The organism is Lysobacter sp. DMC104 (genome assembly GCF_056313665.1).
Genome location: NZ_JBQUZW010000001.1, coordinates 169,929 through 577,016 on the forward strand (window position 1 = coordinate 169,929; position 407,088 = coordinate 577,016).

384 protein-coding genes, 4 tRNA genes, 2 pseudogenes and 1 riboswitch (1 of these 391 cut by a window edge) are annotated in these 407,088 nt (G+C 69.8%); of the genes and pseudogenes, 202 read left to right on the top strand and 188 right to left on the bottom strand.

The window, feature by feature from the left end; all coding sequences use genetic code 11:
- The 3 genes in view from ACT53R_RS00815 to ACT53R_RS00825 are tightly spaced (at most 32 nt apart) and all read left to right on the top strand, a layout consistent with a single transcriptional unit that may run on beyond the window.
- Positions 1-272, top strand: the final stretch of a protein-coding gene (locus ACT53R_RS00815; protein WP_476169932.1) for a SulP family inorganic anion transporter. The gene continues 1,420 nt to the left of window position 1, outside the view; 272 of the gene's 1,692 nt are visible here — the last part of the coding sequence; its start codon lies beyond the left edge, outside the window; its stop codon occupies positions 270-272.
- Positions 269-1,087, top strand: coding sequence for a bifunctional hydroxymethylpyrimidine kinase/phosphomethylpyrimidine kinase (gene thiD / locus ACT53R_RS00820; protein ID WP_476169933.1), 819 nt, complete (start codon positions 269-271; stop codon positions 1,085-1,087). Before ACT53R_RS00815 ends, thiD begins: the two co-directional genes overlap by 4 nt.
- Before the next feature lie 32 nt (positions 1,088-1,119).
- Complete coding sequence (locus tag ACT53R_RS00825) at positions 1,120-1,968, top strand: alpha/beta hydrolase family protein (RefSeq protein ID WP_476170305.1); 849 nt, start codon at positions 1,120-1,122, stop codon at positions 1,966-1,968.
- Here the strand turns inward: ACT53R_RS00825 and galE are convergent.
- Positions 1,965-3,011, bottom strand: coding sequence for a UDP-glucose 4-epimerase GalE (galE, locus tag ACT53R_RS00830; protein WP_476169934.1), 1,047 nt, complete (start codon positions 3,009-3,011; stop codon positions 1,965-1,967). The genes ACT53R_RS00825 and galE overlap by 4 nt on opposite strands.
- A gap of 259 nt (positions 3,012-3,270) precedes the next feature.
- On the opposite strand from galE, the gene ACT53R_RS00835 reads away from it, so the two are divergent.
- The 3 genes from ACT53R_RS00835 to ACT53R_RS00845 all read left to right on the top strand — a co-directional run bounded on the left by ACT53R_RS00835 (position 3,271) and on the right by ACT53R_RS00845 (position 7,015).
- Positions 3,271-4,560 (top strand): nucleotide sugar dehydrogenase, encoded by a 1,290-nt coding sequence (locus ACT53R_RS00835; RefSeq protein WP_476169935.1) that lies wholly within the window; start codon positions 3,271-3,273, stop codon positions 4,558-4,560.
- A gap of 371 nt (positions 4,561-4,931) precedes the next feature.
- Positions 4,932-5,939: an NAD-dependent epimerase gene (locus ACT53R_RS00840; protein WP_476169936.1), complete on the top strand. Its 1,008-nt coding sequence runs from the start codon at positions 4,932-4,934 to the stop codon at positions 5,937-5,939.
- A gap of 32 nt (positions 5,940-5,971) precedes the next feature.
- Positions 5,972-7,015 (top strand): DUF4062 domain-containing protein, encoded by a 1,044-nt coding sequence (locus ACT53R_RS00845; protein WP_476169937.1) that lies wholly within the window; start codon positions 5,972-5,974, stop codon positions 7,013-7,015.
- A gap of 76 nt (positions 7,016-7,091) precedes the next feature.
- Here ACT53R_RS00845 and ACT53R_RS00850 read toward each other — a convergent pair whose 3' ends face one another.
- On the bottom strand, positions 7,092-7,352 hold the full coding sequence (locus ACT53R_RS00850; protein WP_476169938.1) for a hypothetical protein: 261 nt from the start codon (positions 7,350-7,352) through the stop codon (positions 7,092-7,094).
- A 113-nt stretch (positions 7,353-7,465) separates the two neighbouring features.
- Here ACT53R_RS00850 and ACT53R_RS00855 point away from each other — a divergent pair, with 113 nt between their 5' ends.
- On the top strand, positions 7,466-8,464 hold the full coding sequence (locus tag ACT53R_RS00855) for a glycerophosphodiester phosphodiesterase (protein ID WP_476169939.1): 999 nt from the start codon (positions 7,466-7,468) through the stop codon (positions 8,462-8,464).
- 103 nt (positions 8,465-8,567) lie between these two features.
- Positions 8,568-9,431: a formyltetrahydrofolate deformylase gene (gene purU, locus ACT53R_RS00860; RefSeq protein ID WP_476169940.1), complete on the top strand. Its 864-nt coding sequence runs from the start codon at positions 8,568-8,570 to the stop codon at positions 9,429-9,431.
- A 36-nt stretch (positions 9,432-9,467) separates the two neighbouring features.
- On the opposite strand, the gene ACT53R_RS00865 is transcribed toward purU, so the two are convergent.
- The 10 genes from ACT53R_RS00865 to ACT53R_RS00910 form a co-directional block, all read right to left on the bottom strand.
- Positions 9,468-9,998 carry a nuclear transport factor 2 family protein gene (locus tag ACT53R_RS00865; protein ID WP_476169941.1) on the bottom strand — a complete coding sequence of 177 codons (531 nt, stop codon included), beginning with the start codon at positions 9,996-9,998 and terminating at the stop codon, positions 9,468-9,470.
- A 31-nt stretch (positions 9,999-10,029) separates the two neighbouring features.
- Positions 10,030-10,440 (bottom strand): putative quinol monooxygenase, encoded by a 411-nt coding sequence (locus tag ACT53R_RS00870; RefSeq protein WP_476169942.1) that lies wholly within the window; start codon positions 10,438-10,440, stop codon positions 10,030-10,032.
- Positions 10,437-10,871: a GFA family protein gene (locus ACT53R_RS00875; RefSeq protein WP_476169943.1), complete on the bottom strand. Its 435-nt coding sequence runs from the start codon at positions 10,869-10,871 to the stop codon at positions 10,437-10,439. Before ACT53R_RS00875 ends, ACT53R_RS00870 begins: the two co-directional genes overlap by 4 nt.
- Before the next feature lie 318 nt (positions 10,872-11,189).
- The gene (gene recA, locus ACT53R_RS00880) at positions 11,190-12,227 is read right to left on the bottom strand and encodes a recombinase RecA (RefSeq protein ID WP_476169944.1); all 1,038 of its coding nucleotides are present in this window, start codon (positions 12,225-12,227) and stop codon (positions 11,190-11,192) included.
- A gap of 170 nt (positions 12,228-12,397) precedes the next feature.
- Positions 12,398-13,042, bottom strand: coding sequence for a transcriptional repressor LexA (gene lexA / locus ACT53R_RS00885; RefSeq protein ID WP_476169945.1), 645 nt, complete (start codon positions 13,040-13,042; stop codon positions 12,398-12,400).
- A gap of 33 nt (positions 13,043-13,075) precedes the next feature.
- On the bottom strand, positions 13,076-14,194 hold the full coding sequence (locus ACT53R_RS00890; RefSeq protein ID WP_476169946.1) for a hypothetical protein: 1,119 nt from the start codon (positions 14,192-14,194) through the stop codon (positions 13,076-13,078).
- 3 nt (positions 14,195-14,197) lie between these two features.
- Entirely contained in the window at positions 14,198-14,701 is a 504-nt protein-coding gene (locus ACT53R_RS00895) for a CinA family protein (protein WP_476169947.1), read from the bottom strand.
- Positions 14,702-14,859: 158 nt separating this feature from the next.
- A complete protein-coding gene (locus tag ACT53R_RS00900) occupies positions 14,860-17,370 on the bottom strand; it encodes a TonB-dependent receptor (RefSeq protein ID WP_476169948.1) in 2,511 nt (836 codons plus the stop codon).
- A gap of 219 nt (positions 17,371-17,589) precedes the next feature.
- Positions 17,590-18,147 carry an NADPH-dependent FMN reductase gene (locus ACT53R_RS00905; RefSeq protein ID WP_476169949.1) on the bottom strand — a complete coding sequence of 186 codons (558 nt, stop codon included), beginning with the start codon at positions 18,145-18,147 and terminating at the stop codon, positions 17,590-17,592.
- A gap of 50 nt (positions 18,148-18,197) precedes the next feature.
- Positions 18,198-19,091 (bottom strand): pirin family protein, encoded by an 894-nt coding sequence (locus tag ACT53R_RS00910; RefSeq protein WP_476169950.1) that lies wholly within the window; start codon positions 19,089-19,091, stop codon positions 18,198-18,200.
- 113 nt (positions 19,092-19,204) lie between these two features.
- Here ACT53R_RS00910 and ACT53R_RS00915 point away from each other — a divergent pair, with 113 nt between their 5' ends.
- From ACT53R_RS00915 to ACT53R_RS00930, 4 genes are all read left to right on the top strand, one after another.
- Positions 19,205-20,128 carry a LysR family transcriptional regulator gene (locus ACT53R_RS00915; protein ID WP_476169951.1) on the top strand — a complete coding sequence of 308 codons (924 nt, stop codon included), beginning with the start codon at positions 19,205-19,207 and terminating at the stop codon, positions 20,126-20,128.
- Positions 20,129-20,288: 160 nt separating this feature from the next.
- Positions 20,289-22,898 carry a DNA mismatch repair protein MutS gene (mutS, locus tag ACT53R_RS00920; RefSeq protein ID WP_476169952.1) on the top strand — a complete coding sequence of 870 codons (2,610 nt, stop codon included), beginning with the start codon at positions 20,289-20,291 and terminating at the stop codon, positions 22,896-22,898.
- 31 nt (positions 22,899-22,929) lie between these two features.
- The gene (locus ACT53R_RS00925) at positions 22,930-23,565 is read left to right on the top strand and encodes a zinc metalloprotease (protein ID WP_476169953.1); all 636 of its coding nucleotides are present in this window, start codon (positions 22,930-22,932) and stop codon (positions 23,563-23,565) included.
- A 69-nt stretch (positions 23,566-23,634) separates the two neighbouring features.
- A complete protein-coding gene (locus ACT53R_RS00930; RefSeq protein ID WP_476169954.1) occupies positions 23,635-27,030 on the top strand; it encodes an AAA family ATPase in 3,396 nt (1,131 codons plus the stop codon).
- Positions 27,031-27,060: 30 nt separating this feature from the next.
- On the opposite strand, the gene ACT53R_RS00935 is transcribed toward ACT53R_RS00930, so the two are convergent.
- On the bottom strand, positions 27,061-28,287 hold the full coding sequence (locus ACT53R_RS00935) for a trans-sulfuration enzyme family protein (RefSeq protein WP_476169955.1): 1,227 nt from the start codon (positions 28,285-28,287) through the stop codon (positions 27,061-27,063).
- Positions 28,288-28,380: 93 nt separating this feature from the next.
- Between ACT53R_RS00935 and ACT53R_RS00940 the strand changes: the two genes are divergently transcribed.
- The 3 genes from ACT53R_RS00940 (at position 28,381) to katG (ending at position 32,004) form a co-directional block, all read left to right on the top strand.
- The gene (locus tag ACT53R_RS00940) at positions 28,381-28,854 is read left to right on the top strand and encodes an Lrp/AsnC family transcriptional regulator (protein WP_476169956.1); all 474 of its coding nucleotides are present in this window, start codon (positions 28,381-28,383) and stop codon (positions 28,852-28,854) included.
- 111 nt (positions 28,855-28,965) lie between these two features.
- A complete protein-coding gene (locus ACT53R_RS00945) occupies positions 28,966-29,625 on the top strand; it encodes a DUF937 domain-containing protein (protein ID WP_476169957.1) in 660 nt (219 codons plus the stop codon).
- A 171-nt stretch (positions 29,626-29,796) separates the two neighbouring features.
- On the top strand, positions 29,797-32,004 hold the full coding sequence (katG, locus tag ACT53R_RS00950; RefSeq protein WP_476169958.1) for a catalase/peroxidase HPI: 2,208 nt from the start codon (positions 29,797-29,799) through the stop codon (positions 32,002-32,004).
- A gap of 79 nt (positions 32,005-32,083) precedes the next feature.
- Here the strand turns inward: katG and ACT53R_RS00955 are convergent, their stop codons facing one another.
- The 6 genes from ACT53R_RS00955 to ffh all read right to left on the bottom strand — a co-directional run bounded on the left by ACT53R_RS00955 (position 32,084) and on the right by ffh (position 36,230).
- Entirely contained in the window at positions 32,084-32,488 is a 405-nt protein-coding gene (locus tag ACT53R_RS00955; RefSeq protein ID WP_476169959.1) for an RNA-binding S4 domain-containing protein, read from the bottom strand.
- Between the two features lie 101 nt (positions 32,489-32,589).
- On the bottom strand, positions 32,590-32,985 hold the full coding sequence (rplS, locus tag ACT53R_RS00960; protein ID WP_476169960.1) for a 50S ribosomal protein L19: 396 nt from the start codon (positions 32,983-32,985) through the stop codon (positions 32,590-32,592).
- Between the two features lie 163 nt (positions 32,986-33,148).
- On the bottom strand, positions 33,149-33,916 hold the full coding sequence (gene trmD, locus ACT53R_RS00965) for a tRNA (guanosine(37)-N1)-methyltransferase TrmD (RefSeq protein WP_476169961.1): 768 nt from the start codon (positions 33,914-33,916) through the stop codon (positions 33,149-33,151).
- A 22-nt stretch (positions 33,917-33,938) separates the two neighbouring features.
- Positions 33,939-34,451, bottom strand: coding sequence for a ribosome maturation factor RimM (gene rimM, locus ACT53R_RS00970; protein ID WP_476169962.1), 513 nt, complete (start codon positions 34,449-34,451; stop codon positions 33,939-33,941).
- Positions 34,452-34,487: 36 nt separating this feature from the next.
- Positions 34,488-34,748: a 30S ribosomal protein S16 gene (gene rpsP / locus ACT53R_RS00975; RefSeq protein ID WP_476169963.1), complete on the bottom strand. Its 261-nt coding sequence runs from the start codon at positions 34,746-34,748 to the stop codon at positions 34,488-34,490.
- Positions 34,749-34,862: 114 nt separating this feature from the next.
- Entirely contained in the window at positions 34,863-36,230 is a 1,368-nt protein-coding gene (gene ffh / locus ACT53R_RS00980) for a signal recognition particle protein (protein WP_476169964.1), read from the bottom strand.
- 74 nt (positions 36,231-36,304) lie between these two features.
- On the opposite strand from ffh, the gene ACT53R_RS00985 reads away from it, so the two are divergent.
- The 5 genes from ACT53R_RS00985 (at position 36,305) to ACT53R_RS01005 (ending at position 41,255) form a co-directional block, all read left to right on the top strand.
- Positions 36,305-37,093, top strand: coding sequence for a cytochrome C assembly family protein (locus ACT53R_RS00985; protein WP_476169965.1), 789 nt, complete (start codon positions 36,305-36,307; stop codon positions 37,091-37,093).
- Positions 37,094-37,307: 214 nt separating this feature from the next.
- Entirely contained in the window at positions 37,308-37,775 is a 468-nt protein-coding gene (locus tag ACT53R_RS00990) for a hypothetical protein (protein ID WP_476169966.1), read from the top strand.
- A 166-nt stretch (positions 37,776-37,941) separates the two neighbouring features.
- Positions 37,942-38,391, top strand: coding sequence for a hypothetical protein (locus ACT53R_RS00995; protein WP_476169967.1), 450 nt, complete (start codon positions 37,942-37,944; stop codon positions 38,389-38,391).
- 313 nt (positions 38,392-38,704) lie between these two features.
- The gene (locus tag ACT53R_RS01000) at positions 38,705-39,892 is read left to right on the top strand and encodes an extracellular solute-binding protein (protein ID WP_476169968.1); all 1,188 of its coding nucleotides are present in this window, start codon (positions 38,705-38,707) and stop codon (positions 39,890-39,892) included.
- Between the two features lie 205 nt (positions 39,893-40,097).
- Positions 40,098-41,255, top strand: coding sequence for an extracellular solute-binding protein (locus ACT53R_RS01005; protein WP_476169969.1), 1,158 nt, complete (start codon positions 40,098-40,100; stop codon positions 41,253-41,255).
- A gap of 51 nt (positions 41,256-41,306) precedes the next feature.
- On the opposite strand, the gene rlmKL is transcribed toward ACT53R_RS01005, so the two are convergent.
- The 3 genes from rlmKL to ACT53R_RS01020 are packed head-to-tail and all read right to left on the bottom strand — an operon-like array spanning position 41,307 to position 44,522.
- Positions 41,307-43,457 (bottom strand): bifunctional 23S rRNA (guanine(2069)-N(7))-methyltransferase RlmK/23S rRNA (guanine(2445)-N(2))-methyltransferase RlmL, encoded by a 2,151-nt coding sequence (gene rlmKL / locus ACT53R_RS01010; protein ID WP_476169970.1) that lies wholly within the window; start codon positions 43,455-43,457, stop codon positions 41,307-41,309.
- 25 nt (positions 43,458-43,482) lie between these two features.
- On the bottom strand, positions 43,483-44,013 hold the full coding sequence (locus ACT53R_RS01015; protein ID WP_476169971.1) for an alpha/beta hydrolase: 531 nt from the start codon (positions 44,011-44,013) through the stop codon (positions 43,483-43,485).
- Positions 44,014-44,021: 8 nt separating this feature from the next.
- A complete protein-coding gene (locus ACT53R_RS01020; protein WP_476169972.1) occupies positions 44,022-44,522 on the bottom strand; it encodes an MOSC domain-containing protein in 501 nt (166 codons plus the stop codon).
- A gap of 23 nt (positions 44,523-44,545) precedes the next feature.
- On the opposite strand from ACT53R_RS01020, the gene ACT53R_RS01025 reads away from it, so the two are divergent.
- Entirely contained in the window at positions 44,546-45,124 is a 579-nt protein-coding gene (locus tag ACT53R_RS01025; RefSeq protein ID WP_476169973.1) for an N-acetylmuramoyl-L-alanine amidase, read from the top strand.
- 204 nt (positions 45,125-45,328) lie between these two features.
- On the opposite strand, the gene ACT53R_RS01030 is transcribed toward ACT53R_RS01025, so the two are convergent.
- On the bottom strand, positions 45,329-46,189 hold the full coding sequence (locus ACT53R_RS01030; protein ID WP_476169974.1) for a pirin family protein: 861 nt from the start codon (positions 46,187-46,189) through the stop codon (positions 45,329-45,331).
- 149 nt (positions 46,190-46,338) lie between these two features.
- On the opposite strand from ACT53R_RS01030, the gene ACT53R_RS01035 reads away from it, so the two are divergent.
- Both ACT53R_RS01035 and ACT53R_RS01040 read left to right on the top strand, forming a co-directional pair.
- The gene (locus ACT53R_RS01035; RefSeq protein ID WP_476169975.1) at positions 46,339-47,235 is read left to right on the top strand and encodes an acyl-CoA thioesterase; all 897 of its coding nucleotides are present in this window, start codon (positions 46,339-46,341) and stop codon (positions 47,233-47,235) included.
- A 4-nt stretch (positions 47,236-47,239) separates the two neighbouring features.
- Positions 47,240-48,100 (top strand): hypothetical protein, encoded by an 861-nt coding sequence (locus ACT53R_RS01040; protein WP_476169976.1) that lies wholly within the window; start codon positions 47,240-47,242, stop codon positions 48,098-48,100.
- A 62-nt stretch (positions 48,101-48,162) separates the two neighbouring features.
- Here ACT53R_RS01040 and ACT53R_RS01045 read toward each other — a convergent pair whose 3' ends face one another.
- Positions 48,163-48,855 carry an EF-hand domain-containing protein gene (locus ACT53R_RS01045; RefSeq protein ID WP_476169977.1) on the bottom strand — a complete coding sequence of 231 codons (693 nt, stop codon included), beginning with the start codon at positions 48,853-48,855 and terminating at the stop codon, positions 48,163-48,165.
- A gap of 170 nt (positions 48,856-49,025) precedes the next feature.
- On the opposite strand from ACT53R_RS01045, the gene ACT53R_RS01050 reads away from it, so the two are divergent.
- From ACT53R_RS01050 to ACT53R_RS01075, 6 genes are all read left to right on the top strand, one after another.
- Positions 49,026-50,207 (top strand): RNA polymerase sigma factor, encoded by a 1,182-nt coding sequence (locus ACT53R_RS01050; protein WP_476169978.1) that lies wholly within the window; start codon positions 49,026-49,028, stop codon positions 50,205-50,207.
- 5 nt (positions 50,208-50,212) lie between these two features.
- Complete coding sequence (locus tag ACT53R_RS01055) at positions 50,213-51,361, top strand: RNA polymerase sigma factor (protein WP_476170306.1); 1,149 nt, start codon at positions 50,213-50,215, stop codon at positions 51,359-51,361.
- An 81-nt stretch (positions 51,362-51,442) separates the two neighbouring features.
- On the top strand, positions 51,443-52,030 hold the full coding sequence (locus ACT53R_RS01060; RefSeq protein ID WP_476169979.1) for a hypothetical protein: 588 nt from the start codon (positions 51,443-51,445) through the stop codon (positions 52,028-52,030).
- Entirely contained in the window at positions 52,027-52,806 is a 780-nt protein-coding gene (locus ACT53R_RS01065; protein WP_476169980.1) for an arginyltransferase, read from the top strand. Before ACT53R_RS01060 ends, ACT53R_RS01065 begins: the two co-directional genes overlap by 4 nt.
- 47 nt (positions 52,807-52,853) lie before the next feature.
- A complete protein-coding gene (locus ACT53R_RS01070; RefSeq protein ID WP_476170307.1) occupies positions 52,854-54,098 on the top strand; it encodes an endonuclease/exonuclease/phosphatase family protein in 1,245 nt (414 codons plus the stop codon).
- A 211-nt stretch (positions 54,099-54,309) separates the two neighbouring features.
- Complete coding sequence (locus ACT53R_RS01075) at positions 54,310-57,126, top strand: EAL domain-containing protein (protein WP_476169981.1); 2,817 nt, start codon at positions 54,310-54,312, stop codon at positions 57,124-57,126.
- Positions 57,127-57,150: 24 nt separating this feature from the next.
- Here the strand turns inward: ACT53R_RS01075 and ACT53R_RS01080 are convergent, their stop codons facing one another.
- Entirely contained in the window at positions 57,151-57,534 is a 384-nt protein-coding gene (locus ACT53R_RS01080; protein WP_476169982.1) for a hypothetical protein, read from the bottom strand.
- A gap of 39 nt (positions 57,535-57,573) precedes the next feature.
- Positions 57,574-58,788 (bottom strand): formate-dependent phosphoribosylglycinamide formyltransferase, encoded by a 1,215-nt coding sequence (gene purT, locus ACT53R_RS01085; protein WP_476169983.1) that lies wholly within the window; start codon positions 58,786-58,788, stop codon positions 57,574-57,576.
- Positions 58,789-58,952: 164 nt separating this feature from the next.
- On the opposite strand from purT, the gene ACT53R_RS01090 reads away from it, so the two are divergent.
- The 8 genes from ACT53R_RS01090 (at position 58,953) to ACT53R_RS01125 (ending at position 65,546) form a co-directional block, all read left to right on the top strand.
- A complete protein-coding gene (locus ACT53R_RS01090) occupies positions 58,953-59,816 on the top strand; it encodes an SPFH domain-containing protein (protein WP_476169984.1) in 864 nt (287 codons plus the stop codon).
- A 42-nt stretch (positions 59,817-59,858) separates the two neighbouring features.
- Positions 59,859-60,050 carry a type II toxin-antitoxin system antitoxin gene (locus tag ACT53R_RS01095; RefSeq protein ID WP_476169985.1) on the top strand — a complete coding sequence of 64 codons (192 nt, stop codon included), beginning with the start codon at positions 59,859-59,861 and terminating at the stop codon, positions 60,048-60,050.
- A 55-nt stretch (positions 60,051-60,105) separates the two neighbouring features.
- Positions 60,106-61,512 (top strand): alpha/beta hydrolase, encoded by a 1,407-nt coding sequence (locus ACT53R_RS01100; protein ID WP_476169986.1) that lies wholly within the window; start codon positions 60,106-60,108, stop codon positions 61,510-61,512.
- An 18-nt stretch (positions 61,513-61,530) separates the two neighbouring features.
- A complete protein-coding gene (locus ACT53R_RS01105) occupies positions 61,531-62,058 on the top strand; it encodes a PH domain-containing protein (RefSeq protein ID WP_476169987.1) in 528 nt (175 codons plus the stop codon).
- A 9-nt stretch (positions 62,059-62,067) separates the two neighbouring features.
- Entirely contained in the window at positions 62,068-62,868 is an 801-nt protein-coding gene (locus ACT53R_RS01110) for a M15 family metallopeptidase (protein WP_476169988.1), read from the top strand.
- A gap of 1 nt (position 62,869) precedes the next feature.
- On the top strand, positions 62,870-63,469 hold the full coding sequence (locus ACT53R_RS01115) for a hypothetical protein (protein WP_476169989.1): 600 nt from the start codon (positions 62,870-62,872) through the stop codon (positions 63,467-63,469).
- The gene (locus ACT53R_RS01120; RefSeq protein ID WP_476169990.1) at positions 63,466-64,515 is read left to right on the top strand and encodes an acyltransferase family protein; all 1,050 of its coding nucleotides are present in this window, start codon (positions 63,466-63,468) and stop codon (positions 64,513-64,515) included. Before ACT53R_RS01115 ends, ACT53R_RS01120 begins: the two co-directional genes overlap by 4 nt.
- A gap of 164 nt (positions 64,516-64,679) precedes the next feature.
- Positions 64,680-65,546, top strand: a complete 867-nt coding sequence (locus tag ACT53R_RS01125; RefSeq protein WP_476169991.1) for a hypothetical protein — start codon at positions 64,680-64,682, stop codon at positions 65,544-65,546.
- 67 nt (positions 65,547-65,613) lie between these two features.
- On the opposite strand, the gene ACT53R_RS01130 is transcribed toward ACT53R_RS01125, so the two are convergent.
- The 5 genes from ACT53R_RS01130 to ACT53R_RS01150 form a co-directional block, all read right to left on the bottom strand.
- Positions 65,614-66,288 carry a DNA-3-methyladenine glycosylase family protein gene (locus ACT53R_RS01130; RefSeq protein WP_476169992.1) on the bottom strand — a complete coding sequence of 225 codons (675 nt, stop codon included), beginning with the start codon at positions 66,286-66,288 and terminating at the stop codon, positions 65,614-65,616.
- 10 nt (positions 66,289-66,298) lie between these two features.
- Complete coding sequence (locus ACT53R_RS01135) at positions 66,299-66,655, bottom strand: DUF423 domain-containing protein (protein WP_476169993.1); 357 nt, start codon at positions 66,653-66,655, stop codon at positions 66,299-66,301.
- 94 nt (positions 66,656-66,749) lie between these two features.
- Positions 66,750-67,835 (bottom strand): polyketide cyclase, encoded by a 1,086-nt coding sequence (locus ACT53R_RS01140; RefSeq protein WP_476169994.1) that lies wholly within the window; start codon positions 67,833-67,835, stop codon positions 66,750-66,752.
- Between the two features lie 267 nt (positions 67,836-68,102).
- On the bottom strand, positions 68,103-68,744 hold the full coding sequence (locus tag ACT53R_RS01145) for a response regulator (protein ID WP_476169995.1): 642 nt from the start codon (positions 68,742-68,744) through the stop codon (positions 68,103-68,105).
- Between the two features lie 88 nt (positions 68,745-68,832).
- Positions 68,833-70,059 carry a sensor histidine kinase gene (locus ACT53R_RS01150; RefSeq protein ID WP_476169996.1) on the bottom strand — a complete coding sequence of 409 codons (1,227 nt, stop codon included), beginning with the start codon at positions 70,057-70,059 and terminating at the stop codon, positions 68,833-68,835.
- A 176-nt stretch (positions 70,060-70,235) separates the two neighbouring features.
- Here ACT53R_RS01150 and ACT53R_RS01155 point away from each other — a divergent pair, with 176 nt between their 5' ends.
- The 20 genes from ACT53R_RS01155 (at position 70,236) to ACT53R_RS01250 (ending at position 92,607) form a co-directional block, all read left to right on the top strand.
- Entirely contained in the window at positions 70,236-70,838 is a 603-nt protein-coding gene (locus ACT53R_RS01155) for a GNAT family N-acetyltransferase (RefSeq protein WP_476169997.1), read from the top strand.
- Positions 70,835-71,593: a septum site-determining protein MinC gene (gene minC, locus ACT53R_RS01160; protein ID WP_476169998.1), complete on the top strand. Its 759-nt coding sequence runs from the start codon at positions 70,835-70,837 to the stop codon at positions 71,591-71,593. The genes ACT53R_RS01155 and minC overlap by 4 nt, the downstream gene beginning before the upstream one ends.
- A 33-nt stretch (positions 71,594-71,626) precedes the next feature.
- Entirely contained in the window at positions 71,627-72,436 is an 810-nt protein-coding gene (gene minD / locus ACT53R_RS01165) for a septum site-determining protein MinD (RefSeq protein WP_476169999.1), read from the top strand.
- Between the two features lie 3 nt (positions 72,437-72,439).
- Positions 72,440-72,703: a cell division topological specificity factor MinE gene (minE, locus tag ACT53R_RS01170; RefSeq protein WP_476170000.1), complete on the top strand. Its 264-nt coding sequence runs from the start codon at positions 72,440-72,442 to the stop codon at positions 72,701-72,703.
- 14 nt (positions 72,704-72,717) lie between these two features.
- Positions 72,718-73,239 carry a hypothetical protein gene (locus tag ACT53R_RS01175; RefSeq protein ID WP_476170001.1) on the top strand — a complete coding sequence of 174 codons (522 nt, stop codon included), beginning with the start codon at positions 72,718-72,720 and terminating at the stop codon, positions 73,237-73,239.
- 42 nt (positions 73,240-73,281) lie between these two features.
- A complete protein-coding gene (locus ACT53R_RS01180) occupies positions 73,282-73,944 on the top strand; it encodes a glutathione S-transferase family protein (protein WP_476170002.1) in 663 nt (220 codons plus the stop codon).
- Between the two features lie 95 nt (positions 73,945-74,039).
- On the top strand, positions 74,040-76,046 hold the full coding sequence (locus ACT53R_RS01185; RefSeq protein WP_476170003.1) for a M2 family metallopeptidase: 2,007 nt from the start codon (positions 74,040-74,042) through the stop codon (positions 76,044-76,046).
- A gap of 202 nt (positions 76,047-76,248) precedes the next feature.
- On the top strand, positions 76,249-79,581 hold the full coding sequence (locus ACT53R_RS01190) for an nSTAND1 domain-containing NTPase (protein WP_476170004.1): 3,333 nt from the start codon (positions 76,249-76,251) through the stop codon (positions 79,579-79,581).
- 38 nt (positions 79,582-79,619) lie between these two features.
- Entirely contained in the window at positions 79,620-80,009 is a 390-nt protein-coding gene (locus ACT53R_RS01195; RefSeq protein ID WP_476170005.1) for a hypothetical protein, read from the top strand.
- Between the two features lie 220 nt (positions 80,010-80,229).
- Positions 80,230-80,784: an inclusion body family protein gene (locus ACT53R_RS01200; RefSeq protein WP_476170006.1), complete on the top strand. Its 555-nt coding sequence runs from the start codon at positions 80,230-80,232 to the stop codon at positions 80,782-80,784.
- Positions 80,785-81,127: 343 nt separating this feature from the next.
- Positions 81,128-84,343 carry an nSTAND1 domain-containing NTPase gene (locus ACT53R_RS01205; protein WP_476170007.1) on the top strand — a complete coding sequence of 1,072 codons (3,216 nt, stop codon included), beginning with the start codon at positions 81,128-81,130 and terminating at the stop codon, positions 84,341-84,343.
- Between the two features lie 207 nt (positions 84,344-84,550).
- Positions 84,551-85,000, top strand: coding sequence for a hypothetical protein (locus ACT53R_RS01210; protein WP_476170008.1), 450 nt, complete (start codon positions 84,551-84,553; stop codon positions 84,998-85,000).
- A 229-nt stretch (positions 85,001-85,229) separates the two neighbouring features.
- Positions 85,230-85,691 carry a helix-turn-helix domain-containing protein gene (locus ACT53R_RS01215; protein WP_476170009.1) on the top strand — a complete coding sequence of 154 codons (462 nt, stop codon included), beginning with the start codon at positions 85,230-85,232 and terminating at the stop codon, positions 85,689-85,691.
- 20 nt (positions 85,692-85,711) lie between these two features.
- On the top strand, positions 85,712-86,095 hold the full coding sequence (locus ACT53R_RS01220) for a hypothetical protein (protein WP_476170010.1): 384 nt from the start codon (positions 85,712-85,714) through the stop codon (positions 86,093-86,095).
- Positions 86,096-86,127: 32 nt separating this feature from the next.
- Positions 86,128-87,228, top strand: a complete 1,101-nt coding sequence (locus ACT53R_RS01225) for an aromatic ring-hydroxylating oxygenase subunit alpha (protein ID WP_476170011.1) — start codon at positions 86,128-86,130, stop codon at positions 87,226-87,228.
- Positions 87,229-87,271: 43 nt separating this feature from the next.
- The gene (locus ACT53R_RS01230; RefSeq protein ID WP_476170012.1) at positions 87,272-88,828 is read left to right on the top strand and encodes a trypsin-like serine peptidase; all 1,557 of its coding nucleotides are present in this window, start codon (positions 87,272-87,274) and stop codon (positions 88,826-88,828) included.
- A gap of 44 nt (positions 88,829-88,872) precedes the next feature.
- Positions 88,873-90,171, top strand: coding sequence for an amino acid permease (locus ACT53R_RS01235; RefSeq protein ID WP_476170013.1), 1,299 nt, complete (start codon positions 88,873-88,875; stop codon positions 90,169-90,171).
- A gap of 161 nt (positions 90,172-90,332) precedes the next feature.
- Positions 90,333-90,950, top strand: coding sequence for a cytochrome b (locus ACT53R_RS01240; RefSeq protein ID WP_476170014.1), 618 nt, complete (start codon positions 90,333-90,335; stop codon positions 90,948-90,950).
- The gene (locus ACT53R_RS01245) at positions 90,947-92,206 is read left to right on the top strand and encodes a hypothetical protein (protein WP_476170015.1); all 1,260 of its coding nucleotides are present in this window, start codon (positions 90,947-90,949) and stop codon (positions 92,204-92,206) included. Before ACT53R_RS01240 ends, ACT53R_RS01245 begins: the two co-directional genes overlap by 4 nt.
- 2 nt (positions 92,207-92,208) lie before the next feature.
- Positions 92,209-92,607, top strand: a complete 399-nt coding sequence (locus ACT53R_RS01250; protein WP_476170016.1) for a c-type cytochrome — start codon at positions 92,209-92,211, stop codon at positions 92,605-92,607.
- A gap of 126 nt (positions 92,608-92,733) precedes the next feature.
- On the opposite strand, the gene ACT53R_RS01255 is transcribed toward ACT53R_RS01250, so the two are convergent.
- Positions 92,734-93,978 carry a multidrug effflux MFS transporter gene (locus ACT53R_RS01255; RefSeq protein ID WP_476170017.1) on the bottom strand — a complete coding sequence of 415 codons (1,245 nt, stop codon included), beginning with the start codon at positions 93,976-93,978 and terminating at the stop codon, positions 92,734-92,736.
- Between the two features lie 203 nt (positions 93,979-94,181).
- Positions 94,182-94,327, top strand: a riboswitch (glycine riboswitch).
- Between the two features lie 98 nt (positions 94,328-94,425).
- Here ACT53R_RS01255 and gcvP point away from each other — a divergent pair.
- Complete coding sequence (gcvP, locus tag ACT53R_RS01260; protein WP_476170018.1) at positions 94,426-97,299, top strand: aminomethyl-transferring glycine dehydrogenase; 2,874 nt, start codon at positions 94,426-94,428, stop codon at positions 97,297-97,299.
- A gap of 309 nt (positions 97,300-97,608) precedes the next feature.
- On the top strand, positions 97,609-100,524 hold the full coding sequence (locus ACT53R_RS01265; protein ID WP_476170019.1) for a TonB-dependent receptor plug domain-containing protein: 2,916 nt from the start codon (positions 97,609-97,611) through the stop codon (positions 100,522-100,524).
- A gap of 89 nt (positions 100,525-100,613) precedes the next feature.
- Here ACT53R_RS01265 and ACT53R_RS01270 read toward each other — a convergent pair whose 3' ends face one another.
- The 14 genes from ACT53R_RS01270 to ACT53R_RS01335 form a co-directional block, all read right to left on the bottom strand.
- Positions 100,614-101,366, bottom strand: coding sequence for a hypothetical protein (locus ACT53R_RS01270; protein ID WP_476170020.1), 753 nt, complete (start codon positions 101,364-101,366; stop codon positions 100,614-100,616).
- A 37-nt stretch (positions 101,367-101,403) separates the two neighbouring features.
- The gene (locus ACT53R_RS01275) at positions 101,404-102,012 is read right to left on the bottom strand and encodes a DUF938 domain-containing protein (protein WP_476170021.1); all 609 of its coding nucleotides are present in this window, start codon (positions 102,010-102,012) and stop codon (positions 101,404-101,406) included.
- A 40-nt stretch (positions 102,013-102,052) separates the two neighbouring features.
- The gene (locus tag ACT53R_RS01280) at positions 102,053-102,412 is read right to left on the bottom strand and encodes a PilZ domain-containing protein (RefSeq protein WP_476170022.1); all 360 of its coding nucleotides are present in this window, start codon (positions 102,410-102,412) and stop codon (positions 102,053-102,055) included.
- Positions 102,409-103,449 carry a DNA polymerase III subunit delta' gene (locus tag ACT53R_RS01285; protein WP_476170023.1) on the bottom strand — a complete coding sequence of 347 codons (1,041 nt, stop codon included), beginning with the start codon at positions 103,447-103,449 and terminating at the stop codon, positions 102,409-102,411. The genes ACT53R_RS01280 and ACT53R_RS01285 overlap by 4 nt, the downstream gene beginning before the upstream one ends.
- Positions 103,446-104,090 carry a dTMP kinase gene (gene tmk / locus ACT53R_RS01290; protein WP_476170308.1) on the bottom strand — a complete coding sequence of 215 codons (645 nt, stop codon included), beginning with the start codon at positions 104,088-104,090 and terminating at the stop codon, positions 103,446-103,448. The genes ACT53R_RS01285 and tmk overlap by 4 nt, the downstream gene beginning before the upstream one ends.
- 47 nt (positions 104,091-104,137) lie before the next feature.
- Positions 104,138-105,214, bottom strand: a complete 1,077-nt coding sequence (gene mltG / locus ACT53R_RS01295; protein WP_476170024.1) for an endolytic transglycosylase MltG — start codon at positions 105,212-105,214, stop codon at positions 104,138-104,140.
- Positions 105,211-106,059, bottom strand: coding sequence for an aminodeoxychorismate lyase (gene pabC / locus ACT53R_RS01300; protein WP_476170025.1), 849 nt, complete (start codon positions 106,057-106,059; stop codon positions 105,211-105,213). Before pabC ends, mltG begins: the two co-directional genes overlap by 4 nt.
- Positions 106,056-107,444, bottom strand: a complete 1,389-nt coding sequence (locus ACT53R_RS01305; protein WP_476170026.1) for an aminodeoxychorismate synthase component I — start codon at positions 107,442-107,444, stop codon at positions 106,056-106,058. Before ACT53R_RS01305 ends, pabC begins: the two co-directional genes overlap by 4 nt.
- Before the next feature lie 22 nt (positions 107,445-107,466).
- Positions 107,467-108,708: a beta-ketoacyl-ACP synthase II gene (gene fabF, locus ACT53R_RS01310; RefSeq protein ID WP_476170027.1), complete on the bottom strand. Its 1,242-nt coding sequence runs from the start codon at positions 108,706-108,708 to the stop codon at positions 107,467-107,469.
- A 145-nt stretch (positions 108,709-108,853) separates the two neighbouring features.
- A complete protein-coding gene (gene acpP, locus ACT53R_RS01315) occupies positions 108,854-109,093 on the bottom strand; it encodes an acyl carrier protein (RefSeq protein ID WP_476170028.1) in 240 nt (79 codons plus the stop codon).
- Between the two features lie 135 nt (positions 109,094-109,228).
- Positions 109,229-109,990, bottom strand: a complete 762-nt coding sequence (gene fabG, locus ACT53R_RS01320; protein ID WP_476170029.1) for a 3-oxoacyl-ACP reductase FabG — start codon at positions 109,988-109,990, stop codon at positions 109,229-109,231.
- A gap of 197 nt (positions 109,991-110,187) precedes the next feature.
- A complete protein-coding gene (locus tag ACT53R_RS01325) occupies positions 110,188-111,168 on the bottom strand; it encodes a beta-ketoacyl-ACP synthase III (RefSeq protein ID WP_476170030.1) in 981 nt (326 codons plus the stop codon).
- 228 nt (positions 111,169-111,396) lie between these two features.
- Positions 111,397-111,591: a 50S ribosomal protein L32 gene (rpmF, locus tag ACT53R_RS01330; protein ID WP_476170031.1), complete on the bottom strand. Its 195-nt coding sequence runs from the start codon at positions 111,589-111,591 to the stop codon at positions 111,397-111,399.
- A gap of 100 nt (positions 111,592-111,691) precedes the next feature.
- Positions 111,692-112,213, bottom strand: coding sequence for a YceD family protein (locus tag ACT53R_RS01335; protein WP_476170032.1), 522 nt, complete (start codon positions 112,211-112,213; stop codon positions 111,692-111,694).
- Positions 112,214-112,331: 118 nt separating this feature from the next.
- On the opposite strand from ACT53R_RS01335, the gene ACT53R_RS01340 reads away from it, so the two are divergent.
- Together ACT53R_RS01340 and ACT53R_RS01345 are read left to right on the top strand one after the other, a co-directional pair.
- The gene (locus tag ACT53R_RS01340; RefSeq protein WP_476170033.1) at positions 112,332-112,715 is read left to right on the top strand and encodes a hypothetical protein; all 384 of its coding nucleotides are present in this window, start codon (positions 112,332-112,334) and stop codon (positions 112,713-112,715) included.
- 4 nt (positions 112,716-112,719) lie between these two features.
- Entirely contained in the window at positions 112,720-113,295 is a 576-nt protein-coding gene (locus ACT53R_RS01345; protein ID WP_476170309.1) for a Maf family protein, read from the top strand.
- 237 nt (positions 113,296-113,532) lie between these two features.
- Here ACT53R_RS01345 and ACT53R_RS01350 read toward each other — a convergent pair whose 3' ends face one another.
- Positions 113,533-115,395, bottom strand: coding sequence for a glycosyltransferase family 39 protein (locus tag ACT53R_RS01350; RefSeq protein WP_476170310.1), 1,863 nt, complete (start codon positions 115,393-115,395; stop codon positions 113,533-113,535).
- Positions 115,396-115,571: 176 nt separating this feature from the next.
- Between ACT53R_RS01350 and ACT53R_RS01355 the strand changes: the two genes are divergently transcribed.
- From ACT53R_RS01355 to ACT53R_RS01370, 4 genes are read left to right on the top strand one after another with little or no spacing between them, the layout of a single operon-like run.
- Entirely contained in the window at positions 115,572-116,498 is a 927-nt protein-coding gene (locus ACT53R_RS01355; RefSeq protein WP_476170034.1) for an AAA family ATPase, read from the top strand.
- A 34-nt stretch (positions 116,499-116,532) separates the two neighbouring features.
- Complete coding sequence (locus ACT53R_RS01360) at positions 116,533-117,504, top strand: DUF58 domain-containing protein (protein WP_476170311.1); 972 nt, start codon at positions 116,533-116,535, stop codon at positions 117,502-117,504.
- Complete coding sequence (locus ACT53R_RS01365) at positions 117,497-119,485, top strand: transglutaminase TgpA family protein (protein ID WP_476170035.1); 1,989 nt, start codon at positions 117,497-117,499, stop codon at positions 119,483-119,485. The genes ACT53R_RS01360 and ACT53R_RS01365 overlap by 8 nt, the downstream gene beginning before the upstream one ends.
- Positions 119,486-119,504: 19 nt before the next feature.
- Positions 119,505-119,993 carry a Slp family lipoprotein gene (locus ACT53R_RS01370; RefSeq protein WP_476170036.1) on the top strand — a complete coding sequence of 163 codons (489 nt, stop codon included), beginning with the start codon at positions 119,505-119,507 and terminating at the stop codon, positions 119,991-119,993.
- 81 nt (positions 119,994-120,074) lie between these two features.
- On the opposite strand, the gene ACT53R_RS01375 is transcribed toward ACT53R_RS01370, so the two are convergent.
- Together ACT53R_RS01375 and ACT53R_RS01380 are read right to left on the bottom strand one after the other, a co-directional pair.
- The gene (locus ACT53R_RS01375) at positions 120,075-120,584 is read right to left on the bottom strand and encodes a hypothetical protein (protein WP_476170037.1); all 510 of its coding nucleotides are present in this window, start codon (positions 120,582-120,584) and stop codon (positions 120,075-120,077) included.
- Positions 120,585-120,683: 99 nt separating this feature from the next.
- Positions 120,684-121,367, bottom strand: coding sequence for a rhomboid family intramembrane serine protease (locus ACT53R_RS01380; protein ID WP_476170038.1), 684 nt, complete (start codon positions 121,365-121,367; stop codon positions 120,684-120,686).
- Between the two features lie 56 nt (positions 121,368-121,423).
- Between ACT53R_RS01380 and ACT53R_RS01385 the strand changes: the two genes are divergently transcribed.
- On the top strand, positions 121,424-122,083 hold the full coding sequence (locus ACT53R_RS01385) for a 2OG-Fe(II) oxygenase (protein ID WP_476170039.1): 660 nt from the start codon (positions 121,424-121,426) through the stop codon (positions 122,081-122,083).
- A 10-nt stretch (positions 122,084-122,093) separates the two neighbouring features.
- Here ACT53R_RS01385 and ACT53R_RS01390 read toward each other — a convergent pair whose 3' ends face one another.
- Positions 122,094-122,429 carry an MGMT family protein gene (locus tag ACT53R_RS01390; protein WP_476170040.1) on the bottom strand — a complete coding sequence of 112 codons (336 nt, stop codon included), beginning with the start codon at positions 122,427-122,429 and terminating at the stop codon, positions 122,094-122,096.
- 41 nt (positions 122,430-122,470) lie between these two features.
- On the opposite strand from ACT53R_RS01390, the gene ACT53R_RS01395 reads away from it, so the two are divergent.
- On the top strand, positions 122,471-122,881 hold the full coding sequence (locus ACT53R_RS01395) for a hypothetical protein (protein ID WP_476170041.1): 411 nt from the start codon (positions 122,471-122,473) through the stop codon (positions 122,879-122,881).
- Positions 122,882-122,987: 106 nt separating this feature from the next.
- Here ACT53R_RS01395 and ACT53R_RS01400 read toward each other — a convergent pair whose 3' ends face one another.
- Entirely contained in the window at positions 122,988-124,109 is a 1,122-nt protein-coding gene (locus ACT53R_RS01400; RefSeq protein WP_476170042.1) for an inorganic phosphate transporter, read from the bottom strand.
- Positions 124,110-124,122: 13 nt separating this feature from the next.
- The gene (locus ACT53R_RS01405; protein ID WP_476170043.1) at positions 124,123-124,749 is read right to left on the bottom strand and encodes a DUF47 domain-containing protein; all 627 of its coding nucleotides are present in this window, start codon (positions 124,747-124,749) and stop codon (positions 124,123-124,125) included.
- A 309-nt stretch (positions 124,750-125,058) separates the two neighbouring features.
- On the opposite strand from ACT53R_RS01405, the gene ACT53R_RS01410 reads away from it, so the two are divergent.
- Both ACT53R_RS01410 and ACT53R_RS01415 read left to right on the top strand, forming a co-directional pair.
- Positions 125,059-126,363, top strand: coding sequence for a hemolysin family protein (locus ACT53R_RS01410; protein ID WP_476170044.1), 1,305 nt, complete (start codon positions 125,059-125,061; stop codon positions 126,361-126,363).
- Positions 126,356-127,024 (top strand): exopolysaccharide biosynthesis protein, encoded by a 669-nt coding sequence (locus ACT53R_RS01415; protein ID WP_476170045.1) that lies wholly within the window; start codon positions 126,356-126,358, stop codon positions 127,022-127,024. Before ACT53R_RS01410 ends, ACT53R_RS01415 begins: the two co-directional genes overlap by 8 nt.
- A gap of 22 nt (positions 127,025-127,046) precedes the next feature.
- Here the strand turns inward: ACT53R_RS01415 and ACT53R_RS01420 are convergent, their stop codons facing one another.
- From ACT53R_RS01420 to ACT53R_RS01430, 3 genes are read right to left on the bottom strand one after another with little or no spacing between them, the layout of a single operon-like run.
- A complete protein-coding gene (locus ACT53R_RS01420) occupies positions 127,047-129,170 on the bottom strand; it encodes a putative bifunctional diguanylate cyclase/phosphodiesterase (protein ID WP_476170046.1) in 2,124 nt (707 codons plus the stop codon).
- Positions 129,167-130,099: a phosphate/phosphite/phosphonate ABC transporter substrate-binding protein gene (locus ACT53R_RS01425; protein ID WP_476170047.1), complete on the bottom strand. Its 933-nt coding sequence runs from the start codon at positions 130,097-130,099 to the stop codon at positions 129,167-129,169. The genes ACT53R_RS01420 and ACT53R_RS01425 overlap by 4 nt, the downstream gene beginning before the upstream one ends.
- A gap of 54 nt (positions 130,100-130,153) precedes the next feature.
- Positions 130,154-131,050 (bottom strand): RNA methyltransferase, encoded by an 897-nt coding sequence (locus ACT53R_RS01430; protein WP_476170048.1) that lies wholly within the window; start codon positions 131,048-131,050, stop codon positions 130,154-130,156.
- A gap of 107 nt (positions 131,051-131,157) precedes the next feature.
- Here ACT53R_RS01430 and ACT53R_RS01435 point away from each other — a divergent pair, with 107 nt between their 5' ends.
- Positions 131,158-131,985, top strand: coding sequence for an inositol monophosphatase family protein (locus tag ACT53R_RS01435; RefSeq protein WP_476170049.1), 828 nt, complete (start codon positions 131,158-131,160; stop codon positions 131,983-131,985).
- A gap of 184 nt (positions 131,986-132,169) precedes the next feature.
- On the opposite strand, the gene secF is transcribed toward ACT53R_RS01435, so the two are convergent.
- The 4 genes from secF to tgt form a co-directional block, all read right to left on the bottom strand.
- Positions 132,170-133,141, bottom strand: coding sequence for a protein translocase subunit SecF (secF, locus tag ACT53R_RS01440; protein ID WP_476170050.1), 972 nt, complete (start codon positions 133,139-133,141; stop codon positions 132,170-132,172).
- A 13-nt stretch (positions 133,142-133,154) separates the two neighbouring features.
- Positions 133,155-135,053 carry a protein translocase subunit SecD gene (secD, locus tag ACT53R_RS01445; RefSeq protein WP_476170051.1) on the bottom strand — a complete coding sequence of 633 codons (1,899 nt, stop codon included), beginning with the start codon at positions 135,051-135,053 and terminating at the stop codon, positions 133,155-133,157.
- Between the two features lie 69 nt (positions 135,054-135,122).
- A complete protein-coding gene (gene yajC / locus ACT53R_RS01450; RefSeq protein WP_476170052.1) occupies positions 135,123-135,464 on the bottom strand; it encodes a preprotein translocase subunit YajC in 342 nt (113 codons plus the stop codon).
- A 128-nt stretch (positions 135,465-135,592) separates the two neighbouring features.
- Positions 135,593-136,720, bottom strand: a complete 1,128-nt coding sequence (gene tgt, locus ACT53R_RS01455) for a tRNA guanosine(34) transglycosylase Tgt (protein ID WP_476170053.1) — start codon at positions 136,718-136,720, stop codon at positions 135,593-135,595.
- A gap of 43 nt (positions 136,721-136,763) precedes the next feature.
- Here tgt and ACT53R_RS01460 point away from each other — a divergent pair, with 43 nt between their 5' ends.
- A complete protein-coding gene (locus ACT53R_RS01460) occupies positions 136,764-137,792 on the top strand; it encodes a lysozyme inhibitor LprI family protein (RefSeq protein ID WP_476170054.1) in 1,029 nt (342 codons plus the stop codon).
- 24 nt (positions 137,793-137,816) lie between these two features.
- Here ACT53R_RS01460 and ACT53R_RS01465 read toward each other — a convergent pair whose 3' ends face one another.
- From ACT53R_RS01465 to ACT53R_RS01480, 4 genes are read right to left on the bottom strand one after another with little or no spacing between them, the layout of a single operon-like run.
- Positions 137,817-138,425 (bottom strand): flavin reductase family protein, encoded by a 609-nt coding sequence (locus tag ACT53R_RS01465; protein ID WP_476170055.1) that lies wholly within the window; start codon positions 138,423-138,425, stop codon positions 137,817-137,819.
- Entirely contained in the window at positions 138,415-139,488 is a 1,074-nt protein-coding gene (queA, locus tag ACT53R_RS01470) for a tRNA preQ1(34) S-adenosylmethionine ribosyltransferase-isomerase QueA (RefSeq protein ID WP_476170056.1), read from the bottom strand. Before queA ends, ACT53R_RS01465 begins: the two co-directional genes overlap by 11 nt.
- A 41-nt stretch (positions 139,489-139,529) precedes the next feature.
- Entirely contained in the window at positions 139,530-140,561 is a 1,032-nt protein-coding gene (locus ACT53R_RS01475; RefSeq protein WP_476170057.1) for an isopenicillin N synthase family dioxygenase, read from the bottom strand.
- Positions 140,562-140,568: 7 nt separating this feature from the next.
- A complete protein-coding gene (locus tag ACT53R_RS01480) occupies positions 140,569-141,000 on the bottom strand; it encodes an Lrp/AsnC family transcriptional regulator (RefSeq protein WP_476170058.1) in 432 nt (143 codons plus the stop codon).
- Positions 141,001-141,121: 121 nt separating this feature from the next.
- On the opposite strand from ACT53R_RS01480, the gene ACT53R_RS01485 reads away from it, so the two are divergent.
- Positions 141,122-142,618: an aminotransferase class III-fold pyridoxal phosphate-dependent enzyme gene (locus tag ACT53R_RS01485; RefSeq protein ID WP_476170059.1), complete on the top strand. Its 1,497-nt coding sequence runs from the start codon at positions 141,122-141,124 to the stop codon at positions 142,616-142,618.
- A 99-nt stretch (positions 142,619-142,717) separates the two neighbouring features.
- On the opposite strand, the gene ACT53R_RS01490 is transcribed toward ACT53R_RS01485, so the two are convergent.
- Both ACT53R_RS01490 and ACT53R_RS01495 read right to left on the bottom strand, forming a co-directional pair.
- Entirely contained in the window at positions 142,718-144,031 is a 1,314-nt protein-coding gene (locus tag ACT53R_RS01490) for a di-heme oxidoredictase family protein (RefSeq protein ID WP_476170060.1), read from the bottom strand.
- A 3-nt stretch (positions 144,032-144,034) separates the two neighbouring features.
- On the bottom strand, positions 144,035-144,523 hold the full coding sequence (locus ACT53R_RS01495) for a hypothetical protein (protein ID WP_476170061.1): 489 nt from the start codon (positions 144,521-144,523) through the stop codon (positions 144,035-144,037).
- 202 nt (positions 144,524-144,725) lie between these two features.
- Here ACT53R_RS01495 and ACT53R_RS01500 point away from each other — a divergent pair, with 202 nt between their 5' ends.
- The 4 genes from ACT53R_RS01500 to upp are packed head-to-tail and all read left to right on the top strand — an operon-like array spanning position 144,726 to position 148,383.
- Positions 144,726-146,249, top strand: a complete 1,524-nt coding sequence (locus ACT53R_RS01500; protein ID WP_476170062.1) for an ATP-binding protein — start codon at positions 144,726-144,728, stop codon at positions 146,247-146,249.
- 10 nt (positions 146,250-146,259) lie between these two features.
- Entirely contained in the window at positions 146,260-147,018 is a 759-nt protein-coding gene (locus ACT53R_RS01505) for a response regulator (RefSeq protein WP_476170063.1), read from the top strand.
- Positions 147,015-147,716, top strand: coding sequence for an alpha/beta fold hydrolase (locus ACT53R_RS01510; protein WP_476170064.1), 702 nt, complete (start codon positions 147,015-147,017; stop codon positions 147,714-147,716). Before ACT53R_RS01505 ends, ACT53R_RS01510 begins: the two co-directional genes overlap by 4 nt.
- 37 nt (positions 147,717-147,753) lie before the next feature.
- Positions 147,754-148,383: a uracil phosphoribosyltransferase gene (gene upp / locus ACT53R_RS01515; protein ID WP_476170065.1), complete on the top strand. Its 630-nt coding sequence runs from the start codon at positions 147,754-147,756 to the stop codon at positions 148,381-148,383.
- A gap of 181 nt (positions 148,384-148,564) precedes the next feature.
- On the opposite strand, the gene ACT53R_RS01520 is transcribed toward upp, so the two are convergent.
- The 8 genes from ACT53R_RS01520 to rsmD all read right to left on the bottom strand — a co-directional run bounded on the left by ACT53R_RS01520 (position 148,565) and on the right by rsmD (position 154,396).
- Positions 148,565-148,957 carry an MAPEG family protein gene (locus tag ACT53R_RS01520; RefSeq protein ID WP_476170066.1) on the bottom strand — a complete coding sequence of 131 codons (393 nt, stop codon included), beginning with the start codon at positions 148,955-148,957 and terminating at the stop codon, positions 148,565-148,567.
- Between the two features lie 21 nt (positions 148,958-148,978).
- Positions 148,979-149,869, bottom strand: coding sequence for an MBL fold metallo-hydrolase (locus tag ACT53R_RS01525; RefSeq protein WP_476170067.1), 891 nt, complete (start codon positions 149,867-149,869; stop codon positions 148,979-148,981).
- Between the two features lie 26 nt (positions 149,870-149,895).
- A complete protein-coding gene (locus ACT53R_RS01530; RefSeq protein WP_476170068.1) occupies positions 149,896-150,441 on the bottom strand; it encodes a GNAT family N-acetyltransferase in 546 nt (181 codons plus the stop codon).
- A 30-nt stretch (positions 150,442-150,471) separates the two neighbouring features.
- Complete coding sequence (ggt, locus tag ACT53R_RS01535) at positions 150,472-152,232, bottom strand: gamma-glutamyltransferase (protein WP_476170069.1); 1,761 nt, start codon at positions 152,230-152,232, stop codon at positions 150,472-150,474.
- Positions 152,229-152,483, bottom strand: coding sequence for a YfhL family 4Fe-4S dicluster ferredoxin (locus ACT53R_RS01540; protein WP_476170312.1), 255 nt, complete (start codon positions 152,481-152,483; stop codon positions 152,229-152,231). The genes ggt and ACT53R_RS01540 overlap by 4 nt, the downstream gene beginning before the upstream one ends.
- A 91-nt stretch (positions 152,484-152,574) precedes the next feature.
- Positions 152,575-153,072, bottom strand: coding sequence for a hypothetical protein (locus ACT53R_RS01545; RefSeq protein ID WP_476170070.1), 498 nt, complete (start codon positions 153,070-153,072; stop codon positions 152,575-152,577).
- A gap of 142 nt (positions 153,073-153,214) precedes the next feature.
- Positions 153,215-153,730 (bottom strand): pantetheine-phosphate adenylyltransferase, encoded by a 516-nt coding sequence (gene coaD / locus ACT53R_RS01550; RefSeq protein WP_476170071.1) that lies wholly within the window; start codon positions 153,728-153,730, stop codon positions 153,215-153,217.
- Positions 153,731-153,802: 72 nt separating this feature from the next.
- Positions 153,803-154,396 carry a 16S rRNA (guanine(966)-N(2))-methyltransferase RsmD gene (gene rsmD / locus ACT53R_RS01555; protein WP_476170072.1) on the bottom strand — a complete coding sequence of 198 codons (594 nt, stop codon included), beginning with the start codon at positions 154,394-154,396 and terminating at the stop codon, positions 153,803-153,805.
- A gap of 304 nt (positions 154,397-154,700) precedes the next feature.
- On the opposite strand from rsmD, the pseudogene ftsY reads away from it, so the two are divergent.
- The 4 genes and pseudogenes from ftsY to ACT53R_RS01575 form a co-directional block, all read left to right on the top strand.
- A pseudogene (gene ftsY, locus ACT53R_RS01560) lies at positions 154,701-155,645 on the top strand (signal recognition particle-docking protein FtsY); the annotation flags it as partial.
- Positions 155,642-156,898 carry an AsmA family protein gene (locus tag ACT53R_RS01565; protein WP_476170073.1) on the top strand — a complete coding sequence of 419 codons (1,257 nt, stop codon included), beginning with the start codon at positions 155,642-155,644 and terminating at the stop codon, positions 156,896-156,898. The pseudogene ftsY and the gene ACT53R_RS01565, both read left to right, overlap by 4 nt.
- Entirely contained in the window at positions 156,895-157,950 is a 1,056-nt protein-coding gene (mutY, locus tag ACT53R_RS01570; RefSeq protein ID WP_476170074.1) for an A/G-specific adenine glycosylase, read from the top strand. Before ACT53R_RS01565 ends, mutY begins: the two co-directional genes overlap by 4 nt.
- A gap of 11 nt (positions 157,951-157,961) precedes the next feature.
- Positions 157,962-158,282, top strand: a complete 321-nt coding sequence (locus ACT53R_RS01575) for an oxidative damage protection protein (RefSeq protein ID WP_476170075.1) — start codon at positions 157,962-157,964, stop codon at positions 158,280-158,282.
- Here ACT53R_RS01575 and ACT53R_RS01580 read toward each other — a convergent pair.
- Positions 158,213-158,710, bottom strand: a complete 498-nt coding sequence (locus ACT53R_RS01580) for a DUF6491 family protein (RefSeq protein ID WP_476170076.1) — start codon at positions 158,708-158,710, stop codon at positions 158,213-158,215. The two genes, ACT53R_RS01575 and ACT53R_RS01580, sit on opposite strands and share 70 nt — an antisense overlap.
- 158 nt (positions 158,711-158,868) lie before the next feature.
- On the opposite strand from ACT53R_RS01580, the gene ACT53R_RS01585 reads away from it, so the two are divergent.
- A tRNA-Phe gene (locus ACT53R_RS01585) sits at positions 158,869-158,944 on the top strand.
- A 120-nt stretch (positions 158,945-159,064) separates the two neighbouring features.
- Here ACT53R_RS01585 and ACT53R_RS01590 read toward each other — a convergent pair.
- The 4 genes from ACT53R_RS01590 to ACT53R_RS01605 form a co-directional block, all read right to left on the bottom strand.
- Positions 159,065-160,546 (bottom strand): hypothetical protein, encoded by a 1,482-nt coding sequence (locus tag ACT53R_RS01590; protein ID WP_476170077.1) that lies wholly within the window; start codon positions 160,544-160,546, stop codon positions 159,065-159,067.
- Positions 160,547-160,773: 227 nt separating this feature from the next.
- Positions 160,774-161,538 (bottom strand): SGNH/GDSL hydrolase family protein, encoded by a 765-nt coding sequence (locus ACT53R_RS01595; RefSeq protein ID WP_476170078.1) that lies wholly within the window; start codon positions 161,536-161,538, stop codon positions 160,774-160,776.
- A 90-nt stretch (positions 161,539-161,628) separates the two neighbouring features.
- Positions 161,629-162,120, bottom strand: coding sequence for a DUF3060 domain-containing protein (locus ACT53R_RS01600; protein ID WP_476170079.1), 492 nt, complete (start codon positions 162,118-162,120; stop codon positions 161,629-161,631).
- Positions 162,121-162,171: 51 nt separating this feature from the next.
- On the bottom strand, positions 162,172-164,229 hold the full coding sequence (locus tag ACT53R_RS01605; protein ID WP_476170080.1) for a family 43 glycosylhydrolase: 2,058 nt from the start codon (positions 164,227-164,229) through the stop codon (positions 162,172-162,174).
- 264 nt (positions 164,230-164,493) lie between these two features.
- Between ACT53R_RS01605 and ACT53R_RS01610 the strand changes: the two genes are divergently transcribed.
- The 8 genes from ACT53R_RS01610 (at position 164,494) to dxs (ending at position 175,393) form a co-directional block, all read left to right on the top strand.
- Positions 164,494-165,180, top strand: coding sequence for an ECF-type sigma factor (locus ACT53R_RS01610; protein ID WP_476170081.1), 687 nt, complete (start codon positions 164,494-164,496; stop codon positions 165,178-165,180).
- Entirely contained in the window at positions 165,170-168,079 is a 2,910-nt protein-coding gene (locus ACT53R_RS01615; protein ID WP_476170082.1) for a protein kinase domain-containing protein, read from the top strand. Before ACT53R_RS01610 ends, ACT53R_RS01615 begins: the two co-directional genes overlap by 11 nt.
- Before the next feature lie 39 nt (positions 168,080-168,118).
- Complete coding sequence (locus ACT53R_RS01620; protein ID WP_476170083.1) at positions 168,119-168,703, top strand: lipocalin family protein; 585 nt, start codon at positions 168,119-168,121, stop codon at positions 168,701-168,703.
- Between the two features lie 128 nt (positions 168,704-168,831).
- Positions 168,832-169,317 (top strand): LEA/WHy family protein, encoded by a 486-nt coding sequence (locus ACT53R_RS01625; protein WP_476170084.1) that lies wholly within the window; start codon positions 168,832-168,834, stop codon positions 169,315-169,317.
- A gap of 96 nt (positions 169,318-169,413) precedes the next feature.
- A complete protein-coding gene (locus tag ACT53R_RS01630; protein ID WP_476170085.1) occupies positions 169,414-171,204 on the top strand; it encodes an acyl-CoA dehydrogenase C-terminal domain-containing protein in 1,791 nt (596 codons plus the stop codon).
- Positions 171,205-171,442: 238 nt separating this feature from the next.
- The gene (locus ACT53R_RS01635; RefSeq protein WP_476170086.1) at positions 171,443-172,024 is read left to right on the top strand and encodes an HNH endonuclease; all 582 of its coding nucleotides are present in this window, start codon (positions 171,443-171,445) and stop codon (positions 172,022-172,024) included.
- Positions 172,025-172,177: 153 nt separating this feature from the next.
- A complete protein-coding gene (locus tag ACT53R_RS01640; protein WP_476170087.1) occupies positions 172,178-173,377 on the top strand; it encodes a hypothetical protein in 1,200 nt (399 codons plus the stop codon).
- Positions 173,378-173,473: 96 nt separating this feature from the next.
- Complete coding sequence (gene dxs, locus ACT53R_RS01645; RefSeq protein ID WP_476170088.1) at positions 173,474-175,393, top strand: 1-deoxy-D-xylulose-5-phosphate synthase; 1,920 nt, start codon at positions 173,474-173,476, stop codon at positions 175,391-175,393.
- Between the two features lie 36 nt (positions 175,394-175,429).
- Here dxs and ACT53R_RS01650 read toward each other — a convergent pair whose 3' ends face one another.
- Positions 175,430-176,500 (bottom strand): TraB/GumN family protein, encoded by a 1,071-nt coding sequence (locus ACT53R_RS01650; RefSeq protein WP_476170089.1) that lies wholly within the window; start codon positions 176,498-176,500, stop codon positions 175,430-175,432.
- A gap of 259 nt (positions 176,501-176,759) precedes the next feature.
- Between ACT53R_RS01650 and ACT53R_RS01655 the strand changes: the two genes are divergently transcribed.
- The 3 genes from ACT53R_RS01655 to ACT53R_RS01665 are packed head-to-tail and all read left to right on the top strand — an operon-like array spanning position 176,760 to position 180,501.
- On the top strand, positions 176,760-179,129 hold the full coding sequence (locus ACT53R_RS01655; protein ID WP_476170090.1) for a serine/threonine-protein kinase: 2,370 nt from the start codon (positions 176,760-176,762) through the stop codon (positions 179,127-179,129).
- Positions 179,126-179,845, top strand: coding sequence for a sensor histidine kinase (locus ACT53R_RS01660; protein WP_476170091.1), 720 nt, complete (start codon positions 179,126-179,128; stop codon positions 179,843-179,845). The genes ACT53R_RS01655 and ACT53R_RS01660 overlap by 4 nt, the downstream gene beginning before the upstream one ends.
- Positions 179,842-180,501 (top strand): response regulator, encoded by a 660-nt coding sequence (locus ACT53R_RS01665; RefSeq protein WP_476170092.1) that lies wholly within the window; start codon positions 179,842-179,844, stop codon positions 180,499-180,501. Before ACT53R_RS01660 ends, ACT53R_RS01665 begins: the two co-directional genes overlap by 4 nt.
- A 75-nt stretch (positions 180,502-180,576) precedes the next feature.
- Here the strand turns inward: ACT53R_RS01665 and ACT53R_RS01670 are convergent, their stop codons facing one another.
- From ACT53R_RS01670 to ACT53R_RS01775, 22 genes are all read right to left on the bottom strand, one after another.
- A complete protein-coding gene (locus ACT53R_RS01670) occupies positions 180,577-181,062 on the bottom strand; it encodes a hypothetical protein (RefSeq protein WP_476170093.1) in 486 nt (161 codons plus the stop codon).
- Positions 181,063-181,215: 153 nt separating this feature from the next.
- Positions 181,216-181,683: a hypothetical protein gene (locus tag ACT53R_RS01675; protein ID WP_476170094.1), complete on the bottom strand. Its 468-nt coding sequence runs from the start codon at positions 181,681-181,683 to the stop codon at positions 181,216-181,218.
- Positions 181,684-181,725: 42 nt separating this feature from the next.
- Positions 181,726-181,935 carry a hypothetical protein gene (locus ACT53R_RS01680; RefSeq protein WP_476170095.1) on the bottom strand — a complete coding sequence of 70 codons (210 nt, stop codon included), beginning with the start codon at positions 181,933-181,935 and terminating at the stop codon, positions 181,726-181,728.
- A gap of 158 nt (positions 181,936-182,093) precedes the next feature.
- Positions 182,094-182,170 (bottom strand) — tRNA-Pro (locus ACT53R_RS01685).
- A gap of 69 nt (positions 182,171-182,239) precedes the next feature.
- Positions 182,240-182,596, bottom strand: a complete 357-nt coding sequence (locus ACT53R_RS01690; protein WP_476170096.1) for a MerR family transcriptional regulator — start codon at positions 182,594-182,596, stop codon at positions 182,240-182,242.
- Entirely contained in the window at positions 182,589-182,891 is a 303-nt protein-coding gene (locus ACT53R_RS01695; protein ID WP_476170097.1) for an integration host factor subunit alpha, read from the bottom strand. The genes ACT53R_RS01690 and ACT53R_RS01695 overlap by 8 nt, the downstream gene beginning before the upstream one ends.
- A gap of 68 nt (positions 182,892-182,959) precedes the next feature.
- Entirely contained in the window at positions 182,960-185,350 is a 2,391-nt protein-coding gene (pheT, locus tag ACT53R_RS01700; protein ID WP_476170098.1) for a phenylalanine--tRNA ligase subunit beta, read from the bottom strand.
- A gap of 151 nt (positions 185,351-185,501) precedes the next feature.
- Positions 185,502-186,512: a phenylalanine--tRNA ligase subunit alpha gene (pheS, locus tag ACT53R_RS01705; protein ID WP_476170099.1), complete on the bottom strand. Its 1,011-nt coding sequence runs from the start codon at positions 186,510-186,512 to the stop codon at positions 185,502-185,504.
- 130 nt (positions 186,513-186,642) lie between these two features.
- A complete protein-coding gene (rplT, locus tag ACT53R_RS01710) occupies positions 186,643-187,002 on the bottom strand; it encodes a 50S ribosomal protein L20 (protein ID WP_476170100.1) in 360 nt (119 codons plus the stop codon).
- A gap of 13 nt (positions 187,003-187,015) precedes the next feature.
- Positions 187,016-187,213, bottom strand: a complete 198-nt coding sequence (gene rpmI, locus ACT53R_RS01715) for a 50S ribosomal protein L35 (protein WP_027083463.1) — start codon at positions 187,211-187,213, stop codon at positions 187,016-187,018.
- Between the two features lie 257 nt (positions 187,214-187,470).
- Entirely contained in the window at positions 187,471-188,682 is a 1,212-nt protein-coding gene (locus ACT53R_RS01720; protein ID WP_476170101.1) for a Tle-like phospholipase domain-containing protein, read from the bottom strand.
- A 21-nt stretch (positions 188,683-188,703) separates the two neighbouring features.
- On the bottom strand, positions 188,704-189,963 hold the full coding sequence (locus ACT53R_RS01725; protein WP_476170102.1) for a Tle-like phospholipase domain-containing protein: 1,260 nt from the start codon (positions 189,961-189,963) through the stop codon (positions 188,704-188,706).
- 74 nt (positions 189,964-190,037) lie between these two features.
- Entirely contained in the window at positions 190,038-190,715 is a 678-nt protein-coding gene (locus ACT53R_RS01730) for an ankyrin repeat domain-containing protein (protein WP_476170103.1), read from the bottom strand.
- A gap of 277 nt (positions 190,716-190,992) precedes the next feature.
- The gene (infC, locus tag ACT53R_RS01735; RefSeq protein ID WP_476170313.1) at positions 190,993-191,517 is read right to left on the bottom strand and encodes a translation initiation factor IF-3; all 525 of its coding nucleotides are present in this window, start codon (positions 191,515-191,517) and stop codon (positions 190,993-190,995) included.
- Between the two features lie 57 nt (positions 191,518-191,574).
- Positions 191,575-193,479, bottom strand: coding sequence for a threonine--tRNA ligase (gene thrS / locus ACT53R_RS01740; protein ID WP_476170104.1), 1,905 nt, complete (start codon positions 193,477-193,479; stop codon positions 191,575-191,577).
- Between the two features lie 302 nt (positions 193,480-193,781).
- A complete protein-coding gene (locus tag ACT53R_RS01745; RefSeq protein WP_476170105.1) occupies positions 193,782-194,471 on the bottom strand; it encodes a 4'-phosphopantetheinyl transferase family protein in 690 nt (229 codons plus the stop codon).
- 49 nt (positions 194,472-194,520) lie between these two features.
- Positions 194,521-195,864 carry an FAD-dependent oxidoreductase gene (locus tag ACT53R_RS01750; protein ID WP_476170106.1) on the bottom strand — a complete coding sequence of 448 codons (1,344 nt, stop codon included), beginning with the start codon at positions 195,862-195,864 and terminating at the stop codon, positions 194,521-194,523.
- Positions 195,861-196,628 carry a DUF6875 domain-containing protein gene (locus tag ACT53R_RS01755; RefSeq protein ID WP_476170107.1) on the bottom strand — a complete coding sequence of 256 codons (768 nt, stop codon included), beginning with the start codon at positions 196,626-196,628 and terminating at the stop codon, positions 195,861-195,863. The genes ACT53R_RS01750 and ACT53R_RS01755 overlap by 4 nt, the downstream gene beginning before the upstream one ends.
- A 209-nt stretch (positions 196,629-196,837) precedes the next feature.
- Positions 196,838-198,175 (bottom strand): MFS transporter, encoded by a 1,338-nt coding sequence (locus tag ACT53R_RS01760; protein ID WP_476170108.1) that lies wholly within the window; start codon positions 198,173-198,175, stop codon positions 196,838-196,840.
- Positions 198,172-202,701 carry a non-ribosomal peptide synthetase family protein gene (locus ACT53R_RS01765; RefSeq protein WP_476170109.1) on the bottom strand — a complete coding sequence of 1,510 codons (4,530 nt, stop codon included), beginning with the start codon at positions 202,699-202,701 and terminating at the stop codon, positions 198,172-198,174. The genes ACT53R_RS01760 and ACT53R_RS01765 overlap by 4 nt, the downstream gene beginning before the upstream one ends.
- A gap of 28 nt (positions 202,702-202,729) precedes the next feature.
- Positions 202,730-206,077 (bottom strand): non-ribosomal peptide synthetase, encoded by a 3,348-nt coding sequence (locus ACT53R_RS01770; protein ID WP_476170110.1) that lies wholly within the window; start codon positions 206,075-206,077, stop codon positions 202,730-202,732.
- Positions 206,078-209,419: a non-ribosomal peptide synthetase gene (locus tag ACT53R_RS01775; RefSeq protein ID WP_476170111.1), complete on the bottom strand. Its 3,342-nt coding sequence runs from the start codon at positions 209,417-209,419 to the stop codon at positions 206,078-206,080.
- Positions 209,420-209,739: 320 nt separating this feature from the next.
- Here ACT53R_RS01775 and ACT53R_RS01780 point away from each other — a divergent pair, with 320 nt between their 5' ends.
- From ACT53R_RS01780 to ACT53R_RS01815, 8 genes are read left to right on the top strand one after another with little or no spacing between them, the layout of a single operon-like run.
- On the top strand, positions 209,740-210,825 hold the full coding sequence (locus ACT53R_RS01780; RefSeq protein WP_476170112.1) for a class II aldolase/adducin family protein: 1,086 nt from the start codon (positions 209,740-209,742) through the stop codon (positions 210,823-210,825).
- Between the two features lie 26 nt (positions 210,826-210,851).
- Positions 210,852-212,504, top strand: coding sequence for an NTP transferase domain-containing protein (locus tag ACT53R_RS01785; RefSeq protein WP_476170113.1), 1,653 nt, complete (start codon positions 210,852-210,854; stop codon positions 212,502-212,504).
- A 3-nt stretch (positions 212,505-212,507) separates the two neighbouring features.
- Positions 212,508-212,927: a GtrA family protein gene (locus ACT53R_RS01790; protein ID WP_476170114.1), complete on the top strand. Its 420-nt coding sequence runs from the start codon at positions 212,508-212,510 to the stop codon at positions 212,925-212,927.
- The gene (locus ACT53R_RS01795) at positions 212,924-213,673 is read left to right on the top strand and encodes a glycosyltransferase family 2 protein (protein WP_476170115.1); all 750 of its coding nucleotides are present in this window, start codon (positions 212,924-212,926) and stop codon (positions 213,671-213,673) included. Before ACT53R_RS01790 ends, ACT53R_RS01795 begins: the two co-directional genes overlap by 4 nt.
- Positions 213,670-214,257, top strand: coding sequence for a PI-PLC domain-containing protein (locus ACT53R_RS01800; protein ID WP_476170116.1), 588 nt, complete (start codon positions 213,670-213,672; stop codon positions 214,255-214,257). Before ACT53R_RS01795 ends, ACT53R_RS01800 begins: the two co-directional genes overlap by 4 nt.
- Positions 214,248-216,329 (top strand): hypothetical protein, encoded by a 2,082-nt coding sequence (locus tag ACT53R_RS01805; RefSeq protein WP_476170117.1) that lies wholly within the window; start codon positions 214,248-214,250, stop codon positions 216,327-216,329. The genes ACT53R_RS01800 and ACT53R_RS01805 overlap by 10 nt, the downstream gene beginning before the upstream one ends.
- Position 216,330: 1 nt before the next feature.
- Positions 216,331-217,080: an HAD family hydrolase gene (locus ACT53R_RS01810; protein WP_476170118.1), complete on the top strand. Its 750-nt coding sequence runs from the start codon at positions 216,331-216,333 to the stop codon at positions 217,078-217,080.
- A gap of 28 nt (positions 217,081-217,108) precedes the next feature.
- Positions 217,109-218,620, top strand: a complete 1,512-nt coding sequence (locus tag ACT53R_RS01815; protein WP_476170119.1) for a glycosyltransferase family 87 protein — start codon at positions 217,109-217,111, stop codon at positions 218,618-218,620.
- A 24-nt stretch (positions 218,621-218,644) separates the two neighbouring features.
- On the opposite strand, the gene ACT53R_RS01820 is transcribed toward ACT53R_RS01815, so the two are convergent.
- Together ACT53R_RS01820 and baeS are read right to left on the bottom strand one after the other, a co-directional pair.
- Positions 218,645-219,325, bottom strand: a complete 681-nt coding sequence (locus tag ACT53R_RS01820; protein WP_476170120.1) for a response regulator — start codon at positions 219,323-219,325, stop codon at positions 218,645-218,647.
- On the bottom strand, positions 219,322-220,701 hold the full coding sequence (gene baeS, locus ACT53R_RS01825; protein WP_476170121.1) for a sensor histidine kinase efflux regulator BaeS: 1,380 nt from the start codon (positions 220,699-220,701) through the stop codon (positions 219,322-219,324). Before baeS ends, ACT53R_RS01820 begins: the two co-directional genes overlap by 4 nt.
- 154 nt (positions 220,702-220,855) lie before the next feature.
- On the opposite strand from baeS, the gene ACT53R_RS01830 reads away from it, so the two are divergent.
- The 3 genes from ACT53R_RS01830 to ACT53R_RS01840 are packed head-to-tail and all read left to right on the top strand — an operon-like array spanning position 220,856 to position 226,641.
- Positions 220,856-222,064 carry an efflux RND transporter periplasmic adaptor subunit gene (locus ACT53R_RS01830; RefSeq protein WP_476170122.1) on the top strand — a complete coding sequence of 403 codons (1,209 nt, stop codon included), beginning with the start codon at positions 220,856-220,858 and terminating at the stop codon, positions 222,062-222,064.
- Positions 222,065-222,073: 9 nt separating this feature from the next.
- Positions 222,074-225,232, top strand: a complete 3,159-nt coding sequence (locus tag ACT53R_RS01835; RefSeq protein WP_476170123.1) for an efflux RND transporter permease subunit — start codon at positions 222,074-222,076, stop codon at positions 225,230-225,232.
- Positions 225,232-226,641 (top strand): efflux transporter outer membrane subunit, encoded by a 1,410-nt coding sequence (locus ACT53R_RS01840; RefSeq protein ID WP_476170314.1) that lies wholly within the window; start codon positions 225,232-225,234, stop codon positions 226,639-226,641. Before ACT53R_RS01835 ends, ACT53R_RS01840 begins: the two co-directional genes overlap by 1 nt.
- A gap of 122 nt (positions 226,642-226,763) precedes the next feature.
- On the opposite strand, the gene ACT53R_RS01845 is transcribed toward ACT53R_RS01840, so the two are convergent.
- From ACT53R_RS01845 to uvrB, 3 genes are all read right to left on the bottom strand, one after another.
- Positions 226,764-226,838, bottom strand: a tRNA-Val gene (locus ACT53R_RS01845).
- A gap of 86 nt (positions 226,839-226,924) precedes the next feature.
- Entirely contained in the window at positions 226,925-227,551 is a 627-nt protein-coding gene (locus ACT53R_RS01850; protein ID WP_476170124.1) for a hypothetical protein, read from the bottom strand.
- Positions 227,548-229,578, bottom strand: a complete 2,031-nt coding sequence (gene uvrB, locus ACT53R_RS01855; protein ID WP_476170125.1) for an excinuclease ABC subunit UvrB — start codon at positions 229,576-229,578, stop codon at positions 227,548-227,550. The genes ACT53R_RS01850 and uvrB overlap by 4 nt, the downstream gene beginning before the upstream one ends.
- Before the next feature lie 161 nt (positions 229,579-229,739).
- Between uvrB and ACT53R_RS01860 the strand changes: the two genes are divergently transcribed.
- Both ACT53R_RS01860 and ACT53R_RS01865 read left to right on the top strand, forming a co-directional pair.
- Entirely contained in the window at positions 229,740-230,300 is a 561-nt protein-coding gene (locus ACT53R_RS01860) for a GspH/FimT family pseudopilin (RefSeq protein WP_476170126.1), read from the top strand.
- Between the two features lie 60 nt (positions 230,301-230,360).
- Positions 230,361-230,437, top strand: a tRNA-Asn gene (locus tag ACT53R_RS01865).
- A 350-nt stretch (positions 230,438-230,787) separates the two neighbouring features.
- Here ACT53R_RS01865 and ACT53R_RS01870 read toward each other — a convergent pair.
- Genes ACT53R_RS01870 through ACT53R_RS01885 form a run of 4 tightly spaced genes read right to left on the bottom strand, consistent with a single transcriptional unit; the run spans position 230,788 to position 234,308 of the window.
- Positions 230,788-231,069 (bottom strand): hypothetical protein, encoded by a 282-nt coding sequence (locus ACT53R_RS01870; RefSeq protein ID WP_476170127.1) that lies wholly within the window; start codon positions 231,067-231,069, stop codon positions 230,788-230,790.
- The gene (locus ACT53R_RS01875) at positions 231,000-233,618 is read right to left on the bottom strand and encodes a tape measure protein (protein ID WP_476170128.1); all 2,619 of its coding nucleotides are present in this window, start codon (positions 233,616-233,618) and stop codon (positions 231,000-231,002) included. The genes ACT53R_RS01870 and ACT53R_RS01875 overlap by 70 nt, the downstream gene beginning before the upstream one ends.
- Complete coding sequence (locus tag ACT53R_RS01880) at positions 233,615-233,887, bottom strand: hypothetical protein (protein ID WP_476170129.1); 273 nt, start codon at positions 233,885-233,887, stop codon at positions 233,615-233,617. Before ACT53R_RS01880 ends, ACT53R_RS01875 begins: the two co-directional genes overlap by 4 nt.
- Entirely contained in the window at positions 233,880-234,308 is a 429-nt protein-coding gene (locus tag ACT53R_RS01885; protein WP_476170130.1) for a hypothetical protein, read from the bottom strand. The genes ACT53R_RS01880 and ACT53R_RS01885 overlap by 8 nt, the downstream gene beginning before the upstream one ends.
- A 592-nt stretch (positions 234,309-234,900) precedes the next feature.
- Here ACT53R_RS01885 and ACT53R_RS01890 point away from each other — a divergent pair.
- On the top strand, positions 234,901-235,737 hold the full coding sequence (locus ACT53R_RS01890) for a hypothetical protein (protein WP_476170131.1): 837 nt from the start codon (positions 234,901-234,903) through the stop codon (positions 235,735-235,737).
- Between the two features lie 427 nt (positions 235,738-236,164).
- Here ACT53R_RS01890 and ACT53R_RS01895 read toward each other — a convergent pair whose 3' ends face one another.
- The 11 genes from ACT53R_RS01895 to ACT53R_RS01945 all read right to left on the bottom strand — a co-directional run bounded on the left by ACT53R_RS01895 (position 236,165) and on the right by ACT53R_RS01945 (position 248,584).
- Positions 236,165-236,404 (bottom strand): hypothetical protein, encoded by a 240-nt coding sequence (locus ACT53R_RS01895; protein ID WP_476170132.1) that lies wholly within the window; start codon positions 236,402-236,404, stop codon positions 236,165-236,167.
- 22 nt (positions 236,405-236,426) lie between these two features.
- The gene (locus ACT53R_RS01900) at positions 236,427-237,170 is read right to left on the bottom strand and encodes a hypothetical protein (RefSeq protein ID WP_476170133.1); all 744 of its coding nucleotides are present in this window, start codon (positions 237,168-237,170) and stop codon (positions 236,427-236,429) included.
- Between the two features lie 592 nt (positions 237,171-237,762).
- On the bottom strand, positions 237,763-240,162 hold the full coding sequence (locus ACT53R_RS01905) for a bifunctional DNA primase/polymerase (RefSeq protein ID WP_476170134.1): 2,400 nt from the start codon (positions 240,160-240,162) through the stop codon (positions 237,763-237,765).
- 3 nt (positions 240,163-240,165) lie between these two features.
- Complete coding sequence (locus tag ACT53R_RS01910; protein WP_476170135.1) at positions 240,166-240,420, bottom strand: DNA-binding protein; 255 nt, start codon at positions 240,418-240,420, stop codon at positions 240,166-240,168.
- Positions 240,421-240,696: 276 nt separating this feature from the next.
- Positions 240,697-241,887 carry an integrase arm-type DNA-binding domain-containing protein gene (locus ACT53R_RS01915; protein ID WP_476170136.1) on the bottom strand — a complete coding sequence of 397 codons (1,191 nt, stop codon included), beginning with the start codon at positions 241,885-241,887 and terminating at the stop codon, positions 240,697-240,699.
- 361 nt (positions 241,888-242,248) lie between these two features.
- Positions 242,249-242,689 carry a type IV pilin protein gene (locus ACT53R_RS01920; protein WP_476170137.1) on the bottom strand — a complete coding sequence of 147 codons (441 nt, stop codon included), beginning with the start codon at positions 242,687-242,689 and terminating at the stop codon, positions 242,249-242,251.
- A gap of 5 nt (positions 242,690-242,694) precedes the next feature.
- A complete protein-coding gene (locus ACT53R_RS01925) occupies positions 242,695-245,901 on the bottom strand; it encodes a pilus assembly protein (RefSeq protein ID WP_476170138.1) in 3,207 nt (1,068 codons plus the stop codon).
- A 13-nt stretch (positions 245,902-245,914) separates the two neighbouring features.
- Positions 245,915-246,442, bottom strand: coding sequence for a pilus assembly PilX family protein (locus tag ACT53R_RS01930; protein WP_476170139.1), 528 nt, complete (start codon positions 246,440-246,442; stop codon positions 245,915-245,917).
- A complete protein-coding gene (locus ACT53R_RS01935) occupies positions 246,439-247,476 on the bottom strand; it encodes a PilW family protein (protein WP_476170140.1) in 1,038 nt (345 codons plus the stop codon). The genes ACT53R_RS01930 and ACT53R_RS01935 overlap by 4 nt, the downstream gene beginning before the upstream one ends.
- Positions 247,477-247,481: 5 nt before the next feature.
- Positions 247,482-247,952 carry a type IV pilus modification protein PilV gene (gene pilV / locus ACT53R_RS01940; protein WP_476170141.1) on the bottom strand — a complete coding sequence of 157 codons (471 nt, stop codon included), beginning with the start codon at positions 247,950-247,952 and terminating at the stop codon, positions 247,482-247,484.
- Positions 247,952-248,584, bottom strand: coding sequence for a GspH/FimT family pseudopilin (locus tag ACT53R_RS01945; protein ID WP_476170142.1), 633 nt, complete (start codon positions 248,582-248,584; stop codon positions 247,952-247,954). The genes pilV and ACT53R_RS01945 overlap by 1 nt, the downstream gene beginning before the upstream one ends.
- A gap of 134 nt (positions 248,585-248,718) precedes the next feature.
- On the opposite strand from ACT53R_RS01945, the gene ACT53R_RS01950 reads away from it, so the two are divergent.
- On the top strand, positions 248,719-249,780 hold the full coding sequence (locus tag ACT53R_RS01950; RefSeq protein WP_476170143.1) for a sensor histidine kinase: 1,062 nt from the start codon (positions 248,719-248,721) through the stop codon (positions 249,778-249,780).
- A gap of 27 nt (positions 249,781-249,807) precedes the next feature.
- Here ACT53R_RS01950 and ppnN read toward each other — a convergent pair whose 3' ends face one another.
- From ppnN to grxD, 5 genes are all read right to left on the bottom strand, one after another.
- Positions 249,808-251,196 (bottom strand): nucleotide 5'-monophosphate nucleosidase PpnN, encoded by a 1,389-nt coding sequence (gene ppnN, locus ACT53R_RS01955; protein ID WP_476170144.1) that lies wholly within the window; start codon positions 251,194-251,196, stop codon positions 249,808-249,810.
- A 164-nt stretch (positions 251,197-251,360) separates the two neighbouring features.
- Positions 251,361-254,813 (bottom strand): TonB-dependent receptor, encoded by a 3,453-nt coding sequence (locus ACT53R_RS01960; RefSeq protein WP_476170145.1) that lies wholly within the window; start codon positions 254,811-254,813, stop codon positions 251,361-251,363.
- A gap of 295 nt (positions 254,814-255,108) precedes the next feature.
- Positions 255,109-255,717 (bottom strand): MarC family protein, encoded by a 609-nt coding sequence (locus ACT53R_RS01965; RefSeq protein WP_476170146.1) that lies wholly within the window; start codon positions 255,715-255,717, stop codon positions 255,109-255,111.
- Positions 255,714-256,454, bottom strand: coding sequence for an SDR family NAD(P)-dependent oxidoreductase (locus tag ACT53R_RS01970; protein ID WP_476170147.1), 741 nt, complete (start codon positions 256,452-256,454; stop codon positions 255,714-255,716). Before ACT53R_RS01970 ends, ACT53R_RS01965 begins: the two co-directional genes overlap by 4 nt.
- Positions 256,454-256,774: a Grx4 family monothiol glutaredoxin gene (grxD, locus tag ACT53R_RS01975; protein ID WP_476170148.1), complete on the bottom strand. Its 321-nt coding sequence runs from the start codon at positions 256,772-256,774 to the stop codon at positions 256,454-256,456. Before grxD ends, ACT53R_RS01970 begins: the two co-directional genes overlap by 1 nt.
- A gap of 203 nt (positions 256,775-256,977) precedes the next feature.
- Here grxD and sodB point away from each other — a divergent pair, with 203 nt between their 5' ends.
- From sodB to ACT53R_RS01990, 3 genes are all read left to right on the top strand, one after another.
- Positions 256,978-257,556 carry a superoxide dismutase [Fe] gene (sodB, locus tag ACT53R_RS01980; RefSeq protein WP_476170149.1) on the top strand — a complete coding sequence of 193 codons (579 nt, stop codon included), beginning with the start codon at positions 256,978-256,980 and terminating at the stop codon, positions 257,554-257,556.
- 213 nt (positions 257,557-257,769) lie between these two features.
- Positions 257,770-258,219 (top strand): hypothetical protein, encoded by a 450-nt coding sequence (locus ACT53R_RS01985; protein WP_476170150.1) that lies wholly within the window; start codon positions 257,770-257,772, stop codon positions 258,217-258,219.
- A 118-nt stretch (positions 258,220-258,337) separates the two neighbouring features.
- Positions 258,338-258,871 (top strand): CcdC protein domain-containing protein, encoded by a 534-nt coding sequence (locus tag ACT53R_RS01990; protein ID WP_476170151.1) that lies wholly within the window; start codon positions 258,338-258,340, stop codon positions 258,869-258,871.
- A 15-nt stretch (positions 258,872-258,886) separates the two neighbouring features.
- On the opposite strand, the gene ACT53R_RS01995 is transcribed toward ACT53R_RS01990, so the two are convergent.
- Genes ACT53R_RS01995 through purE form a run of 3 tightly spaced genes read right to left on the bottom strand, consistent with a single transcriptional unit; the run spans position 258,887 to position 261,494 of the window.
- Entirely contained in the window at positions 258,887-259,768 is an 882-nt protein-coding gene (locus tag ACT53R_RS01995; RefSeq protein ID WP_476170152.1) for a hypothetical protein, read from the bottom strand.
- A 51-nt stretch (positions 259,769-259,819) separates the two neighbouring features.
- Positions 259,820-260,971, bottom strand: a complete 1,152-nt coding sequence (locus ACT53R_RS02000) for a 5-(carboxyamino)imidazole ribonucleotide synthase (RefSeq protein WP_476170153.1) — start codon at positions 260,969-260,971, stop codon at positions 259,820-259,822.
- 7 nt (positions 260,972-260,978) lie between these two features.
- Positions 260,979-261,494 carry a 5-(carboxyamino)imidazole ribonucleotide mutase gene (gene purE, locus ACT53R_RS02005; RefSeq protein ID WP_476170154.1) on the bottom strand — a complete coding sequence of 172 codons (516 nt, stop codon included), beginning with the start codon at positions 261,492-261,494 and terminating at the stop codon, positions 260,979-260,981.
- Between the two features lie 71 nt (positions 261,495-261,565).
- On the opposite strand from purE, the gene ACT53R_RS02010 reads away from it, so the two are divergent.
- Both ACT53R_RS02010 and nadC read left to right on the top strand, forming a co-directional pair.
- Positions 261,566-261,817, top strand: a complete 252-nt coding sequence (locus ACT53R_RS02010) for a Trm112 family protein (protein WP_476170155.1) — start codon at positions 261,566-261,568, stop codon at positions 261,815-261,817.
- Positions 261,814-262,683: a carboxylating nicotinate-nucleotide diphosphorylase gene (gene nadC, locus ACT53R_RS02015; protein WP_476170156.1), complete on the top strand. Its 870-nt coding sequence runs from the start codon at positions 261,814-261,816 to the stop codon at positions 262,681-262,683. Before ACT53R_RS02010 ends, nadC begins: the two co-directional genes overlap by 4 nt.
- 28 nt (positions 262,684-262,711) lie before the next feature.
- Here nadC and ACT53R_RS02020 read toward each other — a convergent pair whose 3' ends face one another.
- Complete coding sequence (locus ACT53R_RS02020; protein ID WP_476170157.1) at positions 262,712-263,008, bottom strand: hypothetical protein; 297 nt, start codon at positions 263,006-263,008, stop codon at positions 262,712-262,714.
- A gap of 2 nt (positions 263,009-263,010) precedes the next feature.
- A complete protein-coding gene (locus tag ACT53R_RS02025) occupies positions 263,011-263,766 on the bottom strand; it encodes an FHA domain-containing protein (RefSeq protein WP_476170158.1) in 756 nt (251 codons plus the stop codon).
- Positions 263,767-263,826: 60 nt separating this feature from the next.
- On the opposite strand from ACT53R_RS02025, the gene ACT53R_RS02030 reads away from it, so the two are divergent.
- On the top strand, positions 263,827-264,153 hold the full coding sequence (locus ACT53R_RS02030) for a DUF3301 domain-containing protein (RefSeq protein WP_476170159.1): 327 nt from the start codon (positions 263,827-263,829) through the stop codon (positions 264,151-264,153).
- Positions 264,154-264,236: 83 nt separating this feature from the next.
- Here ACT53R_RS02030 and ACT53R_RS02035 read toward each other — a convergent pair whose 3' ends face one another.
- From ACT53R_RS02035 to ACT53R_RS02060, 6 genes are all read right to left on the bottom strand, one after another.
- Positions 264,237-264,671, bottom strand: coding sequence for a ClpXP protease specificity-enhancing factor (locus tag ACT53R_RS02035; protein WP_476170160.1), 435 nt, complete (start codon positions 264,669-264,671; stop codon positions 264,237-264,239).
- 70 nt (positions 264,672-264,741) lie between these two features.
- Positions 264,742-265,374 carry a glutathione S-transferase N-terminal domain-containing protein gene (locus tag ACT53R_RS02040; protein WP_476170161.1) on the bottom strand — a complete coding sequence of 211 codons (633 nt, stop codon included), beginning with the start codon at positions 265,372-265,374 and terminating at the stop codon, positions 264,742-264,744.
- 80 nt (positions 265,375-265,454) lie between these two features.
- Positions 265,455-266,108, bottom strand: coding sequence for a cytochrome c1 (locus ACT53R_RS02045; protein WP_476170315.1), 654 nt, complete (start codon positions 266,106-266,108; stop codon positions 265,455-265,457).
- 160 nt (positions 266,109-266,268) lie between these two features.
- On the bottom strand, positions 266,269-267,540 hold the full coding sequence (locus ACT53R_RS02050; RefSeq protein WP_476170162.1) for a cytochrome b: 1,272 nt from the start codon (positions 267,538-267,540) through the stop codon (positions 266,269-266,271).
- Positions 267,541-267,543: 3 nt separating this feature from the next.
- Positions 267,544-268,185: a ubiquinol-cytochrome c reductase iron-sulfur subunit gene (gene petA, locus ACT53R_RS02055; RefSeq protein ID WP_476170163.1), complete on the bottom strand. Its 642-nt coding sequence runs from the start codon at positions 268,183-268,185 to the stop codon at positions 267,544-267,546.
- A gap of 163 nt (positions 268,186-268,348) precedes the next feature.
- Positions 268,349-269,260 carry a transglycosylase SLT domain-containing protein gene (locus tag ACT53R_RS02060; protein WP_476170164.1) on the bottom strand — a complete coding sequence of 304 codons (912 nt, stop codon included), beginning with the start codon at positions 269,258-269,260 and terminating at the stop codon, positions 268,349-268,351.
- A gap of 162 nt (positions 269,261-269,422) precedes the next feature.
- On the opposite strand from ACT53R_RS02060, the gene miaB reads away from it, so the two are divergent.
- A complete protein-coding gene (gene miaB, locus ACT53R_RS02065; protein WP_476170165.1) occupies positions 269,423-270,829 on the top strand; it encodes a tRNA (N6-isopentenyl adenosine(37)-C2)-methylthiotransferase MiaB in 1,407 nt (468 codons plus the stop codon).
- Between the two features lie 27 nt (positions 270,830-270,856).
- On the opposite strand, the gene ACT53R_RS02070 is transcribed toward miaB, so the two are convergent.
- The 3 genes from ACT53R_RS02070 to ACT53R_RS02080 form a co-directional block, all read right to left on the bottom strand.
- Entirely contained in the window at positions 270,857-271,966 is a 1,110-nt protein-coding gene (locus tag ACT53R_RS02070; protein WP_476170166.1) for a hypothetical protein, read from the bottom strand.
- 2 nt (positions 271,967-271,968) lie between these two features.
- Positions 271,969-273,033, bottom strand: coding sequence for a hypothetical protein (locus ACT53R_RS02075; RefSeq protein WP_476170167.1), 1,065 nt, complete (start codon positions 273,031-273,033; stop codon positions 271,969-271,971).
- 98 nt (positions 273,034-273,131) lie between these two features.
- Complete coding sequence (locus tag ACT53R_RS02080; protein WP_476170168.1) at positions 273,132-274,511, bottom strand: DUF2252 domain-containing protein; 1,380 nt, start codon at positions 274,509-274,511, stop codon at positions 273,132-273,134.
- A gap of 169 nt (positions 274,512-274,680) precedes the next feature.
- On the opposite strand from ACT53R_RS02080, the gene ACT53R_RS02085 reads away from it, so the two are divergent.
- Together ACT53R_RS02085 and ACT53R_RS02090 are read left to right on the top strand one after the other, a co-directional pair.
- Positions 274,681-275,793 (top strand): NAD(P)/FAD-dependent oxidoreductase, encoded by a 1,113-nt coding sequence (locus ACT53R_RS02085; RefSeq protein ID WP_476170169.1) that lies wholly within the window; start codon positions 274,681-274,683, stop codon positions 275,791-275,793.
- Positions 275,790-276,401, top strand: coding sequence for a hypothetical protein (locus ACT53R_RS02090; protein ID WP_476170170.1), 612 nt, complete (start codon positions 275,790-275,792; stop codon positions 276,399-276,401). The genes ACT53R_RS02085 and ACT53R_RS02090 overlap by 4 nt, the downstream gene beginning before the upstream one ends.
- Positions 276,402-276,414: 13 nt before the next feature.
- Here the strand turns inward: ACT53R_RS02090 and ACT53R_RS02095 are convergent, their stop codons facing one another.
- Together ACT53R_RS02095 and ACT53R_RS02100 are read right to left on the bottom strand one after the other, a co-directional pair.
- A complete protein-coding gene (locus ACT53R_RS02095; RefSeq protein WP_476170171.1) occupies positions 276,415-277,227 on the bottom strand; it encodes an amidohydrolase in 813 nt (270 codons plus the stop codon).
- A gap of 1 nt (position 277,228) precedes the next feature.
- Entirely contained in the window at positions 277,229-278,374 is a 1,146-nt protein-coding gene (locus ACT53R_RS02100; RefSeq protein WP_476170172.1) for a pyridoxal phosphate-dependent aminotransferase, read from the bottom strand.
- A 110-nt stretch (positions 278,375-278,484) separates the two neighbouring features.
- On the opposite strand from ACT53R_RS02100, the gene ACT53R_RS02105 reads away from it, so the two are divergent.
- The 13 genes from ACT53R_RS02105 (at position 278,485) to metX (ending at position 288,767) form a co-directional block, all read left to right on the top strand.
- A complete protein-coding gene (locus ACT53R_RS02105) occupies positions 278,485-278,973 on the top strand; it encodes a DUF3293 domain-containing protein (RefSeq protein WP_476170173.1) in 489 nt (162 codons plus the stop codon).
- 112 nt (positions 278,974-279,085) lie between these two features.
- Positions 279,086-279,601 carry a DUF3293 domain-containing protein gene (locus tag ACT53R_RS02110; RefSeq protein ID WP_476170174.1) on the top strand — a complete coding sequence of 172 codons (516 nt, stop codon included), beginning with the start codon at positions 279,086-279,088 and terminating at the stop codon, positions 279,599-279,601.
- Between the two features lie 52 nt (positions 279,602-279,653).
- Entirely contained in the window at positions 279,654-280,295 is a 642-nt protein-coding gene (gene ccmA, locus ACT53R_RS02115) for a heme ABC exporter ATP-binding protein CcmA (protein WP_476170175.1), read from the top strand.
- 23 nt (positions 280,296-280,318) lie between these two features.
- Complete coding sequence (ccmB, locus tag ACT53R_RS02120; protein WP_476170316.1) at positions 280,319-281,014, top strand: heme exporter protein CcmB; 696 nt, start codon at positions 280,319-280,321, stop codon at positions 281,012-281,014.
- Positions 281,015-281,180: 166 nt separating this feature from the next.
- Positions 281,181-281,975, top strand: coding sequence for a heme ABC transporter permease (locus ACT53R_RS02125; protein WP_476170176.1), 795 nt, complete (start codon positions 281,181-281,183; stop codon positions 281,973-281,975).
- Positions 281,972-282,142: a heme exporter protein CcmD gene (gene ccmD / locus ACT53R_RS02130; RefSeq protein ID WP_476170177.1), complete on the top strand. Its 171-nt coding sequence runs from the start codon at positions 281,972-281,974 to the stop codon at positions 282,140-282,142. Before ACT53R_RS02125 ends, ccmD begins: the two co-directional genes overlap by 4 nt.
- Positions 282,139-282,618: a cytochrome c maturation protein CcmE gene (ccmE, locus tag ACT53R_RS02135; protein WP_476170178.1), complete on the top strand. Its 480-nt coding sequence runs from the start codon at positions 282,139-282,141 to the stop codon at positions 282,616-282,618. Before ccmD ends, ccmE begins: the two co-directional genes overlap by 4 nt.
- A 12-nt stretch (positions 282,619-282,630) precedes the next feature.
- Positions 282,631-284,586 (top strand): heme lyase CcmF/NrfE family subunit, encoded by a 1,956-nt coding sequence (locus ACT53R_RS02140; RefSeq protein WP_476170317.1) that lies wholly within the window; start codon positions 282,631-282,633, stop codon positions 284,584-284,586.
- 13 nt (positions 284,587-284,599) lie between these two features.
- Complete coding sequence (locus ACT53R_RS02145) at positions 284,600-285,136, top strand: DsbE family thiol:disulfide interchange protein (protein WP_476170179.1); 537 nt, start codon at positions 284,600-284,602, stop codon at positions 285,134-285,136.
- Entirely contained in the window at positions 285,133-285,582 is a 450-nt protein-coding gene (locus tag ACT53R_RS02150; RefSeq protein WP_476170180.1) for a cytochrome c-type biogenesis protein, read from the top strand. Before ACT53R_RS02145 ends, ACT53R_RS02150 begins: the two co-directional genes overlap by 4 nt.
- Positions 285,582-286,601, top strand: a complete 1,020-nt coding sequence (locus ACT53R_RS02155) for a tetratricopeptide repeat protein (RefSeq protein ID WP_476170181.1) — start codon at positions 285,582-285,584, stop codon at positions 286,599-286,601. Before ACT53R_RS02150 ends, ACT53R_RS02155 begins: the two co-directional genes overlap by 1 nt.
- 16 nt (positions 286,602-286,617) lie before the next feature.
- A complete protein-coding gene (locus ACT53R_RS02160; RefSeq protein WP_476170182.1) occupies positions 286,618-287,574 on the top strand; it encodes an endonuclease/exonuclease/phosphatase family protein in 957 nt (318 codons plus the stop codon).
- Between the two features lie 80 nt (positions 287,575-287,654).
- Positions 287,655-288,767, top strand: coding sequence for a homoserine O-acetyltransferase MetX (gene metX, locus ACT53R_RS02165; RefSeq protein ID WP_476170183.1), 1,113 nt, complete (start codon positions 287,655-287,657; stop codon positions 288,765-288,767).
- A gap of 385 nt (positions 288,768-289,152) precedes the next feature.
- Here the strand turns inward: metX and ACT53R_RS02170 are convergent, their stop codons facing one another.
- Genes ACT53R_RS02170 through ACT53R_RS02185 form a run of 4 tightly spaced genes read right to left on the bottom strand, consistent with a single transcriptional unit; the run spans position 289,153 to position 292,871 of the window.
- Positions 289,153-290,235 (bottom strand): ABC transporter permease, encoded by a 1,083-nt coding sequence (locus ACT53R_RS02170; RefSeq protein WP_476170184.1) that lies wholly within the window; start codon positions 290,233-290,235, stop codon positions 289,153-289,155.
- The gene (locus tag ACT53R_RS02175; protein ID WP_476170318.1) at positions 290,232-291,152 is read right to left on the bottom strand and encodes an ABC transporter ATP-binding protein; all 921 of its coding nucleotides are present in this window, start codon (positions 291,150-291,152) and stop codon (positions 290,232-290,234) included. The genes ACT53R_RS02170 and ACT53R_RS02175 overlap by 4 nt, the downstream gene beginning before the upstream one ends.
- Before the next feature lie 58 nt (positions 291,153-291,210).
- A complete protein-coding gene (locus tag ACT53R_RS02180) occupies positions 291,211-292,191 on the bottom strand; it encodes an HlyD family secretion protein (protein WP_476170185.1) in 981 nt (326 codons plus the stop codon).
- Positions 292,188-292,871, bottom strand: a complete 684-nt coding sequence (locus tag ACT53R_RS02185) for a TetR/AcrR family transcriptional regulator (RefSeq protein WP_476170186.1) — start codon at positions 292,869-292,871, stop codon at positions 292,188-292,190. Before ACT53R_RS02185 ends, ACT53R_RS02180 begins: the two co-directional genes overlap by 4 nt.
- 101 nt (positions 292,872-292,972) lie before the next feature.
- Between ACT53R_RS02185 and ACT53R_RS02190 the strand changes: the two genes are divergently transcribed.
- From ACT53R_RS02190 to modB, 12 genes are all read left to right on the top strand, one after another.
- Positions 292,973-293,977, top strand: a complete 1,005-nt coding sequence (locus tag ACT53R_RS02190) for a PhoH family protein (RefSeq protein WP_476170187.1) — start codon at positions 292,973-292,975, stop codon at positions 293,975-293,977.
- A complete protein-coding gene (locus tag ACT53R_RS02195; RefSeq protein ID WP_476170188.1) occupies positions 293,974-294,927 on the top strand; it encodes a hypothetical protein in 954 nt (317 codons plus the stop codon). The genes ACT53R_RS02190 and ACT53R_RS02195 overlap by 4 nt, the downstream gene beginning before the upstream one ends.
- Positions 294,924-295,415, top strand: a complete 492-nt coding sequence (ybeY, locus tag ACT53R_RS02200; protein ID WP_476170189.1) for an rRNA maturation RNase YbeY — start codon at positions 294,924-294,926, stop codon at positions 295,413-295,415. Before ACT53R_RS02195 ends, ybeY begins: the two co-directional genes overlap by 4 nt.
- A gap of 86 nt (positions 295,416-295,501) precedes the next feature.
- On the top strand, positions 295,502-296,386 hold the full coding sequence (locus ACT53R_RS02205; RefSeq protein WP_476170190.1) for an HlyC/CorC family transporter: 885 nt from the start codon (positions 295,502-295,504) through the stop codon (positions 296,384-296,386).
- Between the two features lie 413 nt (positions 296,387-296,799).
- On the top strand, positions 296,800-298,032 hold the full coding sequence (locus tag ACT53R_RS02210; protein WP_476170191.1) for a hypothetical protein: 1,233 nt from the start codon (positions 296,800-296,802) through the stop codon (positions 298,030-298,032).
- Between the two features lie 102 nt (positions 298,033-298,134).
- Positions 298,135-299,367, top strand: a complete 1,233-nt coding sequence (locus ACT53R_RS02215; RefSeq protein WP_476170192.1) for a lipoprotein N-acyltransferase Lnb domain-containing protein — start codon at positions 298,135-298,137, stop codon at positions 299,365-299,367.
- A 41-nt stretch (positions 299,368-299,408) separates the two neighbouring features.
- Positions 299,409-300,425: a magnesium/cobalt transporter CorA gene (corA, locus tag ACT53R_RS02220; protein ID WP_476170319.1), complete on the top strand. Its 1,017-nt coding sequence runs from the start codon at positions 299,409-299,411 to the stop codon at positions 300,423-300,425.
- A 148-nt stretch (positions 300,426-300,573) separates the two neighbouring features.
- Positions 300,574-300,972: an endonuclease domain-containing protein gene (locus tag ACT53R_RS02225; protein ID WP_476170193.1), complete on the top strand. Its 399-nt coding sequence runs from the start codon at positions 300,574-300,576 to the stop codon at positions 300,970-300,972.
- A 251-nt stretch (positions 300,973-301,223) separates the two neighbouring features.
- Positions 301,224-303,281 carry a carbon starvation CstA family protein gene (locus tag ACT53R_RS02230; protein WP_476170194.1) on the top strand — a complete coding sequence of 686 codons (2,058 nt, stop codon included), beginning with the start codon at positions 301,224-301,226 and terminating at the stop codon, positions 303,279-303,281.
- Positions 303,256-303,468 (top strand): YbdD/YjiX family protein, encoded by a 213-nt coding sequence (locus ACT53R_RS02235; RefSeq protein ID WP_476170195.1) that lies wholly within the window; start codon positions 303,256-303,258, stop codon positions 303,466-303,468. Before ACT53R_RS02230 ends, ACT53R_RS02235 begins: the two co-directional genes overlap by 26 nt.
- Positions 303,469-303,539: 71 nt before the next feature.
- Positions 303,540-304,319 (top strand): molybdate ABC transporter substrate-binding protein, encoded by a 780-nt coding sequence (gene modA / locus ACT53R_RS02240; protein ID WP_476170196.1) that lies wholly within the window; start codon positions 303,540-303,542, stop codon positions 304,317-304,319.
- 1 nt (position 304,320) lies between these two features.
- A complete protein-coding gene (gene modB / locus ACT53R_RS02245; RefSeq protein WP_476170197.1) occupies positions 304,321-305,010 on the top strand; it encodes a molybdate ABC transporter permease subunit in 690 nt (229 codons plus the stop codon).
- 73 nt (positions 305,011-305,083) lie between these two features.
- Here the strand turns inward: modB and ACT53R_RS02250 are convergent, their stop codons facing one another.
- Complete coding sequence (locus ACT53R_RS02250) at positions 305,084-307,180, bottom strand: S9 family peptidase (RefSeq protein WP_476170198.1); 2,097 nt, start codon at positions 307,178-307,180, stop codon at positions 305,084-305,086.
- 154 nt (positions 307,181-307,334) lie between these two features.
- Here ACT53R_RS02250 and ACT53R_RS02255 point away from each other — a divergent pair, with 154 nt between their 5' ends.
- The 14 genes from ACT53R_RS02255 (at position 307,335) to ACT53R_RS02320 (ending at position 322,804) form a co-directional block, all read left to right on the top strand.
- Positions 307,335-309,326, top strand: coding sequence for a peptide MFS transporter (locus ACT53R_RS02255; RefSeq protein ID WP_476170199.1), 1,992 nt, complete (start codon positions 307,335-307,337; stop codon positions 309,324-309,326).
- Between the two features lie 78 nt (positions 309,327-309,404).
- On the top strand, positions 309,405-310,448 hold the full coding sequence (locus ACT53R_RS02260; RefSeq protein ID WP_476170200.1) for a cation diffusion facilitator family transporter: 1,044 nt from the start codon (positions 309,405-309,407) through the stop codon (positions 310,446-310,448).
- Between the two features lie 114 nt (positions 310,449-310,562).
- On the top strand, positions 310,563-311,120 hold the full coding sequence (gene frr / locus ACT53R_RS02265; RefSeq protein ID WP_476170201.1) for a ribosome recycling factor: 558 nt from the start codon (positions 310,563-310,565) through the stop codon (positions 311,118-311,120).
- Positions 311,121-311,131: 11 nt separating this feature from the next.
- Positions 311,132-311,911 (top strand): polyprenyl diphosphate synthase, encoded by a 780-nt coding sequence (uppS, locus tag ACT53R_RS02270; RefSeq protein ID WP_476170202.1) that lies wholly within the window; start codon positions 311,132-311,134, stop codon positions 311,909-311,911.
- Positions 311,908-312,774: a phosphatidate cytidylyltransferase gene (locus ACT53R_RS02275; RefSeq protein ID WP_476170203.1), complete on the top strand. Its 867-nt coding sequence runs from the start codon at positions 311,908-311,910 to the stop codon at positions 312,772-312,774. Before uppS ends, ACT53R_RS02275 begins: the two co-directional genes overlap by 4 nt.
- Positions 312,775-312,850: 76 nt before the next feature.
- On the top strand, positions 312,851-314,023 hold the full coding sequence (locus ACT53R_RS02280; protein WP_476170204.1) for a 1-deoxy-D-xylulose-5-phosphate reductoisomerase: 1,173 nt from the start codon (positions 312,851-312,853) through the stop codon (positions 314,021-314,023).
- A complete protein-coding gene (gene rseP / locus ACT53R_RS02285) occupies positions 314,020-315,402 on the top strand; it encodes an RIP metalloprotease RseP (RefSeq protein ID WP_476170205.1) in 1,383 nt (460 codons plus the stop codon). The genes ACT53R_RS02280 and rseP overlap by 4 nt, the downstream gene beginning before the upstream one ends.
- 135 nt (positions 315,403-315,537) lie before the next feature.
- Positions 315,538-317,994, top strand: a complete 2,457-nt coding sequence (gene bamA / locus ACT53R_RS02290) for an outer membrane protein assembly factor BamA (protein ID WP_476170206.1) — start codon at positions 315,538-315,540, stop codon at positions 317,992-317,994.
- 177 nt (positions 317,995-318,171) lie between these two features.
- Positions 318,172-319,197, top strand: a complete 1,026-nt coding sequence (gene lpxD, locus ACT53R_RS02295) for a UDP-3-O-(3-hydroxymyristoyl)glucosamine N-acyltransferase (protein ID WP_476170207.1) — start codon at positions 318,172-318,174, stop codon at positions 319,195-319,197.
- Positions 319,194-319,673, top strand: coding sequence for a 3-hydroxyacyl-ACP dehydratase FabZ (fabZ, locus tag ACT53R_RS02300; protein ID WP_476170208.1), 480 nt, complete (start codon positions 319,194-319,196; stop codon positions 319,671-319,673). The genes lpxD and fabZ overlap by 4 nt, the downstream gene beginning before the upstream one ends.
- 10 nt (positions 319,674-319,683) lie before the next feature.
- Positions 319,684-320,469, top strand: coding sequence for an acyl-ACP--UDP-N-acetylglucosamine O-acyltransferase (gene lpxA, locus ACT53R_RS02305; protein ID WP_476170209.1), 786 nt, complete (start codon positions 319,684-319,686; stop codon positions 320,467-320,469).
- A 7-nt stretch (positions 320,470-320,476) separates the two neighbouring features.
- Positions 320,477-321,643, top strand: a complete 1,167-nt coding sequence (gene lpxB, locus ACT53R_RS02310; protein WP_476170210.1) for a lipid-A-disaccharide synthase — start codon at positions 320,477-320,479, stop codon at positions 321,641-321,643.
- A complete protein-coding gene (gene rnhB, locus ACT53R_RS02315; RefSeq protein WP_476170211.1) occupies positions 321,640-322,299 on the top strand; it encodes a ribonuclease HII in 660 nt (219 codons plus the stop codon). Before lpxB ends, rnhB begins: the two co-directional genes overlap by 4 nt.
- A 145-nt stretch (positions 322,300-322,444) precedes the next feature.
- On the top strand, positions 322,445-322,804 hold the full coding sequence (locus tag ACT53R_RS02320) for a hypothetical protein (protein ID WP_476170212.1): 360 nt from the start codon (positions 322,445-322,447) through the stop codon (positions 322,802-322,804).
- A gap of 40 nt (positions 322,805-322,844) precedes the next feature.
- Here the strand turns inward: ACT53R_RS02320 and ACT53R_RS02325 are convergent, their stop codons facing one another.
- Entirely contained in the window at positions 322,845-323,285 is a 441-nt protein-coding gene (locus ACT53R_RS02325) for a hypothetical protein (protein WP_476170213.1), read from the bottom strand.
- 130 nt (positions 323,286-323,415) lie between these two features.
- On the opposite strand from ACT53R_RS02325, the gene dnaE reads away from it, so the two are divergent.
- The 6 genes from dnaE (at position 323,416) to ACT53R_RS02355 (ending at position 330,969) form a co-directional block, all read left to right on the top strand.
- The gene (gene dnaE, locus ACT53R_RS02330; RefSeq protein WP_476170214.1) at positions 323,416-326,985 is read left to right on the top strand and encodes a DNA polymerase III subunit alpha; all 3,570 of its coding nucleotides are present in this window, start codon (positions 323,416-323,418) and stop codon (positions 326,983-326,985) included.
- Between the two features lie 101 nt (positions 326,986-327,086).
- The gene (locus ACT53R_RS02335; protein WP_476170215.1) at positions 327,087-328,046 is read left to right on the top strand and encodes an acetyl-CoA carboxylase carboxyltransferase subunit alpha; all 960 of its coding nucleotides are present in this window, start codon (positions 327,087-327,089) and stop codon (positions 328,044-328,046) included.
- 359 nt (positions 328,047-328,405) lie between these two features.
- On the top strand, positions 328,406-329,230 hold the full coding sequence (ppk2, locus tag ACT53R_RS02340) for a polyphosphate kinase 2 (protein ID WP_476170216.1): 825 nt from the start codon (positions 328,406-328,408) through the stop codon (positions 329,228-329,230).
- Between the two features lie 240 nt (positions 329,231-329,470).
- The gene (locus ACT53R_RS02345) at positions 329,471-329,845 is read left to right on the top strand and encodes an HU family DNA-binding protein (RefSeq protein ID WP_476170320.1); all 375 of its coding nucleotides are present in this window, start codon (positions 329,471-329,473) and stop codon (positions 329,843-329,845) included.
- 163 nt (positions 329,846-330,008) lie between these two features.
- A complete protein-coding gene (locus ACT53R_RS02350; RefSeq protein ID WP_476170217.1) occupies positions 330,009-330,296 on the top strand; it encodes a helix-hairpin-helix domain-containing protein in 288 nt (95 codons plus the stop codon).
- A 97-nt stretch (positions 330,297-330,393) separates the two neighbouring features.
- Entirely contained in the window at positions 330,394-330,969 is a 576-nt protein-coding gene (locus tag ACT53R_RS02355; protein WP_476170218.1) for a DUF1439 domain-containing protein, read from the top strand.
- A 15-nt stretch (positions 330,970-330,984) separates the two neighbouring features.
- Here ACT53R_RS02355 and ACT53R_RS02360 read toward each other — a convergent pair whose 3' ends face one another.
- From ACT53R_RS02360 to ACT53R_RS02370, 3 genes are all read right to left on the bottom strand, one after another.
- Positions 330,985-333,219 (bottom strand): DUF5916 domain-containing protein, encoded by a 2,235-nt coding sequence (locus ACT53R_RS02360; RefSeq protein WP_476170219.1) that lies wholly within the window; start codon positions 333,217-333,219, stop codon positions 330,985-330,987.
- Positions 333,220-333,381: 162 nt separating this feature from the next.
- Positions 333,382-333,867, bottom strand: a complete 486-nt coding sequence (locus tag ACT53R_RS02365; RefSeq protein WP_476170220.1) for an SET domain-containing protein — start codon at positions 333,865-333,867, stop codon at positions 333,382-333,384.
- 78 nt (positions 333,868-333,945) lie between these two features.
- Positions 333,946-334,203 (bottom strand): hypothetical protein, encoded by a 258-nt coding sequence (locus ACT53R_RS02370; RefSeq protein WP_476170221.1) that lies wholly within the window; start codon positions 334,201-334,203, stop codon positions 333,946-333,948.
- Positions 334,204-334,399: 196 nt separating this feature from the next.
- Between ACT53R_RS02370 and ACT53R_RS02375 the strand changes: the two genes are divergently transcribed.
- Genes ACT53R_RS02375 through ACT53R_RS02415 form a run of 9 tightly spaced genes read left to right on the top strand, consistent with a single transcriptional unit; the run spans position 334,400 to position 341,221 of the window.
- Positions 334,400-334,861 (top strand): SUF system Fe-S cluster assembly regulator, encoded by a 462-nt coding sequence (locus tag ACT53R_RS02375; RefSeq protein ID WP_476170222.1) that lies wholly within the window; start codon positions 334,400-334,402, stop codon positions 334,859-334,861.
- An 8-nt stretch (positions 334,862-334,869) separates the two neighbouring features.
- The gene (gene sufB, locus ACT53R_RS02380; protein WP_476170223.1) at positions 334,870-336,339 is read left to right on the top strand and encodes a Fe-S cluster assembly protein SufB; all 1,470 of its coding nucleotides are present in this window, start codon (positions 334,870-334,872) and stop codon (positions 336,337-336,339) included.
- Positions 336,336-336,734, top strand: coding sequence for an ACT domain-containing protein (locus ACT53R_RS02385; protein ID WP_476170224.1), 399 nt, complete (start codon positions 336,336-336,338; stop codon positions 336,732-336,734). Before sufB ends, ACT53R_RS02385 begins: the two co-directional genes overlap by 4 nt.
- Complete coding sequence (locus ACT53R_RS02390) at positions 336,731-336,976, top strand: CBU_0592 family membrane protein (protein WP_476170225.1); 246 nt, start codon at positions 336,731-336,733, stop codon at positions 336,974-336,976. Before ACT53R_RS02385 ends, ACT53R_RS02390 begins: the two co-directional genes overlap by 4 nt.
- Before the next feature lie 58 nt (positions 336,977-337,034).
- Positions 337,035-337,802: a Fe-S cluster assembly ATPase SufC gene (gene sufC, locus ACT53R_RS02395; RefSeq protein ID WP_476170226.1), complete on the top strand. Its 768-nt coding sequence runs from the start codon at positions 337,035-337,037 to the stop codon at positions 337,800-337,802.
- Positions 337,799-339,109 (top strand): Fe-S cluster assembly protein SufD, encoded by a 1,311-nt coding sequence (gene sufD, locus ACT53R_RS02400; protein WP_476170227.1) that lies wholly within the window; start codon positions 337,799-337,801, stop codon positions 339,107-339,109. The genes sufC and sufD overlap by 4 nt, the downstream gene beginning before the upstream one ends.
- Entirely contained in the window at positions 339,106-340,329 is a 1,224-nt protein-coding gene (locus ACT53R_RS02405) for a cysteine desulfurase (RefSeq protein WP_476170228.1), read from the top strand. Before sufD ends, ACT53R_RS02405 begins: the two co-directional genes overlap by 4 nt.
- A gap of 11 nt (positions 340,330-340,340) precedes the next feature.
- A complete protein-coding gene (locus tag ACT53R_RS02410; protein WP_476170229.1) occupies positions 340,341-340,901 on the top strand; it encodes a GNAT family N-acetyltransferase in 561 nt (186 codons plus the stop codon).
- A complete protein-coding gene (locus tag ACT53R_RS02415) occupies positions 340,898-341,221 on the top strand; it encodes a Rieske (2Fe-2S) protein (RefSeq protein ID WP_476170230.1) in 324 nt (107 codons plus the stop codon). The genes ACT53R_RS02410 and ACT53R_RS02415 overlap by 4 nt, the downstream gene beginning before the upstream one ends.
- Before the next feature lie 157 nt (positions 341,222-341,378).
- Here the strand turns inward: ACT53R_RS02415 and ACT53R_RS02420 are convergent, their stop codons facing one another.
- Genes ACT53R_RS02420 through ACT53R_RS02430 form a run of 3 tightly spaced genes read right to left on the bottom strand, consistent with a single transcriptional unit; the run spans position 341,379 to position 344,357 of the window.
- Positions 341,379-342,407 (bottom strand): phosphotransferase family protein, encoded by a 1,029-nt coding sequence (locus tag ACT53R_RS02420; RefSeq protein ID WP_476170231.1) that lies wholly within the window; start codon positions 342,405-342,407, stop codon positions 341,379-341,381.
- Positions 342,408-342,411: 4 nt separating this feature from the next.
- Entirely contained in the window at positions 342,412-343,677 is a 1,266-nt protein-coding gene (locus ACT53R_RS02425) for an acyl-CoA dehydrogenase family protein (protein ID WP_476170232.1), read from the bottom strand.
- Positions 343,674-344,357 carry a histidine phosphatase family protein gene (locus ACT53R_RS02430; protein ID WP_476170233.1) on the bottom strand — a complete coding sequence of 228 codons (684 nt, stop codon included), beginning with the start codon at positions 344,355-344,357 and terminating at the stop codon, positions 343,674-343,676. Before ACT53R_RS02430 ends, ACT53R_RS02425 begins: the two co-directional genes overlap by 4 nt.
- A 220-nt stretch (positions 344,358-344,577) precedes the next feature.
- Between ACT53R_RS02430 and ACT53R_RS02435 the strand changes: the two genes are divergently transcribed.
- From ACT53R_RS02435 to ACT53R_RS02445, 3 genes are all read left to right on the top strand, one after another.
- Entirely contained in the window at positions 344,578-346,962 is a 2,385-nt protein-coding gene (locus ACT53R_RS02435; RefSeq protein WP_476170234.1) for a TonB-dependent receptor, read from the top strand.
- Positions 346,963-346,983: 21 nt separating this feature from the next.
- Positions 346,984-347,670 carry a Fe2+-dependent dioxygenase gene (locus ACT53R_RS02440; RefSeq protein WP_476170235.1) on the top strand — a complete coding sequence of 229 codons (687 nt, stop codon included), beginning with the start codon at positions 346,984-346,986 and terminating at the stop codon, positions 347,668-347,670.
- 64 nt (positions 347,671-347,734) lie between these two features.
- On the top strand, positions 347,735-348,397 hold the full coding sequence (locus ACT53R_RS02445; RefSeq protein ID WP_476170236.1) for a PepSY-associated TM helix domain-containing protein: 663 nt from the start codon (positions 347,735-347,737) through the stop codon (positions 348,395-348,397).
- 34 nt (positions 348,398-348,431) lie between these two features.
- Here the strand turns inward: ACT53R_RS02445 and ACT53R_RS02450 are convergent, their stop codons facing one another.
- The 3 genes from ACT53R_RS02450 to ACT53R_RS02460 form a co-directional block, all read right to left on the bottom strand.
- Positions 348,432-349,235, bottom strand: coding sequence for an oxygen-binding di-iron domain-containing protein (locus tag ACT53R_RS02450; RefSeq protein ID WP_476170237.1), 804 nt, complete (start codon positions 349,233-349,235; stop codon positions 348,432-348,434).
- 154 nt (positions 349,236-349,389) lie between these two features.
- A complete protein-coding gene (locus ACT53R_RS02455) occupies positions 349,390-349,989 on the bottom strand; it encodes a HutD/Ves family protein (protein WP_476170238.1) in 600 nt (199 codons plus the stop codon).
- Between the two features lie 124 nt (positions 349,990-350,113).
- Complete coding sequence (locus tag ACT53R_RS02460; RefSeq protein WP_476170239.1) at positions 350,114-350,449, bottom strand: ComEA family DNA-binding protein; 336 nt, start codon at positions 350,447-350,449, stop codon at positions 350,114-350,116.
- Positions 350,450-350,714: 265 nt separating this feature from the next.
- Here ACT53R_RS02460 and ACT53R_RS02465 point away from each other — a divergent pair, with 265 nt between their 5' ends.
- Both ACT53R_RS02465 and ACT53R_RS02470 read left to right on the top strand, forming a co-directional pair.
- Positions 350,715-352,223, top strand: coding sequence for a M20 family metallopeptidase (locus ACT53R_RS02465; protein ID WP_476170240.1), 1,509 nt, complete (start codon positions 350,715-350,717; stop codon positions 352,221-352,223).
- A 152-nt stretch (positions 352,224-352,375) separates the two neighbouring features.
- A complete protein-coding gene (locus ACT53R_RS02470; RefSeq protein ID WP_476170241.1) occupies positions 352,376-352,612 on the top strand; it encodes a GlsB/YeaQ/YmgE family stress response membrane protein in 237 nt (78 codons plus the stop codon).
- A gap of 81 nt (positions 352,613-352,693) precedes the next feature.
- On the opposite strand, the gene ACT53R_RS02475 is transcribed toward ACT53R_RS02470, so the two are convergent.
- The 4 genes from ACT53R_RS02475 to ACT53R_RS02490 form a co-directional block, all read right to left on the bottom strand.
- Positions 352,694-353,179, bottom strand: a complete 486-nt coding sequence (locus ACT53R_RS02475) for a hypothetical protein (RefSeq protein WP_476170242.1) — start codon at positions 353,177-353,179, stop codon at positions 352,694-352,696.
- Positions 353,180-353,187: 8 nt separating this feature from the next.
- Positions 353,188-355,101, bottom strand: a complete 1,914-nt coding sequence (gene cysN, locus ACT53R_RS02480) for a sulfate adenylyltransferase subunit CysN (RefSeq protein ID WP_476170243.1) — start codon at positions 355,099-355,101, stop codon at positions 353,188-353,190.
- Complete coding sequence (cysD, locus tag ACT53R_RS02485; protein ID WP_476170244.1) at positions 355,101-356,009, bottom strand: sulfate adenylyltransferase subunit CysD; 909 nt, start codon at positions 356,007-356,009, stop codon at positions 355,101-355,103. Before cysD ends, cysN begins: the two co-directional genes overlap by 1 nt.
- Before the next feature lie 95 nt (positions 356,010-356,104).
- Positions 356,105-356,851 carry a sulfite exporter TauE/SafE family protein gene (locus tag ACT53R_RS02490; RefSeq protein ID WP_476170245.1) on the bottom strand — a complete coding sequence of 249 codons (747 nt, stop codon included), beginning with the start codon at positions 356,849-356,851 and terminating at the stop codon, positions 356,105-356,107.
- Between the two features lie 156 nt (positions 356,852-357,007).
- Between ACT53R_RS02490 and ACT53R_RS02495 the strand changes: the two genes are divergently transcribed.
- Genes ACT53R_RS02495 through ACT53R_RS02505 form a run of 3 tightly spaced genes read left to right on the top strand, consistent with a single transcriptional unit; the run spans position 357,008 to position 361,295 of the window.
- A complete protein-coding gene (locus ACT53R_RS02495; protein ID WP_476170246.1) occupies positions 357,008-358,843 on the top strand; it encodes an assimilatory sulfite reductase (NADPH) flavoprotein subunit in 1,836 nt (611 codons plus the stop codon).
- Positions 358,843-360,555 carry an assimilatory sulfite reductase (NADPH) hemoprotein subunit gene (gene cysI / locus ACT53R_RS02500; protein ID WP_476170247.1) on the top strand — a complete coding sequence of 571 codons (1,713 nt, stop codon included), beginning with the start codon at positions 358,843-358,845 and terminating at the stop codon, positions 360,553-360,555. Before ACT53R_RS02495 ends, cysI begins: the two co-directional genes overlap by 1 nt.
- Complete coding sequence (locus tag ACT53R_RS02505) at positions 360,552-361,295, top strand: phosphoadenylyl-sulfate reductase (protein WP_476170248.1); 744 nt, start codon at positions 360,552-360,554, stop codon at positions 361,293-361,295. The genes cysI and ACT53R_RS02505 overlap by 4 nt, the downstream gene beginning before the upstream one ends.
- Positions 361,296-361,301: 6 nt before the next feature.
- On the opposite strand, the gene ACT53R_RS02510 is transcribed toward ACT53R_RS02505, so the two are convergent.
- The 5 genes from ACT53R_RS02510 to ubiH form a co-directional block, all read right to left on the bottom strand.
- Positions 361,302-361,793 (bottom strand): hypothetical protein, encoded by a 492-nt coding sequence (locus ACT53R_RS02510; protein ID WP_476170249.1) that lies wholly within the window; start codon positions 361,791-361,793, stop codon positions 361,302-361,304.
- A 41-nt stretch (positions 361,794-361,834) separates the two neighbouring features.
- Positions 361,835-362,653 carry a prolipoprotein diacylglyceryl transferase gene (gene lgt, locus ACT53R_RS02515; RefSeq protein ID WP_476170250.1) on the bottom strand — a complete coding sequence of 273 codons (819 nt, stop codon included), beginning with the start codon at positions 362,651-362,653 and terminating at the stop codon, positions 361,835-361,837.
- A 34-nt stretch (positions 362,654-362,687) separates the two neighbouring features.
- Positions 362,688-363,392, bottom strand: a complete 705-nt coding sequence (locus tag ACT53R_RS02520) for a hypothetical protein (protein WP_476170251.1) — start codon at positions 363,390-363,392, stop codon at positions 362,688-362,690.
- A 72-nt stretch (positions 363,393-363,464) separates the two neighbouring features.
- On the bottom strand, positions 363,465-364,682 hold the full coding sequence (locus ACT53R_RS02525; RefSeq protein ID WP_476170252.1) for an FAD-dependent oxidoreductase: 1,218 nt from the start codon (positions 364,680-364,682) through the stop codon (positions 363,465-363,467).
- A complete protein-coding gene (ubiH, locus tag ACT53R_RS02530; protein ID WP_476170253.1) occupies positions 364,679-365,944 on the bottom strand; it encodes a 2-octaprenyl-6-methoxyphenyl hydroxylase in 1,266 nt (421 codons plus the stop codon). Before ubiH ends, ACT53R_RS02525 begins: the two co-directional genes overlap by 4 nt.
- A 57-nt stretch (positions 365,945-366,001) precedes the next feature.
- On the opposite strand from ubiH, the gene ACT53R_RS02535 reads away from it, so the two are divergent.
- From ACT53R_RS02535 to ACT53R_RS02580, 10 genes and pseudogenes are all read left to right on the top strand, one after another.
- The gene (locus tag ACT53R_RS02535) at positions 366,002-366,601 is read left to right on the top strand and encodes a DUF6580 family putative transport protein (protein ID WP_476170254.1); all 600 of its coding nucleotides are present in this window, start codon (positions 366,002-366,004) and stop codon (positions 366,599-366,601) included.
- Positions 366,602-366,661: 60 nt separating this feature from the next.
- Positions 366,662-367,222, top strand: a complete 561-nt coding sequence (locus ACT53R_RS02540) for a cob(I)yrinic acid a,c-diamide adenosyltransferase (RefSeq protein WP_476170255.1) — start codon at positions 366,662-366,664, stop codon at positions 367,220-367,222.
- 5 nt (positions 367,223-367,227) lie between these two features.
- Positions 367,228-368,139 carry a histone deacetylase family protein gene (locus ACT53R_RS02545; protein WP_476170321.1) on the top strand — a complete coding sequence of 304 codons (912 nt, stop codon included), beginning with the start codon at positions 367,228-367,230 and terminating at the stop codon, positions 368,137-368,139.
- Positions 368,140-368,228: 89 nt separating this feature from the next.
- A complete protein-coding gene (lptD, locus tag ACT53R_RS02550; RefSeq protein ID WP_476170256.1) occupies positions 368,229-370,583 on the top strand; it encodes an LPS assembly protein LptD in 2,355 nt (784 codons plus the stop codon).
- Positions 370,580-371,884 carry a peptidylprolyl isomerase gene (locus ACT53R_RS02555; protein ID WP_476170257.1) on the top strand — a complete coding sequence of 435 codons (1,305 nt, stop codon included), beginning with the start codon at positions 370,580-370,582 and terminating at the stop codon, positions 371,882-371,884. The genes lptD and ACT53R_RS02555 overlap by 4 nt, the downstream gene beginning before the upstream one ends.
- Positions 371,885-371,887: 3 nt before the next feature.
- The gene (gene pdxA / locus ACT53R_RS02560) at positions 371,888-372,883 is read left to right on the top strand and encodes a 4-hydroxythreonine-4-phosphate dehydrogenase PdxA (protein WP_476170258.1); all 996 of its coding nucleotides are present in this window, start codon (positions 371,888-371,890) and stop codon (positions 372,881-372,883) included.
- Positions 372,880-373,716 carry a 16S rRNA (adenine(1518)-N(6)/adenine(1519)-N(6))-dimethyltransferase RsmA gene (gene rsmA / locus ACT53R_RS02565; RefSeq protein ID WP_476170259.1) on the top strand — a complete coding sequence of 279 codons (837 nt, stop codon included), beginning with the start codon at positions 372,880-372,882 and terminating at the stop codon, positions 373,714-373,716. Before pdxA ends, rsmA begins: the two co-directional genes overlap by 4 nt.
- 55 nt (positions 373,717-373,771) lie before the next feature.
- The gene (gene apaG / locus ACT53R_RS02570) at positions 373,772-374,155 is read left to right on the top strand and encodes a Co2+/Mg2+ efflux protein ApaG (protein ID WP_476170260.1); all 384 of its coding nucleotides are present in this window, start codon (positions 373,772-373,774) and stop codon (positions 374,153-374,155) included.
- Positions 374,155-374,982: pseudogene (locus ACT53R_RS02575) on the top strand (symmetrical bis(5'-nucleosyl)-tetraphosphatase); the annotation flags it as partial. The gene apaG and the pseudogene ACT53R_RS02575, both read left to right, overlap by 1 nt.
- Before the next feature lie 17 nt (positions 374,983-374,999).
- Positions 375,000-375,698 (top strand): DUF1287 domain-containing protein, encoded by a 699-nt coding sequence (locus tag ACT53R_RS02580; RefSeq protein ID WP_476170261.1) that lies wholly within the window; start codon positions 375,000-375,002, stop codon positions 375,696-375,698.
- Here the strand turns inward: ACT53R_RS02580 and ACT53R_RS02585 are convergent.
- The 12 genes from ACT53R_RS02585 to ompR all read right to left on the bottom strand — a co-directional run bounded on the left by ACT53R_RS02585 (position 375,628) and on the right by ompR (position 384,178).
- Positions 375,628-376,131 carry an energy transducer TonB family protein gene (locus ACT53R_RS02585; RefSeq protein WP_476170262.1) on the bottom strand — a complete coding sequence of 168 codons (504 nt, stop codon included), beginning with the start codon at positions 376,129-376,131 and terminating at the stop codon, positions 375,628-375,630. The two genes, ACT53R_RS02580 and ACT53R_RS02585, sit on opposite strands and share 71 nt — an antisense overlap.
- Positions 376,122-376,625 (bottom strand): dihydrofolate reductase, encoded by a 504-nt coding sequence (locus ACT53R_RS02590; RefSeq protein WP_476170263.1) that lies wholly within the window; start codon positions 376,623-376,625, stop codon positions 376,122-376,124. The genes ACT53R_RS02585 and ACT53R_RS02590 overlap by 10 nt, the downstream gene beginning before the upstream one ends.
- Positions 376,622-377,416, bottom strand: a complete 795-nt coding sequence (locus ACT53R_RS02595; RefSeq protein WP_476170264.1) for a thymidylate synthase — start codon at positions 377,414-377,416, stop codon at positions 376,622-376,624. Before ACT53R_RS02595 ends, ACT53R_RS02590 begins: the two co-directional genes overlap by 4 nt.
- Positions 377,413-378,333 (bottom strand): prolipoprotein diacylglyceryl transferase, encoded by a 921-nt coding sequence (gene lgt, locus ACT53R_RS02600; protein ID WP_476170265.1) that lies wholly within the window; start codon positions 378,331-378,333, stop codon positions 377,413-377,415. Before lgt (ACT53R_RS02600) ends, ACT53R_RS02595 begins: the two co-directional genes overlap by 4 nt.
- A 70-nt stretch (positions 378,334-378,403) precedes the next feature.
- Complete coding sequence (locus ACT53R_RS02605; RefSeq protein WP_476170266.1) at positions 378,404-378,892, bottom strand: TPM domain-containing protein; 489 nt, start codon at positions 378,890-378,892, stop codon at positions 378,404-378,406.
- An 8-nt stretch (positions 378,893-378,900) separates the two neighbouring features.
- Entirely contained in the window at positions 378,901-379,782 is an 882-nt protein-coding gene (locus ACT53R_RS02610) for a TPM domain-containing protein (RefSeq protein ID WP_476170267.1), read from the bottom strand.
- A 28-nt stretch (positions 379,783-379,810) separates the two neighbouring features.
- On the bottom strand, positions 379,811-380,413 hold the full coding sequence (locus tag ACT53R_RS02615; protein WP_476170268.1) for a LemA family protein: 603 nt from the start codon (positions 380,411-380,413) through the stop codon (positions 379,811-379,813).
- Positions 380,414-380,487: 74 nt separating this feature from the next.
- A complete protein-coding gene (locus ACT53R_RS02620) occupies positions 380,488-380,796 on the bottom strand; it encodes a hypothetical protein (protein ID WP_476170269.1) in 309 nt (102 codons plus the stop codon).
- A complete protein-coding gene (locus ACT53R_RS02625) occupies positions 380,793-381,527 on the bottom strand; it encodes a TerC family protein (RefSeq protein WP_476170270.1) in 735 nt (244 codons plus the stop codon). Before ACT53R_RS02625 ends, ACT53R_RS02620 begins: the two co-directional genes overlap by 4 nt.
- Positions 381,528-381,606: 79 nt before the next feature.
- Positions 381,607-381,987, bottom strand: coding sequence for a diacylglycerol kinase (locus tag ACT53R_RS02630; protein ID WP_476170271.1), 381 nt, complete (start codon positions 381,985-381,987; stop codon positions 381,607-381,609).
- A gap of 155 nt (positions 381,988-382,142) precedes the next feature.
- Complete coding sequence (locus ACT53R_RS02635) at positions 382,143-383,414, bottom strand: ATP-binding protein (protein WP_476170272.1); 1,272 nt, start codon at positions 383,412-383,414, stop codon at positions 382,143-382,145.
- A complete protein-coding gene (gene ompR / locus ACT53R_RS02640; RefSeq protein WP_476170273.1) occupies positions 383,411-384,178 on the bottom strand; it encodes an osmolarity response regulator transcription factor OmpR in 768 nt (255 codons plus the stop codon). The genes ACT53R_RS02635 and ompR overlap by 4 nt, the downstream gene beginning before the upstream one ends.
- 201 nt (positions 384,179-384,379) lie before the next feature.
- Here ompR and ACT53R_RS02645 point away from each other — a divergent pair, with 201 nt between their 5' ends.
- The 9 genes from ACT53R_RS02645 to ACT53R_RS02685 all read left to right on the top strand — a co-directional run bounded on the left by ACT53R_RS02645 (position 384,380) and on the right by ACT53R_RS02685 (position 395,475).
- Entirely contained in the window at positions 384,380-384,847 is a 468-nt protein-coding gene (locus tag ACT53R_RS02645) for a Spy/CpxP family protein refolding chaperone (RefSeq protein ID WP_476170274.1), read from the top strand.
- A 65-nt stretch (positions 384,848-384,912) separates the two neighbouring features.
- Complete coding sequence (locus tag ACT53R_RS02650; RefSeq protein ID WP_476170275.1) at positions 384,913-385,524, top strand: hypothetical protein; 612 nt, start codon at positions 384,913-384,915, stop codon at positions 385,522-385,524.
- Between the two features lie 202 nt (positions 385,525-385,726).
- Complete coding sequence (locus tag ACT53R_RS02655) at positions 385,727-386,155, top strand: DUF2946 family protein (RefSeq protein WP_476170276.1); 429 nt, start codon at positions 385,727-385,729, stop codon at positions 386,153-386,155.
- A gap of 141 nt (positions 386,156-386,296) precedes the next feature.
- Positions 386,297-386,431: a hypothetical protein gene (locus ACT53R_RS02660; RefSeq protein WP_476170277.1), complete on the top strand. Its 135-nt coding sequence runs from the start codon at positions 386,297-386,299 to the stop codon at positions 386,429-386,431.
- A complete protein-coding gene (locus tag ACT53R_RS02665; RefSeq protein WP_476170278.1) occupies positions 386,428-386,910 on the top strand; it encodes a copper chaperone PCu(A)C in 483 nt (160 codons plus the stop codon). The genes ACT53R_RS02660 and ACT53R_RS02665 overlap by 4 nt, the downstream gene beginning before the upstream one ends.
- 101 nt (positions 386,911-387,011) lie before the next feature.
- Positions 387,012-389,132, top strand: coding sequence for a TonB-dependent receptor (locus ACT53R_RS02670; RefSeq protein ID WP_476170279.1), 2,121 nt, complete (start codon positions 387,012-387,014; stop codon positions 389,130-389,132).
- Positions 389,122-390,528, top strand: a complete 1,407-nt coding sequence (locus tag ACT53R_RS02675) for a PepSY-associated TM helix domain-containing protein (protein ID WP_476170280.1) — start codon at positions 389,122-389,124, stop codon at positions 390,526-390,528. Before ACT53R_RS02670 ends, ACT53R_RS02675 begins: the two co-directional genes overlap by 11 nt.
- A gap of 424 nt (positions 390,529-390,952) precedes the next feature.
- On the top strand, positions 390,953-393,061 hold the full coding sequence (locus ACT53R_RS02680) for a PKD domain-containing protein (protein WP_476170281.1): 2,109 nt from the start codon (positions 390,953-390,955) through the stop codon (positions 393,059-393,061).
- 155 nt (positions 393,062-393,216) lie between these two features.
- Positions 393,217-395,475: a S8 family serine peptidase gene (locus ACT53R_RS02685; protein ID WP_476170282.1), complete on the top strand. Its 2,259-nt coding sequence runs from the start codon at positions 393,217-393,219 to the stop codon at positions 395,473-395,475.
- 101 nt (positions 395,476-395,576) lie between these two features.
- Here ACT53R_RS02685 and ACT53R_RS02690 read toward each other — a convergent pair whose 3' ends face one another.
- From ACT53R_RS02690 to ACT53R_RS02700, 3 genes are read right to left on the bottom strand one after another with little or no spacing between them, the layout of a single operon-like run.
- A complete protein-coding gene (locus ACT53R_RS02690; protein WP_476170283.1) occupies positions 395,577-396,830 on the bottom strand; it encodes an ABC transporter permease in 1,254 nt (417 codons plus the stop codon).
- Positions 396,827-397,591, bottom strand: a complete 765-nt coding sequence (locus tag ACT53R_RS02695; protein ID WP_476170284.1) for an ABC transporter ATP-binding protein — start codon at positions 397,589-397,591, stop codon at positions 396,827-396,829. Before ACT53R_RS02695 ends, ACT53R_RS02690 begins: the two co-directional genes overlap by 4 nt.
- Positions 397,588-399,120 carry an efflux RND transporter periplasmic adaptor subunit gene (locus tag ACT53R_RS02700; protein WP_476170285.1) on the bottom strand — a complete coding sequence of 511 codons (1,533 nt, stop codon included), beginning with the start codon at positions 399,118-399,120 and terminating at the stop codon, positions 397,588-397,590. Before ACT53R_RS02700 ends, ACT53R_RS02695 begins: the two co-directional genes overlap by 4 nt.
- 166 nt (positions 399,121-399,286) lie before the next feature.
- On the opposite strand from ACT53R_RS02700, the gene ACT53R_RS02705 reads away from it, so the two are divergent.
- Positions 399,287-399,634 (top strand): DMT family protein, encoded by a 348-nt coding sequence (locus tag ACT53R_RS02705; RefSeq protein WP_476170286.1) that lies wholly within the window; start codon positions 399,287-399,289, stop codon positions 399,632-399,634.
- Positions 399,635-399,990: 356 nt separating this feature from the next.
- Here the strand turns inward: ACT53R_RS02705 and ACT53R_RS02710 are convergent, their stop codons facing one another.
- From ACT53R_RS02710 to nudE, 6 genes are all read right to left on the bottom strand, one after another.
- Positions 399,991-400,293, bottom strand: a complete 303-nt coding sequence (locus tag ACT53R_RS02710; RefSeq protein ID WP_476170287.1) for an Mpo1-like protein — start codon at positions 400,291-400,293, stop codon at positions 399,991-399,993.
- A 14-nt stretch (positions 400,294-400,307) separates the two neighbouring features.
- Positions 400,308-400,658, bottom strand: a complete 351-nt coding sequence (locus ACT53R_RS02715) for a hypothetical protein (protein WP_476170288.1) — start codon at positions 400,656-400,658, stop codon at positions 400,308-400,310.
- Complete coding sequence (gene mazG / locus ACT53R_RS02720) at positions 400,655-401,494, bottom strand: nucleoside triphosphate pyrophosphohydrolase (protein WP_476170289.1); 840 nt, start codon at positions 401,492-401,494, stop codon at positions 400,655-400,657. The genes ACT53R_RS02715 and mazG overlap by 4 nt, the downstream gene beginning before the upstream one ends.
- A gap of 10 nt (positions 401,495-401,504) precedes the next feature.
- Positions 401,505-401,837, bottom strand: a complete 333-nt coding sequence (locus ACT53R_RS02725; protein ID WP_476170290.1) for a hypothetical protein — start codon at positions 401,835-401,837, stop codon at positions 401,505-401,507.
- A 102-nt stretch (positions 401,838-401,939) separates the two neighbouring features.
- On the bottom strand, positions 401,940-402,767 hold the full coding sequence (cysQ, locus tag ACT53R_RS02730; RefSeq protein WP_476170291.1) for a 3'(2'),5'-bisphosphate nucleotidase CysQ: 828 nt from the start codon (positions 402,765-402,767) through the stop codon (positions 401,940-401,942).
- Positions 402,748-403,308: an ADP compounds hydrolase NudE gene (gene nudE, locus ACT53R_RS02735; protein WP_476170292.1), complete on the bottom strand. Its 561-nt coding sequence runs from the start codon at positions 403,306-403,308 to the stop codon at positions 402,748-402,750. The genes cysQ and nudE overlap by 20 nt, the downstream gene beginning before the upstream one ends.
- A gap of 32 nt (positions 403,309-403,340) precedes the next feature.
- On the opposite strand from nudE, the gene bioA reads away from it, so the two are divergent.
- The 4 genes from bioA to ACT53R_RS02755 all read left to right on the top strand — a co-directional run bounded on the left by bioA (position 403,341) and on the right by ACT53R_RS02755 (position 406,763).
- A complete protein-coding gene (gene bioA, locus ACT53R_RS02740; protein ID WP_476170293.1) occupies positions 403,341-404,744 on the top strand; it encodes an adenosylmethionine--8-amino-7-oxononanoate transaminase in 1,404 nt (467 codons plus the stop codon).
- The gene (locus tag ACT53R_RS02745) at positions 404,735-405,469 is read left to right on the top strand and encodes a 16S rRNA (uracil(1498)-N(3))-methyltransferase (protein WP_476170294.1); all 735 of its coding nucleotides are present in this window, start codon (positions 404,735-404,737) and stop codon (positions 405,467-405,469) included. Before bioA ends, ACT53R_RS02745 begins: the two co-directional genes overlap by 10 nt.
- Positions 405,470-405,753: 284 nt before the next feature.
- Positions 405,754-405,960, top strand: a complete 207-nt coding sequence (locus ACT53R_RS02750) for a hypothetical protein (protein ID WP_476170295.1) — start codon at positions 405,754-405,756, stop codon at positions 405,958-405,960.
- A gap of 458 nt (positions 405,961-406,418) precedes the next feature.
- Positions 406,419-406,763 carry a DUF7674 family protein gene (locus ACT53R_RS02755; RefSeq protein WP_476170296.1) on the top strand — a complete coding sequence of 115 codons (345 nt, stop codon included), beginning with the start codon at positions 406,419-406,421 and terminating at the stop codon, positions 406,761-406,763.
- Positions 406,764-406,953: 190 nt separating this feature from the next.
- Here ACT53R_RS02755 and ACT53R_RS02760 read toward each other — a convergent pair.
- Positions 406,954-407,088 (bottom strand): integrase core domain-containing protein (locus ACT53R_RS02760; RefSeq protein WP_476170322.1); only part of this gene is annotated, 135 nt, incomplete at its 5' end.

Here is a 407,088-nt window from a genome sequence, read left to right on the forward strand (position 1 = left end):
TGCCGCCGAAGGTGTTCATCCTGCGCATGCGGCTGGTGCCGGTGATCGACGCCAGCGGCGTGCACGCGCTGGAGGCGCTGCTGGAGCGCTGCCAGCGGCGCGGCATCGTCCTGATCGTCTCCGGCCTGCAGGCGCAGCCCCGGCGGGTGCTCGCGCAGATGCACCTGCACCCGCGACACGGCATGCTGCACATCGTTCCCGGTTACGATGCGGCGCTGACCCTGGCGCAGGAACTGATCGCAGGCACCGCAATGGAGGATGACCCGTCGTGACCCGTCCCGTTTCCGCCCTCACCATCGCCGGCTCGGATTCCGGCGGCGGCGCCGGCATCCAGGCCGACCTCAAGACCTTCGCCGCCCACCGCATCCACGGGCTGAGCGCGATCGCCGCACTGACCGCGCAGCACACTCGCGGCGTGACGGCGGTGGAATCGCCGCCGCTGCCGTTCCTGCGCGCGCAGATCGCAGCCTGCTTCGACGATTTCGACATCGGCGCGGTGAAGACCGGCATGCTCGGCAACGCCGACACCGTGCAGGCGGTGGTCAAGGCCTTCGACCAGCACTGCCCGCAGTTCATCGTGGTCGACCCGGTGATGGTCGCGACCTCCGGCGCGCAGCTGCTGGCGAACAGCGCGATCGAGGTGGTGCGCAAGCGCCTGCTGCCGATGGCGACGGTGATCACCCCCAACCTGCACGAAGCCGAGCTGCTGCTGGGCCGGCCGATCCCCGACCTCGCCGCGATGCGCACCGCCTGCGACGACCTGCTCGACCTCGGCGCCGGCGCGGTGCTGCTCAAGGGCGGCCACCTGCAAGGCGGCGACACCGTGATCGACCTGTTCTCCGCGCGGCGTGACACCGGCGGGCGGATGCATCGCGAGATCGTCCACCCGCGGCTCGACGTGAACGCCCACGGCACCGGCTGCACGCTGGCGGCCGCGCTGGCCGCGCGGCTGGCGCTGGGCGCGTCGCTGGAAGACGCCTGTCGCGGCGCCTCGGATTACGTGCATCGCGCGCTGCTCGGCGGCATCCGCCCGGGCCGCGGCAACGTGCTGGTGCTGGACCACTTCGGCGCCGCCGAACCGGCGTGACCGCGTCACCGCGCGACGCGGAAGCGCCCGCGATCGACGACGGCCGGGACGACGACGGCCTGCCGGTCGTCGCTGCCGACGGCCATCGTTTCCGGCTTCTCGTCCGCCGGCCGGCGACGCCGGTCGCGGCGCTGCTGTGGCTGCCTGCGCTGGGCGTGGCCGCGAAACACTACCTGCCCTTCGCCGAAGCGCTGTCCGCGCGTGGCGTCGCGGTGTTCGTCCACGAATGGCGCGGCCACGGCAGCAGCGACGTCCGCGCCGGCCATGATCGCGACTGGGGCTACCGCACGCTGCTGGAAGACGACCTGCCGGGCGCGCTCGCGGCGATGCAGGCCGCGTGTCCGGACATCCCGCGGATCGTCGGCGGCCACAGCCTGGGCTCGCAGCTGGCGACGTGCCTGCTCGCACTGCGACCCGATGCCGCGCAGCGGCTGTGGCTGGTCGCCGGCGGCGCGCCGTACTGGCGCAGCTTCCCGGCGCCACGCGGCTGGCTGCTGCCGCTGGCCTACCGCTTCGCGCCTTGGCTGGCCGATCGCCGCGGCCATCTGCCGGGGCGGACGATCGGCTTCGGCGGACGCGAAGCACGCGGCGTGATCCGCGACTGGGCCCGCAGCGGACTCAGCGGCCGCTACGCCGGCGCCGGGATGACGACCGATCTTGAAGTCGCACTCGCCGGCGTGCAGGTCGACGTCGATGCGGTGCGGCTGGCCGACGACTGGCTGGTGCCAGCGGGCTCGCTGGACTGGCTGCTGGGCAAGCTGCGGCCGGCCGCGGTGCATCGCAGCGTGCTCGACGCCGCGCAGCTCGGCACGCGCGCCGACCACTTCGCCTGGATGCGCCAGCCCGAGGCCGTCGCGGACGCGCTCGTCCGCGGGCTTTAGGCCTCGTAGCCGTTCGGGTTCATCGACTGCCAGCGCCACGCGTCGCGGCACATCGCGTCGACGTCGAGCTCCGCACGCCAGCCCAGCAGGCGTTCGGCGAGTTGCGGGTCGGCGTAGACCTCGGCCACGTCGCCGACGCGGCGATCGACGATGTCGAAGGGAACCGGCCGACCGCTCGCGGCCTCGAACGCGCGCACCAGTTCCAGCACGCTGATCCCGCGGCCGACGCCGAGGTTGATCGCGGTGTGGCCATGCAGCGGATGGCCCGCGTGCGGCGCCGCACCGCCCTCGCCTGCCAGCGCTTCGATCGCGTGCACGTGCGCGCGGGCGAGATCGACCACGTGGATGTAGTCGCGCACGCCGGTGCCGTCGATCGTCGGCCAGTCGCCGCCGAAGACCTGCAGGCGCGGACGCAGGCCCACCGCGACCTGGCAGACGTAGGGCATCAGGTTGTTGGGGATGCCGTTCGGCGACTCGCCGATCAGGCCCGACGGATGCGCGCCCACCGGATTGAAGTAGCGCAGGCTGATCGCGCTCAGCTGCGGATCGGCGACGCAGGCGTCGGCGATGATCTCCTCCGCCATCAACTTGGTGCGGCCGTAGGGATTGGTCACCGACAGTCGCGCGGACTCATCCAACGGCAGCCTTTCCGGCTCGCCGTAGACCGTCGCCGACGAACTGAACACCAGCCGCGGCACGCCGTGCGCCTGCATCGCGCGCAGCAGCGAAATCGTGCCGCCGAGGTTGTTGTCGAAATATTCGAGCGGCTTCGCCACCGATTCGCCGACCGACTTGAGCGCGGCGAAGTGGATCACCGCATCGAAACGCCCGTTGGCGAACAGCCTGTCGAGCGCGTCGGCGTCGCGGACATCGACGCGATGCGCTTCGGGCGCGTGGCCGATCAGCCGGGCGAGGCGATCGAGCACCGCCGGTGCGCTGTTGACGTGGTTGTCGACGATCACTGCCTCGTGACCGCGCGCGGCCAGCGCGACGCAGGTGTGGCTGCCGATGTAACCGGCACCACCGCAGACCAGAACGCGCATGCAACCTCCGGATCGGATCGAAAGGACATCGAATGGACAGGGACGCGGGGCACCCACCGTCGTCGCACGCCACGTGACCGGAAAGTCGCGCTTTCCGCGTCAACAGTCGCCGAACCGAAGCCGCCGCGATGCGCACGGGCGGGCCGGCACGCCGGGCGCCATGCTGCGGGAAAGCCGGACACCCGGCAAGACCGCGACAAACGTCCGCCGCGCCGCGCACGGTAGAATCCCCACTGCCCAGACACGGAATCCACATCTCATGCAGGCCGCACTGCCCGATCGCAACGACATCCGCATCGCCGTCATCGGCCTCGGCTACGTGGGACTGCCGCTTGCGGCCTCCTTCGGCAGGCGCCATCCGGTGGTCGGTTTCGACATCGACGCGCAGCGCGTGGACGAACTGCGGCGCTTCCACGACCGCACGCTGGAAACCAGCGAGGACGAGCTGCGCGCCGCGTCGGAGCTGACCTTCAGCTGCGACGCGAAGGACCTCGAAGGCTGCAACGTCTTCATCGTCACCGTGCCCACGCCGATCGACGAATACAAGCGCCCCGACCTGCGCCCGCTGGAGTCCGCCAGCCGCACCGTCGGCCGCGCGATCCGCAAGGGCGGCATCGCGATCTACGAATCGACCGTGTATCCCGGCGCGACGGAAGAAGCCTGCGTGCCGATCGTCGAGCGCGAATCCGGCCTGAAATTCAACGTCGACTTCTACGCCGGCTACAGCCCCGAGCGCATCAACCCGGGCGACCACCAGCACCGGCTGGAAACCATCATGAAGGTCACCTCCGGCTCCACGCCCGAGGTCGCCGATTTCGTCGACGCGCTGTACGGCGGCATCATCACCGCCGGCACGCACAAGGCGAGCAGCATCCGCGTGGCGGAAGCGGCGAAGGTCATCGAGAACATCCAGCGCGACGTCAACATCGCGCTGATCAACGAACTGGCGCTGATCTTCCACCGCCTCGGCATCGACACGCATGAAGTGCTGGCCGCGTCGGGCACGAAGTGGAACTTCCTGCCGTTCAAGCCCGGTCTGGTCGGCGGCCACTGCATCGGCGTCGATCCCTACTACCTCACGCACAAGGCGCAGCAGATCGGCTACCACCCGGACGTGATTCTCGCCGGTCGCCGCATCAACGACGGCATGGGCCCGCACGTGGCGCAGTGCACGGTGAAGGAGATGACGAAACGCGGCCTGCCCACCGCCGGCGCGCGCATCCTCGTGCTGGGGCTGGCGTTCAAGGAAAACTGCCCGGATCTGCGCAACACCCGCGTGGTCGACATCCTCGCCGAACTCGACAGCTACCACGCGCAGGTCGACGTGCACGACCCGTGGGTCGACGCGCACCTCGCGCACGAGGAATACGGCCTCGCGATGACCGACGCGCCCGCCGAAGGCGCCTACGACGCGGTGATCCTGGCCGTCGCCCATCGCGAATTCGTCGCCCTCGGCGCCGAGGGCATCCGCCGCTTCGGCAAGCCCGGCGCCGTGCTGTTCGACGTCAAGGGCGTGCTGCCGCGGGATGCGGTGGATGGGCGACTGTAATCACGTGCCGCCCCGGTAGAGCGGCCTGACCAGCCATTCGGCTGTTGAACAACAGGCCGCGGCGATACGACCGATGCACAACATCGATCAAGCTGGGTCCCCGCTTGCGCGGGGATGACGATGTTTTGGGGATACGAGGCGCATCGTGCCGCCTGATCGTGCTTCGACCGAAGCACTCGATCAACCCGACCCACACCCCGTCATTCTCGCGAATGCGAGAACCCAACCGTCACCGCCGATCAGGCGTGGGTCCCCGCTTGCGCGGGGATGACGATGCTTTTTGACGATCGATCGTGAGATCCCGTCGCGTTCTCCCGACCGGCCGCAATCGCGCCTAGAATTGCGGCATTCGCCTCTCCCGGACGCCCCCCATGCGCATCCTCGTCACCGGCGCCGCCGGCTTCATCGGTTCCCGACTCACCGAGCGTCTGATCGCCCGCGGCGACGAGGTTCTCGGCTACGACAACCTCAACGATTACTACGACCCGACGCTCAAGGATGCACGCCTCGCCCGGCTCACGCCGCTGCCCGGCTTCTCGTTCGTGAAGGGCTCGCTGGAGGATCGCGAGACGCTGGAAGCCGCGTTCGACGCCTTCAAGCCGCAGCGCGTGGTCAACCTCGCCGCGCAGGCCGGCGTGCGCTACTCGCTGGAGAACCCGCGCGCCTACATCGACAGCAACATCGTCGGCTTCCTGCACATCCTCGAAGCCTGCCGCCATCGCGGCGTCGAGCATCTGGTCTACGCCTCGTCCAGTTCGGTCTACGGCGCCAACCGCAAGCTGCCGTTCGCGGTGGAGGACAGCGTCGACCATCCCGTCAGCCTGTACGCGGCCAGCAAGAAGTCGAACGAGCTGATGGCGCACACCTACAGCCACCTGTTCAACCTGCCGACGACCGGCCTGCGGTTCTTCACCGTCTATGGCCCGTGGGGCCGGCCGGACATGGCGCTGTTCCTGTTCACGAAAAAGATCCTCGCCGGCGAACCGATCGACGTCTTCAACCACGGCAGGCACACCCGCGACTTCACCTACATCGACGACATCGTCGAGGGCGTGATCCGCACGCTCGACCGCGTGCCCGGCCCCGATCCCGCGCATGACCCGCTCCACCCCACGCCCGCCACGTCTTCCGCGCCGTACCGCGTCTACAACATCGGCAACAACCATCCGGTGCAGCTGCTGCGCTACATCGAAGTGCTGGAAGAGTGCCTCGGCCGCAAGGCGACGATGAACCTGCTGCCGCTGCAGCCCGGCGACGTGCCCGACACCGCCGCCGACGTCTCCGCCCTTGCCCGCGACACCGGCTACCAGCCGACGACGCCGGTCGAGGTCGGCGTGAAGAATTTCGTGGAGTGGTATCGCGATTTTTACAAGGTTTGAAGCAGACTAATTCCTATCACACCGGAGGTGACATGCTTCCTCGTTATCAAATCTTTGTCAGCTCAACCTTCCGTGACTTAAGCGATGAACGCCAAGCTGTGCAAGAAGCAATCCTTGAACTCAATCACTTTCCAGCTGGAATGGAAACATTTCCAGCGGCTGACTCGACACCATGGGAACTGATCGAGTCTGTCATTGCAGATTCTGATTACTACATTCTTATCATCGGCGGGCGTTATGGTTCCGCCGGGCCTGAAGGAATCAGCTACACGGAGATGGAATACAATCTGGCCTTGAAGTTGCAAAAACCGATACTAGCTTTTCTTCATGCCGCTCCAGACATGATTCCTTCAGGCAAATCAGAACTCAACCCTGACGCCAGAAAAAAGCTCGATGAGTTCAGATCAAAAGTCTCATCTCGTCATTGTAAATTTTGGAAAAATAAGGATGAGCTGAAATCACAGGTTGTGATAGCCATCAACCATACAATAAGGACAAAACCCGCACCAGGCTGGATAAGAAATGCCGGCCCAAGCAAGCAGGATTTGCTACAGCAGCTAAATGACTTGCAATTGAAGTACGACACCCTTCAAACAGAAAACATAATTCTCCGGCGCAACGACGGCGAACCATATTCGCAGCCACCCATTGAAGCCATTGAAAAAGAATATAATTTCAAATTCAAAGGCGTCGGATACGACAAGACCTTTGAATACCCGATAAAACTCAAAGACATTTTCTTTGGAATTGCTAAAAATCTAATAATTCCTTGCAATGAAAGCAACATTGTTCGTCTTTTTAAAAATCTCGTCGAAGGTGCGATTTCTGGAACAGAAATTGCCAACGAAATACATACTCGCCAACAAAAATCTGCATGGACGTCTGGACTTGTCTCTATTGATGAAAATGAGCTTCAATCAGTTTTACTAATTTTCATGGCGGCAAACTTAATTGAACCCGAAGTACGGCAGCAAACCAGTGGAAGTGACGGAAAGATTTCATCCAGAGAAGTCAAGCACTGGAAATTGACGCCAGCGGGAAAATCACTTTTCCTCAAGACAGTTGTTCCGAGATAGCAACTCGATTGAAGCAACCGGGATTGGCCCCAAGCCGAATCAAAGGCACATGTGGTTTATTCCACTAGTTGCTGAATTACATCAAACGCCGCAATGCCGGCATGTACTTCTCCGACGAGCCGGTATTCACCGCCACCACGCGCTCGCCGCGCCTGAGCAGGCCGCGATCGAGCAGTTGCGGGATCGCGGCCAGGCAGGCCGCGCCTTCGAGCGAAATCCACCAGTGATTGACGCGCCAGACGCGCTGCAGTTCGGCTGCGGTTCCGCTGACCGCGATGGTGGCACAGCCCCTTGTCCGGTCGCCGAAAAGACACAGATCACGGGCATCATCAGTCACCCATGCCGGCCATCAGACCTTCGCGGATGAAATCCTTGTTACTCCCGGGCCTTTATCTGCTGCTGATCGTGGCAGGATGCGCGCATGCGCCACGCCCTCCCGAGTCACGCCCGATGACATCCTCGAAACCGCTGGTCATCGGCCACCGCGGTGCCAGCGCGCTGCGGCCGGAACATACGCTGGAGAGCTATCGCAAGGCGATCGAGGACGGCGCGGACATCGTCGAGCCGGACCTCGTCAGCACCCGCGACGGCGTGCTGGTGGCGCGGCACGAGAACGAGATCTCCGGCACCACCGACGTGGCCACGCATCCGGAATTCGGCGCGCGCAAGACGACGAAGACGATCGACGGCGAGCGCGTCACCGGCTGGTTCACCGAGGATTTCACGCTGGCCGAGCTGAAGACGCTGCGGGCACGCGAGCGCCTGCCCGAGCTGCGCGGCACCGCGCGCGACGGGCAATACGAGATTCCGACCTTCGACGAGATCGTGGACTTCGTCGCCACCGAGTCCGCACGTCGCGGCCGCGTCATCGGCCTGGCGCCGGAGATCAAGCATCCGACCCATTTCGCGCAGGTCGGCCTCGCGATGGAGGATCGCCTGCTCGACGCGCTGCAGGCGCATGCGTACACGCGCACCGCGCCGGTGATCATCCAGTCGTTCGAGACCGCGAACCTGCGCGCACTGCGCGCGAAGCTGCCGCGCGGCTCGAACGTGCGGCTGCTGCAGTTGTTCGGCAGCGCGCACGAGACGCCGTACGACACCGTCGCCGCGGGTCATCCGCGCCGCTACGGCGACCTCATGCGCGCCGACGGCCTGCGCGAGGTGGCGCAGTACGCCGACGCCATCGGCCCGGCGTACCGCGACCTCGATCCGCGTGACGGCCGCAGCCCGCTGGTCGACGCGGCCCACACCGCCGGCTTGCAGGTGATCGTCTACACCTTCCGGCCGGAGAACCACTTTCTCGGCAGCTTCGCCGGCGAAGGCGGCCCGGCCGCGCGCAGCGAGGCCGGTTCGGTGCGGCAGATCCGCGACGCGCTGGCGCTGGGCATCGACGCCTTCTTCACCGACGATCCGGCGCTGGGCCGGCGAGCGGTGGACGGCGACCGCTGACCCGCCAGACGGACGCGACGACATCGGCTGCAAACGACGCCAGCCGCGGCAGCCGGCCGCCAGCGTGTACAGTCACGGGCCTGCCCCCGTCCGTGAAGTCCGCATGTCCCCGCGCCAGTACGTCCTGACCTTTTCCTGCCCCGACAAGCCCGGCATCGTCAACGCCGTCTCGGGCCACCTGTTCGGGCATGGCGCCAACATCCTGGAATCGCAGCAGTACAGCGATCCCGACAGCGGCCGCTTCTTCATGCGCACGGTGTTCGCACTGGTCGAAACCGGCGCGTCGTTCGAGGCGCTGCGCGAGGCGTTCGCGGTGCCGGCCGGACGCTTCGGCATGCAGTGGACGATGCGCGACCGCGGCGAGCGCCGGCGCGTGCTGCTGATGGCCTCGAAGTTCGACCACTGCCTGGCCGACCTGCTCTATCGCTGGCGCAACGGCGAACTGCCGATGGACATCGTGGCGATCGTCTCCAACCATCCGCGCGAGACCTACCGCCACCTCGATTTCGAGGGCATTCCCTTCCACCACCTGCCGCTGCCGCCGGGCGGCAAGGCCGAGCAGGAAGCGCGGCTGTGGTCGCTGATCGAGGAGACGCGCGCCGAACTCGTGGTGCTGGCGCGCTACATGCAGGTGCTGTCGGACGAGCTGTCCGGAAAACTGGCCGGGCGCTGCATCAACATCCACCACTCGTTCCTGCCCAGCTTCAAGGGCGCGAAGCCGTACCACAGCGCGCATGCCCGCGGCGTGAAGCTGATCGGCGCGACCGCGCACTTCGTCACCGCGGACCTCGACGAGGGGCCGATCATCGAGCAGGACACGCAGCGCGTGAGCCACCACGACACGCCGGCCGACCTGATCCGCATCGGCCGCGACATCGAGCGCCGCGTGCTGGCGCAGGCGCTGCGCTGCTGGCTGGACGATCGCGTGCTGCTCAACGGGCAGCGGACTGTGGTGTTCTCGGTCTGAACGCCGACCCGAACCACGGCCGGCCGCGGTGCCGGCTCACTCGGCCAGTTGGTGGTCGTAGCTGATCACCCGCGCCAGCTTCCACTGGCCGTCGACCTGCTGCCAGACGTCGATGAACTTGCCCGCCTCGGTGAGGCGATCGGGCTGGCCGGGCTGGAGCGCGAAGAAGCGGTGTTCACCCATTTGCATGGCGCCGAAACCGTTGAGCATGTACACGCGCATGCTGCCTTCGACCAGTTCGCGACGCGCGCGGAAGTTCTCGCCGGTCTCCTGCGCCTTGCAGTTGTCGCGCATGCTCTGCATGAACGCGGCGCCGGAATCCGCGGTGCGCCCCCACTTGTCGTGGATGAACTCGAAATCGTCCGCGACCAGCGTCGCAAGCACGTCGAGCTTGCAGCCGAAGACCGCGTCGAACAGTTGGCGATCCTTCTCGGCGAGGATCGCCACGACCTCGGCCGACGGCGGCGCGGCGCCGGGCGTGAGGTGGATCTCCGCCTTCGGCGGCTCGGCGGCGCGGACGCCGGCGCATGCAAGGACGAGGAGCGAACCGAGGAACAGACGACGCATGGCGAACTCCCGCCGACAAGGTGCGGGCATCCTATCCGGACATTGACGCAACCGACAGTCCATGCCCGCCCACAGGCGCCGTGACGGTGCGACTGCCGAAGCCGGCGAGGATGGGCCGCGCCTTCGCGATCGCCGCCTGCACCTGAGGCAGCGACAGCGATGCCGTATGGCTGACCTCGGCATCCCAGACTTCGGTGACCCACAGCAGGTCGTCGTCCCCGGCATCGCGGGCGACGATGTAGCTCAGGCAGCCGGGCATGCCGGCGATGCCGTCGAGCAGGATCGCGATGAGGGCATCGCGCTGGCCGGGCGCGGCGCGCAGGCTTCCGATCAGACCGAACATGGGGCGTTCTCCTTCAAAAAGTGTGGCGCAGCCGGGCAGCACGGCCGCGATGGCCAGGGTGCCCGTGATGCCCAGAAACTGCCGTCGCCCGATCGTCATGCCGGCGGCAGCGATGGCGCGGTTTCGAACTTCGCCGTTGCGTCGAGCATGCGATCCCACGACGGAGCATGCGCGGTGAAGATATCCGCCTGCGGCCGGTACTGCGCGGGATCGTCCAGCGTGCCGGCGCGGATGCCGATCATGCTCGCCCGCAGCGTGGGCCGACCGAACAGCTGCGTCCCGCAGGTCGCGCAGAAACCGCGACGTATCGGCTGGCCGCTGCCGCCGACGCTCTCGTACCACGCTGGTTCGCCCACGATCTCCACCGCCTCGACGGAGAAGAACAGCGTCGGTGCATAGGCGCTGCCGGACACGCGACGGCAGTCGCGGCAATGGCAGTTGCCTTCGATCGCCGGCGTGCCGCCGGCGACGTAACGGACAGCGCCGCAGAGGCAACCGCCGGCATAGCGGGAAGACGTTTCGTCGGGCATGGCGCGAGGCTCCGTGTCGGTGTGTGCGAGGCGGGCGCCCATTTTCCGCGGGGCCACTGACAGGATTTGTCAGCAGGCGTCCGCCGCTGGCCACGAAAAAGCCGGGAAACACCCTCCCTGGGGTTTCCCGGCGCACGATGCCGCCGGCGAGCAACATCGCAATGCGACACGGGTTTGGGGCCCCGTGCCGCCGGCACATCGTCCATGACGCGCCGGATCAGGTGGTCGGCACACTCGTCGCTCGCTGCCGAGCGGGAATGTGCTTCAGGGGCGGGCCGTCCACTGACGAGGTTTCCGGGCCCGCCCCCTCCGCATCCTTCAATCTTCCTTGTCGTCGTCCTCGCCCTCGTTGCGCGGGGCGTCGGCGGCGACGAACTTCGAGCGCAGTTCGGCTTCCAGCCTCGCCGCGACCGCAGGGTTCTCCTTGAGGTACTGGCGGGCGTTTTCCTTGCCCTGGCCGATACGCTCGCCGCCGTAGCCGTACCAGGCGCCGGACTTGTCGACCAGCTTGGCGTCGACGCCCATGTCGATGAGCTCGCCCTCGCGGCTGATGCCTTCGCCATAGAGGATTTCGGTGACGACCTGCTTGAACGGCGGAGCGAGCTTGTTCTTGACGACCTTGATCTTGGTCTGGTTGCCGATGATCTCGTCGCCCTTCTTGATGCTGCCGATGCGGCGGATGTCGAGGCGCACCGAAGCGTAGAACTTCAGCGCGTTGCCGCCGGTGGTGGTTTCCGGGCTCTGGCCGGGCATCATCACGCCGATCTTCATGCGCAACTGGTTGATGAAGATCACCAGGCAGTTGCTGCGCTTGATGTTGCCGGTGAGCTTGCGCAGCGCCTGGCTCATCAGGCGGGCCTGCAGGCCGGGGAGCTGGTCGCCCATCTCGCCTTCGATTTCGGCCTTCGGCGTGAGCGCGGCGACCGAGTCGATCACCACCACGTCGACGGCGTTGGAACGCACGAGCATGTCGGCGATCTCCAGCGCCTGTTCGCCGGTGTCGGGCTGCGACAGCAGCAGGTCGTCGACGTTGACGCCGAGCTTCTGCGCGTAGGTCGGGTCGAGCGCGTGCTCGGCGTCGATGAAGGCGGCGGTGCCGCCGGCCTTCTGGCATTCGGCGATCGCCTGCAGGGTGAGCGTGGTCTTGCCGGAGGATTCCGGCCCGTAGATCTCGACGACGCGCCCCTTGGGCAGGCCGCCGATGCCGAGCGCGATGTCCAGCATCAGGGAGCCGGTGCCGATGGCCTCGACCACCTCGACCGGGCGGTCGCCCAGACGCATGACCGAACCCTTGCCGAACTGCTTGTCGATCTGGCTCAGGGCGGCGGACAGCGCGCGCTTCTTGTTCTCGTCCATCGTGGAATCCTCGTCAGTGGATGTTGTGTGAAAGGGTGTGGAACCGGAGTGGCGTCAGGTTAGGGAGCATCCGTCGCAAAACCTGCGACGCCCGGAAAAGGTAGGAAAACGAGGGTGCGGACGGGATCGGGAATGGCCGGGGCGCGGGGTCGGGAAAGTCCGCATCGCGCTCAGCGGTTCGGGCGCACCAGGCCGCAGTACAGGCCTTCGATCGCGAAATCCTGGTCCGGCAGCACCTCGATCGGCCGGTAGTCCGGGTTGCGCGGCAGCAGGCGGATGCGGTCCTTGCCCTTCTTCAGCAGCTTCACGGTGATCTCGTCGTCGATGCGGGCCACCACGATCTGACCGTCGCGCGCCTCGCGGGTGCGGTACACGCCGATCAGGTCGCCGTCGAAGATGCCTTCGTCGACCATCGAGTCGCCCTGCACTTTCAACAGGTAGTTCGGCGCAGGCGAGAACAGCGCGCGGTCGAGCAGGACGTAGTCGTCGGAGCGCAGGTCGGCGCCGATCGGCAGGCCGGCGGCGACGCGGCCCAGCACCGGCAGGCGCAGCGCATGGTCGGGCAGCGCGGGTTCGGGCGGCTGGTCGAGCGCCTCGTTGGCCGGCTCGTGGACCAGACGGATGCCGCGCGCCTGCCCCGGCACCCGGCGGATCACGCCGGCCTGCTCAAGCGCTTCGAGGTGGTACTGCGCCGCGCGCACGCCCTTGAAGCCCATGGCGTGGGCGATCTCGGTCTGCGAGGGCGGCACCCCGTCGGCGGCGATGCGCTCGGCGATCAGGGCGAGGATGGCGTGCTGGGTATCGGTCAGGTCCATGGTTAGTAGTATTACTACTAACAACCCGGCCCGTCAATGCGCTGGAGCGTTCGCCCCAACCGCCGGCGCGAGAAAGGCCGTCCGGTACAGCAGCCGCGCCAACACGAATTGCAGCCACAGACCCGACGGCATGAGCAGGAGCAGCGCGGGGGTCTCGAACCCGCGCAGGCTGTTCAGGACGTCGACCCATGCCGCGAGCCACGTTGTCGCTCCTGCCCCGCCTTCCTGCCGCCATGCCTCGAAGCTCGGCAGGATGTAGGCATCGAACACGCCGATGGACAGCAGGGGCGCCGCGATGACCAGCACCCAGGCGATGACCAGCGCGTCCAGCCCCACATGCGCACGCACCGTCGACCAGCGGAACAGCCGCCGCAGGGCGTCACGAAGCCCGGCCCCGCTGCGCCGGGAAAACAGGAACGCGAAGACGAACAGATCGCAAAGCAGTTCGATCACGTAACCGATGATGTCGATCGCACCCGCCGGTATCCAGTCCGCCGCGGGGATCACGAAGAACATGGGCGCTTCCGCCTGCGCCATCACGGCGGGGACGAGGACCCAGCCGACGACCGCCACCACCAGCGCAAGCAGGCCCGGCCAGAAGGGCCGCCACCAGCGTTCCAGCCGGTCGCGCGCCAGCGTGTCCGGATTGAACAAGAGGAAAAACGCCAGGATGAGGATCACCACGGGGGCGGTCAGCGCGATGGGGAGCCACCATGCCACGAAGAAGCGGCCCGCATCGGGGAATGCAGGCAACGACAGCGCCAGCGATTCCGCAGAGAATCCGGCGAGCAACAGGCCGGTGACCACCATCGCCGCGAACAGCAGCGTCGCGTTGAAACTCCGCGACGAGAACGTCCAGCGCATCGCCTGCATGGCCTGCGCCTGCGGATCCAGCCAACGGCGCACGCGCAGCAACAACCCCATTCCGACGAACGCGACACCGGCCAGCGCGCACAGCATCAGCGGGTACGACAGCGGCGAGAAGAATTCGATCATCCTGCGCGGCGGAAGCTCGCCCATCGATGCCACGAACGCCGGTGCCGAGTCGACGAGCAGTACCAGACCGGCCGGCCACGCAACGCACCACAAGGCGAAGATCGACGCGAACAGCGCATCGCGCACCGCCGGACGCCTCGGCAGGAAGCCCGCCATCGATCAGGACGCGCCCAGCAGCTCGTCCAACCCCTCCAGCGCCGCCGCCACCGTCTGCCGGCGCACGGCCTCGCGGTCGCCTTCGAAGTGGAAGACCTTGGCGCGGGCGTAGCCGCCGCGGCGCTTCCAGCCGATCCACACCGTGCCGACGGGCTTGTCGGGCGAGCCGCCACCAGGGCCGGCGATGCCGGTGACCGCGACCGCCACGCCCGCGCCGGAATGCACCAGCGCGCCGGAGACCATCTCGATGACCGTTTCGCGGCTGACCGCGCCCTGCTGCTCCAGTGTCTCGGGGCGCACGCCGAGCATCGCCTGCTTGGCTTCGTAGCTGTAGGCGACCATGCCGCAGTCGAACCAGTCGGACGAGCCGGCGATGTCGGTGACGGTCTTGGCGATCCAGCCGCCGGTGCAGCTCTCGGCGGTGACGAGGCTGAGCCGGGCGGCGCGGAAACGCAGGCCGAGCGCTTCGGCGCGGACGCTCAGTTCGGAGTCGGTGGGCAGGGGCATGCGGGGTCCGGCACCCGGCGGAGACCCGGGCGTGACCGGCATCATAGCGGCCGGCGACGGCCCGGGGGCACGTCGATCGCGGCGCCCCGGAACGCCGACGGCCCGCACAGGGCGGGCCGTCGGGCGCGTCGTCAGACTCGGGCGCGATGCCGCGGGCGTCAGTACTTCACGCGGAAGGTTACGCCGTAGGTGCGCGGAGTGCCGAGGAAGCCGTTCCACGACCCGGTCTGCAGCGGCGTGTCGATGATGACCTGGTAGTAGTCGACGTCGGTGACGTTCTGCGACCACAGCTCGACGCTCCAGCGGTCGTTCGCCGAGCCCAGCGTGAAGCGGGCGTTGGCGAGCGTGTAGGCGTCCTGCATCTTCTGCGGATCGAGGTCGGAACCGGTGTTGTACTTCGACATGTACTTGGCACCGACGTGCGCACCGGCCTTGAGCCCGCCGATGCGCCAGTCGTAGCCGACCGACGCCGTGGCCGACCATTCCGGCGCGAAGCTCGGGCGGCTGCCGGGCAGTAGCACCAGGTCGGTGTCGGGCAGCGGATCGTTGCCGTAACGGGTGTCGGCGTAGGTCAGGCCACCCTGCACCATCCAGCCGCCGGTCTTCCACAGCAATTCCGCGTCGACGCCCTGCGAGGTCACCTTCGGGATCGAGCGCACCACGAAACTGGTGCCGAGGAAGCTGTTGAGCTGGAAGTCCGAGTACGTCTGGTGGAACAGCGTGGCGTTGAGCAGCAGGTTGCCGCCCAGCCACGTGGTCTTCGTGCCCAGCTCGTAGCTGTCGACGAATTCACCCGGGAACGAGGTGTCGTCCACCGGGACGATGCCCGAGGTGCCGCTGGACAGACCGGTGTTGGACTGCACGCGATCGAGGTTGAAACCGCCGGCCTTGTAGCCGCGCGCGGCGGAGAAATAGGCCATCGCGTGTTCGTTGAAGCGGTAGGCGGCCTTGAACGTGCCGGACCATTCGCGCTCGCGGCGGCTCTGGTCGGTGGCGCGGCCGTCGTGGCGCACGTTGGTCCACGGCAGACAGGCGAAGCCGACCACCGACGGCGCCGCGGCGGACGCCTGCGAGACGGTCAGGCCGCGCGCGACCAGCGCCGCGACCACCTGCGCCGGGTTCGCCAGCATCGCGCCGCAGCCGAGGCCGCCGTTCGGGTTGCTGTAGCGCGAGGACAGGTCCTTGTTCTCGACGGTGTAGCGCAGGCCGAGGGTGAGGTCGAGCGCGTCGGTGGCGTGCCAGGTGTTGTTGGTGAACAACCCCATGCTCTTCGAATCCTGCACGTAGCGATCGGACGCGGCGTGGCCGGCGAACACCGTGCCGAACGGACGCCCCGAGGCCTGCGACAGGAAGAGTGCCGCGGTCGGGCTGGTACCGAGCAAGGGGTTGATGCGCGAGAGCAGCGCGATCGAGAGGTAAGGTTCGTAGGCCGAACCGATGCGGTAGGCCTCGTTGCGCTTGAGGTTCTCGTCGGCGTAGAACGCGCCGACCAGCCAGTCGACCTTGTCGGTGCTGCCGGTCAGGCGGAACTCCTGGCTGAAGGTGTCGAACGCGGTGTAGTTGTCGCCCTTCTGCGCGTTGCGGTACAGCAGGTCGGCCGAACTGAAATCGAAATCGATGCCGTTGGTCGATTCCCAGTTGCGCTGCGCGGTGATCGAGGTGAGCTTCGCGCCGCCGAACCACGGGGTCTGCCAGTCGACTTCGGCGCTGATGCCCTTGTCCTTGATGTACTGCTGGGTGCCGCGGTTGGCCCAGGTCTGGCGCGAGAACGGGTCGGCCACGGGGATGACGCCCGAGTCCGTCGCCAGCGCGTCGATGATCGCCGCGGTCGGACCGCGGATCGTGGTCACGCTGGTGCAGCAGTTCTCGTCGCGGTTGGTGAAATCGCCGGTCAGCAGGATGTCCAGCGTGTCGCTGGGCTGCAGCAGCAACTGGCCGCGGAAGGCGTGGAAATTCTGGTCCTGGTCTTCCTTGTCGGTGCGCGGGCCGGCGCCGGTGTGCACGTCCATGTAGCCGTCGCGCGAACGCAGGGCGCCGTACAGCCGGAACGCCGCCACGTCGTTGATGCCGTCGCTGTACGAGCCGGCGACGCCCAGCGCGCCGTAGTTGCCGGCGGTGACCTCGGCCTCGACGTGCTGCTGGAAGGTCGGGCGGCGGGTGACGACGTTGATCACGCCGGCGGAGGTGTTCTTGCCGAAGAGCGTGCCCTGCGGGCCCTTCAGCACTTCGATGCGTTCGAGTTCGCCCAGGTCGGTGAAACCGACGCCGCTGCGCGGGCGGTACACGCCGTCGATGACCACACCGACCGAGGATTCGAGGCCGGCGTTGTCGCCCACCGTGCCGATGCCGCGGATGCGGGCCACGGTCTGCGATTCGCTCTGGGTGCTGGTGACGGTCAGGCCGGGCACCACCGTCTGCAGTTCGCGGATGTCGTGGACGCCGTTCTGTTCGAGCGTGCGCCGGGACAGCGCGGTGACCATCACCGGCACGTCCTGCAGCGCTTCTTCGCGCTTCTGCGCGGTGACCGTGATCTTGTCGAGCGTGGCCGCCTGGTCGTCGTCGGCGGCGGGTTCGTCCGCCAGCGCCAGCGGCGCCTGCATCAGGCCGATCATGGCGATCAGCAGTGCATGACTGAGCCGCGTGCGTTGCGGTGCATGGCGAGTCATCATCGTTCCCCTCGTCGCGATTCGTGGATCGTGTCGTGTCTTGTCGTTGTCGTGGCGGTGCCCGCGCGTCGATGGGGACGGATGCCGTCCCGGAGGAGCCGTGGGGGAAACGGCGGCGGGGCGACCCTCGACGAACTGTGACACAGCGCCGCGACGGTAACACAGGCCGCCGTCGGACGTGAGTGGGGGACGGCACGGGGAAGAGGCCGCCCCCGGACGCGCTCAGCCCTCGCCTCGCCCGCCCCCTGCGAAGCGCGCGAACCCGTCGACGAACTGCCGCAGCTGGGCCAGCGTGGCCGCGTCCGCCAGTTCGCCGTCCGCGTCCATCAGCGTGTGCGCCTTCGACACCATCAGCCGGCCCTCGGCCCAGAACCGGGTCTTCAGCGTGCGCAGCACCGGCAGCCAGTGGGCCTGCGACAGGATCGTGCCGAAGCCGCCGGGCGAGGCCCCGATCAGCGCGACCGGCCGACCGGCGAAGACCGCATCGCCGGTGCGCGACAGCCAGTCCACGCCGTTCTTGAACACGCCGGGGATGCCGTTGTTGTACTCGGGCGTGACCAGCAGCAGGCCGTCGCTGGCGAGGATCTTCGCGCGCAGGGCCTGCACGGCCTCGGGGATGCCCGAGGCGGTTTCGAGGTCGCCGTCGTACAGCGGGATGCCGTGCAGCGTGGCGACCTCGACCTCGACGCCATCGGGGGCCTGGCGCTGCGCTGCTCGCGCCAGGGCGGTGTTGAACGAACCGGCGCGCAGGCTGCCGGAGAGTGCGAGGAGGCGGGTCATGGCGGAGCTCCTGGTCGAAAGAAGGACGGGGACGGACGCGGCGGCAAGGATCAGCCCATGCGCCCGAACTTGCCGGCGTTGAAATCGCGGATGGCCTCGGCGATCTCGGTCTGGGTGTTCATCACGAACGGGCCGTAGCCGACCACCGGCTCGTCGATCGGCGCACCGGCCAGCAGCAGCACCTTGGCGTCGGTGTTCGCCTCGATGACGACACCCTCGCCTCCGGTCGACAGCGTGACCATCTGCGCCTGCCGCAGCACCGCCTCACCGTTGACCTGGACGGTGCCGTCCAGCACCACCAGCAGCGTGGTCCAGCCCTCGGGCTGCGGCAACCGCGCGGTCGCGCCGGCGACCAGCCGCAGGTCCCAGACGTTCATCGGGGTGAAGGTGCGGGCCGGGCCCCGGGCGCCGTCGAAGTCGCCGGTGATGATCCGCACGCGGCCGGCGCCGTCGGGCAGCGGCACGTCCGGGATCGCCGTGCCCAGCACCGCCTGGTAGCCCGGCGCGGCCATCTTGTCCTTGGCCGGCAGGTTCACCCATAGCTGGACCATCTCGAACGGCCCGCCGCTGCGGCTGTAGGCCTCGGAGTGGAATTCCTCGTGGAGGATGCCGCTGCCGGCGGTCATCCACTGCACGTCGCCGGGGCCGATCACCCCGCCCTGCCCGGTCGAATCGCGATGCTCGACCTCGCCGGCGTAAACGATCGTGACCGTCTCGAAGCCGCGGTGCGGGTGCTGGCCGACGCCGCGACGGCCGCCGGGGTTGGGCGAGAACGTCGTGGGCGCGGCGTAGTCGAGCATCAGGAACGGGCTGCGCTGGGCCACGCCCGGGCCGCTGTAACCGAACATGCCGTGGACCGGGAAGCCGTCGCCCACCCAATGCCGGCCGGGGGCATGGCCGATCCCGAGGATCTTCTTGTCGCGGACGAGGGTGGTGGTGCTCATGGGTCGCTCCGGTGTCGGGGAGGCGGAAGTGCCTCCTAGGCGCTCATCGTCTTTTTCGAACGATGCAGGCGGTAGCCGCCGATTCGTGGAATGATCGTCCCATCGGATGAACGATGGCGATCGAAGCCCGCATGCAGGACCTCAACGACCTCTTCTACTTCGTGCAGGTGGTGGACCACGGCGGCTTCGCGCCGGCCGGGCGGGCGCTGGGCATGCCCAAGTCCAAGCTGAGCAGGCGGATCGCACTGCTGGAGGAGCGCCTCGGCGTGCGCCTGATCCAGCGCTCGACCCGCAAGTTCGTGGTCACCGATCTCGGCCGCACCTACTACGGCCACGCCCGCGCCGCGCTGGTCGAGGCCGCCGCCGCCGAGGAAGCGATCCAGCGCACCCGGGCCGAGCCGCGCGGGATCGTGCGCATGAGTTGCCCCACCACCCTGCTCGACATCCGGGTCGGGCCGATGCTGGCGGAGTTCCTGCGCCAGCATCCGCAGGTCGAGCTGCATCTGGACGCCACCAACCGCCGGGTCGACGTGCTCGGCGAAGGGCTGGACCTCGCGCTGCGGGTCCGCCCGCCGCCGCTGGCCGATTCCGACCTCGCCATGCGCACGCTCGCGACCCGCAAGCAATGCCTGGTCGCCAGCCCGGCGCTGATGGCGCGGCTGGGCCGCCCCGATGCCCCGGCCGCGCTGATGGGCTGGCCCAGCATGGATCTCGGCCTGCCGCAGAACCAGCACGTCTGGGACCTGCACGGCCCCGACAGCGCCCACGTCGCGATCCACCACCAGCCGCGGTTCGTCACCCGCGGCATGCTCGCCCTGCGCGACGCCGCGGTGGCCGGCGTGGGCGTGGTGCAGTTGCCGATGATGGTGACCCGCGAACTGGTCGCCGAAGGCCGTCTGGTGCACGTGCTGGACGGCTGGGCGCCGCGCGAGGAGATCGTGCACGCGGTGTTCCCCTCGCGCCGCGGCCAGCTGCCGTCGGTGCGGGCGCTGATCGACTTCCTCGCCGAACGCTTCGCGCAGATGCAGGACGAGTAAGGTCGTTCGACGGCGTGGCGCCGCCGAACGCGCCGGCGCGTGGCCGCCGCCCCGCCGGATTCCCTATCATGGGCGGCTCCGCGGGCACGCCGGGGATGCCCCGGTCCACGGCGCGTCCCGCCACCGCCGCGGACGCCTCCCCCGCCGCCGCGATCGCCCGATGAAGCCCCAGCCCCCGCAGGAACACACGCCCCTGATGAAGCAGTTCTTCGCCGCCAAGGCGGAGCATCCGGACGTGCTGCTGTTCTTCCGGATGGGCGACTTCTACGAACTGTTCTACGACGACGCGCGCAAGGCCGCGCGGCTGCTCGACATCACCCTGACCCAGCGCGGCGCCTCCGCCGGCCAGCCGATCCCGATGGCCGGCGTGCCGGTGCACGCGTACGAGGGCTACCTCGCGCGGCTGGTCGCGCTGGGCGAATCGGTGGCGATCTGCGAGCAGATCGGCGATCCGGCGCTGGCGAAAGGCCTGGTCGAACGCAAGGTCGTGCGCATCGTCACGCCGGGCACCGTCACCGACGAAGCCCTGCTGCAGGATCGTCGCGACACGCTGCTGATGGCGGTGGCGCGGGGCAAGAGCGGCTACGGGTTGGCCTGGGCCGACCTCGCCGGCGGCCGCTTCCTGGTCAACGAGATCGCCAACGACGACCAGCTCGACGCCGAACTCGCGCGGCTCGATCCCGCCGAACTGCTGGTGCCCGACGAGGACGGCTGGCCGGCAGCGATCGTCGACCGCGGCGGCCTGCGCCGTCGCGCGCCGTGGCTGTTCGATCCCGACAGCGGCCGCCGCCAGCTGCTGCGCTTCTTCGCGCCGGCCTCCGGTTCGGGGCAGGCGCTGCACGATCTCTCCGGCTTCGGCATCGAGGACAAGCCGCTCGCCATCGCCGCCGCCGGCGCGCTGCTGGGCTACGTCGAGGAGACGCAGAAACAGCGGCTGCCGCACCTCACCTCGATCCGGGTCGAGACCAGCGACGGCGCGATCGCGATGAACGCCGCGACCCGCCGCCACCTCGAACTCGACACCCGCGTCGACGGCGACACGCGGCACACACTGCTGGGCGTGCTCGACACCACGATCACGCCGATGGGCGGCCGCCTGCTGCGCCGCTGGCTGCATCGCCCGCTGCGCGACCGCCGCATCGTCGGCGAGCGCCACGACGCGGTCGAGCGGCTGATCGACTCGCGCGCCGACACCGACGTGCGCGAAGCCTTCCGCGGCCTCGGCGACGTCGAGCGCATCCTCTCGCGCGTGGCCCTGCGCAGCGCGCGCCCGCGCGATCTGTCGACCCTCCGCGACGCGCTGTCGCTGCTGCCACAGGTGCGCAGGGCGCTGGACGGCCTCGATTCGCCGCGCCTGCTCGCGCTGGTCGCCGAGCTGGGCGAACACGACGCACAGGCCGTGTGGCTGCAGCGCGCGATCGTGCCGCAACCGCCGCTGCTCGCGCGCGACGGCGGCGTGATCGCGGAAGGTTTCGACGCCGAACTCGACGAACTGCGCCAGCTCAGCACGCATGCCGACCAGTTCCTGATCGACCTCGAAGCCCGCGAGCGCGAAAGCAGCGGCATCCCGACGTTGAAGGTCGGCTACAACCGCGTCCACGGCTACTACATCGAGATCAGCAAGGGCCAGGCCGACAAGGCGCCGGTGCACTACACCCGACGGCAGACGCTGACCGGCGCCGAGCGCTACATCACCGAGGAACTCAAGGCGTTCGAGGACAAGGTGCTGTCGGCGCGCGAGCGCTCGCTGTCGCGCGAAAAGGTGCTGTACGAACAACTCATCGACGAACTGAACCTGCACCTCGAACCGCTGAAGCGCTGCGCCGTGGCGCTGAGCGAACTCGACGTGCTGGTCTGCTTCGCCGACCGTGCGCGCGAACTCGACTGGTCGCGGCCGCGGCTGGTCGAGGACACGGTGCTGCGCATCGAACGCGGCCGCCATCCCGTCGTCGAAGCGGTGCGCGACGATCCGTTCGAGCCCAACGACCTCGACCTGCACGCCGACCGCCGCATGCTGGTGATCACCGGTCCGAATATGGGCGGCAAATCGACGTACATGCGCCAGAACGCGCTGATCGTGCTGCTCGCGCACATCGGCAGTTTCGTGCCGGCGACGAACGCGACGCTGGGGCCGATCGACCGCATCCTCACCCGCATCGGCGCCGGCGACGACCTCGCCCGCGGGCAGTCGACCTTCATGGTCGAGATGAGCGAAACCAGCTACATCCTCCACCATGCCACGCCGCAGTCACTGGTGCTGATGGACGAAATCGGCCGCGGCACGTCGACCTATGACGGCCTCGCGCTCGCCGAGGCCTGCGCGAAGCACCTCGCGCACGCGAACCGCTGCTGGACGCTGTTCGCGACCCACTACTTCGAGCTGACCGCGCTGGCCGAAGCCGGCAGCGGCATCGCCAACGTGCACCTCGACGCCGTCGAACACCATGACAAGCACGGCGGCGACACGCTTGTCTTCATGCACGCGGTGAAGGACGGCCCCGCCGACCGCAGCTTCGGCCTGCAGGTGGCCGCGCTCGCCGGCCTGCCGAAGGCGGTGGTGCGCGAGGCCCGCGGCCGCCTGGCCGAACTCGAACAGCGCCGCGACACGCCTGCGCCGGTGCTCACGCCGCAGGCGCTGGACACGCCGCAACAGTTCGGCCTGTTCACCCCGTCGTCGGCCGCGCTGGATGCGCTCGCCGCGATCGATCCCGACGAACTCACGCCGAAGCAGGCGCTGGAAGCGCTGTACCGGCTGAAGGCGCTGGAATAGCGCTTATGCGCGCGCCACGGAGGACATCGCCATGACGCAGGGACTGTGGTCGCTCGGCCGCTGGCGCGGCGTTCCGGTGCTGCTGCACTGGTCGGTGTGGCTGGGACTGGCGTGGTTCGGCTACCGCTACCAGCGCGTGCTGCCGGCCGCGCTCACCTTCCTCGGCTTCCTCGGCCTGCTCGCGATCCACGAGCTCGGCCACGCCATCGCCGCGCAGTCGCGACGGGTGCGCGTGTACGAGATCCGCCTCTACCTGCTGCACGGGCTGTGCAGTCACGCGGTGCCCGCGCGCGAACGCGACGACGTCTTCATCGCCTGGGGCGGCGTGCTGGCGCAGGCAGCGGTGCTGCTGGTGACGCTACCATTGTCGGCCGCGATCGGCACGCTGTCGCCGATGCTCTCGATCCAGCTCGCACCGCTGTTCCGGGTGCTGATCTGGACGAACCTGTGGATCATCGCCTTCAACCTGCTGCCGATCGCGCCGCTGGACGGCCATCGCGCCTGGCGCGTGCTGCGCCCACTGCGAAGCGCGCTCGCGGCCCGCTGGCGCGGCACCGTGGACGGCACGGCGCGCTGGTTCCGGATCGCACGGCGTCGCCGCGCGATGAAGCGCGACGCGGAGAACAAGGTCGTCGACCTGATGGAACGCATCAAGAAGAAGCGGTAGCCCGGCGCAGCGGCCGCGACGGCCTGCGCCTACACTGTGCGCCGCTGCGTCCGACACGGAGTCCGCCACGTGACCCTCGCCCTCTTCATCGCCGGCCTGCTGTTCGGCATCGTGCTGACGCTCTGGCTGCGCCGCCCGCCGGGCGACGCGCCGTCGCCGCGCATCGCCGACGACACCGCGACCACAACGGGCGACACGACCGCGATCGCGCCGCCGGCGGAAGACACGAACGCGAACCCGGCGGCTCCCGGCACGCCGGCGACGGACGCCGCACCGGTCGAAGCCGCGCCGGTCGAGGACCCGATCGAACGCCTGCACCGCCTGCGCCGCGAGATCGAAGCCGAGGACGAACGCATCCAGCGGCCCGATGACCTCGCGGGCTTCGCCCAGTTCCGCGAAGGCGTGGCGCTCCTGTCCACGCCGGTGCTCGCGCCGCGCGAAGTGCTGGAACTGCTGGAAGGCGACGGCTACGTGCTCGCCAGCATGATCTACGCCGCCCTGCCCGCGCGCCCCGACATCGCCGCCGCCGATGCGTTCGCCGCGAGCGCCGGCGTCGGCCGCTACCCGGCGTGGTACATGCTCGACTACCTGCGCAGCCGCGACGACGCGTCCGCCCTGCCCGCGTTGCTGCGCCACGTGCGCAAGTGGTGGTGGGATGCACCGCCGCTGCGCAAACGCATGCGCGACACCCTCGAATGGGCCGAAACGCACGCGCCCGGCACCACGCCGATGGCGGTCGACACGCTGGAGGACCACGACCTCGGACAACTGGCCGACGGCCTGAAGGCGATGCAGTCGCAGGTGCTCGCGCCCTACCTCGCGCAGGTCGAGGCCGAAGCCGCGCGCCGCAACGAACATCGCGCGCTCGGTGGCGTCGGCCGGATCTGGTCGTCTGCGGCGGTCGACGACGCGTTCGGCATCGTCGACCATCCCGCGCTGGAGCGACAGGTCGAACGCCTGCACGACCTGCTGCACGCGACGCCGCCGGTGTCGGTGCTGGTCGCCGGCGACGGCGGCACCGGCAAGACCGTGCTGGTCGATCGGCTGTTCGCGCAATTGCGCGAAGACGGCTGGCTGCTGTTCGAGGCCTCCGCCGCCGAGGTGCTGGCCGGGCAGAAGTACATCGGCGAACTCGAAGAGCGCATGCGCGAGCTGCTGGTCGCGCTGGATCGCCCGAAGGCGCTGTGGCGCGTGCAGGATTTCCACGACCTGCTGCACAAGGGCGCGCACAGCCAGGATCCGCGCGGCATCCTCGACCTGCTGCTGCCGGCGATGGAGCGCGGCCGCCTGCGCATGGTCGGTGAACTGTCGCCGGCGCAGTTGTCGCAACTGCTGATCGCACGTCCGTCTTTGCGCCATCTCGCGAAGACGGTGACGTTGGGCGCGCCGTCGAACGGCGAGATGCGCGACCTGCTCGCACGCTGGCGCGCCGCGCGCGAGGACGCGCTGAGCGCGACGGTCGCGGATGCGCGCACGCTGGACGAAGCGCAGCGCATGGCCGCGCAGTTCTTCCCCGACCAGCACGAACCCGGCCGCAGCCTGCGCCTGCTGGAGGACGGCCTGCGCACCGCCGTCGCCGCGGAGCCGCGCGCGCTGCCGCTCACGCCGGATGCGCTGCTGCAGGGCATCGCGCGCCGCAGCGGCCTGCCGCTGGAGGTCATCGACGATCGCCAGAGCCTCGACCTCGACGCGCTGCGTGCGTTCTTCCGCAAGCGCGTGCTCGGCCAGGACGAAGCCGTCGACTGTCTGGTCGACCGCATCGCGATGCTGAAGGCCGGCCTGGTCGATCCCGGCCGGCCGATCGGCGTGTTCCTGTTCGCCGGCCCCACCGGCACCGGCAAGACCGAACTGGCGAAGGCGCTGGGCGAGCTGCTGTTCGGCAGCGCCGAGCGCCTGCTGCGCCTCGACATGAGCGAATACCAGTCCGAGGACAGCGCGTGGCGGCTGACCGAGGTCTCGCGTGACGGCAGCGCGCGTTCGCTGGTGTCGCGCATCCGCGAGCAGCCGTTCTCGGTGGTGCTGCTGGACGAATTCGAGAAGGCGCACCCGAAGGTGTGGGACCTGTTCCTGCAGGTGTTCGACGACGGCCGCCTCGGCGACCGCAGCGGCAACGTCGCCGACTTCCGCCACAGCATCGTGATCCTCACCAGCAACGTCGGCTCGACGCTGTCGCGCAGCGCCGGTCCGGGCTTCACCTCGGCCGCCGGCGGCTGGTCGCGCGGCGTGGTCGAGAAGGCGCTGTTCGAGACCTTCCGCCGCGAGTTCCTCAACCGGCTCGACCGGATCGTGCTGTTCCAGCCGCTCGATCGCACGCTGATGCGCGAGATCCTGCACAAGGAGCTGCAGCGCGCGATGACCCGCCGCGGCCTGCGCAACCGGGATTGGGCGGTGGAATGGGAACCGTCGGCGATCGAATTCCTGCTCGACCGCGGTTTCACGCCCGACCTCGGCGCGCGCCCGCTGCACCGCGCGATCGAACAGCATCTGCTCGCGCCGCTGGCGCGCCGCATCGTCGAGCATCGCACGCCGCAGGGCGACCAGTTCCTGTTCGTGCGCAGTGCCGGCGACCGCCTCGATGTCACCTTCGTCGATCCGAATGCCCCGGCGCAGGCACAGGTGCCGACCGCGGTCGTCGCGGACGACGTCGATGCCGATCCGCGTGCGCTGGTCCATGCGCCGGACGCGTCGCCGGAGGCGATCGCCACCCTGCACGCGGCGTTCGCACGGCTCGGATCGATGCTCGGCGGCGACGCCTGGGCCGCAGCACGCGACGACGACTACGCCGCGATGCAGGCGACGGATTTCTGGACGACGCCGGACCGCTTCGCGGTGCTCGACCGGATCGAACGCCGGCACCGCATCGAGGACGCGTTCGACACTGCACAGCGACTGGATGCGCGCCTGGCCCGCGACGGCGCCGACGCCGGTTTCATCGGTCGCCACGCGCAACTGCTGTGGCTGATGCAGCTCGCAGTCGATGCGCTCGCCGACCAGCAGCCGCAGGACGCGCTGCTGTGGCTGGTCGCGGGCGAGGCCGACCTCAAGCGCGAGCCCGCGCGTACCCGGCGCTGGTGGCAGCAACTGCTGGCGATGTACATGGCATGGGCGGAGCGCCGCAACATGCGCGTGGATGTCCTGGCGCAGGATCCGCAGCGCGGGCAGGCGCTGCTGGCGGTGAACGGCTTCGGCGCGCTGGCGCTGCTCGAAGCAGAACACGGCCTGCACGTCGCCGAGGAAGACGGTGAGGACGGCGTGCTGCGCGTGACGTGCGCGGTGCGCGTCGTCCCCGACCTGCCCGGCCGCCCGCGGCCGGCCCGCGCGCCCGCGGACGATGACCTGCGCATCTGCCGCCGCTACCGCGCGGCGCCTTCGCCGCTGGTGCGCGACGCCGTGCGCGGCTGGCGCACGGGCCGCCTCGACCGCGTGCTGGCCGGCGACTTCGACGTGATCGTCGCCGACGCCTGAGCGGCGGCGGGCGACACGACCCGCGTCGCGTCAGGCCGCGTCGCGCAGCGGGACGGTGGCGACGCTGGCGCGCTCCAGCGCCTGCGCGAGATCGGCCCAGAGGTCGTCCGCCGCTTCGATGCCGACGGACAGGCGCAGCAGCCCCGGGGTGATGCCGCAGCGCGTGCGGGTGGCGTCGTCGAGCACGCGGTGGGTGAGCCCGGCGGGATGCTGGATCAGCGTGTCGACCGAGCCGAGGCTGACTGCGGGCGTGAGCAGCGCGACGTGGCGCATCACCGCCGCGGCCGCGGGGTGGCCGCCGTGCAGTTCGAACGCGATCAGCGTGCCCGGGCCGCGCATCTGCGTGCCGACGAGATGCGCGTTGCGCACGGTGCCGAGGCCGGGGAAGAACACCTTGGCGACAGCCGGATGCGTCACCAGCCGGTTCGCGAGGTCGATCGCGTTCGCCTGTGCGCGCTCCACGCGCAGCGCCAGCGTGGGCAGACCGCGATGCAGCAGGAACGCGGCCAGCGGATGCAGCAGCCCGCCGGTGGCGGCGCGCACCTGGCGCAGCGGCTTCGCGTCGTCCTCCGCGCAGCAGATCACGCCGGCGACGACGTCGCCGTGGCCGCCGAGGAACTTCGTCGCGCTGTGCAGCACGTAGGTCGCGCCGAGTTCGGCCGGGCGCTGCAGCACCGGCGTCGCGAAGGTCGAATCCACCGCCACCGGCACGTCGCCCGCGGCCGCGACCACGGCGTGGATGTCGACGAGATCGAGCGTCGGGTTGGCCGGCGTCTCGATCAGCACCAGCGCGGTGTCGGCGCGACGGCGCGCAGCGATCTCGTGCGCTTCGACGAACTCGGCCTCGAGCCCGGCCAGACCGCTCGCGAGCAGGTGGTCGGACGTACCGTACAGCGGTCGCACCACCAGCACGTGGCCGCCACGGCCACGGGCCGCCAGCAGCAGCGCGGTCAGTGCGGCCATGCCCGAGGCGAAGGCGACGCAGGCGTCGGTGCCTTCCAGCGTGGCGATCGCGCGCTCGACCCGGGCCACGGTCGGGTTGTACAGGCGGGCGTAGATCGGATTGGCCGCACTCGCCCCACCGCCGACGAGGGCATCGAAGCTGGCGGTGCCGACGCCGAGATCGGGCACCGGATAGGTGCTGGAAAGGTCGATCGGCGGCGCGTGCACGCCGAGGTCGGCGAAATCCTCGCGCCCGGCATGCACGGCCAGGGTGTCGAGACGGGCCTCGGGGAGGCGCGGAACATCGGCGGACATGGCGGGCTCCGTTCTGGCGAATGGCGCCATTCTGGAATCCCGTGCGACCATGCAGACCCTGTCCGAACATTATTTCGTGAAGGGGCACCCGCCATGCTGCTGGACCGAATCGACTTCGAGCTTCTGCGCCTGCTGCGGAAGAACGCGCGGCTGCCGAACAAGGAACTCGCAGAACGGGTCGGCATCGCGCCGTCCACCGCGCTGGAGCGCATCCGCCGCCTGCGCGAGGCCAAGGCCATCCAGGGCTTCCATGCCGAGATCGCGCCGGAGGCGCTGGGCATCGGCCTGCAGGCACTGGTGGCGGTGAGGCTGCAGCAGCACTCGCGCGTGATGGTCGAAAGCTTCCACGCGCACCTGGGCGAACTGCCGGAGGTGCTGGCCTTCTATCACGTCGCCGGCGCCGACGATTTCCTCGTCCACGTGGGCGTGCGCGACAGCGCACACCTGCGCGAGTTCGCCCTCGCCGCCTTCACCGAGCGGCCGGAAGTGGTGCATATCGAGACCCACCTGATCTTCGACTTCCACCGCAACACCGGGCTGCCACCGACCGCGGTCCCGACCGAATGACGCGCCCAGCCGGCCGGCGAAAAAAGCCCGGAGCGGCGACATCGATTGCGGAGCGGGCGCTACAGTAGCCGTCTCTTCCGCGGCAGGGCCGCCCGCACCAGGAGTCACGCAATGACCGCACTCACCAACGACCTCCTTTCCCAGCTCCAGGGCGCGCCGCTGCAGCAGATCGCGCAGCAGCTCGGCGTCGACGACGGCAAGGCCGCGGGCGCGGTGGGTGCCGCCCTGCCGCTGCTGCTGGGCGCGCTGGGCAAGAACGCCAGCCAGCCGCAGGGCGCCGAGGCGCTGTTCGGTGCACTCCAGCGCGACCACGCCGGCACCCCGGATCTCGGCGGCCTGCTCGGCATGGTCCTCGGCGGCGCGCAGTCCCGGCAGACCGACGGCGCCGGCATGCTCGGCCACATCTTCGGCGGCCAGCAGGCGACCGCCGAGCAGCACCTCGGCACCGCCACCGGCCTCGGCAGCGACCGCGCCGGGCAACTGATGAAGATCCTCGCCCCGATCGTGCTGGCCTACCTCGCCAAGCGCATGTTCGCCGGCGGTGCGGACAACAGCGGCGGCGCGCCGGCCGCGAGCGCGGGACTGGGCGGTGGCGCCACGGCGCAGGTGCTGGGCGCGATCCTCGGGCAGGAGCACCAGGCGGTCCGCCAGCAGGGCGGCGTCGGTGGCGGCCTGCTGGGCGCCGTGCTCGATCAGGACGGCGACGGCCAACTGGGCCTCGGCGACCTGCTGAAGATCGGCGGCGGGCTGCTGGGCGGCGGCAACCGCTGATCCTCCGGCACGGAGGACATCGCCACGACGGCGGGCGCAGGCCCGCCGTCGTCGTGTCCGGCGCTCGGCCCCCGATAGATAGTCATTGACTATCGAAATCGTCGAAACAAACGATTTTCACGATCTCTCGCAAAGGCATACCGTGGGCGCACCTCTTCAGGAGCGACACCCATGACGACCGAACCGAAATGCCCGTTCTCGGGCGCCGCCCGTCCCGCGACCGGCGCGCATCGCGGCAACCGCGACTGGTGGCCGAACCAGTTGAACGTCGACCTGCTGCACCAGCATCCGGCGAAGGCCGACCCGATGGGCGCGAACTTCGATTACGCCGCCGAATTCGCCACGCTCGATCTCGATGCCGTCGTCGCCGACCTCACCGCGCTGATGACCGACTCGCAGGACTGGTGGCCGGCCGACTGGGGCCACTACGGCCCGCTGTTCATCCGCATGGCCTGGCACTCGGCCGGCACCTACCGCATCCACGACGGCCGCGGCGGTGCCGGCAACGGCACGCAGCGGTTCGCGCCGCTCAACAGCTGGCCGGACAACGGCAACCTCGACAAGGCGCGCCGCGTGCTGTGGCCGATCAAGCGCAAGTACGGCCGCAAGCTGAGCTGGGCCGACCTGATGATCCTCGCCGGCAACGTCGCGCTGGAATCGATGGGTTTCCGCACGCTGGGCTTCGCCGGCGGCCGCGCCGATGTCTGGGCGCCGGAGCAGGACATCGACTGGGGCGCCGAAACCACATGGCTGGCGACCAGCGACAAACCCGACAGCCGCTATTCCGGCGACCGCGAGCTGGCGAATCCGCTGGCGGCGGTGCAGATGGGCCTGATCTACGTGAATCCCGAAGGCCCGGACGGCCATCCCGACCCCGTCGCCTCCGGCCGTGACGTGCGCGAGACCTTCGCGCGCATGGCGATGGACGACGAGGAAACCGTCGCGCTGATCGCCGGCGGCCACACCTTCGGCAAGGCGCATGGCGCCGGCGATCCGTCGCTGGTCGGCGTGGAGCCCGAAGCCGCCGGCATCGAGGCACAAGGCCTCGGCTGGGCGAACCGCCACGGCAGCGGCGTCGGCGTGCACGCCACGACCAGCGGCATCGAAGGCGCGTGGAAGCCGAACCCGACCACCTGGGACAACGGCTACTTCGACGTGCTGTTCGGCAACGACTGGCAGCTGACGAAGAGCCCCGCCGGTGCACACCAGTGGACGCCGACATCGCCGAAGCCCGAGCACATGATCCCCGACGCGCACGATCCGTCGCTGCGGCATCCGCCGATGATGACCACCGCCGATCTCTCGCTGCGCTTCGATCCGGCGTACGAGAAAATCGCGCGCCGCTTCCATGCCGATCCGCAGGCGTTCGCCGACGCCTTCGCCCGTGCGTGGTTCAAGCTCACCCATCGCGACATGGGGCCGCGCGCCCGCTACGTCGGCAAGCTCGTGCCGGATGAAACGCTGATCTGGCAGGACCCGGTGCCCGCCGTCGACCATCCGCTGATCGACGCAGGCGACATCGCGTCGCTGAAAACGACGCTGCTGGCCAGCGGCCTGTCGGTGCAGGACCTGGTGTTCGTCGCGTGGGCCTCGGCGTCGACGTTCCGTGGCAGCGACAAACGCGGCGGCGCCAACGGCGCGCGCATCCGCCTCGCGCCGCAGAAGGATTGGGCCGCGAACGAACCGGCGCGGCTGGCGAAGGTGCTGGCGACGCTGGAACGCGTGAAGGCCGACTTCGACGCTGCACAGACCGGCGGCAAGCGCGTGTCGCTGGCGGACCTGATCGTGCTGGGCGGCGCAGCGGCGGTGGAAGCCGCGGCGCGGGCCGGCGGGCATGCGGTCACGGTGCCGTTCGCGCCCGGTCGCACCGATGCCACCGACGCGCAGACCGACGCGGCCTCGTTCGCGGTGCTGGAACCGCAGGCCGACGGCTTCCGCAACTTCGCGAAGCCGGGTCTCGAGGCGAGCGCGGCGGAACGGCTGATCGATCGCGCGCAGTTGCTCACGCTCACCGCGCCGGAAATGACCGTGCTGATCGGTGGCCTGCGCGCGCTGGACGCGAATGTCGGCGGCACGCGCCACGGCGTGCTCACCGATCGCCCCGGCGTGCTGAGCCACGACGTGTTCGTGAACCTGCTCGACATGCGCACGCGCTGGCAGCGCTCGGCGAACGACCCGAACGTGCTCGAAGGCATCGACCGCGCCACCGGCATGCGCAAGTGGACGGCGACCGTCGTCGACCTCGTGTTCGGCTCGAACGCACAGCTGCGCGCGATCGCCGAGGTCTACGCCGCCGACGATGCGCAGGCGACATTCGTGCGGGATTTCGTCGCGGCCTGGACGAAGGTGATGCAGCTGGATCGGTTCGACCTGCGCTGATCGACGGTGCACGACCGACATCGCCGTCGCGGGCGCAGGCCGTCCGCAACGGCGATCGTTTTTCCGGTGTCGCAGACGGTCAGAGCGCGTCGATGTCGCCCAGCGCCCGGATCAGGCGCCGCGCGCGCTTGTCGGGTTTCGTCTCCGGCGGCTGGTGGCCCGCTCGCGCCGCGCGCAAGGTCGCGAGTGTCGCCGCGCGCTGCGCCTTCGACGCGTCGGATTCGGCATACAGCGCCTGCGCGACCGATGCCGCACCGCGCTGGTCGCTCAGCCCCAGCACTTCGATCTCGAACACTTCGTCGCCGCGCACGATGCGCAGTGCGTCGCCCACGCGCACGCCGCGCGAAGCCTTCGCCCGCTGGCCGCCGACCTCGATCTTCCCGGTCTCGATCGCCTGCTTCGCGAGACTGCGCGTGCGGAAGAACCGCGCGGCCCAGAGCCAGAGATCGAGGCGGATGGTGGTCGTGGTGTCCTGTGAGGTCATGCGAAGGCGGATGCGGAACCCGGGATGATCGGAAGTCTATGCCACGGAAACGCGAACGGCCGCCTTGCGGCGGCCGTTGCGGGAATGCGTGGCGCAATGGATCAGGCGTCGGCCTGAGCCTTGCCCTTGGCGTACATCGACAGGTCTTCCTTGATGCGCGCCTTCTTGCCTTCGAGGTTGCGCAGGTAGTAGAGCTTGCCGGCGCGGACCGCACCGCGGCGCTTCACCTGCACCGAGTCGATCGCGGCGCTGTGGGTCTGGAACACGCGCTCGACGCCGTAGCCGTGCGAGATCTTGCGCACCGTGAAGGAAGAGTTGAGGCCGGCGTTCTTCTTGCCGATCACCACGCCTTCGTAGGCCTGGACGCGTTCGCGATTGCCTTCCTTGACCTTCACGTTGACGATGACGGTGTCGCCGGGACCGAAGTCCGGCAGCTGGCGCTGGATCTGTTCGGCTTCGAACTGCTGCAGCAGCGTATTGAGCGAGGGCTTGTTCATGGTTGCGGGAGCCTTGTTGTTGGTGCCTGGCCATCGTGGGCCGAAGCTGTAATTGCGCGAGTGCACGTGGACCCGCGTCATGGCAGAGCCTGCTTACCATCCTGTTCGACGGTAAGCCGCACATTGTAAAGGAAAAATTCCCAGCGACACCAGAGGCGCCCGGTCAGGGATCCGCCGGCGCCCCGTCGTGGTCCCGCTCGGCCAGGAAGGCGTCGAGCAGGGCCCGGTCGGCCTTCGACAGGGCCGCCCGGTCGATCAGGTCCGGCCGCCGCAGCCAGGTGCGGCCCAGCGACTGCTGGCGCCGCCATTTCGCGATCTCGGCGTGGTGGCCGGACAGGAGCACCGGCGGAACGCTGCCGAGGGTGTGTTCCACCGGCCGGGTGTAATGCGGGCAGTCCAGCAGGCCGTCAGGGCCCTCGAAACTGTCCTGGGCGGCGGATTCGGCGTCGTTCAGCGCCCCGGGCAACAGCCGGGCGGTGGCGTCGACGACCACCGCGGCGGCCAGTTCGCCGCCGGACAGCACGTAGTCGCCGATCGACAGCTCCTCGTCGACCTCGGCCTGCAACAGGCGTTCGTCGACGCCCTCGTAGCGTCCGCACAGCAGGATCAGGCGCTCCCGTTCCGCCAGTTCGCGGGCCTTCGGCTGGGTCAGCGGCGCGCCCTGCGGGCTGAGGTAGACCACCCGGGCCGGCCGCGGGTCGGCATCGCGGGCGGCCTGCAGTGCCGAACGCAGCGGGTCGATCAGCATCACCATACCCGGGCCGCCGCCGAACGGACGATCGTCGACCCGGCGATAGTTGCCTTCGGCATGGTCACGCGGATTCCAGCCGTGGATCGACAGCAGTCCGCGTTCCTGCGCGCGCCCGACCACGCCGTGGCCGGCGATCTGGACGACGAAGTCGGGGAACAGGCTGACGATGTCGATGCGCATGGCGGGCGGCCGGCGTCGCGGCTCAGAAATCCGCATCCCAGTCGACCACGATGCGGCCGGCGTCGAAATCCAGCTCGCGGACGAAATCCGGGCGGACCCACGGAATCATCCGCTCGCGGTCGCCGCGCGTGACCAGCACGTCGTTGGCACCGTTGGAAAAGACGTGGGTGACGGTACCGAAGTCCACGCCGTCGAGATTCGACACGCGCAGCCCTTCGAGATCGACCCAGTAGAATTCGCCGTCACGCGGCGGCGGCAGCGCGCTGCGCGGGACGAAGAGTTCGGCGCCGCGCAGGGCCTCGGCGACGTCGCGGTCGTCGACGCCCGGCAGCGTGCCGATCAGGCCCTTGCCACCCGGACGCGCGCGCGCGCCGGTGACCTCGCGCTCGCGGCCCAGCGCATCGCGGAGGATCCACGGCTGGTAGCGGAGCAGATTGCCTTCCGGCTCGGTCAGGGATTCGAGTTTCACTTCGCCACGCACGCCGAACGCGCCGTGGATCCTGCCTACGAGGATGCGGCGCGTCGGGTCGTTCATGCGGTGCAGTGGCCGCGCGTGGGGCGCGGCCCGGGATCAGGCGGCGGGAGCCGCGGCCTTGGCCGCCTGCTTGTACAGGTCGGCGACCTTGTCGGTCATCTGGGCGCCGGTGCCCACCCAGTACTTGGCACGCTCCAGATCGATCTCGACGCGCTTCTCGTTGCCGGCGGCGACCGGGTTGTAGAAGCCCAGACGCTCGATGTTGCGGCCGTCACGGGCGTTGCGGCTGTCGGTGACGATGATGTGGTAGAAGGGGCGCTTCTTCGCGCCGCCGCGGGTAAGGCGGATCTTGACCATGAGTTTCTCGGTGTTGCCCAGCTGCCGGGATGGCAGGGTAAGCCGGCAAGTATAGCGGGTCGATCCGCGCCGAGGAACCCCGGTCATCGTTCCAAGCCCCGCAGGGCCGCCCGATCAGCGGAACGGCATGCCGCCGCGGCCGCCCATCATGCCCTTCATGCCGCGCATGAGCCCCTTCATGCCGCCGCTGCTGAGCTTGCTCATCATCTTTTCCATCTGCTGGTACTGCTTCATCAGACGGTTGACGTCGGCCGGGGTGAGGCCGGCGCCGCGGGCGATGCGGGCGCGGCGCGAGCCGTTGAGCAGGTCGGGATGGCGGCGCTCCTTCTTCGTCATCGAGTTGATGATCGCGATCATCCGCGGCACTTCCTTGCCGGTGACCTGGTTCTTCACCGCGTCCGGGATCTGGCCCATGCCCGGCAGCTTGTCCATCAGGCCGTGCAGGCCGCCCATGTTCTGCATCTGTTCGAGCTGGTCCTTCATGTCGTTCAGGTCGAACTTCTTGCCCTTCACGACCTTCTCGGCCAGCTTCGCGGCCTTGTCCTTGTCGACCTGCTGCTCGACCTGCTCGACCAGCGACAGCACGTCGCCCATGTCGAGGATGCGGCTGGCGACGCGGTCCGGGTGGAACACGTCGAGGCCGTCGGTCTTCTCGCCGGTGCCGATGAACTTGATCGGCCGGCCGGTGATGTAGCGCACCGACAGTGCCGCACCGCCGCGGGCATCGCCGTCGGTCTTGGTCAGCACCACGCCGGTCAGCGGCAGCGCCTCGCTGAAAGCCTTCGCGGTGTTCGCCGCGTCCTGGCCGGTCATCGCGTCGACCACGAACAGGGTCTCGACCGGGCTGACCGCGGCGTGCAGCGCCTTGATCTCGGCCATCATCGCTTCGTCGATGGCGAGGCGGCCCGCGGTGTCGACGATCAGCACGTCGACGTAGGACTTGCGGGCGTCGTCGATCGCCGCCTTCACGATGGCTTCGGGCTTCTGCGACGGATCCGACGGGAAGAACAGCACGTCGACCTGCTGCGCGAGCGTCTTCAGCTGTTCGATGGCGGCCGGACGGTACACGTCGGCGGACACCACCATCACCTTCTTCTTGCGGCGTTCCTTCAGGTGCTTGGCGAGCTTGCCGACCGTGGTGGTCTTGCCCGCGCCCTGCAGGCCGGCCATCAGGATCACCGCCGGCGCCGGCACGTTGAGGTTCAGCTCGGTCGCGGTCGAGCCCATGACCGCGGTCAGCTCGTCGCGGACGACCTTGATCAGCGCCTGGCCCGGCGTCAGCGACTTCAGCACTTCCTGACCGACGGCGCGGACCTTGATCCGCTCGATCAGCGCCTGCACCACCGGCAGCGCGACGTCGGCTTCCAGCAGCGCGATGCGGACCTCGCGGGTGGCCTCGCGGATGTTCTCCTCGGTCAACCGGCCACGGCCGCGCAGGCGCTCGATGGTGCCGGACAGACGCTGGGTGAGGGATTCGAACATGGCGGGCACCGCTGCGGAAAAGACGGCGATTATAAGCCGTGCGCGCCGCCGTCGCCGTATGCGACACTGGCGCGATGACCCTCGTCCTGATCGCGATCGCCCTGTACCTGGCGTCCGCCGGCCTGCTCGCGCGCCGCCTGTCGCAGGCCGGCCCCGGCGTACCCGTGACGCTGTGGCTGCTGCCGGCGGCCGCGGTGGTCGCGCACCTGACCGCGCACGGGCTGGCGTGGCATGCGGCGGGCGGGGAGAACCTCCACTTCTTCTCGGCCCTGTCGCTGGTCGGCATGGGCATGTCGGCGGTGACGGTGCTGATGGGCCTGCGCGGACGCATGGCCGCCCTCGGCGTGATCGTGTTTCCCATCGCGGCCGCCTGCCTGCTGCTCTACGGCAGCTTCGGCCGCCACGACGTGCAGCCGCTGGACTGGCGCCTGCTGCTGCACGCCTGGTGCGCCCTGCTCGCCTACGCCACGCTGGCGGTGGCGACGGTGCTGGCGGTGCTGCTGTGGGTGCAGGAGCGCGCGCTGCGCCAGCGCCGGCTGCGTGGCTGGCTGCGGATGCTGCCGCCGCTGGTCGAACTCGAAACCCTGCTGTTCCGGACCATCACCGTCGGCTTCGCGCTGCTCACCGCGACGCTGCTGACCGGCGTGCTGTTCGTCGAGGACCTGCTGGCCCAGCACCTCGCACACAAGACCGTATTCAGCGTGCTGTCGTGGCTGGGATTCGGTGGCCTGCTGCTGGGCCGCTGGCGCCATGGCTGGCGCGGCACGACCGCGGTGCGCTGGACGCTGGTCGCGATGGCACTGCTGGTGCTGGCCTTCTTCGGCAGCGGCATCGTGCTCGAACTCGTCCTGCGCCGCCGCTGACATCGATTGCAGCCGTCGCGAGGCGCGTCGCGCCCGTCGCGATCCGCCTTCCGGCGGGAAAATTGCGATCAGGGGCTGGAATCGAAGCCCGTCGTGCCTTAGTTTCTGATGGCGGGGACGATCGAATCGTCCATGGAACGGGCGACTCGTCCTGCGAGCGTCCGCGTTGCCGCTCGCATGGAAGCCCTCAACGCTCGGCCACGGGGGATGCGTCGTGAAATCGCTGTTACGGATCTGGTTCCTTTCGCTCGTCGCCGTCTGGGCGGGGCACGCCGGCGCGCAGAACGCCGGCCAGGGCCCGCTGTCCGAATGCCCGACGCTGCCGGAAGCCCTTGCACAGAAAATCCGCTGGGAAGTGCTCAAGGTGCCGAACATGCTGCTGTGCCGGGGCATGCTCATCGACTCGGGAGAAGAAGGGTTCGCGCTGACGATCAGCGAGGAATCCCCGTTCAGGCCGCGCCGCGGGGACCGTGCCGAAGTCGGTTCTCTCAACGGCCAGGAGGTCCAGTGGTACCGCAGCGAGATCGCCGGCGACGACAAGGCCCAGTCCCGCGAAACGCTGATCCGCGTGGCGGCCAACCAGGTTGTCCACGTCTCCATGCGCGCCGGGTCTGCCGAGTTGCTGGCGGAACGCCAGCAGATGGTGCTCTCGCTGCCCTTCCCCGCCTACCGGGAAGATTGATCCCGCCGATCCGCACCCCCGGCGCGGCCGCACGGCCGCCTTCGGCATGGCCGGCGATCCCGCGTTTTCGAAAGCGGCCGCCAATGGCACGTTCGATGCTTCATTCCCTGCAGGACTCGCCTGCCGACACGGATGACGCACCCGATTCGCGCCGAGGGATACCGCCATGTCGTTCAAATCGCTGTTCGCCCTGCTCCTGCTCGCCACCGCCGGAAGCGTTTCCGCCCAGTCGGCGCCGCAGTGCCCGCGGCTCCCGGAACAGGCCGGGGACCTGCAATGGTCCGTGCTGCGCACCGACAGCGTCCTGCTCTGCCGCGCCCTGCGCAAGGACGACGGCGGCGAAGCTTTCGCGCTGACTCTGTCGAAGAAATCCCCGTTCAAGCCCAACAGCCGCCTGCGCGAAGAGGCCGGCCTGCTGCACGGCGAACAGATCTGGTGGTACCGGGCGGAGATCGCCGGTCGCCCCGAGGAACTGGCCCGGGAAACCCTGACCAAGCTCGGCCCCGACCGCATGGTCCATGTCTCGATCCTCACCGAGGACTCCGCCGCGCTGAAACGTTACCAGGGGATCGTCGGCGACCTGCGCTTCGAACAGGACGGCTTCGCCGCCCGCTGACACCGCCCGTCGCGAGCCTCCGCGTCGGGAAGCGACGCGGAGGGTCGGATTCCGACCCGGCACTCCTGCGGCGACCCGATGGCCGCCGTCGCCGCCATGCCCCTCCCGCGCAAGCGGGGCGAAAACCGATGCCGATTCCGGAACGGCGATCCGGACACCCTCGCCGGAACCCCATTAGGATGTGGGCCGCCGCCGCATGTCTCGCGGATCGGCCACCAGCAGGACACCACGCCACCGGACCTCCCCGACGGGAGGGTCCGGCGTCGGCGTCGCGCCGGATCTTGGAGTCGTCAACCCGAAGGAGTCGGAACGCATGCACCCAACCCGTACCATCTGCATCACCCTCTCGCTGGCCCTGGCCTTCCTGGCCGCCTGCGATCGCGACACCCCGGCCGCCGCCGCGCCCGCGCCCGCGGCCGCCGCACCCGCCACGGCTCCGCCCCCGGGACATGCCGGCACCATCAGTGTCTGCAACTGGTCCGACTACATCGGCAAGGACACCCTCGCCGCGTTCGAGGCGAAGACCGGCCTGCAGGTCGACTACTGCAACTACGCCAACAACGACGCCCTGCTGGAGCGGCTGAAGGCCTCGCCGCGCGCCTACGACGTCGTGTTCCCGACCGCCGTGCCCTATGCCCGCGATCTGGTGGCGGACGGCCGACTGGCCGAACTCGACAAGCGCCTGCTGCCCAACCTGTCGCACCTCGACCCCGCGATCATGGCCGAGCTGGCCGAGAGCGACCCGGGCAACGCGCACCTCATTCCCTACATGTGGGGCACGACCGGACTGGGCGTGAATGTCGATCGCATCCGCGCCGCGCTGGGCCCCTCCGCCCCCCTCGACAGCTGGGGGCTGCTGTTCGACCCCGCCAACGCATCGAAGCTCTCGAAGTGCGGCATCGGCGTGCTCGAAAGCAGCCTGGATGCCGTCCCGCCCGCGTTGTTCTGGAAGGGCATGGATCCCCGCGATTTCAGCGACGGCGCGAACGACACCGTGCGCGCCGTCTACGACGCGATCCGGCCGCACATCCGCAAGTTCGAGAACGGCAACGATCTGATCTCCGGCCTCGCCAACGGCAGCTATTGCCTCGTGCTGACCTATTCCGGCGACGTCCAGCAGGCGCGCGCCCGGGCCGCGGAGCAGGCAACGAAGGCCGGCGGCAAAGCGCCCGACATCCGCTACGTGATTCCCCGCGAAGGCGCGATCCGCTGGATCGACACGATCGCCATCCCGAAGGATGCGCAGCACCCAGAAGCCGCGCTGCGTTTCATGAACCACCTGATGGACCCGGCCGTCATCGCCGCGATCAGCGACGAAGTCGCGTACGCGAACGCCAACACCGATGCGACGCCGCTGGTCGACAAGGCCATCACCGGCGACCCCGGCATTTACCCGCCGGCGGCCGTCCGGGCGAAACTGGCCAATGCCGGTCGCCCCGACGAGGCGCAGGCCAAGGCCCGGAAACGGGTCTGGGACCTGATCGTCTACGGCAGCCTCTGACGCAGCCTGCAGCGGGCCGGGCGCGGGTCGCCCGGTCCGATGCCTCCGGGAGGCGTTCGCCCCCCCACCTCCAGATGCCCGCCGACCAAGGCGGGACCACCCTGACTCCGGCACCACGCCAGGGTGGCACGATGTTTGCTTTCGGCCACGTCGCGACGCACGTCACACTTGCGTCGTGACCAATCCTTCATGGAGTCCGAGCAGCATGCATCATTCCGTCATCCGTCTGGCCTTTGCCCTCTCGACCGCCTTCGTCCTCGCCGCCTGCGGCAAGGACGCCTCCCCGGATGGCGCGCAAGCCGCCTCCGGCAAGGACCAGACCCTGAGCGTCTACAACTGGTCCGACTACATCGGCAAGGACACGCTGAGCGATTTCGAGAAGAAGACCGGCATCCACGTCACCTACGCCGTCTACTCGACGAACGACGCCCTGCAGGAAAAGCTGGCGTCCACGCCGAACGCCTACGACGTGGTGTTCCCGACCGCCCGTCCCTACGCCGCGCGCATGGTCGACGCGGGCCAGCTGACGCCGCTGGACAGGAAGCTGCTGCCGAACCTCAAGCACATCGACCCCGCGATCCTGGCCGAACTGGCCACGATCGACCCCGGCAACGCGCACATCCTGCCGTACATGTGGGGCACCACCGGCCTCGGCATCAACGTGCCCAAGGCCCGCGCGGTGCTCGGTCCGAACGTGGCGCTGGACACCTGGGGCCTCCTGTTCGACCCCGCGACCGCCGCGAAGCTGTCCGCGTGCGGCATCGCGGTCGTCGACAACGAACTGGAAGCCTTCCCGCCGGCGCTGATCTGGAAGGGCGCCGACCCCAAGGACTACAGCGCGCAGGCGAACGACAGCGTGCGCGCGATCTACGGCGCGATCCGCCCGTACGTGCGCAAGTACGGCAACGATGACGAGATCATCGAAGGCCTCGGCAACGGCACGTTCTGCCTCGTGCTGACCTTCTCCGGCGACGTGCAGCAGGCGCAGGCCCGCGCCGAGGAACTGGCGAAGCAGAAGGGTGGCGACGCGCCCGAGATCCGCTACGTGATCCCGCGCGAAGGCGCGATCCGCTGGATCGACACCGTCGCGATCCCGAAGAACGCGCCGCATCCGGAAGCCGCGCAGCGCTTCCTCGACTACCTGATGGATCCGGCCGTGATCGCCGGCATCAGCAACGAGGTCGCCTACGCCAACGCCAACCGCGACGCGACGTCGCTGGTCGACAAGGCCATCACCCGCAACCCGGGCATCTACCCGCCGGCGGACGTGCGCGCCAAGCTCAGCAGCGCCGGCAAGCCCGACGACGCGCAGGCGAAGGCGCGCAAGCAGATGTGGGACCTGATCGTCTACGGCAGCCTCTGACGCGACACGACACCGGGCCGGACGCGCGTCGTCCGGCCCGCTCTTCTTCGCTCAGCGCGCGCGCATCCGCCAGGCGCGATGGATGCGCGGATTGCGCGCGAAGTCCGGCGGCAGCGTCGACGGCGTGATGTCCTCGATGTCGAGCACGTCGGCCAACGCGGCCTCGTCCAGCCGGAAGCGCCGAAAGTTGTTCGAGAAATACAGGGTGCCGCCGAACGACAGCCGTGCCGCCGCCGCGCGCAGCAGGCGCACGTGGTCGCGCTGCACGTCGAAATCGTCGGCGCGCGCCGAGTTCGAGAACGTCGGAGGGTCGCAGAAGATGAGGTCGTACTGGCCGCGGTCCGACTCCAGCCACGCCAACACGTCGGCCTGCACCAGACGATGCCGTGCGCCGGCCAGTCCGTTGAGGCGCAGGTTGTCCGAACACCATTGCAGGTAGGTCGCCGACAGATCGACCGACGTGGTCTGCGCCGCGCCGCCGACCGCCGCGTGCACGGTCGCCGCGCCGGTGTAGGCGAACAGATTGAGGAAGCGCGTGTCCTTCGCCTCGGCCGCAAGGCGCAGCCGCATCGGCCGGTGGTCGAGGAAGAGGCCGGTGTCGAGGTAATCGAAGAGGTTGACGATCAGCCGCGCGCCGCCTTCGCGCACCGCCAGCGTTTCGCCGCGCTTGAACGCGCCGCTGTCGGCGTACTTGCTGCCGCCCTTGCCCTTCGCGCGGGTCTTGATCGCCACGCGTTCGCGCGGCACGTCGCAGGCCTCGCGCGCACCGGCGAGCAGGTCGCGGAAGCGGCCGCGCGCGATGTCCTCGGGAATGTCCGCGGGTGCGGCGTATTCCTGCACGTGCAGCCAGCGTGCACCGTCGTCGTCGGTGTAGACGTCGATCGCCGCGGCATATTCGGGAATGTCGGCGTCGTAGGCGCGCCAGCAGCGCACGCCCTCGCGCTCGCGCCACGTCTTCGACGCCTTCAGCGTCTTGCGCAGGCGGTTGGCGACCATCGTCGCGCCTTCCGACAGCACGACCGGCGCGGCATCGACCGGGCGCTCGCGCGCAGGCGGCGCGATCGGGTCGCAGACGATCAGCGCGCATTCGATCGCGCCGTTGAACACCTGGTACTTCTTCGCCGCGCGCAGGCCGGTGGCGCGCCCGAGGTCCGCGTCGCCGCACAGCAGGCTCGCCTTCCAGGCGGGCGCCGCGCGCTTCAGCGCGTCGCCGAGCGCGCGATAGAGCATCGGATCCGCCGCGAGACGCGCGTCGTACGGCGGATTGCAGACGACCAGCCCGCGCGCCTCGGGCTGCGTCGGCAGCGTGGCGACATCACGCACGTCGAACGTGATCGCGTCCTCCACGCCCGCGCGCTGCGCGTTCTCGCGCGCGGCGCGGACCGCATGCGGATCGACATCGCTGCCGCGGATGCACGCGCGCAGCGCGGCACGACCGGCCTGTGCGCGCACCTCGGCCTCGTCGAGCAGCGCGCGCCACGTCACCGCGTCGAACTGGCGCCAGCGCGACGGCGTCTGCAACGCCTGCGCCTCGCGCATCAGTCCGGGGGCGACATCGGCAGCCATCAGCGCGCCTTCGATCAGCAGCGTGCCGCTGCCGCACATCGGGTCGAGCAGCGCGCCGCCGTCGGCATGCACGCGCGACCAGTCGCCGCGCATCAGCACCGCGGCCGCGAGGGTTTCCTTCAGCGGCGCCTCGCCCTGCGTCTGCCGCCAGCCGCGACGATGCAGCGGGCCGCCGCCGAGATCGACCGACAGCACGGCGCGCTGCTTGCGCACCACCAGGTTCAGGCGCAGGTCGGGCGCGTCGAGATCGACGTCCGGACGTTCGCCGCCCGCAGCGCGGACACTGTCGACCACGGCGTCCTTGATCCGCTGCGCAGCGTAGCGCGCATGCGTGATCGCGTCGCCGGAGACGTGCGCGTCGACCGCAAGGGTCATGCCCTGGCGCAGGTGCACGGCCCAGTCGACCGCGCGCGCGCCGGCGTAGAGCGCGTGCTCGTCGGCGCAGTCGTATTCGGCGATCGGCCACAGCACGCGGCTGGCGAGCCGCGACCACAGCACCGCGCGGAGTGCGTCGGCCTGCGTGCCTTCGGCGTTCGCACCGGCACGCGCCGCGGTCGCGCGCGTGCAGCCGAGCGCGAGCAATTCGTCGGCCAGCAGGTATTCCAGGCCTTTCGCGCAGCTGACGAAGAATTTCATGTCGAAGGACACCGGAAGGAAAAGATCAGGCCGACAGGCCGGCGAGCAGCGCCGCGAAGGCGTCGGCGACGTCCTGCACGTGCGCATCGAGGCGATGGCCGTCGTCGACCATCAGCAGGCGGGCGCGATGCGCCTCGGCCCAGTGCGCGACGTCCATCGCGGGGATCAGCGTGTCGTCCCAGCCGTGGACGATCGACAGCGGCACGGCGGCCGCATCGAGCCCCGGCATCGGCCCCATCCGCAGCGGCGGCGACATCAGGAACAGGCCGACGGTCGGCACGTCCAGCGACACCCGCGCCGAGATGTACGCGCCGAGGCTGGAACCGGCGAGCACCAGCGGCCCGCTGCTCGCCGCCATCCGCGCCAGCCCGCGCAGGCGCTCCAGCCGCGTCGGCACGTCGCCGAGTTCGCTGACCGCGCGCTTGGCGTCGAGATCGGTGTAATCGGGGCGTTCGTGGGTCCAGCCGAAACGCTCGGCGACCGCGGCCAGCGCCGTGACCTTGCCGGCGTCGGGGCCGCTCTCGAAGCCGTGGGAAAGGATGCAGTGTCCGCGCATGGTGTCCTTCAGTGTTCGATCCACGTCACCGCATCGCCGAGCCGGATCGAGCCGCCTTCGAGGATGCGGGCGCACAGGCCGCCGTGGCCGCGCATGGCGTTGTAGCCGCCGGGCCCGAGGACGGCTTCCATCTTCGAGCAGGGATCGCAGGGGGCGGTGCCTTCGCACAGCGCGTCGCCGATGCGGAACCGGCGCCCTTTCAGCGCGATCAGCGGCAAGCCTTCGACGACGACGTTCCGGCGGAGCATGACGGGCGGCACCGCGTCCCGTCCCGACAGCGCGGCGATCACAGGCAGGTGCTCGGCCTGGATCAGGGTGAGGCCGCGCTTGCCGCTGCCCGACGCATAGCGATCGCCGACCAGGCCCTTGCCGGCCACCGCCTCGGCGGCCTCGACTTCGCGCATCGGCACGCCGCGCGCCGCACGCAGGCCGATCCAGCGCACCGTGCCCGGGCGCGGAAATTGCGTCATCAGGCGGTGGAGTTCGGAATCGGGGGACGGCAGCGACATCCGGCAATGCTAGCATCCGGGCCATGCTGCCCGACCTCCCGCCCCTGCCGCCCATCCACGTCGATCCCCTGCCGTACGAGCTGAAACTCGACGCGCGCCCGCTGTCGCAGATCGATCTCGTGGTCATCCACTGCACCGAGACGCCGACGCTGGCCTCGGCGCGCGAGTTCGGCGAGAAGGTGCTGTACGAAGGCAGCGGCACCGGCAACAGCGGCCACTACTACATCGATCGCGACGGCGGCATCACGTTGTACGTGCGCCCCGACCGCGTGGCCCACCACGTGCGCGGCTACAACCCGCGCTCGATCGGGATCGAACTGGTCAACACCGGCCGATACCCGTATTGGCGCGATTCGAAGCACCAGGCGATGGACGAGCCCTATCCCGAGGCGCAGATCGTCGCACTGATCGGCCTGCTGGCGCAGTTGCAGGCGCAGTTCCCGTCGGTGAAGTTCATCGCCGGCCACGAGGATCTCGACCGCGAGATGGAACAGGCCGTCGACGACCCCGCCGTGCAGGTCCCGCGCAAGCGCGACCCCGGCCCGCTGTTCCCGTGGGCGCGGATCATGGAGGCGGTGGATTGGGAGCGGTTGCGGCCTTGAGCCAACTGATTCGCTGCGCGAGCGAAACAAGGGAAAAACCGGAAAAGCGTTCAAGGCGGGATCCCGGCGTTCGCCGGGATGACGGGAGCGAAGGCATCCTGCAGGTCGCTCGCCTGCGACTCGGGATGACAGAACATCGGTCGACTCGCCCCCGCTCCGATTCTCGTAACGCAACATCGGACCAACGCATCACGATGCGTCGGCTCAGCGCTCCGGCAACGGAATGAACTCGCTTTCGCCCGGCACCGGGCCGAAGCGGCCGTCGCGCCAGTCGTCCTTCGCCTGCTCGATGCGGTCCTTCGACGACGACACGAAGTTCCACCACAGGTGACGTGGGCCGTCCAGCGGCTCGCCGCCGAGCAGCATCGCCTTCAGCGGCGTCTTCGCGCGCAGACGGTGGCGCACGCCGTCGTCGAGCACGACCAGATGCATCGCGGGAATGTCCGCACCATCGAGCTGCGCCTCGCCGTCGAGCACGTACAGCGCGCGTTCGCGATGGCCGGCATCGAGCGCGACCTCACCGTCGGCGTCGAGATCGATCGCGACGTACAGCGTGTCGGCGAACACGCGCACCGGCGATTCCTCGCCGTAACCGCGGCCGGCAACCACGCGCAGCCGGCCGCCGGGCACGTCGAGCACCGGCAGCGTGGCGGCGGCGTGGTGGTGGAAGGCCGGCGCAGTCTCCTCGTTCGCCCGCGGCAGCGCGACCCAGGTCTGCAGCCCGTGCAGCGCGTGCCCTTCGGCGCGCGGCCCGGGCGGCGTGCGTTCGGAATGCACGATGCCGCGGCCCGCAGTCATCCAGTTCACGTCGCCGGGGCCGATGGTCTGTTCGCTGCCCAGCGAATCGCGATGGTCGATGCGGCCAGCCCACAGGAACGTCACGGTGGCCAGGCCGATGTGCGGATGCGGGCGGATGTCGATGCCACGCCCCGGCGCGAACACCGCCGGGCCCATGTGGTCGACGAACACGAACGGGCCCACGCTGCGGGCCTGGATCGACGGCACGGCGCGGCGCACCTCGAAGCCGCCGAGATCGTGGACGCGGGGGGCGACGAGCGTGGTCATGGCGGCGGGCCTCGGGACGGGCCGACAGGGTCGCATGCGCGCCCGGGACCGGCGAGCGCAGCCGCGCGACGCTGCGTCCCGTGCCGTCCGGCGGGGGCAGCGCCGGGCGGGGCTGCCTATAATCCGGCCACCTTCCCCTCGGCACGCCCATGACCTCGCCCGTCTCCGAACTGATCGAACTGCTGTCGCTGGAGCGGCTGGAAGACAACCTGTTCCGCGGCCAGAGCCGCGACATCGGCACCAAATACGTGTTCGGCGGTCAGGTGGTCGGCCAGGCGCTGTCCGCGGCGCAGGCCACGTTGGCAGCGGTCGATCCCGACAAGGGCCCGCGCGCCGCGCATTCGCTGCATGCCTACTTCCTGCGCGCCGGCGACATCACCGCGCCGATCGTCTACGAGGTCGACCGCACCCGCGACGGCGGCAGCTTCTCGGTGCGCCGGGTGACGGCGATCCAGCACGGCCAGCCGATCTTCGTGTTCGCCGCGTCGTTCCAGATCCAAGAACCGGGCCCGGAGCACCAGGTCTCGATGCCCGAGGTGCCGCGCCCGGAGGACGTCGCACCGACCGCGCCACCGTCGCCGGAAGTGCTGGCGACGCTGCCCAGCAAGATCCAACGCTGGCTCAACCGCATGGGGCCGTTCGAATTCCGCCCGATCTACCCGCGCGACGACCTCAACCCGCCGAAGCGCCCGCCCTACCAGCAAGTGTGGTTCCGCCTGAGCGAGACGGTCGGCGATTCGCCCGAGCTGCATCGCGCGCTGCTCGCCTACGCCTCGGACTTCCATCTGCTGGGCACCACGACGTTCCCGCACGGCATCAGCTATTACCAGCCGAACGTGCAGATGGCGTCGCTGGACCACGCGATGTGGTTCCACCGCCCGTTCCGCGCGGACGAATGGCTGCTGTACTCGATCGACAGCCCCAGCGCGCAGAACGCGCGCGGCCTCGCCCGCGGCATGATCTACGACCTCGACGGCCGGCTCGTGGCGAGCACCGCGCAGGAAGGCATGATCCGCGTGCTTCCCGTCGACGCACCCAAGGCCTGACCGCATGCGCCAGGTCTTCTCCAGCCCGCGTCTGGAAAACGTCGAACGCGTCGCCGAACTGCTGCGCGAACAGGGCATCGAGGTGCGCGTCACCAACGGGCGCTCGTACAAGGGCGCGCGCCGCGGCAACTTCAGCTATCGCGAATCCGCGAACGAAGGTCCGCAGCCCGCGGTGTGGGTGGTCAAGTCCGACGACCAGCCGCAGGCGCGCCAGATCCTGCGCGAGGCCGGCCTGCTCGATTCCGGCCGCTCGCCCACGCGCTATCTCGACGTGTCGACCGTGACCCGCGGCGACGACGCCCTCGACGCCGTCGCGCGGCGGCGCGCGTTCCGCATCCGCGCAGGCCTGATGCTGGGCATCGCGATCGCACTGGCGTTCGGGCTGATGGCCTGGCACCGGGCCGGCGCACCGACGGCCGCGCCCGCGGCACCGGCATCGCACGCCACCGCGACGAGCGACGCCGCGCCGGCGAAGCCCGAATACCTCGCGCCGACCGGCACCGAGGCCCGCTACGTGGTCGCGACCCCGAGCGCACTGGCCGCGATGCTGATCGACAAGGAGCTCCAGGCCGCCCGCGACGCGAAAGACGTCTGCCTGTCGGTGGACGGCGCCGATCCCTCGCAGTCGGTCCTTGCGCAGCTGAAGGCCGCCGACGGCCGGTCGCTGGCGCCGCAGTCGGCCTGCGCCGAAGCCGCGGGCGCGCTGGCGATCGCCGTGCGCGACTACCGCACCGACGGCTCCGGCGGCGGCGCGATCGAAATCGCCGTCACCCGTCCGGGCGGCAAACCGGCCGAAGCATCGCGCCGGCTCGAAGTCCGCCGCGACGGCGATCGCTGGGACATCCTCGGTCCCGCGAAGCCCTGACACGACGACGGCGAAGGTCTGGCGACCTTCGCCGTCGAGGCATTGCCCGGGCCGCGGACCGATCAGGACTTCGGCGGCATCGCCTGCGGGCCGCGCGGACCGCGTTCGCCGCGATGCGCCTGGTGGTAGGCCTTCATTTCCTCGCGGGTGACGAACCCGTCCTTGTTCGCGTCGATGTCGGCGAAGTGCGACAGCGCGCGCTCGTGGCCGGCCAGTTCGTCACGGCTGAACTTGCCGTCGCCGTTCTTGTCGAGCTGCGCCATGCGCTGGCCGCGGTCGCCGCCCGGGCCACCAGGACCGTGGCGGCCACCATGGCCCTTCGGGCGCTCATCGGCGGAAATCTTTCCGTCGCGGTTGGCGTCGAGCTTGTCGAAGTGCTCGGACAGGCGCGGCGCCTTCGCCGCTTCGGCGCGATCGATGGCGCCGTCGTGGTTGGCGTCGAGCTGCGCCAGTTTGTCACCGCCGCGACCGCCACGGCCTTCGCCACGGCCGCGATGCTGCGGGCGTTCCTCGGCGGTGAGCTTGCCGTCGTGGTTGGCGTCGAACTTGTCGAACTGTTCGGCGAAGCGCGGCGACTTCGCGGCTTCGGCGCGGTCGATCACGCCGTCGCCGTTGGCGTCGAGCTTGGGGGGATGGCCGGGCTGGCCGGCAGCGGGACGACCGGCCGGCGCGGTGCCGGGGGCAGTCTGGGCGAGCAGGATCGGGGCGGCGCCGGCGATGGCCAGGCCGAGGGCAAGCAGGGTCGTGCGCTTCATGGGCATCCTCGTGTTCGGGAACGGACCGGCGGCCCGCATGGCACTGGCAACGCGCCGGGCGACGGCCGGTTGACCGTCCCGGGGCCGGCGCGACGGGCGGTCGTTCGGCTGCGGGTCACATCCGCCGGCCGGCCGCGTCTTGGCATCATGCCCGCTCGAAACCGCCGCCCATGACCCTCTCCCTGTCCGCCGACGCCACGATCCGCGCCGCCCTGCCTGCCGCCCGGGCCGGCGATGCCGCCGCCTACGGGCGCATCGTCGCCGCCAGCCAGAACGCCGTGACCGCGGTGGCGCTGGCGATCACTCGCGACGTGCAGGCCAGCGAAGACGTGGCCCAGGACGCCTTCCTCAACGCCTGGCAGCACCTCGATCGCCTGCACAACCCGGACAGCTTCCTGCCCTGGGTGCGGCAGATCGCGCGCAACCTCGCCCGCGACCACCTGCGCCGGCAGGGCGAACGGCCGCTGGACGGCCCCAACGCCGAACTGGCGATGGCGATGGCCGCCGACCCCGGACCACAGCCGATGCACCACCTGCTGGACGAGGAACGCGAAGCCGCGGCCGCCGAACTCATCGCCGCCCTGCCCGAGGACAGCCGCGAGGCGCTGCTGCTGTTCTATCGCGAAGGCCAGAGCTCGCAGCAGGTGGCGCTGCTGCTGGGCATCACCGACGCTGCCGTGCGCAAGCGCCTGTCGCGCGCGCGGCAGCAGGTGCGCGACGACCTGCTGCGCCGCTTCGGCGAATTCGCCCGCGACTCCGCGCCCGGTGCGGCGTTCACGACGGTGGTGGTCGGCGGCCTGGGCGTCGCCGCCAAGCCGGCGAGCGCCGCAGCGGCAGTGACCGGCGGCGCGGCCGGCGCCGGCCTGTTCGCGAAAGCGGTGGCCCTGCTCGGCGGCGGCAGTGGGGTGGTCGCGGGCACGCTCGGCGGTTCGGTCGCCGCCGGTGCACTGGTAGCGCACCTCACCCGCACGCACCTGCTGGTCTACGCCGAAACCTGCGAGGAGCGCGCGGAGATCATGCGCCACTACTGGACTTACATGGCGGTCGCGCTGCCGCTGATGACGCTCGCGCTCGTGGCGACGCCGTTGGCACCGACGTTCGCGATCGGAATGGGCTTCACGGTCTTCTCCGTGTTCGCCTCGCTGCTCCCCCTGCTCGGCCTGCGGCGGACACTGCTGCCACTGATCGCCCGCGACCGCCTGCGCGACCCCGAGGGTGCGCGGCGCCGCTACCGCGCCTACGACTTCACCTACGGCCCGACGGCGACCGTCGCGACCAGCATTCTCTACCTCGGCGCGATGGCCGCGATGAACGCCTCCATCCACTGGCACTCCGGCGCCGCGGTGCCGTGAACGCCATCGTCATCGAGCCTGCCGCCATCGACCGCCTGATCGCCGCGGAGCTGCCCGCCGCGCGCAACGGCGACCGCGACGCCTACGGGCGCATCGTCGTCGCCTGCCAGAACACCGTGACCGCGGTGGCGCTGGCGATCACCCGCGACGTGCAGGCCAGCGAGGACATCGCGCAGGACGCGTTCCTCAGCGCGTGGCAACACCTGCGCCGGCTGCAGAACCCGTCGAGCTTCCTGCCGTGGCTGCGCCAGATCGCGCGCAACCTCGCCCGCGACCACTTGCGCGCGCGGGCGCACGGGCCGCTGGACGGCGCAGGCGCGGAACTCGTGATCGAACTCGCCGCCGATCCGTCGCCGACGCCGGGCGAACGCATCGAGGACGACGAGCGCGAGCGCGCCGCGATCGAACTGATTTCCGCGCTGCCGGAAGAGAGCCGCGAAACGCTGCTGCTGTTCTATCGCGAAGGCCAGAGTTCGCGGCAGGTCGCGGCGCTGCTGGGGCTGTCGGACGCGACCGTGCGCAAGCGCCTGTCGCGCGCGCGCCAGAGCCTGCGCGAGGACCTGCTCGCACGGTTCGGCGAATTCGCGCGCGACACCGCGCCGGGCGCGGCGTTCACCGGCGTGATCGCGACCGCGCTGTCGATGGCCAGCCCGCCGGCCGCGGCGAAGGGCCTGATCGGCGTGAGCGCGGCGATCGGCGCGAAGACCGCGGCCAAGGTCGCGCTGGGCGCGGCCGGCAGCGCCGGCTTCGCGCTCCTCAGCGGGTTCGCGGGCATCTGGTTCGGCCTGCGCCGACAGCTGAAGGGCGCGATCGACGACGCGGAGCGGCATGGCCTGATCCGCAGCGCCGGCCTGAATGCCATGGCGTCGGTCGGCTTCGTGCTGTACCTGATGCTGCTCGACCGCAACGACCACGGCTGGGCGTGGCCGGTGGCGGCGTGCCTGGGCTTCATGGGCGTCGTCTACTACCAGACGATCGTGGTACAGCCGCGGATCATGGCGCGGCGACATGCGCTGGAAGCGCAGCGAGATCCCGTCGCCGCCGCGCAGCGCCGGCGCCGCGAACGCACGCTGTCGTGGATCGGCGGCCTCGTCGGATTCATCGGCGGCTTCGGCGGCCTGCTGCTGGGCCTGCACGCCGCCGGGCGGCTTTGATCGACGATTCCAAGCGCCGATCACGACGCACGCAGCGTCCCGCATCGCAGCCGGTGCGCACGCAGCGGGTATGCTGACGGCATGTCCCGCGCCTTCGCCCGCAGCGTCTCGATCCTCGGCCATCCGCTGGCGACGCTGCCGGCCGCGCTGGCGCTGACGACGGCGCTGCAACGCCACGATCCGGCCGGTGCGCTGCGCATCGCCGCCGGTGCGCTGGTGGCCGGCGCGGCGGTGATGCTGGCCTCGTGGCGACGCGTGCGCAGCGGGCGCTGGGCGCATGTCGACGCCAGCGCGCCCGGCGAACGCCGCGATCTCAATCGCGGGCTGCTGGTCGGGCTGTCGATCGCGGCGCTGGTGGCGTGGGGCGTCGCGCACGATGCGGTCACCGCCCTCGCGCTGGCGCTCGCGTCGGCGCTGATCGCGCTGGCCCTGCTCACCGCACGCCTCTGGACGCTCTCGCTGCATGTCGCCTTCGCGGTGTTCGCGGCGATGCTGCTGTGGCCGTCGGGGACGACGCTGCTGGCCGCGGGCCTGGCGTTCGCCGCGCTGGTCGGCTGGTCGCGGCTGCGGCTCGCACGGCACCGGCCACGCGACCTCGTCGCGGGCACGCTGGCCGGCACCGCGGCGGGCCTCGCGCATGGGGCACTGGCGGGAGCGCTGCCGACGTGAGCACGCACGCCGACACCGAGTCCGAACGTCCCGATGCGTCGCGCGACGACGCGCCGCTGCGGCTGTTCCACACGCCGGACCACCCGTGCGGCTACTGGCCGGAGCGCGAGGCGCGCGACCTCGTGTTCGATCCGGGCGATCCGCGCCTCGGGTCGTTCTATCCGCTGGCGCTGGGCTGGGGCTTCCGCCGCTCCGGCAACCTCATCTACCGCCCGCATTGCCGCCATTGCCATGCCTGCGTCGCGGTGCGCATTCCGGTCGACGACTTCCGTCCCGATCGCAGCCAGCGCCGCTGCCTCGCGCGCAATGCCGACCTCGACACGCGCATCTGCCCCAACGAACGCACCGACGAGCACTTCGCGCTGTATCGCCGCTACCTGTCCGCGCGCCATCCCGGCGGCGGCATGGACGATCACGGCGTCGCCGAATTCGACCAGTTCCTGATCGGCACCTGGGGCCAGGGCCGCTTCCTCGAAATCCGCACGCGCGCCACGCCGCAAGGCCCCGGCCGGCTGCTGGCGGTGGCGGTGACCGACGTCGTGCCCGACGGCATGTCCGCGGTCTACACCTTCTACGATCCCGACGAGGCCGCGCGCGGTCTCGGCGCGTTCGCGATCCTGCAGCAGATCGCCTGGGCGCGCCGCGACGGCAAGCGTCATCTCTACCTCGGATACTGGATCGACGGCCATCGCAAGATGGACTACAAACGCCGCTACCGGCCGCTGGAAGCCTACGACGGGCACGGCTGGTCGCCCATGCCCGGAGATCCGCCATGACCTCGCGTTCCACGTTCCGTCCACTCGCGCTGCTCTGCACGGTGGCGATGGCGACCACGCTCGCCGGCTGCGTGCAGGTGAAGATCCACGGCGATCCGGGCCTCGGCGCGTTGCCGCACGACACCGCCGACGAAGCCGAGGCCGCGGCGCTCGCCGGTGCACCGCTGCGCGTGGCGACCTACAACACCTCGCTCAACGACGACGTCGTGGGCGGCCTGGTCCGCCGCCTCGAAGGCGATGACCTGGCCGCCCACGACGTCGCCGCGATGCTGCAGCGCGTGCATCCCGACCTCGTGCTGCTCAACGAATTCGACTACGACGCCGCGGGCCGCGCTGCCGACCTGTTCCAGCAGAAGTACCTCGCGCTGTCGCAGGGCCCCGGCCTGTCACCGCTGCGCTATCCCTACCGCTACCTCGCGCCGGTGAACACCGGCGTGCCCAGCGGGCTCGATCTCGACGGCAACGGCCGCGTCGCCACCGACGGCCGCGCCCGCGGCGACGACGCCTGGGGCTTCGGCCTGCATCCCGGCCAGTACGGCATGCTGGTACTGTCGAAATATCCGATCGACACCGCCGCGGTGCGCACGTTCCAGCTGCTGAAGTGGAGTGCGATGCCCGACGCAGCGCGGCCGGTCGATCCGCGTGCACGGAAATTCTTCCATCCCGATCCGGTGTGGAACGCACTGCGGCTATCGTCGAAGTCGCACTGGGACGTGCCGGTGGACACGCCGCTCGGTCGGCTGCATTTCCTGGTCGCGCACCCGACGCCGCCGGTGTTCGACGGCCCCGAGGACCGCAACGGCGCGCGCAACGCGGACGAACTCGCGCTGTGGCGCGCGTACCTGGACAACGCCCCCGCCGACCGCGCCTGGCTGTGCGACGACGCCGGCCGCTGCGGCGGCCTGCCCGCGGGCGAGCGCTTCGTCATCGCCGGCGACATGAACAACGATCCGGTCGATGGCGACGGCCGCCACGAGGCGATCCTCGCGCTGCTGCGCCATCCGCGCGTGCTGCAGGCACCGGCGCCGCGCAGCGCGGGCGCCGCGGAGAATGCGCGACTGATCGGACAGGGCAACGTCGGCCAGCGCGGCGACCCGGCCGAGGACACCGGCGACTTCGGCCCGAAGGTCGGCAATCTGCGCCTGGACTACGTGCTGCCGTCGACGGGGCTGCGCGTGCTTGCCAGCGGCGTGGACTGGCCGACCTCCGACGACCCGTACGCCGCCGCGGCGAAGGCCTCCGACCACCATCCGGTGTGGGTCGATCTGGCGGCCGACGCGCCTCCGCGATAGACGGCATCGATGCCTTCCGCGAGCGTGGCGCGGCGCGATTCACGCTTGCTGTCACACTCGCGGAATCGGGTATATGCTGCCTGCCATGATTCCTGACCATCCCGATGCGACGGTCGGGGCCGGAGGCGGAGTCGGGGGAGCTCTGACCGCGGACGAGGCGGCGCGCAACGCGCTGGCTTCGCTCACGAAAACGCTGCCCGCAAGCGCCCAGGTGGCCATCGCCTGGCGCCACGCCCGGCTCGGTTCCGGCAGCGCGCACAACGGTACGGGCGACAACGCCCTGCACCGGGCCGTGCTTGCCCGGCTGGACGACGCCGGCGCCACCGGACAGGAATCGCAATCCCTCATCCGTCGCCACGACGACGACGATCGCCGGCTGTCGCTGGGCATCGCCTTCCTCGAACCGCCGCCGGACGACTGGGCGATCGACGCCTGGTTCGCGATCGCGCGCGACCTGGTATCGGTGGCGCTGCGCCTGGCCGAGGCCGACGTCCGCATCGTGACCCTGGAGAAATCCAAGCGGCTGCAGAAGGCGCTGTACGAGATCTCCGACCTCGCCGGTTCGGGACTGGAGATGCGCGAGATGCTGGCGCGCATCCACCGGGTGGTCGGCGAGCTGATGCCGGCGGAGAACTTCTACATCGTCCAGTACGACGAGCGACACCGCACCATCCGCTACCTCTACTTCGCCGACAGCCGCGACGCGTTCGATCCGGATCCGGACACCGAGTTCTCGGCCGACCACACCATGCACAGCCTCACCGCGGCACTGCTGCGCCACGGCCGGCCGCTGCTGGGCGCACCGCGGGACATCATCGAGCGACTGGAGATCCCCGACGACGAGTACGCCGGCGGACCGATGAGCGAGGACTGGCTGGGCGTGCCGCTGCTGCGCGACGGCCAGGTCTGCGGCGCGATCGTGGTGCAGGACTACGAACACGCGCAGCGCTACGGCGGCGAGGAACGCGCGCTGCTCGAATACGTCGCGATGCACATCCAGACCGCGCTGGACCGCAAGACGGCGCAGGTCGAGCTGGAGCGCCGCGTGCGCCAGCGCACCCAGGCGCTGGAGCACGCCAACCTCGAACTGCAGGCCGAGGTGCATGAACGCCAGCGCGGCGAAAAGCTGCAGCAGGCGCTGTTCCGCATCACCGAGCTGTCGACCAGCGCCGAAAGCCTGGAGCGGTTCTACGCGGACCTGCACTCGATCGTCGGCGAGCTGCTGTACGCGCGCAATTTCTACATCGCCTTCCTGAGCGCAGACGGCCGGCGGATCGAATTCCCCTATGCCGCCGACGAAGTGGACAAGCGCCCGCACCGCGACCGCGAGCGCGCGAAAGGCCTGACCGAATACGTGATCGAGACCGGCTTGCCACTGCTGGCCGACCGGGCGCGGATCCAGGCGCTGGAGCTGGAAGGCCTGGTCAGCAGCTTCGGGCCGCTGGCCTGCTGCTGGCTCGGCGTGCCGCTCACCCGCGACGGCACGCCGCAGGGCGTGATCAGCGTGCAGAGCTACAACCCGGCGCATCATTTCGCCGAGCGCGACCAGGAACTCCTCACTTTCGTCGCGCACCACGTCGACGCCGCGCTCGCGCGCAAGCGTGCGCAGGACCGGCTGGTCGCCGCGCACGCCGAACTCGAGACACGGGTGGAAACGCGTACCCGCGAACTGGCCGAAGCCAACCGCGAACTGCGCGAACAGATCGCCGAGCGCCTGCGCGCGGAACAGCGCCTGCGCCACCAGGCGCGGCACGACGCACTGACCGGCCTGCCCAACCGCAGCCAGTTCCAGGAACGCCTCGACGACGCCATCGCCCGCGCCACCGGACCCGAGGACCGCTCGTTCGCGGTGATGTTCCTCGACATCGACCGCTTCAAGCTGATCAACGACAGCGTCGGCCACGTCGCCGGCGACGAACTGCTGGTCGAATCCAGCCGCCGCATTTCGCAGGCGATCGGCCGCGAAGACCTGGTCTCGCGTCTGGGCGGCGACGAATTCGCGGTGCTCGCCGACGACATCCGCAACGACGCGGAGGCCGAACGCTACGCCGCCGGCATCCTGCGCGTGCTGGGACAGCCGATGTGGATCGAGGGGCGCGAGATCTTCCCGTCGGCGAGCATCGGGATCACGCTGTGGCACCCGCGCTATCGCCGCAGCGAGGAACTGCTGCGCGACGCCGACGCCGCGATGTACCGCGCCAAGCGCCAGGGCCGCAACCGCAGCGAAGTGTTCGACGAGGAGATGCGCGCGGAGGCGATGCGCCTGCTCGACCTGGAAGCCGACCTGCGCCGCGCGATCATGCACGATGCGTTCGTGCCGCACTTCCAGCCGATCCTGCGCCTGAAGGACGGCCACGGCGTCGGCTACGAAGCCCTGGTGCGCTGGAACCACGAACGCCGCGGCCTGCTGATGCCGTCGGAATTCATCGGCGTGGGCGAGGACAGCACGCTGATCGAACAGGTCGACTGGCTGATGTACGCCCATGTCGTCGCCTCGATGAGCGAATACCCCGACCGCTACGTCTCGATCAACGTCTCGCCGCGGCATTTCCTCTCGGACAACTTCGGCGACAGGCTGCTGCGGATGCTCGACGAGGCCCACCAGGACCCCAGCCGGCTGCGCATCGAGATCACCGAGGTCGCGCTGATCGAGGACGCCGCGCGCGCGCTGCGCGTGCTGCGCGAACTGCGCGGCCACGGCATCGCCGCGCTGCTGGACGACTTCGGCACCGGCTTCTCGGCCCTGTCGTACCTGCACCGCTTCCCGATCCGCGGCCTGAAGATCGACCACACCTTCATCGCCGGGCTGGAAGGCGAAGCCGGCAACGAAAGCCTGGCGCTGGTACGCGCGATCCTGGCGATGGCGCGCACGCTGGGCATCGACACGATCGCCGAAGGCATCGAGACCGAAAGCCAGCGCAGGATCCTGCTGGAAGAAGGCTGCGATTACGGCCAAGGCTTCCTGCTGGGCGTACCCGAGCCGATCGTCCGCCGGCATGCCGGCGGGCGGCGACAGACCGGCGGCTGAGCGCCGGCGCAGATGCCCGCGGCGTCAGCCGTTCGCGGGCGGCACGGTGGCCGTGGACGGCAGCGCGTCCGGCGGCGCGCCGGCAGGCTCGGCGGTCGGCCCGATCACCGGCAGCGGATGTTCCACCGATTCGCGGCCGCGGATGCCGAACCCGAACGCCGCCTCGTTCTGGGTCGACACGATCATCCGCACCATGCCGCTGGGCACCATCAGGTCCAGCGCGACCGCGGCCCCCTCGGGCGTGCGCCCTTCGAGCGTCATCTCGATGAAGGCGCCGCCGGTGTCGACCGTGGCGCAGGCCACGTGCGGCCCCGCCGGCCCGTCCTGCAGGAAGGGCTTGATCGCCTCGCCCAGCGCGTCCAGCGCCTGCGGGAAAAAGAACACGGCGTAGCCGTTGGTGTCGTTCATGGCGCGATCGTCCGCCTCGGGATCGGGAAAACCGGCACGTTACCGCAAGGTGATCGTCAGCGCTTCCGCCGAGGCACGCGCCTGCGCGCGCGCCGCATCGATGTCCGCGCCCAGCGCAAGGGTCACGCCGACACGGCGATGGCCTTCGACCATCGGCTTGCCGAACAGCCGCAGCGCGGTGTCCGGCGCGCGCAGCGCTTCGGCGACGCCCTCGAACTCCGGCACGCCGTGGCCGTGCGCGAGCACCGCGCACGACGCCGACGGGCCGCGCTGGCGGATCGCCGGGATCGGCAGGCCGAGGATCGCGCGCGCGTGCAGCGCGAACTCGCTGAGGTCCTGCGAGACCAGCGTCACCAGGCCGGTGTCGTGCGGGCGTGGCGAGACTTCCGAGAACCACACGTCGTCGCCCTTCACGAACAGTTCGACACCGAACAGGCCCCAGCCGCCGAGGTCGTCGGTGATCGTCTTCGCGATGGCCTGCGCGCGTTCCAGCGCGGTCTTCGTCATCGGCTGCGGCTGCCAGCTCTCGCGGTAGTCGCCGTCGCGCTGCAGATGGCCGATCGGGTCGCAGAAGTCGGTGCCGCCGGCGTGGCGCACGGTCAGCAGCGTGATCTCGTAGTCGAAGTCGATGAAGCCCTCGACGATCACGCGCCCGGCGCCGGCGCGGCCGCCGGTCTGCGCGTACTCCCAGGCGCGGTCGATGTCCTCGGCGGTGCGCACGAGGCTCTGGCCCTTGCCCGAGGACGACATCACCGGCTTCACCACGCACGGCAGGCCGATCTCGGCGACGGCGGAACGGTAGTCGTCGAGCGTGTCTACGAAGCGGTACGGCGAGGTCGCCAGACCCAGCGGCTCCGCGGCGAGCCGGCGGATGCCTTCGCGGTCCATCGTCAGCCGCGCGGCGCGGGCGGTCGGCACGATCCGCGTGTGGGTGCCGCGGCCGGCGAATTCGTGTTCCAGCTGCACCAGCGTCTCGGTGTGGATGGCCTCGATCTCCGGGACGATCAGCGCCGGACGTTCCTCGGCGATCAGTGCGCGCAGGGCATCGCCGTCGAGCATGTTGAGCACATGGCTGCGATGCGCGACCTGCATCGCCGGGGCGTCGGCGTAGCGGTCGGCGGCGATCACCTCGCAGCCGAAGCGCTGCAGTTCGATCGCGACCTCCTTGCCCAGTTCGCCCGAGCCCAGCAGCAGCACCCGAAGGGCAGACGGAGACGAGGGGGTGCCGAACACCGGCGCGGAGGGAGAGGTCATGGGCAGGGCTCGAGGGGATGCGCGGAGGAGGCGCCCATTGTAAATCAGACACTTGCAGAATCCCGGCCGGCGCGCCTCACCGTTCGTCCGGAGCCGCTTGCGTCGATTGATATCTTTTTGATATCACATACGCATTCACCCGCCCGCCACCTTCGAGTGCCGCCATGAAAGAAAATCCCTCGCAATCGCTCCCGGGCATCCCGGTGCTGCTGTTCCTGCTGGTGCTGATGTTCCTCGGCGCCTGGCTGGTCGCCTCCGCCGCCGACGGCAATGGCGGCGCCCTCGCCCTCGTCGGCGTCCTCGCGCTGGTGGGCGGCTTCTTCCTGATGTTCGGCCTGTACAAGGTCGAGCCCAACCAGGCCGCGGTGCTCAACCTGTTCGGCAAGTACGTCGGCACCGTGAAGGACGGCGGCCTGCGCTGGAACAGTCCCTTCTACGGCAAGAAGAAGGTCTCGCTGCGCGTCCGCAACTTCGAGAGCAGCAAGCTCAAGGTCAACGAACTGGACGGCAGCCCGATCGAGATCGCCGCGGTCATCGTCTGGCAGGTGGTGGACAGCGCCGAGGCCGTCTACAACGTCGACGACTACGAAAGCTTCGTCCACATCCAGTCCGAATCCGCGGTGCGCGCGATGGCGACCAGCTATCCGTACGACCAGCACGAGGACGGCCAGCTCGCCCTGCGCAGCCACGCCACCGAAGTCGGCCACCATCTGCAGAAGGAACTGCAGGAACGCCTCGCCGACGCCGGCGTGCAGGTGCTCGACGCGCGCATCAGCCACCTCGCCTACGCGCCGGAGATCGCCCAGGCGATGCTGCAGCGCCAGCAGGCGAATGCGATCATCGCCGCACGCACGCGCATCGTCGCCGGTGCGGTGGGCATGGTCGAGATGGCGCTGGCCGAGTTGCAGAAGAACGGCGTGGTCCATCTGGACGAGGAGCGCAAGGCGCAGATGGTCAGCAACCTGCTGGTCGTGCTCTGCGGCGAACGCGCCACCCAGCCGATCGTCAACACCGGCTCGCTGTACTGACCCCGCTCCATCGATCACGCCCAGCCACCCCGGGACCGCGCCATGTCCGAGAAGAAGGCCTATCCGCTGCGCATCAACGCCGAGATCCTCTCGGCGGCGCAGCGCTGGGCCGACGACGAACTGCGCAGCCTCAACGCACAGATCGAGTACGTGCTGCGCGATGCCCTGCGCAAGGCGGGACGGCTGCCGCCCGCCCCGCTGCCGCCTCCCGACGACACGCCGGCCTCCGACTGAGCGACACCTCCCCTCCACGCTCGCGGCCACGCCGCGATCCGCCCGGAATCCCGACATGAGTGCTCGCCTTCGTTCGTCCGTGCCCCGCCGCCTCGCCGGCCGCGCCACGCTTTGCGCCGCGATCGCCCTGGGCGTCGGTGCGCCGTCCACCGGCTTCACGCAGGCCTCGCCGCCGCAGGCCGAGGTCGCACCGGCCGCCACGACCTTCGATCCCGTCGCCAGCGCGCAATCGGTGCTCGATGCGATGGATGCCGGCGATTTCGCCGGCGTGCACGCCCGCTTCGACGCCACCATGGCCGCCACGGTCAGCGCGGACCAGTTGAAGCAGTTGTGGACCGCCTTGCCCTCGCAGCTCGGTGCGTTCAAGGGCCGCGGCGAGCCGCGCAGCGTCGAGCGCGACGGCACCCGCATCGTGGTCGTCCCGCTGCGGTACGAACGCGCGACGCTGGACGCCAGCCTTGCGTTCGAGGCGGATGGCCGCGTCTCCGGCTTCCTGATCCGCCCGGCCGCGGAAAAGCCCGCTCCCGCCCCGCCGCCACCGGCCGATGCGAAGTACCGCGAGATCGACGTGTCGGTCGGCGAAGGCGCCGACGCGCTGCCGGCGACGCTGGCGCTGCCGCGGGAAAAGGGCCGGCTGCCGGTCGTCGTGCTGGTCCACGGCTCCGGCCCGCAGGATCGCGACGAGACCATCGGTCCGAACCGGCCGTTCCTCGACCTGGCCCGCGGCCTCGCCGAACGCGGCATCGCGGTGCTGCGCTACGAGAAGCGCACGAAGGCGCATCCCGAACAGTTCGCCGACGGCGGCACCATCGACCGCGAAACCACCGACGATGCCGTGCAGGCCGTGGCGATGCTGCGCGCCCGTGCCGACATCGATCCGAAGCGCATCTTCGTGCTCGGCCACAGCCAAGGCGGGCTGATGGCACCGCGCATCGGCACGCGCGATCCGAAGATCGCCGGCCTGATCCTGCTCGCGGCGCCATCGCGGCCGGTGCTGGACCTGCTGCTCGAACAGAACAAGCGCATGGCGGTGCTCGACGATGGCCGCACCAGCGACGCCGAGGCCGCCGCGATCGCGAAGATCGAGGCACAGGTCGCGGCAGTGCGTCGCGGCGACGACGTCACCGGCGCCGCTGCGCCGATGGGTGTGCCGGCGACGTACTGGCGCACGGTCGAGGCCGTCGATCCGGTGGCCGAAGCGCGCACGACGAAGCAGCCGCTGCTGTTCCTGCAGGGCGGCAACGATCTGCAGGTGGTCGATGCCGACTGGCAGGGCTGGCGCAGCGCTTTCCACGACGATCCGCGCGCGACGTTCAAGCTCTACGACGACCTGACCCACCTCGCGATCCCGGGCGAAGGCAGCGTGAAGGACTACGAGACGCCCGGCCACGTCGCGCCGGCGATGATCGACGACATCGCCGCGTGGATCCGCGCGACCGTGCCGGCTGCGCCGAAGAAGTAACCGCAGCAGGCGTCCGCCATGTCGATGCGTGAATTCAACGTCGTCGCGCCCGATCCGCGGGGTGTCGTCCTCGTCGCCGGCTTCGCGATGGCCGCCGCCTGCCTGCCGTTCGTGCTGCTGGCGCGCGAACAGCCGGCGCTGTGGATCGGCGCGATCGTGATGGCGGTGGTGCTCGGCCCGTTGTTCTGGTCGACCACCCGCAACGGCGTGGCGCTCGAGGGCAGCACGTTGCGCATCCGCGCCAGCCTCCATCGGCTTGCGGTCGAGGTCGCGACGCTCGACCTCGACGCCGCGCGCATCGTCGACCTCGCCGCCGAGCCCGCGCTGAAGCCGATGCTGAAGATCTTCGGCACGTCGATGCCCGGCTATCAGGCCGGCCACTTCCGCCTCCGCGACCGCGGCCGCGCCTTCCTGCTGGTCACCGAGCGCAAGAAGGTGCTGGTGCTGCCCGAGCGCTCGGGGCGCCGACTGCTGCTCAGCCTCGAACGTCCGCAGGCGCTGCTCGATGCCCTGCGCGCCGTGACGGAGCGGCCGGGCCGGCGCTAAGCTGCGCCGATGCGTCCCGCCCCCAGCGTCCTCCTCAACACCGCCGCCGTCGAGGCCTGGCCGGCCTGGCTGCTGGGCGCGCGCGCGAACCACGACGCCCGCCTCGTCGCGCGCGCGCACTGGGTGTTGCGGCGCAAGCGCGACGGCCGCTATCTGGCCGCGGCGCTGCCCGAAGGCTGGCACGGCCTGACGCCACGCTGGATGCGCGAGCCGCGAATCGAGGACGCGCTCGACGCCGTCGACGCACCGCTGCCGCACGCCGGCGCGCGCGATCCCGCTGCGCTGCCGCTGCACGCGCTGCGCGAACGCCTCGACACGCTGGGACTCGACGCCGACGACTACGCCGCGCGCAGCGGCCTGCCGCTGGTGCCGGAACCGGCATGGCTGGCGTTCGCCGGGTTCGATCGCTACCGCCGCCCGCTGTGGCTGCATCCCGAGGCCGCGCGCGCCTGGGATCGCCTGCGCGCCGCCGCGCATGCCGACGGCGTGGTGCTCGACGCGATCTCCGGCTACCGCAGCCACGATTACCAGCTCGGCATCTTCGCGCGGAAGCGCGCGCGGGGGCTGGGCGTCGACGAGATCCTCACCGTCAACGCCGCGCCCGGTTTCAGCGAACACCACGGCGGCCGCGCGCTGGACATCGGCACGCCGGGCGAGCCGCCGGCCGAGGAAAGTTTCGAACACACCGCCGCCTTCGACTGGCTGCGCACGCACGCCGGCACGCACGGCTTCACGATGAGCTATCCGCGCGACAATCCGCACGGCATCGTGTACGAGCCGTGGCACTGGCGCCACGACGGAATCGCCTGACATGACCCACCTGCGCCACGCCGCGACGATCGCGGCCCTCGCGTTGCTCCTGGTCGCCGGCCCGTGCGCCGCGAAGGAAGCGCTCAAATCGAAGGACGTCCCCGCGGACGAGACTGCCGGCATCGCCGGCGGCCTGCGCGCGATGATCCAGACCGCGACGGCGCAGGAAGCCGCCCGCTTCCGCGAAGAGTGGCGATCGACCACCACCGACCACGCGCCGCATCTCGAGACCATCGGCCGCGTGCGTCGCGGCCAGCCCGTCGCGGTGCTGATCTTCTACGGCGGCTGCGCGCCGAAGGGCGCCGATGCCGCCGACGTCCTCGCCCGCAAGGTGCCGTGCGCCGCGCGGCTGGACGTGCGCATCACCGATCCCGCCGGCAAGACGCACACCGCGATCAACGACGAACCCGTCTCGGCGAGCATGCCGGCCGCACCCGACGCGATGACGCAACTGTCGCCGCAGGAACTGCAGATCACCTTCGACCCCACCGACGCCGACGGCAGTTACCGCATCGAGGCCACGGTGGACGACCCCGACAACGACCGCGTGCTGCGCATCGCCACGACCGTCGACCTGCTGCCCGACGCACCCGCGCCATGAGGCCGACGCTGGCGGACGCCTGGGCCGGCGGCCGCAACCACTTCAACGCCATCCGCCTGGTCGCCGCGTGGATGGTGATCTGGAGCCACGCGTGGGCGATCACCGGCACGCCGGGCAACGATCCGTTCGCGCACCTCACCCTCACCCGCTCCGCCGGCGCGTTCGCGGTCGACGTGTTCTTCGTGATCAGCGGCTTCCTGGTCGCGGCGAGCTTCGAGCGCCACGGCTGGCGCGAATTCCTGGCGGCGCGCGCGCTGCGCATCTATCCCGCGCTGATCGTCTGCACGCTGCTGACCGTGTGCGTGCTGGGGCCGCTGCTGACGACCTCGTCGACCTACTGGCGCGATGCCACGACGTGGCGCTTCCTCGCCGGCAACGCGACGCTGTGGCGCGCCGAGTTCTGGCTGCCAGGCGTGTTCGGGACGCTGCCGCGCACCGCGGTCAACGGCTCGCTGTGGACGCTGCCGATCGAAGGCCGGCTGTACCTTGCGCTGCTGTTCGCCGGCCTGTTCGGCATGCTGAAGCCGTGGCGCTACGCGCTCGCGTGGATGGTCGCGCTCACGGGGGCCTGCCTGTTCGCGTGGCGGCATGCTCCACTGCCCGAGCACCTCGCCTACCTGATCTGGGTCACGGCCTTCTTCATCACCGGTACGCTGCTGTGGGTCTGGCGCACGCGTCTCGTGCTGACGTGGTGGGCGTGGCTGCCGCTGCTGGCGATCGCCGCCGCGACGCGCGGCACGCCGTGGTTCGTGCCGGCGTATTTCGCGACGGTCGCCTACGGCACGTTCTGCCTCGCGTTCCTGCCGCGATGGCTGCCTTCGACCGGTCGCCACGATCTGTCCTACGGCCTGTATCTCTACGGCTGGCCGATGCAGCAGCTCGCGCTGCTGATGGGCGCGACCACGCCGGTCGCGAACACGATCGCCGCGACTGCGCTGGCGCTGGTCTGCGCGGCGGCATCGTGGTGGCTGGTCGAACACCCTGCGCTCGACTGGAAGCGTCGACGTTTCGCGCGCGTGCAGGACGCAACGCCCAAGCATGCATGATGCAATGTGTTCGTGCGCCATGCACGAACGCATTGCACCCGTCTCATTCCGCGATGAATTGCGGCTGTACATACCTTGTTTCATGGCGTTTCCAGCATCGATCTGCGTCAACCGGACGCGCGCTTCGCGCGTTGGCGGTGGCTCCTCCGCCCGGGAACCTCCGCATGCACCACGATGCGATCTTCGTGCTTTCGACCGGACGTTGCGGCACGCAGTGGCTCAACGACGCCCTGCAGACCTGCTACGGCGACCTGATCGAAGCGACCCATGAACCCTTGCAGGCGGGCTACCTGCCCCGCCGCTTCTTCCGCGCATCGCGCACCGGCCTCGCCGCGCTCGGTGACCTGCCCGAGGTCGTTGCGCACGTCTCGCACATCCGCGCGCGACTCGAGCAAGGCCCCTACTTCGAAGCGGGCTGGCCGTGTTTCTCCGCGCTGCCATGGCTGCACGAGGCCCTCGATGGCCGGCTGCGCATCGTGCACCTCGCGCGGCATCCGGTGACGACGGCGTTCTCGATGGCGACCCACAAGGTCTACGACCGCGACGACTGGATCCGCGACGGCGCACTCACGCCGTTCGACGGCGGTTGCCTGCGCCCGGCACTGCAACTGCGCTGGCCCGAGTTGTCCGGCTACGAGAAATGCCTGTTCTGGTGGACCGAACTGCATCGCTACGCACTGGACCTGCAACGCACGCGCCCGGACATCGCCTGGCACACCACGTCGTACGAAGCGCTGTTCGCGCCGGAACCCGATGCGCTGCACGCGCTGGCCGCGTTCTGCGGGCTGCCGCACCGGCCGGAACTGGGCACGCTGCGCGAACGGCGTACCGACCAGTACCACTACCGCACCTGGCCGGACGACTGGCGCAAGGCGCTGCAGTACGCCGAGACGGTCGACGTCGCCGGAAAACTGGGCTACGACATCGCCGACACCGACGGGAACGCGCTGTCGGCGCGCTACTTCAGGCGCAAGAAGCTCAGGCACTACCTCGCCGAATGGAGCGCATTCGGCCGCCGCTCCGCGGGATGACGGCAGGCTCCGAGGCGCACGGGCCGACTCGGCATCGATCGATGCGACGCCGACGAAGCGCGCGGGCTCAGTCCTGCGAGCGTTTCGTCGGCGTCTTCGCCTGCGCGGCGAAATCGGCGATGCGCCAGAGACAGAAGCTGGCATAGGTGCGGTACGGGCCCCAGCGTTCGCCGCGTTCGGCCAGCGCCTTCGGCGTGGGCATGACCTCGGCCTTGTCCACGCGCTGCGCGCCCTTGCGCACGCCGAGGTCGTCGACCGGCAGCACGTCGGGGCGACCGAGCCGGAACATCAGCATCATCTCGACCGTCCAGCGGCCGATGCCGCGCACCGGCACCAGCGCGGCGACGATGGCGTCGTCGGCCATCGTCGACATGCGTCGCAGGTCGGGGATCTCGCCGCGCGCCTCGCGCTCGGCCAGATCGCGCAGCGCGAGCAGCTTGTTGCCCGACACGCCGCAGGCGCGCAGCGACGCGTCATCGCAGCGGGAGAGCGTGTCGCAGTGGAAGCGGTCGCTCGCGATCGCGGCTTCGACCCGGCCCACGATCGTCGCCGCGGCCTTGCCGCTGAGCTGCTGGTAGAGGATTGCCCGCGCCAGCGCATCGACCGGATCGAACGGCTTGCGCCAGCGCGGATCGGCCGGGATCGGGCCGATCTTCTTCATCCACGCGCCGAGCTTGCGATCGCGCCTGGCGAGATGTTCGCGGGCGGCGTCGACATCGAATCCGCGGGCATGGCGGGGCATGTCGCGACCCTCAGCGACGCAGCGCGCCGGCGGCGTAAAGCAGCCAGCCGGCGATGAGCAGCGAGCCCCCGATCGGTGCGAGCCGCGTCGGCAGCGCGAAGGCGTGGTGGGCAACCAGCGAACCGGAGAACAGCAGCGTACCCAGCGCCAGCATCGCCAGCGCGAAGCGGCCGATCCGGCGCGGCGTGACCGGCGCCAGCGCCGCCAGCGCGATGCCGTGCAGCAGCGCGAACTGCGCCGCGGTCGACAGCTGTGCCGCGGCGACGCCCTGCACGGCATGCGCCGCGTACGCCGACAGCGCGACACCGAAGGCGGCACAGAGCGCACCGAAGACGACGAACAGGCGTGGCGGCGGATCGAAGGCCATGCGGGAGACCCCTCAAACGCGAAGCGCCGCAGGATGCGGCGCTTCGTGGACCAGCGGACTGCTCCGGATCACAGTCATCCGGATCGGAGCTCGATCAGCGGATGGCCCAGAAGGCGGTGAACTTGCCGTCTTCGGTGAACGCGCCTTCGATGCCGCTGTCGTAGACCTCGTACGGACGATCGGTGACTTCGTAGCCGCGCGGCGCCGACCAGGCGCGGAGCGCGTTGTGCAGGCCTTCGATCTCGTGGATGTAGCCGACGAACTTCGCGGTCACGGCGCGGTGCGCCGGGACATGCTGGTACTTCACCGGGCTGCCGCCGCCGAAGTTCAGGCCGTCCAGCTGGGCCGCCGGAGCACCCGCGGCGTCGGCGCTGCGACGCACCGGCAGGGCGACGTCGAAGGTGTACGTGTCGCGGCCCTGTTCGCTGGTCACGATCCGCATCGGACCGGCGGCGACCAGACCATTGGCGGCCAGACCGCGGTTGATCCACTCCATGTTCGCGCGCATCGACTGCTCGACCGTCGCGTCATCGAACTTCTGGCTGCCGGCGTTGACGTACAGCAGGTTCTCGGCAGGCACGTCGACCACCGACAGGCCGGTAAGACGCTCGCCGTAGGAGGTGTAGTCGACGTTCGGGATCGAGGCCAGCATGTTGCCGAGCTTGGCCAGGCCGAACTTCATGTCGTCGCCGACCTGGCTGCCGACGTAGAGGCCGGCGAAGCGGCCGATCAGGTTCCAGCCGTAGTTGACCTTGTAGGTCTGGGTGATCTCGACGTTGCGGTTGTTCTGGCCCGTGGGCTTGAGCTTGAACTCGGTGCGCTTGTCGGTGCCGAAGCGGTCGTTCTCGACCTGGATCACGATGTGCTCGTTCGGCACGCTCTCGGTGATCTTCCAGGTGCCCTCGCCCACTTCGGACTTCTTCGAGTTGTAGTGGAACTCGGCGCCGACGCCCGAGGCCGGGCCGGAGACGCGCATTTCCATCTTGGGGTCACGCAGCGGGATCGCGTTCCAGTCCTTGAAACGGCTGAAGCTGTTCAGCGTATCGAAGACGATCGTCGACTTCCGGTTCGTTTCGACCTTCTCGACGATGAAACGATTGGAAGGCAGGACGACGCCGACGATCAGGAACAGCGCGGCGACGATCGCGAGGGAAATCAGGATCTCGAGCAGACGGGTCATTCAGGGGCTCTCCGGGACCAATACCCGCTGACGACGGGCAAGACCCGAATCGTAGCAGGGAAGTCCGGTGCCGGGCGAGGGTCGCCCCCGGCTCCGGCACCGATCCGCCGGATCCCGCATCGCGGGTGGCGGGCGACCGCCACATCCCGGGACGTGGCGCATCGCCCGGGTTCTCGCCCCGGCGGCCCGACGGGACCCACAACATGTTGCCGCGTGCGTGTGTCGAGGAACGCCCGGCGCGCTGCGCCGGGCCGGCCATCCTGTCGATCAGATCAGCTGCAGCTCGAAGGCCTTGAGCACGGCACGTGTGCGGTCGCGCACGCCCAGTTTGGACAGGATGTTCGACACGTGGTTCTTGATCGTGCCCTCGGCCACGCCCAGCGAGTTGGCGATCTCCTTGTTGGAGAAGCCGGACGCCATCAGGCGCAGGATCTCGGTCTCGCGGTCGGTCAGCGGGTCCGGGCGATCCAGGCTGACGAACTCGTTGCGCATGTGCTCCAGGCCGGACAGCAGACGCTGGGTCACCGCCGGCTGCACCAGCGAACCGCCGCCGGCGACGGTCTGGATCGCCCCGACCAGTTGCTCCAGCGACACGTCCTTGAGCAGGTAACCCTTGGCGCCGGCCTTCATGCCGGCGAGGACCAGCTGGTCGTCGTCGAAGGTGGTCAGGATGATGGTCGGGGGCAACTGGTCGGCGCGGGCCAGGGCCTGCAAGGCCTCCAAGCCGGACATCGCCGGCATGCGCATGTCCATCAGCACCACGTCGGGGCGGATCTGCGGGATCAGTTCGACCGCCTGGCGGCCGTCGGCCGCCTCGGCCACCACTTCGATGCCCTCGGCCAGCGCCAGCAGGGAGCGGATGCCCTGGCGTACCAGGGTCTGATCGTCGACCAGACAAACGCGGATCATGTCGGTTCCTGTGTCCCGGGAGTCCGGGCGGGGATGGGCGCGCCGGGCGTCCGGGCCGGTGCGGGGGAGAGACCGGGCACGGGCAGGCTCATGCCGCCCTCCCGGCCGGAAGCGGGGGCGGCGGCAGGATCCGGGCGCTGCCGGGTCCCTCGCTGCCGCGGGAGGCCGGCAGGTACAGGCTCAGCCCGAACCCGCCGCCGTTGCGGGTCTCGATGTCGAGCTGGCCGCCGTGGGCCGCCAGCCGCTCGCGCATGCCGCGCAGGCCATTGCCCGCATTGGGCGATTCCGCACCGCGCCCGTCGTCCCGGGCGTCCAGCCGCACGCCGTCGTCCTGCCAGCGATAGTCGAGGACCAGGCTGGTCGCCTGGGCATGGCGGACCACGTTGGTGATGATCTCCTGCGTGCAGCGCAGCAGGACATGGGCGAGCTCGGGGTCGTCCAGCAGGAACGGTTGCGGCAGGTGCATGTCGATGCGCAGGCCGGGCACGTTGTCGGCAAGCGGCAGCAGCGTGGCGGCCATGTCGATGTCGTCGCTGTCGCGGATGCGGCTGACCGCCTCGCGGACGTCGCTGAGCAGCAGCTTGGCGAGGGTGTGGGCCTGCGAAACGTGCTCCTGGGCCTTCCCGTCGACGAGATGGTTGGCCACTTCCAGGTTCAGGCTGAGCGCGGTCAGGTGGTGGCCCAGCAGGTCGTGCAGTTCCCGGGAAATGCGGGTGCGTTCGTTGACGCGGACACTTTCGGCCAACAGGGCACGGGTGGCGCGGAGTTCCGAATTCAGCCGGCGCTGCTCCTCGCGGGCCTGCGCCTGCTGGCGCGCGACCATGCTGGTGGCGTAGACGAAACCGGCGAACCCGGCGTACAGCAGGGCCTGCATCACCGCTTCCAGCGCGGTCAGGTCGCGGCGCATGAACACCGGGACCACCGCGAGCTGGCTGAGGATCAGCCAGGCCACGCCCAGCCGCAGCGACAGCAGCCACGGCAGCGCCGAGGCCGCGACCATCAGCAGCATGCTGCCCAGACCGCTCTGGCTGTAGTAGCCGAGGCTGATCGCCGCGGGGGTCAGGACCAGCAGCAGCAGGTAATCCAGCGGTCCGGGACGGCGGAGGCCGAGCCCCCGGGCCAGCCAGGCGTAGGCGGCACCGAAGACCGCATAGGCCACCCAGCCCTGCCAGGGCATGGCCAGCAGCGGGAGCGGCTCGTCCGACTCCGCCAGCATCGGCATCACCCACGTGTACAGCAGCGGCACGCCGACCGCGGCCCAGGTGAAGAGGCCGGAGTAGCTGAGCAGGCGGCTGTGGTCGAGGCGCGCGAACATGCCCGCAGTGTAGGCGCTCGGCTCGGCCCTGAACCCCACCGGAAGTCATGCCCCGCAGGGCCGTCGTCCCGGCCGGCGACCGGCGGTGTCGCCCCCCGGCCGGCGTGCGATAATTGCCGGCCTGATCGGCGCAGTCGCCCCCCAGTCCGCGCCAGCCATCGCCGGAGCCCCGAGGAATGTCGATTGTCATCCGCGACGTGCGCGAGCACGAGCTGGATTCCGTACTTGCCCTGAACAATGCCGCCGGCCCCACGATCCTGCCCATCGATCACGCCCGTCTGCGTCATTTTTACGACACCGCGGAATACTTCCGCGTCGCCGAGCGCGACGGCACCTTCGCCGGTTTCCTGATCGGCGTCGGCAGCCACGCAGCCCACGATTCCAGCAACTTCCGCTGGTTCGGCAGCCGCTATTCGGATTTCTTCTACATCGACCGCATCGTGGTCGCCAGCCGCCGCCGCGGCGGTGGCCTCGGCCGGATCTTCTATGCCGACGCCCAGAGCTATGCCGAGCTGCGCTACCCGCAGCTGGCGTGCGAGGTGTTCCTGGACACCGCGCGCGACGTCACCCTGCCCGACCCGGCGCTGCTGTTCCACGGCAGTTTCGGCTTCCGCGAGGTCGGCCAGCAGGTGATGCCCGAGACCGGCCTGCGCGCGGCGATGCTGATGAAGGACCTGTGCAGCTATCCGTGGGTGCACGAGACCTACGGCGATGCGCTGCCGGACGCGCCGTGGCTGATCGCGCCGCGCCATCCCCTCACCACGGGCGCCCCGGCATGAGCGCGTCCCCGGTGACGCCCAACTACGAGCTGGCCGGCGATCTCAAGATCGGCCAGGTCGGCATCGCGAACCTGCGCGTGCGCACGCTCGACGTCGCCCGCCTCGGTGCGGAGATGCGCGACCGCGTGGCCCGCGCGCCCAAGCTGTTCGAACGCGCCGCGGTGATCGTGGACTTCGGCGGCCTGCCGGGCACGCCCGACGCCGCCACCGCCCGCGCGCTGATCGAGGCCCTGCGCGACGCGGGCGCGATCCCGGTCGGCCTGGCTTACGGCAGTACCGACAACGAGAGGCTGGCGATCGAACTCGGCCTGCCGCTGCTGGCCAAGTTCCGCGCGCAGTACGAATCCGGCACTACCGAAGCCCCGGCCGCCGTCGCCGCGAAGCCGGCCGCCGCGCCGGCACCCGCCGCCTCCGCGGCCGGGTCGGAACCGGGCATGCTGCAGACGGCACCGATCCGCTCGGGACAGCAGATCTATGCCGAACAGCGCGATCTCACCGTGCTGGGCACCGTCGGTGCCGGTGCCGAGGTGATCGCCGACGGCAGCATCCACGTCTACGGCGCACTGCGCGGCCGCGCCCTCGCCGGCGCACGCGACAATGCGAAGGCACGCATCTTCTGCCGCGAGTTCCATGCCGAACTCGTCGCGATCGCAGGACACTACAAGGTCATGGAGGACATTCCGGCCGACGTGCGCGGCAAGCCCGCGCAGGTCTGGCTGGAGAACGGACAGATCCACATCGCCGCGCTCGCCTGAGCCGCGGCCCATCACGCATCAGGAGAATAGACCTTGGCAGAAATCATCGTCGTCACGTCGGGCAAGGGGGGCGTCGGCAAGACCACCAGCAGCGCGAGCCTCGCGTGCGGATTCGCACGTCGCGGCAAGAAGGTCGCGGTCATCGACTTCGACGTGGGCCTGCGCAACCTCGACCTGATCATGGGCTGCGAGCGCCGGGTCGTGTACGACTTCGTCAACGTCATCCACGGCGAAGCGTCGCTCAAGCAGGCGCTGATCAAGGACAAGCGCTTCGAGAACCTCTACGTGCTGGCCGCGTCGCAGACCCGCGACAAGGACGCGCTGACGAAAGAAGGCGTGGAGAAGGTGCTGAAGGAACTGTCGGACGACGGCTTCGACATCATCCTCTGCGACTCGCCCGCCGGCATCGAGAAGGGCGCGTTCCTGGCCATGTACTTCGCCGACCAGGCGGTGGTGGTGGTCAATCCGGAAGTGTCCTCGGTGCGCGACTCCGACCGCATCCTCGGCCTGCTCGCCTCGAAGACGAAGCGCGCCGAGGCCGGCGAACGCGTCAAGGAATTCCTGCTGCTGACCCGCTACAGCCCCGCCCGCGTCGAGACCGGCGAGATGCTGAGCATCAAGGACGTGGAGGAAGTGCTGGGCCTGAAGACGATCGGCGTGATCCCGGAGTCGGGCGACGTGCTGAACGCGTCCAACAAGGGCGAGCCGGTCATCCTCGACGGCGAATCCAGCGCCGGCCAGGCCTACGACGACGCCGTCGCCCGCCTGCTCGGCGAGGACCGGCCGATGCGCTTCACCCAGCACGAGAAGAAGGGGTTCTTCAGCAAGCTGTTCGGAGGCTGAGGCATGTCCATCTTCGACTTCCTCAAGCCCAAGAAGAACACCGCGTCGATCGCCAAGGAGCGCCTGCGCATCATCGTCGCGCAGGAGCGTACCCATCGCGGCGCGCCGGACTACCTGCCGCTGCTGCAGCGCGAGCTGCTGGAAGTGATCCGCAAGTACGTCAACATCGACGTCGATGCGGTGAAGGTGGAGATGGCAAAGGACGGCGACCACGACGTGCTGGACATTTCGGTCGCGCTGCCGGAAGACCGTCCGGCCGCGGACTGACGGGCGTCCCTGCCATGGCCGCCGTCCCGGTTTCCACGCCGCCCGAAGCACCGGCGGTACTGCGCCTGCGCGACATCGACGAAGCCGATGTCGTCGCCCTGCTCGCACGTTACGGCCTGCGCTTCGAGCGCATCGCCGACGGCATGCCGATCCCCGGCAGTTTCTGGGGCGACAGCGAGGCCGGCATCATCGCCAGCACGGTGTTCGCGCGCGGCGACACGCCGCTGCATTCGCTGCTGCACGAAGCCTGCCACCTGATCGTCATCCCGCCGTCGCTGCGCTGGCGCATCCACACCGACGCCAGCGATTCGGTGCACGAGGAAGACGCGACCTGCTACCTGCAACTGCTGCTGGCCGACACCCTGCCCGGCTTCGGCATCACGCGGGCGTTCGCGGACATGGACGCCTGGGGCTACACGTTCCGTTTCGGCTCCGCGCGCGCCTGGTTCGAGCGCGACGCCGAGGATGCCGCGCAGTTCCTGCGGGAGTTGCCGCATCTCGCCGGGCTGACCGGCGGTGCGCTCGTCGCGGCCTGAGTCCGCGCCCTCGAATCCGTCCTCGCTTGCGGGAGTCCCGTCGTGGCCAACGTGCTCTACATCGGCAACAAACAGTTGTCCTCGTGGTCGCTGCGGCCGTGGCTGGTGCTGCGCTGGGGCGGCATCCCGTTCGAGGAGCGGCTGATCCGGCTCGACCAGCCCGGCTACGGTCGCCAGGAAATCGCCGCCGTGAAAGCGGTGGCGCCCAACGGCACCGTGCCCGCCCTGCACGCGGACGGCGTCGTCATCTGGGACAGCCTCGCCATCGCCGAATGGGCGGCGGAACAGGTCGCGCCCGGCATGCTCTGGCCCGAAGACCCGGCGCTGCGCGCGCAGGCGCGTTCGGCCACCTGCGAGATGCATTCGGGCTTCGCCGCAGTGCGTCGCGATCTGTCGATGAACCTCGCGCTGCGCCTGCCCGCGCAACCGGACTGGGCCGACGACACCCGCCGCGGCCTGGCGCGCATCGACGCGCTCTGGCGCGAACTGCGTGAACGCCACGCCGCGCTCGGGCCGTATCTCTTCGGGCGCCGCAGCATCGCCGATGCGTTCTTCACGCCGGTCGCCACCCGCCTGCGCAGCTATTCCGTGCCTTGCGACGGCGTCGTCGCCGAATACCGCGACACGCTGCTGTCCGATCCCGACTTCCTCGCCTGGGAAGCCGACGGTCTGCGCGAGCGTCCCGCCGAACACGCGCCGCGCTGAACATCTCCGGCGCGGCCCGGCACGCACCGGCCTTGCGGCGGCCGGTCGCCGCGACTAGCCTGCCGCACAGACGCCGCCCGGCCCGGAGATCGCCCGTGACCCCTCGCACCACCCTGCTCACCCTCGCCATCGGTGCGAGCCTGCTCGCGCTGTCCGCCTGCGACCGCTCCGCGCCGAAGTCCGACGGCACCGCCGGCACCGCCGGCACCACCGCGCCGGCCGAGGCCGACCAGGACGCCGACGCGCTCATCAAGCGCGTCAACCGCGAATACAAGGCCGGCTACCCGGAAATCACCGCCGCGCAGTGGGTGTCCTCGACCTACATCAACGACGACACGCAGCTGGTCGCCGCGAAGGCCAACGAACGCTTCCTCGCCCAGCTCAACGGCTGGATCCGCGCCGCCAAGCCGTTCGAGGGCCAGAAGATGTCGCCGGAGAGCGCACGCTCGATCCTGCTGATGAAGCTGTCGACCGCGATGCCGCCGCCGAACGACCCGAAGAAGCTCGCGGAACTCACCCGCATCGCGTCGAAGATGGAAGGCGACTACGGCGCCGGCAAGTCCTGCACCGGCGAAGGCGACAAGAAGGTGTGCCGCGACCTCGGCGAACTCAGCGACGTGCTCGCGCACAGCCGCGACTACCAGGCCCAGCTCGACGCCTGGCAGGGCTGGCACACCATCTCGCAACCGATGCGCAAGGACTACGTGCGCTTCGTCGAACTGGTGAACGAAGGCGCGAAGGAAATGGGCTTCGCCGACGCCGGCGAGATGTGGCGCTCGGGCTACGACATGACGCCGGCCGAACTCGCCGCCGAGACCGATCGCCTGTGGGGCCAGGTCAAGCCGCTGTACGAGCAGTTGCACTGCTACACCCGCACCCGCCTGCAGGCGAAGTACGGCGCCGACAAGGGCGTGGTCGCCGGCGGCATGCTGCCCGCGCACCTCACCGGCAACATGTGGCAGCAGGACTGGGGCAACCTGTGGGACGTGCTGGAGCCGTACCAGGACGCCGGCAGCCTCGACATCACCTCGGCGCTGGAAAAGCGCTACAAGACCCACTACGCGGAAGAACTCGCGAAGGTCGGCCCGGGGGCCGGCACCGCCGCGCTGGCCGACGCCGAGCACCAGGCGCAGGTCGACACCGCGAAGGAAATGGCGCAGCGCGCCGAGGACTTCTACGTCTCGCTGGGCATGCCCAAGCTGCCGGAAACCTACTGGAGCTACAGCCAGTTCGTGAAGCCGCGCGACCGCGACGTGGTCTGCCACGCCAGCGCCTGGGACATGACCATGGCCGGCGACGTGCGCACCAAGATGTGCATCAAGCCGAACGAGGAAGAGTTCACCACGATCTACCACGAACTCGGCCACGTCTATTACTACCTCGCCTACAACAAGCAGCCGCCGCTGTTCCAGACCGGCGCGCACGACGGCTTCCATGAAGCCATCGGCGACACCATCGTGCTGAGCATGACGCCGGAGTACCTGCAGTCGATCGGCCTGGTCAACGGCCAGCAGCAGTCGCACGACGCGCTGATCAACGCACAGATGCGCATGGCACTGGCGAAGGTGTCGTTCATGCCGTTCGGGCTGATGATCGACCGCTGGCGCTGGGGCGTGTTCGATGGCTCGATCACGCCGGATCACTACAACCAGGCGTGGTGGGAACTGAAGGCGAAGTACCAGGGCGTGGCGCCGGTGACGCCGCGCGGCGAGGAATTCTTCGACGCCGGCGCGAAATACCACGTGCCGGGCAACACGCCGTACACGCGCTACTTCCTCTCGCACATCCTGCAGTTCCAGTTCTACAAGGCACTGTGCGACGCGTCCGGCCACAAGGGCCCGCTGTACCAGTGCAGCTTCTACGGCAACAAGGCCGCGGGGCAGAAGTACTGGGCGATGCTCGGCAAGGGCGCGAGCCAGCCGTGGCAGAAGACGCTGAAGGAGATGACCGGCAGCGAGAAGATGGACGCGTCCGCCGTGCTGGAATATTTCGCGCCGCTGCAGGAATGGCTGAAGCAGCAGAACGAAGGCCAGCGCTGCGGCTGGACGCCGCCGCCGGCGACGGCGATCGCCACCGCGCCGAAGACGCCCGCCAAGGGCTGATCGCGCCACGCGGATAGATGACGGTGATCGACGACGGAAAATAGAAGATCGCCGATGCATGCAACGACGACGCCCCGCGCACGACGCGGGGCGTCGTGCTTTCGGCGTCGCGAAGCGTGCGGTACAGTCTGCACGCCGTTGGATCGACCGGAGCCGACCGCGGCGGCGCGCTTCGCGCAGGCGACACGAAAGGACGCAGCACATGCCGCAACGCATCGACCGCATCCGCACGCTGGCGACGCAATCGCGTTTCCGCATCGGCGCGGTGCGGGTGCATCCGGAGCGGCTGCTCATCGAGCGCGACGATGAAGAGATCGCGCTCGAACCGCGGATCATGGAAGTGCTGGTCGCGCTGGCCGAACACGCCGGCGAAGTGGTCAGCGCCGAGCAACTGCTGATCGAGGTCTGGCGCGGCAGCTTCTACGGCGACAACCCCGTGCATCGCGCGATCGCGCAGCTGCGCCGCCATCTCGGCGACGATCCGCGCAAGCCCGCCTACATCGAGACCATCCGCAAGCGCGGTTATCGCCTCGTCGCGCCGGTCGCGTTTCCCGACGACTACGGACGCCGGCCCTTGCAGGCCAGCGGCTGGTCGGGGCGCAATCCGTACGTCGGCCTCACCGCCTACGACAATCGCCATGCCGACGTGTTCTTCGGTCGCACGCGACTCACTGCGGAGCTGTTGGCGGCATTGCGCCGGCAGCGCGAATCGCAGCGCCGCTTCCTGCTGCTGGTCGGCGCCAGCGGCTGCGGCAAGACCTCGCTGCTGCAGGCCGCGGTGTTGCCGCTGCTGACGCAGTCCGGCGGCTTCGACGGCCTGCAGGCGCTGTCGGTGGCGCAGTGCGATCTCGCGGCGGGCGCGGGCCAGACGCCCGCCGTGCGGCTCGCGTCGGCGCTCGCCGACTGGCAGCTCGACGGCCGCCCGGTGTTCGCGCCGCAGCCGATCGAAGCGCTGGCCGAACGACTGTCGACGCAACCCGGCCTCATCGGCGAGACGCTCGACGACGCCTGGCGCCGACGCACCGTCCGCAACGAAGCGCCGCACGCGCACCTGCTGCTGTTGATCGACCACGCCGAAGCGCTGGTCGCCTCCGACCAGATCGACGCGACGCAGCGGCGACAGGCGTGGGCGATCCTCGATGCGATCTGCGACCACACGCGCGGCGGCGTGCTGATGATCGTGCGCGGCGATTTCTATCCGGCACTGATCGAGGCGCTGCCCGGCATCGCCGATCGCAAGGGCGGCGACGGCCACATCGACGCGCAAGCGCCGACGATCGGCGAGATCGCGCAGATCGTGCGCCTGCCGGCGCACGTGGCCGGCCTGTCCTTCGAGGAAGATGCGGAGACCGGCGCGCGTCTGGACGACGTGCTGCGCGACGCCGCCGTCGGCCGCCCGGACACGCTGCCGCTGCTGCAGCACACGCTGCATGCGCTGCACGAACAGCGCGAGGCCGACGGCACGCTGACCTTTGCCGCGTATCGCGCCGTTGGCGGGCTCGAAGGCGCAATCGCCCACCAGGCCGAGGCCGTCTTCGCCAGCCTGCCCGCGGAAGTGCGCGATCGCCTGGACGAAATCCTCGCCCGGCTGATCCTGTTGCTGCCCGACAGCGACAACCTGGGCACGCGGCGCGTGCCCTGGTCGGCGCTGGAGCACGACGCCTCGCGCCAGCTCGTCGAGGCCTTCATCCGCGGCCGGCTGTTCGTCGGCAGCCACGACGCCGACAGCCCGACGTTCGGCGTCGTGCACGATGCCTTGCTGCGGCAATGGCCGCGCGCCCGCGACTGGGCGCTGGAGAACCGCCGCCTGTTGCAGGCGCACGCGCGCCTGCAACGCGCCGCCGCGCGCTGGGACGAAGCAGGACGACGCGACGACCACCTGCTGCATCCCGGCCAGCCGCTCGGCGAAGCCCTGGAAGTGCGCCGTCGCCTGCCGCAACGGCTGTCTGCGCGCGAAGACGCATTGCTGGAAGCGTCGCTGCGCCGCCGCCAGCGCGGCAAGCGCAAGCGACGCATCGCGATCGCCGCGCTCGCGACGCTGGCGATCACCGCGTCGCTGTTCGCGCTCTGGGCCGTGCGTGCGCAGCGCGAAGCCGAACGCCGGCGCGAGGATGCGCTGCGCCTCTCCGATTTCATGCTGGTGGATCTCGCGGACAAGCTGCGCCCGCTGGGCAATCTCGGCCTGATGCGCGACGTCAGCCAGCAGGCGCTGGACGTGCTCGATCACGACGACGGCGCCACGCGATCGGTCGCGGGCCTGGTCAATCGCGCGCGCGCGCTGCGCACGCTCGGCGAAGTGCTGATGGAAGAGGCCCGCCTGGAGCAGGCGGAACGCGCCTTCGACGGCGCCGCGCACGCGGCGGAGGCGGCCGTCGCACGCGCGCCGACGTCCAGCGATGCCGTGGCCGAGGCCGGCAACGCCGCGTACTGGCTGGGCTACCACTACTACCGCCGCGGCGCGTATCGCCAGGCCGAGGTCTACTGGCGCACCTACCTCAGCCACACCGGCACGCTGCTGCGCCTGGCGCCGAGCAAGCCGGAATGGCTGGTCGAACGCTCGTATGCGCTCAACAACCTCGGCACGCTGGCGAACACGCAGGGCCACGGCGACGAGGCGATCGCACGGTTCCGCGAATCCGCGGCGCTGAAGGCGCGGGCCTCGCGGATGCGGCCGGACGACCTCGACCTGCGCTATGACCTGATCGACACGCTCTCGTGGATCAGCAGTGCCGAGCAGACGCAGGGCCAGCTCGACCGCGCCGCCGCGGGCTACGCCACGCAGCTCGACATGCTGCGCGCGCTGATCCGGCAGCGACCGACCGCACTTGCCTGGGAGCGTCGACTGGCGACCTCGCTGCGCCGCAGTGCCGAACTCGCGCTCATGCGCGGACGCACCGACGACGCGAAGGCCATGCTGGAGGAAAGCATCGCCCGCCTGGCCGCGCTGCTGCCGAAGGCGCCCGAGAACCGCGTGTGGCGGCGCGACCTGGCCCACGCGCTGCTCGATCGCGCGGAACTGGCACGGATCGTCGGCGATGCCTCCGGCGCGATCGCCGACCTGCGTCGCGCAGCCGAACTGTCGTCGGAACTGCAGACGGAAGGCGGCGGCGACCAGACCGAATGGCGTCGCCTCGACGCGCTGATCCGCGTCCGGCTCGCCGCCCTGCGCGCCCAGCCCGTGCGCGAGCGCGAGGCGATGGCCGAGCTGGAGCGCCTGGTCCGGGAGGTGCCCGACGAGGTCCTGGGCCGCAGCGCGCTGGCGAAGGAACTCGTCGCCCACGGCAGGCGTCTGGCCGGTGCGGGCGACACGGCCGGCGCCGCCCGGGCATACGCCCGCGTCCGCGCCCTGCTGTCCGGCGTGGCGCCCGGTTCGCGCGACCCCACGCTGCTCGCGCCGTGGTTGCAGGCGCACCTGCTCGCCGGACTGCGCGCCGACGCCGCGCTCGCCCGCCTGCAGGCGAGCGGCTACCGCCATCCGGACGTCGACCTGCCGTCCGCCCCTTCCCCCCTGCCGGCCCCCGACCCCACGCCGTGAGCCGACTGTCTGCCCGTCCACCCCAACAGGAGCTTCCCGTGTCGCACGCAGGCCATCTCTGGAACATCACCATCACCATCGTCGGCGGCATCGCCACCTTCGATCCCCCGCCAGGCAAGCAGGGCTACCAGTTCGCGAAGAACGCCCGCCGCGGCGTCATCGCCTTCACCCTCGCCTCGGACGACTACGCCTTCATCGGCTGCACCTACGTGCCGGTGAAGGGCGACATGCCCGGCGTCGAAGCCCGCTGGGGCCACGCCGTCCGCAACACGAGGGAACTGGTCGTGACCTTCGGCTATCCCGAAGGCGTGATCCATGACGGCCACCTGCGCCTGGAGTACATGCACCGGACCAGCAAGCACACCGACGTGATCGACCCGCAGGTCGGCAACGACGGCCAGACCGGCGGTTTCCTGCCCAATCCCTGACCGGAACGACGGGCAGGCCCGGGCTCGCGGGGCCTGCCCGACCGATCGCGCACGGCGACGAATCCATTTCGAATCAATCACCTGCAAACCGACAGGTTTCCATCAGGCATGCCGACCGGCTGCTGCGGATGCTGGCACCGCGTTCCCGAGAAACGCCCGGCACGGGCCAAGAGGAACGTGGTCGCGTCGACCCACGACGCATTCCACAAGGAGCACTCCCATGTCCAAGAAGGCCGAACTCGCCGCTTCCGCCCAGCAGATCAACATCCTGATCGTGATCGACACCGAATACGTGAAGACCAACTACCCGCACCCGAGCCAGGATCCGAACAACCCGACCGGCATCAACCACAACAGCCAGTTCATGATCTGCACCGGCTCGCGCGGCTCCGTGACCGGCCAGGGCACTGCCGACCTGAGCTTCCAGGCCAACCCGGGCGACTACGTCTCCTTCGCCGGCACCTCCATCTACGACAACTCGGACGACGCCGTGATCATCTACGGCATCAAGTACTGGCAGGGCGACCACGTCTTCAACCAGTTCGTGCCCGACGTGGTGAAGCGCCAGAAGGCCGTGATGCCCGACCCGAACACCACCAACGGCCTGCCCGCGATCCAGGGCCCGGTGAGCTTCAGCTCGATCGATTCCAAGGTCTCGCAGGCCGGCACCGAGAACTTCTACGTGTACTTCGCGCTGTACACCCTCGCCAGCGACGGCGAGACGCAGAACCTCTTCGGCTACTACTACTGGGATCCGCAGATCCGCGTCAGCTGATCGACAGAATCTATCGTTGCCACCTGCAGCGATCGACCGCGCATGTCCCGGCATCCTCTCGATGCCGGGACATGTCGACAGTCATGCTTGACAACCGCACGGCCCCACGAGAAAACGATTGCGTTGCAGCACGCACGGATCGTTCGAGACATCAACGTCGACCGCGCGCCACACGGCGCCGGATCAGGGGGCGGGCATGGAGCACGATCAGCAACTTCGCGTCACACGCGCCGCGGAACGCCTCGCGTTCCGACCATGTCGACCATTCCGGAAACGCACACCGTCGGCCCGTTCCTGAGCCGATACGCACCCCGCGTCCAACGAATGCCCGACGAGGTATGGCATGGCCCAGCGCACCGAGCGCTCCCGTTTCCGCATCGGCGAACTGCTGGTGCATCCGGATCGCAATGTCGTCGTCCGCGAGGGCGAGGACATCCGGCTTGAGCCGATGTGGATGAAGCTGCTGGTCTGCCTCGCCGAGAACCGCGACAAGCCGCAGAGCACGCTGCAATTGATGCGCGAGGTCTGGCACCACACCGACCTTGAAGACAGCGCAGTCCACATCGGGATATCGAAACTGCGCAAGGCACTCCGCGATGACAGCCGTACCCCACGGTACATCGAGAACATCCGGGGCCAGGGCTACCGCCTGATCGCACCAGTGGCCCTGCCGGGCGATTACCTGAGCAGCCGCCCTGCCCCTTGCACGTGGGCAGGAAACCCTTACGTCGGTCTGGAAGCATTCGACGAAGCATATGCCGACGTCTTCCGCGGACGCGGCGATGCCATCGACAAGGTCGTCAAGGCCATGCGTTCGCAGCACGACAACGGCCGCAGGTTCGTCCTGCTGGTCGGCGCGAGCGGCAGCGGCAAGACCTCCCTGCTGCGCGCCGGCGTGATTCCGCGACTGGTGGGCAACGGTGGCGAGGATGGACTGCGCACCTTGTCGGCGGCCCGCTGCGACCTCGGAACCGTCCGTGGAGACGAAGTGCCCGGCGCACTGGCGGCGGCCCTTGCGACATGGACGCTGGAAGGCCGCCCCGTGCTGCCGCCGCAACCGATGGAATCGCTGACCCGGCTCCTGACCGGGAATCCGGCATCGCTCCACGCGCCGATCGACGAAGCCTTCCGGCGCATCGCCCTGTCTCCCGACGCCGCCCCGGGCGCCCACCTGCTGCTGGTCCTGGACCACGCCGAAGGCCTCGTCGCGAGCAGCGAACAGGACCCGGCATGCCACGACACGTTCGTCCGGATCCTGGACGCCCTCTGCGACCACCCCCGCATCCTCGCTGCGATGGTCGTCCGCAGCGATTTCTACCCGAAGCTGATGGAAGCCGTGCCCGCGCTGATGGAACGCAAGGGCAGCCTCGGCCATGTCGACGTGCCCCGTCCCACGGCAATCGAGATCAACGACATCATCACACTGCCCGCGATCAGCGCCGGTCTGGAGTTTGAACGCGACCCCGGCACTTCCGCGGCCCATTACCTCAACCACACGCTCTCCGAAGCCGCACGCGGCCAGGCCGACGTGCTGCCGCTGCTGCAGCACACGCTGCACGAACTCTACAAGCGTTGCGCCGACGACAGACTGCTGACCTACGCCGCCTACCGCGAAATCGGCGAACTGGAAGGGGCAATCGCGCAGCGAGCGGAGACGGTGTTCGCGTCATTGCCCGTGGACGCGAGGGACAGTCTCGACGTGGTGCTGGGACAGCTGGTCATCGTCGATCCGGAATCTGGTGCGGTGCGGGGCCGCCGCGCCGACTGGGACGACCTGCCGCCCACGGCGGCGACGCTCGTGAAGGCCTTCCTCGATGCGCGACTGTTCTCCAGCGCCTTCGACGACGGGCGCTCGAAGTACGGCGTTGCGCACGAGGCCCTGCTGCGGCAGTGGCCGCGCGCGCGCGAGTGGGTGAAGGAAAACAAGCGCATCCTGCAGGCCAGCCATCGCCTGCGCGACGCCAGGACACGCTGGACAAGGAGTGGAAGACGACGGGACTTGCTGCTCAATCCAGGACTTCCACTGGACGAGGCAACGTTGGTCGAGCGCGCATTGCCGGAAACGCTGGATCGCGATGCACGCGACTTCATCGAGGCATCGAAACGGCTCGTCGGCCGCCGTCGGAGAAGGGCGCAGGCTGCTGCCGCCGCGCTCGCTGTCCTCGCACTGATCTCCGCGATGCTGGCATCGACGTCCATCAGTGCCAGGCACGATGCGGATGCAAGACGCCGGTATGCGCAGGACGTGACGGGTTTCATGCTCGTGGATCTCGATGAGGCCGCGGGTGTGCTGGACGACCTCAGCCTGCCCGAGCGAATGAGCGCAAAGGTCATCGCCGACTGCACGAAACGGCAACGACCGCCCCCCGACGCACAGGATCTGGTCAACTGCTCGCGAGCCCATCGCATCCGCGGCCGCGTGCTGCATGCGCAGGGCCATCGACCGGCCGCTGAAGCGCAATTCAGGACGGCCGCGGCGATGGCCGAACAAGCATCGAGACTGGATCCTGGATCGCAGGACGCGATCAACGAACAGGGACAGTCCGACTTCTGGAAAGGGATGCTCGAATACGACGTCAACCGCTTCGATGCGACCTGGGCGCACTGGACTTGCTATCTGCGGCATGCCACCCGGTTGCTTGCACTCGCGCCCGACAATCCGAAGTGGATGTTCGAGGTGTCATTCGCGGCGACCAATCTGGGCATCATCGAGAAGCGTCGCGGACACACCGCCAACGCGATCCGTCTGTTCGAAGCCTCCGCGGAGGCGAAGCGGAGCGCGCTCACCCTGCTGCCCTACAACGAGTCCTACCACCAGCAGTACCTCGACACACTCTCGTGGATCAGCAGCACACTGGAGGACGAAGGCCGACTGGACGAGGCGTCCCGTGGATACGAAACGCAGATCAAGGCGTTGCGAATACTGATCGATCAGCACCCGACGGCGGACAGCTGGAAACTCAGGCTCGCGAACTACCTGCAACTCGATGCGAACCTGCAGACCGATCGCGGCGAACTGGAACGCGCAGAGGACAGTGCGACCGACAGCATCACGATGTTGGAACACCTCAACGACCGGCACGCGGAACGCTCGAAGTGGAAGGTCGAACTGGCCCGCGGCCATCTGATCCGTGCCGACGTTCTGCGCGCACGCGGGGATGTCATCGGGGCGTCGGTAGACGTCGGAAGCGCGGCGACGCTCCTCGCCCAGGCGCCGAAGGAAATGCGTGGTGATCTACCGTGGCGTCGCCAGGACATCCTGGTGCGTTTCCTGACGTCGCGGGGTACGGCAGGCGGTGGGCATCCGGAAACCGCCCGCACCGCCCTGCGGGAAATGACCCGGCTGCAGAAGGACCACCCAGGCGACGAAATCGGGATGGAACTCGTGCAAATGCTCACGATGCAAGCCGGCGACCTCGAATCCGCCAATCGCAGAAGCGAAGCGGCCTCGATCCATCGCGAAGCGCTGCGCGTGCTCGACCTGCTGACCCGCAAGCGCACCCATCGCTGGACGCAGGCGCATGCGGGGGCCATCGCGGCCCTGCAACGACTGGAGTGACGTGCCGCACGGCCGATGCACGGCCTGCGACATCGCGCAGACGATCGACCCACGACGTACCTTGTCAGCGTGATGACGTGCACGGTGCGAGCCCATGCCTTGCGTGCGGACCGACGCGAGCGCGGAACGATGCCGAAACGAGCCGGCCAGCCACGCAGGCCGCAGGGATGATGGAGCCTCACCCGAACGGAATGGAGAGTCTTCCTCGTGACTTCGCTCGTCCTTCTCAACGACCCCGATCGCCTCGCGCCGCTCCAGTCGTGCATGCTCCGCCTCTTCATCGACCAGGCCACGGGCGAGTACAGGTATCGCTTTTCCAAGCCCGCGATCCTGCTCAGCAAACCGGGGGAGCCGGTCGATTTCTTCCTGATCAACGAAATCCCGAACACGTCGCTCGGCATCCTCAAGCACATCTCGACCCCCTGCGAGGCGGCCGGCACCGCACCGCAGAAGGTCACGATCGAGAGCCTAGATTCGAAGCCGCCGCCCGCCGGCCCCAACCCCTACGCAGACAAGCCGACGCGGGCGAGCTACACCTTCACCCTGGAGGAGTACGAGATGCTCAACATCGGTCTGGTCGTGGAAGTCCGGCACGACGACGGCCGCGACCCGATCGCGCTGATCTGCGACCCGCAGGTGGGCAACGGCCCGCCGTGACGGGGTCGGCATGACCGCTTCCGCATGCCGGTCTATCCGACCGGCATGCAGTCCTGGGTGCCGCGCCTAACCGCGACGTGGAAAATCAGGACTTTGCGGTCCATAAGGTTTCCGCAAGGGACATCCGGAAGCGGTTCGGGGAGGGTCGGCGGGCCCCGCGGCGAGGTCGTCGTGGGGACGTCGGGGGTCCGGCAAGGACCTCCCCCTTCGTCCGCTTCCGGAGCCCGTCATGACCGATTCGCCCGTTTCGCCCCTCCCGGTCGTCCTCTGCGCGCTGCTCGACGACGCCCGCCCGCAGTCCTCTCCTTCTCCCGCCGACGCCGCCGCGCTGGCCGAGCCGGTGGGCAACCCGCCGCCGGCGCCGGCCGGGGCGCCGCCGTCCGCCCCGCCCGATCCGCCTGCCGGCGTGGTGATTCCCTGGCCCGGGCCGACTCCGCCCGCGGAGCCGCCCGCCGATCCGCGCGGCCGCATCCGGCTGAACGGTGCGCTGCTGCGGCGGCTGCGCATCGGCAAGCTGCTGAGCCAGCAGGACCTCGTCTACGCGTTCGAGGACGCCAACATCCGCATCTCGATCGCGACCCTCAAGCGCGTCGAATCCCCGCGCGGGACCATGGTCCGGTTCCGCATCGCCCGCGAGTTCGCGAAGTATTACGAAGTGCCGGTCGAGACGCTGCTGTTGCCGAATCCGTGAAACCCCATCGGGAGACGCGCATGGACAGGGATGAAGCGCTTCACATCGCGGCCCGCGACACCCTCGTGCACATCGCGGGGGTGTCAGGGCGGCCCGCCAAGGACTTGCGGCCCGGGCAGTCGTTGACCGTCGATCTGGGGTTGGCCGACCCGGACCTCGCGGTGCTGTCCGTCTACCAGCACCGGGTCGCCGGCCGGCTGCGGCCCGGCGGGCCGGCGGTACCGCTGTCGGTCGACGTGCTCTACGACTGCGTGGTCTGGGAGGTCCTGGCCCTGACCGTGCAGCGGGCGACGGGCCGGTCGCTCGATGCAACCCGGGCCTGCGCGCTGCTGGTCGAGGCCGCGGCCGGCCTGCGCGGGGTGCCGCCCCGGCCGTCGCCGGGCGATCCGCACGGGCGAAGCTGACAGCCCCGGCAGGGGTGCGCGATACTCGCGGCATGTCCGCACCCCGCCGCCTCGCCGATCTCGCCGCCCAGCCGCTGGAGCGGGCGCTCGCGCTGCCGGCGCGCTGCTACGTCGATCCGGCGATCCCGGCGCTCGACCGCCGGGCGATCTTCAACCGCGGCTGGCAGCTGATCGCGCACGTCAGCCGGCTGCGCGCACCGGGCGACCACGTGGTCGTCGATTTCGGCGGTCTGCCGGTGATCGCGGTGCGCGGCGACGACGGCGTGGTCCGCGCGATGCACAACGTCTGCCGCCATCGCGCCGGCCCGCTGGCGCAGTGCGACGGCCTCGGCGCGAAGGCGCTGCGCTGCCGCTACCACGGCTGGACCTACACCCTCGACGGGCGCCTGCGCAGCGCGACCGAGATGGCGGGCGTGCCCGACTTCGACCCCACCGACATCCGCCTGCCGCAGCTCGCGGTGCGCGAGTGGCAGGGCATGCTGTTCGCGACCGTCGACGAGGCCGCGGCACCGCCGTTCGAGGCCTTCGTCGCCGGCATCGACGCCCGCATCGGCCCGGATCGGCGGTTGGCCGACTTCGCCCACCACCAGCACGTGGCCTACGAGATCGCCTGCCACTGGAAGGTGTACGTCGACAATTACCTCGAGGGCTATCACGTCCCGCACGTGCATCCCGAGCTGAACCGGCTGCTGGACTACCGCAGCTACGTCACCGAGACCGCCGAGTGGTATTCGTTCCAGTGGAGCCCGCTGGAAAGCGGCGACGGCCTCTACGGCAACGGTGACGCGTTGTATTACTGGCTGTGGCCGAACACGATGCTGAACATCCTGCCCGGCCGCCTGCAGACCAACCGCGTGGTGCCGATCGCCCCGGACCGCTGCCGCGTGGAGTTCGATTTCTACTACGCACCGGACGACAGCGAGGCCGGGCAGGCCCGCCGCGCCGCCGACCGGGATTTCAGCGATGTCGTGCAGGACGAGGACATCGCGATCTGCGAGGACGTGCAGCGCGGCCTTGCCTCCGGTTCCTACGAGGCGGGACGCCTCAACCCGCTGCGCGAGAACGCGGTGCATCATTTCCATGAACGGGTGCGCCGTGCCTACCGCGAGGCGGAGACGGCCGATCGCGAGTGACGCCACCCCGCCCTTCCTTCCGAACCTTCCAGAAGCCAACGCCATGTCGACCTTCCGCCTCACCCTCGCCCTCCTGACCGCGATCGCCGCCACCGCGCCGACGATCGCCGCCGCGTCCGAAGCCCCGGGCGAACCGAGCCGGACCGCGCCCGCGGCCGCCATCCACTGGCGCGCCGCCGCCTTCCCGTCCGCGAACGTCGCGCGCATGGAATACGGCGCGGTGTCGGCCAGGCGACTGCTCGACCTCCAGCGCAAGAACGCGGCCCCTGGCCTGAAGGCGACCCAGATCGGCATCGGCCGCGACGCCGTGCAGGAAGGCGCGCAGTCGCACCTGCCGGCGCTGAAGTGGATGCCCGCCGCCGGCGGCTGGGTGGCGCGGGCCGAAGTGCGTTCGACGGACGCGATGGCCCTGCGCGTGGGCCTGGACGTGAGCGCGCTGTCCGACCGCGTGGAACTGCGCTTCGCGGGTTCGGCCCGTCCGAACGACGTGGTCGCGGTGATGACCGGTGCCGAAGTCAAGCGCCTGCCCGGCACCGACGGCCACTTCTGGACGCCCGGCACCGACGGCGAATCGCAGATCATCGAGATCTTCCGTCCGAAGGGCGTGCCGGCGTCCGCCGCGCGCATCGACGCGCCGGTGCTGTCGCACCTCGTGGCCGACAGCCGCAACAGCTTCAAGCTGGTCGAGAAGATCGGCGAATCCGGCAGTTGCAACGTCAACGTGATCTGCCGCGTCAACGAACTGGGCCAGGACTACGTCAACGCCAAGAACGCGGTCGCGCGCATGGTGTTCGTGGTCGGCAGCAGCAGCTACCTGTGCACCGGCACGCTGCTGGCCGACACCGTGCCGCAGACGCAGGTGCCGTATTTCCTCAGCGCGAACCACTGCTTCTCCAGCAACACCAACGCGGCGCCCGTGCCGTCGCAGATGCAGACGGTCGCGAACACGCTGAACACGTACTGGAACTACGAGACCACGGCCTGCAGCAACTTCACCTCGACCACGGTCAGCCAGCTGGCAGGCGGCGCGACGTACCTGTTCTCGGACAACAACACCGACGGCATGTTCATCCGCCTCAACAACGCGCCGCCGGCGACCGCGTACTTCGCAGGCTGGAACGCGGCGGCGATCACCGACGGCACCGCCGTCGTCGCGATCCACCATCCGGCCGGCGACGCGAAGAAGGTCTCGTCCGGCCAGGTGATGAGCAAGGACGCCGACAACATCGAGATCGCGTGGCTCAGCGGCACCACCGAAGGCGGCAGCAGCGGCTCGGCGCTGTTCACCACCGGCGCGAACGGCTACGTGGTGCGCGGCGGCCTGTACGGCGGCTTCGCGTCTTGCTCGAACACGGGCTCGACCTCGAACACGCAGAACCGCGACTACTACTCGCGCCTCGACGTGTACTTCCCCAACATCAAGAGCTGGCTGGAACCGCAGCCGGCGGTGCTCAACGGCAACGGGCCGCGCCATCACACCCGCCCCGGCACCGCCACCGTGCCGTCGGCACAGGCCGCGCAGGCGCAACCGACGACCACCGCCACGCCGCGCGGGGCACGACTGGTTCCGGTCGTGCGCGAAGGCGCCGGCCGCAAGTGACGGTCCGTCGCTGACGCCACGGACGTGACGGCCGATCCGCAAAGGTGAGCGCCGGGTCGCGTCCTCTCGGATTGTGGTCCGCGATCGCGCTGGTCGCGGGCAACATGATCGGCAGCGGGGTGTTCCTGCTGCCGGCGTCGCTGGCTCCCTACGGCGCGCTCGGCCTGTACGGCTGGGCGATCACGCTCTGCGGCGCGCTGTTGCTGGCCCTGACCTTCTCGCACCTCGCCGCGCGCGGCGCACAGGCGGGCGGGCCCTACGCCTACGCCCGCGAGGCCTTCGGCGACACCGTCGGCTTCGCGATCGCGTGGAGCTACTGGATCTCGATCTGGTGCGCGAACGCGGCCATCGCAGTCGCCTTCGCGGGCAGCCTGGGCGCGCTGTTCCCGGCGCTGGTGGCGACGCCTGCGCGCGGCGCGTCGCTCGCACTGGCGGCGCTGTGGCTGTGTGCGGCGATCAACCTCGCCGGCGTGCGCGAGGCCGGGCGTGCGCAGGTGCTGACCACGATCCTCAAGGTGCTGCCGCTGCTGCTGTTCGGCGGCATCGCGATCTGGTGGCTGGATCCGTCGAAATTCGCCGATCCCGGCCAGGCCATCGCCGCCGCCGCGAAGGCCGGCGCGCCGGCGTCGACCTTCGGCGCGGTGCACGCGACCGTCGCGCTCGCGCTGTGGGCGTTCCTCGGGCTGGAAGCGGCGACCATTCCCGCCGGCGCCATCCACGACGCCGAACGCACGATTCCCCGCGCGACGCTGATCGGCACGCTGCTGGCCGGCGTCGCCACCCTGCTCGCCTGCACCGCGGTGCTCGGCCTGCTCTCGCCCGACGCCGCCATGGCGTCCACCGCACCGATGGCCGATGCCGCACGCCTGCTGTGGGGCCCGGCGGCCGGCGTGGGCATCGCGGTGGTCGCGGCGATCTCCTGCCTCGGCGCGCTCAACGGCTGGGTGCTGCTGTCGGCGCAGTTGCCGATGGCCGCCGCCGAGGACGGCCTGTTCCCGCGCGCGTTCGCCATGCTGGATGCACGCGGCACGCCGCGCTTCGGCATCTGGGTGGGCACCGTGCTCGCGAGCCTGCTGGTGGTCGCGAAATACACCGGCCCGCTCGGCGAGGTCTACACGTTCTCGATCCTGCTCTCGACCGCCGCGACGCTGCTGCCGTACGTCTTCAGCAGCGCGGCGTGGCTGCGCCTGGGCCACAACGGTCGCGTGGCAGCCGCACTGGCCTTGCTCTACAGCGTCTACGCGCTGCTCGGCACCGGCAGCGAAGCGCTGGTCTGGGGCGCAGTGCTCGTGCTCGCGGGGCTGCCACTGCACGCATGGCGGCGCATGCGTTCGACGCGTTAACGCTGCGCGAACGCAAATTTCATCCACTTTGTACATCGCGTCGCGGCGGATCCGACGCGATGTCGCATTTCCGCATCGAGGATTTCGTTTTCATCGGTGCTTAAGACTGCCCTAATGCGATCTTCATCCAATCGTCGCCAAGCACACGCAAAGGCGACGCGATGTCCGCACACGCGCAGTCCACTCCATCGATCACGACGTCTCCGCAGTGGCCGCTGCGCGTGCGCGCGCTGCACTGGCTCATCTTCCTCGTGGTCGCGATCGCGGTGGGCGCGATCCTCGGCCGCGAATGGATCGAGGACAGCGACGGCAAGGCGCTGATGCGCCTCCACACCCAGGCCGGCGTGCTGGTGCTGCTGCTCGCCACGTTCCGCATCGTGTCGCGCCTCGGCGCGCGCGCGCCCGACACCCACGATCGCCGCTCGCCGCCAGGCCGCGCGGCCGCGTTGCTGCATCTGTTCCTCTATCTCGCACTGATCGCACTGCCGCTGCTCGGGTGGGCCTACTTCAACGCGCGCGGCAAGCCGGTCGTCTTCTTCGGTCTCGAACTGCCGCGGCTGCTCGGTCGTGATCGCGACCTGGCCGAAACCCTGGAATCGCTGCACACCACACTGGGCTGGGTGCTGCTGGCGATCATCGGCGTGCATGCCCTCGGCGCGCTCTGGCACCACTTCGGCACGAAGGACGACGTGCTGCGCTCGATGCTGCTGCGCGGCACGGCGCCGAAGTCCGATTCCGCGCCCTTTCCCACTCCCCCCGCCGAAGAGGTGAACGAATGATCCGAACGCAATCCACGGCGCGCTTCACGCGCAGGCTGTGCGCATGGCTGCTGCCGCTGGCGGCGCTGTACGCCACCGACGCGCTGGCCGTGCCCAGTTACTCGCGCCAGACCGGCCAGGAATGCGCGGCCTGCCACATCGGCGCCTTCGGCCCGGCGCTCACGCCCTACGGCATGCGCTTCAAACTCGGCGGTTACACCGATTCCGACGGCCAGGGTCGCAAGATCCCGGTGTCGGCGATGGCGGTCGGTTCGGTCACGCATACCGCGACCGAAGACGACAGCGGCAAGCTCACGCACGCCGACCTCGCCGAGGCATCGGTGTTCCTCGCCGGCAAGATCACCGACCACATCGGCAGCTTCACCCAGATCACCTACGACGGCCTGGAGCACAAGACCGCGCTCGACCTGCTCGACGTGCGCTACGCCACCACGAAGCAGGTGCGCGGCAAGGACACGATCTTCGGCGTGTCGATCAACAACGCGCCCACGCTCACCGATCCGCTGAACACGCTGCCAGCCTGGGGCTATCCCTACGTCTCGGCCCCGCGCGGCGCCGGTGCGGGCGGCGCCGAATTCACCGGCATCGGCGGCCTCGAAGGCACCGTGATCGGTGCCTCCGGCTACGCGCTGTGGAACGACCATCTCTACACCGAACTCGGCACCTACCGTTCGCTCTCGCCCAGCGCGCTGTCGCGCATCGGCGTCGGCCGCGACAGTTCGCCCGGCATCCTCCACGACTCCAACTACTGGCGCGTGGCGTGGCTCGGCGACGCGAAACACGCCGGCTGGTCGGTCGGCATGTTCGGCAACAACGGTTCGCTGGAAAGCCGCGAGGACGGCACGTCCGCCGCGCGCTTCCACGACTTCGGCGTGGACGGCAGCTACCAGTTCCTCGGCACCCGCGAGCACGTGGTGACCGTCAACGGCAGCTACCTGCGCGAACGCGACAGCGTGGCGCACGACCGCATCTCCGAAGGCAAGCTCAACGCCTCCTACCACTTCCGCAACACCTGGGGTGGCAGCGTCGGCCTGTTCAACGCCACCTCGCACACCGGCGCGAACGACAACAGCGGCTACATCCTGCAGGCCGACTGGACGCCGTGGGGCAAGGAAGATTCGTGGAAGGCGCCGTGGGCCAACGTCCGCCTCGGCCTGCAGTATGTCGGCTTCAACAAGGTGCATGACGAGGCCGGCGTGAGCGAGAAGGCCAGCGACAGCAATTCCCTCCACTTCTTCGTCTGGACGGCGTTCTGACCATGCACATCACCACTCCGCTCCTCCTGGCCGGCGCGCTCTGCGCGCTCGGCCTCGGCCTGGCGGCGCCCGCGCGCGCCGCCGCGGTCGGTCGCGCCGACGCCGGCAGCGACGTCTACGATTCCGAATGCGCCGACTGCCACAGCCTGCGTCCCGGCAAGAACAAGAAGGGTCCGACGCTCGCCGCGGTGAGCGGACGCACCGCCGGCACCGTGCCGGGCTACAAATACTCCGACGCGCTCGCGCACAGCGGCATCGTGTGGACGCCGGAGAAGCTCGCCGCCTACATCGCCGCGCCGAAGAAGGTCGTGCCCGGCGGCAAGATGAAGTACGACGACGGCGGCGACCTCACCGCCCAGGACATCGCCGACCTGCTCGCGTTCCTCAAGACCGCGCGCTGAGATCGGCAACGACCGCTCGCTCCGGTGACGCGGCTCGGTTCCGGGATCCACTCCGAATCCGGGCCGCCCACCGGGGCGTTTTCATGTCGAGGCGCGTTCGAGGTCCGATCGCATCGCCCGCGGGGATCACAGCGCCGGCGGCGACGACGCCACCGGCTCGCCATCCGGCGGCATCCGCGTCCGCGTGACCTCCCACCACCAGAAGCCGAAGCCGATCGCGGTGGCCGTCGCCGAGCCCAGCGCCAGATGCATCGGGTGCGCGCTGAGCATCGGCGAGAACAGGCCCGCGACCATCGCCTGCAGGATCAGGCTGGTGAACGCCTGCAGCGACGAGGCCGCACCGCGCTGGTGCGGATACATGTCGAGGATGGCAAGGGTGAGGATCGGGAACACCAGCGAGATGCCGAGCGCGTTGATCGCCATCGGCAGCACCGCCCACGGCAGCGACGGCTGCGGCACCCACAGGTTGTAGGCGATGTTGAGCACGCCGGCGACGCCGCAGACCGCGAACCCGTAGCCGGCGAGCCGGTTCCCGCCGATCCGCCCGGCGGCGCGACCGGACAGGAACGACCCGGTGACCATGCCGGCGATCGTCGGCACGAAGAACCAGCCGAACTGGTGCTCGCCCAGCCGCAGGTGTTGCAGCACGAACACCGGCGCCGACGCGATGTAGAGGAACAGACCCGCGAAGTTGAAGCCGCCGGCGGCGGCGAAGCGCTGGAACCGCCGGTTCAGCAGGATGTAGGCGTGGTTGCGCAGCAGCGCCTTCGGCTTCGGGCGCAGCCGCGCCTCGGGTGGATGGGTCTCGCGCAGCCCCCACCAGGTCCCGGCCAGCATCGCCAGCGCGAACAGCACCAGGAACCAGTAGATCGCCGGCCAGCGCGACCAGCCGAGGATCCAGCCGCCCAGCACCGGCGCCAGTGCGGGCGCGATGCCGAAGATCATCGACACCTGGCTCATCAGCTTCTGCGCGACCTGGCCATGGAACAGGTCGCGGATCACCGCCCGGCCCACGATCATGCCCGCACCGGCGCACATGCCCTGCAGGGCCCGGAACGCCAGCAACACCGGCAGGCTGGTGGACAGCGCGCAGCCAGCGGAGGCCACCGCGAACACCGCCAGCCCGCCGAGGATGACCCGCCGCCGGCCGATGGCGTCCGACAGCGGGCCGTGCACCAGACTCATCAGCGCGTAGGCGAACAGGTAGACGCTGATCGTCTGCTGCATCGCGACGGCATCGACGCCGAACTGGGCCCCGATCTGCGGGAACGCCGGGAACACGGTGTCGATCGAGAACGGCCCGATCATCGCCAGCCCGCCGAGGATGACGGCGAGGCGCCGGGGGGGCGACGGGGAAGTCGGGACGGGCATGGACAAGCCGGCGGCGTGGGGCCGGCCATGGTACGCGGCCCGCCCGCGGGCGTCCGCCGCGACCGCCGGGAGGGCCATCGGACGGACTGTCATGCCTGCGGCTATAATCGCCGCACACGGTGGGAGAAGCGGCCCGATCCTCGTCCGGTCCGCTGCCGAAGGCGCAATTCGCCCGGAATCGCTCAGGCCTGATACCGCCGTCCGAACTGCACTCTGGAGAGATCGGCCGCCCTGCGACACCGGGCCGTGCCGGCGCCGAAGGGGCAAGAGCACGTCACGGGAGCGCACCTCCCCCGCTTCCCGCGGATCGTGTCTCGAAACTCTCAGGCAGAAGGACAGAGGGGCGAGCAGGGCTTTCGAGCAGCATTGCTGCGAGCCTGCGAGCGCTTGTCGGCCATGGCCGACCGGCATGGATCGCCCTCCCTTCCGCCCGACCGACGACCCCTCATGTCCCCGACGCCGAACGCCCGCGCCACCCTGCGCGATCTCGAACACCATTCCGCCTTCATCGAACGCCACATCGGCCCGAACGACGCCGAGATCGCGCACATGCTGCGCATCGTCGGCCACGACTCGCTGGAGGCGATGACCGACGCGATCGTCCCGGCCAGCATCAAATCGGCCGCGCCGCTGGCGCTGCCCGACGCGGTCACCGAGGTCGAGGCGCTGGCGAAGATCCGCGCCCTCGCCGACCGCAACCAGGTGTTCCGCAGCTTCATCGGCCAGGGTTACCACGGCACCCATACGCCGAACGTCATCCTGCGCAACCTCCTCGAGAACCCCGCGTGGTACACGGCCTACACGCCGTACCAGGCCGAGATCTCGCAGGGCCGCATGGAAGCGCTGATCAACTTCCAGCAGATGTGCATGGATCTCACCGGCATGGAGATCGCGAACGCCTCGCTGCTGGACGAAGGCACTGCCGCCGCCGAGGCGATGACGCTCGCCAAGCGTTCGGCGAAGTCGAAGTCGAACGTGTTCTTCGTGTCGAACGGCGTGCATCCGCAGACCGTCGAAGTGCTGAAGACCCGTGCCGAACCGCTGGGCATCGAACTGGCGTTCGGCGACGACGCCGCGGCCGCGTCGACCGACAGCTTCGGCGTGCTGCTGCAGTATCCCGACACCTTCGGCAACATCCGCGATTACCGCACCGTCGCCGACGCCGTGCACGCACGCGGTGGCCTGGTCGCGGTGGCGACCGACCTGCTCGCGCTGACGCTGATCGCGGCGCCGGGCGAATGGGGCGCGGACATCGTGGTCGGCAACAGCCAGCGCTTCGGCGTGCCGTTCGGTTTCGGCGGCCCGCACGCGGCGTTCATGGCCTGCCGCGACGCCTACAAGCGCAGCATGCCGGGCCGCCTGATCGGCGTGTCGATCGACGCCGAAGGCAAGCCGGCTTATCGCCTCACGCTGCAGACCCGCGAACAGCACATCCGCCGCGAGAAAGCCACGTCGAACATCTGCACCGCGCAGGTGCTGCTGGCGGTGATGGCCTCGATGTACGCGGTCTACCACGGCGCCGAAGGGCTGACCCGCATCGCGCGCCGCACGCATCGCCTGGCCGCGATCCTCGCCGCCGCGCTGCGCAAGGCCGGTGCGACCGTCGGCGGCGATTTCTTCGACACCCTGCACATCACCGGCATCGATGCCGCGGCCGTGCACGCGAAGGCGAACGCGGCGCGCATCAACCTGCGCGCCCTCGATGCCGGCGGCGTCGGCATCAGCCTCGACGAGACCACGACCCGCGACGACGTCATCGCGCTGGCCGCGCTGTTCGGCGCCGACGCCGACATCGACGCGCTGGACGCCGCCACCGCCGACGCGCTGCCGTCGTCGCTGCTGCGCACCAGCGAGTTCCTGACACACCCGGTGTTCAACACCCACCACAGCGAGCACGAACTGCTGCGCTACATGCGCGCGCTGGCCGACAAGGACCTGGCGATGGATCGCACCATGATCCCGCTGGGCAGTTGCACCATGAAGCTCAACGCCACCGCGGAGATGATCCCGGTGACGTGGCCCGAGTTCGCGAACCTCCATCCGCTGGCACCGGCCGCGCAGGCGCAGGGCTATCGCGAGCTGATCGACGGTCTCGAGGCGATGCTGGTCGAATGCACCGGTTACGACGCCGTCAGCCTGCAGCCGAATTCCGGCGCGCAGGGCGAATACGCCGGTCTGCTCGCGATCCGCGCCTACCACCGCGCCCGCGGCGAAGGCCATCGTGACATCTGCCTGATCCCCGAATCCGCGCATGGCACCAATCCGGCGTCGGCGCAGATGTGCGGCATGACCGTCGTCGTGACCAAGTGCGACGCGAACGGCAACGTCGACGTCGAGGACATCCGCCGCAACGCGGAGAAGCATGCCGACCGCCTCGCCGCGCTGATGATGACCTACCCGTCCACGCACGGCGTGTTCGAGGAAGACGTGGTCGAGATCTGCGAGATCGTGCACCGCCACGGCGGCCAGGTGTACACCGACGGCGCGAACATGAACGCACTGGTCGGCGTCGCCAAGCCCGGCAAGTGGGGCTCGGATGTCTCGCACCTCAACCTGCACAAGACCTTCTGCATCCCGCACGGCGGCGGTGGCCCGGGCGTCGGCCCGTGCGCGGTGAAGTCGCATCTCGCGCCGTTCCTGCCGCGCGCGTTCGGCGGCGAAGGCAACGTCGGCATGGTGTCGGCGGCGACGTTCGGTTCGGCCTCGATCCTGCCGATCAGCTGGATGTACGTCACGCTGATGGGCGCGGCCGGCCTGCGCAAGGCCACGCAGGTGGCGCTGCTCAATGCGAACTACATCGCCAAGCGGCTCGCGCCGCACTACAAGACGCTGTACACCGGCCGCAACGGCCTGGTCGCGCACGAATGCATCCTCGACCTGCGCCCGCTGAAGGACGCCACCGGCATCTCCGCCGAGGACGTCGCCAAGCGCCTGATCGACTTCGGCTTCCACGCACCGACGCTGAGCTTCCCGGTCGCCGGCACGCTGATGGTGGAACCGACCGAGTCCGAATCGCAGCACGAACTCGACCGCTTCATCGACGCGATGATCCAGATCCGCGAGGAGATCCGCGCGGTCGAGGACGGCCGCCTGGATCGCGAGGACAACCCGCTGCGCAATGCGCCGCATACCGCGACGATGGCGTCCGCCAGCGAGTGGACGCATGCCTATCCGCGCGAACTGGCGGTGTTCCCGCTGGCCACGCTGAAGCAGCAGAAGTACTGGCCGCCGGTGGCGCGCGTGGACAACGTCCACGGCGACAAGAACGTCATGTGCGCCTGCATCCCGGTCGACGCCTACCGCGAGGACGCGGAGGCCTGAGCCCCGCCCGGCGCGGACCACCGCGCCGGAATCTCCCCGCCACGCGCCCGGCAGGCGGCCGGAACCGCCGCCTGCCTCGGGATCGCACGCCCCGATGCGCGCAAGCGCTTGATTCGCCATGCCGGCCCCGGGATCCCCGGGCGTCGCCGGACGCGAAGCACACGATCATGACCATCGTGTTTCCGCCAACCTGCTAGATTAGGCGATGGCGATCACGCACCGGCCCGGGGGAAGGGCCGGATGCCGCCGGCGACTCGCCGGTCGTGATCGCGACCCCCTCAACATCCAGATTCCCAGGGAGGGATCAGCATGTCCGCACGCGCACTGCCCCGCGTCGATCTCCTGTGTGCCGCGCTCCTCGCCGCCCTGGCGATGCCGGCCCTCGCCCAGGACGCCGCCCCCGCCACCGATCCCGTCGACGGCACCCGGACCATCGATCGCATCTCGGTCACCGGCTCGCGCATCAAGCGCGCCCAGGTCGAGGAAGCGCTCCCGGTCACCGTCTACAGCCGGGCCCAGATCGACGAACGCGGCATCACCTCGGCGGAACAGCTGCTGATGACGCTCAACATCGCCGGCAACGGTTCGGACAACCTCGCCAGCAACGCCGGCATCGTCCACGAGGACCAGCGCGGCAACAACGGCGTGTCCGGCGCCAACCTGCGCGGCCAGGGCGCCGACGCCACGCTGGTGCTGCTCAACGGCCGCCGCGTGGCGACCCATGGCCTGAAGGGCCGCGCGGTCGACCTCAACGCGATCCCGTTCGCGGCGATCGAACGCGTCGAAGTGCTGCGTGACGGTGCATCGGCGATCTACGGCACCGACGCGATCGGCGGCGTGATCAACTTCATCACCAAGCGCGACTACCAGGGCATCCAGACCTCGACGTTCCTCGACGTCACCGAGGCCGGCGGCGGCAACATCTACCGCAGCAGCCTGCTGTTCGGCGGCGGCGACCTGGACAACGACGGCTGGAACGCCTTCGGTTCGATCAGCTTCAAGCGCAACACCATCCTGCGCGGCCACGATCGCGATTTCTCCAACACCTTCCAGCCCGATCGCGGCCTGTCGCCGGACACCCGCGGCACGCCGTTCGCGACGGTCTTCAGCCTCGGCAGCAGCGGCACCGGCGCCAGCAGCCTGCTGCGCAACGGCGTACTGGATCCGGCCGGTGGCGCCACCCGCCTGAACGCGGTGAACATCTACAACCTGCCCGGCGCCGAAGGCTGCGAAGCCGCCGGTCCGAACATGGGCCCGTACGGCTACCGGCTGTGGAACGCGCCGGGCTCGAAGTACGCCTGCGCGTGGGACTACGCCGCCGCCGCGGTGATCCAGCAGCCGCAGGACAGCATCGATTTCATCGGCCGCGGCACCTACCGCCTCGGCGCCTCGCACGAGGCCTACGTCGAACTCACCGCGTCCAGGGTCGAGGTCGAGAAGACGTTCGAGCCGAACCAGATCTCGTCGAGCACCTCGACCGCGGCCACCGCGATGGGGCCGACCACCTGGTATCCGCTCAACGCGACCACGCAGGACACCTACAACCGCGTGTACAACGCGCTCGCCGGCTACTTCGGCGCCGGCCAGCTCAACTACGGTGCGCCGATCGCCTATCGCTGGCGCTGCCTGCCCTGCGGCCCGCGCCAGATCCAGACGACGACCAAGTCCTACCGTGTCCTCGCCGGCATCGAAGGCATCATCGGCGGCGACGGCGCATTCGGCGGCTGGAGCTACGACGCCGGCCTCAGCCGCGCCAGCAGCCAGTCCGAGTCCACGCTGGGCTCGGGCTTCCACTACACCGACGCGCTGAAGCAGGCGCTGGGCAGCGGCCTGATCAATCCCTTCCTGGCGCCCGGCGAAAGCCAGTCGGCGGCCGCGATGGCGGCGCTGCAGGCCGCGTCGGCCCGCGGCGTGAAGCTCTACGGCGGCGAATCGCTGGTGACCACGCTCGACGGCTCGATCTCCGGCGACCTCGGTTTCTTCCGCCTGCCCGGCGGCCCGATCGCGATGGCGACCGGCATCGACCTGCGCCGCGAGGAATTCCGCTTCGACGGCGACCAGCGCACCAACAAGCGCGCCGTGTTCAACGCGCCCTTCGACGACGCGAACGCGCTGGACAACGTGCATCGCGACATCGCCGCGGCGTACGTCGAATTCCAGTTGCCGATCACCGAGCGCTTCGACGTGAACCTCGCCGGCCGCTACGACCATTACAGCGGCTTCGGCGGCACCACCAATCCGAAGGTGTCGTTCAAGTACCGGCCGTTCGATTCGCTGCTGTTCCGCGGCGCGTACAGCACCGGCTTCAAGGTGCCCAGCTTCAACCAGCTGTTCAACGGCGTGAGCGAAGTGCAGTACACCGGCCAGGACCTGGCCGACCCGCGCACCTGCCCGGGTGGCGTGGCGAAGCCGACGGTGCCGGGCTGCGAAGTGATCCGCCCGGTCGAGATCTTCGGCGGCAAGGCCACCCTCGAACCCGAGGAATCCACTCAGAAGAGCATCGGCGTGGTGTATTCGCCGATGTCGCAACTCAACATCGCGCTGGACTGGTGGGAGATCGAACGCACCAACACGATCCGCTCCGCGCCGCGCGACGTGCTGATCCAGTACTACGACCTGTTCCAGGACAACTGGATCCGCGACGACGCGGGCGAAGTGGTGGCGATCGACCGCCGCTACATCAATTCCGGCGGCAGCCTGATGCGCGGCTTCGAGCTGGACGCCAACCTCAGCGGTGAACTCGCGGGCGGCCGCTGGAACGTCAACCTCAACGGCAGCTACATCCAGGATTTCCGCACCAAGGCGCTGGAAGCGCTGCCGTATTCGGCCAACCTCGTCGGCCGCTACGTGCGCTACTACAACCTGCCGATCCGCTGGAAGCACACGATCAACCTCAGCTACACGCGAGGCACGTGGTCGCACAGCCTCGTCCAGAGCCATCGCGACGGCTACTACGACGAACTGCCGGCGAGCGTAGCCAACGGCAGCTACATCCCGGCGGACTGGAGCCCGCAGGTGGACGGCTACACCACCTACGACTACAGCGTGAGCTGGACCGGCGTGCACAACCTCAAGCTGGGGTTCGGCATCAAGAACCTCCTCGACCAGGATCCGCCGTTCACCGACCACATGAACGACTTCGCCTCCGGCGCCGCGTGGGAACCGCGCATCGCCGATCCGCGCGGCCGCGCCTACACGCTGATGGTCGAGTACACGTTCCGCTGACGGACGCGGGCCTCGCGCCCGCGCGCCGCACACGTCGCGACACGACACGGGCCCCGCATGCGGGGCCCGTGCCTTTCATCCGACCGGCGTCATTCGGTCGGCACGCCCGGATCGAAATCGAAGCCGTTGCCGATGTCGGCCAGGCACGGCATCGGCATCGGCTTCGCCGCCAGTCGCAGCGTGCGCGTCTTCGTCGGCACGTCGGATTCCATGTTGCCCAGTTCGACCGTCGCGCGACGAGCCGGGTAGTTCGCGCTGATCGTGGTCATCTCGCCGCTGGCGCGATGCATCTCCGTGCGGTCGTAGCCGATCAACCGGAAACAGCCGTCCTGCCGGCGGAAAGTGAACGTCGTGCCGCTGGTGTACCACGTGCCGGCACTGGCCCAGGCATGCAGGGCCACCGTGAACGCACCGCGCTGCACGCTGACGGCACCGTCGCCGCCGAGGTAGTCGTCCATCACCGGATTGTCCGGCCGCGGCACCAGCGCGTGGTCTTCGGCTTCCAGCCGGTAACCGTCGGCATCGGCGAGCAACACGGCGAGCATGCGCGGATTGGTGTCGAACTCGTCCGGGCCCATGCCGTCGTTGTGGATGACGTTCGCGGCGTCATGCATTCGGAGCACGATGACGAGATCGTCGCGGGCGTCCTTGTCGAGATCGCCGGCGGCGCGCATCTCGATCGCCCAGCCCGCAGGCACGAAGGCGTCGGGCGTGGCGCCGCGCGCCGGCAGCGTCGGGTACGTCACCTCCGGCGGATCGCCCTCCTCCGCCGACACCGTGGCGCAGCAGGCGACGAGCAGCGATGCGGCGAGCGCGCGCATCGCGGGCAACGGCATGGACATCGGACGACACTCCCCGGCTTCGATCCGGGCGATTGTGTCACGTCCGCCAGAGCAGCATCTGGTTGTTCGCGGGCATCGCGACGACCTCCGCCGCGCGGAAACCCGCCGCCCGCGCGAGCGCGTCGACCGCCTCGCGATCGCGGATGCCCGAGCGCGGATCGCGCGCCTTCAGCCAGCCGTCGAACTCGCGGTTGCTGTCGCTGGTGAAGGTGCCGCCGACGTTGAACGGCCCGTAGACCGCGACGATCGCGTCGGCTTCGCAGACGTCGCGCAGCCCGGCGAAGAAACCTTCGACCTCCGGCCAGCCCATGATGTGCAACGTGTTCGCGCTGAACACCGCATCGAAGCGTGCGGGCGGCACCGGCTCGAAGCCCGGCGGTTCGGCCGATGCCTGCAGCGCGAACGCCGGCGGCGTGTTCGGCAACTGCGCCTCGGCCAGCCATTGCCCGATGCCCGGCAGATTCGCCTCGGCATCCGAGCACTGCCACGTCAGCCACGGCATCGCCTCCGCGAAATGCACCGCGTGCTGCCCGGTGCCACTGCCGATCTCCAGCGCATGCCGGCGCCCGGCGAACGCCGTGCGCAGCACGTCGAGGATCGGATCGCGATTGCGTTCGCAGCTGGGGGAGAAGGGTTTCGGCGGCATCAGGCGATCCGTCGATGCGGGCCGGACGACGCCGGCGCGCTCACATCGTGTGCGTCGGCTTGTCCGAGGTGAGGATGCCGGCGAGGATCGCTTCGATCTTGTTGCGGACCGCGTCGCCTTCGGCGGTCTCGGCGAACTGCACGCCGATGCCGGCGGTGCGGTTGCCCTGCGCGCCCGCCGGGGTGACCCAGGCGACCTTGCCGGCGACCGGCAGGCGTTCGGAGGATTCGGGCAGCGTGAGCAGCAGGAAGACTTCGTCGCCGATGAAGTAGCGCTTCACGGTCGGCACGAACACGCCGCCGCCCTTGATGAAGGGCATGTAGGCCTGGAACAGGGCGTTCTTGTCCTTCACCGCGAGGGACAGGATGCCCTGGCGGGCGCCGGCGACTTTCGCGTTCATCGTCTTGCTCCTGAAGCTGTGGGCGCCGCGCCGCGCCACTGGGCCAGCAGTTCGGCCAGGGCGAGGTCCGCGCGGACGGTGGTCCGCAGCAGATCGCGGGTGCGGTTGGCGGCGTCGAACCAGGATGCGAGCGTGCGGATTCCGGCGGGATCGGTCAAGCGGGCGGCATCGGCCAGCGCCAGATCGGCGGCGTGGCGCAGGCGCAGGTCGAGGTCGTCCCCGCCGGCCCAGCGCTGCGCGGCCTCCAGCGGCGAGCGCTCGCCGCGGCGCACGGCCAGCAGGTCGGCGGACACCTCCCGCCGCAGTGCGAGGCCGCCGTCGCGCAGCCAGGCATCGGCGAGGCCGGGATGCCCGCGGGCGGCGTCCAGCGCCTCGCCCGCGGCGGCGGCGGCATGGCCCTGCGCGCGCAGCCACGCCAGCGCCTCGGCGGCGGGCGGCAACCGGAACTCCAGCCGCTGGCAGCGGCTGCGGATGGTCGCCGGCAGCCGCGCCGGATTGGCACTGACCAGCCACAGGAAGCGGCCGTCCTGCGGCTCCTCCAGCGTCTTCAGCAGCGCGTTGCAGGCGGCGTGGTTGATGGCTTCGGCCGGGTCGAGGATCGCGATCTGCGCGCCGCCGTACTGCGGCGTGAGCGCGAGCTTCTCCGACAACCGGCGGATCTGTTCGATCACGATCTCGGTGCGCGGCTTCCCGGTCTTGTCGTTGACCTCATGGCCGACCAGCATCAGGTCGGGATGCGCGGGATGGCCGAAGGGATGCGACGGCACGCCGTCGGGGCGCACCTCCAGCGGATCGCGCTGGTAGCGCTGGGCGAACAGCAGGCAGCCGCGGCAGCGGCCACAGGCCTCGCCGTCGGCGGTGCGCGCCTCGCACAGCAGGCGCCGGGCCAGGCGTTCGGCCACCGCGCGCTTGCCGAGCTGCGGCGGGCCGCAGAGCAGCAGGCCGTGGCCGAGGCGACCGGCGTCCAGCGCGGCCACCGCCTGCGCGTAGACGCGCTGCTGCCAGGGCGCCAGCGGCGGCAGCTCGAAGCCGGTCACGCCGCCTGCCCCGCCGCGCTGCGCGCGATGAACAGGCGCAGGATCGCCACCGCGTCCTCGGCGACGGCGGTCGCCGGCTGCGAGGCGTCGACCACGCGCACGCGCTCGGGCTCGGCGCGGGCGCGCGCGAGGAACGCCCGCCGCACCTGCTCGAAGAAATCGTCGCGCTCGCGCTCGATGCGGTCCGGATAGAGATCACGGCCACGCGTGCGCTCGCGACCCTGCGCGACACCGAGGTCCAGCAGCAGCGTCAGCCCGGGCCGCAGGCCGACGACGCGGCGTTCGAGTTCGGCGATGAACGCCGGATCGAGCCCGCGGCCGCCGCCCTGGTAGGCGTAGCTGGAGTCGGTGAAGCGGTCGCTGATCACCCACGCGCCGCGCTGGAGCGCCGGCAGGATGGTTTCGCGCACGTGCTGGGCGCGTGCGGCGAACATCAGCAGCAGTTCGGTGTCGGGGCCGGGCTTCTCGTCGCCCGGGTGCAGCAGCAGCTCGCGGATCTGCTCGGCCAGCGGCGTGCCGCCGGGCTCACGCGTGCTGACGACTTCCGCGCCGGTCTGCTGCAGCGCCTCGCGCAGCGCGTTGAGCACCGTCGTCTTGCCCGCGCCCTCGCCACCTTCGAGGCTGACGAAGCGCGGATGCATCGGCAGCGCGTCGGGCACGGATGCAACAGACACGGGCGTCGCGTCGGTCACGGCGTCGCCGCCTGCCGCTCCGCGGCGCGCTGTTCGCGATAGTGGCGCAGGTAGTCCGCGACCGCCGACTGGTGCTCGGCGTAGGTCTTCGTGAACACGTGGCGGCCGCTGCCGTCGCCCACCGCGACGAAGAACAGCGCATCGCCGGGCGCCGGATGCGCAACCGCGAGCAGCGCGGCCTTGCCGGGCATGGCGATCGGCGTCGGCGGCAGGCCGTCGCGGGTGTAGGTGTTGTACGGCGTGTCGGTGAGCAGGTCGACCTTGCGGATGTTGCCGGTGTAACGGCTGCCGAGCCCGTAGATCACGGTCGGATCGGTCTCCAGCCGCATCGGCACCTTCAGCCGGCGCACGAACAGGCCGGCGATCTTCGGCCGCTCGTCGGCGATGCCGGTTTCCTTCTCGACGATCGACGCCAGCGTCAGCAGTTCGTAGGCGGACTGCAGCGGCAGGTCCTTGTCGCGACCGGCCCAGGCCTCGGCCAGCGCCTTGTCCATCGCGTCGGCAGCGCGACGCAGCACGTCGAGATCGCTGTCGCTGCGGGTGTAGACGTAGGTCTCGGGCAGGAAGCGGCCTTCGGGATGCTGGCCGCCGCGACCGATCGCCTTCATCAGCGCGCGATCGTCGAGTGCGGTGCTTTCCTGCTTCAGCGGCCGCGCCTTCACCAGCGCCGCGCGCACGTCGCGGATGTTCCAGCCCTCGACGATGGTCACGCGGTACTGCAGCACCTTGCCGTCGCGCATCGCGACCAGCAGTTCGCGCGGGGTCATGTCGGGCTTGAGCGCGTACTCGCCGATCTGGATGCGGCCGGCCGCACCCGTGTCCTTCGCCAGCGCGCGCCACTCCAGCGGACGCACCGGGATCCCGCGGGCCTCCAGCTTGCGCAGCACCTTCGGCAGCGAGTCGCCGGGATCGACCACCAGCGTGTCGCCGTCGTGCAGGCCGGGCATCGGCGCATCGGCGAAGCCCTGGTAGTGGCGGTACGCGAACAGGCCGGCGACACCGGCGCCCAGCACGGCGAACGCGACCAGGACCAGCAGCAGCCGGCCGAGACGGAACGGGGATCGCGGACTCACGGAGACTCCTCTTGCGGCGCCGGGGCGAAGGCGGGATGCGCGGCGGCCAGCCGGCGCCGCGCCTCGGCCACGACCGGATGCGGCGCCCAGACCCGCGCACCCAGCCGGGCCACGGGCAGGATACCGCGCAGGGCATTGCACAGCAGCAGCGCTCCGGCCCCCTCGACGTCGGCCACCGACAGCGGCGCGACCTCGGCGTCGAGCGCGTCGACCAGCCAGCCGCGGCAGACACCGGCGATGCCGCAGCGGTCGACCGGCGGCGTGGACCAGCGGCCGTCGCGCCAGACGAAGAGGTTCGCGGCGGTGGCGCAGATGACGTGGCCCTCGGTGTCGCGCATCAGTCCCTCGTCGACGTCCGCCGGATCGACGCCCGCCGCCGCCCACTCGGCGCGGGCCAGCACCTGTTCCAGACGGTTGCAGTGCTTCAGGCCGGCCAGCGCCGGCTGCAACGCCAGCCGCGTGTCGCACCAGTGCAGCACCAGACCGCCCGCGCGCGGCGGTGGCGGCAGCGGCACGGCGATCAGCGTCCACACCGGCGGCGCATCGGGCGACGGCGCATAGCCGCGACCGCCGCTGCCGCGCGTGAGGATCAGCTTGATCGTCGCGTCGGCATGGCGCGCGGCGAAATCGCCGACTTCGCGATCGAGCATCGCCACCGACGGCAGCGCGATGCCGAGCCGCGTCGCGCCTGCCAGCAGCCGCGCGCGATGCGCCGGCCACCACGGGATCGCGCCGCCGGTCGCACGCATGGTCTCGAACACGCCGTCGCCGTAGGCGAAGCCGCGGCCTTCGGCGAGCTGCGACGCCTGCGCCGCGGCATCACCGACGAACAGACGCGTCGTCACGCGCCGCCCTCCAGCGCCTTCAGCAACCCGCGCGCCTTGGCCCGGGTTTCGTCGAGTTCGCGCAGCGGATCGGAGTCGGCGACGATGCCGGCGCCGGTGCGGAAGCGCAGCGTGGCGCCGCCGTCGTCATCGGCCTGCATTTCCGCGCTGCGGATGAGGATGTTGAGATCGAGGTCGCCGTCGCGGTCGAGCCAGCCGAACGCGCCGGTGTAGGCGCCGCGGCCCTCGCCTTCCAGCTCGGCGATGATCTCCATGCAGCGCACCTTCGGGCAACCGGTGATGGTGCCACCGGGAAACACCGCGCGCAGCACCTCGCCCGGCGTCACGCCGTCGCGCAGCCTGCCGCGCACGTTGCTGACGATGTGGTGCACGTGCGAATAGCTTTCGACCGTCATCAGTTCGTCGACCTCGACACTGCCCGGCGCGCAGACGCGACCGAGGTCGTTGCGCTCGAGGTCGATCAGCATCACGTGTTCGGCGCGCTCCTTCGGATGACCGACCAGTTCGCGCACGCGCGCCGCGTCGTCGTCACCGGCAAAGCGCGGGCGCGTGCCGGCGATCGGCCGCGTCTCGACCACGTCACCGCGCACCGACACCAACCGCTCCGGCGAGGAACTCACCACTGCCCAAGCGCGGCCGTCGGTGATGCCGGCGAAGCTGCCGGCGAACGGCGCCGGGCTCGCTTCGCGCAGGCGTGCGTACAGTGCGTCGGGCGCGTACGTCGCGCAGCGTCCGCGCCACGCGCGAGAGAGGTTGACCTGGAACACGTCGCCTGCGGCGAGGTAATCGAGGATGCGGCGCACACCGTCGGTGAATCGCTCGGGGGCGTCTTCGTGCAGCGAGTCGGGTGCGCGCCATTCGGGCAGCGGCGCCGCGGCGAACGCATCGAGGTCGGCGACGATCGCGTCGAGCATCGCCTCCGCACCGGTTTCCGCCAGCGCGATGCACTCGCCGGTCACGCGATCGCGCAGGACCGCGGCGGGGCAGCGCAGCGCCAGCGCGACCGGCAGCACGCCTTCGGCCGGCGGCAACCGCAGCACGGGCTCGACCTGCGCGGCGAGCTCGTACGACAGCAGCAGCGCCCAGCCGCCATGGAACGGCCAGCGCGGCTCTTCGCGCGCGGTGCGCAGTGCACGCCAGTCGGCGTCGAGCAAGGCGAGGAAATCGTCGCCGCGATCGATGCCCACGGCATCGCGCACGCGGCCATCGCGATCGAGTCGCAGCGATTCACCGTTGGCGGCCATCAGCAGATCCCAGCGCGCCAGGGCATGCCCGGGCGCGAGGGAAGACGACGTGGATTGCAGCAACAGTGGATAGCGCTCGGGCGCGCCGCGATGCAGGCGCAACGGGTCGCAATCCGCGGGCAACGCGCGGGTGACGATCATGCGGGCGGCCGACTGCGGCGGATCAGAGACGCCCGAAGATCAGGCTCGCGTTGGTGCCGCCGAAACCGAAACCATTGGACATGACATAGTCGAGGTGACGTTCGCGCGCCACGTTCGGCACGTAGTCAAGGTCGCAGCCTTCGCCAGGCTCGTCGAGGTTGATCGTCGGCGGCACGATGCCGGTGTGCAGCGCCATCACCGAGAACGCCGCTTCCACACCGCCGGCGGCGCCGAGCAGGTGGCCGGTCATCGATTTGGTGGAGCTGACCATCAGCGACGTCATCGCGGCGTCGCCGAACGCGCGCTTGATCGCCTGCGTCTCGGCCAGGTCGCCCAGCGGCGTCGACGTGCCGTGCGCGTTGAGATAGCCGATCTGCGACGGCAGCAGGCCGGCGTCGCGCAGCGCCGCCTTCATGCAGCGCGCCGGGCCTTCGCCGTCCTCGCTGGGCGCGGTGATGTGGTAGGCGTCGGAACTGGCGCCGGAGCCGAGCAGTTCACAGTAGATGCGCGCACCGCGCGCCTTCGCGAATTCGTATTCCTCGAGGATGAGGATGCCGGCGCCGTCGCCGATGACGAAGCCGTCGCGATCGCGATCCCAGGGCCGCGAGGCGCGGGTCGGATCGTCGTTGCGGGTGGTCATCGCCTTCATCGCACCGAAGCCGCCGACCGAGGTATTGGTGATGCCGCGTTCGGCACCGCCGGCGATCATCGCATCGGCATCGCCGTACTGGATCAGGCGCATCGCGGTGCCGATCGAATGGTTCGCGCTGGCGCAGGCCGAGACCGCGGAGAAATTCGGGCCCTTGATGCCGGCGATCACGCTGATGTGGCCCGGCAGCATGTTGATGATGGTGCTGGGGATGTAGAACGGAGAAACCTTGCGCACGCCGCCTTCGTGCATGCGGATGGCCTGCTCCTCGATGCCGTGGATGCCGCCGATGCCCGAACCGATGATCGCACCGATGCGCTCGGCGTTCGATTCGTTGACCTCGAGGCCGGCATCGCGCAGCGCCATCTGCGTGGCGGCAACGCCGTAGAGGACGAACGAGTCCATCTTCTTGACGTCCTTGGCAGGCACCCAGGCCGTCGGATCGAATCCCTTCACTTCGGCCGCGATGCGCGTCGCGAAATTCGACGCATCGATCTGCGTGATCGGACCCACGCCACTGCGGCCATTGATGATGCCATCCCAACTGCTGGCCAGATCGTTGCCCAGGGGCGTGAGGATGCCCAGGCCGGTGACGACGACACGACGCTTCGACATTGCATGACTCCGGTACGACGGGCCGCGACGACAAGGGGACATCGTGTCGTGCGGCGTGGGAAGGTCTCCAAAACGCAGAGGGCCGCGATGCGGCCCCGGCGTGGACCCGGGCACGAAGCCCGGGCGGGCATCATGCCCGGTTCGATCAGGCCTTGACGTGGGCCTTCACGTAATCGATGGCCTGCTGCACCGAAGTGATCTTTTCGGCGTCTTCGTCCGGGATCTCGCACTCGAACTCTTCTTCGAGGGCCATCACCAGCTCGACGGTGTCAAGCGAGTCGGCGCCGAGATCATCGACGAACGACGCGTTGTTGGTGACTTCATCTTCCTTGACGCCGAGTTGCTCGACCACGATCTTCTTGACGCGTTCTTCGATGCTGCTCATGAGTGATGTACTCCGGTGAGGGATATTGCGGTGGATAGTGTAAGGGAAACCCGATGGCGCAGTAGCCGACAACAGGTCTTTCCGATTCAATGACTTAACGAAAAATACAGGAAAAACCCGTACCTCCGTTGCCCGTCACGGCATGTACATCCCGCCGTTGACGTGCAGCGTTTCGCCGGTGATGTAGCCGGCGCCGGGACCGGCGAGAAACGCGACCGCGTCGGCGATGTCCTGCGCGTCGCCGAGGCGGCCGAGCGCGATCTGGCCGACGAGGCCTTCCTTTGCGGATTCGGGCATCGCGCGGGTCATGTCGGTATCGATGAACCCGGGCGCGACGACGTTGACGGTGATCCCGCGCGAACCGACTTCCTTCGCCAGCGACTTGCTGAAGGCGATGATGCCGGCCTTGGCCGCGGCGTAGTTGGTCTGCCCCGGATTTCCGGTGACGCCGATCACCGAGGCGATGTTGATGATGCGGCCCTTGCGCGCCTTCATCATCCCGCGCATCACCGCCTTGCTGGTGCGGAACACGCTGCTGAGGTTGGTGTCGAGGATGGCCTGCCATTCCTCGTCCTTCATGCGCATCAGCAGGTTGTCGCGGGTGATGCCGGCATTGTTGACGAGGATGCCGATCGCGCCGAACTCCTTCGCGATGGCGTCGATCAGCGCTTCGACCTCGGCGCTGCTGGCGACATCGAGACGACGACCATGGCCACCCAGCGGCGCCAGGCGATCGGCGATGGCCTGCGCGCCCGAATCCGTGGTGGCGGTGCCGACCACCGTCGCGCCCTGCGCGGCGAGGGTGTCGGCAATGGCCGCGCCGATGCCGCGGCTGGCACCGGTGACGAGGGCGATCGTGCCCTGCAGCGGGCGTTGGGAATTGGCGTCTTGGCTCATGCGTTCCGTGGGGTCCGGGACCCGTGCCGACGAGCGGCACAGCCCCCTGCTGAAATCCGAGGGGCGATGATACGGGCGAAACCCGCGGTCTGTCTGTACGAGGGCGTATGTCGAAATGGTGTACCGGCATGAAAAAAGCCGTCGCGATCACAGAATCGCGACGGCTTCCGGAAAGGACAGTTGTCCCGGAATGCGGCCTAGTAACGCAGCAGCGCCGAACCCCAGGTGAAGCCGCCGCCGAAGGCTTCGAGCAGCAGCAACTGGCCGCGCTGCACGCGACCGGAGCGCACCGCCTCGTCCAGCGCCAGCGGCACCGAACCGGCAGAGGTGTTGCCATGGCGATCGACCGTGACGATCACCCGCTCCATCGGCATTTCGAGGCGCTTGGCGGTGGCATCGATGATGCGCAGGTTCGCCTGGTGCGGGATCAGCCAGTCGAGGTCGCCGCGACCGAGGCCGTTGGCCGCGAGGGTTTCGTCGACCACCGAATCCAGCGCCTTGACCGCATGCTTGAATACGTCGCTGCCGGCCATCATCACGCGCACGCCGGCGTTGTGCTCCTCCGGCTTGAAACCGACCGATACACCGACCGGATTCCACAGCAGTTCCTTCTTGCCGCCATCGGCATGCAGATGGGTGCTGAGGATGCCGGTCTCGGTGTCTGCACGCAGCACCACCGCTCCCGCGCCATCACCGAAGAGCACGCACGTGGTGCGGTCGTTCCAGTCGAGCATGCGGGTCAGCGTTTCGGCGCCGACGACCAGTGCGGTCTTCACGGTGCCGCTGCGCACGAACTTCTCGGCGATCGACAGCGCGTAGATGAAGCCCGAGCAGGCGGCGTTGACGTCGAACGCCGGACAGCCTTCGGCACCGAGGCGGTGCTGCAGGAGGCAGGCCGTGGACGGAAAGATGATGTCCGGCGTCGTGGTACCGAGGATGATCAGGTCAAGCTCGGACGGCGCGACACCGGCCGCTTCGAGCGCACGCATCGCGGCGTGGTACGCGAGGTCGCAGGTGGTTTCGCCTTCGGCGGCGACATGCCGCTGGCGAATGCCGGTGCGGGACGCGATCCATTCGTCGCTGGTGTCGACGATCTTCGAGAGATCCTCGTTGGTGAGGACCTTTTCGGGCAGATAACTGCCGGTGCCCGCGATGCGCGCGTAGATTCGGTCGGTCATGCCAGCAGATTCCCCCTGTGGATGGAACGCCGTGGCTCCTGCCGGCGGAGACCGCACGCGCCCGACAGGCACGGCGGCGCGGGCACCGTCGAATCGGTTGCCCCGCGTGGCGGTCGACGGCGAGAAAACCGTCGGACCCGAAAGCACGGATGCGGCCCGGAGGCCGCTTCCGCGGATGCGCCGGAAACGCCGGCGCGATGCCGAGGGCGCCCGGGGGCGCCGCGGGCATCACTCTTCGTCGACGACCTTGGTCTTCGGCGCGATCACCTGGCGGCCGCGGTAGAAGCCGCTTTCGGTGAGGTGGTGACGCAGGTGCACTTCGCCGGTGGTCGGGTCGGTGGCCAGCTGCTTCGCGGTGAGGGCGTCGTGCGAACGACGCTGGCCGCGGCGGGACGGGGTGACGCGGGATTTCTGAACAGCCATGGGAATCGCTCCAGCTCGAATCGTGAATCGCTTGTCGTGGCCGGGACGAACGCTTTCGCCCCGGGCGAGGGCGGCACGGCCATCGCGGCCGTCGTCGTCCTCAGGTCTTCTTCAGTGCCGCCAGCGCCGCGAACGGGCTGGCGCGCTGTCCTTCGTCTTCCGGCACCGGCCAGTCGTGTTCGACCGGTTCGACGCCCGGCATCACCGGGACCAGCGGCACGGCGAGGATGAGTTCGTCCTCGACCAGTTCCGCCGGCCGCAGCAGGCCGTCGTCCGCCACCATCAAGGCCTCGTAGCCCGGAGGCAGCGCGGCTTCGACGTCCTCGCCGTCGCCTTCGGCCTCGCGCAGCAGCGCGTAGCGTTGGGTCAACGACACCGGATGCAGGAAACGCTTGAGGCTGCGCTGGCAGACCAGCGGCAGTTCGGCATCGACCTGCAGTTCCGCGAACGGCACCTTGAGCACGTCCTGGCCGAACTCGAGGGAGAAGCGCGCTTCCCCTTCGGCATCGGCCAGCAGATCGCTCAGGCGGTGCATCGCGGACAACGGCACACGACCCGCGAAAGCGCGTCGTGCCGCCGCCATGCGCCAAGCATCCAGAACTTCGGGCACTTCAGCGGACATAAGCGCGGAATGGTAGGGACCGACCCCGCCGGTGTCAAACCCAAGCCCTTGCTTCGCCGGCGATTTGCCGACCGCCGGCGCCCGCGGCAGACTGTCCGCCCGCGTTCGGGCCCGTCGTGTGACCGCTTTCTCCCTTCCCGTCGCGACCCTGCTGTTGCTGGCCGTTCCGGCCGTCATCCTGATCATCGCCTGGCGCCTGTCCCGTCGCCACGGATCCCGCGAACGCGCCTACACCCGGCTGCTGGACGCCGCGGACGCCCTCGAGGCTCGGCTGCGGGTCGCCCGCACCGAGATCGAGACCCTGACCGGCGGCGAGGACGACACGGTCCTCACCGCCCTGCAGGAAATGCTGCGCCAGCGGCTGTGGCTGCGGGAACACGGCGCGACCGCGCCGGTGAAACAGCTGGACGCGATGCGGGTGTCGATCGACCAAGCCCGCGACCGCATCGACCAGCAGCTGACGCTGGTGCAGCGCGCCCGCGGCTCCGCCCCCGATGCCTGATCCCATGCCCGGGCTGATCCTCGCCTCGACCTCGGTCTACCGCCGCGCCCTGCTGGAGCGGCTCGGCCTGCCGTTCGATACGGCCCGGCCCGAAGTCGACGAGACGCCGCTCGCCGGCGAGCGGCCCGATGCCCTCGCCGTCCGCCTGGCCCGCGCCAAGGCCGAGGCGGTGGTCACGCAGGCCGGCAATGCCTGGACGATCGGCTCCGACCAGGTCGCCGAACTCGACGGCCGCCCGCTCGGCAAACCGGGCACCATCGAACGCGCCATCGCCCAGTTGCAGGCGATGTCGGGCCGCGAGGTCCGCTTCCTCACCGCGCTGTGCCTGGCCGGGCCCGACGGCCGTCGGCTGGAGGCGCTCGACGTCACCACGGTGCGCTTCCGCGCATTGGGCGACGACGAGATCGCCCGCTACGTCGAACGCGAGCGCCCGCTGGACTGCGCCGGCAGCTTCAAGTGCGAGGGCCTCGGCATCGCGCTGTTCGAGGCGATCGACAATCGCGACCCGACCGCGCTGGTCGGCCTGCCGCTGATCGCCACCGCCCGGCTGCTGCGCGAGGCGGGGTTCGCGGTGCCCTGACGCCGGGACGCACGTCGCTGCAAACGTAGAGCGGCGCGCCGTCGCCCCGGCTCCGGAAACAAACCGACACCCATCCCCGCGAATCGCCGACACGCCATGCGTGGGAGCGACGGAAGTCGCGACGGGCTGCGGAAAGACTTTCTTTCGTCCGTCGCGACTTCCGTCGCTCCCACGGGAGACGCAGGCTCTCGATCCAGACGCGGATGCTTCGGAAAGGCCGCGGTGCGGCGTGTCACGCTACTCGAGCACGACGGGGTGCTCGACCCAGTCCTCGACGCTGCCGTCGCGGCCATGCAGGCGCAGCGTGATGCGATGGCGGCCGGGCGGTACGCCGGCGAGATCCAGGTCGGCGCGGAAACCGACGTTCGGCTGCTGAGGATCGGTGGAGCCGCCGTCGCGCCATTTCGCCCAGAAGCCGACCACCTCCGGCCGCGACAGGCCGTAGCCGGCGCGAGCAAACCAGCGGCCGTCGACGAACACCTCCACCGAACCCAGCCCCGCCCCGTCCTTGAACGCCCAGCCGGTCATCGCGAACTTCCGCGGCACGGTCGCACCTGCTTCCGGCGCATCGATCCACGCCATCGCCGGCGCCACGCACGGCCCGGGCGAGCGCGGCCCCGACAGCGCGAACAGCAGGTAACGCTTGCGGCCGCCGTCGACATCCAGCACGGTCGGCGGCGGCAGCGGGCCCACGCGCTCGCAGAGCGAATGCCAGTGCGCGAGCTGCTGGCGGAACTCGACATGGGTGGCACCGACGACCAGCAACTGCGGCGCGGTCTCGCGCAGCGCGCGACCATCGCGATGCAGGCCCCACAGCACGAGCTGCGGCGCGCGGCCGTGGTGCACGTTGAGCGGATGGTCGAGCACCGGGATGCGCGGATCATCGAGCAGGAAGCCCAGTTCGGCGCCGATCTTGAAATCGTCGGCCAGCAGGGTCGTGCCGGCGGGCATGGCCGCACGTTTCGCGGCGACCGCGTCCGCAAGCTCATTCCAACCGGCGAAATTCGCGGGATAGACCTGCCTGTCGGCGAGCCGCGCGCGCAGCGCGGGCGTCGCGGCGACCAGGTAATAGCCGAGGCTGACGACGAGACCGAACGCGGCCACCGCCCAGGTCGCGCGTCGCGCGAACGCGGGCCAGTGCGCGAGCGTCGCCGGCGCCAGCGGCAGCAGCGCGAGATACGCCGGCAATGGCCAATGGAAACTCACACGCTCGCTGTCGGCGAAGAAGCCCAGCGCGAAGAAGCCGGCGAACACCAGCAGGCCCGACCGCGCGAGATACCGCACGCCCGGCGCGGATGCGGTGCCGCGGTTCGCGAGGCCCGCACGCAGCAGCGCCCACAGCAGCAGCGGCGTGACGAACAGCGCCTGCACGGCGACGAACGCGATGCCGTCGGGATGGAACGCCCACGGATGCCGGTCGACCAACTGGAAGCGCAAACCGGCGTCCGCGTTGTCGAGGTTCCACTGCAGCAGCGGCCACCACGCCAGCGCACCGATCGCCAGCGCCAGCCACACGCGGAAATCGCGCAGCGCGCGGCGGCCTTCTGGCGCCAGCAGCAGCGCGACGAACCCGACGCCGATCACCGCGACGAAGCGGTAGTGCGTGAGCCCGCCGATCACGAGCCCCGTCGCCAGCAGCATCACCGACGACCACCGCACCTCGCGCAGCAGCCGCGCGCCGGCGTCGAGGCACAGCACCGTCGCCAGCGCCAGCGGCACGTCGGGCAACGCGAGCAGGCCCAGCGTGCCCAGCAGCGGCAACAGCAGCGCCAGCGTGCCGGCCTGCCAGGCAAAAGCGACATCGCCGCCGACCTCGCGCCGCGCGATCGCGACGATCCGCCACGGCAGCCACGCCGCGATCAGCAGGAACGGCCAGCGCACGCCGAGCAGCCCGTGCCCGGCCACGGCTTCGCCCAGCCGCACCAGCGCGGCGGTGAAGCCCGGCAGGTCGGAATACGCCCAGGCCGGATGCCGGCTTTCCTGCCAGTAGAACGCTTCGTCCACGAACAGCGGCAAGTGCAGGGCGAGCGCGACCTTCAGCAGCGTGGCCGCGGCCCAGGTGGCGATGAAACTCCGCTTTGCGAACACCGTCTGCTGCATCGACCCTTCGTCCATTACACTGCCGTTCGCGCGGTCGGACCCGCCTCGGACCCACTGCACGACGCCTGTCGTTCGAACCTTCCGCTGCACACGCTGTCCGAACCCTGCTGTCCGAACCCGTCGCCCGCGCCATCGCCGCGGGGGCGATGCCATGACGCCACGCCGCGAGCCCGCACATGCTAAACGACCCCGTCCGCAACGCCCTCGAACGCGCCCAGGCGCAGGTCAACGCCTTGGTGCTGGGCAAGCCGGACGAGGTGCGGCTGGCGTTCGTCGGCCTGCTGTCCGACGGCCACGTGCTGATCGAGGACCTGCCCGGCCTCGGCAAGACCACGCTGGCGCATGCGCTGGCCGCGACGCTGGGGCTGGCCTTCCAGCGCGTGCAGTTCACCTCCGACCTGCTGCCGTCGGACATCGTCGGCGTGTCGGTGTTCGATGCGCAGACCCGCGGCTTCCGCTTCCATCCCGGCCCGGTGTTCGCGCAGGTGCTGCTGGCGGACGAGATCAACCGTGCGCCGCCACGCACGCAGAGCGCGCTGCTGGAGGCGATGGCCGAGCACCAGGTCACCGTCGACGGCACCACCCATCCGCTGCCGGACCCGTTCTTCGTGATCGCCACGCAGAACCCGGTCGACCTGTCCGGCACCTATCCCCTGCCCGACTCGCAGCTCGACCGCTTCCTGCTGCGGCTGCACCTGGGCTATCCGCCCGAGGACGCCGAGCGCGCGCTGCTCGCCGGCGACGACCGCCGCGACCTGATCGCGCGCAGCGCGCCGGTGCTGAGCGCCGACGACGTGCGCGCGCTGCGCCGCGAGGTGGCGGGCATCCATGCCAGCGAGGCATTGATCGATTACGTGCAGCGGCTGCTCGCGCGCAGCCGCCATCACCCGGGTGTGCGCGTGGGCCTGTCGCCGCGCGCGGGCCTCGCGCTGCTGCGCGCCGCGCGGGCGCATGCGCTGCTGCTGGGACGCGCGCACGTGCTGCCCGAGGACGTGCAGACGCTGTTCGTCGCGGTCGCCGCGCATCGCCTCACCGCGGACGCCGATGGCGGCGATGGCAAGACGCTGGCGCAGGCGATCCTGCGCGCGGTGCCGGTGGACTGAGCGCGACGCCGCGATGCGCGACGCCGGCACGATGCTGCGCACCTGGATGGAAGGCCGCGCCGCGCGCTGGATCCGGCCGCGCGGCCCGGAGCCGCTGCCGGTGGCGTTCGACCGTCACCGCATCTACGTGCTGCCCAGCGGCTTCGGCCTGTTCTTCGCCGCGCTGATCGCGGCGATGCTGCTGGGCGCGCTGAACTACAACAACAACCCGGCGCTGCTGCTCGCGCTGCTGCTGGGCAGCGCGGCGCAGACCGGACTGTTCGCCGCACACCTGCAACTGTCGGGATTGCGCGTGGTGGCCGCGGGTGCCGAGCCGGTGAGCGCCGGCCAGCCGCTGGAGCTGCGCATCCACTTCCGCGCCGATCCCGGGCGCGAACGCCGCGGCCTGCGGATCGAGACGATGTCCGGCGCGAACGGCGCGCAGGGCACGTGGTTCTCCCTGCGCGACGGCGCCGGCGAGGCCGTGCTGAGCGTGCCGACGAAGCGCCGCGGCTGGTTCGACCCGGGCCGGCTGCGACTGTCGACCACGCGCCCGCTGGGGCTGGTGTTCGCCTGGAGCTACGTCTGGCCGGATCGCCCGATCCTCGTTTACCCGACGCCCGAAGCCCACGGCCCGCCGCTGCCCGACGGCGGCGGCGACCGCGCAATCGCGCGGCTGCATCCGGCCGGCGACGACGTGCACCACCTGCGCGCCTACCGCCGCGGCGATTCGCGCCGGGCCATCGCGTGGAAGCCGTCCGCACGCCGCGACGAACTGCTGGTGCGCGAGTACGAACAGCCGCTGGGCGCGGACCTCGACCTCGACTGGAACGCGCTGGCGTCGCTGCCGTGGGAGGCGCGGATCCAGCGGCTCGCGCGCTGGGTGGACGAGGCCGAACGCGACGGTCGCCGTTATCGCCTGCGCCTGCCCGGCCAGCCGCCGCTGGGGCCGGCGCAGGGCGTCGCCCATCGCCACGCCTGCCTGAAGGCGCTGGCGCTGCTGCCGGACGGGCCGGGCCATGGCTGAATCCGCCTCGTCACCAGCGACGCCACTCGACGTCAAACCGCTCGACGCCGTCGCGCGTCTGTGGGTGCTTGCCGCGGCCGCGACCTGCCTGCTGCCGCTGCTGCTGCAACAGCCCGGCGCGCTCGGCGCGGGCATCGGCGTGGTGGCGATCGCGATCCCGCTGCTGGCGCGCGAGGGCCGCGCGCCCGCGTGGCTGAAGCTGGTGCTGATCGTCGCCCTCATTGGCACGGTCACGGTGCTGTACGGCTTCCGCTTCGGCCGCGACACCGGCTGCGCGCTGCTGGCGGCGATGCTCGCGCTCAAGCCGGCCGAACTGCGCGGCCAGCGCGACGCCCGCAGCCTGCTCGGCTTCGCCCTGTTCGCGCCGTTTGCGACCTTCCTGCTGGACCAGGGGCCGACGTCGCTGGCGCTGGGGCTGGTCGCCGCGCTCACGGTGCTGGCGTCGCTGCTGAAGCTGTCGGAAGTGGAAGTCGGCGAAACCGCGCCGCCGGGCCGGCCGTGGACGCGGTTCGTCGCGGTGGCGCGCATGGTCGGCATCGGCCTGCCGCTGGCGATGGGCGTGTTCTGGCTGTTCCCGCGGCTGTCCTCGCCGATGTGGGGCGTGCCCGATCGCGCGGTCAGCCGGCCCGGTCTGTCCGACCACATGTCGCCCGGCGACTGGGCCGATCTCATGGCCGACGAAAGCCCCGCCCTGCGCGCCACCTTCACCGGCCCGGCGCCGCCGCGGAACCAGCTGTACTGGCGCGGCCCCGTGCTGTGGAATTTCGACGGTCGCACATGGTCGACCTCGACCCGCGCCAGCGCCAGCGCCGTCGGCGCCGTGCCCGCCCCGCCCGCCGACGCGCCGCGCTTCGATTACGAACTCGAGGTCGAACCGACCGAACGCCACGACCTGGTCGCGCTGGACGTGCCGCTGTCGGTGCCCGACGGTGCGGTGCAGCGCCGCGACGGCGGCCTGCGCAGCCTGCAGCCGCTCAACGACGTCACTCGCTGGCGGATGCGCGCGGTGGCCCGCTTCGGCGTCGGCGATGGTCTGCCGCCACCGCTGCGCGCGCTCGCGCTGCGCCTGCCGCCCGACTACAACCCGCGCGCCGTGGCGCTCGCGCAGCGCTGGCGCCGCGACGCCGGTGCCCCCGGCGTCGCCAGCGACACCGCCATCGCCGATCGCGCGCTGGCGTGGATCCACGCCGAATTCGCCTACACGCTCGACGTGCCGCCGATGGGGCGCGACACCGTCGACGAGTTCCTGTTCGATCGCAAGGCCGGCTACTGCGAGCACTTCAGCGGCGCGTTCGTGGTGCTGATGCGCGCCGCGGGCATCCCCGCACGCGTCGTCACCGGCTATGCCGGTGGCTACCGCAACCCGGTCGGCGACTACTGGCTGGTGCGGCGTTCGGACGCGCACGCCTGGGCCGAGATCTGGCTGGAAGACCGCGGCTGGACGCGCGTCGACCCGACCGCCGCGGTGGCGCCGGAACGGATCTTCGACACCCTCGACGACCGTCGCCCGGGCATGCTCGGCGACTTCGCCGGGCTGGCGCCGGTGTTCGACGTCGGCGACTGGATGCGCCGCGGCTGGAACGACTTCGTGCTGGGCTACGACGCCTCGCGCCAGCGCCGGCTGCTGCAACCGCTGGGCGTGCCGGACCTGGATTCGGCGAAGCTGATCCAGTTGTTCGTGCTGGCGGTCGCACTGGCGCTGGGCGGGATGTTCTGGCTGACCACGCGGCAGGAGCGCGAACGCGACCCGGTCCTGCGCGCCTGGCGAATCATGGAAGCGCGCTATCGCCGTCTCGGCCTCGCGCGCGAGCGCCACGAGCCGGCCGGCGCCTGGGCCGCCCGCGTGGTCGCCGCGCGCCCGCAGGCCGGCGCCCTGCGCGAACTCAGCGCACGTTTCGCGGATTGGCGGTACGCTCGCGACCATGGTGGTGCCGGCGATCCACGCGGCCTGATCCGCGACCTGCGGCGACACCGCCCCTGATCCCCTTCCGGAGCCTTCCATGCACGCACGCATCCTCGCCGTCGCCGCGCTGGCCGCCGCCCTCGCCGGCTGCGCCACCACCGCCCAGCCCCTGCGCGGCACCTTCGCCACCGTCACCCCGCACGAAGCCGTGCAGCAGGACAGCACCGGCCAGACGGTGCGCTGGGGCGGCCGCATCGTCCGTACCGAACCGCTGGCCGACCGCACCTGCTTCGAAGTGCTGTCGACCGAGCTGGACAGCTCGGGCCGCCCGTACTGGGCCGCCGACGACACCCGCGGCCGCTTCATCGCCTGCCGCGCCGGCTTCTACGACCCGGCGCTGTTCACCGACAAGCGCGAAGTGACCTTCACCGGCCGCATCGACGGCTACGAGAACCGCAAGATCGGCGAGTACGACTACCGCTTCCCGCGCGTCGCCGCGGACGTGGTCTATCTCTGGCCGGTGCGCGAGAAGATCAACGTCGTCGAACGTCCCAGCCCGTGGTGGCCGTGGTGGGGTCGCTGGTAAGCCGCAAAGCCGGCAAGCCGCGACGATCCGCGACACGAAAAAGGCGGCCATCGGCCGCCTTTTTCGTGACTGCCGCCGGCCCTACTTCGGCCCGGTCGGCGTGTGCTTGTCGCGATAGCGGAAGGTCAGCCACAGACCCACCGCAATCGAATAGGACAGGTTCGGGATGAAGGCCTTGTCCAGCGTCGTGACCTTCGAGGCCAGCGCCACGTAGTTGGTGTACGCCGCCTGCGACAAGGTGAAGGCGGCGATCAGCAGCACCATGCGGATCGGCACCGGCATGCCCAGCTTCAGCGCGATGATCGTGCCCTCGGAGATGAGGATGCCGACCAGGAACGGGAACGCCGCGCCGATCAGCATGATGCCGAACGGGTTGTTCTGCGAATGCGTGATCAGCATCAGGTCGGCGAAGGTGACGCCGAGTGCGCGGGTGATCAGGAAGGCCAGGAAGCCGGTCGCGAACGACATGATGCGCACGTACTGCTCGGCGCCTACGGAGTCGAGGATGACCTTGATCGAGATCCAGATCTGGCTGGTGATCACCAACAGGATCAGCACCTGTTCGATGATGGTGAAGGGGTCCCACTTCATGATCGGCTCGTCACCCGCAACTGTCCTCGGTCCGCATCCCGCCCGCGGCAACATACCACAGCACCCCGTCCGCCAAGGCGATCAGGGCCGTGCCGCCGCTCACTTGACCACACGCAGGTGGGACGGCCGTTTCCGCTTCGGCGGTGCCGGCGGCGCGGCCCCGGGCGGAGGGCGGCGGCGCCACAGCAGGATCATCAACCACCCGGCCAGCATGCCGCCGAGATGGGCGAAATGGGCGACGCCCGACTCCTGCCCGGTCAGGCCGAACAGCAGCGCCATCACGCCGAACACGATCGCCAGCGTCCGCGCGCTCATCGGGATCGGCGGGAACAGCAGCATCACACGGTGCGTCGGGAACAGCAGGCCGTACCCGAGGATCAAGCCGTACACGCCGCCCGAGGCGCCGATGGTGGAGTAGGCGTCGTTTCCCTGCGCGACCGACCACGAAGCCAGCGCCAACTGGCACAGGCTCGCGCCCAGCACGCTGACCGTGTAGTAGACGAGGAAACGGCGCCAGCCCCAGTGGTACTCCAGCGGCACGCCGAACATCACCAGGCCCATCATGTTGAAGACCAGGTGCAGCGGATCGGCATGGAGGAACGCCGACGTGACCAGTTGCCACGGCAGGAAGGTCGCGCCGGGCCAAAGCACCGTCAGCTGCGACTTCAATGGCCACAACTCCAGCGGAACGATCCATGCCTCCGGCATGATCAACTGCAGCACGAACGCGACGACATTCGCGATCAGCAGCGCCCGGACGACCGGGGGAATCCTGGACAACATCCGTGGCCCTCGGGGGAAAGGGAATGCGTCGGCGACGCGGCCCGTATCATACCGGGATGACCACGACGACCGCTCCCTGCGTCGACCTCGCCGCCGACCCGCAGGCCGGCACCTTCGACGGCGCCGCGCTCGCGGATGCGCTGTCCGCGCACGGTGCCTGCCGCATCGTCGGATGGCCCGCGCCAGGGCTGCGCACCGCGCTGCGCGAGGACCTGCGCCGCCTGCAGGCGGACGGCGCGCTCGCACCGGCGTCCGTGGGGCGCGGTGCGGGACGCGACCTGCGCCGCGACATCCGTGCCGACGCCACGCTGTGGCTGGACGACCCCCGCTGCGGCGATCCGGCGCGCGACTTCCTCGCGCGGATGGACGCGCTGCGCCTGGAGCTCAACCGCCGCCTGTTCCTCGGCCTCGACGAATGCGAGGCCCATTACGCCGCCTACCCGCCCGGCGGCGGCTACGCGCGGCATCGCGACCGCTTCCGCGACAGCGACGCGCGCGTGGTGACGCTGGTGAGCTACCTCAACGATGATTGGGGCGACGCCGACGGCGGCGCGCTGCGCCTGCATGCGGACGACGGCAGCCACGTCGACATCGCGCCCGTCGGCGTCAGCCTGTGCTTCCTCAGCGAACGCGAACACGAAGTGCTGCCGGCGCATCGCGAGCGCTTCAGCATCGCGGCGTGGTTCCGCCGCAACGTCGGCCACGGCCTGCGCTGAGTACGTCGCGCTACGGCCCCCAGACGGCTTCGTCGACGGTCTTCGCGCCACGCTTCCCGCTGCGCACGCGGCCATGCGCGTCGATCGCCACGCCCTCGCGGCGCAGGCGGTCGAGCTGTTCGCGCTGCTGTTCAGATCCCGGCGGGAACGCGCTGCGGCCGTCGGCGCGCAGCACGCGATGCCAGGGCAGCCGCGGATCGTCGTTCTGCGACAGCAGCCGCGCGACCAGTCGTGCGCGCCCGGGCAGGCCGGCGCGTTGCGCGACCACGCCGTAGGCGGCGGTTTCGCCGCGCGGGATCGCGCGGATCGCGGCGAGGATGCGGTCGGCGGCAGACAGTCCGGTCATGGGCAGGTAGCATATCGCCACGCTTTCCCCCAGGCCGTCCCATGCAGAATTTCGAACAGGTCCGCAGTCACCTCACCGCCGGCGACTTCCGGATCACGATGCAGGAGCCCTATCTGCTCTGCGTCGAACTGTCCCTCGACCACGGTCGCCGCCACCAGGCGATCTTCCTGTCCGAACTGGAAAGCGAGGACGGCCGCACCTACCTCCGGGTGAGCACCGTCATCGCCCCGACCACCGGCATCGACTGCCGCCGCGCCCTCGCCTTCAACTGGGAAAGCCGTGTCGGCTACCTCGCGATCGGCGAACTCGACCGCGTGCCCTACCTGCAGCTGTGCGAGAACCGCCCTTACGACGCGCTCTCCGGCGCCGAAGTCGACCGGCTGATCCTGGAGATCGGCGGCATGGGCGACCAGCTGGAGCGCGCGCTGTCTGCAGGCGGCGACCTGCTCTGACCGACGGCATCGCGGCGTCCGCCCGCGACCAGGGACACCTCCGGAAAACGACGAAGGCCCGCTCGCGCGGGCCTTCGTCTTGTTGCGGGCGGAAGGCATCCGCCGGTCACTCCCAGCCCATCACCCGCACCAGCGAGAACAGACCGTAGGACACGCCTGCCGCGGCCGGGATCGTCAGGATCCACGCCCACACGATGCGCTCGATCACGCCGAACTTCAGCGCACGCGGGTTCTTGGCGAAGCCCACGCCCATGATCGAGGTCGAGATGCTGTGGGTGGTCGAGACCGGCATGCCGAACGCCGAGGCGGTCACGAGGATCGTCGCCGAGGCGGTTTCCGCGGCGAAGCCGTCGATGGGCTGCAGCTTCACCATCTTGTGGCCCATGGTCTTGATGATCTTCCAGCCGCCGGCGGCGGTACCGGCCGCCATCACCAGCGCACAGGTCGCGATCACCCAGGTGTCGATGTCCTCCTTGCCGCCGTCCGGATGCAGGAAGGCGAGCCACGTCGGCAGGTCGTCCAGACTGCCCGCGGCCTGCGCCGCGAAGAGGGCCAGCGCGATGATGCCCATGGTCTTCTGCGCGTCCTGCCGACCGTGCGCGTAGCCCATGTAGGCCGCCGACAGGAACTGCGCCTTGCCGAAGAACGCATTGACCCAGCGCGGGCGCACGACACGGGCCAGCGGTCCGCCGGCCTTCGTCATGCCGGCGATGATCGCGTAGAGCAGGAAGATGATCAGCGCGCCGAGGGTGAAGCCGACGATCGGCGAGCTGATCATCGGCACCACGACCTTCCACAGCAGGCCCTTGTTGTGGGTCCAGCCTTCGTCGCTGGCCTTGGACCAGATCAGCGCGGCCCAGTCGTTGTGGGCCGCGGCGAGCGCGGCGCCGCTGAGGCCGCCGATCAGCGCATGCGACGACGACGACGGCAGACCGCGCCACCAGGTGATCAGGTTCCAGACGATGGCGCCGGCCAGCGCGCAGATCAGCACCTGCGAGGTGACGTTGACCACGTCGGTGTTGACCAGGCCGGAGGAGATGGTCTTGGCGACCGCGACGCCGGAAAAGGCACCGACGAGGTTCATCGCCGCGGCCAGGATCACCGCCTTGCCCGGACTCAGCACCTTGGTCGCGACCACGGTGGCGATGGAGTTGGCGGTGTCGTGGAAGCCGTTGATGAACTCGAAGACGAGCGCGGCCAGGACGACCAGCAGCACGAGGGTGAGCATGTCGACGCTCCCGTCAGCTGTTCTTCAGCACGATCTGGTAGGCGACGACGCCGGCTTCGCGGCAGCGGTCGATCGCCTTCTCGAGGATCTCGAAGAACTCCTTCAGCAGGAACATCTGCAGGCTGTCGAGCTTGCCCGAGTAGATGTCGCGGTACAGCTCCAGCATCAGCCGGTCGGCCTCGTTCTCGATCGCGCGCAGCTTCTCGTTGAGCGCGGTCATGCGGTCGATGTTGAGGTGACGCAGCTCGCGGACCATCTCGACGACCACGCTCGCGGCCTGCTCCAGCATCGCCGCGCGCGGCGCGAAATCGATGCCTTCCAGGTGCTGGATCGCCAGCGAGTAGCGGTCGGCGAACTTCTCGATCTGCTTGGGGATCTTGTACAGCGCCGAGCCCAGGGCCTCAATGTCCTCGCGCTCGATCGGCGTGATGAAGCTGTCGACCAGCGCCTTGCCGATCTTGTCGGAGGCGGCGCGCTCGCGGGTGCGGGCCAGCTTGAAGGCGTCCAGCGCAGGCTGGCGGTCGGTGGCCTTCATCATCGCGTGCAAGGCCTGGGCGCTCTCGTGGGCGGCCGCGGCGGCTTCGTCGAGCAGGCCGTAGAACTGCTGGCCGGAGCCGAAGATGGTTTGCAGGGAGAACATGGGCGCTCGCCTCGATGACGGTGATGTGAATAGCGTAAGTCCGAATTGTGACTTCGATGTGACATCCGCCGCCGGACCGTCACCCCGCCGACACGGGACTGTCATCCCGCCCGTCCCGCCCGGGCGCCCGCCGGAGCGCCCCCGGCCTGCCGCGGGGGCGCCGGACCCGCCTGCTATCATCGGCCGCTCCCCCGACACCCCCGCCTTCCCCGATGCCTCCCCTCGCCGCCCCGGCCTGCCGCCCCACGCGCCATGCCCCCGGGGCCCAGTCGCCCGACGGCCACCGCATCCCGGCCGGAGGCACCCGCCATGACTAAGTTCCTGATCGTGGTGGCATTGGTGCTGTTCAACGCCTTCTTCGCCCTGTCGGAGATGGCGGTCCTCACCTCCCGCAAGAGCCGCCTCAAGCAGATGGCGACCCACAGCGCCGGTGCCCGCAAGGCGCTGGAACTGGCGAACGAGCCCGAGAAATTCCTGTCCGCCGTCCAGCTGTGGATCACCGCACTGGGCATGGTCATCGGCCTGCTGGGCGGCGAATCGATCGGCGAGAGCATCGCCGTGCCGCTGTCGCGCGTGCCGGAGCTGGCGCCCTACGCCCACCTCATCGGCCTGGTCTTCGGCTTCCTGGTCACGCTGTTCGTGGTCGGCCTGCTCGGCGAACTGGTGCCCAAGCGCATCGGCACCCTGCGCCCGGAGAAGATCGCGGTGGTCGTGGCCTACCCGATGCAGTTCTTCGCGTCGCTGGCCAAGCCCTTCGTGCTGGCGCTGTCGACCTGCACCCGCTGGATCATGCGCCTGCTGCGGCTGGGCGACGCCGACGACAACGCGATCACCGAGGAAGAGATCCAGCTGCTGGTGAGCGAAAGCCACGAGCAGGGCCTGATCGACGACGACGAACGCAACATGATGCAGCGGGTCATGCGCCTGGGCGACCGCACGGTCGAAAGCATGATGACCCCGCGCACCCGCATCGTCTGGCTGGACGCGAACGCCTCGTTCGAGGAGAACTTCGCCGAGATGCGCGAGACACCGTATTCGCGCTATCCGGTGTACCGCGGCAGCGACGCCGACGTGCTCGGCGTGCTGGAAGTGAAGTCGCTGATGGACGCGTTCGAGTCACGCACGCGCGACCTGTTCGGCACGCTGCGCCCGGCGCTGTTCGTGTCCGAGTCGACCCACGCCCTGAAGCTGCTGGAGATCTTCCGCGAGGAGCAGCAGTCGCTGGCGCTGGTGGTCGACGAATACGGCGAGGTCACCGGCATGGTGACCGTGAACGACCTGATGGGCGCGGTGATCGGCCGCCTGCAGTCGGGCGAAACGCCGGACGCCGAAGCGCTGGTGCTGACCCGCGACGACGGTTCGCTGCTGGTCGACGGCTCGCTGCCGGTGGACGAACTGCGCGAGCTGATCGGCCACGCGCTGCCGCACACGGAAGAACACGACTACCACACCGCCGCCGGCATGGTGATCGCGCACTTCGGCCGCATCCCGAACACCGCCGAGGCCTTCGAATGGGCCGGCTGGCGGATCGAGGTGGTGGACCTGGACGGCCCGCGCATCGACAAGCTGCTGCTGTCGCGGGTGGACCGCAGGGACGCGGACGAGGATGGCTGACGCACCCGCGCCGGAACCGGCGGGCGCAGGGGGCGACACCGCGATGCAGGACGACGGCCCGCAGGGCATGCGGGCGGTCATCGATGCGCTGTGCGCCGGCGACCCGGACGAACGCCTCGAATTGCACGCTCTGGTCCGCGGCCTGGGACGCAGCACCTTCGGCGTGCTCCTGTTGCTCGCCACGCTGCCTGCGCTGATCCCGATCCCGGGCCTCGCCGGCGGCCTCAGCGGCCCGCTGGTGGTCCTGGTCGGGCTGCACCTGTTGCTGTTGCAGCGCAAGCCGTGGCTGCCGGGCTTCATCGCCCGCCGCGGGCCGCAACGCAGCACGCTGATCCGCTTCGACCGCCGCACCGACCGGCTGCTGCGCTCGCTGGAAAAACTCATCCGGCCGCGGTTGTTCGCGCTGGTCGACCACCCGGTGGCGACGGTGCTGTCGGGCATGCAACTGGTGCTGCTGGGGATCCTGCTGGCACTGCCGATCCCGTTCACCAACTACCTGTTCGCCGGGCTGCTGCTGCTCTACGCGCTGTCCCTGCTGGAACGCGACGGCGTGCTGATGCTCATCGTCTGGGCGGCGGGCACGGTCGCGATCTGGGTGTTCGGCGCGGTGTCGGGGAACCTCGTCGCGATGCTGTGGGCGTGGATCGCCAGCCTGCACTGAGGGCGGCTTCGACCCGGCTGCGTCAGGCCACCAGCGTCGCGAAATCGCGCATGTTCATCGGGTGGCCCAGCCAGTAGCCCTGGGCGAAGTCGCAGCCGCGGCTGCGCAGCAGGTCGCACTGCCCTTCCTTCTCCACGCCCTCGGCGACCACGATCATCCCCAGCGAATGCGCCATCGCGATGATCGCGGTGGTCAGCGCCAGGTCGTCCGGATCGCGCAGCACGTCGGCGATGAAGCTGCGATCGATCTTCACGCCGTCGACCGGCACGCGGCGCAAGTGGCTCAGCCCGGAGAAGCCGGTGCCGAAATCGTCCAGCCACACCTTCACGCCGACCTCGCGGAGCGCGGTGAGGATCTGGCGCGCCTGATCCTCGTCGCCGAGCACCGCGGTCTCGGTCAGTTCGATGTGCAGCAGGTGCGGCGGCAGGCCGGTGTCTTCCAGCGCGCTCATGACCTGCTCGCGGAAATCGCCGCTGCGCAACTGGCGCGCGGAGACATTCACCGACACGAACAGGTCGTTGCCGTCGTCGCGACGCCAGCGGGCGGCATCACGGCAGGCGGCACGGAACACCGCGGGCCCGATGGTCTCGATCAGGCCGCTCTGCTCGGCGACGTCGATGAACACCGACGGCGACACCTGGCCGTGCACCGGGTGCTGCCAGCGCAGCAGCGCCTCGGCACCGAGCAGGGTCTTGTCGGCGACGCGGTAGATCGGCTGGTAGGCCAGCGTCAGTTCGCCGCGTTCCCACGCGCCGCGCAGGTCCTGCTCGATCCGCACCCGGCGGGTGACGGCCTGGTCCATCGCGCGGCTGTAGAAGCGGTAGCCGTTCTTGCCGGCGACCTTCGCCTGGTACATCGCGATGTCGCCGTTCTTCATCAGCATCGTCGCGCCGGAGGCATCGTCCGGGAACAGGGTCACGCCGATCGACGTGCCGAGGAACACCTGGCGGTCCTGCACCACGATCGGCCGGCTCAGCTCCGTCACCAGCGTCTCGGCCAGGTGCGCGGCGCTGGCGCGCACGTCGTCGTGCGGGCCGTTGCCCTGCAGCAGGATCACGAACTCGTCGCCGCCGAAGCGCGCCAGCTCGCCGTTGGCGCCGCCGATGCGTTCGACCGCCTCGCGGATGCGGTTCGCGAACTGGATCAGCACTTCGTCGCCGACGTCGTGGCCCAGCGTGTCGTTCACCCGCTTGAAGTCGTCGATGTCCGCGAACAGCAGCGCGAGCTGGCGGCCGACGCCACGCAACTGCATCAGGCGATGGTCGAGCGTCTCGCGGAACGCCAGCCGGTTCGCCAGTCCGGTCAGCGAGTCGGTGTACGCCATGCGCCGCATGTCGCGGTCGTGGCGATCGATGCTCTCGGCCATGCGCGAGAACGCGCGCACCAGCGTGCCGACCTCGTCGCGCCGGTTGCTGGCCGGCAGCGAGGTCGAGAAGTTGCCGGATTCGATCTCGCGCGCGGCGTGCGACAGCTGCCGGATCGGTCGGATCAGCGCGCGCTGCAGCACGATCGTCACGAACACCGCCAGCGACACCAGCAGCAACAGCAGCAGGCCGATCCACGCAAGGTGGCGCTGGCCGAGCGCGCGCAGGCGCTCGGTGATCTGCGCGTCGACATGCGCCTGCTCGGTGCGCAGCTTGCCCAGCGAATAACCCACGCGCAGGCCGCCGAGGCGCTGGTCGCCGATGCGGATCGGCGCCGAGACGTCCATCACCTCGCGGGTGCCGATCACGCGCAGGCCGTCGGCGGCGACGATCCGCGCCGCCAGCGGGTCGGCCATGCGCTGGCCGAACGTCGGGATGTCGCCGGAACCGTCGTGGAGGATGTCGCCCTTCGCGTCGTACACCAGCACGTAGGCCACGTCGGGCTGGCGCAGGATGCTGCGCGTGGTCGCGCCGATGGCGTCGAGGTCGAAGTAGTAGACCGGATTGACCAGCAGATCCGCGGTCTGCGCGACCTGCGATTCGCCGCGTTCGCGCAACCGGTCGTAGACCAGCACGCGGGTGGCGTCGCTGCTCAGCCGCAGCACTTCGTCGCGGGTCGCGGCCTGCCGCTGCCAGATCAGCGCGATGACCGCGAGCATCACCGCCAGCGCCAGGCCGGTGACCACCATGAACTTGGCCTGCAGGCCGTCGAAGGCCTTCATTCGACGACCGCCCGGACTTCGGACACGCCCTGGCGCAAACGGCCGAGCACCGCGTGGTCGTCATCGCCCAGCGGCAGGAACCGGGTCGTGTGGAAGAAATACTGCATCGCCTGCGCCGCAGCGGGATCCCGCGCGGCCTGGATCAGCACTTCGCGCAGCCGCGCCTGTACCTTCGGGTCGAGGTCGCCGCGGACCATTTCCAGCGCGCGCGGCACCGGCTCGGAGGTGTGGATGACCATCAGGTCGGGGCGGAACGACGGCGGCACCCGCGCGGGATTCTGCCAGTCCAGTTCGCTCATCGTGCCGGCGTCGACCAGGCGCTTGTGCACCCAGGCACTGATGTTCAGCTCGGACCGGGCGAAGACGTAGCCGACGCTGTCCCCGGAGGGCTTGTCCATCGGCGACAGCAGCAGGCTCAACGCCATCTTCCGGCGGAGCAGTTCGATCGCGGGGATGAAATAGGCACTGGTCGAGGCGTTGTTCTGGAACGCCACACTGCGGCCGCGCAGGTCCTCCAGTTTGTTCAGGCCGCTGTCGCGGCGGACGAAGAACACCGTGCGGTAGCGGCTGACGCCGTCGCGTTCGGTCACCAGCAGGGGCTGCGCTCCGCCGCGCTGTTCCAGCAGCATGGCGGTGCCGGCGGTCTCGGTGACCCAGTCCACCTGCCCGCGACGGAGGTAGCTGGCCATCTGCTGCGCGTCCCGGGCCATCAGCACCCGGCCCTCGCGGATGCCCACGTCGGCCATCCGCGGGACCACGTAGTCCAGCAGCGGCTTGAGCTGTTCGTAGTGGAGCTTGGGGTCGTCGCTGATGCGACCGAGGACCAGAATGTGACGCTGGCCGTCAGCGGCTGCCGCGCATGGCACGGCACCTGCCAGCCCCAGCAGGAGGCCCAGCAGCAGCGCGAAGCGGACGAGGACGGCGGGCATGGTCAGGCGTTCCGGGTCGCCGGGCGGTCGGCACGGGGCGACCGTCGTCGCATGTCAGTCGCCCCGCCGTGGCGGCGGAATGCGGCCTTCGGCGATGTCGGCCATCCGCTTCGCGTCGGCCAGCAGGCCGCGCAGCAGGCGGACATCGCGCGCATCCAGCGCCGCCCGCAGGAACAGGCGACGGAACTTGCGCATCGCAGCCGCAGGCGTGCGGCCCTTGTGGAAATCGATCGCATCCAGTGTGTCCGCCAATTGCGAGAAGAAGCCTTCCAGCTCGGCATGGGTCGCGGGCGGCTCCCGGCCCGGCGGGGGCGGGGGGGCGTCCGCGGACGCCGACGGCTGCGCCGGGGCCGTCCAGCGGCCCGGCATCGCCTGCTCGAGCCAAGCATTACGCAATTCGTATGCCAAGACCTGCACCGCGGCCGCCAGGTTCAGCGAACCGTAGTCCGGATCGGACGGGATGTGCACGGCCGAGTGGCACAGTTGCAGCTCCTCGTTCTCCAGCCCGGTCCGCTCCCGGCCGAAGACCAGCGCGACCTCGCCGCCGGCCGCGGCCACGCCCAGCGCGCGGGCGGCGGCCTGCCGGGGATGCAGTTCCTCCAGCGCGATCCGCCGGCTGCGGGCGGTGCAGCCGAGTACCAGCCGGCAGTCGGCAACGGCCTCGGCCAGCGTGTCGGTGACGAGCGCAGACTCCAGCACGCCGACGGCGCCGGCCGCCAGGGCCACGGCCTCGGGATGCGGGAAACGCTCCGGCGCCACCAGCACCAGCCGGGCGAGGCCCATGGTGCGGATCGCGCGTGCGGCCGAGCCGATGTTGCCCGGGTGCTGGGTGCCGACGAGCACGATGCGCAGGCGATCGGCGGGAAATCCGGGCGGGAAATCGGACGGGAGCCCCGGCGGGGCATCGACGGACGATGCGGCCGGAGGCGGAACGGCGGAGGCGGACGACATGCCGCCAATGTTAAACTTTCCACGCGGTCACGCACCGCCACGCTCTTTGTCCCCGCCCCCCGCCTGTCCATTTCCGCGTCCGCGAGGACGCGTCCGGAGTCGTCCGCATGCATCAGCCCGCAGTCAATGTCATGGTCAAGGCGGCGCGCGCCGGCGGCAACGTCCTCCTCCGCAACCTGTCCCGCCTCGATGCCATCGACGTGATCGAGAAGGACCGGATGGACTTCGCCAGCGAAGTCGACCGCATGGCGGAAGTCGAGATCGTGAAGGAACTGCGCCGCGCGCACCCGGACTATGCGGTCCTCGGCGAGGAAGGCGGGCACCAGAAGGGCAATCGCGGCCCCAGCCGCTACACCTGGGTCATCGATCCGCTCGACGGCACCAGCAACTACCTGCACGGGTTCCCGCACTGGTGCGTCTCGATCGCGCTGTGCGAGGGCGCGGAACCGCTGCACGGGGTGATCTTCGACCCCCTGCGCAACGAACTGTTCACTGCCAGCCGCGGCAGCGGCGCCCAGCTCAACGGCCGCCGCATCCGCGTCAGCGAACGCAAGGAACTGAGCGGCGCGATGCTCGCCACCGGCTTCGCCCCGCGCGAGCGCAAGCGCGTCGACGCGCAGCTGGACTGCATCAAGTCGCTGCTGGTCCACGCCGAGGACATCCGCCGCGCGGGCTCGGCGGCGCTGGACCTCGCCTACGTGGCCGCGGGCCGCTACGACGGCTATTTCGAGGCCGGCCTGAAGGTGTGGGACATGGCGGCGGGCGTCCTGCTCGTGCGTGAGGCCGGCGGTCGCGTCTGCGACTTCCGCGGCGCCGCGCTGGGCCCGATGCACGTGGACCTCGGCACGCGCCAGGTGGCCGCCGCGAACGTGCGCCTGATCGAGCCGCTGCAGCAGACGATCGTCAACACCGGCTACGCGAAGACGTTCGACTGAGGCAACGCCCCGCCTTGGGTAGAGCGGCCTTCAGGCCGCTGTTGTTCTCTCGACGCAACATGGCGCAGGAATCAACAACTGCCCCTCTCGAAAAGGCAGCGGCCTGAAGGCCGCTCTACCGGACACGAAAAAGGCCGCGCAATGCGCGGCCTTTTTCGTGGGCAACTGCGTGCCGCCCGGCCGGTCAGGGGCGACGTGCCAGCGCGGCCTCGTCGCGGGCCTTCGGCATCAGGTCCTGCTTGGTGACCTTCAGCAAGCCCATCGTCAGCAGCGGGCAGGCGACGAAGATCGACGACAGCGTGCCGATGACGATGCCGAGCATCTGCGATTCGGCCATGCCGCGCAGCGAACCGCCGCCGTAGAGGTACAGCGCCAGCACCGTCAGGAACGCGACGAACGAAGTGATGACCGTACGCGACAGGGTCTGGTTGACCGAGCGGTTCAGCACTTCGTTGGGCTCGGCGCGCATGCCGCGGAAATTCTCGCGGACACGGTCGAACACCACGATGGTGTCGTTGATCGAGTAGCCCATCACCGACAGGATGCCGGCGAGGACGGTCAGGTCGAACTCGTGGCCGGTGATCGCGAACCAGCCGGTCACCACCACCACGTCGTGGAGCGTGGTGAGGATCGCCGCGACCGCGAACTTCCACTCGAAGCGCAGCGTGATGTAGACCAGGAAGCCGAGGACCACGAACAGCAGGGCGTAGAGGCCGTTCTCGGCCAGTTCGCGGCCGACCTGGGGGCTGATCTCGGCGCTGTTGAGCTTCTTGGCGACGTTGCCGGGCAGCGAAGCCGCGGCGCGGACCTTCTCGGCCACGCTCTCGGTCGCGGCATCGGCGTTGCCGGCGGCGGCCTTGGGGGTTTCGTCGCGCAGGCGGATCAGCAGTTCCTTGCCGGTGCCGAAGGTCTGCACCTGGGCGCCGCGGATGCCGGCCTTTTCCAGCTGGTCACGCACGCCGTCGACATCGACCGGCTTCTCGTAGGCCAGCTCGACGCCGACGCCGCCGGTGAAGTCCAGCGCGAAGTTGAAGCCCTTGGCGAACATCGCGCCGATGGCGACGAACATGATCAGGGCGGCCACGGCCAGCGACATCATGCGCAGACGCATGAAGTCGATGTTGCTGTCGTAGGGGAACACGTTGAAGGGTTTCATGGAGTCGGTTCCCTCAGATCGCGATGGACTGCAGCTTGCGGCGGCGGCCGTAGATCAGCGTGGCGATGCCGCGCGACACCGACACCGCGGTGTAGGCCGAGGTCGCGATGCCGAGCATGGTGGTGACACCGAAGCCCTTCAGCGGGCCGGTGCCGAAGGCGAACATCGCCAGGCCGGCCAGGAAGGCGGTGATGTTGGCGTCGAGGATGGTGCCCGACGCGCGGTCGTAGCCCTCGGAGATCGCCTTCAATGGTGGCAATCCGAGTCGCAACTCCTCGCGGATGCGTTCGTTGATCAGCACGTTGGCGTCCACCGACATGCCGACGGTGAGCGCGATGCCGGCGAGGCCGGGCAGGCTCATCGTCGCGCCGAACACCGACATCAGCGCGAACACCATCAGCAGGTTGAGCAGCAGCGCGAGGCTGGTGATCAGGCCGAACATCCGGTAGTAGACGAGGAAGAACGCCAGCGCGAACAGGAACGACGACACCACCGCGGTGAGGCCGCGCTCGATGTTCTGCTTGCCCAGGCTCGGGCCGACGGTGCGTTCCTCGACGAAGTCCATCGGCGCGGCAAGCGCGCCGGCCTTCAGCAGCTTCGACAGGTCCTCGGCTTCCTTCTGCTGCAGGCCGGTGGTCTCGAACTGCTTGCCGAACACGCCCTGGATGGTCGCCTGCGAGATCACGTCCTCGCGCACGTCGAAGTACTTCTCGGGCTTGCCGTCGACCATGCGCACCTTGGGCACGCGCTCGATGTACACCACCGCCATGGGCTTGCCCACGTTCTCGGTGGTGAACTGCAGCATGCGCTGGCCACCGGCGGTGTTCAGCGTGACCGACACCGCGGGCAGGCCGTTGCGGTCGGCCGAGGTGCGGGCGTCGACCATGTCGTCGCCGGACACGATGATGCGCTTGCTCAGCAGCACCGGGATCGGCTTGCCGTCGGCGCCGATGCGGCGGGTGTCGTACAGCCGCGCGCCCGGCGGCACGTTGCCGGTGTCGCGGGCGTCGTACGGGTTGCCGTCGTAGACCGCACGGTATTCGAGGGTGGCAGTGGCGCCGAGGATGCGCTTGGCCTCGGCGGTGTCCTGCACGCCCGGCAGCTGCACCACGACGCGATCGGCGCCCTGGCGCTGGATCACCGGCTCGGCCACGCCCAGCGAGTTGATGCGGTTGCGCAACGTGCCGAGGTTCTGCTCGATCGCGTTGAGCGTCATCTGCCGGACCATGTCGTCGGAGACGCCGACCTTGATCACGTCGCCCGAGGTCTCGTAGGTGAAGGCGTTGCCGGCGATCAGCGCGCCGGCGTCGACCACCGCGGCGGACAGCGTCTTCTGCACCACGCCCTGCGCGGCCGCGACGTCGGCGCCCTTGTTCAGGGTGATCGTGATGGTCTGCGGCGCGGTGCGATCGACGCCGGAATAGTCCACGCCCTTGTCGCGCAGCGCGCCGCGGATGTCGGTCAGGTAGACCTCGAAGCGCTTGTCGATGGCCGACTTCTTGTCGACTTCCATCAGGAAGTGGACGCCGCCCTGGAGGTCGAGGCCCAGCGGCATCGGCCGCGCACCGATCGCCGACAGCCAGTGCGGCGTGTTCGAGGCCAGGTTCATGGCCACGACGTAGTTGTTGCCCAGTTCGGCGCGGAGCGCGTCGGACGCCTTGCTCTGCGTGTCCGGGTTCGCGGTGCGCACCAGCAGGTTGTCGCCCTGCTTCTCGATCGTCTTCGGCTTGATCCCGGCTTTCGCCAGCACGCCGGCGATGCGCTGCTTCAGCGCGTCGTCGATCTGCGCGCCGTGGTTGGCGGTGACCTGCACGGAAGGATCCTGCGGGTAGATGTTGGGCAGCGCGTACAGCGCGCTGATCAGCACCACGAGCAGGATGGCGACGTATTTCCAGCGGGAATATTCGAGCATGACGGCCACCGCGTCCGGTCGTCCGACCGGCCGCATTCTGGTTGGGATCGGGAGATCAGACGGAACTCATTACTGCGACTTGAGCGTGCCTTTCGGCAGCACGTGGCCGATCGCGCCCTTCTGCACGCGGACGCGCACGTTGTCGGCCACTTCCACGCTCACGAAATTGTCGCCGATGTCGCGGACCACCCCGGCGATGCCGCCAGTGGTGATGACCTCGTCGCCCTTCGCCAGCTTGTCGAGCATGGCCTTGTGCTCCTTGGTGCGCTTGGACTGCTGGCGGGTCATGAAGAACAGCATCGCGCCGATCACCAGGATCGGCAGGAGCATGGTGCCGAGGCCGGGCGCGGCGCCCGGAGCGGCGGCGGCCTGAGCGTAGGCCGGGGAAATCAGGAGGTCGAACGGATTCATTTCGGGTCCGTGGCGCAAAACAGCTGGGGATTATGCCATGCGGGCCGGGCCGCCGGCTTTCAACCGTTTCCCGCCCCCGCCCGGGACCGTCCCGGGGCCCTTCCGTGACCGCCCCGCCGGCCGAAAGTTCAGGTGGCGGCGGCCCCGCCGCCGGCCCGGGCGGCATGGAACGCGGCCCGGAAGTCGGCGAACCGGCCGGCCTCGATCGCCGCACGGATGTCGGCCATCAGCTTCTGGTAGTACCAGAGGTTGTGCAGGGTGCCCAGCATCGGCGCCAGCATCTCGTTGCAGCGGTCGAGGTGGCGCAGGTACGACCGGGTGAAGCCGCCGACGCAGGCCGGGCAGCCGCAGCCTTCCTCGATCGGCCGCAGGTCTCGCTCGTACTTCGCGTTGCGGATGCGGACCGTGCCGAAACTGGTGAAGTAGTGGCCGTTGCGCGCGTTGCGGGTGGGCATCACGCAGTCGAACATGTCGATGCCGCGGGCGACCGATTCCACAAGGTCCTCCGGCCGGCCCACGCCCATCAGGTAGCGCGGCCGGTCGGCCGGCAGCTGCGGGCAGGTGTGTTCGAGCATATGGTTGCGCTCGGCCTCGGGCTCGCCCACGGCGAGGCCACCGACCGCATAGCCGTCGAAGCCGATCTGCTTCAGGCCATCGGCCGAGCGGGTGCGCAGGCCGTGGTGCACGCCGCCCTGGACGATGCCGAACAGCGCTGCGTCGTTGCCCTCGTGGGCCCGCTTCGAGCGCTCGGCCCAGCGCAGCGACAGCTCCATCGACTTGCGGGCCACGTCCTCCGTCGCCGGGTACGGGGTGCATTCGTCGAAGATCATCACGATGTCCGAATCCAGCACCTTCTGGATCCGCATGCTCTCCTCGGGGCCGAGGAAGACCTTGCTGCCGTCGGTCGGCGCGGCGAAGGTGACGCCGGCCTCGGTGATCTTGCGCTTGTGCGCCAGCGAGAAGACCTGGAAACCGCCGGAGTCGGTGAGGATCGGGCCGTTCCAGCGGGCGAAGCCGTGCAGGCCGCCGTGGTCGGCGATCACGTCAAGCCCGGGCCGCAGGTAGAGGTGGAAGGTGTTGCCGAGGATGATCTGGGCGCCGAGGCCGCGGATCTGGTCGGGCAGCACGCCCTTGACCGAGCCGTAGGTACCGACCGGCATGAAGGCCGGGGTTTCGACGGTGCCGCGCGGGAAGGTCAGGCGACCGCGACGGGCGACGCCGTCGGTGCCGAGGAGTTCGAAGGACAGTCTGGACATCCGACTATGATGACAGACCCCGTCGGCCCGCTCCGGATTGCCCATGCGCCCTGCCCTCGTCGCCACCCTGCTGCTCGCCGCCGCCCTGCCCGGCCTCGCCCGCGCCGACGAGCCCTGGCCCTACGAGGCCAAGTGCCGGACATGGGCCGACGTGGCCGTGCCGAAGCAGGACATCGGCAACGCGCCCACCGATTGCGACACCCAGGCGCTGTACTACGGCGAGGACGGCAAGGGCCTGAAGGCCGATCCCGTCGCCGCCCGGCAGTGCGCCTACCGCGAACGCGGCACCGGCAAAGCCATCGAGGAACAGGCGAACAACTTCGGCGGCAGCGGCGTGCTGATGATGGTGTATGCCAACGGCCACGGCGTGAAGCGGAACTTCCCGCTCGCCAAACGCTTCGCCTGCGAGTACGGCGGCGCCCCGGCCGAGGTGGAAGGCCGCCTGGGCCACATCGACGACATCGCCAGCGGCAAGACCCGCGACCCCATCGACCTCTGCGACGACATCACCAGCGGCATGATGATGGGCGTCTGCGCCCGCCGCGATGCCGACTCCGCGCAGTCCGCCCGCGAACGGCGCTGGACGGCGTTGCAGGCGTCGTGGACACCACCGCAGCGCGCGGCGCTCGCGGCCCTGCGCAAGGTGGCCAAGGACTACTTCGACAATGTCGCCCGCGAAGAGACCGACATGAGCGGCACCGCGCGCGGCGCGATGGCGACCGATGCCTACGAAACGCTGGACGTGGCGCTGCTGGCGGACGTCGAACGCTTCGAACGCCGCGAGCGTCCGGCCAAGGTCCCGGGCGACTTCGCCCGCGACGACAAGGCCCTCAATTCGGTCTATCGCAAGATCCTGGCGGCGCTGGAGGCGGCGAAGAAGAGCGACGACTTCGCCTACGGCACGGTCACGCCCGACGGCATCCGCACCACCCAGCGCAGTTGGCTGCGCTACCGCGATGCCTGGGTGGCATTCGCGGCGGTGCGCTACCCGGCGACGCCCAAGGAAGTGTGGCTGGCGTGGCTGAGCGAGGCGCGGACGAAGGCGTTGGTCGAGATCGTCGGCGAGGAGTGACGCACCGGCCGGCGCGCGCCCGGCTCAGCCCGGGCGCCGCAGGTGGATCAGGTCGCGCGTGGTCGCATAACCGGTGCCGCCGAGGCGGCCGACCAGGTCGAGTTTCAGCGGATCGACGTGGCGCGCGTCGGCCAGCACCGCGTCGTCGACGTGCGCCAGCAGGATCTCGGCGAACACGAGGTGATGGCTGGGCGTTTCGGCGGGATACGGCTGGATCGACGCCAGCCGGCATTCGAACGCCACCGGCGCGCCGACGACCCGCGGCGGCGCCACGCGCTCCGACGGCCGCGACGCCACGCCGCAGCGCTCGAATTCGCTGACGCCGTGCGGGAACGACGCCGAGGTCGCGTTCATCGTCGCCGCCTGCGCCGCGGACACCAGCTGGATCACCAGTTCGCCGCGCTCGCGCAGGTTGCGCAGCGTGTCCTTCTCGCTGCCGTCGGCACGCGGGCCGAGGCTCAGCAGCAGGGTCGGCGGCGCATCGCAGACCACCTGGAAGAAGCTGAAGGGCGCGAGGTTGTCGACGCCATCGGCGGAGCGCGTCGACACCCAGGCGATCGGCCGCGGCGTCACCGTCGCGGTCATCCAGCGATACGCCTCGGCAGCGTCGAGCGCGGTGAAATCAAGGCGCATGCGGGGCCTCCGCAGCGGTGTCGGGCTGTGGCCACAGCAGCATCGCGTCGCCGTAGCTGAAGAAACGGTAGCGCTGCTCGACCGCGTGCCGGTACGCCGCGAGGATGCGCTCGCGGCCGGCGAACGCCGACACCAGCATCAGCAGCGTGCTTTCCGGCAGATGGAAGTTGGTGACCATCGCGTCGACGCTGCGGATGCGGTAGCCGGGGAAGATGAAGATGCGCGTCTCGCCGGCGAACGGGTGCAACTCGCGGCTGCCGTCGTCGTGCGTGCGCATCGCGCTTTCCAGCGCGCGCACCACCGTGGTCCCGACCGCGACGACGCGGCCGCCGCGCTCGCGCGTGCGACGGATTTGCGCGACCAGTTCGGCGCCGACGTTCAGCCATTCGCCGTGCATGCGGTGGTCGCGCACGTCGTCGGCGCGCATCGGCTGGAACGTGCCGGCACCGACATGCAAGGTGACGTGGCCGAACTCGACGCCGCGCGCGCGCAGCGCGCCCAGCAGCGCCACATCGAAATGCAGGCCGGCGGTGGGCGCGGCGACCGCACCGACTTCCTTCGCGAACACGGTCTGGTAGCGCTCGCGGTCGTCGACGCCCGGTTCGCGCTTGATGTACGGCGGCAGCGGCAGCCGGCCGGCGTGCAGCAGCCACGATTCCAGGCCTTCGCCGAGATGGAAGCGCAGGTGGTAGAACTCGCCGTCGCGGCCCAGCACTTCGGCCTCGCCGCCGGCGTCGAGCGCGATGCGCCCGCCGGGCTTGGGCGATTTGCTGGCGCCGACCTGCGCCCGCGCCTCGTTGTCCGGCAGCAGGCGTTCGATCAGGATCTCGACCCGGCCACCGCTGGCCTTCTGGCCGAACAGCCGCGCCGGGATCACCCGGGTGTCGTTGAAGACCAGCAGGTCGCCGGGCTGCAGCAGATCGGGCAGGTCGCGCACGCCGCGGTCGTCGAAGGCCGCGGGCGCCGGCGGCACCACCAGCAGGCGGCTGGCAGAGCGCTCGGCCAGCGGCGCCTGCGCGATCAGCTCGGGCGGCAGGTCGAAATGGAAGTCGGACTTCTTCATGGGCGTCGGCGTCCAGGGGCGCGCATTGTAAGCCGCGCCGCTCAGACCACCCGCGCGTGCAGGTCGGGAAAGACCCGGCCGACCTTGCCCAGCAGGTAATCGCCGTAGGTGCCGTCGAACGGCGCGAGCACGCTGGCGCCGTCCCAGCGGTCGGCGCGGTCGGCGGCGACCTGCGCCAGATCGATGCGCGCGTGGCCGGGCAGCGGCGTCACCCGCGCGGAGAAGGCCGGGTCGAGGAACAGCGGGAAGGAATACCGCTCGCGGCCGCTGGCGTTGCGCACCCGGTGCGGCGTCGAGCGATACGTGCCGCCGGTGAGCCGGTCGAGCATGTCGCCGAGGTTGCACACCAGCGTGCCCGGCAGCGGCGGTGCGTCGATCCAGCCGCGCGGCGTGCGCACCTGCAGCCCCGGCACGTCGTCCTGCAGCAGCAGCGTCAGCAGGCCGTAATCGGTGTGCTCGCCGACGCCCCAGTCGTCGGCGTCGGCCGGCTGCGGCGGGTAGTGGAACAGCCGGAACAGCACCGTCGGATCGGCGGTGTAATGGCGCAGGAACCAGTCCGCCTCCAGCCCCAGGCTCAGCGCGATGCCGGCGAGCACCGCCTGCCCGGCGTCGACGGCGGCCGTCATGTATGCCGTCACCGCCTCGCGCAGCGCGGCCGGACGTTCGGGCCAGAGATTGGCGCCGTGCAGCGGCCAGCCGGCGGCGACGCGCGGGTCGTCCGGCGGCAACTCGGTGCCGAGGTACAGGCCTTCCTTGCGATCCGGCCAGCCGCTGGTCAGTTCGCCGCCGACCGGGAAGAACCCGCGCCACGCCCGGCCGCCGCGCGGCATGTCGATCCGTCGCTTCTCGTCCTCCGGCAGCGCGAAGAACGCCTGCGCCGTTTCGCGCAGGGCCGCCTGCAATCCGTCGTCGATGCCGTGCCCGGCGATGTAGAAGAAACCGTGCGCACGGCAGGCGTCGGCGATCTGCGCGGCCACCCGCGCCCGCGCCGCCGGGTCGGCGTCGCCCGGCGCGGCGCGCATCGGCGCGATGTCGACGACGGGCAGCGTCTCCGCGTTCGCGGCGTCGGCCATGGCGACCTCAGCGCTCGAACTTGGTCGACAGCACGATCGACGAGGTGGTGCGCTCCACGCCCTCGATCGCGCCGATGCGGTCGGTCAGCACGTCCCAGGCGCCGACGTCGGGCACCGCGCCGATCGCGATCAGGTCGTAGGCGCCGCTCACCGAATGCAGCGAGCGCAGTTCGGGCATCGCCCGCAGCGCCGCGACCACCACCGTCATCTGCTTGGGCTGCACCGCGATCATGATGTGCGCCCGCACTTGGCCGCGCTCGTATTCGTCGCTGACGCGGACGGTGTAGCCGCTGATCACGCCCTCGCGCTCCAGCCGCTCGATGCGGCTCTGCACCGTCGTCCGCGACAGCCCGAGGCGTCGGGCGATCTGGGCGGTGGAGGCCCGGGCGTTCTCGCGCAGCAGCGACAACAGCTGCTGGTCGGTCTCGGTGAGCTTCATGCGCGCGCCCCTTTTTCGTCGATTCGACGAAATATCGGCGAAAAACGTACAGATCACAACTGCCAATCGACCGGAATATCCCGATAATGGATGGTTCGACCCTTTCGGCCGGAGACCTGCCATGTCCCTTCTCGACACCCTCGCCCCGCTCCGCGCCCGTGCCGGTGCCCGTCGCACCCACGGTCTGGACGATGCGACCGTGCTGGCGTTCGCGGCCGGCCACCCCGACCTGGCCGAGGCCATCGCGGCCGCCGGCGCCGAATCCGCGCGCATCGCCGACGAATTCGCCGACCTGCTGGACCTGGACGAGAACGCGCAGATCCTCGCCGTGCAGGCCGGGTTCGTGAACTTCTACTCCAACGACACCGTGAACCCGTACGTCGCCCTCGCCGCGCGCGGCCCGTGGATCGTCACCCTCAAGGGCGCGGTGCTGCACGACTCCGGCGGCTACGGCATGCTCGGCTTCGGCCATGCGCCGAAGCCCGTCATCGAGGCCATGGCCCGCCCGCAGGCGATGGCCAACATCATGACCCCCAACCTCGCGCAGCTGCGCTTCGACCGCGCGATCCGCCGCGAGATCGGCCACACCCTCGGCCACTGCCCGTACGAGCGCTTCCTGTGCCTGAACTCGGGCTCGGAGTCGGTGTCACTGGCCTGCCGCATCATCGACGTCAACGCCAAGCTGATGACCGATCCGGGCGCGAAGCACGCCGGCCGCACCATCAAGCGCGTCGTCGTGAAGGGCAGCTTCCACGGCCGCACCGAGCGCCCGGCGCTCTATTCCGATTCCAGCCGCAAGTCCTACATGCAGCATCTCGCCAGCTTCCGCGGCGAGGACAGCGTGATCACGGTCGAGCCCTACGACGCCGACGCGCTGCGCAAGGTGTTCGCCGAGGCCGACGCCAACGGCTGGTTCATCGAGGCGATGTTCCTGGAACCGGTGATGGGCGAAGGCGATCCCGGCCGCTCGGTGCCGCGCGCGTTCTACGACGTGGCCCGCGAGCTGACCCAGGCGCACGGCGCGCTGCTGCTGATCGACTCCATCCAGGCCGGCCTGCGCGCCAACGGCGTGCTGTCGATCGTCGACTACCCCGGCTTCGAAGGCATCGAGACGCCGGATCTCGAAACCTATTCCAAGGCGCTCAACGCCGCGCAGTACCCGCTGTCGGTGCTGGCCGCGAACGCGCGCGCCGCCGAGCTGTACCGCAAGGGCACCTACGGCAACACCATGACCACCAACCCGCGCGCGCTGGACGTCGCCACCGCGGTGCTGGGCCTGTTCACGCCGGAACTGCGCGCCAACATCCGCGAGCGCGGCCGCGAGGCCGTCGCCAAGCTCGAAGCGCTGAAGGCCGAGCTGCCGGGCCTGATCACCAAGGTGCAGGGCACCGGCCTGCTGTTCTCGTGCGAACTGTCGCCGGCGTTCAAGGGCTACGGCACGGGCTCGACCGAGGAATGGCTGCGCGAGCACGGCATCGGCGTGATCCACGGCGGCGAGAACTCGCTGCGCTTCACCCCGCACTTCGCGATGCAGTCCGATGAACTGGACCTGCTGATCGGCATGGTCAAGCGCGCGCTGCTGGAAGGCCCGCGCGTGCAGCAGGCCGCCGCGGCCTGACGTACGCCGCGGCCGCGATGGCCGCCGACATCGCGAGCACACACCGACGACGCCCCGGTTCCGGGGCGTCGTCGTTTCCGCGAGACCGATGCACCTGACTCAGATCGACCCGAGGAACTCCAGCAATGGCTGCCGCTGCGTCGCGGTCAGCGCCTGGTAGGCGTTGCGCGCGGGCAACGCTTCGCCGTCGTGCAACTGGATCGCGCGATCGACCGAACCGGCGCGGCCGTCGTGCAGGTACGGCGCCCGGGCGCGCAGGCCCCACAGCGGCGCCGTGCGCATGTCGTGCGGGCCGGCGGTGCCCTGCACGATGCCGTCGCCGAGGCTGCCCATGTCGTGCAGCAGCAGGTCGGAGTAGAGGTACAGCGCCTTGAAGTTCAGCGCGGCGATGTCGCTGGGGCCGGTGGTCATCTGCGCCATGTGGCAGCCGCCGCAGCCGATCTGCTCGAACGTCTGCCGGCCCTGCAATGCGGTCGGCGTGAACTGCACCGACGGCGGCGCGGCAAGGTAGCGCATGAACTCGGCGACGACGTCGATGTCGGCCTTGCCGCTGACCGGATCGGGCCGGTCCTCGGGATCGGCGATGCGGTCGAACCGCGCCAGCAGCGCGGCGTTGCCGTTGGGTGCGTTCTCGGTCGGGAACAAGCGGTTGGTGATGCCCATCTCGTTGACGAAGGCATCCGCCGAAAACGCCAGCACCGTGGCCTGCTGCGCCTTCCAGCCGAAACGGCCGACGCGCACGCGGCCGGTCGCGACATCGTTCACCAGCGACGGCACACCGTTGAGGCCGAGCGCCTTCTGGCGTTCGGCATTGGCGAGGATCGTCTCGTCGGGGATCGCCTCGATCAACCCCAGCCCGAACAGCGGCGTCGACAGCCGCTGGGCGACGACGTTGGCCTGCGCGGGCACGACCTCCAGCGCCTGCGGGTCGATCGCGCGCACCTGCTGCAGCGAACCGCCGAGCGCTTCGAGCGGATCGAAGGTCGTCCCGGTGAGCTGGCCGAAACGGGTGACGCGCACCGGCGAACCGCCGCCCGGCGCCGGCTGGCCGTGGCAGGAAATGCACGAGTTGTTGTTGAAGATCGGGCCGAGCCCGCTCTGCGGCGATTCCGCGTTGAGGAAGCGGCCGAGGCCGACCGAGAAATCGTTGCGCTGCGCCGCGGTCAGACCCGGCAGCGGTTCGCCGAACGCGGTGGTCGGCACCGGCAGCGGCTGGCCGGCGCGTACCGCGGCATGGCGCACCGCGGGCAGCTTCATCACCACGACGCCGCGGCTTTCGCGCTGCGTGCGCAGCGGCGCCGACCACGTCGGCAGCGTCACCGCGACGGCGGCGGCGAGCAGGCCGGTGGCGACGAGGCAGGCGCGCCGCGAGGCGCCGGAGGCGAAGCGTCGACGCAGGGACGGGGCGCGCATGGCTCAGCCCTCCCCTTGCGGACCGGTCGGCGGCGGGCCCATCGGCGGACGACGCTCGCCCTGACCGCGCGGCCCGCCCTGCTCACCGGGACCTCCGAACGGCGGCGGCGGCCGGTGGGTCTGCTTCCACGTCTGGAACGCCTCGAACTGGCGGGCGTCGAGCACCTTGCGCAACTGCGCGTCGGTCGCGCTGGCGAGCGCGTCGTGTTCGGCGCGGGTGCGGGCATGCAGTTGCTCGACCTGCGCACGATGCGCTTCGAGGATCTTCGTCACCGCCTGCGCTTGGCGATCGTCCAGCGACAGCGTGCGGCGGAGCTCGTCGATCGGCGGGCCGGGCGGACGACCGCCGGCCTCGCCGCGCGGCGGCGGGCGATTGTCCATGTGATCGGCCATGCGATCGGGCGGACCGTCGCCACGCGACTGCGCGACGGCGGCGAGGCCCAGCAGCAGCGCCGGCGCCAGCAGCGCGAAGGCAAGAGAACGACGGGACATGCGACGCGACATGGGGGCACCTGGCCTGGCACGCCGGCGATTCCGGCCAGCACAGGCTAGGTGTGCATCCTGCAGCGGCCGTGGAGGCCTTGTGCAGGAATCGTGGAGAAATCGCGGAGATCGCCGACGACGACCGCACCGCACGTTACGCCGCGCCCGGCGACGGGCTAAGGTGCGGCCTCCGGTCGCTTCCGTGTCGTCCATGTCGCTGCGCCTCTGGCACCGCCTGTTCCTGGCCTTCGCGTCCGTGAGCGTCGTCGCGCTCGCGGTGTTCGCGACGCTGCAGGGACGCAGCGTGCAGGAAGGGTTCCTCGGTTACGTCAACCGGCTGGAACGCGAGCGCCTCCAGACCGCCAGCGCACACCTGGCGGACGCCTACGCCCGCCACGGCGACTGGCGCTTCCTGCGCGGCGACACGCCCCGGCTGCTGCGGCTGCTCAGTCTCGACACGCCGTTCGGCGAACCGCCCGCCGGTCCGCCCGCCAACCAGGCCGAACCGCCCGCCGATCCGTCAGCCCAACCGCCGGGCACGGGTGCTGATCCCGCGGGCTTCCCGCCGCCGCGCCCGCCGGGCGCGCCACCCGGGCCGCCGCGCGACCGCCGCCCCTTCCCGCCGCCGCCGCGCTACGCGCCGGGCATCGGCATCGACCTGCGGCCGCGGCTGCTGTTGCTGGACGCGCAGGGCGAGGTGGTCGCCGGCAATCCCGGCCTGCCGCGCGATGCCGCAAGCCTTCCGATCCTCGACGAGGGCGTCGTCGTCGGCCGCCTGCTGATCGCGCCGCTGCCGCGGCTGAGCGAGGACGTCGACCTCGAATTCGTGCGCCAGCAGCGCGCGCACATCGCGTGGCTGGCGCTGTCGGTGCTGCTGGCCGCGCTGCTGGTGGCCTGGGCGCTCTCGCGCTGGCTGCTGCGGCCGGTGCGCGCGCTGACCGCGGGCACCCGCGCGCTGGCGGCCGGCGACTACGCCGCGCGCATCGACGCCACCCGCACCGACGAACTCGGCGCGCTCGCCCGCGACTTCAACGCGCTGGCGAGCGCGCTGGAACGCCATCGCGACGCGCGCCGGCAGTGGAGCGCGGACATCGCCCACGAACTGCGCACGCCGATCAGCGTGCTCAGCGGCGAGATCCAGGCGCTGCAGGACGGCGTGCGCGCGGTCGACGCCGAGCGGCTGGCCTCGCTGCAGGCCGAATGCGGTCGCCTGCGCAGTCTGGTCGAAGACCTGTACCAGCTGTCGCTGTCGGAAGCCGGCGCGCTGAGCTACCGCTTCGAGCCGATGGACCTCGCCGAGGTCGTGCACGAAGCGGCCCGCGCCCACGAGGGCGGCCTGCGCGAGGACGGCCTGCTGCTGCAGGTGTCGGCGACCGCATCCTGCCCGCTGGCCCGTGGCGACCGCGCGCGGCTGCGGCAACTGCTCGACAACCTGCTGGCGAACGCGCGCCGCTACACCGACCGTCCGGGCACCGTGTCGATCGCGTTGGTGCGCGAGCGCGACGGCTGCCGGCTGACGATCGAGGACAGCGCGCCCGGTGTGCCCGACGCCGCGCTGCCGCACCTGTTCGAGCGGCTGTACCGGGTCGAGCCCTCGCGCAGCCGCAAGTTCGGCGGCGCGGGCCTGGGGCTGGCGATCTGCCGCAACATCGTCGAGGCGCACGGCGGCCGCATCGTCGCCACGCATGCGCCGCTGGGCGGTCTGCGCATCGACATCACGCTGCCGGAGCGGTGACACTCGCCGCATGAACGCCCCGGACGCCGCCCCGTCTTCGCCGCACGTGCTCATCGTCGAGGACGAGCCCAAGCTCGCGGAGCTGCTGCGCGACTACCTGCACGCCGACGGCTGCACCGCGGAGATCGTCGACGACGGCGAACGCGCGCTGGCGCGGGTGCGCGACGGCGTGCCCGGCGCCAGCCTGCCCGACGCGATCCTGCTCGACCTGATGCTGCCCGGCCGCGACGGGGTGTCGGTATGCCGCGCGATCCGCGCCCTGCCCGACCCGCGCGCCGCACGCATGCCGATCCTGATGGTCACCGCGCGGGTCGAGGAGATGGACCGCATCCTCGGGCTCGAACTCGGCGCCGACGACTACATCTGCAAGCCCTTCAGCCCGCGCGAGGTGGTGACGCGGGTGAAGGCGGTGCTGCGCCGCGTGCAGCCGCTGCCGCCGTCCCCCGTCGCGCCGGCGAGCGTCGCACCGCTGCTGCAGCTGGACGACGACCGCTTCGAGGCGCGCCTGCGCGGCACGCTGCTGCCGCTGACGCCGGTGGAATACCGGCTGCTGCGTGCCCTGCACGCACGTCCCGGCCGGGTGCTGTCGCGCGCGCAGCTGATCGATGCCGCCTACCTCGACCACCGCGTGGTCAGCGACCGCACCGTCGACAGCCACATCAAGAACCTGCGGCGCAAGCTCGCCGCCTGCGGCGACGGCGCCGACCCGATCGTCGCCGTGTACGGCATGGGCTACAAGCTCGACGCCGGCGGTGCGGGCGAGGCATGAGCCTGCCCGCGCTGCGCCTGCTGCCGGGGCTCGACGGCACCGCGCGCTTGCTCGCGCCGTTCGTGGCGGCCGCGCGCGGCGCCGGGTTCGCCGACGTGGCCGCGATCGGCTACCCCGCCGATCGCGTGCTGGGCTACGCCGCGCTCGAAGCGTTCGCGCGCGAGGCGCTGCCGCGCGAAGCGCCGTTCGTGCTGATGGGCGAATCCTTTTCCGGGCCGGTCGCGCTGGCGCTCGCCGCCGATCCGCCGCCCAACCTGCGCGGGCTGGTGTTGTCGACCACGTTCGCGAAGGCGCCGGTGCCCGTGCCGTCACCGCTGGCCGCGTTCGCGCGGATCGCGCCGGTGCGCACGCTGCCGACGGCGGCGCTGTCGTTCGCGCTGCTCGGTCGCTGGGCGACGCCCGCGCTGCGACGCGAATTGCGCGACGCGCTCGACGCCGTCGCGCCCGCGGTGCTGCGCGCCCGCGCCGAGGCAGCCATGCGCGTGGACATGCGCGACCGCCTCGCGCGCATCCGCGTGCCGGCGCTGTGCCTGCGCGCCACGCACGATCGCCTGCTGCGTCCGGGCGCGCACCGCGCGCTGTGCGCGGGCCTGGCCGACGCGCGCGAGATCGCGATCGACGGTCCGCACCTGCTGTTGCAGACGCGCACGCAGGCGGCGGTCGACGCCGTCGCCCGCTTCGCGGCCGGGCTCGGTTAGCCTAGAGGCCCCCGTTCCCACGCGCCGCAGGTCCGTCATGTCCGTCGTCGAAGTCACCCATCCGCTGGTCCGCCACAAGCTCGGGCTGCTGCGCGACGCGGCCACCGGGCCGGCGCTGTTCCGTCAGGTCGCGGCGGAAATCGCCACACTGCTGGCCTACGAGGCCACCGCCGACCTCGCGCTGGGCGACCGCGCCATCGACACCTGGGCCGGGCCGCTGACCGTCGGCCGCTGCGACCAGAGCGCGATCACGCTGGTGCCGATCCTGCGCGCGGGCCTGGGCTTCCTGCCCGGCGTGCAGGCGCTGCTGCCGAACGCGCCGGTGAGCGTGATCGGCCTGCGCCGCGACGAAGAGACCTTGCAGCCGCATGCGTACTACCAGCGCTTCGTCGAAGGCATCGCCGGCCGCACCGCGCTGCTGATCGACCCGATGCTGGCCACCGGCGGCAGCGCGCTGGCGGCGATCGACGCACTGAAGGCCGCGGGCGTGGCGCGGGTGAAGGCGATCTTCCTCGTCTCCGCGCCGGAAGGCCTGCGCGCGCTGGAAACGAAACACCCCGACGTCGCGATCTGGACCGCCGCGATCGACGAGCGCCTCAACGACCACGGCTACATCCTGCCCGGCCTCGGCGACGCGGGCGACCGGCTGTTCAACACGCCGGCGTAATGCACCGACCTGCGCGGCGCGGAGTGTGTTGCACGGAACCCGGTAGAGCGGCCTTCAGGCCGCTGCTTTTCATCAAGTTTCCAACAGCAGCGGCCTGGTGTTCAACAGCCGAATGGCTGGTCAGGCCGCTCTACCGAACCGCGGCGCCACAAGAGACGAGGTGGGTTCGCGGTCGCGCGGATCAGGCATCCACCGCGAACATCCACACGCCGACGCCCGCTTCGCCCAGCAGCACGCCCCACGTCAGCAACGTGCCGATGAAGCGCCCGGGCGACGTGCCCGAACGGCGCGACAGCCCGTACGCGTGCAGCAGGCGGCCGAGCAGCAGCGTGCCGCCGAAGCCCCAGAGCCACCGCGGGTCGAGACCCGTCAGTTCGAGCAGACCCAGCAGCAGCAGCGCAAGTGGCGCGTATTCGATGAGATTGCCGTGCGCGCGCATGCGCCGGGTCATCACCTTGTCGCCGCCGTCGCCCAGCGCGATCTTCGCGCTGAAGCGGAACAGCGCGACGCGGGTCGCGAGGATGACCACCAGCACGGCGTGCAGGGCGGCAAACAGCAACGTGATGCGCGGCATGGCGGATTCCTTGCGGCAGGATCAGGCGACCAGCGGCCGCGCCTTGAGCGCGGCGACCTCGTGCGCGGTGCCGTAGCGGCCCTTGTCGTCGCGCACGACCTGCGCCAGCGCGCAGTCCGGGTCGTGGGTGAAGAACAGATGCACGTTGCGCGCGAGCTTGTCGTCGAGGAAGGCGCGCTTCTCGTCGATCAGCTGCTCGGGATTGCGGTCGTAGCCCATCGTGATCGGCACGTGCACCCACGGGCGGCCGGGGATGAGGTCGGCGCAGAACACCACGCCGCCGTGGGCCGCGTCGTCGACGCGCTCGGGCCCGACGATCTCCGCCAGCATCAGCCCCGGCGTGTGGCCGTCGCTGAAGTGGAAGCGCACCGTGTCGCCCAGCGCCGCGCAGTGCGGGCCGTCGACGAGTTCCAGCCGCCCGCTCGCTTCGAGCAGCGCCGGCAACTCGGGAATGAAGCTGGCGCGGTCGCGCGGATGCGGATGCAGCGCGCGTTCCCGGCAGCCACGGCTGACGACGAAGGTCGCGTTGGGGAACAGCAGTTCCGGCGCGGCGCCTTCGCGCCACGGCGCAAGCAGGCCACCGGCGTGATCGAAATGCAGGTGCGACAGCACGACGACGTCGATGTCCGCGTGATCGAAGCCGGCCTCGGCCAGCGCGTCGAGCAGCACGTGGCGATCCTCGACCACGCCGTAGCGCTCGCGCAGCTTCGGCTCGAAGAACGCGCCGATGCCGGTCTCGAACAGCACCGTCTTGCCATTCAGCGGACTGGCGAGCAGCGCGCGGCAGGCCAGCGGGATGCGGTTGTGGTCGTCCGGCGCGATCCAGCGTTCCCACACCGCGCGCGGCGCGTTGCCGAACATCGCGCCGCCGTCGAGCTTCTGCGAATTGCCGAGCAGGGACCAGAGTTTCATGGCGATGCCTTCATGGCGTGATGTCCTCAGGACGTGCGGACGGGTCGTTCGATGGCGTAGAGCAGTTCGGTGCAGGCCTCACCCTTGCACGTGGTCTCGGCGGTGCCGACGTGCTGCAGACCGAGGCGGTCCAGCATCCGCAGGCACGGCGCGTTGCGCACATCGGTCGACGCGATCACGCGCTGCACCGAGGTGTGCGCGAACAGCAGCGCGATGAGCCCGGCGACGGCCTCCTGCGCCAGCCCCCGGTGCTGGAAATCCGGATGCAGCGACACGCCGAACTCGGCGATGCGCGCGTCCGGCGACAAGCCGATGCCGAGATCGCCGACCAGGCGATCATCCGCGTTGCCGGCGATGCCGATCTGCGTCCACTCGCCGGCTTCGAGCCCGGCGTTGCGCGCGTAGTCGCGCAGCAGCGCTTCGGTCTCGGTTTCCGACGTCGCCGACCAGCCTTGGTAGCGCGCGACCTCGGGATCGCCGCGGTAGTTGTGGAAGGCCCGGAAATCGGACACGCGCAGGCGGCGCAGGCGCACGCGTTCGCAGGCGTGGGGCAGATGCAGGAACAGGCTCATGCGAACAGACTCATGTGCGACGCCCCGGGATCACGGTGCTGAAGCCGCGGCCTCGACCTTCGCCTCGCCCACCGGATTGCGCGGGTCGCTGCCGCCGTGGAGGGTGTTGTCGCGCAGGTTCCACTCGACCGTCTGCAGGTTGCCCCAGGTGTCGCTGGAGCGCTGGCCGCCGGCGGCGTCCTTGGGCGTGGTGACGATGTGGCCCATCGCGCGCAGCGCGGCGATGACGTCGTCCGGCAGCGCGTCGCGCTCGGTGTCGATCACGTCGGGCAGCCACTGGTGATGGTAGCGCGGGAGAGCGGCGACCTGCTGGGCGTCGAGGCCGTCGGCATAGCCGAGCACGCCCAGCAGCACCATCGTGATGATGCGGCTGCCGCCCGGCGTGCCGAGCACGGCGACACGGTCCTTCGATTCCATGAAGGTCGGCGTCATCGAACTGAGCATGCGCTTGCCCGGCTTCGGCGCATTGGCGTCGTAGCCCATCACGCCGAACGCGTTCGGCACGCCGGGCACCAGCGCGAAGTCGTCCATCTCGTCGTTGAGCAGCACGCCGGTGCCGGGCGCGATCAGGCCCGAGCCGAACAGCAGGTTCACCGTCTGCGTGGCGGCGACACGGTTGCCCTCGGCGTCGAGGATCGAGAAGTGCGTGGTCTCGTCGTCTTCCAGCGGCGTCGGCTGCCCGGACAGCAATTCGCTCGGCGTGGACTTGTCGGGATGGATCGTCGCGCGCAGGCCGGCGGCGTAGTCCGGGTCCATCAGCGTGCGCATCGGGATCTTCACGAAATCCGGATCGCCGAGGTAGAACGTGCGGTCGCGGAACGCGCGACGCATGGCCTCGACCACGAGATGCACGCGCTGCGCCTGCGGCAGCTTCTGCAGGTCCCACGGTTCGAGGATCTGCAGCATTTCGGCGAGCGCCACGCCGCCGGACGACGGCGGCGGCGCGGTGACGATCTTCCAGCCGTCGTACTCGAAGCTCAGCGGCGCGCGTTCCTTGACGCGATAGCCGGCGAGTTCGGCGGCGGTCCACTTGCCGCCTTCGGCATTCACGCCCGCGACCAGCTTCTTCGCGATCGGGCCGCGGTAGAAGCCGTCAAACCCCTGCGCAGCCAGCGTTTCCAGCGTGCGCGCCAGGTCGGGCTGGCGGAACAGTTCGCCTTCCTGCGGCGCATGGCCGGCGGCGAGGAACACGGCGCGCGTGCCCTTGTAGCGCTCCATCACTTCGCGGCGCGCGGCGTAGCCCTTGGCGAAGCGGCCATACACCGGGAAACCGTCGCGGGCGATGCGGATCGCCGGCGCGAGGCTGGTCTTCAGCGGCAGACGGCCGTACTGCGTCGCGAGGTGCACCAGGCCCGCCGGCAGGCCGGGGATGCCCGCCGACCATGGCCCGTTGGTGGCGCGGTCGCGGTCGGGCTTGCCCTGCGCGTCGAGATACTGCGCGGTGGTCGCCGCGGCGGGCGCGGTCTCGCGGGCGTCGACGAAAATGTCGCGGCCGGTCTTGGCGTCGTGCAGCAGGAAGAAGCCGCCGCCGCCGAGGCCCGAGGAGATCGGCTCGACCACCGACAGCACCGAGGACACGGTGACCGCGGCATCGAAGGCGTTGCCGCCCTGGCGCAGCGTCTCCATGCCGGCGTCGGTGGCGAGCTGGTGCGCGCTGGCGATGGCGGCGCCGGGCGGATGCGCGGGCGGCGCGGCGCCATCGGCCTCGGCCGCGAAGGACGCCGGCGCGAACGCCAGCGCGACGCACAGCAGCGACGAGGACAGGACGGCGATGAAACGGAGGGAAGTCATGCGTCTTGCTCCTGGAGTCCGGCGAGCTTGGCCAGCAGCGCCTCGTGCGATTCGGGGTGGGCCGGGTCCGGATCGATGCATTCGACCGGGCACACGACCACGCACTGCGGCTCGTCGTGGTGGCCGACGCATTCGGTGCAGCGCGCCGGATCGATGACGTAGATGGTTTCGCCCTGCGTGATCGCGCGGTTCGGGCACACCGGCTCGCAGACGTCGCAGTTGACGCAGGCTTCGTTGATCTTCAGCGACATGGGGTCGGGAGACGTCGCCGCGGCGCGGGCCGCGGCGACGGTAAGCACGGGGTGGACGCCGGCACGGCGGGCACGGGCCCGCCGCGGGACATCACTTGGTCTCGACGAAGACGTAGGTGACGCCAGAAGCCGCAACCGCGGCCTTCACGCGCTCGCTGTCCTCGGCCTTGCCGACGAACAGCAGCTTCACGCCTTCGAGCTTGCCCGGCTTGGCGTCCTTGAACGCGGCGACCACGAGGTCCGCGGCCTTGGCCGAGGACAGCGACGCCGACGAATACGCCAGCAGGTTGCCCGGCAGGATGCCGCGGTCGACGTCGGCCTTGGCCTTGTCGAGCAGGCGGTCGTAGCTGCCCTGGAAGTCCTGGCTGCTCTCGGCCGGCAGCAGGTAGACGAACGGCGCACTGGTGACGCCTTCCATGTTGTGCTTGACCACATCGCTGACGTATTCGCGCCAGGCGGCAGGATCTTCGTTGTTCGGCGCGGACAGCGGCGCCTTCTCGGCTTCCTTGGGCGCCTCGGCCGCCTTGTCGCAGGCCGCGAGCGAGAAGGCGAAGAGCGCGATGAACAGCAGGCGGACGATGTGCTTCATGGGTGGAACTCCCCTCATGCGGAAGAGACGATGCGCGTCTCGTGGACGTTGGTGGAACGGGGACGGCGGCGCGGGAACGCAGGCGGCGCCGTCGCGGGACTCAGTCATGACGCTTCGGTCGCAAAGCTTCGGTTGCAGGGCTTCAGTCGCGGGCGCGCCGCCATTCGGCCAGCAGCGCGGCGTTGACCGCCGGCGGCACGAAGCCGGAGACGTCGCCGCCGAGACGGGACACTTCGCGCACCAGCGAGGAGGAAATGAAACCGTATTGTTCGGCCGGCGTCAGGAACAGCGTTTCCACTTCGGGAATCAGGTGCCGGTTCATGCTCGCCAGCTGGAACTCGTACTCGAAGTCCGAGACCGCGCGCAGGCCGCGCAGCAGCACCCGGGCGCCGACGTCGCGCACGAAATGCGCCAGCAGCGAATCGAAGCCGCGGACCTCGACGTTGGGATAGCGGGCCAGCGATTCGCGCGCCAGTTCCACGCGCAGCGCCAGCGGCAGCGCCGGGCGCTTGGCCGGGCTTTCGGCCACACCGACCACGAGGCGTTCGAACAGCGGCGCGGCGCGTTCGACGAGATCGAGGTGGCCGTTGGTGATCGGGTCGAAGGTGCCCGGATAGACCGCGATCCGGGCGGGGGACGGGCTGGAGGCCTGGCTCATGGACGTCGGAAGATCACCGCGGCGGGATGTCGGCGCAGTGTAACAGCCGCCCTCGCCCGACCGGAGCGCCGCTCAGGGCGTCGCCGGGCCACGCCGCAGCAGCGCGTAGCGGACGTCACGGGTGCGGCCCTCGCGATGCAGCCGCCAGCCCGCGCCGGGATCGGGCGAAGCGTCGGCAGGCGACTCGACGTACAGCCAGGCGTCGGCGGCGAGATGCGGTTCGAGCGCGGCCAGCACCGGCGTCCACAGGCCCGCGGCAAACGGCGGGTCGACGAACGCGAGGTCGAAGGGCCCGGGCGCGCGCCGCAGCCACGCCAGCGCGTCCTCGTGCGCGACATGGACGCGCTCGCCGCCGGGCAGCTTCGCCGCGATCGCGCGCAGGGCCGCGGCCAGCGCGGGATCGCGCTCGACCAGCACTGCCTCGCGCGCGCCGCGCGAGACGGCTTCGAGCCCCAGCGCGCCGGTGCCGGCGAACAGGTCTAGCACCCGCGCGCCCGGCAGCATCGGCTGCAGCCAGTTGAACAGCGTCTCGCGGACGCGGTCGGCGGTGGGTCGCAGGCCGTCGAGATCGGCCACCGGCAGCTTCGTGCCGCGCCAGTCGCCGCCGATGATGCGCACGGTCCCGGAACGTCCCGGCGGGGCGGGCACGGGGCGGCGACGGTTCATCGGGAGGCCGGGAGGGCGGGTGTTAACATGCGGCCATTGTCCGCGATTCGCGTCGCCCATTGCCGCCCCTTCGATGATCCCCTTCTTCCGCCGCAAGAAACCGGACGCGGCCGCGCCGCCGGCCACGCAGGCCGCCTCCCCGGCCGAGACGCCGCAGGACGCCGGCAGCACCGAAGCCGCAACCCTTCCCGTCGAACCCGCGCCGTCGGCCGAGCCCGACGCCGCGACCGCAACCTTCACCGAATCGCCGGTCGCCCCCCTGCCCATCGAACCCGCGCCCGCCACGGGCGAAGTGCCTGGCGTCGCCGCCGACGCAGCGCCCGCCGCCGCGGCCGGCAAGCCGGGCTGGCGCGAGCGCCTGCGCAACAGCGCCTTCGCGCGCAGCTTCGGCGGCCTGTTCTCGCGCAACCCGCGCCTGGACGACGACCTGCTCGACGAGATCGAGACCGCGCTGCTCACCGCCGACGTCGGCGTGACCGCGACCACCCAGTTGATCGACAGCCTGCGCAAGCGGATGAAGTCGCGCGAGTTCGCCGACGCCCGCGCCTTGCTCGCCGCGCTGCGCGCCGAACTGATCGCGATGCTGGCGCCCGTGGCGAAGCCGCTGGCGATCGCGCCGGACAAACCGTTCGTGATCCTCACCGTCGGCGTCAACGGCGTCGGCAAGACCACCACCATCGGCAAGCTCGCACACCGCTTCAAGGCCGAGGGCCGCTCGCTGATGCTGGCCGCCGGCGACACCTTCCGCGCCGCCGCGGTCGCGCAACTGCAGGCCTGGGGCGAACGCAACGGCGTCGCCGTGGTCGCGCAGGGCCAGAACGCCGACGCCGCGTCGGTCGCGTTCGACGCATTGCAGGCCGCAAAGGCGCGCGGCACCGACGTGCTGATCGCCGACACCGCCGGCCGCCTGCACACGCAGCAGGGGCTGATGGCCGAACTGGGCAAGATCAAGCGCGTGCTCGGCAAGCTCGACGGCACCGCGCCGCACGAAGTGCTGATGGTGATCGACGGCACCACCGGCCAGAACGCGCTGTCGCAGCTGCGCCAGTTCCACGCCGCGGCCGGCGTGACCGGGCTGGTCGTGACCAAGCTCGACGGCACGGCGAAGGGCGGCGTGGTGTTCGCGCTGGCCCGCGAGTTCGGCATCCCGATCCGCTTCGCCGGGATTGGTGAACGCCCCGAGGACCTGCGCGTGTTCGATCCCGAAGCCTTCGTCGACGCGCTGCTGCCGGAGGCGCTGGGCGCGTGACCGACCCGGGCGCCGGTGCGCCGCGCGGCAAACGCCGGCGCCGGCTGCTCGTCCTCCTCGTCGCCCTGGCGTTGCTGGCCGCCTCGTCCGGCTGGCTACTGCAACCGGAACGCTCGGTGCCGGTGCTGCTCGATCGCATCGGCGGCAGCCTCGATCTCGACATCACCGCCGGCAGCGCCGACGCGCGCCTGCGCGGCACCCCGCAACTGGTGGTGCGCGATCTCGTCGTGCGCATGCCCGGCAGCGACAAGGTGCTGCTGCGCGCCGACCGTGCGCTGCTGTCGCTGCCTTGGTCGACGCTGCGCAGCCGCGGCAACGACCTCGTCGTGCTGCGGGTCGAACTCGACGCGCCGGTGCTCGACGTGCCGGTCTTGCAGGCGTGGCTGGCGAAACGGCCGCCCGGCGCGGAAACGCGCATTCCGACGCTGACCGACGGCCTGCGCATCGTCGATGGCCGCATCGACAACGACGACTGGAAGATCGACGGCATCACGGTCGAGCTACAGTCGCTGCATCCCGATCGTCCCGCGAACGCGCACCTGCGCGGCCGCTGGCTCGATGCGCCGACCGCGATCCCGTTCGATCTCGTGGTGGCCATCACCAAACCTGCCAACGACGCCGGCGTCGCCGCGACCGGCACGGTCACGATCGAACGCGGCGACTGGCGCCTGCCGGCGACGGTGCAGCTGTCCGGCCCGCTGCATCTCGGCGACGACAGCATCGCGATGATGCCGGCGACACTGGGCATCGCCGCGCGCTACGAGTCCGGCGACACCCACCTGCCCTTCACGCTGGGCCTGGCCGGGCCGCTGCGATTCGACGATGCGACGTGGGTGCTGGCGCCGGCCGGCGTCACCCTGCGCGGCGACGGGCCGCTGCCGTCGTTCGACGCGCGCGGCGCACTGGCGCTGGGCCGGCGACTGGTAATCGATCTCGACGGCGCGCTGCCGCGCTGGCCAGAAGCCTGGCCTGCACTGCCGCCACCGGTGTCGACGTCGACCTCGCCACTGCCGTTCGCGCTGCGCTACACCGGCAAGCCCGATCTGTCCGACGTCGCCGCGCTGTCGCTGCGCCGCGATGCCACCGCATTCGACACGCGCTTCCGCCTCTACGACGTGCTCGACTGGACGCAGCGTCCCGGCGGCGCACCGCTGCCGCCGCTGGACGGGCGCCTGACTTCGCCGAAGCTGGTGATCTCCGGCGCGACGCTGGACGGCGTCGAGGTCGAACTTGACGACGAGGCCGTGCCGTGAGCCGCACCGTGTCCGCGTCTTATGCCGACGCCCTGCTCGCGTGGTTCGACGTCTCCGGTCGCCACGATCTGCCGTGGCAGCATCCGCGCACGCCGTATCGCGTGTGGCTCTCGGAAATCATGCTGCAGCAGACGCAGGTGCGGGTGGTGATCCCGTACTTCGAGCGCTTCGTCACTACCCTGCCCGATCTGCCCGCGCTGGCCGCCGCGCCGCAGGACGACGTGCTGGCGCTGTGGTCGGGCCTCGGCTACTACGCCCGCGCCCGCAACCTGCATGCGGCCGCGAAACGCTGCGTCGAACTGCACGGCGGCGACCTGCCGCGCGACCTCGACGCGCTGACCGCGCTGCCCGGCATCGGTCGCAGCACCGCGGGCGCGATCCTGTCGCAGGCCTGGGGCGACCGCGTGCCGATCCTCGACGGCAACGTCAAGCGCGTGCTCTGCCGCGTGCACGGCGTCGACGGCTGGCCCGGACTGCCCGCCGTCGAAAAAAAACTGTGGGCGATCGCGGAAACGCTGCTGCCCGACGCACGCATGGCCGACTACACCCAGGCGCAGATGGATTTCGGGGCGACGCTATGCACGCGCCACGATCCCACCTGCGTGCTGTGCCCACTGCAGGATCGCTGCGTCGCGCGGCGCGAGGGCCGCACCGCCGAACTGCCGACGCCCAAGCCCGGCAAGCCGCTGCCGGAGCGCGAGGCCGTCGTGCTGCTCCTGCGCGACCGCACTGGCCGCGTGCTGCTGCAGCGGCGCCCTTCGACGGGCGTCTGGGCGGCGCTCTGGTCGCTGCCGGAAGCGCCGGACCACGCCACGGCGCGCGACTGGTTCGAGACGCACGTCGCCGGCGACTACGACGATGGCGAAGTGCTGGCGGAGATCCAGCACGGCTTCACCCATTACCGGCTGCGGCTGCATCCCGCCGCCTGGCGCGGCGTCACGCTGCGCGCGGCCTCACCCGATCCCGACGCGCTGCGCTGGGTCGCGCCGGCCGAATTCGATGCGCTCGGCATTCCTGCGCCGATCCGCACCCTCATCACTTCCCTTTCCTGACGGACTCCACGATGGCCCGCATCGTCTTCTGCGAATACGAACAACGCGAAACCGAAGGTCTCGACTTCGCGCCGTGGCCCGGCGAACCGGGCCAGCGCGTGCTGGCCCGCATCGGCAAGGGCGCCTGGTCGAAATGGCTGGCGCACCAGACCATGCTGATCAACGAGAACCGCCTCTCGCCGATGAACCCGGCGCACCGCACGTTCCTGCTGGGCGAGATGGAGAAGTTCCTGTTCGGCGGCGGCGCCGAGAAGCCGGCGGGTTATTCGCCGCCGGCCCCGCCGGAAGCCGATGCCGCGGCAGGCGGCGACGGCGGCGCGGCCTCGACCTGACGCTTCGCGCGCATGTCGCGCTCGGCGGTACGGATGGCCTTCACGTCGAGCGGGCGGATTTCCTGGATCGCGCAGGAGATCGGCATCAGCCCGTGGTTGGCGACCATCACCCGGTCGAACTTCGCGCTGATGCGGCCCATCGGGTCGCGGAAGGCGATCCGGTCGGCATAGTCCAGTTCGGTGCACGGCGGGTAGAGCTGGATCAGCCAGGCCTTCGACGGTGCGGTCCACAGCGCGAACGCACCGTCGCCCAGCGGCGTCCAGCCATCGTTGCTGTTGGTGTAACGGATGCTGTCGACGGGGTCGCCGGCATGGCTGCGGTAGAGCGCCAGGCGCTCGGCGTCGCGCTGGGCCGCGCCGGTGGCGCAGGCGGACAGCAGGGCGATGGCCGGCAACAACGGAAGAACGAGACGGGTCAGGCGACGCATGGGAACCTCCGCGGGGGACATGGGCAGGGACGAACCGCCTGCCTCGGCCGGATGATGCGCCCGCCCCCGGCGAACCCGCACCCTCCCCGCCCCGACATTCAGCGCTCGGCCGGCTTGCCCTCGCGGCCGCGTCCCCGTATCATGCCGCGCTCACCCGTGGCCGGGTAGCTCAGTTGGTAGAGCAGGGGATTGAAAATCCCCGTGTCGGGGGTTCGATTCCCTCCCCGGCCACCACGCATCAAGACGACAACGCCAGCCCTCGGGCTGGCGTTGTCGTTTGGGCGAGCGGAATACACCCATCCTGCGGGCGCCGCCTGCGCACCCGGACGCCCGCTGCGCCCGGGCGCACGGGCCTCAGGGCGCAGGCACGCCAAACACGCCCGAATTCGCGATCAGGTCGTTGTTGTAGCCGATCCCCGTCGGATGGATCCCGTGGATGTAGATCTTCCTCCCGGCATAGGCCTGGCGCACCGACAGCGACAGCGGGATGGCGAAGCGGTAGGCCGTGCCGAACGAACTGCAGGCGTTGGCCACGGCGGGCTCGCTGCCGGCATTGGCGGTGTAACCGCCCACGATCGTCCCGATGCCCGCCGAGCCGCCCACGTACACGTGCACCGCGATCGGATATGGACTGGCGGCGGCGCAGGCCCAGCCATAGATCGTGTTGTTCGTGACCGAATCGATGACACCGCGGATCGCCTGCGGGTCGTAGCACGCGGCGGGGGTGGCGTTGGCGCGGCCTTCGGCGATCACGTCGCATACGCCGGAGGTCGTGAGCGGCGCCGGTGCATGCTTGCCGCCGGGGATGGTGGTGAAGGTGACGTTGGCGCTGGCCGAGGCGAACTTGGCGAACTGCGCGTTGCCGACGGTCGTGCGGGTGACGCCGCCCACGCTGTTGCGCAGGTTGGACACGGTCAGGTAGCTGTCCACGCCCTGCGGGCCGTTCCAGCAGTAGCCGTCCCAGGCGGTGGCGCAGTTGAGGCCGATGCCGTACCCGAAGATCTCGTCCTGGTCGCCGACGAAGGTGTTCACCTTCACGCCAAGCGACGACAGACTGTTCAACTGCGTCGTCGTCAGCGACGTGTACAGCGGCATCGGCGACGGCACGTACCACGTGCCCGAAAGCACAAGCCGGCTGTTGAGGTAATCCTTGCAGGTCGCGTAGCCGGTGTGCAGGTTCATCGCCCACTGCAAAGTGGTGTTGCCGTCGGCGGTGTGGCGGCAGGCATCGACCAGATCGCCCGTCGGCGGGCCGCCGAACACGAAGCGACGGACCTTGTACCACTTGCTCGATGCCGTGCCGAGCGCGGACAGGCGCTGTTCCAGCACCTTGGCGCCATAGATGCCGCTGGCGCTGCCGCCCTTCACCGTGACGTGCGAGGTGTTGGCGTAGTAGGCCCAGTTGATCACGGTGTCGACCGCGAAGCCCATGTTCTGGCCGGCGACGTTCACGCGATCCAGCGCCATGTTGCGGTTGGACAGGTTGTTGGCGGGCGCACCGGTCAGGTAGGGGTTGGCGCCGTTGATCGCGACCAGGCGGACACAGGCGTTGCTGAGCCGTCGGCCGAGATCGGGATCCAGCGAATCGCCGCCGGTGCCCTCCGCACCGCCGAAGGACACCACGATCGGCGCGGTCTCCCAGGCGCTGCTCGCGCATTTGAGGCTCTTCTGCAGCGTGGTGTTGTTGCGGTACTCGTAGACGTTGAAGGCGTAGCCGGTGGTGTTGGTGTTGGCACCGATCCACACGTAGCCCTCCGCGGCCACCGCGTTGCCGGCGATGCCCGCGAACGCACACGCAGACAGCGCCAACGCAGCGAACTGGTTCTTCGATTTCATTTCGTTCTCCCTTGCTGTTAGATGGATCGACCCGAACAGTGCCGTCCATGGGCACCGCCCCGTCGTTTCGATGCAATGGCGCACGTCGCCCGCGACCCGATCGCGGGAACACGGACGGGCGCGCCATCGTCACGGGACGCCTTCCTGGCATCGCCGGAGCAGACATGGCGCACCGGCTGGCGATGGACATCGCGCATTCCACGCGATGTCCACCGCACATCCGGCATTCAATTGCAGGCGAGGTAGTTCACGCCGCAGACTTCGAGGTACCACTTCCTGGCGATGCGCATCGCGCCGAGCTGGTTCGGATGGGCACCATCCTCGGTGACGGACGCCACTTCCGAGGCAGACCACGAAGCGCTGGTCTCCGCCAACAACACCTTGTTGTTCGGATAGCTGGCGTTGTGCGCAGTCACCGCGGCGCGGATGTCCGCGTTGACCCGACTGACGTTCGCGCTGGCGACAGAGCCGCTCATCGGCGACCACACGTTCGTGGTCGTCGCGACGGGCGGATAGGTCATGGCCACCACCTTCCTGCCGCCGTCCACGGCGACCGCCTTGTAGAGCCGCTTCAGGCAATCGGTCAGGTCGTAGTCGGAGACGCCATAGACGTTCACGTCGTTGATGCCGAGCAGGATCGATGCCGCATCCGACTGCGTCGCATTGATCCTCGTGCCGGCCTGCGCAAGGATCCCGCGCGCCTCGCCCTTCCAGATTCCGCTGGCATATGCCACCTGCGTCGTGCAGGTATCGCCGCCGCGCGCGGTGTTTTCGCTCATCAGCATCCGGTATTTCGTTGCGATGTTGAGGTACGTCGAATAGCTCAGCTCATGGCGTACCTGCCCGGTCAGGTCACACATGTCGTATGAATTGTCGTACGTGCACGACGTGCGACGCGTGTAGGAATCACCGGTCGCCACGATCACGGGCTTGCCCGCGAGCACGGCGGATGGAACGACGACGGCCAGCAACAGCAGGATGATCTTCTTCATGCCTTTCCTCGACGGAACCGGATGTGGTTGGGGAGTTGTGATGAGCTGGGCCTCCTGCCCGCTTGAACCGTCGCTCCGTATCAGCGCTTCCTATCCCCCGTCCCTGGCGACGCGATTTCGCGCACCCTCGTTCTTGATGATCCTGGGCGCGGAATCCGGGCGCCCTCGCCATCGGATCGTGTTGCCGGCACCTTCGACCTCCACTGCGTCGATGTGCTGCGCCATCACGACGTTGCCTGCACCTTCGACGATCAGGGTCCCGCAAGATCCGGTCAGGGAAACATGGTTTCCCGCACCTTCGAGCCGAACCTGCTCCTTCCCTTCGCAGTGGTGTTCGAGCTGCGCACTGCTGCGCACCCAGTCGACGCCCGGCCCTGCCGCGCTCGCCGCGCCCGGCGCCATGAGCAACAAGGCCATTGCTGTACGAAGCTGCATTTCAATCTCCCGTTCGATGATGGATCCGGCATTGATTCCGGCATGTCCTAGCGGCGCCACGACGTGTCGACCAGGCGCCAATCGCTGCGATCGCTGCAAACTTCGACCGACAGCGCGTGGTGTTCGATGCACTGCATGGATCGTCATTCACCTCTCCGGGCACGACCGTCCGTCGCCCCGGAGAGGTGTCGACGTCGATCAATACGGGATCAGCGCGAACTGCTGCGCGCCGCTTCCATTGCAGGGCCATTGCTGGACGCGCGCACCGTCGGCGGTGCTCGCAGCGGCAATGTCGAGGCACTGCCATGGCGCATGGTTCGGATTCAATCGCCACCACGTGCCATCCCAGGTGCCAGGCACCCAGGTCTGGTTGTTGCCTCGCACGTCGTCCCATTGCTGGATGCCCGCACCATCTGCCGTGGAGATCGCGGCCACTTCCATCGCCTTGCCACTGTTCTTGTTGGTGAAGGAAACCCCGCCGGTGCCGCCGCGCGGACGCGCCCACCACATCTGGTTGGCGTTGCTGCCGAACCAGGTCCACTGGATCACGTTGCCACCATTGACCATGCTCCAGCCGCCGACTTCCACGGCCTTGGTCGGCGCAATGCGCGGCATGATCCGGTACCAGCCGGAGAGGTTCGGATTCATCGCCAGCGACGAGAAATCGACGTGCACGTTGTCGGTGGCCACGCCGAGCGCGCCGCCGGGCATGTCGACAGTGCGGGTCTGCTTGAGCATGTCGTCGCAGTACAGCTTGAACGTGCTGCCGCGCTTCTCGATGCGCAGCGCATGCCAGGCGTTATGGTTCCAGCCCGCAGGCAGCGTCGTGTTCACCCAGCCCTTGTCGACGCCGTTGACCACCACCCACGAGATCAGCAGGTTGTGCGGCGCATCGATGCCGAGGAAGAACGCGCTGGTGACGTTGCCCGCGGCGTCCTTGGCGATGCTGGAAACGATGCCGTACTTCGGATACGGCGAGCGCGTGCCGTTCTGCCAGAGTTTCGCACTGCCTTCGTAGACGTAGTCGGCCGGCGACGGCCCGCCGGTCGAGGTCTGCAACTGCCAGCCGCTGACACCGAGGCTGTCGTTCCAGAGCAGTTCGCTGTTCCACAGTCCCCACGACGACGTGCCGATCTGGCTCCAGCCAGGACCGATCGCGGTGCGATTGAAGTCGTCGCGGAACAGCGGCTGTGCCGGTCGATCGAAACCGCTCTCGGGCGTGTCGGCATGCAATTCGCCGTCGGCGCCGATCCAGGCTTCGCTGAGACCGAGGTTGCGGTACAGGCCGGGACGACGGGTCTTGTCGCTTTCGTGATAGGCGTTGTACGCGGTGACCAGGTCGGGACCGGTCAGCAGGGTGCTGTGCGCGGCGCCGACCCAGTTGCCGGTGGTGTCCAGCGAGAGCACGTAGCTGGCCTGCCGCGTGAGCGTCGGCAGCGACGTGCCCTTGCAGACATGGACCTGGTAGTCGTCGCGGCCGACGTCGTTGCCGGAGTACGACAGGTAGTAGGTGCCGTTGCGCTTCCACACCATCGGCGCCTCGGTCCAGTTGCTCACGATGTTAACCACGCACGACGTGAGCTGGCGCTCCGGCTGTGCGCTGTCCAGCGTGATGCCGGTCGGCGCGATGTTGACGCCGCGGTAACGGATGCCGCCACCCGCGGCCCAGAAGAAATAGGCCTTGCCGTCGTCGTCGAGGAACAGGTGTCCGTCGATGCTGCCCGGCAGGTTGTCGTTGATCTTCGTGAACGGGCCGGTCGGACTGTCGCTGCGCAGGACGATGTGATCGCGGTAGTACGCCGGATACGCCGGGTACCACGGATCGGCCGGACGGCCACCGGCGAGCGTGTCGCCGCTGGTGATCATGTAGAACTGGCCGTTGTAGTACAGGACGTCGGGCGCCCAGCCGAGCCAGCCCTGCGCGTAGTCGGCCGCGACGCCACGGGAGGTCCAGTTCACCAGGTCGGTCGATTCCCACACCAGCACGCGCTCGCTGTAAGCGCCGCCGGTGTAGTTGTCGTTGCTGGAATACAGGTAGTACTTGCCACGGAACTTGATGATTTCGGGATCGCCGACGCCGCCGGCGTCCATGCCCGGGATCCAGACCGGATTGGTCAGATGGGTCGGCAGCGCCGCCTGCGCACCGCCGAGGCCGATCGATGCCGTCAATGCCAGCAGCGCCGCACCGGCGAGGCGCGTACGCCAGGGCTTCGTCCTGCGGGTGCCGGCCGTGCCGGCGGGGAATGGGGACTGCATCGGCGATTTCCTTGCGGTGAGGGATGGGACGCGGGCCGTCGACGCGGGATGCACGCCGGTCGCACCGCGGCGCACCGTTCGTCGCGTTCCCCGCCTCCATTGATCGCGGGAATCGCGATGGGGAAGGCTTGCCACTACCCTCTCCACGACAGCGCTGTCATGCTTGGTCGCCGACGGCGGTCGGGAGAGGACACGCCGGACGCCGATTGCGCCCTCCTGCTTCGATTTTTGTGGTCTCCGTCACACAATTCGTGAGGTCCACCGATGCCCCGAGTCCTGACCACGCCGGCGTCCACGCCCGCCCGCCTCCCGCTCCGCCCGGTCGGTGACGGGAACGCGCCGCCATCCCCTGCCCGCCCGTTCTCGACGGCGGATGCCGCCACGACGGTGACCGCGCTGCTGGCGCAGGCGCGCGAAGGCGATGCCGGCGCATGGAACCGCATCTACGCATCGCTCTACGACGACCTCTACCGGCTTGCGCGTTCGCAGCTGCGGCGGTCGTCCGGCCACACCTTCACGCCGACCGCACTGATCAACGAGACCTGGCTGCGGCTGGCACGCAAACGCGACGTACTGGCGGAAGACCGCCGGCAACTGGTCGCGCTGGTGGTCAGCGCGATGCGCAAGGCGATCCTCGACGAGATCCGCCGCCGTCGCGCCGAGAAGCGCGGCGGCAACGTGCCGACCACCACGCTGGACGAGCAGACGCTGATCGCGCCGCACCCGACCGAACCGATCGACATGCTGGCGCTCGACGCCTCGATCTCGGCGCTGCGCGAGCACGCGCCGCGTCTGGCGCAGGTGGTCGAATGGCGCTATTTCGGCGGCCTGTCGGAAGCGGAGATCGCGGCCGTGCTGGAGGTCCACGTCCGCACCGTGCGCCGCGACTGGCAGGCAGCGCGACTGTTCCTGGCCCAGCGCCTGCGCGGAAGCCGCGACGATGCGCGCTGACGATCTCGATGCACTGCACCTGCTGCGTCGCCATCTCGCGATCCCGGCACCGCTGCGGCCGCTGCATCGGGCCTGGCTGCGCTTGCGCGCGCCGTCACGCGCGAACGCCGTCGACGCGCTGCTGGCGCTGGACGACGGCCCCGAAGCGCTGCATCTCGATGCCCCGGCGCACGTCGCGCTGCGCGATGCGCAGCCGCTGCCCACCGTCATCGAAACACGCGACATGCCGACGTCCGATCGCCTCGGGCCATGGCGCATCGAAGGCCTGATCGGCGCGGGCGGCATGGGCAGCGTGTTCCTCGCGCATCGCGACGACGGCGCGTATCGGCAGCAGGTCGCGATCAAGCGCATGCATGCCGGCACTGCTGCCGCGACGCTGACCGGCCCGTTCCTGCGCGAGCGCGAGATCCTGGCGCGCCTGAATCATCCAGGCATCAGCCGCCTGATCGACGGCGGCATCGACGATCGCGGCCGCCCGTGGCTGGCGATGGAACTGATCGACGGCGAACAAATCGATCGCTGGTGCGACCGGCAGCGACTGACACTGCGCGGACGCGTGCAGTTGTTCCTGCAAGTCTGCGACGCGGTGCGCCACGCACATCGCTACGGGATCGTGCACGGCGACCTGAAACCGGCGAATCTGCTGGTCGACGCCGACGGCTTCGCCAAGCTGCTGGATTTCGGCGTGGCATCGCTGGTCGGGGACACCGCCACCGACACGCCCGCGGTCGGCCTGACCGAAGCCTATGCCTCGCCGGAACGCCTGGCGCATGCATCGGCGAGCAGCGCGGACGATGTCTTCTCGCTGGGCGCGGTGCTGTGCAGGCTGGTGCTGGACGCACCGCCTTCGGCGCAACCGGTGCCGATGCTGTGCGGGATGCTGGCACCCGACCAGCCCGTGTTCGATCCGCTGCCGGCACCGGACACGCTGTCGCAAACCGCGCTGCGCGCACGCCGGTTGCGCAGCGCCGATGCACTGCGCCGGCAACTGCGACCGGAACTCGAAGCAATCCTCATGCGCTGCCTCGCGCCGCAGCCGCAGCAGCGCTATGCCGACGTCGCCGAGCTCGCCGCCGACCTGCGCGCGTGGCTGCAGGAAGCACCCGTCGCGGCGATGGACGGTGGCCTGCTTTACCGGCTGGGCTGCCACCTGCGCCGCCACCGCATCGTCGCTGGCGCGGCGGCACTGGGGCTCGCCGCGCTCGGACTGACGGCAGGCGCACAGTGGCAGGATCGCCATCGCGAACGCGATGCACTCGCCGCGTTCGATCTCGCGCTGGAGGATTCGGTGGCGACCAGCGCCATGTCGGGCCTCGGCGATCCGGGCCTGACGCCGCGCATGCAGTTGCAGCGCACCGAGGCCAACCTGCGCACGTCGCGCGGATCGGACAACGGCACGGTGCGCGCCTACGCGCTGCTCACGCTGTCGCGCAGCTACACCGGCATCGGCGACTACGCGCACGCCATCGCGCTCGCCGAGGAAGCGCGCACGCGCAGCGGCCATGCGCCCATGGTGGAAGCGCGCGCCGAACTGATGCGCGCGACCGTGCTCAATCTCGAAGGCCGCCATGCCGACGCCGCATCGGTGGTGCGCATGGCGCTGGCGATGCCCGGCGCGCTGGCGAACACGCCCGAAGGCCTGCCGGCGCTGATCGCGTTGTCGGCCGAGGACGCGGAATCGCTGTGGCAGCGCGATCGTCAGGCCGAGGCGCTGGCGCGGATCGGCGCGCAGATCGACGCCGCGCGGACGCTGCGCGGCGAAGCGGCACGCCTGCTGCCGGAACTGCTGACCCGGCGCGCGCAGTGGCGCACCGCGCTCTATGCCACCGAGGACGCCCGACGCGATCTCGACGAAGCAATCGCGCTGGGCACCACGCGCTTCCCGCACACCGTCGACGCCGCGCGGCTGGCAATGGTGCGCACGCTGCTGCGCATGAACCGGCAGGCGGACGCCAAGGCGCTCGCCGATCGCGTGGTCGACGCGATCGAGGCGCGCTACGGCCCGCGCCATCCGGAAACCGCGCGCGCGCTGCTGGTGCGGATCGAAGCGGTGATGCAGTCGCTCAGTCTGGAAGACGACGACCTGCGCGCGGTGATCGCCGACGCGCGTCGCGCAGGCGACATTCTCTCGGGCAGCCTCGGCCGGCACGATCCCTACTTCACCGAGTCACTGAAATACGTGGCCTACGCCCGCGCCATGCTGGGCGAGGGCGACCGCGCGGCGATCCTCGCCGGCGCCCGCGAGAGCCTGCGGCTGCTGGAGGATGCACCCGGCGCCACGCTGGATCAGCGGATCTCGGCGCAGGTGACGCTGGCCGACATCCTCTCGGAATTCAGCCTCGACCCGCGCGACGAGGGCCGGATGCTGAAGGAAGCGCTGGGCCTGTACGCCAACGTCGCGCAGGAAACCGCCGCCCGCGGCATCCCGATCCCCCACGTGCTGTCGATCTACGCCCGTGCGCTGTACGACGCCGGCGATCGTGCCGGCGCGCGCCAGGCGTTGTTGCGCGCGAACGCCGAGATCCGGCGCTGCCTCGGCCCCGACCACACGTATCTGGTGTTCAACCACCTGCAGCTGGCGCGCATGGCCGTGGATGACGGCGACGAGGCCGCCGCCGTCGCGTCGCTGGACGACCTGCTGCGCATCACCGCGAAAGGCACGGGTCGCGCGTCGACCGTCGCCCTCGCCCGCTTCGGCGCGCTGTACATGCGTGCCGACATCGACGAGCGGCAGGGCCACGACGACGACGCGCGGGCCCGGCTGGCCGAGGCGATCACCCTCGGCACGGCGATCCACGGCGATCGCGACGACCCCAAGCTGCGCGACCTGCGGCGACACCTCGCGCGGCTGGAAGCCGCCCGCCGGCGCCTGCCGGCCACGGCGTCCGCCATGCGCTAACATCGGCCGGCCGCGACGCGCGGCGCCCCGGAGTGCGCCATGGCAGGTTTCCGTCGGTCCTTCGCGCGCCTGTCCGCCCTGCTGCTGTCGACGGGACTGTTGTCGGCTGCACTTCTCCTCGCGGCGTCGCCCGCCGGTGCCGCATCGCCGGACGACGTCGTCTCGGTCGAAACCCTCGACATCACCCGCTACGCCGGCGAGTGGCACGAGATCGCGCGGCTGCCGATGTTCTTCCAGCGCAAGTGCCTGCGCGCCGTGACCGCCCAGTACACCCTGCGCGACGACGGCCTGGTCGGCGTGGTCAACCGCTGCCGCACCGAGGACGGCGATCTGCTGGAGGCCGAGGGTGTCGCCCGGCGCGATCCCGCCCGTGCCGGCCAGTTGGAAGTGCGCTTCGCGCCCGACTGGCTGTCCTGGCTGCCGCTGACCTGGGCCGACTACTGGGTGATCGCGCTCGATCCCGACTACCAGTGGGCGATGGTCGGCGAGCCGGGGCGCGAGTACCTGTGGATCCTGTCGCGCACGCCGGACATGGACCGGGCGCGGTTCGAGGCGCTCAAGGCGAAGGCCGAGGCCATGGGCTACGACCTGGCGCCGCTGATCACGAGCGGGCCGCTGCGCTGACCGCCGGGAAGCTGCGGGGCACGGCCGCAACCGCGGCTGACCCGGCCGTCGCCGGCCAACCTACCGGGGCGTACGGTCCGGGCGCGGGCCGCGCTACCATGGCCGGATTCCCGGTCCCGGAGCAGGCGATGCAGCGTTGGAAGGTTCGAGCGACGGCGGCGATGCTCGCCGCGATGACCCTGGCGATGGCCGGCTGCGCCGGCGGCCCGGTGCGCCGGGTCTCGGAACCGGCGGCCAGCATCCAGCAGCTCGCGGTCGGCCCCGACGGGCGCTGGACGGTGGAACTGCGGCTCCAGAACTTCAGCAACGTCGCGATGCGCTTCGACAAGGTCGACCTGACCCTGCGCGCCGGCACCGAAGAAGCCGGCAAGCTGAGCGCAACGCCGGCGCTGACCGTCGGTCCGGAAACCGCCGACATCACGACCGTCACCCTCGACCCCGCCGCCGGCGCGCGGATCGTCGTCGCCGGCGCGCTGGCCGACCACCGCAACCTCGACTACGTGCTCGAAGGCACGCTCACCGCCGGCGCGCAGGACAAGAAGGCACACGAGTACAAGGTGCGCCGCGCCAGCGCGCTGAGCCCCGTCCCCGGCCTGCCCGGCACGCTGCGCTGACGTTTCCGGGGCGCCTGCGGCGATTTCGCCGCCGATGCACCCGCTCCGTTTCATCCTTCCCATCACCGATTCCTCCAACGAATTCATTCGCAGACGATGAACGCCTACAAAGCCCCGCTCGCCGATATCCGTTTCGCGCTGTTCGACGTGCTCGACAGTGAAGCCGCCTTCACCCGCCTCGGTTTCGCCGATGCCAATCGCGAACTGGTGGACGCCATCCTCGAGGAAGGCGCGCGCTTCACCGAAACGGTGATCGCGCCGCTGAACCACATCGGCGACGAACAGGGCTGCTCGCTGGACAAGGCCACCGGCAAGGTGACCACGCCGCCGGGCTTCCGCGAGGCCTACGCGCAGTTCGCCGAGAACGGCTGGTGCGGCCTGACCTCGCCGACCGAGTTCGGCGGCCAGGGCATGCCGCATGCGGTCGGCGTGCCGGTGAAGGAGATGATCGACGCCGCGAACCTGGCGTGGGGCAACTTCCCGCTGCTCTCGCACGGCGCCACCGAGGCGCTGATGCACCACGGCGAGGACTGGCAGAAGGAGGTCTTCCTCAAGCCGATCGTCGAAGGCCGCTGGACCGGCACGATGTGCCTGACCGAGCCGCACTGCGGCAGCGACCTGGGCCTGCTCAAGACCCGCGCCGTGCCCAACGGCGACGGCAGCTACGCGATCACCGGCACCAAGATCTTCATCACCGCCGGCGACCACGACTTCACCGACAACATCGTGCACCTGGTGCTGGCGCGCCTGCCGGATGCGCCGGCCGGCAGCAAGGGCATCTCGCTGTTCATCGTGACCAAGGTGAAGGTCGACCGCGAAGGCAAGCTCGGCGAACAGAACGCCGTCCGCTGCGGCGCGCTGGAACACAAGATGGGCATCCACGCCTCCGCGACCTGCGTGATGAACTTCGACGGTGCGGAAGGCTGGCTGATCGGCGAGCCGCACAAGGGCCTGATGGCGATGTTCACCATGATGAACACCGCGCGCCTCGCGGTCGGCCTGCAGGGCCTTGGCCTGTCCGACCGCGCGTACCAGAACGCGCTGCGCTACGCCCGCGAACGCCTGCAGATGCGCTCGCTCACCGGCGCGAAGAATCCCGACAAGCCGGCCGATCCCATCCTCGTGCATCCGGACGTGCGCCGCATGCTGCTGACCCAGAAGGCACTGATCGAAGGCGGCCGTCTGCTCGGCTACCACGGCGCGTCGCTGGTCGACGTGGTCGCGCACGATCCCGACGAGCAGACCCGCAAGCGCGCCGACGCGCTGCTGGGCTTCCTCACCCCGATCGTGAAGGCCTGCCTCACCGAATGGGCGATCGAGTGCACGTACCACGCGCAGCAGTGCTTCGGCGGCCACGGCTACATCCACGAGCACGGCATGGAGCAGCTGGCGCGCGACGCCCGCATCACCACGCTGTACGAAGGCACCACCGGCATCCAGGCGCTGGACCTGATGGGCCGCAAGGTGATGCAGCTGCAGGGCGCCGGGCTGCAGGTGTTCCTCGGCATGATCGAGGAGTTCTGCGCGGCGCAGTCGGGCAACGACGCGCTGGGCGAATTCGTCGGCCCGCTGCGCGAGGTGGCGCAGGAGTGGCAGGCGCTGACGATGCAGATCGGCAAGCGCGCCATGGCCGACGCCGACGAGATCGGCGCCGCGGCGTGGGACTACCTGTTCTACTCGGGCTACGCTGCCCTCGCCTACTGGTGGGCGCGCAGCGTGGCCGCGGCCGATGCCTCGTCGCAGCCGCAGGCGTTCAAGGACGCCAAGCGCGAGACGGCGCGGTTCTACTTCGCGCGCCTGCTGCCGCGCACCCGCACGCACGCGGCGGCCATCGCCAGCGGCACTGCGCCGCTGATGTCGCTCACGGACGCCGGTTTCGGCGACTGATCGGCGGTCGATCGGCGGTTGCGCCGCAGGGGCGCCGTGCGTCCCCACGGCGTCATGAAATGGGTATAAGCTCGGCTTCCATATGGAGGCCGACACACCCGCGTTGTGCCCGATCCCCGGGGATCCCCGCCCCGGCCCGCCCGACCGCGGCGTTCTCGCCGTCCCGGAGGGCGACGCCCTCCCCGTCCCTGCATTTCCCGCCTCTGCGGCGCATGCCTGCGGTCCCGAAGCCGCGCTCGTGCGGCTGGACAGCGTGCGCCTGCTCTCGCTGGACGCGCACGGCCGCGTGCTCGACTGGATCAGCTGGCAGGACGCCGCCTGCCTCTATGCCCGCGACGCGGTGGCGTGGACGCTCGGCGACCCGTGCCTGCGCATCCACGGCGGCCTCAGCCGGCTGACCGGCGAACGCAGCGTGATGGAACTGCATCCGATCGTCGCCTCGCGCGGCCACGCCCGGGCGCACGCGCTCGATCCCACCCCGGCGCTGACCAACACCGCGCTGTTCGCGCGCGACCAGCACCTGTGCCTGTACTGCGGCAAGCATTTCAGCCGGCAGCTGCTGACCCGCGACCACGTGATGCCGATCTCGCGCGGCGGCCGCGACGTGTGGGAGAACGTCGTCGCCGCCTGCTTCCAGTGCAATTCGCGCAAGGGTGGCCGCACCCCGCAGCAGGCCTCGATGCCGCTGCTGGCGATCCCGTACCGGCCGAGCTGGATCGAGCATCTGATCCTTTCGAACAGGAACATCCTGGCCGACCAGATGGCGTTCCTGAAGACGCATCTGCCGAAGAATCCACGCGGCGTGTCGATCGTCAGCTGAGGGAACCGCACGCCGTTCCGTGCCGTGCGTCGCATTCCCCGGGTACCCAGGCCCGAAAAGTGACGCGCAGCGTTGAAAACGGTCGCAGCGCGCGCGTTGACGGGGAAAAACGGCTTCGCGACACTCTGCGATCGCGCAGAACGGGCTGACATCATGGCGTTGACGCTGGGCCTGACCGGCATGGATCAGGCGACCGAATCCGAGGTGAGGGCCGCCTTCGGGCACGCCTCCCGTCGCGTGCGGGGTTGGTCGCTGCTCTCGGAGAACGACGCCGACTACGTCATCGTCGACATGGACAGCATGTACGGCCCGATGAGCTGGCTGCGGCTGCACGCCGCAGGCAAGCACGTCATCGGCCTGACCGCCGCCCCGCGCACCCAGGCCGACTACCGCCTGCCGCGCCCGTTCGACGCCGACGCCCTGACCGTGCTGCTGAGCGAGATCGGTGGCGTGATCGAGGAAGAACCCGCGCCGCCGGCCCCGCCGGTCGCGCCCCCGCAGCCGGCGCAGGTCTCACCCGTACCCGTGCCGGCCCCGCCGGTCGCACCGCCGCCCGCGCCGATGCCTGCACCGCCGCCGGTCGCGGCGCCGGTCCAGCCGCCCGCGCAACCGCCGGCCCCGGCACCCGTGCCGCCGCCGACCATGGCGCCGCCTCTGCAACCTGCACCGCCCCCTGTCGCCGCGCCCGCACCGGCGCCCGCCGCACCGCCGATGGCACCGCCGGCCGCGGCGCCTGCGCCCGCCGCGCCCGCCGCCGCCGAGGAAGAGCCCGCGTTCGTTTCCGGCCGCAACACCCTGTTCTCGCAGTGGCTGCGCCCCGGCGCGCTCACCGGCCGCGCCCGCTACCAGAGTGGCCGCGGGCCGGCGCTGTTCATCGACTTCGTCCGCCGCGAGTACTTCGGCCCGACCACGCTCAAGCCGCTCGCCGAGTACTTCGTGGCGACCGTCGGTCTGCGCGATTTCGAGCAGCTGGACGACCGCGGCTGGAACGAGGCCATCGCCAAGCTCGGTGCCGCGCAGCCGCTGCAGCGCCTGCAGTGGTACGGCGGCCTGCTCGCCGGCGAGGGCCGGCTGCTGGCCGGCTACGACCCGGAAGGCAAGTTCGTGCTGGCGAAATGGCCGCAGACCGAACGCGAATACCCTCGCCACTTCCGCATCGCCACCGCGATGATGAAGGGCCCGCAGACGCTGGCCGAGATCACCGCCGCCAGCGGCGTGCCCGAGGCGGACGTGATCGACTTCGTCAACGCCAACCTGGCGACCGGCTTCGCCAGCCAGGTCGGCGAAGGGGCACCGCCACCGGCCGACGGCCGCGCGGCTGGCGGCCTGTTCGACCGCCTGCGCGGGCGCTGAACGACGATCCCGGCGTTTTGCCTGCCGGACGCGTTTGTTGCCGCTGCATGGCAGCCGGGGGGACAATAGGCCGTTGACCTCCGGACCTGCCCCATCGTGATCGACTCCGCGCGCTATCCGCGCCTTTCGCGCATCGCCACGCCCGCCGACCTGCGCCGGTTCCCAGAAGACGAACTGCCGGCCATCAGCGACGAACTCCGCGCCTACCTCATCGAGTCCGTCGGCCGCAGCGGCGGCCACTTCGGCGCCGGCCTCGGCGTGATCGAGCTGACCGTCGCCCTGCACTACCTCTACGACACCCCGAACGACCGCCTGGTCTGGGACGTCGGCCACCAGACCTACCCGCACAAGATCCTCACCGGCCGCCGCGACACCATCCACACGGTGAAGCAGAAGGACGGCGTCGCACCGTTCCCCAAGCGCGAGGAAAGCGAGTACGACACCTTCGGCGTGGGGCATTCGTCCACGTCGATCTCCGCCGCGCTGGGCATGGCGATCGCCGCGCAGCGCGCGGGCGACGAGAGCCGCAAGTTCGTCGCCGTGATCGGCGATGGCGCGATGACCGCCGGCATGGCCTACGAAGCGCTGAACCACGCCGGCGGCATGGACGAAGAACCCAGCCTGCTGGTGATCCTCAACGACAACCAGATGTCGATCAGCGAGAACGTCGGCGGCCTGACCAAGATGCTCGGCCGCATGACCGGCAGCCGCACGCTCAACGCGCTGCGCGAAGGCGGCAAGAAGCTGCTCGGCGACAAGCGCACCAGCGCGCCGGCGCGCTTCGTGCGCCGCTGGGAAGAGCACTGGAAGGGCATGTTCGTGCCGTCCACGCTGTTCGAGGAAATGGGCTTCCACTACACCGGCCCGATCGACGGCCACAACGTCGCCGACCTCGTCGCCACGCTGAAGACGCTGCGCACGCTCAAGGGCCCGCAGCTGTTGCACATCATCACGACCAAGGGCAAGGGCTACGAACTGGCCGAAGGCGACCAGATCGGCTATCACGCCGTATCGCCGTTCGATCCCGAGAAGGGCGTGATCGCCAAGCCCGGCGCGAAGAAACCGACCTACACCGACGTGTTCGGCGACTGGCTGTGCGACATGGCCGCGGCGGATCCGAAGCTGCTCGGCATCACGCCGGCGATGCGCGAGGGCTCGGGCCTGGTGCGTTTCAGCAAGGAATATCCCGACCGCTACTTCGACGTCGCGATCGCCGAGCAGCATGCGGTGACGCTGGCCGCGGGCATGGCCTGCGAAGGCGCCAAGCCGGTCGTCGCGATCTATTCGACGTTCCTCCAGCGCGGCTACGACCAGCTGGTGCACGACGTCGCGATCCAGGACCTCGACGTGCTGTTCGCGATCGACCGCGGCGGCGTGGTCGGGCCCGACGGCGCGACCCATGCCGGCAACCTCGACCTCAGCTACCTGCGCTGCGTGCCGAACATGGTGGTGATGGCGCCGGCCGACGAGAACGAATGCCGGCAGATGCTGACCACCGGCCATCGTCATCCGGGCCCGGCCGCAGTGCGCTACCCGCGCGGCACCGGCCCCGGCGTCGCGATCCAGCCGACGCTGGACACGCTGCCGATCGGCAAGGCCGAGGTCCGCCGCAAGGGCGCGCGCATCGCGCTGCTGGCGTTCGGTGCGCTGGTGCCTGCGGCGGAACAGGTGGGCGCGGAATTCGGCCTCACCGTCGTCAACATGCGCTTCGTGCGGCCGCTCGATCGCGCGCTGCTGCTGGAACTGGTGAAGACCCACGACGGTTTCGTCACGCTGGAAGACAACGTCGTCGCCGGCGGCGCCGGCTCGGGCGTGGCCGAACTGCTGTCGGCCGAGGGCGTCGTGATGCCGATCCTGCACCTCGGCCTGCCGGACGCGTTCCAGCATCACGCCAGCCGCGAACAACTGCTGGCCGAAGCCGGGCTGGACGTCGACGGCATCCGCAGTGCGGTGCTCGCGCGCTGGCCCGCGCTGGCGTCGACCGCGGAAGCGCCCGCCGCACGCGCGGCGGGCTGATCCGGAGGTCGGTTCGCTGGCGCGCCGGGAGGCCCGTCAGGGCTCCTCGATCGCGTACCCCCTGGCGGCCAGCTTCGCCAGGTAGCCGTCGCTGCTGAAGAGCTGGCTGGTGGGCAGCGTCGCGAAGGTCGAGGCGTTGCGATCCAGCGCCTTCTCCGCCGCCGCCATCCACGCCGCCTGCACGCGCGCCTCGATGTCGGCGAAGCCGAGCCGGCGCGCGGCCGCGTTGCTCGTCATCGCCTCGCCGCACGCGCGCCACTGGCTGGGGCCCTGCTTCGTGCGCAGCGTTTCGGTGTCGCCCTGCGCCCAGGCGTTGGCGCGTTCGACCATGCCGCCCAGATCGACGTCGATGCGCTCCATCGTCTTCGCGAAGCAGGCGGTGTCGTCCAGCGATTCGCCCGCGAACGTCTTCAACGCGCCCTTCGGGTCGGCGATCTTCACCGTGACCTTCGGATCGGTGACGGGCACGCGGCTGCGCTTGGCGGCCTTGCGCACGATGTCGTTCACCACCGAGTCCTCGCTCAGGCCGATCCGGCCGATCGCCTTCTGGTAGAGGTACAGCGCGGCGAACAGCGGGCGCCATTCCTCGACGTCGCGATCGGAGCCGATGTAGCGCGCCTTCAGCACTTCCCAGCGCGCGTACTGCGCCGGCGGCACGAGATCGCGCAGCAGCTTGCCGTCGGGGCTCTTGCGCATGCGCAGCAGCGACGGCAGGAGGGTCAGGCCGCGGAAGAAACCGACATCGGCGTCGAGCGTGGCGGACGGGGCGGCCAGCACTTCCTGCGATGCGGCGATCTTGCGCTCGACGTTCGCCGAATCCCAGTCCATGTGCTTCGGCAGCGGGCTTTCGACGCCGAGGATCCACAGCACGTGATCGCCCTTGCGTACCTTCCACAGGCCGGGACCGGGCTGGCGGCCGGTGACGACGATCGCATCAAGGTCCTGCGTGCCCATCGGCACCGCGGTCTCGGTCGACGGCATGCCGTCCTGGGGGGTGTCGTCCTGCGGAGGGGCATCCTGGGCGCAGGTCGCACCGGAGATCAGGACGAGGGAGAAAGCCAACAACGGCGCGAAGACCCGCGCGGACCACGTGACGCGAAGCGACATGCTTGTCACCTTCGGGGGAGGGGAGCGCAGTCTCCGACAAAACGAGGCGGCCTTCGCCGGGCCTCGCCGCCCGCATTCAGGAAGCCGATGGCTTGTGCGTCCGCACGGGCACGGCATCGTGCCGGAAGGACACGCCCTCCGCAGGCCGGTCCCGCGTCGCGCGACAGGGCGGCGAAGGCGCGGATGACCACCGCGCGCCGATGCGGGGACACGCCCCCGTTTTCTCCTACAATCGACCGGTCTCCGGGGGCGGATGTCGATGGACAAAGGGGAAATCACCGAAGAAGGCGCCGTGTTCGGCCCGTTCCGTCGCGTTTCGCTGCTGGGCGAAGGCAGCCACGGCACGGTGTGGCTCGCCCGCCAGGCGACGCCCCGGCGCGATGTCGCCCTGAAGATCCTCAACGGCAGCCTCGCCAGTCCCGAACTGGCGGCGCGCTTCCGCCATGAAGTCGAGCTGCTGGCCATGCTCGAACACCCCGGCATCGCGCGTCTGTACGAATCGGGCGCGGTCGACGGCCCGTCCGGGCCGGTGCCGTGGCTGGCGATGGAGTACGTCGACGGCCGCCGCCTCGATGTCTGGGCCGCCGCCGCACCGCCGCTGCGGGAACGCGTCCGCCTGCTGGAATCGCTGTGCCGCGCGGTGCATTTCGCCCACACCCGCGGCGTGATCCATCGCGATCTCAAACCGTCGAACATCCTCGTCGATGCGCAGGGACAACCGCGCATCATCGATTTCGGCATCGCCACCGCACTGGAACGCGGCGACCTCACCCGCGTGACCACCGCCGGCGCGGTGCTCGGCACGCTGCCGTACATGAGCCCCGAACAGCTCGACGGCAGCGCGCCAGCCGATCCGCGCTGGGACGTCTACGCGCTGGGCGTGATCGCGTACGAACTGCTGGGCGGCGCGCTGCCCTACCCCGGCCTCGCCGAGACCACATCGGTGGTGGCGGCGATGAAGCTCGTCGCCGCGCGCGCGCCGGTGCCGCTGGATCGCATCGCGCAGGAGACGCGCGGCGAGCTCGACACCGTGGTGATGAAGGCCATCGCCCACGATCCCGGCGATCGCTACGGCTCGGCCGCGGAACTCGCCGACGAACTGCGGCGCTGGTCGGAAGGCCGTCCGGTGGAAGCCGCACCGCCCGGGCTGTGGCGCACCTCGCGGCTGTTCGTGCGCCGCCACCGCGCGCTGTCGATCTCGGCGGCGATGATGATCGCGACGCTGGTCGTCGCGACCGTGGTGTCCACGCGCATGGCGCTGGCCGAAGCCGAAGCGCGACGCATCGCCGAACTGCGCCTGGCCGAACGCGACGCGGTCAACGACTTCCTCACCGACATGCTGCATTCGGCCGACCCCGAACAGGGCGCCGGCAACGACCTGCGCATGCGCGAGTGGCTGGCGATCACGCGCCAGGGCTACCTCAGCCGCGCATCGCGGCTGCCGGAAGGCGCGCGCATGGCGCTGGCGTCGACGCTCGGCACATCGCTGCTGCACCTCGGCGAAGCCTCGCAGGCGGCGGAACTGCTGGACACCGCCGATGCGCTGTCCACGCGCCTGCGTGGCGAATCGGCCTTCGACACACAGGCGATCCGCATCAACGCCGCGGCCGCGATCGATCCGAAGACGCATCCGGGCGAAGGCGAGAAGCGGCTGCGCGCCATCCTGCAGTCGGCGGAAACGCGTGGCGACGACCGGCTCGCAGTGCGCGCCGGCATCGCGCTGACCACGATGCTGGAAACGCAGGGCCGCATCGACGAAGCCCACGCGCTGGCCACGAAGACCGATGCGCGCGCGGCGCGCGCTCTCGGCGCGGACGATCCCGATGCGCTGACCGCACGCCACAACCGCGCCGGCCTGCTGAAATACCGCGGCGAATTCGCGGCGGCCGAACCGCTGGCGCGCGAGGTCTACCAGCGCAGGCGGGCAACGCTCGGCGCGCACCATCCGCTCACGCTGTACGCGTACAACCAGTTGGGCGGCATCCTCGACCGTCTCGGCAAGACCGAGCAGGCCGAGGCCATCTACCGCGAGACCTACGCCGCGCGGCGCGAGACGCTGGGGCCGCGGCATCCCAGCACGCTGGTCACGCTCAACAACCTCACCGCGCTGCTGATCCAGCGCGGCGCGCTGGCGGAAGCCCGTCCACTGCTGGACACGCTGGTGCAGGCGACCATCGAACGATTCGGCGACGACGCGCCGAACACGCTGATGGCGATGAACCAGCGTGCCTACGTGCTCGAAGACCTCGGCAAGCTCGACGAGGCCGAAGCGCAGCTGCGCGCCATCGTCGCCGTGCAGGAAGCGCAGGGCGGCGACGTGCATCCCGAACGGCTCGCGCCGCGCAGCAACCTCGCGATGCTGCTGTCGAAGCGGGGCCGCCACGACGAAGCGATCGCGACGATGCGCGCGGTGCTCGACGATGCGACCGGTGCGCTGGGCGCGGACCATCCCTACGTCGGCATCTTCCGCAGCAACTACGGCGAGATCCTCACCCATGCCGGCCGCAAGGCCGACGCACTGCGCGAACTGCGCGCGGCACAGGCCATCCTCGAAACAAACCTCGGCGCCGACCACGCCCGCACGCGCAAGAACCGCGAACGGCTGCGCGCGGCCGGAGACACCGCATGACGCGCTGGTGGCGACGACGCCCTGCCCCGCCCGCGCCGACGGACGAAACGCGCGAGCGACTGGCCGCACTGCAACGCCAGGTCGACCTCGCGCAGGCGCTGGAAGCCGAGCGCCGCCGCATCTACGACGACCTGCACGACGACATCGGCAGCCGCCTGCTCACGTTGCTGCATCGCGTGCGCGAACCGGAACACCAGCAATTGGTGCGCGAAGTCCTGCAGGACCTGCGCGCCATCCTCGCCCGCGAACGCGGCGTCGAAGGCACCCTGCTTGAAGCGCTGGCGCAGCTGCGCGAGGAAGCCGAACAGCGGCTCGACACGCGCGACATCGCGCTGGACTGGCGCCAGGCCGACGACCTGCCCGATCCGCCGCTCGATCCTGCGCAGGCCATGCACCTGTTCCGCATCGGCCGCGAAGCGATCACGAATGCCTTGCGCCACGCCGCGGCGCATCGGCTGCGGGTGGTGATCGACCGCGTCGGCAACGACCTCGTGTTCGAAGTGACCGATGACGGGCAGTTCGATCCCGCGCGCATCGGCAGCGGACGCGGCACCCGCAGCATGCAGGCGCGCGCCGAGGAACTGCACGGCGACATCCGCTGGCAGGCGGGCACGCTGGGCGGCACGAAGGTACGCCTGCGCTTTCCGCTGCCCGATGTCGCTCCCGCATCGACGGGATATCCGCCGCCGTCCGCCCCGGGGAGCATGGACCGATGAACGCGATCCCGGCACACGCGCTGATCCTGGAAGACCTGCCCGATGTCGCCAGCTGGCTGATCCGCCTGCTGGAACAACGGTTTCCCGGCGTGCAGGTGGCCTGCGCCGGCACGCTCGCGCAGGCGCGGCGGCAACTGGAAACGGGCCCGTCGCCCGACGTGGCGCTGGTCGACCTCGGCCTGCCCGACGGCAGCGGTGTCGACCTGATCCGCCGGCTCGCGATGGAGCATCCGCGCTGCGTCATCGTGGTCACGACCCTGTTCGGCGACGACGCGCACGTGTTCCCCGCGCTGCGCGCCGGCGCGCACGGCTACCTGCTGAAGGACCAGCCCGAGGAACGCCTCGGCGCCGCACTCGACGGCATCCTCCGCGGCGAACCGCCGCTGTCGCCGGCCATCGCGCAACGCCTGCTGCGCGTGTTCAACGCACCGCCCGAACCGCTGCACGCCGGCGCAGAACAGCTCACCGCGCGCGAACGCGAAGTGCTGGTGCTGGTCAGCAAGGGCTGCCGGCTGCCGGAACTCGCGGAACGGCTGGAAATCAGCCGCCACACCGTGTCCGACCATCTGAAAAGCATCTACCGCAAACTCAACGTCAACAGCCGCGCCGAAGCCGCGGTGGAAGCGGCGCGACTCGGCCTCGTCGCGCGCATCTGACGCGTACCCGCACCACGCGCACGACGATGCGCGGAGCCCGACGCCCCGCGCATCGCCACATCGCGACCTTCGCGGTCAGCAGCCCGACCAGTCGTCCTGCTTGCCCTTGGCGAGCAGGCTGTCGATCATCGGCACCAGGAAGCGCTCGCTCAACGCCACCACGTTCTCCGGCGCTTCGCCGGCCTTGATCTTCGCGAACTGCTTGCGCGCGCCCTCGAGCTCGTTGCAGATCTTCCGGCGCCCGTGCGCCTTGCCGTTGAGCGCATCGATGCCGTTGCACAGCCGCCGGAACGCATCCGAGGCATAGTTCGGCACCTGCGTCTTGTACATGCCGTACTGGAACATCTCGCCGTAGAGGCCGTCGCAGGCCTGCCCCAGTGCTTCCTGCGTGTTCACGCCCGGCCGGTCGTCGCGGAACGCCTGCACGAAACGCTCCGCGCGCGCGCTCCACAGCGCAGCGCCGCCCTCGGTGAATCCGCCCGCCATCGCCGCACCCGACCACGCCAGGCACAGGCCCATCGCCCACGCCGCCCCATACCGCATGCCACCTCGCCGCTTCATGATGTCTCCTCGAAAAAGGCCGCCGGAAAGGTCGATGGCGGCTGCGCCATCAAAGCCGGGCACGACCATCCGGAGCCACCCCGCAGATGCGGGATCGGGCGATCAGGAAGAGCGTGAAGGGCTTCGCGACGCCAGCCTGCGCGCAACGCAGGCTCAGCCGGGTAACCCCGTCGACAGCGGCGTCGCGGCCTGCCACTCGTCGACGAGATGCGCGATCCCGTGCGCCTTGCAGGCGAGGCCGACGAACACGGCGATCACCGACGGCGACGACCGCATCAGCTCGGCGATGTCGCCCGTCGCACTCGTGAACGACACCAGCAGGTCATCGCCTTCGCGCCGCGCACTCGTCCAGAAGCAACCGACCGCGACATGCCCCGGCGTCTTCGGCCGCAGGTCGGGATGCGCATGCCGGAACGCGAGCAACCCCGGATCCGGCGCGAACTCGAACGTCAGGCATTCCTCCGTCCCCGGCGCCGCAAGCAACCGCTGGAACATCGCCGCCAGCGCTTCGTCCACCGACGCCACGCCCTCGTCCGGCACCACGCAGTCCGCCAGCGCCGCTTGCAGCGCGGGCAGTTGCGCCGCGGGGAGGCTGAGGTCGCAGGAGAGGTGGTTGGACATGGAGTGGACGAGGGATGTCCGGGGATCGACGACGGGAGCATGTTAGCGTCGGGGAGGACTTGCATCGGCGACCGCGCGCGTCTCAGGCGCGAGGTCGCGCAGCGAGGCGTCGTCCATCGCCTTGGTGGTCCTGACCTTCGCACCGTGGGCGCGCTCGGCATGCAGCGCCGCGAATTCGCGGATGCCGATCACCGCGACGAAGCGGCGCGCGGAGTCATCGCAGACCTGCCAGACCTCGGGCGAGCAGCACACCGACGCCATCCCCTGTCGCCACGGTCGACGTCGATCGTGCATCGCCGGCACGGCATTGCGAGTCGACGCGGACGCGCCCGCAGACGAACGGGCAACAAAAAACCCCGGATCGCTCCGGGGTTTCGGATGACATTGCCAAGCGTGGCTCGGCTTGAATTTGGTCGGGGTAGCCGGATTCGAACCGACGACCACCAGTCCCCCAGACTGGTGCGCTACCAGGCTGCGCTATACCCCGGGTAGGTCGCGCATTGTACCCGCCGGGGCCGGGCTCGACCAGCCTGCGGGACGAATGCGCCGCGGCGCTTCAGCGCTTGAGCAGTTGCAGCACTTCTTCCAGTTCCATCCGCACCTGGCGGATGACCTGGGAGGACATGGCCGATTCCTGCTTCGCGCCCTCACCGTCCAACCGGAGGCGGGCGCCGCCGATGGTGTAGCCCTGTTCGTACAGCAGGCTGCGGATCTGGCGGACCATCAGCACGTCGTGGCGCTGGTAGTAGCGGCGGTTGCCGCGGCGCTTCACCGGCTTGAGGCTGGGGAACTCAGTCTCCCAGTAGCGGAGCACGTGCGGCTTGACGTCGCACAGCTCGCTGACTTCGCCGATGGTGAAGTACCGCTTCGCCGGAATCGGCGGGAGTTCGCGGTTGCTGCCGGGATCAAGCATCGACGCCTCCGCTGTAGGCCTCGACGCGTTCCTTCAGCTTCTGGCCCGGGCGAAAGGTCACCACGGTGCGCGCGGAGATCGGGATCTCCTCGCCCGTCTTGGGGTTGCGGCCGGGGCGCTGGTTCTTGCGGCGCAGGTCGAAATTGCCGAACCCGGACAGCTTGACCTGACGCCCCTGTTCCAGGGCTTCGCGGAGGACGTCGAAGAAGGCGTCCACGAATTCCTTGGCTTCGCGCTTGTTCAGTCCGACTTCGTCGAACAGACGCTCCGCCATTTCCGCCTTGGTCAATGCCATTCGTTTCCCCCGGAACGAGCCCTGATCAGTTCACGCGACGGCCGTCTGGAGCCGGCCGGCGCATGACCTCATGCGCGGATTTCCGCCCCGTGTTCCCCCCGCAGTGCAGTCACCACGGCGGTCACCGCCGCGTCGACCTCGCTGTCAGTGAGAGTGCGTGATTCCTCTTGGAGAATCAAGCCCATAGCGAGGCTCTTGCATCCCGTTTCGACCCCCTTCCCGACGTACCGGTCGAACAGCCGGAGCGCGCGCAGGGACGGCCCCGCGGCGCGCTCGGCGGTGGCCCGCAGGGCGTCCCAGGACACCGTTTCCGGAACGACGAACGCGAGATCCCGGCGGACGGACGGATAGCGGCTGACCCCGGCGGCGCGCGGGATCGTGCGCTGCAGCAGCGGGACGAGGTCCAGCTCGGCCGCGACGACGCGGTGGTCGAGGTCCAGCGCCTTCAGCAGCCGCGGGTGCAGCTCGCCGATCCAGCCGATGACCGCGCCGTCGCGCAGGACGTCGGCCGAGCGGCCCGGGTGGCCCCACGGCGCGGTCGACGGCCGGTAGGCCAGCACGCCACCCGAAGCGGCGGCCAGGCTGTCCAGGTCGCCCTTGAGATCGTGGAAGTCGACCGGACGGGCGGCGACGCCCCACTGCTCGGCCGCAGCCGGACCGACTGCCACGAGCGCGACCCGGCGGGTCTCGCGCGGCGCCTCGCCGTCGGCGCCGAGGGCGAAGGTCTTGCCGATCTCGAACAGCCGGATCCGCGACTGCTGGCGGGCGGCGTTGCGGGCCAGCGCGGCGGTCAGCCCGGGCAGCAGGCGGGTGCGCATCACGCCGAGTTCGGCGCTGAGCGGGTTGGCCAGCGCGACGGCGCCGTCGGCGGCCTGCCAGGTCGCCAGCAGGTCGGCGTCGACGAAGGCATAGTTGATCGCTTCGAGATAGTCGCGGGCGACGAGCTGGCGGCGCACGGTCGCTTCGTCGAGCACGGTCTCGCTGCCGGCCGCGATGCGCGTGGCACCGCCGGGTAGCGAGGTCGGGATGGCGTCGTAGCCGTGGATGCGGGCGACTTCCTCGACGAGGTCTTCCTCGATCGCAAGGTCGAAGCGGCGGGTCGGCACGTCCACGGTCCAGCCGTCGGCCGTCGCGGCCACGCCCAGGCCCAGCGCGCGCAGGATGCGTTCGACCTCGGCGTCGGCCACGGTCGTGCCGAGCACTCGGGCGAGGCGCGCGCGACGCAGGCCGACGACCTGCGGCTTCGGCATATCGGCCTCGCGCACCGCGTCGATGACCGGACCGGGCACGCCGCCGGCGACGTCGAGGATGAGCTTCGTCGCGTATTCCACCGCGATCCGCGGCAGTTCGGGATCGACGCCGCGCTCGAAGCGGTGGCCGGCGTCGGTATGCATGCCGAGCTTGCGGCTGCGGCCGATGATCGCCGACGGAATCCAGTGCGCGGCTTCGAGGAAGACGCTGCGGGTGGCGTCGGTCACGCGCGTGTCGTGCCCGCCCATGATCCCGCCCAGCGCGACCGCGCGCGCGGCGCGGCCGCCGGTGCTGTCGGAGACGACGAGGAAGTCCTCGTCCAGCGCGACGGTGCGGCCGTCGAGCAGCTTCGTTTCCTCACCGGCGCGCGCGGGGCGCACCACGACCGGCGCCTGCAGCGTGTCCTTGTCGAACGCGTGCATCGGCTGGCCGAGCTCCAGCATCACGTACTGGGTCACGTCGACGAGGAAGCTGATCGGGCGCACACCGCTGCGGCGCAGGCGCTCGGCCATCCACAGCGGCGTCTTCGCGGTGGCGTCGACGCCGTCGATCACGCGGCCGGCGAAACGCGGCACCTTCGCGCCGGCGTCGAGCTCGACCGCCATCGTCGCATCGCTCGCAGCCGGCACCGACTTGGCGGCGAGCGGTTCGACCACGCTGCCGAGCGCAGCGGCGACGTCGAACGCGATGCCGCGCACGCCGAAGCAGTCGGCGCGGTTCGGCGTGAGCTTGAGTTCGATCGCGGCGTCGGGCAGACCAAGGTACTCGCCCAGCGGCGCACCGATCGGTGCGTCGTCGGGCAGTTCCAGCAAGCCGGAGGCATCGGCGTCGATGCCGAGTTCCTTCGCCGAGCAGAGCATGCCGTTGGACGCGACGCCGCGCAGCTTCGCGGCCTTGATGGTGAGCGTACCGACGGTGGTGCCGATGGTGGCGAGCGGCGCGACCAGGCCCGGGCGCGCGTTCGGCGCGCCGCAGACGATCTGCAACAACCCACCCTGCCCCGCATCGACCTGGCAGACCTGCAGGCGATCGGCCTCCGGATGCTTCGCGCATTCGACGATGCGCGCGACGACCACGCCGTCGAGCGCGGCGCAGAGCACCGTCAGCTCCTCGACTTCCAGGCCGATCGCGGTCAGCGTCGCCGCGAGCGTCTCGCGCGAGGCGTCGGTCTTGACGTGTTGCCGCAGCCAGTTTTCGGAGAATTTCATGCGTTGAAACCCTTGTTTCGCCGTAGGGTGGGCCTTGGCCCACCGTCATGATCTTTCGGATGCATCGACATTGATCGGAACCGTTTCGCCGTGCGTGCAACGCGAACGGAACCACCGCAATGGCGGGCCAAAGGCCCGCCCTACGCCTGCGTCACGCGAACTGGCGCAGGAAGCGCACGTCGTTCTCGAAGAAGTCGCGCAGGTCGTTCACGCCGTAACGCAGCATGGTGAAACGCTCGACGCCGAGGCCGAACGCGAAGCCGGTGTAGCGCTCCGGGTCGATGCCGACGTTGCGCAACACGTTCGGATGGACCATGCCGCAGCCGAGCACTTCCAGCCAGCGCGTCGAACCGTCCGGCTGCTGCCAGGCGATGTCGACTTCGGCCGAGGGCTCGGTGAAGGGGAAGTAGCTCGGGCGGAAGCGCATCTCGAAGTCGCGCTCGAAGAACGCGCGCACGAATTCGGCGAGCGTGCCCTTGAGGTCGGCGAAGCTGGCGCGCTCGTCGACCAGCAGGCCTTCGACCTGGTGGAACATCGGCGTGTGCGTCTGGTCGCTGTCGCTGCGGTAGACCTTGCCGGCGGCGATCATGCGCAGCGGCGGTTGGTTGCCGAGCATGTAGCGCACCTGGCAGCCGGAGGTGTGCGTGCGCAGCAGGCGCGCGACGCCGCGACCGTCGGGCGGGAAATAGAACGTGTCATGCATCGCCCGCGCCGGGTGGTGCGGCGGAAAATTCAGCGCCTCGAAGTTGTGCCAGTCGTCCTCGATCTCGGGACCGTCGGCCATTTCATAGCCGAGGCGGCCGAAGATCTCGGCGATGCGCTCCAGCGTGCGCGACACCGGATGCAGGCCGCCGCGATCGGCGTCGCGGCCCGGCAGGGTGACGTCGATGGTTTCGCCGGCGAGACGCGCGTCGAGCGCTGCGTCGTCGAGCGCGATCTTGCGCGCCGACAGCGCGTCGCCGAGGGCGTCTCGGGCGCGGTTGATGGCCTCGCCCGCCGCCTTGCGCTGGTCCGCGGGCAGCGCGCCCAGGGATTTGAGCTGCGCGGTGATGCTGCCCTGCTTGCCCAGCAGCGCGACGCGCAAGGCTTCCAGCGCGTCCGGGCTGTCGGCGGCGGCGATGTCCGCCAGGGCCTGTGTCGAAAGCTGTTCGATATCGCTCATGTCCGACTCGTTGCTGCTGCCTGCGCCCCAAAACGAACATGGGGAAGGACTTGCGCCCTTCCCCATGCATGGTTCGATGTCCGTCGCACCGAACCCGCAGCGGGAAGCGCGGGCTCGGTGGAGGAATCCGTTATGCCGCGAGCGCGCTCTTCGCCTTTTCAGCCAGCGCGGTAAAGCCCTTCGCGTCGTGCACGGCGATGTCGGCCAGCACCTTGCGGTCGAGGGTGATACCGGCCTTGAGCAGGCCGTTGATGAAGCGGCTGTAGGTGATGCCGTTGCTGCGGGCGGCCGCGTTGATGCGGGCGATCCACAACGTACGGAAATTGCGCTTCTTCTGCTTGCGGCCGATGTAGGCGTACTGCAGCGCCTTCGTGACCGCCTGCTTGGCGACGCGGAAGACCTTGCGGCGGGCGTTGTAGTAGCCCTTGGCCTGCTTCAGGATTTTCTTGTGGCGACGACGCGCCATCACACCACGTTTGACTCGTGCCATGGTTCAGCCCTCCTCAGAGATACGGCAGCATGCGATCGAGACGGCCGGCGTCCTCGGCACGAACGTGGTTCGTCTGCCGCAGGTTGCGCTTCCGCTTGGTCGCTTTCTTGGTGAGGATGTGGCTCTTGTTGGCGTGGCCGCACTTGTACTTGCCGGAAGCGGTCTTCCGGAAGCGCTTGGCCGCCGCCCGATTGGTCTTGATCTTGGGCATTGGAAAGTCCTGGGGTCGTATCGAGTACTGGCGTGGGCGGTGGCCGAGGCCACGCTTTCCGTCCTGCCCTGCCGGTGGAAAGCCCTTGATCGGGAAAGGAATTCCGGATCAGGAGCGGGTCCTGGGGTATTTCGGGGTCTTGCTTCGGATGGTGCGTGCAACATCCCGGCGAACCGGGCCGGCCATTATGCCCGCCCGGGGATTGCCATGCAAATCAAACGGTTCCGGCCTCCCGCGGGCGAGGCGCGCGGACGGCCTCAGCGGGCGCGCGGCGCGGCGTCCGCCTCGCGGGCGGGCGCGATGTCGACCGGAGCCCGGCCCGCATCGGCCGCCTGTGGCGGGGCCAGCGCCTGCGCGCTGCTTTCGGACAGCGGCGTGCGCACGGCCTGGAGGACATCGACGTTCACCTGCCGGTGCGCAGGCGAGGCCGGATCGCCCTCGACCGCGAACGCGCGCCGACCACCGTCGCCGAACGCGACGTGGTCGACCTGCGACAGTCCGGCCTTGCGCGCCTCGGCCGCCAGGGCCCCGGCCAGCCGCTCGTTGGCGCCGGACACCTCGGTCGCCGGCAGGTGTTCCAGCGCCTGCCGGTACAGCGCGTGGCCGGGATGCTGCGGCTCGGCGAGCGTGGCCGCGCGCTCGGTGGTCGTGCGGTCGTAGTCCTTGCCGTAGACCTTTTCCTGCGCGGCGATCACCGCATCGATCATGTGCATGTCGATGCCGTGCTTCACCGACTTCACCGGGTTGAGCTTCTGCCAGAAGCTCTGCGGGTCGGGATCGGGCAATTCGATCTTGTGGCCGACCGCGTCCGGCATCAGGTGGTTGAGGATCGGCGTGCGCTCCTGCAACCCGGTCAGGATCTCGTGGTCGACCGCGTAGCGCCGGATCAGGCCCTTTTCCGCCTCGGCCTTGACCGCGTCGGCGTCGAGGCCGATGCGCTCGAGCGTGCGGTCGTGCACGCCGGCGGCGTTGTAGGTGACGGCCGGGATGTCCGCGGCGATGGAGGCCGCGGCGGCCAGACCGCCCCCCAGCGAGTGGCCGGTGATGACCACGTTCTCGCCGTAGGCCACCTTCGCCTGGCGGGCCAGCGCGATGGCCTGGTTGTACTGGGCGGTCTCGAAGCCGAGGCCCTGCCCGAAGTTGGTGGTCCAGTCCTTGGCCTCGTCGGTGCCGCTGTAGGCGAGGACGCGGTGGCCCTGGTCATCGCCGTAGATCACGGCGTAGAAGCCACTGCTGGTGTTGCGCAGCATCGCCGGATCGATGCCGGAGGCGCGCAGTTCGTCGGCGCCGAGCGGTTTCCAGCGGCCGACGCCGTCGGGATGGCCGTTGCCGTCGTAGTCGTAGACATCGCGCATCAAGCGCGCGAGGGTCAGGTCGATCGGCTGCGGCGCCGTACCTTCGACGTCGTCGGCGAAACTGCCGCCCGACGAGGCCGGCAGGGAGGCGGGATTCGCGTCGCGGCTGGCCATGGCGGGACGGGGGCCGGTCGGTCAGCGCGCGCCGCGTGCGGGAGCGGCCTGGTCCTGGCCCTGCTCGGGTGCCGCCTGCTGCGGCGCACCGGGCACCTGCTGCGGCTGTGCGGCGACCAGCGCCTGCGACTGGCGGCTGCTTTCGGCCATCGGCACCTGCTGCGCGGCCTGCAGATCGACCTGCACGTAGCGCTGGGTCTCGGGCTGGCTGCCCTGCACGGCGAAGATGCGATTGCCGTTGCTGACGACCTGGTCGGGCGAGATGCCGCTGCGCTGGGCTTCCAGCGTCAGCGCGCCGGCGACGTTCTGCGCTTCGCGCAGGCCCAGGCCGCGGGCCTCGAACTGCGGCTGCACCTGGTCGTAGATGCGCTGGTACTGGGCGTGCTGCGGATGGTCCGGGCTGGACATCAGCCCGGTGGCGCCGGCGCCGTGGCCGAAAGCCTGCTCCTGCGAGCGGATCACCACGTCCATGCCGTGGTTGTGGATGCTGTGCGGCACCGTCTTGAAGGGATTGATCTTCGAGAAGCCGCTGAGCGGTTCGGGGTCCGGCAGTTCCACCTTGTTACCGATGGCGTCGGGCATCAGGTAGCGGGTCGCGAGGTTGCGTTCCTGCAGGCCGGTGAGGATCTCGTGATCGACGGCGTAGCGGCGGATACCGCCGGCTTCGGCCTGCGCGCGCGCGGCGTCGGGATCGATGCCCACGCGCTCCAGCGTCTTGTCCTTCACGCCGGCGGCGTTGAAGGTGACGGCCGGCGTATCGGCGGTGATCGCACCGACCGCGGCGAGACCGCCGCCCAGCGAATGGCCGGTGATGACCAGTTCCTCGCCGAACGCGACCTTGGCCTGGCGCGACAGCGCGATGGCCTGATTGTACTGCGCGGTCTCGAAGCCGAGGCCCTGGCCGAGGTTGGTCGCCCAGTCCTTGCCCTGGTCGGTGCCGCGGAAGGCCAGCGCGTAGCGGCCCTGCCCGTCGGTGTAGATGTCGGCGTCGAAACCGCTGGAGGCGTTGTGGCGCAGCGCCGGATCGATGCCGACCTGCCGGAACTGGTCGTCGGTCAGCGGGCGCCAGCCCTGCACTTCACCGCGCTGGCGGTTGTCCGAACCGTAGACGTCCTGCGCCATGCGCGCCAGGGTCAGGTCGATGTCGCGCGGCGCCGGGCCGCGGACCTCGTCGGCGAACGACGGCCGGACGTGGACCTCGTGGGTCAGCGGGTCGACCGACTGGCGGGGACCGCCCTGGGACTGGCTATCGAGACGCTGGGGGTCGAACTGTGCATTCATCCTTGCCTCCTCCGCGGACCGGATCCGGCCGTGGATGCGGCCGACAGGGGTGGTGATGGATCAGGAAAGCGCGATCAGCGCGCGTCTTCGAGGGCGATGCCGTGCGCCTTCAGCCACGCCTCGACCGCTTCGCGATGGCGACGGGTCTCGGCATTCAGCAGGGCGGCGCGGGTCATGAACAGGTAGCGCTGGAAAGTGACGCCCTGCGCGTTGCGCGCCATCGGGTCGGCACCGGCTTCGAGCAGCTCCAGCGCGCGCGCGGGCTCGTTGATCTGGCCGGCGACGTGCAGCGGCGTGTTGCCCATGCGGTCGGGCATGTCCGGGTCGGCACCGGCGGCCAGCAGCGCGTGGAACTGCTCGGCGCGCTCGCCCATCAGCGCCGAGCGCAGCGGGCTGGCGCCGGTGGTGCCGTTGGCGACGTTCGGATTGATGCCGCGGGCCAGCAGCTCGGCCAGGTAGGCCGGATCGTTGGCCATCGCCGCGGTGTGGACGACGGTGTCGCCGTCCATGCCCGGCTGCAGCGGGTCGGCGCCGGCGTCGAGCAGCGCCTTGAGGCTGTCGAGACGCTTGTTGAGCAACGCCCACTGCAGGAACGTCACCTGCTTGTCGCCCCGGTAGGCCAGGTCGGCTCCGGGCGCCAGGGCGCGGATGCGGGCCTCGTCGCCATCGGCGATGGCGTCGGCCAGCTCGGTGGCGCGGGGATCGGGGAAGATCGCGTGGATATCCACCACGGAGGCGGCAGCGGTCGGCATGGGGGACTTCTCCCTGGCACAGGCGGAACCGGCCGTGGTCACGGCCAGAACGCAGACGACGAGGACGGTGGACAGGCGGAACCGGGACATGGCGCTCCTGCGCACGACCGACGGGACATCGGGCGCGGGAAGCCTCCCCGCCCGACCGTTGGCACGATGCTACCGGTCCGGCCTGCCGCGGAGCAAGCCGGACATGCCGGCAAATGCCGCGAACGTGCCCCCAGAATGCGACAAGGGCGCCCGGAGGCGCCCTTGCGTCACGCCGCGGAAGCGGCGGTCATTTCTTCTTCGGCGCGATCATCATGACCATCTGCCGGCCTTCCAGGCGCGGGCGCGATTCGATCACGATGTCTTCGCCGAGGTCGGCCTCGATGCGCTGCGCCATCTCGCGACCGAGCTCCATGTGGCTCATCTCGCGGCCGCGGAAGCGGATGTTGACCTTGATCTTGTCGCCCTCTTCCAGGAACTCGCGCATCTTGCGCAGCTTGATCTGGTAGTCGCCTTCGTCGGTGACCGGGCGGAACTTGACTTCCTTGATCTCGACGATCTTCTGCTTCTTCTTGGCGGCGGACGCCTTCTTCTGCAGTTCGAACTTGAACTTGCCGAAGTCCATGATCCGGCAGACCGGCGGATCCGCGTTCGGCTGGATCTCGACGAGGTCGAGGCCCTCCTCTTCGGCCTTGGCGAGCGCTTCGTCGCGCGACAGGACGCCGATCATCTCGCCGTCGCTGCCGATGACGCGCACGCGCGGCACGCGGATCTCGTGATTCTTGCGGTTCTGCTTTTCCTGGGGGGTGCTGATGGGGCTATCTCCGAATGGGAAAGGACCGGCCGGCAGGCACGCCGACCGGAACCCGGGTCACGCCGAGGCGGGATCCTGCGCGAGTCGTGCGACGAACTCGGCGACGGTCATGCTGCCAAGATCTTCCCCCGAACGCGACCGGACCGCCACAAGGCCGTTTTCCTTCTCGCGATCCCCGACCACGAGCAGGTACGGCACCCGCTGCAGCGTGTGCTCGCGAATCTTAAATCCGATTTTTTCGTTCCGCAAATCGGCCGCCACACGGAAACCTTGATTCATAAGGGATTTCCGCACGCCATCGACGTAGTCCGCCTGGGCATCCGTGATGTTCATCACGACCGCCTGGATCGGGGCAAGCCAGGCCGGCAGCTGGCCGGCGTGGTGTTCGATCAGGATGCCGATGAAGCGCTCCATCGAGCCGACGATGGCGCGGTGCAGCATGACCGGGTGGCGGCGCTGGCTGTGCTCGTCGATGTAGGTCGCCCCGAGGCGGCCCGGCATCATGAAATCGACCTGCATCGTGCCCAGCTGCCAGGTGCGGCCGATGGCGTCCTGCAGGTGGTACTCGATCTTCGGGCCGTAGAAGGCGCCCTCGCCCGGCAGTTCCTGCCATTCCACCCCGGCAGCGCGCAGTGCGGCGCGCAGGGCATCCTCGGCCTTGTCCCAGGTGGCGTCGTCGCCGAGGCGCGAGTCCGGGCGCAGCGCGATCTTGATCTGGATGTCGGTGAAGCCGAAGTGGCCATAGACCTGCAGCGCCTGCTCGTGGAAGGCGCGGACCTCGGCCTCGATCTGGTCCTCGGTGCAGAAGATGTGGCCGTCGTCCTGAGTGAAGCCGCGCACGCGCAGGATGCCGTGCAACGCGCCCGACGGCTCGTTGCGATGGCAGGCGCCGAACTCGCCGTAGCGGATCGGCAGGTCGCGGTAGCTGTGCAGCCCCTGGTTGAACACCTGCACGTGGCCCGGGCAGTTCATCGGCTTCAGCGCGTAGGTGCGCTTCTCCGACTCGGTGAAGAACATGTTGTCCTGGTAGTTGTCCCAGTGGCCTGACTTCTGCCACAGCGACACGTCGAGGATCTGCGGGCAGCGCACTTCCTGGTAGCCGCTGTCGCGGTAGACCTTGCGCATGAACTGCTCGACAACCTGCCAGATCGCCCAGCCCTTCGGGTGCCAGAAGATCAGGCCGGGGCCCTCTTCCTGCAGGTGGAACAGGTCCTGCGCCTTGGCGATGCGGCGGTGGTCGCGCTTCTCGGCTTCCTCCAACTGCGTGAGGTAGGCTTTGAGGTCCTTGTCGTTGAGCCACGCCGTGCCGTAGATGCGGCTGAGCATCTGGTTGTTCGAATCGCCGCGCCAGTATGCGCCGGCGACCTTCATCAGCTTGAACGCGCGCAGCTTGTCGGTGCCGGGCACGTGCGGGCCGCGGCAGAGGTCGGTGAACTCGCCCTGCGTGTAGAGCGAAAGGTCCTCGTTCGCCGGGATGCTCTCGATGATCTCGGCCTTGTAGGTCTCGCCGAGGCCCTTGAAGTAAGCGACCGCGTCGTCGCGCGACTTCACGCTGCGGCTGACCGGATGCGCTTCCTTCACGATCTTCTGCATCTCCGCCTCGATCGCCGGCAGGTCTTCCGGCGTGAACGGGCGCTCGTAGGCGAAGTCGTAGTAGAAGCCGTTGTCGATCACCGGGCCGATGGTGACCTGCGCGCTGGGGAACAGGCGCTGCACGGCCTGGGCCAGCAGGTGCGCGGTGGAGTGGCGCAGGATCTCCAGCGCCTCGGGCGACTTGTCGGTGACGATGGCCAGTTCGGCATCGCGATCGATGCGGAAGCTGGTGTCGACCAGCTGGCCGTCGACCTTGCCGGCCAAGGCGGCCTTGGCCAGGCCGGCGCCGATGGAAGCGGCGACCTCGGCGACGGAAACGGGATGTTCGAATTCGCGGCGGCTGCCGTCGGGGAGCGTGATGGCGATCATGGGGGCGGGCATCTGGAAGCGGCGGGTCCCGCGGGCGCTGGACCGGGGCGGGACGAAAGCGGGACGGACGAGGACGAGGACGAGGCGGGCGACACGCGCAAAAAAAGCGCCCCGGAGGCGCTGTCTCGGTGACGCGGGCCTCGGGTGGTCGGATCAGGGGCGGCGGGAAGTCCTCATGTCGCACGCTCGACGGCGGTTTCCCGGCGTCACCTTGTCTCGGAACGGACGAAGGCCGAAACCATAGGTCGGCCTCCGTTCAAAGTCAACGCGGACCGGACGCCCGGCGCCCGGCACGCCACCGGTCAACGCACTTCCGCAAGCGCGAGCACGCCGGCCTCGACGCGCCGCGGCTGGTAGGCCGGCGGCAGCAGCACGGCGGCCGCGATGTGGCCGTGGGCCACCCGGAAGCGGCCACGGATGCTCTGGTGGCCGATGGGCGCGGCACCGGGGACCAGCACGTAGGCGACGAATCCGTCGTTGCCCTCGAACAGGATCTCGACCTGGTGGAAGTCCAGGAACACCCGGGCAGTCGGGTAGATCGACTTGTACACCGCTTCCTTGATCGCGAAGACCAGACGGCCGCCGAGCGGACGCAGGTCCGACGGCAGTTCGTCCAGACGCTCGCGCTCGGCGGCGTTGGTGATCATCGGCAGCAGCCGCGGCTCCAGCGGCAGGGCGGGTTCCACGTCCAGGCCCAACCCGTCGTACGCATCGGCGGGTGCCACCGCGACCGCGCACAGGCTGTTGCAGTGGGTGATCGAACCGATGATGCCCTTCGGCCAGCACGGCACGCGGTCGGCATCGGGCAGCAGCGGCCCGGCGGGCACCCGGATCTCGCTCAGGACGGTACGGGCCAGCAGGCGGCCGGCGGCGAATTCGCGCCGGCGCTTGTCGACCGCACGGCCGATGAGGGCCTGCTCCTCCGGAGACAACGCCTCCGGGTCGGCCGCGGCAGGCGGCATTTCCGCCAGCCGCACGGGGAACGGGAGCAAGGGGCGAAACAGCGATGGTCCTTCCATGGGCCGCATGTCGAGAGTCCTTTCAGTGTCGCAAGATCCACCAGAGTCCGGTGCCGAAGGCGACCGTCACGCCTGCCGCGATGCCTCCCAGAATCCGGTTCTGGGCCCGCGCACGCGCCAAGGCTTCACCATACGGCATCGTAGTGTGGGACACCATCGTGTAGATCGGCAACCAGGTCCGGGGCATCAACCTGTTCAACAGCACGTCCAGGCGTTTGCGGGCGACGAACCAGGGCGAACCCACCTTCTGGCGCAGTTCGATGAAGTTGGCCTTCGACAGCTCCATCAGCACGTCGGTGTGGGGGCGGCGGGCCTGTTCGTAGGCGGAGAAGGCGGCGGCCCGATCGCCCGGACGGGTCTTCAGTGCCGACAGCAGGGCCGAGCAGTCCTCGAACGCCGAGTTCATGCCCTGCCCGTAGAACGGGTACACCGCATGGACGGCATCACCGACCAGCACCATCCAGTCCTCATAACGCCAAGGCGCGGTTTTTGTGGTCAACAGCGCGCCGACCGGCCGGCCCTGCCACTGTTCGACCAGCCCGGGCAGCATCGGCAGCAGGTCCGGGAAGTACTTGCGGAACAGTGCCTGGATCTCGTCCGGGGTCTGCGTGGTCTCGAAGCTGTCCGGCCCCTCGTGCGGCAGGAACAGGGTCAGCGTGTGCGAGCCGTCGCGGTTGGGATGGGAGACGAACAGGCCGTGCGAGCGCGGCCAGACATGCAGGGCCGTCTGGTCGATGACCGACTGGCCGTCCGGGCCGGCGGCCAGGCTGAGTTCCTTGTAGCCCCACTCCAGGTATTCCTGGTGGTAGTCGGCGCGCATCCCGCGCTGCATCTCCGGGCGGCAGCGCGAGAACGCACCGTCGGCGCAGATCACCCATTCCGGGCGCACGATGTCGGTGATGCCGTCATGCTCGATGTGCAGCTCGCGCTCGCCCTTGTCGATGCTGACCAGGCGATGCTCGAAGTGGAGCTTCACGTGCGGATGCGCTTCGGCGCGATCCAGCAGCAGCCGGATCAGTTCGCTGCGGTCGATCGAATACAGCACTTCGCCGCGGTTCTTGCCGTAGGGCTGGAAGCGGGTGCTGCCGTCCGGCGCATGGATCACGCGGCCGCGCATCACCACCGTCAGCGGCATGACCACGTCGATCAGGCCGACCTCGGTCAACGCCTGGATGCCGCGCTTGGACAGGCCGAGGTTGATCGAACGGCCGCCCTCCGCCCCCTCGACGCGCGGGTCGTCGCGGCGCTCGTAGACATCGACGCGGTGTCCGCGCTCGGCCAGCGCCAGCGCCAGGAGCGAACCGGCCAGCCCGCCGCCGACGATCGCGACGTGCGAAGCCGCCGCAGGAGTCTGCACCGCGCTCATCGTCCGGCCTCCGTGCGCAGTTCGAGTTCGGCCTGGACCAGCGCGTCCACCGCCTGGTCGAAGTAGTTGCGGCGGATGGTCGCGCCAAGGCGGCGCAGGTAGGAACGCAGGTAGGCGTTGCGCACCTGCGGCGTGTCCAGTTCGCGCTTGAGGAACGGCAGGTCCGATTCCACCATCTGCCGCATCACCAGCATCGGGGTCGGACTGCGCAGCGGACGGAAGTCCGGATTGCGCAGGCCGGGGGTGTCGTTGCGGGCGTGGAATTCGCCCAGCATCAGCCCGACGTCCACGAACGCCGGCTTCAGCCGCGCCTGCATGGCGTCGATCAACGGCGCGGCGGTCTCGTCCAGGCCGGTGAACACGGCCATGAAGACCTTGTTGATGGCCATCGGGCCTTCGCGCGGCTCGGTCTCGAGGAACAGCTGGCGACACTGCTCGATGACGTCGTGGATCCGCTGCGGATCGGGTTCGGCATCGGGGATCTCGATCAGCCAGATCGTGTCCAGTTCCAGCGCCATCGGCGTGAACGGACAGACCGGGCCGGCGCGACCGACGTCGGGATGGGGGCGCGCGAGGAAGCTCCGCACCCAGGCCACCGAGGCGGCCAGTGGCGAATCGGGCGCGCAGGCCGCTTCCACTTCGGAGGCGCGGCGCAGGACGAACCCCGCCCCGGCGTCGGCAGCGGGAACGGACTTGGCGGCGTGCGGGCACACGGGTTCCGGGCTGGCGGCCCGCAATGCCATGGTCTGATCACTAGCGTTCATTGGGTGTGTTCCTGTGTCTGTCCTGGAATGCCGGCGCCCGCGCGACCCGGGCCATGGCCCATCGCAGCGATCCCGCGCCTGCACGCGTCCCGCAACCACTTGTCCACCGTTCCGTCCTCATCCCTTCCTCCGCATCGACGCGGCCCTCCCGCGTCGTGCTGCGATGGGTCGCGCCCTCCCGGCGCGCCCGCCACCGCTCCATCGGCCGTTCAGGCCGCCGCCGACGACTCCGCGTCCGGCAATTCCTCTTCCACCCGCCTCACGGGACGCAAGGCGTAGCCGGCAGCGGCCAGCGCCGACATCGCCAGGCCCAGCACGATGAACAGCAGCCCCAGCCCGCGGCCGTCGCCGACGCCGATCACGCCCCCCACGCTGCCGGCCAGCGCACCGCCCGGCCGCATCGCGGGTTCGAACACGTACTGCGCCAGCGGTCCCGCCAGCAGGTAGCCCAGCGGCAGCGCGGCTTCGCTCGTCATGCGCACGATGGACATGCAGCGTCCCAGCAACTGCGACGGCACCTTCGTCTGCCACAAGGCGAAACTGGCGGACTGCGCCGGCGGGATGGTCAGGAACATCACGAACCCGGCCACCACCAGCAGCGTGAACGACGCCGCGAAGCCATGCGCGAACAGCGCCAAACCTCCCAGGAACGAAAAGCCGAGCAAACCGTTGACCTTGCGCTTCGGTCCGCCCCAGGCGGTGATCAGCACGCCGCCGAGGAGCAGGCCGCTGCAGGCCAGCGACATCTGCAAGCCGAGCAGGCTCTCGTCCTGGTGCGCCACACTGAGCACCAGCGGCGTGATCGCGACGCTGGCGATCGCGAACAGGAAGCTGTCCACCGTGCCGACCACGAGCAGGCCCAGCAGGCCCTTGCGCTCGGCGATGTAGCGCCAGCCATCGCGGGCCTCGCGCAGCAGGTCGGGCGCCTCGCCTTCGTCGCGCGCCGGACGCGGCACCCGCGCCAGCGCGATGCACACGGCACCGACGACGAAGCTGATCGCGTCCACGGCGAGCACGCCGCCGAGGCCGGTGAACTTCATCAGCACGCCGGCCAGTGCCGGGCCGCCGACCAGGGAGACGCCCTGCCCGGTCTGGATCAGCCCGTTCAGCCGCACCAGCTGGTCGCGGTCGGCCAGCAGCGGCACGCTCGCGGCATACGCCGGCTGGAGGAACGTGTTGGTGATCGCCGACAGGCCAACGCCGAGGTAGATCACGGGCAGCGACAGCGCATCCGTGGCCGCCAGCACGGCCAGCACACCGATCAGCAGCGCCGACGCCAGTTCGCAGGCCATCATCACCCGGCGCCGGTCCCAGCGGTCGACCAGCGCCCCGGCGACGGGCGACAGCAGCAGCGCCGGGATCGCCATCGCCACGAACACCATCGCGAAATGCAGGGTGGAGCCCGTCGTCTTGTAGACCCACACCCCCAGCGCGAAGCTGGTGAGCCGCGACCCCACGCCCGACACCAGCTGACCGAACCAGATCAGCAGGAAGTCGCGCAGGCCGGCGAACCGGCCGGCGGTGGCGGGCGCCGCGGACGCGCTCATGCATCCGCCCCGCGCGCGGGCAGCGCGCCGCAGACCTGCAGGAACGCCAGGTAGCGTTCGATCAGCGCGGCGTCCGTGACCGGACGGCGCTCGCCGAACGGCGCCAGCACCGCCTCGGCGGCGACGCACTCGAACTCGGGTTCGCGCGTCGCCTCGCCTTCGGGCAGCGCCTCGGGGAACAGGCCGGCGAACGGCGCCAGCGCATTGGGGGTGCCTGCCGCGACGGCCGCATGCAGCGCGCGCCGCCAGTCGGCGTACGGCACTTCCTCGATCGGACCGACCTGCCGGCGCATCGCCTCCAGCAGCGTGCGCATCGGCATGCGGTCCGGGTTGTAGTAGTGGTAATTGCCGTCGGCATCGCCACCGCCCAGCGCGACCCGCACGATCGCGCGGGCGACGTGGTCGACCGGGATCAGGTCGAAGCTCTGGTCGTCGGACTGCGGCGCCAGGCCCAGTTGCACGCAGCCGCGGATCCAGGTGTTGAAGTAGTCGTCCGGGTTGCTGGCGCCGTGCACCGCATCGCCGGTCACGCGCGCCGGCCGGTGGATCGCCACCGCCACGCCGCGCGCACGCGCCCGCAGGCCGAGTTGTTCCGCCACCCACTTGCTCTGGTTGTAGCCGCCCTGCTGCCCGGGGCCGTCCGGCGGCGCGTCGCGCTCGGTCACGCGGCCGCCCATGTGCTTGTCGGTGAGGTAGACGCCGAGCGTGGACACCAGCTGCACCGGCTTGAGAGGCCCGGTCGTCGCCAGCCGCAGCACGTCGCGGGTGCCGCCGACGTTGGCCGCTTCCATGCTGGCGTACGGCGCGAGGAAGTTGACCTGCCCGCCGTTGTGGACGATCGCGTCCACGCGCTCCGCAAGCGCGGCGAACGCCGCGTCGGACAGGCCCAGCCGCGGCGACGCCAAATCACCCGACAGCGGCACGATGCGCGCGTCGTCGCCGTCGCGCCACAGGCCGTAGCGTTCGAGGTTGCCGCGGATGCGACGCAGGCCATCGGCCGCCTCGGCCGCGCGCACGAGGCAGACGATCTCGGCGGTGCTCAGATCGATCAGGTCGCGCAGCAGGTAGGCGCCGAGGAAGCCGGTCGCGCCGGTCAGCAGCACCGAGGCCGGTGCATTGCGCGGCGCCCGCGGCGGCGCGGCGCGGGCGGCGTCGATCTCCTCCGGCAGCACGACCTGCGCTTCGATGTCGAAACGCTCGTCGATGCCGGCGCGCAGGCGGTCGATGGCCTCGGCCAGCCCGGCGATGGTCGGCGATGCGAACACGGTCGCCACCGGAACGTCCACGCCCAGCGCGGCATGCAGGCGCGACACCAGCGGCAGCGTCGACAGCGAGTCGCCGCCGGACGCGAAGAAATCGTCGTCGATGCCCAGTTGCTCGCGACCGAGGACGTCGCGCCACACGGCGAGCACGGCTTCTTCGGTCGGCGTGCGCGGCGCACGCAGGCTGCGTGCATCCGCGGCCTGCGCTTCCGGCGCGGGCAACGCGCGGCGATCGATCTTGCCGTTCGGCGTCAGCGGCATGGCGTCGAGGAACACGAAGGCCGAGGGCAGCATCGCCTCCGGCAAGCGGCGCGCGAGGCCGGCGCGCAGCGTCGCGGCATCGATGCCGGCGTCGGCGACGGCATAGGCGACGAGACGACGATCGCCCGGGCGATCCTCGCGCAGCAGCACGATCGCGGCCTGCACGCCCGGCTGCGCGGCGAGCGCGGCCTCGATCTCGCCCAGTTCGATGCGGAAGCCGCGCAGCTTGATCTGGTGGTCGCGGCGGCCGACGAAGTGCAGCGTGCCGTCGGCGTTCCAGCGCACGAGGTCGCCGGTGCGGTACATGCGCGGAGGCGTCGCGCCGGCAGGCGTCGCCGCGACGAAGGGATCATCGAGGAAGCGCTCGGCGGTCAGCGCGTCCGCGCCGCGGTAGCCGCGGGCCACGCCGAGGCCGCCGATGAACAATTCGCCGACCACGCCGCGCGGCACCGGCTGCAGGTGGCGATCGAGCACGTAGACGTGCACGCCCGGCAACGGCCGGCCGATCGGCAGGTCCAGCGTGGCGATCTCGTGCGCATCCGTCGTGGACAGCAGCGTGGCGCAGACCGACGCCTCGGTCGGCCCGTAGTGGTTGCACAGGGTCACGCGGCCGCCGGTGATCGCGGCGAACTTGCGCACCTGTTCCACCGGCACGCTTTCGCCGCCGATCATCATCAGGTCGAGCGACGGCAGCAGCGGCGCGGCGGCGTTGCGCAGCGCCCAGCCCTCGCTCCAGCGCCGCCACAGCGCGGCGGGCGCGTCGATCGCGGTCACGCCGAGCTCGGCGCAGAGTCGCTCCAGCTCGAACGGGCCGAGCTCGGTCGGCGCCGGATGCAGCACCAGCGCCGAACCGCAGGCCAGCGCCGGGAACACGTCGCCCACCGAGGCATCGAAGATCAGCGGCGGAATGACCAGCAGGCGCTGTCCCTCGAAGCGATGTCGCGCGAGGAAGCCCTGCACCAGGTTCACCGCGCCGCGATGCGGCACTTCCACGCCCTTCGGCGTGCCGGTGGAACCGGAGGTGTAGACCAGGTATGCGAGGTCGTCCGCACCGGCCTCGCCCGCGGGCAGCGCGTCGGCATCGGCATCGACGGCCAGGCGTGGCAGGTCGCCGGCCACCGCCGCGGCGCGTTCGAGCAGCGTCGGCGGCGCCACCAGCGCACGCGCGCCGGCATCGTCCAGCAGCAGGCGCAGGCGCTCGTCGGGATGCCCGGGATCCAGCGGCAGGTAAGCCGCGTCGGCAGCGAGGATGCCCAGCAGCGCGATCACCGCCTCGGCCGAACGATCCGCCAGCAACGCGACGCGATCGCCGCGCGCCACGCCCAGCGCACGCAGCGCCTGCGCGAGCCCGGCCGCGCGGCGCGCGACCTCGGCGTAGGTCCAGGTGCGGCCGGGCACCACCAGCGCGGCCGCATCGGGCGTGCGGGCGGCTTGCCGGGCGAACAGCCCGTGCAGGGTGTCGGCCTCGCCCGCGATCGCCGGGCCGCCGTCACCCAGCGCAAGCAACTGCGCGCGCTCGTCGGCACCGAGGATCGGCAACCGCGACAGCGGCAGGTCGGGATCGGCGATCGCGGCGCGCAGCAGCAGGTCGTACTGGTCGGCGAAGCGCTTCATCGTCGCTGCGTCGAACAGCGCAGTGGCGTAGTCGAGCAGCGCGAAGTAGCCGGCGGGTTCGTCGGTGACCGACAGCGTGATCTCGAAGCGCGCGGTGTCGGTGTCGGGCTCGAGGTTGGTCGAACGCGCGTCGCCGAGGCACATCGGCTCGCCGCCGCTCTTCTGCAGCACGAACATCGTCTGGAACAGCGGCGTGCGGCCGGGCGCGCGCTCCGGCGCGACCCGGTCGATCACCTTTTCCAGCGGGACCTCGGCGTTCTCCAGCGCACGCAGCACGTTCGCCTTCGTCTGCGCCAGCGCTTCGCGGAACGACGGGTCGTCGCCGAACTGCGCGCGCAGCGCCACGGTGTTCACGAACAACCCGATCGCGGCGTCGCAGCCCGGCAGGTTGCGATTGGTGACCGGCGAACCGACGACGATGTCGCCATCGCCCGACCAGCGCGCCAGCAGGGCCTGGAACGCACACAGCAGCACCGCGAACGGCGTCGCGCGCTCGGTGCGGGTCAGCGCCAGCACACCGGCATGGACATCGGCGGGCAGCGTCCAGGCGTGTCGCGCGCCGGCCGCCGAGAGCCGGTTCGTGCGCGGCCGGTCGGTGGGCAGGTCGAGCACGCCGGTCACGCCCGCCAGTGCCTCGGCGCACGCGGCCAGTTGCGCGTCGATCCGCTGCGCCTGCGCCGGCGAGGCCTGCCACAGCACCAGGTCGGCGAACCGCGGCGCGGGCGGCAGGTCGTCCGGCACGCGGCCGGCGACGAAGGCGTCGTAGTGCGCGACGAGATCCAGCTGGACCACGCCCAGCGACCACGCGTCGGTGACGATGTGGTGCGCGACGATCAGCAGCGCATGCGATTGCTGCGCCAGGCGCAGCAGCGTGAAGCGGATCAGCGGCGGCCGGGCGAGATCGAACGGCCGCGCGCCCTCCTCGGCCATGCACCGGGCGAATTCGGCCTCGCGGGCCTCCGCAGGCAGCATCGACAGGTCGATCGTGCGCAGCGGCGCGACGGCGTCCTCGCAGACGGTCTGCGCCGGTTCGCCACCGGTTTCCGAAAACGCCATGCGCAGCGCGTCGTGGCGCGCGATCACCGCCGCGCAAGCGCGCGCGAGCGCGGCCTCGTCGATCGGCCCCTCGACGCGATGGTTGTGGTGGATGTGGTAGGTCGGCGTGCCCGGTTGCAGGCGCTCGAACACCCACATCTGGCGCTGCGCCGGGGTCAGCGGGAGGCGTTGACCGGGCTGCGCGTGCGGCAGCTCGACCGCGGCCGGCGCATCGCCTGCCGCACGGCTCGCGAGCTTGCGCAGCAGCAATTCGCGCTGCTGCGGCGACAGCCTGGCCAGCCGCGCATCCAGCGATGCGGCACCGGCGGGGGTCGAATCGTTCGGGGCGCTCATGCGCGGTCCTCGCTCCTTCGTCGGGCCGTCATCCGGCGAGCAACGCCTGGATGTCGTCGTCGGACAGGCCTTCCAGCTCGCCGAGCATGCCGGCCAGGTCGTCCGCACCGAGGCTGTCGAGGCGCTGGCGCAGCAGCAGCTCGGCGAAGCGGGCCACGGTCGGCGCCTCGAACACCATCCGCAGCCTGATGTCCGGGCCCAGCGCGGCCTGCATGCGCGTCACCAGCTGCGTGGCGAGCAGCGAATGGCCGCCGAGGTCGAAGAAGTCGTCGTGGATGCCGATCTGCGGCCGGCCGAGGATCTCGGCCCACAGCACGACCAGCGTTTCCTCCTCGGGGTTGCGCGGCGCGGCGTACTCGCCGGCACCGAAGGCGTCGGCTTCCGGCGCGGGCAGCGCGCGGCGGTCGATCTTGCCGTTCGGCGTGAGCGGCAGGCGTTCCAGGCTGACGAACGCCGACGGCAGCATGTAGTCCGGCAGGCGTTCGCGCAGGCGGTTGCGCACCGCGGACACGTCGATCGCGCCCGCGGCGGGCACCACGTACGCGACCAGGCGCTTGTCGCCCGGGCGATCCTCGCGGCAGATCACCACGGCCTGCGCGATCTCCTCGCCCTGCAACAGCACCGCTTCGATCTCGCCCAGTTCGATGCGGAACCCGCGCAGCTTCACCTGGTGGTCGATGCGGCCCAGCGCTTCGAGGTGGCCGTCGCGACGCCAGCGCGCAAGATCGCCGGTGCGGTAAAGCCGACCGCCCGCGCGCGGCCCGAACGGATCGTCGATGAATTTCTCGGCGGTGAGTTCGGGTCGATCGAGGTAGTCGAGCGCGACGCCGAGGCCACCGATCAGCAGTTCGCCCGGCAGGCCCGCCGGCACCGGCTGCAGCGTCTTGTCGACGACGTAGACCTCGGTGTTGGCGATGGGATGACCGATCGCGACCGGGCCATCGCCCTCAGTCACGCGCTCCAGCGTCGACCAGACCGTGGTTTCGGTCGGGCCGTAGACGTTCCACAGCTCGGCACCGCAGGCCAGCAGACGATCCGCGAGTTCGCGCGGCAGCGCTTCGCCGCCGCAGAGCATGCGCAGGCCCGGTCGGCCGCGCCAGCCCGATTCGAGCAGCATGCGCCAGGTCGCGGGGGTGGCCTGCAGCGTCGTGACCTGCGCGGCGTCGAGCAGCGCGGCCAGCGCGGGGCCGTCGGCGGCGGTGGCACGATCGGCCAGCACCACGCGCGCGCCCACGGTCAGCGGCAGCATCAGTTCGAGCAGCGCGATGTCGAACGACAGCGTCGTGATCGCGCACAGGCGATCGTCCGCGCCGAGTCCGGGTTCGCGCGCCATCGAGGCCAGGAAGTTCACCGCCGCGCGATGCGGGATGCGCACGCCCTTCGGACGACCGGTCGAACCGGAGGTGAAGATCACGTAGGCCGCGTCGTCCGCGCCCGCATCGCCATCGGCGGCAGCCACCTCGTCGGTGGCCTCGAGCACGTCTTCGAGCACGAGCGCGACGTGCGCACCGGCCGGCAATTGCGCGGCGATCGCGCGCTCGGTCAGCACCACCGGTGCAGCGGCGTCTTCCAGCATGTAGCCGATGCGTTCGGTCGGGAAACCCGGGTCCAGCGGCACGTAGGCCGCGCCCGACTTCAGCACGCCCAGCAGCGCGGCCAGCATCTTCGGCGTGCGCTCCAGGTACAGGCCGACCATGCGGCCCGGCCCGCAGCCGTGCGCGCGCAGGCGCGCGGCGATGCGGCTGGCCTGCGTGTCGAGTTCGGCGTAGGTCAGCGTGATATCGCCCTGCTCCACCGCAACGGCCTGCGGCGTGCGCGCGGCCTGCGCCTCGAACAGCGCATGCAGCGTCTTCGCTTCCGGAAGCGGCGCCGCGGTGGCGTTCCACTCGACGAGCAACCGCCGCCGTTCGGCCGGCGGCAGGATGTCGAGCGCGCGCACGCGCGTGTCCGGCGCGGCGAGCACCGAGCGCAGCAGCTGTTCGAGATGGTCGGCGAAGGCCTCGACATAGGCGCGATCGAACAGGTCGGTCGCGTACTCGATCAGCATGATCAGGCCGGCCTCGTCGTCCTCGGCGGCGAAGATCGACAGGTCGGCGCGCGCCGTGCCCGAATGCCCGTCGGCCATGTCCACCGGCACCAGCTTCAGGCCGGGCAGGTCGATCTCGGTGGCCGGGAAGTTCTGGTAGAACAGCATCGTCTGGAACAGCGGCGCATGGCTGAGGTCGCGCTCGATGTTCAACGTCTCGATCAGCCGCTCGATCGGCAGATCCTGATTGGCATAGCTGTCCAGCGTCGCCGTCTTCACCTGCGCCAGCAGCTCACGGAAGGTCGGATCGCCCGACAGGTCCGTGCGCAGCGGCAGCGTGTTGATGAAGAAGCCGACCAGCGATTCGAGTTCGCGCCGGGTGCGGTTGGCGTTGCCCACGCCGACCACGATGTCGTCCTGCCCCGAATACCGCGCCAGCAGCGTCTGGTACGCGGCGAGGAAGGTCATGAACGGCGTCACGCCCTCCTGGCGACTGAAGCGCTTCACCGCGTCGTAGAGATCGGGCGGCAGTGCGCGGTTGAGCATCGCGCCGCGATAGCTCTGCGCCGGCGGACGCGGGCGGTCGCCCGGCAGTTCCAGCACGGTCGGACGCTGCTCGAACCGCGATTTCCAGTAGTCGAGCTGGCGCGCCATCTCGCTGCTGCCCAGCTCGTCGCGCTGCCACAGCGTGTAGTCGACGTACTGGATCGGCAGCTCCGGCAACGGCGAAGCCTCGCCGGCGAGGAACGCGCGATACAGCCGCGTGAGTTCACCGAAGACGACGCCCAGCGACCAGCCATCGACCGCGATGTGGTGCGCGCTGAGTGCCATCAGGTGATCGTGCTCGCCGATCTTCGCCAGCGTCGCGCGCAGCACCGGGCCGGCGACGAGATCGAACGAAGCGCGGGCATCGGCCCGTGCGAGCGCGATCGCCGCGTCGGTGCACGCGGCTTCGTCACCGCGATCGGACACGTCCAGCCGCGCCATCGGCACCGGCGATGGCGGCAGGATGCGCTGGAACGGCCCTTCGGCATCGCGCGGGAACACCGTGCGCAGGCTTTCGTGCCGCTCGGCGATGGTGTCGAGGCAGCGCTGCAGCACGTCGAGGTCGAGCGGGCCGTAGAAGCGCATCAGCGACGTGACGTTGTAGACGCTGTTGCCCGGATCGAACTGATCCAGGATCCACAGTCGCTCCTGCGCCGACGACAGCGGCAGGCGCGCCGGGCGCGGGCGTCGCCCGATCTCGGACTTGGGCACGGCGGTTTCCGCCGCACGCTTCGCCAGCTGCTGCATCAGTTGCGCACGCTTCTCCGGCGAAAGATTCGCCAGACGTCGCTCGAGTTCGCTCATTTACGCCACTCCGGTCACACCCGCGCCCGAAAGGCGATCCAGCAATTCGGCTTCGCTCAGATTGTCGATATCGTCCAGGAGACCGGCCAGGGCCGCGCGGTCGGCGGCCTCGCACTCGCTCGCCACGCGCGCCGCCAACTGCTCCAGCGTCGGCGCTTCGAACAGCGCACGCAGCGGCAGTTCGATGCCGTAGTCGTACTCGATGCGCGCCAGCATCTGCGTCGCCAGCAGCGAATGGCCGCCGAGGTCGAAGAAGTCGGCGCGCACGTCCACGCGCGGCAGGTGCAGCAGTTCGGTCCACAGCGCGGCGAGCGCCTGCTCGTCCTCGGTGCGCGGCGCGATGAAATCGTCGTCGTTGCCCGACGCGGCTTCCGGCGCCGGCAGTGCACGGCGGTCGACCTTGCCGTTCGGCGTCAGCGGGAACGCATCCAGCGCGACGAACGCCGACGGGATCATGTACTCCGGCAGCGCGCGCTTGAGTTCCGCGCGCAGGTCCGCCGGATCGGGCCGTTCGCCGGTGCAGGTGTAGTACGCGACCAGGCGGGGATCACCGGGGCGATCCTCGCGGCAGTGCACGACCACCTGGTCCAGCGCCGGCAGTTCGGCCAGCACCGATTCGATCTCGCCCAGTTCGATACGGAACCCGCGCAGCTTGATCTGGTGATCGATGCGACCGACCACCTGCACCGTGCCGTCGGCGCGCCAGAACGCGAGGTCGCCGGTGCGGTACAGGCGCGCGTCCGGTGCCGCGGAGAACGGATCGGAGATGAACTTCTCGGCGGTCAGGTCGGGACGCCCGCGATAGCCCGCGGCCAGGCCGGCGCCACCGATCAGCAGCTCGCCCGGCACGCCGACCGGCAACGGCTGCATGTGGCGGTCGACGATGTGGAGGGTCGTGTTGTCGACCGGCTTGCCGACGATGATCGGCCCGGTGCCCGGCTCGACCCGGCACAGTGCCGAGTAGACCGTGGTTTCGGTGGGACCGTAGAGGTTCCACAGCTCGCGACCCATCGGCAGCAGGCGATCGGCCAGCTCGCGCGGCAGCGCCTCGCCGGTGGAGATGATGCGCATGGTCGGTTTGCCCGGCCAGCCCACGTCCAGCAGCATGCGCCAGGTCGCCGGCGTGGCCTGCATCAGCGTCAGCGGCTCGGCTTCGATCAGGCGGCGCAGGCGCAGGCCGTCGCGCACGGTATCGCGATCGACCAGCAGGATGCAGGCACCGACCGTCAACGGGATCACCAGTTCGGTCAGCGCAATGTCGAACGACAGCGTGCTGATCGCGCAGATCGTGTCACCCGCGGCGATGCCGGGTTCGCGCGCGATCGAACGGATCAGGTTCACCGCCGCGCGCTGCTGGATCTCGACGCCTTTCGGCTTGCCGGTCGAACCGGAGGTGAAGATCACGTAGGCCGGATCGTGCGGCCCGACGCCGTTGCCGCGCATCGCGTCGCCGTCGGCGAGCGCTGCGTCGGCATCGACGACGACCACCGACGGCACCGGCGCGGGCAACTGGTCGCGCAGCGACGCCTGGGTGACGATGATGGTCGACTGCGAGGTCTCGACCATGTAGCCGAGGCGATCGCGCGGGAAGCCCGGGTCCAGCGGCACGTAGGCGGCACCCGCCTTCACGATGCCCACCAGGCCGATCAGCATTTCCAGCGTGCGCTCGACGTAGAGGCCGACCAGCACGCCAGGGCCGGCACCGGCACCGCGCACCGCGCGCGCCACGGCATCCGCGCGGCGGTCGAGTTCGGCGTAGGTCATCGCACGCGTGCCGAAGCGGACGGCGACGGCATCGGGCGTGGCCGCCGCCTGCGCGGCGAACAGCGCGGCGATGGTCGGATCGGCAGGCAGCTCACGATCGGTGGCGTTCCAGCGATCGATCGCCTCGCGCTCCTCGACCGTCAGCAGCGGCAGCCGCGCGATCGGCGTCTGCGGTGCATCGGCCACGGCCGCGAGCAGCGTGACCAGATGCCCTCCCATGCGCCGGATCGTCGCCTCGTCGTAGAGGTCCGCGCTGTATTCGAAGATCAGCTCGCCTTCGCGATGCTGGTTCACGAACAACTGGAGGTCGGTCTGCGCGGTGTCCGGCGCGACGTCCTGCAGCTTCGCGTCCTCGACGCGCAGGCCCGACAGCGATTCGCCGCGCGCCGGATAACTCTGGAAGAAATACGTCGCCTGCGCGTACGGCGTGTAGCCGACCGAACGCGGCAGCCGCTGTTCCTCGAGGATGCGCTCGAACGGCGCATCCGCATGCTCCATCGCGCGGAGCACGCCGGCGTGGGTGCGTTCGAGGTATTCGGCGAAGGTCGGCGTGCCGGACAGGTCAGCGCGCAGGGGCAGCAGGTTGATGAAGAAACCGATCACCGCCTCCAGTTCCAGACGCGGGCGACCGGCGATGCCCATCGCCATGACCAGGTCTTCCTGGCCGCTGTAGCGCGAGAGCACGATCTGGTACGCGGCCAGCACGACGCTGGAAACGGTGGCACGGCATTCGCGCGCAAGCGTTTGCAGTCGTGCGTACACGCCCGGCGGGATGTCGGTCGACCAGGCACCGCCGCGATAGCTGCGCGTCGCCGGACGCGGCCGGTCGGTCGGCAGGTCGAGCGTCGACGGAGCGCCGGCGAGCTGCATTTTCCAGAAGTCGAGCTGCGAGCGCATGCGCTCGCCGGCGAAGTGTTCCTGCTGCCACAGCGCGATGTCCGCGATCTGCAGTTCGGGCGCGGGCGCATCGAGCGCACGACCTTCCCGCAAACGATTGTAGGCATCGAAGTACTCGCGCATCAGCGTGCTCACCGACCAGCCGTCGATCGCGATGTGATGGAAGGTGACCAGCAGCAGGTGCAGATCCGGTTCCACCGCCACCAGCAGCACGCGCAGCACCGGACCGTTCTCGAGGTCGAACGGCCGGCTCGCATCCTCGCGTGCGAGACGCGTGGCATCGGCACGACGCGCATCGGCATCACCACCCTCGGCGCGCACCTCGCGCCATGGCAGGTCGAGCTGCGGCAGGATGCGCTGGAACGGCTCGCCGCCGATCGCGGGAAACGACGTGCGCAGGCCTTCGTGGCGATCGACCAGCGATTGCAGCGCGCGACGCAAATCCACTGGATTTGCAGCCCCGTGGAGCCACATGCCCCATGCGGAGTTGTAGGCGACCTGGCCCGGATCGAGGCGATCCTGCAGCCAGAGCCGGCGCTGGCCGAACGTCAGCGGAATCCGTTCCGGACGCGGGCGTGGACGGATGCGAGTGCGGGACGTGCGCTCACGCATCGAAGCCTGCCGCAACTGCTCTCGTTGTTCCGGTGAGAGCCGGGCCAGGCGTTGTTCGAGCTCATTCATTCTGCTGGACTTCCGTGCGATGTACGCGGGAGAGAACGCCGCGCCTCGGGACGATGCGCATGAACGCCCCCTGGCATCCTTGCGCTCGCTGAAACAGCTTCCCAAGCTATCACACTCCGCTTATTCTGCAAGTCAAGTCTCCGGTGCCGACGCAGCGTGGCAATGGGTCGCATCTTCAATCGCAACCGTCGCGTATCCCGAGAATCTTCCCGCAAGAAAAGCATGTCCGCTTTCCTCCGCTTTTTACGATATGCACCTGAAGCGCGTGTCCGCTCATGCCGTCGCGGCGGGCGAGACGGCAGGCGCGCGTAATTTTGTGAATGGATGTTTCCGCAATGACGCACGGCTCGCCGACACCCCGCCCGCCCGCTTCCGATGCGCCCGAAACACTGGTCGCGATGTCGTCACGGCTGGGCAACGACGCGCGGCTCGTTCAGGGCGGCGGCGGAAACACCTCGCTGAAAGCGGATGACGATTTCTGGGTGAAGGCGTCGGGCACATGGCTCGCGCATGCGCACGATCGCGACATCTTCGTGCGGCTTCCGCTTGGCGGCGTCCGCCAGGCGATGCTCCGCGACGATGCCGAAAAAGCCATGACAGCGCTGGCACCGCCCGGCGCGCTGCGCCCTTCCATCGAAACCTCGCTGCACGCACTGCTGCCGCATGCGGTCGTCGCGCACGTGCACTCGGTGAACGCGATCGCATGGGCCGTGCGCGAGGATGCGCAGGCGGCGCTCGCGGATGCGCTCGAAGGCCTCGCCTGGGCCTGGGTGCCGTATCGCCGCCCCGGCCTGCCGCTCACCGTCGCCATCCGCACGGCACTGGAATCGGCCGCGACGCCACCGGACATCCTGTTGCTGGGCAACCACGGCCTCGTCGTCGGCGGCAGCGATTGCCACGACGCCGAAGCACGGTTGCATGCCGTCGAACGACGGCTCGTGCGGCCGGTGCGCACACCGGCCGCACGCGACGACGCTGCGCTGCGTGCCGCGAACGACCTCGACTGGATCGTCGCCGACGATCCGCAGTTGCACGCGATCGCCACCGATCCCGTTGCCTGCGCGATCGCCGTCCGCGGCGCGCTGTATCCCGATCACGTCGTTTTCCTCGGGGAATGCGCGGAGACCGTCGATGCCGCGCGCCCGCTGTCGCGGATGCGCAACGAGGTCGCCGCTGCCGGCCGCGAACCGCCGTCGTGGGCCCTGGTCCCCGGGCACGGCCTGTTGCACGCACCGGACTTGAGCGACGGCGCGCGCGCAATGCTCGGCTGCCTCGCCGACGTCGGTCTGCGCTGCGCGTCCGCCGACGGCCTGCGTTACCTCGACGTCACCGACGTCGCCGCATTGATGGGCTGGGAGGCGGAAGCGTACCGCCGGGCCCGAGATTCCCGTTCCGCCGCGGACTGAATCCGCACGTCGCCAGGAAGATCCGCATGCAGATCGTCGTCCCCATGTCCGGTTTCGGTGAGCGCTTCCGCCGCGCCGGTTACCGCGTTCCGAAACCGCTGATCGAAGTCGACGGCAAGCCGATCATCGCGCACGTGGTCGACATGTTTCCGGGCGAGACCGACTTCCTGTTCGTCTGCAACCAGGATCATCTGGACACGCCGGAATTCGCGATGGCGGAACAGATCCGCCGTTGGTGCCCGACCGGCCGCATCGTCGGCATCACGCCGCACAAGCTCGGCCCGGTGAACGCGGTGCTGCAGGCGATCGATCACGTCGACCCGGCGAAGCCGACCATCGTCAACTACTGCGACTTCACCTGCGTGTGGGACTACGCGCGCTTCCGCCGCATGGTCGCCGAAGGCGGCTGGGACGGCGCGATCCCCTGCTACACCGGCTTCCATCCGCACATGCTGGGATCGACCAACTACGCCTACGTCCGCACGGAAGGCGAACGGGTGCTGGCGATCCAGGAAAAGCAGCCGTACACCGACACGCCGATGCGCGAATACGCCTCCAGCGGCACGTACTACTTCGCCAGCGGCGCGCTGATGCGCGATGCGTTCGAGCGCTGCGTCGCGCGACCCGACCTCAAGCTCGGCGAGGAGTACTACGTCAGCCTCGCCTATCGCCCGCTGCTGGAAGACGGACGCCGCGTCGCGGTGTTCGAACTCGACCATTTCATGCAGTGGGGCACGCCCGAAGATCTCGCCGACTACCGCGCGTGGTCCGCGGCATTCCGCGCGCTCTGCGATCCGGGGCGCGCGCGCCGCGCGGTGCCGCAGCGCGGCACGACGATGGTGCCGATGGCCGGCCTCGGCTCGCGCTTCGCGCAGGAAGGCCATGCACTGCCGAAGCCGCTGATCCCCGTTTCCGGCGAGCCGATGGCGGTGCAGGCCACGCTCGACCTGCCCGCCGCCGAAAAGCATGTCTTCGTGCTGCGCAGGGACCTGCCCGGCCTCGATGCGATCGAGACCACGCTGCGCGAGCGCTTCCCCGGCTGCGCAATGGTCGAACTGACCGAAACCACCGACGGTCAGGCGCGCACCTGCCTGCTTGGCCTCGCCGATCCGGATGCGGCCGTCGACCTCGACGCACCGCTGACCATCGGCGCCTGCGACAACGGCGCAGTGTTCGACGCCGATGCGTTGCGCGCGGCGCTCGATGATGCGGACACCGACGTGCTGGTCTGGGTCGCGCGCGGCTATCCGGGCGCGCGCCGGCGACCGACGCACTACGGCTGGGTCGACGAGGTCGACGGCAACGTGCGCGGCGTGTCGGTGAAGACGCCGCTGGCGGATCCGTCGCGCGATCCGATCATCGTCGGCACCTTCACCTTCCGCCGCGCGCGCGACTTCATCGCCGCCGCGGACGCGATGATCGCGCGCGACGGCCGCATCAACGGCGAGTTCTACGTCGACACCTGCCTCAACGACGCGGTCGCGATGGGCCTGCGCTGCCGCATCTTCGAGATCGAACACTACCTGTGCTGGGGCACGCCGGACGACCTGCGCGCGTTCGAGTACTGGCAGCGCGGCTTCGATCGCTGGCCCTCGCATCCCTACCGCATCGCCGACGACAGCCGCGTGCGCCACGACGCGCCTGCGACCGCACCCGCCACCGCGGCGGTCGAGGCCTGAGCGATGACCCGTCGCATCACCGGCGAGCTGGCGCGCTTCCTGATCGTGGGCATCACCGCGGTCTGCATCGACTATGCGAGCTACCGGCTGGGCATGGCACTGGGCTGGCCGATCGGCAACGCCAAGGCCGCGGGCTACATCGCCGGCGCGGTGTTCGGCTATTTCGCCAACCGCTTCTTCACCTTCCGCGTGGCGACGGCGTGGCATTGGTCGGAGACGGTGCGCTTCATCGGCGTCTACCTGACCTCGCTGCTGGCGAACGTCGGCGTGAACGCGCTGGTGCTGGCGCTGCTGGGCCGATCGGAAGCCGCCATCGCCCTCGCCTTCCTCGCCGCCACCGGCACCTCCACCGCACTCAATTTCCTCGGCATGAAATTCCTCGTCTTCCGCCCGCGCCTGCCCGCCGGGAGCGCCGCGCCATGAGCGTCGTCTTCGATGCCGCCGGCACCGCATCCGCGCCGCGCCTGTCGCTGGTCATCCCCTGCTACAACGAAGCGAAGAACCTGCCGCTGCTGGTCGCGCGCCTGCGGGAGACCTTCGTCCGCGACGACGTCGAAGCGATCCTCGTCGACAACGGCTCGACCGACGATTCGCCCGAGGTGCTGCGCACGCTGCTGCGCGACACGCCGCGCATCCGCAGCGTGCGCGTCGAAAAGAATCAGGGCTACGGCTTCGGCATCCTCTCCGGCCTGCGCGCCGCGCGCGGCGAGGTCATCGGCTGGACCCATGCCGACATGCAGACCGATCCCGCGGACGCGCTGCGCGGCCTTGCGCTGTTCGAGCAGTCGCCGACGCCGCAGCGGCTGTTCGTGAAGGGCCGCCGCAGCGGACGCCCGTTCGCCGACGTGGTCTTCACGACCGGCATGTCGGTGTTCGAGACGCTGCTGATGCGCCGGCGCATGGTCGACATCAACGCGCAGCCGACGCTGTTCCCGCGCGCGTTCTTCGACGGCTGGCGCGACCCGCCGCACGATTTCTCGCTGGACCTCTACGCCTATTACCAGGCGCTGCACCGCGGCCTCGCCGTGCAGCGCTTCCCGGTGGTGTTCGGCGAACGCGCCCACGGCAGCTCGCACTGGAACGTCAACTGGCGCGCGAAGGCGCGCTTCATCCGCCGCACCGTCGATTACAGCCTCCGTCTGCGCAGGGAGCTTTCGCGCTCGCCATGATCCTCGTCCGCCATCGCCGCAACACCCTCGACGAACTGCGCGCGACCGATCCGTCGCTGGGCATCGAAGTCGACATCCGCAGCCACGGGCCGCGCCTGATCATCCACCACGACGCCTTCGTCGACGGCGAGGATTTCGAGCGCTGGCTGGACGGCTACCGCCACCGGCTGCTGATCCTCAACGTCAAGGAGGAAGGGCTGGAGGACCGCCTGATCGCGCTGATGCGCGAACGCGGCATCGAGGACTGGTTCTTCCTCGACCAGTCGTTCCCGTTCCTGGTGAAGACCGCACGCCGGGGCGAAGCGCGCTGCGCGGTGCGGGTGTCGGAATTCGAATCGATCGACACCGCGATGACGCTCGCCGGCAAGGTGCGCTGGATCTGGGTCGACTGCTTCACCCGCTTTCCGCTCGACGGTGCGCAGGCCGCGGCGCTGCAGGCCGCAGGTTTCTCGCTTTGCCTGGTCTCGCCGGAACTGCAGGGCCGCGACGCCGCGACCGAGATCCCGGCGTTGCGCGCACTGCTCGCGCGCGAAGGCATCGCGCCCGAGGCGGTGTGCACCAAAGAGCCTGCGCTGTGGTCCTGACCCTGCGGCCGATGCTGCGCGACCCGCTGTTCCGGGCAGGCCTGGTGCTGCGTCTGGCGCTGGTGGTGCTGCTGGTGCCGCAGATCCAGCTCGACTGGTTCGTGCCGTTCGTGGAATACGCGATCGCGCATCCGTCGCTCGATCCGTGGTCGCACTTCCTCGCCGCGGGCGGTTCGCCGGTGGCGTATCCCTACGGCCCGGTCATGCTGATCGCACACCTGCCCGGCGCGGTGCCGGGCTGGCTGCTGGACCAGGCGACCGGGCGGGACGTCTTCACCGGCATCGGCTTCCGCGCCGGCCTGCTGATGGCCGATCTCGCCGCGCTGGCGCTGCTCCATGCGCTGTTCCCGAAACATCCGCGCCGCCTGCTGTGGCTGTACTGGTGGTCGCCGCTGGTGCTGTTCGCGACCTACTGGACCGGCCAGACCGACATCGTGCCGGTGGCGCTGCTGCTGCTGAGCCTGGTGCTGCTGCGCGAGCATCGCGCGCGCGCCGCAGGCATCGCGCTGGGGCTGTCGCTGGCGGCGAAGTTCAGCATGCTGCTGGCGGTGCCGTTCGTGGCGATCTACCTGTGGCGCAACAAGCGCCTGCGCGCGCTGCAGGCGCCGTTCGCGATCGGCCTGCTGCTGGGCTTCCTGCCACAGGTGCTGTGCCTCGCCTCGCCCGGCGTGCGCACGATGGTGCTGGGCACGCACGAGGCCGCGCGCGTGTTCGACCTGTCGCTGCCGATCGGCGACACGCTGCACCTCTACCTGACGCCGATGCTCTACCTGCTCGCCGCCTACGGCGTGTGGCGGCTGCGCCGGATCAGCTTCGAACTGCTGGTCGCGGTGACCGGGCTGTCGTTCTTCCTCGTGGTGCTGTCCACGCCGGCGCCGCCGGGCTGGTACCTGTGGCTGGTGCCGTTCCTCGTCGCTCACCAGTTGCAGGCCGATCGCGGCGCGATGCTGCTCACCGCCGCGTTCTCTGCGCTGGTGATCACCCTGCACCTGCTGGTCTCGCCTGGCGCGGGCGTGCCGGCGTTCGACTGGCAGCCGCGCGGCGCCATCGCCGGCGTCGCGACGCTGCTCACGCCGCACACGCTGTCGCTGTGGATGACGATGGTCGTCTGCACCGGGCTGGTGCTGATCGCGCAGATGCTGCGCGAGCGCGTCGCCCGCAACGACTACTTCCGCATCGCGCAGAAGCCGGTGACGATCGGCATCGCCGGCGACTCGGGCGCGGGCAAGGACACACTGAGCAAGTCACTGACCGACATCTTCGGCGCGCACACCGTGGTGCATCTCTCCGGCGACGACTACCACGTCTGGGACCGCTTCGCGCCGATGTGGAAAGGCCTGACCCACCTCAACCCGCGCGCCAACGACCTGCAGCGTTTCCACGACGATGCGCTGGCGCTGATCGACGGCAAGACCGTCGACAACCGCCACTACGACCACAAGGCCGGGCGCTTCCTCGCGCCGGTGAAGCTGCGCCGCAACGACGTGATCATCGTCTCCGGCCTGCATGCGCTGCGCATGCAGCGGCTGAGCCGTCGCTACGACGTGTCGGTCTACCTCGACATCGACGAAGACCTGCGCCGCGCGTGGAAGGTGCATCGCGACGTGCGCGAACGCGGCCATCCGATCGAGAACGTGCTGCGCTCGATCGACCGCCGCCTGCCCGATGCCCAGCGCTACGTGCAGCCGCAGCGGGCGGGCGCCGACCTGGTGCTGAAGCTGCGTCCGGTGAACGTGCGGCAGCTGGAGAACGCCGCTTCGCCGCACGACGTGCCGCTGAAGCTCACGGCGACGATCCGCAGCGGCACGTACCACGAGCGGCTGGCGCGGATGCTGATCGGCATCTGCGGCCTGCACCTGGACATGGAGCTGGCCGACGATTCCGACGAGGTCGAGATCACCGTCGAAGGCGACGTCTGGGCCGAGGACATCGCCCTCGCCGCAGGCACGCTCGCGCCGAACCTCCAGGAAATGCTCGACATCCACCCGCACTGGGAAGATGGCATGTCCGGGATCATGCAGCTGATGGTGCTGCTGCAGATCGAAGAATCGCTCAAGAACAGGACCCGCTGAGATGGTGGCCAGGCACCCGACGAAAACATTGCGCGCGCCGCGCGCCATCATCTTCGACACCGACAACACGCTGTACGCCTACGACGGCCCGCACGCGATGGCGACCGCCGCCACCGAGGCCAAGGCGGTGCGCCTGCTGGGCGCCGATCCCGGCGACGTGCGCGAGGCCTTCGCTCGCGCGCGCGACGACGTGAAACGCCAGCTCGGCCACACCGCCAGTTCGCACAGCCGCCTGCTGTACTTCCAGCGCGGCATCGAGATGCTCGGTCGCAAGACGCAGCTGCTGATCACGCTGGACCTGGAACAGACCTACTGGCGCACGTTCCTCTCGCACTGCGAGCTGTTCCCGGGCGTGCGCGACCTGCTGGTGAACCTGCGCAACCACGACATCGCGACCGCGATCATCACGGACCTGACCTCGCAGATCCAGTTCCGCAAGATCGTGTACTTCGGCCTGGACGACTGCTTCGACTACGTGGTGACGTCCGAGGAAGCCGGCGCCGACAAGCCCGATCCCGCGTCGTTCCGGCTCGCGATCGACAAGCTGGGCGTCGAACCCGCGGACATCTGGATGGTCGGCGACAGCCTGCGCTGCGACATCGAAGGCGCGCGCGCGTTCGGCATGACCACGCTGCTGCGGGTGGACCATGCCGGCCACGGCACCCCCGAGGCGGACGTCGTGTTCGACGACTTTCGCGACCTCGAACGTTTCGTCTTCTCCGGCCAGATCGAAGGCCTGCAGGCCGCCTGAGCCTGCCGCGATGCCACAGGAGTCCGCCATGACCGCTGCCCCTTCCCTCGAACGCTGGACCATCGCCGGCCTCGGCGCGCTGCTGATCGCGATGCTGGTCGCGGCCGGCGTCTCGGCGTTCCGCCTGCCCGTCGCGGCGGCCGTCGCCATCGGCCTCGTCGCCGGCGCGCTGCCGCTGCGCGCGATCGTGCGCCGCCTGCCCGATGCGTGGGACGGCCTCGGCAAGCGCCGCCCCGTGCTGTCGACGCTGTGGCTGCTGCTCGCGCTGCTGACGCTGGCGCGCACCGCCGGCGTCGCGGCGTTCATGATCGATCCCGCGCAGGCGATGGTGTCGGCGTTCGGCTACGACCCGTTCTACATCGGCCACAGCTGCTATTCCGGCTACTGGCAGGCGGCGCAGCTGGCACAGCAGGGCGTACCCAACCTCTACGATCCCGCGCTGTACGACGGCCAGAGCCACGGCATCTTCCGCTTCGACGAGTTCCTCTACCTGCCGCAGTTCCTGTTGCTGCCGATGCTGGGCGTGGCCGCGGGCGGCGACTTCGACCAGCTGCGCGCGGCGTGGTTCGCGGTCGAAGGCATCGCGCTGCTGGCCTGCATGGCGTGGCTGTGCGGCTGGGTCGGCGAACGTTCCGGGCGACGCGCGGCGCTGCTGATCCCCGCGGTCTGGCTGGCGACGCCCGTGCTGCTGACGCTGCAACTGGGCAACTTCCACCTGCTGGCGGTGGCGATGTCCGCGGTCGCGATGGCGCTGTTCTGGCGCGAGCGACCGGTGCTGGGCGGCGCGCTGCTGGGCTTCGCGGTGTTCAAGCTGTTCCCGGGCATCCTCGGCATCTACCTGATCGCCACGCGCCGCTGGAAGGCGGTGGGCTGGACGCTGGCGTTCTCGCTCGTCTACACGATCGTGACGTACCTGTGGATCGGCGAGGCACCGTTCCGCGCGCTGCTGACCTACCACCTGCCGCGGCTCGGCAACGGCGAGGCCTGGGCGTTCCTCGAAATGAAGGAACTGGGCTTCGTCGCCGCGATCAACGACTCGGTGCCGGGCGTGATCTACAAGCTCAATGCGCTGGGGTTGCCGGGCATGACCCGTGCGCTGGTGCAGCAGCTGTCGTGGGTCTGGACGCTCGCGGTGGTGGCGCTGACCGTGTTCGCCGCACGCCGCGCGTCGCGGATGTCGCGCGTGGAACTGACCGCGGCCTGGATCGCACTGCTCGGCCTCGCCGCCGCACGCAGCCCCTTCCTGCCCGACCACACCGGCCTGTTCGCGCCGCTGTGGGCGTGGAGCTTCGTCGCCGCCGCCGCGGCGATGACCGGCGCCCGCGCGACGCTGTTCGCGCTGCTGTGGCTGGTGCTGGCCGCGGTGCTGCCGTTCACCGGCACGCCGCTCGACGACGGCGCCGATCGCTATATCGTGTCCGCGATCAGTCAGATCATGTCGCTGGGCGTGTGCCTGTGGATCGTGCTGCGCCGGCCGGTCGGCGCGGCGTCACAGGCGGGTGGCGACACGGGATCGCCGCTGTCCGCAGCGGCGACCTGATCGGCCGCCCGCGACACGCCTCGCTCAGCAATCCATGCGATAGCCGACGCCGTAAATCGACTTGATCCAGTCCTCGCTGCCGCCGGCATCGGCGATCTTGCGGCGCAGGTTCTTCACGTGGCTGTCGACCGCGCGGTCGGTGACGATGCGGTGATCGTTGTAGAGGCCGTTGAGCAACTGGTCGCGCGAGAACACCCGCCCCTGCGCACCGTGGAGTTGACGCAGCAGGCGGAACTCCACCGGCGTGAGATCGATCGGCTGCCCGCGCAGGGTCGCGCGGCATGCCTCCTCGTCGATCGTGATGGGTCCGGCGGGCGCCGTGGGCACATGACGATGGCGACGCAACACCGCACCGATCCGCGCGATCACCTCGCGTGGACTGAACGGCTTGCAGATGTAGTCGTCCGCGCCGATCTCCAGGCCGAGCAGGCGGTCCACTTCCTCGACGCGCGCGGTCACCATCACGATCGGTGTCTGACTGTCGCGGCGCAGCGCACGGCAGATCTCGATGCCGTCGAGCCCGGGCAGCATCAGGTCGAGCAGCACCAGGTCCGGTTGCTCGCGACGAAAGGCGTCGATCGCCTCGGCACCATCGGCGATCCAGCGATGCGTGTAGCCCGCCGCCGCCAGGTAGTCGCCGAGCACGGATGCCAGCCGCGGCTCATCCTCGACGATCAGCACGTGGTCCTGCCGGCGCACGCTCATGCCGCGCCCACCGGCAGTTCGACGACGATGCGCAATCCGCCGAGCGGCGACGGCGACGACGCGATGCGTCCGCCGTGGGCTTCGACGATGTTGCGGCAGATCGCCAGTCCGAGGCCGCTTCCGCCGCTGGCACGGTTGCGCGACGCCTCGACGCGATAGAAACGATCGAACAGGTGCGCGAGTTTGTCCGCCGGCACGCCCGGCGCGCTGTCCTCGAAGACGAGTGTCGCCAGCGCATCGTCGGACACGGCGTCCACGACCACTTCGCCACCGGCATCGGTGTAGCGCAGGGCATTTTCCAGGAGATTGCAGAACAGTTGCTGCAGCCGGGATTCGTCGCCGACGAGCGACATCGGCCCCTCGGGCAGTTGCGTGCGCAGCCGCAGGCCCGCGGACCGGAAGCGCCCTTCCATGCTGGCCAGCGCGGAGCGCAGCACGATGCCGAGATCGACCGACTCATGCCGATACGCCATCGCGCCGACGTCGGTCAGCGACAGGTCGTGGAGATCGTCGATCAGCTTGTCGAGGCGACCGATCTCCTGGTGGATGACGTCCAGCGATTGCGGCGTGACGGGACGGATGCCGTCCTGGATCGCTTCGATCTCCGCGCGCACCACCGCCAGCGGCGTGCGGAGCTCATGCGAGATGTCGGCCATGAAGCCGCGGCGCGAACGCTCGTTGTGTTCGAGTGCCTGTGCCATGCGATTGAAATCCTGCGCCAGCCGGCCGAGTTCGTCCTGGCGGCCGGCCTCGATGCGCGCGGAGAAATCGCCGGACGACAGCGCGCGGGTACCCGCGGTGAGGCTGCGGACGCGGCTGAGGATGCCGCGCGTGAAGAAGAACGTGAGCAGGCCGACGACGACGAGCGACACCACGACGATCAGCAGCAGTGCATGTCGCTGTTGCTGCATGAAGTGATCGCGGCCGGGCTCCACGGCCTTGCCGAAGGGGACCATCGCCACCCAGCCGACGGTGCGGCCCTCGACGACGATGGCGCGCAGGCGCGAACCGCGATCGACGTTGACGTTGCCGATGACGCGGCGATGGTCGGCGTCCAGCAATCCCATCCGCGCGATCGCACCGGTCTGGTCCGCGGTGGACAGCCGTGGCGCGACGTCCTCGCCTTCGCGATGCGGCAATACCAGCTGGAACCATTCGCCGGGATCGGCGCGCAGGAAATCCCAGTTGCCGTGGGCTCGGTAAGCGGCCCGCACCCTGGGCAGGACCTCTTCCATGCGCTGGTTGTTCTGCTCGTCGAGATAGTCGAAGAAACCGCGCTCGAAGCTGCGGCGGATGACGAGCGCCTGAACGGACAGCACGATCGCGCAGGCCACGAAGACCGCCACGAACAACTTGGCCGAGATGCCTATTTTCATGGCCGATTGCGAACCACCAGGCGAATGCGACGGCGCCATTAGCGCACCTCTCCCGCGGCGAAATCAAGCATGAAACCGGTTTTTCCCGGCAATCCACATATTTCCTCCACAATCCGGAAACAGCATGGCCCCGCTCGAATCGCCGGGAATCCCCATGCCTGCTCCGTCCTCGCCCCGCCCCTTCCTCCACGTGTCGACGGCCCTGCTGTTCGTCGCCGCGACGACGCTCGCCGCCTGCTCCAGGCCGCCGGCCATGCAGATGCCGCAAACCGAAGTCGGCGTCGTCACGCTCAGGCAGGAACGCCTGTCGGTCGACAGCGAACTGCCGGGCAGGACGCGTGCGTACCAGACGTCCGAAGTGCGCCCGCAGGTGGGCGGCATCCTGCGTCGGCGCCTGTTCGAGGAAGGTGCCGACGTGAAGGCCGGACAGGTGCTCTACGAGATCGATCCGGCGATGTACCGCGCCGCGTACGACAACGCACAGGGGACGCTCGCGCAGGCCGAGGCGGCGGTGATTTCCGCGCGACCGAAGGCACAGCGGTATCGCAATCTCGTCGCCGAGGACGCCGCCAGCAAGCAGGATGCCGACGATGCGATCGCCAGCCTGCGGCAGTCCGAAGCCGCCGTGGTCGGCGCGAAGGCCGCATTGCAGAGCGCACGCATCAATCTCGACTACACCCGCATCCGCGCGCCGATTTCCGGCCGCATCGGCACGTCGGCCTACACGCCCGGCGCGCTGGTCACGGCCGGCCAGGCCGCGGCCCTCGCCACCATCCACCAGCTCGACCCGATGTACGTCGACGTCGCGCAGTCGAGCACGCAGTTGCTGGCACTGCGCCGCCAGCTTGCGAGCGGTGCCTTGAAGGCCGTCGGCGGCAAGGCGCAGGTGAACCTCGTGCTGGAGGACGGCACGGTCTATCCGCATGCCGGCACGCTCGAAGTCGTCGACGCCGCCGTCGACGAATCCACCGGCACGGTGAAGCTGCGCGCGGTGGTGCCCAATCCCGATGGCCTGCTGTTGCCGGGCATGTACGTGAAGGCGGTGCTGGCGATGGCCGTCGACGAACAGGCGCTGCTGGTGCCGCAGCAGGCGGTCACGCGCGACAGCAAGGGCGACGCGACCGTGCTGCTGGTCGGTGCGGGCGGCAAGGTGGAACAGCGCACCATCCGCGTCGGCGACGCGGTGAAGGATCGCTGGACGGTGGTGTCCGGATTGAAGGCGGGTGATCGCGTGATCGTGCAAGGCACGCAGAAGGCCCGCGCAGGTGCCACGGTGAAGGCGGTCGAAGTCGACCCGGCCAGGCCCGCGATCTCCACGCCGCCGACCGGCGCCGCGCCGGGCGCGTCCGCGAAGCCGCGCTGAGGAATGCCCATGGCCCGCTTCTTCATCGACCGACCGATCTTCGCCTGGGTGATCGCCATCATGATCACCCTCGCCGGCATCGTCTCCGTGGTCACGCTGCCGCTCGAGCAGTATCCCGACATCGCCCCGCCCACCGTCTCGGTCAACGCCAACTATCCGGGGGCCTCGGCGGAAACCGTGCAGAACTCGGTGACGCAGATCATCGAGCAGCAGATGACCGGCCTCGACCATCTGCTGTACATGTCGTCGAGCAGCAGTTCGGCCGGCAGTGCGTCCCTGACCCTGACCTTCGATTCCGGCACCGATCCGGACACCGCGCAGGTGCAGGTGCAGAACAAGGTGGCGCAGGCCGAGTCCATGCTGCCGCAGGCGGTGCAGAGCAATGGCGTGACCGTGCGCAAGGCCGGCGCAGGCAGCATGTTCATGGTGCTCGCTTTCATGTCCGAGGACGGCAGCATGAGCGGCACCGACATCGCCGACTACATGGTGTCCAGCCTGCAGGATCCGATCAGCCGGCTCGACGGCGTCGGCAACGTCAACGTCTTCGGTTCCGAGTATGCGATGCGCGTCTGGCTGGATCCGGAGAAGCTCGCGCACTACAAGCTGATGCCGTCCGATGTGGCGGCCGCGATCTCGGCGCAGAACGCGGACGTGTCCTCCGGTGCGCTGGGCGGCCTGCCCGCGACCGATGGCCAGCAGCTCAATGCGACGATCACTTCGCGCAGCAAGCTGAAGACCCCGGCGCAGTTCGAGGCGATCGTGCTGCGTTCCGATGCCAGCGGTGCGTCGGTGCACCTGCGCGACGTGGCGAAGGTGGAACTGGGCGCACGCACCTACAACTCCACCGCGAAGTACGACGGCAAACCGGCCGCCGGCATGGGCCTGCAACTCGCGACCGGCGCGAACGCGCTGGATGCCGCCGCCGCGGTGAAGGCGAAACTGGCCGAACTCCAGCCGTATTTCCCCAAGGGACTCACCTACACCGTCGCCTTCGACACCACGCCGTTCGTGCGCCTGTCGATCGAGGAGGTGGTGAAGACCTTGATCGAAGCGATCATCCTGGTCGTGCTGGTGATGTACCTGTTCCTGCAGAACTGGCGTGCGACGCTGATCCCGGTGGTCGCCGTGCCGGTGGTGCTGATGGGCACGTTCGGCGTGCTGTCGGTGCTCGGCTATTCGATCAACACGCTCACCATGTTCGCGATGGTGCTGGCGATCGGCCTGCTGGTGGACGACGCGATCGTCGTGGTCGAGAACGTCGAGCGCCTGATGTCGGAGGAAGGCCTGTCGCCGAAGGAGGCGACACGCAAGTCGATGGGCCAGATTTCCGGCGCACTGGTCGGCATCGCCCTCGTGCTGACCGCGGTGTTCGTGCCGATGGCGTTCTTCGGCGGCGCGACCGGCGAGATCTATCGCCAGTTCTCGATCACGATCGCCGCGGCGATGATCCTGTCGCTGCTGGTGGCACTCACGCTGAGCCCGGCACTGTGCGGCACGCTGCTCGAACCGATCGAGAAGGGCGGCCATGCCTCGCCGCGCGGCCCGCTAGGCCGGTTCTTCGCCTGGTTCAACGATCGCTTCGATCGCGGCGCGGAGCGTTATCGTCATGGCGTGGCGCGCGTCGTCGGCCATCGCCGCCTCGGCGCGCTGACCTACGTCGTCGCGCTCGCGATGATGGGCCTGCTGTTCTGGCGGTTGCCGTCCTCGTTCCTGCCCGACGAGGACCAGGGCATGATGATGGTGATGTTCACCACGCCGCCCGGCGCGACCCAGCAGCGCACGCTGCAGTCGATGGACATCGCCGCCGACTTCATCCGCAAGCAGCCGGAAGTGGCGGGCGTGTTCACCGTCGCCGGTTTCAGCTTCGCCGGCAGCAGCCAGAACTCGGGCATGGGATTCGTGCGCCTGAAGGACTGGAGCGAGCGCGATGCCTCGGCACAGGAGATCGCCGGGCGCATCACCGGGGCCATGATGGGGATGATGCGCGATGCACAGGTGTTCGCCATCGTGCCCCCGGCGATCAGCACGCTGGGCACGAACTCCGGCTTCACCCTGCAACTGCAGGATCTCGCCGGGCGCGGCCATGACGCACTGGTGGAATCGCGCGGCGAACTGCTTCGCCTCGCGAACCAGGACAGTCGCTTGAACGCCGTGCGCTTCAACGGCCTCGACGATGCGCCCACCTTCCGCGTCGATCTGGACGACGAGAAGGCCGGCGCGCTCGGACTGTCGATGTCCGACGTCAACAGCACGCTCTCCACGGTCATGGGCGGCAGTTACGTCAACGACTTCCTCAACAACAGCCGCGTGAAGCGCGTGTACCTGCAAGGCGAGGCGTCCGCGCGCATGTCGCCGCAGGACGTCGGTCGCTGGTACGTGCGCAACGACGCGGGCGAGATGGTGCCCTACTCCGCCTTCTCCAGCAGCGAGTGGGCGTATGCACCGCAGGTGCTCAACCGGTTCAACGGTTCGGAGTCGATGGAAATCACCGGCAACGCGGCCAACGGCGTGAGTTCCGGCGAAGCGATGGCCGCCATCGCCGGCCTTGTGAAGCAACTGCCCGACGGCGTCGGCTACGCGTGGTCCGGCATGTCCTACCAGGAGCAGGCCGCGGGGACGCAGACATGGATCCTCTACGCGGTGTCGCTGGTATTCGTGTTCCTGTGCCTGGCGGCGCTGTACGAAAGCTGGTCGGTGCCGGTGTCGGTGATGCTGGCGGTGCCGGTGGGCATCCTCGGAGCGCTGCTCGCGACGTGGCTGCGCGGCCTGTCGAACGACATCTATTTCCAGGTCGGCCTGCTCGCCACCATGGGCCTCGCGGCGAAGAACGGCATCCTGATCGTGGAGTTCGCGAAGGAACTGGAAGAGAAGGGACTGTCGCTGGTCGACGCGATCCTCCACGCGACCCGCATGCGCCTGCGTCCGATCCTGATGACCTCGCTGGCCTTCCTGCTAGGCGTGCTGCCGATGGTGCTCAGCAGCGGCGCGGGCTCGGGCGGACGCCACTCGCTGGGCACCGGCGTATTCGGCGGCACCTTGTTCTCGACGCTCTTCGGCATCTTCTTCGTGCCGCTGTTCTACGTCATCGTGCGCACGCTGTTCCCGGGCAAGCGCGGACAGGACAGCGCGCCGACGGAAGCTGCCCAGCCACCGGAGGTGCAGGCATGATCCGGCTCCACATCCTCGCGGCCGCCACGGCGATCGCCCTGCTGTCCGGCTGCGCCAGCCTCGCTCCACGTTACGAACGCCCCGAGGCCCCGGTGCCTGCGCAATGGCGCCAGGGTGAGGCCGCCGCGCAGGCGACCGACGGCACGGCCGACACCCAGGCCGTCTCGCAGATCGCATGGCAGTCGTTCTTCCGCGATGCGCGCCTGCAGCAGGTGATCGCGATCGCGCTGGAGAACAACCGCGACCTGCGGATGACGGTGTCGAACATCGAGAAGGCGCGGGCGCAGTACCGCATCCAGCGCGCCGCGCAGCTGCTGTCGGTCGCGATCGATGGCAGCCAGGCGGCGAACGGCACGGACACCGGCAGCGGCGATTTCGCGATCGGCCGTCAGTACACCGCGACCGTCGGCTTCAGCGGCTACGAACTCGATCTGTTCGGACGAGTCCGCAGCCTCAAGCGCGAAGCGCTGGAGGCGTATCTCGCCACCGAAGAAGCGCAGCGCAGCACGCGGCTCAGCCTCGTCGCCGAAGTCGCCGGCGATTGGCTGACGCTGGCCGCCGACATCGAACGGCTGGCGCTGGCGAAGAAGACGCTGGAAAGCCAGCAGGCATCCCTCACGCGCAACGAAGCGCGCCACGCGCAGGGCGTGGTGTCGGGGCTCGACCTCGCACAGGCGCGCACCAGCGTCGAGACTGCGCGCATCGACGTGGCGACCTACACGACGCAGGTCGAACAGGATCGCAACGCGCTCGAACTCGTGACCGGCGCGCCCGTCCCCGAGGCGCTGCTCCCCGTCGAAGGCACCGACACGCCGGTGGCGCTGGCGGAGATCCCCGTCGGCCTCGCGTCCTCGCTGCTGCTCGACCGGCCCGACGTGCTGTCCGCCGAACACACCCTGAAATCCGCCAACGCCGACATCGGCGCGGCACGCGCGGCGTTCTTCCCCACGATCACGCTCACCGGCTCGGCCGGCCGCGGCAGCGACCAGTTGTCCGACCTGTTCGGGGGCGGCACGCGCGCGTGGTCGTTCGCGCCGAGGATCAGCCTGCCGATCTTCAACGCCGGCAGCCTGCGCGCGTCGCTGAAGGTGTCGGAGGCACAGCGCGACATCGCCGTGGCCAGCTACGAGAAGACGATCCAGACCGCCTTCCGCGAAGTCGCCGATGCCCTCGCGGTGCGCGCCGGCCTGCAGGAGCGGCTCGCGGCGCAGCAGGCGTTGGTCGACACGACGGCACGCGCCTACGCCCTCGCCGGCACGCGCTATCGCAACGGCGTGGACAGCCAGCTCGCCGTGCTCGACGCCCAGCGCGCGCTCTACGCGGCGCAGCAGGGACTCATCGGCCTGCGACTCGTCGAAACCAGCAACCGCGTGACCCTCTACAAGGCACTGGGCGGCAAGGCGGAGTGACGGGCGCCCGCGCCGGCACGGATCGACGCGCCGGCGCGGGTGCGGATGAAGGACGGACGGGACACAAACGAAAACGGCCGGCACCGAGGTGCCAGCCGTCCGGACATTCAACCGTTTCAGGTTGGTGGGCGGTACAGGGTTCGAACCTGTGACCCCTACCATGTCAAGGTAGTGCTCTACCGCTGAGCTAACCGCCCGTCGAGGTCACGCCGGACGATGTCCGACGGTCCCGAGAGGGCGCACATGGTAACACCAGTCCCCGCGGGAAGGAACCATTATCGCATCATGCGGCTGCCGCCGGCCCGGGCGCGGGGAAGCGCCGGCGCAAGGCGACGTGGGTGGCGCCGTAGGCCACGGTCGACAGCAGGCCCCAGCAGATCGCCAGATGCAGCCAGGCCGGGCCGAACTGGCGGCCGAGGAACGGGTCGGTCCAGGCGAAGTTGATGTTCTCCGACGCCGGGGCCAGCAGGCGCGCGGCGATCATCGCCGCCGCGGCGATGCCCGCCTGCAGCGGCCAGCCGCGCCGGTCGTAGCCGATGCGGCGCAGCACCGCCCACAGCAGCACGGGCCAGCCGACGTGGTACAGCGACAGCAGGCGCGCAACCAGCGGGAACGCCGGGTCCCACATGTACGCCGTCGCGCCGTACAGGAATTCACCGGTGGCGAGCTTCCAGCCGGCGTCCAGCATCCATGCCAGCGCGATCACCGGCGCCGCCACCGCCTGGCTGGAGACCAGCAGCCGGCTGCGCGCGATCAGGCCGATCGCGGTGAGGATCACGCCGATGTTGCACAGGAACAGGAAATTGCGGAACCCGTAGGCCGAGGCATACACCGGCAGGTACACGCCCAGCCACGACAGGCCCAGCCAGCCGAGCCGCGGGAAACGCGCGGGCCCGACGTCCGCCCTCATCCGAGGCTGGATTCCTTCAGGCGGCGGATCTCGTCGCGCACGCGCGCCGCGTCCTCGAACTCCAGGTCGCGCGCATGCTGGTACATGCGCTGCTCCAGCGACGCGAGGCGCGCCTGCACCTGCGCGGGCGACAGCGCGGCGTAGTCCTCGGCCGGTTCGGCGACGCGCGCGCCGCGGCCCTTCTTCTCGCCGGGCGCGGGCGCACTGCGCGCGCCTTCCATCACGTCCATGATCTCGCGCTTGATCGAGGTCGGCACGATGCCGTGCTCGGCGTTGTATTCGACCTGTTTCTCGCGACGGCGCGCGGTCTCGTCGAGCGCGACCTTCATCGAACGGGTGATGCTGTCGGCGTAGAGGATCGCCTTGCCGCGCACGTTGCGCGCGGCGCGGCCGATGGTCTGGATCAGCGAGCCGGCCGAACGCAGGAAGCCTTCCTTGTCGGCATCGAGGATCGCCACCAGCGACACCTCGGGCATGTCCAGGCCTTCGCGCAGCAGGTTGATGCCGACCAGCACGTCGAACACGCCCAGGCGCAGGTCGCGGATGATCTCGACGCGCTCCACCGTCTCGATGTCGGAATGCAGGTAGCGCACCTTCACGCCGTGGTCGCCGAGGTATTCGGTCAGGTTCTCGGCCATGCGCTTGGTGAGCGTGGTGACGAGCACGCGATCGCCCATCGCCACGCGCTCGTGGATCTCGCCCAGCAGGTCGTCGACCTGGGTCGCGACCGGGCGGATCTCGACCTCGGGATCGATCAGGCCGGTCGGGCGCACCACGAGTTCGACGACCTGCCCTTCCGATTTCTCGACCTCGTACTTGCCGGGCGTCGCGGAGACGAAGATCGTGCGCGGCGCGCGGCCTTCCCACTCCTCGAACCGCAGCGGCCGGTTGTCGAGCGCCGACGGCATGCGGAAGCCGAATTCCACCAGCGTTTCCTTGCGCGAGCGGTCGCCCTTGTACATCGCGCCGATCTGAGGAACGGTGACGTGCGATTCGTCGACCACCAGCAGCGCGTCCGGCGGCAGATAGTCGAACAGGCACGGCGGCGCCTCGCCCGGCATGCGCCCGGTGAGATGCCGCGAGTAGTTCTCGATGCCGGTGCAGAACCCGACTTCGGCCATCATCTCGATGTCGTACTGGGTGCGCTGCGCCAGCCGCTGCGCTTCCACCAGCTTGTTCGCCGCGTACAACTGTTCCAGACGTTCGCGCAGCTCGACCTTGATCGCCTCGATCGCCTCCAGCACCGTGCGCCGCGTGGTGACGTAATGCGACTTCGGATAGATCGTGTAGCGCTGGAGCTTGTGCACGCTCTCGCCGGTCAGCGGGTCGAACAGCGTCAGCTGCTCGATCTCGCCGTCGAACAGTTCGATCCGCAGCGCCTCGCTGTCGGATTCGGCAGGATGCACGTCGATGACTTCACCGCGGACGCGATAGGTACCGCGGCGCAGTTCGGTGTCGTTGCGCGTGTACTGCATCTCGGTGAGGCGGCGGATCAGTTCGCGCTGGTCGATGCGCTCGCCGCGCACCATGTGCAGCACCATGCGGAAGTATTCGTTCGGATCGCCCAGGCCGTAGATCGCCGACACCGTGCAGACGATGATCGCGTCGCGTCGCTCCAGCAGCGCCTTCGTCGCCGACAGCCGCATCTGCTCGATGTGTTCGTTGATCGAGCTGTCCTTCTCGATGTACGTGTCGCTGCTGGGGACGTAGGCTTCCGGCTGGTAGTAGTCGTAGTAGCTGACGAAGTACTCGACCGCGTTGTGCGGGAAGAACGCCTTGAACTCGCCATAGAGCTGCGCCGCGAGCGTCTTGTTGTGCGCCATGACCAGCGTCGGCTTGCGCACCGCCTGGATGACGTTGGCGATGGTGTAGGTCTTGCCGGAGCCGGTGACGCCCAGCAGCGTCTGCCGCGCCAGGCCGCTCTCGAAGCCTTCGATCAGCTGGGCGATGGCCTGCGGCTGGTCGCCGGCGGGCGCGTAGGGCGCCACGAGCTGGAAATCGGCATCGACGGGCGTGCGGTCGTTCATCGTCGGGAGTCGGGGGCGAACGGCGGAAAGCCAACGGGACAGTCTAGCCATTCGTGGCGACGGCCGCGGCGTTTTCCTACGCCCGCACGGGCTGTGGTCCGATCCACCACGGCCGCCGGGACCGGGAGACTGAACGCACGTTCACATCCCCGGAGCCCGCCATGTCCCGTCCCTGCCCCGCCCGTCCCCGCTGCCACGCTGGCTTCACCCTGCTCGAACTGCTGATCGCCCTCATCGTCCTCGGCCTGCTCTTCGGCGTGGCCGTCCCCGCCTGGGGGCATGCCGTCGCCCGCGTGCATGCGACATCGGCCCGTACGGCAATCACCGCCACCCTCTTCGATGCCCAGCGCAACGCGACCGTCCTCGGCCGCGAGGTCGTGGTCTGCCCGGCCAGCGGCGACACCTGCGATGGTGGCAACGACTGGAGCCGGGGCTGGATCGCCTTCGTCGACGCCAATGGCAACCGGCTGCGCGACGGCACCGAGCCCGTGTTCGACCGGACGCCCGCACTGCCGGAGGACGTCCGGCTGACCGGCAGCGCGGGGCGGCCCCGGCTTGTCTTCCAACCGTACGGCGGCAATGCCGGTTCCAACATCACGTTCACGCTCTGCGACCGCCGCGGCCCGGACGATGCACGGGCGCTGATCCTCTCCAACGGCGGCCGCCTGCGGGCCGACCGTCCCACTCCCGCCGCAGCGGCGGCCTGCGCCACCGGCCTGTGATCGCGATCCGCACGAAGGTGCTTGATCGTCGCGGGCGAGGCCATTACGATATGCAGCCCCGCCCGAATAGCTCAGCCGGTTAGAGCACTTGACTGTTAATCAGGGGGTCGTTGGTTCGAGTCCAACTTCGGGCGCCAAGATTTTCATGCACTTAGGCCGCGAGCGATCGCGGCCTTTGTCGTTTCCGGGACACCGTGAACACGTTCCTGTAACGATGACGCGCGTGCCGCGTGCGTTAGCGAATACCTAGCGCGTGCGTCCCGCGTTCAGTCGTCGTCCACGCCACAGTCCGGGTGGAGCCTCACGCCAACGACGTCCCGCGAGAAGAACCAGCGCGAGCACCGCATGCACCTGCGCCAGCCGACCCGGCGGACGACACGGTTGTCCCAGTTCGGATCGACGACCGGCTCGCGCCTCGTCCCGCCGTCGAACGGCCACGCGCTCGGCTCGACGATGTCGCGGCCGACGGCCGGCGGCACCCACGCCATCAGCGCGCCCCGTTGGCTGGAGCGTCGCTCCCGACGTTCATCGCCCAGCGCGCCTGGTTCTCGACGGCCATCGCGGACCACTGCTCGACGCTGAGCCTCGGCATCGGGCCGACGCACGTCATGTGACAGGCGCGCCGCATCGCGTCGCGCCCTCCCATTTCGGCCACGGCGCACGGCGCGGTCGCGCACAGGTTGTCCAGCGTCGTCTCGATCAACCGCAGCGCCCTGATCGCGTCTGCGACGCTCGTGCCGTCGCGCTCTCGCTCCTTCTTCTTGCCCATCGCGTCACCTCGTGCTGCTGAGCAGCCCGCCCTGGCGCTGCTCCTTGATGATGATCGCCCGGGTGCGCTCGTCGATCAGCGCGCCGAACCGACGCGCGTTCTCGGCGTCCACGCCTCCCCCGGTGGCCTCGGTGCTCGAGGTCGAGTTGCCTCGGTTGTCGACGCTCACCGAGATGCTGACGGCGATCTGGTTGCCGCCGCCGCCCTCGGCGGCCTGGCGCAGCAGGCGCGCGGTGGCCTCGCGGCCCGTCAACGTTCGCCGGCCCCTCGACGACCTCCATGCCGCGCTCGCCGACGATGCCCACCTTGCCGGCCGGGATGCGGCCGCCCTTGTCGTACGCGCCGGCGAACCGCTGGCTGCTGATCGCGGCCAGCTGCATGGCGCCGAGCGCGCCGATGCGGATGGACTCCACGATGTTCATCGGGTAGCCCTGCTCCTGCGCCTTCATGATGCCGGCCGCGGTCGACATGATGACCTGCGCCATGTTGAGGGCCTTGCTGATGCGGAACATCCGCTCCGCGCTCTTGCCCTGCCCCTGCGCGAGCTGCCCGAAGAGCTGGCCGAGCGAGCCGACCAGGCCGGCGTATTCGTTGATCTGGTTGACCGTTCGATTGCGCTGCAGTCGCTCCAGGGTCTCCTGGTAGCGGCGCTCGATCTCCGCCCTGTTGCGCTCGAACTCCTCCTTGTCGATCAGTCCCTGCGCGTAGCCGGCGCGCTGGTCCTCCAGCTTCCGGTCGCGCGACTGGCGGGCCATCTCCTCCTCGGTCATGAACTCCTCGATCAGGCGGTCGCGCCGCGACTGCCTCTCCGCCTGCTCGCGCGCGAGGTCCTCGTCGCGCTCGACGGCGAGGCGCTCCAGAAGTCGCTGCCTCGCGGTGTTGTCCATCTCGCCGTCGAGCACGATCTGGCGGCGGCGCTCGTAGGAGGCACGGATCGACTCCTCCTCGGTCATCAGCGACTGCTCGACCTGCCTCAGCTCACGGCCGTGCTTGTCCGCGATCTGCTGCTCCTCGTCCCTGCGCCACTCGTCGAGTCGGGCCATCAGGTCGGCGCGGACGCTTGCCTCGACGCCGGCCTGGCGCTCGATGATGCCGCGGCGCTTCTCGTAGGACGCCTGCAGGGCCTCCTCCTCGGTGCGCAGGTCCTCGACGAGCGAGTCGAACTCGCGGCGGCGGCGCTCCGCCTCCGCGTCCTTCTTCGGCTTGCCGCCGGAGCCGCCGGAGCCGCCCGCGGGCCGGTCGACGCCGAAGCCGGCGAGCCGGTCCTGCCCGGCCGTGGCCGCGCGTCGCGCGTCGCGCTCCTTCTTGGCGGCCGCGGCCTTCTCGATCGCGGCCTCGCGGGCGGCCTTGGCGGAGTCGATCGTGGCCTGGCGCTCCGCCAGGATGAGGTCGACGGACCCGGAGAGCACGCCGCGGTTGCGCTCGCTGAGGTCCAGGAAGTTCTGGAAGTTGCCGAGCACGGTCTTGCCGCCCCAGCCGTCACCGAGCGCCTCGAAGTAGCCCTCGACCGTCGCGGCCATGTTCTCGACCTGCACGACGAAGCCGGCGATGATGGACGCGGCGATCTGGACGATCGCGCGGATGTTCTCGGGGAAGTCGCGCCACGCGTCGGAGAGGACCCGCATGTCCTCCGGGTACTCGGCGTTGAGCCAGTCGGTGAAGTCGGCCAGGGCGGCGGACACGACCTGGGCGGCCTCGACGGCGTCCTCGGCCCACGGCCGGAACGACTCGCCGAGCGAGTCGATCGCGCCCTCGAGCTCGCCGGTCGCCAGCCAGTCGTTGAACTCGCCGAGGGCGTCGATGCCCGCGTTGACCAGGCCGGCGATCATCTCGCCGACGCCGCTGTTGCTGATGTTGAGGAACGTCTGGTCCCAGGCGTCGCCGAGGTTGGACAGCGCGCCGTCCAGGGTCTTCATGCGGTTCGCCATCGAGTCGGCGAAGTTGGTCTCGCCGAGCTTGATGAGGTAGTCCTCGATCGCGCCCGACTCGAAGGCGACCGTCTCGGACACGCCGCGGAAGGTGAACTTGACCTGGTCGCCCTGCTTCGACGCCCGGATGCCGAACTCCTTCAGCCGCTCGAACTCGCCAGTGGCGGCGTCCGCCACGGCCTCGATCATCTGGTTGAGGTCCTTGCCCATCGCCGAGGCGGTGTTGCCGTAGGACGTCAGGGCGCGCTCGGACGGCGTGAGGCCCAGGTTGACCAGCTTGACGAAGCTGTCGGCGACCTGGCCGAGGTCGTAGGGCGTCTTGGTCGCGAAGTCGCGGATGGCCTCGAACGCCACCGACGCGTCCTCCGCCGAGCCGGTCGCGGTGATGAGGCCGGAGTTGATGACGTCGAACTTGCGCTGGACGTCCAGCAGCTTGTTGAAGGTGGCGAGCGCGGCGGCGCCGACCGCCGCGGCGCTCGCGAACTTCGCGATCGAGCCCACGAGGCCGTCCGTGGCGCGCTCGGCCTTGCCGCCGGCGTCCGCCATGCCCTTGAGGCGGCGCTCCGCCTGCGGGACGGAGTCGCTCTCGACTCGGATTCGGAGGTCAGCGACTTCCGTCATGCGACGCCCTCCCTCGACAGGCGCGGGTCGAAGCCGCGGTCGAGCGCGGCCTCCCACTCGGCGGCGAACCCGTGGTCGAGGCGCTTGAAGAGCCTGAGGTAGGCCTCGCTCGTGCCGCTCGCCTCCGCCGCCTGCGAGACCGAGCAGGTGCGTTCGAGCTCATGCAGGAAGGACGCGCGACGCTCGGGCGTGAGGCGGGCGGAGTGCCCGCGCGCGTGCTTGATGAGCAACCGCGTCGAGACGATGCCGAGGTTGTCGGGGTCAGACATGGCCGACCTCCTCCCGCGTCGCGGCCTCGGCGCTCGCGTACTTCTCCAGCAGGGCGACGAGGGCGAGCCTGTCCTCGTCGGGCATCGCGAGCAGCGCGTCGGCGTCGAGGCCGATGTTGCCCTCCACCTTCACCGCGAGGCGGTCCGCCATCTTGTCGCCGTAGCGGAACTTCAGCAGCACCTCGAGCAGCCTGTCCGACTTCTCCGTCGTGGCCCGCCTGTGCGCCTCGCCGAGCAGGTCGTCGAGCGCACGGTTCAGCGCGTCGTCCCACCTCCTCGCGAACGCGAGGTCGGACTTCCGGTGGGCGTAGGCGGTGTCGCGCGTCACGCCCGCGGCCAGCGCGGCGTGCTTCACGGAGCAGGTGTCCTCGAGTGCCTCGATGAAGCGCTCCTTGAGCCTCTCGTCGAATCGGATTGCCATGTCGTCGTCCCCAGGTTCACGGGCTTACGACGAGCATTCGGTCGCGTTACGCGCGCGGCGTAACCCTCTAAGCGACAAGCAGCGCGCTAGCGTTTCTCAACCCTCGAAAGGGAGGAGGTTCACCGATCTAGGCGCCCCCCTCGGAGCATCGGCCCAGGACCTCGGGGCCAGCAAAAGGTTCAACACCGCTCAATCGAGCATTGAATCTCTTGCGCTGCGTAAAGAAAAAAAATCAAGGAGTGTCGATGCCCAACCCCGGCACTCGACTGACTTCCGTGCCGGGCTGTCGGACCTACCGTAAGGCGGCGTTTACGGCAAGAACCAGCTAACATCCGCACTCACCCCCTCCCGCTCGGAATCCCCCGTCGGGTGGGAACGGTTCCGACCCCCATCGATACCACCACGGCGACACGACGGAATTCCGTATCAACGCATATCTAAAGCTCTAACATGATTCTGTATCTAATTGATAAATTTGAATTTTTAAATTTAAAATCAATTGGAATGCGCAGAAATTCGCTTCGTATGCGTCAACGACTTGCGGCCGCCGAGGAATGAGAGTACGATCCTCGCCAAGACTGGAGGTAGCGCCATGAGCCGAGACGACGCACTGGATTCCGAAAACCCCGCCGAGATCGAGATGCCGGGCGGCATTGGCAAGTCGCGCCCGACCAAGGCGAACCTCACGAAGGTGATCCCGACCGACCGGGTCGGCTTTGAGCGTCAACTGGATGTTCTCCGGGCATACGCGGCCGCTAGCGGCCCGGACAAGAAGGCTGTTAGCAATGAAGAGGTCGCAGCGGTCAACGGGCTGGCCCCCTCTTCCATCTCAATCTGCAATCCCTTCTTCAGCGACTCCGGCGCCCTCATCTCCGAGGGGCGCAAGCAGCGTCCCACCGACGCGGTCTTTGATTACCTCCACGCGTACGAGTGGAACCCCGATACGGCTGGGCTCAAGCTCCACAGCATCTTCGCCCCGACTTGGGCGGCAAAAGTCTTGCTGCCGAAGCTCACCTTCCGCCCCCTCACCAAGGACGAAGCAGCCGGCTTTCTGGCGGAGGAGTCCAAGGCGCAGAAGTCACACCGCAAGAGCCTGGACACCCTGCTGGAGTTCTTGGCTGTCTCAGGCGTCGTCAAGATCGATGGGAACATGGTCATGAAGGGGCAGCCGAACGGCAATCTGGTACAGCCTCCCGCTGACACCCCGCCCACCGACACCAAGCCCCCTCGCAGCTCGCCGGACGCGCACGAGGACGCCCCGCCGCCTGCAGACGTCGAGCGCTTCACGATCCCGATCCCTGGAAAGCACGCGGCGATCATTTCCGTCCCCAAAGATTTGGAGGCGGACGATTGGGACATGCTGAGCGTGATGATCGAGACCTACATCAAGCGGCTCCGCCGCGACTCGATCAAGGGGAAACCGTCATGAGGAGAACGTGCGCCTACGGACATTGCCCACCGCGAGTGACCGGGCTTTCCGTGTTCGTAGGCCAGAAATGAAGCGGGACAGGACCCTTGGAAGTCCTGCCCCGCGTGGAAAGCAAGTCGCTCACCTTTGTTGCAAGCCCGTGTGGCGAAACTGGTAGACGCAGCGGTCTTTAAAACCGAGTCCTTGCAGGGAAATTGCGGGTTCGAGTCCCGTCACGGGTACCGTTATCTTATGCTTAAACGCAAGGGGCCGCCACTTGGCGGCCATTGCTTTGTGAACGCCGTCAAGGGTTTACGCTCGTCTGTCCGCTACCCGACAGCATGCTTAACCAGATGGCCTGCCGACAGCATGTCAGAGCAGGTAGTCATTCAAGTCGTTGAATTGCAAGGGCGGCGGAGTCGCCGCCCCTCGCCCAGACACGGCCGGGTCAGTGCAGGACCGCCCGCTCCGCCCGCCTCGCCTCCGCGAGGGCATCCCTGCCCAGGTAGCAGTCCATCGGCGGGTAGTAGTGGAAATCGAAGCGGGCGGCCAGCTCCTCGAACAGGTCCCAGGGCACGCCGAAGCTGCGGCAAGCCGCCTCGATCCGCCTGAACGCGCGGGCGTCCGAGCAGCCACCGGGGCCGTCGGCGACGACCCCAACGATCACGGCGAGGCCGGCCCAGAGCATCCGCTCGCGCGGGCCCCACGCGTCACGCGGCCCCACGGCCGCCTCCCCGCTCGTCGAGCACCGACTCGTCCAGCTCGCGGTTGCGGAGGGCCAGGGCGACGCTGTCCAGCGGGTTGTCCTGACCCGCCTTCCACGCGCGGATGGCCACGAGGATCGACTGGAGCCGCGCGTCGATGATCTTGATGGCCTCGGAGCCCTTGCGGTGCTCCTCCAGGCGCATCGCCTGCGCCAGCTCGACGGCAGAGAACGGGCGGTCCTTGACGGGCGTGACGTCGAGGCGCGACACGATGGCAGCGGCGAGCGCATGGTTGGACGTCGAGACGGCGAACTGCGCGAGGTGGGTCAGCTCGGCGGGGCCCACGGACTCCACCTGGCGCATGTACTCGCTGCGCCTGGGGTCGCCGAGGGTGAGGCGGTTCAGGGTCTTGACCGGGCTGTCGTAGAAGCGCCGGCCCGCAGCGGCGGCGGACTGCGAGGCGCCCGCCTCCTTCAGCAGCGCGTCGAGCTCCCGCTCGGCGTTGCGCTTGATCTCGATGATGGCGGCGCGGGACTGGTTGGCGACGATCCGCTGCACGTCGCCGGGCTGCATGCCGGCGCTGGCGGCGCCCTTCCATTGCGCGGCCACCGCCTGCCTGCGCGCGTCCACGTCGCGCTGGAGGCGCTCGATGGTCTTGAGCGTGCGGGCGTGCACCGCGTCGATGGCGGACGCGGCCTCGACGAGCTGCGAGCCGCTGTGGAAGGGAATCTCGGGGTCGAGGACGTTCATGGGGCGTGCTCCGCGTGCAGTTAGGGGATTCCCTGGTCTCTGCACGGACCCGTCGGGTCCCGGCACGCCCTCCCACGAGGGCAGGTCGAGCGCGCCGTCGCGTCGACCAGGTGCTCGCATTTCGTCGCGTGCGGACGCGCGCGTAAGCCAGCGTTCGTTTCCGGGCCGTGTCCGGGCCGTGGGCACCGACGGCCACGGGGGCGCGGCGCAGCGCCCCGGCGCCTTCCGCCCTCCGATCGACCGATAGGCGGGTCGGCCGGCTCGCGCGCGAGTGTCGGGACAGCACGGCCGACCGGACGCCCACGGCGCGACTTGGTTTCGACGAAGCGACCGTGCGACCGACCATGCGACCGTCCGAAAGCCTTGCGGTTACTAGCTTTGGTCACTTGGTCACTTTGGTCACTTAGAAAATAAGAATCAGAAACAGTCCGTGTCACACAGCGCCTTTTCGGGCGGCCGGGCCGACGAGTCGGCCCGGCCGCGGACTCGGCGAGAATCGCGACCAAAGCGACCGATCGGCTGGAAGCCTTGCGGCGCAAGACTTCCGCGCGACCGAGCATGCGACCCTCATGTGACCGCAGCGACCGTGGCGTCAATCCTCCCACTCGATCTGAGTGCCGATGAGACGCTCGAACAGTTCGCGCGCCTCGCACAGCCGCGGGATGTGCCATGACCGGAGACCTCCATGCTTCGTGTCTATGTCGATGCCCTGATCCTTCAGGAACAGAGCAACCCTGCGCTTGGAGTACTCGCGGGTCCTCGCGTGGCGCATCGTCGCCGCACGCTCGTTGATCGCGTCGGTGAGTGCGTCCTTCTCCCTCTCCTTCAGAATCTGCGGCGCGTTCGACCAATCGCGCGTCGGGTCGATACTGCAGGGGAGCGAGCCACGACTGAGCGCGTCGTACCAGAGGGCGTAGGCGGGCTCCTGACGACAGAGGCTGCGCAGCACCTGTTCCCCGCGTGCCTCATTGCGCGGGACGTTCTTGCGGGGATGCCAGCCAGCAAGGTCGATGCGCAGCAGGTCGTGGAGCATCGCGGCCAGTCCGCCCGCAGCGCGCTGGTCGACCAGGTCCCCGAAGAAGCCCGGAGGCAGCGCGGCATAGCCCTGTTCCGACACCTCGAACACCGCGAAGCGGCGCTCGTCCTCGGTGGCCGGCACAACCCATTCCTCGTTCGATGCCATCACGACATGCAGCAGGTTGGGCCCCTGGACGAGCGGCAGCCCCTTCGGCTCGAACGTGAGCACCGGCTCGGTGATGAGGTTCTTGAGGACGCCCTCGGCCTGCTTGTTCCCCGCCCAGAACGCCTCGTCGACAAAAAGGCAGATGCAATCCATGAGGTGATCGTTGAAGCGGCCCGTGAGCTGCTCACCGGAGGCGATCTGCTTGCCGTGCTGGCCGGCCAGCTCCTTGAGTGCACGCGCGAACAGGCCCTTGCCACGCCCCTTCTTGCCGCGAAATACGACGGCGACCTCTGCGGGCACATGCGGGTTCTGCACCATGAAGGCAGCCCACCTGATGACGTAGTCGAACGCCTCCACATCGCCGCCGCACAGCACGTCGCGCACGAGGCGCTGCATCAACGACCAGTCGCCCGGATGAGGCTCTACTGCCCAACCCTTCCACAGGTTGTACGCCGTCGGCCGCGCGCCCTGCGGACTCGGGTCGAACACAACGCAGTCGTACTGCCTGCGACGCGGATGCCTAGTCCAGAACTCGCCCTCGGGCACCAGCTTCGTCGACCCGTCCTTCGGCACCTCGACGAACCTGGTGTTGTGGAACTTGCGGATCGCCTCGTCGGGGAACCACTCGACCTGCCTGTAACCAAGCGTCGGATGCCTACCCTCACGACCGACGAGGTAGCGTCCGCCGTGTAGCACGGTGAAGTGATCCACGTTGAACCGCTCAATCACATGGCCCGCCTGATCTCCGTCACCGTCGCGCACGGAGTCCTCCTCCCACGGTTCGAAGTCGTCCTCCGGCCTAGCCTGCGCGACATGGCCGCCGCGCTCCTGCACGACCTTGTGCAGGTAGCGCGCGGTGACCGGCCTCGCGCCGTTGCCAGCGCGCTCGGCATGCAGCGAGTCCCACCTGCGACCGATGATCCAGCCGTGGTCGGCGTAGGCCGGGTCGCCGGTGGACCAGTCGACGAACTCCTGGCGGCCCTCGCCCGCGGTCGCGTGGTGGCAGGCCATCATCAGGCTCAGCCAGTCGTCGTGCTCCCGGAAGTCGCACGGGTCGAGCTGCGAGAGCGTCTCCTTGAGCATGCACGGCGTGAGCTCGCCCGGGGCCGTCTCACCGCCGTGCGACGCGACGGGCCGTCGCGCCGCCGCGAGCAGCTTCGGGGGCAGCGGCGGGAGCGAGCGCAGGTCCACCGCCCCCGGCCCGTCTGCCCAGCGGTAGCGGCCGCCGTCCGGGTGCGTCGACCCGGCGGCGACGACCTGTCGCCCCTCGCTCTTGAACTCGACGCCGGGGTACTCCTTCAGGCTGTCGACGAGTCGAGCGTCGGCGGGCTTCGAGAACCAGTAGTGGTCGCCGCCGCTGCCCGTGACGGTGTGCGGCACCCCGCGCGTGTCGAGGCCGGTGTCGATCATCAGTGACAGCAGGCTGTCCCCCTCGCCGAAGTTGCGGGGGTCCACGTCGAGCACGACGGCGGTCGGCGGCAGGCGGACGCCCACGTTGTTGCCGTCCCGCTCGGCGGCCGCGGCGACGCGACCGGGGTCGTAGCGGCGGGTGGTCCAGTCGACGTGCTGCGGGCTCTTGCCGCGCTGCCTGCGGTGGCCCCTCGCGTCCACATCCACGCGGTCCCACCTGTGGAGCGGGATCAGGTCGAGGCCGGCGTCGAGGTAGGGTCGCAAGGACGATGGCTTACGCGGCGCGTCTGCCCCGGCAATATCTCCACCGGGGTCCGCGACGGGCCTCGTCTCAAGCAAGTCGTCTCGCGCCCGCCCGGCCTCATCCCCCGGGCGGGCGTTCTTGTCTGCGGCGCCCATGTCTCAGCCCTCCGTCACGGTCGGCGGGACGTGGTGCCCGCTCGGGTCGCCGTTGCGGAACCTGCGGAGGTCGCCCATCTTGTACCGCACGAGCTTCGGGCCGACGCGGTAGAACTTCGGGCTGAGGGCGGGCTTGCGCTTGCGGTACCAGACCAGCGACTCGTAGGCTAGGCCCACCACCGCGGACGCCTCGTGCGTGTCCACGAACGCCTCGTCGTCGAGTTGCAGGAGCTCGTTGAGCTCTCGGACGGTCGTCATCTCTTCACTTCTCCAAAACGAATGCGTCCCCCGAGGCGGATGCCCGGGAGGACGCTCTCTGTTCGTCGAGAAGGAGGTGCCCGATGTGTCCCCTCGTCAGCGGGGCGGGCCTAGTCAAGTGGCGCGTCGCTGGCGCGACGGTGAGCACATCGTGACGCGCGGGATTTACGCAGTAAACCCCTGATCGACACCCGTCCGGCCGGAATATTCCTGGTGAGCCCTGAGGCTCAGACGGCCTCGGCCGCTACCTGGTCAGCGCCGAGGCCGTCGCGCGCGTCACGTGTCGCCTGGGCGCGTCGGCGGCCACGTCCCGGGCATGTGCGTCAGGCCGAGCTTGTCGAGGATGTACGCGGAGGCTCGCTCCTGCCATGCGCGCAGGTGGTCGAGGCTGGGCGCGAGGTACCCCATCGTGACGCTGTCGGCCGCGTGGTTCAGGAGGAACTTGAGCTCGGCGATCGGCACGCCGGCCTCCAGCGCGAGCGTCGCGTATGCATGGCGCAGCGCGTGGCCGACGAGGTCGCCGAGCTCCTCCTGCTGGACCTCGGACACCCTCCCGCTGCGCGACGTCGACGGGAACATCCACGGGCTCCTGCGGTGCTGGGCCGCGCCCTCCGCTGCCCGGCTGGCGACGAGGTCACGCAGCGGCGCGGAGAGCGGCAGGTCGAACGCGCGGGCCGCCCCTCCCTTCGGGTTCGGGACGTGCAGGGCGTCGCCCGCGGCGCTGACGCTCGCGAGTCGGGCCTCGCACGTCGCGGTGCGGCGCATGCCCGTGAGGAGCATGAAGAGGTGGAGGTCCCGGCGCACGGGCGAGAGCCGCAGCACCGCCTCGCCCCACGCCCGGAGCTTGTCGGCCCCGGCGTCCACCTTCCGGCGACGCTGCCCGTGGAAGTCCACGTTGGCGGTCGGGTTCGCGGGCAGGTCCGGGTGCTCGCGCAGCCCCCGGTTGTAGACCGCCCTGAGGATGCGGAACACCGCGTCGGCGGTCGTCGCCCCGCTCTTCTTGGTGATCCGCGCGTGCCGCTCGCGGACGGCGACGCGGTCGCCTCCGATGTCGACCAGCGGCCTGTCGAGCCAGTCGGAGAGGTACTGCGCGCAGTTGTAGCGGTAGCCCTCGACCGTCTTCGCCGCGAGCGGTCGGGCGGCGACGTGGAGGTCGAGCGCCTGCCGCAGCGTGATGCCGCGCGCCCTCGCCTTCCGTCGCTCCTCGGTCGGGTTCGTGCCGGCGCGCATGGCGACCAGCGTCCGCGCGGCGAGCGCGCGCGCGTCCCTGGCCGTCATCGCGGGGTGGTCGCCGATCTTCGAGCGGACCTGCCTGCCGTTCACCGTCGACTGCACGTAGAAGCTGCGCTTGGTCGGGGTCACGATCAGGTAGAAGCCCCGCAGCTCGGGGTCGGCGTGCAGCGTCGAGCGGCCACGCTCCGGCGTCGGCGCCCGCTCTACGAGCGCCTGTGTGATCTTGGCTTTCATGGGGAATGCTCCGGGTTGTCTGGACACGAGCCGGACACCGTTTCGGAGCACCCGGTTACACCGTCCGGCACCCGAAACCATCTGACTCGGTGCCAATATGTCGAGCAATGCCCAGCTTGTAAGCGCGTGTTTTCACCCGGAAAGCAAATCGTGGCACCGGCCGGTCGCCGCGTCTGTTAATCAGGGGGTCGTTGGTTCGAGTCCAACTTCGGGCGCCATCTTCCGGAAACCCGCGACGCGAGTCGCGGGTTTTCTTTTGCGCGCGGCACCACCGACGACGCCATCGTGCCGCCCATGAAAAGGCCCGCCGAAGCGGGCCTTTTCACGTCGCACCGTCAGGCCCGCAGGCCCGGCAGCAAGGTCACCAGCAATAATCGACCGTGTCGGTGCCGGTCTTGGTCTTGGTGCCGGTGTTGTCGATGCCGAGCGTGCCGCAGGCGCCGTCGCGGCTGGCCTGCGCCGGCTTCGGTACAGCCTGCAGCGTGTAGTTCCGCTGGCCGACGGCCGTCAGCGAGATCGTGTAGAAGTTCGTCACGTCCGTGCCGCTGTTGCACGGCGGCAGCGCGACCGGTGCGCCAAGAAGCGTCTGGTCGAAGCGCAGGTTCGTGGTGTAGAAGCGCTCCATGAACTGCGCCGATTCCGACAGGCAGGTCTTGGCCGCATCGCGCCGCACGCGGACGACCTGGTCCATGTAGGTCGGATAGGCGATGGCCGCCAGCAGCGTGATGATGAACACCACGATCATCAGCTCGACCAGGGTGAAGCCGGCGGTGCTGCGCAGGGCACGGGGATGATGGGTCATGGAAGTCACCTCTGGATGATTTCGCGCCACGAGATGCGGCCGCCGTAGAGATCGGGGTTCAGCGGCGTGGAGGCCAGCGTGGCCAGCGAGCCACCCGCCACCAGCAACCGGTCCAGCAGCGCCGGATCGGTGACCATGCCCACGCCGAGATCGAGCGAACCGACCGCGGTGCCGCCGAGCTTGTCGCCGGTATCGCCGAAGCTACCGTTGCGGTTGACGTCGAACAAGCCTGTATCGAGGCTGGTGCCGGTGAAACCGTCGAGCGCGTTGATGTAACCGCGACCGGGGTAACACGGGTTGCTGGTGCTGGGAATGATGCTGGCGGCGATCAACACGTTCTTGATGACCTGCTGGTCGCCCACCATGCGCTCGCCTTCGAGGGTATTCGACGGCGGCAGGTCGAGATCGATGTACCAGCCCTTGCTGCTGCCGGGCAGCGCCGCATGCGGTTCGAAGGCGCGGGTCTTGTTGCCCGAGTCGTACTGGGCGATGTTGCGGGCGGTCATGCTGGTGCGGGTCACCGCCGCCGAGGCCGCGTCGTCATCGATCACGCCGTACCAGGTCTGGCGGGTGGTATCGACGATGTCGGTGCTGGTGAACAGGCGACCGGTGCCGAAGAACACCCAGCGCTTGTCGGTGGACGGATCGACCGCGATGGTCACGCCGCCGGTGATCGGCTGCGTGCCCGGGGCCACGGGCTGGTACAACGCGTGTCCGCCGAAGACATCCCAACTGCTGGGATTGCTGGCGCGCAGGTCGAACTTCCAGACGTTGCCGCGGAAGTCACCGGCATAGACGTAGTCGACGGTACCGTTGCCGTCGGCGTCCCAGCCGCGCGGCGCCGACAGGCCGTTCGGTGCCACCGCGGAGCCCACGCCGGTGTCGATCTCGGCGATCTTCGCGCCGGTGAGCAGGTCGAGCACGAACAGCACGGCGCGCTCGTTGCTGCTGTTGTAGCCGTTCGGCACCAGCAGCGCGGTGCTGCCATCGTTGAGCTTGGCGACCACCGGCTTGCCGAGCACCTGGCCCATGTCGTTGTCGAAGCTGGCGTCGCGGTCCCACAGCACCTTGGTCGAATTGAACAGGCTGGGGTCGGTGACATCGAGCGCGAACAGGCCCTTGCCGCCGCGGCCGAGCGTGGACACCAGCACGGTCTGCGACGGCAGGTCGCGCTTGGTCGAGATCACGATCGGGCCGTCGACGAAGAAGCGGTGGCCGTAGTCCGGATCGCTGTAGTCCTTGAGCTTGAGCAGATCGATGCCGCGCGGCACGTAGGCGAAACGTTCGACGCCATCGGCAGCGTTGAAGGCGTGGAGCATGCCGTCGTTGGCGCCCACGAAGACGGTCTCGACCGTGTTCGAGGTCTTCACGTAGGCCGGCGAGCTGTCGACGATCGTGCCCAGCAGCGACGAACGCTCGCGATAGATCTTCCCGGCCCCGGGCAGTTCGAGGCTGCGGTCGCCGGCGATGTAGCTGGCGATGGTCGGCGTGAGGACGGTGGTCTGCGCGGCGGTCGGGAACGTGGTACCGGCGGAACCGTTGTGGGTGTAGATGTAACGGCTGCCGTAAGCGGGGATGCTGGCCGTCCACGCCGGCGTCGTGGTGTCCACGCCGGTGCCGGTGACGTTGTAGGCCTGCAGTTCGCCGTACCAGCTCGAAGAGAAGTAGCGCGCCTGGAAGACCTTGTTGCCGCCGGAGGTCGACGTGCCGGTGACGGTGGCGTTCGAACCTGAACCGCGACGCGACGCGATGGAGCGCAACGCGTTGGCCAGGCCGCTGGCGAATTCACCCGGATTGCTGGCCGCGACGAAGGTGCCATGACCGTTGACGGTGGCATGGAACAGGTCGTCGATGCGCTCCAGATTCTCGGTGTCCATCGGATCGGGCCAGGCGACCGGGGACTTGGCGCGGACCAGGGACAGCGTCGACGGGACGTCCAGCGTGCCCTGCAGGCCGATGGAGATGCCGAAGGTGACCATGTGCTGCCAGAAGGCCGGGTCGGTGGCCGAGGACGGCACGATGTTGGTCATCTGCGCTTCCGGCCGCAGGTCGGTCTTCCAGTACTGCATCGCGATGTCGGCGAGCGTGTTGCTCCAGTTGTCGCGATACGGATCCTGCGCGGTGTACTGGTAGGAAGGACCATCCGGACGGGTCATGACCGCACCCGAGCTGTTGTCGCTGTTGCCGGGCGTGCCGGCGCCGGTGAGATTGTTCCAGTAACCGTCGGTGGTCAGGATCGAGAAGTTCTGGCGGCACTCGTACTGCGCGCCGTTCGCCTGGGGACCCCAGGGACCGTTGGTGCCGGTTTCCTGGAAGTAGTTGCCGGCGCGGGTCAGCGCGGGGATCAGCGGGGTGTTGCTGCTGGCGATGGCGCCGAACAGTCGATCGAACCACACCCGGCGGTTCTCGCCCGGGTTGTTGCCGCGGAACAGGCCGCCGTTGTTGCCGACCGGGATGCGGAATTCGTTGCGCTGCCAGATCGTCGTGAAACCGACGCGGTAGTCGTTGTCCTCGTTGAAGATCGCGGGGTCGTTGAAGGCGTAGCTGGCGCCGGCCTTCGCCACCTTGGTGCGGGTGCGATGGAAGGAATACCAGGTCGCGTAGTTCTGGCGCTCCTGGTTCACCGTGCGGACGATGCCGCCCGGCCAGGTGAACGTCGTGACCGGCAGGCAGACGTTGAAACCGACCGGCGTCGTGGTCTTCCAGGTGCAGGCGTCCGCGGTGCCGCCGACCAGCAGGCGGTAACGGGTGTACTGCTTTGCATCGGCGTAATCGGTGATGCCGACGTTGGGGACGTAGAAGGTCTGGGTGCTGGCGGACAGGTCGAACGTGCTGCTCAACGCGGTCGCGTCGTTCCACACCGCGTTGTAGGGCGTATCGGTGAAGTAGCTGCCGTCGGACGCCTGCCAGGGGCGATACACGTTCGCCGGGTTGTAGTAGATCGTGTTGCGGGTGTAAGCCTGCATCGCGATGTTGGTCGGCGTGGTGCCGGGTACGTTGTCGGGCATGAACGCCGAGGCCATCGACCCCGAATCGTCGAGGATGAACCAGATGTTCGGCGGCACGCCCTGGTTCGTCTGCATCGGCATGTCGGGGAACGACACCGTGGCATGGACGGGCAATCCGGCGAGCGTCGCGATGCACGCGAGCACCGGCGCGAGCCAGGCCTTGCGGGAACGACGGGAAGGAGCGGTGCGGACAGGAGTGTTCACGGCAACCTCGCGATTATTTGCCGGCGTAGACGGTCTGGAGCGTGACCGAAGCGCGGCCGGCCTGCTGGCTGCGCGACGTGACGCGGTAGCGCGGCGTCAGGCAGAGGGGATGGATGGGAGAAAGCCGGTCGCAGTCGCGCCAGTTCGGGCCTTCGCCCATGCTTTCGATGATGTACTGCGGCGGATCGGTGTTGGCATCGGCCGCGGTGCCCGTATGCCATTGATTGAAACCGGGGTCCAGCCAGCGCTCGGGATCGGAAGCCACGGGCGTCGCACACAACCCGGTGGCGACCACGCAGTTCGCGGCGGGGAATGTCGGGTTCGGATCGAGCGAGGCTTCCGCCTCGCGCAAGCCGGCCTCGGCGACCTGGAAGCCCAGGCTGCGATCCAGCAGATTGGAGGTCATGCGCTCCTCCAGCATCGTGCCGCGCAGACTGGCCAACCCGAGCAGGGTCATGACGAGCAGCAGGATCAGCACCACGACGAGGGTGGCACCGCGGCGATGGCGCGGAGGCGCGGGACGGCGTGCGGGACGGTTCATTGCATGCGGTTCCGGAGCGTGACGGTATGGGCGATGCGACGGGCGAGCTGGGCACCACCGACGCCGGCGCGGTCTTCGCTCAGCATGTCGAGGGTGACCCGGACGGCGGTGACGTCGCGCCACTGGTTGGCGGCCACCGCGGACGCGTCGACGTAGTTGGCGGCGCCGTCCACCAGGTACTGCAGTTCCATGTCGTTCACGCCGTCGGCGATCTCCTGGTCGCGCACGACCAAGGCACCGCCATTGTTGGTGAGCATCGAACGATAGAGCGAGCGGCCGCCGTTCGGATTGGTGCCGACGAACCAGCGGGTGGCCGAGAGACGGACGATCTGGGAATTCGCGCCGTATTCGTACTGCGTGCCGAGCGGCGTACAGACCGGCGGGTTGGCGTAACCCAGACCCTTGCTGCAATTGCCCGGGACACCGCCGCCAAGATTGTGGACGACGTTGGAATTGATCTCGGGCTGGGCGTTGGTGACCTGGAACAGTGACGCCTGGCGCCAGTCGCAGACGATCGCAAGATCGCCGTCGTCCAGGTTGTGGTGGATGGTGTTGAGATCGAATCGGGCCGAAGCGGGGACGTGGGCCACCACGGTCACCGCACTGGAGGTATCGCCGGACATGAGGTCGACCGCGTCGGTACCAGCCACGCGATTCGCGGGATTGCCGCCCGGGATGGCACCCTCATAGCCGAGCACGCCGTTGTTCCAGTTGCTCCACCAGTTGGTCGTCGGGTTGTTGAGCACGTTGACCAGCTTGAGCGGTTCCGTGCGATCGGCATTGCCGCAGGGGACGCCGCCGGCCTCGCGCAGGTCGCGGGCCATCAGTTCGAAGGCCATGCGACCGCTTTCCTGCACACGCCCCAGCCCTTCGGTGGCGCGGTAGGTCTGCCGGTTCGACAGGAAGATGGCGCTCGCGCTGGCCACCACCAGCAGGCCCAGCATCATCGCGATCATCAGCTCGATGAGGCTGAGGCCACGGACGGCGGCGCGGGGCGCGGGGCGCGCGGAGGGACGGCGCGGAAAGGGGCGCATGTGGCTCATATCCGGGAAGTGGTGGTGAAGGTCTGGGTGACGGACCCGGCGGTGCCACGCGAATCGTCCCAGCGCACGGTGATGGTGCACATCGGTCCGACGCAGTTGATCTGGCCGCAGGCGGTGGGGCCGAGGTTCTGCTGCACGACCGACATCCAGGCATTGATGTCGTTGGCGACGAGCGAACCACCACCGGGCACCACGCAGGTCATGCCGATGTTGTACGCACCGGCGCGCGCCTGGACCGGATTGGCGCGCATCGCGTCGAGGATGGTGTAGACGTGGACCACGCCCTGGCTGCGTTCCAGGGAGCTCTGGCTGTTGCGCAGCGCCATGGCCTGCATGGCCGCGACGCCGAGCAGGCCGATGGCGAGCACCAGCACGGCGACGAGGACTTCGATCAGGCCCACGCCCCGGGCGGGCGCACGGCGCCGGGCGGAAGCACGGACACGGCGGGAGACGGATGCAGTGGCCATCAGGTGTTCCCCGGCGCGGGGCAGGCGCCTGCGGCATTGATGGGGGCGCGGACGGCCGCGCGGCCGCCCATGGCGAGATTCACGTCGCGCGCGTTCTGGGGCGGGTTGGTGGTGGGCAGGCAGACCCGCAGGTTCGCTTCGAGCAGGATGTTGCCGTTGCCGTAGGCCAGACCGTCGGCACGGAACAGGATGCGGTTGTTGGCGCCGGTGATGTTGGCGCTGGGAATGACCTGCACGGGCGCCTCGATGGTGCCGGAGCGGACGCGCTCGCCGGCATCGACGATGCCGTCGGCGTCGGCGTCGGCGAAGACGACCCAGCCCCGCCACGGGGTGGTGTTGCTGCAGTTCAGGCCGTCGTCGCTGCCGCAGAGGGACGCGCGGCGGTTCTGGCGGATGGCCTCGGCGCGGGCGGACTGCATCGCGGCGACCAGTTCGTTGGCGTTGGCGGTGAGCCGGCTGCCGTTGACCACGTTGGTGAACAGCGGGACCGAGACCGCGATGGCCACGGCCAGCACGAACACGGCGATCATCAGCTCGATGAGCGTGAAACCGGCCGTCCGGGCGCGTCGGCCGCGGCAGGCGGCGGGGAGCGGCCGGCGTCGGGACATGGGTCGCAGGAACATGGGTCGCATTGCGCCTCCAGGATCGATGGACCGAGCTTAGGCCCGGTCCCGGTGAGCGGCCAGACGATGGCCGATGGGCGGCCCGCACGGCTGCATGAGCGGTCCCCCTGCCCCTGCGCCGCCGGCCCGGGCATCATGCGCCGATGACACGGCCCGCGCATGCCCCCGCTCCGCTCGATCCGGCGCCCGTCGGCGCGCCGCTGGACAGCCTGTGGCAGGCGAAGGTGCTGATCTGGGTGGTCGTCGCCGCGGAAGGCCTGGCCGCCGTCCTCACCCTCGCCGGCGATCCGCCGCTGGGGCGCTGGATCCGTTTCGGCCTGCTGTCGCTGCTGGTGCAGTGGGTGGCGCTGCTGACCCTCGGCGCGCTGTACCTGCTGCGCGAACGGCTGCGCGACACCCGGCCGATGCGCATCGCCTGGCTGGCGCTCGGGCTGCTGGTGATGAGCTGCTGGTCGGTGTTCGCGATCAGCGACCTGCTGCTAGGCGAGGTCTGGCGCATCCCGGCGCAGGCCCGCAACGACGTCTTCCTGCGCGCGACCGGCATCACCCTGGTCGTCGGCTGGCTGGCGCTGGCCGCGTTCCAGAACCATTGGCGCCTGCGCCAGCTCGCGGTGCGCGCGAAGCAGGCCGAACTGGCCGCGCTGCGGGCACGGGTGCGGCCGCACTTCCTGTTCAACACGCTCAACACCGGCGCCGCGCTGGTGCACAGCCGGCCGGACGACGCCGAGGACCTGCTGCTCGATCTGGCCGATCTGTTCCGCGCCGCGCTCGGCGGCTCGCGCGAGATCCCGCTGGAAGAGGAATTCGCGCTGATCCGGCGCTATCTCGAGATCGAATCGCTGCGCTTCCGCGAGCGCCTGCGCGTGCATTGGCGGCTGCCCGATCCCATGCCGGACCTGCGGGTGCCGTCGCTGTCGCTGCAGCCGCTGGTCGAGAACGCGATCAAGCACGGCGTCGAACGCATGCCCGGTGGCGGCGACATCGACATCGCGGTGGACGCCGGCGACGACGGCGGCGCCGTCATCGTGATCTCGAATCCGCTGCCGCCGGAACCGGCCGGCGCGTCGCGCGGGCACAACGTCGGCCTGCCCGCCTCGCTGGCGCAGATCGAGGCCTACACCGAAGGCCGCGGCGGCGTGGAGGTCACCACCGCGGACGGCCGCTTCATCGCGACGGTGCGCCTGCCGCCGCCGGCACGGGCCTGAACCCGCGCCGACGCAGGCGCGCGGCCGTCAGGCCACGACTTCGTAGCAGGGCCGGTACGCGCCGGAGATCTTCATGCGGCGCTGCTCGACGAACGCCTGCAGCAGCGCGTCGAGCGCCTGCATGATGTCCTTGTCGCCGGAGATGCGGAACGGCCCGTGCTGTTCGATCCGGCGCAGGCCGTCTTCCTTCACGTTGCCGGCGACGATGCCCGAGAACGCGCGGCGCAGGTCGGCCGCGAGCTCGTGCGGCTTTCGGCCGTGGTGCAGGTCGAGCGCGGCCATCGCCTCGTGCGTGGGCACGAACGGGCGCTGGAACGCCAGCGGGATCTCCAGCGACCAGTTGAAGAAGAACGAATCCTTCTCGGCGATGCGGTATTCGCGCACCTTGCGCACGCCGTTGATCATCGTCTTCGCCACCAGCGCCGGATCGCCGACGATGATGCGGTAGCGCGAGGTCGCGGCCTCGCCCAGCGTGAGCCGGATGAACTTGTCGATCTGCTCGAAGTACGGCGCCGATGCCGACGGGCCGGTCAGGATCAGCGGGAACGGCAGGCCCGCGTTCTCCTCGCGCAGCAGGATGCCGAGCAGGTAGAGGATTTCCTCCGCCGTGCCGACGCCGCCCGGGAACACGATGATGCCGTGGGCCATGCGCACGAACGCTTCGAGACGCTTCTCGATGTCCGGCATGATCACCAGGTGGTTGACGATCGGGTTCGGCGACTCGGCGGCGATGATGCCCGGCTCGGTGATGCCGATGTAGCGCATGCGGCGATGGCGCTGCTTGGCGTGGGCGATCGTCGCGCCCTTCATCGGCCCCTTCATCGCGCCCGGGCCGCAGCCGGTGCAGATGTCGAGCCCGCGCAGGCCCAGCTCGTAGCCGACCTGCTTGGTGTAGAGGTATTCGTCGCGGTTGATCGAATGGCCGCCCCAGCAGACGACGAGGTTCGGATCGATCGGATGCAGGATGCGCGCGTTGCGCAGCAGGCCGAACACCGCGTCGGTGATGCCTTCGGAGGTGTTGAGGTCGCGGTTGCCGTGGCCCTCGCGCAGTTCGATCGCGGTGTAGGCGAGGTCGCGCACCACCGCGAACAGCAGCTCGGCGACGCCGCGGATGATCTCGCCGTCGACGAAGGCCATCGCCGGCGCCTTGACGAGGTCGATGCGCACGCCGCGGTCCTGCTGCAGCACCTGGATGTCGAAATCGGGATACAGCTCTCGCGCGGCGCGCGGGTCGTCGGACGCGCTGCCGCTGGTCAGCACCGCCAGCGCGCAACGGCGCAGCAGTTCGTGCATGCCGCCGCTGGACGCATCGCGCAGCCGCGCGACCTCGTCGCGCGAGAGCACGTCGAGCGCACCGCGCGGGTAGATGTGCGCGTCGACGGTGGGGAGGATGGAAGCTTCGTGTTGGTCGGTCATGGCTCGCTTGTCGTTCGTCGTTTCGTTCGTGTCCGCGGGACTGTATCCCAGCGCCGCCCGCATGGACAGACCTGCCGCCGCCACACCGGGACGTGGTTCCGGAAAGCGAAACGGCCGGGTTTCCCCGGCCGTTTCGGTGTCGCATCAGGCTTCGGATCGAAGGATCAGAAGCTGTACTTCACGGTCAGCTGTGCCGCCCACTGCGATTCGCCCTTGGCCTGACGGGTCACGAAGTCCTCGACGCTGCCGTTCACGCCGTAGATGTAACGACCGGAAGCATCCAGACCCTGGTAGTTGACGAAGCTGCGCGCCAGGCCACCCTGCGACTGGAACGCGACCTCGTCGATGTGGCCCCACTTCTTGTTCAGCAGGTTGCCGACGTTGAGGATGTCGAGCGAGACCAGCAGCTTGTTGCCGTCGAAGAAGCCCGGGAATTCCTGGCTCATGCGCAGGTCGAACGAGTTGGTCCACGGCGCGAACGCGCTGTTGCGCGGCGCGACCTTGCCGGCATAACGGTTGAGGCCGTTCTGGTTGACGATGCGCCAGAAGGTCGCTTCTTCGTCGGCACCGCTGCCGCTGCCGTTCATGTCGCGGAACACCACCTGGCCCGAGCCCGCCATCGTCGGGATGTACATCAGGTCGTTGGTGATGCCGTCGCCGTTGAGGTCGTTGTTGTAGATCCAGCTGTACGGCTTGCCGCTGCGGCCTTCATAGAACAAGCCGACCGAGGTCTTGTTGTCGCCGAAGAACTTGTGTTCCCAGTTCAGCTGGCCGACGAAGCGGTCGCGGACGAGATAGGCCGAATTGGCGGCGACTTCCTCGTTCGGGTTGAACACCGACACCGAGTTCCAGTTCGAGTTCGACACCGACGAGGTCAGCGGGCTGACTTCCTTGGCGCGGGTGAACGAGTAGCCCAGGTTCCAGGACCAGTCGTGCATGAAACGGCCGCCCAGCGAGAAGGTCAGGTTGTCGCCCCAGCCCTTGCCGGTGCGCTCGGCGACGAGCACGTTGGCGAAGCTGGCGTTGCTGAGCGCGCGATTGCGGAAGCCGGTGCAGGTCGCGCCCGAGCTGTTGTTGGAGCCGCTGACGTTCCAGCAGGCCTGGTTGTAGCCCTGCGGGGTGTAGTAGAGATTGCGCCCGTCGGTACCCTGGCGGGTCGGCGCACCCAGGTTGAGGTGACGGTAGTAGATGCCGTCGTTCACCTGCGTGCGGATGTACTCGACGCTGGCGACCATGTTCCACCACGGCAGCTCGTGTTCGAACGCCAGGTTGGCCTTCCACACGGACGGCTGGTGCAGGTTGCTGGCCAAGAAGTCGACGTTGGCGGCGGGCACGGCACCACTGAAGCTGCTCGGCTGGGCGCCGGTGTCCGGCGTGAACAGGCCGTCGGTGCCCGGGCAGGCGGAGAAACCGCTGATGCCGCAACCGATGATGCGGGTCGCGATGCCGGTGTTCGAGTAAGGATTGGACAGCCACACGTTCGCGGCAGCACCCTCGAACAGACCGAAACCACCGCGCAGCTGCATCGCACGCTCGCTGTCGAAAGTGTAGTTGAAGCCGAAGCGCGGCTGGATCAGGCTGTCACCGTCGATGGTGACATCGTTGCGCAGGCCGAAACCACCGGTGGCGCGAACCACCGTGCCGTTCTGCGGGGTGGTCGAACCGTTCAGCGCGCCCGCCACCGGCGCGGCGGCGGCGGCGGCGTTGAACAGCGGCTTCTCGCCCATGGTCTTGCGGTCGACGCGGACGCCGGCGGTCAGGGTCAGGTGCTCGTTGACGGTCCAGGTGTCCTGCAGGAACAGGCCGAGGTTCTGGTAGTCCCAGTTGGCGACGCCATCGTTGATGTTGAAGCCCGGCGCGCCGACCTGCACCTGATAGCTGGTCGGACGACCGCGGCGGAAGTTCTCGAGCACGGCCGCTTCGTTCTGGGCGCGGGTCGCGGTGTTGCACGACAGCGCAGCGCCGCCGTTGAACTGGTAGGTGAAGGTGGCCGACGTGTTGATGCAGCCGAAGGTGTAGTTGCCCTTCGTGTCCTGCAGGAACGCGTTGTAGACGGTGTTGTCGTCGTAGTCGGCGCCGAACTTCAGGCTGTGGTTGCCCACGAACCAGTTGGCGGCGGCGTAGTAGTTCCAGGTCTCGGTCGAGAGGTCGTTGAAGTGACGGCTGCGCTCGGTGCCGAACATCAGGCCGGCGCTGGTCGACGACACCGCCGGCGAACCCGGCGGCAGCGCGCCGGCGAAGTTCAGGCGGATCTGCGGCAGGTCGGAATTGTTGACCGGGGTGCTCTTGTAGTCGCGATACGAAACCTTGAACTCGGTCGAGAAGTTGTCGGTCCAGTCGGAGAACACCTGGCCGACGTAGGTCTCGATCGTCTTCTCCTGGCTGTACCAGTGCGAGCTGAGCGAGATCAGGTTGTTGAAGAAGTTCGGGTATTGCGGGTCGGACTGCTCGGTCTTGCTCCAGCGCAGGCTGGCGCGGTGGCGGTCGCCGATGTTGGCGTCGAGCTTGAACAGCGCGTCCTTCACTTCCAGTTCGGCCGCCGAGGCATCGGTCTGGCCGATGTCGACACCGTAGGTGGTCTGCGCGATCGACTGCGCGCCGGCGATCGCGCTCGGGGTGATCGCGACGTTGGTGCGGACGCTGCCCAGCGGGCCGAATTCCGGCGAGGAACGGGTGCTCTTGAGTTCTTCGTAGGCGGCGAAGAAGAACAGGCGATCCTTGATCAGCGGGCCGCCGAGGGTGCCGCCCTTGGTGGTTTCCTCGAACGCCGGCGGGGCGAAGTAGGAATCCGAGGTGCGGTTGTAGCGGTCGCCGGCGAGGCTGTCGTCGCGGTAGACGTAGTAGATCGAGCCCTTGAACGCGTTCGTGCCCGACTTGGTCACGGCGTTGATGTTGGCGCCGGTGTAACCCTTCTGGCTGACGTCGTAGTTCGAGATGTTGACCTGCACCGAGTTGATCGCGTCGATCGAGATCGGCTGCTTGGCGGTCGGCAGGTTGTTGGCTTCGAGGCCGAAGGTGTCGTTGGTGGCGACGCCGTCGATGGTCACGCTGTTGTAGCGCGAGTTCTGGCCGCCGGCGGAGATTTCGCCGCGCTCCTTGTCGGTCTGCGACAGGCGGGGATCGAAGCGGGCGTAGTCCTGCAGGTTGCGCTGGACCGACGCGTACTTGTCGAGGTCGGCGCGGCTGATCGCGGTGCCGGCGCCCATCTTGTCGGAGCTGAACACGTTGGCGCCGGCGCTGCCGGTCACCTGGATGGCCTCGAGCTGCTGCGCACCGATCGAGATGTCGACCGAGGACGTCTGGTCGAGGGCGAGGTAGACGTCGTTCTCGCTCTGGGTGCCGGCGCCTTCCTTGTTCGCGGTGACGGTGTACGGACCGCCGACGCGCAGGCCACGGACGGTGTAGCGGCCGTTGGCGTCGGTGGTGACGCGGCTGACCGTGCCCGACTCGGTGTGGACGATCGTGACTTCGGCGCCGGCCAGCGGCTTGCCGTCCGAACCGAGCACCTGGCCGCCGACGGCCGCCGTGGTGTTCTGGGCGAACGCAGGTGCCGCGGCCAGCGCGACGATGAGTCCGATCGACAGTTTCGAAAGTCGGAGACGGTTGTTGTGGTTCATTGCTCTAGGCCTCGGTGGAGAAACGATGCGTTGACGTGCGAGAGGATCGCGAACGTGCCAGCGTCGCGATCCACCAGATTCGAGATTGTCCGGCCCCTTGCCCCTGCCCCGCAGGCGTGCCGCGTGGACAGGTCCGGGTTAACCATAGGTTAACACGATAGAACGCGGAGATGACAGTGCCGTGACCGTGTCGCCGACCTGTAAGTCATTGAAAGAATTGAATGAATATTCTTCAGAAAGCACTTGAAGGTGGGCGCGCAAACGGCTAGCCGCGCATGGCTGTCACACGGGCCGGTCAGGGCACCGGCACCACCGGCTGCACCTTCAGGTAGGTGGCGATGCCGTCCATCAGCATCTGCACCGAGATCGCGACCAGCAGCATGCCCATGAGGCGCTCGACGGCGGTCAGGACCCGCTGGCCGAGCCAACGGTAGAGGTAGGTGGCGGAGAACAGGATCGTCGCCGTGCCGGCCCAGGCGATCAGCAGCGCGAGGCTCCAGTCGGCCAGGCGCGCCGGCTCGTTGCTGCCCATCAGGATCACCGCCGCCATGCCCGAGGGGCCGGCCACCAGCGGGATGGCCATCGGCACGATGAAGGGCTCGCCGTCCGGGATCTCGCCCATCAGCCCTTCCGGCGGCGGGAAGATCATGCGGATGCCGATCAGGAACAGCACGATGCCGCCGGCGATCGACACCGACTCCTGGCGCAGGTGCATCAGATCCAGCGCGTACTTGCCGCACCACAGGAACAGCATCAGCACGCCGAGCGCAATCAGCAGTTCGCGCCCAAGCACCACCCGCTGCCGCGGCGCCGGCAGGCGGCGCAGCAGACCGAGGAACACCGGGATGTTCCCGAGCGGGTCGAGGATCAGGAACAGCAGCAGCGCGGCGGAGGCGATGCTCACGCCGTCGGCGACCACGTCCGGCCGCGCTGGTCGGCGCCGGCGGCGGACAGCAGGTGGACGCAGGCCGGGGCGATGGCGGCGGGATCGCGTGCCAGCACGTCCTCTTCCTCGACGTAGGCTTTCGCACGCAGCGGCGTACGCATCGGCCCGGGCGCGAGGCCGGAGACGCGCACCGTCGTGTTGCGCAGTTCCTCGTGGAGCGTCGACACCAGCGTCGCCAGCGCCGACTGGGTGAGGCCGTAGGCGCCCCAGTACGGACCGCCCTGAGCGGCATCGGCGTCGATGGCGAACACCACGGCCGCATCAGGCGCGGCGCGCAGCAGCGGCAGGCAGGCCTGGGTCAGCCACCAGCGCGCGGTGAGATTCACGTGCACCGTGCGCGCGAACGCGGCGGGATCGACATGCTCCAGCGGCGTCAGGCCGCGGAAGTCGGCGGCGCAATGCAGCAGCCCGTCGAGCCGTCCGGGGCCGTCGGCGATGCGCTGCGCGAGTTCGGCGTAGTCGTCGGGCGTCGCGCCTTCCAGATCGAGCGGATACAGCAGCGCCTCGCCGCCGTCGCGCACGATGGCGTCGTACACGCGGTTGAGCTTGGGCACCTTGCGGCCGAGCAGCACCACGGTCGCGCCCTCGCGCGCCGCCGCCAGCGCGGCCGCATGGCCGAGCGCGCCGTGCGCACCCGCGACCAGCACCACGCGATCCCGCAGCGCCCCCGCCGCGACGGGCTCCGTCGCGGTCATCAGGCCTTCTGCGCCTCGGCGATCATGCGCGCCAGTTCGCCGGATTCGTACAGTTCCAGCGTGATGTCGCAGCCGCCGATCAGCTCGCCGTTGATGAACAGCTGCGGGAAGGTCGGCCAGTTGGAATAGCGCGGCAGGTTGGCGCGGACTTCGGGGTCTTCCAGCACGTTGATGCTGTGGAAGCCGTTGGCACCGGCGGCCTTCAGCGCCTGCGACGCGCGGCTGGAGAAACCGCACATCGGGAACTGCGGCGTGCCCTTCATGAAGAGGACGATCGGATGGGATTCGATCTCGGACTGGATGCGTTCCAACACCGGCATGGGAGACTCCTGCTGGAGGATTGCGGCATCGTGCAAAAAACCGATGCGGCGGAGGTGGGGGTAGAATCCGGCATTGTAATCGCTCGCGCGGCCCCGGGCTTGCTTCGCCCGGATGCCGACCCCACTCCCCGGGGGCTGTCCCGTTGCCGCCATCCGCTGGCGCCGCTCCGGATCCGGCCCCTTCCCGCACCCAAGGATTTTCCATGGCCATCGAACTGCCCGCCCTGCCCTACGACCGCACCGCGCTGGAACCGCACATCTCGGCCGAGACCATCGATTTCCACTACGGCAAGCATCACCAGACCTACGTCACCAACCTCAACAACATGATCGCGGGCACCGAGTTCGCCGACCTGTCGCTGGAGGAGATCGTCCGCAAGTCGCAGGGCGGCATGTTCAACAACGCCGCGCAGGTGTGGAACCACACGTTCTACTGGAACTGCCTGAAGCCGAACGGCGGCGGCGAACCGACCGGCAAGGTCGGCGAAGCGATCGCCAAGGCCTTCGGCGACTTCGCGAAGTTCAAGGAAGAGTTCACCAAGACCGCGATCGGCACCTTCGGCTCGGGCTGGGCCTGGCTGGTGCAGCGTCCGGACGGCTCGCTGGCGCTGGTCAGCACCTCCAACGCCGCGACCCCGCTCACCGGCGACGACACCCCGCTGCTGACCTGCGACGTGTGGGAACACGCGTACTACGTCGACTACCGCAATGCGCGTCCGAAGTACGTCGAAGCGTTCTGGAACCTCGTGAACTGGGACTTCGTCGCGTCGCAGATGAAGTAAGCGCCACAACCGTCGCGCATGCGAAACGGCCGGGGAAACCCGGCCGTTTCCATTGGGGGCGTCCTTGTCTGCGCATCCGCGTTGACACACTGCGGGCACGCGCTTCATCGACACGACAGCTATCCCGACGCGCCGTGAACGCGGCAAGCCGGCGGGTCAACGAAAGCACTCCCGCAGGCATTCACCGGTGGCCATCCGCAACGGAGTCCACCCATGTCCCGCTTCGCTTCGACCGTCTCCACCGCCCTGCTCGCCCTCGCCGTCACGCTGTCCGGCGGCCTGCTCACCGGCGCGGCGTCCGCACACGATCGCCCGCATGATCGCGACAACAACCCGCCCGGCCCCGCCGGCGGCCCCGGCACCAACTGGGAGAATCCGCCCGGCTGGCACGGCGGCCCGGGCGCCTCGCCGGACACGCGCTACTACCGCCACCACGGCGTGCGCTACACGTTCGCGATCCGCGACGGCGGCTACTACTTCAATCCCCGGTTCGGTTACTGGCATCCGCGCTACGGCTTCTGGAACCAGGCGAAGCGCTGCTGGTTCGACAACGACCGCAACCCGCCTGGCCCGGTCGGCGGCCCCGGCACCAACTGGGAAAACCCGCCGGGCCGGCGCGGTGGCCCGGGGGCCTCGCCGGACCGCTACGGCCGCTGCCGCTGAGCACGCATCTGCTTCGTCCGTCATGCGCCGGCGCATCACCGGCGCATGACAATGCTCACTGGGCACCGGCGACGACGCACGCGACACTGCGGGCTCGTCCCGTCCTCCGTACATCGCCATGGCCGTCCCCGCGCCCGCCGCACCGCTCTCGATCGCGCCCTACGTCTTCCCGCTGCTGATCGCGTTCGCGATGTATCGCCGCATCCGGCGCAATTTCGGCGTACAGCCATGGCGACCGACGCGCGCCTGGATCCGGCTGGTGTTCCTGTCGCTGGCGGTGCTGATGCTGGCGATCGCCGGCTTCGCGATCCCGCAGACGCTGCCGGCGATCGGCATCGGCCTCGCCTGCGGCGCGGTGCTCGGCTACTTCGGCCTGAAGCACACGCACGTCGCGCTCGTCGGCAGGCAGCGCACCTACACGCCGAACCCGTGGATCGGCGGCGCGCTCAGTGCGCTGCTGGTGGGGCGGCTGGCGTGGCGCTGGACGCACGGCGGCATCGCCGCGGAGCAGGCCGCGCCCAGCGGCGTGACCTTCGGCATCGCGATGGCGCTGATCACCTACTCGCTGATCCACATCGCCGGGCTGATGGTGCAGATGAAGCACCTGCAGGCGCCCGCAACGGCCACGTCGCCGCAGCCGCCGATGCCCTGACCGACGCCGCGCCGATCACGCGCCGGCGACGTCCTCGGGCATCAGCGTCGGCTCGCGCTCGAACCGGCGCACCAGCGCCTCGAATTCGGCGACATGGCGCCGCAGACGCACGTCATCCGCCTGCGACGACAGGAACGGCTTACGCTTGCCCGACACCAGCACGTCGAGCTGCCGGCCCTTGCGCGACAGTGGCTGCCGCAGTCGCAAGAACGGCTGCAACACATCCGACGCGACGCTCGGCGGCAGATGCGCCCGAAGCCACGCCAATTGTGCGGTCTCGAACTGCCCGGACGGGAAATCCAGCGATGCCAGCCCGGTCAGTGCCGCCAGCGGCTGGATGCGGCCGTCGCCGATTGCCTTGGCGTTGAACGCCAGCGCGCGCAGCCGCGACAGACCGGACAGCGGCGCCAGCGTGTCGATCTCGAACTTGCTCCAGATCGCGTTGCCGAAGGCGAGCTCTTCCAGCGCTTCGCCGCCGGCGAGATCCGACAGGTCGCGCAGCTTGGTGAAGTCGTCGAAATGCAGACCGCGCAGCGCCGGCGTGCGCGCAAGGTTCCACAGCCGCGTCGTCTTCTGGTTCCAGTAGAACGCGACGTGCGTGAGCTGCGGCATCGCTTCCAGCGGCGTCAAGTCGACGATGCGCGGGCACTTCCAGAAATGGACTGCGGTGAGTCGCGCACCCAGCCCGCTGCACAGCAGCTCCAGCGTCTTCTGCTCGACGCCGCTGACGGTCAGCGCGGTGATCTCCGGCGCATCGGCCAGACGCAACAGCACGTCGGGCGGCAGCTTGCCGCCGTTGAGTTCGGGCTGCAGCCGCATCGCGTGCCACGGCGGCGCTTCGCCGGGGCGATGCAGACGGCGCAGTTGCGCCAGCGAGGTGATGCGATCGGCGTTCACGCCCTCTCCTTCCGTTGGAATCCGCTCCGTGCGCGCATCGTCGATGGCGCGTCAGCCGGCATCGGCCCGCAGCGCCGCGACCACCGGCGCCACCTGCGCCTCGCGGCCGAGCGCGGCGCCTACGCGCGCGAGCGCGTCCGCGAGTTCGACCGGCGCATCCGCGCGCAGTGTCGCGTGGCCGACCTTGCGGCCGTCGCGCGGTTCCTTGCCGTAGTCGTGCCAGTGGCCGCCGGCTTCGCGCAGCACGGCGGAGGCGTCGGGCATCGCACCGATCCAGTTGAGCATGCAGGCGTGGCCGACCATGCGCGTGTCGCCCAGCGGCAGGCCCAGCACCGCGCGCAGATGGTTCTGGAACTGCGAGGTCTCGCTGCCTTCGATCGTCCAGTGCCCGGAGTTGTGCACGCGCGGCGCGAGTTCGTTCGCCAGCAGCACGCCGTCGCGACAGAACAGTTCCAGCGCGAACACGCCGACGTAGTCCAGCGCTTCGGCCAGCGCCTGCGCATGCGCGACCGCACGCGCCTGCAGCGCCACGTCCACGCGCGCGGGCGCGAGGCTGGCGGACAGCACGCCGTCGACGTGCCAGTTTTCGGTCAGCGGCCAGGTGCGGAAGCTGCCGTCGCGACCGCGCACGGCGACCACGCTCAGTTCGCGCTCGAACGTCACGAAGCCTTCGAGGATCAGGCCGACGGTCGCGGCCTGCGCGCCCAGCGCGTCCCAGGCGGCGTCGACGTCGCCCGGCGCCTTGATCCGGAACTGGCCCTTGCCGTCATAGCCGAGACGGCGGGTCTTGAGGATGCACGGCGTGCCGATCGCGGCGACCGCGGCATCGAGCGCGGCGCGATCCGCCACGTCGGCGAACGGCGGCACCGGGATGCCCAGTTCGCGGAACAGCGTCTTCTCGGCGAGGCGGTCCTGCGCGACGGCCAGTGCGCGCGGGTTCGGGAACACCGGCACGCGCTCGTTCAACCATTGCGCGGATTCGGCGGGGACGTTCTCGAAATCGAAGGTCGCGACATCGACCTGCGACGCGAACGCGGCCAGCGCGGTCTCGTCGCGGTAATCGCCGACGATCAGCGGCGCGAACTGCCCGGCGCAGGCGTCGGCGACGGTATCGAGAACGCGGAAGCGCAGGCCGAGCGGAGCGCCCGAGAGCGCGAGCATGCGGGCCAATTGCCCGCCACCGAGGATGCCGACGGTGGTCATGCGTACCTCACGAGCGGGGGTCGTCGTGATCCATCACGTCCTGTGTCTGCTGCGCGCGGAAGGCGTCCAGCGCCGCGCTCACCCCGGGCAGTTCGGCGGCCAGCAGCGCCGCGGCGAACAGCCCGGCGTTGGCGGCGCCGGCGTTGCCGATCGCGAAGGTGGCGACCGGGATGCCCGCGGGCATCTGCACGATCGACAACAGCGAGTCCATGCCGTTCAGCGCCTTGCTCTGCACCGGCACGCCCAGCACCGGCACCGGCGTCTTCGACGCGAGCATGCCCGGCAGGTGCGCGGCGCCGCCGGCACCGGCGATGATCGCGCGCAGGCCGCGGGCCCGGGCGGTGGCGGCGTAGTCGAAGAGGACATCGGGGGTGCGGTGCGCGGAAACCACGCGCACCTCGTGCGGCACGCCGAGGGCCTCGAGCTTCGCCACCGCGTGCTGCATCGTCTCCCAGTCGGAGCGCGATCCCATCACGACACCGACCAGCGGTCGGCCGGTCGCGTCGGCGTTGCTGTCTGCCATGGCCCTTCCCCGCGGCATCGCGCCTGCTGCAAAGCGGTATTCTAGCGGCATCCCACCCCGGCTTCACCGAAATGGACCGCAAGCTCGTCGATCTGCTCGTCTGCCCCGCCACCCGCCAGCCGCTGGCCCTGCTCGACAAACCCGGCCTGGACGCGCTGAACGCGGCCATCGCCGCCGGCGGCGTGCAGCGCGTCGACGGCGCGCCGCAGACCGAGCCGCTGCGCGAGGCGCTGATCACCCACGATCGCAAGACCGTGTACCGCGTCGACGACGGCATCCCAGTGCTGCTGATCGAGGAAGGCATCGCGGCGACCGCGGCGTGAGCACCATTCCCGCGCCACCGGCTACCGTCGTCGATGCCGACGTCGCCGCGGCGCTGGCCGAGGATCTCGGCACCGGCGACGTCACCGCCGCGCTGTTGCCGGACGGGCCGGACATCGCCTATCTGCTGTGCAAGGAAGACGCCGTGGTCTGCGGCCGGCCGTGGTTCGACGCCTGCCATCGCGCGCTCGATCCCGACGTGCGCATCGACTGGCGCGTGGCCGAGGGCGACCGCGTCGCGAAAGGCACGGTGCTGGCGACGCTGTCCGGCCGCAGCCGTTCGCTGGTCAGCGCCGAACGCGCCTCGCTGAATTTCCTGCAGACGCTGAGCGGCACCGCGACGGTCACCGCGCAGTACGTCGACGCCGTGCGCGGCACCGGCGCGGTCATCCTCGACACCCGCAAGACCATCCCCGGCCTGCGGATCGCGCAGAAATACGCGGTCCGCGTGGGCGGCGGCCGCAACCACCGCATCGGCCTGTACGACGCGGTGATGCTCAAGGAAAACCACATCCGCGCCTACGGCTCGCTCGCGGGCGCGGTCGCCGCGGCGCGTGCGCAGTCGCCCGCGCTGCCGCTGATCGTCGAAGTGGAAACGCTGGCGCAACTGCGCGAGGCGCTGGACGCCGGCTGCACGCGCATCCTGATCGACGACTTCGACGCGGACATGCGCCGCGAGGCGGTGCGGATCGCGCGTTCGGCGCCGTACGACGGGCGCATTCCGCTGGAAGTCTCCGGCGGCGTGGACATGACCACGCTGCGCGGCATCGCCGAGGACGGCGTCGACTGCATCTCGATCGGCGCGCTGACCAAGCACGTGCGCGCGATCGACCTGTCGCTGAAGCTGGGACCGCCGCCGGGCGAATGAGCCGGGCGGCGCGTGTATCCACGCGCGATCAGCCGAACCAGTACTGGTGCATCGCCGCGAGGAATTCCGGCGTGATCGGATAGCCCGACTGCGAGCCGAGCACCGAATCGGTGCCGCAGTGCGGGCACAGCGCGGTCTGGCCGGCTTCCGCCGGCTGGCCGGTCGCCGGATCGGGCGATCGATCGACCCATTCGGCGATCTCCGACGGCTCGAAGATCGTGCGGCAGTAAAAGCAGCCGCAGACGAGGCTGGCCTCGATGTCGGCGCGGTGGTTCGACGACTTCGAATGCGCCGCGTGGAGTTGCGGGTCGGGATGGTGGGTCACGGTCAGCGCAACACGACGATGGCGACGACGACCAGCGCGGCCGCGACGGCCACCCAGACCCAGCGCGGAATGCCGCCACCCGACGCCGGCGCCGGTGTCGCGGCGCCTTCCTTGCCCAGTTCGAACAGGGTGAAGCGCACGGTGTCGAAGCCGATCTCGTCTCCCGGCTGCGCGACCGCGTGCTGGGTGCGCTTGCCGTTGTGGAAGCTGCCGTTGGTCGAACCCAGGTCTTCCAGCACCACGCCTTCGTTGGTCGGGATCAGCTTGGCGTGCTTGCGCGAGAGGCTGGTGTCGTCGAGGCGCAACTGGCAGTCCGGGGCGCGACCGACGACGGTGGCGCCAGTCAGCGGATAGACGCGGCCGAGGTTACGGCCGGTCTGCGCGCGCAGCGCGTATTTCGGCAGCGCGGCGCGGACGGTGGTGGTGCCGACATCGTCGGCACCCGCCAGTGCGGTCGGACCCGGCGCGGTCCGCGGAGTGTCCAGCGCCACCAGCGAGGCCTGCACGGAACCGAAGACGATGCGATCGCCGGCGCGCAGCGCGATCGGGCCGTCGACCGGGCGACCGTTGACCGTGACCGCGGCGCCTCGGGCGATCTTCAGCATCACGCCTTGCGGGCCGACCTGCAGCTCGCAGTGTTGCGGGAGGATGTCGGGACCGCGCAGCCCGATGTCGGCATCGCTCGCCGAACCGATGCGCTTGACGCCCTGCTGGAGCAGGGTGGGCGGAAATTCGCCGGCGGCGAACACGAGCTTCATGGGCGATCTGACTCCGGGGTCGGGATTGCATCCGCGGCCGGGTGGCCGCAAATTAACGAAATGCCAACTTTACTGATCCTGATGATCGTGGGTGCGATGGCGTTCGCATTCTGGACGGCCTCGCGGGCCGCAGCCGAACGCGCGCTGCGCATCGGCGGCGACGCCTGCCAGGCCGCCGGCGTGCAGCTGATCGACCACACCGTGCATGCCACCGGCTTCCGCCTGCGTCGCGGCGAGAACGGCTGGCTGGGGCTGGAACGCAGCTTCCGTTTCGAATATTCGCAGGACGGCACCGACCGCCACATCGCGCGGCTGGTGCTACACGGCGATCGGCTGGTGGCGTTCGCCGGGCCGGTCGCGGCGCAGCCGGCGACGATCGGCGGATAGCACGACCCCGACGTTGCAAGCGCGTCTCTGGTGTTTCCCCGCATCGCTCCCCCTGCGATCCCGAGCCTGAATCCGCGTCGCGACTACTTCACGATGCGCAGGTGACTGCCGCGTTTCGGCGGCGGCGCGCCGTCGCCCCCGTCGGGACCGGCGTCGCCCTCGTCGCCGCCGGTGTCCGGCGCATGCGGTTCCTCCGCGAGACCCATGCCCTGTCCGGTTTCGCGGGCGTAGATCATCAGCACCGCATCCACCGGGACGCGTACCGACTGGCTGACGCCCTGGAAGCGCGCGGTGAACGTGATCAGCGCGTTGCCCATGTCAAGCCCGGTGACGGCGCGACCGGCGATGTTGAGCACGACCTTGCCGCCCTGGATCGCCCCCGGCGGGACGCCGACGCCCGGACGGGTGGCATCGACCACCAGGTACGGCGTCATGTCGTTGTCCACGATCCAGGCATAGATCGCCCGCAGCAGATACGGACGCTGGCTGGTCATGCGGGTGGGCGTACCGTCGCTCATGGCAAGGGCCTGCTGCGCGGCAACTTGCCGACCGGGAATGGATGGATCGCGAACACGCGGCGCGCCGGCGTCAGGACGGCAGGTCGCGCAGGGATTTTTCCTGCGGCGTGAGGCTGCGGACGAAACCCGGATTGCGGAAGATGCGGTTGCCGTAGTCCTCGATGACCCGGCCATCGCCGGGCAGCGGCACGTCCAGCGCCTGCAGGCGCCAGACGATCGGCGCCATGGCGCAGTCGGCCAGGCTCATCTCGTTGTTGAGGAAGAACTTGCTCGCCTTGAACAGCGGCACCGCGGCGGTGAGCAGCTCCTTCAGGCGCTTGCGGCCGGCCTCGGCCTGCTGGCGGTTGCCGAACTGCACGGCCTGCACCTGCGGCACCCAGTCGTGCTCGATCCGCAGCATCGCCAGGCGCAGGCGCGCGCGCGACAGCGGATCGATCGGCATCAGCGGCGGATGCGGATAACGCTCGTCGAGATATTCGCTGACCACCGAGGCGGCGTAGAGCACCAGGTCGCGTTCGACCAGAGTCGGCACCGAGTGGTACGGATTGAGGTCGATGAGGTCTTCGGGCGGATTCTGCGGATCGACCGGGACCAGATCGTAGGTGACGCCCTTCGCGGCCAGCACCAGGCGCACGCGGTGGCACAGGACGTCGTCGACGGAGGAAAACAGGGTCAGGGCATTACGCATACGCAGACTCGCCATCCTTCAATAAGACGCGGGGCAGCCGGACCAGCCGGCCGCCCCGCGCGTGAACGTCGTCGAGCAGAGGGGACACCCGGGCATCAATGGACGTCGCGCCAGTATTCCTTCTTCAGCAGCCATGCCATGAGGGTGAAGAACGCGAGGTACAGCATCACCCAGACGCCGGTCTGCTGGCGCTGGAGCGCGCCCGGCTCGCCCGCGTACTCGAGGAAGGTCGTGATGTCACGGATGCTGCCGTCGAATTCCTCGGCGGTCTGCTCGCCCGGCTGGGACACCACCAGTTCGCGGATGCAGGCGTCGTCGGCCTCGGTGGTGCCGGGCGGGCACGCGAGGATCGGCTTGCCCTTCTCGTCGGTCTCGCCGGACGGCACCTTCGCGGCGAACACCGGGCGCTGGCTGCCCTGCATGTGCCACAGCGGGTTCGGCATCGCCGCGTTGGGGAACAGCTTGTTGTTCCAGCCCAGCGGACGCGCCTCGTCGACGTAGAACGACTTGAGGTAGGTGTAGATCCAGTCGGTGCCGCGGACGCGCGCGGTCAGGCTGAGATCCGGCGGGGCCTTGCCGAACCACTTCACGGCCTTGTCTTCCGGCATCGGCGAGATCATGTGGTCGCCGATCTTCGCGCCGGTGAAGTTCAGGTTGTTCATCACCTGGTCTTCGGTCAGGCCGAGGTCCTCGGCCATGCGCGAGTAACGCAGGTACTTCAGCGAGTGGCAGCCGGCGCAGTTGTTCATGAACAGCTGCGCGCCGCGCTGCAGCGAGCCCTTGTCCTCGAGGTCGGTGCCGGCGTGGTCGAGGCCCGCCTCTTCCGAAGCGAACACCGGGGACACGGCCAGCAGGCCGAGCAGGATGATCGCGCCGCGCTTGAGCATGGAAGTCTTCATCGTGGATGGCTTAGTCATGCATCGTCACCCGATCCGGGACCGGCTTGGTCTTGTCGAGCTTCGTCCACACCGGCATGGTGAGGAAGAACAGGAAGTAGAGAACGGTGAGCAGGCGACCGATCTGGGTCTCGACCGGGTCGGTACCCGGGCCGGCGCCGATCTTGCCCAGCCACACGAAGCAGATCGCGAAGACCAGCAGCGCCACCTTGGACAGCATGCCGCGGTAACGGATCGACTTGACCTTGGCGCGGTCCAGCCACGGCACCAGGAACAGCATCACGATCGCGCCGAACATCACCAGCACGCCCCACAGCTTGATGCCGAAGAACGAGGGCACCACGCGCAGCATCGCGTAGTACGGGGTGAAGTACCACACCGGCTTGATGTGGGTTGGCGTCACGAGGCGGTTGGCCTCGACGAAGTTGTCGTGCTCCAGGAACCAGCCGCCGAAGGTCGGCGCGAAGAACGCGATGAAGGCCGCGATCATCAGGAAGAAACCGACGAAGAAGGTGTCCTTCACCGTGTAGTACGGATGGAACGGGATGCCGTCGGCCGGCGCGGTCGGCGACCAGCGGTTGCCCTTCGGGCCCTTCTTGATCTCGACGCCGTCCGGGTTGTTCGAGCCGACTTCATGCAGCGCGCCCAAGTGCAGCACGACCAGCAGCAGCAGCACCAGCGGCATCGCGATGACGTGCAGCGCGAAGAAGCGGTTCAGGGTGGCGTCGCTGGGCAGGTAGTCGCCCATGATCCACTCGGTCAGGCCCTGGCCGATGAAGGGGATCGCGCCGAACAGCGAGATGATCACCTTCGCGCCCCAGAACGACATCTGGCCCCACGGCAGCACGTAGCCCATGAACGCCTCGGCCATCAGCACGAGGTAGATGAGCATGCCGAGGATCCATACCAGCTCGCGCGGCTTCTTGTACGAGCCGTACATCAGGCCGCGGAACATGTGCAGGTAGACGACGATGAAGAACAGCGACGCACCGGTGCTGTGCATGTACCGGATGATGTTGCAGCCGTCGACGTCGCGCATGCAGTACTCGACCGAGGCGAAGGCTTCCGCCGCGCTCGGCTTGTACTGCATCGTCAGGAAGATGCCGGTGATGATCTGGTTGGCCAGGACCACCGTCGCCAGGATGCCGAAGATGTACCAGAGGTTGAAGTTCTTCGGCGCGTAGTACTCGGTCATGTGCTTGCGGTAGAAGGGCATGAAGCCCGGCGCACGCTCGGTGACCCAGTCCATCGCGCTGTTCGCGGTACGGATGATGATGTTCGACATGGATTACGCCCCTTCCTTCGGATCGACGCCGATCACGATGGTGTTGTCGTCGGCGTAGTGGTGCGGCGGCACCGGCAGGTTGCTCGGTGCGGGCACGCCGTCGAAGACGCGGCCGGCCATGTCGAAACGCGACTTGTGGCAGGGGCAGAAGTAGCCGCCCTTCCAGGCCGCGTCGAAGGGTTCGGGCCGGATTTCGGCCTTCATCTCCGGCGAGCAGCCCAGGTGGGTGCAGATGCCGACCAGCACGGAGATCTCCGGCTTGATCGAGCGAAACTCGTTGACCGCGTACTTCGGCTGCTGGTCCGCGTTCTCCGACTTCGGATCGCGCAGGCGGCCGTCGAGGCTGGGCAGGACGTCCAGGACCGCCTTGGACCGCTTGACGATCCAGATCGGCTGGCCGCGCCACTCGTAGACCAGCCGCTGCCCCTCCTGCAGGCCGCCGATGTCGGCGGTCACGGGGGCACCGGCGAGCTTGGCGCGCGCGCTGGGGTTCCAGGACTTGATGAACGGGACCGCGGCACCTGCGACGCCGACGGCGCCCACCACGGCGGTGGAAGCGGTCAGGAAGCGGCGACGCCCCGCATCGACCGGTTGCGCGCCGTCACCCCGAGGGTGATCCGACCCGCCTTCGACTTTTGTTGCCATCCGGCACTCCGCAAAAAACGTGGGCTACTTGGATTGCCGGCCCGCTTCCGTCTCCGGAGGTCGGTCGGCAAAGACGACAAAGTGTAACGGAACGCTGAATCGGGCGACAATCTTTGCCGCACCGGGGCACTCGGGACGGGCGGAACCTCGACCCGACGGACGGTCAGCCGCGGCCGCCGAGGACGCCGCGGTAGCGTTCGGCGAGGACCCGGACGCGCTCGACGTAGCGCTGGGTCTCGCTGTAAGGCGGCACGCCGCGGTACTTGTCGACCGCGCCCTCGCCCGCGTTGTAGCCGGCCGCGGCCAGCGACAGGTCCCCGTTGTAGCGCTTGAGCAGCCAGGCCAGGTACTGCACGCCGCCGCGGATGTTCTGGCCGGCATCGAAGGCGTTGCTGACCCCGAACCGCCGCGCCGTGGCCGGCATCAGCTGCATCAGCCCCTGCGCGCCCACCCGGGACATCGCGTTGGGGTTGTAGGACGACTCGGCGTGGATGATCGCCCGGACGACGGCCTCTTCGACGCCGTGGGCGGCGGCCGCGTCGCGGATCTCGGCGGCATAGGCCGCGGTGTTGAGCCGCAGGGTGCCGAAGTTCACGCCCGGCAGCGGCGCGCAGGCGTAGCAGGTCTCGAGGAAGCTGTAGCGGATGGTGCGCACCGACGTCGCCCCGGCCACGCCGCGCGGGGGCTTGCTGGTGTAGTTGCGCACGCCGTCCTTGATGTAGGAGTAGACCTGCCCATGCACCCGGCGGGTGGTGCTCGCCGCACGCGCCGGCGGCGGCGATGGCGGCAACGCGACGGCGACGGGCGCTGTGGCGAGCGGGGCCATGGCGGCAGGCGCGGAAGCCGCGGGAGCGGGCGGCGTCACCGTCACCGCAATCGGTGGCGGCGCGGTGCGCACGGCCGGAGAAGAAGAGGTGTAGCGCGAGATCACCGTGCAGCGCGCGCCCTTGATGCGCTTGCTGCCGTAGGTCGGCGTGCCGTCGGCACCCTCGCAGCGATAGACCGTCCCCGCGTGCGCGCAGGGCACGGCGGCGAGCAGCAGGCCAATCGCAATGGTGATCCGGGCACCTCGCATGGCCGACAGTCTGGCGGCACGAGGAAGGTTTGCCAAGTCCTTGATTGTCAAACGGCGACGCGCATCGCGACCAACGGCCGACGCCCTCCGGCGCATGGCAGAATACCCGCCACGCCCTTCCCTCCCTGCTGCCGGCCCGGACTCACCGCCGCGCCCCCGGACATGCCCATGACCGACATCCTCGCTCCCGGCGCCCTCGACGCCGCCCCGTCCGCGCCCGCCCCGCTGCCCGGCACCGCGCCGAAGAAGCTCTACATCCAGACCCACGGGTGCCAGATGAACGAGTACGACTCGGCCAAGATGGCCGAGGTGCTCGGCGCCGAGGAAGGCATGGTGCTGACGGAGAACGCCGAGGAAGCCGACGTGATCCTGCTCAATACCTGCTCGATCCGCGAAAAAGCGCAGGAGAAGGTGTTCAGCCAGCTCGGCCGCTGGCGCGGACTGAAGCGGGACCGGCCGGTCGTGATCGGTGTCGGCGGCTGCGTCGCCAGCCAGGAAGGCGAGGCGTTGCTCAAGCGTGCGCCGTTCGTGGACCTGGTGTTCGGCCCGCAGACCCTGCACCGCCTGCCCGACCTGCTCCGGGCCAAGCGCGAGACCGGCCGGCCGCAGGTCGACATCAGCTTCCCGGAGGTCGAGAAGTTCGATCGCCTGCCCGAACCCCGCGCCGAGGGCCCGACCGCCTTCGTCTCGATCATGGAGGGCTGCTCGAAGTACTGCTCGTTCTGCGTGGTGCCCTACACCCGCGGCGAGGAGATCAGCCGGCCGTTCGAGGACGTGCTGGTCGAGATCGCGCAGCTGGCCGCCCAGGGCGTGCGCGAGGTCACGCTGCTGGGCCAGAACGTCAACGCCTACCGCGGCCCGTATGGGGACGACGGCGAGGTCGCCGACCTCGGCCTGCTGATCCGCGCCGTGGCCGGGATCGAGGGCATCGGCCGCATCCGCTTCACCACTTCGCACCCGCTGGAGTTCTCGGACTCGCTGATCGAGGCCTACCGCGACGTGCCGCAGCTGGCGAACTTCCTGCACCTGCCGGTGCAGTCCGGCAGCGACCGCGTGCTGTCGGCGATGAAGCGCGGCTACACCGCGCTGGAGTTCAAGCAGAAGGTGCGCAAGCTGCGCGCGGTGCGCCCGGACATCTCGATCAGCTCGGACTTCATCGTCGGCTTCCCCGGCGAGACCGACGCCGACTTCGAGAAGACGATGAAGCTGATCGAGGACGTCGGCTTCGACCAGAGCTTTTCCTTCATCTACTCGCGCCGCCCTGGCACGCCCGCCGCGGACCTCGAGGACACCGTGGGCGACGACGAGAAGCACACGCGCCTGTCGCGCCTGCAGGCCGCGATCAACGACAACGCCAGGCGCATCGCGCAGGCGATGGTCGGCACCACGCAGACGGTGCTGGTCGAAGGCCCGTCGAAGAAGAACCCGAACGAACTGACCGGCCGCACCGAGAACATGCGCTTCGTGAACTTCCCGGCGCCGGCCGGCACGTCCCTGCTCGGCCGCTTCGTCGACGTCGTGATCACCGACGCGATGAGCAACTCGCTGCGCGGGCGGCTGGCCGGCTGAGCCGGCCGCGCCACACCGCCTCCGTGGTCAGCGGCGGACCACGTCGCAGCAGACGGCCGTGGTCTCGATCTGCTGGGTCTGGCCGCTGAAATTGCCGCCTTCGCAGGAGAAGCGGTAACCGCCGTAGATCGCGCCGCTGAGGGTGCCCGGCGGCGTGGCGCCATCCGCCAGTCCGACCCAGCGACAGCGTCCGCTCACCGGCGCGCTGTAGCGGAAAAGTGACTGGTTGAACGGGCAGACCGCGCTGACCCCGGTGTAGTTGCCGGTGGGCAACGAGAACACCTCGACCACGTTCGTGCACGACAGCGTGTAGCGCGGCGGCGTGGCGTAGTAGCCCACCACGTCCACGACCACGTCGGTGGCGGCGTACGAGAACAGCGACACGTCGGCGGCCTGCCCGGTGGTGCGCGGCACGATCACTTCGTTGCCGGCGATCGCGCCGGCAACGTAGTTCAGGCTGGACGCCAGCGGGCGCGTGGCGCCGTAGGGATACGCGGTGAGATAGCCGGCAAGGTCCGGCGCCACCACGGTGACGTTGACCACCACCCCGCCCGCGTCCGCGGGCACGCCGCAGTCGGTCGCGGCGCCGCCTTGCGCGAGCATGTCGGGACCGGACACCTTGATGTCGAGCACCCCGCCCTGCGCGATCCGCGTGCCGACGTTGCGGGTGTCGACCAGCCGGCACGGCGGCAGTGCGTTGTAGGCCGCGTAGGCGGCGAGCGCCTTTCCGGGGACGGCGACCTTGCCGCGCGCCGGACCATCGATCACCTGCCCGTCGACGATGGCCAGCATCGTCTCGAAGCGATCCGCCGCCAGCGCCGCCTGCAACTGCGGCATCGCCAGCCGCGCGACGCTGGCGCGCATGCCGCGCTTCCACGCCCCCGCCGATGCGCCATGGCGACGCGCGGCTTCGGGCGCCCACCGATCGAGCACCAGGCCGACCATCGCCCGCTGTGCGCGCGGCGCATCGGCAGCATGCGGCTGCGCCGCGATCGCGGCCCGGGGGACGGGCTCGACGGCGACGGCGACCGCGTCCGCGGTCGTGGCGTAACCGCGATACCCCGCGTACGTCGCGGCCGACGCCAGCAGCGCCAGCGCCGCGCCCCCGATCGCACGCCGCGACGGACGCGCGCGCATGCTCAGGCCCCCGGCACGCGGCAGCAGGCACCGCGCGCGATGAAGGTGACGGTCGAGGTGCCGCGGTTGTTGCCGTCGCAGACGTAGGGACTGCTGGCGGTCGGGCCGAAGTTGGAGAAGTAGAGGCCGTTGATGGACGGGTAGACGCTGGAGACGCAGCCGCCGCCGGTGGCGCTGTAGCCCGCGGGACAGGCCGGCGCGATCGCCCGCGCGGTGGCGTTCGGGGCGACGGTCGCCTGCGCGCTGTTCACCTCCACGCACTGCAGCGGCTCGGCGGCCGGCGGCGTGAAATAGCCGGACACGTCGACGACCACGTGCGATGCGGCATAGGAGTAGATGCGGAACGACGGCGTGGTGTACGGCGCGACGTCGTCGACCACCTGCCGCGCAATGATCTCGTTGCCGACGATGTCGCCGGCCTTGTAGTTCAGGCTCGACGCCAGCGGACGCGAGAAGCCGTCGTTGGGATAGACGGTGAGGTAGCCGGCGGCGCCGGGATCGACCACGGTGATGTTGAGGGTCAGCGCCGAGGCGCCGGCCGGGATGTTGCAGAACGAACCGCCCTGGTCGCCGGTGAAGTTGTTGGTGAAGCCGAACGCACGGACTTCGCCCGCGGCCAGCGGCCTCGCGATGCTGCGGGTGTCGAGGATGCGGCAGGGCGTGATCATGGTGTACAGCAGGTTGCGCACCACGGCCACGTCGGCCTTCGCGGGCACGCCCTTCGCCGACGCCATCGCCGGCACGGGTTTCGCGGCGCCTGCCGCCGGCACGCGCGCGGTGCCGGACAGCGTCGCCATCGCCGCGTCGAAGGTCTCCGCCTTCGCCGCGGCCTGCATCGCCTCCAGCGAGGCCCGGGCGAAGGTGGTGCGCATCGACGCGGCCCAGCGCTGCGGCGGCGTGCCGTAGGTCTTCTGCACGTGACCAGACCAGCGCAACACCAGCGCGTAGGCGGCTTCGCCGCGCGGCGTCACCGGGCGATAGCCGGCGGTGCCGGCGCCGGAAGCGGTGCCGGCCGATGCCAGGGCGGCGATGGCGAGCAGCACCGTCAGGCGGAAGGATGCAGTCATGGTGCGGGACTCCTGCGGGGTCGGGCGGATCACCCGGGACAATCGCCCGGCTCCCCGGCCGTCGCGACGCGGCGCATTCTAGCCGCGCCCGGGTCCGCTCAGTACAGCGGCACCCCGCTGTCGTAGGCGTCGACGAACGCCGCCCAGTCCAGCGCCACCTGGTCGGCGTAGGCGAAGGCGAAGTTCGCGATCTCGGTCTTCAGGCCGCTCTTGCTGGTGATCGCGTCGCTGACCTGCTTGTCGATGCTGTAGCTCACGACCGCTGCGTCGTAATCCTGGTCGGCGAGTGCGTGTGCCGAGGCCAGCGCCTGCCCGAAGTACGTCGCCGCGGTGTCGAGCTTCCCGGCGCTGTCGAACGCGGCCGCGTCGACGTCCTGCTGGTACGGCGATTTCTCGTGCACCCAGTACGGCAGCCCGGCGACGGTGGTCCAGCCGATCAGCACGTCGGCGTTCGCCACCTGCGCCTTGGCCGTGCGCGCGACGCGCTGGCCTTCGTGCCCGCCGTACGCGGAGGACGGCAGGTTGCCGGGGACGGTCTGCGCCACGGCGCTGGCGGCTTCCTGCTTGAATTCCAGGATCACGTCGTCCGAGGTCGACGTCGACGCGCCCTCGACCAGCACGTAGTAGCGCAGCCGGCCGAGGCTGCCCACGCCGGAGCCCAGCTTCTGGCGCACGTCCTTCACGGTGTAGAAGGCGGCGGCGTAGCGCTTCGACGTCGCGATCGAATTGACGTAACCGGTCATCGCGCCGACGAGCGCGCTGCGCGTGGTCGCCGGGACGGCGACGAGGTCGGCGGTGGTCAGGAACGTGCGCGTGCTGCCGGACACCTGCGTGTATTTCGCGAGCAGCGACGCCCGCGTCTTCGCGTCGGCCGCGGCGATCAGGTCGTCGATCACGCCGGTGGTCGTGCTTTTCGTCAGCCGGAACGACGCCTCGGCGCTGCTGCCCTTGAAGTCGGCCATCTTGTCGGCGTACGCACCGACCAGCGCGCCGATCGCGGTGCGGAGGTCGGCATCGGCCACGCCATTCGCGCGGCCCGCCAGTACCAGGCTGGTCGCGAGCCGGCGCAGGTCCCACGTGTACTGGCCGAGATAGCCTTCATCGAAGTCGGACACGCGGAACACGGCGGTGCCGCTGCTGTCGCGGGTGGCATCGAAATTGCCGAGGTGCGCGTCGCCGCCGATCCACGTCTGCCCGGTCTGCGCCGTCGCGTAGGCCGAGGCCGGCCAGGTCGCCATGTCGCGCTGGAACAGGTGCGCGGTGCCGCGATAGAACGTGTACGGATCGAGCGCCATCTTCGCGAGCTTGGTGTCCAGCTCGCCGGCGGCGGTGGCCGCGTAGGGGTGGTTCCAGGTGCGGATCTCCGACACGACCCAGGTCGGGCGCGGGGTCGCGGCCGAGGCCGGCGGAACGGCGGCGGCGATGACGAGGACCGCCGCGGCCAGCGAGGGGAGGAAACGCTCGAACGATTTGCGCATGGGACACCCTGTCCACGAAACGATCCGCGATTGCAGCAGGGCCGCATGTCAGCGACGTGTCACGGCCGGCGGCGACCCACGCCCGTGTGAAGCGCGACTTCACACAAGCCCCACGCGGTTCCCGCGCGGCACCGCGAGACTGCCCGCCGTCCCCGCCGCAGGAGCCCGCATGGCCGCCACCCCCGAACGCGATGTCGACCTGGTCGTCGTCGGCGCGAGTTTCGCCGGCGCCGCCTGCGCGCTCGCCGCCGCGCAGTACGGCCTGCGCGTGTGCGTGCTGGAGCGCAAGCGCGATCCCGGGCTGAAGCTGCACACCACCGGGATCATCGTGAAGGAAGCCGCCGAGCGCACGTGGCTGAACCGCGCGCCGTCGCATCTCGTGCAGCGGATCGAGCGCGTGCGCCTGTACGCGCCGAACCTGCGCAACGTCGCGCTGCAGGTGCCGGACTACTACTTCCTCACCACCGACACCCCGAACCTCATGCGCTGGCTGGTCGACGAGATGCGCACGCAGCACATCGACGTGCGCTTGGCGCAGTCGTTCACGCATGCCTCGCCATCGACCGATCCCGCACGCGGGCGCTGGCACCTGCCGGGCATCGGCCACGCGCGCTGGCTGGTCGGCGCCGACGGGGCGAAATCACGGGTGGCGCAACGCTTCGGGCTCGGCCACGTGCGCGACTTCCTCTACGGCGTGGAGTACGAATTCGCCGGCCACACGCTGGCCGAACCCGACGCCCTGCACTGCTTCGTCAGTCGCACGCTGGCGCCGGGCTACATCGGCTGGGCCGCGCAGAATCCCACCGGCGTGCAGCTCGGCCTCGCGTTCCGGCATCGCAGCGGCCGCACCGGCACGCCGGACATCGAGACGCTGCGCGCCCGCGTCGGCCGCGACCTCGGGCTGCCGGACGACCTCGCGCCGAGCGCGATCCGCGCCGGGCTGATTCCCTGCGGCGGGCCGGTCGCACCGCTGGCGATGCCGGGCGTGATCCTCACCGGCGACGCGGCGGGCATCGTCTCGCCGGTCACCGCCGGCGGCATCCATTCCGCGTGGCAGCACGGCTGGGCCACCGGCGAAGCGATCGCGCGCCATCTGCGCGAGGGCGGACCCGCACCCGAGCGCGTGGCCGAGCGCGCGGCGCCGCGCTACCGCATGAAGCGTACGCTGCGCTGGGCGTTCGACCACCTGCAGATGGACTGGCCGTTCGACCTGATGCTGGGTGCCGCGCCGATGCGCTGGGCCGCGGAACGCGTCTACTTCGGCCGCCGGGAGGTCGCATGAGGATGCCCGCCGTCGTCTCGCGCCTGCCGCTGCGCGTGCGCAACGGGATCGCGCTGCTGTTCGCGCTGGGGGTGACCCACGTCGCACTGTCGCTGCAGGCGCTGCCGGTGGTCGGTGTGCTCGCGATCGCGCACCTGTTCTTCCCGCCGATGGGCGTGTACGGCCTGTGGGAACTGGCGGTGGCAACGCCGCTGTTCGCACTGATCGTCTACGGCAGCGGCGCGACGTTCACCGGCCTGCTGTGGTCGACGGCACGAGCGCGGGCTGCACGCCTGCCCCGACCGCTGCGCTGGACGCTGGCCGCCAGTCTCTCGCTGTGGGCGCTGGTCGGCGCCGGCGAAGGCATCCGACTGGCGCTGATGGAAACGCAGCTGACGGACAGCACACCGGCCTGCCACGAGACCTGGTCGCTGATGGCCTCGCTGCGGCAGCGCTACGACCTCGGATTCGACGAATTCGACGGCGGCCGCCACCCGCACGCCTGGCGCGTGCGCGGCGACACGGTGTCGCTGTGGAGCTACCGCACGCTGCGCTTCGAGTCGGCACCGACGTGGTCCGGTGCGGAGGAGGCGATCACGCAATGCCGCAGCGGCATCGCGCGGCCATGAGAGCCGCGCGGGTTCAGCGCAGGTCGAAACGGTCCCCGTCGAGCATCGCCGGGAAACGCTCGCGATGCGCGGCGAGCTCGGCCGCCTGCAGCGTCGTGGTGATGACCAGCGGCTCCTCGCCGCATTCGCTGACCGGATGGCCGAGGAAGTCGATCACCGCGCTGTCGCCGCTGTAGTGCAGGCCGTTGCCATCGGTGCCGACGCGGTTGAGGCCGGCGACGTAGCACAGGTTCTCGATCGCCCGCGCACGCAGCAGCGTCTTCCACGGGTACGCCCGCGCAGACGGCCAGTTGGCGACGTACAGCAACAGGTCGTAGTCGAGCGCGCCGGCACGTTCGGTGTCGAAACGGTTGCGCGAGAACACCGGGAAACGCAGGTCGTAGCAGACCAGCGGACAGATGCGCCAGCCGCGCCAGTCGACGGTGAGGCGTTCGCGACCGGCGGCGTAGCGCTCGTGCTCGCGGCCGTAGCGGAACAGGTGGCGCTTGTCGTAGTGATGCAGCGCACCGTCGGGCGTCGCGAACAGCAGCCGGTTGAACACTTGTGGACCGCTGGCGCCATCGCCGACGCGCAGCTGCACGCTGCCGCAGATCGCCGCATCGAGCGCCTGCGCCTGTTCGCGCAACCACGCGACGGTCGGGCCGTCCATGGTTTCGGCCTGCGCGATGGCATCGTTCGAGAAGCCGCTGGTGAAGGTTTCCGGCAGCACAACCAGATCGGTCTGGCCGCGCAGGCCGCCGATCAATTCGGCGTAGTAATCGCGATTGGCCGCGGGATCGTGCCAGCGGGTGTCGCCCTGGACGAGGCTGATGCGCAGATCGTCCATGTCAGAGCCTCCCGAGGCGTTCGATCGCCGCGTCCAGCGTGGCCTCGTTCTTCGCGAAGCACAGTCGCGCCAGGCGCTGCCCGGCCGGCGGCGTCTCGTAGAACGGCGACAGCGGGATCGCGGTGACCCCCTTCTCGATCGTCAGCCAGCGGCAGAATTCGAGGTCGTCGAGATCACTCACCGCCGAATAGTCGACCAGCTGGAAATAGCCGCCCGGCACCGGCAGCGGCTTGAGCTTGGTGCCCAGCAGCTGATCGCGGAAGCGGTCGCGCTTGGCCTGGTAGAACGCGCCGAGCTGTTCGTAGTGCTCGGGCTCGGCATCGATCATCGCGGCGAACGCGTGCTGCGCCGGGTGGAAGGTGCAGAACACATTGTACTGGTGCACCTTGCGGAACTCGGCGCTCAGCGCCGGCGGCGCGATGCAGTAGCCGACCTTCCAGCCGGTGCAGTGGTAGGTCTTGCCGAAGCTGGAGATGACGAACGCACGTTCGCGCAGCTCCGGATAGCGCAGCGCGGATTCGTGGCGCGCGCCGTCGAACACGATGTGCTCGTAGACCTCGTCCGACAACAGCCAGATGCCGGTGTCGCGCAGCAGGTCGGCGACCGCGCGCATGTCGGCCTCGCCCAGCATCGCGCCGGACGGGTTGTGCGGGCTGTTGATCATCAGCATGCGCGTCTTCGGCGTGATCGCCGCGCGCACGCGGTCCCAGTCTGGCGCGAAGGTCTGCGGATCCAGCGGGATGTGCACGGCGCGCGCGCCGGCAAGGTCGATCGCCGGTTCGTAGCAGTCGTAGCAGGGGTCGAGCACGATGACTTCCTCGCCCGCGCGCACCACGGCGTGGATGGCATTGAAGATCGCCTCGGTGGCGCCGCTGGTGACCGTGATCTCGCTGTTCTCGTCGGGACGCACGCCATACAGGCGCGCGGTCTTGTCGGCGATCGCGCGACGCAGCGCGGGGATGCCGGTCATCATCGAGTACTGGTTGTGGCCGGCGCGCATGGCCTTGTCGAGTTCGTCGACCAGCCGCGACGGCACCGGGAAATCCGGGAAGCCCTGGCCCAGGTTGATCGCGCCGTGTTCGACGGCGAGCTGCGACATCACGGTGAAGATGGTGGTGCCCACGCGGGGCAGCTTGGTCTGGGGCATGCTCGGTTCCGGAAGCGTGCGCGGGAAGCGTCGGCGCCACGCGCCATAGCATTTCCCGCCGATGGGCGCCAGAGTTTACGGGCAGCCGCCCCCGGGTTACACCTTGCAGCATGCAAGCGTCCCACGTGTCCCCCGGCGAAGGCCGCATTGCCGGTCTCGTCCACGCCTATCTCGCCGCCGAATACCGCTGGGAATGCGACGGCGAATGGCTCGACCTGCGCATCGGTGCGCCCGCACCGGCGGTGCAGGCGCGTTATCCGGCGGCGCGCACCGCCGGGCTGCTGTCGGCGTGGAACCCGCACTCGGTCGTGCGCCCGGACGCCGAGAACCGCGCCGAGGACGAACGCCTCCGGGCCGACCTCGTCGCCAGCGGCCATGTCTACCGGCCGGCGTTCTCCTCCTCCGCGAACCGCACCTGGCGCGAACCGAGCTGGCTGGTGATCGACATGCCGGTGGGCGCGTTCGACGCCCTGTCTCGGCGTTTCGGCCAGTTGGGGACCTTGTACTGGCGCACCGACGCGCCGGTGCGGATGCGGATCGACGCCCCGGCGCCGCCGTCGCTGGCCGGGCATCCGCACCTGGACTGGCTGCGAAGCTGAACGCCCGGTCAGGGGCCTGAACGACGGCCCGCGCGGCCGGCGGAATCCGAGCGGGAACTCGAACGGGTGCCACCTACCCTGTCGCCTCCTCCGATCGACCTCGTGAATCGCCGTGTCCGCGAACGTCTCCGGCTGTCCCGCGTCCTGCCCCTCCCTGCTGCCCGATCGTCTGCTCCAGGCCGATTACCGGTGGGAGCTGGACGGCCGCTGGCGCGCGCTCCGCGTCGGTCGCCCGGCGGAAGAACTCGAGGCCGCCTTCCCCGACGCCCGCGGCTTCGGCCTGCTGTCGGCCGCCCGCCCCGGTTACACCACCACCGCCGGGCCGGCGGATGCCGAAGCCGACCAAGCGTTGCAGCACGCCCTCGACCGACTGGGCCTGCGCTACCGGCCGGCCTGCGCCGCGGCCGGCAATCGCACCTGGAAGGCCTATGGCTGGCTGGTGGTGGACCCCGAACCGCCGGCCTTCGACGCCCTGACCCGCACTTTCGGCCAGTTCGGCAGCCTGCTGTGGGAACGCGGACAACCCGTGCGCCTGCGCCTGCGCGGCGCTCGCCCGGCGACCGACGCGCACCCCGACATCGACTGGGTGGATCCGGCGGGACGGGCAATCGCGGCGGGCAATCCGTAGAATCGCGAACCCGGGCTGGCCCTCAGCCTCTTCCGGCCAGCCTGCCCCCGCGATGACCGATCCCGCCTCGACGCCCCCCTTGCTCGCCGCCCACGGGCTGCGTTTCTCGCGCAACGACACGCCGGTCTTCGGCCCGGTCGATCTGGCGGTGGACGCCGGTGAAGCGCTGCTGATCCGCGGGGACAACGGCGCCGGCAAGACCACGCTGCTGCGCGTGCTGGCCGGCCTGTTGCGGCCGGAATCGGGCCGGATCGAGATCGACGGCCGCGCCACCGACACCCCCGAACGCACCCGCGCCCTCGCCTACCTCGGCCACCTGCCTGCGCTGAAGGCCGACCTCGGCGCGCTGGAGAACCTGACCTTCCTGTGCGGCCTGCACGGCCACCGCGGCAGCCAGACGCCGGACTCGGCAATGCGCATCGTCGGCCTGGACGGCTACCAGGACGCGCTGGCCCGGCAGCTCTCCGCCGGCCAGAAGAAGCGCCTGTCGCTGGCGCGGATGTGGCTGTCGCCGGCACCGGTGTGGCTGCTGGACGAGCCCTACGCCAACCTCGACCTCGACGGCATCCAGCTGGTGAACCGGATGGTGCAGGCGCACCTGCGCGAGGGCGGCGCGGCGCTGGTCACCACTCACGGCGCCTACGCCGCACCGCCGGTGCGGACCCGCGAACTCGTGCTGGAGCGGGCGGCATGAACGACACCGCACGCCCCGTCCGCATGACCATCGACGGCCACCCGCCGTCGATGCTCGGCGCCGCCCGCGCGCTGCTCGCCCGCGACCTGCACCTGCTGTGGCGCCGCCGCGGCGATGCCTTCCAGCCGGCCCTGTTCGCCCTCATGGTGGTGGTGCTGTTCGCGCTGGCGCTGGGCAACGAGCCCCGGCTCCAGGCTCAGGTCGCCGCCGGCGTGCTGTGGGTCGCGGCGCTGCTGGCCGGCCTGCTGGCGCTGGACACGCTGTTCCGCGGCGACGCCGAGGACGGCTCGCTGGAGCAGTGGATGCTGGCGCCGGTGCCGCTGGCCTGGCTGGTCGCCGTGCGCACTGCGATGCACTGGTTCACCACCGCCCTGCCCCTGCTGCTGGCGACGCCGTTCCTGGCCGAGCTGCTGCACCTGCCGCACGCGCAGTTGCCGGTGCTGCTGGCGGGGCTGGCGCTGGGCACGCCGCTGCTGAGCCTGATCGGCGCCGTGATCGCCGCACTCACCGTCGGCATGCGCCGGTCCGGTATCCTTGTCGGACTGCTCGCCCTGCCGCTGTACGTGCCGGTGCTGGTGTTCGGCGCCGGCAGCGTCGCGGCCAGCGCGCAGGGGCTGGATCCGGTCGGTGCGCTGCTGCTGCTGGGCGCGGGGCTGGCGGTCGCCGCGATCGCCGCGCCGCTGACCGCGGCTGCCGCGATCCGGATCTCGGCCAGCTGAATGCCATCGGCACCCGCTTCGGCTTGAGGCGGGTCAAGGCCGGTCCCGTCCCGGGCATGGACAATCCGCGGCGGTCGGCGTCTTCAGTTCCCCCTAATCTTGCGATGCCACCGTCCGCGTTTCCCCCGACCGCCCAGGACCGACTCCCTGGCATGAACCCCCTGGCATGAATCCACTCGTCCGCTGGTTCCACCAACTCGGCTCACCGCCCTACTTCGACCGTTTCGCCGCGCGCTGGGCGCCGTGGAGCTTCGGCGCCGGCGCGCTGGTCATGGCGATCGGCATGGCTTGGGCGCTCAACCTGTTGTCGGCGCTGCCCGGCGTGGGCGCGTGGTTCTTCGTGCCGTCCGACTACCAGCAGGGCGACAGCTTCCGCATCCTCTACATCCACGTGCCGGCGGCGTGGATGAGCATGTTCATCTTCGCGCTGATGGCGTTCTACGCCGCGATCGGCCTGGTCTGGCGGATCAAACTGTGCGAGATCCTGTCGATGGCCTGCGCGCCGATCGGCGCCGCGTTCACCGTCATCACGCTCGCCACCGGTTCGATCTGGGGCAAGCCGATGTGGGGCACCTGGTGGGAATGGGACCCGCGGCTGACCAGCGAACTGATCCTGCTGTTCCTCTACCTCGGCGTGATCGGCCTGTACCAGGCCATCGACGACCGCCGCAACGCCGCGCGCGCTGCCGGGCTGCTGGCGATCGTCGGCGTCGCCCTGCTGCCGGTGATCCGCTACTCGGTGGAGTGGTGGAACTCGCTGCACCAGGGCCAGACGATCCGCATGTTCGGCAAGTCCAGCATGGACGCCAGCATGCTGCCGCCGCTGATCGCGATGGTGATCGGCACCAAGTTCTGGTTCCTCGGCTCGCTGCTGCTGCGCGCCCGCGCCGACAACCTCGACCGCGAGGCCGGCAAGGACTGGGTGCGCGAACGCGCCGACGCCGCGGAGGCCGCGCCATGACCTACTTCGGCTACGTCGCCGCCGCCTACGTGCTCTTCGCCGTCGTGCTGCTGTGGGACCTGCTCGCGCCGCTGGCGCGCATCCGCCGCACCCTGCGCCGCGTGCGCCTGCGCCACCGTCGCGCCGCCGCCAAGGCCGCCCCCCTTCCCACGGAACTGCAACGATGAATCCTTCGCGCAAACGCCGGCTCTGGCTGGTGCTGGCGGTCCTGGCCGCGGCCGGTGCCGCGGTCACGCTCGTCACCCTGGCGCTGCAGCGCAACGTGGCCTACCTCTACACGCCGCGCGAAGTGATCAACGGCGACGCCGGCGCGAAGGTCGTCGCGGGCGACGCCGTGTTCCGCCTCGGCGGCATGGTCGCCGCCGGCTCGTTCCAGCGCGCGCAGGGCTCGATGGAAGCGCACTTCAAGGTGACCGACGGCGACGCCGAACTGCCGGTCGTCTACACCGGCATCCTGCCCGACCTGTTCCGCGAGAAGCAGGCCGTGGTCGCCACCGGTCGCATGCGCGGCCAGGTCTTCGTGGCCGAGCAGGTGCTGGCGAAGCACGACGAAACCTACGTGCCGAAGGAAGTGGCCGACAAGATGGGCATGGCGCACAAGAAGCACAACGTGCCCGCCGCGCCCGCACCGGCACAGCCCTGACCGCGCATGCACCTGCTTCCCGAGTTCGGACAGATCGCGCTGATCCTGGCGATGCTCGTCGCCCTGCTTCAGGCCGTGCTGCCGCCATTGGGCGCGCATCGCGGCGTGGTGGCGTGGATGGCGATCGCGCGGCCCGCGGCGCTCGTGCAGCTGATGCTGGTCGGCACCGCGTTCCTGATCCTCGTCCACGCCTTCCTCGTGCAGGATTTCTCGGTGCGCTACGTCGCCGAGAACTCCAACTCGCTGCTGCCGGTGATGTACCGCTTCTCCGCGGTCTGGGGCGCGCACGAGGGTTCGCAGCTGCTGTGGGCGTTGATCCTCGCGGTGTGGACCGCGGCGGTGGCGCTGCTGTCACGGCAGTTGCCCGAGGCAGTGGTCGCCCGCGTGCTCGGCGCGATGGGTGCGATCAGCACCGGCTTCCTCGCCTTCCTGCTGTTCACCAGCAACCCGTTCGCGCGCCTGCTGCCGATGGCCGAGGAAGGTCGCGACCTCAACCCGTTGCTGCAGGACCCGGGCCTGATCATCCATCCGCCGATGCTCTACATGGGCTACGTCGGCTTCGCGGTGCCGTTCGCGTTCGCGATCGCGGCGCTGCTGGATCGCGAATCCTCCGGCCCCGAGGCCATCGCCAGCTGGCTGCGCTGGACGCGTCCGTGGACCAACGTCGCCTGGGGCTTCCTCACCCTCGGCATCGCGCTGGGCAGCTGGTGGGCGTATTACGAACTCGGCTGGGGCGGCTGGTGGTTCTGGGACCCGGTCGAGAACGCCAGCTTCATGCCGTGGCTGGCCGGCGCCGCGCTGCTGCACTCGCAGGCGACGACCGAGAAACGCGGCAGCTTCCGCAGCTGGACGCTGCTGCTGGCGATCGCGGCGTTCGCGCTGTCGCTGCTGGGCACGTTCCTGGTGCGCTCGGGCGTGCTGACCAGCGTGCACGCGTTCGCCGCCGACCCGGGCCGCGGCGTGTTCATCCTGGTGTTCCTGGCCTGCGTGGTCGGCGGCTCGCTGCTGCTGTACGCGCTGCGCGCCCCGGAGATCGACGGCGGCAAGCCGTTCGCCGCCGGCTCGCGCGAGACGCTGCTGCTCATCAACAACCTGCTGCTGACGGCGTCCGCGGCGATGGTGTTCGTCGGCACGCTGTTCCCGCTGCTGCTGGACGCGATCGGCAGCGATGCCAAGCTCTCGGTCGGCCCGCCCTACTTCTCGCTGCTGTTCATCGTGCTGATGACGCCGGTGGTGGCGCTGCTGCCGCTGGGCCCGCTGGTGCGCTGGCAGCGCGACCAGCTGTCGCGACCGCTGAAACTGCTGCTGCCATGGCTGGCACTGGCGCTGGTGGCGGGCGTGATCGCGTATGTCCAGGCGCCACAGGGTCCGCTGAAGACCGCCGCCGGCGTGGCCGGCGCGCTGTGGATCGCGCTGGGCACCGCGCGTTTCGCATGGCTGCGCGTGCGCGAGGCCGGTGGGCGCTTCACGCCGGAGATGGTCGGCATGCTGCTGGCGCACACCGGCATCGCGGTGTTCCTGGTCGGCGCGCTGCTGGTCGAAGCGCAGTTGCAACAGCGCGAGGTCGCGCTGCGCCCGGGGCAGACGCTGACCATCGGCCGCGACACGTTCCGCTTCGACGGCGTGCGTGAGGCGCCGGGCCCGAACTACCGCGCCAGCATCGGCACCGTGCAGGTGCTGCGCGACGATCGTCTCGTGGAAGTGATCCACCCGGAGAAGCGCCAGTACCTCGGCGGCCAGGTGATGACCGAGGCCGCGATCCTGCCCGGCGTGACGCGCGATCTGTTCGTCGCCCTCGGCGAGCCGCTCGGCGGCGGCGCCTGGGCGGTGCGCGTGCACGTCAAACCGTTCGTGCGCTGGATCTGGATCGGCGCGCTGATGATGGCGCTGGGCGGCTTCGTGACCGCCACCGACCGCCGGTTCCGCAAGCGTGCGGCTGCGGCCGACACGCCCTCCACCGCTGCCTGATGGACCCGTGCCGATGAAACGCTGGCTTCCCTTCATCGCCTTCCTGCTGGTCGCCGCATTGCTGGCCGCCGGCGTGTGGCTCAGCCGCGATCCCGATCGCGACGCGCTGCCGTCCGCGCTGCTGAACAAGCCGGCGCCCGACTTCGCGCTGCCGGTGCTGCACGAACCGACCCGCGTCGTCACCGCGAAGGACCTGCGCGGCCAGCCCTACGTGCTGAACGTCTGGGGCAGCTGGTGCGTGGAATGCCAGGTCGAGCATCCGGTCGTCACCCGCTTCGCCGAAACCAAGCGCGTGCGCGTGATCGGTTTCAACTGGAAGGACGAGCGCGCCGACGCGCTGGCGTGGCTGGAGAAGTTCAACAACCCGTACTGGGTGGTGCTGAGCGACGAGGTCGGCCAGACCGCGATCGACTTCGGCGTGTACGGCGCGCCGGAGACCTTCCTCGTCGACGGCCAGGGCATCGTGCGCTGGAAGCACGTCGGCCCGCTGACCGACGACATCGTCCGCACCGAGCTGCTGCCGGCGCTCGCCGCCACGGAGCGCAAGTGAAGGCCGCCTTCCGCCTGCTGCTGTGCGCGCTGCTGCTGTCGCTGGCCGGCATCGCCGCCGCGCAGAAGGTCGCCGATCCCGCGCCGCTGCAGTTCCGCAACGCCGCCGAGGCCGAGCGCTTCCACGACCTCGTGGTCGAGCTGCGCTGCGTGATGTGCCAGAACCAGTCGCTGGCCGATTCCAACGCCCAGATCGCCGTCGACCTGCGCCGCGAAGTGCTCACGCTGATGCGCGAGGGCCGCGACGACGAGGCGATCCGCGACTACCTCGTCGACCGCTACGGCGAATTCGTGCTGTACCGCCCGCGGGTGTCGCCGACCACCTGGCTGCTGTGGTTCGGGCCGCTGCTGTTCGTGCTGGTCGGCGGCGTCGTGATCTGGCGGCTGCTGCGCCGCGCGCCCGCAACCGCGACGCCGGTGCCCGCCGACGACGCCCAGGAGTGGTGATGTCCGCCTCCACGTCCGCCATCGTGTTCGCCCTCGTCGCGACCACCGCCACCCTCGCGGTGTTCGCCCTCGTGCTGCGCCCGCTGTGGCAGCAACGCCCGCGTTCCGCTGCGCTGCTGACGCTCGGCCTCGTGCTGCTCGCCGGCGGCCTGTACCGCGTCGAAGGCACGCCGCTCGCGCTCGACGCGGCGATGGTCGCGCGCCCGACCACGCTGGCGCAGGCGATCGCGCAGCTGGAAGGCAGCCGCGACCGGTTCCCCGACCAGGAAGGCTGGGTGATGCTCGCCGGTGCGTACGCGCAGGCGGGTCGCTTCGCCGAGGCGCGCGACACCTGGGCCGAAGTGCTCAAGCGCGCGCCGGACCAGCCCGATTACCTCGCTGCCGCCGCGGAAGCGCGCGCGCAGGCCGACGCCACCCGCCGCTTCGACGCGCAGGCGGTCGGCTACCTCGAACAGGCGCTGAAACTCGACGCGAACCACCAGCGCGCGCGCTTCTTCCTCGGCATCGCGCTGCGCCAGCAAGGCAAGCCCGCCGAGGCCGCGCGCCTGTGGGAACCGCTGCTCGCCGCGCTCGGCGACGGCAACGGCGCGACCCTGCGCGCGGAAGTCGACGCCGCGCGTCGCGACGCCGGCCTGCCGCCGCTGCCGGCGCCGAAGCCGGCCGAAGCCGGCGCGCATGCACTGACCGTGACCATCGCGCTCGATCCCGCGTTCGCCGAGCGCGTGCGCCTGCGCGGCGACGCCACCGTGTTCGTGATCGCGCGCCAGCCCGACGGCCCGCCGATGCCGATCGCGGTCGAGAAGCACACCGTGTCGGAGTTGCCGCTGAAGGTCGTGCTCGACGACGGCGATGGCCCGATGCCGATGGCGAAGCTCTCGACCGTGGGCGAAGTCGAAGTGATCGCCCGCCTTTCGGAAAGCGGCTCGCCGATGCGCCAGCCCGGCGACATCGAATCGAAGCCCGTGCGCACGACGCTGCCGGCGAAGGGACCGATCGACCTCGTCCTCGGCGGCGAGTGACCGGCGACAGGCCGCGATGACGACGGCGCGCGCCCCGGCCCCCTGGTGGCGACGGCGGCTGCCGATCCCGTTCGCTGTCCTGTGCCTCGTCGGCTTCGCATTGCCGTGGGCAAGCGCGCTCTGGCCAACGCCGGTCGGCTTCGCCGGCTGGGTGATCGACCTTGCCGCGCACTGGCAGTGGGCCTGCGCCGCGGTCTGGATCGGCCTGTGCCTGTCGTCGGCGCGACGTCGACGTCCGTGGCTGGCGGCCCTGCCGCTGGCGCTGCTGCCGCTGTGGACGGCGAGTCCGTCGCTGCCCGCCGCGCGCGATGCCGCCGCGCCACCGACGCTGGTGCTCGCCAGCGCGAACGTGCACGCCGGCAATCCCGATCCCGCACCGCTCGCGGCGTGGCTGCGCGCGCAGCCGGCCGATGTCGTGGTGCTGGTCGAACTCACGCCGGCCTACGCCCACGGCCTGCAACACGCCCTCGCCGACGGCTACCCGCACCACGCGTTCTTCGCGGCGGACTCGCCGTTCGGCATCGGCCTGCTCTCGCACCTGCCGCTGCGCGACGTCACGCGCAACGACAGTGAGGACGGCATCCCGTCGCTGGCCGCGACCATCGACACCACGCAGGGCCCGGTGCGCGTGATCGCCGCGCATCCGATGCCGCCGCTGGCGCCGCACTGGCAGCAGGCGCGCGACGACCTGCTGCGCACGCTCGCGCGCGAAGCACGGGGCCACCCGACCGTGGTCGCCGGCGACCTCAACGCCACGCCGTGGTCGCGCGCACTGGCTGACGCCGCCAGCCTCGGGCTGCGCCGCGCCACGGGCCTTGCACCCACGTGGCCGTCGGCGCATGTCGGTATTCCGATCGATCATGTCCTCGCCGGTCCGGGCTGGCGCCACGGCGAAACCGCGCGCGGCCCCGACATCGGCTCGGATCACCGGCCGATCCGCGCCATCCTGTTTCTCGACGACCGCGCCCGGTGACGGCCGACGGGCGGGAAAAGCGGCGGGGCATCGCGTAAGCTGCCGGGCGCCCTTCCCGCCCTGCCGCCTGGATTCCACGGATGACCGAATTCATTCCCCCCGGTACCCGCTTCGTCGACCTGCCGTCGCCGTTCCCGATGAAGCGCGGCGGCGCGCTGCAGGGCGCGCGCATGGCCTACGAGACCTGGGGCACGCTGGACGCCAAGGCAGGCAACGCGATCCTGATCCTCACCGGCCTGTCGCCCGACGCGCACGCCGCCAGCCACGGCGACAATCCCGAACCCGGCTGGTGGGAACCCATGGTCGGCCCGGGCAAGCCGATCGACACCGACCGCTGGTTCGTGGTCTGCGTGAACTCGCTGGGCAGCTGCAAGGGCTCGACCGGCCCGGCGTCGATCGACCCGGCCACCGGCGCGCCATATCGCCTGTCGTTCCCCGAACTGTCGGTGGAAGACGGCGCCGACGCCGCGGCGCACGTGGTCCGCGCGCTGGGCATCGCGCGGCTGGCCTGCGTAATCGGCAACTCGATGGGCGGCATGGTCGCGCTGTCGCTGCTGCAGCGGCACCCGGGCATCGCCCACGCGCACGTGAACATCTCCGGCGCCGCGCGCGCGCTGCCGTTCTCGATCGCGATCCGCTCGTTGCAACGCGAATCGATCCGCCTCGATCCGCAGTGGAACGACGGCGAGTACGACGACGACGTCTACCCGGAATCCGGCATGCGCCTCGCGCGCAAGCTCGGCGTGATCACCTATCGTTCCGCGCTGGAATGGGACGGCCGCTTCGGCCGCGTGCGCCTGGATTCGATGCGCCGCGACGACGATCCGTTCGGGCTGGAATTCGAGGTCGAAAGCTATCTCGAGGGCCACGCGCGCCGCTTCATCCGCCGCTTCGACCCGAACTGCTACCTCTACCTCAGCCGGTCGATGGACTGGTTCGACGTCGGCGAATCCTGCCAGGGCACCTGCGAGCAGGGGCTTTCGAAACTGCGCGTCGATCGCGCGCTGGCGATCGGCGTCTACACCGACATCCTGTTCCCGATCCAGCAGCAGCAGGAGATCGCCGACGGCCTGCTCGCCGGCGGCGCCGACGCCCGCTGCCTCGCCCTGCCCTCGCCGCAGGGCCACGACGCCTTCCTCGTCGATTTCGCGCGCTTCGGGCCTGCGGTGCGGGAGTTCCTCGCGTCGCTGTAGGGCGGGCGCGGACCCGCCATCGCGGTCGTCATGCGAGCGCGATCCTTCGTTTGCCGCGCCGTATTCAGTTGTCATCCCGAGCGCAGGCGAGGGATCGTTCGTGGCACATCGTCCCCGCGCGCAATCAGACCCATCACACCACCCCGCGATCGTAGACCCGGAGGGCGGCGGACAGGAGGTCCGCCGTTTTTCGACGAGGCAGGACGCCTCGTCGAAAAATCCCGGTCACGTCTCCGACGGCAGATTTGAAGTGGCCCTGAGTGTTTCTTTGGTGACTTTCTTTGCGCCAAAGAAAGTCACCCGTGCGCCAGCGCGGAAAAGGATTGCGCGCATTCACCGCAACGCAACCGCCGCAACACGCACTGCGCCGGCAGGCCGGCAACGATCAATCGAGCCGCTTGCGGAACCGCGAGATCGCCGCCGTCATCGCGATCGCCGAGAACACGACCAGCGCCAGCGCGTCCGGCCACAGCGAGGCCAGCGTGGCACCGCGCAGCATCACGCCGCGGATCAGGCGCACGAAGTGCGTCAGCGGCAGCGCTTCCGCGATCCACTGCGCCGCCACCGGCATGCCGTCGAACGGGAACATGAAGCCCGACAGCAGGATCGACGGCAGGAACAGGAAGAACGCCATCTGCATCGCCTGGAACTGCGTCTGCGCCCGCGTCGACACCAGCAGGCCCAGCGCGAGGTTGGCGACGATCAGCAGCATCGCCGCGCCGTAGACATCGACCAGCGCGCCGCGCACCGGCACGTCGAACACGCCGATGCCCAGCAGCAGCACCACCGTGGTCTGCACCAGGCCCACGCCCACGTACGGCAGCACCTTGCCGATCATCAGCTCGGCGCTGGACACCGGCGTGGTGATCAGCAGTTCGAGGTTGCCGCGCTCGCGTTCGCGCACGATCGCCATCGCGGTGAACATCACCATCGTCATGGTCAGGATCACGCCGATCAGCCCCGGCACCACGTTCACCGCCGACCGGCGCTCGGGGTTGTACAGCGGCAACATGCCGATCGCCGCCGTGCGCGGTGCGGTGTTGCCGTCCAGCGGCACCGACGCCAGCTGGCGCGCCGCCGACTGCACGGTCACGTCACTGCCGTCGACGATCACCTGCACGGACTCGCGACCATCGAGGCGCCGGCGTTCGAAATCCGGCGGCACCACCACGCCGATCTTGATCCGTCCCGTGTCGAGCAGCGCCCGGATCTCCTGCGGCGTGCGCGCATCCGCCGCGCGGCGCACCACGCCGGCGGCCAGCATGTCCTCGACCAGCGCGCGCGAGCCGGTGGTGTTCGCCATGTCGGCGACCGCCGCCGGCAGGTGGCGCACGTCGGGATTGATCGCGAAACCGAACAGCGTCAGCTGGATCGTCGGGATGCCGACCATCATCGCCAGGGTCATGCGGTCGCGCCGCATCTGGCGGACTTCCTTCAGCACGATCGCGAGGATGTGGCGCAGGTTCATGCGGCCTCCGCAGGCAAGGCCGGATGCGTGGCCGAGACGAACACGTCCTCGAGGTTCGGCTCGATGTCCGCCGCGTCGGCGTCGAGGCCCGCGGCGCGCAGCCGCGCGGTGAGCGACATGGCGTCGAGGCCGCCGGTCGTGAGCACGCGCAGGGTGTTGCCGACCTGCGCCACGCTGAGCACGCCCGGCGCGCCGTGCAGCGCGGCCTGTGCGCGACGCGGCTCGGTCGCGCGCACGCCCAGCGTGCGTCCGGCCAGAGCGGCGGTGAGCGCAGCCGGCGTGCCGTCGGCGACCAGCCGGCCGCGATCGAGGATCGCGATGCGATGGCAGCGTTCGGCCTCGTCCATGTAGTGCGTCGACACCAGCAGCGTGGTGCCGCGGTCGGCGAGGTCGAAGAGTTTTTCCCAGAAGTCGCGGCGCGATTCCGGATCGACCGCGCTGGTCGGTTCGTCGAGGAACAACAACTCCGGGCGATGCACGGTGGCGCCGGCCAGCGCCAACCGCTGCTTCTGCCCGCCGCTCATGGTCCCGGCGAGCTGGTTGCGGCGATCGGCGAAGTCGTAGGTCTCGATCAGTTCGTCGACCCGCGCCCGCCGCTCGGCCCGCGGCACGCCCTGCACGTCGGCGAGGAATTCCAGGTTCTCGCGCACACTCAGGTCCTCGTACAGCGCGAACTTCTGGGTCATGTAGCCGATCCGCCGGCGCAGCGCCTCGGCCTGCTCGGGGATGCGCAGCCCCAGCACCTCGATGTCGCCGGCCGTCGGCGTGAGCAGGCCGCAGAGCATGCGGATCGTGGTCGATTTGCCCGAGCCGTTCGGCCCGAGGAAGCCGTACACGTGCGCCCGCGGCACGCGCAGGTCGACCGCATCCACCGCGCGCAGCGCACCGAAATGCTTGCTGAGCCCGGTGGCGCGGATGGCGAGGTCGCCGTCGGCATCGAAGTCGACCGAATGGGCGGAATGCGCGTTCATGCGCTCATTTCGCCTTCGCCGCGAATTCCACCTGCACCGGCACGCCCGCAGGCAGGTCGGCGCCGCCGTCGAGCGTGATCTCGGCGAGGTAGCTCAGCCGCGCCGCGTCCTTGCCGCTCAGCGCGTAGTACGGCGTGAACGCGGGATCGCTGCGGATCGCGCGCACGTGCCCAGGCAACGCCGTGTCGACGCCGTCGACGTGCACGCTCGCGGTATCGCCGACCTTCACGTGCGCGCGCATCGGCTCCGGCACGTAGACGCGCGCGTATGGCGCATCGCCGACCAGCAGGATCGCCAGCGGCGCGCCGACCGGCGCCTGGTCGCCGAGCTTGTACGGCAGGCTGTCGATGCGGGCGTCGCGCGGCGCGACGATGCGCAGCTTGTCCAGCGTGACCGTCTGCGCCGACGCCTGCGCCTCGGCAGCATCGACCGCGGCCTGCGCCTGCGCGATGCGCTCGCGGCGCGCGCCGTGTTCAAGTTCATCCAGCAGCGCCTGCGCCGCGCGCACCTGCGCGTCGGCGCTCTGCGCGGCGGCACGGGCGCGGTCGACCTCGACCTTCGCCACCAGCTGCCGGCGGCCCAGCGGCTCGACGCGACCGAGATAGGCCTGCGCGTCGCGCGCCTGCGCCTGTGCGCCGGCCAGTTGCGCCCGCGCCTGCGCGACCTGCTCGCTGCGCGTGCCCGCCTGCAGTTCGTCCAGCGCATCACGCTGCTGCCGCGCCTGTGCGCGCACGGCCTCGGTCTGCGCAGCGATGCGCGTGGTCTCCAGCGTCATCACCTCGGCGCCGGCCTTCACCCGCTCGCCCTCGTGCACCGCCACCGAGGCGATGCGCTCGGCCGCGGGCGCCGGCAGGGTGATTCGGTCGTATTCGAGCGTGCCGAGCACCTGCGTGCCCTCGTCGGTGCAGCCGGAGAGCGCGGCGGCAGCGGCGAGCAGCAGGCCGGCGACGCCGGGAAAGGCACGGGATCGCGTGCGGACGTTCATGCGGGCAACTCCAGACCGGATTCGAGCAGGGCGAGGACGTGGGTACAGAGCGCGTCTGCATCGATGTCCTGCGCACCGAAGACGCCGCGCCAGATCGGCGCGCTGGCGGCGAGGAACATCGTCTGGCCCACCAGCGACGGCACCAGCAGGCGCGGATCGAGGCGCGGATTCAGCTGCCCGGCCGCCTGCGCCTGCGCGAAGCGCGCGGCCAGCAACTGCGGCAGCAACGGGCCGATGCGATCGAACATGAGCGTGCGCAGGCCGCCACCTTCGTGCAGCACTTCGCGTACCCACAACTGCGGCAGCCACGGGTGCGCCATGGCGATCGACAGCACGCCGTGCACGAAACCGTGCACCAGGGCGCGGAGATCGTCGCCGGCCGTCAGCAGCGGCGCACGCAGCGCCTGCATCACCGGCATCAGGCGTTCCTCGATCACCGCCTCCAGCAGCGCATCGCGATTGCCGAAGTAGTAGTGCACCAACGCCGGCGTGGTGCCGGCGTCGCGGGCGATGTCGCGCAGCGAACTGCCGGCGATGCCCTGCCGGGCGAAACGCCCGACCGCGGCGTCCAGCAGCCGGCCGCGCAGATCGTCGCCGTCTCCCGGGGGGCGGCCGGGCGCGCGCCGACGGGCCCGGCGGGCCGGGGACGACGACGTGGCGGGAGGGGCATCGGCAGGCATGTGCCATAATTAATTCATCGATTAATTAATGTCGATCCCGACCCGACGAACGGCGTCCCCGCATGGCGCTCGCCCCCGCCCCGCGCTAACCTGCGCGGCGTATGCAGACCCAAGCGCTCCACAGGCACCATCGCGATTTCGCGCTCGACCCGGCCGACCCCGAACGCCTCGCCAACCTCGCCGGCCCCTTCGACGCCCACCTGCGCCAGATCGAGCTGCGCCGCGGCGTGGAGATCGCCAACCGCGGCAACGTCTTCCGCGTCAGCGGCGACGACGAGGCCGTCGTGTCCGGCGTCGAGAAGCTGCTGCGCGCGCTCTATGCGGAAGCCGCCGACGTCGTGTTCGACGCCCCGGCCATCCACCTGCGGCTCGGCGGCGACGAGGCCGCGGACGCCACCGCCCGCGACGACAGCGGCCACGTGCCGCAGGACGTCGCGGTGAAGGTCAAGCGCGGCACCGTGCGCGGCCGCGGCGCGAACCAGCAGAAATACCTGCACGCCATCGCCACCCACGACATCAACTTCGGCGTCGGCCCGGCCGGCACCGGCAAGACCTTCCTCGCGGTCGCGATGGCGGTGGAAGCGCTGAACACCGCGCGCATCCAGCGCATCATCCTGGTGCGCCCGGCGGTGGAGGCCGGCGAAAAGCTGGGCTTCCTGCCCGGCGACCTGTCGCAGAAGGTCGACCCCTACCTGCGCCCGCTGTACGACGCGCTGTACGAGATGCTCGGCGTGGAGAAGGTGGCGCGGCTGCTGGAGAAGAACGTCATCGAGATCGCGCCGCTGGCCTACATGCGCGGCCGCACGCTCAACGACGCGTTCGTGATCCTCGACGAGGCGCAGAACACCACCGTCGAGCAGATGAAGATGTTCCTCACCCGCCTCGGTTTCGGCAGCACCGCCGTGGTCACCGGCGACATCAGCCAGATCGACCTGCCGAAGACCGTGAAATCCGGCCTGCGCGACGCCATCGAGGTGCTGCGCGACGTCGAGGGCGTGAGCTTCACCTTCTTCGAGGCGAAGGACGTGGTGCGCCACCCGCTCGTGGCGAAGATCGTGCGCGCATACGACGCGCAGGCGGCGAAGACGGGGGAAGCCAAGGCATGAGCGCACGCCCGCATTTCGGCTTCGCCCTGATCGTCCTCGCGATCGGTCTGTTGATCACCGGCACGTCGGCGAGTGCGAAAGTGCGCGACAAGACAGTGTCGCGAGCGCAGGCGCGCGCCTTCATCGAGCAGACGCGCATCGCCGCACCGAAGCAGGTCGGGGAATTCCTGCTGGACGAAACGGAGTACGACGCGAAGCACAAGGGTGCCGGCGCGGCATTGCGTTACGCCCTCTCCGGCCACCCGGAACTGCGGATCGACCTGTTCGTGTTCCCCGCAGGCGAGATGCCACCCGAGACCGCGATGCAACGGGGCATGGCGGACTTCCGCGACACCTTCGACGCGGCGGTTAAGGCCGGGTTCTACCGCGACCTGCAGCTCGGCGAACCGGTTGGATTCGAGGCCCCGCCCGCGCCGCGCAAGCCGGCGCAGCCGCCGCAGGCCTCCGCCGACGACCGCACGGCCGGACCCGAGGACGCCGATGCGGCACTTGCCGCCAAGATCGATGCGATGCTCGGACCGAAACCGATCGCGGGCCGTCGCATCGACCTGCACTACCGCATGCCGGTCGAGACGCAGGATGAACCGGTGCCGATGCGTTCGCGCGGCTATCTCTTCTACCGTCAGCTGTACTACGTCAAAGGCCGCGTCTCCGCCGCGGAGTCGCAGATCGACCAGGCCGGCTTCGACGCATTCGGCGACCGCGCCATGCGCGAACTCGTGCCGGCCATCGTCATCTCGAACATCGGAGAATGCGCGCATGTCCGCATCGCGCTCGACCCGAAGCAGCGCGACGAGGACGCGATGATGACGCAGATCATCGGCGGCATCGCGGCGGCGAGCGAGAAGCGATGCTTCGATTCCGCCGGTAAGGCCGCCGCAAGCGAGCCGCAGGACGCCACGATCCTCGTCATCGACTACGACCCGTCCGACTGGGGCGGCACGCCATGACCCGCGGCCCCGTCCGCCTCGACGTCGCCGTCGGCTACGCCACCGCGCGTGCCGGCGTGCCGGCGGCGACGAGTTTCCGTCGCTGGGTCGCGGCGGCGGCCGAAGGTCGCATCCGCGAGGCCGACATCGCGATCCGCATCGTCGGCGAGGACGAAGGCCGCGCGCTCAACCGCCACTACCGCGGCAAGGACTACGCGACCAACGTGCTGAGCTTCCCGGGCGAAATGCCCGAAGGCGTGAAGCTGCCGAAGGGCGTGACGCTGCCGCTGATGGGCGACCTGGTGCTGTGCGCGCCGGTGGTGGCGCGCGAGGCCGCCGAACAGGGCAAGCCGGTCGCGCATCATTACGCGCACATGACCGTGCACGGCGTGCTGCACCTGCTGGGCATGGACCACCAAGACGAACGCGAGGCCGAATGCATGGAGCGGCTGGAGCGCGAGATCCTGGCCGGGCTGGGCATCGACGATCCTTACCGCGTGCAGGACTGACCGCCGGCGCCCGGGCGCGGGGGACGCCCTCCGGCCGGACGCGTTACACTGCCCCACCCGCCCGCACGGGCGCCCCCAAGACGACGATGTCCGAGGACGACAGTACCCGCGCGCCGGAAGGCGCCGCGAAACCGCAGGAGAAGGCCCCCGAGAAGCGGCGCTCCTGGTTCTCCCGCCTGACCGCCGCGATCTCCGGCGAGCCCGACAATCAGGACGATCTGGTCGAGCTGCTGCGCGACGTGCAGGCCGACGGCGTGATCGACGCCGACACGCTGCGGATCATGGAAGGCGCCGTGGCCATCTCCGACCTCACCGTCGGCGACATCATGGTTCCCCGCGCGCAGATGGTCGCGCTGCCGGTCGACGGCAAGTTCGTGCCGCTGATGAAGCAGGTGGTCGAATCCGGCCATTCGCGCTTCCCCGTGCACGGCGAGGACAAGGACGAGATCCTCGGCATCCTGCTGGCGAAGGACCTGCTGCGCGGCGTGGTCGCCGACGACGGCCCGGGCACCGTGCGCGAACTGCTGCGCCCGGCGGTGCTGGTGCCGGAGACCAAGCGCCTGGACATCCTGCTGCGCGAGTTCCGCCAGTCGCGCAACCACATGGCGATCGTCATCGACGAATACGGCGGCGTCTCGGGCCTCGTCACCATCGAGGACGTGCTGGAGCAGATCGTCGGCGAGATCGACGACGAGCACGACGATGCCGAGGACCCGAACGCGCTGATCGCGGCGCAGGCCGACGGCCAGTACCTGGTCGACGCGCTCACGCCGATCGCCGACTTCAACGCACGCTTCGGCGCCGACTTCGCCGACGACGAGTACGACACCATCGGCGGCCTGGTCACCGCGGCCATCGGGCACCTGCCGGAGGCCGGCGAGGAACTCACGCTGGCGCGCTTCGGTTTCCGCGTCGCACGCGCGGACGCGCGTCGCCTGCACACGCTGCACGTGAGCGTGCACGGCACCTGATCGCACGCCGTGCGCACGCGCGCACGGAAGCTGCACGGCCGTGGCGCTAGAGCGTGTCATGCCCTTTTTCATGCGCCGCGAAGCCCGTCCGCGGGCGCGAGCCAAGGCGCGGCCTGCTGCCAAGGCCGGTGGCCTTGGCAAGGGACGCAACGCCGGATCGCGGATGCGGACGGGCTTCCCAATGGGTTGCGCCCCCGGACCACCGATGCGGTGGCCCCCAGCTTGCCTTGGCCACCAGCCAAGGCGGCGCCGCGGACCTTGCCTCGGCGGCCCGGGGGCGCAACGCGGTGCATGAAAAAGGGCATGACACGCTCTATGCTCGCCCGGCCGTCGCGGAAGGCATGTAGTGCAATCGGACGAGACCGAACGGGCCGTGCGTCGCGACGGACGCCCACCCCACAAGGAGGTTCCCCGTGTACAGAACGACCGCAAGGCTGATCGCCCCGCTCCTGTTCCTCGCCGCCGGCCATGCCGCCGCCGCGTGCAATCCGAACGACGCCAGCGGCGTCGACCTCTACGACGCCCGCGTCTTCAACTGGCAGTACTACCTCAACGAGAACGCCGACCTCGGCGCGGCGGGCATCAATTCCGCCGCCGGCGCGCGCACCCACTGGCGGAACAACGGGCTTTGCGAAGGGCGCCAGGCGCATCCCGATTTCCATTCCGCGCAGTACCTCGGCCGCTATGCCGACCTGAGCGCCGCCTACGGCAACAACTACGCGCTGGCACTGCGTCACTACCTGGTCTACGGCGTGGGCGAAGGCCGTACCGGATACGGGCCGAACGAAGCCACCGGCGCCTATAACCGCTGGACGGCGCGCAACGACATCATTTCGGTGACGGCGTCGCGACGCGTCGCCGGCGCGATCGACAGCGTGTTCTGGAACGGCAAGGAGTTCATCAACTCCTACGACCACGGCCGCCAGCTGCAGCCGGCCCTGTCGAAGAACGGCTACGGCGAGTGCTACAACCCGACCCTCTCCGGCAGCGGGCCCGACGGCCTGAGCACCGGCACGAGCAGCCTGCTGGAGGCGGCATCGGTGGCGTCGAGCCAGCTGTCGACGCAGACGCTGCCGGCGTTCTGGCTGGCGCCGTTCACCACCGACCCGCACTGTGGCGCGGTCATCAACACCACGACGCGCTCGAACTACCGCACGTACACCGACGTGCAGGTCGGGCTGCCCGGCATGCGCCACGCGATCCGCTTCGTCACCCGGATCCAAGTGCCGGAGGCGGTGAACAGCCTGACCATCGAGGCGCCCACCGGCTACCTCACCGGCGACATGACCGCGTTCTACACCTACACCGACGCCACGCAGTCGCTGACGCAGCTGTCGCCCTCGCTGCCGATGGGCGAACAGAACAAGCCACTGGTGCTGTCGACCCCGAGCGGCAGCCATGCGATGGGCGTGTGGTCGCCCTCGCTGCCGCAGCCGCAATTCCCCGGCACCGGCTATGGCCAGTTCCGCTTCCCGTCGTCGATCGAGAGCAACGCGACGATGAAGTGGAACGCGGTCTACCGCACCGGCGCGGTCGCCGCGGGTACCACGCTGACCTACACGACCTACATAGCGGTCGGCAGCCTCGAAAACGTCCGCGTGACGCTGGCGCAGCTGAACCAGGCGTGGCGCAACGGCCAGTTGTGATCGCGTGAACCGGGCCGTCGCCGCGATCGCCTGCGGGCCTCGCGACGACGGCCGTTTCGCCGCAGGCCGCAGCCGGCGCGGCGCGTGGCATAGTGCGCAGCCATGATCGCCACCCGCCCCTGCCTGCCGCGCATCGACGTGGCGCATCGCCGCCCGCGATGCATCCTGCGCGCCCTGCTCGGCCTGTTGTTCATCGGTCTGTCCGCGATCGCCTGGGCCGCGCCGTCCGCGCCGCGCATCGGCGTGGCCACGATGCTGCCGGGCGAAATCTTCTTCGAGCGCTTCGGCCACAACGCCATCGTGGTCGAGTACCCCGGCGCCGAACCGGTCTCGTACAACTTCGGCATCTTCGATCCGGGCGAACCCGGTTTCGTCGGGAATTTCATCCACGGCGACATGGTGTACCGGCTCGCCGAACTGCCGTGGAACCAGGACCTGCGCTACTACCGCGAGACCGGTCGCGGCGTGCGCATCCAGTGGCTGGACCTCGCGCCCGCACAGGCGGAGGCCATGGCCCGCGCGCTGGCGGAGAACGCACAGCCGCAGAACGCGCGCTACCGCTACGAATACTTCACCGACAACTGCGCCACCCGCGTGCGCGACGCCGTCGATCGCGCGCTGGGCGGCGACCTGCGCCGGCAGCTGACGTCGCGTTCGCGCGGCAACACCTATCGCAGCGAAGCGGTGCGCCTCGCGCGGCCGGCGTGGTGGATGCGCTGGGGCTTCGACGTCGGCCTCGGGCCGGCGGCCGATGCACCGATGTCGCTGTGGGAAGAGGCCTACGTGCCGATGCGCCTGGCCGAGGGCCTGCGCGAGGCGCGTCTGCCCGACGGCCGCCCGCTGGTGACCGCGGAGGAAGAGGTCACGCCGCACCGCATCGCGCCCGAGCCCGGCGAACAGCCGCAACCGTGGTCGCCATGGCTGCTGGCCGGGCTGGGGATCGGGCTCGCATGGCGCCTGCTGCATGCGCGCGCCCCGCGCACGGCGCTGGCGATCGCCGGCCTCTTCTGGGGCGCGGCAGCGCTGCTGGGCAGCGTGATGCTGCTGCTGTGGGTCGGCACCGAACACCGCTTCACCTGGGCCAACCGCAACCTGCTGCTGTTCATGCCGACGGCGTGGCTGCTGCTGCCCGGCCTCTGGCGCGGCCTGCGCGGGCGGGCACCGGGACGGCTGTTCCGCGGCGTGCTGCTGCTGCATGCCGTCGCCGCCGCACTGGCGGTGTTCGTCTACTGGCTGACCAATCCGCCGCAGGCCGACGCGCACTGGATCGCGCTGCTGCTGCCGATCCACCTTGCGCTGTGGCGCGGCGCCGGCCGCACGCCGACCGCAGCCTGATCCCGCCCCGCGGCTTGCCGATGCCGACCGATCGCGGCACGATGCCGCGCATGCAGACGCCGTCCTCCGCCCCCGCTCCCTCGCTACCGGCCTGCGTGGTCAATTGCGCCGTGTACCGCGAAGGCGCACGCACGGACATCGGCCTGGACGACATCAGCGACGTGCTCGCGGTCGACGACGGCAGCTTCATCTGGGTCGGTCTGTACGAGCCCGAGGAATCGCTGCTCGACAAGCTGCAGGAAGAATTCGGCCTGCACGACCTCGCGATCGAGGACGCGCACCACGCGCACCAGCGTCCGAAGATCGAGGCCTACGGCAAGTCGCTGTTCATCGCCGTGCACACCGCGCAACTGGTCGAAGGCCACGTGCGCTTCGGCGAGACCCACGTCTTCATCGGCCCGCGCTTCCTGGTGACCGTGCGCCACGGTGCGTCGCTGTCGTACCGGCTGGTGCGCGACCGCTTCGAGCGCGAGCCCGAGCTGCTGGCGCAGGGCCCGGCATTCGCGCTGTACGGCATCCTCGATTTCATCGTCGACAACTACCAGCCCATCGTCAACGACTTCCGCGACGAACTGAACGACCTCGAACACGAGATCTTCGCCGAGACCTGGCGCAAGGACACCATCGTCAAGCTGTACGAACTGAAGAAGGAGCTGACCCAGCTGCGGCTCGCCGTCGCGCCGCTGCAGGACATCCTGGCGCAGCTCAGCCGCAGCCCGATGGCGCTGTTCTCCGACGAGGCCAAGCTCTACCTGCGCGACGTGCTCGACCACGTGGTGCGCGTCAACGACGGCATCGACACCCTGCGCGAGATGCTCGGCGCCGCGCTCAGCGTCAACCTGTCGATGGTCGCCATCCACCAGGGCGAAGTCGTCAAGAAACTCGCCGGCTGGGCCGGCCTGCTCGCGGTGCCCACGCTGCTCGCGAGCTGGTACGGCATGAACTTCGAGTTCATGCCCGAGATCCACACCCGCCACGGCTATGCGGTGATGATCCTCGTGGTCGCGGTGGTCTGCATCGTGCTGTACCGCTACCTGAAGAAGGTGAAGTGGTTGTAGGGCGGAGACGCTCGCAACCTGCCTCCGCTCATCGATCGGTACGGGACTCCCGCACGCCGCGCCGTTCGCCGACATCGCATTCGGACAATCCCGATCCCCGCGCATCGTCCACCCCCGCATCCTTCCGGCCTCCATCCGGAAGATGCCCATGCGCGGCTCCCGCCCCCATGATCGCGAACGCACCCTGCGCCGGTATCGGACCGACGCCGAACACGTGCTGTGGCAGCGCCTGCGCGATCGTCGCCTGCTCGACCGCAAGTTCCGTCGACAGCGTCGCATCGGCCGCTTCGTCGCGGATTTCGTCTGTCTGGAAGCCAGGCTGATCGTGGAAGTCGATGGTAGCCAGCATCTTGATCGCGCAGCGTACGACGATGCGCGCACGCGCTGGCTGGAGACGCAGGGATTCCGCGTGATCCGCTTCTGGAACGACGACGTCCTGCTCCGGATGGACGACGTCCTGACGGCCATCTCGACCGCACTCGCCGCCCCTCACCCACCCTTCGGGCACCCTCTCCCCGCGAGCGGGGAGAGGGAAGAAGAAAGGTGACACCAAGTGTTTGAAGAAAAGACGAACCGTGACACCGACTGCGTAAAACAAGCACGCCGCGGCATGGGCGCAGCGTCGCCGGCGTTCCTTCTCCCCGCCCGCGGGGAGAAGGTGGCCGAAGGCCGGATGAGGGGCGAAGCGGCGGCAGGCACCCGCCTTGCCGCACCGCGCATTGACCGCGGGCCGGTTCGGCGACACCCTGCGCGCACGGTCGCGGCGACCGGGCATGCGACGTGAGCGGGGACGCAACGATGACGGCGATGAAGATGATGGGCTGGGGCGCGGTGTCGGTGTTCGGCGCGTTCGCGCTGGGCACGGTCGCGCTGTCGCGCGGCGAGACGATCAGCGCGTTCTGGATCCTGGCGGCGGCGCTGTCGGTGTTCGCGATCGGCTACCGGTTCTACTCGAAGTACATCGCCGATCACGCCCTGCGGCTGGACCCGACACGGGCGACGCCGGCGTGGCGACGCAACGACGGTCTGGACTACGTGCCGACCGACAAGCGCGTGCTGTTCGGCCACCATTTCGCGGCGATCGCCGGCGCGGGTCCACTGGTCGGGCCGGTGCTGGCGGCGCAGATGGGCTACCTGCCGGGGATGCTGTGGATCCTGTTCGGCGTGGTGCTGGCCGGCGCAGTGCAGGACTTCCTGGTGCTGTTCCTGTCGGTGCGCCGCGACGGGCGCTCGCTGGGCGACATGATCCGCAGCGAACTCGGCCACGCCGCCGGGCTGGTGGCGATGGTCGGCATCCTCGCGATCATGGTGATCCTGCTCGCGGTGCTGGGCCTGGTGGTGGTGAAGGCGCTGGCGACCAGCCCGTGGGGCACGTTCACCGTGGCGGCGACCATCCCGATCGCGCTGCTGATGGGCGTATGGCTGCGCTGGCTGCGGCCGGGCCGCATCCTCGAAGTCTCGCTGATCGGCCTCGCGCTGCTGCTGCTCTCGATCTGGCTGGGCGGCCGCGTCGCGGCGTCTCCGGAGTGGGCGACGTTGTTCACCTTCGACGGCAAGGCGCTGGCGTGGATGCTGATCGGCTACGGTTTCGTGGCCGCGGTGCTGCCGGTGTGGCTGCTGCTGGCGCCGCGCGACTACCTCAGCACGTTCCTGAAGATCGGCACCGTGGTACTGCTGGCGGTGGCGATCTGCGTTGCCCTGCCCGACCTGCGCATGCCGGCGGTCACCCGCTTCGCCGACGGCACCGGCCCGGTGTTCGCGGGCAAGCTCTTCCCGTTCCTGTTCATCACGATCGCCTGCGGCGCGATCTCGGGTTTCCACGCGCTGATCAGCAGCGGCACCACGCCGAAGATGCTGGAGAATGAGCGCGACGCGCGCCTGATCGGCTACGGCGGCATGCTGATGGAGTCGTTCGTGGCGGTGATGGCGCTGATCGCAGCCTGCGTGCTCGACCCGGGCCTGTACTTCGCACTGAATGCGCCGGCGGCGCTGATCGGCACGACGCCCGAATCCGCGGCGCAGGCGATCTCGGCTTGGGGCTTCACGATCACGCCCGACGCGCTGACCGCGGCCGCGCGCGAGATCGGCGAGACCACCGTGCTGTCGCGCGCCGGCGGCGCGCCGACGCTGGCGGTGGGCATGGCGCAGATCCTGCACGGCCTGTTCGGCGGCGACGGCATGCTGGCGTTCTGGTACCACTACGCGATCCTGTTCGAGGCGCTGTTCATCCTCACCACGATCGACGCCGGCACGCGCGTGGCGCGCTTCATGATCCAGGAAGTGATCGGCGTGGCCTACGCGCCGTTCCGCCGCACCGAGAGCTGGACCGCGAACCTCGTCTGCACCGGGCTGGCGGTCGCGGGCTGGGGCTGGTTCCTCTACCAGGGCGTGGTCGATCCGCTGGGTGGCATCAACACGCTGTGGCCGCTGTTCGGCATCGCCAACCAGATGCTCGCCGGCATGGCGATGATCTTCGTCTGCGTGGCGCTGGTGAAGATGAAGCGCGAGAAATTCCTGTGGGTGGCGCTGCTGCCGACGACCTGGCTGCTGGTCTGCACGATGACCGCGGGCTGGCAGAAGCTGTTCCACGACGATCCGAAGATCGGCTTCCTCGCCAACGCGCGCAAGTACGGGGACGCGCTGGCGAAGGGCGAACTGGTCGCGCCCGCGAAATCCATGCAGGACATGCACCGGATCGTGTTCAACAACCAGCTCGACGCCGCGCTGTGCGTGCTGTTCATGAGCGTGGTCGTGCTGATGCTGCTGCTGGGCCTGCGCGCGGCGCTGGCGGCGCGCCGGCAGGCAGAACCGAGCGTGCAGGAGACGCCCCATGTCGCGTTCGACGCCGTTAGCTGACGGGCTGCGCGCGGCGTGGCGCTGGCTGGTGCAGACCGGCCGGCTGATCGTCGGCGTGCCGGACTACGACCTTTACGTCGCGCACCTGCGCCGACGCCATCCGGACCGCGTGCCGATGACCCGCGAGGCGTTCTTCGCCGATCGCGTGCAGGCGCGCTACGGGCGCGGAAGCTCGCGCTGCTGCTGAGCGCAGCCCTCGAAGCACGGGCGGTCGTGCCGCTGGTGTAGGCTGGACCGCCCGCCCCGCCGCCGATCCGCATGTTTCGCCTGATCGCCCTCCTGCTGTCGTCGTTCATGCTGGTGGTCGCCTCGGCGGCCATCGCCGCACCGGCGAAACCCGCGCCGGCACCGATCCTCGTCTTCGCCGCCGCCAGCCTGCAGGGCAGCCTGGACGACGTCGCCGCGGCGTGGACGAAGCGCAGCGGGCAGGTCGTGAGGATCAGCTACGCCGGCAGTGCCACGCTGGCGAAGCAGATCGCGCAGGGCGCGCCGGCGGACGTGTTCGTCTCCGCCGACGAACAGTGGATGGACACGCTGCTGGCACAGGGCACGATCGATCCCGCGACGCGCTTCGACCTCGTCGGCAACCGGCTGGTGCTGGTCGCGCCGGTGGACGGCGGCCCGCGCACGGTCGCGCTGACGAAGCGCGGGCTGGTACAAGCACTCGGCAGCGGCCGGCTGGCGATGGCGGAAACGACCACCGTCCCGGCCGGTCGCTACGGCCGCGCGGCACTCACCGCGCTCGACCTCTGGACGACCGTGTCCGCGCATCTCGCCGAGAGCGACAACGTGCGCGGCGCGCTGGCCTTCGTCGCGCGCGGCGAGGCGCCGCTGGGCATCGTCTACGCCACCGATGCGCGCGCCGAGCCGCGCGTGCGCGTGGTCGCGACCTTCCCCGCGCGCACGCATCCGCGCATCGTCTACCCGGCCGCCCGCGTGCGCACCGCCGACGCGCGCCGCAGCGCCGGCTTCCTCGCCTACCTGCGCGGGCGCGAGGCGCAGGCCGCGTTCGCGCGCGCCGGCTTCACCGCGCCCTGACGTGTTCGCGCCGGAGGAAACCTCGGCGATCCTGCTCAGCCTGCGCGTGGCGGCGCTGGCGGTCGCGGTGTCGCTGCCGTTCGCGGTGCTCGCCGCGCACGTGCTGGCACGCGGACGCTTCCGCGGCAAGGCGCTGCTCGATGCGCTGATCCACTTGCCGCTGCTGATGCCGCCGGTGCTGACCGGCTACGTGCTGCTGGTGCTGCTGGGCCGGCAGGGCGTGATCGGGCATTGGCTGTATGCGTGGTTCGGCGTGACCTTCGCGTTCCGCTGGACCGGCGCGGTGATCGCCGCCGCGGCAATGGCGTTCCCGCTGTTCGTGCGCGCGATCCGGCTGTCGATGGAAGCGATCCCGCGCGAGGTGCACGAAGCCGCGTCAGGCCTGGGCGCGCGGCCGTGGGCGGCGTTCCGGCAGGTGACGCTGCCGCTGAGCCTGCCCGGCCTCATCGCGGGCATGAGCCTCGCCTTCGCGAAGGCGCTGGGCGAATTCGGCGCGACGATCAGCTTCGTGTCGAACATCCCCGGCGAGACGCGCACGATCGCGCTGGCGATGTACACGCTGATCGAACGCCCCGACGGCGGCGACGGCATGCTGCGCCTCGCCGCGGTGTCGCTGGCGCTGGCGTTCGGCGCGCTGCTGCTGTCGGAATGGATGGTGCGGCGCTCGGCGTATCGACGGCCGTCGGAGTGAGCGCCACGCGCAACGCCTGAAACGACGAAGCCCCGGCATCACCGGGGCTTCGCTTTCGTGCACCACTGCTGCGTCAGTTGCCGATGTGCTGCTTCAGCCAGCCGTTGACCGTCTCGTGCCACTGCACGCTGTTCTGCGGCTTCAGCACCCAGTGGTTCTCATCGGGGAAGTACAGGAACTTCGACTCGATGCCCTGGCGCTGCAGCGCGGTGAACACGCCGATGCCCTGCTCGACCGGGATGCGGAAATCCTGCTGGCCGTGGATCACCAGCATCGGCACCTTCCACTTCGACACGTGGTCGACCGGGTTGAACTTCTCGTAGTTCTGCGCGACCTCGAACGGGGTGCCGCCCTGCTCCCACTCGGTGAACCACAGTTCCTCGGTGGCGTAGCCCATCATGCGCTGGTCGAACACGCCATCGTGGCTGACCAGGCACTTCCACGGCGAGCTTCCATCAGTATTGAACCAGTTGCCGGCGATCCAGTTGACCATGAAACCGCCGTAGCTGGCGCCGAGCGCGCAGGCGCGGCCGCCGTCGAGGAACGCGTACTTCTTCAGCGCCGCGTCCCAGCCCTTCTGCAGGTCTTCCAGCGGGCGGTCGCCCCAGTGCTGGCTGATCGCGTCGGTGAATTTCTGGCCGTAACCGGTCGAGCCGTGGAAATCGATCATCACCACCGCGTAGCCCTGGCCCGCGTAGGTCTGCGGGTTCCAGCGGTAGCTCCAACCGTCGCCGAAACTGCCCTGCGGACCGCCGTGGATGAGGAACGCGACCGGATACTTCTTGCCGGCCTCGTAATTCCACGGCTTGACCACGTAGCCGTGCACGGTCTCGTCGTTCCAGCCAGGGAAGGCGAACTGCTCGTAGTCGCCGAAGCGCACCGCCGGCAGCATCTCGCCGGCGGTCGGGGTGATCGCGCGCGCCTTGCCCTTGCCGTCGGCGGTGGTGGTGCGGATGACGTCACCGCTCTTCAGCGAGTTCGACGCGATCGCCAGCGTGCCGCCGGCCAGCGCGAACGACGACACCGAGCCCTCCTTCCAGATCGAAGTCACTTCGCCGTTCTCCAGCGACACCGAGAACAGCGGATGGCGGCCGAGTTCCTGCGCGGTGGTGTAGATCGACTGGCCGTCGGCCGAGAGCGTGATGCCGTCCGCGGAGGCGTCCCACTTCGAAGCGATCTCGCGAGTCTTGCCCGACGCCAGATCCATCGCCATCAGCGCGAAACGGTCGGCCTCGAAACCGGGACGCGCCATCGCGCGGTAGTACAGCGTCTTGCCGTCGGCGGAGAACACCGGGCCGGTGTCCCAGGCCTTGTTCGCTTCGGTCAGGTTGCGCGCCGCGCCCTTGCCATCGGCGGAGACGAGGTACAGGTCGAAGTTGGTGCTCCACGGCTCGGTGCGATCGGCCTTGCGCGCCGACAGCACCAGCGACGTGCCGTCGGGCGACCAGGTGAATTCGTCGTCGCCCCCGAACGGCTTCGACGGCACGTCGCCGATCACGTCGGCGCCGACCAGCGTGGCGGTCTTGATGGTGGCGTCGCCCGTCGGCGCAACGAAGATCCGGTTGAGCTTGCCTTCGTTCCACGCATCCCAGTGGCGGATGAACATGCGGTCGAACACCACGCCGGTGGTCTTGCGCTTGCCGGCCGCGTCCGCCTTCTGCTTCGTGCAATCGAGATCGCCGGCGCAGTCGGGATAGGTTTCGAGGCCCAGCGCGACCTGCTTGCCGTCGGGCGAGAACTTGTACGTACCGACGTCCAGCGGCAGCTCGGTGACCTGCTTCGGCGCGCCGCCGGCGGCGGGAATCGCGTACAGCTGCTGGCTGCCCGACTTCGCGCTGAGGAAGTACACGGTCTTGCCGTCGTTGGAGAACGACGGCGAATTCACGTTCCAGCCTTCGGGCGTGAGCCGCTTGGGCGGCGCCGCGTCGCGGGCGACGAGGTTCTCGATCCACAGCCCGGTGCTGCCCTTGTTGGCGTCGAAATCGACCACGCGCTTGGCGAACACCAGCAGGCGGCCGTCGGGCGAAAGCGTCGGCGACGAATAGCGGTCGAGCGTGGCCATGTCGCGCGGCTGGAACCCGCGGGCGGCTTCGCCCGCGGGCGCGGCGGCATGCGCGGCCAGCGGCGCGAGGACAAGGGCGAGGCAGAGGGAAAGGCGGTTCGGGGACATCGTGGCGTCCTGGGTGAGGTCAACACGCGATGGTAGGCCGGACGCCCCGGACCGGCATAGCCCGAAAGGCAGGGGCGCGACCGTTGTGCATGAACGGGGCGCCCGCGGGCCGGCGGCTATACTCCCCCGTCGCCCGCACGCCCCGGAGTCCGCCTTGTCGTCCACCGCCGCCACCGCCGCCGTGCCGTCCTCCGACGAGCTGTTCGGGCATCCCAAGGGCGTCTACGTCTGCTTCTTCACCGAGATGTGGGAGCGCTTCTCCTTCTACGGCATGAAGGCGCTGCTGCTGCTGTTCCTGCTGCAGCACCACAAGTTCGGCGACCGCGCCGGTCTCGACCTGCTCGGCGCCTACGGCGGCCTGGTCTACTGCGTGCCGGTGTTCGGCGGCATGCTCGCCGACCGCTTCCTCGGCATGCGCCGCGCGGTGATCTTCGGCGGCCTGCTGCTGGTGCTGGGCCACGCGGGCATGAGTTACGAAGGCCACGCCGCCACGGTCGCGAACGGCGTCGTCACCCGCGACGACGGCGCGCTGCGCGCGATGTACCTCTCGCTGGCCCTGATCATCATGGGGGTGGGCTTCCTCAAGCCGAACGTGTCGACGATCGTCGGCCGGCTGTACCGCGAGGACGATCCGCGCCGCGACTCCGGCTTCTCGCTGTTCGTCGCCGGCATCAACCTCGGCGCGCTGTTCGCGTCGATCGTCTGCGGCTACCTCGGCCAGACCTTCGGCTGGAGCTACGGCTTCGGCGCCGCGGGCATCGGCATGGTGCTGGGCCTGGTGCAGTTCCTGTGGGGCCGCAAGTACCTGCGCGGCATCGGCGGGCCGCCGGCGCCGCTGGCGAAGGGCCGCGAATTCGGCATTTATGCCATTGCGCTGGCCGCGGTGTTCGCGGTGGCGTGGCTGATGCAGGCCGTCACCGTGATCAAGCTCGGTCCGGACCTCGTGCGCTGGACCTTCGGCATCGTGGTGATGGCGCTGGCCGGCATCGTCTGGTCGATGTGGCAGTCCGCGCGCCGCGACGACGCCGCGCCGAAACCGATGCTTGCCTATGCGCCGTCGATGGCAGTGTTCGCGCTGCTCGGACTGGGCACGATCTGGCTGTCGGCCAACGCCGGCGTGCTCGCGTTCTTCATCGAGGAATCGACCCTGGCGCTGATCCTGATGTCGGTCGTGTTCCTGCTGGTGGGCTTCTGGTACGTCTGGTTCGTCACCCGCCACTGCTCGCGCGTCGAGGCGCAACGCATGGGCGCGATGATGGCGCTGATCTTCGCCGCACTCGTGTTCTACACGCTGTACGAGCAGACCTACGGCTCGTGGGTGACCTTCACCGAGCGCATGCTGACCAAGGACATCGTGCCGAAGCTGGTGCAGCCGACACCGACGCTGGACTGGAGCGGCGGATTCGTCTCCGACCTGTCGACGTTCCTCGGCAGCGCACCGTGGTCGATCATTTCGCTGCTGATGGCGCCGCTGGCGTTCATGGTGTCCGCGTCGCTGTCGGACCGCAACGCCGCCTCGACCGCGCCGAAGTGGCTATTCGGCGCGGCGATGCTGCTGATGCTGGTGTTCCTGCTGCGCGACGCGCTGGTGCTGCCGCAGACCGCGGGCTCGCTGACCTACCTCGGCGCACTGTTCATCGTGCTGCTGGCGCCGCTGTTCTCGGTGGTGTGGACGTGGCTGGACAAGCGCGGCCTCGACCCGTCGAAGCCGACGAAATCCGCCTTCGGGCTGCTGTTCGGCGGCCTGAGCTTCGTGCCGCTGGCGCTGGCGGCGCAGCAGGCCGGCGCGAGCGGGGAGATGGCCACGGTGTGGTGGCTGGTGCTGGCCTACCTGATCCTGGAGATCGGCGAGATGTGCCTGCAGCCGGTCGGGCTGTCGGCGGTGACGCAGTTGTCGGTGCCGCGCGTGGTCAGCCTGATGATGGGCACGTGGTTCCTGGCGACGGCGTTCTCGGAAACGCTGGCCGCGCTGCTGGGCAAGCTCGCGGCACTGGACGTCCCCGAGGGCACCGCCATCGACATGGCCGTGGCCGGCGCGAAGTACGCCGACCTGTTCTGGCTGCTGATGTGGATGGGGATCGGGTGCGCGGTGGTCGCGTTCGCGGCCTCGCCGCTGCTGCGGCGGATGATGCACGGGGTCAAGTGAGCCATGGCGCCGGGGCGGATTAAGCCATGGCGCCGGGGCGGATAGTGTCCACTTCGGCGTGCGTGTGAGAATCGCGCCATGACGTTCCCGCACGCCCACGACGGTCATGACCACGCGCATGACCACAACGACGATCATCCGCATGGCCACGGCCACGAGGATCGCCACCGCGACCACGACCATGCGCATGGCCCGGGCGGGCACACCCACGGGATCGCCTCGGGCACCCGCGCGTTCGCGTTCGCGACGCTGATCAACCTCGCCTACACCGCGCTGGAAGCCGGCTACGGCTTCGCGACCGATTCGCTGGCCCTGCTCTCCGACGCCGTGCACAACCTCGGCGACGTGCTGGGGCTGGCGCTGGCGTGGGGCGCCATGGCGATGGCCCGGCGCGCGCCGACGGCCCGCCACACCTACGGCTGGCGCCGCGCCACCCTGCTCTCGCCGCTGGGCAACGCGCTGCTGCTGGTCGGTTTCAGCGGCGCGCTGGGCTGGGAAGCCCTGCGCCGCTTCGCCGCGCCGCCGGAAATCCCCGGCGTGCCGGTGATGGTGGTGGCGGCGATCGGCATCGCGGTCAACCTCGGCGCGGCGTGGTTCGTGCATGGCGGTCATGCGCACGCGCACGACCTCAACCGCCGCGGCGCCTTCCTGCACCTGATGGCCGACGCCGCGGTGTCGCTGGCCGCGGTGCTGGCCGGCGCGGGCATGCTGTGGCTGGACTGGCGCTGGCTGGACCCGGCGACCGCGGCACTGGTCGCGCTCGTGGTGGCGGTCGGCTCGTTCCGGCTGCTGCGCGATGCGTTCGACGCCGCGATGGACGCGGTGCCGCGCGGGCTGGACCGGGCCGAGGTCGAGGCCTTCCTCGCCGCGCAGCCAGGGGTGAGCGCCGTGCATCACCTGCACATCTGGTCGCTGGGCGCAGGCGAGATCGCGATGACCGCACATCTGGTCCGCGCCGCGGCGGACGACCACGACGTCTTCCTCGATGCACTGCACCATACGCTGGACGAACGCTTCGGCATCAACCATCCGACCCTGCAGATCGAGCACGGCACGCGTTGCGGCCACGACTGCGGTGGCCGGGCGCCCCACGGCGACGCCGTCCCCGCGCGGACGCCCTGACCGCAACCGGCCCGGACCGGCGCCCGGGCGGCATCGCATATAATCGCCGGTCTTGGCGTTCCGGCCGCACCAGCGTCCCGCGCGGCCACCACCAGACCGATACCAGGAACCGGCATGCTCAACGACATCAAGAAAGACACGCAGGCCCGCATGGCGAAAAGCGTGGAATCCCTGCGCCACAGCCTGACGAAGGTCCGCACCGGCCGCGCCTCGCCGTCGCTGGTCGAGCACCTCAAGGTGAACTACTACGGCTCGGACATGCCGCTGTCGCAAGTGGCCAGCATCGCGGTCGCCGATGCCCGCTCGCTCACGATCACCCCGTGGGAGAAGCAGATGGTCGCCGCGGTCGAGAAGGCGATCTACGCCTCCGACCTGGGCCTGACCCCGAACACCGCCGGCACCGTGATCCGCATCAACCTGCCGCCGCTCACCGAGGAGCGCCGCCGCGAGCTGTCCAAGCACGTGCACGCCGAGGGCGAGGACACCAAGGTCGCGATCCGCAACATCCGCCGCGACGCCAACCAGCACGTCAAGGAACTGCTGAAGGACAAGAAGATCACGGAAGACGAAGAGCGCCGCAGCGAGCAGGACATCCAGCAGCTGACCGACAAGGCGATCAAGGACGTCGACGAGGTCGTCAAGGCGAAAGAACAGGAACTGATGGCCGTCTGAGGCCTGCCGGCATGTCTTCGCCGCCGCAGCCCGGCATCCCGCGCCATCTCGCCGTCATCATGGACGGCAACGGCCGCTGGGCCGAGCGCCGCCGCCGTCCGCGTGTGCTGGGCCATCGCGCCGGCGCCCGGGCGGTCAACCTCTGCATCGACTGGTGCCTGCGCCGCGGCGTCGGGGCGCTGACCCTGTTCGCGTTCTCCAGCGAGAACTGGGGCCGCCCGGAGGACGAGGTCGGCGCGCTGATGAAGCTGTTCCTCAACGCGCTGGAGCGCGAGGTCGAGGAACTGCACCGCCGCGGCGTGCGCCTGCGCTTCATCGGCGAGCGCGAGCGCTTCGCGCCGGACATCCTGACGCGGATGGCCGAAGCCGAGGCCCGCACCGCCGGCAACGACGCCCTGCACCTGACCGTCGCCGCCAGCTACGGCGGCCGCCAGGACATCGCCCATGCCGCGCGCGCCATCGCCGCGGAGGTCGCGGCCGGGCGGCTGGCCGTCGCCGACATCGACGAGGCCACGGTCGGTCGCTTCATGGCGCTGGCCGAGCTGCCGCCGCCGGATCTGTTCATCCGCACCGGCGGCGACCACCGCATCAGCAACTTCCTGCTGTGGCAGCTGGCCTACACCGAGCTGTGGTTCACCGATCTGCTGTGGCCCGACCTCGACGAGGCCACGCTGGACCGCGCCCTGGCCGACTTCGGCAGCCGCGAGCGCCGCTTCGGCCTGACCAGCGCCCAGGTCGCTCCCGACGCGGCCCGGCCGCCCTCTCCCTTTCCCGACAGGACCGAAGCATGACCCGGACCCGCCTCCTGGCCGCGCTGGTCATGGCCCCGCTGGCGATCGCCGCCGTGCTGCTGCTGCCCACGCCGTGGCTGGCGGTGCTCGCCGCCGCCGCCTTCCTGATCGGACTGTGGGAATGGCTGCGACTGACCGAGATCGAGGACACGATCGCCCGCGGCGTGCTGGTGCTGGTCAACCTGCTGGTGATGGTCGCGCTGGTCTGGGCGTCGCGCTCGAACAGCGGCGGCTCGTTCATCCTGTTCAAGATCGCGGTGCTGCTGGGCGGGATCTGGTGGCTGCTGGCGCTGCTGTGGCTGCGTCGCTACGAATTCGCCTCCGACCACGACACCCACGCCCGCATGTTCAAGCTGGCAGCGGCGACGCTGAGCATCATCCCGGCCTGGTGCGCGCTGGTGCTGATCCACGCCGGCCAGGTCGGCGCGCCGCCGGTGACCACGGGCATCCCCGGCGGCCACCGCTGGCTGCTGCTGGCGCTGGCGATCGTCTGGGCGGCCGACACCGGCGCCTACTTCGCCGGCCGCGCCTTCGGCCGCAACAAGCTCGCGCCGCGAGTCAGCCCGAACAAGACCATCGAGGGCCTGTTCGGCGGTCTGGTCGCAGGCATGGTGCTGGCAGTGGGCGCCGCACCGTTCGCCGGCGCCACCCTCGGCCAGCTGCCGTACGTCGCCATCGTCGCGCTGTGGACCATCCTGTTCTCGGTGGTCGGCGACCTGTTCGAGAGCCTGCTCAAGCGCCACGTCGGGGCCAAGGATTCCAGCAATCTGATCCCAGGCCACGGCGGCGTGCTCGACCGCATCGACAGCCAGCTCGCAGCGCTGCCCGTGTTCGCGCTGGGCAAGCTGCTGTTCGGGTTCTGAACGCCATGACCGCGCCACGGTCCAACGTCACCATGCGCTTCCCCGCCATGCCCGCACGCCACACCGGAGCTCGCCGATGAAGCGGGTCGCCGTGTTCGGCGCCACCGGCTCGATCGGCACGTCCGCGCTGGACGTCATCGCCCGCCACCCCGACCGCCTCCGCGCCGAGGCACTGGTCGCCGGCGCCAACGCTGCCGCGCTGGTCGAACTGTGCCGCCGGCATCGCCCGGCCCACGCGGCCGTCGCCGATCCGGCCGCCTACCCCGCCCTGCGCGACGGCCTGCGCGACGCAGGCCTGTCCACCGAAGCCCACGCCGGCGCCGAAGCGATCGACGCCCTTGCCGCCGACGCCGGCAGCGACACGGTGGTGGCGGCGATCGTCGGCGCGGCCGGGCTGTCCTCGACCCTCGCCGCGGCCCGCGCCGGCAAGCGCCTGCTGCTGGCGAACAAGGAGTCGCTGGTGCTGGCCGGCGACCTGCTGATGGCCGCGGTCCGCGCCCACGGCGCGACCATCGTGCCGATCGACAGCGAACACAACGCGATCTTCCAGTGCCTGCCGAACGCCGAGGCCCACGCCGGGCTGGCGCGGATCCGGCTGACCGCCTCGGGCGGCCCGTTCCGCGGCCGCACCCGCGCCGAACTGGCCGGCGTCACCCCGGCGCAGGCGGTGGCGCATCCGAAGTGGTCGATGGGCCCGAAGATCTCGGTCGACTCGGCCACGCTGATGAACAAGGGCCTCGAGGTGATCGAGGCGCACCACCTGTTCGGGCTGCCCGGCGAGCGCATCGGGGTGCTGGTGCACCCGCAGAGCCTGGTGCACTCGCTGGTCGAGTTCATCGACGGTTCCACCCTCGCCCAGTTGGGCCTGCCGGACATGCGCACCGCGCTGGCGGTGGGCTTCGGCTGGCCGGAACGCATCGTGTCCGGCGTGGAATCGCTGGACCTGCTGGCACAGGGGCGGCTCGACTTCGAGGCGCCCGACACCGACGCCTTCCCTTGCCTGCGCCTGGCCTACGACGCGCTGGCCGCGGGCGGCGCCGCGACGGCGGTCCTCAACGCCGCCAACGAGGAGGCCGTTTCAGCCTTTCTTCAGGGCCGGATCGGTTTCCTGTCCATTCCCGCACTCGTCGAAGACGCCCTGCACCGCATGCCGCACGCCGCTGCCGGATCGCTCGACGCCCTGCTCGCCGCCGACGCCGCCGCGCGCGCGGCCACCCGTACGGCGATCGCCCGCGAGGCGCACGCATGAACGATTTCTTCGGCTCCGCCTGGTGGCTGATCGTCGCCCTCGGCGTGCTCGTGACCATCCACGAACTCGGCCACTACGCCGCCGCCCGCTGGTGCGGCGTGCGCGTGCTGCGGTTCTCGATCGGCTTCGGCAAGCCGCTGTGGATGCGCAAGGACAAACACGGCACCGAGTGGGCCATCGCCGCGATCCCGCTGGGCGGGTACGTGCGGATGCTGGGCGAGCACGACCTCGTCGACCGCAAGACCCCGGTGTCCGAGGCCGAACGCAGCGAGTCGCACGACCACAAGCCGGTCGGCCAGCGCATGCTGATCAGCTTCGCCGGCCCGTTCGCCAACCTCGTGCTCTGTGTCGCCCTGCTGTGGCTGATGTTCGTCATCGGCCGCCCCGACTATGCCCCGGTGGTCGGTCAGGCCGAAGGCATCGCCGCGGCCGCCGGCCTCAAGCGCGGCGACACCCTGCTGGCGATCGGCGACCGCGAGACGCCGACCTGGACCGAGGCCAGCATGGCGCTGCTGACCGCCGCCATCGACCACGGGCCCACGCCGGTCAAGATCCGCACGGCCGGGGGCGCCACCGCCGTCCGCACCCTCGATTTCTCGAAGCTCCCGGCCGGCAACGACCTGGACGTGGCCGCCAGCCACATCGGCATCCTGCCCCGGCACCAGATGCAGGTGCCGCTGGTCGACTCGGTCGCGCCGGGCGGCGCGGCCGACGGCGTGCTGAAGCCGGGCGACCGCATCGTCGCCGTCGGCGGCACGCCGGTGGCGCTGTGGGCCGACCTGCCCCCCCTCGTTGCCCGGCTGGGCGAAGCCGGCGGCGGCCCGGTCGAGATCGAGCGCGACGGCGCCCGCCGCACCGTGACCCTCGCGCCCCGCTGGGGTGCCCGCCCGAAGGAAGCCGGTGGCGGCCAAGCCTGGCAACTGGGCATCGGCGCGGCCCGGGACGTCGCCAAGGCGCCCAAGGACGCCCTGTTGCGCTACGGCCCGATCGAGGCCGTCCCGGCCGCCTTCCGCGAAACGAAGTTCCAGATCGGCGAACTGTTCGGCATGTTCAAGCGCGCCTTCGACGGCCGGCTGGCGGTCCAGAACACGGTGTCCGGCCCGATCGGCATCGCCCGGGCGGCCAATGCCTACGCCAAGAACGGTCTCGCGTGGTACCTCAGCCTGCTCGCCCTGCTCAGTCTGAGCCTCGGCGTGCTCAACCTGCTGCCGGTCCCGGTCTTGGATGGCGGGCACCTGCTGTATTACCTTATCGAGTTGCTCAAAGGCGGACCGTTAAGCGATCGTGCCATGGCCGCCGGTCAATATGTGGGGCTCGCCCTGCTGTTGGGACTCATGGGCCTGGCGTTCTACAACGACCTTCAGGGGCTGATTCGATGACTTCCGCCAATCCGGACCGCCGCCCGCCGTCCCTCGACGCCGGGCCGGCGAGCTGACGGCCCGGGACCGGCCACCGCTCCGCTTCGCTCCACATTCCGCCACCGCTCCACCGCACCCATTTACCGGATGTCCTTGATGACGCGCACGCCCCACCGCCGCCTGCTCGCACTTGCCCTCGCCACGAGCCTGGCCTCGCTCCACGCCGCGCCGACCCTGGCGCAGACCGCGTCCCCGGCCTCCGCCTCCAGCTTCACCGTCTCCGACATCCGCGTCGACGGCCTGCAGCGCATCGGCGCCGGCACCGTCTTCACCTACCTGCCGATCGAGCGTGGCGACACCGTGGATTCCACGCGCATCGCCGAAGCCATGCGGGCGCTGTACAAGACCGGCTTCTTCGAGGACATCCGCTTCGACCGCGAAGGCAGCATCCTCGTGGTCAACGTGACCGAACGCCCGGCGATCAACACGCTGACGCTGTCCGGCAACAAGGACATCAAGACCGAAGACCTGATGACCAATCTCAAGGAGATCGGCATCGCAGAGGGCGAGACCTACGACCGGCTCGCGCTCGACCGCGTCACCCTCGAACTCAACCGCGCCTACAACAACCGCGGCAAGTACAACGTCCAGATCACGCCCACGGTCACCCGCCTCGACCGCAACCGCGTCGACGTCACCATCAACGTCAACGAGGGCAAGGCGGCGAAGATCCGCCACATCAACCTGATCGGCAACGACAAGTTCGAGGAAGAGACGCTGCGCGACGGCTGGGAGTCGAACGAAAGCAACTGGCTGAGCTGGTACCGCCGCGACGACCAGTATTCGCGCGAGAAGCTCACCGGCGACCTCGAGAAGCTCAACGAGTTCTACCTCGACCGCGGCTACGTCGATTTCAGCGTCGACAACACCCAGGTCGCGATCAGCCCCGACAAGCGCGACATGTTCGTCACCGCCACCCTCACCGAGGGCGAGCAGTACACGATCGACGACGTGCAGATCACCGGCGACACCGTGCTGTCGCAGGAGCAGATCCAGCGCTACGTGTTCCTGAAGAAGGGCCAGACCTTCTCGCGCGCGCTGCTGGAACTGACCTCCGACGCGATCACCAATTCGCTGGGCAACATCGGCTACGCCTTCGCCGAGGTGAACCCGATCCCGAACATCGACCGCGAGAAGCGCACCGTCGGCATCAACCTGCAGGTCGTGCCCGGTCCGCGCGTGATGGTCCGGCAGATCACCTTCAAGGGCAACACGCGCACCACCGACGAAGTGCTGCGCCGCGAGATGCGCCAGTTCGAGGGTTCGTGGTATTCGCAGGCCGCGATCGACCGCTCGAAGGTGCGCCTGCAGCGCCTGGGCTTCTTCGAGAGCGGCTCGGTCGAGGTCGAGACCAGGCCGGTGCCGGGCACCAACGACCAGGTCGACGTGGTCTTCAGCGTGAAGGAAACCACCTCGGGCAGCTTCACCTTCGGTTTCGGCTACTCGCAGCTGTCGGGCCTGACCACCACGTTGCAGCTGACGAAGAACAACTTCCTCGGCACCGGCAACCAGATCAGCGCCGAAGTGCAGCGCAACGCCTACCTGCAGCGCTATTCGTTCTCGTTCCTCAACCCGTACTTCACCGACGAAGGCATGTCGCTGGGCTACAACGTGTGGTGGCGCGAGTTCGACAACTCCGACTTCAACACCGCGCAGTACTCGACCACCAGCGCCGCCGGCCAGGCCGTGCTGGGCATCCCGCTGACCGAGAACGACAGCATCTCGGTGGTGTTCGGCCTCGACCGCAACCAGATCCTCGCCTACCCGGGCTCGTCGCCGAAGTCGGTGGTCGACTACATCGACGCCTACGACAAGAGCACGTTCCATGCCTGGCGCACGGAACTGGGCTGGGCGCGCGACACCCGCAACGACTTCTTCACCCCGACCTACGGCACCTACCAGCGCCTGTCGGCGGAAATCACCCTGCCCGGTTCGACCGCCGAGTACTACAAGCTCAACTACGAGTTCTCGAAGTACTGGCCGCTCAACCGCGCGCTGGTGCTCAACACCCGCTTCCAGCTGGGCTACGGCGACAGCTACGGCGGCGACACCACGCGCATCACCTGTACGCTGCAGGGCGGCCAGCCGCACATCCCGAAGGCGACGCTCAACGACTCCGCCTGCGGCCCGAACAGCACGTTCGAGCGCGAGCTCGTCGCCACCGGCCTGCCGTTCTTCGAGAACTTCTACGCCGGCGGCGTGCGCTCGGTGCGCGGCTACCGCGACAACACCCTCGGCCCGGTCGATTTCGCCGCGAACAGCAGCCTGCGCCAGCCGATCGGCGGCGCGGTGAAGACCGTCGGCTCGCTGGAAATGTTCTTCCCGACCCTGCTCGACACCCCGGCGGCGCGCGTCTCGGCGTTCGTCGACGTGGGCAACGTGTTCAAGGACTGGAAGAGCTTCGACTCGTCCGAACTGCGCGGCTCCGCGGGCGTGGCCCTGCTGTGGCGCGCGCCGGTCGGCCCGATCTCGATCAGCTACGCCTTCCCGTTCCGCGACCAGCCGGACGACGAACTGGAGCGCCTGCAGTTCACCTTCGGCGGCGCGTTCTGATCGCGGCACGCCCCGTCGTCCGACCCGCATGACCCGAAGGCCCCGGCGCCGCAACGCCGGGGCCTTCGCGTTTCCGGCGAGCCGGGCCGGCATGAAACCACCATGAAACCGTGCGCGACCCCGCGGTCGCCGGCGCCGGGCTCCTATAATCCCGGTTTCGCCCCGCCGAGCCCGCCCGTGCCCGATTCCCCCGCTTTCACCGTCGCCACCCTCGCCGAACGCTTCGGGCTGACGGTGCACGGCGACGCGGACCGCCCGATCGACGGCGTCGCCACCCTGGCCCGTGCCGGCGCGACCCAGGTCGCGTTCCTCGCCAACCCGCGCTACCGCAGCCAGCTGGCCGCGAGCGGTGCCGGCGCGGTAGTGATGCGCGGGGACGACGCCGCGGATCACGCCGGCACCGCCCTGATCGCGAAGGACCCCTACGCCGCGTTCGCGAAGATCTCGGCGCTGTTCGACCATCGCCCCGTCGCGGCGCCGGGCATCCATCCGTCCGCCGCGATCGATCCGGCCGCGACCGTCTCGCTCGAGGCCCATGTCGGCCCGTTCGTCAGCATCGGCCCCGGCTCGCGCGTGGAGGCTGGTGCCACGATCGGCCCCGGCTGCGTCATCGGCGAGGACTGCGTGGTCGGCGAAGGCTGCGAACTCGTCGCCCGGGTCACGCTGGTGCGCCGCGTGCGCCTGGGCAAGCGCGTGCTGATCCATCCCGGCGCGGTGCTCGGCGCGGACGGCTTCGGCCTGGCGATGGAGCACGGGCGCTGGCTGAAGGTGCCGCAGCTCGGCGGCGTGGTCGTCGGCGACGACGGCGAGATCGGCGCGAACACCACCATCGACCGCGGCGCGCTCGACGACACCGTGCTCGAAGAGGACGTGCGCCTCGACAACCAGATCCAGATCGGCCACAACGTGCGCATCGGCGCACACACCGCGATGGCCGGCTGTTCCGCGGTGGCCGGCAGCGCCACGATCGGGCGCTACTGCCTGATCGGCGGCGGCGCGGGTATCCTTGGCCACCTCGAAGTCTGCGATCGCGTGGTGGTCACGGCGATGAGCCTGGTGACCAGCACCATCCGCGAACCCGGCGAGTATTCGTCGGGCACGCCGCTGATGGACAACCGCAGCTGGCGCAAGAGCGCCGCCCGCTTCAAACAGCTCGACGCCCTGGCGCGGCAGGTCGGCGGGCGCAACCAGGAACCCCGATGAGCTCGTCCGAGACCCCCTGCCAGCCCGTCCTGCCGCTCGGCGCGACCGAAATCCAGTCGCTGCTGCCGCACCGCTATCCGTTCCTGCTGATCGACCGCGTGGTCGAGTTCGAGGCCGGGTCGCGCATCCTGGCGTTCAAGAACCTCACCATCAACGAGCCGTTCTTCCAGGGCCATTTCCCCAGCCGCCCGGTGATGCCCGGCGTGCTGGTGGTCGAGGCGCTGGCGCAGGCCGGCGGCCTGCTCTACCAGCTTTCCAGTCGCCTCGGGGGTGCCCAGGTCGAAGACAAGCTCTTCTACCTGGTGAAGATCGAGAACGCGCGCTTCAGCCGCATGATCGTGCCCGGCGACCGTCTGGAGCTGGACGTCACGATCAAGCGCCGCATCCGCAACATGGCGCTGTACAGCGGCGTTGCCCGCGTCGACGGCGAGGAAGCGGCGAGCGCGGACATCCTGTGCGCGGAAGCGCGGGACTGAGGCGGCGGGCATGAGCGCAGCCTCGATCAGCCCGCTGGCGCACGTCGATCCGTCCGCGAAGCTCGGCGACGGCGTCGTCGTGGCGCCGTTCGCGATGATCGGCCCCGAGGTCGAGATCGGCGACGGCACCCACGTCGGTCCGCATTGCAGCATCACCGGCCCGACCCGGATCGGCCGCGACAACCGCTTCCACGGCCATGCCGCGATCGGCGGCGATCCGCAGGACAAGAAGTACGCCGGCGAGCGCACCGAACTGGTGATCGGCGACGGCAACGTCGTCCGCGAGTTCGTCACCTTCCACCGCGGCACCGGCGGCGGCGGCGGCACGACCCGCATCGGGAACCGCAACTGGTTCCTCGCGTACACCCACGTCGCGCACGACTGCCAGGTCGGCGACGACTGCGTGTTCTCCAACAACGCGACCCTGGCCGGCCACGTCGAAGTGGGCAACCAGGTGATCCTCAGCGGCTTCGCCGGCGTGCACCAGTTCTGCCGGATCGGCGATCACGCCTTCATCGGCATGGGCGCGCTGGTCAGCGGCGACGTGCCGCCGTTCCTGATGGTGGCGCAGGAAGGCTACGGCCGGCCGCGCGGCATCAACAGCGAAGGCCTGAAACGCCGCGGCTTCGACCCGGCGCGCGTGGCCGCGATCAAGCGCGCCTACCGCGCGCTGTACGTCTCCGGCGCGCCGCTGGAAGACGCCAAGCGCCAGCTGGCGGAGATCGCCGCCGAGAGCGACGACGTCCGCGCCTTCCTCGATTTCATCGAACGCGGCGAACGGCCGCTGCTGCGCTAGGTCACGCATGCGCATCGCGCTCGTCGCGGGCGAGGCCTCGGGCGACCAGCTCGGGGCCGGCCTCATCGCCGAACTGAAGGCGCGTTTCCCCGACGCCGAATTCGCCGGCATCGGCGGCCCGGCGATGCGCGCCGCGGGATTCGAGGCGTGGCACGACAGCCAGGCGCTGGCGGTGATGGGCCTGGCCGAAGTGCTGTCGCACCTGCCGCGGCTGCTGCGCCTGCGCGCGAACCTGCGCAAGCGCGTGCTGGCGTGGAAGCCCGACGTGTTCGTCGGCATCGACGCGCCGGACTTCAACCTCGGCGTCGAAAAATGGTTGAAACGCCGCGGCGTGCGCACCGTGCACTACGTCAGCCCGTCGGTGTGGGCGTGGCGCGAGGGCCGCGCGGCGAAGATCGGCCGCAGCGCCGATCGCGTGCTGTGCCTGTTCCCGATGGAGCCACCGATCTACGCGAAGCACGCGGTCGACGCGCGCTTCGTCGGCCATCCGCTGGCGGATGCCATCCCGCTGCAACCCGATCGCGCCGCCGCGCGCGCCGCGCTGGGGCTGGAGCCGAACGCGCCGGTGCTGGCGCTGCTGCCCGGCAGCCGGCTGGGCGAGATCGCGAAGATGCTGCCGGTGTTCCTCGATGCCGCCGATCTTGTCGCCCAGCGCGTGCCGGCGTTGCGCATCGTGCTCCCGGCCGCGAACGACGCCTGCGAACGCGCGATCCGCGCACAACTGGCGGCGAAACCCGGCGTCGCCGCGCGGGTGCGCGTGCTCGACGGCGACGCGCAGCGGGCGATGATCGCGTCCGACCTGGTGCTGCTGGCCTCGGGCACCGCGGCGCTGGAAGCGATGCTGTGCAAGCGGCCGATGGTGGTCGGGCATCGCATCTCGCCCACGACCTACCGCATCGTGACCAAGCTCGGGCTGCTGAAGACCCGTTTCGTCAGCCTGCCGAACGTGCTGGCCGATGCAGCGCTGATCCCCGAACTGCTGCAGGACGACTGCGTGCCCGAGAAGCTGGCCGCCGCCTGCCTGCGCTGGCTGGGCCAGCCGCAGACGGTGGAGGCGCTGCTGCCGCGCTTCGTCGAACTGCACGAGACCCTGCGCCGCGATGCCTCGGCGCGCGCCGCCGACGTCGTGGCCGAACTCGCCGCGACGCCGGCACAGGCCACGCTGACGCCGTGACCCGGCGCCGCGCCACGCCGCCTGCGGGCACTGACGGTCTGTTCGAGGATCCGCTGGCCGTCCTCGCGCGCACGCGACCGCTGCGCATCGCCGGCGTCGACGAGGCCGGCCGCGGCCCGCTGGCGGGTCCGGTATCGGTGGCGGCGGTGATCCTCGATCCCGACCGCCCGATCGACGGCCTGAACGACTCCAAGCAGTTGTCCGAAGCCGCGCGCGAGGCGCTGTTCCCGTTGATCCGCGAACGCGCGCTGGCCTGGCGCATCGAGTTCGTGGAGCGCGAGGAGATCGACCGCCTCAACATCCTCCAGGCCACGCTGACCGGGATGCGTCGCGCACTCGAAGCGCTGTCGCCGGCCGCCGACCTGGCGCGGATCGACGGCAACCGCCTGCCGAAATCCCTGCCCTGCGCGGCCGAGGCGCTGGTCGGCGGCGACGCGCTGGAGCCGGCGATCATGGCCGCGTCGATCCTCGCCAAGGTCGCCCGCGACGCGCGCATGCGCGAGTTGCACGCGCAGTGGCCGCAGTACGGGTTCGATCGCCACAAGGGCTACCCCAGCCCCGCGCATCTCGCAGCCCTCGCCGCGCACGGCCCCTGCCCGGAACACCGACGCAGCTACGCGCCGGTACGGGACGCACTGGCCCGCCACGGCGGCTGATTCCCGCCGCCGGTCGACGGCGCGCACCCGGTCACGGTCCGCGAGACCGCGCATCGTCATGCTCCCCGGGTCGCGGGAACGCGACCGGCCCGCGGCATCCGCGGCGGCGCCGTACCCGACGCAACGGAATCCTCAGGAGGAGACCATGCACTTCCATCCGCTTCGCAGCCTCGGCCTCGCCGCCGCCCTCGCCGCCACCGTGTCCGGCGGCCTGCTCGCCCCGGCGACCGCCCATGCCGTCGTGCCGACCATCACCACCTTCGCCTGTCCGCTGGACAACGGCGGCGGCCGCTTCTACTGCTTCATCGACTACACCTCCGACAGCGCCGCCACCGTGTCCTGGACCGGCGTGGGCACGATCAGCAACGACGTCGGCCACAGCGACTACTACGGCCGCTGCAACATCGGCAGCAACATCACCGTGACCGTGACGGTGACCAACGCCTCGGGCTCGACCTCGCGCTCGCGGACGTTCAAGTGCAACGGCGGGCCGATCATCCTCTGATCGCGCGCGGCATGACGCCGGCATCCCCGCGATGCCGGCGTCAGCGCGACGGGCGCTTGCGGTTGCCGATCGTCAGGTGCAGCGGGTGCCGCGGTGCGCGCGGCAGGCCCAGCGCTTCGCGATAGTCCAGCGCTGCCTCGCAGTCGACCGGGAAGAACACGTAGTCGCCGATCTCCTGCGGCGGGTGGTGCAGCTCGAACGCCATCTCTGCGCCTTCCCGGTCCTTCCAGCACGCCGGCTGCACCGGCACCTCGCCCTGGACGATGGAGACGTGCGGACCCCACAGCGGATCGCTGATCGATCGGGTGCGGCGGGCATCGAGCAGGTAGAGATGCCGCAGATAGCGGCCCAGCTCCGGGTCGCAGGCCAGGATCAGCCAGTGCTCGGTGCTGCCGCCGTCGCGGCGCACCCGCCCGCCACGGGGATCGAGCGGCGGCGAGAAGCGGCAGATACCGGTGAGGCGGATCGGGGAAACGGTCACGGGACGGCAGGCGGATCAACGGCGGCGGATGATCGCACGGGCCGCGGAGATGACAGGAAATCCGCCCGTCAAGCCTTGTCCGCACCCGCCCCGGGCCCTACCCTGCCGGTCTGCGCCCGCCGGCCCGCCGATGTCCTCCCGCTTCGTCCATCTCCACCTGCACAGCGAGTACTCGCTGGCCGATTCGACCATCCGCATCCCGGAACTGGTCCAGCGCTGCGCGGCGCAGGGCCAGCCGGCGGTGGCGCTGACCGACCGCAACAACCTGTTCGCGCTGGTGAAGTTCTGGAAGGCGGCCGAGGGCGCCGGCATCAAGCCGATCGCCGGCGCCGACATCCAGGTCGCCGAGGGCGACGAAGCGCCCTGGAAGCTCACCCTGCTCTGCCGCGACCGCAGCGGCTATCTCGCGCTGTCGCGGCTGCTCAGCCGGGCATGGATGGAAGGCCAGCGCCACGACGGCGTGGTGGTGCGGCCGCAGTGGCTGGCCGAGGCCAACGAAGGCCTGTTCGCGCTCGCCGGCCGCCACAGCCAGGCCGGCCTGCTGGCCGCGGGCAACCGCCACGATCTCGCCTCGCAGTGGCTGCACGACTGGCAGCGCCATTTCGACGACCGCTTCCATCTGGAACTCACTCGCTGCGGTTTCGACGGCGAGGAGGCGTTCAACGCCTTCGCGCTGCACGCCGCCGGCGAGCGCGGCATCCCGGTGGTCGCCAGCAACGAGGTGCGCTTCCTCGATGCCGACGGCTTCGAGGCGCACGAGGCGCGGGTGTGCATCGCCACCGGCCGCGTGCTGGACGATCCCAAGCGGCCGCGCGAGTACACCGCGCAGCAGTACCTCAAGACCAACGAGGAGATGGCGGCGCTGTTCGCCGCCGACGCGCCGGACGCGATCGACAACGCGGTCGACCTGGCGATGCGCTGCAACCTGGAACTGTCGCTGGGCAAGTACTACCTGCCGGCGTTCCCGGTGCCCGACGACCACACCCTCGACAGCTGGATCCGCAAGGAAGCGCACGACGGCCTGAAGGCGCGTCTGGAGAAGTATCCGCTGGCGCCCGGGCACGACCGCGCCAGCTACGAATCCCGGCTCGACATCGAGCTGGACGTGATCGTGAAGATGGGCTTCCCCGGCTACTTCCTGATCGTCGCGGACTTCATCAACTGGGGCAAGCAGAACGGCATCCCGGTCGGGCCGGGCCGCGGTTCTGGCGCGGGTTCACTGGTGGCGTGGGCGCTGGGCATCACCGACCTCGACCCGCTGCCGTACGACCTGCTGTTCGAGCGCTTCCTCAACCCCGAACGCGTGTCGATGCCCGACTTCGACATCGACTTCTGCATGGATCGCCGCGACGAGGTAATCGACTACGTCGCCGCGAAGTACGGCCGCGACCGCGTCAGCCAGATCATCACCTACGGCACGATGTCGGCGAAGGCCGTCGTGCGCGACGCCGGCCGCGTGCTGGGTCTGCCGTACGGCTTCGTCGACGGTATCTCGAAGCTCATTCCGCTGCAGCCGGCCGATCCGCTGTCGCTGGAGGACGTGCTGGGCCGCAGCAAGCGCGCGCAGCAGGACCCCGAGCGCGCGATCGGCGAGATCATCGAGCGCTACAACAGCGAGGACGACGTCCGCGACCTGATCGACCTCGCGCTGCAGCTGGAAGACCTCACCCGCAACGCCGGCAAGCACGCCGGCGGCGTGGTGATCGCGCCGCAGCCGCTGTCGGACTTCTGCCCGTTGTTCGCGGAACACGACGGCAACGGTCGCGGCAAGAATCCGGTCACGCAGTTCGACAAGGACGACGTCGAGGCGGTGGGTCTGGTGAAGTTCGACTTCCTCGGCCTGCGCACGCTGACGATCATCGACTGGGCGGTGAAGGCGATCAACGTCCGCCGCGCGCGCGAAGGCCAGCCGCCGCTGGACATCGGCGCGCTGCCGCTGGACGACAAGCCGAGCTACCAGCTGTTCGCCCGCGGCGACACGGTCGCGGTGTTCCAGTTCGAATCCCGCGGCATGCGCGAACTGCTCAAGCGCGCCCAGCCGGACACGTTCGAAGACATCATCGCGCTCGCCGCGCTGTTCCGCCCCGGCCCGCTGGGCTCGGGGATGGATCGCGAATGGGTCGACCGCAAGCACGGCCGCACCGAGGTGTCGTATCCGCACCCGGCGCTGGAGCCGGTGCTGAAGCCGACCTACGGCGTGATCGTGTACCAGGAACAGGTGATGCAGATCGCCCAGGTCCTGGCCGGCTATTCGCTGGGCGGCGCCGACCTGCTGCGCCGCGCGATGGGCAAGAAGAAGCCCGAGGAAATGGCGAAGGAGCGCGCCAAGTTCGAGGCCGGTTCGGCCGAACGCGGCGTGGACCCGAAGACCGCGACCCAGATCTTCGACCTGATGGAGAAGTTCGCGGAGTACGGCTTCAACAAGTCGCACTCTGCGGCCTACGCGCTGGTCGCCTACCAGACCGCGTGGCTGAAGGTGCATTACCCGGCCGAGTTCATGGCCGCGGTGATGTCCTCGGACATGGACAACACCGACAAGGTGGTGATGTTCCTGGACGAGACCCGCGCGCTGGGCATCGACGTGCGCATGCCCGATGTGAACGCCTCCGCCTACATGTTCGAGGCGAAGGAAGACGGCTCGATCCGCTACGGCCTGGGCGCGGTGAAAGGCGTGGGCCGCGGCGCCTGCGAGGCGATCGCCGACGAGCGCCGCGCGAACGGCCCCTACGCCGACCTGCTCGACTTCTGCAAGCGCGTGGATTCGACCAAACTCAACCGGCGCACGCTGGAAGCGCTGATCCATGCCGGCGCGCTGGACGGGCTGGCGAACACGCGCGCTTCGCTGATGCTGCAGTTGCCCGAAGTGCTGAAGGCGACCGACCAGATCACGAAGAACCGCAACGCCGGCATGGTCGACATGTTCGGCAACGCGGCCGGCGCGCCGGACATCGCCATCGACCTGCCGACCTGCCCCGAATGGCCGCTGTCGCAGAAGCTGCAGGGCGAGCGCGAGACGCTGGGCCACTACCTCAGCGGCCACCCGATGGACCCGTATCGCGACGAGGTCTCGGCGCTGGTCGGCACCGACCTCGGCCGGCTCGACGCCCTGTGGGACAGCGCCCAGAGCGCACGCGGCCGCGGCGGCGGCGGCGGCGGCGAGGACGGCGGCGGCCGCAGTTGGCGCGCCGAGGCCACGGTGATTGTCGCTGGCCAGGTGGTGGCGATGCGCAAGCGCGGCGATTCGCAGGCGTTCGTGCAGATCGAGGACGGGCGCGGCCGGCTGGAATGTGCGTTCTTTGCGGACGCTTTCTTCGAAAACCAGACGCTGCTGACCCGCGACAGGATCCTGATCGTCGAGGGCGGCCTGCGCGAGGACGAGTTCAGCGGCGGCTTCTCCCTGCGCGCCCGGCGCTGCTGGGATTACCACGCCATCTGCGCCCAGCACGCCCAGCGGCTGTCGCTGCGGCTGGACCTGCGCACCCCGGGCCTGCTGCGGTCGGTCGAGGACCTGCTGGCCCGCCACCGTCCGGGCAAGACCCCGCTGCGGATGGACCTGCTGCTGCCGCAGGGCGCCGCCGGCACCCTGGACATCAACGGCACCCAGTCGGTCCGGGTCGAGGCCGAGCTGCCCAGCGCCCTGCGCGCCCTGCCCGGGGTGCGGACGGTCAAGGTCGCGATGGGCAAGCCCTGGGCGCAGTGACGGGCGGGGACCCGGGCCCGACCGCATACCGTCCGGTACGGCGGTTTCGCGGGTTCCTCGGCTAGACTGCCGGTTCCCGAGCCACGGAACGCTCCCCTCGCATGAACCCGAACTACCTCGATTTCGAACAGCCGATCGCCGACCTGGAAGGTCGCATCCGCGAACTGCGCCAGGCCAGCACCGGCCCCGCGGTGAACATCGATGCCGAAGTGCGCGCGCTGGAAAACAAGCTGCGCCTGCGCACCGCCCAGATCTTCCGCGACCTCAGCGCCTGGCAGGTCTCGCAGCTCGCGCGCCACCCCGCGCGGCCGTACACGCTCGACTACCTGCGGGTGATGTGCGACCAGTTCCAGGAACTCGCCGGCGACCGCGCCTTCGCCAACGACTGCGCCATCGTCGGCGGCCTCGCCCGCATCGACGGCCGCAGCCTGATGGTGATCGGCCACGAGAAGGGTCGCGACACCAAGGCGAAGGTGCGCCGCAACTTCGGCATGCCGCGCCCGGAGGGCTACCGCAAGGCACTGCGCCTGATGAAGATGGCCGAGCGCTTCCGCCTGCCGATCCTCACCTTCATCGACACCGCCGGCGCCTGGCCGGGCATCGACGCCGAGGAGCGCGGCCAGTCCGAAGCGATCGCGCGCAACCTGATGGAGATGGCCGAACTGAAGGTGCCGATCATCTGCACGGTGATCGGCGAGGGTGGCTCCGGCGGCGCGCTGGCGATCGGCGTCGGCGATCGCACGGTCATGCTGGAATACAGCACGTACTCGGTGATCTCGCCCGAGGGCTGCGCCTCGATCCTGTGGAAGACCGCCGACCGCAAGCAGGACGCGGCCGAGGCCATGGCGATCACCGCACCGCGGCTGAAGTCGCTGGGCCTGATCGACAAGGTCGTGCGCGAACCGATCGGCGGCGCGCATCGCAACCCGGTGCAGATGGCCAAGCGCCTCAAGGCCGTGCTGCTGAACGAACTGGACGCGCTGGAAGCGGTGCCGGTCGACGAACTGCTGGATCGCCGCTACCGCCGCCTGCGCGGCTACGGCGCGTACGAAGCGGCCTGAGTCGCGGGGTTTCGGCACCGGGACCCGGCGCCGAAACTTGACCGGAGGCAAGCGCACGGGGACGACCCGGCGGACGATGCAGGGATGGCCGCGATGTGCGTCGCGGCGATCCCGTCGACCGCCAGGAGCCCTTCATGACCGCATCGCGCCCGCGCAAGAGCACCGCCACTTCACGTCCCACCTCCGTCGCTCGCGGCCGAGCTCCCGCGACCGAGGCCGGCTCCAATGCCGGAACGGCAGTCGTCACGCCGCCCCCTATCACGGACACGCCACCGGTCGTACTGGCCGCCGAACCCTCGTCGACCGCCGCAACGGATCCCGGACTGGAACCCGGCCTGTCCGCCGAGGCCGCCCTGCGCATGGCCGCGGTCCCGCTCAGCGACGAAGACAGCGCCAGCGCACCGCTCCCGGCCGACTATCCCTACCGCACCCGCAAGCGCCGCCGCGACTACGAGGCGGAGAAGAAGAAGCTCCAGATCGAACTGCTCAAGGTGCAGAGCTGGGTGAAGGACACCGGCCAGCGCATCGTCATCCTGTTCGAGGGCCGCGACGCCGCCGGCAAGGGCGGCACCATCAAACGCTTCACCGAACACCTGAACCCGCGCGGCGCACGCGTCGTCGCGCTGGAAAAGCCGAACGACCAGGAACGCGGACAGTGGTATTTCCAGCGCTACATCGAGCATCTGCCGACCACCGGCGAGCTCGTGTTCTTCGACCGCAGTTGGTACAACCGTGCCGGCGTCGAACGCGTGATGGGCTTCTGTTCGCCCGCGGAATACCTGGAATTCCTGCGTGAAGCCCCCGAAGTCGAACGCATGCTCGTGCGCAGCGGCGTGCGCCTGTACAAGTTCTGGTTCTCGGTCAGCCGCGAGGAGCAACTGCGGCGCTTCAAGTCCCGCCGCAACGACCCGCTCAAGCACTGGAAGCTGTCGCCGATCGACCTGCAGTCGCTGGACAAATGGCCGGAGTACACCGAGGCCAAGACCGCCATGTTCTTCCACACCGATACCGCGGATTCGCCCTGGGTGGTGATCAAGTCCGACGACAAGAAGCGCGCGCGCCTGGATTGCATGCGGCATTTCCTCAGCACCCTGCCGTATCCCGGCAAGGATCCCCGGGTCGCCCGACCCGCCGATCCGCTCATCGTCGGCGCCGCTGCCAACGTCCTGCTCAACGGCCAGTGACCCTACCGGTCATCTCCCCATCCCTTTCCGGATCGGATTTTCCCCGGCAGTTTCCGGCATGTCGCAGTGGAAAACACGCCTGCCGTCGGCTGAAACGAGCCAAAGACGCACAAGATGCCTGAAAAAACAGGCAAAAAGGCGTGCAAAGGACTTGGCGGCGCCCATGCCTTGGCCTACAGTGCGCATGCCGGCCCGCCGGCCCGAGACAGATCAACCATCCGACGAGGAAAACGAATTCTCATGGCAACCAAGAAGAAGTCCCCTGCCAAGAAGCCGGCGGCCAAGCCCGCCACCGCCAAACCGATCAAGGACGTGATGAGCAAGTCCGCGCTGGTCGCCCATATCGCCGGTGCGACCGAAGTCGCCGCGAAGGACGTCCGCGCCGTGATGGCCGCGCTCGAGGCCGCCATCCACGCCTCCATCGGCAAGAAGGGCGCCGGCCAGTTCGTGCTTCCGGGCGTGCTGAAGATCACCGCCGTCAGCGTCGCCGCCAAGCCCAAGCGCAAGGGCATCAACCCCTTCACCGGCCAGGAAACCGTCTTCGCTGCCAAGCCGGCCACGGTCAAGGTCAAGGTGCGTCCGATGAAGAAGCTCAAGGACGCCGCCACGGCCTGATCGCCGCGGTGTCCGGCGCCGCGGGTCCGCCCGCGGCGACACAAGAAAGGGCCGGATATCCCAACGGAATCCGGCCTGATTCGTTGATGCCGGCGTCATCGGCATCGAGCATCTCCGTCCGCCGTCGCTTCCGCACCGGAAGCACATGCCGGAAACAAGCATCATGGCCAAGGCCCGCTGTGCCGATGAGGTCCGCGGCTTCATCGACATCCCGAATGTCGGCCCCGCCACCGCGGACGACTTCGCCCGCCTCGGGCTGCGGGCTCCGGCGGAGTTGGCAGGCTGCGACGCCTTCGCGCTGTACCGCCGCCTGTGCGACACCGATGGCGTGCGCCACGATCCCTGCGTGATCGACGTGTTCCTCGCCGCCGTGGATTTCATGCGTGGCGCACCGGCCCGCCCATGGTGGCACTACACGCCAGAGCGCAAAGCACTGCTCGACCACGGCTGAACGGTTCCCGCGACCATCGCCCCGACGATCGCCCGCGGGATCACCTCGCATTCACCACCGTGCGACGATGCTGCGCCGATCCGTCCGGAGACCGACCATGCCCGTTTCGCGCCGACGCTTCCTGCTGGCCTCAGCCACCCTCGCCCTCACCGCCAGCCTCATCGGCTGTGCAGCGCTGGACACCGCACAGGCGCTGATCGGCAACCAGGTCGCCTTCTCCGCTGCACAGTTGCAGACCTATCTCGATCGCCAGTACCCGCGCGATTACGCACAGCTCGGCGGCCTGGCGACGCTGCGGGTGATGAGCCCGCGCGTCGCCATCCCGAAGGCCGACACCCGGTTGCACCTCGATTTCGACGTCGGCATCGACGGCTTCGGCCTCGACGGCGACCGGCCGGCCGGCCACTTCGCCGTGACCAGCGGCCTGCGTTACGACACGCGGACCAGCGCGCTGTATCTCGACGAGCCGGAGCTTGAATCGGCGGAACTGCCGGTGCTCGGCAATCGCATGAACGCCACCGGCCGCGAACTCATCAACGGCTGGCTGCGCGATTACGCTCGCAGCGAGCCGGTCTACCGGGTCGATCCCGAGCTGAAGGCGAAGCTCGGCGAGCGCCGCATCGCCGGCACGCTGGTGCAGGACGGCCGGGTCGTGGTCAAGCTCGATCGTTGACCGCAGCGGGCCGGCTCAGAGTTCGAACCGGTAGGACAGCTTCACCAGCAACTGCTCGCTGTCGCGCAGATCGAAGGCGCCGGCCAGCTCCTCGCCTGCACTGTACGGGCCCTCGCCCCTGCCGAACCGCGAGCCGCCGCGCACGTAGGCCACGTACAGGTACGACAGCGGCGCGAACTCGTAGCGATAACGCACCTGGAAACCCAGGTTGCGCAGCGCGAAATCGTCGAGCGGATCCGCGCTGCGCACCGGCCGACCGTCGGCCGCCACCCGCCAGGCCTGCCGCGCCTTTGCGTCCAGGCCCAGCGCTTCGAGCCGTACCCGCAACTCCTGCTTGCCGCCGATCAACCAGACCGAGCCGGCGCTGAGCAGCGCCTGTCGCGAGGCGAAGGTGCCCAGACGATCGTCGCCGCGCCACAGCACCCAGTCGGCGTTGCGCTGCAACTGCAGCCCGCCGAAGAAACTCAGGTCGTCGTTGACCGCGTACGACGGCTCCGCATACACCGTCCAACTGCCACCGTGCACGCCGTCGAGCCCCTGCGAATCGAAATTCAGGCTGCCGTAGAACGCCCAGTGTCGCTTCTTCGGAAACGAGCGCTCGGCGAAGGCGTAGAGCCGCGCCGGCAGATCGACGACGCCGTGGCCGCGGGTGATCAAGTCGTCATGCCCCGCCGACCAGCCGGCGACTTCGAAGAACTGGCTGCCACCATCACGACGTTCGCTCTGGCGGTTGAACGCGAAGGCATCCGCGATCTTCACGCCATCGTCGTTCTGTCGCCGCGACACCGCATAGCGCCACTGGTGCGAGGCGTACGGCGAGGTCTCGGGCAGGTCGGTGATGCGGCGCGACAGCTCGTACCGCGCGTAGTTGAAATTGTTGCGGTCGAGGAAGCCGAAATCGTTGAGCTGCAGGTCGCCGCCGGTATGCAGCAGGAACAGTTGCTGGCGCCAGACCGGGTCGATCTGGTGGTCGATGCGCACCTGTCCGCCAGTGTCACGGACATGCGCGCCGTGCTGCGCGATGTCGGAACCGACCAGCGTCGTGCGCACGTTCCAGGCCGGCGTCGGCGCCCAGCGATGGTCGAGCGCGGCGACCGTCGCCTCGCGATCGAGGAACGGGCGTTCGACGCGCGTCAGCGTCGCACCGATGCCCTGCCCCGCGAAATCCCGGGTGGCGCGCAGCGCATAGAAATCGCGGCCGACCTCACCGTGCTCGCTCGCGGCGAACACCCCGTAGCCGAAGCCGCCGGCGCTGCCGTTGATCTTCACCGCCGCGGCCACGTCGCCCGAGCCGCTACCATCGTCGGACGGCGCACCGACGCGACGCGTGTAGATCAGCTGCTGCGCATTGCCGAGCGAGCCGAACGGGATCTCGAAATAGCTCTGGTTCTCGGTGAAGAAAGGGCGCTTGTCGCCGAAGAAGGTCTCGATCGCGCTGAAGTTGACGACGATGCTGTCGCTCTCGACCTGGCCGAAGTCGGGGTTGAGCGTGGCGCTGAGCTGGAAGCGACCGTTCGGTTTCCAGAACACGTCGGCACCGGCATCGATGTCGGCACCGCCATGCACCAGGTCCTGCAGGCCGGCGACATACGGCGTGATCGCAAGCAGCGACTGCTCGTGCCGGGGCACCTCGATCTTCTCCAGCGCGCCGAGGAAACGCTGCTCGTTGAAGCTGATCGCGGGCCACGACATGCGCTGGCCGGTGTCGCCGATCACGCGATCCAGCGACAGTCCGATCCTGCGGGTGTCGCCGGGCGTGTCACGCATCGGCGCGATGTGCCACGGGATCAGCAGCTCGGCGCTCCACCCTTCGGCGTCCTCGGACACCGCGTGCCGCCACGCGCCATCCCAGTCGGCGTTGAACTGGTTTTCGTTGGCGATGGTGGTGTCGCCGATGCTGTCGGACATCGCCAGCATGAAGTTGTAGCCGGTGCGACCGTCACCGTCGAAATCGACGTACACATTGATGCGGTCGACGTTGCCGTTGTTGTCGCGCTGGAAGCGCTGGCGCGTGCGCGGCACCTCGGCAGGCTGGTGGTTGCGGAACGCGATCGCGAGTCCGTCCGGCGTCGACAACACCCAGGCTTCGGTCGGGTACGGCGCGGGCGCGCGGCTCAGCGGCTGGGTCAGACGGAAATCGTCGATGTGCTTCGCGCCGGCCCATTCGCCGGTATCGATGCGACCGTCGATGTCGACGGCGAAGGCCGGCAGGGGCAGGCACAGGACCGCGAGCAGCAGCCAGACGCGCATCGGGGAACTCCCGCGTTGAAGTGCGCGCATGCTGCGCGATCAGCGGGCGATCGACGACTGTCTTTGGTCATGCCGCGCCGCATCCGCCGTCACCGGGGGCTTTGCCGATGTTGGCGGATCGCGCGGACGTCGCGTGTCGGAAGAGCGCGGTGTGGACGCGCGTCAGTCCTTGCCGCGACCACGCTTGGGCTGGAGCATCGTGCCGGTGCAGTGCTTCGAACCGCAGCGGCAGCCCCACAGTTTCTTGAGTTTCGCGGTGTGCGGCTCGTCGAGCACGATGCCGTAGTTGTAGGTCAGTTCCTCACCCGGCGCGATGTCGCGGATCGCCTCGATGAACACCTTGTCCTTGTGCTTCTTGCCCTTGGCGTTCTCTTCCTGCACCGCCTCGCAGTTCGGCGCGCAGCTGTGGTTGATCCAGCGCGCGATGTTGCCGTCCTCGTTGGCGTCGATCACGTAGTCGTCGTTGAGCGTGAACAGGAAGGTATGGCCGTTCTCCTGCTGCTCGCCGTAGAGCTCGTCGACCTCGGCATGGCTGCGCACCTTGCCCTTGTAGCGGACGATGCGGTCGCCCTTGCGGATCGCCTCGTCGGCGAACACGCCGTTGCCGTGGATGGGGGACAGGCGGGCGACGATCTTCTTCTTCGGCATGGACGCGGATCCGGAACGACGAGGTGGAGTCGACGATTATGGCCGATCCGCCCAGTGCAGGCGCGATGCCGGCGCGTTTCAGAAGATCCGGTGCCAGGCGCCGCTCCAGAACAGCGCCATGCCTAGCCCGAACGCGGTCCAGAACAGCGACTTCAGTCCACGCCAGGCCTTCCACGCCAGGAAGACCGCGCCCAGCGCGATCAGCCAGCGCAGCCACGGCGTGCGGCCGGCCTCGGCGGAGGCGGCCGGCGCGGCGGTCGCGCGCTCGACGAGCTGGCCGACGGCGGCGTGCAGCGCGGTTTCGATCGGGGACGGGGTGGCGGTGCGGGTGTGCATGGCGGGCTCCTGCGTCCGGGAGTGGACGCGGCCCATTCTCCGCAGCGGCACCGACCGGACCACGCACGGGCGTCAGCCATCACAGGTGACAGGCGTCATCCGGCGCCGGATGAACCCGGTCGTTTGAGCCGCCGGCAGCGAAAGCGTACAATTTCGGTCCTCTTTTTCCGCCCGCCGCCATCCGGCACCGCAACCGATGCTCCGCGTCACCAAGCTGACCGACTACGCCACCGTGGTGCTGACCGTGCTCGCCGCCGAGACCGGGGCGGTGCTCAGTGCCGCCGGGCTGGCCGAGCGCGCCGGGCTGGAGCCGCCGACCGTCGCCAAGGTCCTGAAGCCATTGGCCCAGGCCGGCCTGGTCCGGGCCTTTCGCGGCGTCGCCGGCGGCTACCGGCTGGCGCGGCCGGCCAGCGAGATCACGCTGGTCGAGATCGTCGAGGCGATGGAAGGCCCGCTGGCGATGACCGAGTGCAGCGGCCACGAAGGCCAGTGCGACATCGCCCATTCCTGCGGCGCGCGCGCCAACTGGCGGCGCATCAACGATGTCGTCGCCGATGCCCTGCGCCGGGTCAGCCTCGCCGAAATGGCGATGCCGCCCGCGGCCGACGGCGACCTCGCCCCGCGCCGCGCCATTCCCCTCGCCCTCACCGCCGGCTGAGGATCGCCATGACCGCCATCGACACTTCCGACACGCCCGCGCCGCAGAACGCCGAGATCCTCGAACAGCTCGGCCGACGCTACGCCGCCGGCTTCGTCACCGACATCGAGACCGACACCCTGCCGCCGGGGCTGGACGAGGACGTGGTCCGCTTCCTCTCGGCGAAGAAGGAAGAGCCGGAGTGGATGACCGAGTGGCGGCTCGCCGCCTATCGCCACTGGCTGACGATGACGCCGCCGCACTGGGCGAAGCTGGAGATCGCGCCGATCGACTTCCAGGCCATCAGCTACTACGCCGCGCCCAAGGGTCCGAAGTACAAGTCGCTGGACGAGGTGCCGCAGGAACTGCTGGACACCTACGACAAGCTCGGCGTGCCGCTGCACGAACGCGCGAAGCTGGCCGGCGTCGCGGTGGACGCGGTGTTCGACTCGGTCAGCGTCGGAACGACCTTCCGCAAGGAACTGGCCGACAAGGGCATCGTGTTCTGCTCGATGTCGGAAGCCATCAAGGAACATCCCGACCTCGTCCGCAAATATCTCGGCAGCGTGGTGCCGGTCGGCGACAACTATTTCGCCGCGCTGAACTCGGCGGTGTTCTCCGACGGCAGCTTCGTGTTCATCCCGAAGGGCGTGCGCTGCCCGATGGAGTTGAGCACCTACTTCCGCATCAACGCGATGAACACCGGCCAGTTCGAGCGCACGCTGATCGTGTGCGAGGAAGGCGCCTACGTCAGCTACCTTGAAGGCTGCACCGCGCCGCAGCGCGACGAGAACCAGTTGCACGCGGCCGTGGTCGAGCTGGTGGCACTGGACGACGCCGAGATCAAGTACTCGACGGTGCAGAACTGGTACCCGGGTGACGAAAACGGCATCGGCGGCATCTACAACTTCGTGACCAAGCGCGGCGAGTGCCGCGGCGCGCGCAGCAAGATCAGCTGGACGCAGGTCGAGACCGGCTCGGCGATCACCTGGAAATATCCCTCCTGCGTGCTGCTGGGCGACGACTCGACGGGCGAGTTCCATTCGGTCGCACTCACGCACCATCGCCAGCAGGCCGACACCGGCACCAAGATGATCCACGTCGGCAAGCGCACCAAGTCGAAGATCGTCAGCAAGGGCATCAGCGCCGGCCGCGGCCAGAACAGCTACCGCGGTCTGGTGAAGGTGGAGCGCGGCGCCGACGGCGCGCGCAACCATACCCAGTGCGACAGCCTGCTGATCGGCAAGCAGTGCGGCGCGCACACGTTCCCGTACATCGAGGTGAAGAACCCCGGCGCGACCGTCGAACACGAAGCCACCACGTCGAAGATCAGCGACGACCAGTTGTTCTACTGCCGCAGCCGCGGCATTTCCGAAGAGGACGCGGTGTCGATGATCGTCGACGGCTTCTGCCGTTCGGTGTTCCGCGAGCTGCCGATGGAGTTCGCCGTCGAAGCCAAGAAGCTGCTGGAAGTCTCGCTGGAGGGCTCGGTGGGATGAACGCGATCGTCGGCGAAACCGATCTGTCGCGGCTGCTCGCGGGCCTCGCGCCCGTGCTGGCGCCGCAGCCGCGCGCGATCCGCACGCAGGCGCACGACACGTCGGTGCCGGCCGACGCGCTGCTGCTGTTCCGCGAAGACGAAGGCACGACGGTGATCGTCCCCGCGACCGACGAACGCGACGACGCACCGCCGTGGGCGCAGATCACGCTGCGCATCCATTCCAGCCTCGACGCCGTCGGCATGATGGCCGCGATCTCGGCCGCGCTCGCCGACGTCGACATCCCCTGCAACGTCGTGTCGGCCTACTACCACGACCATCTGTTCGTGCCGTGGGCGCGACGCGACGACGCGATGCGCGCACTGCACGCACTGACCACGAGACCTCCTGCATGACCTCCAGCGACGTGATCGGCACCCTCGGCGTGAGCATCCTGCTGGTCGGCTTCGTGCTCAACCAGCGCAGGCTCCTGTCCGAGCATTCCCGCCCCTTCCTGGCCATGAACATGGTCGGCGCGGCCCTGTGCGGTTATTCCGCATGGCTGGTGCACTTCATGCCATTCGTGGTGCTGGAGGGCGTCTGGGTCGCCGTGGCCGGCTGGGGCCTGCTGCGCTGGCGTCCGCACACCGCACCGTGACCTTCCTTTCGATCGAATCGCCTCCACCGGCGCGACACCCACTTCCGAAGATCCCCGCATGCTGACCATCACCGACCTCCACGCCCGCGTCGCCGGCAAGGACATCCTCAAGGGGCTCACGCTCGACGTGAAACCCGGCGAGGTCCACGCGATCATGGGCCCCAACGGCGCCGGCAAGTCCACGCTCGGCAACGTGCTGGCCGGACGCGAGGGTTACGAGATCACCGCCGGCGGCGTGACCTTCGACGGCAACGATCTGCTCGCCCTCGAACCCGAGGCGCGCGCCGCTGCAGGCGTGTTCCTGGCGTTCCAGTACCCGGTCGAGATCCCGGGCGTGAACAACACCTACTTCCTGCGCAGCGCGCTGAATGCGCAGCGTCGCGCACGCGGCGAGGCCGAGCTGGATTCGATGCAGTTCCTGCGCCTGGTGCGCGAGAAGCTGGCGATCCTGCACCTGAAGGACGAACTGCTGCACCGCGGCGTCAACGAAGGCTTCAGCGGCGGCGAGAAGAAGCGCAACGAGATCTTCCAGCTCGCGGTGCTGGAACCGAAGCTGGCGATCCTCGACGAAACCGACTCCGGCCTCGACATCGACGCGCTGAAGGCCGTCGCCGATGGCGTGAACGCGCTGCGGAGCCCCCATCGCGCCTTCATCGTCATCACCCACTACCAGCGCCTGCTCGACTACATCAAGCCGGACGTCGTGCACGTGCTGGCCGACGGGAAGATCGTGCAGACCGGCGGCCCGGAACTCGCGCTGGAACTCGAAGCGCACGGCTACGCGTGGCTGAAGGATCGCGTCGCGCCGGAGCAGGCGACCCGATGAGCGCGCTGCTCGATTCGTTCGCGGCCGCGTTCGACGGCCTCGCGCAGCCCGAGGCCGCGGCGCTGGGCCCGTCCCGGCGCGCGGCGCTCGACGCCGCATTGCGCGACGGCCTGCCCGGCCCGCGCAGCGAGGCCTGGAAATACACGTCACTGCGCGCGCTGGAGCGCCGCGCGTTCGCACCGGCGAGCGATGCGCCGGTCGATGGCGCCCGGCTCGACGCGGCGCTCGCCGCCATCCCGTTCCCGCGGCTGGTATTCGTCGACGGCCGCCACGATGCGGCCCGCAGCGGCGTCTCGGCGATCGTCATGCCCGGCATCACCGTCGAACCACTCTCCGAGGTGCTGCGCACGCAGGAACCGCGCGATGCCAACTTCCTCGGCTGCCGCTACGCCGGCGCGGACGAAGTCTTTGCCGCCCTCAACGCCGCGCTCGCGGAAGAAGGCGCGGTGATCCGGCTCGATCGCGAAACCGCGGGCGCCTTCCCGCTGCACCTGGTGTTCGTGTCCAGCGGGCGCACGCCGGACACGGCGGCGCACCTGCGCCACTTCGTCGACCTGCGCAACGACAGCCATCTCGTGCTGGTCGAACATCATTTGGCGCTCGGTGCGCACAAAGGGCTGTCGAACCACGTGCTGCACCTGCATCTCGGCCAGCGCAGCAGCTGCGGGCACGTGCGCGTGCAGCACGAGGACGCCGGCGCCAGCGTGTTCGCGCGCACCGATGCCGTGCTCGCACGCGACGCCCACTACGTCCGCCTCGATCTCGAGCTCGGCGCCGCGCTGTCGCGGCACGAACTCAACGTGCGCCTCGAAGGCCTCGGCGCGCGCCTCGCCGCCGACGGCATGCTGCTGGCCGACGGCAAGCGCCATCTCGACACGCGCCTGGGCATCGAACACATCGCGCCCGACACCACCTGCGCGCTGCGCTGGCGCGGCTTGGGTGCGGATCGCGGGCGTGCGGTCTTCCACGGCGGCATCACCATCCGCGCCGGCGCCGACGGCAGCGACGCCGACCTGTCCAACCGCAACCTGTTGCTGTCGGCGAATGCCGAGATCGACACCCAGCCGGTGCTGGTCATCCACGCCGACGAAGTGAAGGCCGCGCACGGCGCGACCGTCGGCCAACTCGATCCGACTGCGCTGTTCTACCTGCGTTCGCGCGGCATCCCCGAAGCGGAAGCGCGCGCGCTGCTCACCGCCGCGTTCTGCCGCGAGACGCTGTCCCGCATCGACGATGCCGCGCTGCGCGCGTCGCTGGAAGCCACGCTCGACGCCGCGCTGGCCCGCCTCGGGAGCGCTGCGGCATGACGACGACGCCCGACTGGAGCGCGATCCGCACCGACTTCCCGCTGCTGCAGCGCGTCGTCCACGGCAAGCCGCTGATCTATCTCGACTCGGCCAACACCGGGCAGAAGCCGTCGGCGGTGATCGACGCCGTCGACGATTTCTATCGCCGCCACAATGCGAATGTCAGCCGCGCCGTGCACGCGCTGGGCACCGAAGCCACCGAAGCCTACGAAGGCGCGCGAGCGAAGCTCGCCGGCTTCCTCAAGGTGCATCGCGACGACCTGGTGCTGTGCAACGGCACCACGTTCGCGCTGAACCTCGTCGCGTACTCGTGGGCGCTGCCGCGACTCAAGGCCGGCGACGTCATCCTGCTCACGCGGATGGAGCACCACGCCAACATCGTGCCGTGGCAGCTCGTCGCCGAACGCACCGGCGCGACGATCCGCGTCGCCGAACTCCTGCCCGACGGCTCGCTCGACCTCGACGCGCTGTACGCGGCCATGACCGGCGAGGTGAAGCTGCTCGGTCTCGCCCATGTCAGCAACGTGCTGGGCACGGTGAACCCGGTGCGCGAGATCTGCCGCGAAGCGCGCAAGCGCGGCATCGTCACCGTGGTCGACGGCTCGCAGGCGGTGCCGCACCGCGCGGTGGACGTGCCCGCGCTCGGCTGCGATTTCTACGCACTCACCGGTCACAAGATGTGCGGCCCGACCGGCACCGGCGCGCTGTGGGCGCGGCGCGAACTGCTGGCGCAGATGCCGCCGTTCCTCGGCGGCGGCGAGATGATCAAGGAAGTGCGCTTCGAAGGCTCCGTGTTCAACGATCCGCCGCACCGCTTCGAGGCCGGCACGCCGAACATCGCCGGCCACGTCGGCCTCGGCGTCGCGGTCGACTACCTGTCGACGATCGGCATGGATGCGATCGAAGCGCGCGAGACCGAGCTGCTGGCCCACGCCACCGAGGCGCTGACCGCGATCGACGGCCTGCGCATCCTCGGCACCGCGCCCGAGAAAGCGGCCGTCATCAGTTTCCTGGTCGAAGGCGCGCATGCGCACGACCTCGCGACCCTGCTCGACCTCGAAGGCGTGGCGGTGCGCAGCGGCCAGCATTGCGCGCATCCGCTGCTGCAGTTCTACGGCGTGCCCGCGACCTGCCGCGCCTCGCTCGCGTTCTACAACACCCACGACGAGATCGAGCGCTTCGCCGAGGCGATCCGCAAGGTCCGTCGCCTGCTCGGCTGATTCCCACCTTCATGACGCCCGTCTACCGCTTCGCCACACACGACGACATCCCCGCGCTGATCGCGCTGGTCACCTCGGCCTATCGCGGCGACGCCAGCCGCCAGGGCTGGACCACCGAGGCCGACCTGCTCGACGGCCAGCGCATCGATGCCGACATGCTGCGCGCCGATCTCGACGCGCCCGACAGTCTCATCCTGCTCGCATCGGAAGCCGGCGACGACGGTCGCGCGATCGGCTGTGCACACGTCGCGATCGTGCCCGCCGACGACGGCGTACGCACGGTGTCGTTCGGCATGTTCTCGATCCGCCCGGATCTGCAGGGCAGCGGCCTCGGCCGCATGCTGCTGGCGGAAGCCGAACGTGTCGCGCGCGAGACGCTTGGCGCCGCGCGCATGCGCATGACCGTGATCGACTGCCGCGACGAACTGGTCGCCTATTACGAGCGCCGCGGCTACGTCCGCACCGGCGTGTTCAAGCCGTTCCCCTGCGACGACCCGCGTTACGGCGTACCGAAGCGCGCCGGCCTGCGCTTCGAGGTCCTCGAGAAACCGCTGACGGAGACCGCCGCATGAGCGACTGGGTGTTCGTGTGCCCGACGGCGCAACTGCTGCCGGGCGAAAAGGCCACAGTGTGGGCGGACGACACGCCGATCCTCGTCGTCAACCTCGACGGCGAGCTGTATGCGGTCGAGGACAAATGCACGCATGACGAATTCGAGCTGTCCTCCGGCGATGTCGATCCGGTCGAAGGCAGCATCACCTGCGTGCTGCACGGCGCGCGCTTCGACCTGCGCGACGGCCGCGCCCTGTGCGCACCCGCCTACGATCCCGTCGCGAAATTCCCGGTGAAGATCGAACACGGCGGCGTGTGGGTGCGCGACGATCGCGAGTGACATTGCAAAAGGCTTGCCTCGGATCGAAACCCTTGAACAAGCCGCAATCGCTTCTCGTTGGAGCGACGGAAGTCGCGACGAATCGAAGAAGATCTTTCCGCAGTCCGTCGCGACTCCCGTCGCTCCCACAGGACAGCGCGGCGCACGTTGGCCACGATCATCCCAGCGCGTCGAGCCCCAGCGTCGCCAGCAATTCGACCATGCGACCGGCCTGCGCGGCCTGCTCGCTGGAGGCATTGCCCTGCTCGGCGCGTTTCGCCACGCCCTGCGCGATCGCGGCAAGGCGGAAGAAGCTGAAGGCCAGCACGAACGGCCAGTCCTCGGGGATCGCGCGGCCGCTGCGTTCCGCATAGCGCGCGAGCAGCGCCGCTTCGTCGGGAATGCCCAGCGCCACGCGATCGAGACCGGCCAGCCCCGGCAGCGCCGGATTGCGCGGCAATCGCAGCGCCATGCAGAAGTAGCCGAGGTCGGCGAGCGGATGGCCCAGCGTCGACAGCTCCCAGTCGACGATCGCGGCGACGCGCGGCGGACCTGCGGTATCTGGCGCGAAGATCAGGTTGTCGATGCGGAAATCGCCATGCACCAGCGCGACGGTGCCGTCGTCGGCGGGACAGCGCGGCGGCAGCGCGTCGATCAGCGCGTCCATCGCCACGATCGGCCGCGTCTCGCTGGCGCGGTACTGCTCGGTCCAGCGCCGCAGTTGCCGTTCGAAATAGTTGCCCGGCTTGCCGAAGTCGGCGAGGCCGACCGCCGCGGGATCGATCGCGTGCAGCGCGGCCAGCGTGTCGACGATCGCGTCGTAATGCGCGGCGCGCGCGGCGGGCTCGAACTCCTGCAGCGACGGGTCCCAGAAGATGCGGCCGTCGACGTGCGCCATCAGGTAGAACATCGAACCGATGACCGCCGTGTCCTCGCACAGGTGCAGCGGCGTCGCCACCGGCACCGCGCCGCCGTGCAGCGCCTGCAGCACGCGGAATTCGCGATCGACCGCGTGCGCCGACGGCAGCAGCACGCCCGGCGGCTTGCGCCGCAGCACGTACGTGCCGCTGGCGGCGTCGATGCGGTAGGTCGGGTTCGACTGCCCGCCCTTGAACTTGGTCGCGGCCAGCGGGCCGCGGAAGCCGTCGACGTGCGCTTCGAGATACGTCGCCAGCGTGTCGGCCGGCAGGTCCAGCGGGTGCGTCATGGCCTCATCCCTTGAGCATCGAGCGCGCGAGCGCGGCGAGGTGGACTTCGTCCGGGCCGTCGGCCAGGCGCAGCGAACGCGCGCCGGCGTAGGCCTGGGCGAGGAAGTGATCCTGCGACAGGCCGCCCGCGCCGTGGATCTGCATCGCGCGATCGATCACTGCACAGGCCATCCGCGGCGCGACGATCTTGATCATGCCGATCAGATCCTTCGCCCCCTTGTTGCCGTGCGCGTCCAGCGCCGCCGCGGCCTGCAGCGTGAGCAGCCGCGCCTGTTCGATCTCGCAGCGCGACAGCGCGATCGCTTCCTGCGCCATGCCGTGGCCGCCGAGCGGCCGACCGAACGCCTCGCGGGTACGGGCACGCGCGACCATCGCCTCCAGCGCGCGCTGGGCGAGGCCGATCAGGCGCATGCAGTGATGGATGCGCCCGGGGCCGAGCCGCGCCTGCGCGATCTCGAAACCACTGCCGGACACGCCGAGGAGGTTCGCCACCGGCACGCGCACGCGGGTGAATTCGATCTCGACGTGGCCGTGCGGCGCGTCGTCGTAGCCGAACACGGTCAGCGGCCGCAGCACGCGCACGCCGGGCGTGTCCATCGGCACCAGCACCATCGACTGGCGACGATGCACCGGCGCATCGGGATCGGTGACGCCCATCACGATCAGCACCTTGCAGCGCGGATCGGCGGCACCGGTGGTCCACCACTTGCGACCGTCGATGACGAGGTCGTCGCCGTCGCGCACGATCGGCAGCGCGATGTTGGTGGCGTCGGAGCTGGCGACCGCGGGTTCGGTCATCGCGAACGCGGAGCGGATGCGGCCGTCGAGCAAACCCCGCAGCCACGGCACCTGCTGCTCCGGCGTGGCGAACTGCAGCAGCACTTCCATGTTGCCGGTGTCCGGCGCGTTGCAGTTGAAGATCTCCGGCGCGAACAGGCTGCGGCCCATGATCTCGGCGATCGGCGCGTAGTCGAGGTTGCTCAGGCCGGCGCCGTGCGCGACGTCGCCATGCCCCGCGTGTGGCGGCAGGAACAGATTCCACAGGCCCAGCGCCTTCGCGTCGTCCTTCAACGTTTCGGTGAGAGGCGGAATCGTCCAGCGCGTCGCGGGATCGTCGACATGCGCCTGCAGCGCGGCCTCGGCCGGCAGGATCTTCTCGTCGAGGAATCGCCGCACCTCGGCCTGCAGGCGGCGCGAGCGCTCGGAAAAGGGAAACAGCGAGGCGGGGGCGTCGGGCGTCATCGTCGGCAGCACGGCAAGGGCCTTCAATAGTACGTCCACAGCGCGCGTTCGCCGTGCAGGTGCGGCAGCGCGTTCCACGAGCCCATGCGCAGGCGGCCGCCGTGCGGATGGAACTCCGACAGCGCGCTGTTGCGCAGCGACAGGTTGAGTTCGACCGCGCGCTCGATCGGCACATCCAGCGCGTGCTGCGCCAGCCGCGAGATCACGCCGCCGGAGGTCAGCACCAGCGCCTCGTCGTCGCCGGCCAGTGCTTCCAGGCGCTCACCTGCGGCCTGTACGCGGCGGCCGAAGACGTCCCACGACTCGGGCACGCCGGGCAGTTCGTCGCGCGCCCACGCCAGCAGCGCCGCGCGCAGCATTGCGCCGACGTCGCGCGGCTCGCCGCTGCGGCTGGCGACGGCGATCGGGTCTTCCGGATCGCGATCGAGATACGCCTGGAACACGGCATGGTGGTCGAACTCGGCGAAGCCCTCGTCGACGACGGGCGCCGGCAGCGGCGTGCCGTGCGCGAGGAAGGCGTCGGCGATGGCGTCGGCGGTCTGCTGGTGCCGGCGCATGCCGCCGACCACGACCGTGCGGAACCGGTGCCCGCCGCGGACCAGCCAGTCACCGAGGCGGCGGCACTGGTCCCAACCGCGATCGGACAGGCGGTCGTAGTCGTCGGTACCGAAGCTCGCCTGGCCGTGGCGGACCAGCAGCAGGCTCATGGTGCGGCTCCGCGGGGCGAAGACGGGCAGGACGCGGGGGCGATCAGGGACAAGGGGAGGGTTTCCTGAGGGGGCCCGGCATCGTAGAGCGCGCGCGGAAGCCATCCAAGCGGCCGGGATTCGGACAAGCCACCCTTTCATTTGATAATGATTCTCATTACTATGCGTTCACTCTCCTGAAGCGCCTGCGATCACCGTGGGCCCGCATCGACCGATTCCCATGACCGATCGCTCATCCCCCGCCCGGCTGTCCCCGCTCGCCATCGCCCTGACCCTCGCCGCCGGCCCCGCTCTGGCCGAACCGGTGGCCGATGCCGCCGCCGGCGCCGCCGAGATCGACACCATCGAAGTGGTCGGCACCACGGTCCGCAAGGCTGAATCGCCGAAGTACACCGAGTCGCTGAACGACACCCCGCAGACCATCACCGTCGTCGACCGCGCGGTGATCGAGCAGCAGAACCTGCTCGGCCTGCGCGACGTGCTGGGCACCCTGCCCGGCATCACCTTCGGTGCCGGCGAAGGCGGTGGCGGCTACGGCGACAGCATCACCCTGCGCGGCTACACCGCCAGCAGCGACATCACCACCGACGGCGTGCGCGACAGCGCGCAGTACACCCGCAGCGACACCTTCAACCTCGAATCGATCGAACTGGTGAACGGCGCGAACTCGACGATGTCCGGCGCCGGTTCGGTCGGCGGCAACATCAATCTGGTCAGCAAGGGCCCGCAGCAGGGCGACGCGCAGAGCTACGCGTTCGGCGTCGGCACCGATGCGTACGCGCGCGCCACCGCGGACATCAACCAGGACTTCGGCAACGGCACCGCGTTCCGCCTGAACGTGATGAACCACCGCAACGACGTGCCGGGCCGCGACGTCGAACGCTTCCGCCGCTGGGGCATCGCGCCGTCGTTCGCGTTCGGACTGGGCACGGACACGCGCGTGACCGTGAGCTACCTGCACCAGCACGACGACAACGTGCCGCAGTACGGCGTGCCGTTCGCGCTGAACGGCTACCACGACGGCCCGCTGCCGGGCGTCGACCCGAGCACCTACTTCGGCTATCGCAACGTCTCGCGCCAGACCAGCGACGTCGACATGCTGATCGGCGTGTTCGAGCACGATTTCGGCGATGCGGTGACGCTGCGCAGCCTCGCCCGCTTCCAGCAGGTCGACCAGGTGTCGAACGTGACCGCGTTGCAGGGCCACTGGTGCCTCGATGACGGCACCGATCCGTACACCAACCGCCCGTGCACGAACGGCCAGCCGGCCGGCACGTGGTTGCCCGACAGCGGTCCGCGTGGCTACGTGCGCGACACCCGCAACACGCTGGCGATCAGCCAGACCGACATCACCGCGCGCTTCGCCACCGGCGCCGTGCGGCACGCGCTGGTCGCGGGCGCGGCGTTCTCGACCGAATCGTTCTCGCTGGAAAACGACGGCGTGTTCTTCAACGCCGACGGCAGCCCGGTGCCCGACAACGCCAGCGGCTATCCGCCGATGGACCTGCATCATCCGGACAACGTCTGGCGCGGGCCGATCAACACCTTCCGCCGCGCGAAGAGCGAGGGCGACCTCGACACCGTCGCGGCCTACGTCTTCGACACGCTGAAGTTCGGCGAGCGCTGGATGCTCAACCTCGGCGCCCGCTACGACCGCAACCGCGGCGCGACGAAGACGTGGATCGTCTCCACCGCAAATGCCACGCGCGGCCAGCTGCTGGGCGTCAATCCGCTGGCGCGCAACGACGAGAACCTGCTGTCCTATCGCGCGGGCCTGGTGTTCAAGCCGACCGAAGCCGGCACCGTCTACCTGTCGTGGGCGAACAGCAAGACACCGTCACGCGCCTCGGTCAACGGCAGCTGCACGCTGACCAGCACCACCGGCACCGCGAACTGCGACGTCGGCGCCGAGACCGCGGTGAACATCGAGCTCGGCACCAAGTGGGAACTGCCGAACCGCAATCTCGCGCTCACCGCCGCGGTGTTCCGCAACGAGCGCCGCAACTACCGCGTCGCCGATCCGGGCAATCCGGACAATCCCGCGGGCGAACAGCAGCTCGACGGCCGCGCCCGCGTCGACGGCGCGGTGCTGGGCATCGCCGGCACGCTGCTGCCGGGCTGGCAGGTGTTCGCGAACTACACGTATCTCGACAGCGCGGTGATTCGCGGCGTCTCGTCGAATTGCCTGGAAAACCCGAGCACCGCCTGCGGCAACAGCGCGACCGACCGCGATCCGTTCGCCGGCAATCCGCTGGCCAACACGCCGAAGCATTCGGGCAGCCTCTGGACCACCTACACCACCGGCAAGTGGACATTCGGCTACGGCGCGACCTACCAGGGCCGCTTCGTGGTCCAGAACAACACGCTGGACGGCCGCCAGTTGTACTGGACCGATGCGTACTGGGTGCAGCGCGCGATGGTGAACTATGCCGTCAACGATCGGCTCGACCTGCAGCTCAACGTCAACAACCTGGCCGACGCCGAGTACTACACGCGCATCCGCAACAACATCACCTTCACCGGCACCACGGTCACCGGCGGCAACGGCTGGGCCACGCCCGGCGAAGGCCGCTCGGCCACGCTGACGGCCACCTGGCGCTTCTGATCGGACACGGGGACCCCCGCCATGCTGCTCGCCATTCCGGACGTGCTCGACGCCGCGCAGGTCGCCGAGTTCCGCACCGCGCTCGACGCCGCCGACTGGGCGGACGGGCGCATCACCGCCGGCCACCAGTCGGCGATGGCCAAGGACAACGCACAGTTGCCGGAAACCTCGCCGGCGGCGAAGGCGCTGGGCGAACGCATCCTCACGGCGCTGTCGCGCAACAGCACGTTCTTCGCCGCGGCGCTGCCGAAGCGGATCTATCCGCCGCTGTTCAACCGCTACGCGGACGGCCAGACCTTCGGCTGGCACGTCGACAACGCCGTGCGCTACGACCGCAGCCGCGGCGGCGTCGATCCCGTGCGCACCGACCTGTCGGCGACGCTGTTCCTCGCCGATCCGGACGAATACGACGGCGGCGAACTGGAGATCGAAGACACCTACGGCACGCAACGCGTGAAGCTGCCCGCCGGGCACATGGTGCTGTATCCCGGCACGAGCCTGCATCGCGTGCTGCCGGTGACGCGCGGCGCGCGCATCGCCTCGTTCTTCTGGATGCAGAGCATGGTGCGCGACGACACGCAACGCCGCATGCTGTTCGAGCTCGATGTCTCGATCCGCCAGCTCACGGCCGAACTGCGCGACCATGACGCGCTGGTGCGGTTGACCGGCGTCTATCACAACCTGTTGCGACAATGGGCCGAGACCTGAGCCGTCAACCGACGCGGCCTCTCGTTCGTTCCACGTTCACCCCCTCCTGCAACCTGTCTTCGCCATGTCCGCCACCGCGACCACTTCGAACCGTCCTGCCGCCCGTCCCCGCACCTCGATGCATCGCTGGATCCGCCAGCTCCACCTGTGGATCGGCGCATGGGGTGCCCTCGCCGCCGTGCTCTACGGCACCACCGGCCTGATCATGAGCCATCGCTTCGGCGACAACGCCTGGCCGCAGGGCGACAGCCACGAAATCGGGCGTACCACGCTCGCGGTACCCGCGGAAGCGCGGACCAGCGCGGAGGAATTGTCGCTGTGGCTGCGCGACAGCCAGGGTCTGGACGCGCAGAACATCCGCAAGCCGAAGCCGGAAGGCCGCGGCGGCGAGAAAGGTGGCGAGCGTCGCGGCCCGTCGGGCTGGTCGCTCAGCGGCGGCACCGCGAGCGAGAGCTGGTCGGTCGAGTACGCGCCCGGCGCGGACACGGCGGAACTCAAGCGCACACAGCACAGCGCCCTCGCCGCGTTCACGCGCCTGCACAAGGCGGTGGCCGGCGGCGCGGGCTGGCGCCTGCTCGGCGACAGCTTCGCGATCGGCATGATCCTGCTGGGGATCTCCGGCCTGCTGCTGTGGGCGCGCAACCGCACGCCGAAACAGATGATCCTCAGCGTGTTCGGCGCCTCGGTGGTGGTGACGCTGCTGGTGCTGGTGCCGAACCTGCTGTGACGATTGCCAGGTGTGACGCCCGGCGCCGGCGCGGTCAGTACTGCGCCGGCGTCGCGAAGCGCGTCACCTTGGGCCGGAAGTTCATCGGCCCGACCAGGTCCACGCCGCACTGCAATCCCGACAGCCAATCCAGCAGCGACCGCTGCGCGGCGCCGCGGAACGGCATGCCGTGCTGGGGCACGATCATTTCCGGATCGAGCTCGCGCACCATGTCCACCCACAGCTTCAGCACGCGGTTGCTGGCCATGTAGCGGCGATGGAAGGCCTCCATGCACGGGCGGTAGCTGTCGAAGTCCTCGACGAAGCCGTACGGCGCGCCGCTGGGCACCAGGCCCGAGCAGACGTCACCCGAGAACAGGATGCGGCTGATCGGATCGAAGAACGACAGGTTGCCGACCGAGTGCAGGAAGTGCGCCGGCAACGCGATCAGCTCGGCGCTGTCGCCCAGCGGGATGCGCGCGCCTTCGTCATCGACCAGCAGGTAGCGCTCGCGGCCCGCGTTCTCCATGTAGCGCGGCACCAGGTGCGGCACGAAGCGGCCCCAGAGTTTGGAGCAGACGACCGTGGCCTGCGTGTAGAGCAGCCACTTGTCGACCGAACCGATGATGTCCGGGTCCTGGTGCGAACACAGCACGAGGTCGATCTGGTGCGGGCGCACATCGCGGCCCAGTGCCAGCACCAGCGGGTTGTAGAGCAGCGCGCCGCCCGGATCGATCAGGGCGGAACGCTCGCCGTGGATGACCAGGAACTGGTTGGCCTGAACGCCGTCGTCGCCGCGAACGAGGTCGTTGTAGGCGATGCACCGGTGTCCGTCCGAATCGAAAAGCACGAATCCCATGTGGTTCGCCCCTGTACGAATGAAGTGCGCGCAGGGTAAGGACGCATCGCCGGGCAGTCCTTGATCGTGCTCAACATCCCGCCCCATGCATGACCGTGACGATGGTCGAATATCGCGTTCCTCGCCGGGGTTCGCGAATGAGAACCGCCTGCAGTCACACTTCCGGCGTGCGCCTGCGGAGCCGTGCGATCAGCGCTTCGCCACCGCCATCGATTGCAAACCGTTCGCGCGCCGCGTTGGCCGATAGCAGCAGGCTATCGCCCATCCCGATGTGAACGATGTCATCGCCGTGCATGCAATGTGCACGACCGGACAGCAGGTACACCAGCCACTGCTCGGCGGGTTCGACGAACAGCACCATCGAACCCACCAGCGGGCGATGCCACAGTTCGGCCGCGATGCGGTCGCGCCGCCACATCAGGTTGAGATCGTGGGTGGGGCCGTCGATCAGTTCGCAGGCGAGCGTCCGTTCGCCCGCGAAGCGTACGCGGTCGTGCGGCGGCAGCACCTCGCGAACCTCGCCGTCGTCGAAACGCAGGCGCATGCCGTTGCCGTGCAGCAGCACCAGCTCGCGTTCGATGCCAGGGAACGACGAGAACGGGCCATCCTGCTCGATCTCCGCGATCGACAGGCGCCAGTCCCAGTCGTCCGCACCCGCCGGCATGCGCAGCACTTCGCGCGTCCAGCCCTGGCCGTTGCGCCAGCGTTCGCGGCGGTAATCGTGGGCGGGCAGCGGGCGAAGGAAGGACGACATGCCGGTCTCCATGCGGACGCGGCAGAGTGTAGCGGAGGCTGTCGCGCGCTCCATGCGCCAGCGAACGCACGAACGCGCGCAGGCCGCGCGGAAAGCGCGGCCTGCGTGCATGCGGCGAGATGGATCAGCGGCCGCGCGGGGCCGGCATCGCCGGCTTCGCCGCCGCCGCGGCGGGCGCGCCGCCACCGACGAGGATCATCTCGCGGTTTTTCTCGACCGTCTTCAGCCCGATGCCCTGCACCTGCGCGAGCTGCTCGGGGCTGCGGAACGGGCCGTGCGCCTTGCGGTAGGCGACGATCGCCTCGGCCTTGGCGGGACCGACGTTGACCAGCACGCGATCGAGCGTCGCGGCGTCGGCGGTGTTGATGTTGACGCGCTCCGCGGCGAAGGCGCTGCCCATGAGGGCGATCGACAGGGTGGCGGCGGCGATGATGGCGTTCAGGGTCTTGGTGGCGAACATGGCGGATCTCCTCGGAATGAAGTGGGTGTCGGATGTGAAGGTCTGTGCGGCGGTGGTGCCGCGGGTCCTGCGTCGTTGACGGTGGCGGGCCGTGTTGGCTGCGCTGCGTCGACAGGGACAGTTTCCGGATCGACGGGGGTCGGCCGCATCGCCGGATCGCCCGACCTCGTGCCGGGCAACGCCGCATGCGGGGGTCGGGAAATTCCGACCCCGCGGCAGGCGGGGCGTACAATGCCGGCCTGTTTCCGAACCGGACCAAGCCTCCATGGATTCCACCCGCATCGAGTCGACCGCGCTGCAGTCCTTCGTCGGCCAGAAATGGGACGACGAGATCGTTCCGCAGCTCGTCGACTACATCCGCATCCCCAACAAGTCGCCGATGTTCGACAGCGAGTGGGTCGCGCACGGCTACATGGACGACGCGGTGTCGCTGATGGAGCGCTGGGCGCGCGCGCAGAACGTGCCGGGCATGCAGGTCGAGGTGGTGCGCCTGCCCGGCCGCACGCCGCTGATCTTCATCGAGGTGCCCGCCAGCGCCGACGCCGGCACCGGCGACGACTGCGTGCTGATGTACGGCCATCTCGACAAGCAGCCGGAAATGACCGGCTGGGACGACGGCCTCGGCCCGTGGACGCCGGTGCTGAAGGGCGATCGCCTCTACGGCCGCGGCGGCGCCGACGACGGCTACGCGATCTTCGGTTCGCTCGCCGCGATCCAGGCGCTGCAGGCGCAGGGCGTGCCGCATGCGCGCTGCGTGGTGATGATCGAAGCCTGCGAGGAATCCGGCAGCTACGACCTGCCCGCCTACGTCGACCATCTCGCCGCACGCATCGGCAAGCCTTCGTTGGTCATCTGCCTCGACTCCGGCTGCGGCAACTACGACCAACTGTGGTGCACCACCTCGCTGCGCGGCCTCGCCGGCGGCAACCTCACCGTGAAGGTGCTGTCCGAAGGCGTGCACTCGGGCGATGCGTCGGGCATCGTGCCGTCGAGCTTCCGCATCCTGCGCCAGCTGCTGGCGCGGATCGAGGACCAGAACAGCGGCCGCATCCTCATCGACGGCCTGCACGTCGAAGTGCCGGCCGATCGCTACGCCCAGGCGCGCAAGTGCGCCGAAGTGCTGGGCAGCGCGATCTACGACAAGTTCCCGTTCCTGCCCGGCATGTCGCCGATGCGCGGCGACCTCACCGAGCTCGTGCTCAACCGCACGTGGCGTCCGGCGCTGTCGATCACCGGCGTCGACGGCATGCCGCCGCTGTCGTCGGCGGGCAACGTGCTGCGTCCGCACACCGCGCTGAAGCTGAGCCTGCGCCTGCCGCCCACGCTCGACGGCAAGCGCGCCGGCGAACTGCTGCAGGCCGCGCTGCTGAAGGACCCGCCGTACGGCGCGGAAGTCACGCTGGAGCTGGAAAAGGCCTCGTCAGGCTGGAACGCGCCGACGATGACGCCGTGGCTGGACAAGGCCATCGACGCCGCCAGCCGCGATGCCTTCGGCAAGCCCGCGATGTACATGGGCGAAGGCGGCTCGATCCCGTTCATGGGCATGCTCGGCGAGAAGTTCCCCGGCGCGCAGTTCATGATCACCGGCGTGCTGGGCCCGCACTCCAACGCGCACGGCCCGAACGAGTTCCTGCACATCCCGATGGGCAAGCGCGTGACCGCCTGCGTGGCGCGCGTGATCGCCGAGCACCGCGAAGCCAGCGTGCGTGGCGAAACCACCGGCACCGCCGCGGTGGCCGGCGGCGAACAGCACGGCAGCCACGGCTGCTGCTGATCCGCCCCGCCAGGTTGCCGACGCGACGCCCCGGCCGATCCGGGGCGTCGTCGTTTGCGTCCGTGCGAAATGCCTGTGCTCCATGTCGCACTGCAACGTCGGGCGTAGGCTGTGCGCGCGTCAGTCCGGCGCCCGGCAGTGGAGGCATCCTCATGTTCGAAGGTATCTTCGGCCACATCCTCGGCGGCGCGGTCATCGGCCTGCTCGCCCGGCTGGTCAAACCCGGCGCCGATCCCATGGGCTGGATCATGACCATCCTGCTCGGCATCGCCGGCGCGGCGGTGGGCGGCTATCTGTATGCGGGCCACGGGCTGCGGACCTGGATCGTCGCCATCCTCGCCGCCGTGTTGATCCTGTTCGTCTACGAATCGATGCGGAAGAAGAAATAGCCTGCATCGATCGCCTGCCCCTGACGCGAACGCCCGGCGGGGGCCGGGCGTCGTCATGCGTGGCGCGCGGTTACCGGACGATCACAGCGGCGTTCCTGGCGGCACGCGGCGGAAACGGACGCCGGGCTTTTCGTTTTCCGGCAACAACGGCTGCATCGTTTTCCACACGGTGATCGGCTGCCGCTTGCCGCGTTCGTGCAACTCGAACAGCACTTCGCCAGGCTGGCAGAACAATGCCGGTGTATTGCGCCTGATCGCCGTACAGACGAAACGCGAAACGCGCCCGTGGCGCTCGCGATGCAGGCCCAGAACGTCGATGAGAGTGTCACCTTCGCCGGAGATGCCGCAAAAATCGTCCCGCCGGCAAACCAGGCGGTAGCCCGCGAAATTCCAGATGCCGCCGGCGCCGCGCCAGCCTTCGATGAAATTGTAGTGTTCCTCGACACGGACAGCGGTACTGGAAGCGGCATCCGCCGCCCACGGTGCGAGGACACAGAGCACCGCCGCCGCGCACCGGACCGCCCGCGAACGGACGATCCCCGACACCCGTTGCGCGAACGGCAGCATCGCGATGGTCAGTCCTCCAGCAGCCGCGCCACCACCTGCTCTGCCAGTGCTTCCGGCGCCTCGCCCGCGGTGTGCAGGTGCAATTCGGCCGCTTCCGGCACTTCGTACGGCGAGGAAATGCCGGTGAAGTTCGGGATCTTGCCGGCGCGCGCCTTGGCGTAGAGGCCCTTCACGTCGCGGCGTTCGGCTTCCTCCAGCGGGGTGTCGACGAACACCTCGATGAACTCGCCGGCGTCGAAGAGTTCGCGCGCCATGCGTCGCTCGGCGCGGAACGGCGAGATGAAGCTGACCAGCACGATCAGGCCCGCGTCGACCATCAGCTTCGCGACTTCGGCGACGCGGCGGATGTTCTCGACGCGGTCCTCGTCACTGAAGCCGAGGTCCTTGTTGAGGCCGTGGCGGACGTTGTCGCCGTCGAGCACGTAGGTGTGCAGGCCCAGCGCGGTGAGGCGCTTCTCGACGAGGTTGGCGATCGTCGACTTGCCCGAACCCGACAGGCCGGTGAACCACAGGCAGTGCGGGCTCTGGCCGAGGCTGCGCGCACGCGCGGCCTTGTCGACTTCGAGGTGTTGCCAGTGGATGTTGCCGGCGCGGCGCAGCGCGAAGTCGAACGTGCCGGCGGCGACGGTGGCATGGGTCTGGCGATCGATCAGGATGAAGCCGCCGAGTTCGCGGTTCTCGGCGTAAGGCTCGAACGCGATCGGCTGGTCGAGGTGCAGGTTGCACCAGCCGACCTCGTTGAGTTCGAGATGCTTCGCGGCGAGATGCTCCTGCGTGTTCACGTCGACGCGGTGCTTGATCTCGGTGATCGTGGCCCCCACGGTGCGGCTGCCGAGCTTGAGCCAGTACGGCCGGCCCGGCAGCAGCGTGCGCTCGCCCATCCACAGCACGTGCGCGGCGAACTGGTCGGCGACTTCCGGCGGTGCATCGGCGGCGGCGATGACGTCGCCGCGGCTGATGTCGATCTCGTCCGCCAGCGTCAGCGTGACCGCCTGCCCGCGCACTGCGCGCGCCAGGTCGCGACCGTCGCCCGCGACCACGCGCGCGACGCGGGAACGGCGCCCCGAGGGCAATGCCACCACGGCATCGCCGGGCGCAACGTGGCCGGACACGAGCGTGCCGGCGAAACCGCGGAAATGCTGGTCCGGGCGACACACCCACTGCACCGGCAGGCGCAGGGCGTCGGCGCCGGCATCGCCGCCGACGTCGACCGTCTCCAGATGTTCGAGCAGCGACGCGCCGGTGTACCACGGCGTGCGCGGCGAGGCCGCGAGCATGTTGTCGCCGTCCAGCGCCGACAGCGGGATGCAGGTGACCTGCGCGATGCCCAGTCGTGAAGCCAGCGCGCGGTAGTCGTCGGCGATCCGGGCGAAGACGGCTTCGTCGAAGTCGACGAGGTCCATCTTGTTCACCGCCAGCACCACGTGGCGGATGCCCAGCAGCGACACGATGTAGCTGTGGCGGCGGGTCTGCGTCAGCAGGCCCTTGCGCGCGTCGACCAGCACGATCGCGAGGTCCGCGGTGGACGCGCCGGTGGCCATGTTGCGGGTGTACTGCTCGTGGCCTGGGCAATCGGCGACGATGAACTTGCGGCGCTCGGTGTTGAAGAAGCGGTAGGCGACGTCGATGGTGATGCCCTGCTCGCGCTCGGCCTGCAGGCCGTCGACGAGCAGCGCGAAATCGATGCGCTCGCCCTGCGTGCCGTGGCGGCGGCTGTCCGCTTCCAGCGAGGCCAGCTGGTCGTCGAGCAGCAGCTTGGTGTCGTGCAGCAGGCGGCCGATCAGCGTGCTCTTGCCGTCGTCGACGCTGCCGCAGGTGATGAAGCGCAGCAGTTGCTTGCGCTCGTGCTGGTGCAGGTAGGCGGCGACCGCCTCGGCGGCGTCCTGTCCGGGCGCGCCCGGCAGGGAAGTGGTGTCGCTCATCAGAAATAGCCCTCCTGCTTCTTCTTCTCCATCGACGCGGAGGGATCGTGGTCGATCACCCGCCCCTGGCGTTCGGACGTGGTCGCGACCAGCATCTCGGCGATGATCTTCTCCAGCGTGTCGGCCTCGGATTCGATCGCGCCGGTCAGCGGATAGCAGCCCAGCGTGCGGAAACGCACGCGGCGCAGCGCCGGTGTCTCGCCCGGATGCAGCGGCAGGCGCTCGTCGTCGACCATGATCAGCGCGCCGTCGCGTTCCACCACCGGGCGCTCGGCGGCGAAGTAGAGCGTCGGCACCGGGATCTTCTCGCGGAAGATGTAGAGCCAGACGTCCAGCTCGGTCCAGTTCGACAGCGGGAACACGCGCACCGATTCGCCCTTGTGGATGCGGGTGTTGTAGAGGTTCCACAGCTCCGGACGCTGGTTCTTCGGATCCCAGCGGTGCTGCGCGGTGCGGAACGAGAAGATGCGCTCCTTCGCGCGCGACTTCTCCTCGTCGCGGCGCGCGCCGCCGATCGCGGCGTCGAAGCCGCCGGCGTCCAGCGCCTGCTTCAGCGCCTGGGTCTTCATCACGTCGGTATGCACGGTGGCGCCGTGGGTGATCGGGCCGATGCCCTGCGCCACGCCGTCGGGATTGGTGTGCACGGTCAGCGCGATGCCGGTTTCCTGCGCGCGGCGGTCGCGGAAGGCGATCATCTCGCGGAATTTCCAGCCGGTATCGACGTGCAGCAGCGGGATGGGCGAGCGTGCCGGTGCGAACGCCTTCTGCAGCAGGTGCAGCAGCACCGAACTGTCCTTGCCGATCGAGTAGAGCATCACCGGGTTGCGGAACTCGGCCGCGACCTCGCGCAGGATGTGGATGCTTTCGGCTTCCAGCCGGTCGAGATGGTTCAATGCGGGATGCGGCATGGGTCAGCGGATTCCGGACGACGTCGGCGCCGGCGATGCGGCGGCGAGGAGAAAGCGGTGCGCCCGGGCGGGCCGGCGAAGGACGACGGACTGCATCAGGCGAAGGTGTGGTGGAGGGTGCGCAGGCTCAACCCGATCACGAGCAGGCCGACGACGGGCATGAGCAGACGGGGCTTGATGAAGCGTACCAGCCACGCGCCCAGCGGGGCAGCGACCACGCCGCCGAGCGCGAGGCCCAGCACCACGCCGAAGTGCGCGGTGCCCAGCGTGGCGAGGAACACCGCCGACGCGGTCAGGGTGACGAAGAACTCCACCGCATTCACGCTGCCGACAGTCAGGCGCAGCTCGTGGCCGCGAGCGATGAGATTGCTGGCCACGATCGGCCCCCAGCCGCCGCCGCCGACGGCATCGAGCAGCGCGCCGAAGAAGCCCAGCGAGGAGATGTGGGTCGTGACCTCGCGCCGCACCAGCTCGCGGAACGACTTGAACAGGATGATCAGGCCCATCAGCAGCAGGTAGCCGGCGATCCACGGCTTCAGCACGTTGCCGTCGATGGTGCTCAGCAGGTAGGCGCCGACGCCCGCGCCGAGCATGCCCGGCAGCAGCAGGCGCCGGAACAGCTTGCGGTCGATGTTGCCGAAGGCATGGTGCGACACCGCCGACACGCCGGTGGTGAAGCACTCGGCCGCGTGCACGGTGGCGCTGCTCACGGCCGGCGGCACGCCCATGCCCAGCAGCAGGCTCGACGCGGTGACGCCGTAGGCCATGCCGAGCGCGCCATCGACCAGCTGCGCGGCGAAGCCGACGACGACATGGAGCAGGAAATCCGGTGGCAGGGACATCGGGACCGGAGACGAGGGGGGAGGCGTTCCAGTATCCGCGACCGCTCCCGCAGCAGAAAGGCCGCTGCGGCATAAGCGCATAACGACCGATCCTTTCCGCCTTGCCGGGCACGACACCTAGGCTGGCAGCCTGATCGCTCACGCGCGGATGCCCCCATGTCCCCCGCTTCGCCCGCCCTCGCCTCTCCTGCCGTGTCGCCCGCACCGATCGCGGCCGAGGCCTACGAGCCCCTGGTCCGCATCGTCGACGGCCTCGACGGCAATGGCCTGTGGTGGCTCTCCGGTTATGCCGCCGGCATGGCCCGGGCCCGCGGCGGCGCCGTCGCGGCCCAGATGCCCGCCCCGGCCGCGGCCCCGGTCGCCCGCGAGCGCCTGACCGTCGTCTACGGCAGCCAGACCGGCAACGCCCGCCGCGTCGCCGAGGCCCTGGCCGCCCGCTGCGAGGCCGACGGCCTGGCGGTCCGCCTGCTCCGCGCCGACGCCTACCCGGTGCGAGAACTGAAGGACGAACGCTTCCTCGCCGTGGTCATCAGCACCCAGGGCGACGGCGATCCGCCGGACGACGCCCGCGCGCTGGTGGAATTCCTCGACGGCAAGCGCGCCCCGCAGCTGCCGCAGCTGCGCTTCGCCGTCCTCGGCCTCGGCGACTCCAGCTACCCGCAGTTCTGCGCGATCGGCCAGCGCCTGGACGCCCGCTTCGAGGCGCTGGGCGCCCGCCGCTGGCTGGACCGTGGCGACGCCGACCTCGACATCGACACCGTGGCCGGCCCGTGGTCCGCACGCCTGTTCGATCAGGCGCGCGAAGCGCTGGCGACGAAGGGCCCGGCCACGCCGCTGGCCAGCGTCACCCCGCTGCGCCCGCACGCCGCCCCCGTCGCGTGGACCCGCGAGCGCCCCTACGCGGCCGAGCTGCTGGCGAACGTGCGTATCACCGGCCGCGGTTCGGACCGCGACATCCGCCATCTCGAAATCGCGCTGCCCGAGGGCGGCCTCGACTACGAACCCGGCGACGCGCTGGGCGTGTGGATCGAGAACCCGCCGGCGCTGGTGCAGGCGATCACCGACGCACTGGGCCTGGACGGCGACGCGGCCGTCGAGCATGCCGGCGAAAGCCTGCCGCTGCGCGACTGGCTGGGCCGCAAGCGCGAGATCACCCGCCTGCACCGTCCGTTCGTGGCCACGCATGCCGCGCACGCCGGCAGCGACGCACTGAACCGTCTGCTCGCGCCCGACCAGCGCGACAGCCTGACCGCGCTGATGGCGCAGTCGCAGATCCTCGACCTGCTGCGCGAACATCCCGGCGCCTGGAGCCCCGAGCAGCTGGTCGAAGCGCTGCGCCCACTGCAGCCGCGGCTGTACTCCATCGCCTCCAGCCGCAAGGCCGTGGGCGACGAGGCCCACCTCACCGTCGCCCACGTCGAATACCGCCACGGCGACGAACTGCGCTGGGGCGCGGCCTCGCACCATCTCGCCACCCGCGAGGACGGCGCGACGCTGCCGGTGTTCATCGAACGCAACGACCGCTTCCGTCTCCCCGCCGATGCGTCGCGCGACGTGATCATGATCGGCCCGGGCACCGGTGTGGCGCCGTTCCGCGGCTTCGTGCAGGAGCGCGAGGCGATCGGCGCGACCGGCCGCCAGTGGCTGCTGTTCGGCAACCCGCACGCGCGCAGCGACTTCCTCTACCAGCTCGAATGGCAGGACGCGCTCAAGCGCGGCAGCCTGCACCGGCTGGACCTCGCGTTCTCGCGCGACCAGGCGCAGAAGGTCTACGTGCAGCATCGCCTGCGCGAGCACGGCCGCGAGCTGTTCGCGTGGCTGGAGAACGGCGCGCACCTCTACGTCTGCGGCGATGCCACGCGCATGGCGAAAGACGTGCACGCGGCGCTGCTGGACGTGATCGCGACCCACGGCGGCAAGTCGGCCGAGGACGCCAACGACTACCTCAACGCGCTGCAGGCGCAGGGCCGCTACGCGCGGGACGTGTACTGATGAGCACGCATTCGGTCGAAGACATCAAGCGCCAGAGCGGCCGCCTCCGCGGCACGCTGGTGGAATCGCTGTCGAACCAGATCACCGGCGCGCTGGCCGAAGACGACCAGACGCTGATCAAGTACCACGGCAGCTACCAGCAGGACGACCGCGACGTGCGCGACGAGCGCCGCCGGCAGAAGCTGGAGCCCGACCATTCCTTCATGATCCGCACGCGCACGCCCGGCGGCGTGGTGTCGCCGGCGCAGTGGCTGAAGCTGGACGCGATCGCGACCACCTACGCCGAGCGCGGCCTGCGCGTGACCACGCGCCAGGCGTTCCAGTTCCACGGCGTGATCAAGCGTGACCTGAAGCGGACGATGCAGGCGATCAACGCCGCGATGATCGACACGCTCGCCGCCTGCGGCGACGTCAATCGCAACATCGCCGTGGCCGCGAATCCGTACCTGTCGCAGGTCCACACCGACGTGCAGGCGCAGGCCGAGGCGGTGTCGAAGCATCTGCTGCCGAACAGCCGCGCGTACTACGAGATCTGGCTGGACGAAGAGAAGATCGCCAGCAGCGGCGAGGAAGAGGAGCCGATCTACGGCGCCACCTACCTGCCGCGCAAGTTCAAGATCGGCTTCGCGGTGCCGCCGGACAACGACGTCGACGTGTTCGCGCAGGATCTCGGCTTCATCGCGATCATCGAAGGCAAGGCGCTGGCCGGCTACGTCGTCACCGCCGGCGGCGGCATGGGCTCGACGCACGGCGATCCCGAAACCTACCCGCGCGTGGCCGACGTGCTGGGCTTCATCGCGCCGGCCGACGTGATCCGCGTCGCTGAAGCCGTCGTCACCACCCAGCGCGACTGGGGCAACCGCGCGGTGCGCAAGCGTGCGCGCCTGAAGTACACCATCGACGATCACGGCCTGGACGCGTTCCGCGCCGAAGTCGAAAAGCGCGCCGGCATCGCATTCGCGCCTGCCCCCGCGTTCGCCTTCGACCACAACGCCGATCGCTTCGGCTGGTCGCAGGGCGACGACGGCCTGTGGCACCTCGCGCTGCGCATCCTCGCCGGCCGCATCTGGGACCGCGACGGCCTGCGTCACCTGTCCGGCCTGCGCGCGATCGCGACCGCACTGGACGTCGACGGCAGCCGCGCCGAATTCCGCCTCACCGCCAACCAGAACCTGCTGATCGCGAACCTCGACGACGCGCAGCGCGAAGCGGTCGATGCACTGGTGAGCGACTACGGCCTCGACACCCACGTCGCCGCCTCGCCGGTGCGCCGCGCCGCGCTGGCCTGCGTGGCGCTGCCGACCTGCGGCCTGGCGATGGCGGAAGCCGAGCGCTACCTGCCGGCGTTCATCGACCGCATCGACGCGCTGCTGGCGACGCACGGCCTCGCCGACGCCGACCTGCACGTCCGCATCAGCGGCTGCCCGAACGGTTGCTCCCGCCCGTTCCTCGGCGAGATCGCGCTGGTCGGCAAGGCCCCGGGCCGCTACAACCTGATGCTCGGCGCCGACCACATCGGCCGCCGGCTCAACAGCCTCTACCGCGAGAACATCGACGAAGCCGCGATCCTCGCGGCGCTCGATCCGCTCCTCGCCCGCTATGCCGCCGAACGCGCCCCCGGCGAGCGCTTCGGCGACTTCCTCGTCCGCGCCGGCATCGTTTCCCTCGACAGCACCGGCAGCCGGACGCTGCCTCTGGAGTTGGTCGCATGACGCTTCCCGATCCCGTCGCCGCCGCCGAGTCGCCGCAGGCGCTCGCCGAACTCAACCGCTGGCTCGCTACCCGCACCGCGCCCGAGCGCGTCGCCTGGGCGATCGAGCACCTCGCCGGTGCGCACGCACTGTCGTCGAGCTTTGGCGCGCAGGCCGCGGTCGCGCTGCACATGACCACGCAGGCGAAACCGGACATCCCGGTGATCCTGATCGATACCGGCTACCTGTTCCCCGAGACCTACCGCTTCGTCGACGACCTGACCGAGCGCCTGTCGCTGAACCTCAAGGTCTACCGCCCGCAGGTCGGCATCGCGTGGATGGAAGCGCGCCACGGCCGGTTGTGGGAAGAAGGCGTCGAAGGCATCACCCGCTACAACCAACTGCGCAAGGTCGAACCGATGCAGCGCGCGCTGCGCGAACTCGGCGTGCGCACCTGGATCGCCGGCCTGCGCCGCGGCCAGTCGGATTCGCGCGCGGCGCTGGATTTCCTGCAGTTGCGCGACGGTCGCTGGAAGCTGCATCCGATCGCCGACTGGACCGATCGCGACGTGTGGCAGTACCTCACCCAGCACGACCTGCCCTACCACCCGCTGTGGCACGAAGGCTACGTCTCGATCGGCGACGTGCACACCACGCGGCGGATGGAAGAAGGCATGCGCGAAGAGGACACACGGTTCTTCGGCCTCAAGCGCGAATGCGGCCTGCACGAGGACTGGGGCGACCTCGCGAAGAGCGCGTGAGTCGTCTCAGGGCGGGGCGTCGGCCATCGCGGCGGCGAACGCCAGCAGGAACACCACGATCATCAGCGCCAGCACCGCCACGAAACCCAGCGACAGCGGCACCGCCCAGCTTCGCCGCGGATAGGCATCGCCGAACCGCTGCTTGACGTGTTCGACCTGCGCCTTGCCGTTGCCGTAGTACCAAGCCAGCAGCACGCCGAGGCCGGAGAAGCGGAACAGCACGTCCAGCACGGGCGACTCGGGCAGCACCATCGCCAGCCCGGCGGACACCACGGTGAAGAGCGCGGTGCCGATCGCCCAGCGCTTCGTGGTGGCAGCGCGCTCGCCATCGCCCAGCGCGCGCCAGTTCTTCATCTGCAGGATCGCACTGAAGGTCGGCGTCAACAGCAGCCCCCACAGCGCGGCGGCGTTCGGGTTCCACAGCGGTGGCGCCTGGTCGCCGGACCCGGCATCGGCGACCACGGCCTGCGGCGGAGCGTAGGGATTGCGGGAGTCCATGCGGCGATCTCGCGGAAAGGGAACGGACGAGGCCGGGCGCTTCAACCCGCGCCGGCAGTCCCGGCAGTGTCCACCGCGGGTCGCGGGCCGCGCAACGCCCGCACCGCCATGCCGATGCCGATCAGCACGAACGGCACGCTCAGCCATTGGCCGACGGTGAAGGTCTGGCCGGCCTCGTAGGCGGCCTGCGGCGTCTTCACGAACTCCACCAGGATGCGCGCGGCGAAGATCGCCGCGAGCAGCACGCCCGACAGCAGCCCGTGCGGCGTGCGCGCACCGTGGCGGCGATACAGCCACACCAGCACGCCGAACACCAGCAGGTAGGCCGCGGCTTCGTACAACTGCGCCGGATGCCGCGGCAGGGCGTCGATGGCGTCGAACACCACGCCCCAGCGGCCCGACGTGGGCAGTCCGACGATTTCGGAGTTGAGGAAGTTCGCGATCCGGATGCACACCGCGACGAAGGCGCCGGGGATGGCGACGCGATCGATCAGCCACAGGAATCCGGGACGCGGCACCAGCCCGCGGGCGCCGAGCCACAGGCCGATCAGCAGCCCGGCCACGCCGCCATGGCTGGCCAGCCCGCCTTCCCAGATGCGCAGGATCGCCAGCGGATGCGACAGGTAGTACTCGGGTTCGTAGAACAGGCAGTGCGCCAGCCGCGCACCGATCACCGTACCCAGCAGCGCGTACATGAACAGCCGCTCCGCCTGCGCCGGATCGCGGCCTTCGCTGCGGAACATGCGCTGCAGCATCATCAGCCCGAGATAGAAGCCGCCGACGAACAGCAACCCGTACCAGCGCACGGTCAGCGGGCCGAGCGAGAACAGGACGGGGTCGAAATGCCAGTGCAGGATCATCGTGTCGTGGCGGCGTTGCGGATGGAGGCGACGCTCAGCGGCCGCGCAGGCAACGGGCGAGCTGGTCGCGCGCCGCCAGGCCGTCGTGCCATTGCAGCGTGGCGAGGGTGCGCCCGCGCAGCTTGATCCGGAACCCCTGCACGTCCTGCATGCTGGACAACAGCGCGTCCACGCCGGGGATGGCGAACGACAGCGCGCCGCTGTATTTCCCGCTCAGGCCGGGCAGCGTGTAGCTGTAGGCCTCGACGGTCTGATCGGGATCGCCGGACTGCATCAGCGTCACCCGCACCTTCTCGGGCTTGCGCGGATGCGGGATCTTCTTTCCGCCGAACGTGAGCACGGCGTGCGTGTCGCCGGCGGCGGGACCGCGCAGCGCCACGGTTTCGCCCATCTTCGAGAAACGCACTTCGCAGGACGCCGGCGTGCGTGCCGCACCGGTCGGTGCGGCGACTTCCCAGCCGCCCTCGCGCAGGCGGCGGCCGGCCTCGGCGCCATCGTGCAGGTACTGGTCCTGTTCGGCTTGTTCGGTCGCGGACAGCGGACGCCATTCGGGCGGCGGCGGCCGGTCGTCTTCCTGGCCATCGCCGGCGGTGGCACCGCCCAGCATCACGCAGCTTTCCCAGCCGGCGTCGGCGTTTCCGGTCTGCACCATGCCCGGCGGACAACCGCCGGCACGGGCCAGACCGGCACTGGACAGGAACAGCGCGCCGAGCGACAGCGCGACGAGGACCCGGGTCATGCGATACGCCATCATCCACTCCATTCCGACACGCGGGGGCGCATCGCCGGGCGCATGATACCCGGGCACCGCCTAAACCCCGGCTGCATGGCGCCACAGCGCCCGGCCGAGCGGCGGGATCGCGCCGGCGAGGCCCAGCGCGCGACCGCGCAGCAGCGTGGCGGCGACGTCGTCGTTCGAGAACACGCGGTTGATCAGGCTGAAGGCCTGCGCCGAGGCGGTGGCATCGCTGCGCCGTGCGCGCGCCCAGCGTTGGAGGCGATGCGGCGCGGCCCAGTCGGCGCGCTTCGCCTGCGCATCGGTCACGGCGGCGACCAGCGCGGACACGTCGCGCAGGCCGAGGTTCACGCCCTGCCCGGCCAGCGGATGCACGACATGCGCGGCATCGCCCATCGCCAGCACGCGGCCGGCGAGATAGGCGTCGGCGAGCTGCCGGCGCAGCGGGAAGCCGACGCGGCGCGTCAGCGGCCGGCACGCGCCGAGCCGCCCGGCGAAGGCCCGGCCCAGCGTTTCGCCGAAGGCCGCGTCGCCCAGCGCGAGCACGCGTTCGGCCTCGACGTCGGGCAGCGTCCACACGATCGAACTCACGTGCGGTGGACGTTCCGCGCTATCAGGCCACGCGCCGCACGGCAGGAACGCCAGCGGGCCGGTCGGGAGGAAGCGCTGCCAGGCGGTGTCCTCGTGCGGGCGTTCGGTGGCGATGTACGCGACCACGCCGCGCTGCACGTAATCCTCGGTGCGAGTGGCGATGCCGGCGAGGTCGCGCAATGTCGAGCGCCCGCCGTCTGCGGCGATGGCGATGCGCGCGTCGACGCGCAGGCCGTCGTCGAGTTCGAGCGTCGCGCCATCGTCGCCCTGCTCCAGCGCGGTCACCGACGCCGGGCAGCGCACGGTCACGTTCGACGTCCGCAAGGCGGCCCACAGCCGGTCCTGCAGCAGCGCGTGCTCGACGATCCAGCCCAGCTGCGGCACCGCGAACGCGTCGGCGTCGAAGCGCAGTTCGTCGCCGCCCGCGGCGTCCCACACGCGCATGCGCCGGTACGGCTGCGCGCGTGCGGCGGTGACCGCATCCCACACGCCGAGCGAGGCGAGCAGCGCGGCGTTGTCGGGCGCGAAGGCGTAGACGCGCAAGTCGGGGTCGGCGGCCGACCACGCCGGCGGTTCGGCCTGCTCGATCAACGTGACCTGCAGGCCCTGATTCGACAGCGCCAGCGCGCAGGCGGCGCCGACCACGCCACCGCCGACGACGGCGGCATCGGCGCGGCGACCGGACACGGGACGACGACTCATGCGGCGACTCCACGGCAGAGAGCGGGGACGTCGCCGCGATAGCCCATCGCGCTGCCGACGAGCTGCGCGCGCAGCGCGGCGTCGAAATCGAGCGCGAGCAGGCCGAGGCCGCGCAGCGGCGACACCAGCGGCGACGGATTGGCGGTCAAGCGCGCGAGCCCGTCCGAGAAGGCGAGCGTGCGCGCACGATCGTCGCGACGACGGCGCGCGTGTTCGGCGAGCACCGCGGCGTCGCCGGCGTCCTCGCCGCGGGCGCGGCCGGCGGCGATGCATTCGACCAGCGTCAGCGCGTCGCGCAGGCCGAGGTTGAAGCCCTGCGCGCCGATCGGGTGCAGCGTCTGCGCGGCATTGCCGACCACGACCGCGCGCGGCGCGACCAACCGTTCGGCGAGCACGCGGACGATCGGATACGCGCTGCGCGGCCCGACCGACAGGAAACGCCCGGCGCGCCAGCCGAACACGCGCTGGAGGCGCGCGAGGTAGGCCGCGTCGTCGAGCGCGGCGACCGCGTCGGCCTCGTCGGTGGCGACGCCGTGGATCACGCCATAGTGACCGTCGCCGCGCGGCAGCACGGCGGTGGGGCCGGTGTCGGTGAGGCGTTCCCACGCGGTGCCGTCGGGCGCGCGTTCGCCGCGTATGCGGGCGACGAACAGCGTCTGCCGGTAATCGTGGCGTTCGACCGCGATGCCCAGCGCCTCGCGCACAGCGCTGGCGGTGCCGTCGGCGGCGACCACCAGTCGCGCAGCCAGCGTGCGTTCGCCGTCGGCATCGGCCACGCGCACGCGGCGCAGCGGGCCGCGGCCATCGTCGTCGAATCCGGTGAAGCGCACGGGACGATGACGACGCAGACGCGGGAGATCGGCGAGTTTCGCCTCCAGCGCTTCACCGAAGTCGCGCGCGACCACGACCTGCCCGAACGCGGCGCGGCCATGGTCGACGGCTTGCAGCAGGACCCGGCCGAAGTCGCCGGCACGGCTGATGTGGATGCGGGCGATGGCGCCGGTCGGCGCGCGCAGCCGCGGCAGCACGTCGAGCGCGGTCAGCGCGTGCACGCTGGCCTCGGCAAGGCTGAGGTTGCGCTGGTCGAACACCGCCGGCAGTGCACCCGCGGGTGCGGCCTCGATCAGGCCCACGTCGAGGCCGAGGCCGTCCAGCGCGATCGCGAGACTGGCGCCGACCAGGCCGCCGCCGACGATCAGGACATCATGAACGGGCCCGTCGACGGACAACGGGGACGGCGGCACGGGGTCGGGCGAAGACATTGCGCTATGCTACCGCCTCTGCATTCCCCGACGCCCACCCCCACCTTGCCGACGCCGATGACTGCTCCCGCCGACCGCACCGCCCCTGCCTCCGACGCCCGCGGCCTGTTCGCGCCGGGCCCGCTCCTGATCGCCGGCATGATCGCGCTGGCCGCGCTGAGCCGCCTGCTGCCGCATCCGCAGAATTTCTCGCCGGTGGAAGCCATGGGCCTCTTCGGCGGTGCCTTCTTCGCCCGTCGCGGGTTCGCGCTGGCGATGCCGCTGCTGGCGATGTTCGCCTCCGACCTGATCCTCGGCGTGGCCGCCGGCGGCATCTACTGGAGCTACATGACCAGCCTGTCGTTCTGGTCGGTCTACGTCTCCATCGCGCTCTGCACCGTACTGGGCTTCGCGCTGCGCGGCCGCACCGGCGGCGCGCGCGTGCTGGGCGCTTCGCTCGCGGGCTCGGTGCTGTTTTTCGTCGTCACCAACTTCTTCGCGTGGTACGGCAGCACGATGTACCCGCAGACCGGCGCCGGCCTCGTCGCCGCGTACGTCGCCGGCATCCCGTTCTTCCAGAACACCGTGCTGGGCACGCTGTTCTACGCCGCGGTGCTGTTCGGCGGCTTCGCGCTGCTGCGCGCCCGCGTGCCGGCGCTGCGCGCGCAGACGGTCTGACCGCCCGCGCCCGGATCACATCGTTTCCGGGCTGCGCCACGCCGTACAGGGATCCGGCCGATGGGTAACCGTCTCTCCAAGATCTACACCAGGACCGGCGACGACGGCACGACCGGCCTCGGCGACGGCAGCCGCGTCGCGAAGGATTCGGCGCGGGTGTCGGCCTACGGCACCGTCGACGAGGCGAATTCCGCGATCGGCGTGCTGCTGGCGGTGGCCTCGCTGCCCGAAGACGTGCGCACGCTGCTGACGACCGTGCAGCACCAGTTGTTCGACCTCGGCGGCGAGCTGTGCATCCCCGGCCACGCCGCGATCCAGGACGTCGACGTCGAGCGTCTGGAACAGCAGCTCGACCACTACAACGACCCGCTGCCGCCGCTGAAGGACTTCATCCTGCCCGGCGGCGGCGAAGGCGCGGCGCGCTGCCATCTGGCGCGCACGATCGTCCGCCGTGCCGAGCGCGAATGCGTGACGCTGTCGCACCACGACGCGGTGCGGCCGCAGGCGATCCGCTACCTCAATCGGCTGTCCGACCTGCTGTTCGTGCTGGCGCGGGTGCTGGCCCGCCACGACGGCCACGGCGAAGTCCTCTGGCAGCACGAGCGTCGTCGCCCGCAATGACCCACGTGCCGGTCTTCACGCATGCGGCCTGCCTCGCCCACGACACCGGGCCGGGCCACGCCGAATGCGCGGAGCGGCTGGCGGCGGTGACCGGCGGCCTGCGCGAGGCCTTCCCCGATCTCGAATGGTGCGAGGCGCCGCGCGCCACCCGCGGCCAGCTGCTGCGCGTGCACACCGAGCCGCTGCTGCACGCAGTGCTGGAAACCCGCCCCGGCCAGCGCATGTGGCTGGATCCGGACACCGTGCTGTCGCCCGGCTCGGCCGAGGCCGCGCTGCGCGCCGCCGGCGCGGTGGTCGCCGCGGTGGACCTGGTGCTGAACGGCGAGGCGAAGCGCGCGTTCTGCGCGGTGCGACCGCCGGGCCACCACGCCACCAGCTGCGCGCCGATGGGCTTCTGCCTGTTCAACTCGATCGCGGTCGGCACCGCGCATGCGCTCGACCGCTTCGGCCTCGCGCGCGTGGCCATCGCCGATTTCGACGTGCACCACGGCAACGGCACGCAGGCGATCTTCGATGCCGAGCCGCGCGTGGTCTTCGCCAGTTCGCACCAGATGCCGCTGTATCCCGACAGCGGCCACGTCGCCGATCGCGGCGTCGGCAACATCTTCAATGCGCCGTTGCCGCCCGGCGCCGGCGGCGAGGCCTTCCGCACGACGTGGCGCGAGCGCCTGCTCCCGCAGCTCGACGCCTTCCGGCCGCAGCTGGTGATGATCTCCGCCGGCTTCGACGCCCACCGCCGCGATCCGCTGGCGCAACTCCAGCTGGAGGCGGACGATTTCGCGTGGATCACCCGGGAGCTGGTCGCCATCGCGGACCGCCATGCCGACGGCCGCGTGGTCTCCAGCCTGGAAGGCGGCTACGACCTGCAGGCCCTGCGCGAGGCCAGCGTGGCGCACGTCGGCGCACTGCGCGCCTGAGGACCGCCGTCCGCGGCGGCACCCGCCGCGTTGCCCCCCCGGGGCGGATGCGTCAAGCTAATCCGATTCGTTCCGACCGGGTCCACCGCGTGCGCCAACACCTTCGCCTGCTGCCGTTGCCCCTCTGCATCGCCATGTCGCTGTCCGCGCAGGCGGCCGACGACCGTCCGGAGGATTGGGCCCTGTGCCCGGTGCAGGACGCCGTCCCGGCCTTCACCGACCTGCCCGCCAGCCAGGCGCCCGCCGGCACGCCGGCCGACCGCACGCAGCAGAACACCGAGATCGGCGGCGACACGCTGGAAGGCAGCGTCGGCCAGGTCCTGAACTACACCGGCAACGTGCTGCTGCATCGCGGCGACCAGGTGCTGTCGACCGACCACCTCAGCTACGACGAGGAAAAGGAAACCTACGAGGCCGAAGGCAGCGTGCGCTACCAGGACAGCGGCATGCGCCTGGTCGCGGCCCGCGCCCGCGGCGACCAGGGCAAGGACACCCACGAACTCGAGGACATCCGCTACCAGCTGGTGGCGCGACGCGGCAACGGCGGCGCCAAGCGGGTCGAGATGAAGGGCGACGTCGGCTCGCTGTACGGCTCGACCTATTCGACCTGCCCGCCCGACGACCGCCGCTGGGAGCTGCGCGCGCAGCGCATCGACGTCGACACCGCCGCCGGCATGGGCACCGCGCACAACGCCACGCTGCGCGTGGGCAAGGTGCCGGTGCTGTACTTGCCGTGGTTCCGCTTCCCGATCGACGATCGCCGCCGCACCGGCCTGCTGTATCCGGCGGTCTCGCAGTCCTCGCGCAACGGTTTCGACTGGCGCCAGCCGATCTACCTGAACCTGGCGCCGAACTACGACGCCACGCTCAACCCGCGCTTCATGAGCAAGCGCGGCCTGCAGCTGGGCGGCGAGTTCCGCTTCCTCACCCCGACCAGCCGGGGCGTGTTCGAGGGCGCGTTCCTGCCCTCGGACAACCTGACCGACCGCGAGCGCGACACCGAGATCGCCGAGGGCGTCCCGGTCGCCAACCGCCGCGCCAGTGACCGCGGCTTCGCCCGGTTCGCCGGCAGCCAGGACTTCGGCCCGCACTGGCAGGCCCGCGCCAACCTCGGCTGGATCAGCGACGCCCGCTACCTGGACGACGCCAGCAACAACATCAACAGCGGCGCCAACTCCTTCGTGCTGAGCGACATCGGCCTGTACGGCCGCGGCCACGACTGGGAAGCCTCGCTGATGGCCGACCACTGGCAGCTCGCGGACTTCACCCTGACCGACGCCAACCTGCCCTACAACCGCCTGCCGCGCGCCCAGGTGCGCTGGCAGAAACGCGTGCTGCCGATGCTGGAGACCGGCGTTGACGCCGAGGCCGTGCGCTTCGACCACGCGGAGTTCGCCGGCGGCAGCCGCATCGACGTGCATCCGTACCTGAGCCTGCCGCTGGAAGGCGCCAGCTGGTTCGTCAAGCCGACCCTCGGCTGGCGCTACACCGGCTACGCGCTGGAGAAGGACCGCGCCCTGCCCGGCCGCGACGACAGCCCCACCCGCAGCCTGCCGGTCACCACCCTGGATGCCGGGCTGTTCTTCGATCGCCACACCCGCTTCCGCGGCGACGACTACCTGCACACGCTGGAGCCGCGGATCTTCTACTTCAACGCGCCCTACCGCGACCAGAGCGGCATCCCGCTGTTCGACACCCGCCCGCTGACGTTCGGCTGGGGCCAGCTGTTCCGCGACAACCGCTACTCCGGCGCCGACCGCCAGGCCGACGGCAACCAGCTGACGCTGGCCGTCTCCACCCGCCTGATCCGCGAGAGCGACGGCCACGAGAAGCTGTCCGCCAGCCTCGGCCAGATCCGCTACTTCGAGGACGCCCGCGTCACCGTGGCCGGCGAGCAGCCGGTCGAACAGGGCAAGTCGGCGTGGGTTGCCGACGTGAACTACGCGCCCAACGACCGCTGGACGATCGGCGCCTCCTACCAGTGGGACCCGAAGGCCGGCCGCCGCGACCTGGCCAGCGTCCGCACCCGCTACCTGATCGGCGACGACGGCATCGTCAACCTCAGCTACCGCTACCGCCGCGACCTGCTGGAGCAGGCCGACCTGTCGTTCCTGTACCCGATCAACCCGAACTGGAGCCTGGTCGGCCGCTACTACTACTCGATCAAGGACAGCCAGTTGCTGGAAGGCATCGCCGGCGTGCAGTGGGAAAGCTGCTGCATCGCGGTGCGCCTGGTGGATCGCCGCTACCTCCGCCATCGCGGCGAACAGCTCGACAACGCCATTCAGCTGGAAATCGAACTGAAGGGATTAGGCTCCGCTGGGCCGGACACGGAAGGCCGGTTGCGCCGTGCTATCCTCGGCTATTACCGCGAGGATCTGTCCCTCGTGCCGCCCCCCCAGTCGCGTGGCGGCGAACTTCCCTCTTCAGATTCGATCCCATGATCCGACCGCTCCGCGCCCTTCTCGCCGCCGTCCTCCTGGCCGGCAGCGTCTCCGCCCTCGCCCAGCAGCAGCCCCTGGACCGCATCGCCGCGGTGGTCGACGAGGACATCATCCTGCAGAGCGAACTGGATCGCGCCGTCGCCAACATCCGTGGCCAGTACGCCGGCCGCGAGAACCAGCTGCCGCCGGCCGACGTGCTCCAGCGCCAGGTGCTGGAACGCCTGATCCTGATGCGCCTGCAAAGCGCCCGCGCCGCCACCACCGGCATCCGCATCAGCGACGAGGAAGTGGATGCCGCGGTCGCCAACATCGCCCGCCAGAACAACCTTTCGGCGGAGCAGATGCGTCAGCAGCTGGCCCACGACGGCATGACGATGGCCGATTTCCGCGCCTCGCTGCGCGACGAGATCATGAGCCAGCGCCTGCGCCAGCGCTTCGCCCAGAGCAAGATCAGCGTCAGCGACGCCGAGGTCGACGCGGCCATGGCCGCGCAGGCCGGCGGCAACGCCCAGTACCACCTCGCACACATCCTCGTGGCCCTGCCCGAGGGCGCCACCGCCGAGCAGATCGCCACCGGCCAGAAGAAGATCGAGGGCATCAAGGGCCTCGTCGACCGCGGCGAGATGGAATTCAGCGCCGCGGCCGTGCGCTACTCCGACAGCCCGAACGCGCTGGAAGGCGGCGACCTCGGCTGGCGCAGCCTGGACCAGATCCCGGCCAGCTTCGCCAACACCATCCACAACATGCAGGCCGGCCAGGTCATCGGCCCGATCCGCGGCCCCAGCGGCTTCCAGCTGATCAAGCTGGAAGAAGTGCGCAACAACGCGCCCGCCGGCGGCGGCACCGTCACCCAGTACCACGCGCGCCACATCCTGATCCGCACCGCGGACGCCAAAGAAGACGCGGCGACCCGCGCCAAGCTGGAAACCCTGCGCGCCCGCGTCAACGGCGGCGCCGATTTCGCCCAGCTGGCGTCCGAGAACTCGCAGGACAACATGAGCAAGGCCAAGGGCGGCGACCTCGGCTGGTTCGGGCAGGACGACTACGGCCCCGACTTCGGCACCCAGGTCGCCGGCCTGAGCGACGGGCAAGTGTCGGCGCCGTTCAAGACCCAGGCCGGCTGGCACATCGTGCAGCGGCTGGAAACGCGCCAAGGCAAGGCCAGCGACGACAACCGCCGCGCCCAGATCCGCGAGAGCATCGGCCAGCGCAAGCTGGAAGACGAGTGGAACCGCTTCCTGCGCGAAATCCGCGGCGAAGCCTTCATCGACATCCGCACCGCCGGCGTGGCCGGCGGCTGAGCGATGTCCCGCCGGCCCCGTCTCGCGCTGGTCCCGGGCGAGCCGGCCGGCATCGGCCCCGAACTGGTCGTCCGCGCCGCCCAGCGCGACTGGGAGGCGCGGCTCGTCTGTTACGGCGACCGCGACACCCTGCTGCGCGCCGCCGACGCCCTCGGCCTGCCGCTCCGCCTGATCTCGCCTGAAGACGATGCCGCCGCTGGTCCCGGCCGACTGGCGCACGTCGAGATTCCCCACGCCGTTGCCGCTGCCTTCGGCCACCCCGAACCGCGCAACGCCCGCGGCGTCATCGCCTCGCTGGAGACCGCCGCCGGCGCCTGCCTGCAGGGCCTGTGCGACGGCATCGTCACCGGCCCGGTGCACAAGGCCGCGATCAACGCCGGCGGCATCCCCTATTCCGGCACCACCGAGCTGCTGGCCGCGCAGGCCCGCCGCGAGGTGGTGATGATGCTCGCCAACGACGTCGTCCGCGTGGCGCTGGCGACCACGCACCTGCCGCTGCGCGCGGTGCCCGATGCGATCACCACCGACGGGCTGGAACGCACGCTGCGCATCCTGCACACCGCGCTGCGCGAGGACTTCGGCCTCGCCGCGCCGCGGATCGCGGTGCTGGGCCTCAACCCGCACGCCGGCGAGGACGGGCATCTGGGTCGCGAGGAACAGGACCTGATCATCCCGCTGCTTGATCACCTGCGTGGCGAGGGCTGGACGCTGATCGGTCCGCTGCCGGCGGACACCGCATTCCTGCCGGCGAAGCTGGCCGGCTTCGACGCGGTGCTGGCGATGTACCACGACCAGGGGCTGCCGGTGCTGAAGTACAGCGGCTTCGAGCAAGCGGTGAACCTCACCCTCGGCCTGCCCTACCCGCGGGTGGCGGTCGATCACGGCACTGCGCTGGAACTCGCCGGACGCGGCGTGGCCGATCCGTCCAGCCTGTTCGCCGCGATCGACACCTGCACCCGCCTCGCGAAGACGCGCCTGATGCGCGCACGACCGGCATGAACGACCGCCACAACGACGACGAGAGTTTCGTCCGCCCCGCCAAGAAGGCGCTGGGCCAGCACTTCCTGCACGAGCGCGGCGTCATCGACAAGATGCTGCTGGCGATCGATCCGCGGCCCGGCGACACCTTCGTCGAGATCGGCCCCGGCCAGGGCGCACTGACCTTCCCGCTGCTCGCACGCCACGGCGCGCTGACCGCGATCGAGTTCGACCGCGACCTGCTGGTGCCGCTCACCGCGCTGGCGCGCGCGCACGGCGAGCTGCGCCTGGTGCATGCCGACGTGATGGACGTGGATTTCGCCGCGCTGGCCCGCGAGGTCGCCGGCGACGCGCGCATCCGCCTCGTCGGCAACCTGCCGTACAACCTGTCCTCGCCGATCCTCTTCCACGCACTGGACCACGCCGCGGCGATCCGCGACATGCACTTCATGCTGCAGAAGGAAGTGGTCGATCGCATGGCCGCCGCGCCGGGCAGCAAGGTCTACGGCCGGCTCAGCGTGATGCTTCAGGCGTATTGCACGGTGACGTCGCTGTTCAAGGTGCCGCCGGGCGCGTTCCGGCCGCCGCCGAAGGTCGATTCCGCGGTCGTGAGGCTGGTGCCGAAACCGGCGGACCGGATCGGCATCGACGACCCCAAGCGCTTCGCCGAGGTCGTCCGCGCCGCCTTCGGCCAGCGCCGCAAGACCCTGCGCAATGCGCTGGGTGGCGTGTGCACGAGCGAGGACATCGAGGCCGCGGGCATCGATCCGCAGGCCCGCGCCGAGCGCCTGGAGGTCGCCGATTTCGTGCGCCTGGCGAACCTCCCGCGGGCCGACGCCACCACCGGCGGCTGAGCCCGGACAGACGAGAATCGTCCGCAAGACCGGCGGCAGGCCCTACACTGTCGCCATGCAGGACACACCGGACTTCGCCATCGCGATCGACGTCGCGACCCGCTATCTCGACGAGCAATCCAGGCCCGGCGAGGACCTCTATTACTTCGCGTACACGATCGGCATCCGCAACACCGGCGCACGACCGGCGCAGTTGATCGCCCGCCATTGGCGCGTGGTCGACGCCGTCGGCGCACTGCGCGAGGTCGAGGGCGAAGGCGTGGTCGGCGAACAGCCGCGACTGCGGCCCGGCGAACGCTTCGAGTACACCTCGACCACGTTCTTCAACACCCCGTACGGCACGATGGAGGGCGCGTACACGCTGCGCGCCGACGACGGCACCGAGTTCCAGGCGCCGATCCCGACCTTCGTGCTGTGCATCCCCAGGACGCTGCACTGATGGCGGTCTGGGCGATCGGCGACCTGCAGGGATGCTACGGCCCCACCCAGCGCCTGCTGGACAAGATCCGCTTCGATCCCGCGCAGGACCGGCTGTGGTTCTGCGGCGACCTGGTGAACCGCGGCGGCGAATCTCTGGAAACCCTGCGGCTGGTGCATTCGCTGCGCGAACACAGCACGGTGGTGCTGGGCAACCACGACCTGTCGCTGCTGGCGATTTCCGAGCGCACCGCGGACGAACAGCGCCGCGTCAACACCGACCTGCAACGCATCCTCTTCGCCGACGACCGCGACGCGCTGATCGGCTGGCTGCGCGAGCGCCCGCTGGTGCACAGCGACCGCGCGCTGGGCTGGATGATGCTCCACGCCGGCCTGGCACCGAAGTGGAGCACGGTGCACGCCGAGAAGCACGCCCGCGAGGTGGAACGCCGCCTGCAGGGTGACGGCCGCCGCAAGCTGCTGCGCAACATGTACGGCGACTACCCTGCGTGGTCGCCGGCGCTGCGCGGTGTGGAGCGCGAGCGCGCGATCATCAACATCTTCACCCGCCTGCGCTACTGCTCGCCGCGCGGCCGCATCGCCTTCAACGAGAAGGGCGCACCGGGCACGCAGGCGGCCGGGCTGTACCCGTGGTACGAAGTGCCGGGCCGCACCGAGCGCGATCTGAAGATCGTCTGCGGCCACTGGTCGACGCTGGGCCTGTTCATCGGCCACGGCGTGCACGCCATCGATACCGGTGCGGTGTGGGGCGGCAAGCTCACCGCGCTGCGGCTCGACAGCGAGGACCTCTGCCTCGTGCAGGTGCCGGGACGCGAGGTCGCCAACCCGGGAGCGGAGCAGGACTGATGCCGCGGGCGACGGTCGCGGCGTGGTCGACGATCGTGCTGCTCGCCGTCGCCGTCGCCGGCTGCCACGACCGCACCGTCACGACGCCCGCAACCTCGCCGCAGGGCACCGCATCGGCGACAGCGTCGTCGGTTCCGCCCGCATCACCGCCCCTCGTCACCGCGGCGCACGCGCAGATCGGCGTGACCGTGCGCTACGACCCGGCCTACGTCGTGCTGTCCTACCCGAACGGTGACGTGCCGCAGGACCGCGGCGTCTGCACCGACGTGGTGATCCGTGCGCTGCGCACGCAGGGCCTCGACCTGCAGCAGCGCGTGCACGAGGACATGCAGGCGCATTTCGATGCCTATCCGAAGAAGTGGGGCCTGCGCACGCCGGACAGGAACATCGACCATCGCCGCGTGCCGAACCTGCAAACGTGGTTCGATCGCCAGGGCTGGTCCGTGCCGGCGACCGATCGCGAGGACGACTACCGCCCGGGCGACATCGTCACGTGGACGCTGCCCGGGAACCTCGACCACATCGGCATCGTCGGCGACCGGCGTTCACCGTTCACGCACGCGCCGCTGATCCTGCACAACATCGGCCACGGCACCCGCGAGGACGACATCCTGTTCGCGTATCCGATCACCGGGCACTACCGGCCGGATCTGCCGCAGGACGTGGGCGTGGCGGCAGCGGTGGCGGCCGGACGGTGAAATCGATCGGGAGCCTGCCCTCGCCGGGTTCAGCACCGGGAATCAGCCGCACCCGGCGCCCCCAGGCCAACGCCGCCGCATCAAGCCCGTCGTTGCCCGAGCCACGTTCGATCCGCACATCGCTCAGGACACCGTCCGCGCCGTAACGCACTCGGAGGACGATGCGCTGCGGGCGCGACCGCTCCGGCAGCGCATCGTAGGCCGCGAAGAGGGCATGCTTGAGGGGCATGGCAAAGATCTCGCTGCGCAGATCCTCGGGATCGCGAGGCAATCGGGGCGGCGACGGCGTCCCGGGCGGCGACATCGGCGAGGGCGGAGGCGCCGGCATTCCGGCCGGATCCTCTCGCTCCGGCGAGAGAACCTGGCCCGACGCGACCGGCGAGAGCAGGCACGCGATGATCAGCCCGTTGCGCAGGAACGCGATCAACGGCATCGGAGGTACTCGATGAAGGCAAACGCGAACGCATGGCGTTCGTCCGCCGGATGCGGCTCGTGTGCGACCACATGCCATTGCGCGGGATCGACGTCGGGAAAAAACGCATCGCAACCCTCGACGGCCGTGTCGACATGGGTCAGGTGCAGCCGCGTCGCCCGCGGCAGCGTCATCGCGTACACCTCGCCGCCGCCGATGACGCACAGTTCGGAAGCGCCATCGCGCGCGGCATGCGCGATCGCCTCGTCGAGCGACGCCACGGCTTCCATCCCGTCGAACGGTACGCGTCCACCGCGCGTGAGCACGAGGTTGCGCCGCTTCGGCAGCGCACGTCCCAGCGATTCCGCGGTCTTTCGGCCCATCAGCACCGGCTTGCCGAGCGTGAGCGCCTTGAAGCGCTTGAGGTCATCCGGCAGATGCCAGGGCAGTGTGTTATCGCGACCGATGCCATTGCGGCGGTCGAGCGCGGCGATGAGAACGAACGCGACGCTCACACCGCCACCGGCGCCTTGATCGCCGGGTGCGGGTCGTAACCGTCGATGGCGATGTCGTCGTACGTGAAACCGAAGATGTCCTTCACGTCGGGATTCAGGCGCAGCGTCGGCAGCGGCCGGGTGTCGCGCGACAGTTGCTCGTGCACCTGGTCGAAATGGTTCGCATAGATGTGCGCGTCGCCCAGCGTGTGGACGAAGTCGCCGACGCCGAGGTCGCACACCTGCGCGATCATGTGCGTGAGCAGCGCGTAGCTGGCGATGTTGAACGGCACGCCGAGGAACAGGTCGCCGCTGCGCTGGTAGAGCTGGCAGCTGAGGCGTCCGTCGGTGACGTAGAACTGGAACATCGTGTGGCAAGGCATCAGCGCCATGTCCGGCAGGTCGGCCACGTTCCACGCACTGACGATCAACCGGCGCGAATCGGGATTGCGCTTGATCTCGTCGACGACCCAGCAGATCTGGTCGATCTCGCGGCCGTCGGTGCCGGCCCAGCGCCGCCACTGCTTGCCGTAGACCGGGCCGAGTTCGCCGTCGGCGTCGGCCCATTCGTCCCAGATGCCGACCTTGTTGGCCTTGAGGTAGGCGATGTTGGTCTCGCCCTTCAGGAACCACAGCAGCTCGTGGATGATCGAGCGCAGGTGCAGCTTCTTCGTCGTCACCAGCGGGAAGCCGTCGCGCAGGTCGAAGCGCATCTGCCGGCCGAACACGCTGCGCGTGCCGGTGCCGGTGCGGTCGGCCTTGTCGCTGCCGTGTTCGATCACGTCGCGCAGCAGGTCGAGGTAGGCCTTCATGCGGCGGCCTCCGTCGAAACGGTGGACATCGGCTGCGGTTGCAGCGTCGGCGCGCTGCGCGCGCGCCACAGCAGCACGAGGCCCAGCAGCACCAGCGGCAGGCTCAGCACCTGGCCCATCGTCAGCCAGCCGAAGGCGAGATAGCCGATCTGCGGATCGGGCAGGCGCACGAATTCGACGAGGAAGCGGAAGCAGCCGTACAGCAGCGCGAACAGCCCGGCGACCGCGTAGCGCGGGCGCGGCTTGCGCGAAAACCACCACAGCACGCAGAACAGCGTCAGCCCTTCCAGCGAGCACTGGTACAGCTGCGAGGGGTGCCGCGCCAGCGCATCGAACGCGCCGCTGGCGTGCATCGATTGCAGCGTGGCGGCATCGTACGCCTGCAACTCGGGCTCGGCGCGCGGGAAGATCACGCCCCAGCCGCCGTGCGTGTACTTGCCCCAGAGTTCGCCGTTGATGAAGTTGCCGAGGCGGCCGAAGCCCAGCCCCGGCGGCACCAGCGGCGCGACGAAATCCACCACGTCGAAATAGTGCATGCGGTGCTTGCGCGCCCACCACAGCGAGGCGACCAGCACGCCGACGAGGCCGCCGTGGAAGCTCATGCCGCCTTCCCACAGCTTGAACACCTGCAGCGGGTTCGCGATGTAGCTCGACAGGTCGTAGACGAGGATGTAGCCGATGCGCGCGCCGAAGATCACGCCGAGCATGCTGTAGAACAGCAGATCGCCATAGGCCTGTTCGTCCACGCCCGGCAGACGCCCCGCGCGCACGCGGCTGCGGCCGAGGAGCCACGCGGCGGTGAAGCCCAGCAGGTACATCACGCCGTACCAGTGCACCGCGGGATGGAAGTCGTTCCCGAACAGCGTGAACGCCGGGAACTGGACCATGATCGGGTCGAGATCGTGCAGGAACGTCATCGGCGGGGCATGCGGCGGAGGTCCGCGTATTGTGCCGGAGCGGGCCCTGCGGCGGGCCCGGCGGCGCGCCTCAATCGAGGATGCGCGGCAGGTCGGGCAGTTCGTTGCGGTCGGCCACGCCCTCGATCCGCGGGAAATGCGCGGCCAGCAGGTCGCCGGCGGCGGCCACGCCGCGCAGCACCGCCGCTTCGGGCTCGCCCGCGGCCAGGCGCTCTTCCATGGCGAGGCACACGCCCCGCCACTGCTCGGCGCTGACCATCGACAGGCCGCGATCGGCAACGATCTCGATCCGCCGGTCGGCCAGCAGCAGGTGGATCAGCACGCCGTTGTTTTCCTCGGTGTCCCACACGCGCAGCTCGCCGAACACGCGTTCGGCGCGGTCGCGCGCGGTGGTGCCGGCGCGCAGCGCGGCCCACGGCAGCGCCGCGTCGACCGCGAAGCACAGCTCGCCGCGATGGCGCAGTTCGTTGGCGGCGATGGCCTGGGCGATGCGTTCGAGGCTCGCCTGCGGGAACAGGCGATGCGCGGAGCGGGCGAAGAGATGGCGGAAGAGTCGCATGCGTCCCCCTACCAGCTGCCGGAGGCGCCACCGCCCCCGCTGCTGCCGCCGCCACCGGACCAGCCGCCGCCGCCACCGCCCGACCAGCCGCCACCGGACGATCCGCCGCCCCAACCGCCCCAGCCCGAATCGCGAGCGTAGCGGCCGGTCGACGCACCGAGGGCGCCGATCACCAGCCCGACCAGCGCGGCGAGCCCCGTCCATGGCACCGCATGGGTGATCACCCACGCGATCAGGCCCGCGCCACCGGCGAAGAGCGCCATGCGCACCGGCGTCGGCAACCAGCCGAACAGGCCGCGGAAGAAGAACAGCAGGAAGACCAGCAGGAAGAGGCTGTCGCCGCCCTTGCCGCCCTGCGCCGACGGTGCCATCGGCGCCGGCAACGCTTCGCCGTCGATCAGCCGCACCAGCTGCGCGGTGGCGTCGTCGAGGCCGCCGGCGAAATCGCCGGCGCGGAACTTCGGCACGAGGTATTCCTGGATCACCCGCCCGGCAATGATGTCGGGGATCGCGCCCTCCAGCCCGTAACCGGTCTGGATGCGCGCCTGGTGGTCATCCTTCGCGACCAGCAGCAGCACGCCGTCGTCGACGCCCTTGCGGCCGAGCTTCCATTGGTCGAACACGCGCTGCGCGTATTGCTCGATGCTCTCCGGCGCGGTGGTCGGCACGATCAGGATCTGCAACTGGCTGCCCTTGCGCCGCTGGAGATCCAGCGCCTGTGCCTGCAACCGCGAGACGTCGGCCGCGGACAGCGTGCCGGTGGTGTCGACCACCGGCGCGTCGAGCGCGGGGATCGGCGCCAGCGTATCGGCCCATGCCGCCACGCCCGGCAGGCACAGCAGCGCCGCCAGCAGCGGTGCGGCGATGCGGCGCAGCAAGCGCGCGGACACGTTCATCGCGGAGACGACAGCGTCGACCTCAGCCGCCCGCCGGCTTCGTGGTGTCGCCGAAATCGACGTTCGGCGCGTCCTGGATCTTCTGCTCGTCCTCGACCGTGAAGTTCGGCTTCGGCGCGTAGCCGAACATCTTCGCGGTGAGGTTCACCGGGAACTCGCGGATCGTGGTGTTGTAGGTCTGCACCGCCTCGATGTAGCGCTGGCGCTCGACGGTGATGCGGTTCTCGGTGCCTTCCAGCTGCGTCTGCAGGCCGAGGAACACCTGGTCCGACTTCAGCTGCGGATAGTTCTCGCTGACCACCAGCAGCCGGCTGAGCGCGCCGGACAGTTCGCCCTGCGCCTGCTGGAACTGCTTCAGCGAGGCCTCGTCGTCGGGGTTCACCTGGATCTGGCCGACCTTGGCGCGGGCCTCGGTCACGCCCAGCAGCACGGTCTGCTCCTGCTGCGCATAGCCCTTCACCGTCGCCACGAGGTTGGGGATGAGGTCGGCGCGGCGCTTGTAGACGTTCAGCACCTGCGACCACGACGCCTTCACCGCTTCGTCCTGGCGCTGGATCTCGTTGTAGCCGCAGCCGGACAGACTGGCGATCAGCAGCGCGGCAAGGAGGAATCGCAAGATGCGCATGGGGGAGCTCCGGCAGGTCGAAGGCGCCATTGCAGCACCCCACCCCCGCCGGCGCAACGCGCGTGGCGCTTTTTTCAGCGACCGGGCGCGTTGCCCGACGGCGACACGGGCACGGGCTGCGGCGGTGGCGGCGTGCCGGGCGCCGGCGGCTGCGGCACCGGCAGGCCGCCGGGCGGCGTCACCGGCAGCACCGGCTGCTCGCCGGCATCGGCCGGCGGCACGAACGGCCGCATCGGTGGGCCAGGCGGCAGCGTGGACGGAGGCGGCGTGGACGCGGCGGGCGCCGGGGCCGATGCAGGCGGGGGCGTCGGACCGCAGCACGCCAGCGCGACGACCAGCCCTGCGGCCGCGAACGCGACGGACACGGGCCGCAGGCGGCTCATTCCGCCGGCACCCGCTCGGCGGCCTTCTTCCTGACCCACAGGTTCAGGCTTTCGACCACCGCCGAGAAGGCCATCGCGAAGTAGACGTAGCCCTTCGGCACGTGGGCACCGAAGCCTTCACCGACCAGGAACGCGCCGACCAGGACGATGAACGCCAGCGCCAGCATCTTCACCGTCGGATTGCGCTCGATGAAGCGGCCGATCGGCGTGGCGGCCCACAGCATCACCGCCACCGACAGCAGGATCGCGCCCACCATCACCGGTTTCTGGTTGGCCATGCCGACCGCGGCGATCACCGAGTCCAGCGAGAACACGATGTCGATCACCGCGATCTGCGCGATCACCGCCCAGAACACGGCCTTCGGTTTGGTGTCGATGTCCTCGGCCTCGCCCTCGCCCTCGACGAGGTCGCGGATCTCGCCCGTGCCCTTCACCACCAGGAACACGCCACCGAGGATCAGCACCAGGTCGCGCACCGACACGCCCTGACCGAACACGGTGAACAGGTCGCGGGTCATGCCCGCCAGGTAGGCCAGCGTCAGCAGCAGCGCGATGCGGGTGATGCAGGCGACGGCGATGCCGAACTTCCGCGCGCGCTCGCGCCGGTCGTGCGGCAGGCGGCTGACGGCGATGGAGATGAACACCAGGTTGTCGATGCCCAGCACGATCTCGATCGCGCTGAGGGTGAACAGGGTGATCCACGTCTGCGGATCGGCAAGCAGGGACATCATGTTGGGAGGCAATCTCGACGCAATGGGGGAAACACGGGGCGGAAGGGCCCGCGAAACGGCGGGCGCTGCGGCGGACGGCTCAGAGGTAGCGTTCGCCCAGGATCAGGCCCCACACCAGCAGGACGTTCATCATCAGCACGAACACCGCGGCCGACCCCATGTCCTTGGCGCGACCGGCCAGTTCGTGGAATTCGGGACCGTAGCGTTCGATCACCGCTTCCACCGCGGAGTTCAAGAGCTCGGCGCTGAGCACCAGCAGACAACTGCCGATCATCAGCGCGCGTTCGATCGCGGTGCCGCCCAGCCACCAGGCCAGCGGCGAGAGCACCACCAGCAGGTAGACCTCGAGCCGGAACGAGGACTCGTGCAGCCAGGCGGCGCGCAGGCCCTGCCACGACCATTTCGCGGCCTTGAAGATGCGGGCCGGCGTGCGCGGCAGGTGTCCGGTCTGGTCGGCCATGTCAGCGGGCCCGCCGGCGGTGCGGGGAAGCGGGACGGGGCATGGCGGAAGCGCGGGACGGAGGCAGCGGCATCGGGCGCGATTCGGCGGAGGCGGCCCGGCATTCTGCCACAACGCGTCCGGCGGGCCGGCCACGGGCCCATTCAGGCGCACGCTCAGGCAGGTCGCCCGGCGGCGAGCACCAGTTCCACCGTCAGCCCGCCGCCGTCGCGGTTGTGCAGCGCCAGCCGGCCGCCGTGCACCGCGGCCACCCGGGCCACGCTCGCCAGGCCCAGCCCGCTGCCGGGCGTGCCGCGGGCCGCGTCGACCCGGTGGAACGGCCGGCCGAGATCGGCCAGTGCGGCGTCGGGGACGCCCGGGCCACGGTCGGACACGTGGATCCGCCAGCCGCCGTCCACGGCGTCCAGCGCGGCCTCGAACGGTGCCGCGCCGTGGCGGGCGGCGTTGTCGAACAGGTTGACCAGCGCCCGCCGCAGCGCCAGCGGCCGGGCCGGCAGCGTCGCGACCGCCGGCAGGTGCAGGGTCCAGTCGCGGCCGTGGCGGGCCTCGTCGGCGGCCAGCGCCTGCAACTGGGCGACGAGATCGACCGGGACCACCGGCTCGTCGCGGCCGTCGCGGACGAAGTCGATGAACTGGCCGACGATGCCGTCCAGTTCGTCGATGTCGCGCTCCATGCCGGTGCGGTCGTCGTCGCCGATCTCGGGCACCAGCGCCAGCGCGTAGCGCAGCCGCGCCAGCGGCGTGCGCATGTCGTGCGAGATGCCGGCGAGCATCAGCTCGCGATCGCGCGCGGCGGCGCGGGTACGCTCGGCGGCATCGGCCAGCGCGTCGCGCAGTCCGGCGATCTCGACGCTGGCGCCGCGCGGCACCGGCGGCGGCGGTTCGCCGGCGACGATCCCCGGCGCGGCCGCGGCCAGGCGTTGCAGAGGCCGCGCCAGCCCGCGTGCGAACCACGCCGACGCGGCCAGCACCAGCGCACCGATCGCCAGCAGCGACAGCAGCAGTCCGCGCCGCAGCGGTTCGCGCGCGCCGACCACGGGAATGCCGATCCAGCCCTGCGCCGGCGCCCGCGCCTGCACCCACAGTCGTGCCGGCGAGCCGGCCCAGCGCATCGCACGGCCCGGGAGCCGCGCGGCGACCCGCGCGCCGGTGCGCTGCAGGAACGGCAGGCCCGCGCCTTCGTCGGCCGGCGGCGTCGCGCGCCAGTCGATCGCCAGCGCGCGCAGGCCGTCGCGCGACGCGACCGCCTCGCGTTCCGCCAGCAGCGCGTCGGCGGCGAGCACCTGCGCGTGCAGCGTGCGCACCAGGCGTTCACCGCCGGGCTGGCGCGTCGACAGGCCGAACGCCGCGGTCGCCGCGAGCAGCGCCGCGGCCACCACCGCCGCCAGCAGCAGCACCAGCCGCGCCTGCAGCGTCTGCGGCCTCACGCCGCGTCCTCGGGCACGAAGACGTAGCCGGTGCCCCACACCGTCTGCAGCCAGCGCGGATGCTTCGGGTCATCCTCGATCAGCTTGCGCAGGCGGCTGACCATCACGTCCATGCTGCGGTCGAACGCGTCGTGCTCGCGGCCGCGCGCGGCGCTCATCAGCTGGTCGCGGGTCAGCGCCTGCCGCGGCCGCTGCACCAGCGCGGCGAGCACCGCGAATTCGCCGGTGGTCATGCGCTGTTCCTGCCCGTCGCGATGCAGCGTGCGCGCGCCGAGATCCAGCACGCAGCTGCCGAACGTCACGCGGCCGCCGGCCTCGCGCGGCGCACCCGGCGGCGTGCGCCCGCGACGCAGCACCGCGCGGATGCGCGCGACCAGTTCGCGCGGATTGCCCGGCTTGGGCATGTAGTCGTCGGCGCCGATCTCCAGCCCGACGATGCGGTCGATCTCGTCGCCCTTCGCGGTGAGCATCACCACCGGCGTCTCCACGCCCTGCCCGCGCAGGCGGCGGCAGATCGACAGCCCGTCCTCGCCGGGCAGCATCAGGTCGAGCACGATCAGGTCGACGTGGTGCCGCGACAACTGGCGATCGAGTTCGCGGCCGTCGCCGGCGGCGAGCGTCTCGAAGCCCTGCTGGGCGAGGTAGCGCAGCAGCAGGTCGCGCATGCGCAGGTCGTCGTCGACCACCAGCACGCGCGGCGCGGGTGCGGCGGAAGACGGAGCGTCGGCATCGGGATCGCGGGGCGAATCGGCGGAAGCGTTCATGCGGCCATTGTCGCCGCCGGCGGGCGCCGGACAAGCCGCGACGGCGCTGCGCCGGCGGCCCGGCGCGCCTGACTTGTAAACGAATGTGTCCGGGCAGCACCGCGGACACCTTCGCTCGCATTCGCGGGCAATCGCGACACGCCTCGCGCGGCGCCGGGCGGCAATCTGTCGCCACACCCCCGCTCCTCCCGGAGACCCCCGATGAAGACCCGCCACATGCTCTACCTCGCCGCCGCGCTGACCGCCTCGCTGGCCGCGACCACCGCCTTCTCCGCCCCGCGCCTCGCCAACCGCGGCGATGCCTTCCTGCCGCCGTCGGCGGCGCAGCTGAAGCTGACGCCGGCGCACGCGAAGCAGTGGGACGCGCTGCGCAGCGAGGCCGCGGCGATGCGCCAGGTCGGTCGCGAAGACCTGCGCAGCGGCGTCACAGAATTCCGCACGCTGCTCGACCAGCCGGCGCCCGACTTGCGCGCGTTCTCGAACGATGCGCAGCGCAAGTTCGACGCCCACCTCGCCGAAGCCCGCGCGCTGCGCGAACGCCAGCTCGATCTCTACGAATCGCTGACGCCCGACGAGCAGGCCCGCGTGCGCAAGGCGATGGCCGAACGCCTCGACCGCTTCGCCCAGCTGCGCGAACGCCTGGTGTCGATGTTCGCCGCGCAGTCCTGATCCGCATCCGACACGCCCCCTCCACGTCCCCGCCTCCTCCGTCCCTTCTTCCGGAAACCGCCGCCATGACCCCGAACAAGACTCTGATCGCCCTGTGCACCCTCGCCGCCGCCTTCGCGCTGGCGCCCCACGACGCCGACGCCGCCGGCCGGGTGAAGGCCCGCGGCGCCGTGCAGAACGCCGAAGGCGGCATCACCGCCGGCCGCGCCTCCGGCGCCCGCGGCCCGAACGGCGGCGGCATCGCCCGCGCCCGCGGCGTGAAGACCGACGGCCAGGGCAACGGTCAGGCCGCCAGCGGCACGGCGGTGCGCGGTCCGAACGGTGGCACCGCCGGTCGCGCCGGCAGCACCACCTGGAACGCCGACGGCAGCGCGCAGCACCAGTCCGGTGCGCAGTGGAACGGCCAGAACGGCAGCGGCAGCACGCAGGGCGGCTTCACCCGCAGCGCCGACGGCAGCGTCGACGGCGGCCGCACCACGCACGCCACCGGCGCGCAGGGCGGCCAGTACGACGCCGACACGAAACTCGTCGACGGCCAGCTCGACCGCAGCGTCGACGCCACCGGCCGCAACGGCAACAGTTACGACGCCACCGTCACCGGCAACAAGGACGACGGCTACAGCCGCACCGCGACCTGCCACGACGCCAGCGGCAACGTCATCGAATGCCGTCCGTGATCCGGCATCGATGAGCGGCATCGGCGGCGGGCGCCCTGCGTCCGCCGTCGCTTTTTTTCGCGCGTATCGACGGGCCGGTGTCCGTCACCTGGCCGTGATCCCGTGCAACGAGTCCGCGGGTGACGAGCCCCGATGCGCCCCGCCCCCGCCGCCTTGATCCACCGCAACGTCCGCGCCGGGCGGGCCGCTATACTCCGCGGCGATGTCCCGGTCCCGCCTCCAGCGCCCGTTCGCCCACCTCGCCCTGCTGGCGATGCTGGCGCTGTCGCTGCTGCCGTCCGCCGGGCGCATCGCATCCGCGCTGCGCGGCGGGGACGTGGTCGACGCCGTCGGCGTCGCCGCGCTGTGTTCGCCCAGCGGCCTCGGTGCCGCCTCGCCGGCCGCGAAGCTGGCCGCGCAGCTCCAGTCGGCGCTGCAACCCGATCGCCCCGCGCCTTCCGCGCCGTCGCCGCACGACGACGACTGCGCCTACTGTCCGCTGCTCGGCGGACTGGTACCGGCGGTGCCCGCACTCGCGGTCGCGTTGCCGGCCCCGCGTCCGATCGCGCCGCCCGCGATCGTCACCGTCGCGTTCCCGCGCGAACGCCTGCCCGGCGCGCCCGGCGCGCGCGGACCGCCGCTCCGCGCCTGATCCCCGCCTGATCCGCCTGGTCCACCCTCGCCGGCCTCCGCCGCCGGGGTGCCGCTCCCGTTCCCTCCGGTCGCCCGCGATGCGCGTCGCGACGGTCCGTCGCCGCGCGCGTCGGGAGCGCGACCTTCCCCAGGATCGCCCATGGAAGCCTTCTTCCTGATCAGCCTGCTATGGCTGCTCGCCTGGACCGTGTTCCTGCTCTCGGCATTCTCCGAGCGCGACGGCCGCCGCGTCCGCACCCACACCCTGCTCGACGACATCGAGATCACCCCATGAACGCCATCGCACGCCTTTCGCTCGCCGCTGTCTGCAGCGCCCTGCTCACAACCTCCGCGCTCGCCGCGAAGCCGAAACCCGCGCCGAAGCCCGACACCCTGACCATCGAAAGCCCGTGGGCGCGCGCCACGCCGCCGGGCGCGCCGGTCGCCGGCGGTTTCCTCGTCGTGCGCAACACCGGCAAGGCCGATGATCGTCTGGTGTCGGCCACCAGCCCCGATGCCGACAAAGTGGAACTCCACGAGATGCGCATGGATGGCGGCGTGATGCGCATGCGCCGCATCGACGACGGCCTGTCGATCGCTGTCGGCGGCGCGCTGGCGCTCGCGCCCGGCGGCTACCACCTGATGTTCATCGGGCCGAAGCATCCGTTCGTGGCCGGGCAGACCGTCACCGCGACGCTGCGCTTCGAGCACGGCGGCGAACGCACCGTGCGCTTCGACGTCCGCGCGATGGGCGCCGGCGCCACGCAGCACTGATCCGCCGCCTTACCTGATCGCTTCATTCGAGACACCGCCACGGCGCCCCACGGGCGCCGTGCAATGCCGTGCGTCCTTCCTTTTCCGAGATCGACATTCCCATGCAGACCCCGCCCCTCTTCGTCTCCTCGTCCGCCGCACGTCGCGGCCTGCGCGTGGCCGCGCTGCCCGCACTGATCGCCGCGCTGCTGGCCGCACCCGCGTTCGCCGCCGACGAGGCCGCCTCCGCCTCGCCCGAAGACCTCGACACCGTCGTCGTCACCGGCACCAAGACCGACGAGGCGTTCGGCGCGAAATCCGGCATCCCGCTGTCGAAGATGCCGCAGAGCGTGCAGGTGATTTCCGCCGACGCGATCCGCACCGAAGGCGTGCGCAGCGTCGGCGACCTGCTGCGCGACGTGCCCAGCGCCAATCCCGGCAACTCGCGCGTCGCCCGCTACCAGAGCTTCAGCCTGAAGGTGCGCGGCTTCCTCGCCGACCAGATGCGCAACGGCATGCGCCAGCGCTACTACGAGGACATCGACGCCTCGGCGCTGTCGAACGTCGAGCGCGTGGAAGTGCTGAAGGGCCCGTCGTCGGTGCTCTACGGCCAGTCCGCGATCGGCGGCATCCTCAGCATCATCACCAAACGCCCGGAGACGACCTTCGGCGGCAGCGCGTCGCTGCGCATCGGCCAGGACGACGAGCGCGTCGGCACCTTCGACCTGACCGGCCCGCTCGCGGCCGACGGCCGTTTCTCGGCGCGCCTCGGCGGCGAGATCGAGCGCTCGGGCACGTTCGTCGACGGCCAGGATCTCGATCGCGACAACGTCGCGCTCGCCGCGCGCTGGAACGTCTCCGACGCGGTGACGGTGCACTGGCTGTCGGAATACATCTCGCGCGAGACGCTGGGCTATCCGGGCCTGCCGGTGACCGGCACGGTGGTCGGCAACGGCCACGGCACGGTGCGCCGCGGCGTGTTCCTCGGCGAACCTTCGCTGCGTCCGCTCACCGCGGATTCGCCGCTGATCCAGCTGTGGGCCGACATCCGCGTGTCCGACCGCTGGACGCTGAGCCCGCGCTACCAGTACCAAGGCTTCCGCAGTGAGTTCAGCCAGATCCGCGTGCGCGGCATGCAGGCCGACGGTGTCACCCTCAACCGCAACGGCCGCTACGGCAAGGAAGACGACGACTACCAGATCGCGCAGCTCGATCTCGCCGGCCGCGTCGAGACCGGCCGCGTCGGCCACCAACTGCTGCTGGGCGTCGAAGGCAGCCGCGAGGACAGCACGTTCGTGCAGTCCAACCTCACCAACGTCGGCCCGGTGAACATCTACGCGCCGATCTACACCTACCCCGCCATCGCGCCGGGGACCATGCATGCGTTCGACTTCGCCGGCCTCGGTGACGGCACCGCGGTGTACGCGCAGGACCTGATCTCGCTGTCGCCATCGTGGGACGTGATCGTCGGCCTGCGCCACAGCCGCCTCGACTACACCCAGACCAACGACGGCGTGCGCGACGATTCGAGCAGCGCGGCGACGACGTGGCAGCTGGCGACGAACGTGCGGCTGTCGGATCGCTGGTCGCTGTTCGGCGGCGTGAACACCGGTTTCGACGTCGAAAGCACGATGGGTGCGCGCGCGGCCGATGGCCACGTATTCGATCCCGAGCGTTCGCGCCAGGTCGAGGCCGGCGTGCGCTACGGCAGCGACCACCACCGCGTCAGCGTCGCGCTGTTCGACCTGCGCCGCTACGACGCGCTCACCGCCGACCCGGTCGATCCCGACTTCAGCGTGCAGGACGGCGAGCAGCGCGTGCGCGGCCTCGAAGTCGAAGGCGTGTCGCGCTTTGGCGAGGCGTGGACGCTGACCTGGGGTGCGTCGCGCATGGACGGCAAGGTGCTGCGCAGCCACGACGGCGACCAGGATGCCGAACTCGGCGACACGCCGAAGCTCACCGGCCTGCTGCGCACGCGCTACACGCTGACGGACACGCCGTGGTCGTTCGACGCGGGCGTCTACGGCGTCGGGTCGCGGCGACTGGTGAACGGCAGCGACGTGCGCCTGTCGGGCTATGCGCTGGTGGATGCCGGCGTGCAGTACGCGCAGCGCGACTGGTCGTTCGGACTGACCGTGAACAACCTGTTCGACCGCCGCTACTACACCGCCTCGGGCAACAGCTTAAGCGTGCTGCCGGGCGACCCGCGCCACGTCGCCCTGCGCGTGACGTATGCCTTCTGACCGCGACTGCCACGACCCGCGCATCGCCGCGCACTCCCATCGCGCGACCTGGCGATGGCATGCGTGGCTGGGGCTGCTGGCCGCACCGGTGATGCTGGTGCTCGCGATCACCGGCGCGCTCTATCTCTACGACACGGAGATTGAGCGCGCCTGGTACGGGCCGCTGATGAACGTGACGCCGGGCCCGCGCCCGGCGTCGCCGGATGCGCTGGAAGCGGCAGTGCACAACGCATACCCGCAGGCAACGCTGGCTTCGGTGGCGTGGCCACACGACGCCACCCACGTCGCGACGTGGACGATCGCCGATCCGCAGACCGGACGATTGAACGTGTTCGTCGATCCATGGACGGCGCGCGTGCTCGGCACGCTGCCCGAGGACGGACGGCTGATGCGGGTGATCGTGCGCCTGCACGGCGAACTGCTGGCGGGACGCGTCGGCGACGGCGTGGTGGAACTGGCGGCGAGCGCGGGCCTCGTGCTCGCCGTGTCGGGCCTCGCGCTGTGGTGGCCGAAACGTTGGCGGCTGCGCGCGGTGTTCGTGCCACGGCTGCGCGCACGCGGCCGCGCCTTCTGGCGCGACCTGCACGCGGTGCCGTCGGCGCTGCTGGCTGCGGCACTGGTGCTGCTGGTGCTGTCGGGCCTGCCGTGGTCGGGGCTGTGGGGCGAACGCCTCGCGTCGCTGGGCACGCTCAGCGCCGCGACGATGCCGACGCCCAACTTCCGCGACCCGCCGAAGCTGGACGAGGACGCTTCGGCATCGCCGCATGCCGGCCATGCCGCGCATCACGCCAAGCCCGCACGCGAAACCGCGGACGTCGCGAAACTGCCGTGGACGATCCGGCACAGCGTCGCGCCGCAGCTGGACGCGGCCGCGGGCCCGGTGCGCATTCCGCTGTCGCAGGTGATGGCCATCGCCGCCGCGCGCGGGCTCGCCGACGTCGGGCCGAACCTGCGCGTGTTCTATCCCGATGGCCCGCGCGGCGTGTACACGATCAGCCTGGTGCCGTCGCGCGCCGAAGGCCAGCACACGGTCTACCTCGACCCGCGCGACGGCCGCGTCATCGACGACATCGGCTGGTCGCGCTACAGCCCGCTCGGCAAGGCGGTGGAATGGGGCGTGGAAGTGCACGTCGGCCGCGAATACGGCGAACCGAACCGGCTGATCGCGCTGCTGGTCTGCCTCGGCCTCGCACTGACCTCGTGCGCGGCGCTGGTGCTGTGGTGGAAGCGGCGCGCGCCCGGCACGCTCGGCCTGCCCGACGCGAAGGACGGCCGGCTGCCGCGCTGGCTGCTGGCGACGATGCTCGTCTGCGGCCTGCTGTTCCCGCTGCTGGGCCTCGCGCTGATCGCATTCGCAATCGTCGACCGCTGGCCGCGGCGCCCCGCCGCCGGCTGAGGTCCGAGTCGAAAGGACCGGGCAAGGCCGCCCGGCCCGATCGTGCGCGCGCCGCGGATCGGCGCATCGCGGCCGCGCCCTCCCCTGCGGTGTTGAACATCGCCGCAGGATTGATCGCATATCTTCGACATTCCGCCACGATTTCCCGACGCCGCGCACGCCGCGGGCGCGACGGCGTGCCCGCGTGTTGACGCCCGGTCGGGGCCTCGCGCAAGGTGACCGCGCCGACGGAGCGCGACCCGCCCGCCAGCTGCCGGCCATCGCCGATGCATCGTCCGCGCCGCCGAGGGGAGGGGCGCGGAGGCGTGGATCGAACCAACGCCACGCCGCATGCGGATGCCGGCCTTCGCCATGGAATCGAAACCGTGCGGTCGCGCGGTCGCGGCCGTCATCCCGACAGAAACAGAAAAAGAATGGAGTCGTCATGTTTCCCAATGCTTGCCGGAATCGCGCAGCGGCGATGATCGCCGCGCTGTGCGCCTTGCTGTTCCCCGTCTTCGCCTTCGCCGGCGACGACATCCCCGCCACCGCCGCGAACACCGCCGCACCGATGCAGGAAGGCCGCATCGCCGAGCTGCGGCCGTCGGTCCACGCCATCGACCTGTCGAAATCGCCCGTTCGCGCGTTCACCATCGACACGCTCGACGCGACGTTCGTGAAGATCCACTTCGACTACTTCAACCTGCCGAAGGGCCTGTCGGTCGAAGTCTCCGATCCGAAGCGCCGCGAGGTGTACCGCTACGGCAATCGCCAGCGCGACGATTTCACCGTCGATCGCGCGATGGGCCAGAACGGCAACACGAGTTTCTCGGCGATGTCGATCAGCGGCCCGACCGCGATCGTGCACCTCGTCGGCATCGCGCGCGAGCCGTGGACGCGTGCGCACGGCGTGCGCGTGAGCCGCATCCTCGAAGGCTATCCCGAGGACATGCTGGCGGCCGTGCAGCCCGAAGCGCTGGCCGGCAGCGCGAGCCCTCTCGCGACCTGCGTGAACGACAAGAAATCGGCGGTCTGCTACGCCACGACCGATCCGGTCGCCTACGACCGTTCCCGTCCGGTGGCGCGACTGGTGCTGGCCCGCGGCAGCAACTGCACCGCATGGCGCGTCGGCCCGAACAACCACATGTTCACCAACCAGCACTGCATCCGCACCGCCGACGAAGCGGCCTCCGCGGAGGTGTGGTTCAACTATCAGGCCACGACCTGCGGCGGCACGACCGCCGGCACCGTCGTCAAGGTCAGCGGCGCCAGCCTGCTGAAGACCCACGGCGCGTACGACTTCGCACTGTTCACGGTCAACAACTTCACCTCGATCTCGCAGTTCGGCTACCTGGGCCTGGACGTGCGCACGCCGGTGCAGAACGAGGAGATCGACATCGCGCAGCATCCCGGCGCACGGCTGAAGGAACTGGCGGTGGTCAGCGACCACGTCGGCGGCGGCCGCTGCATCATCGACGAACCGCTGCATGACAATCTGTGGGGCACGCTCAGCGACACCGCTTACCGCTGCGACACCGAAGGCGGTTCGTCGGGGTCGCCGGTGCTCTCGCGCGCCACCAACAAGGTGCTCGCGCTGCATCACGTCACCTACGGCGGCTGCCTCAACGGCGGCGTGCAGTTCGCCTACATCTGGCCGGAGGTGTCGAGCTTCTTCGGCGGCGTGGTGCCCAACGGCGACAACGGCGGCCCGCCGTCGAACGCGCCGCCGGTGGCGAACTTCAACGTCGTCTCCAGCGGCCTCGTCGCCACCTTCACCGACACCTCCACCGACAGCGACGGCACCATCGCGTCGCGGCTGTGGTCCTTCGGTGACGGCACCACCTCCACGCTCGTGAATCCGTCGAAGACCTACGCCGCCGCAGGCACCTACACCGTCTCGCTCAAGGTCACCGACAACGGCGGCCTCGGCACCACCGTCGCCAAATCGGTCACCGTCTCCAGTGCGAACACGCCCCCGGTCGCCAACTTCGGCTTCACCACCAGCGGCCTGAGCGCCACTTTCACCGACACCTCCACCGACGCCGGCGGCAGCATCGCCGCGCGCAGCTGGAACTTCGGCGACGGCACCACGTCCACGCTCGCCAGCCCGGTGAAGACCTACGCCGCGGCGGGCAGCTACACCGTCACCCTCACCGTCACCGACAACGGCGGACTCACCGCGACGACATCGAAATCGGTGACGGTCAGCGCCTCGGGTGGTGCGTTCTTCCAGAACCTCGTCGACTACCCGATCAACGACAACGCCACCGTCGACAGCCCGATCACCGTCTCCGGCGTCGCCGGCAACGCACCGGCCACGTTGTCCGTCGCGGTCCGCATCATCCACACCTTCCCCAGCGACCTGCGCGTCGATCTGGTCGCACCGGACGGTTCGCTCTACAACATCCAGAACCACGTCAGCAGCACCAACATCATCAAGACGGTGACGATCAACGCCAGCAGCGAAGTCGCCAACGGCGTCTGGAAGCTGCGCGTCAACGACAGCATCGGCGGCGACACCGGCTACATCGACAGCTGGTCCATGCAGTTCTGAAGCATGCCGTTCCGAGGCATGCCGCCTCGGACGACCGCCCTCCGCGAGACCGTCGTCGCATCGGAGTCCTCTTCCGATGCGACGCGGCCCTTCCCTGCGCCGTCGGCCCGCGCGGCCACGGCGGCGCATCGCTCCCATCGAAAGGAATCCCGATCATGTTCGCAAGACTCCCCGCGGCACTGTGCGCGTGGCTCTCGACCTGCCTGCTGCTGTGCGCGACGCAGGCGCAGGCCGCCCCGCCCGCCAGGCTCTACGCCCCGGTGGCCGGACAGCCGGACCGCATCGCCCAGTTCATCGTGAAATACCGTGCGACCTCGACGCTCGGTCGCCAGGCGAACGCCGTCGCCGCCGCCGCGCGCATCGGCACGCTCTCCGGTCGCGCCGTGACCCATCGCCGCCGGCTCGGCATCGGTGCGGAACTGGTGCGCGTCGACGGCGCTGCGCTGTCGTCCGCCGAGGCGCTGGACTTCATGCGCCGCATCGCCGCCGATCCCGACGTCGAATTCATCCAGCCCGACGCGGTGATGCAGCCGACGATGACGCCGAACGATCCGCGCTACGTCGACCAGTGGCATTACCAGGGCCTGCCCTCCGGCCTGAACCTGCCTGCGGCCTGGGATCTCGCGACCGGCGCGGGCATCGTCGTCGCGGTGGTCGACACCGGCGTCACCTCGCATCCGGACCTCAACGGCAACGTGATCGCCGGCTACGACTTCATCACCGATGCCGCGCGTGCGCGCGACGGCGACGGCCGCGACGCCAACCCGCAGGACGAAGGCGACTGGACGGTCGCGGGCGAATGCTCGGCGACGTGGACCGCGCGCAATTCGTCGTGGCACGGCACGCACGTCGCCGGCACGATCGGCGCCGTCACCAACAACGCGATCGGCGTCGCCGGCGTCGCGTTCAACGCACGCATCCAGCCGGTGCGCGTGATGGGTCGCTGCGGCGGCATGGAGTCGGACATCGTCGACGGCATCGTCTGGGCCGCGGGTGGCACCGTTGCCGGCGCACCCGCCAACGCGACGCCCGCGCGCGTGATCAACCTCTCGCTCGGCGGCACCGGCGCCTGCGATCCGGCCTACCAGACCGCGATCGACGCCGCGGTCGCGCGCGGCAGCGTGGTGGTGGTCGCCGCGGGCAACGCCAATGCCGACAGCAGCGGCCATCGCCCGGCCAGCTGCAACAACGTCGTGAACGTGGCCGCGCTCGATCGCGAAGGCAATCGCGCGTCGTATTCGAACTACGGGACATTGATCGACCTGTCCGCACCCGGCGGCGAAACCAGCCCCACCGCCGCGAACGGCGTGCTGTCGACGCTCAACTTCGGCACCACGACGCCCTATCCCAGCACCGGCGGCTACTTCGCGCGCCTGCAGGGCACATCGATGGCCGCGCCGCACGTCTCCGGCCTCGCCGCGCTCATGCTCTCGCGCAATCCGGCGCTGACGCTGGCGCAGATCGAGGCGACGCTGAAATCCAGCACGCGCGCCATCACCGGCACGTGCACGGGTGGCTGCGGCGCGGGCGCTGCGGACGCGTACAAGGCGGTGCTCGCCGCGGGCGGCACCTCGACGAACGCGCCGCCGGTGGCGAACTTCAGCGTCGTCAGCAGCGGGCTTGTCGCCTCCTTCACCGACACCTCCACCGACAGCGACGGCACCATCGCGTCGCGCCTGTGGAACTTCGGCGACGGCACCACCTCCACCCTCGCCAATCCGTCGAAGACCTACGCCGCCGCCGGCACCTACACCGTCTCGCTCAAGGTCACCGACAACGGCGGCCTCGGCACCACGGCCACCAAGTCCGTCACCGTCTCCAGTGCGAACACGCCGCCGGTCGCCAGCTTCGGCTTCACCACCAGCGGCCTGAGCGCCACCTTCACCGACACCTCCACCGACACCGGCGGCAGCATCGCCGCGCGCAGCTGGAACTTCGGCGACGGCACCACGTCCACGCTCGCCAACCCGGTGAAGACCTACGCCGCGGCAGGCACCTACACGGTCACCCTCACCGTCACCGACAACGGCGGGCTCACCGCCACCACCAGCAAGTCGGTGACCGTCAGCGCCTCCGGCGGCGCATTCTTCCAGAACCTGACCGACTACCCGATCAACGACAACGCCACCGTCGACAGCCCGATCACCGTCTCCGGCGTCGCCGGCAACGCGCCAGCGACCCTTAGCGTGGCCGTGCGCATCATCCACACCTTCCCCAGCGACCTGCGTGTCGATCTGGTCGCGCCGGATGGTTCGCTCTACACCATCCAGAACCACGTCAGCAGCACCAACATCATCAAGACGGTGACCATCAACGCCAGCAGCGAAGTCGCCAACGGCGTCTGGAAACTGCGCGTCAACGACAGCATCGGTGGCGACACCGGCTACATCGACAGCTGGTCCATGCAGTTCTGAGGCATGCCGTTCGGAGGCATGCCATTCGGAGACGTGCGGCCACGAAGCATGCCGCCCGCAAACCTGCGCACGAGGCGTCGGCGGCATCGGCCGCCGGCGCCTCACTGCGAGCGCAGCGCCTCGATCGGATCCAGCAGCGACGCCTTGCGCGCCGGGTAGTAGCCGAAGAACAGGCCAGTCGCGATCGAGAAACCGGCGGCAAGACCAATGACCTTCGCGTTGAGCGCCACCGGCAGGCTGCCGGTCTTGCCGACCAGCAGCGCACCGATCACGCCGAGCGCGATGCCGATGATGCCGCCGATCACCGAGATCAGCATCGCTTCGGCGAGGAACTGCATGCGGATGTCACGCGGACCGGCGCCGACGGCCATGCGCAGGCCGATCTCGCGGATGCGCTCGGTCACCGACACCAGCATGATGTTCATGATGCCGATGCCGCCGACGATCAGCGAAATGCCGGCGACCGCGCCGAGCAGCCACGACATCAGCTTCGTCGTCTGCGTGCGGGTGGCGACGATTTCGGCGAGGTTGCGCACGTTGAAGTCGTCGTCGTCGCCGGGCTGGATCTTGTGGCGCTGGCGCAGCAGCGCCTCGATCTCGCCCTGCGCCGTCGACAGGCCCTGCGGATCGGCCACGCCGACGCTGATCTGCATCACCGCGCCCGGCGGCAGCGCCGCGTTGCTGGACATGCGCCGGCGCGCGGTGTCGAGCGGAATGACGACGAGGTCGTCCTGGTCCTGACCGAAACCGCCCTGGCCTTTCGACTTCAGCACGCCGACCACGGTGAACGGCACGCGGCCGAGGCGCACGGTCTGGCCGACGGCTTCCTCGTCGCCGAACAGCTCGCGGCGCACGGTCGCGCCAAGGATCGCGGTCTTGTCGCCGCCGCTGTAATCGCCCGAAGCGAAGCCTTCGCCCGACGCCAGTTCCCAGCCGTTGATGGAGAACCAGTCCGGCTCCACGCCGTACCAGTTCGTCGACCAGTTGTTCTCGGCGTACACCGCCTGGGTGCCGCCGCGCAGCACGCCGCTGACGTAGGCCACGCCCGACACTTCGTGGCGGATCGCCTCGGCGTCGCCCTCGTTGAGCGTGTAGAAGCTGCTCGCGCTGATGCGCACGCCGCCCATGCCGCGGCCGGCGCCCGGATTGATGTCGAGGCGCTGCGAACCGAGGCCGGAGACGAGCTTCTCGATCTCCGCCTGCGTGCCCTGTCCGACCGACACCATCACGATCACCGCGGCGATGCCGATGATCACGCCGAGCGACGTGAGCGCGCTGCGCAGCCAGTTGCCGCGCAGCGCGTAGGTCGCGGTGCGCAGCACCTCGACGAACGTCAGGCCACCGGCGGCGCTCATGCGTGGCCTCCGTTCGCATCGACCGGCGCCGCGTCGCCCTCGTGCGGCGCGTCCTCGAACAGTTCGCCGTCGCGCATCACGCACATGCGATCCGCGTGCGCGGCGACTTCTGCGTCGTGGGTGATCAGGATGACCGTGCGGCCGGCGTCGCGGAGGCGCTCGAACAGCGACAGGATTTCCTGCCCGGTGCGCGAATCGAGCGCACCGGTCGGTTCGTCGGCCATCAGGATCGGCGGGTCCTGGATCAGCGCACGAGCGATCGCCACGCGCTGCTGCTGGCCGCCGGAGAGTTCGCTGGGCCGATGGTGCATGCGTTCGCCCAGGCCGACCGCGGTCAGCGCGTCGGCGGCGCGGCGGCGACGCTCGGCCGGCGGCACGCGCGCGTAGCTCAGCGGCATCGCCACGTTGTCCAGCGCGCTCATCCGCGCCAGCAGGTTGAAGCCCTGGAACACGAAGCCGATCTTGTCGCGGCGGAGCACCGCGCGCGCCTCGGCGTCGAGCGTGGCGACGTCGACGCCGTCGCAGAGATACGTACCGCTGCTGGGCGTATCGAGGCAGCCGATGAGGTTCATCAGCGTCGACTTGCCGGAGCCGGACGGCCCCATGATCGCGACGAATTCGCCGTGGCCGATGCGCAGGTCGACGTTGCGCAGCGCGACGACCTCGGCCTGCGTGCCGGCGGCGTAGACCTTGCTGAGCGCGCGGGTCTCGACGACCGGGGACGACGCGCGCGCCGCGGATGCTGCCGCGGGCTCGTTCACTTCGCGGCCTCCGCCACCTGCACGCCGACGATGACCTGATCGCCGGCCTTGAGGCCACCGTCGATCTCGGTACTGCTGCCGTCGGAGGCACCGACGCGCACCATCACCTGCTTCGGCCTGCCGTCGGCCGCCAGCACATATACCGGGGCGCGGCGCGCGCTGACGAGTGCATTCAGGGCATCGTCCCAAGTCTTGCGCTGGGCATCGTTCAGGGCGGTGCGGAAGGCGGCGAACTGCTGGTTCATGCGCTCCAGACGACGCTGCCGCGCGGCGGCGTCGTTGCCGCCGCTCTGGCCGCCGGCGCCGGGACCACCCGGGCCACCGCCGGGCATGCGTCCGAACAGCGCGCTGCCGCCGGGCTGGCCGCCCGACTGCGCGGCGGCCATGCGCGCGGCCATGCGCTCGCGCAGCTTCGCCAGCGCATCGTCGAACGCGGCCTGCTGGGTCGCATCGAGCTTCAGCGTCGCGGCGATCTTCGGCAGTTCGTCGTTCATGCCGCCGCCGCGCTGCGCGGACGCGGCGTCGGGCGCGGCCGCCACGGCATCGTCGCCGGTCGGCTTGAAGCGCAGCGCCGCGTTCGGCACCTTCAGCACGCCGTCGCGGCGGCTGACCTCGATCTCCGCGTTCGCGGTGAGGCCCGGCAACAGCGCCTGGTCGGCGTTGTCGACCGACACCACCACCGGATACGTGATGACGTTGTTGGTGTTCGTCGCCGACAGCCGCACCTGGCGCACTTTGCCGATGAAGCGACGGTCCGGGAAGGCGTCGACGGTGAAGCTCACCGACTGCCCCTGCCGCACCTGGCCGATGTCGGATTCGTCCACGGACAGCACGATCTCCATCCGCGACAGGTCTTCGGCAATCTTGAACAGCACCGGCGCCTGCAGGCTGGCGGCCACGGTCTGGCCGGGTTCGACGGCGCGGGTCAGCACCACGCCGTCGACCGGCGAGCGGATCACGCTGCGCGCGAGGTTGAGGTGCGCGTTCTCGGTCGACGCCAGCTGCTGGCGGATCTGCGCCTCGGCCTGCGCCACCTGCGCGCGCGCCTGGTCGCGCTGCGCCTGGGCGAGGTCGAGGTCGCTCTTCGCCACCAGCTTGCGGCCGGCGAGGTCGCGCTTGCGGCCGTAGTCGAGTTCGGCGTTGCGCAGCGTGGCCTGCGCGGTCGCGAGACCGGCGCGGGCGTTGGCGATGGCGGCATCGCCCTGCGCGATCTGGGTCTGGAAGGTGCTGGGATCGATCCGGGCGATGATCTGGCCCTTGGTCACGTGGTCGTTGTAGTCGACCAGCACCTCGGTGAGCTTGCCCGAGACCTCGCTGCCGACGTCCACCGTCGACAGCGCGCCGAGCGTGCCGGTGGCGGAGATCGCCACGCGGATGTCGCCCTGTTCGACCGCGGCGGTGCGGAACTTCGGCTGGGCGCTGGTGCCATGGCCCTTCCACCACCAGAGCGCGGCGGCGACCACGGCGAGGCCGAACAGGACCGGCAGGAAACGGGAGAGGCGGAAACCGGAGGAACGCGGAGCAGGCATGGGGGTCGCCAATCGCAGGTCAAAGGGAATTGAACGCATCCGGGCAACGTCGGTTGACAGGCGGAATGCACGAAGGTTCCCTGCGGAATCCCCGGCGTTCGGCCCATGTCTTGGCGCGCGCGGTGCGGCCCCGCATCATCGCATGACCTTCCCGGAAGCCGCCCCCATGCCATTGGTCATAGACCGTTTCGCCCCCGTCGTCCTGCTGCTGTGCTCGAACATCTTCATGACGTTCGCCTGGTACGGCCACCTCAAGTTCAAGTCGGTCTCGCTGCCGCTGGTGATCCTCGCCAGCTGGGGCATCGCCTTCTTCGAATACCTGCTGATGGTCCCCGCCAACCGCATGGGCAGCGCGGTCTATTCCGCCCCGCAGCTCAAGGGCATGCAGGAAGCGATCACGCTCATCGTGTTCGCGGTGTTCTCGACCTGGTTCCTGGGCCAGCCGCTGAAGTGGAACCACTGGGCCGGCTTCGCCCTGATCTTCGTCGCCGCGGGGCTGATCTTCAAGGAATGACGGACGGCACAGGAGGATTTTCCTTTCCCCTTCGCTCTTCGTCCCGAGGGCTTTGCAGAGCTGGAAACGCGCTCCGAAGCAGGAGACCCGAAGGGCGGCGGACAGGAGGTCCGCCGTTTTTCGACGAGGCAGGACGCCTCGTCGAAAAATCCCGGCCGCGTTCCCGACGGCAGATTTGCCTTGGCAACGAGGAGTTTTCTTTCGCCCCTTTCTTTTTGAAAAGAAAGGGGCCCGCGCACCAGCGCGGAAAAGGATTCCGGGCTTTCCCCGGACATGCATCAGTCACTGCGAAAAGCTCGCGGGAACCCAGAATCAGGTTCCTCGCCTGCGGCTCGGAATGACAAAGAGAAGGTGCGTCAGAACGGAATGCGCCCGACCAGCATGTCCTTGAACATCACCCAGTCGCCGGCGAACGAATAGAACGGATACTTGAACGTCGCCGGCCGGTTCTTCTCGAACACGAAATGCCCGACCCACGCGAACGCATAGCCGCAGACCAGCGCGGCCAGTACCCAGCGCGGATCACGCTGCACGATCGCCGCACCCGCGAAACCCAGCGCGCCGAGGCTGCCGACGAAGTGCAGCCGGCGACACGTGCGGTTGGCGTGCTCGCCGAGGTAGAACGGATAGAACTCGCGGAAACTGGCGAAACCGGCCATCGGCATCTCCGGACTCAGGGATCCGCGGCATCCCGCGCGACGGGTCGGGCCATGCGCTGGAGCAGCAGGACCACACCGTACCAGACGAACAGCATGCCGAGCAGGTTGGGCACGCTGATCGTCCATTCCGACACGCGATGGCCGTAGACCAGCAGCGCGACGCCCAGCACGACCAGCAGCACCGGCCATACCGGCGACAACGCACCGTCGCCGGACGCGCCACGGCGGCGCAGGCGCCGCGCGCAGGCCGCGTCGCAATGCAGGCCGAGCGGGCCGTCATGTGCGCAGTCCTCGCCGCACAACGCCTTGCCGCAGGCGGCGCAGACGCCGACGGCGATGCGGTCGCGATGGCGGAAGCAGTTCATGCCGCGTCGCCCCCACGCTCGGCCGCCTTGGCGCGATTCCAGTAGGCGTCCTGCGCGTCCAGCGACAAGTCGGCGAGCGAAACGCCGTCGGCAGCGGCCATCGCTTCCATCGCGCGGAAGCGGCGCTCGAACTTGTGGTTGGCGCGGCGCATCGCGGCGCCCGGATCGACCTTCGCGTGGCGCGCAAGATTCGCGGCGACGAACAGCAGGTCGCCGAGTTCGTCTTCCAGCCGATCGCGCACCGCGGCGTCGCCGGGCGACGCGGCCAGCGCGTCGAACTCGGCCTGCACTTCCTCCAGTTCCTCGCGCAGCTTGTCGATGACCGGCGCCGGGCCGGGCCAGTCGAACCCGACCGTTGCCGCCTTCTTCTGCAGCTTCACCGCGCGCTGCCACTCGGGCAGGCCGCGGGCGACGCCGGCCAGCGCCGACGTGTCGTGCGCGTCGCCGTGCTTCGCGATGCGTTCGCGCTTCTTCTCGGCATCCCACATCGCGTTGAGCGCGTCGCTGTCGGCGATGCTCATGCCGGCGAACACGTGCGGATGCCGGCGCTCCATCTTGTCGCTGATCGCCGCGACCACGTCGGCGAACGCGAACGCGCCCTGCTCCTCGGCCATGCGCGCATGGAACACGACCTGGAACAGCAGGTCGCCGAGCTCGTCCTTCAGGTCGTCGAGATCGCCGCGGTCGATGGCGTCGGCGACTTCGTAGGCTTCCTCGACCGTGTACGGCGCGATCGTCGCGAAGGTCTGCTTCACGTCCCACGGGCAGCCCGTCCGCGGATCGCGCAGGCGGGCCATGATGGCGAGGAGGCGGTGGATGTCGTCTGCGTGTCGCATGCTTTCAGCCTCACTGTCCGCGATACAGGGTCGCAACGCCGGATCTGCGATCGACGGCGACCGAGAAATGGCACCCCGGCGGCGGTCGGGGCCCACAGAGGAAAACGAACGACCATTCCGTGGCGGCTTCGTCCCGCACGCCGGCGAACGTGTCCAGCCGGTAGTTCGCGAGATCGAAACCTTCGGCGACGGCCTTCTTCCGGGCAATCGCCAGTGCATCCTCATGCCCGAGCAGCGCCACGGCCTTCTTGCCCGCATCGGCACGTCCGGAATCGACGCACGCAACGAGCGAGAGAGAGACACCGAGTGCGATGACGTGGAAGGAACGGATGGGGGCTGCCATCTGCTTCAGCTACGCTTCGGTAGAGCGGCCTTCAGGCCGCTGCTCGATTGCCGCGGAAGAACAGCGGCCTGAAGGCCGCTCTACCGGGGCGCAACGTGAAGTTCAGCCGCACCAACCCGCCCACGGCAACCGCACATCGCCCAGCGCGATGAAGTCGCCGTTGAGCAGCGTGTCGCGCTGGTTGTAGCGGAACGGGCGGCCCTGCGGGTCGAGCACGCGGCCGCCGGCGGCTTCGACGATGGCCTGGCCCGCAGCGGTGTCCCACTCGCTGGTCGGGCCGAAGCGCGGATACAGGTCGATCAGTCCTTCGGCAACGCGACAGAACTTCAGCGACGACCCGACGCCGATCGTCTCGATCTCGCCGGTGTCGGCGGTCATGCGCGCCATGAAGGCCTCGGTGCGCGCGTCGCGATGCGAGCGGCTGGCGGCGACGCGCAGCGGCGCGGTCGCCGGCGTGCGCGTTTCCAGCGCGGTCTCGCCGCCGTCGCGGCGCACGTACGCGCCATGGGCGAGATCGCCCCACCACAGCGTGTCCTGCACCGGCGCCTGGATCACGCCGAAGGTCGCGACGCCGTCCTCGATCAGCGCGATGTTGACCGTGAACTCGCCGTTGCGCTTGATGAACTCGCGGGTGCCGTCGAGCGGATCGACCAGCCACAGCCGCGTCCACGCGCGACGCTCGGCGACCGGCAGTTCCGCCGATTCCTCCGACAGCACGGGGATGTCCGGCGTGAGCCGCTGCAGGCCGGCGACGATGCGCCGGTGCGAGGCGAGGTCGGCGGCCGTCAGCGGACTGTCGTCGGCCTTGGTCTCGACCTCGAAGCCACGATCATAGATTTCGAGAATATCGGCGGCGGCGGCCTGCGCCAGCGCGATCACGCCTTCGCGGATCGTCTCGTCGAGCAGGACATCACCTTGCGGGTTCGCCATGTCGCAACAACTCCCTGATGAGGAACAGGGCGGCGATCGACCGCCCCTCGGAAAAGTCTTCTTCGAGGATGAGGTCGTGCAGCGCGTCCAGCCGCCACGGCACCACGTCCAGTGGCTCCGGTTCGTCGCCCGGCAGCCGTTCCTCGTACAGGTCGCGGGCCAGCACGAGGACGGTCTCGTGGCCCATGTAGGTCGGCGCGAGGCTGATCCGGCGTACCACGCGCAGCGAGCGCGCGCCGTAGCCGATCTCTTCCTTCAGCTCGCGGTTCGCGGCTTCCTCGGGCGTCTCGCCTTCGTCGATCTTGCCCTTCACCAGCCCCAGCTCATAGCGATGGGTGCCGGCGGCGTATTCGCGGATCAGCAGCGCGGTGTCGTCGTCGCGCATCGGCACCACGATCACCGCGCCGTGGCCGATGGCCGGCACGCGGTGGTAGCGCCGGCGCTCGCCGTTGCTGAACTCCAGGTCCAGGTCCTCGACCACGCGATCAGGGTCGCCCAGGCGGCGACGCACGTCGTGGATGACCGGCAGGCGGCGGCTCACGGCGCACCTGCGCCGCGGGCGATAATGTGGGGATGACGACGCATCCGCCGATGATAAACGACGCCGACGCCTGGCGGTCGCGCGACCTCGCCGTGCTCTGGCACCCCTGCACGCAGATGCGCGAGCACCCGCACGCGCTGCCGCTGTTCCCGGTCGCCCGCGGCGACGGCGCCTGGCTGGTCGGCCACGACGGCCGCCGGGTGCTGGACGGGGTCAGCAGCTGGTGGACCAACCTGCACGGGCACGCCGAGCCGCGCATCGCCGAGGCCATCGCCCGCCAGGCGCGGACGCTGGAGCAGGTGATCCTGGCCGGGTTCTCGCACGCCCCGGCGGTGGAGCTGGCCGAACGCCTGCTCGCCCGCGCCCCGCTCGAACCCGGCCGCGCGCCGCTGGCGAAGGTCTTCTACGCCGACAACGGCTCGTCGGGCGTGGAAGTGGCGCTGAAGATGGCGTTCCACTGGTTCCGCAACCGCGGCGATGCGCCGAAGCGCACGAAGTTCGTCGCGCTGACCAACAGCTACCACGGCGAGACCGTGGGCGCACTGTCGGTGGGCGACATCCCGCTGTACCGCCGGGTCTACGCGCCGCTGCTGCTGGAGGCGCTGTTCGCGCCCTCGCCCGACGCCTTCGGCGCGACCGATGCCGCCGACGCCGAGCGCCGGGCCGATGCCGCCGCCGATGCCCTCGCCGCCCTGCTCGACGCCCATCTCGACGAGGTCTGTGCGCTGATCCTCGAACCGCTGGTGCAGTGCGCCGGCGGCATGCGCATGCACCACCCGCGCTACCTGCGCCGCGTCCGCGAACTGTGCGACATGTACGGCGTGTTCCTGATCGCGGACGAGATCGCGGTCGGCTTCGGTCGCACGGGCACGCTGTTCGCCTTCGACCAGGCGGGCGTCCAACCGGACCTGATGTGCCTGTCGAAGGGCCTCACCGGCGGCTTCCTGCCGCTGTGCGCGGTGCTGGCGACCAATGAAATTTACGACGGTTTCCTCGACGATTCGCGCGAACGCGCCTTCCTGCATTCGCACAGCTACAGCGGCAACCCGCTGGCCTGCGCCGCCGCACTGGCGTCGCTGGACATCCTCGACACCGACGACGTGCTGGCGCGCAACCGCGGCACCGCGGCGCGCATGGCCGCGCTGGCGACGCCGTTCGCGACGCATCCGGCCGTGGCCGAAGTGCGGCAGACCGGCATGATCCTCGCGATCGAGCTGCATCCCCAGCCGGACAACGCCGAAGACGGCCACGCGGTCGAGATCGCCGGCCGCCGCGGGCTGCGCATGTACCGCGCGGCGCTGGACCGCGGCGTGCTGCTGCGCCCGCTCGGCGACGTGCTGTACTGGATGCCACCCTATTGCGTCGACGACGCGCAGCTGTCGCTGCTCGCCGACGCCACCGCCGCCGCGCTGGAGGAAGCCGCCCGATGCGCCTGACCCGAGTGTTCGTCGACCTGCCGCTCGCGCCCGGCGCGCGCGTGCCCCTGCCCGAGGACGCGGCCGCGCACCTCGTGCGCGTGCTGCGCCTGCGCGAGGGCGACGCCTGCGTGCTGTTCAACGGCAACGGCTTCGATCACGACGCGACGATCGCGTCGGCGACGAAGCGCGGCGTCGACGCCCACGTCGGCGACGCGCGTGCGATCGACAACGAATCGCCGCTGCGCCTCGTGCTGCTGCAGGGCATCGCCCGCGGCGAGAAGATGGACCTGATCCTGCAGAAGGCGACCGAACTGGGCGTGGCCGTGATCGCGCCGGTCTTCGCCGACCGCACCGAAGTGCGGCTCGACGGCGACCGCCTCGACAAGCGCATGGCGCACTGGCGCAGCGTCGTGGTCTCCGCCTGCGAACAGAGCGGCCGCGCCCGCATTCCCGAGCTGCTGCCGGCGCGCAACCTCGCCGAGGCTGCCGCCGCACTGCCGGCGGACGCGCTCAAACTCACACTCGATCCGCAGGGCGAACACCGCTCGGCGTCGCTGGCGATGCCGTCGTCGGCCACCGTGGTAATCGGTATCGGCCCGGAGGGCGGGTGGTCGGAGAAGGATCGAAGCGTGCTGCGGGAGCGGGGGTTTAGCGGCTTGCAGTTGGGGCCGCGGGTGTTGCGGACGGAGACGGCGGGACTCGCAGCGATTGCTGCGTTGCAGGCGCGATTTGGGGATTTGTAGGGTGGGACCTTGGCCCACCGGGCGGGATCCATGTGCCGCATCAATCAAAGCACCGCGATATCCGAATATCGCGGCCTGCATCCCGCGACAAGATATATCGAGAGCCGCGCCGATATCCGGCCGTACTACGCATTGCCTTGAAGGCCTGTACGGGAACAAGCGCTTGCTTTGTTGGCGCTTCCGCCAATTGACCGGCGGATTCGACCATGTCAGCCTCCGTGCTACACCCCCATTTTGCGATCCATATGTAGTTAGACGTTTCCAGCCAAGAAGGAGATCTCTACATGGCAGATCAATCCATTTCTGTTTCTGGCCCGGTCACAGTCAAATCCGATTCCGTGCAACGCGTGGCATTGGAACTCGCTGACAAGATCAACTACTACACTGACGGCAACACTCCCCGGGATCGGGCCTACTGGCTCACGCTTTACAGCCAGTGCTTACAGGTTGTCCATGGCCGGGACGTGCAAAAGGTTCTCTCGGGCCAGTGAGCGCCTGACAATTCATTCAAGCCGAGCCGCTTCGCGGCTCGGCTCAACTAAGATGTTAGGCAGCAGGGGAGACTTCGATGAAGGTCAAAGTAGTTCCCGTTATAGCCATCGCAGCGCTGCTCCTGTCTTCGGCCGCACTTGCCCAGTACGGCTATGGGCATAGCGACTGTTCTAACGCTCAGGATCGCGCAACTTCCGCAGCAAGCGACCTTTCTGGCTACGCTCGGCGCCTGCAAAGATGCGCTGACGCTGGCGACTTCACGGATGATTGCAGCGCTGAGTTCCGGCGGGTCAAGTACGCACACGGCGACTATGAGTCAGCCGTGTCAGATGTCTCCATGTACTGTGATTAGCTGGCTGCCACCTAACAATTCATTCAAGCCTAAGCCGCTTCGCGGCTCGGCTTAGCTCAGGTGCCAACAGTGTCGGGAACAATGTCGCACCCGGAAGAAGAAGCAATGCTGCTCCGCCTCCGCGAACGCTTCCCCGATGAAGCGCGCGCAACCGATGCGTGGGTTGCCGAGCGAGGGCTCGAAGGACCCTATTCCTGGCTGGAGTCGTTCGCCGATCGCACGACAGAGGCGATTTTCAGCAAGGATCGCGCGCGGGTCGTCGCTCACACCACGTTTCTTGGGCAGGAGTATCTACGCGACTCGTCGGCGGCACAGTATCTCATTGACGTCTGCTACGCTGAATCGCTCATGTGGAACGCAACGCAAAAGGACAAGTGTTGGGCGTGGCCGCATATCGCTGCGCCAATCCAGACGCTTTACGCCGATATGTGGGGCGAGCCAGACTGCTGACAATTCTTCCAGCAAGTAGGTTGGAGTGACCGCGTAGGGTGGTGGTGAGCGCAGCGAACCCCACCACGAACCACGGCAAGCGTTTCCGCAACGCCTACGCATATCGCCTTTTCCCTCTCCGCCACGAAGACGTCGCAATGGTGGGGTTCGCTGCGCTCACTCCTGACCTGCGTACGGATCTTGTAGCCACTCAGGCGGTGAGTCCCGTGGGGAGGGTATCGGGTTCGGACCAGTTCCGGCGCACGCTGGCCGGAGGCTTGTAGCCATGGGCGCTGTGCGGCCTGCGCTCGTTGTAGAACTGCCGCCAGCGCTCGATCAGCACCTT

Coding starts and splice junctions, on each gene's coding strand:
- galE (WP_476169934.1), bottom strand. CDS start 3,011: ATGCGCGTTCTGGTCTGCGGTGGTGCCGGTTACATCGGCAGCCACACC.
- ACT53R_RS00835 (WP_476169935.1), top strand. CDS start 3,271: ATGCAGGCCGCACTGCCCGATCGCAACGACATCCGCATCGCCGTCATC.
- ACT53R_RS00840 (WP_476169936.1), top strand. CDS start 4,932: ATGCGCATCCTCGTCACCGGCGCCGCCGGCTTCATCGGTTCCCGACTC.
- ACT53R_RS00845 (WP_476169937.1), top strand. CDS start 5,972: ATGCTTCCTCGTTATCAAATCTTTGTCAGCTCAACCTTCCGTGACTTA.
- ACT53R_RS00855 (WP_476169939.1), top strand. CDS start 7,466: ATGACATCCTCGAAACCGCTGGTCATCGGCCACCGCGGTGCCAGCGCG.
- purU (WP_476169940.1), top strand. CDS start 8,568: ATGTCCCCGCGCCAGTACGTCCTGACCTTTTCCTGCCCCGACAAGCCC.
- ACT53R_RS00865 (WP_476169941.1), bottom strand. CDS start 9,998: ATGCGTCGTCTGTTCCTCGGTTCGCTCCTCGTCCTTGCATGCGCCGGC.
- ACT53R_RS00870 (WP_476169942.1), bottom strand. CDS start 10,440: ATGACGATCGGGCGACGGCAGTTTCTGGGCATCACGGGCACCCTGGCC.
- ACT53R_RS00875 (WP_476169943.1), bottom strand. CDS start 10,871: ATGCCCGACGAAACGTCTTCCCGCTATGCCGGCGGTTGCCTCTGCGGC.
- recA (WP_476169944.1), bottom strand. CDS start 12,227: ATGGACGAGAACAAGAAGCGCGCGCTGTCCGCCGCCCTGAGCCAGATC.
- lexA (WP_476169945.1), bottom strand. CDS start 13,042: ATGGACCTGACCGATACCCAGCACGCCATCCTCGCCCTGATCGCCGAG.
- ACT53R_RS00890 (WP_476169946.1), bottom strand. CDS start 14,194: ATGGCGGGCTTCCTGCCGAGGCGTCCGGCGGTGCGCGATGCGCTGTTC.
- ACT53R_RS00895 (WP_476169947.1), bottom strand. CDS start 14,701: ATGCCCCTGCCCACCGACTCCGAACTGAGCGTCCGCGCCGAAGCGCTC.
- ACT53R_RS00900 (WP_476169948.1), bottom strand. CDS start 17,370: ATGATGACTCGCCATGCACCGCAACGCACGCGGCTCAGTCATGCACTG.
- ACT53R_RS00905 (WP_476169949.1), bottom strand. CDS start 18,147: ATGACCCGCCTCCTCGCACTCTCCGGCAGCCTGCGCGCCGGTTCGTTC.
- ACT53R_RS00910 (WP_476169950.1), bottom strand. CDS start 19,091: ATGAGCACCACCACCCTCGTCCGCGACAAGAAGATCCTCGGGATCGGC.
- ACT53R_RS00915 (WP_476169951.1), top strand. CDS start 19,205: ATGGCGATCGAAGCCCGCATGCAGGACCTCAACGACCTCTTCTACTTC.
- mutS (WP_476169952.1), top strand. CDS start 20,289: ATGAAGCCCCAGCCCCCGCAGGAACACACGCCCCTGATGAAGCAGTTC.
- ACT53R_RS00925 (WP_476169953.1), top strand. CDS start 22,930: ATGACGCAGGGACTGTGGTCGCTCGGCCGCTGGCGCGGCGTTCCGGTG.
- ACT53R_RS00935 (WP_476169955.1), bottom strand. CDS start 28,287: ATGTCCGCCGATGTTCCGCGCCTCCCCGAGGCCCGTCTCGACACCCTG.
- ACT53R_RS00940 (WP_476169956.1), top strand. CDS start 28,381: ATGCTGCTGGACCGAATCGACTTCGAGCTTCTGCGCCTGCTGCGGAAG.
- ACT53R_RS00945 (WP_476169957.1), top strand. CDS start 28,966: ATGACCGCACTCACCAACGACCTCCTTTCCCAGCTCCAGGGCGCGCCG.
- katG (WP_476169958.1), top strand. CDS start 29,797: ATGACGACCGAACCGAAATGCCCGTTCTCGGGCGCCGCCCGTCCCGCG.
- ACT53R_RS00955 (WP_476169959.1), bottom strand. CDS start 32,488: ATGACCTCACAGGACACCACGACCACCATCCGCCTCGATCTCTGGCTC.
- rplS (WP_476169960.1), bottom strand. CDS start 32,985: ATGAACAAGCCCTCGCTCAATACGCTGCTGCAGCAGTTCGAAGCCGAA.
- trmD (WP_476169961.1), bottom strand. CDS start 33,916: ATGCGCATCGACATCGTCAGCCTGTTCCCCGACTTCGTCGTCCAGATC.
- rimM (WP_476169962.1), bottom strand. CDS start 34,451: ATGAACGACCCGACGCGCCGCATCCTCGTAGGCAGGATCCACGGCGCG.
- rpsP (WP_476169963.1), bottom strand. CDS start 34,748: ATGGTCAAGATCCGCCTTACCCGCGGCGGCGCGAAGAAGCGCCCCTTC.
- ffh (WP_476169964.1), bottom strand. CDS start 36,230: ATGTTCGAATCCCTCACCCAGCGTCTGTCCGGCACCATCGAGCGCCTG.
- ACT53R_RS00985 (WP_476169965.1), top strand. CDS start 36,305: ATGACCCTCGTCCTGATCGCGATCGCCCTGTACCTGGCGTCCGCCGGC.
- ACT53R_RS00995 (WP_476169967.1), top strand. CDS start 37,942: ATGTCGTTCAAATCGCTGTTCGCCCTGCTCCTGCTCGCCACCGCCGGA.
- ACT53R_RS01000 (WP_476169968.1), top strand. CDS start 38,705: ATGCACCCAACCCGTACCATCTGCATCACCCTCTCGCTGGCCCTGGCC.
- ACT53R_RS01005 (WP_476169969.1), top strand. CDS start 40,098: ATGCATCATTCCGTCATCCGTCTGGCCTTTGCCCTCTCGACCGCCTTC.
- rlmKL (WP_476169970.1), bottom strand. CDS start 43,457: ATGAAATTCTTCGTCAGCTGCGCGAAAGGCCTGGAATACCTGCTGGCC.
- ACT53R_RS01015 (WP_476169971.1), bottom strand. CDS start 44,013: ATGCGCGGACACTGCATCCTTTCCCACGGCTTCGAGAGCGGCCCCGAC.
- ACT53R_RS01020 (WP_476169972.1), bottom strand. CDS start 44,522: ATGTCGCTGCCGTCCCCCGATTCCGAACTCCACCGCCTGATGACGCAA.
- ACT53R_RS01025 (WP_476169973.1), top strand. CDS start 44,546: ATGCTGCCCGACCTCCCGCCCCTGCCGCCCATCCACGTCGATCCCCTG.
- ACT53R_RS01030 (WP_476169974.1), bottom strand. CDS start 46,189: ATGACCACGCTCGTCGCCCCCCGCGTCCACGATCTCGGCGGCTTCGAG.
- ACT53R_RS01035 (WP_476169975.1), top strand. CDS start 46,339: ATGACCTCGCCCGTCTCCGAACTGATCGAACTGCTGTCGCTGGAGCGG.
- ACT53R_RS01040 (WP_476169976.1), top strand. CDS start 47,240: ATGCGCCAGGTCTTCTCCAGCCCGCGTCTGGAAAACGTCGAACGCGTC.
- ACT53R_RS01045 (WP_476169977.1), bottom strand. CDS start 48,855: ATGAAGCGCACGACCCTGCTTGCCCTCGGCCTGGCCATCGCCGGCGCC.
- ACT53R_RS01050 (WP_476169978.1), top strand. CDS start 49,026: ATGACCCTCTCCCTGTCCGCCGACGCCACGATCCGCGCCGCCCTGCCT.
- ACT53R_RS01060 (WP_476169979.1), top strand. CDS start 51,443: ATGTCCCGCGCCTTCGCCCGCAGCGTCTCGATCCTCGGCCATCCGCTG.
- ACT53R_RS01070 (WP_476170307.1), top strand. CDS start 52,854: ATGGCGACCACGCTCGCCGGCTGCGTGCAGGTGAAGATCCACGGCGAT.
- ACT53R_RS01080 (WP_476169982.1), bottom strand. CDS start 57,534: ATGAACGACACCAACGGCTACGCCGTGTTCTTTTTCCCGCAGGCGCTG.
- purT (WP_476169983.1), bottom strand. CDS start 58,788: ATGACCTCTCCCTCCGCGCCGGTGTTCGGCACCCCCTCGTCTCCGTCT.
- ACT53R_RS01090 (WP_476169984.1), top strand. CDS start 58,953: ATGAAAGAAAATCCCTCGCAATCGCTCCCGGGCATCCCGGTGCTGCTG.
- ACT53R_RS01095 (WP_476169985.1), top strand. CDS start 59,859: ATGTCCGAGAAGAAGGCCTATCCGCTGCGCATCAACGCCGAGATCCTC.
- ACT53R_RS01100 (WP_476169986.1), top strand. CDS start 60,106: ATGAGTGCTCGCCTTCGTTCGTCCGTGCCCCGCCGCCTCGCCGGCCGC.
- ACT53R_RS01105 (WP_476169987.1), top strand. CDS start 61,531: ATGTCGATGCGTGAATTCAACGTCGTCGCGCCCGATCCGCGGGGTGTC.
- ACT53R_RS01110 (WP_476169988.1), top strand. CDS start 62,068: ATGCGTCCCGCCCCCAGCGTCCTCCTCAACACCGCCGCCGTCGAGGCC.
- ACT53R_RS01115 (WP_476169989.1), top strand. CDS start 62,870: ATGACCCACCTGCGCCACGCCGCGACGATCGCGGCCCTCGCGTTGCTC.
- ACT53R_RS01120 (WP_476169990.1), top strand. CDS start 63,466: ATGAGGCCGACGCTGGCGGACGCCTGGGCCGGCGGCCGCAACCACTTC.
- ACT53R_RS01125 (WP_476169991.1), top strand. CDS start 64,680: ATGCACCACGATGCGATCTTCGTGCTTTCGACCGGACGTTGCGGCACG.
- ACT53R_RS01130 (WP_476169992.1), bottom strand. CDS start 66,288: ATGCCCCGCCATGCCCGCGGATTCGATGTCGACGCCGCCCGCGAACAT.
- ACT53R_RS01135 (WP_476169993.1), bottom strand. CDS start 66,655: ATGGCCTTCGATCCGCCGCCACGCCTGTTCGTCGTCTTCGGTGCGCTC.
- ACT53R_RS01140 (WP_476169994.1), bottom strand. CDS start 67,835: ATGACCCGTCTGCTCGAGATCCTGATTTCCCTCGCGATCGTCGCCGCG.
- ACT53R_RS01145 (WP_476169995.1), bottom strand. CDS start 68,744: ATGATCCGCGTTTGTCTGGTCGACGATCAGACCCTGGTACGCCAGGGC.
- ACT53R_RS01150 (WP_476169996.1), bottom strand. CDS start 70,059: ATGTTCGCGCGCCTCGACCACAGCCGCCTGCTCAGCTACTCCGGCCTC.
- ACT53R_RS01155 (WP_476169997.1), top strand. CDS start 70,236: ATGTCGATTGTCATCCGCGACGTGCGCGAGCACGAGCTGGATTCCGTA.
- minC (WP_476169998.1), top strand. CDS start 70,835: ATGAGCGCGTCCCCGGTGACGCCCAACTACGAGCTGGCCGGCGATCTC.
- minE (WP_476170000.1), top strand. CDS start 72,440: ATGTCCATCTTCGACTTCCTCAAGCCCAAGAAGAACACCGCGTCGATC.
- ACT53R_RS01175 (WP_476170001.1), top strand. CDS start 72,718: ATGGCCGCCGTCCCGGTTTCCACGCCGCCCGAAGCACCGGCGGTACTG.
- ACT53R_RS01190 (WP_476170004.1), top strand. CDS start 76,249: ATGCCGCAACGCATCGACCGCATCCGCACGCTGGCGACGCAATCGCGT.
- ACT53R_RS01200 (WP_476170006.1), top strand. CDS start 80,230: ATGTCCAAGAAGGCCGAACTCGCCGCTTCCGCCCAGCAGATCAACATC.
- ACT53R_RS01205 (WP_476170007.1), top strand. CDS start 81,128: ATGGCCCAGCGCACCGAGCGCTCCCGTTTCCGCATCGGCGAACTGCTG.
- ACT53R_RS01215 (WP_476170009.1), top strand. CDS start 85,230: ATGACCGATTCGCCCGTTTCGCCCCTCCCGGTCGTCCTCTGCGCGCTG.
- ACT53R_RS01220 (WP_476170010.1), top strand. CDS start 85,712: ATGGACAGGGATGAAGCGCTTCACATCGCGGCCCGCGACACCCTCGTG.
- ACT53R_RS01225 (WP_476170011.1), top strand. CDS start 86,128: ATGTCCGCACCCCGCCGCCTCGCCGATCTCGCCGCCCAGCCGCTGGAG.
- ACT53R_RS01230 (WP_476170012.1), top strand. CDS start 87,272: ATGTCGACCTTCCGCCTCACCCTCGCCCTCCTGACCGCGATCGCCGCC.
- ACT53R_RS01240 (WP_476170014.1), top strand. CDS start 90,333: ATGTCCGCACACGCGCAGTCCACTCCATCGATCACGACGTCTCCGCAG.
- ACT53R_RS01245 (WP_476170015.1), top strand. CDS start 90,947: ATGATCCGAACGCAATCCACGGCGCGCTTCACGCGCAGGCTGTGCGCA.
- ACT53R_RS01250 (WP_476170016.1), top strand. CDS start 92,209: ATGCACATCACCACTCCGCTCCTCCTGGCCGGCGCGCTCTGCGCGCTC.
- ACT53R_RS01255 (WP_476170017.1), bottom strand. CDS start 93,978: ATGCCCGTCCCGACTTCCCCGTCGCCCCCCCGGCGCCTCGCCGTCATC.
- gcvP (WP_476170018.1), top strand. CDS start 94,426: ATGTCCCCGACGCCGAACGCCCGCGCCACCCTGCGCGATCTCGAACAC.
- ACT53R_RS01265 (WP_476170019.1), top strand. CDS start 97,609: ATGTCCGCACGCGCACTGCCCCGCGTCGATCTCCTGTGTGCCGCGCTC.
- ACT53R_RS01270 (WP_476170020.1), bottom strand. CDS start 101,366: ATGTCCATGCCGTTGCCCGCGATGCGCGCGCTCGCCGCATCGCTGCTC.
- ACT53R_RS01275 (WP_476170021.1), bottom strand. CDS start 102,012: ATGCCGCCGAAACCCTTCTCCCCCAGCTGCGAACGCAATCGCGATCCG.
- ACT53R_RS01280 (WP_476170022.1), bottom strand. CDS start 102,412: ATGAACGCGAAAGTCGCCGGCGCCCGCCAGGGCATCCTGTCCCTCGCG.
- tmk (WP_476170308.1), bottom strand. CDS start 104,090: ATGCATCCGCGCTTCGTCAGCCTCGAAGGTGGCGAGGGCGCGGGCAAG.
- ACT53R_RS01305 (WP_476170026.1), bottom strand. CDS start 107,444: ATGATCGTCACCCGCGCGTTGCCCGCGGATTGCGACCCGTTGCGCCTG.
- fabF (WP_476170027.1), bottom strand. CDS start 108,708: ATGTCGAAGCGTCGTGTCGTCGTCACCGGCCTGGGCATCCTCACGCCC.
- acpP (WP_476170028.1), bottom strand. CDS start 109,093: ATGAGCAGCATCGAAGAACGCGTCAAGAAGATCGTGGTCGAGCAACTC.
- fabG (WP_476170029.1), bottom strand. CDS start 109,990: ATGAGCCAAGACGCCAATTCCCAACGCCCGCTGCAGGGCACGATCGCC.
- ACT53R_RS01325 (WP_476170030.1), bottom strand. CDS start 111,168: ATGACCGACCGAATCTACGCGCGCATCGCGGGCACCGGCAGTTATCTG.
- rpmF (WP_476170031.1), bottom strand. CDS start 111,591: ATGGCTGTTCAGAAATCCCGCGTCACCCCGTCCCGCCGCGGCCAGCGT.
- ACT53R_RS01335 (WP_476170032.1), bottom strand. CDS start 112,213: ATGTCCGCTGAAGTGCCCGAAGTTCTGGATGCTTGGCGCATGGCGGCG.
- ACT53R_RS01345 (WP_476170309.1), top strand. CDS start 112,720: ATGCCCGGGCTGATCCTCGCCTCGACCTCGGTCTACCGCCGCGCCCTG.
- ACT53R_RS01350 (WP_476170310.1), bottom strand. CDS start 115,395: ATGCAGCAGACGGTGTTCGCAAAGCGGAGTTTCATCGCCACCTGGGCC.
- ACT53R_RS01355 (WP_476170034.1), top strand. CDS start 115,572: ATGCTAAACGACCCCGTCCGCAACGCCCTCGAACGCGCCCAGGCGCAG.
- ACT53R_RS01365 (WP_476170035.1), top strand. CDS start 117,497: ATGGCTGAATCCGCCTCGTCACCAGCGACGCCACTCGACGTCAAACCG.
- ACT53R_RS01370 (WP_476170036.1), top strand. CDS start 119,505: ATGCACGCACGCATCCTCGCCGTCGCCGCGCTGGCCGCCGCCCTCGCC.
- ACT53R_RS01375 (WP_476170037.1), bottom strand. CDS start 120,584: ATGAAGTGGGACCCCTTCACCATCATCGAACAGGTGCTGATCCTGTTG.
- ACT53R_RS01380 (WP_476170038.1), bottom strand. CDS start 121,367: ATGTTGTCCAGGATTCCCCCGGTCGTCCGGGCGCTGCTGATCGCGAAT.
- ACT53R_RS01385 (WP_476170039.1), top strand. CDS start 121,424: ATGACCACGACGACCGCTCCCTGCGTCGACCTCGCCGCCGACCCGCAG.
- ACT53R_RS01390 (WP_476170040.1), bottom strand. CDS start 122,429: ATGACCGGACTGTCTGCCGCCGACCGCATCCTCGCCGCGATCCGCGCG.
- ACT53R_RS01395 (WP_476170041.1), top strand. CDS start 122,471: ATGCAGAATTTCGAACAGGTCCGCAGTCACCTCACCGCCGGCGACTTC.
- ACT53R_RS01400 (WP_476170042.1), bottom strand. CDS start 124,109: ATGCTCACCCTCGTGCTGCTGGTCGTCCTGGCCGCGCTCGTCTTCGAG.
- ACT53R_RS01405 (WP_476170043.1), bottom strand. CDS start 124,749: ATGTTCTCCCTGCAAACCATCTTCGGCTCCGGCCAGCAGTTCTACGGC.
- ACT53R_RS01410 (WP_476170044.1), top strand. CDS start 125,059: ATGACTAAGTTCCTGATCGTGGTGGCATTGGTGCTGTTCAACGCCTTC.
- ACT53R_RS01415 (WP_476170045.1), top strand. CDS start 126,356: ATGGCTGACGCACCCGCGCCGGAACCGGCGGGCGCAGGGGGCGACACC.
- ACT53R_RS01420 (WP_476170046.1), bottom strand. CDS start 129,170: ATGAAGGCCTTCGACGGCCTGCAGGCCAAGTTCATGGTGGTCACCGGC.
- ACT53R_RS01425 (WP_476170047.1), bottom strand. CDS start 130,099: ATGCCCGCCGTCCTCGTCCGCTTCGCGCTGCTGCTGGGCCTCCTGCTG.
- ACT53R_RS01430 (WP_476170048.1), bottom strand. CDS start 131,050: ATGTCGTCCGCCTCCGCCGTTCCGCCTCCGGCCGCATCGTCCGTCGAT.
- ACT53R_RS01435 (WP_476170049.1), top strand. CDS start 131,158: ATGCATCAGCCCGCAGTCAATGTCATGGTCAAGGCGGCGCGCGCCGGC.
- secF (WP_476170050.1), bottom strand. CDS start 133,141: ATGAAACCCTTCAACGTGTTCCCCTACGACAGCAACATCGACTTCATG.
- secD (WP_476170051.1), bottom strand. CDS start 135,053: ATGCTCGAATATTCCCGCTGGAAATACGTCGCCATCCTGCTCGTGGTG.
- yajC (WP_476170052.1), bottom strand. CDS start 135,464: ATGAATCCGTTCGACCTCCTGATTTCCCCGGCCTACGCTCAGGCCGCC.
- tgt (WP_476170053.1), bottom strand. CDS start 136,720: ATGTCCAGACTGTCCTTCGAACTCCTCGGCACCGACGGCGTCGCCCGT.
- ACT53R_RS01460 (WP_476170054.1), top strand. CDS start 136,764: ATGCGCCCTGCCCTCGTCGCCACCCTGCTGCTCGCCGCCGCCCTGCCC.
- ACT53R_RS01465 (WP_476170055.1), bottom strand. CDS start 138,425: ATGCGCCTTGATTTCACCGCGCTCGACGCTGCCGAGGCGTATCGCTGG.
- queA (WP_476170056.1), bottom strand. CDS start 139,488: ATGAAGAAGTCCGACTTCCATTTCGACCTGCCGCCCGAGCTGATCGCG.
- ACT53R_RS01475 (WP_476170057.1), bottom strand. CDS start 140,561: ATGGCCGACGCCGCGAACGCGGAGACGCTGCCCGTCGTCGACATCGCG.
- ACT53R_RS01480 (WP_476170058.1), bottom strand. CDS start 141,000: ATGAAGCTCACCGAGACCGACCAGCAGCTGTTGTCGCTGCTGCGCGAG.
- ACT53R_RS01485 (WP_476170059.1), top strand. CDS start 141,122: ATGTCCCTTCTCGACACCCTCGCCCCGCTCCGCGCCCGTGCCGGTGCC.
- ACT53R_RS01490 (WP_476170060.1), bottom strand. CDS start 144,031: ATGCGCGCCCCGTCCCTGCGTCGACGCTTCGCCTCCGGCGCCTCGCGG.
- ACT53R_RS01495 (WP_476170061.1), bottom strand. CDS start 144,523: ATGTCCCGTCGTTCTCTTGCCTTCGCGCTGCTGGCGCCGGCGCTGCTG.
- ACT53R_RS01500 (WP_476170062.1), top strand. CDS start 144,726: ATGTCGCTGCGCCTCTGGCACCGCCTGTTCCTGGCCTTCGCGTCCGTG.
- ACT53R_RS01505 (WP_476170063.1), top strand. CDS start 146,260: ATGAACGCCCCGGACGCCGCCCCGTCTTCGCCGCACGTGCTCATCGTC.
- ACT53R_RS01510 (WP_476170064.1), top strand. CDS start 147,015: ATGAGCCTGCCCGCGCTGCGCCTGCTGCCGGGGCTCGACGGCACCGCG.
- upp (WP_476170065.1), top strand. CDS start 147,754: ATGTCCGTCGTCGAAGTCACCCATCCGCTGGTCCGCCACAAGCTCGGG.
- ACT53R_RS01520 (WP_476170066.1), bottom strand. CDS start 148,957: ATGCCGCGCATCACGTTGCTGTTTGCCGCCCTGCACGCCGTGCTGGTG.
- ACT53R_RS01525 (WP_476170067.1), bottom strand. CDS start 149,869: ATGAAACTCTGGTCCCTGCTCGGCAATTCGCAGAAGCTCGACGGCGGC.
- ACT53R_RS01530 (WP_476170068.1), bottom strand. CDS start 150,441: ATGAGCCTGTTCCTGCATCTGCCCCACGCCTGCGAACGCGTGCGCCTG.
- ggt (WP_476170069.1), bottom strand. CDS start 152,232: ATGACTTCCCTCCGTTTCATCGCCGTCCTGTCCTCGTCGCTGCTGTGC.
- ACT53R_RS01540 (WP_476170312.1), bottom strand. CDS start 152,483: ATGTCGCTGAAGATCAACGAAGCCTGCGTCAACTGCGACGTCTGCGAG.
- ACT53R_RS01545 (WP_476170070.1), bottom strand. CDS start 153,072: ATGAAGCACATCGTCCGCCTGCTGTTCATCGCGCTCTTCGCCTTCTCG.
- coaD (WP_476170071.1), bottom strand. CDS start 153,730: ATGAGCCAGGCCTCCAGCCCGTCCCCCGCCCGGATCGCGGTCTATCCG.
- rsmD (WP_476170072.1), bottom strand. CDS start 154,396: ATGAACCGTCGCCGCCCCGTGCCCGCCCCGCCGGGACGTTCCGGGACC.
- ACT53R_RS01575 (WP_476170075.1), top strand. CDS start 157,962: ATGGCCCGCATCGTCTTCTGCGAATACGAACAACGCGAAACCGAAGGT.
- ACT53R_RS01580 (WP_476170076.1), bottom strand. CDS start 158,710: ATGCGTCGCCTGACCCGTCTCGTTCTTCCGTTGTTGCCGGCCATCGCC.
- ACT53R_RS01590 (WP_476170077.1), bottom strand. CDS start 160,546: ATGAAATCGAAGAACCAGTTCGCTGCGTTGGCGCTGTCTGCGTGTGCG.
- ACT53R_RS01595 (WP_476170078.1), bottom strand. CDS start 161,538: ATGAAGAAGATCATCCTGCTGTTGCTGGCCGTCGTCGTTCCATCCGCC.
- ACT53R_RS01600 (WP_476170079.1), bottom strand. CDS start 162,120: ATGACGATCCATGCAGTGCATCGAACACCACGCGCTGTCGGTCGAAGT.
- ACT53R_RS01605 (WP_476170080.1), bottom strand. CDS start 164,229: ATGCAGTCCCCATTCCCCGCCGGCACGGCCGGCACCCGCAGGACGAAG.
- ACT53R_RS01610 (WP_476170081.1), top strand. CDS start 164,494: ATGCCCCGAGTCCTGACCACGCCGGCGTCCACGCCCGCCCGCCTCCCG.
- ACT53R_RS01615 (WP_476170082.1), top strand. CDS start 165,170: ATGCGCGCTGACGATCTCGATGCACTGCACCTGCTGCGTCGCCATCTC.
- ACT53R_RS01620 (WP_476170083.1), top strand. CDS start 168,119: ATGGCAGGTTTCCGTCGGTCCTTCGCGCGCCTGTCCGCCCTGCTGCTG.
- ACT53R_RS01625 (WP_476170084.1), top strand. CDS start 168,832: ATGCAGCGTTGGAAGGTTCGAGCGACGGCGGCGATGCTCGCCGCGATG.
- ACT53R_RS01630 (WP_476170085.1), top strand. CDS start 169,414: ATGAACGCCTACAAAGCCCCGCTCGCCGATATCCGTTTCGCGCTGTTC.
- ACT53R_RS01640 (WP_476170087.1), top strand. CDS start 172,178: ATGGCGTTGACGCTGGGCCTGACCGGCATGGATCAGGCGACCGAATCC.
- ACT53R_RS01650 (WP_476170089.1), bottom strand. CDS start 176,500: ATGTCGCTTCGCGTCACGTGGTCCGCGCGGGTCTTCGCGCCGTTGTTG.
- ACT53R_RS01655 (WP_476170090.1), top strand. CDS start 176,760: ATGGACAAAGGGGAAATCACCGAAGAAGGCGCCGTGTTCGGCCCGTTC.
- ACT53R_RS01660 (WP_476170091.1), top strand. CDS start 179,126: ATGACGCGCTGGTGGCGACGACGCCCTGCCCCGCCCGCGCCGACGGAC.
- ACT53R_RS01665 (WP_476170092.1), top strand. CDS start 179,842: ATGAACGCGATCCCGGCACACGCGCTGATCCTGGAAGACCTGCCCGAT.
- ACT53R_RS01670 (WP_476170093.1), bottom strand. CDS start 181,062: ATGAAGCGGCGAGGTGGCATGCGGTATGGGGCGGCGTGGGCGATGGGC.
- ACT53R_RS01675 (WP_476170094.1), bottom strand. CDS start 181,683: ATGTCCAACCACCTCTCCTGCGACCTCAGCCTCCCCGCGGCGCAACTG.
- ACT53R_RS01690 (WP_476170096.1), bottom strand. CDS start 182,596: ATGCTTGATCCCGGCAGCAACCGCGAACTCCCGCCGATTCCGGCGAAG.
- ACT53R_RS01695 (WP_476170097.1), bottom strand. CDS start 182,891: ATGGCATTGACCAAGGCGGAAATGGCGGAGCGTCTGTTCGACGAAGTC.
- pheT (WP_476170098.1), bottom strand. CDS start 185,350: ATGAAATTCTCCGAAAACTGGCTGCGGCAACACGTCAAGACCGACGCC.
- pheS (WP_476170099.1), bottom strand. CDS start 186,512: ATGAGCGATATCGAACAGCTTTCGACACAGGCCCTGGCGGACATCGCC.
- rplT (WP_476170100.1), bottom strand. CDS start 187,002: ATGGCACGAGTCAAACGTGGTGTGATGGCGCGTCGTCGCCACAAGAAA.
- rpmI (WP_027083463.1), bottom strand. CDS start 187,213: ATGCCCAAGATCAAGACCAATCGGGCGGCGGCCAAGCGCTTCCGGAAG.
- ACT53R_RS01720 (WP_476170101.1), bottom strand. CDS start 188,682: ATGGCCAGCCGCGACGCGAATCCCGCCTCCCTGCCGGCCTCGTCGGGC.
- ACT53R_RS01725 (WP_476170102.1), bottom strand. CDS start 189,963: ATGAATGCACAGTTCGACCCCCAGCGTCTCGATAGCCAGTCCCAGGGC.
- ACT53R_RS01730 (WP_476170103.1), bottom strand. CDS start 190,715: ATGCCGACCGCTGCCGCCTCCGTGGTGGATATCCACGCGATCTTCCCC.
- thrS (WP_476170104.1), bottom strand. CDS start 193,479: ATGATCGCCATCACGCTCCCCGACGGCAGCCGCCGCGAATTCGAACAT.
- ACT53R_RS01750 (WP_476170106.1), bottom strand. CDS start 195,864: ATGAGCGCGGTGCAGACTCCTGCGGCGGCTTCGCACGTCGCGATCGTC.
- ACT53R_RS01755 (WP_476170107.1), bottom strand. CDS start 196,628: ATGAACGCTAGTGATCAGACCATGGCATTGCGGGCCGCCAGCCCGGAA.
- ACT53R_RS01760 (WP_476170108.1), bottom strand. CDS start 198,175: ATGAGCGCGTCCGCGGCGCCCGCCACCGCCGGCCGGTTCGCCGGCCTG.
- ACT53R_RS01765 (WP_476170109.1), bottom strand. CDS start 202,701: ATGAGCGCCCCGAACGATTCGACCCCCGCCGGTGCCGCATCGCTGGAT.
- ACT53R_RS01770 (WP_476170110.1), bottom strand. CDS start 206,077: ATGAGCGAACTCGAGCGACGTCTGGCGAATCTTTCGCCGGAGAAGCGT.
- ACT53R_RS01775 (WP_476170111.1), bottom strand. CDS start 209,419: ATGAATGAGCTCGAACAACGCCTGGCCCGGCTCTCACCGGAACAACGA.
- ACT53R_RS01780 (WP_476170112.1), top strand. CDS start 209,740: ATGGATGTTTCCGCAATGACGCACGGCTCGCCGACACCCCGCCCGCCC.
- ACT53R_RS01785 (WP_476170113.1), top strand. CDS start 210,852: ATGCAGATCGTCGTCCCCATGTCCGGTTTCGGTGAGCGCTTCCGCCGC.
- ACT53R_RS01790 (WP_476170114.1), top strand. CDS start 212,508: ATGACCCGTCGCATCACCGGCGAGCTGGCGCGCTTCCTGATCGTGGGC.
- ACT53R_RS01795 (WP_476170115.1), top strand. CDS start 212,924: ATGAGCGTCGTCTTCGATGCCGCCGGCACCGCATCCGCGCCGCGCCTG.
- ACT53R_RS01800 (WP_476170116.1), top strand. CDS start 213,670: ATGATCCTCGTCCGCCATCGCCGCAACACCCTCGACGAACTGCGCGCG.
- ACT53R_RS01810 (WP_476170118.1), top strand. CDS start 216,331: ATGGTGGCCAGGCACCCGACGAAAACATTGCGCGCGCCGCGCGCCATC.
- ACT53R_RS01815 (WP_476170119.1), top strand. CDS start 217,109: ATGACCGCTGCCCCTTCCCTCGAACGCTGGACCATCGCCGGCCTCGGC.
- ACT53R_RS01820 (WP_476170120.1), bottom strand. CDS start 219,325: ATGAGCGTGCGCCGGCAGGACCACGTGCTGATCGTCGAGGATGAGCCG.
- baeS (WP_476170121.1), bottom strand. CDS start 220,701: ATGAAAATAGGCATCTCGGCCAAGTTGTTCGTGGCGGTCTTCGTGGCC.
- ACT53R_RS01830 (WP_476170122.1), top strand. CDS start 220,856: ATGCCTGCTCCGTCCTCGCCCCGCCCCTTCCTCCACGTGTCGACGGCC.
- ACT53R_RS01835 (WP_476170123.1), top strand. CDS start 222,074: ATGGCCCGCTTCTTCATCGACCGACCGATCTTCGCCTGGGTGATCGCC.
- ACT53R_RS01850 (WP_476170124.1), bottom strand. CDS start 227,551: ATGAGGGCGGACGTCGGGCCCGCGCGTTTCCCGCGGCTCGGCTGGCTG.
- uvrB (WP_476170125.1), bottom strand. CDS start 229,578: ATGAACGACCGCACGCCCGTCGATGCCGATTTCCAGCTCGTGGCGCCC.
- ACT53R_RS01860 (WP_476170126.1), top strand. CDS start 229,740: ATGTCCCGTCCCTGCCCCGCCCGTCCCCGCTGCCACGCTGGCTTCACC.
- ACT53R_RS01870 (WP_476170127.1), bottom strand. CDS start 231,069: ATGGGCAAGAAGAAGGAGCGAGAGCGCGACGGCACGAGCGTCGCAGAC.
- ACT53R_RS01875 (WP_476170128.1), bottom strand. CDS start 233,618: ATGACGGAAGTCGCTGACCTCCGAATCCGAGTCGAGAGCGACTCCGTC.
- ACT53R_RS01880 (WP_476170129.1), bottom strand. CDS start 233,887: ATGTCTGACCCCGACAACCTCGGCATCGTCTCGACGCGGTTGCTCATC.
- ACT53R_RS01885 (WP_476170130.1), bottom strand. CDS start 234,308: ATGGCAATCCGATTCGACGAGAGGCTCAAGGAGCGCTTCATCGAGGCA.
- ACT53R_RS01890 (WP_476170131.1), top strand. CDS start 234,901: ATGAGCCGAGACGACGCACTGGATTCCGAAAACCCCGCCGAGATCGAG.
- ACT53R_RS01895 (WP_476170132.1), bottom strand. CDS start 236,404: ATGCTCTGGGCCGGCCTCGCCGTGATCGTTGGGGTCGTCGCCGACGGC.
- ACT53R_RS01900 (WP_476170133.1), bottom strand. CDS start 237,170: ATGAACGTCCTCGACCCCGAGATTCCCTTCCACAGCGGCTCGCAGCTC.
- ACT53R_RS01905 (WP_476170134.1), bottom strand. CDS start 240,162: ATGGGCGCCGCAGACAAGAACGCCCGCCCGGGGGATGAGGCCGGGCGG.
- ACT53R_RS01910 (WP_476170135.1), bottom strand. CDS start 240,420: ATGACGACCGTCCGAGAGCTCAACGAGCTCCTGCAACTCGACGACGAG.
- ACT53R_RS01915 (WP_476170136.1), bottom strand. CDS start 241,887: ATGAAAGCCAAGATCACACAGGCGCTCGTAGAGCGGGCGCCGACGCCG.
- ACT53R_RS01920 (WP_476170137.1), bottom strand. CDS start 242,689: ATGACCCATCATCCCCGTGCCCTGCGCAGCACCGCCGGCTTCACCCTG.
- ACT53R_RS01930 (WP_476170139.1), bottom strand. CDS start 246,442: ATGAACCGTCCCGCACGCCGTCCCGCGCCTCCGCGCCATCGCCGCGGT.
- ACT53R_RS01935 (WP_476170140.1), bottom strand. CDS start 247,476: ATGCGCCCCTTTCCGCGCCGTCCCTCCGCGCGCCCCGCGCCCCGCGCC.
- pilV (WP_476170141.1), bottom strand. CDS start 247,952: ATGGCCACTGCATCCGTCTCCCGCCGTGTCCGTGCTTCCGCCCGGCGC.
- ACT53R_RS01945 (WP_476170142.1), bottom strand. CDS start 248,584: ATGCGACCCATGTTCCTGCGACCCATGTCCCGACGCCGGCCGCTCCCC.
- ACT53R_RS01950 (WP_476170143.1), top strand. CDS start 248,719: ATGACACGGCCCGCGCATGCCCCCGCTCCGCTCGATCCGGCGCCCGTC.
- ppnN (WP_476170144.1), bottom strand. CDS start 251,196: ATGACCGACCAACACGAAGCTTCCATCCTCCCCACCGTCGACGCGCAC.
- ACT53R_RS01960 (WP_476170145.1), bottom strand. CDS start 254,813: ATGAACCACAACAACCGTCTCCGACTTTCGAAACTGTCGATCGGACTC.
- ACT53R_RS01970 (WP_476170147.1), bottom strand. CDS start 256,454: ATGACCGCGACGGAGCCCGTCGCGGCGGGGGCGCTGCGGGATCGCGTG.
- grxD (WP_476170148.1), bottom strand. CDS start 256,774: ATGCCGGTGTTGGAACGCATCCAGTCCGAGATCGAATCCCATCCGATC.
- sodB (WP_476170149.1), top strand. CDS start 256,978: ATGGCCATCGAACTGCCCGCCCTGCCCTACGACCGCACCGCGCTGGAA.
- ACT53R_RS01985 (WP_476170150.1), top strand. CDS start 257,770: ATGTCCCGCTTCGCTTCGACCGTCTCCACCGCCCTGCTCGCCCTCGCC.
- ACT53R_RS01990 (WP_476170151.1), top strand. CDS start 258,338: ATGGCCGTCCCCGCGCCCGCCGCACCGCTCTCGATCGCGCCCTACGTC.
- ACT53R_RS02000 (WP_476170153.1), bottom strand. CDS start 260,971: ATGACCACCGTCGGCATCCTCGGTGGCGGGCAATTGGCCCGCATGCTC.
- purE (WP_476170154.1), bottom strand. CDS start 261,494: ATGGCAGACAGCAACGCCGACGCGACCGGCCGACCGCTGGTCGGTGTC.
- ACT53R_RS02010 (WP_476170155.1), top strand. CDS start 261,566: ATGGACCGCAAGCTCGTCGATCTGCTCGTCTGCCCCGCCACCCGCCAG.
- ACT53R_RS02025 (WP_476170158.1), bottom strand. CDS start 263,766: ATGAAGCTCGTGTTCGCCGCCGGCGAATTTCCGCCCACCCTGCTCCAG.
- ACT53R_RS02030 (WP_476170159.1), top strand. CDS start 263,827: ATGCCAACTTTACTGATCCTGATGATCGTGGGTGCGATGGCGTTCGCA.
- ACT53R_RS02035 (WP_476170160.1), bottom strand. CDS start 264,671: ATGAGCGACGGTACGCCCACCCGCATGACCAGCCAGCGTCCGTATCTG.
- ACT53R_RS02040 (WP_476170161.1), bottom strand. CDS start 265,374: ATGGCGAGTCTGCGTATGCGTAATGCCCTGACCCTGTTTTCCTCCGTC.
- ACT53R_RS02045 (WP_476170315.1), bottom strand. CDS start 266,108: ATGAACAACTGCGCCGGCTGCCACTCGCTGAAGTACCTGCGTTACTCG.
- ACT53R_RS02050 (WP_476170162.1), bottom strand. CDS start 267,540: ATGTCGAACATCATCATCCGTACCGCGAACAGCGCGATGGACTGGGTC.
- petA (WP_476170163.1), bottom strand. CDS start 268,185: ATGGCAACAAAAGTCGAAGGCGGGTCGGATCACCCTCGGGGTGACGGC.
- ACT53R_RS02060 (WP_476170164.1), bottom strand. CDS start 269,260: ATGCGAGGTGCCCGGATCACCATTGCGATTGGCCTGCTGCTCGCCGCC.
- miaB (WP_476170165.1), top strand. CDS start 269,423: ATGCCCATGACCGACATCCTCGCTCCCGGCGCCCTCGACGCCGCCCCG.
- ACT53R_RS02070 (WP_476170166.1), bottom strand. CDS start 271,966: ATGCGCGCGCGTCCGTCGCGGCGTGCGATCGGGGGCGCGGCGCTGGCG.
- ACT53R_RS02075 (WP_476170167.1), bottom strand. CDS start 273,033: ATGACTGCATCCTTCCGCCTGACGGTGCTGCTCGCCATCGCCGCCCTG.
- ACT53R_RS02080 (WP_476170168.1), bottom strand. CDS start 274,511: ATGCGCAAATCGTTCGAGCGTTTCCTCCCCTCGCTGGCCGCGGCGGTC.
- ACT53R_RS02085 (WP_476170169.1), top strand. CDS start 274,681: ATGGCCGCCACCCCCGAACGCGATGTCGACCTGGTCGTCGTCGGCGCG.
- ACT53R_RS02090 (WP_476170170.1), top strand. CDS start 275,790: ATGAGGATGCCCGCCGTCGTCTCGCGCCTGCCGCTGCGCGTGCGCAAC.
- ACT53R_RS02095 (WP_476170171.1), bottom strand. CDS start 277,227: ATGGACGATCTGCGCATCAGCCTCGTCCAGGGCGACACCCGCTGGCAC.
- ACT53R_RS02100 (WP_476170172.1), bottom strand. CDS start 278,374: ATGCCCCAGACCAAGCTGCCCCGCGTGGGCACCACCATCTTCACCGTG.
- ACT53R_RS02105 (WP_476170173.1), top strand. CDS start 278,485: ATGCAAGCGTCCCACGTGTCCCCCGGCGAAGGCCGCATTGCCGGTCTC.
- ccmA (WP_476170175.1), top strand. CDS start 279,654: ATGACCGATCCCGCCTCGACGCCCCCCTTGCTCGCCGCCCACGGGCTG.
- ccmB (WP_476170316.1), top strand. CDS start 280,319: ATGACCATCGACGGCCACCCGCCGTCGATGCTCGGCGCCGCCCGCGCG.
- ACT53R_RS02125 (WP_476170176.1), top strand. CDS start 281,181: ATGAATCCACTCGTCCGCTGGTTCCACCAACTCGGCTCACCGCCCTAC.
- ccmD (WP_476170177.1), top strand. CDS start 281,972: ATGACCTACTTCGGCTACGTCGCCGCCGCCTACGTGCTCTTCGCCGTC.
- ccmE (WP_476170178.1), top strand. CDS start 282,139: ATGAATCCTTCGCGCAAACGCCGGCTCTGGCTGGTGCTGGCGGTCCTG.
- ACT53R_RS02145 (WP_476170179.1), top strand. CDS start 284,600: ATGAAACGCTGGCTTCCCTTCATCGCCTTCCTGCTGGTCGCCGCATTG.
- ACT53R_RS02155 (WP_476170181.1), top strand. CDS start 285,582: ATGTCCGCCTCCACGTCCGCCATCGTGTTCGCCCTCGTCGCGACCACC.
- ACT53R_RS02160 (WP_476170182.1), top strand. CDS start 286,618: ATGACGACGGCGCGCGCCCCGGCCCCCTGGTGGCGACGGCGGCTGCCG.
- metX (WP_476170183.1), top strand. CDS start 287,655: ATGACCGAATTCATTCCCCCCGGTACCCGCTTCGTCGACCTGCCGTCG.
- ACT53R_RS02170 (WP_476170184.1), bottom strand. CDS start 290,235: ATGAACCTGCGCCACATCCTCGCGATCGTGCTGAAGGAAGTCCGCCAG.
- ACT53R_RS02180 (WP_476170185.1), bottom strand. CDS start 292,191: ATGAACGTCCGCACGCGATCCCGTGCCTTTCCCGGCGTCGCCGGCCTG.
- ACT53R_RS02185 (WP_476170186.1), bottom strand. CDS start 292,871: ATGCCTGCCGATGCCCCTCCCGCCACGTCGTCGTCCCCGGCCCGCCGG.
- ACT53R_RS02190 (WP_476170187.1), top strand. CDS start 292,973: ATGCAGACCCAAGCGCTCCACAGGCACCATCGCGATTTCGCGCTCGAC.
- ACT53R_RS02195 (WP_476170188.1), top strand. CDS start 293,974: ATGAGCGCACGCCCGCATTTCGGCTTCGCCCTGATCGTCCTCGCGATC.
- ybeY (WP_476170189.1), top strand. CDS start 294,924: ATGACCCGCGGCCCCGTCCGCCTCGACGTCGCCGTCGGCTACGCCACC.
- ACT53R_RS02205 (WP_476170190.1), top strand. CDS start 295,502: ATGTCCGAGGACGACAGTACCCGCGCGCCGGAAGGCGCCGCGAAACCG.
- ACT53R_RS02215 (WP_476170192.1), top strand. CDS start 298,135: ATGATCGCCACCCGCCCCTGCCTGCCGCGCATCGACGTGGCGCATCGC.
- corA (WP_476170319.1), top strand. CDS start 299,409: ATGCCGCGCATGCAGACGCCGTCCTCCGCCCCCGCTCCCTCGCTACCG.
- ACT53R_RS02225 (WP_476170193.1), top strand. CDS start 300,574: ATGCGCGGCTCCCGCCCCCATGATCGCGAACGCACCCTGCGCCGGTAT.
- ACT53R_RS02230 (WP_476170194.1), top strand. CDS start 301,224: ATGACGGCGATGAAGATGATGGGCTGGGGCGCGGTGTCGGTGTTCGGC.
- ACT53R_RS02235 (WP_476170195.1), top strand. CDS start 303,256: ATGTCGCGTTCGACGCCGTTAGCTGACGGGCTGCGCGCGGCGTGGCGC.
- modA (WP_476170196.1), top strand. CDS start 303,540: ATGTTTCGCCTGATCGCCCTCCTGCTGTCGTCGTTCATGCTGGTGGTC.
- ACT53R_RS02250 (WP_476170198.1), bottom strand. CDS start 307,180: ATGTCCCCGAACCGCCTTTCCCTCTGCCTCGCCCTTGTCCTCGCGCCG.
- ACT53R_RS02260 (WP_476170200.1), top strand. CDS start 309,405: ATGACGTTCCCGCACGCCCACGACGGTCATGACCACGCGCATGACCAC.
- frr (WP_476170201.1), top strand. CDS start 310,563: ATGCTCAACGACATCAAGAAAGACACGCAGGCCCGCATGGCGAAAAGC.
- uppS (WP_476170202.1), top strand. CDS start 311,132: ATGTCTTCGCCGCCGCAGCCCGGCATCCCGCGCCATCTCGCCGTCATC.
- ACT53R_RS02275 (WP_476170203.1), top strand. CDS start 311,908: ATGACCCGGACCCGCCTCCTGGCCGCGCTGGTCATGGCCCCGCTGGCG.
- ACT53R_RS02280 (WP_476170204.1), top strand. CDS start 312,851: ATGAAGCGGGTCGCCGTGTTCGGCGCCACCGGCTCGATCGGCACGTCC.
- rseP (WP_476170205.1), top strand. CDS start 314,020: ATGAACGATTTCTTCGGCTCCGCCTGGTGGCTGATCGTCGCCCTCGGC.
- bamA (WP_476170206.1), top strand. CDS start 315,538: ATGACGCGCACGCCCCACCGCCGCCTGCTCGCACTTGCCCTCGCCACG.
- fabZ (WP_476170208.1), top strand. CDS start 319,194: ATGAGCTCGTCCGAGACCCCCTGCCAGCCCGTCCTGCCGCTCGGCGCG.
- lpxA (WP_476170209.1), top strand. CDS start 319,684: ATGAGCGCAGCCTCGATCAGCCCGCTGGCGCACGTCGATCCGTCCGCG.
- lpxB (WP_476170210.1), top strand. CDS start 320,477: ATGCGCATCGCGCTCGTCGCGGGCGAGGCCTCGGGCGACCAGCTCGGG.
- ACT53R_RS02320 (WP_476170212.1), top strand. CDS start 322,445: ATGCACTTCCATCCGCTTCGCAGCCTCGGCCTCGCCGCCGCCCTCGCC.
- dnaE (WP_476170214.1), top strand. CDS start 323,416: ATGTCCTCCCGCTTCGTCCATCTCCACCTGCACAGCGAGTACTCGCTG.
- ACT53R_RS02335 (WP_476170215.1), top strand. CDS start 327,087: ATGAACCCGAACTACCTCGATTTCGAACAGCCGATCGCCGACCTGGAA.
- ppk2 (WP_476170216.1), top strand. CDS start 328,406: ATGGCCGCGGTCCCGCTCAGCGACGAAGACAGCGCCAGCGCACCGCTC.
- ACT53R_RS02345 (WP_476170320.1), top strand. CDS start 329,471: ATGGCAACCAAGAAGAAGTCCCCTGCCAAGAAGCCGGCGGCCAAGCCC.
- ACT53R_RS02350 (WP_476170217.1), top strand. CDS start 330,009: ATGGCCAAGGCCCGCTGTGCCGATGAGGTCCGCGGCTTCATCGACATC.
- ACT53R_RS02355 (WP_476170218.1), top strand. CDS start 330,394: ATGCCCGTTTCGCGCCGACGCTTCCTGCTGGCCTCAGCCACCCTCGCC.
- ACT53R_RS02360 (WP_476170219.1), bottom strand. CDS start 333,219: ATGCGCGTCTGGCTGCTGCTCGCGGTCCTGTGCCTGCCCCTGCCGGCC.
- ACT53R_RS02365 (WP_476170220.1), bottom strand. CDS start 333,867: ATGCCGAAGAAGAAGATCGTCGCCCGCCTGTCCCCCATCCACGGCAAC.
- ACT53R_RS02370 (WP_476170221.1), bottom strand. CDS start 334,203: ATGCACACCCGCACCGCCACCCCGTCCCCGATCGAAACCGCGCTGCAC.
- ACT53R_RS02375 (WP_476170222.1), top strand. CDS start 334,400: ATGCTCCGCGTCACCAAGCTGACCGACTACGCCACCGTGGTGCTGACC.
- sufB (WP_476170223.1), top strand. CDS start 334,870: ATGACCGCCATCGACACTTCCGACACGCCCGCGCCGCAGAACGCCGAG.
- ACT53R_RS02385 (WP_476170224.1), top strand. CDS start 336,336: ATGAACGCGATCGTCGGCGAAACCGATCTGTCGCGGCTGCTCGCGGGC.
- ACT53R_RS02390 (WP_476170225.1), top strand. CDS start 336,731: ATGACCTCCAGCGACGTGATCGGCACCCTCGGCGTGAGCATCCTGCTG.
- sufC (WP_476170226.1), top strand. CDS start 337,035: ATGCTGACCATCACCGACCTCCACGCCCGCGTCGCCGGCAAGGACATC.
- sufD (WP_476170227.1), top strand. CDS start 337,799: ATGAGCGCGCTGCTCGATTCGTTCGCGGCCGCGTTCGACGGCCTCGCG.
- ACT53R_RS02405 (WP_476170228.1), top strand. CDS start 339,106: ATGACGACGACGCCCGACTGGAGCGCGATCCGCACCGACTTCCCGCTG.
- ACT53R_RS02410 (WP_476170229.1), top strand. CDS start 340,341: ATGACGCCCGTCTACCGCTTCGCCACACACGACGACATCCCCGCGCTG.
- ACT53R_RS02415 (WP_476170230.1), top strand. CDS start 340,898: ATGAGCGACTGGGTGTTCGTGTGCCCGACGGCGCAACTGCTGCCGGGC.
- ACT53R_RS02420 (WP_476170231.1), bottom strand. CDS start 342,407: ATGACGCACCCGCTGGACCTGCCGGCCGACACGCTGGCGACGTATCTC.
- ACT53R_RS02430 (WP_476170233.1), bottom strand. CDS start 344,357: ATGAGCCTGCTGCTGGTCCGCCACGGCCAGGCGAGCTTCGGTACCGAC.
- ACT53R_RS02435 (WP_476170234.1), top strand. CDS start 344,578: ATGACCGATCGCTCATCCCCCGCCCGGCTGTCCCCGCTCGCCATCGCC.
- ACT53R_RS02440 (WP_476170235.1), top strand. CDS start 346,984: ATGCTGCTCGCCATTCCGGACGTGCTCGACGCCGCGCAGGTCGCCGAG.
- ACT53R_RS02445 (WP_476170236.1), top strand. CDS start 347,735: ATGTCCGCCACCGCGACCACTTCGAACCGTCCTGCCGCCCGTCCCCGC.
- ACT53R_RS02450 (WP_476170237.1), bottom strand. CDS start 349,235: ATGGGATTCGTGCTTTTCGATTCGGACGGACACCGGTGCATCGCCTAC.
- ACT53R_RS02455 (WP_476170238.1), bottom strand. CDS start 349,989: ATGTCGTCCTTCCTTCGCCCGCTGCCCGCCCACGATTACCGCCGCGAA.
- ACT53R_RS02460 (WP_476170239.1), bottom strand. CDS start 350,449: ATGTTCGCCACCAAGACCCTGAACGCCATCATCGCCGCCGCCACCCTG.
- ACT53R_RS02465 (WP_476170240.1), top strand. CDS start 350,715: ATGGATTCCACCCGCATCGAGTCGACCGCGCTGCAGTCCTTCGTCGGC.
- ACT53R_RS02470 (WP_476170241.1), top strand. CDS start 352,376: ATGTTCGAAGGTATCTTCGGCCACATCCTCGGCGGCGCGGTCATCGGC.
- ACT53R_RS02475 (WP_476170242.1), bottom strand. CDS start 353,179: ATGCTGCCGTTCGCGCAACGGGTGTCGGGGATCGTCCGTTCGCGGGCG.
- cysN (WP_476170243.1), bottom strand. CDS start 355,101: ATGAGCGACACCACTTCCCTGCCGGGCGCGCCCGGACAGGACGCCGCC.
- cysD (WP_476170244.1), bottom strand. CDS start 356,009: ATGCCGCATCCCGCATTGAACCATCTCGACCGGCTGGAAGCCGAAAGC.
- ACT53R_RS02490 (WP_476170245.1), bottom strand. CDS start 356,851: ATGTCCCTGCCACCGGATTTCCTGCTCCATGTCGTCGTCGGCTTCGCC.
- ACT53R_RS02495 (WP_476170246.1), top strand. CDS start 357,008: ATGTCCCCCGCTTCGCCCGCCCTCGCCTCTCCTGCCGTGTCGCCCGCA.
- cysI (WP_476170247.1), top strand. CDS start 358,843: ATGAGCACGCATTCGGTCGAAGACATCAAGCGCCAGAGCGGCCGCCTC.
- ACT53R_RS02505 (WP_476170248.1), top strand. CDS start 360,552: ATGACGCTTCCCGATCCCGTCGCCGCCGCCGAGTCGCCGCAGGCGCTC.
- ACT53R_RS02510 (WP_476170249.1), bottom strand. CDS start 361,793: ATGGACTCCCGCAATCCCTACGCTCCGCCGCAGGCCGTGGTCGCCGAT.
- lgt (WP_476170250.1), bottom strand. CDS start 362,653: ATGATCCTGCACTGGCATTTCGACCCCGTCCTGTTCTCGCTCGGCCCG.
- ACT53R_RS02520 (WP_476170251.1), bottom strand. CDS start 363,392: ATGACCCGGGTCCTCGTCGCGCTGTCGCTCGGCGCGCTGTTCCTGTCC.
- ACT53R_RS02525 (WP_476170252.1), bottom strand. CDS start 364,682: ATGAGTCGTCGTCCCGTGTCCGGTCGCCGCGCCGATGCCGCCGTCGTC.
- ubiH (WP_476170253.1), bottom strand. CDS start 365,944: ATGTCTTCGCCCGACCCCGTGCCGCCGTCCCCGTTGTCCGTCGACGGG.
- ACT53R_RS02535 (WP_476170254.1), top strand. CDS start 366,002: ATGACTGCTCCCGCCGACCGCACCGCCCCTGCCTCCGACGCCCGCGGC.
- ACT53R_RS02540 (WP_476170255.1), top strand. CDS start 366,662: ATGGGTAACCGTCTCTCCAAGATCTACACCAGGACCGGCGACGACGGC.
- ACT53R_RS02555 (WP_476170257.1), top strand. CDS start 370,580: ATGATCCGACCGCTCCGCGCCCTTCTCGCCGCCGTCCTCCTGGCCGGC.
- pdxA (WP_476170258.1), top strand. CDS start 371,888: ATGTCCCGCCGGCCCCGTCTCGCGCTGGTCCCGGGCGAGCCGGCCGGC.
- rsmA (WP_476170259.1), top strand. CDS start 372,880: ATGAACGACCGCCACAACGACGACGAGAGTTTCGTCCGCCCCGCCAAG.
- apaG (WP_476170260.1), top strand. CDS start 373,772: ATGCAGGACACACCGGACTTCGCCATCGCGATCGACGTCGCGACCCGC.
- ACT53R_RS02580 (WP_476170261.1), top strand. CDS start 375,000: ATGCCGCGGGCGACGGTCGCGGCGTGGTCGACGATCGTGCTGCTCGCC.
- ACT53R_RS02585 (WP_476170262.1), bottom strand. CDS start 376,131: ATGCCGTTGATCGCGTTCCTGCGCAACGGGCTGATCATCGCGTGCCTG.
- ACT53R_RS02595 (WP_476170264.1), bottom strand. CDS start 377,416: ATGAAGGCCTACCTCGACCTGCTGCGCGACGTGATCGAACACGGCAGC.
- lgt (WP_476170265.1), bottom strand. CDS start 378,333: ATGACGTTCCTGCACGATCTCGACCCGATCATGGTCCAGTTCCCGGCG.
- ACT53R_RS02605 (WP_476170266.1), bottom strand. CDS start 378,892: ATGCGACTCTTCCGCCATCTCTTCGCCCGCTCCGCGCATCGCCTGTTC.
- ACT53R_RS02615 (WP_476170268.1), bottom strand. CDS start 380,413: ATGCGCATCTTGCGATTCCTCCTTGCCGCGCTGCTGATCGCCAGTCTG.
- ACT53R_RS02620 (WP_476170269.1), bottom strand. CDS start 380,796: ATGAGCCGCCTGCGGCCCGTGTCCGTCGCGTTCGCGGCCGCAGGGCTG.
- ACT53R_RS02625 (WP_476170270.1), bottom strand. CDS start 381,527: ATGATGTCCCTGCTTGCCGATCCGCAGACGTGGATCACCCTGTTCACC.
- ACT53R_RS02630 (WP_476170271.1), bottom strand. CDS start 381,987: ATGGCCGACCAGACCGGACACCTGCCGCGCACGCCGGCCCGCATCTTC.
- ompR (WP_476170273.1), bottom strand. CDS start 384,178: ATGAACGCTTCCGCCGATTCGCCCCGCGATCCCGATGCCGACGCTCCG.
- ACT53R_RS02645 (WP_476170274.1), top strand. CDS start 384,380: ATGAAGACCCGCCACATGCTCTACCTCGCCGCCGCGCTGACCGCCTCG.
- ACT53R_RS02650 (WP_476170275.1), top strand. CDS start 384,913: ATGACCCCGAACAAGACTCTGATCGCCCTGTGCACCCTCGCCGCCGCC.
- ACT53R_RS02655 (WP_476170276.1), top strand. CDS start 385,727: ATGTCCCGGTCCCGCCTCCAGCGCCCGTTCGCCCACCTCGCCCTGCTG.
- ACT53R_RS02660 (WP_476170277.1), top strand. CDS start 386,297: ATGGAAGCCTTCTTCCTGATCAGCCTGCTATGGCTGCTCGCCTGGACC.
- ACT53R_RS02665 (WP_476170278.1), top strand. CDS start 386,428: ATGAACGCCATCGCACGCCTTTCGCTCGCCGCTGTCTGCAGCGCCCTG.
- ACT53R_RS02670 (WP_476170279.1), top strand. CDS start 387,012: ATGCAGACCCCGCCCCTCTTCGTCTCCTCGTCCGCCGCACGTCGCGGC.
- ACT53R_RS02675 (WP_476170280.1), top strand. CDS start 389,122: ATGCCTTCTGACCGCGACTGCCACGACCCGCGCATCGCCGCGCACTCC.
- ACT53R_RS02680 (WP_476170281.1), top strand. CDS start 390,953: ATGTTTCCCAATGCTTGCCGGAATCGCGCAGCGGCGATGATCGCCGCG.
- ACT53R_RS02685 (WP_476170282.1), top strand. CDS start 393,217: ATGTTCGCAAGACTCCCCGCGGCACTGTGCGCGTGGCTCTCGACCTGC.
- ACT53R_RS02690 (WP_476170283.1), bottom strand. CDS start 396,830: ATGAGCGCCGCCGGTGGCCTGACGTTCGTCGAGGTGCTGCGCACCGCG.
- ACT53R_RS02700 (WP_476170285.1), bottom strand. CDS start 399,120: ATGCCTGCTCCGCGTTCCTCCGGTTTCCGCCTCTCCCGTTTCCTGCCG.
- ACT53R_RS02705 (WP_476170286.1), top strand. CDS start 399,287: ATGCCATTGGTCATAGACCGTTTCGCCCCCGTCGTCCTGCTGCTGTGC.
- ACT53R_RS02710 (WP_476170287.1), bottom strand. CDS start 400,293: ATGGCCGGTTTCGCCAGTTTCCGCGAGTTCTATCCGTTCTACCTCGGC.
- ACT53R_RS02715 (WP_476170288.1), bottom strand. CDS start 400,658: ATGAACTGCTTCCGCCATCGCGACCGCATCGCCGTCGGCGTCTGCGCC.
- mazG (WP_476170289.1), bottom strand. CDS start 401,494: ATGCGACACGCAGACGACATCCACCGCCTCCTCGCCATCATGGCCCGC.
- ACT53R_RS02725 (WP_476170290.1), bottom strand. CDS start 401,837: ATGGCAGCCCCCATCCGTTCCTTCCACGTCATCGCACTCGGTGTCTCT.
- cysQ (WP_476170291.1), bottom strand. CDS start 402,767: ATGGCGAACCCGCAAGGTGATGTCCTGCTCGACGAGACGATCCGCGAA.
- bioA (WP_476170293.1), top strand. CDS start 403,341: ATGACGACGCATCCGCCGATGATAAACGACGCCGACGCCTGGCGGTCG.
- ACT53R_RS02745 (WP_476170294.1), top strand. CDS start 404,735: ATGCGCCTGACCCGAGTGTTCGTCGACCTGCCGCTCGCGCCCGGCGCG.
- ACT53R_RS02750 (WP_476170295.1), top strand. CDS start 405,754: ATGGCAGATCAATCCATTTCTGTTTCTGGCCCGGTCACAGTCAAATCC.
- ACT53R_RS02755 (WP_476170296.1), top strand. CDS start 406,419: ATGCTGCTCCGCCTCCGCGAACGCTTCCCCGATGAAGCGCGCGCAACC.